A 448,977-nucleotide genomic window follows, 5' to 3' on the forward strand; every position below is an offset into this window, starting at 1 on the left:
GCTCGGTCGGCTGCGACGCGGTCTTCGATGCCGACTACCCCCTGCCTTCGATCGAGGACCACGTGGCCGAAACGCTTGCGCTGGGCCACCTGCCCAATGTCGGCCCGACCCGGAATGGCGAGCCCTGGGACGTGACCGACAAGATGGGCCGCATCCTCAACGAGCTCGAGCACGCCCATCTCTTCATCGGGCAGCTCAACGACCGCAACGCCGCGCAACAGGCCCGGATCGAGGCACAGGACAGCCGGATCGAGGCCCTGACGGCCGAGCTGGCCTCGCTGGCCGCCCGGCTCGACGCGCGACAGAACTGAAGGCACACCCGCCGGGCGGCCCGGCCTTGACACGGGCCGCCCTCGCCCTGCTATCCTCGGTCCACCTGCCGGCCGGGGCGGCAGGATCCCGGCCCGTTCACTTGCGCCCGCCCCCGGCCCCGTCGCAGGCGCCCTTTCCCGGAAAGCCTGCGCCATGTCTCACCGTTTCCCGACGCTCCTCGCCCTGCCGCTGCTCGTCACAGCCCCCGCGCTTCACGCACAGGAGGTGGTCTTCGGCGAAGGCGTGGACATCTCCGACATCGACACCACCCAGGCCGATCTCTTCGTGACCGGCGACACGGTGCTCGACGACAGCGTCTGCATCGGCAACGCCTGCGTCGAGACCGAGATGTTCCCCGAGGACACGCTGCTGCGCCTGACCAACCCCGATATCCGCGTGGAATTCGTCGATACCAGCTCCGCCGCTGGCAGCTTTCCGAGCAATGACTGGGAAATCCAGATCAACGACACTGCGAATTTCGGGCAGGAGCGCTTTTCCATAGCCGATACGACCGCCGGCACCGTGCCCTTCACCGTCGAGGCGGGTGCGCCGAGCAGCGCGCTCTGGATCGCCGCCGGCGGCGAGGTCGGGATGGGCACGTCCCTCCCCCAGTCCGACCTGCATGTCGCCGCCTCGACGCTGCCGACGCTGCGGCTGGAACAGGTCGGGTTCGGGGCCTTTCCGCCCTTTTTCTGGACCCTCGCGGGCAATCACAACGTGTTCTACATTGGCAATGCAAACGGCAACGGCTTTCCGTTCAGCATCAATGACGAAGCCCCGAATGCCAGCCTGGCACTTGCCGCGGACGGCAATGTCGGCCTCGGCACCGACAGCCCCGGCGCCCCGCTCGAGATCAGCGACGACGAGACCTTCAGCTACTTCCGCATCACCGCCACCGGGGCGCCGGTCAACCAGTCGGTCGACATCACCTTCACCCAGGGGCCGCTGGGCACCGGTGAGATGCGCTACAACATCGTCGATGGCGACGGGCCCGAGATGCGCCTCAACGCCGATGGCGACATGGTGCTCGACGGCACGCTCACCACCGGCGGGCCGAGCTGCTCCGTCGGTTGCGACGCGGTGTTCGACGCCGATTTCGAACGGCTTTCCGTTACCGACCACGCCGCGCTGATGTGGGAGAACGGCCACCTGCCGGCGGTCGGCCCCACCCTGCCCAATGCACCGATGAACGTGTCCGAGAAGATGGGCGGCATCCTGAACGAACTGGAGCACGCCCATATCTACATCGAGGATCTCAACGCGCGCCTCGCCGCACAGGAGGCGCTGAACGCCCGGCTCATCGACCGGCTCGACGCGCTGGAAGCGGCCGACTGACGCGACCGGCGGGGCCATCGCGGCCAAACGCGCCGCCCCGCTTCTTCTGGCCGAAAATATCCTGGGCGGGGACGTTGAATTTCCAAAGGAAATTCAACGCTGGGCGCAACGCCCCCTGCCCTGAAGCGCCCTAGTCCTCGCCCTGCGCCTCGGCCCGGCTCTTGCCCGACACGTTCATCGCCAGCGTCGCCGCCATGAACTGGTCAAGATCGCCGTCGAGCACGCCTTTCGTGTCCGACGTCTCGACCCCGGTCCGCAGGTCCTTCACCATCTGGTAGGGCTGCAGCACGTAAGACCGGATCTGGTTGCCCCAGCCCGCGTCGCCCTTGGCCTCGTGCGCCTCGGCAATGGCCTCGTTCCGCTTGTCCAGCTCCATCTGGTACAGCCGCGATTTCAGCGCCTTCATGGCGATATCGCGGTTCTGGTGCTGCGACTTCTCGGAGCTGGTCACCACGATCCCCGTGGGAATGTGCGTCATCCGCACGGCCGAGTCGGTCTTGTTCACGTGCTGCCCGCCCGCACCGGACGAGCGGAACGTATCCACCCGCACATCCGAGGGGTTCACCTCGATCTCGATATTGTCGTCGACCACCGGGTAGACCCAGACCGAGCTGAACGAGGTATGCCGCTTGGCAGCTGAATCGAAGGGCGAAATCCGCACCAGCCGGTGCACGCCCGATTCCGATTTCAGCCAGCCATAGGCGTTATGGCCCGAAATCTTGTAGGCCGCCGACTTGATGCCGGCCTCGTCACCCGGGCTTTCCGATTGCAGTTCGACCGTGTAGCCCCGTTTCTCGGCCCAGCGGACATACATCCGCGCCAGCATGTTCGCCCAGTCGCAGCTTTCCGTGCCGCCCGCGCCCGCGTTGATCTCGAGAAAGGTGTCGTTGCCATCCGCCTCGCCATCGAGCAACGCCTCCAGCTCCTTGGCCGCGGCCTTCTGTTGCAGCGCCTTGATGGCGGACTCGGCGTCGTTCACGACATCCGCGTCCTCCTCCATCTCGCCCAGTTCGATCAGCTCGATATTGTCCGACAGGTCCTGCTTGATGGAGTCATGCGTCTCGATCGCATCGACCAGCGCCTGCCGGTCGCGCATCAGCTTCTGCGCCTTGGCCGGGTCGTCCCACAGGGTCGGGTCCTCGACGCGGGCGTTGAATTCCTCCAGCCGGTGCTGGGCGGTGTCCCAGCCCATCCGCTGGCGCAGAAGCTCCAGCGAATTCTCGATCTCGGAGACGGCGGTTTCGATTTCGGCGCGCATGCGTATGGGTCCTCGGTCTGCTCAGATGCGGGTGATATCAAGGCCCAAGGGGTTGGACAAGACAGGTCGGTGGTCAGGACGCGCACGCGCGGCCCGTCGATGCGCCGCCTGCCTCAGACCGCCAGGTCCGCGTAAGACACCATCACGTGCTCCCGGTAGGCCGGCCGCTCCTGCAACGCCTCGTAATACCGCCGCACGTTCGGAAACGTGCCCCGCTCGATCCCGATCTCGTAATAACGGTACAGCACATGCCCGAACTGCACATCCGCCAGGGTGAAATCATCCCCCGCGAGATGGGCAACCTGCCCCAGCCGGTCCTCGGCAATCGCCAGCTTCCCCTCAAGCGCCGCCACCGCGGCCCTTATCGCCGGCCAATCGCGCTCGGCCTCGGGCGTGCGCACGACCTTCCAGAAGATCGGCACCGTGAAGGCGCTGTTGATATTGACCTTCGCCCATTCCGCCCATTTGTCGACCTGCGCCCGGGCCGGGATATCCTCGGGCCAGAACGGCGCCGTGCCATAACGGGTCGCGAGATACCGCAAGATCGCCGCCGATTCCCACAACGGCTCCTCCTCGCCATCCTGCAGAACCGGCACCGTCCGGTTGGGGTTCATGGCACGGAATTCATCCGTATCCGTCCCGCCGAAGCGATGGCCCACATCGTGGCGCCGATACTCCAGCCCCAGCTCGGCAATGCCCCACATCACCGCCTGCACGTTCGACGAGGTCTTCCTCCCCCAGACCGTCAGCATGTCACGCCCCTTTCCCCCGGCGCGCCGCCCCGGAAAATTCCAAATTTTCCGCCCCCGGAATTTTCACAAAATTCCGGCGCCGTCAGTACAGGCCCCCCGAACTCAGGCTGCCAAAGCTGGCCTTGTCGCTGACCGTGCCGGTATCGCCGTCCGAGGTGGTCACCTCGCGCACGCCCTCGCCCGAGCGGTTCTGCTCGAACATCTCCAGGTCGTTGCCCATGGCGAAGCCGCCATCGTAGACATACCCGAAGAGCGGCTCCTCGCCGTCGCGGAAATACTCGGCCACCACATGCGCGCCGCTGGCGCCCTCGGGCAGCCGCTCGCCGGTGTAACGGTCGATCTTGATGAAATGGCCGCCCTCCGGCACCTTGAACCGGCCGCCGCCGTATTTCTTGATCGCCTGCGACATGAACTCCTGGAAGACCGGCCCGCACATCGACGAGCCATAGGCCCCCCGGCCCAGGCCGCGCGGCTGGTCGAAGCCGATGTAGCAGCCCGCCGCGATGTTCGAGGTGAAGCCCACGAACCACACGTCGCGCGCATCGTTCGTCGTCCCGGTCTTGCCGGCCACGGGCACCGGCAGGTTGATCGCCCCCGAGGCCGTGCCGCGCTGTACCACGCCCTGCATCATCGAGGTCAGCTGGTAGGCCGTGACCGAGTCGATCACCTGGTCGCGGTTCGACACGATACGCGGGCCCCGGTTCTGCGGCACCGAGGGGTCATCGCACTCGATACAGTCGCGCGGGTCATGCTTGTAGACCGTCTCGCCATAGCGGTTCTGCACCCGGTCAACCAGCGTCGGCTCGACCCGCTCGCCGCCATTGGCGAACATCGAATAGGCCGAGACCATGCGGTAGAGAGTCGTCTCTTCCGAGCCCAGCGAGTTGGCCAGGAAGGTGCTCATCCGGTCATAGACGCCGAACCGTTCCGCATAGGAGGCAACGGTATCCATCCCCACCTCCTGCGCCAGGCGGATGGTCATCAGGTTCCGCGACATCTCGATGCCCGTGCGCAGCGGCGTCGGCCCGTAGAACTGGTTCGACGAGTTGCGCGGCCGCCAGATGCCGCCCGCCGTGTCGATCTCGATCGGCGCGTCGATCACGATCGTCGCCGGGGAATACCCGCTGTCGAGCGCGGCGGCATAGACGAAGGGCTTGAAGCTCGAGCCCGGCTGCCGGTCGGCCTGCGTTGCCCGGTTGAACACCGAATCCTGGTAGGAGAACCCGCCCTGCATCGCCAGAACCCGGCCGTTATGCACGTCCATCGCCACGAAGCCGCCCTGCACCTCCGGCACCTGCCGCAGCGTCCAGCGGATGAAGCTGCCATCGTCATCGGCGGTCATCCGGCGCACATGCACCACGTCGCCCCGCTTGAAGGTCTCCTTGAAGTCCCCCGGCAGCCAGCCGATATCCTTGCGCGGCACCGACTGGATCCCCTCGACGCCTTCCACGCCGATCGTCATCTCCTGGTCGCCCCGCTCCAGCACCACGGCGGGGTACCACTGGCCATCCAGCTTGATATCCCGCGCCACGTCGGCCGAAGCCAGCGCCTCGCGCCATTTTGCCTCGTCCTCCAGCACCGCCTCGTCCAGCGTCACGCCCGTGCCGCGCCATGTCTTGCGGTTGCGGTCGTAATTCTCCAGCTGCCGCTGCAGCGCCTGCGCGCCCGCCTCCTGCATCTCTGGGTCGATCGTGGCGCGCACGGTCAGGCCGCCGGTAAAGAACTCGCCCTCGCCGAAATCCTCCGACAGCTGTCGGCGGATCTCGTCGGTGAAATAATCCCGCGGCGGCAAGGTCTCGCGCCATTCCGGGAAATCGCCATTCTGGACCGAGCGCAGATCCTGGGCGATCTCCTCCTCCTTCACGGCCTCGGTGATGTAGCCGTTCTCGTACATCTCCGTCAGCACGTAGTTGCGGCGGTCGCGCAGCCTGTCCTTGTTGTGCACCGGGTGCGTCCGGCCCGGCGCCTGCGGCATCGAGGCCAGGAAGGCGGCCTCGTGCGGGGCCAGCTCGCTCAGCGTCTTGTTGAAATAGGTCTGCGCGGCGGCGGTCACCCCATAGGAGTTCTGCCCGAGGAAGATCTCGTTGAGGTACAGCTCGAGGATATCCTCCTTGCTCAGCGTCTCCTCGATCCGCGTCGCCAGGATGATCTCCTTGATCTTCCGCTCGATCCGGCGGTCGCCCGACAGCAGGAAGTTCTTCATCACCTGCTGGGTGATGGTCGAGGCGCCGCGCACCGTCTCGCCCCGCGTCTTGACCGCCTCGACGATGGCGGCCGCGATCCCGCGCGCGTCGTAACCGGCGTGGTTGTAGAAATTCTTGTCCTCGGCCGAGATGAACGCCTGCTTCACCAGCTCGGGAATTTCCTCGGCGGGCGTGAACAGCCGCCGCTCGCGGGCGAACTCGTCGATGATCTTGCCCTCGCCCGAATAGATCCGGCTGATCGTCGGCGGCGTGTAGGTGGCCAGCGATTCGTGGCTCGGCAGGTCCTTGCCATAGATATGGAACACCGCGCCGATCGACAGCGCGACCATGACGACAATCAGTGTCGCAAGGCTGAAGATCGTTCCGAACAAGGTGAGAATGGGTCTGAGCACGCGGGCCCCCGTTTCAAGTTAGGCATCCATATAAGCGGCGGGCGAAAGCCCGTCAAAACACAATCGGGTCAGGCCCGGCATCCGTCCGCCTACTGGCGAACCAGCTTGGCGGCGGCCGCATCGGCAATCCGCCAGGCCTGCAGCGCATCGCGAATCCCGGCCGCCATGGTCGCGCGCCATTCCGGGTCGCGCAGGTGCTCCAGGTCGCTCTGGCTCGACAGAAACCCCAGCTCGATCAGGATCGACGGGATATCCGGCGATTTCAGCACCGAGAACCCGGCCGAACGCAACGGCCGCGAGTTGAGCGGCAGCCCCTGCTCCTTGATCCCCAGCCGGATCGCCTGGGCCAGCTGGTCGGCGCGCGGCTGCGTCTCCATCCGCGCGAGGTCCATCAGCACGTCGGCCACCACGTCGTCGCTTTCGGTCAGGTCCACCCCGGCCAGGATATTGGCCCGGTTGTGCCGCTCGGCCAGCGCCGCGCTGGCCTCGTCGCTGGCGCTGTCCGACAGCGTATAGACAGTGGCCCCCGTCGCCCGCCCCTCGCTCAGCGCGTCGGCATGCAGCGACAGGAAAACATCCGCCCCCAGCTCGTGGGCAATCGCCACCCGCCGCTCGAGCGAGACGAACTTGTCTTCCTCCCGCGTCAGCGCCACGTCGAACCCGCCCGCGCGCAGCAGGTGGTCGCGCAATTCCAGCGCAAAGCGCAGCATCAGCGTCTTCTCGTTGTCGCCGTCGGCCTCGGCGCCCGGGTCGATACCGCCATGGCCGGGGTCGAGCACCACCAGCAGCTTCTCCTCGCCGGTCTGCCGCGCCTTCTTCACCGCCGGCAGCCCGGGCTGATCGACCTCCCAGCCGGGCAGCGGCGCGGCGCCCGCGGCGGCGGCGAACGCCTCCTCCGACACCTCGCGCAGGATCACCTCGATCACCACCTTGCCGCTGGCCGTGTCGGTCTTCGCCTCCGTCGTCCTCACGGCAAAGGGCCCGCCCAGGTCGACCACCATCCGCGACCATCCGGGCCGGAACGTGCCCATGCGCACCGCCCGCGCCCCGTCGGCCCAGTCGATCAGCGCCGGGTCGGCCCCGCGCCAGTCCACCTCGCGGAAATCCAGCACCAGCCGCGCCGGCTCGTCCAGCGTGAACACGCGGAACGGCACGCCCTGGCTCAGCCCCAGCCGCACGCGCAGCCCGCCCGAGATATCGTCGATGCGCGTCTGCGCCATCTCGACCCGCGCCAGCGCGCTCAGGTCACGCCCCTGCGCCTGCGCCGAAAGGCCCATCGCGCAGATCGCCAGCGCCAGACAAATCCTGATCATCCTGCTCTTCCGCCGTTACCGGTCTTGCTTGCCCCCAGCATACACGACCGCCCCCCGCTTGCCCACCACCGACGCACCGTCCGGCCGCAGAAAACAGCGCGCCTCCCGCCCTTTCATCTTTCCCGAAATTCTCGAAATCCCCACGCCGCACCAAAACGCGCGGCCAGAGGCTCAGCCACCACCCCAAGCTTCTTCTTGGTACAAATATCCAAAAACCCGACGCCCGCCCCAAACACGGCCGCCGGCGGGCCTCAGCGCCCCTCCATGAACATTTTCAACCGCCGCAACCCCTCGGCGATGTCCTCCGTGCTCCGCGCATAGGAAAACCGCAGCGTCCCGCCCCCGCGGGCCGGGTCGAAATCCAGCCCCGGGGTCACAGCCACGCCCGCCTTTTCGAGAATCTCCTTGGCAAACCCCACGCTGTCATCGGTCAGGTGGCTCACATCCGCATAGACATAGAACGCCCCGTCCGGCGGCGCGATCCGGTCGAACCCGGCCGCCGGCAGCCCGTCGAGCATCAGCTGCCGGTTGACGCGATAGACATCCATGTTCGCCTCCAGCTCCTCGGTGCAGTCCATCGCCGCCAGCGCCGCCACCTGGCTCGCATGGGGCGGGCAGATGAACAGGTTCTGCGCCAGCCGCTCCACCACGCGCACATGATCCTCCGGCACCACCATCCAGCCCACGCGCCAGCCGGTCATCGAGAAATACTTGGAAAACGAGTTGATCACGTAAGCCTCGTCGCTGATCTCCAGCGCGCTCACGGCCTTCGAGTCGTACTCGATCCCGTGATAGATCTCGTCGCTGATGAACGACGCCCCCTGCGCCGCCGCCGCCTCCATCAGCGCGGCCATGTCATCGCGCCCCAGCATCGTGCCCGTGGGGTTCGCCGGGCTCGCCACCATCAGCCCCGACAGGTCCAGCCCCTCCAGGTCCGCCGCCACCGGCTGCAGCCGGTTGGCCTCCGCCGTCTCGATATCCACCGGTACAAGGTCCAGCGCCCGCAAAATCTGCCGGTAGCTCGGGTACCCCGGCGCCCCGATCCCCACCCGCTGCCCGGTATCGAACAGCGCCGTGAACGCCAATATGAACGCCCCCGACGACCCGGAGGTCACGATCACCCGGTTCGGGTCGAGGTCCACCCCGTACCACTCTCCATATAACCGCGCGATCCGCGCCCGCAGCGCCGGCAGGCCCAGGGCCACGGTATAGCCCATCGCATCCTCCCCCATCGCCGCCGCCAGCGCCGCCCGCGCGCCCTCGGGCGCCGGCGTGCCGGGCTGGCCCACCTCCATGTGGATGATGTGGCGCCCGGCATCCTCGGCCTTCCGGGCGGCCTCCATCACGTCCATCACGATAAAGGGATCGACGCCGGATCGGGTTGAGTTCCGCATGGATTTCTTCCTAGACTGCCCAAGGTTCGAACCTTGGGTTGCACTGGAAAGAGACGCCCCGTCAATGCATCTTGTCCGATTTCTGATGGTGGCCGCGATGCTGGTGGCCACGCTGGCGGCCCCCGCCCGCGCCGCCACCCTGCTGCGCGACCCCGATATCGAGCACGCCCTCGAACAGGTCGCGGCGCCCGTACTCAAGGCCGCCGGTCTCGGCTCCACCAGGGTCGAGATCCTCGTCGTCGACGACCGCACCCTCAACGCCTTCGTGGTGGACCAGAGCCATATCTTCATCCATTCCGGCCTGCTGCTGAAGATGCAGAACGCCGCCATGCTGCAGGCCGTGCTGGCCCATGAGGCCGCCCATATCACCAACGGCCACCTCGCCCGCCGCCCCGTCAACCTGCGCAACGCCCGCACCGCCGCCGGCATCGGCGCGGCGCTGGCGGCGGCCGCCGCCGTGGCCTCGGGCCGGGGCGAGATCGCCGGGCTCGGCGCGCTCGGCGCCGCCAACACCGCCCAGCGAATGTTCTTCGTCCACACCCGCGCCGAGGAAAACGCCGCCGACCAGAGCGGCATGCGCTACCTCGCCGCCGCCGGCGCCGACCCGCAGGGCATGGTTGCCGTGATGGATATCTTCCGCGGGCAGGAGGTGCTTTCCGCCTCCCGGCAAGACCCCTATGCCCGCACCCACCCCCTTTCGCGCGACCGCTACCGCGTGGTCCAGCGGCTGGCGCAGGGCTATGCCGGCCAACAGCGCGAGGATGCCACCGCGAACTACTGGTTCCAGCGCGCCAAGGGCAAGCTCTCGGCCTTCCAGCGCGCCCCGAAATGGACCCTGAACCGCGCGGGCGAAAGCGGCTACGCCGATATCAAGGCCATGCGCGAGGCCGCCGCCTATCACCAGCAGGCCGACATGACCCGCGCCGTCGCCGCCATCGACCGCGCCCTCGCCGCCCGCCCCGGCGACCCCTATTACCAGGAGCTGAAAGGCCAGATCCTCATCGAAAGCCGCCAGTTCCAGGCCGCCGCCAACGCCTATGCCGTGGCGGTCAAACAGGCGCCCAAGAACGCGCTCATCCTCGGCGCCTATGGCCGGGCCCTCCTGGCCACCGGCCAGACCCAGGCCGCCATCAAGTACCTCCAGCAATCCTATGACCGCGACGGCCGCGACCCGCGCGTGCTGCGCGACATGGCCCAGGCCTATGCCCAGCTCGGCAATACCGGCATGGCCTCGCTGGTGACCGCCGAGCGCTATGCCATGCAGGGCCGCTTGTCGGATGCCGGGATTCATGCCAAACGCGCCTCGGACCTTCTGCCGCGCGGCTCGACCGGCTGGCGGCGGGCGCAGGATGTTCTGGCCGCCGCCGAGCGCGCCGCCAAGGAAAAATGACACAACCCCCTTTCACGAAATGACGGAGACCCGCTTCATGACACGCCCCCTTCTGCCCGCGCTGGCCGCCGTTGCCGCCTTCGCCCTGCCCGCCAACGCGCTCGACCTCGAAAGCATGACCGACGCCGAGCGTCAGGCCTTCCGCGCCGAGATCCGCGCCTACCTGCTGGAAAACCCCGAGGTCATCATGGAAGCCGTCGCCGTGCTCGAACAGCGCGAGACAGCGGCCCAGGCCGAGTCCGACGGCGAGATGATCCAGGACCACGCCGAGGCGATCTTCAACGACGGCTATTCCTGGGTCGGCGGCAACCCAGAGGGCGATGTCACGCTGGTCGAGTTCATGGATTACCGCTGCGGCTATTGCCGCCGCGCCGCGCCCGACGTCGACGACCTTGTCGAATTCGACGGCAATATCCGCTTCGTCATCAAGGAATTCCCGATCCTGGGCGAGCAATCCATGCTGTCCTCGCGCTTCGCCATCGCCACCCTCCAGCTCGAGGGCGACGAGGCATACAAGGCCGCCCATGACGCGCTGATCACCTTCGCGGGCGATATCGACGAGACCTCCCTCACCCGCATAGGCGAGACGCTCGGCCTCGACACCGACGCCATCCTCGCCCGGATGGACAGCCCCGAGGTGACGGAGGTGATCGCCGAGAACCACCAGCTGGCCAAGTCGCTGGGCATCTCGGGCACGCCGTCCTTCGTGATGGGCGACCAGATGCTGCGCGGCTATGTCCCCCGCGAGGGCATGGAAGAGATCGTCGCCGAGATCCGCTCCGACTCGTGACCCGGCTGGCCTTTGCGGCCTGTGTGACGGCCTGCCTCGGCGGGCCGTCATCGGCCGAGACCGACGTCCTGCACCTGACACCCACCGAACGCGCCATCCTCGGGCAGGAAATCCGCGCGGTCCTGCTGACCGTGCCGGAATTGCTGCCGATGGACCGCCCCGCGCCGGACGCGGCCGATCTCTACGCCGAGGCCATCGAAGACGACCTCGCCCGCCTCAAGACGCACGCGTCGGCGCTGTTCTCACCGAACCTCCCCGGCTTCGGCCCTGCCGGGGCCACCCACACCATCGCGCTCTTCACCCGCGACAACTGCCCAGACTGCACCCGCGCCGAAACCGATCTGCGCGCGCTGGCCAAGCGCCATGACCTCCGCGTGACCCTGCTCGACATGGAGGAAAACAGCGCCCTGGCCGATGCCCTGCAACTCGACATTGCCCCCAGCTACGTCTTCCCGGATCAAATGCTGCGCGGGCATATCCCGGCCATCGTGCTGGAACGCTACCTCGAAGACTGACCCACGCCCGGAATCAAGGCCGAAGGCCGCCGGGCTAACGGCGATTGCAAGCAATCGCCTGCCGCAAGTGAATTGCAGGGCAATTCACGATAGGCGAGCGCCTGCCCGTCCCGGCGGGCTGGCGTTTTTGAGAGGGCCCATTCCGTTCATATGGAAGATGTACTTGGCACCATAAAGCACCTGCCAGAACCGTCAGCAGCGCCACTCCACGGGCAGGCGCCCGCCCGGCTCGGTACATCACTCCGCCGCCTGAGGCTCCGCCTCGCCCGCCTCGATCTCCGAGGCCCGCTTCTCGACCTCTTCGACGATATGCTCGATCATCTGCTCGTTCGACATCTTGTGGCTGGCCTTCCCCGCCAGGTACACCATGCCCGACCCGGCCCCGCCGCCGGTGAACCCCACATCGGTCATCAGCGCCTCGCCCGGCCCGTTCACCACGCAGCCGATGATGGAAAGGCTCATCGGCGTCTTGATATGCTCAAGCCGCTCTTCCAGAACCTCGACCGTCTTGATCACGTCGAACCCCTGCCGCGCGCAGGACGGGCAGGAGATGATGTTCACCCCCCGGTGCCGCAGCCCCAGCGACTTGAGGATCTCGTAGCCGACCTTCACCTCCTGCACCGGATCGGCCGACAGGCTCACCCGGATCGTGTCGCCGATCCCCATCCACAGTAGGTTGCCCAGACCGATCGCCGACTTGATCGTGCCGCTCATCAGCCCCCCGGCCTCGGTAATGCCAAGGTGAATCGGCGCATCCGTCTGATCCGCCAGCATCTGGTAGGCGGTCGCCGCCATGAACACGTCCGACGCCTTGCAGCTGATCTTGAACTCGTGGAAATCGTTGTCCTGCAGCACCTTGATATGGTCGAGACCGCTCTCCACCATCGCGTCCGGCGTCGGCTCCCCGTATTTCTCCAGCAAATGCCGCTCCAGCGACCCGGCATTCACCCCGATCCGCATCGAACAGCCGTGATCGCGCGCCGCCTTGATGACCTCGCGCACCCGCTCCTGGCTGCCGATATTGCCGGGGTTGATCCGCAGACAGGCGGCCCCCGCCTCGGCACTCTCGATCCCGCGCTTGTAGTGGAAATGGATGTCGGCCACGATCGGCACCGGGCTTTCCCGCACGATCTCCTTCAGCGCCTTCGAACTCGCCTCGTCCGGCACGGAAACCCGCACGATATCCGCCCCGGCGTCGGCCGCGGCCTGCACTTGCGCCACCGTCGCCTTCACGTCGGACGTGTCGGTGTTGGTCATGGTCTGCACGCTGATCGGCGCGCCACCCCCGACCGGAACATTGCCCACCATGATCTGGCGGCTCTCCCGGCGGTATATGTTGCGCCACGGGCGGATTTCATTGAGCGACATCGGTCGGCCCCGCTAATTCGGACAATTCATGCTGAATCATAAGTACCATCCGGCCCGGTCGCAATCGGGGGCGCGGGATTATTCCTGCGGCGCGTCGCCCGTCTGCTCGAGCTGGGCCACGTAGCGCGACAGGTCGCGATCCTGGCTCAGGTCGGCCACGTTATACCGCTCGGTCAGCCCGTCTGCCGCCAGCGCCAGGTCCGACGTGACAGAGCCGTTCGGGCCCACCGGCCCGTAATGCTTGCCCGCCACCTCGAAATAGACAGCCCCGGATTCGCCCACCCGCAGGGTCGGCGGCTCTTGCGTCACCGGCACGCTGTAGGTGTCGCCCCCGTTCAGGATGCCCTCGTAGACCACGCTGCCATCGGCGGCGCGCACCCGCACCCATGCCGGCCGCACGGCCACCAGCCGCACACCCGGCGGCGGGTCGGCCACGACCTTGGGCGTGTTGCTCGACGCGGCAGGGCTCTCGCCCTGCTCGTCGCCGCCATTCACCACGCTGGCGATGACGCTGTCGATATCATTCTGCTCCGCCGCGGGCTCCGACCGGCGGTCGGCCTGCGGAAGTTCGGCCACGAAGGTGCCGACCTCGGACGGGTTCAGGGTCGAGATCGGCGCATCCCGCGCCACCATCACCGGCACGTCCAGCGCCTCGGGGCGATAGAGCCGGTCCAGCCCCTCTTCGGCCACCGGCGGCAGCACACCGGCGCTGCGCGTCGGGTCTTCGCTGTCGGCCGGGGTCTTCACCGCGGCGTCGAGCGGGTCGAGATCGGTCAGCACGTCCGGCGTGTTCTCGACCGGCGCGAACTGCACCCGCTGAATTTCATTGAGAACGCTCCACCCGCCATAGCCGATGCCCGCGATCAGTGCGACCAGCACCAAGGCCGAGCCGATGGCGCCCGGTTCGATCTGGCTGAACATGGTTTCGCGCGCCGGCAGGAACGGTGTCGACGGTGCGATCAGCGGGTCTTTCGGCGCGGCCTTGCGGCGCGGCGCCTCGTCGGGCTTGCGGATGCTCGAGGCACCGGCCGACATGCCATGCGCAACGGAAAACCCGCATTCGGCGCAGAAATCGGCAAAGGCGGCATCCGGATCCATGCCCAGATACCGGGCATAGGAGCGCACGTAGCCGGGGATGAAGCCGGGGGTGTCAAAAGCGTCGGGGTCGGCATTCTCGATCGCGGCGATATAGGAGGCCCGGATCCGGATCTCCCGTTCCACGTCCAGCAACGATTTGCCCAGGGTCGCGCGTTCGCCGCGCATCTTGTCGCCAAGACGCACGTCGTAGGCATCGAAACCACGAGGTTTCTCCGCTTTTACAAGAGGATCAGCCGATTTGCTGCGGCGTATGGCCATGCAACCTGCCCCTTAACAACCCATTGCCTGTTACCCGAACCTGACGATTCGGAGCCCGCTCTTTTGTTTACAAGAGGTTACCACACCGCAATATGTATTGCACGTGCCGCATGATTTTTATGGCGCTGACGCGGGTTTATGCCGACATTTCTGCACGGTTCAGGGCACAATGGCTCCACAACTCGTCCATTGCGCGGATAAGCCGGTCCATCTCGTCCGGCCCGTGAACCGGCGACGGGGTGAAGCGCAACCGCTCCGTGCCGCGCGGCACCGTGGGGAAGTTGATCGGCTGCACGTAGATGCCATAGCCTTCCAGAAGCATGTCCGACAGCTTCTTGGTATGCACCGGGTCGCCCACGATCACCGGCACGATATGGCTGCCATGATCGATCAGCGGCAGGCCCATGCCCTTGAGCCGCGTCTTCAGGATCTTCGCCCGCTCCTGGTGCAGATCACGCAGCGCCTGGTCCCGCTTCAGATGCGCCACCGAGGCCGCCGCCCCGGCCGCAACAGCCGGCGGAAGCGAGGTCGTGAAGATGAAGCCCGGCGCATAAGACCTGATGGCGTCACACATTTTCGCGCTGGCCGCGATATAGCCACCCATCACGCCGAACGCCTTGGCCAGCGTGCCGTTGATGATGTCGAGCCGGTGCATCAGCCGGTCCCGCTCGGCCACGCCCGCGCCCCGCGGCCCGTACATGCCGACGGCGTGCACCTCGTCGATATAGGTCAGCGCGCCGAACGCGTCGGCCAGGTCGCAGATCGCCTCGATCGGGCCGAAATCGCCATCCATCGAATAGACGCTCTCGAACGCGATCAGCTTCGGCGCGTCGGGGTCGTCGGCTTCCAGCAACTCGCGCAGATGCTCGACGTCGTTGTGCCGGAAGATCCGCTTCGCCCCGCCATTGCGCCGCACGCCCTCGATCATCGAGGCGTGGTTCAACTCGTCGCTATAGATGATCAGCCCTGGAAACAGCTTCGGCAGCGTCGACAATGTCGCGTCATTGGCAATATAGGCGCTGGTGAACAGAAGCGCGGCTTCCTTGCCATGCAGGTCCGCCAGCTCCGATTCGAGCCGCTTGTGATAGACCGTCGTGCCGGAAATGTTCCGCGTGCCGCCCGACCCTGCGCCGGTGGCCTCGATCGCCTCGTGCATCGCCGCCAGAACGACCGGGTGCTGCCCCATGCCAAGATAGTCGTTGCCGCACCACACGGTGATCGGCGTTTCGGTGCCGTCCGAACGGCGCCAGGTCGCATGCGGGAACTGGCCGTTCTTGCGCTCGATATCGATGAAGGTCCGGTACCGGCCCTCGTCATGCAACCGCGAAATCGCCTCGTCCAGCTTGGCAGAATAATCCACTTGGATCCCCTTCCTTGGCAGTCTCCGCCCCCATCAGATCCGATCCGGGAACAGACGTCGCGACCCGCACGACATATTCAATATTCTATATGCATACCCTAAGATGCATATAAGATGACGCTTTCCACGACAACAGGTAACAAATCGTCACGCCCCCCGGCTTTGACCTGTGTCAACCTGCTGGACAGCGCCAAGCGTCCTGTTACGGTCGCCCCGACCTATCAGACCACCCGGAGATTTCCATGCCGATTGACGCCGTTCTGACGCGCATTGACGACCAGTTGCCCGACGCCCTCGACCGCCTGATGGCGCTTCTGCGCATCCCCTCCATCTCGACCGACCCGGCCTACAAGGCCGATTGCCAAAGCGCCGCCGACTGGCTGGTCGCCGACCTGCAAAGCATTGGAATCGATGCCGAAAAGCGCGAAACCCCCGGTCACCCCATGGTCGTCGGCCATGTCGAGGGCGACGGGCCCCACCTGCTCTTCTACGGCCATTACGACGTGCAGCCCGTCGACCCGCTGGACCTATGGAAAACCGAGCCCTTCGCTCCGGAAATCCAGGACACCGACCAGGGCCGCGTCATCCGCGGCCGCGGCGCCTCCGACGACAAGGGGCAGCTGATGACCTTCGTCGAAGCCTGCCGCGCCTACCGCGACGTCAACGGAAGCCTGCCCTGCCGCATCACCTTCTTCTTCGAAGGCGAAGAGGAATCGGGTTCCCCCTCCCTCGTGCCCTTCCTGAAGGACAACGCCAAGGAGCTCTCCGCCGACATCGCGCTGGTCTGCGACACCTCCATGGTCTCCCCCGGCGTCCCCTCCATCGCCTCGCAGCTGCGCGGCATGCTGAAGGACGAATTCACCCTCCACGGGCCGAAGATCGACCTCCATTCCGGCCATTACGGCGGCCCGGGCCTCAACCCCCTGAAGGAAATCGCCCGCATCATCGCCTCCTTCCACGATGAGAACGGCCGCGTCGCGGTCGAGGGCTTCTACGACGGCGTCGAGGAAGTCCCCGACGAGCTTCTCCGCCAATGGGAAAACTGCGGCTTCGACGAGGAAACCTACCTGAAATCCGTAGGTTACACCCAACCCCATGGCGAGCGCGGCTATTCCACCCTGGTGCAGCAATGGGCCCGCCCGACGCTCGAGATCAACGGCCTCTGGGGCGGCTACCAGGGCGCGGGCTCCAAAACCGTCATCCCGGCCGAGGCGCATTGCAAGCTCACCTGCCGCCTTGTCGGCGACATGGATCCCGACCACGTCCGAAAGGCGCTCCGCCAGCACGTCGAAGACCGCCTGCCCCCCGACGCCTCCGTCACCTGGGACAACAATCTCGACGGCTCCCCCGCCTCGGTCATGAACATCGACCGGCCCGAATTCGAACAGGCCCGCCAGGCGCTGTCGGAGGAATGGAACCGCGAGGCCGTCTTCTCCGGCATGGGCGGCTCGATCCCGGTGACCCGCTTCTTCAAGGACATCCTCGGCCTCGATTCCATGCTCATCGGCTTCGCCCAGGACGACGACGCCATCCACTCGCCCAACGAGAAATACAACGTCGAGAGCTTCCACAAGGGCATCCGCAGCTGGGCGCGGGTGCTGGACAAGCTGGCCAAGGCGTAAGGTCCGGCCAAGGTGGGTTTCACCCACCCTACGCACGCCGTAGGGTGGGTGCCAACCCACCTGCGGACGAAGCTGGCACACGCCCGGAACAAGTCCGCGCCCCGGCGCGGCGCCGGGCGCGTGCCACCGCCCCCCCCCCCGCATGGCCGGGGCACCACGCCTGGTCCATCAGACCGGACAACCAGTCGTTTCCGGGTATAATGAGAGTCGAATCAACTCAGGGCCGCGCCAATGTTTCCGGCGCAACGTGCCCTCAATTACCTGGCTTCATTGAAAGAAATCACATGATCAAGGCCCTTCTGAAAGAGAACCTCGTCTTCCTGATCGTCTCATTTCTCGCCTTTTCCTCGACCCCCGCCCTCGTCCAGGCCCAGGCGTCGGATTACACCCCTGTCCCTTTTACCGAAACCCTGACGCTGTCGCGCGGAAGTGTTTCGCCGCCATCCCCGAATAGCTTCTATCTCGGCCGCGACGACTATTGCGAAATCACCCAGTCCGAATGGGGGTGGCAGAGCTGCGCCAGCATCGACGCCTTCCTGCTGGGCGGCGCGCCCGGGGTCGACACGGCGATCATCGAAAAGCCGGTCTCCGACGGCTATGTCACCTACGACGACTGGAACGACGCCGACCGCGACGAGGAAATCGCCGCCATCGAGACCGAGCTCGCCCTCTCGATGCGCAGCCAGTCCGAGGCCACCGGCCAGGATATCCACTTCCTCGGCTGGCGCGCCTACCCCACCCTCGACCAGCAGAAGAACTACCTCTACTACGCCACCGATATCGAGTGGGACGGCGAAAGGCTCATCAACATCACCGCTACCATCTTCGACCGGCGCGGCTATGTAACCTTTTCCATCGTGCCGCTCTCGAGCGAGCTGAACGAGGCGCAGATCGCGAAGATGGTCGACGACACCCTCGCCCCCTACAGCCCGGCCCCCGACGAATCCTACGCCGCCTTCGAAACAGGCGACAAGATCGCCGCAGCCGGCGCCGTCGGGGTGCTGGCCACGCTGGTCGGCGTGAAATACGGCAAGACGGCCTTTGCCGGCCTCGCGGCCATCGCGCTGCTGGTGCTCAAGAAGGCGTGGTTCCTGCTTCTCTTCCCGCTCATCTGGATCAAGTCGTTCTTTCAGCGTAAGGAGTGAGCCGAGGTTTCACGCCAAAGACGGGAGCGACACATGCCAATCCCCGGCTTCACCGATCACACCGCCACCCTCAACGGCATCGACATCGCCTGGTCCGAAGCCGGCGACGGCCCGCCGCTCCTTCTCCTCCACGGCTTCCCGCAGACCCGCGCGCTCTGGGCCCGTATCGCTCCCGAACTGGCGCAAACCCACCGCGTCATCTGCCCCGACCTGCGCGGCTACGGCGACAGCGGCAAACCCGCCGAAATCGCCGCCTACAGCTTCCGCGAAATGGCCCGCGACCAGATCGCCCTCATGCACCATCTCGGCCACTCCACCTTCGCCCTCGCCGGCCACGATCGCGGCGGCCGCGTGGCCCACCGCCTGACCCTCGACGCCCCCCACGCCGTCACCCGCCTCTGCGTCATGGATATCGTCCCCACCCACACCCTGCTCGAACCGCTCAAGCGCGAGGTCGCGCAGGCCTATTACCACTGGTTCTTCCTCGCCCAACCCGAGCCCTTCCCCGAAACCATGATCGGCCACGACCCCGACGCCTATTACCACTCCTGCCTGCTCGGCTGGGGCGGCGCGCAACTCTCGGATTTCGATGAAGACCAACTGACAGCATACCGCACCGCCTGGCGCGATCCCGACACCATCCGCGGCATGTGCAACGACTACCGCGCCGCGCTCTCGCATGATGTCCACGATGATGCAGAAGACCTCGACGCCCGCGTTACCTGCCCCACCCTCGTGCTCTTCGGCGCGCAAGGCGCGATGGCGAAAGCCTTCGATGTGCCCGCCACGTGGGAAGACAAATGCACCGACATGCAGGCCAGAGGCATCCCCGGCGGCCATTTCTTCCCCGACACCAACCCGGCCGACACCATCGCGGCCCTCAAGGCGTTCTTCGCCTGACACCCGCGCATGGCGAGACAGCCCGAAAGGGCTGGCGAGCACTCGCGAATTTTAAAGGAAGAAAGTGGCGCGGTTGACGGGGCTCGAACCCGCGACCTCCGGCGTGACAGGCCGGCACTCTAACCAACTGAGCTACAACCGCGTGCCGGGCGTCTTACGCCAGCCCGCAGGCGCCGTCAATCGCCAAATAACACCTCGTGTGGCTCTTTCAAGCCCCGGCCAGCGCGCGCCGCGTTAACCCGGCGCCGCGCCGATCCGCGCACCGACGGAATACCGACAAAATACCGACGTGATACCGACATGGCAAAATCCAAGAAAACAAGGCCATTAACCCGCGATTCGCGAGCTTGCCCGAAACACCCTGATTTTCCGGAAATTTACCAAGGCAGCGATGGCGCGGTTGACGGGGCTCGAACCCGCGACCTCCGGCGTGACAGGCCGGCACTCTAACCAACTGAGCTACAACCGCCCGCTGCCCGCCCGGGGCTGACCCCAAGCGTGATGCGCTTCTTAGGGCCGTCGCCGCGCCCCGTCAAGCACTCGAAACACCGAATTTCAGGTTTCTTTTCCACCGCCCCGAACACCGCCTCAGCGGCGGCCCAGAACGGTGATGATCTGCCCCAGCTGCCGCCGCTCCTCGGCGTCCTCGCAACTCGTGTACCAGTCTTTCAGCATGGCCAGCTCTTCCGGACGCAACGGCCCGTCCGGCGTGTCGTCAAGGCTTTGTCGGATGGCCGAGAGGGTCTCCCCCCATCGGCCGCCATCCGGCGTCAGTCTTTTCCTCATCCAGTTCCCTCAATCACTCCGCGATGCCATGCGGGTCACGCCCTTCGCCAAAATACCCGCATGCCGATAATATCATACAGCAATGTCCCGGCGCCCTGCCCCGGCCGGAACCGGAAAAAGGCAAAGTGCCGGAACCATACATCACGGATTCTGCATTTGACTACAACTGCCTTGACCGATCACGTCTTTGCGAGCCCGCGCCCGGCCCGTAAGGGAAATGGCAACCATTCCGCGAGACAACGCCGCTCCCCAATACGGTGAACGCCGAAAGTCGGTGTTTGTTGACGGGCAAGTTTTGGTGCTAACGTCCTCCCATCGGCATGGTGCGCATCCTGGGAGGGAGCTTGACCGGCAACACCGACATATCGACCCCGTCGCTGAGGGAGGCGCTGCGCGCGCATACCGACGCCGAGCACCAGGCGCTGCACCGGCATGCGGCCTTCGACGGGCTGTTCCGCGGCACGCTCGATGTCGTGGGCTACCGCGCGCTCATGATACGTCTTTACGGTTTCCATACCCCGCTCGACCGGGCGATCATGGAAACGCTGGCAGGCCGGCCCGCACCGGACAGCGGCTACCGCTACGCCCCCCGCGCGCCCCTTCTGGCGCAGGACATGCAGGCGCTCGGCGCCCCCGGCGGCACGCCCCCCCTCTGCCCCGGCGCCCGCGCCCTCGTCACGCCCGACACGATCGGCGGCGTGCTCTACGTCCTCGAGGGCGCCACCATGGGCGGCTCACAGATCGACCGCGCCGCCCATCGCCTTCTCGGCCACGACGGCCCCGCCGGCCGCCGCTACTGGGCCTGGTGCCGGGCCGAGGGCAAGCACCGCTGGCCCCTCACCCTGCGCCACCTCGACCACCTGCAATCGACCGGCGCGCCCCTGCCCCCGCTCCTGCACGGCGCCCTCGGCACCTTCCGCCTTCTGGCCGACTGGCTCGCGCCCCTCGACCTCCCCGCCCCGATACCTCAGGCCCGACGCGCATGACCCTCGACGTCGTCAACCTCGACACCTGCGACCGCGAGCAGATCCACCTGATCGGCGCGGTCCAGCCACACGGAGCCCTCATCGCCGTCGATGCCGACAGCCTGGTCATCGACTACGCCAGCAAGAACACCGACCAATTCCTCGGCTACGCCCCCGAGGCCATCCTCGGCCGCCCCCTCGCCCGCGTCATCGGCGACGACAACGTCGCCCAGCTGCGCGGCCTGCCGCTGGAACCCTCCACGCCCGACCTGCTGAAACCGTGGTTCATCGGCTTTCCCGGCCCCGACGGCGCCCGCATCGCCGCCGAATGCCTCGCCCACCGCACCGGCGGGCATATCATCCTCGAATTCCTCCGCCCCGACGAGAACCCCGCCAGCGTCTGGGAAGACGAATACCTCCGCCGCGGCTTCATCTCGGAACTGGTCAAGCCCGGCGCCCTCGTCGAACTGGCCGAGGCCAGCGCCCGCATCATCCGCGAAGTCACCGGCTTCGACCGCGTGATGATCTACCGCTTCGCCGAGGACAAGCACGGCGAGGTCATCGCCGAAAGCACCGTCCGCCCCGACAGCTTCCTCGGCCTGCACTACCCGGCCTCCGACATCCCCGACCCGGCCCGCCGGCATTTCCTGCTGAACGTGATGCGTTCGATCCCCGACATCAACGGCACCCGCGTCCCCATCATCAGCCAGCGCGGCACCGTCGCCGATGCCGACGCGCCCGACGCGCTCGACCTCACCTTCTCCAAGCTGCGGGCGGTGGCGCCGGTGCACGTGGAATACCTCAACAACATGGGCGTCGCGGCCAGCCTGTCGATCTCGCTCATCACCAACAACCAGCTCTGGGGGCTCGTCGCCTGCCACCATTACGAGCCGCGGATGATCTCGTCCTCGCGCCTGCGCTTCGCCGAGCTGGTGGGCGGCACCACCTCGGCCCTCCTGCAAAGCATCGAGAACACCAACCAGCTGCAGAAATCCATCGCCGCCGAGAAAACCGCCTTCCGCATCGAACAACAGGCCCGCACGGGCGCCGCCCTCAGCGACCTGATCGCCGACCGCGCCCAGCACCTGATGGACCTGATCGACGCTCACGGCCTTTTGCTGGTGCAGGGCGACGAGGTGGTGAGCTTCGGCACCGTCCCCGACACACCGCTCGATGTCTCGCCCCTTCTCGGCCACCTCACCGACGGCGTCGCCACCTCCTCGCAGCTCTCGTCGCTGATCCCGATGTCCGACCGCAACATGCAACGCGCCGCCGGCGCGGCGCTTCTCGACCTCTACGACAATGGCCGCGACTACCTCGTCTTCCTGCGCAGCGAGTTCGACCAGACGATCCGCTGGGCCGGCAAGCCCGACAAGATCGAGACCACCACCGAAGACGGCATCACCCGCCTCTCGCCCCGCGGCTCCTTCGCGCTCTGGCGCGAGGAACGGCGCGGCCAAAGCCGCCCCTTCGACCTGCGCGACCAGGACGCGCTGCGCATCCTGCGCCGGGCGCTCTTCGCGCTCAACAGCCTCGAACACGAACGCGCCGCGCTCGAGGCGCAGAAGGCCGCCGAGGCCGAGGAAATCCGCCTCCGCCACGCCCTGCTCGACGCCTCCCGCGCCTCCTCTCTCGGCGAACTGGCCTCGGCCATCGCGCATGAGCTCAACCAGCCCCTCTCGGCCATCTCCAACTTCGTCAGCGCCTGCCGGCAGGAATTCCGCAACGCCGGTGCCGCCATCCCCGAAAAGGCCGCCCACCTGATGGACAGCGCCGTGACCGAAACCACCCGCGCCGGCGACCTCATTCGCCGGGTGCGCGACTTCATCTCGACGGGCGACCTCAACCCCGACGAGATCGACCTCAACGACGCCATCAAGCAGGGCATCGACCTCGCCCTCGTCTCCTCCGACCTGCCACGGCTCGAGGTCAACCTGCTGCTCGACCCGCGCCTGCCCCGCGTGCTGGCCGACCCGGTCCAGATCGGCCAGGTCGTGCTCAACCTCGCCCGCAATTCCATCACCGCCATGGAAGACGCCCCCCGGCAGAAACTCACCGTCGAGGTGATCCGCATGGGCGACACGGTCGACGTGCAGGTGCGCGATACCGGCCATGGCATCCCGGCCGAACAGCAGGCCCACCTCTTCGAGCCGTTCCACGCCTCCACCACCCGCGGCATGGGCATAGGCCTGTCCCTCTGCCGCTCCATCGTCGAGGCGCATGGCGGGCGCATCTGGTCCGAGCCCACGACGGGCGGCGCGGTGTTCGTCTTCCAACTGCCAATCCGCGGGGTGCATGGTGACCAGCTCTGACACGCCATTCGAGGTCTACGTCGTCGAGGATGACGATGCCGTCCTGAAATCCCTCGGCGCCCTGATGGAGGCGCATGGCTACGGCGCCACCCTGTGCCGAACGGCCGAAGACTTCCTGAAAAGCTTCGACCCGGCCCGCCGCGCCTGCCTCGTGCTCGACCTGCGCCTGCCGGGGATGAGCGGCATGCAGCTTCAGGCGCGGCTCGCCGAGATGGGCGTCGACATCCCCATCGTCGTGGTCACCGCCCATGGCGACGTGCCCATCGCGGTGCAGGCCATGCGCGCCGGCGCCATCGACTTCATCGAGAAGCCCACCGAGGCCGAGCGCCTGCTCGAGGCCGTCGCCGCCGCCCGCGCCACGCTCGAAAACCGCGCCCCGCCCGAGGTGCCCCGACAGGTCATCGCCGACCGCCTCGCCCGCCTGACCGAGCGGGAACAGGAAGTGCTCCACCACCTCCTGCATGGCAAGCTCAACAAGGAAATCGCGGCCGAGCTCGGCATCAGCCAGCGCACCATCGAGGTCCACCGCGCCCGCATCCGCGAGAAAATGCAGGCCCGCGGCATCGCCGACCTGATCCGCATGCTGGGCTGATCCCGCCCCGCCCGCGGCATACGTATATATACGTAGTGGATTATCCCAACTAGCCGGTTGTGCCGCCTCGGCCTTACGCTCGGTTAGCCAGAAAGTGATCTCGAAGACTCCTCGATGAATTCGGTTTGAGCAGTCGACCAAGGGAAGGCCGATCCTCGAGGCAGCGAGAATGCCGGGAGGAGGCACTTGTTCAATTCCACACCCATCCTGCTCCGTCGCGGGCCGGGCGATCACCGCCATGTGCTCGCAGCCGGGGCCGCCCAAATGCACCTGCTGGCGGGCCTCGCCCACGAGGTCGTCCGACGCCTGGCCTACCAGGAACGTGACGCGGCGCGCATTCGCCAGGGCCCGCCCACGCATCAGGTCGAACGGCTCTGCGAGGCGCTGATCGCCACCGGCGACACCGCCGACGCCGAAGAGATCCTCGCCGAGATCGCCCGCGGCGAAAGCTTCGAAACCCTCTGCCTGCAATATCTCTCCGCCGCCACGCGCATGCTGGGCGACTGGTGGCTCGAAGACCGCGCCAGCTTCGCGCAGGTCACCACCGCCACCGGCAAGATCTTCGAGATCCTGCGCAAGGCCGACGCCCCCGCCACCGCCGCCGCCCGCCCGACCGACGTGACCGTCGTCTTCGCCTCCGTGCCGGGCGAACAGCACACCCTCGGCGTCCGCATGGCCGCCGATCTCTTCCGCGGCGACGGCTGGGAGATCGCCCTCAAGCTGGGCTACACCCAGGATGAACTGATCGCCGAAATCCGCAAGCTGAAGCGCTGCATCGTCGGCCTCTCCATCGGCGGGCGCCACTCGCTCGACGCGTTGGGCGACGTGGTCACCGCGCTGCACACCCACTGCCCCGAGGCGGTGATCGTGGTCAGCGGCCAGGATATCGAAGAGCTCCGCCCCCACCTTGCCGCCATGGGCCTCGACGGGATCGCCGGCGAATTGCAGGAAGCCAAGACCACCATCTCCGCCCTCTGGGACCGCGAGATGACCCGGCCCAAATAGCCCCGCCTAAAGCACCGCGTGCCAGACCTCCCGCCGCCAGTCCGACCCCGCAAAGGGCCGCCCGGCCTCGGTTCCGGCACACACCACCCCGCCAAAACACAGATCACTATCGGCCCGCATCTCCACCCGGTGCCCCAGCGCCCTCAGATGCTCGGCCTCCGGATGCCCGTCCGCCACCAGCAATGCGCCATCCTCGCTCCGCCACCGCGGCGCATGGATCGCGGCGGCCAGATCCTCGCCCGCCACACCCGTCTTCGCCAATATCTGCAACAGCGTCTGCACCTGCCCGTCCGCCCCCGGCGTCGCCAGCGCAGTCACGCTCTCCCCCGACCGCGAAATCATCGGCGCCAGCGTATGCACCGGCCGCTTCCCCGGCCCCGCCGCATTCGCCCCACCGGTGAACCCTTCGGCCCGGTTGTTCAGCACGAAGCCCCCTTCCGGCACGAAGATGCACGACCCGAAACTGTCGAACACGCTGACCAGCGACGAACAGACCATGCCGTCGGCATCCGCCGTCGCCACACCCGCCGTATGCAGATAGGCCCTCGGCCCGCCCCGCCCAGAGGCCCGCCGCAAGTCGATCTCCAACCGCTCCCGCAACAGCGCATCCCCCTCGGCCACCCGGTCACGAAACTGGAAACTCGCCTCCGTCAGCTCGACACAGAGATGATCGAGCGACGCCGCGTCGCCGATCTTCACCCCCTGCATGCCCTGCAAACTCATCGCCAGCAGCACGCCCTGCGTCATCGGCGGCTGCACCTCCACCGTACCGCCCTGCCAGCCCACGCTCACCGGCGCACCCAGCTCACTGCGATGCGCCGCCAGATCTGCCGCCGCCAACAGCCCGCCCTGCCCCTGCACGGCCCGCGCGATGGCGTCGGCCATATCGCCCGCATAGAACGCCTCCCGCCCCTCGGCCCCGATCCGTTCCAGCAGCGCGGCAATCTCCGCCTGTACCACCGGCCCGCCGCCGGCCCCTTCACGCACGACACCCCAACCCTGCGCGCCGCCCCGCGCCAGCCTCTCCGCTTGCTCGGCAATCGCCCCCCGGTCGCCAGTGCAAATCGGGCAGCCCGCCCGCGCCAGTTCCACCGCCGGCGCCAGGCACGCCGCTAACGGCAACCGCCCGAACCCCGCATTCGCATCGCACCACCCGGCCACAAGCCCCGGCACCGTCACCGACAACGCCGCCGAGGTCACGCTCGCAAACCCCGCATCCATCGGCGCCGCCCCGGTTCCGTTCACCGCCCGCGTGCCCCGGCTCGGATCATGCACCAGCGCCAGCATGTCGCCGCCCAGCCCGCAACTGGCCGGCGCCACCACCGCCAGAACCGCCTGCGCCGCGATCATCGCGTCGCAGGCATTGCCACCCCGGCCCAGCACCGTCAGCCCGGCCTCCACGGCCAGCGGATGCGCCGCCGAAACGCCGCCTGTTTCTCCTGTCGTGATCTGTCGGACGCTCTGCATCGGTCTCTTCCATCAAGCCTCGTGGTCACGAAGGAGATACCCGGCCAGCCAAAGCCCCGCCAGCCTCAACCGGCGCCCATCACCGCCTCGATGAACGCCGCCGCCCGGAACGCCGTGATATCGTCGAAACTCCGCGCCACCACCTGAACGCCCACCGGAATGCCGTTCTCCGCCCGGCCCACCGGCACGGTCAGCACCGGCAGCACGCCCAGCATGTTGAACGCATGGGTCGTGACCCAGTCGTAATCGGTGTTCAGGCTGACCCCGTTCACCTCCATCCGCTCCCACGGCATCTGCTCGGCCCCCACGTCGTTGACCAGCGTCGTCGGACAAAGCAGCGCGTCATGGTCGCGCAACACGGGCTCGAGCTGCGCATAAAGCCGCTGCGCACAGGCGCGCTCCTCGGCCAGCGCCGACACCCGCGCGCCTTCAAGCTGCTCGCGCTGCCAGACAAGATAGGGCGACAGCTCCTCCGCCCGGTCGGGGAAGTAACGGGTGATCGCGTCGCCCAGCATCACCAACGCGTGGTGGCTCGCGGCCTCGGTGATATCCCCGGGCCAGTCGATCGCCGGATGCCCGATCTCGGCCCCCGCCGCCGCCAGCCGCGCCACCGCTTCGTCCAGAACCCGCCGCACCCCGGCTTCGGGCCCGGTCGGCCCGAGATCGAAGCTGACGGCAAGGCGCGGCCTGCTCCCGCTGCCCAACCCCTCCGGCACCGCCACCCGCTCCCGCAGGCTGTGCATATCCGCCGCGTGACAGCCCGAGATGACATTCAGCAACAGCGCGCAATCGCCCACCGTCTGCCCCATCGGCCCGATCACGCTGTAGACATCATGCCCCTCGTCAGGGTCCGGCACCCGCCCATGCGGCGGCTTGTACCCGGCAATCCCGCACATCGACGCCGGCACCCGGACCGACCCGGCACTGTCGCCGCCGATGGCCAGCGTGCTCGTGCCTGCCGCAAGGCTCGCCGCCGACCCGCCCGACGAGCCGCCGGGCGTCACATCCGTATTCCACGGGTTGCGCGTCACGCCCCAGGCCTTGGTCGCCGTGATCCAGCCCATCGCGAATTCCGACGTGGTGCTGCGGGCGTGCAGGATACCCCCCGCCGCCCGGATCCTTGCCACCACCGGATGATCAGCCTCCGCCACCGGGCTCTCGACCACCCGGCTGCCCCGTGTCGTGCGCCCGCCCACCTGGTCGTAGACATCCTTCACCGCCACCGTCAGCCCTTCCAGCGGCCGCACCTCGCCACGCCCGCCATAGCGCGCTTCGGCCTCCCTGGCCTGCGCCAGCGCCGCTTCGAAAAACGTCTCGGTAAACGCATTCACCACCGGCTCCACTCGCTCGGCCTGCGCGATCTGCGCCTCGACCACCTCGACCGGTGACAGGCTCCGCTCGCGGTACCGCTTCCGCAGCTCCAGAGCAGGCATCCGGCACAGTTCGTCACCGGGCAAAAGGCGCGTGAGGGTCTTCATGGTCATCTGGCCGGCCTAGGTCCGTCCGGCCGTCTTGCGCGAAAGCTGGGCGCTTGTCGCCCGGATCAGCCGGTCGATGATGATCGACAGGAAGGAAATCCCCAAGCCCGCCACGATCCCTTCGCCCGGCTGCACCTTGGAAATCGCGATCAACGTGTCATGCTCCAGCCCCCGCGTGCCCACCAGCGCGGTGATCACCAGCATGCCGAAGGCGAACATCACCGTCTGGTTCACCCCCAGCAGGATATCCGGCAGCGCCAGCGGCAGTTGCACATGCCGCAGCTTCTGCCAGCGCGAACAGCCCGACATCTCGGCGGCGTCGATATTCGACTTCGTCACCCCCCGGATCCCCTCTTTCGTATAGCGGATCCCCGGCGGCAGCGCGTAGGCCACAATGGCAATGAGGCCGGAGAACTCCCCCACGCTGAACAGCATCACCACCGGGATCAGGTAGACGAAATTCGGCATGGTCTGCAGCGTGTCGATCACCGGCGTCACCGCCCGGTCGGCCCAGTCCGACAGCCCGGCCAGGATACCCACCGGCAGCGCGATGATCAGCGTCAGGATCGTCGCCAGTACAACCAGGTAAAGCGAGGTCATCGCCGCATCCCAATAGCCCGTCACCACGATGAACCCCAGCAAGCCCGCGCAGACCGCCGCCAGCCGCCAGCCGCTCAGCGCCCAGCCCAGGAAGGCCACCGCCGCGATGGCCACCGCCCACGGCACGCCCAGCAGGAAATCCTTGGTCGGGCGCATGACCGACAGGATGGTGGTATCCCGCACCGCCTTGATCTGGGTGTAGTATGTATCGCTCACCCACAGGATCGCGTCGTTCCAGAAATTCCCGGTCGAAATCGTCCAGGCGTCCGGATACTCCCCCAGCGCCGGCACGAACGGCGCCACCAGGACCAATACCACGGTCGCCCCCAGACAGATCCACCACGCCCTGTGCCGCTCCCAGAGCGAACCCTCCACCTCCGCATGGCTCGGCCGCCGCAGCGCCGCCGCCTTCGACAGCCGGTCCAGCAGCACCGCCATCAGCGTGATCGCGATCCCCGCCTCGACCGCCTCGCCGATGCGCAGCGCCTTCAGCCCTTTATAGACCTCGCCGCCAAGCCCCCCGGCCCCGATCACCGACGCGATGATCACCATGGCAAAGGTCAGCAAAATCACCTGGTTCAGCCCGATCAGCAGATGCTGCCGCGCCGCCGGCAGCAACACCGTCCACATCTTCTGCCGCGGCGTGCAGCCCGCCATCGTGCCGAAATCGGCGATATTCGCCGGCACCCGCTGCAGCGCCGCCGTCGTCACCCGCGCCATGGGCGGCATCGCATAGATCACCGTCGCAATGATCGCCGCCACCGGGTTGAACCCGAACAGCAGCAGCACCGGCACGAGATAGGAAAAGGTCGGGATGGTCTGCATCACGTCATAGACTGGCGTCAGAATGCGGTTCGCGGTCTCGCTGCGATAGCCCAGCACGCCCAGCAGGATGCCCAGCACAAGGCTGATCAGCACGGCAAACACCACCGACGACAGCGTCAGCATGGCCGAGCCCCAAAGCCCGAAGATCAGGAAATAGCCCAGCGTCAGCGCGGTAAAGACCGCCACCCGCACCCCCGCCAGCCGCCACGCGAACAGCGTGAAACCGGCGCAGACCGCAGGCCAGGGCAGCGGCGGCAGGGTCGTCGCCTCGCCATCCGCCCCGTAGAAGGTGAACCCTTCCGACAAAAGCCCCTGCGCGATGTCCACCGGCACTTCCAGCAGCCCCGCGAACATCCGCGACACCTCCGACAGGGTCACCCCGCCAAGCGCCAGGTCATTGACCACATACTTGATCGCATCCGTGCCCCAGGCCGCGATGCCCCAGACCATGCTTTCGGGATAATCCTCCAGCCACGCAGGCAGGCCGATGACGCCCGCGGCCACGATGCCGATCAGCACCAGCACCGGCGCCAGCTCGGCCGCCGTCCTGTGCCACCCGCCACGCATGTCGACACTGGCACTCATGTCACGTCTTCGTTCAGCAACAGCCGGATCACCGTCTTCGCCGCGATCCGCCCGACAAGATTGCCCTCGGCGTCGACCACGTCCGTCGGCCCGTCGGCATTGACGATCTGGCCCGCCACATCGCCCACGATATCGGTCTCCTTCACCGGCTCGCCCCGCACGGCCCCCGCCGCCGGCACCATGACAGAACCCACCTTCACCACCTGCCGGCGCGGGATCTTCCGGGTGAACTTGGCCACGTAATCATCGGCCGGGCTGGTGATCAGCTCTTCCGGCGTGCCAACCTGCACCACCCGGCCCGAATGCATGATGGCGATCCGGTCGGCCAGCCGCACGGCCTCTTCGAAATCATGGGTCACGAAAACGATCGACTTCCGCAGCATCCCCTGGATGCGCAGGAATTCGCTCTGCATCTCCGCCCGGATCAGCGGGTCGAGCGCCGAAAACGGCTCGTCGAGGAACCAGACCTCCGGCTCGGTCATCAGGCTGCGGGCGATACCGACCCGCTGCTGCTGCCCGCCCGACAGCTCGTGCGGCATGTAGGCCTCGCGCCCGGCAAGCCCCACCATCTCGACCAGCTCGCGCGCCTTCTTCTGCCGCTCGGCCTTGCCCACCCCCTGCATCCGCAACGGAAAGGCTACGTTGTCGAGCACGGTCAGATGCGGCAACAGCGCGAAATCCTGAAACACCATGCTGACCGCATGCCGCCGCATCTCGATCAGCTTCTGCGGGCTCGCCCGGCCAAGGTCATAGCCCGCCACCTCAAGCTCGCCCAGCGTCGGCTCGACCAGCCCCGCCATGCAGCGCAGCAGCGTCGACTTGCCGGAACCGGAAAGCCCCATGATCACAAAAATCTCGTCGCGCCGCACCTGAAGGCTCACGTCGCGCACGGCGGCGATCACCTCTCGCTCGGCCAGCACCTCGTCGGTGATCTGCCCGGCGTCGCCCTTGGCCAGGGCGCCGGCGGCCTCGCCGTAAAGCTTCCAGACCGCGTCGCACCGGATCACCACGTCTTGCTTGGTTTCGCTCGTCATCGAACTCTGCAGGTCCTTCATGTGATCGGCTACCCTGTCTTGCACCGTTTGCAGCGAAACCGAAACGGCGCCCTCCCCGGTGATGCCCGCCGGCGCACGACTGACGCCGGCGGGCTCAACTTTCAGGCGCTTACTTCAGCCACGCCTGCCAGACGGCCTCGTTCTCGGCCATCCACTCGTCGGTCACGGTTTCCAGCGGCACACCGTCCACGTCGACCTTGCGGTAGCCATCGGTCAATTGGCTGTCTTCCAGCTCGAACTTCTCGATGATCGCGGCGGCCTCGGGCTCGGCGTCGACGAACTCCTTGTTGGCAAAGAGCCACAGCACGCCGGTCTCGACGTTGCAGTCATGGGTCGCCTCCGGGTTCGAGCCCCAGGACGGGTCGTCGTGACAGCCCTCTTCGTATTCCGGGAACTCGACGAACTCGCCCTCGTCGCTCATGAAATACCAGTGCGGGGTATAGCCCCACGCGATCACCGGCTCCCCCCGGCGCGCGGCGGCCGACACGGTCGCCACCAGCGCCGCGGCACTGCCCGAGGCGATGGGTTCCACGTCGATATCGAAGGCCGTCGCCATCTCCTCGACCGGCATGATCCAGTCGGCGGGCCCTTCCACGAACCGCGCTTTCGGCGCAGTCTCGGCGGTGGCCAGCGCCTCGATGCAGCCCGGCTCCTTCAGCGCCTTCCAGTCGGGCAGGCCCGGGCAGACCTCCTTAAGCGACATCGGATACCACCACCCCTCGGCGGTGCTGATCCCGGTCGAGCCCGCGTTCACGGCCTTGCCGCTCTCGGTCGAGCCCTCGCAAAGCTCCATCGTCGACTGCCAGCACACGGTGTAATGCAAATCGCCCGTCTGGATGCCCGAGAAGCTGGCGGCATAATCGGCATCGACATACTCGATGTTGTACCCGGCCTTCTCCAGCGTCGCGCCAAGGATGGTCGAGATCAGGTCGGTCGAGGTGTCGCTCACGATGGGGATCACCACCGGTTCCGTCCGGTCGGTCGCCAGCGCCGGGGCCGCCGCCGCAAGACAGGCCGCGCCCGCCACTGTCCGGAGTGCATAATTCGTAAAGGTCATTCGTTACTCCCTGCTATGTAGGCTTTGTTTTTCCCGGCGATCGCGCCCCGCACGCCTTGGCGAGGCGGCGGCACGATCCGCACCGGTCTTGATCTTCCAAGCTTACCTAAGCGGCGGAACGCCCGGAAAGAAAGTCTCGCAATGTCGTGCAAAAAGCTACAGGTCGCGACATCCCGTCACGACCGGAACACATCCCACGGCCGCCCGGTAAAGACCTGCTCCTCCGGGTCGGAATCGTTGCGCGTGGCGTCGAGGATATCAGAGGGAATCGTCGGATCGTCGAGGCTGATCAGCCCGCATTCCCGGATCTCGGCGCGCACGTCCACCTTGGGCCCCAGCGCTTCCCACACCACGCGGTAACAGGCGATATCGCGCGACATGGCACTGCTCACCCCAAGGCTCAGGCCGGTCATCAGCGACGCCTGGTCCATCCGCGACGGGTACAAGATCGTCGTCCACATCATCTGCCCCGCGCGCTTCTCGCGCTCGTGCACCATGATCCGCTCGCCATTGTGAAAGGCGATGCCGGTATAGAAGAGCAGGTTCCGCGACCGCCGCTTCGACGCCCCGTAATTCTCGACGTTCCAGATATAGACGAAGCCCTTGTCGGAAAACATCCGCATCAGCGAGCGCTGCATCATCCCCGGAAACTCCACCGGGCGGAAGAAGCACTTGTAATAGCCGATATACTCGGCCATGTCGCGTCGCGCATTGGGGTTCACCCGGTGCAGCTTGGCGATGAAACTGCCGAACGGGTCGATCTCGGGGCCCTGCGGCCGGCGCAGCGAGATCAGCCGGCTGAAATCGCCCGCCTCCATGTAGATCTCGTGCAGCTCGACCCCGAAGAAATCACAGATATTCCGCAGGTTCCGATGCGACGGCCGGCTCTGCCCGTTCAGGTAGCGGTGAAACTGCTGCCGGTTGATCGCCAGCTTCTCGCACACCTCGGTGATCGAGTGGGCGTAACTGCACAGCAGGCGCAGATTTTCCGGAAAACTGTCTTCGGCCAAGTCGGGCGCTCCTGAGTGGGGTGCGGGGCCAATATGATCCGGAGGGGGCAAACTGTCCAATTCCGCGGGCCCGGCATCACGGGCAATCCCCGGCGTTCCGGTGCAATTGCTGACAGGACAGGCAGATAATGGTGGGTCGTGAGAGGCTCGAACTCCCGACATCTTCGGTGTAAACGAAGCGCTCTACCAACTGAGCTAACGACCCGGTGACGCGTCTCATACAAAGACCGGCGCGGGCGCGCAAGGGCCAAGGTGACGATTGACACCACCCTTTGCACGCGCCTTCATGGCAGCCATGAGCTTCGACCCCGAAACCCACTGGACACACCCCGCCCGCCCCTTCGCCGATTTCCGCGTGGGCGAGGTGTTCCGCGCCCCCTCGCGCACCATGACCGAAGGCATCTTCGCCGCCTTCCAGACGGCCAGCGGCGACAATCACCCGATCCACTATGACCGCGCCTACCTGAAACGCCGCGGCCATCCCGAGCTCTACGCCCACGGCTACCAGACGCTCATCCAGGCCGCCATCGGCGCCTCGCCCCTGGCGCACGAGATGGGCGACGCCCTCATCGGCTTTCTCGAACAATCCAGCCGCTTCCTTGCCCCGGTCTATTGCGGCGACACGCTCTACCCGGCCTTCGAGATCACGGCCCTCACCGAAGGCAGCACCACGGGCGTGATGGAACTGAAAGTGACCATCCACAACCAGGACAGCGTGCTGGTGGTCGAGGGCATGCAGAAATACCTGCTCACCCTCTGATCCGGCCCTGGCCGGCGATCACCGTCGCCATCCCGTCCTTCACGTGATGCACCACCCCCTGCCCGCCCGGCACCTCGCCCATCCGCTCCAGCGGCAGGCCAAGCGCAAGGCAGCGCAGCGCGCGCGACGTCACGCCATGGGTCACGATCACCGTCGGCCCCGCGAGCCGCGCCAACAGCCGCGACAGCCGCGCCTCCATCTGCTCCAACCGTTCGCCGCCCGGTGCGGTGAACTTCCACAGATGCGGATCCTCGGTCATGTCCTCCGGCAAGCGCGCGGCAAGGTCTGAAATCAGCTCTCCGTGCCAGTCTCCCATGTCGATCTCGCGCAGGTCCGGCTCCGCAACCACCTCGAGGCCCAGCCCCGCCACGGCAATGCGAGCCGTCTCCCACGCCCGCCCCGACGGGCTCGACAGAACCGAAACCCCCTCCGGCAGACAAGTTTCGAGAATCGCGCCCTGCGCCCGGGCCTGCCGCAGACCGGTCTCGGTCAGCGGGCTGTCGAGATGCCCCTGAAGGCGCCCCTCGACATTCCATTCGGTCTCGCCATGCCGCAAAATCCACATTTCCGGCAGGGACATGGCCATTCGCGCCTCATGCAAGGGGGGAGAATGGTGGGTGATAAGAGATTCGAACTCCTGACATCTTCGATGTGAACGAAGCGCTCTACCACTGAGCTAATCACCCGCCGACGCGTCTATTAGCGTTACTCCGCGGGCTCTGCAACCGTCTCGTTCGATTTATCGTCATCCGCGCGATCCGCCGGGTCCAGCGCCGGGCCCGCCGTCTTGCTCTGGCGGATCTTGGCGACGGTGATCCGCGCGTTCGACGTGTCCTTGGTGCGCTGGTGCTTGATCTTGCCAAAGGGCTGCAGGTTCACCTCGCGCCCCTCGGCGATGGCCTCGGCCAGAACGTCGATCATCGCCTCGATCGCGGGCTTGGCGAATTTCTTGCGCACGCCCGAGCGGGTCACCACCTCGTCGATCAGCTCGCGTTTCTTCAGCTCTGTCGAGGTGACCACGGTCGGCGTCGTATCGGGCACGACATCCGGCGCGGTCTTGGCCGCGGCCGAGCCCGGCGCGGGCTTCGTCGCCGCCCTTGCGGGCTTGGCGGATGTCGCTTTCTTGGGGGTGGAAGACTTGGACTTGCTCGATCCAGTCGTTCTCGCTGCCATGGTGTGCCTCTTTTGTTTCAATTATGTTTCAACCCTACCGCTTTTCTTGTGATTTGGCCACCTGTCAGTTGACTGATGGTAGGTTCATACTTTTAATCCGACTAGATATAGTACCTGGGGAACTAACGTGAAAAAGACACTTGCTGCTGCCGCAATTGCCGCGACCTTGGTTGCCGGAACCGCCTCTGCCGGTTCGCTGTCCGATCCGATCGTCACGCCGGATGTCGTCATGGTCGACGCACAGGAAAACGCGTCGAACGTCGAAGGCCTCATCGCGGCCGTGGCCGTGATCGCCATCATCCTCGGCCCGTCACTCTGACCCGGAAGGCGCGGCCGCATCCTGCCGGCCGCCTCCGCCTCCCACGGCGCGCGCCCCCGGGTCTGCGCGCCCCTCGACTATTTCCCGATACCTAGAAGTCCCCGCTTTCCAGAATCCGCAATCGCGGCTTGTGCCGCGCCCCGTAGAGATACCGCGCCCACAGCGCGAAGGCGCCGGTCAGCAGCCCGGCCTCGATCTCGATCGTATCGGTCAGCCGGCTGCCCCCCGGCGCCGGTGTGACGCTCATGGTGTGCCGCCATTCCTTGACCCCGGCCCCCTTCTCCGACGAGCGCAGCACCATCCGGCTGTCATCGCATTCGACGACCTCCATGTGGTAGGGCTGCTTCGGCAGCTTCCCGAAGAGCGATACCATCACGTCGATCTTCTGTCCTTCCTGCACCCGCCCATCGGGCAGCCCCTCGAAGGCCACGACCCCCTCCATCACCCGCGCCAGCGCGCCGTAATCCGTGGCCAGCGCCCAAAGGCGTTCGGGCGAAACGGGGTAATCGTGGGTCAGGTGAACAGTCTTCATCGCAGGGCTCCGGGCAACGTGGTCCCTGCCCTTAAATCACGCCCCAACCGGCTTGTCCCGCCGTTACGTGGGCTGGGTGCCAACCCACCACACCCCGCAAAAGAAAAAGGGCGCCCCGCAGGACGCCCCTTCTCAACTCTTCGGACCCTCGGGATCAGTGCGCCACGGCGCCCGACCCTTCGCCACCGGCCTTCCGCGCAGCTTCCGCCGCGGCGGCCTCTTCGGCAGCTTCGTCCCATTCGACCGGCTCCGGCTCTTCGGTCAGCGCCAGCTTGAGCACGTCGCGCACGTGGTCGACGGGCACGATCTTCAGCCCCTCCTTCACGTTGTCGGGGATCTCGGTCAGGTCCTTCTCGTTCTCCCGCGGGATCAGCACGGTCTTGATACCGCCCCGAAGCGCGGCCAAAAGCTTCTCCTTCAGACCGCCGATCGGCAGCGCGTTGCCGCGCAGCGTCACCTCGCCGGTCATGGCGATGTCCTTGCGCACCGGAATACCGGTCAGCACCGAGACGATAGAGGTCACCATGGCAAGCCCCGCGCTCGGCCCGTCCTTGGGCGTCGCACCTTCGGGCACGTGCACGTGGATATCCCACTTCTCGAACTGCGGCGGCTTCACCCCGATATCGGGCGCGATCGACCGCACATAGGAACTGGCCGCGTCGATCGATTCCTTCATCACGTCGCCCAGCGTACCGGTCGTCTTCATCCGGCCCTTGCCCGGCAGGCGCAGCGCCTCGATGTTCAGAAGCTCGCCACCGACGCTGGTGTACGCCAGCCCGGTCACGACACCGACCTGGTCCTTCTCCTCGGCCAGGCCGAACTTGAACTTCTTCACGCCCAGGAAATCGCCCAGGTTCTCGCGCGTCACCGTGATCGTCTCGTCCTTCTTCCGGATGATCCGGGTCACGGCCTTCCGCGCCACCTTGGCAATCTCGCGCTCGAGGTTCCGCACACCGGCCTCCCGCGTGTAAAGGCGGATGATGTCGGTCAGCGCCTCGTCGGTCAGCTCGAACTCCTTCTTCTTCAGACCGTGGTTCTTGATCTGCTTCGGAACGAGGTGCTGCTTGGCGATCTCGCGCTTTTCGTCCTCGGTGTAGCCCGCCAGCGGGATGATCTCCATCCGGTCCTTCAGCGGCTCCGGCATGTTGTAGCTGTTGGCCGTGGTCAGGAACATCACGTTCGACAGGTCGTATTCCACTTCAAGATAGTGGTCCACGAAGGTGCCGTTCTGTTCAGGGTCCAGAACCTCGAGCATCGCACTTGCCGGGTCGCCGCGGAAGTCCTGCCCCATCTTGTCGATCTCGTCGAGCAGGATGAGCGGGTTGGTCGACTTGGCCTTCTTCAGCGCCTGGATGATCTTGCCCGGCATCGACCCGATATAGGTCCGGCGGTGCCCGCGGATCTCGCTTTCATCGCGCACGCCGCCAAGGCTGATGCGGATGAACTCGCGGCCCGTGGCCTTGGCCACCGACTGCCCGAGCGAGGTCTTGCCCACGCCCGGAGGGCCGACAAGGCACATGATCGGGCCCTTCAGCTTCTTCGAACGCTGCTGCACCGCCAGGTACTCGACGATCCGCTCCTTCACCTTCTCAAGCCCGTGGTGATCGGCGTCGAGGATCTCCTCGGCGCGGCTCAGGTCCTTCTTGACCCGGCTCTTCTTGTTCCACGGAATGCTCAGCATCCAGTCGAGGTAGTTGCGCACAACCGTGGCCTCGGCGCTCATCGGGCTCATGTTCTTGAGCTTCTTGAGCTCGCCCTCGGCCTTCTCGCGCGCCTCTTTCGACAGCTTGACCTCGGCGATCTTCTCTTCCAGCTCGGCAATCTCGCCTTCGCCGTCCTCGCCGTCGCCAAGCTCCTTCTGAATGGCCTTCATCTGCTCATTCAGATAGTATTCGCGCTGGGTGCGCTCCATCTGGCTCTTGACCCGGGTCTTGATCTTCTTCTCGACCTGCAGAACGCTCATCTCGCCCTGCATCAGGCCATAAACCTTCTCCAGCCGCTCGCTCACGGAAAGCGTTTCCAGAAGCTCCTGCTTCTGGGCGACCTCGATGCCAAGGTGACCGGCCACGAGATCGGCCAGCTTCGCGGGCTCGTCGCTTTCGGCGACGGCGGCCAGCGCCTCTTCGGGGATGTTCTTCTTGACCTTCGCGTAACGCGCGAACTCATCCGTCACCGTGCGCAGAAGCGCGGTGATCGTCGCGGCGTCGCCGGGCATCTCGTTGATATACTCGGCCTTGGCGTCGAAGAACTCTTCGTTCTCCAGGTATTCGGTGATGCGCACGCGCGCCACCCCTTCGACCAGCACCTTCACGGTGCCGTCGGGCAGCTTCAGCAGCTGCAGCACGTTGGCCAGCACGCCGACGCGATAGATCCCGTCCGCCGACGGGTCGTCTTCACCGGGGTCGATCTGGCTCGACAGCAGGATCTGCTTGTCGTCCTGCATGACCTCTTCCAGCGCCCGGACCGATTTCTCGCGGCCCACGAACAGCGGCACGATCATGTGGGGGAACACCACGATATCGCGCAGCGGAAGCACCGGGTAGGAATTGTTGAGGGGTTCTTGCATGCTCTTGTCCTGTTTTTGGCAAGACGGCTCCGGCCCCGCGTATCGGCAGCCACGTCCGTCTCCGTTTCCAGAAGATTAATCTGGGGCGGTTCCACCCTTCTTTCAACCTTCGTTCGAACAACCATGCCCCGGTGTGTCAGGCGGAGCAAGCGCCAAATCCCTAGGTTTTTCAGGGTCCGCGCCGCGCGCGGGCGCGAAGATCACAGCTCCGTGCATCCCCGGCAGTCGAAATCTTCAAAAGATTTCGACCCGCTTTCTTTTCAAGAAAGCGCCCCCGACCCTCAAACCGGCTCGATATCCCCTTCCGCGCGGCCTGCATGGAACTCGTCCTCCCACGCGGCAAACGTGCCGGCAGCGATCGCCCCCCGCATCCCCTCCATGATCTGCTGGTAGTAATGCAGGTTGTGCCAGGTCAACAGCATCGAGCTGATGATCTCCTGGCTGCGGAACACATGATGCAGATACGCGCGCGAATAATTCCGACACGCCGGACAGGTGCAATCCTCGTCCAGCGGCCGCGGGTCATCCATGTGCCGCGCATTCTTGATGTTGACCTGCCCCCGCCGGGTCCACGCCTGCCCCGTCCTCCCTGACCGCGAGGGCAGCACGCAATCCATCATGTCGATCCCGCGCTTCACGGCGCCCACGATATCGTCGGGCTTGCCCACCCCCATCAGGTAGCGCGGCTTGTCCTCGGGCAGCATCCCCGGCGCATAATCCAGCACGCCGAACATCGCCTCCTGCCCCTCGCCCACGGCCAGCCCGCCGACCGCGTACCCATCAAACCCGATCTCCACCAGCTTCTCGGCACTCTCGGCCCGCAGATCCCGCGTCACGCCGCCCTGCTGGATGCCGAACAGCGCATGGCCCGGCCGGTCGCCGAACGCCTCTTTCGACCTTGCCGCCCACCGCATGGACAGCCGCATGCTCTCGGCCACGGCCTCATCGCTCGCGGGCAGCGCCGGGCACTCGTCGAAACACATCACGATGTCCGAGCCCAGAAGCCGCTGGATCTCCATCGACCGCTCCGGCGTCAGCTCGTGTTTCGAGCCGTCGATATGGCTCTTGAAGGTCACCCCCTCCTCGGTCAGCTTCCGCAGACCGGCCAGGCTCATCACCTGGAACCCGCCGCTATCGGTCAGAATGGGCCTGTCCCAGTTCATGAACCCGTGCAGCCCGCCCAGCCGCGCCACCCTTTCCGCCCCGGGGCGCAGCATCAGGTGATAGGTGTTGCCCAGCAGGATATCCGCCCCGGTCTCGCGCACGCTCTCGGGCATCATCGCCTTGACCGTGCCGGCGGTGCCCACCGGCATGAAGGCCGGCGTGCGGATCTCGCCCCTTGGCGTGGAAATCACGCCCGTCCGGGCCTGCCCGTCCTGCCCCGTCTTTTGATAGCTGACTCGCACCGGCCTGCCCCGCATCTGGTTGTCCGGGCGCCTCCATACTGCGCTTTCGGACGACGTGCAAAACGCAATCTGCACGGGCACCGATCCTGTTCGGGCACGATTGTGCGGCCCCATGATCCGGTGTAGGAGGGATGCGCAACGGCCAGTCGCGCCACGAGGTCACACCGGAACCCGGCCGGCGACCCGGGCCGGTCATAAATCCTCGCAAAGGGTACGCCATGACGCAGGACAAGAGATCGGTCTATTCCCGCACCTGGGATAACTACGTGACCAAGTCTTTCCCCGACATCCAAAACGCCCCGGCCAGGAAGCCCGGCGATCTGCGCGAATGGCAGGTCCTGAACACGACCGACGATCACTACACGTGGCCCGGCGACGAGTGGGGCGACGCCGATGCGGTCGCCCGCATCCTCGACACCTGCGTGGCGCCCTATCTCGTCGCCCCGCCGGCCCACGCCGTGGAAATCGCCTCCGGCAGCGGCCGCATGACCCGCCCCTTCCTCGACCGCTTCCCGAATGCGCAGATCGGCTGTTTCGACATATCGCAGGCCTTCCTCGACCAGATGCACCTCCGGTTCCCCGACGAGATCGCGTCGGGCCAGATGACGACACATCTGCTGAACGACAAGCCCGGCTTCATGTACGAAGTCATCGAAACGGCCGGCCTGCACGGCAGGATCGATTGCCTGTTTTCCTATGACGCGATGGTGCATGTCGAGTTGCACACCGTGCTGATCTACATCGCGACCGCCGCCGCCGTGCTGAAACCGGGCGGCCTCCTGTCGATGAGCGTGGCCGACGGCGCCAACCCCCTGGCCTTCCAGAAAATGCTCTGCAACGCACCCAGCGTGTTCCGCCTCGGCGGAAAGGCCGGGCCGCAATTCCAGTTCATGTCGCACGACATCCTCGAATACATGCTGCCGCGCATGGGCTTCGCCTTCGATCTGCATGACTGCAACGGGCGCGATATCTTCTTTTCCGCCCGGCTCGAAGACCCCGGCGCCGCCCGGCGGGCCTTCCGCGACGCCGGCAGCAACTGGTGGCTGGCGCCCTGACGCCGCCACGTTTCACGGGCCAAAGGTTGCTTCACCACCCTTTCCGTGTTGTCCTTGCAGTGACTGAAATCCGACGGGGCGGAAAAGACCCCGGCACAGAAAGGGAGACCGCCGATGCCCGATGACGCAGCGCCGGAGACACTGCAATTCGGGTGGGAAGAATGGATTTCCCTCCCCGATCTGGGCGTGCCCGCCCTGCGGGCCAAGGTCGACACAGGTGCCCGCACCTCGGCCCTTCATGCCTTCGATATCGAAACCTTCGGCTCCCAGGCCCGGCCCAAGGTGCGCTTCACCGTGCACCCGATCCCCGGGCGCGACGACCTGGTGATTCCCTGCTCCGCCAACATCGTCGACCGGCGCGAGGTCGCCTCCTCGAATGGCGAGAAGGAAATGCGCTACGTCATCGAAAGCGCGCTTCTGGTGAACGGGCAGAAATGGCCGATCGAGATCACGCTGACCAACCGCTCGACCATGACATCGCGGATGCTGCTCGGCCGGCAGGCGATGAAGGATCACATCTCGATCGCCGCCACCGACCGCTTCCTGCAACCGGAACTCAGCTACGACGTCTACCACACCTCCCGCATGCGCGAGGTGGCGCCCCAACGCGCGCTCCGCATCTGCGTGCTAAGCCGCGAAGACAATTACTCCACCCGCCGCCTCGTCGAAGAGGGCGAAAAACGCGGGCACTCGGTTGAAGTCATCAACACAACCCGGTGTTACATGGCGATTAATGCCCTTGCCCCCGAAGTTCACTACGACGGCAAGCGCCTGCCCCGCTTCGACGCCGTGATCCCCCGCATCGGCGCCTCGATCACCCCCTACGGCGCCGCCATCATCCGCCAGTTCGAGACCATCGGCACCTACTGCGTCAACGGCGCCGCCGGGATCACCGCCAGCCGCGACAAGCTCTACGCCCACCAGATCATGGCCCGCGCCCGCATCGGCATGCCCAACACCGCCTTCGCCAGCTCGCCCCGCGACACCGCCAACATCATCAGCCTCGTCGGCACCACGCCGCTGATCGTCAAGCTGCTGGAATCGACCCAAGGCAAGGGCGTCGTCCTGGCGGAAACCAAGAAAGCCGCCGAATCCGTCATCGACGCCTTCCGCGGGCTGAAGGCCAACTTCCTCGTGCAAAGCTTCGTCAAGGAAGCGGCGGGCGAGGATATCCGCTGCCTCGTCATCGGCGGCAAGGTCGTGGCCTCGATGAAACGCACCGGCGCCGAGGGCGATTTCCGCTCCAACCTCCACCGCGGCGGCACCGCCAAATCGGTCCGCATCACCAAGGAAGAGCGTGAAACCGCCGTCCGCGCCGCCCGCGCCTTCGACCTCAACATGGCCGGCGTCGACCTGCTTCGCTCCGAAAGCGGGCCCAAGGTGCTCGAGGTCAACTCCTCCCCCGGCTTCGAAGGCATCGAGACCTCCACCAACAAGAACATCGTCGGCAAGCTCTACGAACAGATCGAGGCCCGCGTCCGCCCCGTGCCCATCCGCCGGCGCAAGACCTCGACCAGCGGCAGCGCGGACAAGCAGACGTGACCCGCACTTCCTCTCGACACCGGTGACGATAAATCCTATATGTTCTGTCGGAATATGAACGACAGGAACCCCCGATGACACAGAGCCCGGAACCGCTTGAGGGCACCCCCCTCATCGCACCGTCCAGCACGGAGCACCCGCTTTACGAGCCGGTGGTCGAAGCGTGTCGTTCCGTCTACGACCCTGAAATCCCGGTGAATATCTACGATCTGGGGCTGGTCTACACGATCGATATCGATGCCGAGAACGCCGTGCGCGTCACCATGACGCTCACCGCCCCGGGCTGCCCCGTCGCGGGCGAGATGCCGGGCTGGGTCGCCGACGCGATCGAACCGCTCGAAGGCGTCAAGCATGTCGATGTCGAACTCACATGGGAACCGCCGTGGGGCATGGACATGATGTCCGACGAGGCGCGCCTCGAACTCGGCTTCATGTAAAAGCAAGCCTTTTGGCTTGCTTTTCCGTAAAGCAAGCGTTTTCACTTGCATATTTCGAAAGCAACCCCTATGACTTGCATCCTCGCAATGCAAAGGGTTTCGCTTTCATGTCTGGCGTACAGGCGGTGTTCACCGGTGACCTGATCGACTCGCGCGATGCCTCCGCCGAGGCGGTCGAACGCGCCATGACGAACCTCAAGACCACCGCGCAAAGCATTGGCAAAAATCATGAATTTCAGCCCCGGTTCACCCGGAACCGGGGCGACGGCTGGCAGATGCTGCTGCCTGATCCGACATTGGTGATGCTGGCCTATCTCGGCCTCGCCGCCGCCCTGCGCGCGGCCGACACCGGCCTTGCCACCCGCATCGCCATCGGGATCGGCCCGGTCGACTTCCCCGGCACGACCGACCTCTCCGACGCCGCAGGGCCCGCCTTCGTCACCTCCGGCGACCTGCTCGAAACCCTCGACACCGAAACCACCGCCATTGGCGGGCACGGCGTCACCGACTGGCAGCGCGGCGTGCTCCAGCTGACCGACTGGGTCGTCACCGGCTGGACCGCCCAACAGGCCGAGGCGGTCGCCCTCATCCTGCTCGACCCCACCCACGAGACCAACGCCCACCGGGCCAAATCCCTCGGCATCAGCCGCCAGGCCTTCGAGGCGCGGCTCAAGGGCTCGGGCCTCGCGGCCTTCTCCCACGCGCGCCGCGCCTTCCAGACCCATGACTTCGGGGCCCAAGCATGATCGAAACCGTCACCGCCCTGCTCTTCGCCCACGCGCTGGCCGACTTCCTCTTCCAGACGAACTGGATCAACGCCAACAAGCGCCACCCCGGCGTCATGCTGCTTCACGCCGCCATCGTGCTGGTCACAGCCCAGGCCGCCATCGGCCGCATCGACGCCCCCGAACTCCTCGCCCTGGCCGCCATCCACCTCGTCATCGACTGCCTCAAGACCTACGGGAACTTCACCTCCCTCACCGCCTTCCTCGCCGATCAGGCCGCGCATCTGGCCACCATCGCCGCCGTCGCCGCCTATGCGCCCGGCCTCTGGGCCTCCGGCGCATGGGCCGCCCACCCTCAGGCCCTGCCCTTCATGGCACTCGCCGCCGGCCTCATCCTGGCCCTTCAGGCCGGCCAATACGCCGTCGGCCTGATGATGAAACCCCACGGCACCCGCGTCAGCAGCAAGGGCCTGCGACGCGGCGGCCAACAGATCGGCCTTCTCGAACGCGGCCTCATCTTCCTCTTCATCCTCACCAATCACCCCATCGGCGTCGGCTTCCTCGTCGCCGCCAAATCGATTCTCCGCTTCGGCACCGCCACCAGGGATCAGCGCACCGCCGAATACGTCATCATCGGCACCCTCGCCTCCTTCGGCTGGGCCATTGCCGTGGCGCTTGCCACCCAGTCTCTGCTTGCCGCACTTCCCGCCCTTGAGATCGGCGCGCCGCGGCCTTAGATTCCCGTCAGGACAAAAGGAAACACGCATGTTCGGAATTCCGGGAAAACAGGCGGTCACCATGACCCCGACAGCCGCATCCCAGATCGCCAAGCTGATGGGCAAGGGCGGCACCAAGGGCCTGCGCATTGGCGTCAAGAAAGGCGGCTGCGCGGGCATGGAATACACCATGGACTATGTCGACGAGGTCGACCCGAACGACGAGGTCGTCGAACAGGACGGCGCGCGCGTCATGATCGCGCCCATGGCCCAGATGTTCCTCTTCGGCACCGAGATCGATTACCAGACCTCGCTGCTCGAATCCGGCTTCGTCTTCAACAACCCCAACGTGACCGAGGCCTGCGGCTGCGGCGAATCGATCAAGTTCGAGGGCATGTGAGGATTGCACCCCAACCCCTCCCGATCTAAGAAAAAAGAAAACGAGAGGGTTCAGGGATGAAACGCAAGCTGGCTGCCGGCAACTGGAAGATGAATGGAACCCGCGCGGCCCTGGCCGAGCTGGAAAAGATCGCCGCCGCCCATCCCGAGGCGGCCGTCGATATCCTCATCTGCCCCCCCTATCAGCTTCTGGCCCAGGCTGCGGATATCGCCGCCGGCAGCCCCGTCGCGATCGGCGGGCAGGATTGCCATAACGAGGCCTCGGGCGCCCATACCGGTGACATCTCCGCCGCCATGCTCGTCGACACCGGCGCGACGGCGGTGATCGTCGGCCATTCCGAGCGCCGCGAAGACCACAACGAGACCAGCGCGCTGGTCCGCGAAAAGGCCCGCTCGGCCATCGAGGCCGGGCTCACCGCCATCATCTGCCTGGGCGAATCCGAGGCACAGCGCGACGCGGCCAACACGCTCGACATCATCGCCGGCCAGCTCGCCACCTCCGTCCCCGACATCACCACCGGCGCCAACACCGTCATTGCCTATGAACCCGTCTGGGCCATCGGCACCGGCAAGACCCCCACCACCGAACAGATCGACGAGGTGCATGATTTCATCCGCGCCCGCCTGGTCCGCCGCTTCGGTGAAACCGAAGGGGCGGCCATCCGTCTCCTCTATGGCGGGTCGGTCAAACCGGGCAACGCGGCCGAGATCTTCGCCACCGACAATGTCGACGGCGCGCTTGTCGGCGGCGCAAGCCTCAAGGCCGAGGATTTCTCGCCCATCATCAAGGCGTTGGAAGCCACGGCTTAAGTGGGGCCGGTGCGCCGCACCGACGTAATACCGACAAAATACCGACGTTATACCGACGTCGTCTGAAGCGGCAGCATCGTGGTCGATTTGATCTCTTCCATCGACAGAAGCGCCGTCACGTTATGCACCTTCACCTCTGAAATCAGCGCCTGGTAGAACGTGTCATAGGCCCGCGCATTGGCCACGACGACCTTTAAAATATAGTCGATATCGCCCGCCAGCCGGTGGGCCTCCTGCACCTCCGGGCGGTCGTTCAACGCTTTGAGAAACCGCGCCTGCCATTCTGCGTCATGTTCCGACGTCCGGATCAGCACGAAGAAACACGCCTCGAACCCCAGCGCTTCAGCATCCAGCAAGAAAGTCTGCTGCCGAATGACCCCACCCTCCCGCATCTTGCGGATCCGGTTCCACACCGGCGTCTTGGAACTGCCCACCGCCTTGGCGATATCGTCCAGCGACTGGCCCCCGTCGCGCTGCAGTTCCACAAGGATTTTCCGGTCGAGCTCGTCGAGGCGAACAGCCATTCGTCTTTTGTCCTTTAGCTGGAACATTCCATCCGGCTCTCCGCCTATCAGGAACGTTTGTCCTTATTTCCATCCGCATATGGCGAATTACCGGGAATATTTTCTATATTGAGGAGGAAGTCAATCGCAACGCGGGGACAGACGAGATGAAACACTTTCCGATCTTCATGGCGCTGGAAGGCCGCCGCGTCGTCCTGTCGGGCGGCGGAGAGGCAGCCTTGGCCAAGCTGCGCCTGCTGCTGAAGACCGAGGCACGCCTGACCGTCTTCGCCACCGCCCCCGCGCCCGAAATCGAGGCCTGGGCCGAAGAGGGCCGCCTGACGCTGGAACGCCGCGCCATGGCGCCCGGCGACACCACCTGCGCTGTCCTCTTCTACGCCGCCGACGAGGATGACGCCGAAGACGCCCGCACCGCCGCCATCGCCCGCGCAGACGGCGCCATCGTGAACATCGTCGACAACCTCGAAGACAGCCAGTTCATCACCCCGGCCATCGTCGACCGCGACCCGGTGACCGTGGCCATCGGCACCGAGGGCGCCGCCCCCGTGCTGGCCCGCGCCATCAAGGCCGACCTCGAGGCACGTCTGCCCGCCACGCTGGGCACGCTCGCCCGCATCGGCAAGGGCTTCCGCAAGGCCGTCGAGGTGCTGCCCTTCGGCCGCCGCCGCCGCGATTTCTGGTCCGACTACTACTTCAACGCCGGCCCCCGCGCCATGGATGACGGTGGCGAAGGCGCTGTGAAGGACACGCTGCAAACCCTTCTTACCAAACATGAAAACGCCGATACGCCCGAGGGCCACGTCGCCTTTGTCGGCGCTGGCCCCGGCGATCCGGAACTGCTGACGCTGAAGGCCCGCAAGGCACTCGACACCGCCGACGTGGTCATCCACGACCGGCTGGTCACCAAGGACATTCTCGAGTTGGCCCGCCGCGAGGCGGTGCTGATCGACGCCGGCAAGGAAGGCTTCGGCCCCTCCATGAGCCAGGAGGAAATCAGCCGCTTGATCGTCGAACATGGCCTTCAGGGCGCCCAGGTCGTCCGCCTCAAGGGCGGCGACCCCACCGTCTTCGGCCGCCTCGACGAGGAAATCGACGCCGTCGACGCAGCCGGTCTCACCTGGCACGTCGTCCCCGGCATCACCGCCGCCTCGGCCTCCGTCGCCGCCATCGGCCAGAGCCTCACCAAGCGCGAGCGCAACTCCTCGGTCCGCTATCTTACGGGGCACGACATGAAGGGCTTCGCCGACCACGACTGGAAGGCCCTGGCCCGCACCGGCGAGGTTGCCGCGATCTACATGGGCAAGAAATCCGCCCGGTTCATCCAGGGTCGCCTCATCATGCACGGCGCCGACCGCGCCACACCCGTCACCGTGGTCGAAAACGCCTCGCGCCCCGATCAGCGGGTGCTCTCCACCACGCTCGAGCGGCTGCCGCAGGACCTGACCGATGCCGGCCTGACCGGCCCGGCCCTCACCTTCTACGGCCTTGCGCCCCGCGCGGCGCAGGCTGAAATTTCCAAATTCGAACAGGAGCTTGCCTGACATGGCTAAACCATTCACCCCCAAGGTTGTCACCGCCAACGCCTTGATCGAGGGCGACGTGGTCTACCTCGCTGCCGATGACAGCTGGACCCGCGAGCTCTCGCAGGCCGAGCTTCTGGAAGACGAGGCCGTCGCCGACGAGCGCCTGCTCTTCGCCTCGGCCCAGACCGAAACCGTGGTGGGCGTCTACCTCGCCGATGCCACGGCGGGCGAAAACGGCCCCGAACCCACCCACTTCCGCGAGGATTTCCGACGCACCGGCCCCTCCAACTACTTCCACGGCAAGCAATCCGAAGGGCTGGCCCCGCAAGCGGCAAGCCCCGAACAGGAGACGCAGACCCATGTATGACTATACAGAATTCGATGCGGCCTTCGTGGCCGAACGCAACCGCCAGTTCCGCGCCCAGGTCGAACGCCGCGTCGCCGGCCACCTGACCGAGGACGAGTTCAAGCCCCTGCGCCTGATGAACGGCCTCTACCTCCAGCTGCACGCCTACATGCTGCGCGTGGCCATCCCCTATGGCACGATCAGCAGCCGCCAGATGGACCAGCTCGCCTACATCGCCGAGAAATGGGACAAGGGCTATGGCCACTTCACCACCCGGCAGAACATCCAGTACAACTGGCCCAAGCTGCCGGACGTGCCCGACATGCTCGATGCGCTGGCCGAAGTGAACATGCACGCCATCCAGACCAGCGGGAACACCATCCGCAACGTCACCGCCGACCATTTCGCCGGCGCCGCGGCCGACGAGGTGGCCGACCCCCGCCCCGTGGCCGAGCTGCTGCGCCAATGGTCCACCGACCACCCGGAATTCCAGTTCCTGCCCCGCAAGTTCAAGATCGCCGTCACCGGCGCCGAGAATGACCGCGCGGTCATCAAGGCGCACGATATCGGCATCCAGATCGTCGAGCGCGATGGCGAAATCGGCTATCGCGTCGTCGTGGGCGGCGGCCTCGGCCGCACGCCGATGATCGGCAAGTTGCTCAACAACTTCGTCTCGCAGGAAGACCTGCTGCCCTATGTCGAGGCCATCGTCAGCGTCTGGAACCTGCTGGGCCGGCGCGACAACAAGTACAAGGCGCGCATCAAGATCACCGTGCATGAGCATGGAATCGATGACATTCGTGCCCGCGTAGACGAGCGCTTCAAGGCGATCCGCCCGGCCTTCACGGGCATCGATGTCGAACTCTTCGAGGACATCAAGGCGGCCTTCGCGGCCCCCGCCTTCCGCGAGGACAGCACCGCCGTCTACGAGACCGCCTACAAGACCGACCCGATCTTCCGCGCCTGGGCCGACACCAACCTCGCCCAGCACCGGGCGCCGGGCTACGCCATCGTGCAGATCAGCCTCAAGGCCCATGGCGAAACCCCCGGCGACGCCAGCGCAGACCAGATGCGCGTGATGGCGGATATCGCCCGGAAATACGGCCATGACGAGCTGCGCATCAGCCACGAGCAGAACGTGATTCTGCCGCATGTCCACAAATCCGACCTGCCGGCCATCCACGCCACGCTCAAGAAGCACGGGCTGGCCACGGCGAATATCGGGCTCATCTCCGACATCATCGCCTGCCCCGGCATGGATTACTGCGCGCTCGCGACCGCCCGCTCGATCCCCATCGCGCAGGAGATCGCCAACCGCTTCGACGAGCTCAAGCTCGAGCACGAGATCGGCGACATGAAGATCAAGATCTCGGGCTGCATCAATGCCTGCGGCCACCACCACGTGGGCCATATCGGCATCCTCGGGCTCGATCGCGCGGGCGTCGAGAATTACCAGGTCACGCTGGGCGGCGACGGCACGCAGGACGCGGCCATCGGCACCCGCACCGGCCCCGGGTTCTCGGCCGACGAGATCATCCCGGCGGTCGAGCGGATCGTCTATGCCTATCTCGAGCTGCGCGAAGGCCCGCAAGAGACCTTCCTGCAAGCTTATCGCCGCGTCGGAATGGAGCCGTTCAAGACGGCCCTTTACGAGAAGGCCGAGGCCTATGCCGCTGAATGATCTGGAAAAAACCGCCGCGAGCCTGAACGAGCGCTATCGCCATCACTCGGCGACCTCGGTCCTGGCCCATGCCCTGCGCGACCCCGACGCCGGAGAGCTGGCCCTGGTTTCGAGCTTCGGCGCCGAATCCGTCGTGCTCTTGCACATGGTTTCGGTCGCCAGGCGCGACACGCCGGTGATCTTCCTCGACACCGAGCTGCTCTTTGCCGAAACGCTGGTCTACCAGCAGGAGGTCAGCGAGCGGCTCGGGCTGACGGATGTGCGCGTGATCCACGCCGACCGGGCCGAGGTTGCCCGCATCGACCCCGACCAGACGCTGAACCAGCGCGATACCGATGCCTGCTGCAACCTGCGCAAGACGGTGCCGCTTCAGCGCGCGCTGAAACCGTTCGACGGCTGGATCACCGGCCGCAAGCGGTTCCACGGCAACGGCCGCGAGGCGCTGGAGTTCTTCGAGGTCGAGCCGGGCACCGGCCGGCTGAAGGTCAACCCGCTGGCCCACTGGCGCCCCGAAGACGTGCAGACCTACATGGAAGAAAACCGCCTTCCGCGCCATCCGCTGGTGGCCAAAGGTTACCCGTCGATCGGCTGCATGCCCTGCACCTCGCCCGTAAAAGAGGGTGAAGACATTCGCGCAGGCCGTTGGCGCGGCGAAGATAAATCCGAGTGCGGCATCCATTTCGTGGATGGCAAACTCGTCCGGACAGGAGTTAACGCATGACCGTAATCGTGACCGACACAGGGTTCGCGCCCGATGGCTTCAACGGCGAATTCGTGGCGCTGGACGAGGCGCAGGACAGCGCCACCGCGCTCGACCTGCCCTCCGACACCGACCCCGCTTCGCTGTCGGGCCGGCTGGAGGGCGTCGAGACCATCCGCGTCGATTTCCCCAGCTTCGCCGATGGGCGCGGCTTCACCATCGCCCGCCAGCTTCGCCTGATGGGCTTTGCCGGGCGCCTGCGTGCCAGGGGGCACGTCATCGCCGACCAATACGCCATGGCCCGCCGCGCCGGGTTCGACGAGGTGGAAATCTCCGACGAGCTCGCGCAACGCCAGCCGGAAGACCAGTGGCAGTTCCGCGCAGACTGGAAGTCGCATGACTACCAGGCCCGCCTGCGCGGATAAGACCCCCTTCACCTGACCTGAATCAAAGATTAGTAGGAGATGTCGGTTTAACCCACCGGCAGGATGCATTCATGAACGAGACAGTGACCGTGACCGAAGCCAAGGCCGTGAAAGTTCCCACCCTGCCCGACGCGCAGACCGTGACCTCAGTAAAGCACTGGACGGACCGGCTGTTTTCCTTCCGTGTGAGCCGCCCCGCCAGCCTGCGATTCCGCTCGGGCGAATTCGTGATGATCGGCCTGATGCAGAAAGACGAGAAGACCGGCAAGGAAAAGCCCCTGCTGCGCGCCTATTCCATCGCCTCGCCGTCCTGGGATGACGAGCTGGAATTCTACTCGATCAAGGTGCAGGACGGCCCGCTCACCTCTCGCCTGCAGCATATCGAGCCGGGCGACCAGATCATCCTGCGGCCCAAGCCCGTCGGCACGCTGGTGCATGACGCGCTGCTGCCCGGCAAGCGGATCTGGTTCTTCGCCACCGGCACCGGCTTTGCCCCCTTCGCCTCGCTCCTGCGCGACCCGCAGACCTACGAGGACTACGACGAGGTCATCGTCACCCACACCTGCCGCGAGGTGGGCGAGCTGCAATACGGCCATGACCTGATCGAGTCGATCCGCTCCGACGAGATGCTGGCCGAACTGATCGGCGAAGGCTTCCACGAGAAGCTGCGCTATTACCCCACCACCACCCGCGAGGAGAGCGCCAAGATGGGCCGCATCACCGACCTGATGCGCAAGGGCGAGGTGTTCGAGGATCTGGGCGTCGAGCCGCTCAGCCCCGAAACCGACCGCGCGATGGTCTGCGGAAACCTCGCCTTCAACCTCGAATTGAAGGAAATGCTCGAGGAATACGGCCTGCGCGAAGGCGCCAATTCCGACCCGAAGGAATACGTGGTCGAGAAAGCCTTTCTGGATTAAGATCCAGACGCAACCATATTGATTTAAAAATGAAAAACCCGCGCCGGACTTTCCGGCGCGGGTTTCGTTTCTGTCGATCTGTCCCGGGTTCAGAGACCCAGCGCCTCGCGGGCCGCGGTCAGCGCGGTTTCAAGCTGCTCGGGGTTGCCCGCAGCCTCGCGCAGGGTCTCGATCAGCACCGTGCGCCGGATCGCGTCGAGATCCGACGCCTCGATCATCTCGACCGCCCGGTCGAGATTGAAGCCATCGACCGTGAACAGCTCCTCGGCGTCGGCACCCTCGACGCCGACCTCTGCGGCCGCATCCGCCGATGCACCGGTGTCGGCACCCTCGGTGGTGTCCATCGACTCTTCCATCGCCTCTTCCGTGGCCTCGGCGGTGTCGGCCGCTTCGTCCTCTGTGGCTTCCATGGCTTCCTCGGCTGCCTGCTCTGCTTCCTCGGCCGTGTCGTTGGTGATCTCGATGATCTCGTCCTCGGTGGCCTGCGCCGCATCATCCGCCGTCTCGGCCGCGCTCTCTGCGGCCTCTTCGGTGGCCTCAGCCGCGTCGCTGGCGGTTTCTTCCGTGGCCTCCGCCGCGTCGTCTGCCGCCTCTTCGGTTGCCTCGGCGGCATCACCGGCAGTGTCTTCGGCAGCTTCCATCGCGTCGCCCGCCTCTTCAGCCGCCGCGTCGGCCGTGCCTTCCGCGGCCTCCATGGCGTTGTTCGCGGCGTCCTCGGTCGCCTCGACCGCGTCACCGGCGGCCTCTTCCGTGGCCTCCATCGCGTCGCCCGCGGCATCCTCTGCGGCCTCGGCAGCCTCAGACGCGTCATCCACGGCATTGTCCGCCGCGTCATCGACGGCCGCGGCGGCGTCTTCCACGGCTTCTTCCGCAGTATCGACCGCATCCTCGGCCGCCTCGGTCGCGTCTGCCGCAGCGTCTTCTGCCGCTTCAGTGGCCTCGTCCAGCGCCTCGGCGGCCTCCTCGGCCATGCCTTCGGTGGTGTCCGTCGCCTCTTCCGATGCGGCTTCGGCCGCTTCGGCGGCTTCCTCGGCGCTCTCGCCCGCGGCGTCAGCAGCCTCGCTTGCCTCTTCGGCAGCCTCGGTCGCCGCTTCGTCGGCCGTGCCCAGCACCTCCTGCACCGATTTCCCGGTGAAAAGCAGGTACCCGCCGCCGATAACCAGAACCGCAATGATGATCCAAAGCAGGTTTCGCATGATCGTTCCCCTCAACAGTGGCAGCCCCCGCGAGCGGCGGCTTTCTATTTCCAAGTATCTACATGACAATTCTATCAGAAAAGGCACAAGGGGAAAGCGACCCGCTTTCGGCCCCGACCCGCTGATTTTGCAGCTTGAAACGCCCCTTACGGGACGCTACCTTGCGCACTCAAACAATCACGACACGAAGGAACAAAGCCATAGCCCGCAGACCCCATAACGCGCCCCCGACGCGCGACACCGGCCCCCGCGTCAACGAAAAGATCCGAGCACCCGAAATCCGGCTTATCGGCCCGGAGGGTGAAAATATTGGCGTGGTGACCCCAGAAAAGGCTATGGACCTGGCCTACGAGGCCGAACTCGATCTCGTGGAAATCTCTCCGAACGCAACGCCGCCGGTCTGCAAGATCATGGACTACGGCAAGTACAAGTACGAGCAACAGAAACGCGAATCCGAAGCGCGGAAGAAACAGAAGGTCATCGAGGTGAAGGAGGTGAAATTCCGCCCCAACACCGATACGCATGACTATGACGTCAAGATGCGCAACGTGATGCGGTTTCTCGAGAGCGGCGACAAGGTGAAGGTCACCCTGCGCTTCCGCGGCCGCGAGATGGCCCACCAGGACCTCGGCCGCGAGCTGCTCCACCGCGTCGCCGGCGATGTCGAAGGCGTCGGCAAGGTCGAGAACATGCCCAAGATGGAAGGGCGGCAGATGATCATGATCATCGCCCCGGCCGGCAAGTAGGCAGCCCCGCCCCGACAATCTGACACGATCACGACCTCCCGCCCCGCGCGGGAGGTTCTGTTTTGCGCCCCGTCGCCTTGCACGGAATCGCTGACGTAGGGGGCGGTCGCGCGGAATTTCTTGATATTCGCGTTGTCTGCGTCACTATCAGGGCGCGAACCAAGAAGAACGGGACGCGCCCTGGTAGTGGGTCGAGTTCCGCAGAAGAGACGATACATCGTCCATCATGGGAGAATCGAAATGAAATACAGAAACTTTCTCTACGGGGGCATTGCCGCCGCCGCCCTGGCGCCCATGGCGCAGGCCGAGCGCGGCTCCGACGGCCAGGTCGGCATCATCTACTGGCAGGCCCCTTCGATCATGAACCCGTACCTGTCGGGCGGCACAAAGGATCTCGAGGCCGCAAGCCTCGTGCTCGAGCCGCTGGCGCGTTACGACGAAACCGGCGCGATGGTGCCGTGGCTTGTCGACGAGGTGCCCACCGTCGAGAACGGCGGCGTGTCCGAAGACCTGACCTCGATCACCTGGACGCTGAGCGAGGGGTTGGTGTGGTCCGACGGCTCGCCCGTCACCTCGGAAGACGTCAAGTTCAGCTGGGAATACTGCACCGCCGAGGGCGGCGGCTGTGCCCAGATCGAGAAATACGGCGGCATCGAAAGCATCGAGACGCCGGACGAGCTGACGGCGGTGGTCAAGTTCAAAAACCCCAAGCCCTTCCCCTACACCGCCTTCGTGGGCGCTCAGTCGCCCATCCTGCAAAAGGCGCAATTCGCCGATTGCCTTGGCCCCAAGGCGCCCGAATGCACCGAGCAGAACTTCAACCCGATCGGCACCGGCCCCTTCGTCGTCACCGATTTCCGGCCCAATGACGTCATCACGCTCGAGGCCAACGACAACTACCGCGACCCTGAAAAGCCGGCCTTCGCGTCGGTCGTCCTGAAGGGCGGCGGCGATGCCACGGCGGCGGGCCGCGCGGTGCTGGAAACGGGCGAGTTCGACTACGCCTGGAACCTGCAACTGGCACCCGACGTGCTGGCCAACATGCAATCGGCCGGCAAGGGCCAGATCGTGTCGGGCTTCGGCACGCTGGTCGAACGGATCATGGTCAACCAGACCGACCCCTCGCCCGATCTCGGCGATCGCCGCGCGACGCTCGACCATCCCCACCCCTTCCTGACCGAAAAGGCCGTTCGACAGGCACTGTCGATGGCCATCGACCGCGAATTGCTGGTCGAGATCGGCTATGGCGACGCGGGCCGGGTGACCTGCAACGTGCTGCCGGCGCCCGAGGTCTATGCCTCGACCGCCAATGACGCGTGCAAGACGCAGGATATCGAAGGCGCCAAGGCCCTTCTGGAAGAGGCTGGCTGGACCGACACCAACGGCAACGGCATCCGCGACAAGGACGGGGTGGAGCTATCCATGCTGTTCCAGACCTCGACCAACGCCGTGCGGCAGGATTTCCAGGCCTTGATCAAGCAGTGGTGGTCGGAACTCGGCGTCGAAACCGAGCTGCGCAACGTCGATTCCAGCGTCTTCTTCGGCGGCGACCCGGGCAGCCCGGACACGTTCCAGAAGTTCTTCGCGGATGTCGAGATGTACGCCAACAACTTCGACGGCACCGACCCCGAGGCGTATATGTCCAACTGGCATTGCGACCAGATCCCGGCGCCCGAGAACCAGTGGCAGGGCAACAACATGCCGCGCTTCTGCAACGAGGAATACAACGCCCTCGTCGACGAGATGCAGCAGACCGGCGAGCTCGAGAAGCGCGCCGAGCTTGCCAAGGCGATGAACGACATGCTGATGCAGGAATACGTGATCATCCCGCTTGTCGACCGCGGCCGGGTCTCGGCCCATTCCAACAGCCTGGGTGGCGTGGTGCTCAACACCTGGGACAGCGAGCTGTGGAACGCGGCCGACTGGTACCGCAAGGAAACCAACTGATCGCTTGCCATGTCCGGGCGCGGAGGATACCTGCGCGCCCGGTGAACGGCGACTATCAGGGGGTGCCGGGCTGAATGCTGACCTATACGATCCGCCGGCTGATCCTGTCGGTTCCGACGCTGCTGTTCATCGCGCTCGTCATCTTCCTTCTGCTCGAGCTGGCGCCGGGCGACCCGATGGCGCAGGTGCCCTTGACGGTGCCGCCGGAGGTGAAGGCCCAGATGCGCAAGGCGCTGGGGCTGGGCGAGCCCACGCATATCCGCTTCGGCAAGTGGCTCTGGCAGTTCTTCGTCGTCGAACCCATGGTGCTGACCGACCACCTCTTCGGCACCGAGTTCGCCGCCGAGAAACAGCGCGTCATAAGCTGGCAGACCCGCTCGCCGGTGATGGATATCGTCGTACAACGGATGCCCCAGACGATCTGGGTCGTGGCGATGGCCTATGTGGTGGGCGTGCTGATCGCCCTGCCCATCGGCATCTACTCGGCCTACCGCCAGTACTCCATGTTCGACCAGGTCGGCACCTTCGTCACCATGGTCGGCTACTCCGTCCCGCCCTTCTTCTCCGGCGTGCTGGTCATCGTGATCTTCTCGGTCCAGCTGGGCTGGCTGCCCTCGATCTATGACACCACCCACCGCGTCGTCGACTGGGAGACCTTCGTGGTCCAGCTCAAGCAGATGGTCATGCCCGTGATGGTGCTGGCGTTACAGACCACCGCCCAGATCTCCCGCTTCATGCGCGCTTCGATGCTCGACAACCTCAACCAGGATTACGTGCGTACGGCCCGCGCCAAGGGCCTGTCCGAGCGGATCGTGGTGATGGTTCACGTCCTGCGCAACTCGATGATCCCGGTGATTACCGTCATCGCCCTCGGCGTGCCTCAGATCTTCGGCGGCGCGATCATCACCGAGCAGATCTTCAAGGTGAACGGGCTGGGCCAGCTTCTCATCACGGCCATCCAGGCCAACGACCTGCCGATGGTGCAGACCGTCACCTTCATGCTGGCGGTGCTGATCGTCCTTTTCAACATCGTGGCCGACCTACTCTACGGCCTGCTCGACCCGAGGATCCGCTATGACTGATCCGAAACCCGACACACCCCAGCCCAAAACCCCGGCCCCCACCCCGCTGGGCGCGCTCTCCGATCCGCAGCCCACCGCTCCGCCGCATAGCCAATGGCGCGATGTCTGGGATCAGTTCAAGCGCCACCGCGGCGCGTTGGCGGGCGGTATCATATTCCTGCTGATCATCGTGGTGGTCTATCTCGGCCCGCTCGTCTGGACGATCGACCCCACCTATATCGACATCCGTGCCCGCAACGAGGGGCCGTCGCTGGCACATCCCTTCGGCACCGATCAGCTGGGCCGCGATACCTTCGCCCGGATGATGGCCGGCGGTCAGACCTCGATCGCCGTCGGGCTGACGGCCATGCTGCTGGCCCTTGGCCTTGGCAGCCTGATCGGCGTGCTGGCCGGCTTCTTCCGCCGTCTCGACGGCCCGCTCATGCGGCTCACCGACCTCTTCCTCTCGCTGCCCCTTCTGCCGCTGCTGCTGGTGATGGTGATGCTCTTCCGGCAGGCGCTCAGCACCACCTTCGGGCCCGAGACCGGCATATTCATCCTGATCGTCTTCGCCATCGGCGTGACCAGCTGGATGCCCACGGCCCGTGTGGTGCGGGGCGACGTGCTGGCCCTGAAGGAGCGGGAGTTCGTCCTTGCCGCCCGTTCGATCGGCACGACCAACTTCCACCTCATCACCCGCCACGTTCTGCCCAACGTGCTTTCGCCGATCATGGTTTCGGCCACGCTGGGCATCGCCAACGCGATCATCACCGAGTCGGCGCTCAGCTTCCTCGGCCTCGGCTTCCCGCCGGATTTCCCCACCTGGGGCCGGCTGCTGAACGACGCCACCGTCTACCTGCAGGATTACCCCGAGCGGGTCTTCTGGCCGGGGCTGGCGATCTCCCTCACGGTGCTGTCGGTCAACTATCTCGGCGACGGGCTGCGCGATGCGCTCGACCCGCGCATTCGAGGCCGTTAAATCGCCAGACCCGCAAATAAGAACTCCGTCGCGCCACGCGAGGCGCAGGGAAAACGTTCAGCCCAGCATGCGTCTGCATCTGGAAAAGTGTTCCTTTGCCACCCGACCAACAGAACGATTTCCCGAAACATCCGAGATATTCACAGGTCAGAATACTTGATCGACACCGGAATCCGCGACACATGGGAAAAAATTCCTCCTATCCACCGAGGCTGCCATGTTTGAAGAATTCGGTTTCGAAACCCTCACCGCCCCGCAGGCGGTTGTCTGGTTCGCGCTCGCCCTGGGCCTTGCCTTCGGGGCGCTGGCACAGATCACCCGCTTCTGCCTGCGCCGCGCGCTGGTCGGCGAAGACCGCAAACAGGCCGCCGGTGTCTGGCTGACGGCGCTGGCCGTGGCCGTTCTGGGCACGCAGGCGGCCGTCGCACAGGGCTGGATCGACTTCGGCGACCACCGCTTCATGGCAGCCGACATGCCGGCGCTCGCAATCGTGGTGGGCGGGCTGATGTTCGGTGTCGGCATGGTGCTGACGCGCGGCTGCATTTCGCGCCTCACGGTGCTGACCGCCTCGGGCAACCTCCGCGCCCTCACGGTCGTGGTCATCTTCGCCATCACCGCCCACGCCGCCCTCAAGGGCGTGCTGTCGCCGCTGCGCACGACACTCGGCTCGGTGACGCTTCCGGTCGACAGCGCGGCCCTTCCCGGCAATCCGCTGATCTGGACCGTGGTCATAGCGGCGGCGGCGCTGCTTTTCGCCCTGCGCTCCGGCAATCGTCCCGTCATGCTGGCGCTCGCCGCCCTGATCGGCCTGCTGGTGCCGCTAGGATGGGTCGGCACGGGCTTCCTGCTCTACGATGATTTCGACCCGATCGCGATGGAATCGCTGGCCTTCACCTCGACCATGACCGAGTCGCTGTTCTTCACCGTGGCCTCCACCGCCATTCCGGCAGGGTTCGGCGTCGGGCTTGTCGGCGGGGTTCTGCTCGGCGGGCTGGCTGCGGCGCTGCTCTCGGGCGGGTTCCGCTGGCAAAGCTTCAGCACCCCGGCAGAGACCGGCCGCTACCTTGCCGGCGGTGCGCTGATGGGCTTCGGCGGCGTCATCGCCGGCGGCTGCACCGTCGGTGCGGGCCTCTCGGGCATTCCCACGCTGTCGATGGCTGCCATCCTCGCGGTGGCCGCGATGGCCGTGGGCGCGCTTGCCACGAACCGCGCGCTGAACGCCGTTCCCGCCGCACGGCCGCATCCCGCCGAGTAAGCCTTGCACTGAGCGCCTTTACCGCTAGGATGCACGCCGCATTTCAGCAAAGGCAGGCGGCATGACGCGCTATACATACAAGGTAATCCCGGCCCCCGCGAAAGGTCGCAAGGCCCCGGGTGTCAAAGGCGCCGAAGCGCGCTTCGCCTACGGGCTCGAAGAAGCGATCAACGAAATGGCGGCGCAGGGTTGGGAATATCTGCGCGCCGATATCCTGCCCAGCGAGGAACGCCAGGGGCTGACCTCGACCGCCACGATCTACCGCAGCGTGCTTGTCTTCCGGCGCGAGGCCAGGGGCACAGGGTCCGAGGAACGCCCCGTGCCGTCGCTCACCGCGCGCCGCGGCCCGCCGACCGAGGAAGAACTGGCATTCACGCGCAGGGCCCCTGTCGTCGATGCGGTGGCGCATGATGTCGTCGAAGAGGACGTGGAAACACCCGCCGAAGACCCTGCCGTTCTGGAAGCAGAAGACCGCGCCGCCAATGACGACACCCCCGTCCGTGGCGATGACACGCCAGACGAGCCCGGGGATGACGCACCGGCCGAAACCGATGATCCGGACACCGACGAGGACCAGGACGAGACCACCGAGGCGCCCGCGGACGATGAAGAAGACAGCCCTCGCCGCTAACCCGGCGCAGGGTGCATCGTCACCCGCGAATTATCGCCTCTCGACGGTATTTTTACCAACTGCCCTCTTCAATTTGCCGATCAATAATCTAAACTCTCCGATCTGACTCGCAGAGGGAAGCCCATGTCCAAGAGTGACCCATTCGGATTCGATATTTCAGTCGGTGCCTCGAAGAAGAAAAACCCCCGCGGCCGGCGGGGCATGTCGGGTGCGTCCGAGACCTCAACCCGCGTCTGCGAGAAAGAGGGATGCAACGAGCCCGGCAAGTATCGTGCGCCCAAGGCGCCCGACGTGCTGGATGACTTCTACTGGTTCTGCAAGGACCACGTCCGCGAATACAACAACACGTGGAACTTCTTCGACGGCACGACCGAGGCCGAGATGAACGCCCAGATGTCGAAGGACAAGGTCTGGGAACGTCAGACCAAGGCGTTCAACGACCCCGAGGCGCGCGCCTGGGCCCGGCTGGGCATCGAGGATCCGCACCAGGTCCTGGGCGGCAACGCCACGCAGAACCCCGGCAAGACCCGCACGAACCAGCGCAAACTGCCCCCGACCGAGCGCCGAGCCCTCGAGATTCTCGAGGCCGAGGATCATTGGTCGAAGGCGGATATTCGCAAGGCTTACAAGGCGTTGATCAAGGTTCTTCACCCTGACATCAACGGCGGCGACCGCAGCCAGGAAGAACAGTTGCAACAGGTCGTCTGGGCCTGGGACCAGATCAAGCCGAGCCGGAACTTCAAATAGGCCCGCAAAAGGGCCCTAGGGGGTAACCGGCTCCGGCTCCTGCCCCACCCGGCGCGCGCCAAGACGCGGGTGCAGCGTGGCCGCCAGCCCCCAGCACCCGCCAAGCGCCAGCCCGGCCAGCGCGAACACGCCCGACACCGGCGCCACCAGCAGAACCAGCCAGGCCGCGCCCGGCGTCAGGATCCCCGACACGTCGCGGAAGCTGGAATAGACCGCCGACATTTCCGTGCGCTCCGACGGCTTCACCGACATCAGGAACGGCAGCCCGCCGCAGATATCGAGCAACACCAGGAAAGCCGACGCGCAGAACAGCGCCGCCAGCGCGAAGGGCGGCGTCGGCGCCAGCACCCAGCCCGCGAAGAACAGCAGCCCGGCACAGGCGAAGCCCGTGCGCACCGCGATACGCACCGTGCGCCGCTGCATCCATCGCAGCATCACCGGGGTCAGAAACAGCGTGGCATTCGTGGCCGACATCATGAAACCGCCGGTCTGGGGGTCGAGCCCGCTCTCGACCGCATAGATCGGCAGGTAGACCACGTAGGCCCACCACCCGCACGACCGGATGACGGCAAAACTCCACCCCACCACCAGCCGTGGCTGGGCAAAGAACCGGCCGAGATAGCGCAGCGGGTTCGCCGCAGGCCGTCGCGCCCGGGTGATCAGTTTGCCATTGCCGAGCCGCATGATGAAAAACAGCGTCAGCAACCCGCAGATCGCCGCCGCCGAAACCAGAAACGGCGCCGGCGCCCACCACTGCATCAGCGTCACGCCCGCAACCGGGCCGATGGTCCAGCCAAGCGCGCCGTAGAACATCCGCAGCGTTTCGCTCCGGCCCAGCTCCGCGCGTTCGACATAGTCGAGCACGTAGGCGTTGAAGCAGACGAAAAGCGACACCGTGGCCACCGTGACCATCACCAGCCCCCCGACGACGCCCGTGCCCCCCGTGGCCGCCAGAAGCGCGCCGGACAGGAAAAGCGTACCGGCCCCGGCATACAGCCACCGGCGCGGAATGAACCGGTTGAGCCACGGCACGAGCAGCCCCGCGATCAGCGACAGGACCCCGGTCAGGAAATAGATTTCCGAGACGACCTGTGCATCGCCCATCGCCTGGTACATCGCCACCGGGAAAACCGAGACCAGCATGCCACGTGCCACCGCCTCGGCCCCCGCCAGCATGGCAAAGCCGCGCATCGACGGCGCTGGGGCATGGCGAAGCCATTCGGGTATGCGGCGCTCGAACATCTGCGGCCTGTCTTATTGCTGCTTTTCTGTTCGGATGCGCCCGGAAACGGGGCTTGTCGCCTCCGTTCGCGACCCGCAGGTCGGAAACGGGCCGCCGCCGCAGGCCCGAAACGAAAAACGGCCGCCCGAACCGGCGACCGTTGTCATGCTGTTGCGAAGGATGCGCCGTCAGGCCGGCTTGAACACCAGGCTCACGCCGTTCAGGCAGTGCCGCTTGCCGGTCGGCTGCGGGCCGTCGTTGAAGATATGGCCCAGGTGGCTGCCACAGCGGCGGCAATGCACCTCGGTACGCGGATAGATCAGCTTGAAGTCGCGCTTGGTTTCCACCGCGTTGTCCAGTGGCCGATAGAAGCTGGGCCAGCCCGTGCCGCTGTCGAATTTCGTGTCCGACGGGTAAAGCGCCAGGTCGCAGCCCCGGCAGTGATACGTGCCCTCGGAATACTGCTTGTCGAGCGGCGAGCTGCCGGCCGGCTCGGTCCCCTCCTGCCGCATGACCTTGTATTGCAGGTCGGTCAGCATCGACCGCCATTCTGCCTCGGTCCGGGTGACTTCGAAATTCCCCGAGGCCGAGCTCGCTTCGCCCATCGACGTCACCGCAACAGCCGTGCCGCCCATCAGGATCATGGTGATAAAGCCTCGGCGGTTCATGGGGTATCCTCCCTTTGGTCGTTGCCTGTCCAAAGATGCGGGTTGCAGGGCGGCACAGCAAGAGCGCCGCCCTGCACAATTCGGTGATCGGGCTCAGCCTTCGCCGGGCAGGATCACGGTGTCGACGACGTGAATCACGCCATTCGACTGATCGACATCGGCGATCGTCACGTTGATCGTCTGGCCGCGCTGGTCGGTCAGCATGATGTTGTCACCCTGGTACCGCGCTTCCAGCTCGCAGCCGCCGACGGTGGGCACGATGTGCATGCCGCCATCGTCGTCGACCATACCCTTGATGGCCGTCGACATCGCGTCAGCCGACACCACGTGGCAGGTCAGGATCTCGGTCAGCTTGTCCTTGTAGGCCGGCTGCATCAGCGCCTCGAGCGTCTCGGCCGGCAGCTTGTCAAAAGCCGCGTCGGTCGGCGCGAACACGGTGAACGGGCCTTCGCTGGACAGGGTGTCGACAAGACCGGCAGCCTTGACGGCCGCGACAAGGGTCTCGTGGTCGGCCGAGTTGACGGCGTTTTCCACGATGTTCTTGTCAGCATACATCGGCGCGCCCCCGACCATCGGGTTTTCGGCGAATGCTGCGGCGGCGCTCATGGTGGCAACGGCGGTAGCTGCGACAAGTGTCTTGTTGAACATTGTGTATCTCCTCTCTGTTGTAGCGGGCGTCATTGCCCGAAACATGCGACTACCCACGGCAGGCTCGCGGCAGGAGTTTCAGAGAGAAGGTTGAAAACGTACGATCTCACGCATCCGTGATCGCGCCGGTGGCCAGAACCTCGCCTGTTGGCGCCCCGGTCGGCGAGCCGCCTTCTGGTTCGTCGGAAATCGCCAACACCCCGCCGGACAAGGCGTTTTGCAGCTCCTGCGTCACGGTGAAGACGGCCCGGTCATCCTCCGGCAGCACGCCGAGAGAGACCGGCGCGTTGTCCCCGGCAATCAGCCAGAGCTCCAGCGATCGGCCGGGCGCAGCCGCGCCGGAAAGCCGTTCGAGATACAGTTCGGCGGCGTCGGCATCATAGGCTGCCTCGATCACGAGGCTCCGGTCTTCGGCGGCAATCTCGGCCGTATAGGCCGGCGCCTCCGGCGGTACCGGGCCCTGGTCGAGAAAATCGGAGGACACGAACAGCAGCACGGCCAGAACGGCCGCAGCCAGGCCGGTCAGGCCGAAACGCTGCCAAAGTCCCGGGCGGCCCTCGCGCTCGCTCGATCCGAAGAGGCGCATCTCGACCCGCTCCAGCACGTCGTCCGGCGGAGAAACCGGGTCGACCTCGTCCGCGAACCCCGAGAATTCCTCGGCCCAGATGGCGCAAAGCCGCCGCAGGCCGGGCTCGGTTGCAAGGCGCGCCTCGAACGCCGCCGCCTCATCCGGAGACAGCAGATCGAGGATGTACTCCCCTGCAAGAACGACGTCGTCGTTCGGGTCTGACGCTGTGCCGCTCATCGAGACAGGCACTCCCTCAGTTTCAACAGGCTGCGTCGCAGCCAGGTTCGCATCGTGTTGAGCGGCACGTTGTACCGCTCTGCCAGTTCGGCGTATGTGTCGCCGTCCAGGTAGGCACGCCGGACAGCGTCGGCATGACGCTGGTCCAGCTCGCCGAAACAGCCATCCAGCCGGTCCCTTTCGGACGACTGAATCGCCATTGTCTCCGGCCCCGGCGCAGGATCGGCCAGAGTGGCGGTCAGAAGATCACCGCTGGTCGAGTGTCGGGCCCGCCGTTTCCGGTCGATGGCCGCGTTGCGGGCGATGGAAATGAGCCATGTCATCGGGCTCAGGCCATTGGCGCGGTATCGGTCGGCGTTGTTCCAGACCTTCACGTAAACGTCCTGTAGAACGTCTTCCGCCTCGGCCCGGTCATCCAAGACACGCAGAACCACACCGAAGAGTTTCGCCGATGTTCGGGAGTAGACATTGCGGAACGCCGCCCGGTCTTTCAGGGCCATTCGCGCAATCAGATCCTCGATTTCCTGAAGCTCAGACGACATCACTCACCAACTCGTTTCGACCTACGGTAAGGCAGATCACTGACACGTCCAGCAAAACTTCCCCTACCCCTTGCCCTTTCCGGCTTTATGTTGCACCACGTTGCGAAATGCACGACCCGAACCCAGAGGACCCGAACCATGGCGGATGGAACCATTGACACGAATGCCAAGCCGACCGAGGAGATCTCGGTTCGTGACGTGTTCGGCATCGACACGGATATGGTCGTACGGGGCTTTTCCGAGCGCACCGACCGCGTACCCGAGCTTGACACCACCTACAAGTTCGACCCCGACACGACCCTGGCGATCCTCGCCGGCTTCTCCCATAACCGCCGGGTGATGATCCAAGGCTACCACGGCACCGGCAAATCGACCCATATCGAACAGGTCGCGGCCCGCCTCAACTGGCCCGCCGTGCGCGTCAACCTCGACAGCCACATCAGCCGGATCGACCTGATCGGCAAGGACGCCATCAAGCTGCGCGACGGCAAGCAGGTGACCGAATTCCACGAGGGCATCCTGCCCTGGGCGCTGCGCAACCCCGTCGCCATCGTCTTCGACGAGTACGACGCCGGCCGCGCCGACGTGATGTTCGTCATCCAGCGCGTGCTGGAACATGACGGCAAGCTGACACTCCTCGACCAGAACGAGATCATCACGCCCCATCCCTGCTTCCGCCTCTTCGCGACGTCGAACACGGTGGGCCTGGGCGACACCACGGGCCTCTACCACGGGGTCCAGCAGATCAACCAGGCACAGATGGACCGCTGGTCGATGGTCGCGACGCTGAACTATCTCAGCCACGACGCCGAGACCAACATCGTTCTCGCCAAGAACCCGCTCTTCAACACCAAGGATGGCCGCCAGCAGGTCAGCCAGATGGTGACAGTGGCCGACCTGACCCGCACCGCCTTCATGAACGGCGACCTCTCGACGGTCATGAGCCCGCGGACGGTGATCAACTGGGCACAGAACACCCACATCTTCCGCGACGTGGGCTATGCCTTCCGCCTGACCTTCCTCAACAAGTGCGACGAGCTCGAACGCCAGACCGTGGCCGAGTTCTACCAGCGCTGCTTCGACGAGGAACTGCCGGAAAGCGCGGCCAGCGTCAGCCTGGGGTGATCGCCGGGCGGCTTATCGTTGCAGGCTTGGCTGGAGCGATCTGGCCATTCCCGACCTTGGGGGAAGAGCCCTCCAAGGTCGAAATACGCGAAGCCCTGGCATTTTGCGGCGACATATATCGGCGCGCTGCGGAAGCGATCGATGACGGCCCTCGCAAAGACGCGTTTCGCGCAAATGCGGCACTGCTTGAGAAAGCTGTGGAGGGGTGGGCAGGCCTACCCTCGCGCGGCGTTTCCGAAGCCGATATGAACACCGCGCTTGATGGCGGGTCCGCGTCGCTTCCCCGTCCCGAAACGACGGGGGACTGCGACACGCTTTTCACTCCAGAAAACTGATCATATCGGGTCTCGACCCGACCGGCGACCGAACGTCATCCTTTGCCCGGCCCGACGGTTGTTTCGAGCGCTTCTATCCGCGCATCCAGATCATGAGAGTGGCCAGCCATCAGGGTCAAAATATGCGTCACCCCGTCGATGCGCGTATCGACGTCATCGAACCGGTCCGAAATCTCGCGTCGCATTTCCTGCAAAAGCTTGATCGTGTGATTATCCGCGTCGTCTGCCATTCTGGCTGCTCCTGAATTGCTTCAAATTGTAGTCCGCCTCCATCAGCATTGCAATCTCAGGGCTAAGAATGCGTAAACGTCCAATCGCTTCATTGACCCGGTGTATCTGCTTCTCACCCGCCAAACGCATCCGCAACAGTCGCTCATCTTGTATATCCACCGTATTGACAGGGTATATACATATTCATAATCTTGTCACATGAGGCAAAAAACGATCACCCCGGCGGTGGTGGCGTTTCTGACAATGACAGGCATCTCCTCCGCCACTGCGGGCACGCTTTCCCCGATGGAACAGGCTCAGGCCTTCGCCACATGCGCCGGCCGGCTTCAGGCCCTCGCCACGCGGCAGGGCGCCGTCCACGACCCCCAATCCTTGGAAACCCGCCAGAAACAATACGGCTTCGAGGATCTGCTCGACGCGCTTCTGCCCCATGTCTCGGAGACGGGAATTGATGCCAGCGCCACCAAGCGCTGGCGCGCCTATGGCTGGACGGAAATCGCAGGCCTCCTCAGCCGGGCCCAGTACCACCAGGATGACCACCGCGCCCGAAGCGCCCGCGCCGACATGGCCCGCCGGATCGACACCTGCACCCGCATGATCCTCTAAACCCCGCCTGCCCCGGAATCGCATCGCCCCCACTGGTCAATCCGGTGCAATCCCACTAGGTTGCTCCTGACCACGAACACGATGCGTAAGGCGCGCTTAATGGCACAGTCCGACAACCCTGCCGATCCCTTCAAGAAGGCGCTGGCCGAGGCGACCAAGGTGCTCGCCGACAACCCCGAGCTTTCGGTGACCTATTCCGTCGATCCGGCCGGCCTGACGGGCGAGGCGATGCGCCTGCCCCAGATCAGCCGCCGCATGACCAAGGACGAGGTCCTTCAGGCCCGCGGCACTGCCGACGCGCTGGCATTGCGGCACAAGTTCCACGATTCCAGCGTCTCGGCGCGCTACACCCCCGCGGGCGAGATGGCGCGCGAGCTCTATGACGCGATGGAATCGGCCCGGTGCGAGGCGATGGGCGCGCGTGAGATGCCCGGCACGGCCGGCAACATCGACGCCAAGATCGGCGCCGAGGCCCTGCGCCGCGGCTATGACCAGATCAAGGACCCGTCCGAGGCTCCCCTGCCCGTCGCGGCGGGCTACCTCATCCGCCACCTCGCCACCGGCCGCACCCTGCCGCGCGCCGCCGACAACGTCATGCAGCTCTGGCAGGGCTTCATCGAGGATCACGCCGGCGGCACGCTCGACGACCTGCAGGCCAAGCTGGCCGACCAGACCGAGTTCGCCCGCTTCTCCCGCCAGATCATCAAGGATCTGGGATATGGCGACCAACTGGGCGACGACCCCGACGCGCCCGATGACGAGGATCAGGACGAGGCCGATCAGGAAGCGCAGGAAGAGGAACAGCCCGACAGCACCGGCCAGGACGAGAGCGACGAGGATCAGGCCGACGCCGACCCCGAGCAAAGCCAGGAAGAACAGCAGGACGATGCCCAGGCCCAGGTCAGCATGGACGACATGGCCGACGAGGAGATGGGCGACGAAACCGAGATGCCCGAGGGCGAGGCCCCGCTCGAGCCCCCGGCACCGCAACCCTATTCCGAGGCCGATCCGGCATATGCCGTCTACTCCACCAATTTCGACGAGGAGATCGCGGCCGAAGACCTTGCCGAGCCGGTCGAGCTCGAGCGCCTGCGCGCCTATCTCGACCAGCAGCTCGAACCGCTCAAGGGCGCCGTCTCGCGGCTCGCCAACAAGCTGCAGCGCCGGCTTCAGGCGCAACAGAACCGCTCGTGGGAGTTCGACCGCGAGGAAGGCATCCTCGACGCCGGCCGGCTGGCCCGCGTGGTCGCCAACCCGACGACACCGCTCTCGTTCAAGATCGAAAAGGACATGGAGTTCCGCGACACCGTCGTGACACTCCTGCTCGACAATTCCGGCTCCATGCGTGGCCGCCCGATCTCGATCGCCGCGATCTGCGCCGACGTGCTGTCGAAAACGCTGGAACGCTGCCAGGTGAAGGTCGAGATCCTCGGCTTCACCACCCGCGCGTGGAAAGGCGGGCAATCGCGCGAGACGTGGCTGAACGAAGGCCGCCCGCAACTGCCCGGCCGCCTCAACGACCTGCGCCACATCATCTACAAGTCCGCCGACGCCCCCATGCGCCGGACCCGCAACAATCTCGGGCTGATGATGAAGGAAGGGCTGCTGAAAGAGAATATCGACGGCGAGGCGCTCGAATGGGCCCACCGCCGCATCGTCAACCGCCGCGAACAGCGCAAGATCCTGATGGTGATCTCGGATGGCGCGCCGGTCGATGACAGCACCCTGTCTGTGAACCCGGCAAACTATCTCGAAAAGCACCTGCGCGACGTGATCGCCATGGTCGAGAAGCGCAAGCAGGTCGAACTGCTCGCCATCGGCATCGGCCACGACGTGACGCGCTACTACGACCGCGCGGTCACCATCACCGATGCCGACCAGTTGGCCGGCGCCATGACGGAACAGCTTGCCGCGCTCTTCGACAGCGACCCGCGCGCCCGAGCCCGCGTCATGGGGATCAAGAAGGCCAGCTGACGGCGCCCGGCCTCACGGTCGGATGCCTCCGGCGGGAATATTTAGGGCAAGATGAAGCCTGGCGCGGTGCCCGCCTTCATCTTGCCTGAAATACTCATATCCCGCACCTTTCCTTCCATGCGCCGTGGCGGCAGGGGATTACCGCATTGATCTTGCCCTGCCCCTCCCTTAGCAATGTCAAGCTGACGCAATCGCCCGGGGGCCGATCATGTTCCAGAGCTTTCAAGACACCGCCAGCCCTGAACAGGGGCCGCCGCGCCTCGCCGCCCTGCGCGAGGCGATGGCCGCCGATGGGCTGGCCGGGTTCCTCGTGCCCCGCGCCGACGCGCATCAGGGCGAATACGTGGCCCCCTGCGACGATCGGCTGGCGTGGCTGACGGGCTTCACCGGTTCGGCGGGCTTCTGCGTCGCGCTGCAGGACGTCGCGGGCGTGTTCGTCGACGGGCGCTACCGCGCGCAAGTCAAGACCCAGGTCGATACCAGCCATTTCACCCCGGTCGACTGGCCCGAGGTCAAACCCGCTCAATGGCTCAAGGACAACCTGGACGGCGGCGAAATAGGCTTCGACGCCTGGCTCTATACCCCCGAACAGATCGAGACGCTCGAAAAGGGCCTGGCCGGCAGCAACATCACCCTGCGCCCCTGCGCCAACCTCATCGACAGCATCTGGCCCGACCGGCCCGCCCCGCCGCAGGGCGCCATCCGCATCTATCCAGAAGAACTGGCAGGCGAGAGCCATGGCGAGAAGCGCGCCCGCCTCGCCGCCGATCTGAAGGCGGCCGGACAGGAAGCCGCCATGCTCACCCTGCCCGATTCGATCGCCTGGCTGCTCAACATCCGCGGCAGTGACATCCCCCGCAACCCGGTGCCGCATGCCTTCGCCGTGCTGCACGACACCGGCCAACTGACACTCTATGTCGACGCCGCGAAACTCGATGACGAGCTGCGTGCGCATCTGGGCGATGACGTCCTGATCCGCCCCGCCAATGCCTTCGGCCCGGGCCTCAATAGCCTTACCGGCCCGGTACGGCTCGACAAGTCGAGCGTGCCGCTCTGGGTCGCCAGGCAGTTGGAAGAGGCCGCCGTGCCGCTCGTCTGGGGCGACGACCCGTGCATCCTGCCCAAGGCCCGCAAGACCGAAGCCGAGATCGCCGCCACCCGCACCGCCCATATCCGCGACGGCGCCGCGCTCTGCCAGTTCCTCGCGTGGTACGACGACCAGCCCGCCGGCACGATCACCGAGATCGACGTGGTCACCAGGCTCGAGGGCGAACGCCGCGCCACCAACGAATTGCTCGATATCAGCTTCGACACCATCGCGGGCTCCGGCCCCCACGGGGCGTTGGCCCATTACCGGGTGACCGAGAAAACCAACCGCACGCTTCAAGACGGCGATCTGCTGGTGCTCGACGGTGGCGGGCAGTATCTCGACGGAACCACCGACATCACCCGTACCCTGCCCGTGGGCAAGCCCGGTGCCGACGAGCGCGCGGCGTTCACCCGCGTCTTGCAGGGCATGATCGCGATGAGCCGCGTACGCTGGCCCAAGGGGCTCGCGGGCCGCGACCTCGACGTGCTGGCGCGCTACCCGCTTTGGCTCGCCGATCAGGATTACGCCCATGGCACCGGCCACGGCGTTGGCGTGCACCTTTGCGTGCATGAAGGGCCACAGCGCCTGTCACGCGCCGGCGAAGTGCCGCTGGAGCCCGGCATGATCGTCTCGAACGAACCGGGCTACTACCGCGAGGGCGCCTTCGGCATCCGCATCGAGAATCTCGTTGTCGTGACCGAGGCCGAGAGGCTCCCGGGCGGTGACCAGTCCGGCAAACTGTGTTTCGAGACGATCAGTTTCGTGCCCATCGACCGGCGCCTGATCGAGACCGCGATGCTGACCGAGGCCGAGCGCGCATGGCTCGACACCTACCATGCCGAGTGCCGCGAAAAGATCGGACCACGGCTGACCGGCGCCGCGCGCGCGTGGCTCGAAGCCGCAACCGCACCCCTGTGACACATTGGTGTCACACGGGCCGGGCAAATCGGTATAAGAGACCGGAAGACAAAGGGAACATCGGGGAGGGAGTAACGACATGACCACAATCAAGATCCGCAAGGCCGAAGGCACCTGGACCGTTCGCGCAGGCGGCGCCATCCTCGTGGAAAGCCGCAACGCGCTGGTGCTCAGCGAAGACGGCCATACCGACGTGATCTATTTCCCCCGTGGCGATATCGCGATGGCCTTCCTCGACGAGACCGACCACACCACCCATTGCCCGCACAAGGGGGATGCCAGCTATTATTCCATCGTCACCAAAAGCCAGACCCTGAAGAACGCGGCCTGGAGCTATGACGACCCGAAACCGGACGTCGATCGCATCAGGGATCATATCGCCTTCTATTCCAGCGCCGACGTGACGGTCGAGCGTATCTGATACGTCCAGCGCGGCGCCGGGATAGGCGCCGCGTCCTAGCTGTGCTCTTCCTTCGATACCGCCGCCAGCGCGCGGTTGTAGGTCTTGAGCGCATCGACATGAAAGAGCGCGCCCAGAAGATCGGGCGGCTCGCCCTCCCCCTTCAGCGTCACCACCGGCACGAACGGCACCGCGGCACGCTCGAACACCGCCATCGCCGCCTCGAGCGTGGCCGACCCGTCGACATAGATGCCATCGCCGATCAGCTCCCAGCAACGGTCCTCCGGCGCGGCCTTCTCCGCCCCTTTCGGCCGCATCACATTTGACACCAGGTACATCGACAGCAGGTAGGCCTGCGGCCCCGCCGCCACCTGAACGCCGCGCCGTTCCAGCTGGGTCAGGAAGAACGAGCGCCGCACCAGGTTCGAGCCAAGCGCCGTCGACATCGACACCGCCACCATCACCGCCAGCCCTGTCTGCCAGTCGCCCGTCAGCTCGAACACGATCAGCGTCGTCGAAATCGGCGCCCCCAGCACCGCCGCGGCCACCGCCCCCATGCCCGCCAGGGCATAGAGCGTCGATGACCCCGACACTTCCGGGAAAAGGCCCGTGGCGATCAGCCCGAAGCTCAGCCCGGTCAGCGCGCCCACCATCAGCGAGGGCGAGAACACGCCGCCGCCCATCCGCCCGCCAAGCGTGATCGACACCGCCACCACCTTAAGCACCGCAAAAATCATGGCCTCGTGCAGCACCAACTGCCCGGTCAGCGCCAGCGACGTCGTCTCGTATCCGACCCCGATGATATGCGGGAACCAGATCGCCAGCAGCCCCAGCAGAGCCCCCGACACGGCCGGTCGAAGCCATCGCGGCATCCTCGTGCGCAACTGGACATAGCTCGCCATGTCCTCGGCAAAGAGGATCGCATGCATCAGCGCCGTCGCCACCAGCCCGCAGACCAGCCCGAGGATCAGGAAGGCGGGCAATTCGACATAGAATTCCAGCACACTGGCCATCGGCAGGGAAAACTCGGTCACGTCGCCGAATTCCAGCCGATTGATCACCGTTCCCGCCACCGAGGCAATGACGATCGGGGCAAAGGCATGCAGCGCGAAATGCCGAAGTACCACCTCCAGCGCGAACAGGGCCCCGGCGATGGGCGCGTTGAACGACGCCGACACCGCCGCCGCCACCGCGCATCCCAGCAGGTCGCGCCCGGTGATCCCGTCGGCATTGATCCTATTACTGACCCAGGACGAGATCACGCCGGCCAGGTGCACCACCGGCCCTTCCCGCCCGCTCGACCCGCCGGTGCCCAGCGTGATGATCGACGCCGCCGCCGAGGCCAGCCCCTCGCGCCCCTCGACCCGGCCCTCCTGCAAGGCCGCGCCCTCGATCACGTCCGAGACCGAACGCACGCGCCCGTCCGGCGTGAACCGGTGCAGGATGAACCCCACGACCAGACCGCCAAGGATCGGCACGATCATGACCCAGTACCACGGCAAGACCTGCGCCGCGCTGTGCACATGCGCCATATCCCGCGCGCTGTAGACCAACGTCTGCAGCGCATCGATTCCCCGCCGGAACAGCAGGGCGGCAAACCCCGCGGCGATTCCGATCGCCAGCGCGATCAGCCAGAACTGAAACTGGCTCGGGCCCCGGTCGAGCAGCACCCGCCAGCCGTTCTTCATGGCCATCGTCGCTGCGTTCAGTTTGACACTCAGGAAATGCCGGGATGATTGTGTCATGCCGGACGACAATCCCGCATCGCCCGCGCTTTCCCCCACGTGCCGCTTCGACTAGTCTTGGCACTTGAACGTGGGAAAGGGCTTTGCATGACTATCCAGGCTGCGATCGGCGACTTGTCCACCTTATTAGGACAACGTCTGACGTGCTCCAAGGGTGAACTCGCCCAGCATGGCCAATCGGAAACCCACTTCCCCATCTCGCCCCCCGATGCTGTCGCCTATCCCGAGACCACCGAAGAGGTCGCGAGCGTCCTGAAAATCTGCGCCGAGCACCATTGCCCGGTTGTCGGCTGGGGCACAGGCACCTCGCTCGAGGGGCAGGCCCAGGCGTTCCAGGGCGGCGTCTGCGTCGACTTCGCGCGCATGAACAAGGTACTCGAGATTTCGCAGGAAGACATGCATGTCCGCGTTCAGCCCGGCGTCACCCGCCAGGCCCTGAACGAGGAGTTGCGCGCCACCGGTCTCTTCTTCCCCGTCGATCCCGGCGCCAACGCCTCGATCGGCGGCATGGCCTCGACCCGCGCCAGCGGCACGACGGCCGTGCGCTACGGCACGATGCGCGACAACGTCATGGCGCTCGAGGTGGTCACCGCAAAGGGAGAGGTCATCCGCACCGGCAGCGCCGCCCGCAAAAGCTCGGCCGGCTACGACCTGACCGGGCTCTTCGTGGGCTCCGAGGGCACCTTGGGCCTCATCACCGAACTGACCCTGCGCCTTCAGGGCATCCCCGAGGCCATTTCCTCGGCCGTCTGCGCCTTTCCCGAGGTCGATCAGGCGGTGAACTGCGTGATCGACACCATCCAGATGGGTATCCCCGTCGCCCGAATCGAACTGGTCGACATCGACAGCGTCCGGGCGGTGAACGTCTATTCCGGCATGACCCTGCCCCCGAAACCCCACCTCCTGCTCGAATTCCACGGCTCCGACACCGGCGTCGCCGAACAGGCCGAAACCTTCGGCGCCATCGCAGAGGAACATGGCGGATCCGGCTTCGACTGGGCCACCAAGCCCGAAGACCGCAACGCACTCTGGACGATGCGGCACAATGCCTATCACGCCATCATCGCTTCCCGGCCCGGCTGCCGCGCGGTGGTCACCGATGTCTGCGTGCCCATATCGCGGCTGGCCGAGGCGGTCGAAACCTGCCGTGCCGACCTCAAGGCGCATGACGTCAACGGGCCGATTCTCGGCCATGTGGGCGACGGCAACTTCCACGCCATCCTGATGTTCGACCCCGACGATGCCGACGAGAAACAGCGCGTGCTCGACGCCTCCAGGCGGCTGGTCGACCTCGCGCTGTCGCTGGGCGGCACCTCGACCGGCGAACATGGCATCGGCATCGGCAAGCTGGGCTACATGTCGCGCGAGCACGGCCCCGCATGGTCGGTCATGGGCGCGATCAAGACCGCGCTCGACCCTGACAACATCATGAACCCCGGCAAGCTCGTGCCGCCGCGCAACTGATCGCCGAAGGCCTCGCCATGCTCCTCCGCCTCGCCGCCCTGCTCGCCTGCCTTGCTGGCCCCGCGCTTGCCGAAAGCGTCAGCTTCCCCGCCGACAGCCAGTACGAGGGCGCACCGGTCACGCTCGACGCCACCCTGCAAGGGCCCTCCGGGCCCGGCCCCCACCCTGCCGTCATCCTGATGCATGGCTGCGGCGGGCTTCAGCCGGCGGTGGCCGAGGCGCTCGACATCCATGCCAAGGCGCTCAATGACGCGGGTTTCGTCACCCTCGTTCTCGACAGCTTCGGCCCCCGCGGTATCGGCGGCGGCCATGTCTGCGAAACCTACGAACGCCTTCGCAGGGCCCGCAGCTATCGCATGCAGGACGCGCATGACGCCAAGGCCTTCCTCTTGAGCCAACCCCAAGTCGACGGCGCCAACATCTTCGTCATGGGACAGTCGAATGGCGGCAGCGTCACCATCCGCCTGTCACAGCGCGACACGCGCGAATTCCGCGCGCTCGCCGCCTATTACCCGTGGTGCGGCGCCTTCAACCGGCTGGGGGCGAAGGCCGAACTGACCACGCCCCTCATCGTCTTCGGCGGCGCCGCCGATGACTGGGTGCCGCCCGACGACTGCACCACGATTACCGCCGAGGGCGCCGATTATGCCGTGCATGTCTACCCCGGCGCCGCCCACAGCTTCGACCTGCAGATCCCCGAGCAGACCTTTCAGGGCCACCTCGTCGGCAACAACCCCGAGGCCGAAACCGACAGCCGCGCGAAGATGATCGCCTTCTTCAAAAGCCACCTTGTCGGGCCCTAGGCCATTCGCCGCAAGAGCGGCATCAGCCCGAACCCGACCTGCCCCGCCAATCCGACCGCGCCCGGCAATGTCGCGTAATGCGCCAGGTGGGCTGCCACCGGCTGGCCGAATACCGTGACTGCCAGCAGCATCTCGGCCGCCAACAACAGCGCAAAGCCAACACCCCCCATGACGGCGCGTGCCAGACCAGTCGCAGGCACCGCTAACCGCGCCACCAGCCCCCCGGCCAACACCCAGGAAAGCCCCAGCATTACCGGCAATTCCAGCAGCACCGCCGCCAGCTCCCCGATCCGCGGGAGCACCACAAGCACGCGAAACGTCCCAAGCACAAAGCCAGCCACAAACACCAGAAAGAAGTAAACCGCTCCGGCAGGAACAGCCCGGCGCATCGCCCTAGCCCGCCATCAGGGCCTCGGCCGCCGCGCGCGCCTCGGCGGTGACCGTGTCGCCCGACAGCATCCGCGCGATCTCGTCGACCCGTTCCGACCCGGCCAGCGGCGCCACCGTCGACAGCGTCTGCTCACCCTCCACGCGCTTGGCCACCTGCCAGTGATGCGCGGCACGGGCCGCCACCTGGGGCGAGTGCGTCACCACCAGCACCTGCCCCTGATCGGCCAGCCGCGCCAGCCGCCGACCCACGGCATCCGCCGTGGCCCCGCCGACACCCCGGTCGATCTCGTCGAAAATCATCGTGACCGAGCTGTCATCGCCCGTCAGGCAGACCTTCAGCGCCAGAAGAAACCGGCTCAGCTCCCCGCCCGAGGCGATCTTGTTCAGCGGCCCGGCCGGCGCCCCGGGGTTGGTGGCGACCGTGAAGGTCACCCCGTCCTGCCCGTCGGGGCCCGCCTCGACCGTGTCGATCTTGGTCTCGAACGCCGCCCGCTCCATCTTCAGCGGCGCCAGCTCGTTGCTCATCGCCTTGTCGAGCCGCGCCGCCGCCTCCTTGCGCGAGGCGCTCAGCTTGTCCGCCGCGGCGCCATACGCCTCTTCCGCCTTCGTCACCGCGCTCCGCAGCGCCGCGATATCCGCATCGCCCTGCTCCACGGCATTCAACCTAGTCCGCAGGTCATCCGTGAAGCCCGCAAGCTCATCCGCCATCACGCCATGTTTCCGCGCCAGCGCCCGGATCGCGAACAGCCGCTCCTCGGCCTCTTCCAGCTCGGTCGGGTTGAAACTCAGCGCATCCAGGAACCGCCCCACGCCAGAGGCCGCCTCGTCCAGTTCCACCATCGCCCGGCCAATCGCGGCCATCGGCTCGTCAAGTTCCCCCTCGGCACTGTCCGACACACCTTCGAGCCAGCGCAGCGCATCACCCGCAGCCCCCTCGGCGCCCTCGTGCCCCAAGGCCGCCTGCGCCTTCGCCACGTCCTCGCGAATCCGTTCAGCCGCTTGCATCATCCGGCGGCGGCGGTCCAGTTCCTCTTCCTCGCCAGGCTCCGGCGACAGCTTGTCCAGCTCGCCCACCGCATGCCGCAGAAAATCCTCGTCGGCCCGCGCCTTCTCCAGCGCCGCCTCGGCCTCGTCCAAGGCCACCCGCGCCTCGCGCATCTCGCGCCACGCCTGCCGCACCGCACCGCGCCCGGCCTCGAGCCCACCATATTCGTCCAGCAAAGCCCGATGCCCGCGTGGGTTCAGCAACCCCCGGTCATCCTGCTGCCCGTGCAACTCCACCAGCGTATCCGACAGCTGCCGCAGCACCTCCCCCGAACAGCGCCGGTCATTCACATAGGCCGTCTTGCGCCCATCGCGCGAATTCACCCGCCGCAACAGAAGCGTATCGTCCTCGGGCAACCCGGCTTCGGCCAGAACCGCCCGCGCCGGATGCCCCGGCGCAAGGTCGAACTCCGCCATCACCTCGCCCTGGTCGGCCCCCTGCCGCACCAGCTCGGCCCGCCCGCGCCAGCCCAGCACGAAGCCGAGCGAATCCAGTAGGATGGATTTACCCGCGCCGGTTTCCCCGGTCAGCACGTTCAACCCCGGCTGAAACTCCAGCTCGAGGTGATCGATGATAAGGATGTCGCGAATATCAAGTGCGCGCAGCATCTGGCCAACCCGTCAGACGGGTGGGTCTCCCCACCCCGTTTTACAGCCAACGCCCCTGGATCATCTGGCGATACACCTTCCGCAGCCAGTTGTCGCCCACCGCTTCCAGCGTCAGGCCCCGACCGGTCAACAGCTTGTAGCTGTCCTCGTACCATTCGGTGCCACGGAAGTTGTAGCCAAGGATCGCCCCCGCGGTCCGCGCCTCGTCGGTCAGACCAAGCGACAAGTACGCCTCGACCAGCCGGTGCAACGCCTCGGCGGTGTGAGTCGTCGTCTGGAAATCCTCGACCACCACGCGGAACCGGTTGATCGCCGCGGTGAAGTGGCTGCGTCTCAGATAGTAGCGGCCCACCTCCATTTCCTTCGATGCAAGGTGATCGAAGGCGAGGTCGAACTTCAGAACCGCCGACTTGGCATATTCGCTGTCAGGATAGCGCTCGATGACCGTCCGCAGCGATTGCAGCGCCTGGAAGGTCAGGCCCTGGTCGCGGCCGACTTCGTCGATCTGGTCGTAGTAGCTCAGCGCCAACAGGTACTGGGCATAGGCCGCATCCTCGTCCGTCGGGTAGAAATCGACGTAACGCTGCGCCGCCGAGCGGCTGTTCTCGTAATCCTTGGCTTCGTGATAGGCATAGGCCTGCATGATCACGGCCCGCTTGGCCCATTCCGAATACGGGTACAGCCGTTCGACCTCGGCAAAGACACTTGCGGCAAGGTCCGGGTTGTTCCGCGCGAGGTCGTATTCGCCCCGCTCGAAGATCTGCTCGGCCGTGTAGTTTTCGTAATTCGCGTCCCCACGCTCAACGCTGTCAGCGCCGGAGCAGCCCGACAATGCCATACCTGCCACCAGAATGCCTGCCAGACCGGTACGAAATTTGGCCGATGTCATGATGCTAGAACTCACCCAGTTGCAAAAAATTGGCCGGACCAAATCCGGCGGTCGGCCTTGGTCCTAGCACATAAATCCGTGATGCAAAATCACTTTGGCGCCTTTCGGCACCGCCTTCTCAGGCGACTTCGGGAATTTCCCGAAGATGCACGCCGGCGCCCGGCAGACGGGCGCCCATTTCCGCGTCGCATTCCACCACTTCAAAGGCCTCCGGGTCGGCGAAAAGCGCCCTGAGAAGGTCATTCGTCAGGGCATGGCCCGCACGGGCGCCCTGGTAGTGGCCAAGGATCGGAAGGCCGGCAAGGCCAAGGTCGCCAAGCGCATCGAGCATCTTGTGGCGCACCGGTTCGTCGGCATGGCGCAGGCCGCCCGGGCAAATCACCCGGTCACCGTCGAACACCACGGCGTTGACGCCGGGGGTCCCCCCCTGCGCCAGCCCGTTCGCCAGCATTGCATCCACATCCGCCTGACGGCAGAAGGTGCGGCTGTTCGACAACTCGCGCACGAAGCTGCCATTCGACATGTTCAGCGTCTTCTTCTGGCTGCCGATGGCGGTGTCCTCGAAATCGATGCTGAATTCGATCAGCAGCGTCTCGTGCGGCACCAGCCGCGCGGTCGCGTCACCGCGACGCACCTCGACCGGCTTCACGATACGGATCGCCTTCACCGGCGCGTCCGAGCTCCGGATGCCTTTCGACAGGATACCCCGCACGAAAACCGAGGCGCTGCCATCCATGATCGGCACTTCCGGGCCGCTCACCTCGACGAGGGCATTGTGGATGCCACAGCCCACCAGGGCGGCCATGATGTGTTCGACCGTCGAAAGCTCGACACCGTGCCGGTTGACGATGCGCGTGCAAAGCGGCGACTGCAGCACCTGGTCCCACAGGGCGGGAATGTCGTTCTGCCCGAGCGCACAGTCCGTGCGGCGGAAAACGATGCCGCATTCCGGGCCGGCCGGCTTGATCGTCACCCGCGCCGGCAGGCCGGAATGCAGGCCGACGCCGGAGAAGGAAACAGCGGTTTTGATCGTATTCTGCAAGGTTGACCTCGATGATCAGGTTCGGGCAGTTCGTGTTACAATTTTGTCTAATTATGGGGCCGGCGATTAACAACTCAATCTTTGCAACGTCCTGAAACATCCCGGAAAGGGCTTTGGCAAGATTCCGCTCACCCGACTCGGCAAACCGGTCAAACCGCTGAAAACAAAGAAAAAGGGCCGTTAAAAACGGCCCTTTTCCTGCGTGATTTTTCGCTTGTTCAGTTGGCCTGGCGGCGCAGAAAAGCGGGAATTTCGATCTGGTCATCTTCGTCTTCATAGGCGTCTTCCTGGGGCGCCTGACGGGATTGAACCGGCGGTTGCTGGCGGGCGGGCCGTGCACCGCCCTGCGCACCTTCGCTGCCGCTGCCGGTCATCCGGTTGATCAGGGAGTTGATGCCGAAGCGCGATTTCTCGCCGCTGGCGGCAGCTTCCCGCGGAGCGGCCGGCTCTGCAGCGCGCGGTTGCGGCTGCTGGCCCGGGCTGCGGCCGACGGCGGCCTGCAGGCGGGCCATCGCGTCGGGCGACGGCTCACCCAGCGACGGGCCGCGCGGCGCGACGAACGTCTCGCGCATGTCGTCTTCCTCGGCAGCGACCGGCGCTTCCGGCTCGGGCGCAGGCTGATAGGCCGGCGCGGGCAGACCGTCGTCATCCGTCGCCACGTCCTCGTCGGATCCGAAGACATTGTCGTACTGGTCGTCAGCCGCGGCGCTCTGCGCATCGAAGCTGTTGAACAGCGTCGGTTCCGGCTCGGCCTGTGCGGCAGGCGCCGGCTGTTCCGACATGGCGGCCACTTGCGGCATGTCCTCGGCGGCGGGCGCCTCGGGCTCGACCATCTGCTCACGTGCCGGTTTCAGCGGCTCCGCCAGCGAGCGGCGCGGCACCGGGATATCGGTATGCACGTTGCTGGCGTCGATACCGGTGGCAACCACGCTCACGCGCATCATGCCTTCCATCGACGGATCCAGCGTCGAGCCGACGATGATGTTGGCGTCGGCGTCCACTTCCTCGCGGATGCGGTTCGCGGCCTCGTCCAGTTCGAACAGGGTCAGGTCGTGCCCGCCGGTGATGTTGATCAGAACGCCCTTCGCACCCTGCAGGCTGATTTCGTCCAGCAGCGGGTTGGCGATGGCCTTCTCGGCGGCCTGGATAGCGCGATCTTCGCCATCGTCCTCGCCCGTTCCCATCATCGCCTTGCCCATCTCGTCCATCACGGCGCGGACGTCGGCAAAGTCGAGGTTGATCAGGCCGGGGCGCACCATCAGGTCGGTTACGCCCTTTACGCCTTGGTAAAGAACGTCGTCGGCCATCGAGAACGCCTCGGTGAACGTGGTCTTCTCGTTGGCCAGCCGGAACAGGTTCTGGTTCGGAATGATGATCAGCGTGTCGACGACCTTCTGCAGCGCGTCCACGCCGTCCTCGGCCTGCTTCATCCGCTTGCCGCCCTCGAACTGGAACGGCTTGGTCACGACGCCCACGGTCAGCACGCCCAGTTCTCGGGCGGCCTGCGCGATGATCGGCGCGGCGCCGGTGCCGGTGCCCCCGCCCATGCCGGCGGTGATGAAGCACATATGCGCGCCGGCCAGGTGGTCGACGATCTGTTCGATATTCTCCTCGGCGGCAGCGGCCCCGATCGCGGCCTTGGCACCCGCGCCCAGACCCTCGGTCACCTTCACGCCCAGCTGGATGCGGTTTTCGGCGTTCGACTGGCTCAGCGCCTGCGCATCCGTGTTGGCGACGACGAAATCAACCCCTTCGAGTTGCTTCTCGATCATGTTGTTGACCGCATTGCCGCCGGCCCCGCCGACCCCGAAAACGGTGATCCGGGGTTTCAATTCTTCCTGACCTGGCATCGTGAGGTTCAATGTCATTAGCTCTGTCCGCCTGCTGTTTTGCCCGTATGCCGGGCTTTTTCCGCCTATATTTCACCGATCTTAACGATGCTTGGGCTTTTCGTCACCCAAAAAACACCGGAAAAACACAAAATATGGCTGATTTATTTGGCCGAAACGCGGGATTTCGCCGATTCAGCCACATCTTGCGGTTACCAGTTGTCCTTGAACCATTTTACGGCTCGTTTCAACGACCGGGCCGGGTAGCGATCGACCGGAATCTCGAAATCCCACCACTCGTCCTGCGGGTTGGCCGCGAAAAGGCACATGCCCACGGCGCTGGCAAAGCCCGGCCCCGTCGCCGCCTGCGGCAGACCGTGCACCCGCAGCGGCCGGCCAAGCCGCACCTGCTGTCCGAGAATGCGGCTCGCCAGACCATCGAGACCCGGAATCTGGCTCCCCCCGCCGGTCAGCACGATCTGCTGGCTCGGCAGGTAGCTGAATCCGGCCGCATCCAGCCTGGCCCGCACCTCTTCGAGGATCTCCTCGATCCGCGGTCGCATGATGCCGATCAGCTCGGCCCGTGAAATCTTGCGGCGGTCGTGTTCCCAATCGCCCGTCTCGCCGCCGATCTCGATCACCTCGCGGTCATCCATGCCGGTGGCCACGGCCCCGCCGTAGAAGGTCTTGATCCGCTCGGCGACCGTCTTGGGCACCTGAAGCCCCATCGAGATGTCGCCGGTGACGTGTTCGCCGCCGATCCGCACGCTGTCGGCATAGATCATGTGCTTCTTGATGAAGATCGAGATACCGGCACTGCCGCCGCCCAGATCGATACAGGCCGCGCCCAGCTCCTGCTCGTCCTCGACCAGCGCCGAGATCCCCGACACATAGGATGACGAGGCCAGCCCCGCCAGTTCCAGGTCGCACCGCTTCACGCAATGCGCAAGGTTCTGGATCGCCGCCGCATCGACGGTCAGCATGTGCATGTCGGTCGACAGCGCCTGCCCCATCTGGCCACGTGGGTCCGACAGGCCCGAGCGATGGTCGAGCGCGAAATTCACCGGCTGGGCGTGCAGCACCTCGCGCCCCTCGCCGTAATCCGGCACCTCGCAGGCCGACAGCACCCGGCTGATATCCTGCTCGCTCACCGTGTTGGTCTCGAGCTCCACCTGCCCCGCCAGCCCGTAAGACCGCGGGCTGGCCCCCGAGAAACAGGCGATCACGTGATCCACCCGGATATTCGCCATCTTCTGCGCCGCCTGAAGCGCGGTGCGGATGGCGCGCTCCGTCTCCTGCATCGCGGCGATCTCGCCGAAGCGCACTCCGCGCGACCGTGTCGTCGCGGCGCCGATCACCCGGAACCCCGCCTGCCCGGCCAAGGCGCCGATGCCGTCCTGATCCTGCAACCGTTCGGTGCCGTCGAAACGCAGCACGAGGCAGGCGATCTTCGAGGTGCCCACGTCCAGCACGGCGACAACGCCCCGCTGAATGGCCGCCTTGCGCATGTTCCGCATTGCCCGTTGGGAATCGTAAAGCTCGATCATTGGTTATCTGTCCCTGCCATCATCTCGGTTACGCGCCACCATTCTTCGAGGGCGTGCTCGTTCATTCTTACGGTCGGCCGTTCCGCCAGGCGCATGTCGACAACGACCACGTCGCGCTCGAGCATGTCCTGCACCTCGTCCAGCACGATCACCCGCTCCAGCGCCCGCACCGGGTTTTCATCTGGCAACAGGATCCGTTGCCCGCGGTCGAGAACCACGTCCCACCGCCGCTCGCCCATCCGCACCAGGCCCTTGACCCGGTCGCCCAGCGGCGCCGCCGCCTGCAGGATCGAAAGCGCGCCCGGCACATCCTTGTCGCCACCCTTGCCTGCGATCACCGGCAGGTCCGAGCGGTCGAGGCGCGAGGAGATCTCGGCCACCACGTAGCCCTGCTTGTCGACAAGCCCCAGCCCGTCCCAGGTGCGCCAAACGGCCACCGGCTCGCGCTCGGTCACCTTCGCCACCAGAACCCCGCCCTGCCGCACACGCACGCTGGCCTCGGCCACGGCGGGCAGACCCACGATCATGTTGCGCACATGCTCAAGGTCGATATCGAAGGAACTCGCCGGAAAATCGAAGGGAAAGATCTCGCGGATATCCTCTTCCACGTTGGCGCTTGCGCCCTCGATCGACAGTTCCGTGACCATGAATTCCGGCCGCGTCTCGATCTGCTTGCGCAGGTCGGCAAAGGTGGCCTGGATCGCGGCCTGCCTGTCGTCGTCCGACAGGTAGATGGTCGCCACGGAAAAGGTCAGGCAGAACGGCACGCCCACCCGCAGCAGAATGCGGAATAGCGGCGTCAGCATCAGCCGCTGCATCCGGTAGGTCAGCCGCGACGGTGCGGGGTCATTTCGGGTCGTCACCTGTTGCACGACGCATCCTCCACCAGCCAGCGGCACAGCTCCGGGAACGAAATCCCCACCTTCTGCGCCTGCTCGGGCGACAGCGAGGTGGGCGTCATGCCCGGCTGCGTATTGGTTTCCAGAAGCACGAGACCGTCGAGCCCCCTGCTTTCGTCCCAGCGAAAATCGGTCCGGCTGAGCCCGCGACAGCCCAGAATGTTATGCGCCCGCATCGCATAGTCCATGCAGGCATCGAAGATCTCCTGCGGCACCTGCGCCGGCACCTCGTGACGCGACCCGCCCTCGGCATATTTCGCGTGATAGTCGTACCAGCCCTCGGTGATGATATCCGTCACCGTCAGCGCCCGGTCGCCCATCACCGACGTCGTCAGCTCCCGGCCCGCCACGTATTGCTCGACCATCACCTGCTCGGGCATGTCGTCCGACAATTGCGGCGGCGTGTTCGCGGCCTCGCGCACGAGATACACCCCGACGGAAGACCCCTCGTTGTTCGGCTTGACCACGTAGGGCGGCTCCATCACGTGCCGCCGCTTCACTTCCTTGGCCGGCGCGATGATGCTGTCGACCACCGGCAACCCGGCGGCGACATAAGCCGCCTTGGTCTTCTGCTTGTCCATCGCCAGCGCCGAGGCCAGCACGCCCGAATGGGTATAGGGGATCTGCAGCCATTCCAGCATCCCCTGCACACAGCCGTCCTCGCCCCACCGGCCATGCAGCGCGTTGAAGACGACATCGGGGGAAATCTCGGCCAAACGCTCGGAAAGATCGCGGCCGGCATCGACCTCGATCACGTTACATTCCGCTTCCCGCAACGCGGCGGCGCATTCCCGCCCTGTCGACAGCGAGACCTCTCGCTCGGCCGACGGGCCGCCCATGATTACCGCCACTTTCGGGGGTGTCCTGCTCGACATACCCACCTTGGTGCCTCAATGTCCCGAACCGTTCTTCGGCTCTCTTATTTCTAACCGCCTTATTGGCTATCCGGGGCCGGTTCGCCGACCCTCATGATTTCCCAATGTAACTCTATTCCGCTGGATTGAAAAACCTTTTTTCGCACGTCCTCGCCCAAACCTTCCAGATCGGCGGCCGTGGCCTCCCCGGTGTTGATCAGGAAGTTCGAATGTTTCTCGCTCATCTGCGCCCCACCGCGCCGCGCCCCGCGCATCCCGGCGTCGTCGATCACTTTCCACGCCTTGAGGTCGTGCACGTCATCCGCGCGGCCCGTGCTGGAAAACCCGGCGGGGTTGCGAAAGGTCGAGCCGGCGGTCCTGTCCTTTGTGGGCTGGGTTTCGTCGCGCTTCTTCAACTGGGCGGCCATCCGCGCATGCAACTCTTCGGGGTCCCCCGTCGGCCCTTCGAACACCGCCTCGGTGATCACCCAGCCCTCGGGAAGATCGGTCTGCCGGTAGCGGAAATTCAGGTCCTCGGCGGTCAGCGTCACCACCTCGCCCGCCCGCGTCACCGCCTGTGCCTTTACGAACACATCCGCGGTATAGGTGCCGTAACAGCCGGCATTCATCCGCACGGCCCCGCCGACGGCGCCCGGAATGGTCCGCAAAAACGTCAGGTCGACGCCACCGTCCGCCGCCTTCCGCGCCACATGCGCATCGAGCGCGGCGGCCCCCGCCGTCACCCGGTTGCCCTCGACCTCGATCCCGTTGAACCCCCGGCCCATCCGGACAACCACGGCCCGCAAGCCCCCGTCGCGCACGATCAGGTTGCTGCCCACCCCCATCGGGAACACCGCCACCTCCGGGTCGAGCGCCGCAAGGAACGCCGCCAGATCCTCGGTATCCGCAGGCTGGAACAGGAAATCCGCCGGGCCGCCCACGCGCAGCCAGGTCAGGTCGGAGAGCGGGCGATCGGGGGTCAGTTTCCCGCGGGGTGTCGGCATATCTGTCATGGAAATCCTGCTACTGGCCCGCGCGCATCGCCGCAAGCCCCTAGCTGCCGCCCGGCCGCGCCACAGGCTTTCACAGGATCAGCCCCGCCGAGCCGGCCTCACTCCTGCACGGCCGTCCGCCGCGTCTGCCACCAGCCGATGCCACTGCCCACCAGCAGCCCGAGGATACCCGGCGCGCACATCAGCATGGCAACGATCGCGTACCCGAGCCCGTCCCAGCCCGAAAGCTGCCGGCCCTTCCAGATGGCCCATGCCATCACCACCGCCAGCACAAAAACCAGAACAGCCACCACCAAACCGCGCCCGCCACGCAGCAGCAGCACGGCGGCAATCAGCGGAAGAACGAAGCACAGCAGCGGTATGAGGTAGACCATGCAGCACCATACGCGCCCGCCCGTCCACGTGGCAAGCGCCGGGTCACCGCACCAGCCCCCGCAGCCAGCGGCCCAGGTAGATCACCGGCCAGCGCAAGATGCTCATCCCCGCCACCAGCACCGCAAGCCCCCACCATGGCCCGTTCTGATAGGTCACGTAGCCCAGGATCGGGATGCCCGCCGCGATCAGCAGGTAGGCCCGCCGCCAGTGGTTGTCGTCGCTCGGCATCATCGCAAGCACGTTGGCCACGATAGCCCAGCAACAGGCCAGGATGATCGAGAGGTTCATTCCGGCGTCTCCCTGCCCCGGCTCGTCGCCCGCTTCAGGTAATACTGCAACGGCCGCCGGAACATCGACAGAACCGCCAGCAACGCCACCGCCGCGGCCAGCCAGCCATATTCGACCCCCAGCCGCCAGATCAGCACCGGCGCCCCCAGCAACAGAACGAGGCCCGGCGCGAACTGCCAGCGCATCGGCAGCATCGCCACCAGCGCGGCCGCGATCACCCATAGACAGGCCAGTACGAATGTCAGTGTCGTCATGTTCCCACTCCGAAGGTTACGGCCAGCGCGGCCAGCGACGCCACCAGCCCGAAGGCCGGCACCACCACCGGCACCCGGAACGGCGCCTCGGGGCTGCGCCGCTTCATGGCAATCAGCGCCGCGTTGACCAATACGAACACCCCCAGCAGAATGGCCGACGTGACCTCGGCCAGGTCGGACACCGGCAGCAGCAATGCACCGGGAATGACCAGCGCCCCCACCAGCAACGTCGCCAGAACCGGCGTGCCGAAGCGCGGATGCGCATGGTGAAAGACCGACAGAACCGCCGTCCGCTTGCCGAGACCGAACAAGACCCGGCTCGCCATCACGATCTGCGCCAGCACCCCGTTCAGCGCCGCCACCACCGCGATCAGCGAAAGGAAGGCCGCATCGCCTCCGCGCGCCGCCTGCCAGACCAGTGCCAGCGGCTGTTCGCTCTCGCCCAGCCGTTCCAGCGGCACCGATCGCACGGCGGCGAACGACACCAGTGCATAAAGCAGGCTGGTGATGAGCAAGGACAGCAGGATCGCCCGTGGCAGCACTTGCTCGGGCCGGGCGACCTCCTCGGCCATGTTGACGATATCCTCGAAGCCGATGAAGGCAAAGAAGGCCAGCACCGCGCCCGCCGTGACGCCCGACCAGACGATCTCGGGCGGCATGCTGAAATCGGCAACCGGCGCCGCCGTCGCCCCGGCAAAGATCACCAACCCCAGCCCCGCAACCTCGACCACCGTGAAGAGCGCGGCCAGCGCCAGGCTTTCCAGCACCCCCACGATCGCCACCGCCACAAGGAACAGGCCGAGGCCAGCGACGGTCCAGTCGAACGGCAGGTCGGTCACGGCCGTCAGGTACCCGGCCCCGCCCCGCAAGACAGCGGCCGCCGACACCGCGCCAGCCGCCACGATCCCGAGGCCCACGACAGCGCCCAACCAACGCACGCCCAGCCCCTTGGCGACGTAGATCGCCTCGCCCGCCGCTTCCGGCAGACGGGTCGAGAACTCGGCATAAGACAACGCCGTCGGCGCCGCGATCAAGCCGGCGATGACAAAGGATAGCGGCGCCCAAAGCCCGGCCTCGGCCGCAACGGCACCCACCAGAACGTAGATCCCCGCGCCCACCATGACGCCCACGCCATAGGCAGTGAGAAGGCCAAGCCCGATCCGCCGTTTCAGCTCATCGACCATCCGCGCCCCTGCGTCGGTCTCGTTTTCTTCGAAGAAAACGATCCGGAAGTTTCCAAAATTCCGTCTCTCGCCGCCGGTGCGGGGCGCACCGGAAAACCCCCGTTTTCCGGATCGGAATTTTCCAAAATTCCGATGCCGCCCCGTCCATCAGCCCGCTTTCCGCTGCAGCCGCCCCGGCAGGTTGTTGGCCCAGCCGCTGATCGTCCCGGCGCCCAGGCAGACCACCATGTCTCCCGGCCCCGCCTGCTCGCGCACCAGACGTTCCAGGTCGTCCTCGTCGCGGATCGCCCGCGCATGCCGGTGGCCGTGCCGGATCAGCCCGGCCACCAGATCGTCTCGGCTCGCCCCCGGGATCGGGTCTTCGCCCGCGGCATAGACATCGGCAATCGCCACCACGTCGGCATCGTTGAAACAGGCGCAGAAATCATCGAACAGGCTCGACAGCCGCGAGTACCTGTGCGGCTGGTGCACCGCGATCACGCGGCCCGAACAGGCCTGCCGCGCGGCCTTCAGCACGGCGGCAATCTCGACCGGGTGATGGCCGTAATCATCGATGATGGCCACGCCGTCCACCTCACCCACCCGCGTGAACCGCCGGTTCACCCCGCCGAAATTCGCCAACGCCTCGCGGATCTCGCTCCGCTTCATGCCCAGGTGCCGCGCCACGGCCACCGCCGACAGCGCGTTCGACACGTTGTGATCGCCCGGCATCGGCAGGGTGCAGCCCTCGATCATCTCGCCCTCGGCCTGCAACGCGATATCAAAATGCGCCACGCCCGCCTCGTAGGACAGGTTCACCGCCCGCACATCGGCCTGCGCATTGAACCCGAAGGTCAGAACCCGGCGGTCGGTGATCCGGCCCACCAGCGCCTGCACCTCCGGATGATCGGTGCAGCACACCGCCAGCCCGTAGAAGGGAATATTGCTGACGAAATCGTAGAAGCCCTGACGCAGCGTGTCGAAATCGCCCCAGTGATCCATGTGCTCGGGGTCGATATTGGTGACGATGGCAATCGTCGCGGGCAGCCGGTTGAAGGTGCCGTCGCTCTCGTCAGCCTCGACCACCATCCACTCGCCCTCGCCCACCCGGGCGTTGCTGCCATAGGCATGGATGATCCCGCCATTGATCACCGTCGGGTCGAAATTCCCGTGATCCAGCAGCGCGGCGACCATCGTCGTGGTCGTCGTCTTGCCATGGGTGCCCCCCACCGCCACGTTCGACTTCAGCCGCATCAGCTCGGCCAGCATCTCGGCCCGGCGCACCACCGGCAATCCGCGCAGCCGCGCTTCCATCAGTTCCGGGTTATCCGGCTTGATCGCCGAGGAAATCACAACCACCTCGGCATCCTCGAGGTTCTCGGCCCTCTGCCCCTCGAACACCATCGCGCCCAGCTCCACCAGCCGCTCGGTGATCTTCGAGCTCTTCAGGTCCGACCCCTGCACCACGTAACCGTGGTTCAGAAGCACCTCGGCGATGCCCGACATCCCGATGCCGCCGATACCCACGAAATGGATGGGCCCGACATCTCCGGGAAGCTTGGTGGCTGCATTCATGTCTTTTGTCCTTTCTCGGCCAGCGCCACGACCATGTCGGCCAGCTCTTCCGGCGCGTCCGGCTTGCCCACGCTCAGCGCGGCGTTTGCCATGAGCAGGGCGCCCTGCGGGTTCGTGAGGATGCTCTCTACCTGCTCGGCCAGCACCTCGACACCCAGTTTCGATTCCGGGATCACCACCGCCGCCCCGGCCTCCGACAGCCCCTTGGCATTGGCGCTCTGGTGATCTCCGGCGGCATAGGGATACGGGATCAGGATCGACGGCCGCCCGACGATGCTGATATCGGCCACCGAAGAGGCCCCGGCGCGGCTGATCACCAGCTGCGCCTCGCTCATCCGGCGCGGCACGTCGCGGAAGAACGGCTCGACATCCGCATCGATGCCGTTCTCGGCATAGAAGGCCGCCACCCGCTCGCCATCCTCCTCGCGCGCCTGGTGGCTTACGCGGATATTGCGCAAAAGCTCCATCGGCAGGCTGGCAATCGCCGGCGGCACCACGTCCGACAGCGCCCTTGCGCCCTGGCTGCCGCCGATGACCAGCACCGACATCGGGTAATCCCCCGGCGGAATATACCCCGCCCCTTCCCGCTCAAGCACGGCCGCGCGCACCGGGTTGCCCACATGCACGCCCTCGACCCCCTCGGGAAGCTCGGTCGGCCACGTGCCACAGGCCACCGCATCGACCTTCTTCGAAAAGATCCGGTTCACCCGGCCCAGCACGCCGTTCTGCTCATGGATCATCCGCGGCAGCCGCAGCACCCAGGCCGCCGACAGGGCGGGAATGGTCGGATAGCCGCCGAACCCCACCACAATATCAGGCTTGTCGCGCATCATCCGCAGGCTCGCGCCGATGACGCCACCCAGCACGTGGAACGGCACCAGCAGCTTGTTGAGGATACCACCCCGCGCAAAGGTCGAACTGGCGACCTGCTCGATCTCGGTCGAATGCGGAAATCCGCCGACGTAACGCGCGCCGCGCGCATCGGTCGACAGCTTCACCCGCCAGCCCCGCCGCAGCATCACCTCTGCCAGGGCCTGGGCGGGGAACATGTGGCCGCCAGTGCCGCCTGCCGCGATAACCAGTAAAGGCTTGCGTTCACTCACTGCCAGATACCTTTCTTCGTTGGGGCACCTGCTTGTCGCACGTTTCCGCCCGGCTTTCTACCGTCCGCGGCCCCGCAGGATATCGCGGATCTCGCCCTGCGGCCGGCTCCGGGTGAAGGCAAACAGCATCCCCACCGCGATCCCGCCGGCAATCAGCGACGACCCGCCGTAGCTGACGAAGGGCAGCGTCATGCCCTTCGCCGGCAGAAGCCGCACCGCCACGCCGATATTGATCATCGCCTGCACGCCGAAGATCGCCACCAGCCCGGTGCCCGCCAGCCGGATGAACGGGTCGCGTTCCCGCATCAGCCGCGACAGCGACCGCAAGACGATGAGCGTGTAAAGCGCGATGATGCAGAGAACAAGGATCAGCCCGTATTCCTCCGCGGCAACCGCGATGATGAAGTCGGTATGCGCGTCCGGCAGGCTCCATTTCACCTCGCCCTCGCCCACGCCCACGCCAAAGAACCCGCCCTCGCGGATGGCGTTGGTGGCAAAACCAAGCTGGGTGTTGGGGTCCACGTCAGGGCTCAGGAACCCGTCGATCCGCCGGGCGAAGTGCTCGGAATTGGAATAGGCAAAGCTGCCCACCGCCACGACACAGACCGCCATGCCGACAAGCAGCACGATCGGCGCACCGGCCACGAAATACATCACGCCCCAGCCGAACAGCACCAGGCAGGCCTGCCCGAAATCGGGCTGCATGGCCAGGAACGCCACGATCACCAGCGCCAGCAGGAAAGACCAGCTCTTACCCGGCGGTCCGTTGATCTCCTGGCTCGCCGCCATCAGCCACGCGGCCACGACCACGAAACCGGGCTTGAGGAATTCCGAGGGCTGAAGGCTGCCGAAGCCAAGGCTGTACCAGCGCACGGCGCCCTTGCCGAAATCGGTCCCGAACACCGGCAGCATCACCAGCGCCGCAAAAGCCCCGAGAAAGCCGATCACCGCCAGCCGCCTGACAAGCTGAGGGCTCATCATCGACGTCAGGAACATCGCCATGAGCGCGAGGAATCCGTAGACCGCCTGGCGCTCGACATAATGAAAGGGTTGAAAACCGTTCTTCTCGGCCAGCGGCGGCGACGCCGCAAGCCCAAGAAGGATACCGATGCCAAACAGGATAAGGATGCACGACATCGACCATTTGTCGATCGTCCGCCACCACCTGGGGAGAACCGGGTCACCATCCCGCGCCGGGACGGCCCCATAGACCATTTCCGTCATGACACTGCCGCTCTGCCTTTAACCGGCCCCTCTTTCGACGGGGGCTCTCGGGGCAGTCTAGCAGCAGATCGCCCCGGTGGGAAGCTTTCTGAACCCCACCGGGTCGTGCTTTACGCGGTCAGCCGGCCCTTGACCGGTGCAATCGCCTCCGGCACCTCGCGATTGGCAAGGAAATCCGGCCGCGACGACGGCGCCGCAAAGGGCTCGGTCAGCGCGTTCGACATGGCGTTGTAGACAAAGAACGCGTTGGCGCGCGGATCGGGCGAGATGTTCCCGTTCGAGCCATGCAACGTGTTGCACTCGAAAAAGATCACCGTACCGGTCGCACCCTGCGCACAGTCGATGCCGCCGGCCTGACGGGCCAGCCGTTCGATCGTGGTCGGCTGCGGCACACCCACCTTCTGCTCCTTGAGCGAGGTTTCGTGGTTGTCCTCCGGCGTCTCTCCGGCACAGCTGATGAACACGCCTTGCGAGCCCGGCACCAGCAGAAGCGGCCCGTTATGCGGCCCGTTCGGCGTCAGCAGAACCGAGGCCGACACCGCCCGCATCCGGGGCATCCCGTCTTCGGCGTGCCAGGTCTCGAAATCCGAGTGCCAGTAGAACTCCTTGCCGGCAAAGCCCGGCTTGTAGTTCAGGCGCGACTGGTGAAGGTAGACCTGATCGTTCAGAAGGAACTCGGCCACTCCAGCCATGCGCGTGTCACAGGCCAGTCGGCGGAATACCTTGGAATGACGATCGAGACGGAAGACCGTGCGTACCGCGTCGCTGTCGGGCTCGCGGATCAGGTCGGCATCGGGGATCCCCGCACCACCGTCACGCAGCTCGTCCGCCACTTCGGTCAGCATCTTCAGCTCGTCCTCGTCAAACATGTCGCGGCGCACGAGATAACCCTTCTCGTCATAGTGCTCCGCCTCCGCCTTGCTGATCGGCGCGCCCTCGGACCATTCCGACCACAGAACCGGGTCCTTGCGCGGCATCAGCCGCTCCTGGCCGGCAACTCGTGTCGGATACTCGTCCTGAGCAGTCATCGCGTCGGGTCGTGTCTGGATATTCATCTGACTCCTCCAGTTAATTCGCAGTTGTCTTGAGTTTGCCAGAGAGGAACGGAACGCGGCGCTCAGAGTTCCAACCGATTCACGCATGACGCGACGGAAGTCAGTGTACGATATCAGACACTTATCAAGGACTTGACGGGAACGCACCGCTCGGGCACGTCACGGAAATGGATGTCAACACCTTGATCCTCGGCGCCGGCGCAGCCGGCATGATGTGCGCGGCCCATGCGGGCCCCGGCACCCTGCTGATCGACCACGCCAAGGCCCCCGGCGAGAAGATCCGCATCTCCGGCGGCGGTCGCTGCAATTTCACCAACCTCCACGCCGGCCCCGATAATTTCCTGTCCGGCAACCCGCATTTCTGCAAATCCGCCCTCAAGCGCTACACCCAGTGGGACTTCATCGATCTCGTCGCCCGCCACGGCATAACCTGGCATGAAAAGACCCTGGGCCAGCTCTTCTGCGACGGCAAATCCCCCCAGATCATCGCCATGCTCCGCGACGAGCTGGCGGCGGCCGGCGCCGATCTCTGGCTTCAGACCTCCGTCGCCGGCGTCTCCCATGACGGCGACCGCTTTCGCATCGCCCTCGACCGCGAGGGCCAGCGCATCTCCGTGCGTGCCCGCAACCTCGTGCTCGCCACCGGCGGCAAGTCCATCCCGGCCATGGGCGCCACCGGTCTCGCCTACGACATCGCCCGCCAGTTCGGCCACGCCATCACCGACACCCGCCCGGCCCTCGTCCCCCTCACCTTCTCCGACCAGCGCTTCGCGCCGCTCTCCGGCACGTCGGCGCCCGGCCGCGCCACCTGCAACGGCACTGCCTTCGACGAGGCCATCCTCTTCACCCATCGCGGCCTCTCCGGCCCGGCCATCCTGCAAATCTCCTCCTACTGGCACGAAGGGGACGAGATCATCCTCGACCTCGACCCCGCCGGCACCCTCTTCGACACCCTCCGCGATCAGCGCCAGCGCGAGGGCCGCCGCAACCTCACCACCGAGTTGGCCCGCCACCTCCCCGCCCGGCTGGTCGACCACCTCGCCCCCGAGCTTGGCCTGACCGGCAACCTCGCCGACCAGTCCGACGCCCGCCTCTCCGAAATCACCGACACCCTGCGCAACTGGCACCTCAAGCCCACCGGCTCCGAAGGCTACCGCACCGCCGAAGTCACCCTCGGCGGCGTCGACACCGCGGGCCTCTCCTCCAAGACCATGATGTCGGCCCACACCCCCGGCCTCTACATCATCGGCGAGGCGGTCGACGTCACCGGCTGGCTCGGCGGCTACAACTTCCAATGGGCCTGGTCGTCCGGCTGGGCAGCGGGCCAGGCCATCCGCGCCCGCACCTGACCGGAAAAAAATTTCCCTGACCGGAAAGGAACACACATTCCTGCACTTCGTTGAATCTCCAGCAGAAAGCAAAGAAGGAGACTCATCATGAACCGCCTGACGACATCCACGCTCGCGCTGATCGTTGCCGCGTCGACCGCCGTTGCCGACAACCACGGCGACGAGGAAATGACCCAATCCGGCGCAAGCGATAGCGGCCAGACGGAACAGGACGCCGGGATGAGCGGCGACACCGATATGTCCGAGGACATGTCGAACGCAGAAGACGACGGCGAGATGCAAACCGAAGCCAGCATGACCGAGGGCACCAAGAGCGCCGACATGAACGGCATGCAGGGCAAACTGATCCGCACGCGCGACATCACCGGCGGCAACATCTACACCGTCAACGAAGCCAATGACGAAGGCTGGAACCCGACCACCGTGCATAACGAAGTCGGCTCCGAGTGGAACACCATCGGCGAAATCGAAGACGTCGTGCTGTCGCAAGACGGCCAGGTCACCGGCATCGTGGCCGAGGTCGGCGGCTTCCTCGACATCGCCGACAAGCACGTGCTGATCTCGATCGACGACCTGAACCTCGTCGCGGTCGACGACGCCACCTACGGCTACGTCACGCGCCAGAACGAGGAAGACCTCGAAGAGCTGGAAAGCGTCGACGAAGGCTTCTGGAATTGATTCAGCGCGCATAGCGCCTGATCAGGCCGCCGCCCCCCGGGGCGGCGGTTTTTCTTTGCCCGCCCCCACCAAGGCGCAACACGCCCCTCGAAGACTGGCCCCCTCCCGTTTCTTATTGGCCCAAATATCCCCGCCGGAGGCATCCGACAGTGCCGCCAGGCCCCACGTCGGGAAAGCACGCGGGCCAACCGGGCATCCGACCTAAAGGCCCGCCTGAAGCCGCGCCTGCACCTCGGCGATGAAGTCCTCGCCGCGTTTCTCGAAATTGTCGTACTGGTCGAAACTCGCCGCCGCCGGCGCGAGCAGCACCGTATCGCCCGGCTGCGCCTCGTCCATCGCCTGCGCCACCGCCGCCGCCATCGTGGTGCAGACCTCGGCGCCCACACCCTCGAGCTGCATGGCGAATTCCGCCGCCTCCCGCCCGATGACATAGGCCTTCACCACGTTCGCAAGCCCCGGCTTCAGCCCGCCAACGCCGCCTTCCTTCTCCAGCCCCCCACAGATCCAGCGGATGCTCGAAAACGCCTCCAGCGCCTTCAGCGCCGAGTCGACATTCGTCGCCTTGCTGTCATTGACGAAGGTCACGCCATTCTTCTCGGCAATCACCTGGCTGCGATGCGGCAGGCCCTCGAAACTGTGGAACCCCTGCTCGATGACCCTGGGCGACAGCCCCAGCGCCCGGCACGCCGCATAGGCCGCACAGGCGTTCTGGTGATTGTGCCGCCCCGGCAGGCCCTTCACGGGGCGCAGATCGATCGACCCGGTCTGCTTCCCCTTCCGGTACTCGCTCAGATAGCCTTTCTTGGCAAACACCGACCATCCCGGCCCCGAAAGCTTGCCCTCCACCGACACCCGGATCACCCGCGCATCGTCCGGCCCTTCCGAGAGTTGCCCGGCCAGGAATAGCCCCTCCGGCTCATCCACGCCGATCACCGCCCGATCCGGCCCACCCTCGGCAAACAGCCGGCGCTTGGCCGCGAAATACCCGCCCAGCCCCCCGTGCCGGTCAAGGTGATCCGGCGACAGGTTGGAAAACACCGCCACATCCGGCGTCAGCGCGCGCGCCAGCTCCGTCTGGTAGGAACTCAGCTCCAGCACCACGACCCCGCCATCATCCGGCGGGTCGATATCCAGCACCCCGCGCCCGATATTCCCGGCCAGTTGCGACGTCTTGCCCGCATGCTCCAGCACATGATGGATAAGGGCCGACGTGGTTGACTTACCGTTGCTCCCCGTCACCGCGATCACCTTGGGCGGGTCGTCGAACTCGGCCCACTTCTCGGTGCCGAGCGACAGGAAAAAAAGCCCGATATCGTTGTCCACCGGCACCCCGGCCCTGAGCGCGTTGGCCACGACCTTGTTCGGGGCGGGGTAGAGATGCGGAATCCCTGGCGACACGATCAGCCGCGCAATCGCATCGAACGCCCCCTCCCGCAACAGGTCGCCCACGTCGAACCCTTCGGTCTCGGCCATCTCCCTTGCAGCCGGGTTGTCGTCCCAGCAGACCGGATGCGCCCCGCCTGCCCGCAGCGCCCTTGCCGCCGACAGTCCCGAGCGCCCCAACCCGAGGATCCCGACACGCGCATTCTCGAAACCGGTCACAGGAATCATATCGCCTCACCTGCCACGCGGGCCCGAACCCGCCGGCCATCCGTAGGGTGGGTACAAACCCACCTCTCACCCATCGGGCCATTCCACGCCCGCTCGTTTCCCGTAGGGTGGGTGCCAACCCACCATGCCGCATGGCCTGCCGCCATGCCTCACCGCACCTTCAGCGTCGCCAGCCCGATCATCGCCAGGATAAGCGCGATGATCCAGAACCGGATCACGATGGTCGGCTCGGCCCAGCCCTTCTTCTCGTAATGGTGGTGGATCGGCGCCATCAGGAACACCCGCTTGCCGGTGCGCTTGAAATAGATCACCTGGATGATCACAGACAGCGCCTCGACCACGAAAAGCCCCCCGACGATGCCCAGCACGATCTCGTGCTTGGTCACCACCGCGATGGCCCCCAGCGCGCCGCCCAAAGCCAGCGACCCGGTATCGCCCATGAACACCGCCGCCGGCGGCGCATTGTACCACAGGAACCCCAGCCCCCCGCCGACAAGCCCTGCCACGAAAACGAGGATCTCGCCCGACCCGGGCACGTAGTGCACCTCGAGATATTCCGTGAAATCGACCCGGCCCACGGCATAGGCGATAATCCCCAGCGCGCCCGCCGCAATCATCACCGGCATGATCGCAAGGCCATCCAGCCCGTCCGTCAGGTTCACGGCATTGGCCGCGCCCACCACCACGAACATCGCGAAGGGAATGAAGAACACGCCCATATTCACCAGCAGGTCCTTGAAAAACGGCAGGGCCAGTTGATACTGCAACTCCGCCGGATGGTTCAGCGTGGCCCAGTAGGCCGCGATCCCGGCGATGGCAAAACCCAGCAAAAGCCGAACCTTGCCGGGCACGCCCTTGGTGTTCTGCTTCGACACTTTCGAATAATCGTCCCAGAACCCGATCAGCCCGAAGGCCAGCGTCACGAACAGCACCATCCACACATAGGCATTGTCGAGCCTTGCCCACAGAAGCGAGGACGTCATCAACGCCCCCACGATCAGCAGGCCGCCCATCGTCGGCGTGCCCGATTTCGTGATATGCCCCTCCGGCCCGTCCGTCCGGATCGGCTGGCCCTTGCCCTGCCGCTTGCGCAGCACCAGGATCAGCGGCCGCCCGAACAGGAACCCGAAGACAAGCGCGGTCATGAACGCCCCGCCTGCCCGGAAGGTGATATAGCGGAACAGGTTGAAGAAATCGCCGCCATCCGAAAACAGGGTCAACCAGTAGAGCATTCAGTCGTCCTCTTCTTCGCGCCGAAGCGCCCGGCCCGCCTTGCGCAGCGCGTCGACCACAAGGCTCACGCGGCTGCCCTTCGAGCCCTTGACCAGCACCACGTCACCCGCATCGACCAGCCGGTGCGCCCGCTCGGCCAGTTTCTCGGCACTCTTCACGTGATGGCCGCGCTGGTCTTCGGGCAGAGCCTCCCAAAGCGCCTTCATACGCGGGCCCACGCAATGCACCTCGTCTATATCGCGCATCTGCGGCAACTCCGCCAGCGCGGCGTGCAGCGCGATCTCACCCTCGCCCAGCTCCAGCATGTCGCCCAGGATGGCGATCCGCCGGCCCTTGGCGATGCGGCCGATATCATCCCGCGGCTGTGCGGCGACCAGCATGTCGAGCGAGGCCGCCATCGACGCGGGGTTGGCGTTGAAGGCATCGTCGATCAGGTCGATCGTCCACGTCTCGTCGCCACTGTCGAGCTGCAGCACGTCCCGCGTGCCGCGCCCCGACGGCGGATGCCAGCGTGCCAGATCGGTGATCGCCACGCCGCGGTCGGCGCCCACCTGCCAGACAGCGGCCAGCACGGCAAGGGCGTTCTCGGCAAAATGCCGCCCCGCCACGCCCACCTTGAAAACGACCGGCGTCCGCCAGATCCGTGCATGGCCCACGGTCACCCGCTCATGCACTTCGGTCTTCAGCAGGCGGTGATGGTTCCCCGGCGCCGTGCCGAACGTCACGATCTTCGCCGCATGACGCTCCGCCGCCTCGATCAGGATCGGCGTCGTCGCCAGGTCGCCCTTCAGCACGGCCACCCCGCCCGGCTCCAGCCCCTCGAAGATCGTGGCCTTTTCCCGTGCGATCCCCTCGATCGACTCGAACGCCTCCAGGTGCGCCGGCGCCACCGTGGTGATCACCGCCACATGCGGCCGCGCCATCTTCGTCAGCGGCGCGATCTCGCCGGGGTGGTTCATGCCGATCTCGATCACGGCGTATTTCGCATCCACCGGCAGCCGCGCCAGCGTCAGCGGCACGCCCCAGTGGTTGTTATAGCTCGCCTCGGCCGCATGGGTCTTGCCCTGCGACCCCAGCACATGCCGCAGCATCTCCTTGGTCGAGGTCTTGCCGACCGACCCGGTCACCGCCACGACCCGTGCCTTGGCCCTTTCCCGGCCCGCGCGCCCCAACGCCTCGAGCCCGGCCTGCACATCCTCCACGATCAGAAGCGGCGCATCCTCGGCCACGCCGTCCGGCACATGGGTGACCATCGCCGCCCCGGCACCGCCTTCCAGCGCCGCCTGCACGAAATCATGCCCGTCCCGCGCCGCCTTCAGCGCCACAAACATGTCCCCCGGCATCAACGTCCGCGTATCGATCGAAACGCCCGTCGCCCGCCAGTCCCCGATCGCCTGCCCGCCAGTGGCCTCGGCTGCCTCTGCCGCCGTCCACAGCGTCATGCCAGCCCGCCGTCAAGCGCCGCCACGGCAACGCTGGCCTGCTCGCTGTCATCGAAGGGAAAGATGTTGTCGCCCACGATCTGGCCCGTCTCATGCCCCTTGCCGGTGATCAAGAGCGCATCCCCCGGCCCCAGCGCATCGACCCCGCGCAAAATCGCCTCGGCCCGGTCGCCCACTTCCAGCGCCTCGGGGCAGCCCAGCATCACCGCCGAGCGGATCGACGCCGGGTCCTCGCTGCGCGGGTTGTCGTCGGTCACGATCACCAGGTCGGCATGTTCCGCCGCCGCCTGCCCCATCAGCGGGCGCTTGGTGCGATCCCGGTCGCCCCCCGCGCCCACGATCACCAAAAGCCGGCCCATCACATGCGGCCTGAGCGCCTTGATCGCCGTCTCCACGGCGCCCGGCGTATGGGCATAGTCCACGAAAACCGACGCGCCGTTCACCCGCCGCGCGGCCAGCTGCATCCGCCCCCGCACGGTCTGCATCCGCGGCAACGTGTCGAACACCTGGTCCGGGTCGGCCCCCGCGCCAATCGCCAGTCCCGCGGCCAGAAGCACGTTCTCCGACTGGAACCCGCCGATCAGGCCCAGCTCCGCCTGCCCCACGCGGCCATGCCACTGGAACCGCAGCACCTGCCCCGTCGGCGCGAAACTCCGCGCGATGATATGCAGATCGGCCCCGTCGCGTCGCCCGACGCTCAGCACTTCCTGCCCGCGCGAGCGCGCGATCGCCGCCATGTCCCGGCCCCGCTCGTCATCGACATTGATGACAGCCACGCCATCCTCAGACAAAACCCGCGTGAACAGCCCCGCCTTGGCCGAGAAATATTCGTCAAGATCAGCGTGATAGTCGAGGTGATCCTGCGTCAGGTTGGTAAACCCCGCCGCCGCGATCCTGACCCCGTCCAGCCGCCTCTGCGCCAGCCCGTGGCTCGACGCCTCCATCGCCGCATGGGTCACCCCCGCAGCCTCGCTCTCGGCCAGAACCCGGTGCAGGGTAATGGGCTCGGGCGTCGTATGCTTCAGCGGCACCTCATAGGCGCCCTCGACCCCGGTGGTACCGATGCTCACCGCCTCGAACCCCAGCGCCGTCCAGATCTGCCGCGTAAAGCTCGCCACGGAGGTCTTGCCGTTCGTTCCCGTGACGGCCACCACCGTCTCCGGCTGCGCCCCGAACCACAGCGCCGCGCAATAGGACAGCGCCTGCCGCGGGTCTTCCGTCACGATCAGCGCGGCCTCGCTCTCGGCCAGTTCGGCCTCGGCGATCCGCGCGCCGTCGGCATCCGTCAGGATCGCCCCGGCGCCCATCCGCAGCGCGTACTGGATGAACTCGCCCCCATGCACCCGCGTGCCCGGCAGCGCGGCGAAGAGGAACCCCTCCCTCACCTCGCGACTGTCCACCGCAAGCCCGGTGATCTCGGCTTTCCTGCCGCCTTGCGCGGTCAGGCCAAGCTCTGCCAATGATTTCCGTCGACCCACCGCATTCGCCTCGTGATATCGCCCGTTCGGACTAGTTCGATGTCAGCGTTATACCAGCCAACTGTCCGGGTTCAATCTCGGGTCTCAGACCCAGCAAAGGCGCGACGCGACGTATGATCTCGGCGGCCACCGGCACGGCGGTCCAGCCGGCGGTGCGGCGCGGAATGTCGCCCGAGGTTTCCACCGGCTCGTCCAGCGACACGACCAGCACGTATTTCGGATCATGCGCGGGAAACGCGCTGGCGAACGTGGCGATCACCTTGTCCTCGTAATAGCCCCGGCCGTTCTCCTTCGGCTTGTCGGCCGTCCCGGTCTTGCCGGCCACCGCATAGCCCGGCACCTCGCCCAGCGACGCGGTGCCCTCGCTCACCACCTTCCGCAGCATCGCCATCGACTTGGCGGCGGTCTGCTCCGACATCACCTCGGCCCCCAGCTGCCCCTTCGGCTGGCGCAACAGCGTCGGCGTCACCTTGTGCCCGCCATTGGCGATCGTCGCATAGGCCGAGGCCAGGTGCAGCGGGCTTGCCGAAAGCCCGTGCCCATAGGAAATCGTCATCGTTGAAAGCTCCGACCATTTCGGCGGCAACAGCGGCTTCGCGCCCGCCGCCTCGACCAGCTCGACCCCGGTCGGCTCGAAGAAACCCAGCGATTTCAGGAACTCCTGCTGCCGCTCCGCCCCGATCATCTGCGCCACCCGTGCGGTGCCGATATTCGACGACTTCACGATCACCTTGGTCGCCGACAACTGCGAGCCGTAGTCGTGGAAATCCCGGATCCGGAACTTGCCCCATGTCAGCGGGCCGCGCGTGTCGACCATGGTCTCCGGGGTCACCAGCCGCAGCTCCAGCGCCTGTGCCATCGCGAAGATCTTGAAGGTCGAGCCCAGCTCGTAGAGCCCCTGCACCGCCCGGTTGAACAGCGGGCTGTCCGACGCGTTGCCCTTGGTCGGCGGGCGCGGCCGGTCATTTGGGTCGAAATCCGGCAGCGACGCCAGCGAGATCAGCTCGCCCGTCTGCACATCCATCAGCACCGCGGCGGCACCCTTGGCATTCATCAGGCTCATGCCGCCATACAGAACCCGCTCGATCGCCGCCTGCACCGACAGGTCCAGCGACAGCGTCAGCGGCTCATGCCCCTTTGCCGGATCCCGCAGGCGTTCATCGTAGAACTTCTCGATCCCGGCCACGCCAATCACCTCGGCCGCATAGACCCCCTCACGCCCGAAACTCGCCCCGCCCAGCACATGCGCGGCCAGCTTGCCATTGGGATAAAGCCGCATCTCGCGCGGACCGAACAACAGGCCCGGCTCGCCGATATCATGCACCGCCTGTTTCTGCTCGGGGCTCAGTTTCTTCTTGATCCACAGGAACTTGCGCTTACCACTGAAATCCTTCACCAGCCGCGCATGATCGAGATCGGGGAAAATCTTCACCAGCTCGTCGGCGGCGCGCACCGGCTCGATCATCTGCTGCGGCTGGGCATAAAGGCTGTGCGTCTCGAAATTGGTGGCGAGGATCCGGCCCTTCCGGTCGACGATATCCGCCCGCTGCGCCAGGATATCGGCGCCCGCCACGCTGGTGCGCGGCTCGCTCGGCTCGGTATTGGCCAGAACCCCCATCCGCCCGCCGATCACGGTGAAGGCACACAGGAAGAACAGCCCCAGCACCAGAAGCCGCCCCTCGGCCCGGGTCCGCGCCTTGTCGCGCATCTCCTCGTGCCGGGCACGGATGTTCTCGCGTTCGATCGCGTCGGGGTTCTCGCCCCGGGCGCGGGCCGGAAGGATACGCGCCAGCGGGCGCAGCGGCGTGCGGATCATTGCCCCACCTCCATGTTCATCACGTCCACCGGGTTGGTGATCGGCAGCGGATCACGCTTGGGAAACGACACCTGGTCGATCTTGCCGAACTGGTACGGCTGCAGCGGCAAAAGCCCCAGCCGGTCGAAATTGATATCCGCCAGGTCGCGCAGCCGCTGCGGCCGGTTGAGATAGGCCCACTCGGCCCGCAGCATCCGAAGCCGCTGCCGCTCCTCGCCGATCCGAAGCTGCAGGCGCTCGGCCCGCGCCTGCGCCTCCTGCGTGGTGTAATTCTCGTGATAGGCCCAGAAGGCCAGACCGATGACCGACAATGCGGTGAGCACGTAGAACAGACTGCGCATCAGAATCCCCTCTTGAGTTGCGGCATGCCAAGCGCGGCACGGTCGGCCGGCACAGGCCTTGCCCCGGTCCGCACCGCCACCCGCAGCTTGGCGCTGCGGGCACGCGGGTTGCGGGCCAGCTCGTCCTTGTCCGGACCGATCGCCTTGCGATGCCCGATGGTGAATTGCGGTTCGCGTTCGGCCTCGGCCGGCGCGTGGCGGCTGCCCCCGCCCCCGGTATCCGACTTGATCTGCAAAAACCGTTTCACGATCCGGTCCTCGATCGAATGAAAACTCACGACGGCCAACTGCCCACCGGGGCGCAGCACGCGCTCGGCGGCCTCCAGCCCCTCGACCAACTCGGCATACTCGTCGTTCACGGCAATCCTCAGTGCCTGGAAGCTCCGCGTCGCCGGATGCGCCTGCCCCGGCTTGGGCCGCGGCAGGCTCCGCTCGCAGATCTCGGCCAGCGCGGCCGTGGTCGTGATCGGCTCCACCTCGCGTGCCTTGACGATCGCCCTGGCAATCCTTCGGCTGGCCCGCTCCTCGCCGTAAAGAAACAGGATATCGGCCAGCGCCGCTTCTTCGGAATTGTTCACCAGGTCGGCCGCGCTCGGCCCCTCCTGGCTCATCCGCATGTCGAGCGGGCCGTCCTTCATGAAGGAAAACCCCCGCTCGGCCCGGTCAAGCTGCATCGAGGACACGCCCAGATCCAGCACAACGCCATCCACGGCCTCCGCGGCCTCGTCCATATGCGAAAACGTGCTCTGCACCAGCTTCACCCGCTCGCCATACGCCCCGGCCCATTCCTGCGCGATCTCCAGCGCCAGCGGATCCCGGTCGATGCCGATCACCGTCTCCGCCCCGGCCTCCAGCAACCGCCGCGTATACCCGCCCGCGCCCAGCGTGCCGTCGATCCACACGCCCTCGACCGGGGCAACCGCCCGCAGCAAAGGCTCGATAAGAACAGGAACATGGGGACCTTCGGTGGCAGCCTGTCCCATCGCTCAACCCTCGCCTGGCGGGTTGATCATCGACAGCGGGTCGAAATCGTCCGGCAGCTCTTCCAGCCACGCCTCGGTCTCGGCCGATTCCATCTCTTCGTAGGTGTCGGCATTCCAGATCTCGAAATAGTCGCCCATCGCGACCATCGTGGCCTCACTCTCCAGCCCGATCTGCTGACGCAGCCGTTGGGGAAGAACGATACGCCCATCCTTGTCGATCTCGGTTTTCCACGCCTTGGCGAGAATGAGCCGCGAGGCACGCTTCCGCTCGACCGAGCCGCGCGGCAAGCGGTTGATCCCGGCCTCGATCTCGGCCATCGCCTCGACCGTATACGCGTGCAGGCAATGCTTGAGATGCGGCCCGTGCAACACGACCAGCCGGATCAGCGGATTTTCGGGATATCGGGCATCACCCTCGGCGAGCACAGAGCGAAAATCAGCAGGGATCGACATCCGACCCTTGCTGTCAACCTTCTGGTTGAACTCGCCCAGGAAACTCGAAACCACGGGCCTGCCTCTCCTTCACCCCCTGCGTCGCCATAACCCCAAAAACGAAACGGCGGATTGAGCTGCTGCCAGTGCCCAATCCGCCGCCCTCGTCCCGCTGAGCGGGTGTCCGACTGCGCGCGCCACCTGGGGGGATGTCTGCTCGCCCGCGCGCCGGATCTCTTGGTTCGATGAAAGCGGGTGCCTGTATGAAACCTGACTTGGGAGTTTTGTTTCGGGGTCTTTGTTGCGCCCCTTGATCCCGTCCTCATCGTGATTAAAGGGATGCCATGGGAATTCATGGAAAGCAATAACTTTTTCCGGGAACTGACTACATTATATTGATTTCGACCCCCTGTGAAAACAAGATAATGTGCCAATTTCGGGCCACTTCACCCCTTCCCTAGATATCTCACCTCAAATCAACACAATATCTTGTGATCTTGAAGCCTGGGCCAGAATTCCCGTGATTTCCCAAAATTTTTTGCAGATCCCTGCCGATCCCACCTGAATCCTGCCAGAATCCCAAAGAATCGGCCAGGAATCGCTTCAGTCCCATATGTGATTCGGCAGAAAGATGCGCAATGTCCCGTGTTTTCCCACGGATGGCCTCGGGCACCCCGCGGGTGCCACCGGGCCGGGAAAAAGACCGCAAGGCAAAGCGCCTCACCGCGGTCGAGCCGGGCAACTCCTCAAACCATAGCGTGAACGCCGCGCCGCGTCAGCCCCGTTCGTAGGTCTCGCGCACGTAATCGTAGACTTCGTATTCCAGCGCGTGAATGCCCCGGAACCTGTCCTTCAGCCAGGTCGGAATCTCCTCCTCCCGCGGCTCGGCGTTGACATGGGGCACCTGCCCCGGGTCGAACGGCACCCCGAGCCGGTCGCTGATCCGTGCCAGAGATGCCTGAAGCTGCTCGACGATACCGATCTCGACGAACCGGCTCTCGATGACATCCCTGAAATTCTCCCGGGTCAGCGGCTCGGGAAAGAAGTTGTGAAAATTCGTTTCCTCGCCCTGCAGGAATTCCTCGAGCGTCCCGATCGACTTGAAGTGGCTGTAGTTCTTCCAGCTCTGCCGCCGCTTCGCGAAGAAATACAGCGACAGGTGCCGCTCCCACGGGTCTCTCAGAATGGTGACGAACTGGTCGATCTGCGGGTAATGCTCCCACGCCGCCAGGTTCCGCCCACCGTTGAAATGCCCGTAAAGCACCAGCGGATGCTCGGGCGAATGCAACGCCTCAACATCGTGCCGCTCGGGCGGCTGGCCGTAATGGTGGCGCAGGTTGTCGCCGAACCACCCCTCGAACACGGCCCGCACCGAGGTACCCGCCGTCTTGGGGATATGCGTGAAGATCAGCGGTTTCCCGCGGTCGTACTCGATCAAGCCCCTGCCCTCTGCCAAAACATCGCCCGGGCCCCATCCCCTACGTCACCGGCCCTGAAATGGAAAGCGGGCCGCGCATGCCACGCGGCCCGCCATCCGATCCCGGTGTAAATCGCCGGCTCAGGCGTTCACGTCCACCACGACGCGCCCCTTTACCTGCCCTTTCAGGATATCCTTGCCCAGACCCGGCAGATCCGACAGGGTCGCCGGCTGCACCATCGCCTCCAGCTTGTCCATCGGCAGGTCCTTGGCGATCCGCTCCCACGCGCGCACGCGGTTCTCATAGGGCTGCATCACGCTGTCGATCCCCAGCAGGTTCACACCCCGCAGGATGAACGGCGTGATCAGCGCGCCTTCGATCGCCGCGCCCCCGGCCAGGCCAATCGCCGCGACCGAGCTGCCATATTCCATCTGCTTCAGAACCCGGCCCAGCATCGCACCCGCCACGGCATCGATACAGCCGCCCCAGGTCTCCTGCTCCAGCGGCTTCTTGGTGACCTCCGTCAGTTCCTCGCGCGGCACGATCCGGCTGGCGCCCAGCGCCTTCAAGTACTCTTCCTGCTCCGGCCGCCCGGTGACGGCCGCCACCTCGTGCCCGAGATTGGCCAGGATCGCCGTCGCCACGCTACCAACGCCACCCGCGGCCCCGGTCACCAGCACCGGTCCGGTCTTCAGCCCCTGGTCCTCCAGCGCCATCACCGCCAGCATCGCGGTAAAGCCGGCGGTGCCCACCGCCATCGCCTGCCGCGTATCGAGGCCCTCGGGCAGCGGCACCAGCCAATCGGCCTTCACCCGCGCCTTCTGCGAATAACCGCCCCAATGCGCCTCGCCCACGCGCCAGCCGGTCAGCACCACCTTGTCACCGGGCTTGTAGCGGTCATCGTCACTCGACTCGACGGTCCCGGCAAAGTCGATCCCCGGCACGTGCGGATATTTCCGCACCAACCCGCCGCCCGGCCCGATGCACAGCCCGTCCTTGTAGTTCACCGTGGAATATTCCACCGCCACCGTCACGTCGGCATGGGGCAGATCCTCTTCGCCGATCTGCTTGACCTCGGCGGAAGTCTTGCCGCTCTCTTCGTCCTTCTCGACGACCAGTGCGTTGAACATGTCTCGCTCCTTTCCGTGACAGGGCCGGCGGCCCCGTTTCATCTGTCTCAAAATACTCCGGGAAAAACGCCGGAAACCCTTGCGGGTTTCACCGCGCCCGCCCGGCTCTCAGTTCCAGAACGCGGCCTGCACCTCGGCCGGCCGCACCCCGTCGGGCGTATGCACCTCGACGATATCGCCCGGATCCCAATGGGTCAGGCGCACCATGCCGATGGCGACATTCGTATCGAAATCCGGGCTCCACACGGCCGAGCTCACCCGCCCCACCGTCTTGCCCCGCGCCGTCACCGGCCACCACTTGTCACAGACGGGCACCCGCGGCCCCTCGATCGCCAGCGCCCGGATCTGCTGCACCGGCCCTTCCTTGGCCACGCGCAGCAACGCATCGCGTCCGATGCACCCCACCGCCGATTGCGTGTTGCAGAACCGGCCCAGCCCGCATTCATGCGGCGTGTTGTCGTCGGTCATGTCATTGCCGTAACTCAGCAAGCCGCTCTCCACCCGCTCGATCAGGTTGGGGCACCCGGCATGCACGTCCAGATCCTTCCCCGCCTCCATCAACGCATTCCACAAGGGCATCCCGGCATCCGTGCCATCCACGTAAATCTCGTAGCCGCCCTGTTTCGAATAGCCCGAGCGCGCCACGACATGCATCCGCCCCTGGAACTCCAGCGGCGCAAACCGGAAAAACCGGATATCCCGCGCTGCATCGCCAAAGACCCGCGCCATCAGCTCCTCGGCCTTGGGCCCCTGCACCGCCAGTGGCGAGATATCGGGCTCGTCGATCAGCACATCCAGACGCCAGCCCTGCGCCACGCCGTTCACCCAGAACAGCAGGTCGCTGTCGGCAATCGAGATCCAGAACCGGTCCTCCGCCAGCTTCACCGCCACCGGATCGTTCAGCATGCCCCCGGTCTCGTCGACGATCGGCATGTAATAGCACTGCCCCGGCAGCATCCCCCGCAGATCCCGCGGCGTCAGCATCTGCATCAGCCGCCCGGCATCGGGCCCACGCAGTTCCACCTGCCGCTCACAGGCGACATCCCAGACCTGCACCGCCTCCTTGAGGTGATGGTAATCCTCCTCCACCGACCGGAACACCGTCGGCAGAAGCATGTGATTGTAAACCGTGTAGGCCTTCACCCCGGCCGCCTCGACACCTTCCGAGAACGGCGTCCGGCGCAACCGGCGCGACGGCGACAAAAGCGGCGCACCCATCGGGCTCACTCCTCGTCCGGCATGAGAAACAGGTCGGTCACCGGCGCCTCCAGCCCGGTCTTCGTCATCATCGCATGCAACTGCCCGCGGTGATGGGTCTGGTGGTTGAACATGTGGATCACGCAAGGCGCGATCGGCCGGCTCACCTCGCAGCCCACCGACCCCGAGTAGAACGAAAAGCTCCCGGTCAGGTCGATCGCATGCAACTCCGCCGCCCAGCGCGACAGCACCCCGTCCATCCGGAACCGCTCGGCGCTCCACGCCCCCAGCGTCGGAAACAGCTCGGTGCTCCCCTTGACCCCGACCTCCGGTTTCTCGAACTTCCTGTCGAACCGGCTCATCCACATCTGGTCGGCCCAGACAAGGTGGTTCAGCGTGCCGAGGATCGAGCCGAAGAACGCCCCGTGATCGGCCTTGAGGTCTTCAAGCGACACCGCCTGCAACGCCTTCTCGATCTGGCGGTTCTGCCAGGCATTGTAACGCGCCATCAGGCGGCAATAGTCAGGCGTGATCATCTCCGCCGCTCCCTACTTGGGTCCGCCCCAGTCGATCGGGCAGATTTCGGCCGACTTGCCGCCGAAATCCCAGATCCGTCCGTAATCCCGCACCCGCGACTTCGTCCCGCGCGCGGCGATGATGTCCGGACCCATCCAGTATTTCGAATTCGAGATCATCACCGGATGATCCGGGCTCGCCCCGTCGATCATCTCGATCTCGCCCTGTATCTTGCGCCCGATGTAAAGGCCCCGCCGCTTGCCTTCGCGGACAATCTCGACCTTCTCGCGCTCGGCGCCCACGATGTCGCTGACCAGCATCGTAAACAGCCCCGTCGTGCCCCCGGCGGCGCCGGAAAAGATCTGCAGGATGCCATTATACGCCTTCCCGCTCGCCCGCTCGTCGACGTAAGCCGCCACCTTCCAGCCGCCCTCGGCCATCCGGCCGGGAATCTCGACCATTAGCCCGACGTTCAAGCCCGACAGGTCTTCCCCCTCGTAATGCCCCTCGTCTATGGCAATCGCCATCCACGCCTTGCAGTCGCCCTCCGTCGGCGGGTGCTTGCCAAGGCTGACCACGCAGGGGCAGAAAACCTCGCACGAGCAGTTGAGGAACAGCTCGCCCTTTATCTTCCACTCCGTCGGCGTCATCTTCCGCCGCTTGGGGTTCGCCATCCGGTTGTCGATCCGCTGCGAAATCGGCAGCTTGTCGGCATCCTGCCTGCGTTTCAGGGCCATCTCTTTATCCTCCCGTCACAAACGGCCAGGCCAGAACCACCAGCCCGCCCGCAATAAGCACCACGCCCATCGGCTTCACCACACGGTGGCCGATCTCGGGCAGTTTTTCCAGAACCATGAACAGCGTCGCCAGGCCCATCCACAGAAGGCTCATCATCCCCCCGACAAAGCCCAGCGCCATGAACCCCCAGCAACAGCCGGCGCAATAGGCCCCCAGCCCCAGCCCCATCCTAAGGCCGCCCAGCGCGCCGGGGCGCCAGTGGCCAAGGTAATAGCTCATCGGGCTGTGACACACGCCGTGGCAGACTTCCTTCGTGCGGCTGAACTGGAACGCCCCCACGGCGATCAGCAACCCGCCCGAAAAAAGCATCGACTTCGGTATCCCCAGCATGTCGATCACCCCGCCGAACAGCAGCGCCAGCTGCACGGCCGTGATCGCGGCGGCAAAGCCGATCCATACGATGGCGTATCCTCCCAGAACGCCAACCCAGCCGCCCCAGCTTCCGTTGGCAGCCGTGATCAGATCCTCATAGGCCCGCAATGTCGGCACCAGCGTCGGCAGCATCATCGCCGCCATCATCACCGCCCACATGGCAAAGAGCGGCCAGAACTCGGCCATGGGCATGTACATGTCCATGCGCGGGTCCATCGCGGCCATCCGCTTTGCCATCTCGCCCGGCCGCCCGATCAGGTCGAGATCCATGCCGATCGCCATCTGGTAGAGCCACGCCCACGACACGAGAATCCCGGCAAAGAAAGCCAGCCACAAAAGGCTGCGAAGCGGCATGGCAAAAGTGTCGCGCATGGGCCTCCCTTCCCGACTCGTCCCTTGCGGGGAAAATGTCAGACATTTAAATGTATGACAAATGGAAACTGCAAAACCCCAGAAGGCCGACCTCTCGGCCCAGATCGCCACCGCGATCCGCGACGCCATCGTAGAGGGGCGGATGATCACCGGCGAACGCCTGCCCTCCGAGGCGGAACTGGCCGAGCAATTCAACGTCTCCCGCCCCACCGTGCGCGAGGCCCTCAAGCGCCTCGCCGCCCAATCCCTCATCCGCACCCAGCGCGGCGCCTTCGGCGGCGCCTTCGTCAACCGGCTCTCCTACGAAGAGGCCTATGGCCAGCAGATCACCACCTCCACCCTGCTCCTGTCGATGAACGGCGTCAGCTTCGAGACCGCCTGCGAGGCCCGCTACGCCCTCGAACGCGCCTGCACCCCGCTCGCCGCCACCCGCCGCACGCCCGACCACCTCGCCACCATGCGCGCCGAGATCCACCGCCAGGGCCAGCCCGGCCTGTCGGATGAAAGCTTCTGCGCCTCCGACGTCACCTTCCACCGCGCACTGGTCGATGCCGCCGGCAACCCGGTGCTCAGCTACCAACTCGCCGGCGCGGTCGAGGCGATGCAGCCCCTGATGAACATGATCACCTTCACGGCCCGCTCGCGTGAGGCGATCGTGGCCTTCCACACCCGCATCGCCGACGCCATCGAAGCCGGCGACAGCACCACCGCCGAAACCGCCCTGGAAGAACTCTCTGCCTACACGCTGAACCTCGGCCGCGACGTCATGAAAGCCCGCGCCGCCAGATGATTGAGGGGCCAGCCCCTCAAGCTCCCCGGGATATTTCCACCAAGAAGAAGCAGAGGCGCACACCCCAGGCTTCTTCTGGCCCAAAATATCCCCGCCGGAGGCTCCCCACCTCTCAGCCTATAACAGGTGCCCGGATTTCTTCGCCTTGGTCGCCAGGTAGGCCCGGTTATGCGCCGTCTCGCCCACTTTCAGCGGCACCCGCTCGGCCACCTCGATGCCGTTCTGTTGCATCATCGCGATCTTCGCCGGGTTGTTGGTCAGAAGCCGCACCGCCGAAAACCCCATCCGCTTGAGAATATCCGCCCCGATCCGGAAATCGCGCTCGTCATCCTCGAAGCCCAGCCGGTGATTTGCCTCGACCGTGTCGAACCCCTGGTCCTGCAAGCTGTAGGCGCGCATCTTGTTGGCAAGGCCGATCCCCCGCCCCTCCTGGTTGAGGTAGAGCAGCACGCCCGCCCCCTCCTCGCCCATCTGCGCCAGCGCCCCGCGCAGCTGCGGGCCGCAATCGCATTTCAGCGATCCCATCAGGTCACCGGTGAAACAGGCCGAATGCAGCCGCGCCAGCACCGGCGCATCCCGCGGCGGCTGGCCGATCTCGATGGCGTAATGCTCCTCGCCGCCATCCTCGGGCCGGAAGATGTGCAGCTTGCCCGCCTCCGACACCTCCAGCGGCAGCCGCGCGCTCACCACGGGGTTGAGGGGGCTGGCCAGCTCCAGCAGCGGTGCCGCCGCGACGCCATCCACCACCGTCAGCCGCCGCTCCTGCGAGAACGCCGGCGCATTCTTCAACGGCAGCACCAGCACCGCCGGCAACAGCCGCGCCGATTTCGCAAGCTTCAGCGCCAGCCGGTGCAGATCGGCACTCCCGCCCCGCTCAGACACCAGCGGCCCCTTCATCGGCGTGCGCAGGTCGTCGGCCGGGTCGGCCACGCCCAGCACCCATTGCAAATCCGCATCCGTCGGCAGGATGATCCGCGCCAGGTCCCCGTCATAGGGCCGCGCCTTCAACGTCTCCGCCCGCCGCGCGCTGATCACCACCACCGGCGGCCCGCCCAGCGCCTTGATATCCGCCAGCCGCCGCGCCTCCAGCGTTTCCGCCGCCAGCACCAGCAGCGCCCCCTCGGGCCCCGTCAGCACCACGGGCACGCCCATGCGCAGATCGCTGCGCGCCCGCGCAAGGATTTCGGTCAGGTCAGGGGCAAGGCTCATGCGGTCACATCCCGGCGCGCAACGGTTGAAGTCTGGATGTAGCGTCTTTTGCAACGAATTGAAACAATTGGCCACCCCGCAACACTTGGCCGTGAACGCAATGTCATATTCCTTGCCCCGGGCGACGCTACGGCACACATCTGCCGAAACGAGACGAGGACACCCGAACATGGCACAGCTCAAGAAAATCCTTCTGGTCGACGATGACGAAGACCTGCGCGAGGCGCTCGGCGAACAACTGGTGATGACCGAGGATTTCGACGTCTTCGAAGCCGGTACCGGCGCCGAAGCGATGCAGCGCGCCAAGGACATGATCCACGACCTCGTGATCCTCGACGTGGGCCTGCCTGACACCGACGGGCGCGAGCTCTGCCGCCTGATGCGCAAGCAGGGCGTCAAGGCGCCGATCCTGATGCTGACGGGCCATGACGGCGACGCCGACACCATCCTCGGCCTCGACGCGGGCGCCAACGACTACATCACCAAGCCCTTCAAGTTCCCCGTCCTGCTCGCCCGCATCCGCGCCCAGCTCCGCCAACACGAGCAATCCGAGGACGCCGTTTTCCAACTGGGCCCGTATACCTTCAAGCCCGCCATGAAGGTCCTGCTCACCGAGGACGACAAGAAGATCCGCCTCACCGAGAAAGAGACGAACATCCTCAAGTTCCTCTACCGCTCGACCGAAGGCGTGGTGCCGCGCGACGTGCTCCTGCACGAGGTCTGGGGCTACAACGCCGGCGTCACCACCCACACGCTGGAGACCCACATCTACCGCCTGCGCCAGAAAATCGAGCCCGATCCGTCGAATGCCAAGCTTCTCGTGACGGAATCCGGCGGTTACCGGCTGATGGCATAAGAGAATTTGACCGAGATCATTGCACAGACCGATTTCGGCGCCTAGCTATCCCTGACACCCGTTGCATGTGCGGGTCATCACATGCACCTCCCTGTTGGACTGCCCCGGCCATTGCGCCGGGGCTTTTTTTGCGCCCCCCCCTCTGGCGACGCATACATCAGGCCCATCCAGGCCGGTCCAACCCCGGCCCGCGGCACTTCCCTCCCCCCTCCCGCCGCGTCACCGTTTGGCATATCCGCCCCAAGCCCCAATATCGGGATCAGCAACCAAAGGAGCCTCCCGATGAAATCCGTGATCCACGAAGAGTTCGGCGACCCGGCCACGGTGCTGAAATGCGTCGAAACCGAAGACCCCGCCCTCGGCGCCTCCGAAGCCCGCGTCGAGGTGCTGCGCACCCCCATCAACCCCTCCGACCTGCTGCAGATCGCCGGGCAGTACGGCGTCCGCCCCGATCTTCCCACCATCCCGGGCAACGAAGGCGTGGGCCGCGTGACCGATGCCAACGGCACCGGCCTCGAAGACGGTCAGCTCGTCCTCCTGCCCGCAGGCAGCGGCACATGGGTCACCGAGATGGTCGGCGACGCCGGCATCTTCACGCCCCTGCCCGAGGCCGATCTCGACCAGCTGGCCATGCTCGCCATCAACCCGGCCACCGCCTACCTGCTCATCGACGATTTCGTCGAGCTCGCGAAAGGCGACTGGATCATCCAGTCCGCCGCCAATTCCGCCGTGGGCGCCTATGTCATCCAGCTTGCCCATGCGCGTGGGCTGAAAGTCGCCTGCGTGGTGCGCCGTGAAAGCGCCGTTGCCGGGCTCAGGGAGATGGGCGCCGACGCCGTCCTCGTCGACAGCGACACCCTCCCCCGCGACGTGGCCCAAGCCACCGACACCGCGCCCATCCGCCTCGCCCTCGACGCGGTGGCGGGCGACACGATGGCGCGGCTCGCCGACACGCTTGCCCCGGGCGGCACGCTGGTCAGCTATGGCGCCATGAGCATGGCCCCGGCCCCCCTCGACGCCAAGACGCTGATCTTCTCGGGCATCACCCTCAAGGGCTTCTGGCTGGCGCAATGGTTTCAGCAGGCCACGGCCGACCGCCGCAACCAGGTCTACGGCGAGCTGACCGCCCTCGTCGCCAGCGGCAAGCTCAACGCCCCGGTCGACCGCCACTTCGCCCTCGACGACATCGCCGAGGCCGCCGCCTACACCGCCGCGGGCGAACGCAACGGCAAGGTGCTGCTGGCCCCCAACGGCGTCTGACCCGCGTCAGCCGTCGGTACAGGCAAAGTTGAACCGATGCGCCCCGGTGTCGCCCTGCGGCCCGAGATAGCTGACGGTCAGGCTCTCGCTCGGCCCGTCAAGCCGCAGGTTCTGCCCCGGAATAAGCGATCCGGCTTGCGACTGCCCCTCCTGCGACAGGGTCATGTAGACATGCCCCGGCGTGGGCGACCGCGTCACCGCAAAGGTGAACCGTGACGGGCACAAGGTCATGCCGCCGTTGAGCGGCAGGATAAAATCCGCCTGTGCGCTCTGCCCCGTGCTGGCCAGCTCGCTCGCCTTGGCGCTGGCCAGCCGCGCGGTATAGCGGTCCGCCTCGCTGGCCAGTTGAGAAATCTCCGGCTGCAGCCCCTCCAGCTCCCGCATCACCGTCTCGGCGGCGGCGAGGAAGGCCTTCGCCTCCTCCCCGTCGTCTCCCACCTTCGACAGGTTTGCCTCCATCACCGCCAGTTTCGCGCCGATCGTATCGGTCTTCGCGTTGATCTGCTCCCGCAGCACCTGCGCGCGGATCATCTCCTGATCCGGAAAGACGGTGCGATAGACGGTATCCAGCCCGAGATTGCCGAACCACCCCACGAGAAACAGCACGATACCGCTCAGGACCGACAGCAGCGGGTTCGCCTCGACCAGCGCCTTCACGCCCCCCAGGAACGCGTTGATGCCCCGCTGGGGCGGAACGGTCTGTTGCCGGTCCGGTGCTGCGGGGGAGGACATGTCTGCCATGCGCGGGTCTCCAAATGGATTACGTCAAATACGAGAGAAATTTTATGGCGCCCCCGACGCACCGGTCAATTCCAAAATGCGGCGCCGCGGCACGTTGCGCACGCCCTCTGCGCCCCATCCATGACCCCGTCCCTGAAAAATCGCCCGCGGCGCGGGCTGGACGTTTCCCGGCCCGCCCGTTACCTGTCGCGCGAACGACAGCGGAGACCGCACATGCCTTTCACCCTCGCCACCTGGAACATCAACTCGGTCCGCCTGCGCGCGCCCATCGTCGCCAAGCTGATGAAGGAAGAGGCCCCCGACATCCTCTGCCTGCAGGAATGCAAGAGCCCGGTGGAGAAGATCCCCACCGAGATGTTCGCCAACCTCGGCTACACCCACATGATCGCCCGCGGCCAGAAGGGCTATAACGGCGTCGCCATCTTCTCCAAGCAGCCCATCGAGGAGGTGGGCGTGCACGACTTCGCCAAGCTCGGCCACGCCCGCCACATCGCCGGGCGGCTGGAAAACGGCGTGACGATCCACAATTTCTACGTCCCCGCCGGCGGCGACGTGCCCGACCGCGAGGTGAACGAGAAATTCGGCCAGAAGCTCGACTACCTCACCGAGATGCGCGACTGGTGCCGCGACGAGGCGCCCTCGAAATCCATCCTCGTCGGCGATCTCAACATCGCCCCGCGGGAAGATGACGTCTGGTCGCACAAGCAGCTCCTCAAGGTGGTCAGCCACACCCCCATCGAGGTCGAGCACCTCAACGACGTGATGGAAGCCGGCGGCTGGGCCGACGTCACCCGCGCCGACATCCCCGAAGGGCAGCTCTACAGCTGGTGGTCCTACCGCGCCCGCGACTGGGACGCCGCCGACAAGGGCCGCCGGCTCGATCATATCTGGGCCAGCCCCGACATCGCGAACGCCGCCCATTCCAGCCGCATCCTCCGCCCCGCCCGCGGCTGGGAAAAACCAAGCGACCACGCCCCGGTTTTCGCGAGCTTTGACCTTTGACTTCACGGCCCCCGTCCACATATTGGGGGCAACATTAATCCGAAGGAGACGACAATGCTGGAACTGGGCCAAAACCAGACCTCCCCCGCCGCCGGCGACCTGATCAAGGATGTCTCCGAGGCCGACTTCATGGCCGAGGTGATCGAAGCCAGCCAGACCGTACCCGTCATCGTCGATTTCTGGGCGCCGTGGTGCGGCCCCTGCAAGACGCTCGGGCCCGCGCTCGAGGCCGCCGTGACCAAGGCCAAGGGCGCCGTGAAGATGGCCAAGGTCAACGTCGACGAGAACCAGATGATCGCCGGCCAGCTGCGCGTGCAGTCGATCCCGACGGTCTACGCATTCTGGCAAGGCCAGCCGATCGACGGCTTCCAGGGCGCAGTGGCCCCCTCCGAGATCGAGGCCTTCGTCGACCGTGTCGTGGGCCAGTCCGGCGGTGACGCCAGCGGCGGCCTCGACGACGCGCTGACGGCAGCCGAGGAAATGCTCGACCAGGGCGCCGCCACCGACGCGGCCCAGACCTTCGCCGCCATCCTGCAGGAAGACGACAAGAGCGCCCGCGCCTATGCCGGCCTCGTCCGCGCCCATATCGCGCTGGACGATCTCGAACAGGCCGAGGCCATCCTCAACGGTGCGCCTGCCGAGATTTCCAAGGCGCCTGAGCTGGAAGCCGCGCACGCCGCGCTCGACCTCGCCAAGCAGGCGGCGGGCGCCGGCCCCGTGGGCGAACTCACGGCGGCGGTCGAGGCCAACCCCGACGACCACCAGGCCCGCTTCGACCTCGCCCAGGCCCTGCATGCCAACGGCCGCACGCAGGAAGCGGTCGACCAGCTGCTCGAGCTCTTCCAGCGCGACCGCGAATGGAACGATGAGGCCGCCAAGCACCAGCTCTTCACCATTTTCGAGGCGCTCAAGCCGAACGACCCCATCGTCCTGAACGGCCGCAGAAAATTAAGCTCGATGATATTTGCCTGAGCGGGGGAACAGCCTAGGTTGAGTCACATGTTCAACCAGGCCGATCTCCCCGACGTGATCCCGGTCTTTCCACTGACCGGGGCACTCCTTCTCCCGCGCTCGAGGCTGCCGTTGCATCTTTTCGAGCCGCGCTATCTGGCCATGCTGGATGACGCCCTGAAAACCCCCGGCCGGCTGATCGGCATGGTCCAGCCCAGCATGGCGCCGGGCCGGAAGGATCCCGACGGGCTGCAGACCATCGGCTGCGTCGGCCGGGTGACCCAGATGTCGGAAACCGAAGACGGGCGCTACATGATCACGCTCACCGGCATTTCCCGCTTCCGCGTCCTCGAAGAGGTCGAGGGCTTCACCCCCTACCGCCGCGCCCGCATCTCGTGGGACGGGTTCGACCGCGACCTCGGCCCCGCCGACAGCGACGCGGGCTTCGACCGCGCCTCCTTCATGAGCCTGCTGGGCCGCTATTTCGAATCGCGCGAGCTGCAGACCGACTGGGACACCCTGAAAGAGGCCGATGACGAGCTGCTCATCAACTCGCTCTCGATGCTCCTGGGGTTCGAGCCGGAAGACAAGCAGGCCCTGCTCGAAGCGCCCTCGCTGACCACCCGCCGCGAGACGCTGGTCACACTCCTCGAATACGCCCTGCGCGGCGGCGACGACAAGGAAATCCTGCAATGACCGAAACGCCCGAAATCCCGGCCACCGACCGCCGCATGCTCGAGGCCCTGATCTGCCCGCAGACCCACACCACCCTCAAGTACGACGCCCAGGCACAAGAGCTCGTCAGCAAGGCCGCGGGCCTCGCCTTCCCCATCCGCGGCGGCATTCCGGTGATGCTCATCGACGAGGCGCGCAAGCTCGACTGACGGCACCCGGCCGCGATTTCGGAAGCCTCCGGCGGGGATATTTGGACCAAGAAGAAGCCCGGAACTCGCCCCTGCTTCTTCTTGGGGCAAGTATCCCGGGGGTGAGGCCGCAGGCCGAGGGGGCAGCGCCCCCTTCCAACGCCTTCGGGCTCACGGCTCCTTGTCGGGGTCTTCCTTGCCCACGCCGATGAAGACCGATTTCATCGGCAGCATCCACAGGAACCCCAGCCCCACGAAGACCAGAAGCTCCACCAGCACCGGCAACCCGTCATACCGCGCACGCAGCCAGTCGGTGAAATTCACCGCCACCACGATGTACAGCGGCAGCCCCACGAGCAGGACGATCAATGACCAGCGGCGGCGCGCCTTGTAGCTCAGCTTGGGCATGTCACCTCGTTCCGTCGGCTTGGCGTTCAGTCGGCGAAGGGGTCGGTCACGAGGATCGTGTCCTCCCGCTCCGGCGAGGTGGAGAGTAGCGCGACCGGACAGTCGATCAACTCCTCCACCCGGCGGACATACTTGATCGCGTTGGCCGGCAGGTCGGCCCAGCTGCGCGCGCCCTCGGTCGACTCGCTCCAGCCCGGCATCTCCTCGTAGACCGGCGTGCAGCGCGCCTGCGCATCCGCCGCGGTCGGCAGGTAATCCATCCGCGCACCGTCCAGCTCGTAGCCCACGCAGATCTTCAGCGTCTCGAACCCGTCCAGCACGTCGAGCTTCGTGAGCGCGATGCCCTTCACCCCGCTCGTCGCACAGGTCTGCCGCACGAGACAGGCGTCAAACCACCCGCAGCGCCGCTTGCGGCCCGTCACGGTGCCGAACTCCCGGCCCCGCTCGCCCAGCCGCTGGCCGTCCTCGTCATCGAGCTCGGTCGGAAACGGCCCCTCGCCCACGCGGGTCGTATAGGCTTTCACGATCCCCAGCACGTAGTCGATCGAGCCCGGCCCGATCCCGGTGCCGGTGGCCGCCTGCCCCGCGATCACGTTCGACGAGGTCACGAACGGGTAGGTGCCGAAATCGATGTCCAGAAGCGCGCCCTGCGCCCCCTCGAACAGAATCCGCCGGCCCGCCTTGCGCTTGTCGTTCATCACCTTCCACACCGGGCCCGCATATTGCAGGATCTCCGGCGCGATCTCCTTCAGCTGCGCGATCAGCGCATCCCGATCGATCTCGCCCAGGCCAAGCCCCCGGCGCAGCGCGTTGTGGTGCACCAGCGCCCGATCGACCCGCAACTCCAGCGTCGCGTCGTCGCCAAGGTCGGCCACCCGGATCACCCGGCGCCCCACCTTGTCCTCGTAGGCCGGCCCGATGCCGCGGCCCGTGGTGCCGATCTTCGCCACCGAGTTCTGCGACTCGCGCGCCCGGTCCAGCTCGCCATGGAACGGCAGGATCAGCGGCGTGTTCTCGGCGATCATCAGCGTCTCGGGCGTGATCTCCACCCCCTGCCCGCGGATCGTCTCGATCTCCTGCACCAGGTGCCAGGGGTCGAGCACGACCCCGTTGCCGATCACCGACAGCTTGCCGCCCCGCACAACGCCCGAGGGCAGCGCGTTCAGCTTGTAGACCTTGCCCTCGATCACCAGCGTGTGGCCGGCATTGTGCCCGCCCTGGAACCGCGCGATCACGTCGGCCCGCTCGCTCAGCCAGTCGACGATCTTGCCCTTGCCTTCGTCGCCCCACTGGGCGCCCACGACAACCACGTTGGCCATGTCAGTCCTTTCGGCGTTTGCAAATCCCGCGCCCGTATAGCCCCGCCCGCGCGCCGTTGAAACCGCAAATTCGCCGCATCCCTCCCGAGCGACAGGCGGCTGGACAGCCGCCCCGCACGTCTGGGGGCTGGACAGCCGCGCGCGGTTGCGCGATGGAAGGGAAACACCGGTTGGTACGAGGGGGCAGACATGACAGGGTTTATTTGGCGTCTCGTTGCGGCGTTCGTCCTGCTGGTCGCCACGTTCAACCCGACCGACTGGAACTATGTCACCTGGGTCCGGGGCAATTTCTACGACCAGATGCCGCTGGCGGTGCTGCTGGGCCTGCTGCTATTCGTGGGCTACATCATCTACCTGCGCGCCACCCTGCGCTCCATCGGGGCCTTCGGCATGTTCATGGTCATCGCCGTCGTCGCGGCGGTGGTCTGGGTCCTCTACGATTACGGCCTGCTGACGCTCCGCGACACCTCGCAAATCGTCTGGCTGGCGCTCATCGCGCTCGCCTTCGTCCTCGGCATCGGCCTCAGCTGGAGCCACGTCCGCCGCAGGCTCAGCGGCCAGGCGGATATGGACGACGTGGACGAATGACCCGCCGCATTCGAAAGCACCACCTCCCCCCGTTCACGATGAAATCCTTCGACGCGTTCTGTTGCCAATTCAGCCCGGATGCCGAGGCCTACTTCCACGACGGCGATGACAGCTTCTTTCACCTCGACAGGCCATCCCAGGTCAGGGATGTCGCTGAAAGGTCATTCGCGAATTCTCACCTTCTTCACCCCAAGCAAACCGTCATGGACGCCCTGCGCGATCTGAAAACCTACGCCGCCAATGGCGACTTCGTGACACCCCGCATCGTGGCCGAAGGCCATGACTTGATCCGTGAAGGGCACGAGGAAGAAGACGTGCGCATGATCATCCGCGTGCTGGAAGACTATCTTGCAGAATACGAAGCCGAGCGGCAGAACCGCTGAGGAGGTCAGCCTATGCCGAACCCCGACCACGACTTCCAGAAATTCTACTACACCAAGGTCGGCCTCGGCGAAGGCTGCGGCTGTGCCGAGCGGGTGATCGACCTGCACGAGGCCGACCGCAAATCCGCCACGCCCCACACCCGCGCCCTCCGACACCGCCTGCCGCTCTCCACCCGCCTGCACCACGCGCTCGCCGCCCTCGGCCTCACCCGCCGGCGCTGAAACCCGCGAGACAGCCCGCAAGGGCTGGCGAGCCGCGCCGCCCGCACGACACATCGGACCCACAGCACCTGAAAACCCGGGTTGCAGCCCCGTCCCGAAACGCATAGATAGCGCCTGTTCCGAACCGCAAGGCAGTCCGCATGGAAAACGTCATCCTCCTCATCCATTTGCTTCTGACGCTCACGCTGATCGTCGTGGTGCTTCTGCAGCGCTCCGAAGGGGGGGGCCTCGGCATGGGTGGCGGCGGCGGCAACGCCACGGCGGGTCGGTCGGCGGCCACCGCGCTCGGCAAACTGACATGGATTCTCGGCATCGGCCTTTTCGCCACCTCGATCGCCCTCACGATCATCGCGGCACAGACCTCCTCGGGCTCCTCGGTCCTCGACCGGATCACCGACCGTCCGGCCGCGCAGGAAGAAAGCGCGCCCGACATGCCGGCCACCAGCGACGACCTCCTGCCGCCGTCGCAGGGCGACGACGCCCCGCTCACACCGACCGCAGACTGACCACAACCGATTGAGACAGGTCTGAACACCGCAACAGCATCTTGCGGTCAGCTTGCGCCTTTGGCGTGAATGCTTTATTACTTGAGTCCCGTGGTGCTGCGGCCGAATCGGCCGTGCGGGCCCGTTTGAACACGAGCAGAATCACGGGGGTTTCGGCGCATGGCGCGGTATGTCTTCATCACAGGCGGCGTTGTTTCTTCACTGGGCAAGGGGCTGGCCTCGGCCGCCCTCGGCGCGCTCCTGCAGGCCCGCGGCTTTTCCGTCCGCCTGCGCAAGCTCGACCCCTACCTGAACGTCGATCCCGGCACCATGTCGCCCTTCGAACACGGCGAGGTGTTCGTCACCGATGACGGCGCCGAAACCGATCTCGACCTGGGCCATTACGAACGCTTCACCGGCGTCCCCGCCCGGATGACCGATTCCGTCTCTTCCGGCCGCATCTATTCCGACGTGCTCGAAAAGGAACGCCGCGGCGACTATCTCGGCAAGACCATCCAGGTCGTCCCCCACGTCACCAACCAGATCAAGGAGTTCATCCAGATCGGCGATGACGAGGTCGATTTCATGCTCTGCGAGATCGGCGGCACCGTGGGCGACATCGAGGGCCTCCCCTTCTTCGAGGCCATCCGCCAGTTCAGCCACGACCGGCCCCGCGGCCAGTGCATCTTCATGCACCTCACCCTCCTGCCCTACCTCGCCGCCTCCGGCGAGCTGAAGACCAAGCCGACCCAGCACTCCGTCAAGGAGCTGCAATCCATCGGCATCGCCCCCGACATCCTCGTCTGCCGCTCCGAACAGCCGATCCCGGAAAAGGAACGCGAGAAGATCGCCCTTTTCTGCAACGTCCGCACCGAGGCGGTGATCGCGGCCTACGACCTCAACTCCATCTACGAGGCGCCGCTCGCCTATCACCGCGAAGGGCTCGACCAGGCGGTGCTCGACGCCTTCGCCATCTCCCCCGCGCCGAAACCGGAAATGGCCAAGTGGCAGGATGTCGAAGACCGCATCCACCACACCGACGGCGAGGTGAAAGTCGCCATCGTCGGCAAGTACACCCAGCTCGAAGACGCCTACAAGTCGATCAAGGAGGCGCTCACCCATGGCGGCATGGCCAACCGGGTGAAGGTCAACGTCGAATGGGTCGACGCCGAGATCTTCGACACCGAAGACCCGGCCGTCTATCTCGAGGGCTTCCATGCCATCCTCGTCCCCGGCGGCTTCGGCGAACGCGGCACCGAGGGCAAGATCAAGGCGGCCCAGTTCGCCCGCGAACGCAAGATCCCCTATCTCGGCATCTGCCTCGGCATGCAGATGGCGGTGATCGAGGCGGCCCGCAACCTCGCCGGTCTCACCGATGCCGGCTCCGAGGAATTCGACCACGAGGCCGGCAAGAAACGCTTCACCCCGGTCGTCTACCACCTCAAGGAATGGGTGCAGGGCAACGAGAAGGTCAAGCGCAAGGTCTCCGACGACAAGGGCGGCACCATGCGCCTCGGCGCCTATGACGCGGTCCTCAAGGAAGGCTCGCGCGTGGCCAAGGTCTACGGCACCACCACCATCGACGAACGCCACCGCCACCGCTACGAGGTCGACATCAAGTACCGCGAGCAACTGGAAGCCTGCGGCCTCCGGTTCTCGGGCATGTCCCCCGACGGGCGCCTGCCAGAAATCGTCGAATGGTCCGACCACCCGTGGTTCATCGGCGTGCAGTTCCACCCCGAGCTCAAGTCGAAACCCTTCGCCCCCCACCCGCTCTTCGCCGATTTCGTGAAAGCCGCGGTGGAGACGTCGCGGCTGGTCTGACGTCTACCCCCGCCGCGGCAGCATCCGCTGCAGCCGCGCCCCAAGGCCCGGCCCGATCAGCTCCGCGATGAACCCCTGCACCGCGCCCGGCCCCTGCAACGGCCGGATCGCGTCGATATCGGCCGGCTCCTCGGCCAGCGGCGGCTGCCGCTTGCCGATCAGCGCCGCCTCGATGATCCCCTCGTCCAGGATCCACCGCCCCCGGCGCCCCTCGGCCCGGTCGGCCCGCTGGTAATCCAGCCATGCATCCAGCTTTGCCCGCGCCGGCAGCTTCTGCCCCGCCCGCACCCGGTAGAAGCCGCTGTTCATCCGCAAGCAGATATTGTCCAGCACCCTTGCCGCGCCGCGAAACTCCTGCGGGACATCCTTTTTCGACAGGTAGTTGAATCGCCCCGGATCGCCGTTAAAGAACACCACCAGCGCGCTCGACAGGTCCATCCCCTTCTGCGCCATCATCCAGCCCAGCACCGCCTCGGGGTTCTTCGACCAGTCATAGGTCCGCGCCATGCGCCGCAATTCCTCGGCGGTGGCGGCGCGGACCCGTTTCAGCTGTTCATCCTTGTTACTCATTGACCACGAACACTTGTCAAAAGGCGGCATCGGCAGCTCCGTCTTCGCGCGTTGCACCGCGCATCTTCATTTGCCCACCTCTCTGGCCCGACAAAGCGCAAATAGTTGGGAGCAATTGTGGCCCTCCTGCGACCTTTGAACCACGCCCGCGCCCCGACCGTCATTCGCCCGATTGTCATTCCGCCCCGGCACGATAAGAGTGCGGCAAAACACCCCGGTCACCGCGGGAGGGACAAGGCCACCACGCCGACGCGACGACGCGCCCCCAACGGGCGCCCAGCGCCGGCCCGCGCCCCCCCGCCGCGCCCCGGCACGGATGGAGCCCGTCATGGAAGCCAAAGCCCTGCTAAGTCGTTTGATTCACGCGTTTTCCGCGCCCAAACCCGACCCCCTCCCCGAGCCCGACGAGAAGCTCGCGCTGGGGGCCCTCATGGTGCGCGTGGCCATGTCCGACCACGATTACCGGGTCGATGAAATCAGCCGCATCGACCGCCTTCTCTCCCGCCTCTACGGCCTCAACCCGGTCGAGGCCGCCAAGATGCGCGCCACCTCCGAGAAGCTCGAGAAGCAGGCCCCGGAAACGGACCGTTTCGCACACATCATCCGGGAAACAGTCAGTTTCGAAGCCCGCGTCGACGCGCTCGAGGTGCTGTGGGAAATCGTGCTCGCCGACGGCGACATCGACGAGGCCGAACTCGAGGTCATCGAGGGCGCCCGCGAGGCGCTCGGCCTCTCCGAATCCGACAGCGCCCGCGCCCGCGAAACCGCCTTCCTCAGTTAGTGATTGGCGCCGGCCCCGCCCGCGCCTATATCTCCCCCATGTTTGCAGATTTCCTATCCAAGCTCATCCAGCCCGAGCCCGAGCAGCTCGACGATGCCGACGCCCGGCTGGCCCTCACCGCCCTCCTCGTCCGCATCGCCCGCTCCGACGGGTTCTACGACGCCAAGGAGGTCGACCACATCGAGCGAATCGCCGCCCGGCGCTACCAGCTCGACACCGCCGGCGCGAAAGACCTTCGCGCCGACGCCGAACAGCTCGAATCCGAAGCCCCCGACACCGTCCGCTTCACCCGCGCCATCAAGGACGCCGTGCCCTACGAACAGCGCACCGGCGTGATCGAGGCGCTGTGGGAAGTGGCGCTCGCCGACGGCGAACGCGACGCCGACGAGGATGCGCTCATCCGCATGGCCTCCAACTTCCTCGGCATCAGCGACCGCGACAGCGCCCTCGCCCGCCAGAAAGTCGAAAAGGGGTGAGCCTCGCCAGCCTGCCGATGTACGACCGGCCGGAAACCGCGGCCGCGAACGATCGGTACTGGCAGGCGATCCGCACCCGCCTCGGCCACGGCCCCGACACCCTCACCCGCACCGGCGAGTTGTGGGAGCACTGGCTCGCCCCCGACCTCGTGCTCTCGCAAACCTGCGGCTACCCCTACCGCGCCCGCCTGCACGGGCAGGTCACCCTCGTCGGCACACCCGATTACGGCCTCGACGGGTGCCCGCCCGGCCATTACCGCTCGGTTTTCGTGGCCCGCGCCGACGACCCGCGCACCGACCTGCGCGCCTTCGCCGACGCCCCCTTCGCCTATAACGAACCCCTCTCCCAAAGCGGCTGGGCCGCCCCCCAGAACCACGCCCTCGCGCAAGGCTTCTCCTTCACCAATCCGCATCAAACCGGCGGCCACCGCCTCTCCGCCCGCGCCGTCGCCGAAGGCCAGGCCGACCTCGCCGCCCTCGACGCCCTCACCTGGTCTCTCATCCAGCGCCACGACCCCTTCGCCGCCGACCTCCGCGAAATCGACCGTACCATCCCCACCCCCGTCCTGCCCTACATCACCGCCGCCACACGCGACCCGGCCCCCCTCTTCGACGCCATCGCCGCCGCCATCGCCGACCTCTCCCCCGAAGACCGCACCACCCTCTCCCTCAAGGGCCTCGTCCGCCTCCCGCCCGAGGCCTACCTCGCCATCCCCAACCCACCGCCGCCCGCGTAACGGAACCGCCCAAGCAACCGCCATATCGGCGTGACGAGGCGTCAATTCGCCCGTCCCGGCGGATAATGTTCCGTTTTGGACGTTGCATTGGCCCGGATTTTCCGCCCTACTGCACCGCAGCCAGACCGTTGAAACCTTGAGGGATGCTGCCCTTGGCCGACGCCACGCCCGTTATCGAGATACGCAACCTGCACAAGGCCTATGGCGCGCTTGAAGTCATCAAGGGCGTCGACATCACCGCCCACAAGGGTGACGTCGTCTCGCTGATCGGCTCCTCCGGCTCCGGCAAGTCCACCATCCTGCGCTGCGCCAACCTTCTCGAAGACAGCCAGCAGGGCGACATCATCTTCAAGGGCGAGCCCGTCACCTGGCGCGGCAGCGGCCTCGGCCGCCACCCCGCCGATGCCAAGCAGGTGCTGCGCATCCGCACCAACCTTTCCATGGTCTTCCAGCAGTTCAACCTCTGGGCCCACCTGACCATCCTGCAAAACGTGATGGAGGCGCCGGTCACCGTCCTTGGCCGCGACCGCGCCGAGGCCGAGAAATCCGCCCGCGGCTATCTCGACAAAGTCGGCATCGGCGACAAGTGCGATGTCTACCCCGCCCAGCTTTCCGGCGGCCAGCAACAACGCGCCGCCATCGCCCGCGCCTTGTGCATGGAGCCCGAGGCGCTTCTCTTCGACGAACCCACCTCCGCCCTCGACCCCGAGCTCGAACAGGAGGTCGTCCGCGTCATCAAGGACCTCGCCGGCGAAGGCCGCACCATGATGATCGTCACCCACGACATGAAAATGGCCCGCGACGTGTCCGATCACGTCATCTTCCTCCATCAGGGCCTGATCGAGGAAGAAGGCGCGCCCGACACCCTCTTCGGACAACCGAAATCAGAGCGGCTGAGGCAGTTTCTCAGCTCGACCATGGCCGACTGACCAACCACCAAGCAAGGGAGAAACCAATGAAAACATTCATCCTATCCGTCGCCGCGCTGGCCACCTCGGCCAGCCTGGCCATGGCCCAGGACGTGGTGCGCCTCGGCACCGAGGGCGCCTACCCTCCGTGGAACTTCATCAATGACAGCGGCGAAGTCGACGGCTTCGAGCGCGAGCTCGGCGACGAGCTCTGCACCCGCGCCGAGCTGACCTGCGAATGGGTCACCAACGATTGGGATTCGATCATCCCCAACCTCGTCTCGGGCAACTACGATGTCATCATCGCCGGCATGTCCATCACCGACGAGCGTGACGAGGTGATCGACTTCACCCAGAACTACACCCCGCCGGACCCTTCCGCCTATCTCGCGATGGATGAAGGCCTCGACCTCGAAGGCGCCGTGATCGCCGCCCAGACCGGCACGATCCAGGCCGCCTTCATCGCCGACAAGGGCTGGACGCTCGTCGAATTCGCCACGCCCGAGGAAACCATCGCCGCCGTCCGCAACGGCGAGGCCGACGCGGTGCTGGCCGACAAATCCTACCTCGCGCCCATCGCGGCCGAGGAAGACGCCCTGATGCTCCTCTCGCAGGAAGAGGAAATCGGCGGCGGCGTCGGCCTCGGCGTCCGCGAAAGCGACACCGAGCTGAAAGAGACGCTCGACGCGGCCATCCAGTCGATGAAGGACGACGGCTCGCTCAACGAGATGATCACCAAATGGGAGGTCGCCACGACCTTCTGATCGATCGCGGGGGCGGGCCTGACCGGGCCCGCCCCTTCTGCCAACGGGCGCCAAGACCCGTGGATGGGGGACACCGGCCATTTTCGCCTTCTGCACAGATCCCGAGACGCTCGGCAATTTCCAGTGGCTTGCCTGCTACATGACCACCGGCAAGCACATGTCGCTCTACGTCTCCGTCTTCGTGGTGCTGGCCCTGCTGGGCATCACCGCCCCGGTCGCGCTGGCCTTCGGCTTTGGCGGCGCCGTCGCCGCCCGCTCGCGCATCGCGCCCCTAAGCTGGTTCGGCAAGGCCTATATCGCCATCGTGCGCGGCGTGCCGGATATCGCCTTCTTCCTCTTCTTCGTCATCGCCCTCGACCAGTTCTTCGAATGGATCCGCCACGAGGTGAAATGCCCCGGCTGGGATCAGCCCATTCGGCAAGGCAACGATTTCATCGTCTGCGCGCAGGCCAAGCTGCCGCTCTCGACCTCCCCGCAATGGGTGCATGAAACCTACGGCTTCTTCCTCGCCGTGCTGACCTTCGCCATCGTCTTCGGCGCCTTCTCGGCCAACGTTCTCTTCGGCGCCATGCGCGCCGTGCCACGGGCGCAACTGGAAACGGCCGAGGCCTACGGCATGTCCCGCCGCCAGACCTTCTGGCGCATCCTCGTGCCGCAAATGTGGGTCTACGCCCTGCCGGGGCTCTCGAACCTCTGGATGGTGCTCATCAAGGCCACCCCGCTCCTCTTCCTCCTCGGCGTCGAGGATATCGTCTACTGGGCCCGCGAACTCGGCGGCACGGCCAACCCCCGCTTTACCGACTACCCGCATGGCGACTGGCGGATGTGGTACTTCCTTGCGCTGCTGGTCTTCTACCTCGGCTTCACCCGCGTCTCGGAAATCTTCCTCGAGAAGCTGATGGTCAAACTCTCCCACGGCCAGGCCACCACCGCCGGCGAAGCCCAGCGGAAGGCGGGCGCATGAGCTGCTGGCAAACCATCCAGGACTACGCCCTCCGCTCCGTCGGCATCGGCGAACGCCTCCTCCCGCGCGAGGGCTACACGCTCTGCGAACATTTCACCCTGATCGGCTCGGGCCTGATCTGGAACGTCTATTTCGGCACCCTGGCGCTGCTGGCGGGCTTCTTCCTCGCCACCGCCGTGGCGGTCGGCAAATCCTCCCGAAATCGGCTGATCCGCAAATCCTCGGAATGGTTCATCTTCGTCTTCCGCGGCTCGCCCCTCTTCATCCAGTTCTTCTTCGCCTATTTCCTCTTCCTGTCGCTGAAGGGGGTCCACCCGTGGTTCGACCCCTTCACCTCGGCCTGGCTCGGCGCGCTGATCGTGCTCTTCCTCAACACCGCCGCCTACTCGGGGGAAATCTTCTACGGCGCGCTGCGCGCCATCCCCAAGGGCGACATCGAGGCCGCCGACGCCTACGGCTTCACCGGCCTCGCCCGCTTCCGGCGCATCGTCTGGCCCACCATGCTGCGCCTCGCCTGGCCCGCCTACACGAACGAGGCCATCTTCCTCTTCCACGCCACCACGCTGGTGTTCTTCTCGGCCTTCCCGGCCTGGGGCCAGCGCGGCGACGCACTCTACTACGCCAAGTTCTTCGCCGACAAGACCTTCAACCCCTTCGTGCCCTACCCGATCCTCGCGGGCTACTTCATCCTGCTGACCCTGGTGATCATCGGGCTCTTCGGCCTCATCAACCGCCGCCTCAACCGCCACCTGCCGCAAGAGGCGCGCCGCGGCCTGAAACTGCGGGTGAACCTGATCCGGTAGATTGGGGGCCAGCCCCCAAACCCCCGGGATATTTCCAGCCAGAAGAAACCCAGAACACCCAAGCTTCTTCTGGCGAAAAATATCCCCGCCGGAGGCATGAAATCTCTTAAACGCCCCGGCCCTTCTCGAACTCTTCGTAGGCCACTTCCCACCGCCGCGCCCGCAGCACCTTGCGGAAGGCATACTCCAGTGCCGCCACCCCGTCATGCGGCACCCAGCGCCCATGCGCCAGGATCACCCGCCGCGGCCGCCACCTGATCATCACCTCGACATCGTCGGCCAGCGCCGCCTTGTCCTCGCGCTTCAGCGCCCACCGATAGCTGGGGCGCATATGCGCAGCCGTATGGTCGGTGCCCGACAACCAGAAAACCGGCCGCAGATGCACCGGCATATGCTGCGTCTCGATCGCCTCGATAAGGTCGGTCAGGATCAGGCTGCGCGACGCGCGGTGAAAGAAACAGGCCTCCGTCAGCTTTGGCCCCGCCCGCACGGAAATCTGGTCGATCTGCCCTTCCCAGTCGGGTTCCGCACCACTGGCCTGCAGCGAGCGCGCGCGGCCCACCCCGGCCTCGGGCGGCGCCCAGCACGCCGCCTCCGGATAGGCCTCCGCCCAGTCCCCCAGATGCGCCACATGCGCATGGTTCGGCGCCACCAGGTGCTTGACCGGCCCCAGCGCATCCACCTCGGCCCGCAGCCGCCTGGTCAACGGCGTCGGCGAATGCACCCAAAGCCCGCCCCCCTCCAGCCGCACCACCGTGGCCCTTGTCGGATACGGAATGCGCCCATGCGCATGCGCCGGCCCGTCGATCAGCCACAGCCCCTCGGCCACGGGTTTCAGCGTATCGAGCGGCTCGTATCCGGTCGGGCGGTATGGGTCCATGTCTCAGGCGTCCGGGAATGACACGCGCGGGCACCGCCGGCGCGGGGAATGGGCCTTCAGGGCGCATCCGGGATGGGTTTTGACGGGGAAGAAACCCTGCCTCCGGCCAGTCTCGGCCAGGGCGGCAAAAGCGCAAAGCGGGCGGGCGATCATCGTCGCGAACGGGGCGCGCATCGGGTCTTTCAGGTCTCCTCGCGGGCGACCCTATGGCGAAGCCGGGCCGCCCGCAAGGGCAGTTCTTCAGGGGCGCGAAACGCCTAGTCGGTGACCGTGACGCTGGTCATCACGTCCGGCTCGCCGATCACGGCACCGTTCCGGCCCTTGCCGCGCTTGATGGCGTCGACCACCTCCATGCCGTCGGTCACCCGGCCCACCACGGTATATTGCCCGTTCAGATGGGTCGCCGGGGCGAACATGATGAAGAACTGGCTGTTGCCGCTGTCGGGGTCCTGGCTGCGGGCCATGCCGACCACGCCACGCTCGAAGGGCTCGTCGCTGAACTCGGCCTCGAGATCGGGCAGCTCGCTGCCGCCCATCCCGGCCCGGCTCATGTCGCCGCCTTCGAGCTTGCCGAACTCCACGTCGCCGGTCTGCGCCATGAAGCCCTCGATCACCCGGTGAAAGACGACGCCGTCATAGGCGCCCTCTTCGGCCAGCGTGGTGATCCGCTCCACATGCCCCGGCGCCACGTCTTCCAGCAGGTCGATCGTGATCGTGCCGTTGGCCTCCCCGGCCACCTCGATCTCAAGCCCCGTCGCCAGCGCGGGCGAGGCCAGCAGGCTGAACGCAATCGCAAGCTTATGCATCGGCGGCCACCTTCATGCTGATCATCCGGTCGGGGTTCTGGGGCGGCTCGCCCCGGGTGATGGCGTCCACATGCTCCATGCCCGAAATCACCCGGCCATAGACCGTGTATTGACCGTTCAGGAAATGGTTGTCCTTGAAGTTGATGAAGAACTGGCTGTTGGCGCTGTCCGGGTTCTGGCTCCGCGCCGCGCCGATCGTGCCGCGGTCATGCGGGATGCGGCTGAACTCGGCCTTCAGGTTGGGCTTGTCGCTGCCGCCGGTCCCGGCCAGGCGCAGGTTGAAATCCTGCTCCATGTTGCCGTTCTTCACGTCGCCCGTCTGGGCCATGAAGCCGTCGATCACCCGGTGAAAGGCCACGTTGTCATAGGCGCCGGCGCGGGCCAGCTCCTTCATCCGCTCGCAATGGCCGGGGGCGATGTCGGGCAGAAGCTCGATCGTCACCGTGCCGTCCTTCAGCTCGATCAGAATGGTGTTTTCCGGGTCGTTGATTTCGGCCATCGGGCCCTCCTGTCAATCTACGTCCGCAGAGTCCTAAGACCTATCCCCGCGATGGACAAGACGCGACACTCCCCGCCCTGCGCGGCCTCCCGCCCGACCGCCTGCAAATGTTGGCGCTACCGACCCTCGGCGGAGGTTGACGCCCCTGCCCCGAGCCGCCAATAGGGGCCACGGAATTACCCCAAGCGAAAGAGATGCGGGCCATGAGATGGAAATCCCTCGACGATCTGGACCTCGACGGCAAGACGGTGCTGACCCGGGTCGATATCAACGTCCCCGTCGAGAACGGCCGCGTCACCGACGCCACCCGCATCGAGCGCATCGTCCCCACCGTGCAGGCCATCCTCGACAAGGGCGGCAAGCCGATGCTGATCGCCCATTTCGGCCGGCCCAAGGGCAAGGTGGTCGAAGAGATGTCCCTCCGCCAGCTCGTCCCCGCGCTGGAAGAGGCGCTCGGCCATTCCGTCCAGTTCATCGAAACCCTCGACGGCGCCGAGAACCTCACCCAGGAAGCCCGCGAGGCCGAGGTGCTTCTGCTGGAAAACATCCGCTTCCACCCGGGCGAGGAAGCCAATGACGAAGACTTCGCCAAGCGCATCGCCGCGCTCGGCGACGTCTACTGCAACGATGCCTTCTCCGCCGCCCACCGCGCCCATGCCTCGACCGAGGCTTTGGCCCGTCTCCTGCCCTCCTGCGCCGGCCGGCTGATGCAGTCGGAACTCGAGGCGCTGGAAACCGCCCTCGGCAACCCCTACCGGCCTTTGATGGCCGTCGTCGGCGGCGCCAAGGTCTCGACCAAGATCGACCTGCTCTCGAACCTGATCGAGAAGGTCGACATCCTCGTCATCGGCGGCGCCATGGCCAACACCTTCCTCGCGGCGGAAGGCCTCGACGTGGGCCGCTCGCTCTGCGAGCACGACATGGCCGACACCGCCCGCGCCATCGCCGAAAAGGCCGCCAAGACCGGCTGCGAGGTGATCCTGCCCCGCGACGTGGTCGTCGCCAAGGAACTGCGCGAAGGCGCCGAATTCGAGATCGTCCGCACCGAGGACTGCCCCGAAGACGCCATGATGCTCGACGCCGGCCCCGACAGCGTCTTCCACATCACGCAAGCGATGGACCGCGCCGCCACCCTGATCTGGAACGGCCCCCTCGGGGCCTTCGAGACCCCGCCCTTCGACGGCGCCACCAACGCGGCCGCCGCCCACGCGGCCGGTCTCTGCCATGCCGGCAAGCTCATCGCCGTCGCGGGCGGCGGCGACACTGTCGCGGCCCTCAACCAGGCCAACGCGGCGGATTACTTCAGCTACATCTCCACCGCCGGCGGCGCCTTCCTCGAATGGATGGAAGGCAAGACCCTGCCCGGCGTCGCGGCGCTGGGGGGCTGACCTCCCGCGCCCCGGACCTGATCCGGGGCTGCTCCCGCCACCGGGCCTTCACCCCTCCGGAATACCAGTCCGCTTCAGCGCATCCGAGATCGACCGCCGGAGCGCCGGGTCCGAGAACGGAAAGGCCTTGAAGAACCGGTCGACCGACGCCCCGGGCCGGCGCGAACTGGCGTGTCGGGCCCAGTAGGCGGCGCTCTTGTGATCGCCGTGTATCTCGTGCGCGACCGCCGCGATCAGGCCGATCAGGTAATGCGCCCCCGGCGTCCGCGCCGCATGCTCCCCCCATCTGGCGGCCTTCTCCGTGTCGCCGTCGATCAGGTGGGCAAAGGCGCGCGTCGCCTGCATGGCGTAAAGGAACGGATCGAGCGGGCTCAGCTCGATCGCCGTACCCACATGCCTCAGCGCATCGCCGCTGCGCCCGGCCATCACGTCGGTCCAGCCGCGGGCGTAATGCCCGTGCGAGAAGTTCGGGCTGATCTCGACCGCCCGGTCGAGCCAGCCCAGCCCCGCCTGCGGCTCCCCTTCCAGCCAGTGCGCCCGCGCCAGCGTGAAATTCCCCAGCGGATCATACGGGTCCAGCTCCACGCTACGCTCTGCAAACCGCCGCGCATCCCGGATATCCGCCTCCGGGTCGGGCGTGTAATTGAGAAACGCGTTCTGAAAGCTGGTGAACGACCGCGCCGCATGCGCCCGCGCGAAGCCGGGCTCCAGCTTGACGGCCCGGTCGAAGAGCCCCACCGCCGCCGCATTGTCCGCCTTGTTGAACCGGTACATGTGCTGCAAGCCGAGGTGATACAGCGCCCAGCAATCCAGGCTCTGCGGCGCCCGCAGCCGCGCGGCCTCGGCCTCGTGATGCGGGATATGGATTTCCAGCGCCGTCACCACGTGGGCCACAATCGTGCCGCGCATCTCGTGGACGTCGTCCATCGTCCCGCTGAACCGGTCACTCCAGACAATCGCCTGGCTCCGCGTGTCGTTCAGCTCCACCGTGATCGCCAGTTGCCGGTCGAAAACCTCGACCGCCCCTGACAAACAGTAATGCGCCCCCAGCTTCCCGCGGATCGACGCCAGATCGGCCGCATCCTCCCGGAACCGGAAGCACGAGCCGCGCGCAAAGATCTTCAGCCAGCGCAGCCGCGACAGCGACGCGATCAGCTCGGCCGGAATGGCATCGGCGATGGCGGCATAATCCTCCGACCCGCCGAACAGCCGGAACGGCAGCACCGCGATCGACGGCCGGCCATCCTCGGCCGGAACCGTCACCGGCGCGGGCTCCACCGCAACCTCCGCCGCCACGACCACTTCGACCGGCGCCACGAAGCGGAACCCCCGCCCCCGCAGCGTCCGCACCGAATTCTGCTCGGCGCCGGTGTCATTCACCGCCCGCCGCACCGCCTTCACCGCCGTCGAAATGGCAGCGTCCGAAATGAACCGCCCGTCCCACACGGCCTCCACCAGCTCATCCTTCGACACCACCCGGTCGCGATGCGCCACGAGGAAACTCAGCACGGCAAAGGCCCTCGGCTCGAGGTCAACCTCTTCGCCGTCCCGGCGCAAAAGGCTGCGCCCGGTGTCGAGTTCAAGATCGTGGAACCGGTATTTCATGCACCCAGCGTACCAAACCCCCATGAAATCACCAAGATATCCTCAGCCTGCCGACAAGCTTGTCCGGTGTTTTAGGGCCAGTCTCCTCCTTGCGTGCCGAATGGTTCGGCGCCCTCTGCAATCAAAAGGAGAAAGACCATGCCGCTCGTCGATATTCACGTCATCGAAGGCGTTTTCACGCCGCAACAGAAACAGGACATGATCGAGAAGGTCACCGACACGATGGTCTCCATCGAAGGCGAGGCCATGCGCCAGGTCACCTGGGTCCGCATCCATGACGTGGCCTCGGGCCAGTGGGCCATCGGAGGCAAAGCCCTGACCACCGCCGATGTCCACGCGCTGGCAGCCGAATAGCGGCTCCGCACGTCCCGCCAGACACACCAATATGGGAGAGATGATATGCACCCGATTACCACAGCCACCGCCGCCGCCCTCGTCGCAGGCCTCGCCGGCGCGGCCTTCGCAGCCGATACCGACGCGCTGCTCGCCGATGCCAAAAGCGCGGCCCCGGACGAGATTGCCAATAACGCCACCGTGATGGACTGGGACGGCAACACCCTGCAACAGGGCTCGAACGGCTTCACCTGCTTCCCAACCCCGCCCACGTTGAACGGCACGGCACCGATGTGCCTCGACGCGGAATGGGCCTCCTGGGCCGATGCCTGGATGAACAAGAAGCCCTTCACCGCATCGACCATCGGCATTTCCTACATGCTCGCCGGCGATGGCGGCGCCAGCAACATCGATCCCTATGCCGAGGAAGAGACCCCCGGCAATGACTGGATCGTCGAAGGCCCGCACCTGATGATCATCGTGCCCGACGCGGCTTCGCTCGAAGGCATGTCGACCGATCCCCACAATGGCGGACCTTACGTGATGTGGAAGGGCACCGACTACGCGCACATCATGGTGCCGACCACCGGCAAGTAACCATACCACCACCAAGCCGGTTCGGCATCAGGGTCGGGGCCCCTCTCCACAAGAGGCCCCGGCTCACCCGGGGCGGGGCACTCCCGATCACCCGTCCCGGGAACTCTGCCCCCCCCCACAATTCCGGATGCATCCCCCGTCGCGCCGCCCTACACTCCCGCCATGTTCGACGAACTCGCCTCCTTCCTGATCGCCGCCTTCGCCCTCACCGGCAGCCCCGGCCCCAACACGCTCAGCGTCGCCGCCGTCGGCGCCTCCTTCGGGCGGCTCAAGGGCCTCAACTACATGCTCGGCCTCTCCGCCGGCGTCGGCCTCGTCATCGTCATCGTCGGCACCGGCATCTCCGGCGCGATCCTCGCCATCCCCGGCCTTGCCCCCCTCATCACCGCCGCCGCCGTCCTCTACTTCCTCTACCTCGCCTGGCGCATCGCCACCGCCCCGCCGCTCTCGGGCCTGCCCGACGAAACCCGCGCCCGCGCGCCCCGCTGGTACGCGGGCGTCCTGCTCTCGCTGTCGAACCCCAAGGCCTATGCCGCGATGGGCGCGCTCTTTTCCGGCTACACGCTCCTCCCCGGCGCCCCGGTGCAGGACGGGCTCACCAAGGCCGCGATCGTCATGGTCGTGATCCTCATCGTCAACACCCTGTGGCTCTCGGTCGGCGCCGGCCTCGCCCAGACGCTCCGGAACCCCAAAGCCTCCCGCATGGTGAACATCGCCTTCGCGGTGCTGCTGCTGGCCTCGGTGGCGCTCGTGGCGTTCGGATAACCGCCCTCCGCCCGTCTCCACGCCAATTCTTGCCGCTCTGCAGCATCGCCCACTCCTGTTAGCGCCACCATAATTGCAACGCTTCAAACCCTCGCCTAAGAGGGGCAAGCGCGGCGAAACCGCCGCAAATCACCAATTTCAAGGGCGGAGCATTTCCATGTCGAAAGAAGATCAAGCAGCCAGAATGCGCACGGGCGACGGGTTCGTCGCGGCCCTCGACCAGTCGGGCGGCTCCACCCCCAAGGCCCTGCGCCTCTACGGGATCGAGGAAGACCGCTATTCCGGCGAAGAGCAGATGTTCGACCTCATCCACCAGATGCGCACCCGCATCATCAAGTCGCCCGCCTTCACCGGCGACCGCGTGCTCGCCGCGATCCTCTTCGAACAGACGATGGACCGCGACATCGACGGCAAGCCCACCTCCGCCTACCTCTGGGAAGAGCGCGGCGTCGTCCCCTTCCTCAAGGTCGACAAGGGCCTCGATGACGAAACCGACGGCGTGCGCCTGATGAAACCGATGCCGGGCCTCAAGGACCTGCTCGTGCGCGCCAACGCCGCCGGTATCTTCGGCACCAAGATGCGCTCGGTCATCGACGCGGCCTCGCCCTCGGGCATCGCCTCCGTCGTCGACCAGCAATTCGCCATCGCCTCCGAGATCCTCGATGCGGGCCTCGTCCCGATCATCGAGCCCGAGGTCACCATCTCGATCTCCGACAAGGCCGAGGCCGAGTCGATTCTGCGCGACGAGATTGCCAAGCATCTCGACACCCTTCCCGCCGACCGTGACGTGATGCTCAAGCTCACCCTCCCCGAGACCGCGAACCACTACAAACCGCTCATCGACCATGACCGCGTGATGCGCGTCGTGGCCCTCTCGGGCGGCTATTCGCGGGACGAGGCCAACGACCGCCTCTCGCAGAACACCGGCATGATCGCCAGCTTCTCCCGCGCGCTGACCGAAGGCCTCTCCGACCAGCAGTCGGACGAAGACTTCGACGCGCAGCTCAAGAAGTCGATCGACAGCATCTACAAGGCCTCCGTCGCGGGCTGATGCTTGCCTGGCCCGGTCTCCTGACCCTCCACAGGAAACCGGGCCACCGCTCCCGCACCGACGCGATACCGACAGAATACCGACGTGATACCGACGTGGCGAAACGCCGGTTTCGCGACCCGGAATTTTTTGATCAAATTACCTTGGCAGCGCCCCGCCCTTGCGCTTAGATTGGCCCGACACCACGAACGGAGCCGGCCAATGGAGCTAGCAGAGTATCAGACGATTCGCGTCGCCGCCTGCGACCTCAACGGTCAGATGCGCGGCAAACGTGTGCCCGGCGGCTATGCGCGAAAGCTGGATGACGGCGCGGTGCGGATGCCCCTCTCGGCCCTGAACCTCGATATCTTCGGCGCCGATATCGACGACTCACCGCTGGTTTTCGAGACCGGCGACGCCGACGGCATGCTCCGCCCCACCGGCCGCGGGCCCGTGCCCCTGCCCTGGCTCGACACGCCCCAGCCGCTGGTTCCGATGTCCATGTACCACGACGACGGCCGCCCCTTCGACGGCGACCCGCGACATGCGCTCACCGACGTCCTCGACCGCTTCGCCCAACGCGGCTGGCAGGTCATGGCCGCCACCGAGCTTGAATTCACCCTGGTCGACGACAGCGGCAAATCGCTGCGCCCGGTCCGCAACCCCCAGACCGGCCGCCGTACCGGCGCCCCCGGCATCCTGTCGCTCACCCACATGGACGCGTTCGACGCCTTCCTCTCCGCCCTCTACGACGGATGCGCCGCCATGGGCATCCCGGCCCAGACCACCACCAGCGAAAGCGGGCTGGGCCAGTTCGAGGTCACCCTCAACCACCAAGACGCGCTCCGCGCCGCCGACGACACCTGGCTCTTCAAGGCCCTGATCCGCGGCCTCGCCCGCCGCCACGGCATGGCCGCCACCTTCATGGCCAAACCCTTCGATGACGACGCCGGCAACGGCATGCACATGCACTTCTCGGTGCTCGATGCCGAGGGCAAGAACGTCTTCGACAATGGCGGCCCCGAGGGCTCCGCCACCCTGCTCTCGGCCGTCGCGGGCTGCCTTCAGGCCATGCCCGCCAGCACGCTCATCTTCGCGCCCCACGCCAACAGCTACACCCGCCTCGTGCCCGGCGCCCATGCCCCCACCTCCGTCTGCTGGGCCTATGAAAATCGCACGGCGGCCCTGCGCATCCCCGGCGGCGCACCCGCGGCCCGCCGCATCGAACACCGCGTCGCGGGCGGCGACATCAACCCCTACCTCATGTTCGCCGCCGTCCTCGGCGCCGCCATCACCGGCATCGACGACGGCCTCACGCCCCCGGCCCCCATCAAGGGCAACGCCTACGACCAGGACCTCCCCCAGCTCGCCCCCGACTGGGAGGCCGCCATCGACCTTTTCGAGACCGACCCCTTCATCGCCCGCGCCTTCCCCAAGGGCCTTATCCGCAACCTCTGCATGACCAAGCGACAGGAGGTGCGGCTGATGGCGGATATCCCGGAATCGCAACACTGGAAAACCTATCTCGGAACGGTGTAGTCGGGGCTTGCCCAAGGGTGGCGAGCTGCGCTATCCTTAATTTGATCAAATTACAGGTGAGAGATGAAAATCGGCATCTTGATGACCGGCCACGCCGTTCCCGAACTCCAGGAACGGGCCGGCGACTATGATGCAATGTTCGCGCGACTGCTGGCGGGGCGCGGCTTCGAGTTCGAAACCTACAACGTCGTCGATGAACAATATCCTTCCGCACCGGACGCCTGCGACGGGTGGCTGATCACCGGCTCCAAGCACGGCGCCTACGAAGATCACCCCTGGATCCCCCCGCTGGAGGAGTTCATCCGCGCCGTCTATGCCTCCGGCCGCCCCATGATCGGCGTCTGCTTCGGCCACCAGATCATCGCCCAGGCGCTCGGCGGCAAGGTCATCAAGTACCCCGGCGGCTGGTCCGTCGGCCGCACCGAATACGACCTCGACGGCGAGACCTTCGCGCTCAACGCCTGGCACCAGGACCAGGTCACCGAAGTCCCGCAAGGCGCCGAAGTCATCGGCAAATCCGACTTCTGCGCCCACGCCGCCCTGGTCTATGATGACCGCATCCTGACGATTCAGCCGCACCCCGAATTCGGCCCCGACATCGTTGAGGACCTCATCCGCCTGCGCGGCAAGGGCGTCGTTCCCGACGAGCTGCTCGAGGGGGCCACCGCCCGCCTCGATGCGCCCACCGATGCCGCCCGCTTCGCCGACCGCATGGCGGCGTTCTTCAAGAAGGGAGCCTGAGAATGGCCGACTGGAAAGACAAACTACCCGAGGCGGCCCAGGAGTATCTCGAAGGGCGCCGCCTCGACGAGGTGGAATGCATCATCTCCGACCTGCCCGGCATCGCCCGCGGCAAGGCCGTGCCGGCCTCGAAATTCGCCCGGCAGAAGCACTTCCACCTGCCCGACTCGATCTTCTTCCAGACCATCACCGGCGACTGGGGCGAAGCGGCGGGCGAGGAAGGGTTCATCGAACGCGACATGATCCTCAAACCGGACATGACCACCGCCACCGCCGCCCCCTGGACAGGCGACTGGACCCTTCAGGTCATCCACGACGCCTACGACCGCGAGGACGAGCCGATCCCCTTTTCGCCGCGCAACGTGCTCAAACGCGTGGTCGAACTCTACCGCGCGAAAGGCCTCGAACCGGTCGTGGCCCCCGAGATGGAATTCTTCCTCGTCGCCCGCAACCTCGACCCGGCCAAGGCGATCGAGCCGATGATGGGCCGCTCGGGCCGCCCCGCCGCGGCCCGCCAGGCCTATTCCATGACCGCCGTCGACGAATTTGGCCCCGTCATCGACGACATCTACGACTTCGCCGAGGCACAGGGCTTCGAGATCGACGGCATCACCCAGGAAGGCGGCGCCGGCCAGCTGGAAATCAACCTCCGCCACGGCGACCCGGTCAAGCTCGCCGACGAGGTGTTCTACTTCAAGCGCCTGATCCGCGAGGCCGCCATCCGCCACGACTGCTTCGCCACTTTCATGGCCAAGCCGATCGAGGACGAACCCGGCAGCGCCATGCATATCCACCACTCGATCATGGACACCGAGACCGGCAAGAACGTCTTCGTGGGCCCCCAGGGCGGCGAAACCGACGCCTTCTACCACTTCATCGGGGGCCTGCAGAAACACCTGCCCTCGGCCATCGCGGTGCTGGCGCCTTACGTCAATTCCTACCGCCGCTACGTCAAGGATCACGCCGCCCCCATCAACCTCGCCTGGGCCCGCGACAACCGCACCACCGGCATCCGCGTGCCCCTCTCCCCGCCCGAAGCGCGGCGCATCGAGAACCGCCTCGCCGGGATGGATTGCAACCCCTATCTCGGCATCGCGGCCTCCCTCGCCTGCGGCCTGCTGGGCCTCAACGAGGAACTCCGCCCCGACCCGCAATTCCGCGGCGACGCCTATGCGGGCGAGTCCGACATCCCCGACGTGCTCGGCAACGCGCTCGACGTCTTCGAAGAGGCCGAGGCCCTGCACGGCATCCTCGGGCCTGAATTCGCCCGGGTCTTCTCGATCGTCAAACGCGCCGAATACGAGGAATTCCTGCAAGTCATCAGCCCGTGGGAGCGCGAGCACCTTCTCCTCAACGTCTGATCGCGTGGCAGGCGGCGCGCAGTGAGTATTTTTGGAACAATGAAAGCATGAACCTGCTCTATTCCAACGACCGTCCGGGGGAATACCCGCCAAGCTGGTACGCAGCGACGGTAGGCCCGCTGGAACCCTTCGCGCCGCTCCGGGGCGAGACGCGGGCCGATGTCTGCGTCGTGGGCGCCGGCTTCACCGGGCTGTCGGCGGCGCTGCACCTGGCCGAACAGGGGCTCGACGTGGTCCTGCTCGAGGCGCACCGCGTGGGCTTCGGCGCCTCGGGCCGCAATGGCGGACAGCTCGGCAGCGGCCAGCGGATGGATCAGCATTTCGTCGAGAAACAGGTCGGCCGCGACGATGCGGCGAAACTCTGGGAGCTGGCGGAAGAGGCCAAGGACCTGGTCAAGTCGCTGATTTCCAGGCACAAGATCGACTGCCACCTGAAACCCGGCATCGCCCACATGGCCTTCTCCAACCGCGAGGTCGAGGAAGAGCACGCCTATGCCGACATGCTGGCCGAGCATTACAACTACCCCCATCTCGAAAAGCTCGACCGCGCCGCGGCCCAGGCCCTCTGCCCCTCGCCGAAATACGTGGGCGGCACGCTCGACATGACCGCCGCGCATCTGCACCCGCTGGCCTATGCCCTCGGCCTCGCCAGCGCTGCCCGCGAAGCCGGCGTCCGCATCTTTGAGCGCACCGAGGTGCAGAGCATCACCGAGGGCACGCCCGCCAAGATCGCCACCGACAAGGGCACCGTTACCGCCGATCACGTGGTCCTCGCCTGCAACGGCTACCTCGGCGGCCTCAACGGCAAGGTCGCGGCCCGTGTCATGCCGATCAACAACTTCATCGCCGCCACCGAACCCCTCGGTGACGACGCCGCCCGCGTCCTCACCCGCGACGTGGCCGTGGCCGACACCAAGTTCGTCGTCAACTACTTCCGCCTCAGCCACGACAACCGCCTGCTCTTCGGCGGCGGCGAAAGCTATGGCTACCGCTTCCCCTCCGATATCGCGGCCCTGGTGCGCAAGCCGATGACCGAGATCTTCCCGCATCTCAAGGATATCCGCGTCGACTACGCCTGGGGCGGCACGCTCGCGATCACCATGAAGCGCCTGCCCTACCTCGCCCGCCTCGGCCCCAACATCCTGTCGGCCTCGGGCTATTCCGGCCACGGCGTCGGCACCGCCACCCATGCGGGCAAGCTCATGGCCGACGCCATCGGCGGCGATGCCACGGGCTTCGACACCATGTCGCGCATCCCCACCACGCCCTTCCCCGGCGGCACGGCCTTCCGCTCGCCCCTGCTGGTGCTGGCGATGACGTGGTTTTCCCTCCGCGACCGCCTCGGCGTCTGACGCCATCCCCCTGACAGATCGGCATTTCCGGCACAGCCCCGCCCGCGGCGGGCTGTCGCAAAAAATTTGCTTTGGCGCGGGCCGCGAATGATGTAGTAGTTTCGGAAAATCCGAAGGCCACTTTCAGGAAACCCGAAAACATGACCTTGCCGCCCAACGTCTACGACGCCGAGCCCATCCCCGAAGCCGCCCGCGCCGAGATCGAGCAGATGCTCCAGTCGGGCGACCTCTTCCGCTACACCGCCCCGGAAAACGCCCCCGTCACCCTGCTGGAACGCGACTTCGCCGCGCATATGGGCACCAAATACGCCCTCGCCGTCAGCAGCTGTTCCGCCGCGCTCTTCCTGTCGCTCAAGGCGCTCGGCCTGCCCCGCGACGCCCGCGTGCTGATCCCCGCCTTCACCTTCGCCGCCGTGCCCTCCTCGGTCATCCATGCCGACTGCGTGCCCGTCCTCTGCGAAGTGGCCGACAATTACCGCATCGACCTCGCCGATTTCGAAGCCCGCCTCGACGACGACATCCAAGCCGTCATCATCAGCCACATGCGCGGCCACACCTCCGACATGGACGCGATCATGCGGCTCTGCGACGCCCGCAACATCCCCGTGGTCGAGGATGCCGCCCATTCCCTCGGCACCACCTGGCACGGCCGCAATATCGGCACCATCGGCCGGGTCGGCTGTTTCAGCTTCCAGTCCTACAAGCTGGTGAATGCCGGCGAAGGCGGGATCCTCATCACCGACGATGCCGACCTCGTGGCGCGCGCCGTCATCATGTCGGGCGCCTACGAGCATAACTGGGCCAAGCACATGACCGGCGCCGATGCCGATCTCGACGCCGCCTTCGCCCGCTGGCAGAACAAGCTGCCCCTCTATAACCTGCGCATGAACAACCTCTCCGCCGCCATCATCCGCCCGCAACTGGGCGAAATCGCCCGCCGGGTCACCGATGGCCGCAGCAACCACGACTACGTCGCCGCCCGCCTCAACACCTCGCCCTGGCTGCACGTGCCCGAAAAGCTCGCCCCCGAAAACCGCGCGCCCGACTCGATCCAGTTCAACACCGTGAACCTCACCGAGGACGAAACCCGCGCCTTCGCCGCCGCCGCCGCCGACCGGGGCGTCAAGGTACAGGTCTTCGGCCTCTCCACCGACAACGCCCGCGCCTTCTGGAACTGGCAATTCCTGCCGGGCGAGCGCCCCGACCTGCCGCAAACCCGCGCCATGCTGATGAAAGCCTGCGACGCGCGCCTGCCCGCCCGCCTGAAGAAACCCGAGCTCGACATGATCGCCGATGCCCTCATTCTGGCCGCACAGGACGTGATGGGCGAGGATCGCGCCTACGGGACTTGACCGCCGGCGCGACTGCCCCTCAGATGGCGGCATGAGCAAGGATTTCTCCGACGGCGCGGCCTGGATCCGCGGCAGCATCGTCCCCATCGCCGAGGCCACGATCGGCGTCACCGACTGGGCCCTCACCCATTCCGACGTCACCTATGACGTGGTCCCGGTGTGGGAAGGCGCGTTCTTCCGCCTCCCCGACTATCTCGACCGGTTCGAACACTCGATGCAGGCCTGCCGGATGGACGTGGGCCTCTCCCGCGCCGAGATCGAAGCGGCCCTGCACGACATGGTCGCCCGCTCCGGCCTGCGCGCCTCCTATTGCGCCCTCGTCGCCGCCCGCGGCGCCCCCATCATCCCCGGCAGCCGCGACCCCCGCGAATGCGCCAACCACTTCTACGCCTGGTGCGTGCCTTACGTCCATGTCCTGAAACCCGAGGTCGCCGAGGCCGGCGCCAGGCTCCTCCTGCCCGACGACATCCACCGCATCCCCGACGACAGCGTCAACCCGCGCGCCAAGAACTACCACTGGGGCGACTTCACCCAAGGCCTCTTCGCCGCCAAGGATCAGGGGCTCGACAACGTCGTCCTCTCCGACCATGCGGGCAACGTCACCGAAGGGCCGGGCTTCAACATCTTCGCCCTGAAAGGCGATACCGTCGTCACCCCCGACCGGGGCGTGCTCGAGGGCATCACCCGCCGCACCGTTCTGGAACTCGCCCGCGAAGCCGGGCTCAAGACCGAAATCCGCGCCCTGCCCATCGCCGAACTCCTGCAGGCCGACGAGGTGTTCCTGTCGACCTCCGGCGGCGGCGTCATCCCGGTGTCGCAAATAAATGAACGCACGTTCAGCAATGGCCGCCCCGGCCCCACGGCCACCCGCCTGCGCGCCAGCTACTTCGACCGCCTCACCGACCCGACCTACCGGACCGAGATCGCCTACGAGCCGGCCCCCGCCTAGATCACCGTCAACGCATCCTTCAGGAACGGGTACCGCGCCAGCGCCGGCTCCACCACGCTCTTGCGCAGAATGGGCCGCAACGTCCCCGCCACACGCCCCGGCATGTCCTGCAAGATCCCCTTGCGCGCCGTCAGGCTGATCGTCCGCGACAGCGGCTCCATCGGCAGTTCCATCACGTCCAACTGATCCGCAAACCGCTGCGCCCGCATCAAGGCCAGCGGCGTCAGGATCGTCCACCCCGCCCCCTGCCCGACAAGCGCCAGGATGGCGTGGTAACTATCCAGCTCGAACCGGTGCGGCAGGCTGATATTCTGCCGCGCCAGATGCGCCGTCAGCAGCCGCCCCATGTAATGCCGCTGCGTGTACTGCACCAAGGGCAGCCGCTTCAGCTGCCGCAGCACATCCTTCGACGGGTCCACCACCCCCTTGGGCGCGGCCACGATGAACCCCTCGCGCAACAGCGGATGCACCTCGACCCAGTCATCCTCGGCCCCCAGCTCCGCCGCCACGATCACGTCGAGCGCGCGGGAATCCAGTAGCTCGTACAGGTAATGGCTCGCCCCGGTCTCCAGCAAAAACTGGCACCCCTTCAGCTCCGACGCCATATGCGTCAGCAACTGCGGCGTCACGTCCACCTCGAAATCCTCGATCATCCCCAGCCGGAACCGCGTCAACAACGACAGGTCCGACATCGCCAGCTCCGCCCGCGCCTGCGCCGCCTCGTTCAGAATGACCTGCGCCCGCCGCTTCAGGATCTCCCCGGCGGGCGTCAGCCTTACCGGCCGCGCGTTGCGCTGCAACAGCGTCGCCCCCACCGCGCTTTCGAGGTTGGTCAATTGCTGGCTCACCGCCGAAGGGCTGGCCCCCAGCCGCTTGGCGGCGGCAGAGATCGAGCGTTCGTCGGCCGTGGCCATGAACACCTCGATGCCCCACAGGGTGATCCGTCCGGGGCTTTCGACCATGATACGGGGCCTCGCCCTACTTGCTCATCTTCGACAGCTTGTTCTGCAGGTCGGCGAGCTGCTTCTTGATCTCGTCGAGGTCTTCCGACGTCTCTTCCTCTTCGCCCCCGGCCATCGGCGCAGACGGCATGCCCGGCATCTTCATCTGCCCGGTCATCGCCTTGAGAAACGCCTCCTGCTGCGCCCGCATCGCCTCCATCCCCGGCATACCCGCCAGCGGGTTGGCCTTGGTCATGTTCTCCATCATCTGCGACTGCCCCTCGCGCAGCATGTCGAAACTGGCGGCCAGGAACTCCGGCACCATCGAGGTCGCCTGCGTGGTATAGCTGCGGACAAGGTCGTTCAGCACGTTGATCGGCAGCACGTTCTCGCCCCGGCTTTCATGCTCGGCGATGATCTGCAGCAGGTATTGCCGGGTCAGGTCGTCGCCCGACTTCAGGTCGATGATCTGCACGTCTCGCCCATCGCGGATGAACTCGGCGATATCTTCGAGCGTCACATAGTCCGACGTCTCGGTATTGTACAGCCGACGGCTGGCGTACCGTTTGATCAGCAATGGTTTTTCGGATTCGGCCACGGCGAGTACTCCCATCATGCAGCGCTGCAGCAAAGCTTAAACAGGTGAAATCCAAAATGAAAGGGCGAGCCTTTCGGCCCACCCCTTTTCACGCCGTGGCGCAAGGCGGCGTATCGAAGGTACGCCCCCCAATGCCCGGCCCAAACCCAAGACGGCCCCTCGAACCACGCAGCCACCGGTCAGATCTAATCCAGGGTGAAAAGCTCCTGCCGTTCGCGCACACCCCGAAGGCGATACTGTCCGAGCGAAACCAGCTGTGGCACATCCGCAAGTACGGGGGCGGCAACCCTGGCCGAAATGACGATGGCCTGATCGACCGCGCTGCACATGCCCTGCATGCGCGACGTCGTGTTGACCGCCGGGCCGATCACCGTGAAATCAAGCCGGTTCTTGCCCCCTATATTGCCGTAAAGAACGTCGCCTGCGTGCAGCCCCAGGGTAAAATCGGTGGTGACCAGGCCACTGGCTGTCCGTCGCTCGTTCAGCGGCACGAAGGCATCGCGCAATTCAAGTACCGCCCTGAGGGCCACGCGCCGCGTATCGGGGATCTGTTCCATGTCGAAAATGGCCAGCATCCCATCCCCCATGAATTTCAGCACATTGCCGCCATGGCGTTCGACCACGTCCACGACCACGCCGAAATAATCGTTCAGCATCTCGATGATCGCGGTGCCGGGCAAGGTTTCCGACATCTTGGTAAACCCCCGCAGGTCGAAATACAGAATGACCGCCGAAATCGTTTGAGAGGACCCCCGCGTGATATCCCCCGACAAGACCCTCTTGCTGGCATCGCGCCCCATATAGGCCGCCGTGATATCCTCGGCCATCAGCCGGTTGGCCGCGCATTTCAGCGTCAGGCAGAGAGGCGGCAACAGTTGGCGGATGCTGTCGAGATGGATGTCGCTGAACCCCTCCGGCGCATCTGACGTCAACGACACGACCACGCCTTCTTCGGTCCGCATCGGGTCTATGGGGGCCGCGTGGTCTTCGCGAAGGAACATTCGCTTCGCGGCAAAGTAATCGGTGGCGCCGCGCTCGCGAAACACGTCGAAAATCGGGAAATCCAAATCAGGGTCCGGCACGTTCAGCCTCTGCCTGATCTCTTCTATGTTGTTGCTCAGCAGATGGTAAATCGGACTCGACAGGTATTCCTCCGGCGCGTCTCGTGTCCGCTGAAAATTCTCACGCTCGTTTCCACCATGCCGGCTCCAGCGAAATGCCACCGTGCCGATCTCGGGATGATGCGCCCGCATTGACAGGCTCACGCGATGCAACGGGATGCCGATCTCGACAAGCCTGACGCAGAATGTCTCGAGCCAGGTCTCGACGGGCGTGTTTCCAAGCCCCTGCTGGATCAGCCAACCCGTCAGGTCCGTCAGCGCGGCCGTCATGTCCCAGTTGTTCGATGGTGGGGCTGCCATAATGTCCTCTTGCCATTGTCCGGTCGACCAACCTGGCCCCGAATGCACTCATGACGCTGATCATTCAGGTCATGATATCACGGACCATCCTGACTTTTTGCACTCAATGGCCAGCCTTGTACCACCACTTGCACAAAGGTGCCGGAAGATGGCGCCATGGCCATATCACAAAATGAAAGGGCGAGCGTTTGGGCGTGGCGGTTTGCCGGGCCCAGAGCGGGGGCCGTTCAGGAGGGGCGAAGGAATATGTCGGCTTCGAGGACTTGGTAAACACCGACAAAAGCGCCTGCGCGGAATCCAGGGCTTTAGCCCGCCGCGCATCGCCGGGCCGTCCCCACGGCGCGGCGATTTGGCTGACGGAGCGCTATGCTTTGATGACGGAAGTACTTGGCAGACATAAACTGCCCATCACCACCGTCGGCTCGCCGCACCACGGCCCGCCGATGCGCGGCTCCTTACTGTCGGAGCCGAATGACTGAGCCATCCCGCGATGCCTTGCATTCAATTGCGCTGCAGCGAAGGTCCGGCACGAGTTGAGTTGACACCCGACTGTGACACTGTGTGTGTTGAACTTGATCAAAGCCGAAAAAAGACGGAGGTAACGCCCGTGAGATTTCTTGGGTGGATATTCCCGGCCACCGTTCTCCTTCTAACCGGGTGCCAGAAAGCGCCCGAAAACGTCGACGATCTCTATTTCCCTGTCGGGACTTTCCACCGCCCCGATGACGGAGGCAAAGGCGAAGACTCCAGCAACAAAAAGTTTTCGGAAGACCTGAGAGGCATGAAAGAAGGGAGACTGACCGATTATCCGGATCGCACTCCCGTCTTCCGCCTTTTCGTCAGCCCCAGTGGCGAAGCCATCGCATCGAGTTATTTGTTCCGACTGGACAAGCGAAAAAGCGGACACGTCCTAATCTTCAAAGCGTCGAATGCCCCTGTCCTGGTGCAGGGTATGACTGGGCCGGGTGATGGCAGAACAGGCGTGGCCGACGAGATCGAGCAGTCCCTTTCGGATGCGGAGGTACAGACGCTACTCGACCGGTACGAAGACTTGGATCTCTGCAACCAGCCCGTTGACAGACGCATCGTCCAAGACGGGACTAATTGGGTGATAGAAGGTTTCAACGGAACCAATGAGTACTGCGTTCGTCATTACACAGATGATCCGGCCGGCAAGCGTTTCAGGGCTTTCCATGACACGTTGTTCAGCATGATCCCCCATAAATTTCGAAAATACCGTTGGTGTTGTGAATTTTGAACGAAGGCTTCATTCCCCTCGCCCACCCCACAAAATGAAAGGGCGAGCCTTGCGGCTCGCCCTTCCTGATCATGCCCAGCAGGGAGGGGTGTGGGCATGAAATCCTGTCTGTTGGCCTTACTTGGCCGCGGTGGCTTTCTTGGTCGCCGCGGTCATGTCGTCGGTGGCTTTCTTGACGACTTTCGTGGCGTCTTCCTGCATGTCCTTGCCGGCAGCCATCAGAAGCTCGACGGTGTCCATCTGAACTTTCTTGGCGATCTCGGCGAAGGCAGCCATGTTCTCGGCGGCGACTTCGGCATTGGCCGATGCGAAATCGGTCATCGCCTTGGCATAGTCAGCCGGCTCGGTCTTGGCTTTGGAAACTTCTGCCAGTTTCGACAGGGTTTCCTTGGTCCACTTGCTGGAAATCTCGGCCGATTTCTCGGCGGCGTCCAGGGCCACGCCCGACAGTTTCTCGTTCAGGGCGGCTTGGTTCTTGAATGCGTCTTCCATCGCCTTGGTGTCGACGGGGAACGAACCCATGATGTCTTTCATCATGGTGTTGAGGTCTTGTGCTTTTGCCATCGTTTTGGTCCTTGGTTTGCTGTGGTCCCGGAACCGTCCCGGGCTTGCTGCGTCTGCAACCTATATACGTGCTGCACTGCAGCATTTCAAGGATTTTTTCTGCACTGCAGCAAAGCCACCGCCAACCGCGAAAAGGCAAATTCCGTCAGAGACTTGCCTTCTTGCGCACGTAGGTCCCGGGCGCGGGCGCCAGCGGGGGATGCTCCGAATCGCCCGGTGCCCTAGCGTCAACTTTCTTGCCCGACCGCTTGCGCAGCCACTTCTCCCACAGGGGCCACCACGACCCTTCGTGGTAGACGGCACTCTCCAGCCACTCGTCCGCAGACCCGCTCAGATCGCCGTTTGTATAATGGCCGTACTTCTTCTTCGACGGCGGGTTCACGATCCCTGCGATGTGGCCCGACTCCGACAATATGAACGTCCGGTCCTTCGACCCGGTCTGCCGGAACCCGCGATAGCAATCCTTCCACGCCGCGATGTGATCGCTCTGACAGGTCACCGCCGTGATCGGCACGTCGACATCGCTGATATGCACGGTCTCGCCCAGAAGCGGGAAACCGGTCGTCACGAACTCGTTCCGCTGACACAACCCACGGAGGTATTGCATCGCCATCTTGCCGGGCAGGTTCGACCCGTCCCCATTCCAGTAGAGCAGGTCGAAGGCGGGCGGCGTCTCGCCCATCATGTAGCTCTTGACCGCGGGCGTATAGACTAGGTCGTTCGACCGCAGGAACGACATCGTCCGCGACATGATGAACGACCGCATCAGCCCCTTCTCGGCCACTTCCTGCTCGATCCCGTCGATGAAGTCATCCTGCAGGAAGGGCGTGAACTCCCCCTGCTCTCCGAAATCCGTGAGCGCGGTGAAGAACGTCGCCGACTTGATCGAGGTGTCCCCCCGCTTCTTCAACAGCGACAGCACCATGTGCAGCGTCGTCCCCGCGATGCAGTAGCCCACCGTGTTGACCTGCTTCTGCTTGGTGATCGCCTTCACCTCGCGGATCGCGGTCAGGAAGCCCTCCTCGACATAATCCTCCATCCCCGTATCCGCGAAACTCGCATCCGGGTTGACCCAGGACACCACGAACAGCGTATAGCCCTGCTCGGTGATCCACTTGATCAGGCTGTTCTGGGTCTTCAGGTCGAGAATGTAGAACTTGTTGATCCACGGCGGGAAGATGATGAGCGGCGTCGTATAGACCTCCTCGGTCGCCGGCGCATACTGGATCAGCTCCATCATCCGGTTGCGATAGACCACCTCGCCCGGCGATGTCGCGATATTCTCGCCCAGCTCGAACGCGCTCTCATCGGCCAGCCGCACGACCATCTCGCCATGGTTCGCCTCGATATCGGCCACCAGGTTCTCGAGCCCCCGCACCAGGCTCTCCCCTTCCGTCGCCACCGCCTTCTCCAGCGCGTCCGGGTTGGTGCCCAGGAAATTCGTCGGGCTCATCATGTCGATGATCTGCCGCGAGAAATACTCCAGCCGCTGCTTTTCCTTCGGCTCCAGGTCGTCGATATTCGACACCGCCTGTTCGACCGCCTGCTTGTTCAGCGCGTATTGGTGCTTGATGTAGTGGAAATAGGGGTGCGTATCCCAGAGCGGGTTCGAAAACCGCTTGTCGCCCTTCAGGGTATCGTCGGCCTCGTCCTCTTCGTCATGGCTCACCTTTCCCTGCGCCAGCGCCTGCTGCGCCTCGAGGAAATGACGCACCGACTTGCCCCAGTATTCCAGCTGCTGTTCGTAGATCTTGCCGGGGTTCTCGAACATCTCCTGCCAATAGGAGGTGGCGGCCTTGGTAAACAGCTCCTGCGACGGCGCGTTCAGCGTCGGGTTGGGCGGACGCCGCGACGCCAGCGCCTGCACCAGCCGCTGAGAGAGCTCCTCCACCCGCTCGAGGTTCTGGTTAAGCTTTTCGAGATTTTGTCCTGTGACATTCTCTTGCGTTGCCATCTAGGCGAATCCCCCCTAGGTTTCTGCTATGCAGCATATCGTCGGCTGATCGGAGGGGCAGTGCGACGAAAGGAACCGGCACGCCCGGGTTAGGAGACGACGATGCGTCAAATGATGACTTATGATCTGATGGAAGCCCTCCGCAACACCAATCAGTGGCTGGGCGCCACTGCCCTCTCGATGTCATCCTATCCAATTTTCAGCATGGTGCCAAACCCTGCGTTTCAATGGATGGCAGCCTGGGGAGAAGTGACCGAGCGGACCTTCCAGCGGATGGTCGCCAAGCCCGACTGGGGGATCGACTCGATCACCGGCGAGGATGGCCGCGACCACCTGATCAGTATCGAGACCGTGGTCGAACGGCCCTTCGGCGACCTGATCCACTTCAACGTCCAGGGCCGCGACGAGATGGACCGCCGCGTTCTGCTGGTCGCGCCCATGTCGGGCCACTACGCCACGCTCCTGCGCTCGACCGTGCGCTCGCTTCTGCCCGATTGCGAAGTCTACATCACCGACTGGCACAACGCCCGCGACATCCCGGTCTCCGAAGGCAAGTTCGACGTCGAGGATTACACCCTCTACCTCGTCGACTTCATGCGCCAGCTCGGCTCCGACCTGCATGTCATCGCGGTCTGCCAGCCCGCGCCGCTGACGCTCGCGGCCACCGCCTATCTCGCCGAACAGGACCCCGAGGCGCAACCGCGTTCGCTCACCCTGATCGGCGGCCCGATCGACCCCGACGCCGCCCCGACCGACGTCACCGACTTCGGCGACCGCGTGACCATGGGCCAGCTCGAGGACACCATGATCCAGCGGGTCGGCTTCAAGTACAAGGGCGTCGGCCGGCAGGTCTATCCGGGCCTGCTGCAGCTGGCCTCCTTCATGTCGATGAACGCCGACCGCCACAGCACGGCGTTCACCAACCAGATCACCCGCGTGGCCCAGGGCGAGGCCAGCGACCGCGACCCGCACAACAAGTTCTACGACGAATACCTCGCCGTGATGGACATGACGGCGGAATTCTACCTCTCCACCGTCGAGCGCATCTTCAAGGAGTGCGAGATCGCCAAGAACGAGTTCGTGGTCGACGGCCACAAGGTGGATATCGGCGCCATCACCCGCGTCGCGGTCAAGACCGTCGAAGGCGGCAAGGATGACATCTCGGCCCCCGGCCAGTGTGTCGCCGCGCTCGACCTGCTGACCGGCCTGCCCGACAGCAAGAAGGCCAGCCATCTCGAACCCGACGCCGGCCATTACGGCATCTTCGCCGGGCGCTCCTGGCGCAACAACATCCGCCCGCTGGTGCTCGACTTCATCGACGCCAACTCCGAAGACCCCGCGGCGCGGAGCCGGACCAAGTCGAAGAAGCGCAAGAAGCCCGCCACCAAGCTGGCGGCGGTCTGAGACCGCCGCGGCCGGCCCCCGGGCTCAGCCGCGTATCACCGATAAGGAAGTCGCAGGCGCACGCAGGTGCCCTGCGCCACCTCCGGATATTCAAGCTCGCCTTCCGCGCTTTCCGCAAAGCTCTGCAACAGGCCCTGCCCAAGGCTTCCCTTGCGGGTATCGCCCTTGGGCATGCCGACACCGTCATCGGCAACCGTCACTACCAGCCCGGCAGGCTCCGTCTCCAGCAAGACGCGGATCTCGCCTTTCTCGCGCCCCTCGAAGGCGTGCTTGACGGCATTGGTGAACAGCTCGTTCACGACAAGCCCCACGGCAATCGCCTTGTCCCGTGACAGGTTGACCGGACGCAGGTCGGTGACGACCTGCACGCCGTCCTGCGTCACCACACCGTCCCGCAACGAGTTGCACAGCGACGACAGGTAGACCTGCATGTCGACCCGGCTGTCGCCATCCTCGTCGCGGAAAAGCGCCTCGTGCACTTTCGAGATGCTCTCCACCCGCCCCTGCAACCGCTCGAGCGCCTGGCGCGCATCGTGCGATTTCGCGCCCCGCGCCTCGATCCGCACAAGGCCCGAAACCATGGCGAACTTGTTCTTCACCCGGTGATCGATCTCCTGCAACAGCAGCTTGCGTTCCTCCGCCAGCGCATCGCGCGTCGATATGGCCTGCCGCACGACCCGGCGGTAGTATTCCGCAAGCGCCACGATCAGGAACCCCGACAGCACGTTGACCAGAACGCGCGGCGCGTCCGACGCGATCTCGAAGGTGAACGAGTTGTTGACCGGCAGCACGAAATACCACGCGAACAGCGCGCTCAGCAGCATCGTGATCACCCCGGCCGTCCAGCGGGCAAACAGCGTCGCGAACAGCACGAACGGGAAGGTCAGCGCAAACGGCCCCGCCCCCGCCGGCAGGATCAGGTCGGTCAGCTCGCGCAGGACGACCGCACCCACCGCGCACAGGCATGCCACGACCAACTGTCCGAAAAAGGCGGACAGTTTAGAAGACATCCGTGACGAAATCTGATCCGATAGATCGAATTCGACCGGAACTTCCTGAACCAGCGTTTTGGCCGGTGGAGGATCGTCGGACACGGGCTAGCTCCAAGCTCAAGGCGCAACGCATTTTGCGCTGGTTTGCACGGGAATGGCAAAAGAATTTTACACCGCGTGCAGCGCAACCCGTCATGCCGTTGGGTAAGCTACCGCCGCGACCGGCCTTTCAGTTGACGCCACACCGGCACCACGTCAAGCGCCGCCACCGCCACGCCCAGCGGAAACATCCAGAACCCCAGAACCGGCAGGAATCCCAGCACCCCGCCCACCATCAGCGCCAGGCCGGCCAGCAGCCGCACGCCGGGCGGAAGGCGCCGCTTGGCCCACACCTGCACCTGCCGCCGCACGCGCCGCGCGCGGCCCGGCATCGATTTTCCCGGCTCAGACATCCGCGCGGCTTTGGGCCCCGGCCGGTTGCTGCATCCAGTGGTACAGCGCGTGGTTGACGGCGTCGGGCTGCTCCAGCATCGGCAAGTGCCCCGCCCCGCCAATGACCTCCAGCCGCGCCCCTTCCATCAGCCCCGCCATCAGCTCGTGCCGCTTGGCCGGCGTCAGCCGGTCATGCTCGCCGCACAGCACCAGCGCCGGCTGCTTGGCCTTGCGCAGCACCGCCTGGTAATCCCGCCGCCGCTGCATCGCCCGGACCTGGCGGACGATCACCTCCGGCCCCACCGCGCGCGCCATCTCCTGAACCTGGGCCATCACCGCGGCCCGCGTCGCCCCCGGCGCAAGCGCGTCGGGCGGGATCAGCGCCTTGACCGCATCCTCCAGCCGGCCCGATTTCAACTTGATCACGATCGGCTCCATATCGGCCGCCGCCTGCGGCGTCTCGGCCAGCGAATTCGTGTTCATCAACGCGATCCGGCTCACCCTGTCCGGCGCCCGGCGCAAAAGCTCCATCGCCACGATCCCGCCCATCGAATGCCCCACCAGCGCAAACCGGCGCGGCAACCCGTCCAGCAGGCGCGAGGCGATCTCCTCGATCCGGTCGCCGCCGGTCACGGGTGCGGCGATGATGGTCAATGCGGTACTGAAGGCGGCAACCTGCGACGCGTAGACCCGCGCATCGCACATCATGCCCGGCAACAATACCAAGGGGTCCCGCATCTGCATCGTCCTTTTGCGCCTGTGTGCCTCGCCATCAGATTTGCCCGCTGCACGGGGCGAAATCAAGGACCGGCGGGATAGGCGATGCCCCGGTAGGCGGGAAAATCCCCATAGCGCGCCTGCCGTTCGGGCAAACCCTCCCCCGGCTCGGCCCCCGCCGCCAGCAATTGCCCCTTCGGCGCGATATAGCTCGAGATCGTCCGCCGCGGTGCCTCGCTCCAGCTCAGGTTCATGGCGCAGAGCTTGGGAAAGAACCACAGGTCCGAATAGGGCAGATGATCATGGATCCACCACGCCAGGTCGCGCCAGTCGCGCCCCCCGTCGTACCGGTCCGCAAACCACGGGATCACCAGCGACGTGCCCGCCCCCGGCCCGCGCGGGCCCACCCTGTCCCAGATATGATGCCCGTAATTGGCATCGTTGCTGGCACAGTTCAGCTTCCGCGCGTTGCCATACGCGTTCAGCTCCGGGCTGCGATAACCCGACCGGATGGCAATCCGCCCGAACGTCTCCTGCAGCGGGTCCGGCAGCTCTTCGCACAGCCGCCGGCCATGGGCGATGGCAAGGTCCGGATCCTCGGGGATATTCGGAATCCGGTGAAAGCTCCCGATCTCCGAATACAGGAAATCCCGCATGTAGAAATGCCGGCTCAGCCTGACCCGCCCGAGCGTCTCCAGGCTCCACATGCTGCCCGGCCGCCGCATCAGGGCAGCGCCCTGATCCAGTCGAGGATGGTTTCCGTCACGGCCTCCGTATTGCCCGGCGACAGGGTATCGCCCGCAATCACATGCGCCATGCCATCCACGCCCTCCCCAAGCTCCGGCGCGGCCCGCGTCACCGGCCCGCCCCACCGGGCCTGCACCTCCGCCGTCACGCTCGCATCCACGATCTGGTCCTCGTCCGAGTAATAGAACAGCGCCGGCGTGCTCACCCCGCCATAATCCAGCCCCGCCGCGTATTTCACCATCGCCGCCATCGGCAGCACCGACACCATCGGATAGCGCGTCGTCCAGTTCAGCGCCTGCATCTCGTTGCGCGGCGAGAACGAGCGGGTCTCCCCCGCCACCACCGGCAGCCAGTAGCGCGCCGCCGGCAGCGTCAGAAGCGGCGCGTTGGGGTTGTTGATGCCGAAATTCGGCGACACGAACGCAATCCCCTTCACATCGCGCATCAGCCCGGCCTCCTGCGCCGCAATGGCCATGGCCGTGCCGCCCGTCGAGGTCGCGATCACCACCACCTCGCGACCCACCTTCCGGCCAATCGCCAGCGCCTCGGCCACGTCGTTGATCCAGTCGCCCGCCGTGGCCTCCGCCATGGCCTCGCCATCGCGCCCATGCCCCGTAAGCCGGGTGAACACCAGGTTCGCCCCCAGCGCCTCGGCCACGCCATCGGGCACCGGTCGGATCTCCTCGGAACTGGCGGAAAACCCGTGCAGGTAAACGATGGCCAACTCGGTCGGCACCTCCTCCAGCCCGTACCAGATGACCCGCTTCTCGTTGCCGGGGCGGATATCGTCGAACCGCGCCTCCTGCTCCCGCAGATACGGGTCGACCCCGTCGGCCAGCACGCGCCGGTCAAAACGGATCTCGGTGTCCACCGGCTCATATGGCCCGAACACCCACAGGCCCAGGGCGACCACCGCCAGACCGGCCAGCACCCGCCCCAGCCAGCGCACCACCACCCGCATCATCCCCGGGCAGCCCGCGAAATCACCTCTTCGACCGACGCCTCGATCAGCGCCAGGCAATCGGGCTCCGAAAACCGGTGATCCGCCCCGTCGACCAGCGTCAGCCGCATATCCGGCCCCTCCGCATGTTCCAGCAGGCGCAGCGCAACGGACATCTCCACATCCTCATCCGCCGTCCCCTGCAGGAACCGCACGGGGAACGGCAGGCTCAGCGGACTGCGCAGAACCAGATTATCGCGCCCCTCCTCGATCAGCCGCCGGGTGATCACGTAAGGCTCGCCATACTCGCTCGGCAACGCCACCTCGCCCTTTTCGAAAAGCGCATCACGCTGGCTGTCGTCGAACCCGGCCCACATCGAATCCTCGGTGAAATCCGGCGCCGCGGCGACCGTCACCAGCCCCGCCACCTTCTCCGGCATCGCCCGTGCACAGAGCAGCGAAATCCACCCGCCCATGCTCGAGCCCACCAGAACCTGCGGCCCCTCGGTCAACTCGCCGATCGCCGCCATCGCATCCGCCGCCCAGTCGCCGATGGCCCCGTCGGTAAACGCCTCCGACGATTGCCCGTGCCCCGAGTAATCGAACCGAAGGAACGCCCGGCCCGTCCGCCGCGCCCACGCCTCCAGGTGCACCGCCTTGGTGCCCTCCATGTCCGATTTGAACCCGCCAAGGAACACCACGCCGGGGCCCGTGCCCTCCGTGCGGTGATAGGCGATCTTGCGGCCCTGGGCCGTGGTCAGAAAATCTGGTGCAGTCATGTCTCGTCCTTTTCGGCGCGCATCCTGCACCGGACGGCACCAGCCTTCAAACCGTTTCCCGCCCGATCCGCCGCCGGATCCACGAAAAAAGCCGCGCCCAATCGGACGCGGCCTGAAGGAACAACCCTGAAATTCGCGGTTCAGCCGCTGATATATGTCGTATTGCTGGGGCGGTAGAAGATCTTCTGGTTGTGGATACGTCCCAGAAGGTCGTGAATCTCGCGCACCGCGTCCTCGTTCTCAGACGGAATCTCGTCGTGGTTCGGCGCCGAAAGCTCCCGCTTCGAGCGGCGCAGCGCGTCCTCGATCAGTTCGAGGTCGTCCACCGACAGTTCGAATTGCTTGTTGTAACCCGGCATTCGCAACTCCTGTTGATTCATGGCGTGGATTAGCGAGTAAGATAGGAAACACGGCGCCCACGTAAAGAGAAATTTCTCAAATCCACCAACAAGTTACCCATGTTTCCTGCATGCGTTGGAATACCGTGCCCCGCATGCGTTGGCACACTTGCAGGCAGATCAATGACTTAGCTGGCCATTTCGGCCCGTTCGCTTTTGATATCCCATGCGTCGCTTTTGTGCATAAATTTTCGGCACCCCCGCTCCGTACCGCCGGCTCTTGACTTGGGCCCCGCCCCGCGCCAAAAACCCGGCACACATATATACCCGCAACCGGGCGTTCCGTGGGCGCCAAACCGACGAGGAGTTCAGGCTGATGGCCCAGATTTCCCTTACCTTTCCCGATGGCAATTCGCGTTCCTACGATCAGGGCGTGACCCCGGCCGACGTGGCCGCATCGATCTCCAATTCGCTGGCGAAAAAGGCCATCTCGGCCCATGTCGACGGCAAGCACTGGGATCTTCAGTGGCCGATCGAGGCCGACGCCGCCATCTCCATCAACACCATGAAGGACGAGGCCCCCGCCAACGAGCTGGTACGCCACGACCTCGCCCACGTCATGGCCCGCGCCGTGCAGGAGATCTGGCCCGAGACCAAGGTCACCATCGGCCCGGTCATCGAGAACGGCTGGTACTACGATTTCGACCGCGCCGAGCCCTTCACGCCGGAAGACCTCTCGCAGATCGAGAAGCGGATGAAAGAGATCATCAATCTCCGCGACCCCGTGAAAACCGAGGTCTGGGAGCGTGACCGCGCCATCGCGCATTACGAACAGACCGGCGAGCCCTACAAGATCGAGCTGATCGAGGCGATCCCCGGCGACGAGCCCCTGCGCATGTACTGGCACGGCGACTGGCAGGATCTCTGCCGCGGCCCCCACCTCCAGCACACCGGCCAGCTTCCCGCCGACGCCTTCCGGCTGATGTCCATCGCCGGCGCCTACTGGCGCGGCGACTCCAGCCGCCAGATGCTGCAACGCATCTACGGCGTGGCCTTCACCAGCAAGGAAAAGCTGAAAGCCTATCTCAACTTCCTCGAAGAGGCCGAGAAGCGCGACCACCGCCGCCTGGGCCGCGAGATGGACCTCTTCCACATGCAGGAAGAGGCCCCCGGCCAGGTCTTCTGGCACCCCAACGGCTGGACGATCTACACCGCCCTGCAGGACTACATGCGCCGCAAACAGCGCGCCGGCGGCTATAACGAGATCAACACGCCGCAGGTCGTCGACCGCAAACTGTGGGAGGCCTCGGGCCACTGGGACAAGTACCAGCACCACATGTTCATCGTCGAGGTCGACGAAAGCCGCGACGGCGAGAACGATGACGCGTCCGCAACCAACAAGGAACAGACCCGCATCAACGCGCTGAAGCCCATGAACTGCCCCTGCCACGTGCAGGTGTTCAACCAGGGCCTCAAATCCTACCGCGACCTGCCCCTCCGGCTGGCCGAGTTCGGCTCCTGCGCGCGCTTCGAACCCTCGGGCGCGCTCCACGGCATCATGCGCGTCCGCGGCTTCACCCAGGACGACGCCCACATCTTCTGCACCGAGGACCAGATCCAGCAGGAATGCGCCCGCTTCATCGACTTCCTCGCCGACATCTACCGCGAACTCGGCTTCCCCGATTTCGAGATCCGCTTCGCCACGCGCCCCGAAAAGCGCGTCGGCACGGATGAAAGCTGGGATTACGTCGAAGGGGCGCTGGAAAACGCCATCAAGGCCGTCGGCCGCGATTACGTGCTCGAACCGGGCGACGGCGCCTTCTACGGCCCCAAGCTCGACTTCTACCTGACCGACGCGATCGGCCGGGTCTGGCAATGCGGCACCTTCCAGGTCGACCCCAACCTGCCCGAACGGCTCGGCGCCACCTACATCGCCCCCAACGGCGAAAAGACCCGGCCCTTCATGCTCCACCGCGCCACGCTCGGCAGCTTCGAGCGCTTCATCGGCATCCTGATCGAGGAACACGCCGGCAAGCTGCCCTTCTGGCTGGCCCCCCGCCAGGTCGTCGTCGCCTCCATCGTCTCCGAGGCCGATGACTACGTGAACGAGGTCGTCGCCAAGCTCCGCGCTGCCGGCGTGCGGGCCGAGGCCGACATCCGCAACGAGAAGATCAACTACAAGGTCCGCGAACATTCCGTGGGCAAGGTTCCGGTCATCCTCGCCTGCGGCATGAAGGAGGTGGACGAGCGCACCGTCTCCCTCCGCCGCCTCGGCGAGAAATCGACCTCCGTCGAACCTCTCGACGATGTAACAAAGGCGCTGGCGAAAGAGGCGACCCCGCCCGACCTTCTGTAACATCTGCCAATTCGCGCGGCCGGATATTGAAACATTCCGAAACAATCCGGCCGCGCTGAAACAACTTCCCCTTATATTTCAGCCCCTTGCGAAAAGCGCCCACCTGACGGGCGCTGACACGCCCGTGTCTGACGCGTTCGTGAGTCGTCGTTTCGGCGATGCTCCCTCTATCTTTCTCTCATCGCCCGACCGGCGCGCCACGGCCACCACGCCCCACGAACGGGAGCAGAGGCCGCAACGCACTGAAACGGCGATAGAAAGTTCAATCTCTCAAGGGAGCTACCCCATGTCCAACACCACCAAAACCCTCGCCATCGCCGGCGCCGTCACCGCAGCACTGGCCTCCTACACCACCACCGCCACCGCCGCCGAGCAGGAAAAATGCTACGGCGTGTCGCTCGCCGGTGAAAACGACTGCGCCGCCGGCGCCGGCACCACCTGCGCCGGCACCTCCACCGTCGACTACCAGGGCAACGCCTGGACCCTCGTCGATGCCGGCACCTGCGAAACCATGGACCTGCCGGATGACCGCATGGGCAGCCTCGAGCCGCTCGACCGCGACCTGCCGGAATCCTGACGCCAACCGGTCTGTGCGGGATCACCCCGCACAGGCCACCCCCACCCCAACCAACAGGTGCCCCCATGCTGGATACCACCCGCTTTCCCACCCTGCCCGCCGGCCCCGGCGTCGGCTACAAGCCCCAGCATTTCCGCGACATCACCACCGATGCCGCGCCCGTCACCTGGCTGGAAATCCACGCCGAGAACTACATGGGCGACGGCGGCCGCCCCCTCGCGCAACTCCGCCACCTGGCCGAACGCTTCCCCATCTCCGTCCACGGCGTCGGCCTCTCCATCGGCGGCGAGGGCCGGCTCGACCCCGACCACCTCGCCCGCCTGCGCAAACTCTGCGACTGGCTGCAACCGGCCAGCTTCTCCGAACACCTCGCCTGGTCGACCCATGACAGCCACTTCCTGAACGACCTGCTGCCCCTGCCCTACACCGCCGCCACCCTCACCCGCGTCGCCCGCCACATCGACGAGGTGCAGGAGGCATTGGGCCGCCCCATGCTGCTCGAAAACCCCTCCAGCTACCTCGCCTTCGACGAGAGCACCTATGCCGAGCCCGATTTCCTGAACGAACTCGCCCGCCGCACCGGCTGCGGCCTGCTGCTCGACGTGAACAACGTTTTCGTCTCCGCCACCAACCTGAACATGGACCCCCGCGCCTATATCGACGCCTTCCCGCTCGACCGCGTCGGCGAAATCCACCTCGGTGGCCATGACGAGGACGAAGACGACCACGGCGCGCCGCTCCTCATCGACAGCCACGGCCGCGAAGTCGCCGACCCGGTCTGGGCCCTCCTCGACCACACGCTCGACCGCTCCGGCCCCCGCCCCCTCCTCATCGAATGGGACACCGACGTACCCGACTGGCCCACGCTGGCCGCCGAGGCCCGCCGCGCCGAGGCCGCCCTCGCCAAGGTGCCCGCATGACCCTTTCGCAAACCACCTTCCACGACGCCCTGCTCGACAGCACCCAGCCCGTTCCTGACGGCCTTTCCGACGGCCAGGGCCGCCCCGCCGGCCGCCGCTTCTCGGTCTACCGCAACAACGTCGCCGCGGGCCTCACCGACGCGCTGGAAACCAGCTTCCCCGCCATCGCCAAGCTGATCGGTCAGGAGAACTTCCGAAAGGTGGCCGGCACCTTCCTCCGCCAACACCCGCCGCAGAACCCGATGATGATGACCTACGGCGCCGACTTTCCTGCCTTCCTCGAAACTTTCCAGCCGCTCCAGCCCCTCGGCTACCTCCCCGACGTCGCCCGCCTCGAACAGGCCCTCCGCATCGCCTACCACGCCGCCGACGCGCGCCCCATCGACCCCGCCATCCTGCAAACCCTGCCGCCCGACGCGCTGGCCGGGGCCCGCTTCACCCTCGCCCCCGCCACGCAGATCATCCCCTCCCGCTGGCCCATCCACGCCATCTGGGCCTTCAACATGGAAGACGGCCCCAAGCCGCAACCCGGCCCCCAGACCGTGCTCATCACCCGCCCCGACTACGACCCGCAGATGACCCCCGTCACCCCCGGCACCGCCGCCTTCATCACCGCCCTGCAATCCGGCGAAACCCTCTCCGACGCCACCGACACAGCCACCACGACCGACCCCGGTTTCGCCCTCACCCCTGCGCTCTCGCTCCTCCTCGAAACGCAGGCGATCACCGACATCAGGAGGGGAGACACCTAGATGACCGCCCTCGTTTCCATCCACACCGCGCTGTTCACCCGGATCGAGCGCGCCGACTGGCTCTTGCCAACCCTCGCCCGCTTCCTCTTCGCCGCGATCCTGCTGGTCTATTACTGGAAGTCCGGGCTCACCAAGCTGGGCGACGGCCTCCTCGGCCCCTTCAGCCCCGCCGTCGGCGCCTATGCCCAGATCTTCCCAAAGGCGACCGAGGCCGTCACCTACGACGTGACCAAGCTCTCGCTCTTCCACCACCTCACCGTGCTGGCCGGCACATGGGCCGAATTCATCCTGCCCATCCTCATCATCGCGGGCCTTCTGTCGCGCCTGGCCTCCCTCGGCATGATCGGCTTCATCGCCGTCCAATCCCTCACCGACCTCTACGGCCACGGCGGCATCGAGCACGAGGGCACCCTCGGCGCATGGTTCGACAAGGCGCCCGACGCCATTATCCTCGATCAGCGCGCGCTCTGGGTCTTCCTGCTCCTGGTGATCGTCGTGAAGGGCGCAGGGCCCCTGTCGCTCGACCGGGCGCTGTCGCGCGCCGTTGCGCCCGAACCAACATCTCGTGGCTGAACCCACCGAACGCCACTTTAACCAACCGCCCTGCCGACACCCGCACCGACGCAATACCGACAAAATACCGACGTTATACCGACGTGGCAAACCCAGTAAAAACAGGGCCGTTAACCTGATTCGCCCAAAACCCGCTCTGCCGCTTCAGAAATGCGACTTCGGTTCGTCCGGTTTCCCCGCCGCGATGGCAAAGATACCCCCCAGCGCGGTCATCCCGATCGGGAACATGGTGAACACCCCGAAATCGAACGCGTAAAGCATCAGCCCGGCCGAAACGAGCAGCAGCGCCCCGCCCCACAAGGCCCGGATGCGCGCCATCCCCCCGCCCGCAATCGCCAGGAGCGGCGCCACGAAGGCCACGGTCCGGCTCAGCCCGACCCGGTCGACCTGGTAGGCCAGCCCGTCAATCTCGCCATACTCGTCGATGAAGACGGTATAGCCATAGATGAAAAACCCCACGATCAGGGCCAGAACCCCGCCGATCACGCCAAGAAGCAGCGCCGCATTTCGCATGTATGTCCTCCGGTTGCTTCACAGCCAGATAGGCATTCCCGCCGGTTATCCAAGAAGCGCCGCCTGCACGTCACGCCCCCAGCCCAGGTGCATCTCGCCGCCGTCCACGATCAGCGGCCGCTTCATCAGCGTCGGATGCGCGGCCAGCAGGCTCAGCGGGTCGCCGGCGCGCTCGGCCTCGCTCAAACCCCGCCACGTGGTCGAGCGCGTGTTGAGCAAAGACGCGCCGAACCGCGCATGCGCCGATTCCAGCACCTCCCCGGGCACGCCATCCGCCCGAACGTCGCGAAACTCGGCATCCGGCAGGGATTTCAACGCCTTGCGGCAGGTATCGCAGGTCTTCAAGCCATATAGTATCATGTCGCCTCGCCCAATTTTTCACCTGATAGCGTGACCCGGCCCAAAGATCACGTGGGTTTTGCTTGCTTTTTACATTGCCGGTGCAATCATCAAAGCAGTGACGCTGACCTATCAGCCGCCGACTTCGAATTTCCGTGGCCGGACCTGCTAAGTCTGCTCATGCCAAGGCCCGGCGCATACCGGGAAAGTGAAGACACGGAAGGAGATACGGCATGCCGACCGGCACCGTAAAATGGTTCAACACCACCAAGGGCTACGGGTTCATTGCACCCGACGAAGGCGGAAAGGATGTATTTGTGCACATCTCGGCCGTCGAACGCTCGGGCCTGACCGGCCTCGCCGACAACCAGAAGGTTGGCTACGAGTTGCAGGACGGGCGCGACGGGCGCCAGATGGCGGGCGAGCTCAAGCTGCTCTGACACAGCCAGGCCAGTCTATTTCAGTCTAAATCAGGCCGGGTCCTCGGCCTGGTTCCCCTCCCAGTTTTCCCCCATCGCGACGATACAGGATGTCCCCGTCGCGTAGGCAACCACCATTGTCCAGTCGCCGCGCTTGTCGGTCCAGACCTGCATCACCTGTTCCGGGCCGCGGGTGCCCCAGCTGTGCAGCTGCTCGCCGAACTGGCGCGACAGCTTCTTCGTCATCATGTGCGTGGGCTCGCAGATCACGTCGGCAATCGGCGTGCTGGCCGGCGCGGCCCCGGCGCTGCACACCAGGGCAAAAGCCATGAAAACTCGCATTGGTCCTGCGTCCTTTCGTTCACTGCTCTTTCGGGCAATGTAACAGAATCATGACGCACCTGTATATACCTTGAATATACAAAAGGCGCGAAGCCCACCGCTCCGCGCCTTTCGCCCACCCTGTTCGAAGGGGAAGTCGTGCTTACTGGCAGCCCTTGGTGCCCTCGGGGCAATTGTACGAGCGCGTATAGGTCGCCGCCCGGTAAACCGGGTGCCGCTTCATCTCGTACCAGGTCACGTGGGTATTCGGACGCCCGCAGCAGATCGCGCCGTTGATGGTGATCGGCTGAAGCCCGGCCGGGCAGTAGTTCGCGTTGGTCGGCACCGGGTACAGCCGGGCCTCCTGGGCGACGGCCGGCAAGGCGGTCAGCGCGGCCAGCGCGGCGGCTGAGAGAGAGAGGGAAATGCGCATATGGACCTCGTTTACGGTTACTGAAAAGGCTTTGGAGGAACCTCTGCGTGGAATGGTACCGCTTCGGCGGGGGCTGTCAAAGTTTTTTGAGGGGAAACAGTGCGTTTCAGGGTGGTGGCGGGGCGATTATCGAGACAACTGCCATGTCCAACCGGCACCGACCCGCTTGAGAACGAGCACCGCCGGGCGAGCGCCGGCCCGTGGGGAGGCGCTGCAACGATCCTGGCTGCCGCTTTATGGTACCGAATACATCCTCGACCGAAGCGTCGCGCTACACCTCAAAAGCGCCTGCCCGCCGGGACGGGCCGGCGCTCGCCCGGCGCCGCGCCAAGGCGCGGCTCTGTTCCGGGCGTGTGCTCCCGTAGCAACTGTCTTTCTTATCCTGCCGCTGGCCGGTGCTCTCTTTGATCCCGCAGCATTGCGTTGAGGACGGTGAGCAGCTTGCGGGCGCAGGCGACGATGGCGAGTTTGACCGGTTTTCCCGCCTCCTGCAGCTTGCGCCGGAAGGCCCTTAGCGCCGGGTCATACCGGCTGGCGATGAACCCCGCGAGGTAGAGCGTGCGCCGCACCTCCGCGCGGCCGCCCCAGATCCGCCGCTTCCCCCGGAACCGGCCGCTGTCGCAGGCATGCGGCGCCAGACCGGCGAGGCTGGCGATCGCCCGGCGGTCGAGACGGCCCAGCTCGGGCAGCCGGGCCAGCAGGCTTGCCGCCAGCAGCGGCCCCACCCCCGGCATCGTCCGCAAGAGGCGCGACCGGTCCGACAGCGCCTCATCCGCCCCGATCACCGCGGCGATCTCGGCCTCGAGCTTGCCGATCCGGCGGCGCAGCAGCGCGATCATGCTGCCGATATCGCGGCGGACAGAGGCATCGCGGGCCTGACGCAGGCGCGCCATCTCGGCCCGCAGCATCGCGCCGAGATCGTCCCGGCGGCCCATCAGGCCGGCCAGCCGCGCCCGCCCGGGATCGGCCGGCGGCGTCGGGCGCAAAGCCAGCGCCCGACCCATCTCCGCCAGCACCCGGGCATCGACCCGGTCGGTCTTGGCCAGCCGGCCCGTGGCGCGGGCGAACTCCCGCGCCTGCCGCGGGTTGACCCGGGCGTAGGTGACATCCGCCGCGCCGAGCGCCTCGGCCAGCGGGTGCTCGTACCCGCCCGAGGCCTCGAACACCACCAGCGCCCCCCGGGCCCGGGCGGCGAAAGCCCGAAGCTCGGCGGTCGCCATCGGCACCCGCTCCGCCCGACCGGTGGAAAGAAAGAAGACGTCGATCCAGTCCTTGGCGATATCGACGCCGATGACATCTTGTGGCAAAGTCATGGGGCCTGTCCTTGATCTGCGGGATCGGCTGGTTGCACAGCCCTCCCTGGCAACTGTTCAGGTTTGACAACGGTCGGCAGACGAGCCCCGGGCTACGCGACGGTCTCAAGGACCAAGGGTGGGACGGGGTCTCGCCTGCCGATACACAATATCGCACAGATCAAAGAGACAAGGGTGGGTAAAACCCACCTCTCCCTCATCCCAATCAACGTCACCGTCGGTGGGTTCGCACCCACCCTACCCCTGCCATCGCAACGCCCTGCAACCTTAACGGATCGTTCAAAGATTTATTCTACTCCTAAACCAACACCGCCCATCAACGAGCCCGGCCATTCCACCCCATCCGTTAACGTTTCATTAACCTTCCAGAACCCCCTGGAACTCCCGCCATTCCCCCTTGGACATGCCGGAGTTTTCCTGCGTCACCTCTTCCCCCTTCAGCATCCGCCGCACGCAATCCAGCGCCGTGGACGACAACGTGGCGCCCCCCATGCGGTAATCCTCGAAGGCGCGGAAGGCGAAGGGCACCCAGTCGGCCACCACCTTGCACATCTCCTCGGCATAGACCCGGATCTCGTACTGCGCATGCGCGTCCGCCCGCAGGCGCAGGAAATGCAGCAGGTTGTGCAGGTCGACCTTCCAGTACCACTGGGTGTAGATGTTCGCCGGCAGGTTCATCCGCGCCAGCTCGCGCGCCAGCCCCTGCTGCCCCTCCTGCCCGATCATCTCCTCGTAGTGATCATAGGCGCGGGCCGAGTCCGCCTTGAGATATTCCAGCACACGCTGCGCCTCGTCGCCGGTCAGCGCCTCGCCCCGGCCCTGGTTGTTCACCACCGACTGAGCGGCCAGGTGTTCGGGCGCGGGAATATAGAACTCCCGGTCGAGGATCGAATAGCGGGCCGAGTATTCGTTGACGTTGGCCGTCCGGTGCCGGATCCACTGGCGGGCCACGAAGACCGGCAGCTTCACGTGCAGCTTGATCTCGCACATCTCGAAGGGCGTCGAATGCCAGTGCCGCATCAGGTAGCGGATCAGCCCCTCGTCATTCGTCACCGACTTGGTGCCGCGGCCATAGCTCACCCTTGCGGCCTGGCAGATGGCGGCATCGTCGCCCATGTAGTCGATCACCCGGATGAACCCGTGATCGAGCACCGGGTAGGCCGTGTAGAGATGCGCCTCCATCCCCTCCGACACCACGCGGCGGGTTTCCTGGCGGGTGCTGCGCTGTGCGTCGATTTCGGCCTGCTGCTCGGGGCTGAGGGGCATCGCCTGGTCCTTTCCACAAGAGTGAGTCGGGCCGACTATATCTTGCGGAGCCGGGCTGAGAAACTTCAATATCGGGTATCGGCTGACCTGCAACACCGCCTATTTTCCCGGAATCCGGGAAAAGGAAAACATTGACTTCGCCATGTAATGCCCTGATTTTCATTCAAAAGACAAAAAATACACTGATTGAGGCAGTGAGCAGTATGAAACAAACAGTGGCAAGCCTGCTGGTTTGCGCCCTCCTTGCGGGCTGCGCATCCGGCAGTAATCCTTTCGCCCCAGAGACCACCGCCGACGACAACGGAACGGGCACCGGCACCGATGACGGAACCGGCACGGATACCGGCAACGGCACGACGGGCGGCGGCACGACGACGGTCGACAGCTCGGTCAGCGTTCCCTCGGAGATCGCGGGCAACGTCAGCAACGTCACCTACGACGCCGCCAACGGCACGCTTGTGGTCGAGGGGGTCAGCCTCGACGATGTGCCCTACAGCGCGACCTACCGGCGCGCGCCCTCGCTCGACCAGGACGGCTATGTCGCCTTCACCATCCAGGAAGACCCGCTCGACCGGCACTACACGGCCTATGCCCGTGAAAGCACCGACGGCAGCGTTCGCGCCACGACGGTCGGCAGCCCGGGCCCCCGGAACCGCTCGTTCATGGGCGCGCATTTCGAACGCGACGGCAGCTACGACCCGCCGGAAGTGACCGAGGACAGCGGCATCGTGACCTATGCCGGCCGGTACGTCGCCGTCACCAATGTCGGTGACCTCAACGGCTCCGACCTGCTGCCTGCGGGCGTGACCGACCCCGAGCTGCTGGTGCCGCAGGCACTGGTCGTCCACGGCGACGCCTTCATCAATGCCGACTTTGCCGACAACACGGTCGAGGGCAACATCTACAACCGCGAACTGCTCGACACCAACCTCAACGTGATTTCCGAACTGCCCTCGGTGGTTCTGGTCGTCACCGATATCGAGGCCAACGGCACCTTCTCGGGCACCGTCGAATACGACATCAGCGACCCGCTCTCGGGCACCACGACCAACACCGAGATCGGCTCCTATTCCGGCGTCTTCGGCGGCACCGATGCCAGCAGCGTGGCGGGCGCGGTCGAGCTCGACGAATTCGACGGCACCGACAACAACCTCGACTTCGAGACGGAACTGGAAAGCGGCGTCTTCGTGCTGGATCAATGTGGCACGGGTGCCTCGCCTGCAGTCTGCAACAGCGTCAACCCCAATGTCGGAACGCCGTAAGGCTACCCCCATACTGGCGGCCTGTCTCGCCGGCCTCGTCCTTGCGGGCGCGGCCGGCGGGCCCCGTGCCAACGAGGCCACGGCCGAAAGCGACGCCACGACCGACATGGTCCGGCTCTCCCTCCCCCAGGCCCAGGCGCTGGCGCAACAGGCGCTTCGCACGGGGCAACCCAGAACCGCCTACGAACTGACCGAAGGGCTGATTACGGCCAACCCGGAAAACGGGCACGCGCATTTCCTGCGGGCCCACGCGCTCGGGCAGATGAAGGACTACAAGACCGGGCGCCAATCGGCCGCCCGGGCCTATCGCGTCGCCAACACCGACGTGCAGCGGTTCGAGGCGGCCAAGCTCGCGGCCGAGCTCTCGTTTGCCGATGACAGCTATTCCGTGTCGCAGCTCTGGCTGCGGCGGGCCGTGCATTACGCCCCGAACGAAGAGCTTCGCAGCCAGTACGTCAAGGCGTTCCGAAACGTCCGCCGAACCAACCCGCTTCGGTTCGAGCTGCAATTCTCGATCAACCCGTCGGACAACGTGAACAACGGCTCGAACAGCCCCTACAACCTGATCGAGGGCTCGCCCCTGGTCGGAACGCTCAGCCCCAGCGCGCAGGCCATCAGCGGCGTCGTCGCCAGGACCGACATGCGCGGCTCCTACCGTGTGCAGCAAAGCAAGCGGCACGAAACGCACATCACCGGGCGGCTTCACTCGCGCGAGGTGCGCTTCAACGACCCGGTGCCGGGGATCAGCGGCAGCGACATCTCCTCGCTGCGCCTGCAACTGGGCGTCAGCCATCTCTGGGCGCCAAGCAAGTCGGGCTATTGGAGCTTCGACATCAACGGCGGCCGCACGTGGTACGGCCGCTCGCCCTATTACGATTTTGCCGGTGTTGGCGTGCGCCGGATGCAGAAGCTGAGCGACACTCTCAACCTCAGCCTCGGTGTCCATGTCGAGGAACAGTTCGACAAGGTCGCCCCGATCACCGACGCGACGGTCTATTCGGCCTTTGCCGGGCTGAGCTATGCGCTGAGCACCGGCGGCGAGCTGGGCGCGCAACTGCAATTCCGCGATGTCGACAGCGATGGCCGCAACCGCGCGTCGCAGCAATGGTCGGTGGTCGCCACCTACACGCTGGGGCGCGAGATCGGACCGGCGCAGGTCAGCGTCTCGGTCGGCCACAGCACGCTCGATTACGAACAATACTGGGTGCTTCTGCCGGTGGCCGGCGGGCGCACCGACGAATCGTGGTTCGGGGGCGTGACGGCGGCCTTCAACGATTACAGCTACATGGGCTTCGTGCCGGTCGTCTCGGTCAACGCCGAGAAAAGCCGCTCGAACATCAGCCGCTTCGATGTCGACCAGACCGCCGTCTCGTTCGGCATTCGCTCGGAATTCTGACCACCGGGCCCGTCCTTCGCCCTCGACAGCAGGCGTCAGCCGTCTATCCTTCTGGTAATTGCCAAATCAAGGAGGCGCTGCATGCGGGTACGGTATCTGCACACGATGGTCCGGGTGAAGGACCTCGAGAAATCGATGAAGTTCTACGAGCTGCTGGGCCTGAAAGAGACCCGGCGCTACGACAATGACGGCGGCCGCTTCACGCTGGTCTTCATGGCGCCCGAGGGGCACGAGGACTGCCCGGTCGAGCTGACCTACAACTGGGACGGCGACGACGGGCTGCCCAGCGACAGCCGCCATTTCGGCCACCTCGCCTATTCGGTCGGCAATATCTACGAGATGTGCCAGCACCTGCAGGACAACGGCGTTACCATCAACCGCCCCCCGCGCGACGGCCGCATGGCCTTCGTGCGAAGCCCCGACAACGTGTCGGTCGAGCTTCTTCAGGAAGGTGACGCGCTGGAACCGGCCGAGCCGTGGGCCAGCATGGAAAACACGGGGCATTGGTAAGGTCCGTCGCCCTCCTGGCCGCCTGCCTTCTGTGGGCGGCCACGGCGCAGGCGCAATCCGCCTGCCGGCTGGCCCTTGTTCTCGCCCTCGACGTGTCCTCCTCGGTCGATGCCGAAGAATACGCGCTGCAACGCACCGGGCTCGCCGCGGCGCTCGATGCCGACGAGGTGCGCCACGCCATCCTCACCGGCGCCGGCGGCTACGTGACCCTCGCCGTCTACGAATGGAGCGGCTTCCACCAGCACAAGCTGCAACTTGACTGGATCGCGCTGACCTCTCACGCCGAGATCGACCGCGCCGTCGCGGCGCTGGCCGGCATGGAACGCAGCCACGACGACTTTCCAACCTCGATCGGGCCCGCCATCGGCTATGGCGCGACCTTGCTCAAACGCGGCCCGGCCTGCGAGCGCCGGGTGATCGACGTCTCGGGCGACGGGGTGAACAACTACCGCTACGGCCCGCGCGAGGCCTACCGGCATTTTCCGCTGAACGACGTGACCGTGAACGGTCTGGTGATCCTCGGCGACGATCCGGGCGTGCTGTCCTATTACGGCGCCGAGGTGCTGCACGGGACCGGCGCCTTCATGGTGGTGGCCAACGGCTTCGACGAGTTCAGGGAAGCCATGACCAAGAAACTCTACCGCGAGATCAACGACATCATCCTTGGTCGCGTGCCGCCCGCCCTGCACCGCCGGGCGCCGGGATGACAGGGGCGCGGGCGCTTCTGGCGGCGGTTTGCCTGCTGGTTGCGGCCCCCGCCGCGGCGTCCTGCCGGCTGGCGCTGATCCTCGCGCTCGACGTATCCTCTTCGGTCGATGCCGATGAATACGACCTTCAGCGGCTCGGACTGGCCGCCGCGCTTGACAGCGACGACGTGCGGCAGGCGGTGCTTTACGGTGGGCATGGGCACGTGGCGCTCTCGGTGTTCGAGTGGAGCGGCTTTCACCAGCAGAAGCTGCATCTCGACTGGACGCTGCTGCGCAGCGACCGCGATATTGACCACGCGGTCCTGGCCGTCGGCACCATGTCGCGCAGTCACGAAGGCTATCCCACCGCCATCGGGCAGGCGCTCGGCTTTGCCGCGGAGCTGATGCGCCGCGCCCCCGATTGCGCGCGCCGGGTGGTCGACGTGTCGGGCGACGGGATCAACAATTACGGGTACGGGCCGGCGGCCGCCTACCGCAACTTCCCCTTCGACGGTGTCACGGTGAACGGGCTGGTGATCCTCGAGAACTATGACGGGGTGGCGGATTACTACCGCAAGGAGGTGCTTCGCGGGGCGCAGTCCTTTCTTGTCGTCGCCAACGGGTTCGAGGATTTCCGGAACGCGATGACGCGGAAGCTTTATCGCGAAATCAATGACATCATGCTTGGGGATGCAGGCGCGCGCCGTCTGCGGTGGCCGCGCGGATGAGGGCGCTGGCGCGTGTCGTCGCGCTGGCCGCGCTTGTGCTGGCGGCCCCAGCCCACGCCGCATGCCGGCAGGCGCTGGCGCTGGGGCTCGACGTGTCGGGATCGGTCGACATGTGGGAATACCGCCTCCAGCTTGACGGTCTGGCTGGCGCCTTGCTCGACCCGGAGGTACAGGCGGCCTTCCTGCTCTACCCGGAAACCCCGGTGCGCCTGATGGTGTACGAATGGAGCGCCCAGACGCATCAGCGGGTGGTGATCGGCTGGCGCGACATCGCCGGGCCCGCCGACCTTCTGGCGGTGGCGCAGGTGTTGCAGGGCACCAGGTCGGTACCGGTCAACAACCCCTCGACAGCCATCGGCGCGGCGATGGCCTATGGCGCGGCGGAATTGCAGACCCAGGCCGATTGCTGGCGCATGACGCTCGACATTTCGGGCGATGGGCCCTCGAATGTCGGCCGCCATCCCCGGCTCGTCGAGCCGCGCGAGACCGGCCGGGTCGTCATCAACGGGCTGGTGATCGGGCCGGACGGGCCGTCGAACACGACGAAGAACCGCCACAACGTCAAATCGTTGATGGGGTATTACCAGTCCTATGTCATTCGCGGCCCGGGCGCCTTCGTGGTGGCGGCACTGGATTACGAGGATTTCGCCGAGGCGATGCGGCGCAAGCTGATCCGGGAATTGCAGCCCGCCGCCGTGTCACGCAACCCGGCCGGCGCCGGAAGGTCAGTAGATATAGCGGATCTGGTCGGCCCAGTACCTTTCGACCCGGCGCAGTGAGCAGTTGATCTGATCGATCCCGTCATTGCCCAGCACGCCCTTGGCCTGCAGCCCCTCGGCATGGCCGGCGAAGAGCTTGGAAATGATGGCGCGGATGCTCCGCCCCTTCTCGGTCAGCCGCACGCGCACGGAACGGCGGTCGATCTCGCATCGCTGGTGGTGCATGTAGCCCATCTCGACCAGCTTCTTGAGATTGTAGCTGACATTGCTCCCCTGGTAGTAGCCGCGCGTCTTCAGCTCGCCGGCCGTGACCTCGTTGTCACCGATGTTGAACAACAACAGCGCCTGCACCGCGTTGATTTCCAGCACGCCCAAGCGCTCGAACTCGTCCTTGATGACATCGAGAAGCAGGCGATGAAGGCGTTCCACAAGAGCCAGCGAATCCAGGTAGCCCGACATGAAGCTCTGCTGTTCCGGCGACAGGAGAGAGGGGTTGTGCAAACTCATGATAAACTCCGTGCATGACTGCTCGAAGCCGATCTTGGCCTAAAATGCCCAATAAGTCGTAAATGCGGCAGAGGGGCCGGCGCCCGCCTTAGCCCGCCGGCGTGCTGACCCGTGCGATCCGGTCGATCAGGTCGGAAAACCGGGGCGGCGGAGCCGTATGCCCCGTCACCCACTGGTAGAGATCATGGTCGTTCTCGGACAGCAGCGCGTCGTAGAGGCCAAGCCCGGCCTCGTCGAGGTCGTGCAGCCCCGTGTCGGCGAAGCGGCCAAGGATGATGTCCATCTCCTTGATGCCGCGCCGCATGGACCGCATACGCAACCGCTTCAGCCGATGTTCGGCCGTTTCGTCAGGCGGAGCTGCCTCAGGCAATGGCTTCCTCTTTCAGCTTGGCGCGAAGCGCCTTCTCGAGCCGGCCAAGCCGGTCGGCCGACAGCGCCAGCTGCGAGCGGATATCGCGGATCTCCATCAAGAGCTCGGTGACGTCCTGCGACAGTTCGTTGGCATCCTCCGGGCCGTCCGGGCCCGGGCCCTCGCCGCTGAGCAGCCACAGCAGCGACACGTTCAGCATGCCCGCCATCATCGACAGCTTGTTGGCGCGCGGCTCGCTCAGGTCGTCTTCCCAAGCCTTCATGGTCTTCAGCTTGACGCCCAGACGCTTTGCCAGGTCTGCCTGGCTCATGCCGGCCTGCTCACGCGCCCCGGCAACGCGGTCGCCAAAGGTTGTTGCGTTCGGGTCGTACCAGCCGTCCTTGGTCTGGGCGTTCATGGGAAGTCCTTTCTTTGGTCTACCTGGAGAGGGGCCTTTACAACCGGTGAATGCTCCGGTTTGTCACTTATGAACTCGAACCACGACTATAGAGCGTTCAGACGCTTATTCCAACCGGAGTACGACATGATTTCCCTTTCCGCGACATTGACCCGTGTCAAACCATCGCCCACTATGGCGATTTCCGCGCTCGCGCAGGAGATGAAGGCGGCCGGGAAGGACGTCATCGGCCTCAGCGCGGGCGAGCCGGACTTCCCGACTCCCGAAAACATCCGCGCCGCGGGGATTCGCGCCATCGAAGAGGGCAAGACCCGCTACACCGCGCCGGATGGCATCATCGAGCTGAAGGAAGCCGTCTGCGCCAAGTTCAAGCGCGACAACGGGCTCGACTATACGCCGAAGCAGATCAGCATCGGCACCGGCGGCAAGCAGATCCTCTACAACGCGCTGATGGCCACTCTGAACCCCGGCGAGGAGGTGGTCATCCCCGCGCCCTACTGGGTGAGCTACCCCGACATGGTCAAGCTGGCGGGCGGCGAGCCGGTGATCGTGCCGGCCGGGATCGAAACCAGTTTCAAGCTGACACCCGAGGCACTGGAGGCCGCGATCACGCCCAAGACCCGCTGGTTCATCTTCAACTCGCCCTCGAACCCCACCGGGGCGGGCTATGCGTGGGACGAGCTGAAAGCGCTGACCGACGTGCTGATGCGGCATCCGCATGTCTGGGTGCTGACCGACGACATGTACGAACACCTCGCCTATGACGGGTTCGAATTCTGCACGCCTGCACAGGTGGAACCCGCGCTTTACGACCGCACGCTGACCTGCAACGGCGTGTCGAAAGCCTATGCCATGACCGGCTGGCGGATCGGCTATGCCGGCGGGCCCGAAGAGCTGATCGCCGCGATGCGCAAGATCCAGTCGCAATCGACCTCGAACCCCTGCACGATCAGCCAGTGGGCCGCGCTCGAGGCGCTGACCGGCACGCAGGACTTCATCCCCACCAACAACGAGATCTTCCGCCGCCGCCGCGACCTCGTGCTCGAAGGCCTGCGCGCCATCGACGGAATCGAGTGCCCGACGCCCGAAGGCGCCTTCTACGTCTACCCCTCGATCGAGGGGCTGATCGGCAAGACAACCGCCGCCGGAACGACGCTCGACAACGACGAAGCCTTCGCCACGGCCCTGCTGGAAGAGGCCGGCGTGGCCGTTGTCTTCGGCGCGGCATTTGGGCTTTCCCCGGCCTTCCGCGTCAGCTACGCTACCTCGGACGAGGCCCTGCAAGAGGCCTGCAAGCGCATCGCGACTTTCTGCGCCGCGCTGACCTGAGAACCGAGGGGCGATGTCGGACGATCTTCCGGAATACTATTTTCGCGTGCGCGACAACGGCGCCTTCGTGTTCCGTGTCGATACCGAGAACCGCCAGCGGCGGATCGAGATGGACCAGATCGCCGTGGTCAACATCCGCAATGGCCAGATCAAGCCGCATGGCGAGCGCGACCTGACCGAGCGTGACCTGAGCGTGATCGAGGAATGGATGGCCGAGCGGCTGGAAATCCTCGCGCACCGGGATATCGACGACATCCACCGGGCGGTGGATTACCTCAACACCACGACCCACTGGGCGCAGTCGAAGGCGACCGACGATCAGCTCGAGCTGGTGAGCGACGCGCTCTTGCTGGCCATGCACGACCTGCGCTCGGTTCTGGTGCGCAAGAAGGCCGAGCGGCTGATGAAGGAAAAGGGCGGCTGACCGGCCTGTCCGGCGGCCGACTGCATTTTTCCGTGACCCGTGATACCTTGACCCTGCACGACATGGCAGGAGGTGGCCGGATGGTCGAACTCGTTCAGGCAGAGGAAGAGGCCCAACTGGAGGCCGTGCGCACCCTGATGCGCGGTTTCGTCGAGTGGCACCTCGAACGCCACAACGAGTATGTGTCGCTGATCCGGAAATATTTCGACCCGGTGAAATTCGAGGCGGAGCTGGCGGACCTGCCAGGCGCGTTCCGGCCGCCCGGCGGCAGGCTTTACCTGGCGGTGGAGGACGGCGAGGCGCTTGGCTGCATCGCGCTGCAGGATCTGGGCGATGGTGTCTGCGAGATGAAGCGGCTGTTCGTGGCGCCCGGCCATCACGGGCGCGGACTGGGTCGGTTGCTGGCGCTGAGGGTGATCGAAGAGGCCGTGGCCATCGGCTATCACACCATGCGTCTGGATACCGGCCCGAAGCAGGCCGAGGCGCAGGGCCTCTACACACGGCTCGGTTTCCGCCGGATCGACCCGTATTACGAACTTGACCCCGAGATGCGCGACTGGCTGATCTTCATGGAACGCGACCTGACGGCGCCGGTCGTCGACAGGGCATAGGGGCTTTCATGCCCCGGCCTACCGCTTCGTCGCCACCGCCAGGGCGGCCGGCATCGGCACCTGCCATGTATCGCCGTGGGCGAATGCCTCGCGGGCGCCGTCGGTGATGGCCTTCCGGATGGCCTGCAGGTTCTTCCTGGGCTGGTTCGTCAGCAGGTAGCTCGCGCGGGGCGCGCCGTTCTGGAAGATCTCGATCACGCCCGCCGGGTCGTCCAGATCCCAGTGACAGTCGATGGTTTCGAACCGGTCCAGCGTCAGCCCGGCCGCGTCGAACAGGTCGCGCGCCGTCTCTTCCCGGGCAAACTGGTGAAAATCGGGGCTTTCCGGCATCTTGACGCTCTCGGCCCCGTGGGCCCGGACATTGCCATAGAGCAGCGCGAAGGTCTTCGAGACGTCCGGACCATGCCAGCTGGTCATCACGAAACGCCCGCCGGGGCGCAGCACGCGGGCCACCTCGCTCAGGGCTTTCGGCTGGTCGGGCACATGCATCAGGCCAAAGCCGCAGGTCACAGCGTCGAACACATCCTCGTCGAACGGCATCTCCTGCGCATCGCCCACGAGGAAGACCACGTCGGGCGCCCTGTCATGCGCATGGGCCAGCATTTCGCGCGAGAAGTCGAGGCCGGTCACCCGGAAACCCCTGGCATGGGCCGCGGCGCTCAGGTTGCCCTGCCCGCAGCAGAGGTCGAGTATGTCAGACCCCGGTTCGAGGCAGGCGAGCATCGGCTCGACCGCCATGTCGGTCGCCTTGGAGAAGCGGGAGACATAGGTATCGGCGAGATTGGCGTCTGACCAGCCGTCCACTTCCAGCTCGGCGAAGTCCTTGAAGTCCATGATGTCACGCCCCTCTTGCGAACCCGGCTACGCGATCATAGCACGGTTTCGGCGTCCGCAAGGCCTCTCAGCCCATCCGGGCGGCGACATTCCGAGCAGACCAGCCCCAGAACCGCGCCAGCATGAAGACGGCCGCAAAGGCCAGCCCGACCGCCAGCCCCAGCCAGATACCCACGCCGCCCCAGCCCAGCGTGAATCCCATCAGGTAGCTGACCGGCACGCCGATGCCCCAATAGCTGATGGCGGCGATGATCATCGGCACGCGGGTGTCATGCACGCCGCGCAGAAGTCCAAGCGCCATCACCTGCCCAGCGTCCACCAGCTGGAACAGCGCCGCCGCCGCCAGCAGTCCGGTGCCCACGGCAATAACCCCCGCGCGGTTGGGTTCCGACGGGCTCATGAACAGGCCGATCAGGGGCTCGGGAAAAATGAGGAAGATCGCCACCGTCACCAGCGCAACGACGCCCGACATCACCAGCACCACCAGCGCACCCGCCCGCAAGCCCGGCCCGTCGCCCCGGCCAAAGGCCTGCCCTGCCCGCACCGTGGCGGCATTCGACAGGCCCAGGTGCACCATGAACATGACCGACGCCACCTGCATCGCGATCCCGTGCGCCGCCAGAGGCAGCTTGCCCAGCCAGCCCATCATCGCCGTCGAGGCGGCGAACAGCCCGACCTCGGCGAGGTTGGTGATCCCGATCGGCCAGCCAAGGCGGAAGACCCGGCCGAACGCCTCCCAATCGGGGCGCCAGACGTTTTGAAACAGCGTATGCTCGGGCGTGGCGAAGGCCACGTAGACGGCCAGCACCACGAAGGAGGCGATATTGACCGAGAGCGATGCGATCGCGGCGCCCTGAACGCCCATCTCGGGGAAGCCCCAGTGACCGAAGATCAGAGCGTAGTTCACCACGATGTTGAGCCCCACCGCCGCCACCGTGACCCACAGCACGACCTGTGTCCGCTCGAGCGCCGCGAGGTAGGATTTCAGCACCATCACCAGCAGCGCCGGCAGCGTGGCGAAACCGGCGATACGCAGGTAATCTTCGGCCAGGGCCGAAATCTCCGGATCCTGCCCCAGCGCGCGGAAGACCGGCCCCGACCAGAACAGCACCGGCAGCACCGCGAGCGCATAAAGCACCGAGGCCCAGGCCCCCATCCGGGTGACGCGGCGCACCTGTGCCTCCTGCCCCGCGGCCTGCGCCGAGGCCACCATCGGCATCACCGCCCAGGCAAAGCCCGAGCCCATGATGAAAAAGACGAAGAAGGTCGTGCCGCCCAGAACCTCGGCCGCCAGCGCATCGACCGAATACCAGCCAAGCATCGCCGCATCGGTCAGCGTGATGGCGAACTGCGCCACGTGGCTGCCGATCAACGGCAGGCCAAGCCAGAGGGTCGCCCTTGCATGCTGGCGGTATGTCAGCGCGTGTTGCATCCGGCTCGCCTACTCCCGCCGCAACCGCCGGGCAAGATGTCACAGCGCGGCGAGCAGAAGCTGGCCGGCGATGGCGGCAATTAGGCAACCAGCGGCCAGCTCGATCAGCGGCAGCGCCCGCGCGGCGCCCTGCCCCGTGGCCAGCCGGCTGAGCGCGCCTTCGCGCAGCGTGACCGCGGCAATGGCGACGGCGATGGTGACACAGGCCGTGCCGAGCCCCATGACGAACGCCCCGGCAATGCCCGCCGCATCGAGGCCGAAGCGCCATGTCAGGATCAGCAGGAAGAGCGCGCCCGTACAGGGCCGGATCGCGACGGCGCCAATCAGCATGAGGGCATCGCGCCATGACGTCACCTGCGCGGCCTCTTCCATCGTCGGCCCGTGGCGATGGCCGCAGGTCTCGCAGATGCCGTCAGCACCGTGATCGTGGTGGTGGTGATCGTGGCCATGGTGGTGGTGCCGGTCTGCACGGTTGGACCGCCACACCCGCCGGGCGCCCCGCACCGCCAGCCACAGGCCGACCAGCGCGATGGCGCCATAGCTGACGGGCGCCATCACCTGGTCGGCAAACCCGGTCATCGCAGGGCGCGACAGGTTCAGCACCAGCACGCCGGCATAGACCAGGGCAACCGCCGTGGCCGCCTGGGCCAGGCTCGACACCAGCGCCAGCAGCGACAGGCGCAACGCCGGCACCCGCGCGCCCACGCCATAGCCGCCGATCAGCACCTTGCCGTGGCCCGGGCCGGCGGCGTGAAAGAAGCCATAGGCGAAACAGGTGCCCAGAAGCGCCGCCAGCGCGCCGGGCTCGCCTGCCCGCAGCGCCCGCAGCCCGGTCGCCATCGCCTCCTGCGCCGCTCTCTGGCCCTCTCCGGCCCAGCGGGTCACGTCAGCCGCCCCGCCAAGGCCCCAGAGCCACAGCGCCGCCCCCGCAATGAGAACGGCCGCGATCAGGAGAGCGGTTCGCATGTCACGATCAGCGTGTCGGCGTAATAACGGCCCACCTCGACCGCGTCGAAGAAGCCTTCGTCGGCCGTGTTGCCAAGGCCTTCGACCTTTTCGTCCGCCGCGGCATCGTCGGCCTCGGAGAGCTTGCCCGTGCAGCCCTCCGGCAGGGTCATCGCGCCGGTCATCGACAAGGCGGCATAGTAGGACGGATCGAAGGCCCGAACCGTCATGTCCCCCGATCCGGCCGCCGTCACCGGGCGGCGGTGGCGGGTGACGATATGGCCGTCTTCCATCCGGATCGACAGCGCCTCGGGCGGCCCGAGCGACAGCTTGCCCCCCTCCGTCTCGACGAACAGCGCGCCCTCGAACCCCTCGGGCCAGTCGGTCAGGTCGAACCCGATCAACTCGGCCCGCTCGGCCTCGGTCAGAACCATGTCGCCATCGGCATCGAGCCCGCGATCCGACAGGATCAGCATCGAGAAGAGGTCGTCATAAGACCATGTCACCTCGATACCGGTGAGGGCCCCCTGCCCGTCCGTCTCGAAGGTCAGCCCGACATCGACGAAAACATGCGGATGCGCCGCAACCGGAGTGGCGGCGAGGCTGGCCAGCAGGGCGGGTATGATCAAGACGCGGCGCACGACCTGTTCTTACGCCGCCCGCCGCGCCCCTGCAATCCGGCACGCCCGCCTTCGGCAGACCGCCGCGCTAGCGCGGGACGCGGGTATCGGGGTGCAGCGACTTGCCGAGGATGTGGTCGGTCTGGTGCAGCACATGCTGAGCCGTCGCCACGAGCAGCGGGTCGGGCCCCTTCACAACCTTCCGGTCCTTGCCCGGATAGTCGATGGAGGCGAGGAAATGCTGCATGCAGGCCAGGCGCGCCCGTTTCTTGTCATTCGACTTGACCACCGTCCAGGGCGCATCGGCGGTGTCGGTGTAGAAGAACATCGCTTCCTTTGCCTCGGTATAGTCGTCCCACTTGTCGAGGCTCTGCTTGTCGATCGGGCTGAGCTTCCACTGTTTCAGCGGATCGGTGGCGCGGGCTTCGAACCGGCTGCGCTGTTCGTCCTGCGAGACCGAGAACCAGTACTTGAAGAGCCGGATGCCCGAGCGCACCAGCATCCGTTCCAGATCGGGCGTCTGGCGCATGAATTCGAGGTATTCCCACGGCTCGCAGAAGCCCATCACCCGCTCGACCCCGGCCCGGTTGTACCAGGAGCGGTCGTAGAACACCATTTCGCCCACGGTCGGCAGGTGCTCGATATAGCGCTGGAAGAACCACTGGCCCTTCTCTTCCCAGGTGGGCTTGTTGAGGGCGACCACGCGAGCGCTGCGGGGGTTGAGATGCTCGGTAAAGCGCTTGATCGTGCCGCCCTTGCCGGCGGCGTCGCGGCCCTCGAAGATCAGCACGAATTTCTCGCCGCTCTCCTGTGCCCAGAGCTGAACCTTCAGAAGCTCGGCCTGAAGCCGCGCCTTCTGGCGTTCATAGGTCGACCGGCTCAGCTTGTCCTTGTAGGGGTATTCGCCGGATTCGAAGGCCTTTCGCACATCGGTCAGGCGGTCGCGCTCGGCCCCGGCGAGCATGGCGGCCTGGGCGGGGTCGGCCCCGTTCGCTTTTTCGGTGGCAGGTGTCGGCATCGTCTGTCCCTTCGCGTTGTTTTGCCCAGACCCTAGGCCGTGCCTTTCGGCGACAGCCTTGATCGGGGTCAAAAACGCGAAAGAAACGCGACGTGGCGTTAGAGCGCCACGCTGTCAGACGGTATCAGTGGGTCCAGGCGCCGCGGCGGTTGGTGGCGAAGTTCTCGCCATAGCCGCCCGGGCGGACATTCGCCTTGCGCTTGTGCGGCTCGGTCACGACGGCGTCGATACCGTGCTCGCGGGCATAGTCCAGCGCCGCTTCCTTGGTGGAAAACCGCAGCTTCACCTGCGCCTGCGTGTCCTTGGACGAGGTCCAGCCCATCAGCGGATCGACATCGCGGCCCGTCTCGTTGACGAATTCCAGCACCCAATGCTTGGTCTTGGCGGTGCCGGACTGCATGGTGTTGCGCGCAGGCTGATAGATACGGGCGGACATGGGCGAACTCCTTCGGGTCGTTGCGGTTATTCCAAAATCCGGGCGACTGGGCAAGAGGGTGATTGCGCGCAGGTTGCGCCGAATTGAGCGGAGGCGTGCGGGGAAGCGTCGGACGCCTCCGGCGGGAGTATTTTGGGCAAGATGAAGGGCGTCCGGCTGACCGAACCTGTCAGGAGTGTCGCAGGCCGGGCGTTGGCGGGTTGAACTGGCGGGGAAAGAGGCCAAGTCTAACCCAAGCCCGAAGGAATCGCCCATGCCCTATGCCCACTCAGACAAGTCGGAGCCGCTCATGCACGCGCCGGCGCCGGACGTGAAACACCGCGACAAGCTGGAAGGCGGCAAGCGGTTCGTGATGGCGACCGAGTTCCAGCCGGCGGGCGACCAGCCCACGGCCATTGCCGAGCTGTCGCAGGGCGTCGACAGCGGCGAGCGCGACCAGGTGCTGCTGGGCGCCACGGGGACCGGCAAGACCTTCACCATGGCCAAGGTCATCGCGGAAACCCAGAGGCCGGCGATCATTCTCGCCCCGAACAAGACGCTGGCGGCCCAGCTCTACGGTGAGTTCAAGGGCTTCTTCCCCGACAACGCCGTGGAGTATTTTGTCAGCTATTACGACTACTACCAGCCCGAAGCTTATGTGCCGCGCTCGGATACCTATATCGAGAAAGAAAGCCAGATCAACGAACAGATCGACCGCATGCGCCACTCGGCCACGCGGGCGCTGCTGGAGCGCGACGACGTGATCATCGTCGCCTCGGTCTCGTGTATCTACGGCATCGGCTCGGTCGAGACCTACGGGGCGATGACCCAGGATCTAAAGGTGGGCGGCGAGTATGACCAGCGGCAGGTGATGGCCGACCTCGTGGCGCAGCAGTACCGCCGCAACGACCAGGCCTTCCAGCGGGGCAGCTTCCGGGTGCGCGGCGACAGCCTCGAGATCTGGCCCGCCCACCTCGAAGACCGGGCGTGGAAGTTGAGCTTCTTCGGCGAGGAGCTTGAATCGATTACCGAATTCGATCCGCTCACCGGCGCCAAGACCGGCACGTTCGAGCATATCCGGGTCTATGCGAATTCCCACTACGTGACGCCCAAGCCGACGATGCAGCAGGCGATCATCGGCATCAAGAAGGAGCTGCGCACGCGGCTCGACCAGCTGGTGGGCGAAGGCAAGCTGCTGGAGGCGCAGCGGCTGGAGCAGCGCACGAATTTCGACCTCGAGATGCTGGAGGCGACGGGCGTCTGCAACGGCATCGAGAACTACTCACGCTACCTGACGGGCCGCGCCCCGGGCGAGCCGCCGCCGACGCTGTTCGAGTTCATCCCCGACAACGCCATTGTCTTCGCCGACGAATCCCACGTCTCTGTGCCGCAGATCGGCGGCATGTACAGGGGCGACTACCGGCGCAAGTTCACGCTGGCCGAACATGGCTTCCGCCTGCCGTCGTGCATGGACAACCGTCCCCTCAAGTTCGAGGAATGGGACGCGATGCGCCCGCAATCGGTGTTCGTGTCGGCCACCCCCGCCGCCTGGGAGCTGGAGCAGACCGGCGGCGTCTTTACCGAACAGGTGATCCGGCCCACCGGTCTGCTTGATCCGCAGGTGGAAATCCGGCCCGTCGACATGCAGGTCGACGACCTGCTCGACGAGGTGCGGCGGGTGACGGAGGCGGGCTATCGCACGCTGGTGACGACGCTCACAAAGCGGATGGCGGAGGACCTGACCGAGTACCTGCATGAACAGGGCATCAAGGTGCGCTACATGCACTCCGACATCGATACGCTTGAAAGAATTGAGATTCTTCGCGATCTGAGGCTGGGTGCCTTCGACGTGCTGGTGGGGATCAACCTGCTGCGCGAGGGGCTCGACATTCCGGAATGCGGGCTGGTGGCGATCCTCGATGCGGACAAGGAAGGGTTTCTTCGCTCCGAGACCTCGCTGATCCAGACCATCGGGCGTGCCGCGCGGAACGCCGACGGGCGGGTCATCATGTATGCCGACCGGATCACCGGCTCGATGGAACGGGCGATGGGTGAGACCGAGCGGCGTCGGGCCAAGCAGATCGCCTATAACGAAGAGCACGGGATCACCCCCGCCACGATCCGCAAGAATGTCGACGATATCCTGTCGGGCCTCTACCAGGGCGATGTGGACATGAACCGCGTGACCGCGAAGATCGAGAAGCCGATGGCCGGTGCCAACCTGCAGGCGCATCTCGACGGGCTGCGCACCGATATGCGCAAGGCGGCCGAGAACCTCGAATTCGAGGAAGCGGCGCGCCTGCGCGACGAGATCAAGCGGCTTGAAGCCGTCGACCTTGCGGTGCACGACGACCCCCTGGCCCGGCAGCAGGCGGTCGAGAAAGCCTCGGACGCCGCCGTGGGCGCGAGGGGCCGATCGACCGCCGGACGGCCCGGCCAGCGCGGCGGCAACGTACAGCGGCGCAAGAAGCACTGAACCACGCCGGGGTTAAGCGGGAGTTAAGCGAACGTTTCGAAGCCTGCCCCCGCAGGTTGCGCCACAAACCGGCTCGGTGCAGGCGTGCCTTCCGGACATGGGCGGCGGGCCGGGCCAACCACCCCGGGCCCGCCGCCTTGCCCTGGAAAGCACAGGCCGGGGAGAACGGCCCGCGCACGGTCAGGGCAACCCGTTCCGGAGCCCTTGTTCACCTTCTATCGCCATTGCCACCCGCGACCGCCGCAGTCACCCTGTGACGCGCGGTCGGTCCGATCGACGGCACCATGTGCAGGGCCAAACCTTGCGCTCGGCCCTGTGGCGTATCACCCGGAGGCAATTGGCATGTTCAGGAAACATGCATTGCACCGGTTTCGCCCCCGTCAACAATTTTGCACGCATAACGGGTATTATCAATACCATTTCTCTCATTTCGGGCGCAGCGTGCGGTCTGCGCCTTGCCCGACAGGGAAGGCCCGAGCCGTCGGGCCACCTCGATCAAAGAGAGGGCGATTGAAGAATTTCCAGTTATACCCACGGGTTGCGCATCACATCTAACCCGCCGCCGGGCGACGCCGATTACACTCACCCTGTAAATCGCCTAAAAAACCGCCTATCTCCCGAGCCATGGTCCTGCAATTGACCCGCCACAGTCACGTCACGCACCCATTCTGAAGGCGATAGAGGCACATGCTTGAGCTCGACGCCACCAACACGCATCTCTACCCCGGCGCCAGGGGCACCGTGCTGAGCGGAGCACCCGGAGACGGCCCTGTCACGCTGCGATTTGCCGATGGCGCGGCGGCGCCCGGCATGCTGCAGGCCGAGACGCTGAAGGTCGAGCCCTACACCACCGCTGCCGGCACGCGCATCGCCGCCAAGGCGTGGCGCATCGCCTTCGACGGGGCACAGTTCCGGATCACCGCCAGGGACAACGCCTGATCCCACTGGACATCGGGGCCCAGGCCGCTAGCTCTGGCGTCATGCGTATCCTGCTTATCTTCCTGCTCCTTCTGCCCGGCCTCGCCCACGCCAATGACTGGCAGGCGCTCGAGGAACCCGGCGCGATTGCCATCATGCGGCACGCGCTGGCGCCCGGCGCCTCAGACCCCGATGATTTCGTGCTCGGAGATTGTTCGACCCAGCGCAATCTCGACGACCGGGGCCGTGCACAGGCACGGGCCATCGGCGCGGCCTTCCGCGAGCGGGGGATCACGTTCGACAAGGTCTTCACCAGCCAGTGGTGCCGCTGCCGGGAGACGGCCGACCTGCTCGACCTCGGGCCGGTCGAGGCAGCGCCGGCGATCAACTCGTTCTTCCAGGATTTCTCGCAGGACGCCCAAAGCACCGAAGCCGCGCGGAGGCTGATCGCCGAGACCTCGGGCCGCCGGATGCTGGTGACCCACCAGGTCAACATTTCCTCGCTCACCGGCCGCAGCACGCGCTCGGGCGAGGTGCTGATCATCCGGATGGAGGACGGCGCGGCTGAAATATTGGGCTCCATCATGATCGCGCCGTGAACCGGCTTGGCGGTCGCCGGCGCCCGTGCTACGCGATGGCCATGGAAAAGCCCGATCCGATCCGCCCCACCGATGACGAAGCCCGCACGCTGGCCCGTCAATTGATCGACGATGCCCGGTTCGGCGCGCTGGCCGTGACCGACGTGGAAAGCGGCGGGCCGTCGGTTACGCGCGTGGCGATCGGCACCGATCAGGGCGGCACGCCGGTGACGCTGATCTCGAGCCTTTCGGCCCATTGGCAGGCGCTGGCGGCGTCGCCGCGCTGTGCGCTTCTGCTGGGGGAGCCCGGGCCCAAGGGCGACCCGCTGGTGCATCCGCGGCTGACGGTGCACTGCACCGCCGCCTTCGTCGACCGGGACAGCGCGGAGCATGCGGAGCTGCGGGCGCGCTACCTCGAAAGCCACCCGAAATCGAAGCTCTACATCGATTTCGGGGATTTCGCCTTCGTGCGGTTCACCGCGGTCGACGCCCGGCTCAATGGCGGGTTCGGCAAGGCGTTCCGGCTGACGGCGGACGACCTTTCCGGGGTACCGACCAGCGTTTGACCGCCCTGCCGGCGCGCCTGAAGGTCGCGCTGCAAGCCGTTGTTCAAATGCGCCTTTATCGGATCACTAGACCAGCGCCACCTGCGAGAGGCGTTCGTAGAACGGCAGGTGATGGCGGAGATATTCCCGGAGGTGCGGCGCCTCTTCGGCGAGCGCCTCGAACTCGGCCTCCTTGCGGAGCATTTCCTCGGCATCTGCGGCGCGAATGCCGGAGGATGTCGAGGCCTGCTCGTGCCAGGAGCTGACCTGTTCCCAGTCCTGCGGGGCGTCCTTGTTCCAGTCGAAGGCCTCTTCGCGGAATTCCAGCCCGATCCGCTCCCACAGCTTGGACATGGTGCCGCGGGTGTCGGCGCGGACGGTTTCGGCCTCGATCACCACGGCGTCATGGCCCGCCTGGGTGACGGCCTGGTAGAGCTTCCACTCGTCTTCCAGCCCGATCTCGCGGCAGGACATGTCGGGGTCGAGCTTGTGATAGCTCAGGATCGAGGCCAGCGGATGGCGGATCAGGAAGCAATGCGTGACCCGCGCCATGAACTCGGGATCCTCGGTGATTTCCGGTATAAGATAGTACGCCATGTCCTTGAAAAAGACAGGGTTTTCCTCGGCCATGTCCACCAGCATGTCACGGATGCCGGCATAGGAGGTGGGATGGCCCTGCTGCGCGTCGAACCCGGGGAACGGCTTTTTCAGAACGCTGAGGTAATAGTAGTACATGAACGGTTCATGGGCGCAGGTCAGGTCGCCCCGCTCGCGCATCACTCGTTCCATCGCGGTGGACATCGAGCGCGGGTGCGACCAGAGCGCGATGATCTTGTTCATGGCATTGGGCCTCCTGTTGATCCGGGGGCCAGAGTAGCCGCAGCGGACGGGGCCCACAATGCGCAAAACCGGCAGGCACGCACCCGGTTTCGCCCGGATACGACAGGCCCGGCCGGGCCTGTCGCGGCAGGATTGAAAAGCTTCAACTTCTAGGTGCAATCCTCAGAAATCAAAGATTTCTTCGAGAAAGCCACCGCGCTTTTTCTTCTTGCGCCCGCCGCGGTCATCGTCGGCATTCCAGACTTGGGCGCGGGGCGGTTCGCTGGCGGAGCGGTCGATGATCTTGTCAAGCTCGCCCCGGTCGAGCCACACGCCGCGGCATTGCGGGCAATAGTCGATCTCGACGCCGGCGCGTTCGGCCAGTTGCAGGGTTTCTCCGTCCACGGGGCATTTCATCGGGCAGTCTCCTCAATCCATGTCTTTTTCGGAGGTGGGCAGCGTGGCGCGGAAGCGCAAGGGGCTGCGGCGGCATGTCCATGATGGGCGGACGTTTGCGAATCGGGGTTAACGGTCGGAAATGGCGCGATTTTTCGATGTCGGTATCGCGTCGGTATAACGTCGGTATTTTGTCGGTGTTTTCAGCGGTGCCCTGCCCGGGTTAACGCGGCGTGCGCAGGCGGCCGCGCGGACGCAACGGAGGGCTTGGAGACCCGGCCCCGATGCCGCATGGTGAGCCGATGGAGACCGACGACGACGCCCCCCGCCCCGCGGCCGCCCTCGTGCTGGGGGCGAAGGTGCTGCGCGGCGGCCAGCCCTCGGCGGCGCTCAAGCGCCGGGCGCTGCACGCGGCGCGGCTTTATCGCGAGGCGGTGGTGGAGCGGATCATCGCCAGCGGCGGCCCGCCCGGCGGCCGGCCGACCGAGGCCGAGGTGATCCGCAGCCTGTGCCTGACCGCGGGCGTGCCCGACGAGGCGATCCTGCTGGAGAACAAGGCGGCGAGCACGGAGGAGAACATCCGCTTCGCCCGCCCCATCCTGGAGGCCGAACGCATCGGGGCGGTCTGGCTGGTGACGGACGGGTTTCACGCCCGCCGGGCGAGCTTTACGGCACGGATGCAGGGGATGGAGGCGGAGATGTCCTGCCCCGCGCTGACCGGCGTGCCGCTGGGACGACGGGTGAAGACCTATCTGCGGGAGACGGGCGCGCTGGCGGTCTACGCGGTGCGGCTGTGGCGGGGGTAGGCCGGCAGAGGCGGAGCGTCGCGTTTTCTTCGAAGAAAACGCGACGGAAAATTGGAATTTTCCGGCACGGAATTTTGGAAAATTCCGATTTGGGATCAGGGCCGGCGCGCTGTCGACAGGCGCCCTGCCCTCCTACCGCGCCACCGTCACATCGACGTAGCGCCCGACGCCACCCGCCCCGTAGATGCGCACGAAAACGGTCGCCCCGCCCTGCAGCAGGTTCTGGCGGGCGATCGGATCCATCGAGCCGTTCATGATCATCCGCTCCATCGCGGCGCGGTTTTCGATGCTGCCGAAGAACGGGTCCCATTCATCGCCCGCGTGGCGGATGCCGAAGCGGTGGTAGTTGGCCCGGTCCTGCCGGAGCACCTGCCACGGCTGGGTCAGGCGCGCGCCGCTGGAATTGTAGAGGTCGTCGGTGCCGATGAAGGCGGTGTAGGCGCCGATCAGCTGTTGTGCCGCGGCGGGCATGGCCGCCGGTATGGCGAGGGCCAGGGCGGCCGCCGCGATAAGGTTGGTCATCCGTCGCATCATCACTCCCTTCGAAAATCACCGTCAGTCGCCGGTCACGGTCAGGCCCAGCATACGCCAGCTTTGCATGCCGCCGCGATAATAGTGAATCTTTTCGGCCGGGTAGCCCGCCGCGATCATCCTGCGGATGGCCGACGGGGATTGGCCGCACCAGAGCCCGTTGCAGAAGAGCGCGACCGGGCGGGCCTCGGCGCAGTCGAACCCGTCGAAGTCGATCTCGCAGCCCAGCTCATCCAGCCTGTCGGGCGCTTCGAGATAGGGGATGTTGATCGCCCCCGGGATCGAACCGCCCGCGAACCACTCGCGGGTGCGGCTGTCGATGACCAGGGCGTCGGGGTCGGCCAGCATGTCGAGCAGTTCCAGCTCTCCGATGGTGGTGACGCCCGGGGCCGCTATAATGGGCTGGATGCAGAAGGGCGGACAGGGGCGCGACGTGCGCGCCCATTCGCCCGAAAGCTCGTGGGCGTTGTCCTGGATGCGGGCGATCTCGGCCGGGCCGGCCTCGGTCTCGACGGTGACGGAGGGCATGTCGGGCCGGAGGTTCACCGGCTCCTGTGCCAGGGCCGGGGCGGCCGTGGCGAGCGCGGCCAGCAGGGCGATGATCCGGGTCATCTGCGCTGTCCGCTCACCGCACCACGTGGACGGCGCAGGTGGCGTGGCGCACCACCTGGTGCGCGGTGCTGCCCAGCAGCAGGTCCGACATGCCGGGCCTGTGGCTGGCGATGACGATGCAATCGACCGAGTTGCCCGCCGCCCAGTCGGTGATGGTGCGCCCGGCATGGCCGTCGATGACCACCCCCTGTGCGTGCGGGATCTTAGAGGCCATGTCGGCCAGCTCCGCCTCGATCGCCGAGCGGCTTTCGACAAGGTATTCCTGCGGCATGTAGGAGATCGCGTAGGTCGGGATCTGTTCCATCACGTGAAGAAGGGTGATGCGGCCGTCGGATCCGGCCAGAAGCTGCGCCGCTTTCATGGCGCCGGCGGCGTCGCGGTCTTCCTCGAAGGAAATCGGAACGAGGACGTGTTTGTACATTTTCGGGGTCTCCCATGCGCGTTTCGTCGGGGTGAGTCTGTCACGCCCGAGCCTACACCGCTTTGACCCGGATCAACCTGTCCAATGCACGCGACGCCGGCGCAGAAGGCGGCCATCGGTGACGATCAGCCCAAGCGCGATGAGGCCGAACCCCGCGAAGGCGCCCGGCGAGAGCCGTTCGCCGAGCCCGGCCGCACCAAGCGTGACGGCCACCGGCGGGATCATCAGCGTGACGAGCATCAGGTTCGCGGCCCCTGCCCGCTTGAGGATGCCGAAATAGAGCAGGTAGGCCAGAGCCGTGGACAGCGTGGAGAGGCCGAGCAGCGCGGCCCAGACATGGGCCGGCAGGGCCAGCTGCGGCGGCCCGTCGGCGAGCAGGACGACCGGGATCATCAGCACCGTGCTGCCCGTCAGCATGCCGAGCGCGTTCATCTCGGGCGGCGGGCCAGAGAGCATGGCGCGACCCCAGACGCTGGCGAGGGCATAGCTGAGAGCGGCGCCGAGGACGGCAAGCTGCGCAAGGTTGGTGGGGTCGAGCCCGGTCAGAAGCCCCGGCCCCATGATCGCCGCCACCCCCGCCAGCCCGAAAAGCGCGCCGGTGATCTTGCGCGGCGTCAGCGGCTCGTCGGCCAGCAGCAGCCCCGCCACCACCGCGCCGAACACCGCCGTGGTGCCGTTGAGGATCGAGGCAAGGCCGCTGTCGATGCGGGTCTGGCCCCAGAAGATCAGCGAGAAGGGAATGGCGTTGTTGAGCGCGCCCATGACGAGATAGGCGGCCCAGATACGCGGGCTGCGCGGCAGGGCGATGCCCCGGAGGCGGATGACGAGGAATAGCACCGGCAGCGCCCAGACCACGCGGTGCAGCGTGACGGTGAGCGGCGGCACGGCCTGGAGAGCGATCTCGGCGAAGAAGAACGAGCCGCCCCAGACGGTGGCGAGCCCGGCCATCATCAGGCCGGCGGCGGGGGGTATGCTGGGTGCGGGTGCCATGCGTCGGGCATGGCACGGACGGGCCGGTCAGGCGACCCGGATCCTGCGCTAATTGGCCTCCATCGCCGCTTCGATCTGCTGGGCGATCTGGGTCGCCCATTCGCCGATGATCGGCAGGAACTCGACCTGGCTCAGGAACCAGGCGAGGATCGACAAGAGCAGCGAGGCGCCCAGCACCGAGCCCAGGCCGAAGACCAGCCCGCGGGCAAAGTTGAAGGCCAGCACCTTGGGCAGCGAATTGTGCATGCGGATGAAGTTGTGGGAATTCAGCCGCGCAACCTCCTTGGTGAGCGAGCGCAGCTCTGCGCGCACATCCTCGGGGGCCGCTTCCGGTTCGGGCTGGCGTCTGCGGCGGAAACGGGTCAATCGAAGGTCGCTGTCACGTCGTACATCACCGGCTCGAAGCTCTTGCAGAGCTCGTTGATCTTGCGGTTGCGCTTGCGCATCTCGTCGCTGCGCAGCATGGCCTGGAAATCCTCCCGCGAGCGCCATTGCGAGTAATTGGCGATCCGGGTCTGGGCGTCGTTGACATGCAGGCCGGCGGCGATGAAGCCGGGCTGTTTCGAGATGAACTCCTCGTAGGCGGCGGTCAGTTCATCCATGAGGTCCTGACAGGTGCCGGGGGTCATCTCGAAGGTGGTGATGACGGTCTGGACATCCTGAGACGTGGCGATCTTGGGCATCGACTCTCCCCTCTCATTGCGTCTCCAGCCTATCAGCTAGAACGCAGCGGGCAACGCGCAAGGCCGCCTCCCGGGTGGATTAACCACTCATTTACCAGTTTGGGCGAGGCTGGGGCCAAGGGAGGCTGATCGGAATGTTGCGGATCTTGGTTCTGCTGCTGGCATCAGCGGCCGGAACTCTGGCCGCCGCAAGCCCCTGGCCGATGGAGAAGGGCGAGGGACAACTCTGCTTTTCCATCGAGGGCAAGACGGGCGACGGCTCGGGGGCCTATGCCACGCTCTACACCGAGGTGGGCGTGGGCAGGGGCCGGGTCGTGGGGCTCGATTTCGGGCAGGCCGAGGATGATCTCGACAAGGCGGTTCTGTTCGCGCGTGTCCCGTTCGGAGCGCGCGGCGGCAACATCGTGCAGGCCTGGGAGATGGGCGTGGGCATGGTGGGTGGCGAGCTGGCGCTCAGGCCGGGGATCTCGCTGGGGCAAGGCTTTCAGATCGGGGACAGCCCGGGCTGGGTGGCGCTGGAAAGCCGGGCGGTGATTTTCGAGAAAGGCGCGGGCATCTTCCAGACCGACCTGACGGTGGGCGCGGAAACGGCGCGCGGCAACAAGTGGATGGTGCAGCTTCAGATGGGCGCGCCGAGCGATCACGACCCTTACGTGAAACTGGCGCCCAGCTTTGCCTTCAGGCAGGGAAAGGGCCGCCACCTCCTTTTGGGGGCGACGGCCGGATTGGTGAACATCGATACGGTGAAGATCACCTTCGGGTTATGGCAGGAATTCTGACCGCCCGTCAGGTCGGCGTGTCGATCCGCACGCGGAGGGTGACGCTGCCCTCGACCGGCACTTCCCAGCGCAGGTTGACGCGGTCCTTGTTGGGGCCCTGCTGGACCTGGTGATAGGGCATGCCCCAGTAGATGCCCCCGCCCTGTTCACGGATGGCCCCCTTGGCGGTGACCGATTCCACCGTGCGCGCCCAGGCCTGGAAAGGCAGTTTCGGGAAAGGCTGGATCACCCAGGTCGAGCTGTGGCTGGCCTCGGCATGCTCCATCACCAGCGGGTTTTCGACCACGGTGTTGACGTTGTTGAAGGAATTGCCGGTGAAGGTGATGTTCCTGAACCGGCTGAAATCCATCGGTGCAAAGCTGGTGTCGATCCCCTCGACCCGGTCGATATTGCCGTCGAAGAGGCGGAACGTGTTGCCCGTGACGTTGAGGCCATTGATGAAATGCCCGCTGCCATAGGGCTTCACCCGGATGAAGTTGAACGACGGTGCCGTGCTTTGCGACAGGAAGTTGTTGTTGGTGATGCTCATCGCCGAGAAGGAGAACTCGCTCGAGAAGCCCGGGTTCTTGTCATGCTCGTTTGTCCATTCGATCGAGCAGTCGCAGATGTAGTTGCCGCTGATTGTCGCCCGCGAGTTGGAATGCGCCATGACGATGCCGGCGCTGCGCGGCCCCACATCGGCGGCGTCGCCCTGGAAGATGTGGTTGCCGAGGATCACCGAGCTGGTGCCGCCCACCACCGCGAAATGCTTGAAATAGGTACAGCGGTTATGCCGGATCTTCACGTCGTTGGCGTTGATGTTGACCCCGATCGAGGTGCGGTTCGGGACCAGGAGCTGGGTCTCGTCCGACAGGAACTGGCAGCGGTCGATCATCATGCCCTGGCAGCCGTCGCCGTGGCTCGACACGCCCCGCTCGCGCGGCGAGGTGAACCAGCAGTCGCGCAGGTGAAAGCCGATGCCCTTGGTGGGCAGCAAAAGCCCGTTGCAATCGCCCCGGCAGAGGAAATCGACATTCGAGATCGCGAATTTCGAGATCTTCGAGAAACCGGAGAAATCGAGCATGTACTTGAAGCGGCGGAAGGTGAAATTCTGCGTGCCGACCGCATCGTAAAGCTCGCGGCTCAGCTCGATCGTGCCGGCGCCCACGTTCTTCGACTTCACGTAGACCTCGCGGCCCACCCCGTTGCCCTCGACCAGCGAGCCCACGGGGATGTTGGCGACATTGGCCACGTTGTTGAGCTCGTAGCCCTTGCTGGTGGTATAACTGGCCTGCGAGGTGAATGTCTCGGTGTCCCAGTTGGGCCCGGCCACGACCGAGAACTGGCCGTTGCTGATCACCCGACGCTGGGCGAAGTTGCTGACATCGGGAACGGCGGCCTTGAGGTCGACGGGCTCGCGCAGGTCGATCTTGAGGCCCGCGAGGTCAAGCTCGACATGATGCGGCGTGCTGATCAGCGACTGGAACGCCTTGCGAAAGGCCACCTCCTCGTCGCCGAAGGCGTCGATATAGCCCGGCATGTCGAAATTCTGCATCAGGGTCAGCACCTTGTCGGTGGGCATGGTGACCGTGCCGTCGAACCGCGCACGCGCCTGAAGGGTCACGCTGTCGCCGAGGAAATAGGTGCCCTCGGGGATCAGCACGTCGCGCCCGTCGGCGGCGGCATCGGCGGCCTCGAAAGCCGCGTGATCGTCGGTGGTGCCATCGCCCACGGCGCCATAGTCGCGCACGTCGACCACGCCGATCATGTCGCGCAGGAAGAAGCGGGTGACATCCTCGATCTCGATATCGTCGATGCGCACGACACCGCCATTGGGCCCGGTCAGGTCGAGGCCGAAATGGCCATATTCGGCCTGCGTGCCCCACGGCATGTCGACCCCGCCGCGCCGGCCGGTGCCGACGATGGCACTGACCTCGACCACGTCGCCATAGGCGGTCAGCGTGGTCGCCGGGCCGGTCTCGTCCACCCCCGAGACATGCGCGCCGCCCGCGGCCCCCGCCCAGCCGGCAATGCGCACGTTGGGCAGCGCGCCGCTCACGGCCTTCACCCGCGCGCGGATGCGCAGGTAGCAGCCGGGCAGGATCGGCGTCTGGCCGGTATAGCGCAGCTTCATGGTGGCTTGCGTCTTCAGAAGCTCCAGCGCCCCGCCGAAATCGGCGTCAGAGGGCACGAAGGCCGCATCGGGGGAGTTGTCGTAGGTGTCCGAGCCCGGTGTGCCATTGCCGCTCGACCAGACGTCGAGCCCGTTTGCAAAGGCCGGCGGCATGAAGGTGATGCCATCGGTAACTGCCTTGTTCATCGCTTTCCCTTTCCGCATCCGCCGCGCGGGCGTCCCGGGCCCGGATGTCAATTGGATTACCTCACCGAGCGGTCGCACCGCCGGTGAAATCGGGGGGTATGCGCAAGGGGTTAGCGAGGTGTCTTCGCACCGTTCGGTACGTGTTGCGCGACCTGTGCTAGGATGGCGCACCGGGCATCAAAGGGGGAGGACGTTCCCTATGCTGGAATTCGACGCGGCCACGCGCCGCATTCTCGACCGGTCCTATGCCGGGTCGGACGTGGTGCGCCGGCGGCTGGAGAACTTCCGCGCCCTCGACCCGAAGCCGGGGGAGCGGGTGCTCGACCTCGGCTGCGGGTCGGGTTTCCTGACGGCCGAGATCGCGCGGGCGGTGGGCGATGCGGGCCACGTGCTGGGCGTCGACCCGAGCCCCGACATGCGCGCCGGGGCCGAGGAGAATTGCGCCGGATTCGGGAAAGTGCAGATCGCGGCGGGCGATGCGGGCGCCATCCCGGCCGAGGACGGGGCCTTCGACAAGATCGTGTCGCTCCAGGTCTTCGAATATCTCGACGACGTCCCTACCGCGCTGGCCGAGGTGTCGCGGGTGCTGAGGCCCGGCGGGCGGCTGGTGGTCGGCGACTGGCACTGGGATTGCTTCGCCTGGCACAGCGCCGACCCAAGCCGGATGGCGCGGATGATGGCCTCGTGGGACGAGCACTTGGCCGAACGCTGCGTCCCTGCCCTGTTGCCGGCGCTCATGTCCCACGCCGGCTTCGCCTTCGGCGAAAGCCGGGCGGTGCCCTTTACCGACACCTGCCTGCGCGCCGACGGGATGGCCAACATGATGCTGCACCTGATGGCCGGCTATGCCCGCCAGAACGGCCACCTGCCCGAAACCGAAATCGCCGCATGGAAGGCCGAGCAGGAAGAGCTGGCCCGCGCGGGCCGCTTCTTCTTCTCGCTCACCCATTTCGTCACCGTGGCCCACAAGGCGTGAGCCCCGGCGGCGTCAGGCCGTGCCTTCCGTCGCCTTGCGCACCCGCACCGCGTTGATCAGCCAGCCCATCTCGCCCGGGATCATCTGGTATTCGAGGATATAGAGCGCCCCCTCGGCATCCCGCACCATCACGTTCTGCCACAGCTCCTTGCCGCGGCGGTCGATGGAGAGGAAATTCACCTCGGACGGGCGCCAGACCATCGGATAACCCTGCCGGACCATCTGGCCGAACTTCTCGGGCGTGCCGAAGATATCCTTGATCATCGGGCTGGCATAGGTGAAGGCGGTTTCGAAATCATCGGCGAGGAACGCGTCGATCTGGCTCGTGATGACCTTTTCGATATCCTCGTTCGCCTTGGCCGGCAGGGCCAGCGCGAGGGTCATCAGAACCGCAGCTATCATGTGTCGCATATAATACCTCCATGACGGTGATACGGACGTGACGTAAGGGTCGGATCACTCTTGCCGCGCCCGCCCTTCGAGGATTGACGCCGATCAATGCGCCCTGCCCCCGTCTGCGGCAGGCTGGGCGCATCCTGTCACAGCCCCCGGAGGCCCCCATGAAAGTGCTCGTCGCCTATGCCAGCAGCGAAGGCCAGACCCGCAGGATCGCCCGCCACGTGGCCGACCGGCTGGCCGATCAGGGCCACGCGGTCGAGCTTCTTCAGGCCGAGGACGGCACCGAAACCGACCTTGCCCGCTTCGACCGGGTGATCGTGGCCGCGTCGATCCATATCGGCCATTACCAGAAGTCCCTTGGCCGTTTCATCGCCGAACAGGCCGGGGCGCTGGCGGGCAAACCCTCGCTGTTCCTGTCGGTCTCGCTGGCCGCGGCCGGGCACGAGGCGGAAGACTGGCGGTCGCTGGCGCAGATTCTCGCCGATTTCGAAAAGGCCACGGGCTGGACGCCGGGCCACGCCGAACAGATCGCCGGCGCCTACCGGCCGTCGCAATACGATGTCGTCACCCGCTTCGTCATGCGTCGCATCCTCGCCAGGAAAGACCCCGAGGCCGATCTCGAGGCCGACAAGGACTACACCGACTGGCCCGCGCTCGACACGCTGGTCGACAGCTGGCTGACAGGCCCCGCCTGAGGCCCGCCTCAGCCGTCCTGCAACACCTTCAGGTAGGCAATCAGATCGGCCACCGCGCCGCTGGTTTCGATCTCGGTGCCGTCCTCGGCGGTCAGGGTCGCCTCCCCGCCCTCGTCGAAGAAATTGCCATAGACCGGCATCTGGCTGCCATGCGAGACCAGCGGGTCGCGCCCGTCGATGCGCTGAATGACCCGGTCGAGCGGGAACACCCCGTCATTCTCGTCGGCAAGCTGCGTCAGGTCCTTCGGCTGCACGGTCAGCACCGCGCGCATCGGCCCTGTCCCGTCGCCGTTTTCGCCATGACAGCTCGCGCAATAGCGCCAGTAGGTCTCGCGCCCCTTGCCGGCATCCTCGGCCAGCGCCGGCGCGGCCAGAAGGGCCATTGCCAGTAATCCAAATGCAGTCTTGCGCATCTCCAGTCTCCCTAAGCCTGAATCGTTTCCAAGTACCGGGCGATCGCCAGAAGCCCGGCGGGCGTTTCCACCCGCGTGCCGGTTTCATCCGCCCATGATACCATCGGGCCGGTCAGGATGGTGCCGAATTCCGGCATCTCGCCCGCGCGCCCCGCATAGCCGTGCACCCTGGCCATGACCATGCTCCAGGGAAACACCCCGCCGTTGCGGGCCGACAGCGCCGTCAGATCCGCAGGCGATACCGGCAGGCCGGCGGCCAGCACCCCGTCGCCCCGGCCGCCCGGACCGTGGCAGGCGGCGCAATGGTCGGCATAACGAGCCGCACCGGTCATCGCATCGGTCTGGCGGGGGGTCACGCAGGCCCCCAGCGCCAGTACCGCCGCCAGCCCCGGCCCGATGATCCGCATGAAGCGCGTGATGCGCATGTCCTGCCCTGCCTTGCTCTCGTTGTCCCCACAGAACCATGTTGTACGCCAAGGCACATTGATCTGGATCAGCGGCCGCCCCCGTGCCATTGTCCGCGCGGACAGCACCAAGCCCAAGGAAACCACCCAATGCCCGTCACCACAACCTATGCCATCGTGATGCTGGCCGCCGGCTTCGGCATCCCGATCCTCGCAGCGCTCAACGCGGCCCTCGGGGTACGGCTCGGCTCACCTGTGGCGGCGGCGACGATCCTCTTCGTGGTGGCGCTCGGCTCCACGCTGATCGTGCTGGCGATCAGCCGGCCCTCGGGGCTGCTGACGACGGGCCCGGCGCCGAAGCATCTCTATCTGGGCGGGCTGCTGGTCGCGTTCTACGTGCTCTCGGTCACCATCGTCGCGCCCAAGTTCGGGGTCGGCAACGCGATCTTCTTCGTTCTGCTCGGCCAGCTCGTCAGCGCCGCCGCCATCGACCATTTCGGCCTGTTCGGCGCCAGGGTCTCGCCCCTGTCGCTGACCCGCGGGCTCGGCATCGGGTTGATGGTGGCCGGGGTCTTCATGACCCAGCGGGTCTGAGCCCGCTGACCGAACGGAACCGTTGGCAGAGACCGGCCAAGCCGTGATAGGCTTGCGCCCAAAGGAGACATCACATGGCCCAGCACACACACCGCCGCGCCATCCTCGGCTGGATCGGCCTTTTCGGCCTGACGGGCACCGCCGCCCTCGCCCAGCCCGCCGAGGAGTTTGACCCCGCCGAACTGGTCCCGCGCCGGTTCTCGCCCGAGGAATTCGCCTCGCTCGACGCCAACGAGATCTACATGGCCAGCCTTGCCCTGCGCCGGGGCCGGCGGATCACGATCGACGGCTGCTCGGCCTCGGACAGCGCCGAGGTGATCCGGCTGGCCGCCTCCGACCGCAGCGCCGGGTTGCAGAAGATGCGCAGCCTCTGCGGCGGCTGATCGCTCAGCCCGCCGCCAGCGCCTGCGCCTGTTTCCAGGCCGCGTCATCCACCTCGACCGGGTCGGCCGCCTGCCGCCCGGCACCGGGGATCCGCGCGCCCTCGTCCTGCGCGACCATCTCGGCGATCCGCGCGAAGCGGTCCTGGAAGGCGCCCGAGAGCCCCGGATCGATCAGCAGGTAGTAATCGCCGATATCATGCGGCGCGCCGTCCGGCGCCTTGAGCGGGCCAATGTCCGGTGCCGCCCGACTGCCGGTCATGCCCGCCGCCAGCAACTCGGCCATCAGGCCGAAGCCCCAGCCCTTGTAGCCGCCCATGCTGACCAGCGAGCCGCCCAGCGCCGCCTCGGGGTCTGTCGTGGGATGGCCATCGGCATCCACCGCCCAGCCTTCGGGGATCTTTTCACCGGCCGCCTTGGCCATGGTGATCTTGCCCAGCGCCACCGTGGTGGTCGACTGGTCGAACAGCATGGCGATACCGCCCTCCCCGTCCGGCACCGCGAAGGAGATCGGGTTGGTGCCGATCACCCGCGTCTTGCCGCCCGGCGGCGCCACGATGGGCGAGGCGTTGGTCATGCCCAGCGCGATCAGCCCCTCGCGGGCGATCTGTTCGGTGAAGAACCCAAGCGAGGTACAGGTATGGGCGTGGCAGATGGCGAGGCTCGCGACCCCGCACTCCCGCGCCGCCGCCACCGCCTCGGGCAGCCCCCGCGAAAACGCCGGCTGCGCAAAGCCCAGCCGCGCATCGACCACAACCGCACCGGGGCGCGGGCGGCTGACCTCCGGCTCGACATCGCCCTTCACCCGGCCCGACTTGAGCTGCTGGCAATAGCTTTCGAGGTAGTAGAGCCCGCAGATCCGGTTGCCATAGCCTTCCGCCACCCGTACCGCCCGGGCCACCTCACCCGCGATCCAGGCCTCGGCGCCATGCGCCACCAGCGCGGCGCGCGTGACCTCTTCGATCTCGGCCAGCGATACCTTCACCATTCCCGCATCTCCCTCTCCATCTGGTCCGGGGCCGAAAACCTGGTGCACCCCCGGGCTTCATCTTGCCCAAAATACTCCCGCCGGAGGCTCCCGCACGCGCGGCAGGCGCCGCCGCCAGAGGCCCTATCCCGCGACAACCCTGCCCTGCTCGAGCTTCACGATCCGGTCCATACGCGCGGCCAGCTCGAGGTTATGCGTGGCGATCAGCGCCGCCAGCCCGGTGCCGCGCACGAGGTCCATCAAGGTCTCGAACACCGTGTCCGACGTGACGGGGTCGAGGTTGCCCGTGGGCTCGTCGGCCAGCAGCAGGCGGGGCGAATTCGCCAGCGCCCGGCAGAAGGCCACGCGCTGCTGCTCGCCGCCCGACATGGCCGAAGGGCGGTGTCCGGCCCGCCCGGCGATGCCGACGCGGTCGAGAAGCTCGTCGGCCCGCGCAATGGCCTCGGCCCGTGGCACCCCGTCGGCCAGCTGCGGCAGCACGATGTTCTCGCGCGCCGTGAATTCCGGCAGCAGGTGATGAAACTGGTAGACGAAGCCTACCTCGCGCCGCCGCGCGACGGTGCGGCGGCGGTCCGAGAGGCCCGTCATCGCCTCGCCGCCGATCTCGACGATCCCGCTGTCGGGCGTGTCCAGCAGCCCCGCAATGTGCAGAAGCGTCGACTTGCCCGCGCCCGATGGCGCCACCAGCGCCACCATCTCGCCTGCGCCGATCTCCAGCCCGGCCTCGCGCAGCACGCGCACCTCGCCCTTCTGGCCGGCGTTGTAGACCTTCTCGATCCCTTTCAGGCGCAGCATCGGGTCACTCATAGCGCAGCGCCTCCACCGGGTTGAGCCGCGCCGCACGGCGAGCGGGGAAAATGGTGACGATGAAGCTGAGCCCCAGCGACAGGCCCACCGCCGACATCACGTCCCAGAATTGCAGCTTGGCGGGCAGGAAATAGATGCCGCGGCTGTCGGGCGTCCAGATCGGCTGATCCGAGAAGGAATCGAGCAGCGCGAAGATCGGGTCGATATAGATCGCGAAGAGGCACCCGAAGAGCACGCCGAAGGCCGTGCCGATCACCCCGGTGAACGCCCCGCAGATGAAGAAGACCCGCAGCACCGAGCCTTCCGTCAGCCCCATCGTCCGCAGGATGCCGATATCGCGCCCCTTGTTCTTGACCAGCATGATCAGGCCGCTGGTAATGTTCATCGCCGCGATCAGCACCAGCACCGACAGGATCACGAACATCACGTTATCCTCGACATCGAGCGCGCGCAGGAAGCTGCCCGAGGAATCCTTCCACGTCCACAGGTAGCTGCGCTCGCCCGCCGCCTGTCGCAGCGGGCCCGCCATCGCCTCCAGCGCCTCGGGCTCTTCCAGCATGACCTCCAGCTCGTCCGCCCGCCCCTCGCGGTTGAAGAAGCTCTGCGCCTCCTCGAAGGGCAGGTAGGCGCGGGTCTTGTCGATGTCGTAGCGCCCGGCCTCGAAGATATAGACCACCTCGTAGGCGTTGATCCGGGGCGAGGAACCAAAGGCCGTCTTGACCCCGTTGGGCGAGATCAGCTTGATCCGGTCGCCGATCGAAACACCAAGGTCGCGGGCAAGGATGCCGCCCAGCGCGATACCGTTCGGAAAGGCTTCGACATCGCCATTGGAGGTTTCCTCGTTGACGATGCGGGGAATGGTCTTGAGGTCGTCGAGCGCGATGCCGAACACCTCGACCCCGGCGGAGCGGTCGCGGGCATTGGCCATCACCTGCCCCTTGATCAGCGGCGCGACGCGGGTCACGCCGGGAACCTGGCGCACGCGCTCGGCCATCGCCTCGTAATCCTCGATGGTGCGGTCGATGCGGCCGGTCTGCTGGTCGACATTGCCGCCATTGTAGATCGTCACATGGGCGTTGGCGCCGAGAATGGTATCGACGAACTCCGCCCGGAAGCCCGAGCGCACCGCCAGCGTCGCGATCAGGGCGAAAACCGCCAGCGTGATGCCGATCAGGCTGATCCACGTCATGGTCGAGACGCCGCCCTCGGCCCGTCGGGCGCGCAGGTAGCGCCAGGCGATCATCCATTCAAAGCGGGAAAACGGGGCTGGATTGGCTGCCACGGGGACCTCTGATGCCTTTTTGCCGCGGAGACTGCGTTTTATCCCCGGCAGGGTCAAGGTCAAGCAGGCCAGTTCACGGATTTGATAAACTGACGCTATAGGGGCTTTCGAACCGGGTGAAAACAGGGGGTGGATCGTGCCGGCGGGCATACTCATTCTGGGCTATCTGGCGCTGGTGCTGGCGCCGCTGGGCTTGGCCTGGGCGCAGGGTCTGGCGCCGCGCGGCGTGTGGGATGAACTGGCCAGCGGGTTGGGCCTTCTGGCCACGGCAATGATTCTGGTGGAATTCCTGCTGCTTGGTCGATTCCGCGCCGTCACGGGCCGCGTGGGCAGCGACGTGGTGATGCGCAGCCACCAGCTTCTGGCGCGGGTCGCGGCGGTCTTCGCTCTGCTGCATCCGATCCTCTACGCCTCGCCCCGGGCCCCGGCCCCCGTGTGGGACGTGACGCACCGGACGACGGTCGAGACCAGCTGGCCCGCCCTCTGGCCCGGGATCGTGGCGCTGCTGCTTCTGGCAGGCCTCGTGGGCATGGCCATCGGGCGGGATGCCACGGGCATCCGGTACCAGCATTGGCGGCTGATGCACGGTCTGATGGCCGCGATGGTGGCGGGCTTCGGCGTCTGGCATGCCCTGCGCGCGGGGCGCTACAGCCAGGATCCGGGCCTTGCCGCGCTGTGGCTGGGGCTGCTGGCGGTGGCGGGCATGGCGCTTCTCTGGGTCTACATCGTCGCGCCCCTGTTGAGACTGCGCCGCCCGTGGCGGGTGACGGAGGTGCGCAACGAGGGCGACCGGACATGGGTCGTGACGCTTACACCGGACTTCGACGGTACGATGCCCTACCGCGCCGGGCAGTTCGCGTGGCTCAACGTCGGCCACCCGGTCTTTTCGCTGGACGAAAACCCGTTCTCCATCGCCTCCGCCCCCTCGGCGGGGCGCGAGGTGCAGTTCCTCATCAAGGAACATGGCGACGGCACGCGCCTCACGGGCCAGATCGCCCCCGGCACGCGGGCGTGGCTCGAGGCGCCGCACGGCCACCTGACGCTCGCCGCCCATGACGACGCGACCGGCGTGGCGCTGATCGCGGGCGGCGTGGGGCTCGCGCCCCTGATTGGTATCCTGCGGGAGCTCAACGCGACAGGAGACACCCGCCCCACCGTGCTGATCTATGGCAACCGTCATGCCGGACAGATCGCCTTTCGCGAGGAGCTGGACGAGCTGTCACGCACCCACGGCACCGAGCTGGTGCATGTGCTGTCCGAGCCGCCCGACGGCTGGACGGGCGAGACCGGCATGGTCAGCCCTTCCCTGCTGAAGCAGCATTTCGACCGCGACGACCGGCGCGACTGGCTCTACGTGCTCTGCGGCCCGCCGCCGATGCTGCGCGCGGTGGAAGCCACGCTTCTGAACCTCGGCATCCCCTCCTCGCGCATCCTGTCGGAGCAGTTCGTCTATGATTGACCCGTTTCGCAAACTGCCCGCCCAGCGCCGGATCACGGCCACCGTAGCACTTATCCTGATCGTGCTGCTGCTGGCGCTGGCGGCCTTTGCCCTGCGCGGCCCCTTGGGCCTCTGACGCCCGCCTCAGCAGGAACCGACGCGCAAGCCCTCGGCCATGCCGCCGACCCGCGGGTCATAGACCACGCGGTCGGCCTCGGAATACTCGATCAGCCAGTGCCCCAGCACCACGTCGCCGTCACAGGATTTCCCCTGCTCGACCCGAAGATAAAACACCGTCTCGCCATCGCTGCCCGACAGCACGAACCAGTCCTGCTGCCCGTCTTCATAGGCGATCTCGGCTCCGTCGTTCTCGTGGAAGGCGCGGGTCTGTTCCCGGTAGGCGGCGATGCTGTCGGTGGTGTTGTAGCTGCCGTAGATGCTGATCGTGCCGCTGTCATCGGGGCTCGAGAATTCCCGCCCGTCGCCATTCTGCGGCGCGGGGCCGGCGACGAAATTCACCGGCAACCTGCCCTGCACGTCGAACCGGTCATTGTGGTAGGTCAGGCTGTCGGCGCTGGCCGCCGCGCCCCAGAGAAGGGCGCCGCATGCCAGTGACAGTGCCGCGGCGCATCGGGTCATCGCGGGCCTCACATCCACGTGTGGAACGACCGCTTCGCCATCGGCTCGGGCCGGTCCAGGTGGGGGTGATGGGGGCCGTAGATCGCCGCCAGCTTCGCGATCGCCTGCTCGGGGGGCAATTCCTCGCTTTCCCCGGTACGGCGGGAGGTCAGCTCGACCACGCCATTCTTGAGGCCCCGCGGCCCCACGGTGATACGCCACGGCAGGCCGATCAGGTCCATCGTCGCGAACTTGCCGCCGGCGCGTTCGTCACGGTCGTCGTAAAGCGGCTCGAGCCCAAGCGCCTCGACCGACTTGTAAAGCGCCTCGCAAGCCTCGTCGGCCTTTTCGTCGCCCTGCTTGAGGTTGACGATGCCCACGTGGAACGGCGTCACACCCTCGGGCCAGATGATGCCCTTGTCGTCATGACTGGCCTCAATGATGGCGCCCACCAGCCGGCTGACGCCGATGCCGTGGCTGCCCATGTGGACGGGTACGGGTTTGCCGTCGGGGCCCTGCACCGTGGCACCCATCGGCTCGGAATACTTGGTGCCGAAATAGAAGATCTGGCCAACCTCGATGCCCCGCCCCTCGCGGCGGCGTTCTTCGGGCACGCGCTCGTGGAAGACGGATTCCTCATGCGTGTCGTCAGTGCGGGCATAGCGGCTGGTGAACTCTTCCAGCACCGACTGGCACTGGTCGACACTGTCGTAATCGATTTCACGGTCGCCGAACTTCAGGTCGGTGATCTCGCTGTCGTAGAACACGCCCGACTCGCCCGTTTCTGCCAGCACGAGGAACTCGTGCGTGTCGTCGCCCCCGATCGGGCCGCTGTCGGCCCGCATCGGGATGGCCTGAAGGCCCATCCGCTCGTAGGTGCGCAGGTAGCTCACCAGGTGGCGGTTATAGGCGTGCAGCGCGTCCTCTTTCGTGAGGTCGAAATTATAGCCGTCCTTCATCAGGAACTCGCGGCCCCGCATGACGCCGAAACGCGGGCGCACCTCGTCGCGGAATTTCCACTGGATCTGGTAGAGCGTCATCGGCAGGTCCTTGTAACTGCCGACATGGGCGCGGAAGATATCCGTCACCAGCTCTTCCGCCGTCGGGGTATAGAGCATGTCGCGGCCGTGCCGGTCCTGCATCCGCAGCATTTCCTTGCCGTAATCGTCGTACCGCCCGCTTTCGCGCCACAGGTCGGCCGATTGCAGCACCGGCATCAGGATCGGGTTGTGCCCGGCGCGGATTTGCTCCTCGTGCACGATGTTCTCGATCTTGCGCAGAACCTTGAAGCCCAGCGGCAGCCACGAATAGATGCCGGCGGTCGCCTGCTTGATCATCCCCGCCCGCAGCATCAGCCGGTGGCTGACGATCTGTGCCTCGGCGGGGTTCTCCTTGAGAACGGGCAGGAAGTAGCGGGACAGGCGCATGGGGCGAACCTCGTGGTGATGACGTTTGGCCCCCGTTTATGGCTTTGCCGGGGGTGAGACAAGCCATGCAGGCCATCGGAGCCGCGATTTCGCGAGGCTTTGCGGGCCCGGGCCGGTTTCGGCGGGCGGGCGCGGGGTTTTGCGCAACCCGGCCCTTGAAAGCGCGGGCCGCATCGGCAATGTGTAGTCGGACGCTTCGCAGGGACATCCATGGCACTTCCGGTCGGAACACAGGCAAAGTACTGGGGCATCGCCACGGCGGTGTTCCTCGTGCTGATGTGGCTCCTGGGCGACCAGATCCTGCCCTTCGTGCTGGGCGGTGCCATCGCCTATTTCCTCGACCCCGTGGCCGACCGGCTGGAACGGATGGGGGCCAGCCGCGCGGTGGCGGTGGCGATCATCACGCTGGTCGCGCTGATGATTTTCGCGATCATGGCGCTGCTGGTCATCCCGACGCTTGTCCAGCAGGCGGTGAACCTCTTCAACGTGGCGCCGCAGGTCTTCAAGAACCTGCAAGGCTTCCTGACAGATCGCTTCCCCGAGATCGTCGACAACGAATCCGTGCTGCGCCAGTCGCTGCAATCGGTGGGCGAGACGATCCAGTCGAAGGGCGGGCAGCTGCTGGAATCGGTGCTGACCTCGGCCGCGTCGGTGATCAACGTGGTCGTGCTGCTGGTGATCGTGCCGGTGGTGGCCTTCTACCTGCTTTACGACTGGGACAGGATGGTCGCTGAGGTCGACACGCTTCTGCCGCGCGATCATGCGCCCGTCATCCGCCGCCTGGCCCGGGAAATCGACGCGACGCTGGCCAGTTTCATCCGCGGGATGGGCACGGTCTGCGTGATCCTGGGCACCTATTACGCGGTTGCGCTGATGGCGGTGGGGCTGCAATTCGGCCTTGTCGTGGGGGCGATTGCGGGGCTCATCACCTTCATTCCCTATGTCGGCGCCCTGGTGGGCGGCGCGCTGGCCATCGGCCTCGCGCTCTTCCAGTTCTGGGGCGACTGGATATCCATCGGCCTTGTCGCCGGCATCTTCATGCTGGGACAGGTTATCGAGGGCAATATCCTGACGCCCAAGCTGGTGGGCGATTCCGTGGGCCTCCACCCGGTCTGGCTGATCTTCGCGCTGTCGGTCTTCGGCGCGCTTTTCGGCTTCGTCGGCATGCTGGTCGCGGTGCCCGTGGCCGCGGCGATCGGCGTCCTCGCCCGCTTCGCCATCTCGCAATACAAGGACAGCCGCCTCTACCGGGGGCTGGCCGAGGAAGACACCGAATAATGGCCCGTCAGCTCAGCTTCGACCTGCCCGTGCGCACCGCGCTCGGGCGTGCCGACTTCTTCGTATCGTCGGCCAACGCCACCGCCGTGGCGATGATCGAGGGCTGGCGCACATGGCCTGCCCGCAAACTGGTGCTCGTGGGGCCGCGCGGGGCGGGCAAGACCCACCTCGCCCATGTCTGGGCGGCGCAAAGCGGCGCCCGGATCATCCCGGCGCGCGACGTGGCGGCGGCCGACATCCCGGCGCTGGCCGAGGGGCCCGTAGCGGTCGAGGATTGCGACACCATCGCCGGCGACCGCGCCGCCGAGGATGCGCTGTTCCACCTCCACAACCTTGCGCTGGCCGAGGGGCAATCGCTGCTTTTTACCGCCACCGCCGCGCCGAACCACTGGCCCCTCGCCCTGCCCGACCTCGCCAGCCGGATGCAGGGCACGCCCACGGTCCAGATCGCCCCGCCCGACGACGAACTGCTGATGGCGGTGATGATGAAGCTCTTTTCCGACCGCCAGCTCTCGCCCGCGCCGCAGGTTCTGCCCTACCTCACCCGGCGCATTGACCGTTCCTTCGATGCCGCAAGAGACATCGTCGAGCGACTTGATGCGGCAGCGCTCGAGCATCGCCGGCCGATCAACACCACGCTCGCCCGCGACCTGCTGGACAATGACGACACGTAAAGGCAGACTCCGTCACCTTCCCGTTACGAAGCCACGCTACGCAAATCGCGCAAGACACAGAGCAGAATGAACAAAGCCGATTTCCTCAAATCCCCCATGCCCGACCCCGTCGATCTGCCCGATCTCGACCTTTCGGGTCCGGGCCGGTTCTTCAACCGCGAGCTCAGCTGGCTGGGCTTCAACTGGCGGGTGCTGGAAGAGGCGCAGAACCCGCGCGTGCCGCTGCTCGAACGGCTGCGCTTCCTGTCGATCTCGGCCACCAATCTTGACGAGTTCTACAACGTCCGCGTGGCCGGCCTGCGCGAGCTGGCCCGCGAAGGCCGCTCCACCCCCGGCGCCGATGGCCTGACGCCCGCCGAACAGCTGGTGATGATCGACGAGAACGCCCGCCGCCTGCTGCACAGCCAGCAGGTCACGCTGGGCGGCTTGCGCGAAGAGATGGACGGCGAGAAGATCCACATCCTGACGCGCGAGGGCCTGTCGGACAGCGACCGCGACTTCCTGGCCGATGCCTTCATGAACAAGGTCTTCCCGGTCCTGTCGCCCCTCGCCATCGACCCGGCGCACCCTTTCCCGTTCATCCCCAACCTGGGCTTCTGCCTGGCATTGCAGCTCGAGCGGAAATCCGACCGCCGCGCGCTTCAGGCGCTCTTGCCCATCCCCCAGCAGATCGACCGCTTCACCTTCCTGCCCGCCCCCGAGGGCACCTATCGCGCCCTGCCGCTGGAAGAGCTGCTGCTCCTGCATCTCGACAGCCTGTTCCCCGGCTACCGCTGCAAGGATCACTGCGCCTTCCGCGTGCTCCGCGACAGCGACCTCGAGGTCGAGGAAGAAGCCGAAGACCTCGTGCGCGAGTTCGAGGTGGCCCTCAAGCGCCGCCGCCGGGGCGAGGTGGTGCGCATGAAGATCTCCGAGGGCGCGCCGGAAAGCCTGCGCGCCACCATCATGCGCGAGCTGCATGTCGGCCCCGACGAGGTGGTCGAGGTCGACGGCATGATCGGGCTGGCCGACCTCAAGGAGCTGGTGCTCGACAGCCGGCGCGACCTGCTCTGGCCCGCCTTCACCCCCCGCGTGCCCGAGCGCGTGCAGGACCATGACGGCGACATGTTCGCCGCCATCCGCCAGAAGGACATGCTGCTGCACCACCCCTACGAGACCTTCGACATGGTGGTGCGTTTCCTGGCCCAGGCGGCGCGCGACCCTGACGTGGTGGCGATCAAGCAGACGCTCTACCGCACGTCCAAGAACTCTCCCATCGTCGAGGCGCTGTGCGAGGCGGCGGAAGACGGCAAGTCGGTCACCGCGCTGGTGGAACTCAAGGCGCGCTTCGACGAGGCCGCCAATATCCGCCAGTCCCGCAGGCTGGAGCGGGCGGGCGCCCACGTGGTCTATGGCTTCATCGACTGGAAGACCCACGCCAAGATTTCCACCGTGGTCCGGCGCGAAGGCGACAACCTTGTCACCTACACCCATTACGGCACCGGCAACTATCACCCGATTACCGCCAAGATCTACACCGACCTCAGCTTCTTCACCTGCGATGCCAAGCTGGGGCGCGACGCCACCAAGGTCTTCAACTACCTCTCGGGATATGCCCTGCCCGAAACGCTCGAAAACCTCTCGATCTCGCCCCACGAGATGAAGAACGACCTGATCCGGATGATCGAGGACGAGATCGCCCACGCCAAGGCCGGCCGCCCGGCGGAAATCTGGGCCAAGATGAACTCGCTCATCGAACCCGACGTGATCGACGCGCTCTACCGCGCCAGCCAGGCGGGCGTGCAGATCAGCCTCGTGGTGCGCGGCATCTGCGGCATCCGGCCCGGCGTGAAGGGCCTCTCGGACAACATCCGCGTGAAATCCATCGTCGGGCGATTCCTCGAACATTCCCGCATCGTCTGCTACGGCAACGGCGCGGGGCTGCCCTCGAAAAAGGCCCGCGTCTTCATCAGCTCGGCCGACTGGATGGGCCGCAACCTCAACCGCCGGGTCGAAACCCTGGTCGAGATCGAGAACGCCACCGTGAAGGCCCAGATCGTCAGCCAGATCATGGCCGCCAACATGGCCGACATCGCCCAGAGCTGGACAATGGCGCCCGACGGCGCCTTCACCCGCGCCGAATGGCCCGAGGGCGAGTTTGCCTTCAACTGTCACCGGTTCTTCATGGAAAACCCGTCATTGTCGGGCCGCGGCTCGGCAGGCGCGGCGGATGTGCCGAAACTGACGCATACGGGCGATTGACCGCCCCCGCCCCATATCGCATACCATGACCAAGACCAACCGAGGGCCAGATGGACGGCACCAACGATCCCGCTGAAACCGATTGGGGCCCATTCGGGCGGCCGCTTTTCGATGAAGCTTCGGCCCAGGGCCTGAGCCGTGTCGGCGTGGTCGACATAGGCTCGAACTCGGTCCGGCTTGTCATCTTCGACGGCGCGGCCCGCAGCCCGGCCTATTTCTTCAACGAGAAGATCATGTGCGCCCTTGGCGCCGGCATGTCCGAAACCGGGCGCCTAAACCCCGAAGGGCGCGCCCGCGCGCTGGCGGCCATGCGCCGGTTCAAGCACCTCGGCGACGGGATCGGCACCGAGGGGCTGACCGCCGTGGCCACCGCCGCCGTACGCGAGGCGGAAGATGGCGCCGAGTTCTGCGAGGAGGTCGAGCGCGAGACCGGCATCCGCATCCACGTCATCGACGGCAAGGAAGAGGCCCGCCTCTCGGCCCAGGGCGTGCTTCTGGGCTGGCCCGGCTCCTATGGCCTCGTCTGCGATATCGGCGGCTCGTCGATGGAGCTGGCCGAGATCAACGGCGGCCGCGTCGGCCGGCGGCTCAGCTCGTCGCTGGGCCCGCTCAAGCTGCGCGACATGAAGGGCGGCAAGAAGGCCCGCAAGGCGCTGATCCGCGACCGGATCAAGTCGATGCAGGACGACCTCGGCGAGCAGAAGAACCGCCTCTTCCTCGTCGGCGGCTCGTGGCGGGCCATCGCCAAGATCGACATGGAGCGCCGCGGCTACCCGCTGCACGTGCTGCACGAATACCGGATGACGGCCAAGGCGGTGCGCGAGACGGCCAAGTATATCGAGAAATGCGACCCCGAAGACCTGCGCAACCGCGCCGGTGTCTCGTCAAGCCGGATGGCGCTGGTGCCGATCGCGACGGAGGTGCTGCGCGAGGTGGTGAAGGCCTTCAAGCCCCGCGACATCGCCATTTCCAGCTACGGCATCCGCGAGGGGCTGCTCTACGAACAGATGCCCACGCGCCTGCGCGACCGCGACCCGCTGATCGAGGCCTGCGCCTTTGCCGAAAGCCGCGATGCCCGCGTGCCGGGCTATGGCACGGTGGTCTACAAGTTCATCGAGCCGCTCTTCCGCTCGGCCCGGCCAGAAAAGCGGCGGATCATCAAGGCGGCCTGCCTGCTGCACGACGTCAGCTGGCGCGCCCACCCCGACTACCGCGCCGAGGATTGCTTCGACAACGCCACCCGCGCCAACCTTGGCGGGCTCAAGCATTCCGAGCGGGTGTTTCTCGGGCTGGCGCTGCTGCACCGCTATTCGAACAAGCGCGAGGGGACGCGGTTCCAGGATCTGAACTCGCTCGTCACCGATGACGACCAGCTTCAGGCCGAGGTGCTGGGCAAGGCGATGCGCTTTGCCGCGATGCTCTGGCTCAAACGTGACGCCAAGCTGGGCGAACTGCGCTGGTATCCGAAGAAGAAGCGCCTCGATCTGCGCCTCTCGCCCGAGGCCGCGCCCCTTTTCGGCGAGGTGGCCGAGGCGCGCTTCCGCTCGCTGGCGGATACGTTGCAGGCCGAGGCGACGATCAAGATGGGGCAGTAGGCGCCGGGGCCGGCGCCTTGGGCCGACCGGTCCTCAAATCTCGATCTCTTCCCCCGGTTCGATATCCAGCTCCGGATCAAGCGGCGTCTCCGGGTCGAGCGGCTCTTTCCGGCGAATGATAATATCGCCGTTGGGCAGCATCTCGGGCATCTCGTAATTGCTGAGATCGTCGACCTTGCCCAGCAGCTCCGCAAAGGCCGGCCCCATCTCCTGCGCGAAATCGCGCAGCGCGGGCTCGATCTCGCCCGCCATCCCCTCGAGGTCGCGCAGCGCCGGCTCCATCTCGCGCAGGATGCCTTCAAGGAACATCCGCGCCCCCTCTTCCATCAGCGAGCGTTCGTTTTCGGGGGCGTCGGGCTCTGCCTCGGTATCCTGCGCCAGCGCGGGCGCGGTCAGGCAGAGGGCGGCGGCGGTGATCAGGGCAAGACGTCTCATGCCCTGAATATAGGCGTTGGCGGTGACGGTTTTAAGACTTTGCTCAATCCAGCCCCTCGGTCTCGATCTTCATCTCCGCCCCGCAATGCTTGCAGTGAATGGCGTCGCGGTCATGCCGCATCAGCCCGCATTCCGAGCATTTCTGCCGCACCTTCGCCGGCGAGAAGATGGCCTGCGCCAACCGCAGAAAGAGCCCCACCCCCACCGCCATGATCACCACCGTCAAAAGCCGCCCCTGCGGCGTGGTCATGGCGATATCGCCAAAGCCCGTCGTGGTCAGCGTGGCGACGGTGAAGTAAAGCGCGTCGACATAGGTCTCGAGCCCCGGCTCCTGCGCACGCAGCACGAAGACCAGCGCCGTCATCGCGAAGATGAAGACCAGCAGGTTCACCGCCGAGATCACCGTATCCTCGTGCCGCCGGAACACCCGCGAATCGCGCCGCAGGTCGTGCATCAGGTGATAGGAATGCACCAGCCTGAGCGCCCGCAGAAGCCGCAGCATCATCAGCCCCTGCCCCAGGAACGGTGCCGCCGCCAGCGACGCCAGCACCACGATATCGACCAGCACGTAGAACCGCCGCAGATGCCGCCACCGGTCCGGCGCGATCCAGAACCGGGCCAGCATGTCGAGCAGGATGAACAACCCGATCAGCCCGTCGGCGATCAGCAGCCACGGCGCCAGCGTCAGCGTCGCGGTGCCGAGAAAGAAGATGATCGACACCGCATCGAAACCCAGCATCGCATAGCGGAACCGCGTCGCCCGCTTGTTGCGGCCGTGATAGAGATCGTGAAGACGGTCCTTCAGGGTCATCCGCGCCCCCTCACAGCTCGATATCCATGGTCACCGGAAAATGATCCGACGCGGTGATCAGCGCATCGCGCAGATCCGGCACGCGCCAGCAACCCGGGTCGTCGAACGGGTGCCAGATGCGCCAGCGCGGCCCCTTCTTCCGCAAGCCCGGCGAGACCATGATGTAATCGAGCAGCGCCTGCAGATAGCGCTGCTCCGACTGGATGTAGAACCGCGCCGTGGTGTTCATCGCCCCGATCCGCCGGGTCAGCGCCCGGCGCGCGTGCGGATCGTAAAGCACATGCGCGGTCTCGGCCCCCTCGCCCATGATGATCTCGACCGACGAGCGTCCGAAGAGGTGCTCGTATTCATCGAGGCCGGGGCCGTCGTTCAGATCGCCCATCAGGATCAGCTCGTCCCCGGCCTCCAGATGCTGCACGATCCGCTGGCGCAGCCACACCGCCTGGGCCTGCTGCTTGCGCCGGTTGGAGATCGCCATCCGCATCACCTCGTCGCGATTGGTCGCCCCGTGCGGCGCCTTCGACTTCAGATGCGCCCCGATCATGCGGAATGTCGCGCCGGACGGCGTCTCGGCGGCAATCTCGAAGGGCGGCTTGGAAAACACCACGAGGTCTTCGGTCGCGTCGATATCGAGGTCGATCCGGAACACCCCGTCAAAGCGCGGCGCCTCCCGCGCGCCCTTCTGGCCGGTTGGCTCGCCCTTTGGGTCATGCCGGCACGACAGCTTGTCGGGGTCGAACAGCAGCGCGATCTCCTGCTGTGTGTCGTTGTAAAACCCGATGATCGCCTTGCGCGCCCGCAACTCCATCGCCGCCGCGAAATTCTCCAGCGCCCGCACCGTGGCCCGCTTGCCGTTATGATCCGGCGCCTCGATCACCATCACCGCATCCGCATCGAGCGCGGTGAAGACGATGCCCAGCGCCGCCAGCTGATCGCCCCGCGTCACGTTGTGACGCCCCGACCATTCGCCATCGTCATAGGGGGTGCCGGCATCGTCGAAAAGCGCGTTGAACCATTCCACGTTGTAGGTCGCGAAACGCATCTCACGCGGCCCTTTCGGAGATCTCTTCCCAGGCGCGGTTGATGTCGATGATCCGTTTCTCGGCCAGCTTCACGGCCTCTTCCGGCACGCCGCGGGCCAGCATCCGGTCAGGGTGGCTCTCGCGCACCTGTTTGCGCCAGACCTTGCGGATCTCGTCCATCGGCATGTCCGGCGTCACCCCCAGCACCGAATAGGGGTCGGGCTTGGCATCCGGCACGAACCGGCTTTTCAACGCGTTGAATTCATAGGGTTTCAGCCCGAAGATCCCGGCCACCCGTTCCAGGAACTGGTCCTCGTTCGGATGATAGATGCCATCGGCCACCGCGATGTGGAACAAGCCCTCCATCAGGTCGCTCAGCGTCTCGGTATCGTCGCCGAACATCCGCTGGATGCGCTCGGCATATTCCTCGAACCCCGCCACGTCCTGCCGGGCGAGGTTGAAGACCCGCGCCGCGCCCGCCTCGTCGGCCTGGGCAATCTGGAAGACATCGCGAAACGCCGTCACCTCGTCGCGCGTCACCAGCCCGTCGGCCTTGGCCATCTTGGCCCCCAGCGCGATAACGGCGATGGCGAAGGCCACGCTGCGCTCGGGCGGCGTGCGCAGGCGGTCGAACACCTCGCTCAGCGGCTCGCCCTTGGTCAGCGCCGACAGCGCCTCGGATATGCGGTTCCAGATCGACATGAGCGCGACCCTATCGGCTTCCGCAGGCGATGTCAGCGTCAACCGCCCTCGCGTCAGAGGATTTTCTGCATCAGCACAAGATCCATCCAGCGGCCGAACTTGCGGCCCACCTCCGGCATGCGCCCGACCGTCTCGAAACCGATGGCGTGGTGAAAGGCTATCCCGACCGTGTTCTCGCCGCTGACGCCCGCCACCAGCACATGCGCCCCGCCCTCGCGCAGCGCCGCCTCCAGCCGGGTCATCAGGGCCCGCCCGAGCCCCCGCCCGGCCGCATCCGGCGCAAGCTGCACCGTATGCTCCATCGTGTGCCGGTATCCCGGCCCGCCCCGGAACGGAAAGGCGGTGGCAAAGCCCAGCACCGCGCCGTCGTCCTCGGCCACGAAGAACGCCCCCGGCCGCGCGGCGATATCGACGGTCAGCCCGGCCACCGTTTTCTCGTCGGTGGTGAAGGTCACAGACGTTTCGCGAATGTAGGGGTTCCAGATCTCCGCGATGGCGCCCGCATCCTCGGGCCCCGCGGCGCGCACGCTCACTCGATCACCCTCAGCCCGTGCGGCGTGTCGATCTCGTAGCGCATCGCCGCATCGCCCGCCTCGAACACCACCCGCTCGTCCTCCAGCCGGTCGGCCAGCGCCGCCTGCAACGCCGCCGCCTCCGGATGCGTGATCACTAGCCGCCGCAGCGCACAGCCCGAGGGCGCCAGCCGCGCCGCCGGGTGGGCCGAGCCCTCCCACTGGATGACCGCCGGGAAACTGTTGTCATAGGGCAGCACGCCGCTTTCCGGCACCGCCATGCGCCAGCGCAGGTCGCCCCGCTCCAGCGCCACCGGGCTGCCCGCCTCGGGGTGGTCGGCCACCACGCCGTCAAGGTCATCGGTCCGGCAGATCCAGATCCGCGGCCGCGGGCGCCCCTCGAACCGGTCGAGGTCGAACCAGCGCGGATAGGGCAGCGCCTCCGCCCCCGGGTCCACCGCGATCACCTCGAGATAGAGCCCCTCCTCCATCCCCAACAGCAGGTTATGGGTGCCGAATTTCACATGCTGCCCCCCCGGTTGCAGCGCCACGCCCAGCGCGTGCTCCACCGACTCGCGGCCCTCGTCCAGCGTCTCGGCCGCCACGGCCAGGTGATCCAGTTCCAGCATGTCGCCCCCGTCCTGTTGCTCGCAGCGCCACCATAGGCATCGCGCGGGGCGGATGGCAAACGCTCAGATCACGACGCGCCACAGCGCCCACAGCGCCACCAGGACCGTCGGGTAGAACGTCGCCGCGAACCCGAAGGCGCGCAGCGGCGGGGCCCGGTGATACCCGAACCAGAAGGCCAGCCGTGCCACGGCAAAGGCCACCCCCAGCACCAGGATCACACCGGGGCCCTCGGCCCCCAGCAGCACCGCCGCCGCAGGCCAGACGGCCATCGCCAGCACAAGCTGCTCGACCGTGTTGGACAGCACCCGCTGATCGATCGCCGCCGCGCCGCTGAACGCCTCGCCATCGATGATCGCGTCATCGAAGAACCGCCGCTGCGCCAGCCGCCCGACCATGGCGATCATCACCAGCCCGGGCGCAAGGAACGCGGTCATGATTGTCGGCATCAGCGCGAAGACCGGCAGTTGCACGAACATCGCCGCCCCGATAAGCACGGCAAAAGACCAGGCCACCCCGGCCGCCATGCCAACCGCAATCTTCCGCCGCGTCTCCATCTCCCCACCCTTCTTCTTGGTCCAAATATCCCGGGGGAGACGTTGAATTTCCTAAAGAAATTCAACGTCGGGGGCAGCGCCCCAAGCCTACCCCCGCGCCTCGCGGATCAGCTTGAGGATATCCTGCGCCGCCTCCGGAATATTCGTGCCCGGTCCGAAGATCGCCTTAACCCCGGCCTCCTTCAGGAAGTCGTAATCCTGCTGCGGAATGACCCCGCCGCAGATCACGATGATATCCCCGGCATCCTTTTCCTTCAGCGCGTCAATGAGCTGCGGCGCCAGCGTCTTGTGCCCGGCCGCCTGCGAGGAAATCCCCACCACATGCACGTCGTTGTCGATGGCGTCCTGCGCCGCCTCGTCCGGCGTCTGGAAGAGAGGGCCCACATCGACGTCGAAGCCGATATCGGCAAAGGCCGTGGCGATCACCTTGGCGCCGCGGTCATGCCCGTCCTGCCCCATCTTCACCACCAGCATCCGCGGCCGGCGGCCCTCCTCCTCGGCGAATTCCTCCACCGATTTCTGGATCGCGGCAAAGCCGTCATCGCCCTCGTAGGCCGCGCCATAGACGCCGGCCAGCGTCTTCACCTCGGCCCTGTGCCGGCCGAATACCTTTTCCATGCTCATGCTGATCTCTCCGACAGTGGCGCGGGCCCGGGCGGCCTCGACCGCCCCTTCCAGCAGGTTGCCGCCCTCTTTCGCGCGGCGTTCCAGTTCTTCCAGCGCCTTGGTACAGGCCGCCTCGTCGCGGTTGGCGCGGATGCGTTCAAGCGCGGCGATCTGCGAGCGGCGCACCTCGTTGTTGTCGATCGACAGGATATCGATCGGGTCTTCCTTGTCCTTGCGGTACTTGTTGACGCCCACGATCACCTCGTCGCCCCGGTCGATCATCGCCTGCCGGGTGGCGGCGGTCTCCTCGATGCGCAGTTTGGGCATGCCGCTGGCCACCGCCTTGGTCATGCCGCCCATCTCCTCGACCTCTTCCATCAGCGCCCAGGCCTTCTCGGCCAGGTCATGGGTCAGCTTCTCGACGTAATACGAGCCCGCCAGCGGGTCGACCACGTTGGTGACGCCCGTCTCTTCCTGCAGGATCAGCTGGGTGTTCCGCGCGATCCGCGCGCTGAAATCCGTCGGCAGCGCAATCGCCTCGTCGAGCGCGTTGGTGTGCAGCGACTGCGTGCCGCCCAGCACCGCGCTCATCGCCTCGTAGGCGGTGCGCACGACGTTGTTGTAAGGGTCCTGCTCCTGCAAAGACACACCGGAGGTCTGGCAGTGTGTCCGCAGCATCGACGAGCGCGGGTTCTTCGGTTCGAACTCGCTCATCACCCGGTGCCACAACAGCCTCGCGGCCCGCAGCTTGGCGGCCTCCATGAAGAAATTCATGCCGATGGCGAAGAAGAAGCTCAGCCGGCCCGCGAACTTGTCCACGTCCATCCCCCGATGGATCGCCGCGCGCACATACTCCCGCCCGTCGGCCAGGGTAAAGGCCAGCTCCTGCACCAGGTTCGCGCCCGCCTCCTGCATGTGGTAGCCCGAGATCGAGATCGAGTTGAAGCGCGGCATTTCCCACGCGGTGAACTCGATGATGTCGGCCACGATCCGCATCGACGGCTCCGGCGGATAGACATAGGTGTTGCGCACCATGAATTCCTTGAGGATGTCGTTCTGGATCGTCCCCGACAGGACCGACTTGTCGTGCCCCTGCTCCTCGCCCGCGACGATGAAACTGGCCAGGATCGGGATCACGGCGCCGTTCATCGTCATGCTGACGGAAACCTGGTCGAGCGGGATACCGTCGAACAGGATCTTCATGTCCTCGACCGAATCGATGGCCACACCCGCCTTGCCGACATCGCCCGTCACCCGCGGGTGATCGCTGTCATAGCCGCGGTGCGTGGCCAGGTCGAAGGCCACCGAAACCCCCTGCTGCCCGGCAGCCAGGTTGCGGCGGTAGAAGGCATTCGATTCCTCCGCCGTCGAGAAGCCGGCATATTGCCGGATGGTCCACGGCCGGCCCGCATACATCGTGGCCTTCACCCCGCGGGTAAACGGCGCCTCGCCGGGGATCGAGCCCAGGTGATCCAGCCCCTCGACATCCTCCGCCGTGTAGACCGGGCTGACGTCGATGCCTTCCAGCGTCTTCCACGTCAGGTCGTCCAGCGTGCGGTTCTTCAGTTCCTTCTCGGCGATCTCGCGCCAGTCATCTTTCTTCGATGCCATTGCCTTGTCCTCTTCTCGTCCGGCCCGCGGCGGGGGTTGCCCCCACCGTCCGTGGCCCGTGATTTCCAATCCCTGTCACAGCCGCGCGGCGGCCCTCTGCCGCGCCGCGCCTGCGACTTTTTCCGCCCTCGCGGAATTCTGACTTCGCATCCCGTCCCCGAAGTCCTATATCTGGGGCAACGGGAGACCCCATGCCTAAGACGTTAACCCTTGTTTTCCTGAGTTTTTTGGCCGCGCTCGGCGTGGCCGGTCCGGCCATGTCGCAAGATGACCTGTCCCGGGACGAGCTGATCCTGCCCGGAAGCAGCGTGAAACTCGAAGATTTCATGTGGATCAAGCGCCCGCTTGTCGTCTTCGCCGACAGCCCGGCCGACCCGCGATATGTCCAGCAGATGGAATACATCACCGAACGGCTCGACGATCTCGACCGGCGCGACGTCGTGGTCCTGACCGACACCGACAAGGGCGCCGATACCGCCCTGCGCAAGGAGTTGCGCCCGCGCGGCTTCATGCTGGTGCTCATCGGCAAGGACGGCACCATATATCTGCGCAAACCCCTGCCGTGGTCGGTGCGCGAAATCTCCCGCGTGATCGACAAGCTGCCCATGCGGCAGCAGGAAGTGCGCGACCGGCGCGGCGAAAGCTGAGCAGGCACCATCACCCCTCCCCCATCGCGGCGAACAACAGGTTGCGGCCCGGGTCCATCACCATGACCGTACCACTCTCGCTATCGTAAGCCAAAAGCGCCTCGGGGCTCAGCAGCGCCCGGCGAAACGCCCCCTCGGCCCCGTCATCCATGCAACTCCGCGCCTCGAGCCCGGCCCGGCGCATCGCCATGCCGGTCGCGCGCTCCTCGTTCGCAAGCTGCACCAACGCCGCATCGGGGGCCGTGCCGGCATCGTCCAGCGCCGCGCGACCCGCGCGCAGCGCCCACAGCATCTCGGGCACCGATCCCGCCACCGGCATCCCCGCGCCCACATCCGCCGCCTTCAGCCGGAAGACGCCCGCCACGCAATCGCCACGGGCCTGGAAATACGCGGTCTCGCCCAGCCGGAACCACTGCTCCAGCCGTGCCCGCATGGCCGCCTCATCCTCCCGCGCGCAGGCGCCAAGGGTGGCCAGCGCCACCCCGGCAAGCATCGCGTTCGGAACCACGGCCATGCGCATGGCGCTTACTCGAACTCCATGATCACGTCATCCACCGCCAGGCTGTCGCCCGGCCCGGCGTTGATCTTGGTGACAACGGCCTTTCTCTCGGCCCGCAGGATATTCTCCATCTTCATCGCCTCGATGGTGCAAAGCGCCTGCCCCTCCTGAACTTCCTGGCCTTCCTCGACCGCCACGCTGACGACAAGGCCCGGCATCGGGCAAAGCAGCATCTTCGACGTATCAGGCGGCAGTTTCTCGGGCATTAACGCCGCCAGCTCGGCCTGCCGGGGCGTGCGCACATGCACCTTCAGGTCGGCGCCCCGGGTGCGGATACGGAACCCGCCCGAGATCTTGCCCACCTTCAGCACCAGCAATTCGCCATCCACGTCCAGCTCGGCCAGCTGATCGCCCGGCGTCCAGCCGCTCGTCAGCCGGTGGCTGGTGCCGTCCTCGAAGGTCACCGTGGCGCCCTCGCGGTCGGCGTCGATGGTGACGGGGAAGCTCTGCCCCTGCAGGGTCACGACCCAGTCGCTGCCCACATGCCGCTCGTGATTGTCCATCCGGCCCGACACGCGGGTCCGGCGGATCTCGGCGATCCGGTGCATCGCGGCACAGCCCGCCGCCACCCGGCGCAGCGACGGCTCGCCCAGCTCCACGCCCTCGAACCCCTCGGGGTATTCCTCGGCGATGAACGCCGTCGTCATGTCGCCCGAAACGAATTTCGGGTGATCCATCACCGCGCTCAGGAACGGCAGGTTATGCCCGATCCCCTCGATCTCGAAACTGTCGAGCGCCACGCGCATCGCCTCGATCGCGGTCGCCCGGTCCTTGCCCCAGGTACACAGCTTGGCGATCATCGGGTCGTAATACATGGAAATCTCGCCGCCCTCATAGACGCCGGTATCGTTGCGCACGGCGGTCTCGCCGGCGCCCGCCTCATCCTGCCACTTGCCGCTTTCCAGAAGCGGGCCCGCCGACACCTCGACCGGCGGGCGATAGCGCGTCAGCCGCCCGATCGAGGGCAGGAAGTTGCGATACGGGTCCTCGGCATAAAGCCGGCTTTCCATCGCCCAGCCGGTCAGCGTCACGTCATCCTGGCTGATCGACAGCTTTTCGCCGGCGGCCACCTTGATCATCTGCTCCACCAGGTCGACGCCGGTGATGAGTTCCGTCACCGGGTGCTCCACCTGAAGCCTTGTGTTCATCTCGAGGAAATAGAAATTCTTCTCGCCATCGACGATGAATTCCACCGTGCCGGCACTGGCATAGCCCACCGCATGGGCCAGCGCGACGGCCTGCTCGCCCATCGCCTTGCGGGTTTCCTCGTCGAGGAACGGGCTCGGCGCCTCCTCGATCACCTTCTGGTTCCGCCGCTGGATCGAGCATTCCCGCTCGCCCAGGTAGACCCCGTTGCCATGGCTGTCGCACAGCACCTGGATCTCGATATGCCGCGGTTGCGTCACGAATTTCTCGATGAACATCCGGTCGTCGCCAAAGCTGCTGGCGGCCTCGTTCTTCGACGCCTGGAAGCCCTCGCGCACCTCCTCGGCATTCCATGCGATCCGCATCCCCTTGCCGCCGCCGCCGGCGCTGGCTTTCAGCATCACCGGAAAACCGATCTCCTCCGAGATCTTCAGCGCCTCCTCGGCATCCTCGATCAGCCCCATATGCCCCGGCACGGTGTTCACTTCCGCGTCCTGGGCGATCTTCTTCGAGGTGATCTTGTCGCCCATCGCCTCGATCGCGCCCTTGGGCGGCCCGATGAAGGCCACGCCTTCCTTCTCCAGCGCATCGGCGAACTTGGGGTTCTCCGACAGGAAGCCATAGCCCGGATGCACCGCCTCGGCGCCGGTCTGGCGGATGGCCTCCATCACCTTGTCGATGACGATGTAGCTTTCAGAGGCCGGCGGCGGGCCGATATGCACCGCCTCGTCGGCCATCTGCACATGCAGCGCGTTGCGGTCGGCATCCGAATAGATGGCCACCGTCGAAATGCCCATCTTGCGCGCGGTCTTGATGACGCGGCAGGCAATCTCGCCCCGGTTGGCAATCAGGATTTTCTTGAACATGTCTCAGGTCCTCTTCTCGGGTCTTGGCCACGCGGCGCTGCGCCGCGACGGTGTCGCGAATACGGGCACGGGGGTCAGGCCACCGCGCACGCAAAGCTCTGGAATGAAACGAAAAAGGGGCGGCCTGCACGATGTGCAAGGCCGCCCGTCAGGGGAAGGGTAACGGATAAGACGAAACGTCCTGGCCCCTTGGGGAAGGGCCACCACTACAAGGCCCACGCTGCACGCGCGCGCGGCCCGCGCCAAGCGGCGCGTTACACGGATAGGGAGATCGGCTGCAATCCGCACAAATCCGGCGGTCGTGGGCGATTTCACGCCCAAAAGCCCTGCCATGATGCTCCGACCGGCCATCATCCCCCCTCGTCCTCGAACGCCTCGGGGAAGGCCGCCCGCGCCGCACTCACGTCGAGCACGAGCAGCGCCTCGTAATCCTCCGGATCGAACGGGTCCTCCGCGGGCTTCACCTCGCGCCCGAACAGCCAGCTCAGCCGCCCGGCATCGAGATTGCCCCGCTCGAACGGGACCTCGCCGAACTGCTCCCACAACGCGCGCACGAAGGCGGTGTCGGCCATCCGGTCGGCGGGCCGGCGGTCGCGATAGCGCTCGCGGCGCACGATCGGCGTCGCCCCCTTGGGGTTGGCCCGTCTGATGGTGAACTGGAAATCCGATCCGGGCAGGCGCCCGGGAAAGCCGCGATGCTTCAGCATGGGGCGCCCTCCTGCGTTGCGGGGCGCCGTGCGGCGGTCAGGACGGGCCCGAAGGCCCGCCCCGTGTACTCCCTCGCGGGATTACTTGTACTTGCCGGTGTAGACGGGCTCGACCGAAATCGGCGCCGGATCGACCACGACGAATTCTTCTTCCTGCTGTTGTTGCTGGGCACAGGCGGCGAAACTCGCCATGATGCCGAGCGCAAGAATGCTCTTGATAGTCTTAGACATAAATGTCTCCTGTATGTGTACACATTTGGACGCCACGTAAAACGCCCCACCTGCCTCACGTGGGTCATTGCGGTCACTCGAGTGCAACCGGAGTCCAGAATACTGGAATCCCCGCAGATTTGATACTTATCCACACCGAAGCCGGCGGCGTGTGACTCCAAAGCCTCAAACCGCGCCTCACTTGAGATTCGAGCCGCAAGATATTGTGCACGCATCAGAAAACCTCCCAGATACAGGTGCCGTTTTCGACGCGGTACGCCTCGAACACCTGCACCACGTCAGGATCGGGTACGCCGAATTCCGACGGCTTGTTCCCGACCGAGATGATGATTGTCGCCCCGTCGTCGCCGGCCTCGGGCACCGCCTGCAGCGCCACGCTGGTGCAAAGGTACTCCAGGTCGGCCGACACCGCGTCAAAGTCCGCCCCCTTGTCGAGCCCCGGCGCCACGAAGCGGAACCGCAGCACCGGCCCGGTGCCGCCCTCCTGCCGCAGCACCTCCTGCAAGCCGGCCTCCAGCCCCGAAGGCAGGACGAAGCGCTCCTCCAACGCCTCGCCCTGCTGGGCAGCAGCCGCGGTCAAGACCGCGGCCGCACATACCAGCGCCGATACTCTCACGACGCCCACCTGATCCACCGCTGCCGGTTGCCGGCATCCGCCAGCACCCGCGCGATCTTCGCCTCGGCCTGCGCCCGGGCCACCGGCCCGTCGACCTGACCGCCCGCGGTCACCGCCAGCATGCCGCCCTCGGGCGCCACGCGCACCACCGGCGCAAACCCCTTCAGCCGCCGCAGCGCGCGCCACACATCCTGCCGCACCTGCCTTGCCAGCCGCATCTTGTTCACCACCGGCAACACCGTGCGCGCCGCCACGTCGAACCGCGCCGGCCACCGCCGCGCCACGGTCAGCACGCCCGCCTCCTCCACGATATGCCACCTGTCACGCGCCATCGGCCCTTGACGATCCCCTAGCTTCTTCTGGCTGAAAATATCCCGGGGGCGTGGGGGCTGGCCCCCACTCCTCCCGTCCCCGGGCTCACTTACAGCGGAATATTGTCGTGCTTCTTCCAAGGCAGGCTGCGCTTCTTCTTCCGAAGGCTGGCAAACGCCCGGCTCACCCGCATCCGGGTGTTGTTGGGCTGGATCACCTCGTCGATGAAGCCACGCTCGGCCGCCACGAAGGGGTTGGCGAACCGGTCCTCGTAGTTCTTGGTATGCGCCGCGATCTTCTCGGCATCGCCAAGGTCGGCGCGGTGGATGATCTCCGTCGCCCCCTTGGCGCCCATCACCGCGATCTCGGCGGTGGGCCAGGCATAGTTGAAATCGCCCCGCAGGTGCTTCGACGACATCACGTCATAGGCCCCGCCATAGGCCTTCCGGGTGATCACCGTCACCTTGGGCACCGTCGCCTCGCCGAACGCGTAAAGCAGCTTCGCGCCATGCTTGATCACCCCGCCATATTCCTGGCTCGTCCCGGGCAGGAAGCCGGGCACGTCGACCAGCGTCAGGATCGGGATCTCGAAACAGTCGCAGAACCGCACGAACCGCGCGGCCTTGCGGCTCGAGTCGATATCCAGGCACCCGGCCAGCACCATCGGCTGGTTCGCCACCACGCCCACGGTCCGGCCTTCCAGCCGCACGAAGCCGGTGATGATGTTCTTCGCGAAATCCTCCTGGATTTCATAGAAATCGCCCTCGTCCGCGAGCTTGGTGATCAGCTCCTTCATGTCGTAGGGCGTGTTCGGGTTGTCGGGGATCAGCGTGTCGAGGCTGGGCTCCTTGCGGCCCGGCTCGTCGAAGAACGGGCGCACCGGCGATTTCTCGGTGTTGTTGAGCGGCAGGAAATCCACCAGCCGCCGCACCTCGGCCAGCGCCTCGACATCGTTCTCGAAAGCCGCGTCCGCGACCGAGCTCTTCTTCGTATGCGTGCTCGCCCCGCCCAGCTCTTCCGCCGTCACCTGCTCGTTGGTCACGGTCTTCACCACGTCCGGCCCCGTGACGAACATGTAGGAGCTGTCCTTCACCATGAAGATGAAGTCGGTCATCGCCGGCGAATAGACCGCGCCACCGGCACAGGGCCCCATGATCACGCTGATCTGCGGAATGACGCCCGAGGCCTCGATATTGCGCTGGAAGACCTCGGCATAGCCCGCAAGGCTGGCCACGCCCTCCTGGATCCGGGCGCCGCCCGAGTCGTTCAGGCCGATGATCGGTGCGCCGTTCTGAAGCGCCATGTCCATCACCTTGCAGATCTTCTCGGCATGGGTTTCCGACAGCGAGCCGCCGAAGACGGTGAAATCCTGGCTGAACACATAGACCTGCCGACCGTTGATCGTGCCCCAGCCGGTGATCACCCCGTCGCCGTAAAGCTTGCTCTCCTCCATCCCGAAGTCGATGCAACGGTGGGTCTTGAACATGTCGAACTCTTCGAAGCTGCCCTCGTCGAGCAGAATTTCGATCCGTTCGCGGGCGGTCAGCTTGCCCTTGGCGTGCTGGGCGTCGATGCGTTTCTGGCCACCGCCAAGGCGCGCCTCGGCGCGGCGGTCCTCGAGTTCCTGCAGGATATCCTTCATGAGAGTCCTCTTCCCGGTTTTCGGCGGAAAATAGAGAAGACGGCGCATAACACAAAGCACAATTCGGCAAATTTGCAAATCTTTAGCAGAGGTGCCGCAGCTAACTGCAAATCAGGCAAACTCACTGGCCGCCAGACCGGCACCCGGCCCCGCCCCCGCCGAAGCCCGGGCAGTTCCGCACCGAATGGTGCGCCGCTGCACAGCCCAGTGGCAGACAGCTATGCATTTAGCGATATGGACACCGCCATGCGACACGCTAGATTGCGCGCATGACCGAACTTCCCTCCGGGACGCAGGCCGCGCAGACGGCGGAGTACCCCACCCACCCGCCAGAGCGCCGGTTTCTCGACCGCAGCACGCCCCCGCATATCCTGACGCTGATCGCCCTGTCGGCCTCGGCGGCCTTGGCGATGAACATCTTCCTGCCCTCGCTGCCGGCGATGGCCGAGCATTTCGACACCGAATACCGCGTCATGCAGCTTTCGGTGGCGCTCTATCTCGGCGTCAACGCGGTGCTGCAGCTGTTCGTCGGCGCCATCTCCGACCGGATCGGGCGGCGGCCGGTGCTGCTGGCGGGCATCGCGATCTTCTGCCTCGCCACGATCGGCTGCATCTTCGCGACCAACATCGTCATGTTCCTCGTCTTCCGCATGTGCCAGGCGGCGATCGTCACCGCGCTGGTCCTGTCGCGGGCGGTGGTGCGCGACATGGTCCCCGAGGCCCAGGCCGCCTCGATGATCGGATACGTGACAATGGGCATGGCCGTGGCGCCGATGGTGGGCCCCGCGATCGGCGGCGCGCTGGCCTCGGTCTTCGGCTGGCAGGCGGGCTTCTGGGCGCTTTTCCTGATCGGCGGGCTGACGCTCTGGCTGACATGGACGGACCTTGGCGAAACCGCCCCCTCCCGCGCCGGCACCACGCTGCGCGACGAGCTGCGCGACTATCCCGAACTGCTGAAATCGCCCCGCTTCTGGGGCTACACGCTGACGCTCGGCCTGATCTCGGGGTCGTTCTTCGCCTATCTTGGCGGCGCGCCCTTCGTCGGCGACCAGGTCTTCGGCCTCGACCAGGCGGTCTTCGGCCTGTTCTTCGGGGCACCCGCCATCGGCTATTTCTGCGGCAATGGCATCGCCGGGCGGTTCTCCGTCCAGGTGGGGATCAACCGCATGGTCCTGTGGGGCACGCTGATCAACGCCGGCGGCGTGGCGCTCAACCTGCTGGTCACCTCGATAGGCTACGGCACGCCCTACACCTTCTTCGGCCTGATGACCTGCATCGGGCTCGGCAACGGCATGGCCATCCCCAACGCCACCTCCGGCGCCCTGTCGGTGCGCCCGCATCTTGCCGGCACGGCCAGCGGGTTGTCGGGCGCCATGATGATCGGGCTGGGCGCGGGGCTCTCGGCACTGGCAGGCGCCCTGCTGACGCCCGGCTCGGGCGCAACGCCGCTCCTGTGGCTCATGGTCGTCACCGGGGTCGGCGCGATCGTGACGATCCTGATGGTGATCCGGCGCGAGAAACGGCTGGCCGGGGCACTTTGAGGCTGGCGTCGCGGTGGGGGGCTCTGCCCCCGACGCTGAAACCCGGTCGGGTTTCAACGTCTCCCCCGGGATATTTTCGGCCAGAAGAAACACGGGCTATGCTTGCGCGGCGCGGTTTGCAAACCTACCCTGAGCGAATCGCGAAATTGCAAAGGCCGCGCCCATGTCCGCCCGAAAACTCTATGCCGGCGCCAAGCTGCGCGAAACCCGCCAGAAACTGGCCCTGACGCAGAAGGATTTCGCCGCCAAGCTGGGCGTCTCCCTGCCCTACCTGAACCAGATGGAGAACAACAACCGGCCCGTCTCGACCACGGTCGTGCTGGCGCTGGCGCAGGAATTCGGCTTCGACGTGACCGAGCTTTCGACCGGCGATGCCGAGCGGATGGTCTCGGATATGCGCGAGGCGCTGGCCGACCCGGTCTTCACCGACCCGCCCCCGCTGACCGACCTGCGGCTCACCGCCTCGAACGCACCGGCCCTGGCCAAGGCCTTTCTCGACCTGCACCGCGCCTATCGCCAGACGCACGAGCGGCTGGCCTCGCTCGACGAGGCGCTGGGGCGCGAAGACAGCCGGATGCAACCCTCGCCCTGGGACGAGGTGCGCGACTTCTTCCACTATTGCGACAACTACATCGACGCCGTCGACCGCGCCGCCGAGCATTTCGCCGGCGCCGACCGGTCGCGCCCCGTGCGCGAAATCGCCGAGGCCAAGCTGGCCTCACTCGGCATCACCATCACCCATACCGACGCCGGCAAGCTGCGCCATTACGACCGCGACAGTCGCACGCTCTCCCTCTCCTCCCGCGCCGAACCGGAAACGCGCACCTTCCAGATGCTGCTGCAGATCGCCTTGCTCACGCAGGACAAGCTCTTGGAGGCCACGCTCGACCTCGCCCGTTTCCAGTCCGACGCGGCCCGCGCCATCGCCAAGATCGGCCTCGCCAACTACTTCGCCGGCGCAGCACTCATGCCCTACACCGCCATCCTGCAGGCCGCACAGCAGCACCGCCACGACCTCGAGATCCTCGCCAACAGCTTCGGCGCCTCGATCGAGCAGGTCTGCCACCGCCTCTCGACGCTCCAACGCCCCGGCGCCAAGGGCGTGCCCTTCTTCTTCGTCCGCGTCGACCAGGCCGGCACCATCACCAAGCGCCACTCCGCCACCCGCCTGCAATTCGCCCGCTTCGGCGGCGCCTGCCCGCTCTGGAACGTCCACCGCGCGTTCGAGACGCCGGGCCGCTTCCTGCGCCAGCTCGCCGAAACCCCCGACGGCGTGCGCTACATTTCGCTCGCCCGCGACGTCTCGAAACCCGGCGGCAGCTTCGGCGCCCCGGTCCGCCGCTTCGCCATCGCGCTCGGCTGCGAGATCAAGCATGCCGACGCGCTGGTCTATGCCGACGATCTCGACCTCACCAACGCCAAGGCGTTCGAGCCCATCGGCATCTCCTGCCGCATCTGCGAACGCACCCAGTGCCACCAGCGCTCGGTGCCACCCCTGGAACGCCGCCTCCAGGTGGAACCCGACGAGCGCGGCGTTCTGCCCTACACGGTGGATTGAGGGGGCGACTTATCGGGCGACGGAGCGGGCGCGACGAACCGGTCAAAGATCATCTGCGCCACCTCCTCCGCCGACAGGTCGGTATTGTCGATCCGCAGGTAATTCTCCTCGGGCATCTCGCCGGGCAGGGAATTCAGCCGGTATTTCTCATGGCTCGCCGCCACGTTCCGCTCGGAAAACGCCAGGTCCCGCTTCGACGGCTTGTGCAGCAGCCGGTTCTCCGTCCGGTTCCGCTCCAGCCGCGTCTCGATCCCCGCCTCCAGCTCGACCCAGCAAAGCTCGGCGCCTGCCTCCTCGAACAGCCGCGTAACGCTCTCGATATACTCCCGCTCCCCCGGTTCGCTGAAGGCCCAGACGAAGGTCAGGATATACCCCGCGCCGTCACTCTCGGCGAAGGCCTTGAAAAACAGCTCGCGCACCTGGTTCACCAGCTTGCGCCCGGCGGGCGTGCCATAGCTCACGAACGGATGCACCAGCTCGATCGTCGTGTGGTTGTGGAACAGCGGAAAGCCGGTCAGCTTCTCCAGCGCCTGGCCGACGGTCATCTTGCCCACCGCATGGGGCCCTATGAGGAAGATGATCTTCATGCCCAACGGTTAAGCACGACCCGCCCCGACCGGCAACCGCCCCGGCCCGCAAAAAAACGCGCCGCCCGTGGGGCGACGCGTCCCTCTGCACCTGCGCGGCCCGTGAACCTCAGGCCGACAGGATCCGGTAGATCTCGTCCTTCAGATGCGCCCGTTTCTTGCGCAGCTCCACCTCGGCCAGCTCCTCGACCGGGGCGACATTGGTCTCGGCCCGGTGCACCGCGCGATTGACCTCGTGATATTCGTCCGCCAGCCGGGCGAAATGGGTATCTTCCGATTTCAGGCTGGTGATCTTCGCCGCGTGCTCGGGGAATTCCTCGTGCAGCTCGTGGGGTGTGTGGGACATGTGCGCGCTCCTTGCTGTTCAAATCCAGCAAACCCTAGGCACGCCGCACGGCCCCCACCTTGACACCGATCAAGTCTGTCCGGAAATCACAGCATGATATGGCGCCAAAGCTCGTCCCGCGCCGTGTCGCGTTCCTTCATCAGCTCCACATCCGCCTCCTGCGTCTGCGGCTCCTCGTGCATCCCGGCCCGGTGGGCGGCGCGCTGCAATTCATGATAGCGCAGCGCCTTCTCGCGGAACTCGGGGTTTTCCTCTTCGAGCTGCTTGATCCGGTCGGCATGGTCCGGAAACTCGTCGTAGAATTCCTTGGGCAATTGAGACATGGGGCGCGATCCTCCTTCGTAGGAAAACGCCCCATGCCCTGCGCGGGTTCCGGCCTCAGCGCTGCGCGGTCTCCCACTCGGGGTGCATCCACGGCTCGGCATTCTCCGGCGGCAGGGGCGATTTGCCGAGGATATGGTCGGCCATCTTCTCGCCCAGCATGATCGACGGAGCGTTGAGATTGCCGTTGGTGATCCGCGGGAACAGGCTCGAGTCGGCCACCCGCAGGCGCTCCACCCCGATCACCTTGCCTTCGGGGTCGACCACCGCGCCGGGGTCATCCGCCCGCCCCATCCGGCAGGTGCCGCAGGGGTGATAGGCGCTCTCGGCATGCTCGCGGATGAACCCGTCCAGCTCGTCATCGCTCTGCACGTCCCGACCCGGCTGGATCTCGTGCTTGCGGTAGGGCGCAAAGGCCTCCTGCTCGAACAGCTCCCGCGTCAGGCGGATGCATTTGCGGAAATCGACCCAGTCGCTCTCCTCGCTCATGTAGTTGAACCGGATCACCGGGTCGTCAGCCGGGTCGGCACTGCGCAGCGTCACACTTCCGCGCGACTCGCTCCGCATCGGGCCGACATGGGCCTGAAACCCATGCCCCTCAGCCGCCGCCTGCCCGTCATAGCGCACGGCGATGGGCAGGAAGTGGAACTGGATATCGGGGTACTCCACCCCGGCATCCGAGCGGATGAACCCGCAGCTTTCGAACTGGTTCGAGGCCCCCGGCCCCGCCTTGCCCAGCAGCCATTGCAGGCCGACCCAGGCCTTGCCGTAAAGGTTCCAGTACTTGTAAAGGCTCACCGGCTGGCTCGCGGCCATCTGGATATACAGCTCGAGGTGATCCTGCAGGTTCGCCCCCACGCCGGGGCGGTCGGCCACCACGTCGATACCATGCTCGGCAAGATGCGCCCCCGGCCCAACCCCCGACAGCATCAGCAGCTTGGGCGAGTTGATCGACGAGGCCGCAAGGATCACCTCCTCCCGCGCCCGTATCACCTGTGTCTGCCCGCCGACGATGGCCTCGACCCCCACCGCGCGGCCCTCCTCGATCACCGCCCGCTGCACGAGGCCGCGGACGATATCGCAATTCTCCCGCTTCAGCGCGGTCTTCAGATAGGCATTCGCCGCCGACCACCGCCGCCCCTGCCAGACGGTCATGTCGAAGGGGCCGAAGCCTTCCTGCTTCTCGCCGTTGTAATCGGGCGTCAGCTCGTACCCGGCCTGCCCGCCCGCCTCGATGAAGGCGCGGGTCAGCGGGTTGGCCATCTGCCCCCGGCTCACATGCAGCGGGCCATCCTTTCCGCGCCAGCCCGGGTCGCCGCCATGGCCGCCATCGTGCCAGTTCTCCAGCCGCTTGAAATAGGGCAGCACGTCGGCATAGCCCCAGCCATCGGCCCCCTGGTCGCGCCAATGGTCGAAATCGCAGGCATGCCCGCGCACGTAACACATCCCGTTGATCGACGACGACCCGCCGATCACCTTGCCCCGCGGACAGGCCAGCCGCCGGTTGTTCAGATGCGGCTCGGGCTCCGACTGGTAGCCCCAGTCATAGCGCTTCATGTTCATCGGATAGCTCAGCGCGCCCGGCATCTGGATGAACGGCCCCACATCGCTGCCGCCATGCTCGACCACCAGCACCGACTTCCCGGCCTCGCTCAGCCGGTACGCCATGGCACAGCCCGCGCTGCCCGCGCCCACGATCACATAATCCGCTTCCATCTCACCTCGCTTCCCCGGCGACAATCCCCGTGCCGCCCCGGTGATTCCGCGAAGGGTCAAGGATCGTCCCGGGCACCGCCCGGGGCGACCGGCCAAAGGCCGGCTTGTCCTTGAGGCTTCGGGGAATCGCCCCACACACTCGATCAGGCGCGTTCAGGGCAGACCTGCCCCTGAACCGCCTCTCAGCAAAATCCCAAACCCCGCCGCGCACACCACGCCGCAACTCGCACGCCTCCGCCCCGGCAGGACGGGGTGGGCGGGCGGGCGGCCTGCCGGGGCGGAGGCGCTCACCCCGCATCAAAACGGCGCCTCCGTCGCGCCCATCCGCACGTAGACCGACTTCACCTGGCTGTAATGCCCGATCGCCTCCTTCGAATTCTCCCGCCCGACACCGGAGGCCTTCACACCCCCGAACGGCACCTCCACAGGCGCGTCGTTGTAGGAGTTGATGAAACAGCTCCCCGCCTCCAGCCGCCCGATCACCCGGTGCGCGCGGGTCAGGTCAGACGTGTAAACCCCCGCCGACAGCCCGAACTCCGTGGCATTGGCACGGGCCACCACCTCGTCCTCACCGTCGAAATCCAGAACGCTCATCACCGGCCCGAAAATCTCTTCCCGCGCGATGGTCATCTCGTCCGTCACATCGGCAAACACCGTCGGCTCGAGGAAACACCCCGGCCCCTCGGCCCTCGCCCCACCACACACCAGCCGCGCGCCTTCCTCGACACCCTTGGCGACATAGCTCAGCGCAATCTGCAACTGCGCCTCGCTCACCATCGGCCCGTAATTCGTGGCCTCGTCCATCGGGTCGCCCATCACGACGCCCTGCAACCGCTCTTCCAGCCGCTCCAGAAACGCCTCTTTCAAACCCCTTTGAACAAACACCCGCGTCCCGTTCGAACAGATCTGCCCGCTGGAATAGAAATTCCCCAGGATCGCGCCGGAAACCGCATCCTCGACACTGGCATCGTCAAACACCAGCATCGGGCTCTTGCCCCCAAGCTCCATCGTCACATGCTTCATGCCCTCGGCCGCGGCGGCATACACCTTCTTCCCCGTCGACACCGACCCGGTCAGCGACACCTTGTCGACGCGCGGATCGCTCACCAGCGAACCGCCCACGCCCCCACGCCCCTGGATCACGTTATACAAGCCCGCCGGCGCCCCCGCCTCGACCAATATCTCCGCCACCTTCAGCGCACAAAGCGGCGTCACCTCGGACGGCTTGAAGATCATCGCGTTCCCGCAGGCCAGCGCCGGCGCACCCTTCCAGCAGGCAATCTGCGTCGGGTAATTCCACGCCCCGATCCCCACGCACAAACCCAGAGGCTCGCGCACCGTATAGACCCAGTCACCCCCCGGAAGCGGAATATGCTCCCCTGTCAGTGACCCCGCCAGCCCGCCGAAATACTCCAGCGCATCGGCCCCGCTGGTGGCATCCGCCACCAGCGTCTCCTGCAACGGTTTGCCGGTATCCCACGTCTCCAGCACCGAAAGCGCCCGGTTCCGTTCCCGCATGATATCCGCCGCCCGGCGCAGCACCCGGCCCCGCTCGGTGCCCGACAGCCTGGCCCATTCCGCCTGCGCCGCCCGGCCCGACACGATCGCCTCCTCGATCACCGCCGCCGTCGCCTCGTGCACCCGCGCGATCACCTCGCCCGTCGCCGGGTAGACCACGTCGATCACAGCCCCGCCCGTGTCCTCGACATAGCGGCCATTCACGAAATGGCTGGCCTCGGGCTGCACGGCATAGGCCGCCGTCCCGGCCCCTATCGCCCCGGCAAGTGTCATTCGCCCCTCGGGAAGCGCTGGTTCTCTTCCACCACGTTCAGGTCCATGTGGTTGCGCATGTAGCGCTCGCTGGCCTTCATCAGTGGCTGGTAATCCCAGGGGTAATACCCGCCCTGCCTGAGCGCCTCGTAGACCACCCAGCGCCGCGCCTGGCTCTGCCGGATCTGTGCGTCGAACAGCTCCAGGTCCCACCGCGCCTCGGCCTTGTCCGAGAAGTATTTCACCGTCTCCGCATGGGCCGGATCGTCCGCAAGGTTGGTCAGCTCATGCGGATCGGCCTCCAGATCGAACAGCTGATCGGGATCGAGCGTGCAGCGGTTGAACTTCCACTTCCCCTCGCGCAAGCTGACCAGCGGCGCATAGGACGCCTCGGCGGCATATTCCATCGCCACCGGGTTCTCCCGCGTCACCCCCTGCCCCTGCGGCACCAGGCTCTGCCCCTCTGTCCAGGGCGCCACCTCGTCCATCGACACCCCGGCCAGGTCGCACAGCGTCGGGCAGACATCGATATTGCTCACCGGCTCGGTCACCAGCCCCGGCTCCATCGACGGCGCCGACACCATCAGCGGCACCCGGCTCGACCCCTCGAAGAAGGACATCTTGAACCACAGGCCCCGCTCGCCCAGCATGTCGCCGTGGTCGCTGACGAACAGGATGATCGTATCCTCGACCTGCCTTGTCCCCTCCAGCGCCTCCATCACCTCGCCGATCTTGTCATCGAGATAGGAGATGTTGGCGAAATACGCCCGGCGCGAGCGCTTGATGTCTTCCTCGGTGATGTTGAAGCTCCGCCAGTCATTGGCGTCGAAGATCCGCTTCGAGTGGTTGTCATGCTCCTCGTAGGCGAAAGACGGCACCTCCGGCAGCAGATGCTCGCAATCCTCGTAGAGATCCCAGTATTTCTTGCGCGCCACATACGGGTCATGCGGATGCGTGAAGCTGACGGTCAGGCACCACGGCCGCTCGTCATGCCCCCGCCCCAGGTCGTAAACCTTCCGCGTGGCGTTATAGGCGACCTCGTCGTCATACTCCATCTGGTTGGAAATCTCGGCCACGCCCGACCCGGTGACCGACCCGAGGTTGTGATACCACCAGTCGATCCGCTCGCCCGGCTTGCGGTAATCCGGCGTCCAGCCGAAATCGGCGGGGTAGATGTCCGTCGTCAGCCGCTCCTCGAACCCGTGAAGCTGATCGGGCCCCACGAAATGCATCTTGCCGGACAGACAGGTCTGGTACCCCGCCCGGCGCAGGTGGTGGGCATAGGTCGGAATATCGGCCGAGAACTCGGCGGCGTTGTCATAGACCCGGCTGTGAAACGGCAGCAGCCCGGACATGAAGCTCGCCCGCCCCGGCGCGCAGAGCGGGCTCGCCGTATAGGCATTGCGGAACCGCGTCGACCGCGCCGCCAGCTTCTTGAGGTTCGGGGCGTGCAGCCACTCCGCCGGGCCGTCGGGAAAGAGCGTGCCGTTGAGCTGGTCGACCATGAAGATCAGGATGTTTGGCTTGCTCATTTGGTAGGGGGTTCCTCTTCCAGAAAGGTGTCAAGATAGTGCATCATCACGTCGATCGCGGCCTCGGCCGACAGCGGATCGGCCCGCAGCGCCTGGCGGATGTAAAGCCCGTCGATCATCGCCGCGAGGCCCCGCGTCAGCACCCGGGCATCCCGGCCCACGGCCTGCCGCACGGCGTAATGCAGGTTCGACCGCAGCCGCCGCTGGTAGATGTTCAGCAGCCGGTTCGCCTCTTCCGATTTCTGCGCCTGAACGTAGAAATTCAGCCAGGCCGACACCGTGTCCTGCCGGAACTGCCGGGGCGCGAAACTGGCCCGCACGATCGCCTCGATCCGCTGCCGCGGGGTCTTCGCCATCACCAGCGCGCCGCGCACCTCGGCGCCGTAAAGCGACAGGATATGGCGCATCGCGGCGGTGAAGATCTGCTCCTTCGAGCCGAAGTAATGATGCGCCAGCGCGCTCGACATCCCTGCCCGTTTCGCGATCTGGCTGACGGTCACGTCCAACGTGCCGCGCTCGCCGATCTCGTGGATCGTCGCCTCGACCAGGGCCGAGCGCCGTATGGGTTCCATTCCGACCTTGGGCATGGGCTGGATGCCTCGCAATTACCTGTTGCGTCACCCGGCGTAACCGTGTTTAATTGACTCGTCAATCAATAAAAAACAGGGGAAAAAACGGCTCTTGAACGAATCCGAAAATCCGCGATTTTTGATTGAGACCCGGAAGGCCGTCACACTAACGTCACGGCTTGAAGCGAAAAAATGGTCGTAACCCACTGCCAGACGTGGCAGTAATCGCACCGTCAGTCCGGGATTAGGGACAGTACTGGCCGCAGCCCGATCGGGGCGCGGCCGACTTATAACAAGTGACCAAGAAATAGGGAGATACCGACATGGCACTTATCAAGGGCGGCCTTCTCGACCGCCGAGGATTCCTGAAGACAACCGTCGCCGCGGCGGCCGCATCCACCCTTCCGTTGGGCGGCGCGATGGCCCAGGCGAAGCGCGGCGGACACCTGCGCGTGGCCAAGGGCCACGGCAACACCACCGACACGCTGAACCCCGGCCAGTGGGACAACGGCTACATGCTGGCCCTCGGCTTCGCCATCCACGGCCGCCTCACCGAAGTGGCCCCCGACGGCTCGCTCATCCCGGAACTCGCCGAAAGCTGGGAAGCCTCGGATGACGCCTCCGAATGGCGCTTCAAGATCCGCCAGGGCGTGACCTTCCACGATGGCAAGTCGCTGACGGTCGAAGACGTGGTGAACTCGATCAACTTCCACCGCGGCGAGAACTCCACCTCCGCGGCCGGCCCGATCGTCGAGCCGATCCAGGACATCACCACCGAGGGGGACGACACGGTCGTCTTCAAGCTGGGCGGCGGCAACGCCGACTTCCCCTTCATCCTCAGCGACTATCACCTCGTGATCGCGCCCGCCGACGGCGACAGCATCGACTGGCAGTCGGGCAATGGCTGCGGCAGCTACAAGCTGACCTCGTTCAATGCCGGCGTCTCCTCCTCCTTCGAGCGCAACGAGAACCACTGGCGCGATGACGTGGCCTTCGTCGATACCTGCGAAATGCTGGCCGTCGTCGACCCCAACGCGCGCACCACAGCGCTCGTCTCGGGCGACGTGCACGCCATCGACAAGGTCGACCTCAAGGCCGCCGGCCTCCTGGGCCGCAAGGCAGGCGTCAACATCCAGTCGATCGCCGGCACCCAGCACTACACCTTCGCCATGGACACCCGCGCCGATCCGTTCACCGACAACAATGTCCGCCAGGCCCTGAAATACGGCATCAACCGCCAGGAACTGGTCGACAAGATCCTGTTCGGCTACGGCTCGGTCGGCAACGACCACCCGATCGGCCAGGGCCAGCGCTTCTTCAACTCCGAGATGGAGCAGAAGGCCTACGACCCCGACAAGGCCAAGTGGCACCTCAAGGAAGCCGGGATGGAAAACGTCTCGATCAGCCTGTCGGCCTCCGACGCCGCCTTCCCGGGCGCGGTCGATGCCGCCACCCTGTTCCAGAGCTCGGCCGGCGCCGCGGGCATCGACCTCAAGGTCGTGCGCGAGCCGAAAGACGGCTACTGGTCCGACGTCTGGATGAAGAAACCCTTCTCCGCCGTCTACTGGGGCGGCCGCCCGGTCGAAGACCAGATGTTCGCCACCGCCTACAAGTGCGGCGCGGCCTGGAACGACACCTTCTGGTGCAACGACCGCTTCGAGGAACTGATGCTCTCGGCCCGCGCCGAGCTCGACGAGGCCAAGCGCCGCGAGATGTATTTCGAGATGCAGGACATCGTCGCCAACCAGGGCGGCGTCATCATCCCGATGTTCGCCAACTACGTCTTCGCCACCGGCGACGCGGTGGGCCACTCGGAAGAGATGGCCTCCAACTGGGACATGGACGGCGAGCGCTGGATGGAGCGCTGGTGGCTCACCTCGTAAGCCCCCGCGCGGCCATCGCCGCATGACGATCGAAGCCCCGGCGGAGCGATCCGCCGGGGTTTTTCATGTCCCCGGACCAGCTGCCGCGCCACGCTCGAATCCCCCCGCCGCGCCCCGCCCGACGCCCCCGCCGCGACCCGAGCCCCCGCCCCGCTTCTTCTGGCCTCAAATATCCCCGCCGGAGGCATGAAATCTCTTCTCGCAGCCCCCGCCGCGCAAAACCACGTCCGCAGCCCTTCACCCAAGCCATCCAGCCCCGCTTTTCCCACCAGCGGCATCAACACTCTTGCCCAGCCGGCAGCGTCCGTTTTCTTCGAAGAAAACGGCCCGGAAAATTCCAATTTTCCGTCACCGCAAAACCGCCCCCCCCAACGCCAGCCCCCGTTTTCTTCAAAAGAAAACGGTCCGAAGTCTTTTCAAGACTTCGTCACCCCCTCACTCCACCTTCCGGTAGCTGATCATCGCCTCGTGCCCCATCAGGATCAGGTCCATCCACCCGCCCGCCAGATTGTCGATCAGGTAGCAATAGGTGTCCCGATACTGCGCGCTGGTCTGGATCAGCACGGGCCCCGCCCCGGCGCTGTCCGGGCAGTCGGGCTTCACGTCCAGGTACATGGTGTCGACATATCCCTGCCGGTGATAGCTGTGCATCTCGGCCCCCTGGATATAAAGCGTCTCGTTGGCGTCATCCGCCGACACCCAGTTGCCCTGCATGGCCTGCCGCAGCCCGGCATAGGGGTCCTGGCCCGCCAGGATCTCTATCTCGCTCACCGCCAGCTGCGCGCTGCTGTCGCCATAGCCGGTCAGATCCCCCGTCACCTGCATCAGCGTGTTGTTCGGCAGCGCCTCCAGCTTTGCGAGGAACGCCCGCGGCGTCGGGTCGTCATAGCCCGCGAAATACTTCCAGCCATTGGCAATGAAGCTGCAGGCCTCGAACCCGTCATAGAAATCGCAGCCCTGGAAGAGCAGCCGGTCGGTGAAGGGCTCGCCATGCACCCCGCGGCCGAGCCCGCTGCGCAGCACGCTGTCCGCGGCCGGCTGCACCGCCGCCTGTGCCGATTTTCCCTTCGCAACGCTCTCCTTGGCGGCCATTCGCGGCTCCAGCGTGAAGGAAAAACTCTTCGCCGTCTCGCCGGTGTCGATCACCGCGAAATCCGCGGTCTCGTAGCCCCGCGCCTCGCAATCGCTGTCACCCACGATCGTATAGGCCTCGCCTTGCGTGCAGAAGGCATACCCCTCGCCCGCGAACTCCTGCCCCGCCGCCGTCGCCCGGTAATAGTAATACCGGTTGGTCAGCGCCCCGCCCACCGGCTCCGAGCAGGCCCCGGGCGCGATGGTCCACCACCCTTCCGACACCCAGTCGGCGCCTTTCTTGTAGCCGATCGACACCGATTGCCGCACGCCCGTCCCGTTGCAGATCTCGAGCCCCGCCATCGCCGCCACCGGGCACAGCGCCAGCGCCACCGCGCCGGCCATCACCGCTTTCATGACATTTCCCCCCGAACTGTCCCCTCGCACTCCCTTGAAGGGGCGCGTAACAGGCTTACAGTTTCGTCGCGGCACTCGCCGGCGTCAATGCCCGGCGCTTCAGCACCGCCTCGCGCCAGCTGATGAAGCTGACGGCCGCCACGATCACCAGCCCGCCCACCACGACCCAGGGGTCGAACGGCTCGCCGAAGACGAAGACGCCCAGGCTCACCGCCCAGACCAGCTGCAGAAACGTCACCGGCTGGGTCACCGCCAGCGGCGCGGCCTGGAAGGCCCGCGTCATCGCGTAATGCCCCGCCGTGGCCAGCCCCGCCACCACCAGCAGGATGCCCAGCTCGCCCCATGTCGGCGTCACCCAGTTCATCAGCGCCAGCGGCGCCAGGAAGATCGTCACCGAGATCGACAGCATCGCCACCACCACCGCCGGGCTGCACCGGTCCGACAGCAGCTTCACGATGATATAGGACGCCCCGAAGATGATCGCCGCAAAGACCATCGCCAGGTGTCCCGGCCCGACCTCGCGAAACCCCGGGCGCAGGATGATCAGAGCCCCGATCAGCCCCGCCGCCACCGCCAGGATCCGCCGAAGCGCCAACCGCTCGCCCAGGAACAGCGCCGCGCCGATGGTGACATAGATGGGTGACATGTAATTCATCGCCGTCACGTCGGCGAGCGGGATCCGCGCCATCGCGTAGAACCACAGCACCACCGCCGACATATGCGCCAGCCCCCGCAGGCCGAACAGGCCCCAGGTGCCCCGGCTGAACCGGAACTCGCCGGCCTTCAGCAGCATCGGCACGGCAAAGACGAGCCCCAGCAGGAACCGCAGGAACGCCGCCTCGACCGAGGGGATGCGCGTGCCCAGAACCTTGACCATGGCGGTCACGCTCACCAGCATCAGCCCGGTCAGGATCATCCAGAGCACGCCGGCAACCGGGTTGTTTGGGCTTTGAGGGGGTACGGGGGACGACTCGTCGCTCATGGGCCGCATTAACCGTACCCGGCAGGGGAATGTCGAGCGGGTTTTCCCGCCCGTCCTCCTCCGGCGGGCGCCGGAAAATTCCAATTTTCCGGTCCGGAATTTCCCAAATTCCGGGCCACCCGCGCCGCCCGCGCGGCCCCGTCATTTTCTGCGCAGAAAATGACCCGGAAAATACGTATTTTCCGGGCGAAAATTCCGCGCGGAATTTTCCGCCAGCCCCCGACCCTCCCCCTGCACGGGAAATCAAGGCAAACCGCGCGCACCGTGCCAGGCTGCCACACCACCAAACGCGGACACGCCATGACGGACATCACCACCGGCCTCTACGGAAACGACGCGCAACGCAGGCTTCAGGCGGTCTCCCTGGCCTCCCTCGATGCGGCCCGCGCCACGCCCGGCGCCGTCTTCGCCGCCCGCATGCCCGGCACCGACGATCCCGACCGGCTCGGCTGGGACCGGATCGCCGCCACCCTGCGCGACCAGGGCGCCATCACCTTCCGCATGATCCCCGCAGACGCCTGCCCCGAAATCGAGCGCCGCCTCGCCGACATCGGCTGCGAGATCACCTGGTGGGACGTGTTCGACGGCCCCCGCGACGCCATCCTGGCCGCCTGCGACGGCCATCTCGCCAACCCCCGCGACGACCTCGTCCCGGTTGGGCCACAGGCCGTCGCCGATCCCGGTTTTCTCGAAGAGGTGCAGGCCTTCATGGCCGCCTGCGGCGTCGCCCCCTACCCCGCACAGGTGCTCTCGGGCCAGACCGGCCCGGCCACCCTCGCGGTCCTGGCCGATCCCGCCGACGGCTCGATCGCCGCCACCGCCTTCAGTTACTTTCCCTACAACCGCCACAGCCCGCACCACGCCACGGCCTGGGCCGGCCTCGTCACCGTCCGCGAGGATATGCGCAAACGCGGCGTCGGCCTCCGCGTCAACGCTCTCGCCCTCAAGGCGGCGGTCACGCAGCTCGGCGCCGGCCGGGTGCAGCAATACGCCCGCACGCGCAACATCGCCTCCTGCCGGATGATCGAACGCTGCGGCCTGCGCCTGCGGCCCGGCGCCAGATCAGGCATCGCCCAGCCCGCCGGCGCCCAAAGCTTCACGCGCTGACCGGCGTCACGCCCGGCGGCCGGCACGCCCTAGCCGGGCAGCGGAATGAACTCCGCGTCATCCCCGGGCGGCAGCGTGAACCGCCCATGGGCCCAGTCGCCCTCGGCCCAGGCCGCCTTCGCCGCCGTGATCTTCTCCTCGCTCGAGGCCACGAAATTCCACCAGATATAGCGCGGCCCGTTCAGAGTCTCGCCGCCCAGCGCCATCAGCCGCGCGCCCTGCGAACCGGCCTTCAGCGTGATCGCGTCGCCGGGGCGGAACACCATCATCCGGCCCGCCTCGAAACTCTCGCCCGCCACCTCGACGGCGCCTTGCGTGACATAGACGCCCCGATCCTCGTGATCCTCCGGCAGCGGCAGCATCGCGCCCGGCTCCATCACCACGTCGGCATAGAACATGTCCGAAAACGTCCCCACCGGCGCCCGCTCGCCCCAACCGCGCCCCATGATCAGCCGCAGCCGCTTGCCCTCGCCCTCGAGCTCCGGCAGCGCCTCCGCCCCGTGATGCTCGAAACTGGCGGCACGCTCCTCTTCGGTCTCGGGCAGGGCCACCCAGGTCTGGATGCCGAAAAGCCGGCTTTCGCCTCGCCTCGTCGCCGCACTCGTCCGCTCCGAATGGGTCACGCCCTCGCCCGCCACCATCCAGTTCACCTCGCCCGGATAGATCATCTGATGCGTGCCCAGGCTGTCGCGGTGCTCGAACTCGCCGTCGTAAAGATAGGTCACCGTCCCCAGCCCGATATGCGGGTGCGGGCGCACGTCGATACCCTCGCCGGTCAGGAACTCGGCCGGGCCCATCTGGTCGAAGAAGATGAACGGGCCCACCATCTGCCGCTTGGGCGCGGGCAACGCCCGGCGCACCTCGAACCCGCCGATATCCCGGGCGCGCGGCACGATCAGCGTCTCGATATCGTCCAGCTTGCCGGCCTCGGGGCAGCCCGGCTCCAGGCCGGGATTCCAGCTCATCCCGCCTCTCCCTTCGAGGCCGAGCGGTTCAGCACGTCGCTCCATTCCGGATGACGCCGGAACTGCGCCGCGGCGAACGGGCAGAGCGGCAGGATCGACCTGTCGCTCTCCCGCGCCATCTCGACGGCGTATTCCACCATCGCCAGCCCGACCCCCTGCCCGCGATAGACATCCGGCACCTCGGTGTGGTCGATGATGATCAGCCGCTCGCCGGCTGCCGAATAGGTCATCTCGGCCAAAGGCCCGATCCCGATCTTCGCGGTGACCTTGCCCTTGCTGCCGTCGATGTGATGTTCAATGTCCATGTCTGCTGCGCCCTTTTCGCCAACATGCTCCCCCCATACACATGAGGTAACACAGGAACGGCAAAGCTCAATCACACATGCCGCGCATTGGCTGTGCATTGCCGATGGATTACCGGACCGGCGGCCGGTTTGCCGATTGGCAGGCGCCCCGGCCCCGCCTAACCTGCCCCGGCACCACCCAGGCACCAGCAAGAGACAGCCCGCATGACCGGCCTCCTCCCCCGCGACGACACCCTCTACGACCCGGCCTTCGTCGCGGGCCTCTTCGACCGCTGCGCCTCCAACTATCGCTGGTGGAGTGCAATCAGCTCCTTCGGCTTCACCTATATCTGGCGCCGGCAATGCGTGCGGCTCCTGCCCCGACCCGGCCCGGGCGCGGTCATCGTCGACCTGATGGCCGGCACGGGCGAGCTCTGGCCGCACCTCCTGCGCCATGCCCCCGACCTCGCCACCATCACCGCGCTCGACATCTCGCACGGCATGCACCTGCACGCGGTCGACCGCCTGCACAGCGCCCGTGCCACCCGCATCACCCATATCGAGGCCGACGCGCTCACCACCGACCTCCCCGAACACCACGCCGACCTGCTCACCGCCTCCTTCGGCCTGAAAACCTTCTCCCCCGAGCAACAGGCCATCCTCGCCCGCCAGATCGCCCGCCTCCTCAAACCCGGCGGCCATTTCGCCCTGATCGAGGCCTCCGACCCCCACGGCTGGGCCCTGCGCCCGCTCTACCGCGCCTATATCGACCGCGTCCTGCCGCTGATCGAACGCCTCTTCCTGCGCGGCGCGCAGGATTTCACCATGCTCGGCCCCTACACCCGCAATTTCCGCGACTGCACGCACATGGCCGCGGCGCTGCGTGCCGAAGGCCTCACCGTCACGTTCCACCGCCATTTCTTCGGCTGCGCCACCAGCGTCTCGGGCCACAAACCCGCCTGACGCCCTCACATCCAGATCAGCTTGCCGGCAATCGCCCACATGGTCAGCCCGACGATCAGGTCCAGCACCCGCCAGCTTCCCGGCCGCCGGAACACCGGCGCAAGCACCCGCGCGCCATAGCCCAGCCCGAAGAAGAAGACGAAACTGGCACTCACCGCCCCCGCGCCGAACCCCAGCTTGTCCGCGTATTGCGCACTCACGGACCCCAACAGCACCACCGTATCCAAATACACATGCGGGTTGAGCCAGGTCAGCGCCAGGCAGGTCAACAGCGCCGCCCGCAACCCGGCCTTGCCCTCGCCCGCCTCCAGCACCTCGCCACCCTTCCACGCGGCCCATAACGTCCTCGCCCCGTACCACAGCAGGAACGCCGCGCCCCCGAACCGCATCACGCCCTCCAGCCCCGGCACCGCCTTGGCCAGCGCCCCGAACCCGGCCACGCCCGCCGCGATCAGCACCGCATCCGACAGCGCACAGGTCAGGCAAACCGCGAAGACATGCGCGTTCCTGAGTCCCTGCCGCAGGACAAACGCATTCTGCGCCCCGATCGCCAGGATCAGCGAAAACCCCAGCGCGAACCCCGCGATATATGCCTGCATGCCTGTCCCCTGCTCCAAATGCTTGACCGGCCTAGCCGCGCGGACAACATTACGCAAACGAATGATTCTACTCCTGCATCAGGACAGCTAATGCAATTCGACCCCGCCCAGCTCGCCGCCCTCTCCGCCGTCCTGCGCCACGGCGGCTTCGAAGCGGCGGCCGTCGACCTCGGCCTCACCCAGTCCGCCGTCTCGCAACGCATCAAGGCGCTCGAAACCCGCGCCGGGGCCCAGCTCGTGACGCGGGCCAAACCCTGCACCGGCACCGAACTCGGCCGCCGCCTCGCCGCCCATGCCGACCAGATCGCCCTGCTCGAATCGCAGCTCGCGGGCGACCTCTCAGCCCGCGCGCCCGCGCCCCAAACCCGCATCCGCCTGGCGCTGCCCGCCGACAGCCTCGCCACCTGGTTCCTCGACGCGCTGAGCGACCTGCCCGACCACCTCTTCGAGCTCTCCATCGACGACCAGGACCATTCCGCCGACTGGCTCCGCCGCGGCGAAGTTCTGGGCGCCGTCACCGCCCAGCCCGACCCGGCGCCGGGCTGCGACGCCATCCCCTTGGGCGCGCTGCCTTACGTCGCCACCGCCAGCCCCGCCTTCCTCGCCCGCCACTTCCCCTCGGGCGTCACGGCCGAGGCGCTGGCCCACGCCCCCATGCTCCGCTTCAACCCCAAGGACCGCCTGCAACATCTCTGGATCGAAAAGGTGACCGGCACCCGCCTCTCCCCGCCAACCCACGGCCTGCCCTCGTCGGAAGGCTTCGTGCAGGCCTGCCGCCTCGGCATCGGCTGGGGCGTGAACCCGCTGGCTCTCGTCGCGGACGACCTCGCCACGGGCCGCCTCGCGGCGCTGGTCGACGCCACCCGCATCGAAACGCCCCTCTACTGGCAGACCCCGCGCCTGATGGCCCCCGCGCTGGCCGCCCTGACGAGGGCGGTCAGGCGCGCGGCCCGGACCCATCTGGCAACTCTGGACTAACCCGCCCCGGCCCCCGAGCCGGGGCCTCACCCCCCTCTCAGCCCATCCCGCCGGGCGAGCGCCGGCCCGTGGGTAGGCGCTGCAACGCTGGTGACTGGCAATTTATGGCGCCAGGTACATGCTGACTAAGAAAACTCACACTACACCCGCAAAAGCGCCTCCCCGCCGGGACGGCGTCGTCCATTGGGCTTGAACCAATGGCGCCTCAATGAACGACCGCTCGCCCGGCGCCGCGCCAAGGCGCGGCTCTGTTCCGGGCGTGTGCCATACCCCAACCCGCGTCCCAACCCGTAGGGTGGGTGAAACCCACCTCCCGACCTCCCGACTTCCCCCGGTTGACACCCAACCCCGAACCCACCACACTCCCCCTCACGACCATTTCAAACCCACCATTTTCAAAGCAACACATTTCAACTCGCGCCCCTCCGGGCTCACCCCGACCGGCGCACCCCCATTCAAACAAGGAGATTCCCCATGTCCCTCGTATCCAGAACCGTCTCCACCGGCTTCGATATCGCCAAATCCATCGCCCTCCTCGCCTTCCTCTCGATCCCGACCGAAAGCCGTGCCGACGACATGAGCCTCTGCATCTCGCTCGACCGGGTATGGGGCGACAAGTGCAACCGGAACGACTCGCTGCACATCATCGTCACCAACAACTGCCCCTCCGCGACCTTCATCAAGATGTGCATCGAAGAGAAGGATGGCGGCTGGTCCTGCGGCACCGACAACAACCTGAGACGCGGCGACACCAACCGCGGCTTCTGGGCCTGCAGCGCCACCGGCGACTACACCTACGCCGCCTGCACCGGCGGCTATGGCGAATGCGGGTTCAAACGGTAACGGGGTTCGGGTGGGGGCCACCCCGCCCGGTCACCGGCCCTTGCGGAAACACCCCTGGGCGGGTGCCGCCGACGAACTTCCCACCTGTCGCCATAAGGGGGGGGTGCCAGCCCACCGCCAACCACCTCGAATTCTTGAAAAGAATTCGATCCGATATCTTTTCAAGATATCGCCCCACCACGACGCCCCGGCGCATTACCACTCGGACGAAAACCTCCGGCGTCCATTCGCACCGACGCAATACCGACAAAATACCGACGTTATACCGACGTTGAAAATCGGCCCATAGCCAACAAAAACGGCGCCCCGCGGGGCGCCGTCCAGAACCACGTCGATTGCCCGGAATTTACTCCGCCGCAAGCTGCGCCATCACCTCGTCGGACGCCTCGAAATTCGTGGTCACGCGCTGCACGTCGTCATCGTCCTCCAGCGCGTCGATCAGCTTCATCAGCTTCTCCATCCCCTCGAAATCCATCTCGGTCGTGGTGGTCGGCTTCCAGACCAGCTTGGTCGATTCACTCTCGCCCAGCTCGGCCTCCAGCGCGTTGGACACGTCGTTCAGATCGGTGTCGGCACACCAGATCGTGTGGCCATCCTCACTACTCTCCACATCCTCTGCCCCGGCCTCGATCGCGGCCATCATCACCGTATCGGCATCGCCCACATCCGCCGGATAGACCACCTCGCCCTTGCGCTCGAACATGAACCCGACCGACCCGGTCTCCCCAAGGTTGCCGCCATTCTTGGTGAAGGTCGAGCGCACGTTGCTGGCAGTCCGGTTCCGGTTGTCCGTCATCGCCTCGACGATCACCGCCACGCCGTTGGGGCCATAGCCCTCATAGCGCACTTCCTCGTAATCCTCGCCCTCACCGCCGATCGCCTTCTTGATCGCCCGGTCGATATTGTCATTCGGCATCGACTGCGATTTCGCCTGCTTCACCACCAGCCTCAGCCGCGGGTTCTTCTCGGGATCCGGGTCGCCCATCTTGGCGGCCACGGTGATCTCCTTGGAAAGCTTCGAGAAAAGCTTGGCCCGCACGGCGTCCTGCCGCCCCTTGCGATGCTGGATGTTTGCCCATTTGGAATGGCCGGCCATTTATGCTCTCCGTCAGATGTCAGTTGCTCGGCACGTCTATAAATCACCCCCCGCCTGCCCCGCAAGCCGGTTGCGTTCATGCCATGAATACGATTGGCTGCATCTATTCTTGGAGGCGCCCCGTGACAACCGACCAGATCATCCTTTTCTCGCTCTTCGGCGGGGTCTTCGCCCTGCTGCTCTGGGGGCGCTACCGTTATGATATCGTGGCGTTTTCGGCCCTGCTGATCGGCGTGGTCCTGGGCGTCGTCCCCACCGAAGAGGCCTTCTCGGGCTTCGGCCACCCCGCCACGATCATCGTGGCGCTGGTGCTGGTGGTCTCGGCCGGGCTCGTCCGCTCGGGCGCGGTGCACCTCATCACCCGCACCATGGTCGACAGCTCCCGCAACCTCGGCTCCCACATCGCGCTCATGGGCGGCATCGGCGGCGTGCTCTCGGCCTTCATGAACAACGTCGCAGCCCTGGCCCTCCTGATGCCCGTCGACATCCAGACCGCCCGCAAGGCCAAGCGCGCGGCGGGGCTCAGCCTGATGCCGCTCTCCTTCGCCACCATCCTGGGCGGCATGGCCACGCTGATCGGCACGCCCCCCAACATCATCATCGCCTCGATCCGCGAAGAATCCCTCGGCGAACCCTTCGCCATGTTCGACTTCGCCCCCGTGGGCGCGGTCACGGCCGCTGCGGGCCTCCTGTTCGTCGCGCTCGTCGGCTGGCGGCTCATCCCGCAGCGCGAGGATACCGTGCTCGAAGCCTCCGAGATCGCCGATTACATCGCCGAGCTCACCATCCCCGAAGGCTCGGACCTGATCGGAAAGCGCCTGATCGAACTGGAAGAAACCGCCAACAAGACGGACGTCGCCCTGCTCGGCGTGATCCGCGACGGCAAGCGCCGCTACGGCACGGCCATCAACACCCTGCTCAAGGAAGGCGACGCGCTGGTGCTCGAGGCCAAGCCGGACGCGCTTGACGAATTCCGCTCCTCCCTCTCGCTCGCCTTCTCCGACAAGCAGCGCGAAGACCGACTCCGGGCCGAGGGCGACGGGCTCGACATCGTCGAGGTCGTGGTGCCCCAATCCTCCCGCCTCGTCGGCCGAACCGCCCAGAACGTGGGGCTCCACTGGCGCCAACACTCGGTGCTGATGGGCATCTCGCGACAGGGCCGCAAGATCACCAGCCAGGTCCGCAACACCACCATCCAGGCGGGCGACATCCTGCTGCTGCTGGTGCCCAAGGCCACCGGTAACGACGTGACCGAATGGCTGGGCGCCCTGCCGCTGGCCGATCGCGGGCTTTCGGTGACACAGGACAACAAGACTTGGCTCGCCATCGGCCTTTTCGGCGCGGCGGTCGGGGCGGCCTCGGTGGGGCTGCTCTACCTGCCCATCGCGCTGGGGCTGGTGGTGATGGCCTACGTGCTCACCCGCATCGTGCCTTTGAACGAGCTCTACACCCATATTGAATGGCCTGTCGTGGTGCTGCTGGGCTCGATGATCCCCCTCGGCGCGGCGCTGGAAGACGTGGGCGGCCCCGAGCTGATCGCCGGCGGCCTCGTGGCGCTGACCGAAGGCATGCCCGCCTGGGTCATCCTCACCGTGCTGATGATCGTCACGATGAGCCTGTCCGACGTGCTCAACAACACCGCCACCACCATCGTGGCCGCGCCGGTGGGCATCCAGATGGCCGAGGGGCTTGGCGTCTCGCCCGACCCGTTCCTGATGGCCGTGGCGGTCGCCGCCTCCTCGGCCTTCCTCACGCCCATCGGGCACAAGAACAATACGCTCATCCTCGGGCCTGGCGGCTACAAGTTCTCCGACTATTGGCGCATGGGGCTGCCCCTCGAGGTGCTGGTCGTTGCCGTCTCGATCCCGGCGATCCTGCTCTTCTGGCCGCTCTGATCCGCACCGTCAGGAGTGGGGGCCAGCCCCGCCGCCATTGGGCTTGAACCAATGGCGCACGATGGCGGCCCCCGGGATATTTCCGGCCAGAAGAAGCACAGGAGGCCCGACATCTTCCCGGCGCCGATCCCTTCGTCGGAGGCACCCGAGACGCGCCACGCGGGCAGGCTGCGCAGGGGCGCACATCATCGCCTCTTGCCCTCGCCCTTCCGCCGCCCTAACACCGAATAATGAGACTCCTGTATCTGGGCGATGTAATGGGCCGCGCCGGGCGGCGGGCCGTGACCGAGAACCTGCCGCGCCTCAAGGCCGACTGGCGGGTCGATTTCACCGTAGTGAATGGCGAGAACGCCACCGGCGGCATGGGCCTGTCGGGCGAGCACGCCAAGCTGCTGCTCGAGGCGGGCGCCGATTGCCTGACGCTGGGCGACCATGCCTTCGACCAGAAGGACATGCTGCAATTCATCGAGAAAGAGCCGCGCATCGTGCGCCCGATCAACTTCGCCAAGGAGGCCCCGGGCCGCGGTCACCGCGTCTTTACCGACGGGCGCGGGCGCAAGGTTCTCGTGGCCCAGGTGCTGGGGCAGGTCTTCATGAAACGCGCCTTCGACGACCCGTTCAGCGCCATCGAGCCGGCGCTCAAGGCGCATGTCCTCGGCGGCGGCGTGCAGGCCGCGCTCGTCGACATGCATTGCGAGGCCACCTCCGAGAAGATGGCCATGGGCCATTTCTGCGACGGCCGCGCCAGCGTGGTCGTGGGCAGCCACACCCACATTCCCACGGCCGACGCCCAGATCCTGCCCGGCGGCACCGCCTTCCAGGCCGATGCCGGCATGTGCGGCGACTATCTCAGCATCATCGGCATGGACAAGACCGAGCCGATGCGCCGCTTCATCACCGGCATGGGCAAGACCCGCTTCACCCCCGCCATGGGCGAGGCCACGCTCTGCGGGCTCTTCATCGAAACCGACGACCGGACCGGCAAAGCGCAATCGGTGACCATGATCCGCGAAGGCGGGCGGCTGCAGCAGGCCGCCCCGTGACAGGAAACCCGATCTACATCCTGGTGCTGTTCTTCATGGGGGCGGGCTGGGGCCTGACCATGCCGCTGGCCAAGGTCGCCACCAGCTCGGGCCACCAGCCCTATGGGCTGATCTTCTGGCAGCTGGTGATCGTCGTGGTGATCCTCGCCCCGGTCGCGCGGGTGTCGGGCAAGCCCGTGCCACTTCGGCGCGAACACTATCGACTGTTCCTGATAGTGGCGCTGACCGGCGCGGTGCTGCCGGATGTGTTCTTCTACCTCTGCGCCTCGAAACTGCCGGCGGGGATCCTGTCGATCCTGATGTCGACGGCGCCGCTCTTTTCCCTGCCGATCGCGCTGGCGCTTGGCAATGACCGGTTTTCGTGGGTGCGCCTGACGGGCCTGCTGTTCGGCATGATCGGCGTGATCCTGATGATCGGGCCGAAGACGAGCCTGCCCGATCCCGCGATGACGATCTACGTCTTCATCATGCTGCTGGCGCCCCTGCTCTATGCCATGGAAGGCAACATCGTGGCGCGCTGGGGCACCTTCGGGCTCGACCCGTTCCGCACCATCGTCGGCGCCTCGGCCGCGGGGGCGATCATCACCCTGCCCATCGCCATCCTGTCTGGGCAATGGATCAACCCGCTTCAGGGCTTCGGCATCCCCGAGGGTGCCCTGGCGCTGGCCGCGGTCATCCACGGGCTGGTCTACGCCTCCTATGTCTGGCTGGTCGGCCGGGCGGGCTCGGTCTTCACCTCGCAGGCGGCCTATATCGTCACCGCCTTCGGCGTGGTCTGGTCGATGCTGCTGCTGGGCGAGCGTTACTCGGTGTTCATCTGGGTGGCCCTGGCGCTGATGCTGGGCGGCATCTTCCTCGTGCGGCCCCGGCCCTCGTTCCGGCTGGGCATCCCCAAGGAACCGCCCCGCCTGCACGCCTGCGACGAGACCGGCTCGTGATGACGTCAGACGCCCTTTCGCGACGGCTGTCGCTCATCGGGGCGCTCGTCGTCATCGGCGCGGGCTGGGGGCTGACCACGCCCCTGTCGAAAATCGCGGTCAGCGAGGGGTATCGCCATTTCGGCCTGATCTTCTGGCAGCTGGTCATCACCGGCACCATGCTGACCGTCGTCACCCGCCTGCGGGGGCGGCGCGTGCCGGTGACATGGGCCGATTTCCGGGTCTACCTGCTGATCGCGGTGATCGGGACCATCTTGCCGAACTCCGCCTCCTACGCGGCGGCCGTCGAACTGCCCGGCGGCGTGCTGGCCATCCTGCTCTCGACCGTGCCGCTCTTCGCCTTCCCGGTGGCCATCGCGCTCGGCAATGACAGCTTCGGCTGGACCCGGGCGCTCGGGCTGCTCTTCGGGCTGGGCTGCGTGCTGCTGATCGTCGGCCCCGACGCCAGCCTGCCGGACCCGGCGATGGCCGCCTTCATCCCCCTCGCCCTCGTCGCGCCCTTCTTCTACGGGCTCGAAGGCAACGTGGTGGCCCGTTTCGGCGCCAACGGGCTCGACCCGGTGCAGATGCTGGCCGGCGCCTCGATCACCGGCATCCCCATCGCCCTGATGCTCGCGCTGGCCACCGGCCAGTGGATCGACCCGCGCGGGCCGTGGGGCGCACCCGACGCGGCGGTGATGGCCAGCGCCATCGTGCACGGCATCGTCTACACCAGCTACTTCTGGCTGGTGGCGCAGGCCGGCCCGGTCTTTGCAGCCCAGGTCTCCTACCTCGTCACCGGCTTCGGCGTGGCCTGGTCGATGGCCCTGCTCGGAGAGAGCTATTCGCCTTATATCTGGACGGCACTGGCGCTGATGCTGGTCGGCGTCTTCCTCGTACAGCCGCGACCCCGGATCGCACTTGCCCCGATTGCCCCCATCGGGAAAAATGGTCCCCAACAGGAACGGGACAGTCAGACCTGATGGAACTTGTTGAATTTACGCAGACCGGGCAGGCCCTGGTCACCCTTGGCGTGGTCGCCGTCATGTTTGCGCTGTTCATCCGCGAGGTTTATCCGACCGAGGTCGTCGCCATTTCCGGCGCGGCGGTGCTGCTGGCGCTGGGGCTGCTGCCTTACGAAGAGGCGCTGCACGTGCTGTCGAACCCCGCGCCCTGGACGATCGTCGCGATGTTCATCGTCATGGGGGCGCTGGTGCGCACCGGGGCGCTGGAATGGTTCACCCAGCTGGCCGAGGCCCAGGCCGACTCGCGCCCGGCGCTCGCCATCGGCGCACTGATGGCCTTCGTCATGGCCGCCTCGGCCTTCGTCAACAACACGCCCGTGGTGGTGGTGATGATCCCCGTCTTCGTCCAGCTCGCGCGCAAGCTCGACGTCTCGGCCAGCAAGTTCCTCATCCCGCTCAGCTATGCCGCCATCCTCGGCGGGTGTCTGACGCTGATCGGCACCTCGACCAACCTGCTGGTCGACGGCGTGGCCCGCGCCCGCGGGCTCGAGGCCTTCACCATCTTCGAGGTCACGCCGCTGGCGGCCATCCTCGCCGTGTGGGGCGCGCTCTACCTGCGCTTCGTGGCGCCACGCCTGCTGCCCGACCGGGCCAGCATGTCGACCATGCTGACCGAGCGGAAGGCCCGCAAGTTCTTCACCGAGGCGATCATCCCGCCGGAATCGAACCTCATCGGGCGCGAAGTGAACGGCGTGCAGCTCTTCAAGCGCGAGGGCGTACGCCTCGTCGACGTGATCCGCGGCGACCAGTCGCTGCGCCGCAACCTCGACGGGGTCGCGCTGGAAGTGGGCGATCGCGTCGTCCTGCGCACCCAGGTGACCGAGCTTCTCAGCCTCCAGCGCAACAAGAGCCTCAAGCGCGTCGACCAGGTCTCGGCGGTGGAAACCGCGACCGTCGAGGCCCTCATCACCCCCGACTGCAAGATGGTCGGCCGGCGCCTCGGCGCGCTGCGCCTGCGCCGCCGCTTCGGGGTCTACCCGCTGGCGGTGCACCGCAAGGACAAGAATATCGGCCGCCAGCTTGACGATATAGTCGTTCAGGTGGGCGATACCCTGCTTCTGGAAGGCGCCCCCGAAGACATTCAGCGCCTCTCGACCGAGATGAACCTCGTCGACGTCTCGAAACCCACCGAACGCGCCTACCGCCGCAGCCATGCCCCCATCGCCATCGGCGCGCTGGCGGGCATCGTGGCGCTCGCGGCCTTCGGCGTGGCGCCGATCCTGCTGCTGGCGGTGCTGGCGATGGCGGTGGTGTTCCTGACCCGCTGCATCGACGCGGACGAGGCGTTTTCCTTCGTCGATGGCCGGCTTCTGGCGCTGATCTTCGCCATGCTCGCAGTGGCCACGGCGCTGGAAACCTCCGGCGCCATCGACCTCATCGTCGAGAATTTCGCCCCCTACATCGCGGGGCTGCCCCCCTTCTTCATCGTCTGGGCAGTCTACCTGCTGACTTCGTTCCTGGCGGAACTGATCAACCACGCGGTCGCGGTGGTGCTGACGCCGGTGGCGATCGGGCTGGCCCTGTCGCTGGGTGTCGATCCGCGGCCTCTGGTGGTGGCGGTGATGATCGCGGCCTCGGCCACCTTCGCGACGCCGATCAGCTACCAGACGCACATGATGGTCTACGGGCCGGGCGGCTACAAGTTCACCGATTTCATCAAGGTGGGCATCCCGCTCAACCTGTCGATCGGGCTTCTGGCCTCGGCGCTCATCCCGTTTTTCTGGCCGCTCTGACCCGCCCGCTCCCCGCGCCCTGGCAGGCGCGTGTCGCGAACGAGCCCGCAAGGGCTGGTGAGCGGCGTGTCAGCCCGTGACGTAGCGCGCCTCGTAGCTCACCGGGAAATTCACCGACCGGGCGATGAAGCACACCTTGCCGATCTCGTGGTGAAGCGCATCCGCCCTGTCCAGATCCGTGCCCGCCGGCACCACGATCTCGGGCCGCAGCGTCGCCCGCAGAAACCGGCTCGCCCCGGTTTTCTCGGTCTCGCCCACGGCCAGCGGATCGTCGGAATACCCCTCAACGACGATCCCCGCATCCGAGGCGAAATGCAGGTACCACAACATGTGACAAGCCGAGAGCGCCGCGATCAGCATGTCCTCGGGATTATGCAGCGTCGGATCGCCCCCCAGCATCGGATCGTTCGAGCACCGGATCACCGGCTTGCCCGGCGTCTCGACATTCCATGTCCGGTCATAGGCGCGATAGCCTGCCGTGCCCTGCCCCCGGTTGCCCGTCCAGACCACCCGGGCGGTGTAATCGTGTTCGCTCATCCTCGACGTCTCCACCTGCTGAAGCGATTTCGGGGGCTCTGCCCCCAACGTTGAAATCCTTCGGGATTTCAACGTCTCCCCCGGGATATTTCCGGCCAGAAGAAGCCCGGGGGCGTCCTGTCAGAGGCTGATCACCTCGCGTTCCGTCACCACCATGTCGAGCGGCTGATCGGTGGGCTCGAGCGGCAGCTCCTCGACTTCCTGCGCGGCGTAGGCGAAGCCGATGGCCAGCGTCGCGCGCTTGCTGCGCAAGAGCTCCAGCGTGCGGTCGTAGAACCCGCCACCATAGCCCAGCCGCCCGCCCTGACGGTCGAAGGCCACCAGCGGCACGATCAGGATCTCCGGCTCGAAGAAATCATCCGTCTCGGGAATCATCGCCCCGAACGGCCCTTCCCTGAGCGCGCAGCCCGGCTCCCACCGGGAGAACTTCAGCGGCAGGCCTTTTCGTTGGATGACCGGAACGCCCACCGGCCCGTGGGCCGCGGCCTCCGCCATCACCGGCAGCGGGTCGATCTCGGTGCGGATGGCCATGTAGGCCGAGAGCGGCACGCCGCGATAACCCGCCAGCACTTCCGCCAGATGCCCCGCCTCGCCCGGCGGCGCCGCCTCATGCGCCGCCTTGCGCCGGGCGAAGGCCGCCTTTCGCGCCTCCGCCTTCACCGCTGTCAGATCGTTCATAGAAGCACCACCACCGCCAGTCCGAGGAAGGCGAAGAACCCGACAACGTCCGTCACCGTCGTCACGAAGGCACCGGAGGCGAGCGCCGGGTCGACGCCGATACGCTCAAGGATCACGGGGATGACCGTGCCGGCAAGCCCGGCCACGACAAGATTGATCACCATTGCGGCAGCAATCACGTAACCCAGCTCGGGCCCGCCGAACCACAGCACGCCGATCACGCCCATCACCACCGCGAAAATCAGCCCGTTGATGAGCCCCACCAGCACCTCGCGCCGGATCACCCGCCAGACGTTGCGGCCGGTCAGGTCCTTCGTGGCAATCGCCCGCACCGCGACGGTAAGCGACTGCGTGCCCGCATTGCCCCCCATCGACGCCACGATCGGCATCAGCACCGCCAGCGCCACCACCGTGGCGATGGCCTCCTCGAACTGGGCGATGACCAGCGAGGCGAGGATCGCGGTGACAAGGTTCACCGCCAGCCACGGAAAGCGCTGCTTGGTGGTGTCGATCACCCGGTCGGCGATACTGCCCTCGCCCACACCCGCAAGGCGCATGATGTCCTCCTCGTGCTCTTCATCGAGCACGATCATCGCGTCGTCGATGGTGATCACGCCCACCAGCCGCTCGTTCTCGTCCACCACGGGGGCGGAAATCAGGTGATACTGGTTGAACGCATAGGCCACGTCCTCCTCGTCCTGGGTGACGGGGATGACATGGAACGTCTCCTCCACCAGCGAGGTCAGCAGCACCTCGCGCCGCGACGCCATCAGCTTGCCCAGCGTGACGTTCCCCACCGGCTTCAGCCGCGGATCGACAAGGATGATGTGGTAGAACTGGTCCGGCAGGTCGTCCTGGTTGCGCAGGTAGTCGATCGCCTCGCCCACGTTCCAGTGCTCGGGCGCCATCACCACTTCGCGCTGCATCAGGCGGCCGGCGGAATACTCCGGATAGGTAAGCGAATGCTGCACCGCCACCCGGTCGCTGTCTTCCAGCACGTCGAGAATGGCGGTCTGTTGATCTTCCTCCAGATCCTCGACAAGGTCGACCACGTCATCCGACTCGAGGTCGCGCACCGCCTCGGCCAGTACCTCGGGGTGCAGCGTGTAAAGCACCTCCTCCCGGATCGACTCGTCCAGCTCCGACAGGATATCGCCGTCGAAATCCCGCCCGTACAGCTCGATCAGCCGGCGCCGGTCGAAGGCGTTGATCTGTTCCAGAAGGTCGGCGATGTCGGCCGCGTGCAGCGGCTCCAGCTCCGCCAGAAGACGCTCGCGGTCCTCGGTATCGACCGCGTACATGATCCGCGCCACCGCCCGGTCATTGAGCAGGTAGGCGTCGTCCTCCTGCTCGGGCTCGGCTTCCATCACAGCGTCGTCTTCTGCCATGTGCCACCCCTTTTCCGCGCTCGATGTGAAATCCTACCGTAACGTGAAACGCGCGCCCCGTCTGCCGGTTGCACCGCAGATCGCGGAAATCCGCGCCACCCGTTATTTTCTTACGCTTTAAAGAAGCAGCTTCGGGAAAACAATGACAATAGGTGCATTTACCCATCCCGGCCCCGCCCCTATGGTGCCGCCGATACGCGAACAGGCACATGTAGGCAAATGAGCAGCGAAACCATTCTGAAAGGGCGGGTGCTGGGCTTCACCCGCTGCCCGTTCGAGGGCGACCCGGCCGATACCGCGCGTCTCGACGAGGCGGTGCTGATCCGCGACGGGCATGTTGTCCGCACCGGCGCCGCCGCCGAGCTGCGCAGCGCCTCCCCCGAGGCGCAGGTCGAGGATATGGGCGAAGCCGTCATCACCGCCGGTTTCGTCGACGCCCACGCCCACTATCCCCAGACCGCGATGATCGCCAGCTGGGGCAAGCGGCTCATCGACTGGCTCAATGCCTATACCTTCCCCGAGGAGATGCGCTTTGCCGATCCCGCCTATGCGTCCGAGATCGCCGGCCGTTACCTCGACCTGACCCTCTCGAACGGCACCACCACGGTGGCCAGCTACTGCACCATCCACCCCGAAAGCGTCGAGGCCTTCTTCACGGCGGCGCAATCCCGGGGCCTGCGTGCGGCCGCCGGCAAGACCTGCATGAACCGCAACGCCCCCGACGCGCTCTGCGACACCACGCAATCCGCCTATGACGACAGCCAGGCGCTGCTGGAGACATGGCACGGCGTCGACCGCCTCTCCTACATCGTCACGCCCCGCTTTTCGCCCACCTCGACCCCCGATCAGCTCTCCGCCATGGGGGCGCTCTGGGCCGAGCATCCCGATTGCCTGATGCAGACCCATCTCAGCGAACAGCCCGACGAGGTCGACTGGGTCAAATCCCTCTTCCCCGAGGCCCGCGACTACCTCGACACCTACGAGGCGCACGGCCTTCTGGGCGCCCGCGGCCTCTACGGCCACGCCATCTACCTCGAACCCCGAGAGCGCGACCGGCTGCGAGAGGTCGGCGCCGCGCTCGTCCACTGCCCCACCTCCAACACCTTCATCGGCTCGGGGCTCTTCAACATGGCGCTCGCCAAGGCGGAAGGCCAGCGCGTAGGGCTCGCCACCGACACCGGCGGCGGCTCCTCCTTCTCGATGCTGCGCACCATGGCGGCCGCTTACGAGATCGGCCAGCTTACCGGCACCGCCCTGCACCCCGCCCAGCTCTACTGGCTGGCCACCGCGGGCTCTGCGGGCGCGATGCACATGGACGACAAGATCGGCAACATCGCCCCGGGGATGGAGGCCGACCTCATCGCCCTCGACCTCGCCTCGACCCCCGCCATCGCCCAACGCGCCGCCTCGGCCGAGGACATATGGGAAGCGATCTTTCCCACCATCATGATGGGCGACGACCGGGCGATCAAAGCCGTCTGGACAGGCGGCCGCCGCGCCCTCGGCTGACCGGCCCCGCCTTTCCCCGGCCTCGCCCCGCGCTATCTCCCTGCCAAGCAGCAGGGAGAGCGCCATGAAAGACACCGAAGAGCCCGAAAGCCGCGCCGCCGCCTACCTCTCGGAGGCCGTCGCCGCCATCGACGCCCAGTTCGGCGAGGGTTTCGCCCGCGAACATCCCGACCTCGTGGCGAGCCTCGTCCAGACCCAGGCCATCGACGCCGCCGTCGCGACGGGCCGCGGCGCCCATGAGGAGGCCCTGACGCTGGCGGAAAAGATCAGCCGCGAGACCTGCGAGACCATCCTGAAGCTGAAGCCGAGGCTCTTCGGGTAGCGCCGTCGGGCGGGTGAAACCCACCGCGCGCCGCAATGTCTCAAAGGTGGGTTCGCACCCACCCTACGGCATACCCTACCCCATCAACCTTTGCGCCAGCGCGTTCTGCCGCTCCACCACCATCGGCAGATCCACCGTCACTATCCGGCCCTCCCGCACCACCGAGCGCCCCTCCACGAACAAATCCCGCACCTTCACCGGCCCCGCCAGCAACAACGCCGCCGGGTCCCAACTCCCCGCGCTCTCGACGCCCGAGATATCCCACACGGCTATATCCGCCCGCTTGCCCACGGCGATCCGCCCGCAATCCGGCCGCCCCAGCACATCCGCCCCGCCCCGCGTGGCAATCTCCAGGGCCTCCCGCGCACTCATCGCATCCGCGCCCCGTGCCACCCGCTGCAAAAGCATGGCCTGCCGGGCCTCCAGCGCAATATTCCCGGCGTCGTTACTGGCCGACCCGTCCACGCCCAGCCCCACGGGCACGCCCGCGTCCCGCATCGCCCTGACCGGCGCGATCCCCGAGCCCAGCCGGCAATTCGAACAAGGGCAATGCGCCACCCCTGTCCTCGACCGCGCGAACAGGTCGATCTCCGCGCCGTCCAGCTTCACGCAATGCGCGTGCCACACGTCCGCGCCGATCCAGCCCAGATCCTCCGCATATTGCCCCGGCCGGCACCCGAACTGCGCCTCGGAATAAGCGATATCCTCGTCATTCTCCGCCAAGTGGGTGTGCAGCATCACTCCCTTGTCCCGCGCCAGCAGCGCGGCATCCCGCATCAACTCCCGGCTCACCGAAAACGGTGAACAGGGCGCCACCCCGACCCGGCACATCGCCCCCTCCGAAGCATCGTGAAACCCGTCGATCACCCGGATGCAATCCTCCAGGATCGCGCCCTCCTCCTCCACCAACGAGTCCGGCGGCAGCCCCCCATCGCTCTCGCCGATGCTCATCGCCCCGCGCGTCGGGTGAAACCGCAAACCCACCTCGGCCGCCGCATGGATGGTATCCTCCAGCCTTGCCCCGTTCGGGAACAGGTACAAGTGATCCGAGCTCAGTGAACACCCCGACAGCGCCAGCTCCGCCAAACCCACCTGTGCCGAGACGAACATCTCCTCCGGGCCAAATTTGGCCCAGATCGGGTAAAGCGTCTTCAGCCACCCGAACAACAGCGCATCCTGACCGCCGGGCACCGCCCGCGTGAGGGTCTGGTACAAATGATGATGCGTGTTCACCAGCCCGGGCGTCACCACGCAGCCCCCGGCCTCGACCACCTCGCCGCTTGTCTCAAGCCCAGCACCGATCGCGGCAATCACCCCGTCCCGCAAAAGGATATCGGCGCCGCGCAGTTCGTCCCGCGCGTCGTTCATGGTCATCACGTGGCCCGCGCCACGGATCAGGATTTCGCTCATGGAAACACCCCTTCCTCTCATCCGACCCCCTCAGATCGCATGGAAAAGGGTCACGGGGGAAAGGGGCAAAGACCCGCGACCGCGCCTGTCTTACCGCGAACGTCCCTCGAAAAGAACCGAAATCACGGCAGGCACCCGGAATTTGCACAAATTCCGGGATAGAAAATACGCATTTTCTATCCCGTTTTCCGCGCGGAAAACGCCCTTACCCCTCGACCTTCGACAAGATCTCCAGCGCCGCCGCGTGCTGCTCCGGTGCCGCCGCCGCCAGCACCCGCCCGCCGCCATGCGCCGGCTGGCCCTGCCAGTCGGTCACGATCCCGCCCGCGGCCTCGATCACCGCGATCGGGGCCTGCACGTCATAGGGCTGCAACCCGGCCTCGATCACCATGTCGATCTGCCCCGCCGCCAACAGCGCATAGGCATAGCAATCCATCCCGAAGCGCGTCAGCTTCACCTCTCGCGCCACCGCCTCGAACCCGGCCCGCTCGGCCGCGCTGCCGACTTCCGGAAATGTCGTGAACAAAATGGCCTCCGACAGCGCTCGCCCTGGCAACGTCCCCAAGGCACGCGCGCCGTGCGGCCCCTGCATCCCGGCCCGGCCGAAGCCGCCCTCGAACCGCTCGCCCGTATAGGGCTGGTCGATCAGGCCATAGACCGGCCCGGTCTGATCCGACACGGCAATCAGCACACCCCATGTGGGCGTGCCCGACAAAAAGGCCCGCGTCCCGTCGATCGGGTCGAGCACCCATGTCAGGCCGCTCGTCCCCCGGCTCTCGCCATATTCCTCGCCAAGAACGGAATCCTCCGGCCGCCGCTCGGCCAGGATATCGCGCATCGCCCGTTCGGCGGCGCGGTCGGCCTCGGTCACGGGGTCGAACCCTGTCCCGGCCTTGTTGTCGCTCAGCAGGCCCTCGGCCCGGAAAAACGGCAAAATGGCCTCACGCGCGGCGTCTGCCAGCGCGTGTGCCGTTTGCACTATGTCGTCTGAGTTCATCTGCCCGCCGGTCCCGTTGCCGCATCCGCGGCCTGCTTAGCCCGGCCGGGCAGCCACGTTCAAGCGACGTCGCTCAGAACCCGGGCCAGGTCGAAGAGACGACGGCGCTGGTTCTCGGGGATCGCGTAATACGACCGTACCAGTTCCAGCGCTTCCTTGTCGCCAAGGATATCGGCCGGAACCGACCCGGTGTGCTCCTGCTGGGCTTCCTCTTCCGAGGCCAGGCCTTCGAAGAAGAAACTGACGTCCACGTCCAGCGACTCGGCGATGTCCCACAACCGCGAGGCGCTGACGCGGTTCGCGCCGGTTTCGTACTTCTGAATCTGTTGGAACTTGATTCCCACGCTCTGCGCGAGTTGCTGCTGGGTCATCCCCACAAGCCAGCGGCGGTGCCGGATACGCTTTCCGACATGTACATCTACGGGGTGCGGCATATCTTATCCTCTCCTGACAATGCTCACAAAACCTCTCGGCCCGCCCCAAAACACGAGCCTCGAAGGAAATTGGTACAATCTTCAGCCGCTGCGCATCCCTGCAGGGCCAATATATGGTACCGCGTGCATCAGAATTTACAAGCACAACCGCTACCTAAATACGTGACTAGTTGGATTCAAACACAATCTTTGCGCGTCCCGAGCGCCGGCCGGTCCGCCGCTCCGCCCCGTCACGATTGACTCGCGGCAGGGGATTCGCCAAGTCACGTCAAGAGCTTGCCCCAACACCCAAAGAACGGAGAGAGCCCTTGCGCGCCTTCCAGGTCCTGCCCGACGCCCAGCCCGCCGCCATCCGCACGGTCGACACACCCGAACCGAAAGAGGGCGAAGTCCGCCTCGAAATCGGCGCCTGCGGTCTCAATTTCGCCGACCTGCTGATGATCAAGGGCGAATACCAGGACACGCCCGAACCGCCCTTCACCCTCGGCATGGAAGTGGCCGGCACCATCGAGGCCTGCGGGCCGGGCGTCGACAAGGCCCTTCTCGGCCGCCGCGTCGCCGTTTTCGGCGGTCAGGGCGGGCTGGCAGACTACGGCTGCTTCCCGGCCGACCGCTGCGTCACCCTGCCCGACGCCATGCCCTTCACCGACGCCGCCGCCTTTCAGGTCGCCTATGGCACCAGCCACGTGGCGCTCGACCACAAGGCGCGGCTGCAGCCGGGCGAAACCCTTCTGGTGCTGGGCGCCGCGGGCGGCGTCGGCCTCACCGCGGTCGAGATCGGCAAGCAGATGGGCGCCACCGTCATCGCCTGCGCCCGGGGCGCCGACAAGCTGGCGGTCGCCGAAAAGGCCGGCGCCGACCACCTGATCGACGCGAAAACCGAGGATATCCGCGAACGCTGCAAGGCGCTCGGCGGGCTCGACGTGGTCTATGACCCCGTCGGCGGCGATCAGTTCAAATCCGCCTTCCGCGCCTGCAACCCCGAGGCGCGCATCCTCGCCATCGGCTTTGCCAGCGGCGAGGTGCCCCAGATCCCGGCCAATCACCTTCTGGTCAAGAACATCTCGGTGCTCGGCCTCTACTGGGGCGGCTACCTCAAGTTCCGCCCGCAGGTCATCAGCGACAGCCTCGCCACCCTCTTCGGCTGGTATGCCGACGGCAAGCTCAAACCCCATGTCAGCCACACGCTGCCGCTCGAGCAGACCCTCGACGGGCTCGAGCTTCTGCGCACCCGCAAATCCACCGGCAAGGTGGTGATCACGCCGTAACGGCCACCGGTCCCCGCGTCGCGGCAAACCCCTGCCGCAGCATGTCGGCCAGCTCGCCCAGCACGTCCTTGCGGCTGTCGGCGCCGTACATGTTGATCCGCTGAACGCCCAGGTCCGGCAGTGCCCCGCCCGTCTGGATCGCCTCCAGATGCGGCGGGATACTGTCCTCCAACAGCGCCCCCACCGCCAGGTCGGCACTGATCAGCGCCTCGACCGAGCGGTCATCGTCGGAATCGATCACCATTTCCCACTCGATCCCCTGGGCATCCACCCGGCGCAGCACGCCCGCCCGGAAAATGCAGACATTGCAGAAGGCCAGCTTCAGCGGCTTGCGCTTCCACGACAGGCCCCCCGGCGCACCGACCCAGCGCAGCGGCATCTCGGTCAGCGTCTCGCCCCCCGGGCCCGGCTCTTCCTCCGTGGTCAGGATCAGGTCGGCCTCGCCCCGTCTCTTGGCATCCAGAAGCTTGAGCGTGCTCGACGATTTCAGATGCACCTTTACCCGCGGGTAGATGGAATTGAACCGCTTCAGCACCTGCGGCACCACCGGGTAGACGATGTCATAGGGCGCCCCCAGAACGATCTCGCCCTCGTAGACCTCGTCGGTCAGCCGCCCGACGGCCTCGTCATTGAGGTCCACCAGCCGCCGCGCATAGGTCAGCAACAGCTCGCCCGAGCCGGTCAGCGCGATCCGCCGGTTGCTCCGGTCGAGCAATTCCTGCCCCAGCAATTCTTCCAGCCGCTTCAACTGCATCGACACCGCCGACTGCGTCAGGTTCAGCGCCGAGGCCGCCCGCGTCACGCCGCCCTGCTCGGCCACGGCCACGAAAGATCGCAGCGTCGTCATGTCCAGATTCCGCATCCATCACGCTCCTTGATGCTGAAGGTCACAAACATTCGTTTCACAAATACTACCCCATTCTCCACATTCATCAACATCGAATATGGAAACACCGGATAGCATCACGAACCGAAAAGGATTACACCATGGCCTTCCTCTCCGTCACCCGCTCCCGCGCCTGCCCGCATACCCGCCGCCGGGCCTCGCTCCTCGACCTTCTGGCGCTCGGTCGCCAGCGGCGCAAGCTCGCCCGCCTCGACGACGCCGCGCTGCGCGACATGGGACTCACCCGGAAAGAGGCCCGCGACGAGGCGAAACGGCCGGTCTGGGACGTCCCCCATCACTGGATTCGATAAGCTGCGTTTTCCGGGTCTTTCGGGCCCGGAAAAACTTGAAATGATGGCTCACCTTACCGATATTAGGTCAAAGTCCGTGGACGGGACTGGTCTTGACACTTATCGGAGGCTTGAATGGCTGAGTTTGATACGATCCGGACGGCAAGCGGCACACGCACCGCCGGCAAGGTTGACGAGGGCCTGCGCGCCCATATGAACAAGGTCTACGGCACGATGTCCGTGGGCATGCTCATCACCTTCCTCGCGGCATGGGCCGTCGGCACCAACGCCGCGATGATGGAGACGCTGTTTACCGGGTTCACCCGCTACATCGTCATGTTCGCGCCGCTGATCATGGTTTTCGCCTTCGGCGCCGTGATCAACCGCCTCTCGGCCGCCGCCGCGCAGCTGTTCTTCTACGCCTTCTCGGCGGTGATGGGCGTGTCGATCGCCTATATCTTCGTGGTCTTCACGGCCTACTCGATCGCACAGGTCTTCCTGATCACCTCGATCGCCTTCGCCGGTCTGTCGCTCTGGGGCTACACCACCAAGAAAGACATCTCCGGCTGGGGCAGCTTCCTGATCATGGGCCTGATCGGCCTGATCGTGGCCTCGATCGTGAACATCTTCCTTGGCTCGCCGGCCATCATGTTCGCCATCTCGATCATCGGCGTGCTGATCTTCGCCGGCCTGACCGCCTATGACACGCAGGACATCAAGAACGAGTATCTCGCCCACGCCCACCACGGCGACAGCGAGTGGCTCGGCAAGTCGGCCATCATGGGCGCGCTGCGGCTGTACCTGGACTTCATCAACATGTTCATGATGCTGCTCAGCCTCTTCGGCAGCCGCGAATAACCCGATCCCTCCAAGATCGCATCAAGCGGGGCCGGTCCTTGGACCGGCCCTTTTCTTTTGCCCGTAGGGTGGGTGAAACCCACCACTCCCCGGAAACCATCCCCGCCCCTCCGCAGCGGCAGCGGCCCCGGGTCAGGCCCGGAGCGGGAAACGAGAAAAAACGCCCCGCATGGTGAGCACCGCCTCCCCCGCCCCCGAACCTGATCCGGGTCCTCCCCCCACTCTCCACCTCCCCGGCACAGCAGCCCCCAGCGCACGCCCCGTAGGCCGGGCTTCAGCCCGGCACCGCCCCCAAACGCAAAAACCGCGCCCAAGGGCGCGGCTTTCGTCATACCGTCAAAGGGCAAGACCTTACTTGATCTTGCCTTCCTTGTACTCGACGTGCTTCCGTGCGACCGGGTCGTACTTCCGGATCGACATCTTCTCGGTCATCGTCCGTGCGTTCTTCTTGGTCACATAGAAATGGCCGGTGCCCGCGGTCGAGTTCAGGCGGATCTTGATAGTGGTCGGCTTTGCCATTTGTCTCGCTCCTGCACAGGACGGGCAGCCCGTCCGTGAAAATCCCGTGAAGCCCGCCTTTTATAGCCCCGCGCGCCCGAGTCAACCGGTTTTTGGCGCAGGGCCGGCGCGGCGGCGCTCAGTTCGATGTCAGGCGCGTGGGCATCCGGTAGAAATGGTGCACCCCGATCGTGGCGGTGCGCGGAAACCGGTGCGCCCAGCGCGGGTTGACGGCGCGCGTGTGGTAATGCGTCGCCCCTTGCGTCAGCGCCCGCGGCGCGCCCTTGACCATCACGTAGGCCACCTTGCCGACGTTTTCAAAGGCCCGCTTCTCGTTGATCACTTCCTTGTACCCGTCACAGGTATAGGTGAACTGGCACTGGTACTTGCGCCCGGTCCCCTGGTGCACGACGGCACAGATCTCATCGGGGAAATCGACGCTGTCGACCCGGTTCAGGATCACCTCGGCCACGGCGAACTGCCCCTTAACGCTTTCGCCGCGCGCCTCGAAATACAGCGCCTCGGCCAGGCAGCGCCACTCGGCATCGCCCTTGCGCGGCGCCTGCCCCGCCAGCCACTTGGCGGAATATTCCACCTTCAGCTCCGGCCGTGTCAGGAAACTGGCCAGGCGCGCATCCGGCATCGTGCCGATCGCGCGGCGTTCGGTTTCAAGCAGTTTCGTCAACGGCGTGTCAGCAGAGGCGGCACCCGCCACCATCAGCAGCAGAACGACAGCAATTCTGAACATAAGCTATTATCCTTCCCCCAAAATGGGTTCCAAAAACCCGGGCATCCGGGCCCGATATGCGAGATGGAACCGTGCGTCTACCCCCCGGAACGCCGGAAGAGTCTAACATACAACTATTGAAAAAAAGTAGCCCCGATATCTTGCCAAAAATTACCGAATGTGGACCGCCACTTAACTGATTCTATCCCTGACCGCCAACTGTGCGGCGGCAAGTCGCGCAACCGGCACCCGGAAGGGCGAGCACGAGACATAATCGAATCCCGCCGCGCGGCAAAAGGCGATTGATTCGGGGTTGCCCCCGTGTTCCCCACAAATCGACAGAACGAGGTTCGGTTTCGCCTTTCTGCCTCTTTCCGCGCCGATTTCCAGCAACTCGCCCACCCCGTCGGCATCCAGCGTATGAAACGGGTCCTCGGCATAGACCCCCTGCTGCACGTATTTCGACATGAACCGCCCCGCATCGTCGCGGCTGAGCCCGTATGTCATCTGCGTCAGGTCGTTCGTCCCGAAGCTCAGGAACGATACCAGCGGCGCGATCTCTCCGGCGCGCAGCGCGGCGCGCGGCGTCTCCACCATCACGCCAAGCCGATAGGTGAACTCCTTGCCGGTCTCGTTGCGCACGGCCGTCGCCACCGCGTCGACCCGCGCCTTCACCAGCTCCACCTCGCGCCGGGCACTCACCAGCGGGATCATGATTTCCGGCACCACCGGCTCGCCCTCGTGGCTGGCGGCCACCGTCGCCTCGAAGATCGCCCGCGCCTGCATCTCGTAGATCTCCGGCACCGTGATCCCCAGCCGCACGCCCCGCATGCCCAGCATAGGGTTGTACTCGCCCAACGCCTCCACCCGCCGTGTCACGTCCGACAGCGGCAGGTCCAGCGCCTCGGCCAGCTCCAGCATGCCCGAGCGGTCGGTCGGCAGGAACTCGTGCAGCGGCGGGTCGAACAGCCGGATGCACACCGGCTGCCCCTGCATGATCCGGAAAAGATCGATGAAATCGGCCCGCTGCATCGGCAACAACAGCTCCAGCGCCGCGGCCCGATCCTCGCCGGAATCGGCAAAGATCATCTCGCGCATCACCGTCAGCCGGTCCGCCTCGAAGAACATGTGCTCCGTCCGGCACAACCCGATCCCCTGCGCCTTGAAGGTGCGCGCCACCTCGGCATCGGCCGGCGTGTCGGCATTGGCGCGCACGGCGATATCCCGCGCCGCATCGGCCCATTCCATCAGCGTCGCCAGCGACTCGTCCCTTGCCGGCTCCAGCAGCGGCGTGTCGCCCGCCAGGATTTCTCCACTGGTCCCGTCCAGCGTCATCATGTCCCCGGCCTTCAGCCGCCGCCCGTCGGGGAACACCAGGAACTTCCGCCGCATGTGGAACTCGATCGCCGAGGCCCCCACGACGCAAGGTTTCCCCATCCCCCGCCCGATCACGGCGGCGTGGCTGGTCATCCCGCCCCGCTCGGTCAGCACACCAACAGAGGCATGCATGCCCCGGATATCTTCCGAACTCGTCTCCCGCCGCACCAGGATGCACGGCTCCCCGCGCGACTCGCTGGCCTGGGCCTCGGTGGCGCTGAACACGATCCGCCCGCTGGCCGCGCCGGGGCTCGCGGCGATCCCCCGCGCCAGCACGTCGCGCGGCGCCTCGGGGTCGACCTGCCGGTGCAGCAACTCGTTCAGCGCCCGCGGCTCGACCCGCATCAGGGCCTCCTCGCGCGGGATGATCTTGTCCTCGGCCAGCGACACGGCAATCGCCACGGCGGCCCGCGCATTGCGCGCCACGCGCACTCCGTCCAGCAGGAACAGCTTGCCATTCTCGATGGTGAACTCGGCCTGCATCTCCTCGCGCAGCTTCACCCGCATCAGCGCGGTATGCGCCTTCAGCTCGGCAAAGGCCTCCGGCGCCAGCTCCTCCAGCGACGGCCCGCGCGGGTCGCGTTCGAGAAACAGCGCATCCGCCCCGCCCGACAGCGCCTCGCGCCCCTGGCTCTGGCTCAGGTAGCGGCCGGTGATCTGCCGCGCGCCCGTCTGGCTGTTCACCAGCTGCATCACGCCCGAGCCGCACTCGCCTTCGCCCAGCCCCAGCGCCATTTCCTGCACCACGAGGCCCAGCCCCGCATCCGCCGGCGCACCCTTGGCCTGCCGCAAAAGCCGGGCACTCGTGCCCTCCCAGGCCCGCGCCATCGAGCGAAGCACCTCGCCCAGCTGCACGCCGGGGTCCTGCGGGAACTCCTCTTCGGTCTCGTCCTCGTAGGCCGCCAGCGCCTGTTTCAGCCCGATCACCGGGTCATCCGACACGTCCTCGAAGGCCTCCGGATCAAGCCGCGCCACGTGGATCGCGAAACTCTGCACGAAACGCAGGTAAAGCCCCGCCGCCGCCTGCTGTCCGATCGTCTCGGACATCTCGACATAGCGGGCATCGTTCATCCCGATATTTAGCACCGCCCCCGGCCCGCCCCAGTCGGGGTCTTCCGACGACGGGCGCACACACAGGATCGCATAAGGGTCGAACGGGGCCAGCAATTGTTCGGCCGCCGGCATCTCCCCCTGCGCGATCCGCCGCACGGTCTGGAACGACAGCGCCAGCGTGCAGGGCACCGGAAGCGCCAGCCTGACAAGCCGCTGCAAGCACTTGGCCCTGCCCCCGTGGGTGCTGGTGGCCACCGGCGCGTCCGGTGTGATCAGGGTGATATGCTGGTCATATTGCTGCACTGCGGCACCATTGCGCTTCACGCGCTCAAAAGCAAGAGCCGTGTAACATTTGGGCGACAGGCCGGAATAACAGGCAGATGCACAAGCTCCATAGCCTGAAGGGGTAAAGCCGCGCTTAAGCGCCGCACCCGCCCGCCGGCGGGCGCCGCCCGGCGCCCTACCCCTCGATCCGCGTCAGGTCCGCCGCCTGCAGGCAGATCACCCGGATCCGGTTCAACAGGTTCAGCCGGTTCCGCCGCACGATCTCCTTGTCGGTGTTAATCTGCACCGCCTCGAAGAACGCGTCGATCGGCGCCCGCAGGCCGGCCATCGCCGCCATCGCCGCGCCGAAATCCTCGTCCGCCGTGGCCTTGGCAATCGCCCGCTCCGCCCGGTCCAGCGCCGCGAACAAGGCCTTCTCCTCCGGCGCCTCGGCAAATTTCACATCCGCTCCAAAGGAATACTCGACCCCGTCCTTCTCCTCGGCCTGGCGCAGGATGTTGTTGGCCCGCTTGAACCCCTGCACGAGGTTCTCGCCCTCTTCCGTCGCCAGAACCTCCTGCAACGCCCGTGCCCGCGCCACGATCAGCGCCAGGTCATCGCCGCCATCCAGTTCCAGGCACGCATCGATCACGTCATGCCGGATCCCCTGATCGCGCAGGTACACTTTCAGCCGGTCATGGAAGAACGCCAAAAGATCGGTGCTCAGGTCCGGCACCGCATCTCCCACCGTGCGCAGCAGGCTCCCGTCGCCCGTCTCCGGCGCGCCGTCGCGATCCTTCAGCCGGTCCAGCACCGCCTGGAACGCCGCGCCGAACACCCCGTGATCGGCCACTTCCTCCAGAACCTCTTCCAGCGTGTCGATCTCGCCCTCACTGGCCTTCGTCGTATTCAGCCCGATCTTGTGGCGCAAGAGCTGCCCATCGATGAACCGGTCCAGCTTGATCCGATACCCGTTGTCCAACACGATCCGGATCACCCCCAACGCCGCCCGGCGCAGGGCAAACGGGTCTTTCGACCCGGTAGGCTTCTGGTCGATCGCCCAGAACCCGGTCAGCGTATCCAGCTTGTCCGCCAGCGCCACGCTCACCGAAACGAGACGCGTCGGCACCTCGTCAGAGGGGCCGAGCGGCGAGTAATGCGCCTCGCACGCCGCCGCCACATCCTCCGGCAGCCCGGCGGCCTCGGCGTAATACCGCCCCATCAGCCCCTGCAATTCCGGGAATTCGTACACCATCTCCGACGACAGATCCGCCTTCGCGACCCGTGCCGCCTCGTCCGCCAGCGCCACATCGGCGCCCACCACCGGCGCAATCTCCTTCGCCAGCGCCCGGATCCGCGCGATCCTTGCCGCCTGCGTCCCAAGCTGCCGCTCGAAGGTCACATGCTCCAGCTGCTCGATCCACGCGCCCATGCCGTCCTTGGCCACGCGCAGATCGTTCTCCCAGAAGAACTTCGCATCCGACAACCTTGCCGCCAGAACCTTCTGGTTCCCGGCCAGGATCGTCGCCCCATGATCTTCCGTCTCGACATTCGCCACGGTGATGAACCGCTCGATCCGGCCCGACTTGGGGTTCTTCACCGAAAAGAACTTCTGATGCTCCTTCATCGAGGTCTGCAGCACCTCCGGCGGCAGCCCGAGGAACTCCTCCCCGATCTCCCCCATCAGCGCGACCGGCCATTCCACCAGCCCGGCCACCTCGGCCAGCAACCCCTTGTCCTCGACCACCTCGAAGCCCCCGGCAAAGGCCAGGTTCGTCGCCTCCTGCCAGATATGATTGGCCCGCTCCTCGGGGTCCAGCAGCACCTTGTCCCGCTTGAGCTTCGCGGCGTAATCCTCGAACCCCGTCACGGCAAACCGCCCCTGCCCCATGAAACGGTGGCCCTGCGTGGTGTTCCCGGCCCTGATCCCGTCGATCTCCAGATCAACGACGCTCGCCTCGCCAGCCTCATCCGTCATCACGCACAGGATCGAATGCAGCGGCCTGACCCAGCGCAGCGTTCCCGCGCCCCAGCGCATCGCCTTGGGCCAGGGGAAATTCCGGATCACGCCTTCCAGAACCTCCGCCACGATCGCCTCGGCCGGGCGCCCCGGCTTGGTGATCTTGGCAAAGTAAACCTGCCCCTTCTTCTCGTCGCGGATCTCGAGCTCGTCCTTCGACACGCCCGCCCCGCGCAAAAACCCCTCCAGCGCCTTCTCCGGCGCGTCCACGCGCGGCCCTTTCCGCTCTTCCACCACGGTCGGGCTCTCCGCCGGCAGGCCCTCGAGCGCCAGCGCCAGCCGCCGCGGCGTCGAGAACGCCGCCGCGCCCGCATAGGTCAGCCCCGCCTCGACCAGGCCGTCGGTCATCTTCGCCTTCAGGTCGTCGGCGGCCCGGCGCTGCATCCGCGCCGGGATTTCCTCGGAAAAAAGTTCGATCAGAAGATCAGGCATACGGCTCAACCCGGGGCATTGTGGAAAGTCCCGGGTTGGATAACGGCGCCTCGCGGTGACGTCCAGCCGGATTTCGGCCGAAGCCCCCGATCAGGTCCGCGGATCGGCCCGCTTTGCCAGCGTCTTCACATCCGGACCGGCCCGTGCCGGCACGATGCGATAGACCGCCTCGATGAAACAGAAGAGCGCGAAGGCGATCAGCCCCCCCGTCAGCAGGATCAGCAGGATCCGCCCGAACGCCATCCCCCGGATCGTGTCGAACGCCTTGCCCAGACCCCCGGCCTGCTCGGGCGAGGCCGTCACGGCGGCAAAGATCAGGAACCCCCCGATCAGCGCCACGCCGACGCCATGCGCCACCAGCCCCACCTTCGCCGCCGGGTCGAGCCGCTCCATCAACGCGGTCCGGCGCAGGTGCGCCTTGTACTTCTCGGAATACGCCTTGTAGAAATAATAGATCCCGGCGCCCACCACGGCCGCGCCCGCCAGCCCCATGATCCACGGGCCGTATTCCATCGCCAGAAGCTTCGCGGTCCAGCTTTTCGAACCGCCGCTTCCCGTGCCGATGCCAAGGGCCATGGCAAAGACCCACAGGCCGAGCCCCCCATGGATCACCCCGGTCACCACCTGACCGGTCCTCGCCACCACGCCTTTCAGCCCGGTGCCATAGGTCTCGAGATCCATGAACGCATCGATCACCCGCCACACCATGAAACACAGCAGGCCCGCGCCGATCCCCCACAGGGCGATCACCCCCCAGGTCTGCGATTTCAGCTGTTCCAGCGCGCCCGTGGTGCCCTCGGCTTCGCCGCCGAATACGGCCGCCATCAGGGCAAGGCCGCCCACCACGAGATAAACCGCGCCACGCGCCCCGTACCCGGTCCGCATGACGGGTACGACCCAATAAGGCGCCCTCTCGGCCATGGTGATGTTCTCCCGTTATACAGGGAGACAAGCACCGGGAGGCCCGTAAGGTTCCGTTCAGTACCGATCCGGCGGTGTCGGGCAATCCTCGGGCGCGGGCTGGCCGTCGAAAACCTTCTCGCCGCAATGGTTGATCTGGTGCCAGACCCAGCCGCGCCCGTCCTCGGCCACCGCCACGATCCGGTCGATCCCGTATTCGAGGTTTTCCTCGCCCATGAAGGCCAGCGCCGTGCCCTCTTCCAGCGCGGCGCCCACCTCGCCCGCGTCGAAACACTCGAACCACCCCGGCGCCTCCAGCGGCACGGCACCGTCGTAAGGCGCGTAGGTCTCGGTCAGCGTCGCAAGGCTGGTGGGCGTGGTGAAACAGGCCCGGTACCGGATCGGAGAGCTGTCCGCATCGATCCCCTCGAACCCGTCATAGACAATCGCCTCCGGCTCGCCCGAGGTGATCGACGTCATCCGCACGTCCCCCTCGCCGGTCGGCACGACCTCCTCGTAATAGGCATAGACCTGCAGGTAATAAAGCGCCACGCCCGCCACGACCGCACAGACCACGATCATCAGGCTCAGGATTTTTCCGGTCACGTCATGCGTCTTTCTCTGTTGTGCTCTCGCGAAGCTGTGCCCCGTCACTCCGCCCAGGCGAGCGGCTCGATTTCCGCTTCCCCACGAAATAGCGAAACGGAGTTGAAGCTCCGGTCCGACAACCGTCCCAAGGCATCGGTACCAACCTTCAGGCTGCCCGCGTCACGGGTTTTCGGCCCATTCAACCAACCGAAAAACCGCAACACGCCACCATGCGTGCGGACGTCGCCTATGATCCCCTCGAACCACTGCAGGAACGTGACGGGATAGGTCACCGTCAACTCCAGGCTTTTCCCGTCGCCGGCAAGGTCGGTCATCGTCGGGCCGAACGCTTCCGCGTCCCGCGTGAAGTCCTGCCTGAAGCAGACATCCAGAAACGCCGTTCCGGTTGCGAGCTGCGGACACGAAGGGTGCTCACCGGCCTCCTCGCGATCATGGCCTGAGGTGTCGAGGATGAATGGCCCAACGCATTTTAATTGGCATACCGCCATCAGACCGCGCACCTTCAACCGTTCCGATACCCCCATACTCCGAACGAACCTCTCCGGTTCGAACTCCGCCCGGATCAGGCGCTGCATTCCACGCCTCCGGCCTCGGTCTGCACGAAGGCATCCGCGCATTGCTTGGCCAGCGCCCGGACCCGGCCGATATAGGCCTGCCGCTCGGTCACGGAAATCACGCCCCGCGCATCCAGCAGGTTGAAAATATGGCTCGCCTTGATGCACTGGTCATAGGCGGGGTGCGCCATGATGATCCGCTTGCCGGTCTTGGGGTCCTCCACCGGATGCGTCAGGATCGCCTCGCATTCCGCCTCGGCCTCCTCGAACTGCTTCAGCAGAACCTCGGTGTTGGCCACGTCGAAATTCCAGCGACTGTATTCCTCTTCCGTCTGCCGGAACACGTCGCCGTACTTCAGCGGAATCGGCGCGTCGGGGTCGTTGAACGGCATCTCCATCACGTGGTCGATCCCCAGCACGTACATCGCCAGCCGCTCCAGCCCATAGGTCAGCTCGCCCGACACCGGCGTGCAGTCATGCCCGCCCACCTGCTGAAAGTAGGTGAACTGGCTCACCTCCATCCCGTCGCACCAGACCTCCCAGCCAAGGCCCCAGGCGCCCAGCGTCGGGCTCTCCCAGTCATCCTCGACGAAACGGATATCGTGCAGGTCCATGTCGATCCCGATCGCCTCCAGCGAGCCGAGATACAGCTCCTGAAGGTCCGGCGGGCTGGGTTTGATCAGCACCTGGTACTGGTAATAATGCTGCAGCCGGTTCGGGTTCTCGCCATAGCGCCCGTCGGTCGGCCGCCGCGAGGGTTGGACATAGGCCGCGGCCCACGGCTTCGAGCCCAGCGAGCGCAGCGTCGTCGCCGGGTGGAACGTCCCCGCGCCCACCTCCATGTCATAGGGCTGCATGATCGCACAGCCCTTGCCGCTCCAGTAGGCCTGAAGCCGCAGGATGATCTCCTGGAAACTGCGGGGTTTTGCTGGTTTGTCCGCCATTCTCGCCTCTTGCCCGGGCCACCTGATGCTGCCGCCCTACCTACGGCCACGCCCACGCAGGGTCAATTGCACCGCTACGCATATTTTGGATGCACGCCCGGCTCAGTTTGCTAAAAAGGCTCATACGACAATCTTCAGGGTTCAATGGCCAGGGTAACTCAATGACGCGCACCGTACTTTCGTTTCTTCTAGTCCTTTTTTTCTCGGCATTTACCGCATCCGCCCAACAGCAAAGTTCCTGGATCCAGCTTGAATCCCACCCCAACCTCGCGGTGACCCAGCAGGCCATCCGTGCCTACGGCGCCCAGATCGAAGACGTGAACGGCTTTGCCCTCGGCGCCGGCTGGTACGCCGTGGCCCTCGGGCCCTATTCCGCGGAGGAGGCCGAAAGCGTCATGATCTCCCTGCGCGAAAACGGGCTCATCCCCCGCGACAGCTATGTCGCCGAAAGCGCCAATTACCAACAGCAGTTCTGGCCCGTCGGCGCCAACTTCCTCGACCAGCCGGCCACCGAAACGGCGCAGGACAGCACCGATGACAGCATCGAGGTGACCGAGCTCGCCCAGGCATTGGCCGACACTGCCGCCGCGGCCGGCGACGACACGGCAACCGGCACAGGCGCCGACACGGGCGCCGACACCGAAACCCAGATGGCCCAGGCAGATACCGGAACCCAGGCCGACACCAGCCAGCCCCAGGTCGTCGCCGAACCCGAAATCCCCGAGGAAACCCAGTACGAGGCCCGCCAGAGCGAGGCCCGTCTCACCGCCGAGGAACGCCGCCAGCTCCAGGTCGCCCTGCAATGGTCCGGCCATTACGAGGGCGCCATCGACGCCGCCATCGGCCCGGGTACCCGCGGCGCCATGGCCGACTGGCAGCGCTCCAACGGGCACGAGCCCACCGGCGTCATGACCACCCGCCAGCGCGCCGAACTGCTGGGCCAGTACAATTCCGTTCTCGACGGGCTCGACATCCGCACCGTCCGCGACACCGAGGCCGGCGTCCAGATGCGCATGCCCCTCGGCGTCGTCGGCTTCGACCGCTACGAGCCGCCCTTCGCCCATTACGAGGCCACCGGCGACATCTCCGAGGCCCGTGTCCTGCTGATCAGCCAGCCGGGCGACCGCAACACCCTGCTCGGCCTCTACGATATCATGCAGACCCTGCGCATCGTCCCCGAGAACGGCCCGCGCGAGATCAGCGGCAACAGCTTCTCGCTCACCGGCCGCAACGCCTCGATCGTCTCGCAAACCCAGGCCTCGCTCGAAAACGGCCAGGTCAAGGGCTTCACCCTGATCTGGCCCGCCGGCGACGAAGACCGCCGCACGCGCCTCTTCGAGGAAATGCAGGCCAGCTTCCAGCGCCTGGGCGGCGTGCTCGACCCGGGCGCCGGCGCCGACGAGGTGCAGAATGTCGACCTCGTCTCGGGCCTCGAAATCCGCCGGCCCAAGCTGTCGCGCTCGGGCTTCTACGTCGACCAGTCGGGCACCGTCGTCACCACGCTCGAAGCGGTGCAGGGCTGCGAGCGCGTGACGCTCGACGAGGATTACAACGCCCGCGTCATCGGCATCGACGAGGGGCTCGGCATCGCCGTGCTGAAACCCGTCGACGCCCTGGCGCCCATCGCCGTCGCCGCCTTCCAGGACGTCCCCCCGCGCCTGCAATCCGACATCGCGGTCGCGGGCTATTCCTACGGCGGCGTGCTCGGCTCGCCCACCCTCACCTTCGGCCAGCTCGAAGACGCGCAGGGCCTCAACGGGGAACAGCACCTCAAGCGCCTCGCCCTCGCCTCGCTCGAAGGCGACGCCGGCGGGCCGGTGGTCGACAGCTACGGCGCGGTCGTGGGCATGCTCCTCCCGGCCAGCCAGTCGGGCCGCCAGCTGCCCGACGGCGTCAGCTTCGCCGCCGACGCGGCCTCCGTCCGGCAGGTTCTGGCCGATCTCGGCATCTCCGCCTCCTCCACCAGCGGCGGCACCACCATCCCGCCCGAGACCCTGTCGAAACAGGCCTCCGGCATGACCGTCCTGGTCAGCTGCTGGGACTGAGGCACACCCCCTGAAACGCGAAAGGCCCGGGCACCACCGCCCGGGCCTTTTTCATTTTGAGCTGTCCTCATTTCCGACGGCGGCGACGCCTTCCTCCGCTATCCGAAATCCTTCGAGTAATCGAAACTGAGATACTTACCGACAGCATCCAGATCGACCTCCGCCCCCAGTCCCGGTGCCTCGGGCACGTCCAGCATACCGTTTTTGACTGTTTTCTCGGGTGGGTTGTGAAGGACCTGAACGTAGCTGTTGTTGTCCGGGAAATATGGATACGTCTCCAAGGGCATCGACATTGCGGAAGCCGTCGCCACCTGAATGGAGGCGGCACTCAGCAGCGAGCTGGCGCAATTATGCGCCGAGACCCGTGCATTGTAGGCTTCTGCCATTGCCGCAATCTGCACGAACTCGAAAACGCCGCCGCAGTTTCCGACATCCGGCATCACGATATCGACCCCGCCGGTATCCAGGAGGTTGCGAAACCCGTGACGCGTGTAGACGCGTTCGCCCGCGGCAACAGGTATTGGCCACCTGCCGGCCTGAACCTGCATGTTCTTCAGATCGAAGGGGTCGAAAGGCTCTTCCACCCAGATAAGATCGAGCTCTGCGCAGACGTCCATGAAACGAATGAGCTGATCGTTGTTGAGACCGCCAGACAGATCCAGCATGAGCCCGATGTCCGGTCCGACGACCTTGCGCAACGTCCTGACCCGGTCGACGGCACGTTGAAAGGCCTCGTCGCTGAGGTGCCGCCGCTGCACATGGCGTAGACTGACACCGTTGACTTCATGTGCAAGAGGGTAACACTTCAGAAGCCGGTAGCCGTCCTTGAGCGGGCGCTCCGCCGATTTCGCCCACTCGGTCACGTCATTGTGGGCGGCGCTCCAGCCGTTTGCATAGACCTCGATCGCACCGCTGAACTTCGCCCCGAAAAGCTCGTAGACGGGAACACCCAACGCCTTGGCCTTGATGTCCCAAAGCGCCTGGTCGATGGCGGATAGGGCGGCAAACACGACGGCGCCGCCGCCCTTGGTCCAGAAGGAGTTGTCGTAGATCTCATGCCAGACAAGCCTCGGGTAGGCGGCATCGGCCCCGATCACGCTTGGCGAAAGATCGGCCAGCATGCCGGCAGCCGCCTTTGCGCCAAGCCCATAGGCAACGGCCGCTTCGCCATACCCGACGATACCGTCCTTGGTGGTCAGTTCGACGATGACAGGGTGCATCCCTCCACCACGGATGTCGAACACCCGCATGTTTTCGATGATATGCATGTTAAGGTTTCCTTCTCAGGTTCACGAAGTCGCGGGGGTCCCGCCCACCAACGCGATGGGCCCGGGTTTTCAGGCTGAACGGGGTGGACAGACTCAGACGGCGTCAGGATCGCTCTGGAAGGCCATCGAGGAACGCTTGCTCCGTCCGAGGATGACCAGGATCCCGACCAGGATCACCAAGCATGTCGCGGTCAATAGCATGGCCGAGACAGCCGCCGATTCCGGGCTGGTATTGAAACGAATGCCTTCCCACAGCATCCGCGGCAGTGTCTTGACCGACAGGTTGCTCAGGAAGATCGAGGCGATGGACTCGTCGAAGGAATGCAGCATCGCCAGCAGCGCGCCCACCGACAGCCCGGGCAGCAGCAGGGGAAAGATGACCGTCCGGAACACCCGGAACGGATTTGCGCCCAGGCTGGCAGCGGCGCGGGCCAGCCCCGGGTCGATGGAACTGAAGGTTGCGGATGCCACAAGGTAAACCAGGGGAAAGCCCAGTACCGTGTGTGCCAGGATGATGCCAAGCTCGGTATCGATGAGGCCAACCCGGGAAAAGCTGAGATAGGCCCCAAGTGCAAACACGACCGCCGGCACCGTCATCGGGGACAGCATCAACGCTTCTGCCGTATTCCGGTAGCGGAAGTCGCGCCCGAGCCCGAGCACCGTCAAGGTGGCCAGGATCAGGGTAACAACACAGGTGGCGACCCCGATCCGCAGACTTGTCAGGGCTGCATCGACCCATTGGGGGCTGCTCAGGATTTCCTCGAACCAGCGCAGGGAATATCCCGGAGGCGGAAAGATCAGCACCTCGGCCGAGCTGAACGCGACCGGAAACAGCACGAGGAGCGGCAGCAACAGAAAGGCGGAAACAAGCGTGATGTATACCGGCCCCACATATCCCATGACCACGCGCCAGGGTGCGGCCAGGTTGAAACGGGGCGCCGCACGTTTCACCGGATCACGCAGCAGCGACCGGTCGACTGTCCCGGTGGCCAGGTCGGTCCTGGCGGGCTTTGGCTCGCCCGGATTCTGCCAGCGGGAAAATACTCCAAGGACCATCGACAGGCCGATGACGACCAGGGTGGCGATCGCCGCCAGGGTTATGCCCAGAGCCGCGGCAAGCGCCCAGTTGGCACCGGTTTCGATTTCCGACTGAATGACCTGCGCCAGCATCTGCTGACGTTGATTGCCCAGGAACGCCGGCGCGATGAAGCTGGCCATCGTGAAGAGAAATACGATGATCACGCCGGATTGTATGCCCCGAATGGCCAGCGGCACCACCATCCCGAACCAGGCACGTGCGGGGTTTGCGCCCAGCGTGTGAGCGGCCAGCAGAACACGCCCGTCAATGCGCCGCAACACGCTGAACAGCGCGAAAACCATCATCGGGATCGCGGAATGAACAAGCGCCAGTACCACCGCCAGTTCGCTGAAAAGAAGGGGCAGCGGCTCCGAGATCAAACCGAGGCTGAGAAGCGTCGCGTTCACAAGGCCGCGCTGCCCCAGGATGGCAAGCCAGGCAAAGGTCCGGACAAGAACGCTGGTCAGGAACGGCACCAGCACGACAAGCCCGAGAAGAAGGGCCCTCACCCCCTTCGCACGGCTCAGCACCCAGGCGAGCGGGAAGGACACGATCAGCGTAATGACGGTAGCCTCGACGCTGATCCTCACGGTGGTCCGGATGATCTTGGTATACACCGGGCTCGTGAAGATGCGGAGAAACCGCTTGGTGGCCTCTCCGGAAAAAGCCTCGGGAACGATGTAGAGCAGGGGAAGGGCGAAGGCGACCAGCAGCAAGACCGTCACCGGGGCGAGCAGGAAGATCCTGCGCCAATCAAACATTTCTCGCATACGTGTCACCTTCGTCTTCTCCCGTTGCCTGCTCTCACTCGGTGTTACTGAAGGACGTATTCGTCCCAGCGTTCCTTCACCGTCTCGAGATTCGCGTTCCACCACTTGGAATCGAGAACCACGCCAAGCTCGGCATTGTCCGGATAGCTCGGCAGCGTTTCCGCCAGCGCGGGATCAAGCAGGTCGAGCGCGTCGATGTTGGTCGGCCCATAAGGGATCTGACGTGTCAGTTCCGCCTGCTGTTCCGGCTGCACGGCGAAGTTGATGAACTTCATTGCCTCCTCGGCGTGCGGCGCCCCCTTCACGACCGACCAGTACTCGACCGCCACGACCGATCCGTTCCAGCCATATGCCCAGTTGGCACCGGCCTCGATCGCGTTGTTGAGGCGGCCGTTCGGGCCAAGCGCGGCATCGACCTCGCCCTGCTGAACGAACGCCTGGATGTCGGAGGAGGATTTGAACCCGACCAATTGATCCTTGATGCGGTCGATGACGGCAAGTCCGCGCTCGACATCGAGCGGATACAGATCCTCCGCCGCGACACCGTCAGCCATCAGTGCGAATTCGAGGTTGTAATACGGCAGCCCCAACATGACGCGACGCGCCTTGACCTCGGGGTCGAAGAACTGCTCCGGCGTCAGCCCGTCGGGGAACGCGTCCTTGTCCCAGGCAAGGTTCTGGGAGAACTTGATGTAGCCGACACCATACTCCTTTCGCAGATCCTCGGGGATGCCCTCGGCCTCCACGACGGAATAGTCGATCGGCTCGAGCAGGCCTTCCTTGACTTCGCTTTCATAGGCCGCGCCATCGGCCGAGATGACATCCCAGATAACGTTGCCGCTTTCGACCATGGCTTTCACCTTGGCGTATCCCGTTCCGGTGGTACCGGTCACTGTGACACCTGATGCTTCCGCATAGGGCTCGAAGAACGCGGCACTCTGGGCGTCCTGGAACGAGCCGCCGTAAGAGGCGATGACAACCTCTGCCGCGTTGACGGCCGTTGCAGACCCGGCGATCAGCGCCGAGGAGGCCAGCATCGCGGCGGCCAGGTGATTTCCGAACTTTATTGCCTTCATTGTTTATCTCCTTGTTGGTTGGTTTCAGTTTCAGGATTCCGTCGGCAGAACGGCGACGGAGTCGGGGCTCCATGTCGCGAGGACATTCGTGTCGGGCGTCAGGCTGCCGGCCAACTGGTGACCGCGTGGAATGCCGGCCATGAGCGTCTGGCCGTCCGAAAGCTCGAGCATCACGCGCCAACCGGCCCCCAAATAGGTGACCTCGCGGATCTTGGCGGGAATGCCGAACTCCCCCTCCTGCACGGGCTTGGAAGCCGGGCTGACGACGACATTTTCCGGCCTTACGACAATATCGAAGGGCTGCGACGAAGGCGCCGGCAGCTCTTGGCAGGCACCGGCGATCTCATAGCCCTTGCCGCCTTCAGTGGTTGACACGCGCAGGATGGAACACTCGCCGATGAACCGTGCGACAAAGTGATTGGACGGCTCCGCGTAAATCGTTTCGGGGTCGGCGACCTGCAGCAGTTCGCCCCCCGACATGATTCCGATCCGGTCCGCCATTGCCATGGCTTCGGACTGGTCGTGAGTGACATAGATGACCGTGACGCCCAGTTCATGCTGGATACGCTTGAGCTCAACCTGCATCTGGTCACGAAGCCGACGATCCAGGGCGCCAAGCGGTTCGTCCATCAACAGCACATCAGGCCCGAACACCAGCGCCCGTGCCAGCGCAACGCGCTGCTGCTGGCCGCCCGAAAGCTGCGAGGGATAAGACGCACCACGGTCGGCAAGCGTCACGATCCCAAGGGCGGCATTGACGCGCTTCTCCCGCTCGGCACGTGGCACGCCGCGCATCTTCAAAGGGTAGGCCACGTTTTCCGCCGCCGTCATGTGCGGGAACAACGCATAGTTCTGGAAAACGACTCCGATCCGGCGCCGATGCGGCGGCACATCCGAAATCGGCGTACCCGACATCAGGACTTGCCCCTCACTGGCCTGATCGAACCCTGCAAGCAGCATCAGAAGCGTCGTCTTTCCCGAACCGCTGGGGCCGAGGAGTGCAAAGAACTCGCCGGGGGCGATATCAAGATTTGCATCCCGGACGGCCGTGACGCTCCCATAGCGCCGGGTGACGCCCTGGAACGAAACGGCAGGCGTTACTCGATCACTCATCAAGCGCTCCTTCCGAGCTGTCGGATCTGCAACTCGCGCGGTGTGCTCGTCAGGATGTCCACGCCGTCCTCGGTCACGCAGACCGTTTCGCTGATCTGAATCCCTGCGGCCGAAAGATACATGTGGAACACCATGCCCTGTTCCAGCTCCCATTCTGATCCGGGCGTGAACAAATGCGCGAAGTCCGCCAGTTTCGGCCCCGTGATGATCCCGATCCCGTAACCGGTGTTATGCGGGAACGCCTCGCGAAGCCCGGCGGCGGCAAGCCCCTCTCGCCCGATCCGGTCGATCTCCTTCGCCGGAACGCCGGGTCGCATCGCAGCGAACTGGCGATCCTGGATCTCGACCAGCTGGCCGACGCTCGACTGCAGGTACTCGGGCGCGGCTCCCAGCACGGCGGGCCGCATCAGACGTGAGGAATAGCCGTTCGATTGCGGCAGCAGCTCGATATGCACCGGCTGCCCCGCCTCGAGGCGCCCGTCGCCGACACTAGAATGATAGTGCTGCGTCGACGCCCCCATGCCCAGCAGCACGATGCGAGGCGCGTTGTTGTCAGCCCCGGCGGCCAGCGACGCCGCATAGCCCGCGGCGACAAGCTCCCCCTCGCTGACACCCTCCCTCATGGCGTCCAGTATCGCTCCAACCCCCACGTCCGCGATCGCGGCGGCGCGGCGATGCTCCTCGATCTCGGCGGGAGACTTGCGAACGCGCATCTCGACAATGATGCCTGAAATATCGACGAACCGCACCTCCGGAAGCGCGGCAGCCAGGCGACGCTGATCCCGGACGGTGAGGTAATTCGAGTCGAACTCTTGCGCGATGGCGGCGCCCGCAAGCCCCAGCCTGCGAATCTCCGAGACGACCAGATCCAGCGGATCCTCCCAGTCGACATAGCTGACGTGATCCGTCACCCAGGACGCAGACTCGAAGACCGCCTCATCCAGCTTGCGCACGACACCGTGCACACCGCCGTCAGCCGTGACGATGCAGCACTGATACATGACGGCACTGGCCGAGTAGCCGAACAGATAGCGCATATGTTCGGCGGCATCGATAATCGCGGCGTCAAGCTGGCGGGCCCGAAGAACTTCGGCAAGCGCAGCAACCCTTTGCATCTGGTCGGCTCGATGCCCTGCCGCCCGACGAACTCCACTGTCGGACCGCGAGTTACTCTGACTTGAAGACTGAGGGCCGCCTGCCCCGGGCTGGCAATCATCACCGGATCGGATGCGGGCTTTCGGGCCGGAAGATTTATCGAGCAAGTCTTCACCTCACAAGTTGTGCAATCGTTTGTATCATGTGTGCAATCGTTTGGATTGTCAATTGTGAATCTTTGGCGAAAGCCTCCCGAAATTCACGATTGGCGCAGGAATGACGGGCGCAATCTCTTGCGCTTCAGTTGGGTAGCGGCCTCAGACGCCACGCAAACACCAGCCGGGCGGTTGGAACGGATTAAGCCTCATGGGCCGAAAAAACGGTCAGGCTCGCGCGTTCCGGAGCATCAAATGTGCGAAACGCTCTCTCTCAGGACAAGGTGATGCCCGAGCACGATCTTGTTCGAGGCATCCGACCCTTCATAGATCTGGTGGAAGAGCGCCTCGGCACCACGGCGCCCCATTTCAAAACGCGGCACCGACACCGTGGAAAGAGGCGGAGACATCAGCCCCGTCAATTTCAGGTCGTCAAACCCAAAGAACGACATGTCATCGGGAATCGTCCGCCCTGCCCGGCGAGCAGCAGCCATCGCCCCTATTGCCAGTTCGTCGGTTGCACAGAACACGGCCGTGGGGCTCGACCCGCCTTCCAGAACCGACGCCATGATTTCAAAGCCGGTCTCGGCATCCTCGCGGAATGACTCCGTCGAACGCGTGTTCGTGAACTCGCTAAGGTTCTTGTCGCGCATGAAATCGACATATGCCGAATTTCGATCCTGATAGGTTTGCGAAAATTTCGGCCCGCCGATGTAAAGGATGCGCCGATGACCCATCGCATACAGGTACTCCATCACTTCCCTGGTCGCCGCGTAATTGTCGATCGTGACGCTCGTCACCTCGTCTCGGGCGATCGGTCGCGATACCGCGACGATTCTGCGGTTCAGGTCAGGGATATCGAGAAGCGGCTTGGGGATATTCCCGGTCAGGGTAATGACCCCGTCGACGACCCCGGTCAGAAGTTGCTTCCCCAACTGCTCCTCACGCTTTTCCTGGTTCAGCGTAATGCCCAGAAGGACATTGATCCCATGTTCCGCCAATGTCCCGACGATGCCCTGCACGACATCCGAATAAAACGGGGCGGCAATATCCGAGCTTATGACAAGCACCTGGTTTGCCTTTCCGTCCCGCAACGCACGGGCCCTTTGGTTCACCACATAGCCGGTCTCCCTGACAATGGTATCGATCAGGTCGCGGGTTTCCTTGGCGACGCGCGGGCTCCCCGACAGGGCGCGACTGACAGTCGAGATATCGACGCCCGCGAGCCGCGCGATCTCGGCCATTGTCGGCCGCCGTTTACGGCTCGGTCCTTCTTTTGACGGGTCGGTCGGCAGTTCAGACATGGTGTGTTCGTTCCATATTTCCGGCAACAGGCGGTCTCCGCCCTCACCGTTCGACTAAGCTTTCATTCGCGCGAGACGACCGGTGGGTCTTGCGCTCTCTCCCTGCAGCGATCTGAAGGCGTTCCGATCGTATCGATGACACGTGTCCTTCAGCTCTTGATCCTCTTCCAAATCGACGATACAATCGTTTGCATATACTGAGCAACCGATTGTAATGGCACCCCGTTAGCACGAAAATCGTGCGCCACGCCATCGCTTTGTGCTCTGCAATCGTACGGGGCCCACCCCTGGTTTTCGCCAGCTTGGGCCGCTATTGAGACTTGGTTGTCACATGGGGAACCAGAGAAACTTCGTGCATACGACTTCAAACAACTGGTTTATCGAACCGCGGATCCATGTCGAAAACATTCGCGGCGGAGACCCCACACACAAGGCCACCCCCGAGGCTATCCAGAGCCTTTCGCGACATCTTCGAAGAAGAGCCACGTCCGCCCGGCTCAAAGGTGTGGGACGTGCCAAATCTCATGATCTTCCCTCACGTCTCGGCCGATTCGCCCGAAGGTCACGTCGATCATTGTCTCACGATCCTCACCGAGACCCTGAAACGTAAAAGGTCTGGCCTCCCTCTGAGAAACGCGGTGAGCCGGGACCTTGGTCATTGAACGACGTTGGTGAAAGACGTGAAAGCAAAACACCTCGATCAAGCGAACTTCCCCGAAAGCCCTTTCAAACCCGGGGAAACCGACACCCACGGCTCGGGGCGGCCGCCTGCCCATTCGCCCGACCTGCCGTCTCTTCAAGTGGTGCTTGACGAAATCACATCCAACATGGCCAGCGAAGTGGATCGTGGCCAACCAGCGGACTTCATTCCCGAGCTGTCGCAAATAGACCCGGGACAGTTTGGAATCGCCGTTGCTTTGCCATCCGGCGAAGTGGTGGAAAGTGGCGACGCTCGCATCCCCTTTTCCATTCAAAGCATCTCCAAGGTAATCACCCTCGCCATTGGCTTGGGGCGCCTCGGCGACGGCTTATGGGCCCGGGTGGGTCGAGAGCCGTCGGGCCTGGCGTTCAACTCCATCCTCCAACTCGAACAGGAAGGCGCGTGCCCTCGCAATCCATTCGTCAATGCCGGCGCAATCGTGGTGACCGACGCCGTATTGGCCAGGAACGAACCTCGGGAATTTCTGGCCGAAATACTGCAATTCCTTCGGACAACCTCCGGTCACAACGACATTTTCATCAACGAGGATGTGGCCAAATCCGAAGCCAATAACGCACATCGAAATTGGGCCTTGGCGCATATGCTCAAGTCGCGAAGCAACCTTTTCAACGAACCCGCTCGCGTACTCGGTGCGTATTTTCACCAATGCGCGATCGAAATGACTTGCGCCCAGTTGGCGAGTGCCGGTCGCTTTCTGATTAACGCCAACGGGACAGGACTTATTTCTCAAGACAATGTCCGCCATATCAATGCCCTGATGATGACGTGCGGGCATTACGACGGATCCGGTGAATTCGCCTACCGGGTCGGGTTGCCGGGCAAGAGCGGGGTGGGCGGAGGAATACTGGCACTCGCTCCAGGACGCGCCGCAATCGCGATCTGGTCACCCGGACTGAACAAGCAAGGCAATTCCGCTCTCGGGACGATGGCGGCCGAGCAACTGGCGCGACGAATGGGCTGGTCGGTTTTCCTGTAGCTGCCGCCCATGCAGCCAGGGGCATAAAATGCGATCGCAACCCCATGTCAGAAGACCTTCCTGTCGGTCTCCTCGCCTCGAAGCCAGGGGGCGACGCGTCCTGGCCGACGCCGACGGCGACGAGCTTTCTTTAGGACGTCTTCAAGGTGTTGCTCGACAATGCCACGTCTGCAAATGCGAGAAAGGTCGCACCGCCTCCATACTGCCCGCCGGGTATCGCCGAACCCTACCGGCACCGCGACGCCATGGCCCAGAATTGAGGTGGGGCGCTGCAATCAACAGCCGGGCAGCGCCCCCTAACCCGGTCAGGCAGAAACAGCCGGCGTCACATAGACAAGCGTCGGCCCGTCCGCCTCGAACGCCTTCGCCACCGCCTGCGCCACGCCTTCGATGCTGTCCGGCGCCTCGGCATGCATCCCGTAGGCCTTCGCCAAAGCCACGAAATCGGGGTTCTGCTGATCCACCGCGTTCGGCGCGATCTGCGCGCGGATCATGCTGTCCTCGATCTCCTTCAGCTTGCCGTTGTCCCACAGCAGGATCGGCAGCGGCAGCTTCAGTTCCACGGCCGTCGCCAGTTCCTGGATCGTGTACTGGAACCCGTAATCCCCGGCGATGCACAGCGTCGGCTTGCCCGGCCGTGCCACCGCCCCGCCAATGGCGGCGGGCAGCGCATAGCCCAGCGTGCCGAAGCCGAACGGGTGGTGCCAGTGCCCGGCCCGCTCCATCGGCCAGACCTCCTTGGCGGTATAGGCGAACTGGGTCATGTCCGAATAGATCATCGTGTCCGCCGGCACGACCTCGCGCAGCGCGTCGCAGATCGGCACGATGCCGGGGCGTTCGGCATCCGTCTCCGCCCGCCAGCGCGCCTTGGCGGCGGCCACGTCCGCCTCGCGCCATTTCCCCTTGGGCTCGAGCCCGCCGATCGACAGGATCGCCCGCGCCAGCGACGCCGCATCCGCCTGGAAGGCCAGCTCGGTTCCCGGCGCGTTGCGCAGCTCCTTGGGGTCGATATCCACCCGGATCATCTGGCTGGAATGGCCCAGCTCGTCGCGCCACAGGTCAATCTCCGAAAGCTCGGTGCCCACGGCGATCACCAGGTCGGCCTTGGCGAACTCCTTCACGCTGTCCGGCCGCGCCAGGTAGGCGCCGTAATCCAGCGCATGGCCCGACGCGATCCCGCGCCCGGCATAGGTGGTGAAGCTCGCGGCACCGGCCTGCTCGACCACGGCCTTCCAGTCCTGCGCACCGGGCACCGCGCCCCCGCCAAAGACGAAGATCGGCTGCTCCGACGCCTTCAGCGCCGCCACGATCCGCTCGGCGGCGTCGATCGGCTGGGTCTCGGTCTGCACGCAGGGCGCCTTGGCGGGCGGCGCGTCGGCCGTGCCCTGCAGCGCCCGGATCGGCACCTGGATATGCCGGGGCCGCTTGCGCCCGGTGCCGAACTCGGTCAGCGCCCGGTCGATCAGCACATAGGCGCTCTCCGCGTCCCGCGCCTCGAGGCTCCACTCGCACACACAGGCGCCCGCGGCCTCCTGGTCAAGCATCTGGTGCAGCTGGCCCCGCCGCCGCGCCGTCTCGTCCAGGCAGGACGAAATCGCCAGCACCGGCACGCTGTCGGAATAGGCCTGCCCCAGCGGCGTCATGATGTTGCACAGCCCCGGCCCGGTGATGATATAGGCCACCCCCGGCTTGCCGCTGGCGCGCGCATAGCCGTCGGCCATGAACCCCGCGCCCTGCTCGTGACGGGCCAGCACATGGGTGATCCCGGCCTCCTCGATCCCGCGGTACATCTCCTGGTTATGCACGCCGGGGATTCCGAAAATCGTATCCACGCCACGCGATTTCAACATGTGGCTTATCTGCGCACCAAGGGGTCTTTTGCTCATCAGGCTCTCCAGAAACTTATGGTAAACAAGACATAGACGGCGAAGAGTTCCAGCCGTCCGATCAACATGCCAACGGTCAGTATCCACTTGGCAAGGTCGTTGAGGGTCGAGAAGTTGCCCGAGGGGCCGATCGTGTCGCCCAGCCCGGGCCCGATATTGGCCACCGCCGTCGCGGCACCGGATACCGAGGTGGTGAAATCCAGCCCCGTCAGCCCCAGCGCCACGGCCAGCAGGCCCAGCGTGACGATGAAGAAGACGAAGAACGCCATCACCGAGTTCAGCACGTCGTCATCCACCGGCCGCCCCTGGAACCGCGGCGTGAACACCCCGTGCGGCGCATAGATCCGCCGCATCTGCGTGGCGATCGAGGCAAACAGAAGCTGGTACCGGAAGATCTTGATCGAACACGAGGTCGACCCGGCACAGCCCCCGATCAGCCCGATGAAGAAGAAGATCGAGATCAGGAACGCGCCCCATTCCATGTAATCGACACTGGCATAGCCCGTGCCGGTGATGATCGAGACGATGTTGAACGTGGCCTCGCGAAACGCCTGCTCGGGGTGATGCGGAAAGATGGAAATCAGCACCACGGCCGTAACCGCCACCAGCACCGCGATGATCGACAGGAAGACATGCACCTGGCTGTCGCGAAAAATGGTGAACCCGCCATTCAGCATCTGCACGTAGCGCACGAAGGGCAGCGCCGCGAGGATCATGAACACCGACGCCACCCATTCGGCCGGGCCCTGGAAGGTGCCGAAGGACGCGTCGTAATTCGAAAAGCCCCCCGTCGACACCGTGGTCAGCGCATGCACCGTCGCATCGAACGTGTTCATGCCCGTGAACTTGTAGCACAGCGCGCAGGCCAGCGTGATGCTCACGTAGATCGTTGAAATACTGGAAGAAATCTCCGTCGCCCGGGGCAGGATCTTGCCCATCGTCTCGAACGCCTCCGAGCGGAAGATCTGCATGCCGCCCACCCGAAGCTCGGGCAGGAACACCATGGCGACAACGATGATCCCGATGCCCCCCAGCCATTGCAGCAGCGCCCGCCACAGCAAGATGCCCTTGGGCAATTCATCGAGCCCGGTAAACACCGTCGATCCGGTCGTCGTCAGCCCCGACATCGCCTCGAAGATCGCGTCGACCACCCGCGCCTCGGTCTCGCCCAGCAGGAACGGAATCGCCCCGAAAATCGGCAGCGCCACCCAGACACCGGTTGTCAGAAGGAAGGTCTGCTGAAGCGTCAGCCCCTCGCGAACGCCGTTGCGGCACGCCAGCGAGACAAGCCCCCCCGACAGCACGGTCAGGATCGCGCTTTCCGCAAACACGGGCCAGTGGCCCCGCCCCTCGGCGATGTCCACCAGCATCGGCGCAATCATGGTCAGGCCAAGGGCCATGACCAGAAGGCCGAGCACATATGCGACGGGACGCAGATCCATGATGGGGCGAAGCCTTGGCCGGGCCGCCTGAGAGTGTCAAGCGCGTCCCGACGGCGCCGCATCCGCGCCGCGGTATTTTCAGCGAACGCGCGGGCGGGCCGGCATGCGGCCCGCCCGGTCGCGATCAGATGTAGAACAGGTCGCGGAAGACGTAATACGGAATGTCGTCGCGCTTCAGACCCATCTTGGCAAGTTCAGCGTCCGATTTCGCTTCGAGCTTCTCGATCGTGGCGCGGCGCGAGGCCACGCGATGATGCGATTCCAGCCCGCGCATGAAGGCGGCGAAAAAGCGGCTCAGGAAGCCTTGCTTGGCTTCGGTTACATGGATGTTTGTCGTAGCAGTTGCCATTTGGAAACCTCGTCTGTTTCAGGTTCGGTTCCCTCCCTGGCTCCAAAGCTAGGTCAGCATTGCTGACATGAGAAGACTCATTTCGGTATGGCCGGTTTGCATCTGGTGCATCCCGGCCAGACCGTGGGTCACGCGTCGGTCTTGCCTTTCGCGCCTTGCGGCATCGCCGGCGGGGCCGAGGGCTGGCGGGTGCGCTTGGCGCCGCTGTTGGCGGCTTCCGCCTTGGGTTCGGGCTTCGCGGCCGGTTTCGCCTCGGTCTTCGTCTCCGGCTTCACCTCTGCCTTGGCCTCAGCCTTCGGCGCCGGTTTCGACTCGGTCTCGGCGGCGGGCGTCGCCGCCGCTTTCGGGGCTGCCGGCTTGGCGGCCTCGGCCTTGGCCGCAGGTTTCGGCGCCCCGGCTTTCGGCGCCGCCTTCGCCGCCGGTTTGGCGGCTTCAGCCTTGGCGGCCGGTTTCACCGCCGGCTTGGCCTCGGCGGCCTTCGCCGCCGGTTTCGCCGGCGCCTTCGGCGTTGAGCCAGACGCTCTCCGGGCAGCCCCGGTCAGCACCTTGCCGAAAAACGGATTCGTCTCGAGCGCCGCGCGATGAAACACCTGCGCCACGCGCAGGTTGCTCTCGATCATGTATCCCGCCATGCGCATGCTGGCGGCCGACAATTTCAGGGGGGCGGAGACAGGCATCATGTCGTGTATCCTTTGCTAGAGTGTCCCACGCGGGATAGCGCGAGAACGTGACACAAGGATAAAGCCTCGCCCCGCCTGTCAGAACACCCCACCCCCGCGACATGGGCGCCCGCTTCCGCAATCGCGCAAAAATCAGCCGACAGCCGCCAGAAGCGCCCAACAACCATGCATCCGTGAAATATGCCGGAAACCGGCCTCAGCCGACGTGGAACAGCGTCTTGAAGATCTTCGGATCGATGCTCTGGGCGGCAAAGGTGTCGCCCTCGGTCAGGATGCTCACCGCGTCATGGCTGTGCAGGCTTTCCTGGTGGCTCGCCATGATCCGGAAATCGCCGATCCGCTCATCCTGCTGCAATTGCTCGCAAAACAGCCGTGCCGCATCCTCCACGAAGATCGGGTTCGCCGCGTTCAGCTCGGCAAAGGCCTGCTCGTCCTCGCGCTTCACCATCACCTGCGTCTCGGTCGGCACCCCCGCGCGGGCCATCTCGATCAGGTCCTCGAACCACAGGCACCCGCCGGTATCGCAGTTGATCTCGACCGAGATCCGCGCCACCGACCGCTGCGAATGCGGCGTCGCCAGCTGCCCCCGCGCCTGCCGCGCATGCTCGCTCAGCTCCAGCGAACAGGGGCAGGTCGACGAATAGACATAGTCGAGATGCATGAACTTGCGCCGCACGCCCGCGGTTTCCACCAGCTCGAGCGCGATGTCGTAATACTGGAACCCCTCCAGCCCCGACCGCAGCGACTTGATCTTCATCGGGTAGGAAAACCGCATCTGGATCCGCGCATCGAGGCTGTCGAGATCCGACATGTAGTCGTCCAGCGCCGCCTCGATCACCTCGAAGCTGAAGGTCTTCTCGGCGTGCTTGTAAAAGCTCCGCATGATCCGGGACATGTTGATGCCCTTCTTGCCGGGCTCGAGGCTGACCGTCCCGGTCACCGAGGTCTCCAGCGTCAGGTCGCCGTTATCCCGCGTATGAAAGCTGATCGGCAGGCGGAAATTCGAAATCCCCACATGCTCCAGGTGCTGCTTCGCCCCCCGGATGAGCGAGGCCGGCCCGTTCTGCAAATCGGGCATCGACTTGCGATAGGCCGCGTCCGGCTCGAAATCCTCGTCGTAGGTCCGGCTCAGCGCCGGATAGTTCGACACCTCGCCCTGCGGCAACAGCCGCGCGATCGCGGGGTCGAGGTCGGCAACCTCTTCGGGGCTCGCACTCGCCGCCCATGCCCGCAGCACCGACAGCGCCTGCTCGGCGTCGTCCCGGTCCAGCGCCTGTGCCAGCTTGGTCTGGATATTCATCAGCGGCTATCCCCTTTGTCCTGCCGTCTATCACATAGTGCGTTGCGGCGGAAAATCCCAATCTCGCATATTTTTACGCCGAATGCGACAGAGCGGATCATTTTGGAAAACCCATCGCCACGCGCCCGCCCATCGCGAGACCGGCGGCAAGGCCGGGCGAGCAAAGCCCGCCCGCCCGCCGACACGCGCCCTGACAGGCGCACCGACGCAATACCGACAAAATACCGACGTTATACCGACGTTGGCTTTCGGCCCCTCAGACCGCCTCCAGCGCCTGCATCACATCCGCGATCAGGTCGCCCGTATCCTCGATCCCCACCGACAGCCTCACCAGCCCCGGCGTGATCCCCAGCAGGTCCTTCTGCTCGTCCGAAAGCCGCTGATGCGTGGTCGTCGCCGGGTGCGTCGCGATCGACTTGGCATCGCCCAGATTGTTGGAAATCAGCACGATATCCAGCGCGTTCAGGAACCGGAACGCCGCCGCCTGCCCGCCCTTGATATCCAGCGAGATCACCGTGCCCCCGGCGCCCATGTCCCGCTTCACCAGCGCGTGCTGCGGGTGCGAGGCGTGCCCCGGATAGATCACCCGGTCAAGCTTGCCATGCCCCTGCAATTCCTCGGCCAGCGCCAGCGCGGTTCCCGCCTGCGCCCTGACCCGCAAATCCATCGTCTCCATCCCCTTCAGCATCACCCAGGCCGTGAAGGGCGACATCGACCCGCCGGTATGCTTCATGTAGGGCTCGACCGTCTTGCGGATATACTCCGTCGTCCCGAGGATCACGCCGCCCAGCGTGCGCCCCTGCCCGTCGATATGCTTGGTCGCCGAATAGACGACCACGTCAGCGCCCAATTCCAGCGCCTTCGAAAAGACCGGCGTCGCGAACACGTTATCCGCCACCACCTTGGCGCCCTTGGCATGGGCGATCTCGGCCACCGCGGCCACGTCCACCACCTCGAGCGTCGGGTTCGCCATCGTCTCGAAGAACACCAGCTTGGTGTTGTCCCGCACGGCCGCCCGCCACGCCTCGACATCGGTGCCATCGACGAATGTCACCTCGACCCCGAACCGCGTAAGCACTTCTTCCAGAACGTAAAGACACGACCCGAACAGCGCCTGCGCCGACACCACGTGATCGCCCGCGCGCAGCATCGACATCAGCGCGCCCGACACCGCGGCCATGCCGCTCGCCGTCGCGAAGGCATCCTCCGCGCCTTCCAGCGCGGCGATGCGATCCTCGAACATCTTGATCGTCGGGTTGCCGTAGCGGGCATAGATGAACTCGTCCGGCCCGGCCTCCAGGAACCGGGCCTCGGCGGCCTCGGCACTGTCATAGACGAACCCTTGCGTCAGGAAGATCGCTTCGCTGACCTCGTTATACTGGCTCCGGCGGCTGCCCGCGTGCACCAGCTTCGTGCGTGTGTTCCAATTGTCTTTCATTTCCGTCCCTCCGGGGTGGCCTCACCCCATGAAAAAACCCCCGACGCGGCCAAGCGAAAGGGGGTTCCTTCATCCTGACCTCTTTAGCGGTATTCTTTTAAGTGGCCCGCAATCCGGTAACAAATCGCCACGGGTCATGGTGTAGCCGCCCCGGTCCGGGGCGTCAATCCCACCCCCCATTGTCACGGTGGTTTAACCGAAGGTTCAAATTACTTTCGTATGGTCTGCGTAACCCCTGCCCACAAGATGTAGTGGGATGACGAGCAGTATGCCGCTTCTGCAAATCAACGCAGGCCCCCAGGGCCCCGAGCTTCACGGCGCCTCGCGCCCCCTCGGCCACGCCCTGGCCGACGGGCTCGAAACCCCCGGCCCCATCATCATCATGGTCCACGGCTTCAAGTTCGCCCCGGGCGATGCCTTCGACTGCCCCCACCGCCACATCCTCGCCCTCGAACCGGCCCGCGACTGCTGGAAGGCGATGAGCTGGCCGCGCGCCCTGGGCTTCGGCTCGGGATTCGAGGACGAGGGCCTGGCGCTGGCCTTCGGCTGGTCCGCCCGCGGCACCATCTGGCAGGCCTACAACCGGGCCGAAGGCGCCGGCCACGCGCTGGCCGCCCTCATCCGCCAGCTCCGCCAAGCCGCGCCCGACCGCCCCGTTCACCTGCTGACCCACTCGCTGGGCGCCCGCGTGGCGCTCTCCGCCCTGCCCCACCTGGACGAGGGCGATGTCGGCCGCGCCATCCTGCTGAACCCGGCCGAATTCGGCGGCCGCGCGCGCGCCGCACTGGCCACCCCTGCCGGCTGCGGGGCCGAAATCTACAACGTCACCAGCCGCGAGAACGATGTCTTCGATTTCCTGCTCGAACGCCTGATCGCCCCGCCCCATCGCGGCGACGGCACGCTCGCCCAGACCATGCCGCGCCAGCCCAATACGCTAACCCTGCAACTCGACCACCCGGGCACATTGAAGGCGCTCAACGCCCACGGCTTCCCTGTCGCCCCGCCCCGGGGTCGCATCTGTCACTGGTCGTCCTACCTGCGCCCCGGCGTCTTCAGCCTCTACCGCACGCTCCTGCGCCGGCCCGAAACGCTCTCCCAGGCGCGGCTCCGGTCGATCCTGCCCGACCGGCCCGACCCGCGCTGGTCGCGGGTGCTGCAACTGCCCGAATTCCGGGTGCCCCTGCCGGTCCGCCGCAACGCCTCGCCCTGAGCTGAGAATCACACCCGCATTAACGATTTGTTAACCGCGCGCCCCTCACGCCTTGTCGTCGCTCTCGCCTTGCGTGCCATGTTCCTTGAACAGCCCGCCCTGGAGAATGAAGAACACGAAAATCGCCGCCGTCAGCCCGAAGGTCTTGAAGTAAACCCACGTCTCCTCGGACATCGTCCGCCAGATGATCTCGTTCAGAATGGCCAGCCCGAAGAAGAACAGCATCAGCCGCTTGGTCAGCAGCATCCAGCCACGATGCGTCAGCGGCATCACCCCTTCCATCACGTATTCCAGCCACGACTGGCCCCGCAGCAAGCCGATCCCCAGCAACCCGCCGAACAGCAGGTAGATGATCGTGGGCTTCATCTTGAAGAAGCTCGGGTCGTTGAACCACACGCTCATGCCCCCGAAGACGATGATCAGCACCGCCGTCACGATCTGCATCTTCGACAGATGCCCGGTCAGCCACCACAGAACCGCCATCGACAACAGGAACACCGGGATGAACCCGGCGGTGACCACGATGAACCCCTCGTACTCGGTCCCGCCGAAAGTGAACGTCCGGTCCTTGAGCCAGAGATAGGCCACGAAAAACCCCACGACCGGGCCCAGTTCCAACGCGGTCTTGAGCCCCTGGTTGATCTGTCGTCCTGCCATGTCCTGCCTTTCAGCCTCCGAATTCCACAATCACCGCGCCCGCCGCAATCAGCGTCATCAGCGCAATCCGCCGCGGGCCGACCGTCTCGCGCAGCACCAGCCAGCCGATGAGCGCGGCAAACACCGTCGAGGTCTCGCGCAGCACCGCCGCCTCGCCCACCTTGTCCAGCCGCGTGGCCAGCATGATCGACCCGAACGACATATAAGCCACCACGGCCCCGAGCACACCCCTCGCCATCAGCCCGGCCGGGTCGGGCCGCACCTCCATCCGCCGCCAGCGGTAGAGCGCATAGATCGGAATGCACACGCCGTCGACCAGGAACAGCCAGACGATAAAGGTGAACGGGTTCGCCGTGGCCCGGATGCCATAGGCGTCGATCGTGGTGTAAAGCGCCACGAAAAGGCCTGTCATCACCGCCAGCCCCATCGCCGCCGGCAAGGTCGCCCGCGCCACCCGGATCGTCCGCAGGTTATAGACCGCCAGCCCGTAGATCCCGGCCAGAAGCACGCCGACCCCCAGCCACTGCACCACCGTGAACCGCTCGGAAAACAGCAGCCACGCCCCGATCACGGTGAACAGCGGCCCCGTCCCCCGCACCACCGGGTAGACCACCGTGTAGGCGCCCCGCGTATAGGCCATCCCCTGGAAGATCTTGTAGACCAGGTGCACCACGGCACAGAGCGCGAAAAGCGGCCACATATGCGGCTCGGGCCACGGCACCACGAACAGCGCCAACGGCACCGAGATCACGAAATAGCTCGCATCGATCGCCCCCCGGCTGGTCCACGGGTCGAACCGCCCCTTCTGCAGCGCCCCCATCACGGCATGCAGAAAGGCCGCGAACACCGCCAGGCACATGGCCAGCGTATGCCCCGTCTCGGTGCCTTCCAGCGAGATCAGCCAGTCACTCACACCCACAAACTCGCAAAATCACTCAAGGAAACAGCCCGCGCTCGACCAGCAAAACCCGCGCATCCGCGGCCGGGATATGCATCGTCCGATACCCCTCGGGCGACGGCTCCCGGATCGGGTCGTCCTCCGGGATCAGCCGGAACACCCACGCATAGCCGTTCCCCTCGCCATCCTCGAACGTCGCGGGACAGTCGAACATCACCTCCCGCGCCCCGCGCCAGCCATATTCCCGCTGCGCCGCCGCCGAGCCCTCGCAGGAAAACGACGTCACCCGCCCGAATGTCACATCCGAGGGCATCCGCCCGAAACTGCCATCGTCATGGAACACCCGCGCCTTTCGGTCGACCGCCCCGCGAACGTAATACTCCGCATCCTCCGGCGGCTCGGCCGACCACCGCTCGATATACCCCGGCAGCAGCATCACCGCCGTCACGATCACGAACGCCACCACCGCCACGCGGGCCAGCCCGCCCATCGCATTCGGCTTATCCGCCATGCCGCCCTCTCGTCCCTCCGCTGGAACAACAGCGACGCGCAAGCGTTTTTCCCCTACTCGAAAGACAGGAACCCCGATGCTCGAGCAACTCACTAGTGCCGTCACAGGCACGTTTTCCGTCGTCCCCGCCCCCGTGGCCTTCGCCCGCCTGACCGCGGCGGTGCTTCTCGGGGCCCTGATCGGCCTCGAACGGGAATGGCGCGAAAAACCGGCCGGCTTGCGCACCCATATCCTCGTCTCGGTCGCGGCCTGCCTCTTCGTCATCATCGGCCGCGAACTGGCGGCGATGGATTTCGGCGACAGCGCTCAGCGCAACGACCCCATCCGCATGATCGAGGCGGTCACCGCCGGCGTCGCCTTCCTTGCCGCGGGCCTGATCTTCACCTCCGGCGGCAAGGTCCAGAACGTCACCACCGGCGCCTCGCTCTGGCTGGCGGGCGCCGTCGGCCTCGGCTGCGGTGCAGGCCAGATGCCGCTCGCGGCCATGGCCAGCGTGATCGTGCTCGTCGTCCTCTTCGCCCTGCGGCAAATCGAAAAGTGGATGGGCACCCACTGACGGGCTCACCGCGCGTCGAGCCCGGTCAGCGCGGCGGCAAATTCCTCCGGATCGAACGGCGCCAGGTCGTCGATCTGCTCACCCACGCCAATCGCGTGAATGGGCAGCCCGAACTTGTCGGCCAGCGCCACCAGCACGCCCCCCTTGGCGGTGCCGTCCAGCTTGGTCATCACCAGCCCGCTCACATCCGCCAGCTTCTGGAAGGTCTGCACCTGTGACAGCGCGTTCTGCCCCGTCGTCGCATCCAGCACCAGAAGCGTGTTATGCGGCGCGCTTTCGTCCTTCTTGCGGATCACCCGCACGATCTTGGCCAGCTCCTCCATCAGGTCGGCCCGGTTCTGCAACCGCCCCGCCGTGTCGATCATCAGAAGGTCGGCGCCATCCTTCTGGGCCTTGTCCATCGCGTCCCACGCCAGGCTCGCCGGATCAGACCCCTCGGGCGCCGTCAGCACCGGCACCCCGGCCCGATCGCCCCAGATCTGCAACTGCTCCACCGCCGCGGCCCGGAACGTGTCGCCCGCGGCAATCACCACCGACTTGCCCGCCGCCTTGAACTGGCTCGCCAGCTTGCCGATCGTGGTGGTCTTGCCCGACCCGTTCACGCCCACCACCAGCACCACCTGCGGGCGGTTGGGGTAAAGCGGCATGGGCTTGGCCACCGGCTCCATGATCCGGGCAATCTCGGTCGCCAGCAATTCCTTGATTTCCTGGCTCGACAGGCGCTTGCCCATCCGGCCCTCGGCCATGTTCGCGGTGACGCGCAGCGCGGTATCGACGCCCATATCGGCGGTAATCAGCAACTCCTCGAGCTGCTCCAGCATGTCGTCATCCAGCGCCCGGCGCACCACCGTCTTGGCCTCGCCCCGCCCGAACAGCCGCCCCAGGATCCCGGCCCGCGGCGCCGCTTCCGGCGCCAGCTCACCCTGCGGCTCAAGCACGGGCTCGGGAATCGGCGCGGGCATCGCCTCGGGCGCAAGGTCCCGCTCCGGCGCCAGCGGGATTTCAGGCTCCGGCTCGGGCGCCTCCGGCAAATCCGGCTCCGGCGTCTCGGGCGGAGTAACAGGCTCCGACGGCAGGTCAGGCTGCGGGTCTTCCTGCGGCGTATCCGGTATCGGCGGCTGATCCGGCTGCGGCGCTTCCGGCAAAGTCGGATCAGGTGACGGCAGGTCAGGCTCCGGCGCCTCTTCCGGCGTCTCCGGCTCCGACGGAAGATCCGGGTCCGGCACCTCGGGCGGCGCGTCCGGCCGCTCCCGCGGCTCGGGCGCCGCGGCCTCTTCCTCGCCCCCGTCCTCGACGATCGCGTCGAGCCCTTCCTCCAGCTTCGAGGAAGATTTGAACAAGCGTTCCTTTAGCTTTGAGAAAAACGCCATGCGCCCTCCGGAAATGCCTCCCTGTCACCTAATCTCATTGGCCGGAAGATGGAAGCCTTAGCCCGCCAGCGCCAGCGCCATCGCCATTTGCGCGCCATAGTACAAGGCCCACAGCACCGCCGACAGCGCCCTGTCGAACCGCGCCGCCACGTCGCGCCGGAACAGCTGCACCGCCAGCACCGTATCCGACAGCACGAACGCCCCTGCGCCCAAGGCCGCCAGCCACATCGCCCCCGGCAGCGCCAGCGCACAGCCCGCCATCACCGTGATCAGCCCCACGTAAACCCGCACCGGCCAGCGCATCTCGCCCGTATGCGGCGCCAGCCAAAGCTCGGTCGACACCGCCAACGCCAGCAACGCCACAAGCGGCACCACCGGCGGCGCCCCCTCGACCAGCCCGGCAAGCAACGCGATATAGGCCACATGCGCCAGCGCGAACCCGCACAGCCCTGCCAGGAACGCCCGCTCCCCCTCCCGCGACAGCGCGAAATCCCCGAAGGCCGACAAGGCCAGCGCCGCGACCAGCCACACCGGCCCGCCCGCCAGCGCCGCCCAGAGGGCCAGCAAGGCCACCGGCACCGTCTTCACCACGCTCCGCCACGCCGTTACTGGCCGGTGGCAGAACCACAGCCCATAGGCCACCGACACGACGCAACTGATGGCAAGGAACGCACCCATTACCGGTTATTTACCATTCGCCCGCTATTCATTGGCTTCTTCTGCCGTGAAACTCGCGCTAAAGTCCCGACATTCCAAGGCTTGCGGAGGGACAAAATGTCGGAAGCCACAACCAGACCAGCAACATGGCGCGTGGTCATCGCCTTCATTCTCGACCTGTTTATCAGTTTCTTCATTTTCGGCTTCATCATCGCCAGCATCACCGGCGACACCACCGAAGGCGGGTTCGAACTGAACGGCCTGCCCGCGATCATCCTGTTCGCGCTCGTCATCGCCTACATGGTCGGCATGCCGCGCATCGGCGGCCGCCTCTTCCAGCGGCTTTTCAAAGCAATCTGAGGGGCTTACCCCTCAGACCTCATCCGGGAAATGCTTCATCGTCAGGCGAATGGGGTTCGGCGCCGCCTGCCCCAGGCCACAGATCGACGCATCGCCCATCGCCTGGCACAGCTTTTCCAGAAGCGGCTGATCCCAGTGATCCGCCTCCATCAGCTTGACCGCCTTCTCACAGCCCACCCGGCACGGCGTGCACTGGCCACAGCTTTCATCCTCGAAGAACCGCAGCATGTTCAGCGCGGCCTCCCGGGCACTGTCCTTGTCCGACAGAACCACCACGGCGGCCGAGCCGATGAACGTCCCGTGCTCCTGCAACATGTCGAAATCGAGCGGCACATGGCTCATCGACGCCGGCAACAGGCCGGACGACGGCCCGCCCGGCTGGTAGGCCTTCAGCTCATGCCCGTCGAGCATCCCGCCCGCGGCCTCGATCACGTCGGCAATGGTCGAGCCCGCCGGCAGCAGGTGCACGCCGGGCTTCTTCACCCGCCCCGACACCGAGAACGACCGCAGGCCCTTGCGCCCGTTCTTCTCGGTCGCGGCCAGCACATCCTTGCCCTCGCGCAGCACCCGCGTGACCCAGTAAAGCGTCTCCACGTTGTTCACGAGCGTCGGCTTGTTGAAGATCCCCACCTGCGCCACGAAGGGCGGCCGGTGCCGCGGCAGGCCCCGCTTGCCCTCGATCGATTCGATCATCGCGCTCTCTTCGCCGCAGATATACGCCCCCGCGCCCCGGCGCAGGTCGATAAAGCCCGGCTTCACGATCCCGGCCTCCTCCAGCGCCGCGATCTCGCGCCGCAGGATCTCCAGCACGGCGGGGTATTCGTCGCGCATGTAGATGAAGCAGGTATCGGCCTCCACGGCCCAGGCCGCAATCAGCATTCCTTCAAGGAAAACATGGGGATGCCGCTCGAGGTAAAAGCGGTCCTTGAACGTCCCCGGCTCGCCCTCGTCGCCATTTACGGCCAGGTAGCGCGGCCCTTTCTCGGCCCGCACAAACCCCCATTTCCGCCCCGACGGGAACCCGGCGCCGCCAAGGCCCCGAACACCCGCATCCAGCAGCGTCTGCTGCACATCCTCGAAGACGCCGCTCTTGCGCAGCTCCTCCAGCTTGGCATAGCCGCCACTTTCACGATAGGCCGCAAGCCCTTGATAATCCGGCAAATGCGCGTGCGTGTCATCCGCCTCGATCGCAGCCTTCACCTTCTCGGGCGTCGCATGGTCGATATGGTTGTGCCCCAGCTCCAGCACCGGCGCGGTATCGCACCGCCCCATGCACGGCGCCCGCAGAACCCGCACCTCCGACGGGTCGAGCCCATCCTCAAGTGCCTTCTTCAGCTCCTGCGCCCCGGCCAGCTCGCAACTCAGCGAATCGCACACCCGGATGGTCAGCGCCGGCGGCGGCGTCTCGCCTTCCTTCACCACGTCGAAATGCGCATAGAAGGTCGCCACCTCGTACACTTCGGCCTGCGCGATCCGCAGCTCCTCGGCCAGCGCCCGCAGGTGCCCCGCCGACAGGTGGCCGAACTCGTCCTGGATCAGGTGCAGGTATTCGATCAGCAAATCGGACCGCCGCGGCCCGTCGCCCAGCAGCCGGCGAACGTCGTCCCAGGGCTGATCCTCAAGCTGACGCCCCTTCGGCGTGCGGCGACCCTTGCCGCGCCCCGATTTCCAGACACCCTTGCGCTCATCCAGTGCCATCCGACACCTCCTCTGACGTAGTTGCCCGGGTTCTACCGGTGGCACGGCTACAACGCGATGCCAAAAACGACAAACAAGCGCCCGGAAGCGTTGCGGTTTCCCTTAGCGCAGGTGTAAAAAACGTTCCGAGTAATGGGTATTGGTCCGCCGGGTCACCGGCGCGTGGGGGCGAGAGGACGGCAAAGCGTGCTTCTGTTCGCCATCGTCACGGTGCTTCCGTGCATCCTCGTCGGTCTCGCCGGCCTTAACGGCGGCGTCTGGCCCTGGCTTGCGGCGTTTTACCTGACCGGTCTCGTCTTCCTCATGGACAGGCTCATCGCCCGCGAGACGCGCAATTCCGACCCCGACGCCGAATTCCCCGCCGCCAGCACCCTTCTCGTCGCCTTGGGCCTCGCCCATTTCACCCTTCTCGGCCTCGGCACATGGGCCGTCGGCGGCCCCAGCGGCCTCTCAGCCATCGAACGCGTGCTGGTCGCCATGTCCTCCGGCCTGATCTTCGGCCAGATCTCGCACCCCGTTGCCCATGAACTGATCCACAAGCCTTCCCGCATGCTCCGCCTCATGGGCCGCTGGATGTACACCACCCTCCTCGTCGGCCACCACGCCAGCGCGCATCTTCTCGTCCACCACGTCCATGTCGGCAGCTCCGGCGACCCCAACAGCGCGCCCCGCGGCGAAAGCTTCTACCGCTTCGCCGCCCGCGTCGGCCGCCAATCCTTCCTCGCCGGCCTGCGCGCCGAAACCCGCCGCCGCCAGCGCGCCTCCAACCCCGGCCTGCACCCCTATGTCACCTATGTGGGCGGCGCCCTCGCCACCCTTGTGGCGGCCTTCCTCATCGCCGGCCCGACAGGCCTCGCAGCCCTTCTCGCCATGGCGATCTACGCGCAATTACAAATCCTTATGGCCGATTACGTGCAGCATTACGGCCTCCGCCGCCGCGAATTGCCCAACGGCAAGCTCGAACCCGTCGGCCCCCAGCACTCGTGGAACGCGCCGCAAATCTTCTCCTCCGCGCTTACCGTGAACGCCCCCCGCCATTCCGACCATCACGTCACCCCGTCGCGCCCCTACCCGGCGCTGCAACTCGACCCCCAGGTGATGCCCTACCTGCCCCGTTCGCTGCCTGTCATGGCAGCACTCGCCATGGTCCCGCCGGTCTGGTTCCGCATGATGAACCCGCGCTGTGACAAGTGGCGGGCAGTTGACGTAACGTCGCCCGACAATCCTGTCAAACCAGACCAGCACAGTACGATATCGGCTAGCGCAGGGGCGGAGCTTCTGCCAAAGTCAACCCATGCGCAAAACCCTACTGACCCTGTGCCTGCTGACCACGCCGCTGCCGACCATGGCAGCCGACGTGATGGACGCCGGGGAATTTGACGCCTACACCAAGGGCAAGACCTTCTATTACGGCTCCCGGGGCGAACCTTACGGGGCCGAGGAATACCTCGCCAACCGCCGTGTCCGCTGGACCTTTCTCGACGGCAAATGCCAGGAAGGCGTCTGGTACGAGGAAGAAGGCCTGATCTGCTTCGTCTACGAAAACCAGCCCGACCCGCAATGCTGGAGCTTCGAGCGCAGCGCCGGCGGCCTGATCGCCCAGTTCGAGAACGACCCGGCCCAGACCGAGCTCTACGAAGTGCGCCAGACTGACGAACCTTTGATGTGCATGGGTCCGGATGTGGGCGTTTAGACTTGTCGTTTTACAACATGACGTGACAGTCTGAGCACCGGAAGCCGCGGAATACTTGTCAATTTCTGACAAATCCCCGACTTGCCCGCAGCTTCAGAACAACGACCCCTGGTCCGGCGCATCCGGCTTGGGCTTGGCCCTCTTCGGCGCCGAACCACCGCCCGAAACAACCGGCAGCCTGCCATCCGCAAACTCGATCTCCAGCCCCGACGCTGTCTCGGCCGCGGCCTTCGTCGTCACCACGTCGCCATCGCCCCGCACCACCGCATAGCCGCGCCTGAGCGTCGCCTCGTAGCCAACCGTCTCGCGCAGCCGCTCCAGCCCGTCGACCCGCTCGCGCCACCGCTGCACCTGCCGCGTCCCGGCATCCGACAACCGCCGCGACAGCGCCGTCAGGTCCCGCGACTTCCTCTCGATATCCCGCTCGATCGCCCCGGTGCTCAACCGCGCAATCGCCGTATCCAGCCGCCGCCGGTCGCTCTCCCACGCCCGGCGCAGCAGCCCCGGCCGCAACGCCCCCGTGCTTTCGTACAACCTCACCCGCCGCAACTGCACCGACCGCGTCAGCGCATTCGGCAGCCGCTCGGCCCAGCCATCCAGCCTCTGCCGCGGCCCATCCAGCAACGTCTCGACCCGCGGCAACGCCCTTGCCAGGTCGCGCAGCCTCTGCCCCCGGTCGCTGATCCCCTTGGTCAGCGCATGGGTCAGCCGCGCCTCCTGGTTGTCGAACCACGCCAGCAGATCCAGCCGCACGGGCACCGCCAGCTCCGCCGCCGCCGACGGCGTCGGAGCCCGCACGTCCGACGCGAAATCAATGAGCGTCGTATCCGTCTCGTGCCCCACGGCGGAAATCAGCGGTATCTGCGATGCCGCCGCCGCGCGCACCACGATTTCCTCGTTGAAGCCCCACAGGTCCTCGACCGAGCCACCGCCCCTGGCCACGATCAACAAATCCGGCCGCGGCAACGCGCCCCCGGGCGTCAGCCGGTTGAACCCCTCGATGGCCCTTGCCACCTCCGGCGCACAGCGCTCCCCCTGAACGGCCACCGGCCAGATCAGCACCTTGCGCGGAAACCGGTCGCGCAAACGATGCAGGATATCCCGGATCACCGCCCCCGAGGGAGAGGTCACAACTCCAATGATTTCAGGAAGATACGGCCGCCTCTTCTTGCGGCTTTCATCGAACAGCCCCTCCGCCGCGAGCGCCTTCTTGCGCTTCTCCAGAAGCGCCATCAGCGCGCCCATGCCCGCGGGCTTCACATCGTCGATGACGATCTGGTACCGCGATTGGCCGGGGAACGTGGTCAGCCGCCCGGTGGCGACAACCTCCATCCCCTCCTCCGGCTGCACCGCCAGGCGAGAGGAGACACCCTTCCAGATCACCCCGGCCAGAACGGCCCGGTCATCCTTCAGGTCAAGATAGACATGCCCCGAGCGCGGCCGCGACACGCGGCCCACCTCGCCCCTGACACGGACAAACCCGAACTCTCCCTCCACCACACGCTTGACCGCGCCGGATAGCTCCGAGACGGAAAATTCAGGGGCATTCTCACCCGGTGACGGGTCATCGATCAGATCGGACATGAGCCATTCATGCCCGATCTGATCCGCGATGGAAAGCGCCCGGTTTACGCGGCGCTGAGGTCGTGGCGGCCTTCCGCGATCTCTTCGATCATCTTGGCGCTGAAGGCCGGCAGGTCATCGGGGTTGCGGCTGGTCACAAGGCCGTTGTCGCAGACGCATTCGCTGTCTTCCCACTCGCCGCCGGCATTGACGACGTCGGTCTTGATCGAATGGTACGAGGTGATCTTGCGGCCTTTCACGACATCCGCTTCCACAAGCAGCCAGGGCCCGTGACAGATGGCGCCGATCGGCTTGCCGGCCGCCCAGAACGCCTTGACGAATTCCACAGCTGTCGGGTTCGCGCGCAGCAGGTCGGGGTTGATCTGCCCGCCCGGCAGCACCAGCGCGTCGAAGTGATCGGCCTGCGCGTCGTCGAGGGTCTCGTCGACGGCAACGGGCGTGCCCCAGTCGCTGCCTTTCCAGCCCTTGATCTCACCGCTCTCCGGCGAGATGACATGCACCGTGGCACCGGCTTCGCGCAGGGCGTTCAGCGGGTGCTCCAGTTCGGATTGTTCAAAGCCATGCGTGGCCAGGATTGCGACTTTCTTGTCATTGAGACGTGCCATGTTGCGTGTCCTTTGGTTGAAGTGGATGTCTTGGGGGCCCAACGCCCTGCGGGGCCTCCCTGTTCCTGCACCCTTCCGCCGCTTGCCACCTTCCGTCACTGCCCCTATGGAGAGGCCGGTATTCGGCAAGGAGGCGCACGCCATGAACATTCTCATTCTCGGCGGTGGCGGGCGCGAACACGCGCTGGCCTGGGCGGTGATGCAGAACCCCAAATGCGACAAGCTGATCGTAGCGCCCGGCAATGCCGGCATCGCCGAAATCGCCGAATGCGCCACGCTCGACATCGAAGACGGCGCAGCGGTGGTGAATTTCTGCGACGCCAACGCCATCGAGTTCGTCATCATCGGCCCCGAGGCGCCGCTGGCCGCGGGCGTCGGCGACCGCTTGCGCGACGCCGGTCTGCTGGTCTTCGGCCCCTCCGAGGCCGCCGCCCGGTTGGAAGCCTCGAAAAGCTTCACCAAGGAAATCTGCGACGCGGCCAACGCCCCCACCGCCGCCTACGGCCATTTCACCGACGCCGGCGCCGCCAAGGATTACGTGACAGCCCAGGGCGCCCCCATCGTGGTCAAGGCCGACGGCCTCGCCGCCGGCAAGGGCGTGATCGTGGCCGAAACGGTGGAAGACGCCCACGCCGCCATCGACGACATGTTCGGCGGCGCCTTTGGCGGCGCGGGGGCCGAGGTGGTGATCGAGGAATTCATGGAAGGCGAGGAAGCCTCCTTCTTCATCCTCTGCGACGGGGAAGAGGCCCTTCCCATCGGCACAGCGCAGGATCACAAGCGCATCGGTGAAGGCGACACCGGCCCCAACACCGGCGGCATGGGCGCCTACTCCCCGGCGCCTGTCCTCACCTCAGCTATTGCCGACAAGGCCTTGGAAGATATCGTAAAACCCACCCTGCGCGAGATGGTCAAACGCGGCACACCCTACCAGGGCGTCCTCTATGCAGGCCTCATGATCAAGGACGGCAATCCGCGCCTCGTCGAATACAATGTCCGCTTCGGCGACCCCGAATGCCAGGTGCTGATGATGCGCCTCGGCGCGCAAGTGCTCGACCTTCTCCACGCCGCCGCCGAAAACCGCTTGGCCGAGGCCCGCGTCAACTGGGCCGACGATCACGCCATGACCGTGGTCATGGCCGCCGACGGCTACCCCGGCGGGTATGAAAAAGGCAGTGTCATCAAGGGGCTGGAGAACGTTCCTGAAGACAGCTTCCACATGGTCTTCCACGCCGGCACGGGCCGGAAAGACGGCCAGTTTATCGCCACCGGTGGCCGCGTGCTGAACGTCACGGCGCGGGGGGCGAGCCTGCGCGAGGCGGCCGACCGGGCCTACGGGATGATCGACAAGATCGACTGGCCCGACGGCGTGTATCGGCGCGATATCGGGTGGCGGGCGCTCTGATCCGATGGGCTCGGATGGCTTGCGCCATCCGACCGGAGCGAGGGGCCAGCCCCTCGCGCTCCCCGGGATATTTTTGTCCAGAAGAAGCCTCAGGGGCAGTTTGTTGCGGCGTTGAGGCTGTCAGGGCCCGTGTAGGGGCCAAGGTCACGGCGAGCGATCCGGCCTGATGCGAGCCGCGCCGCCACAATGCGGGTCCAGTCGGAGTTGGCGGTGATGATCTCCGTGGTGCCCCCACACCGTCGCTGCCCACCGGGGATGAAATCCCAGCCGATCCGGTGATTGGTAAATCCCTCGGCATCCGCCACGTGTTCCAGCTTGCCACCGCGAAACCGCCACACGCGCAACCGCTTGGCCAGGTGCGGCCGGTCCACATAGGCCAGCTCCATATGCCCATCCCCGTCAAGATCCGCCACCGCCGCCGGGGCCAGCCACCTGTGGCGCTGGCCGATATGGGGCGTCGCCGCCACCAGCCGCGCGCGCCGGTCGTAAACCGCCAGCCGGGCCCCCTTTCGGCCGTTCGACTGCACCACCACGATCTCGGGCAATCCGTCGCCGTCGAGATCCGCCAGCCGCGGCGCGATATCCTCGAAAACCTCACCCTCCGGCAGGATCACCTCCGCCGGGCAGGTGATCCGCTCATCCCCCGGCAGCCGCAGATGGATCGTCAGCGCCTTGGCATCGCGCAGATCACCCAATACGCCATGCCCGTACTCATCGGTCTCCCGCAGGAACCCCGCATGCATCACCAGCCGGGCGCCACGGGCCACCCAGCCCTCATGCACCCCGCCGCCAGGCTTCGTATTGTTAACATCCGCCTCGGCAAACCGCCCCGGCAGCCCATGGCCCCCGGTCCGCGCCTCGCAGCCCCAGCCAACCACCGGCAGCAGCAGCCCGAAGGCAACGGCCGCCGCCAGCCGCATCAGATCTGCTTTTCGGGCATCTGCACGATCAGCCCGTCCAGCGCGTCGCTCACCTTCAACTGACAGGTCAGGCGCGAACGCTCGGGGTCGGGCTCGAAGGCGAAATCGAGCATGTCCTCTTCCATGTCGTCCTTCGCGGGCAGCTTCTCCACCCAGGACGGGTCGACATAGACATGGCAGGTCGAACAGGCGCAGGCCCCGCCGCAATCCGCCTCGATCCCGGGGATGTTGTTGTCGCGCGCGCCTTCCATCACGGTCAGCCCGTTGGCCACCTCGACCACATGTTCCGTGCCGTTGTGCTCGATATAGGTGATTTTCGCCATGACTGCGGTCTCCCTCGCCTCGGATTTCCAATGGTTCCTAGCCAAGCCATGTAAGAGAGGCCAGCCCCATTTGCGACATGGCACGGGAGGAGTTGCGACAATTCTCAAATGTTCTATCTTCGTTCTCATGAAAGTCATGTCCCCCCTGCCCGCCTTTTACGCAGACTGGCCGCGCCCGCCCGCGGCCCTCGTCGCCGCCCGCCTGGATGAGCCGCCGGGCGGCGCGCGCGTCACCGTGGCCGGGCTCGTCATCCTGCGCCAGCGTCCCGGCACCGCCAAGGGCGTGATCTTCCTCACGCTCGAGGACGAGACGGGCGTCGTGAACATCGTCGTCTGGCGCAACATGTACGAACGCTTCCGCCGGGCGGTGATCTCGGGGCGGCTGCTGCGGGTCACCGGCCGGGTTCAGCGCGAGGCGGGCGTCGTTCATGTCGTGGCCGAAGAGATCGAGGATGTGTCCCCGTTGCTAGACCGGCTGCTCGATCCCGATTGCCCGCTTCCCCGCGAGGGCGAAACCGGCTAGACTGCGGCACAACAAAAGCCCGCAGAGGCATCGAGCATGAAAATCAGATCGTTACCGGCCGTTCTTGCGGCAACATCCCTGCTTGGCGCATGCCAGACCGGCCTGCCCCAAATGGCCGAGCCGGCCGAGGTCGTGGCGCGCCACGCGCCCCCCGGCGCCCAGCCCGGCACCTGCTGGGGCCAGGATGAAACCCCCGCCGTGATCGAAACGGTGACCGAGCAGGTCGTCGTCCAGCCCGCGGGCGTTGCGGCCGACGGTTCCTCCGGCACGCCCGCCGTCTACAAGACGGAAACACAGCAGAAAATCGTCAAGCCGCGCAAGGCCACGTGGTTCGAAACCCCCTGCGACTACCAGCTCACGCCGGAATTCAACACCTCGCTGCAACGGGCGCTCAAGGCGCGCGGCCATTACCGCGGCCCCATCAACGGCGAGATGGACGGCCGCACCCAGGCCGCCATCCGCGCCTATCAAAAGCCGCAGGGGCTCGATTCGGCCAAGATCTCGCTCGCGGCCGCCCGCCAGATGGGGCTCTCCCCCGTCGAACTTCCGGGCGAAAAGGAAAAGCGGCTCGCCGCTGCCGAGAAGGCCGAAAAGGTTCTCAAGGCCGAAAAGGCGCGGCTCGCCGCCGAAGAGGCGAAAAACCGGAAAGAGGCCGCGGAACTCGCCAAGCTGGAAGCCGAGGCCGAGGAAAAAGCCAGGCGCGAGGCCGAAGCGAAAGCCAAGGCCGTAGCCAAGGCGGAAGCCGACGCCAAGGCCGAAGCCGACCGTCTTGCCGCCGTCGAGGCCGAGAAAGCCGCCCAGGCCAGGCGCGAGGCCGAAGCCAAGGCAAAGGCCGAGGCCGAACGCGCCGAGAAGGCCAAGCGTGCGGCGGAACTCAAAGCCGCCCTCGAAGACGAGAAGAAGCGCAACAACGGCAACCTCACGCCGCTGCCGATCTCGACGGAAAGCAACTAAAGCGTTTCGCCTCTCGATCAGGTCTCAGGTTGAAGGCGAAACGCTATAAGGGCGCGGCCTATGCGCCCCGCCGCGTCCGGAGATAGATCACCGGGTAGAAGACAAGCGCCAGCCCCGCGCCGACCAGGATGACCATCCGCGTCAGATCGGCCGCGCCGTCGCCATCAACCCGTTGGTAAATCAGCCAGAACGCCAGCCCGAACAGATTCGGCAATGCCAGCACCGCCACCGCGTAAAACCCGGCGAACCGAACGCCGCCTTCCGACTGGCCCGCGTAATACGCACAGGCCCAAACGCCCATGTAGATACAGATAACCGCGATCAGCATGGGCCAGACCTAGCGCAATCCCGCCCGCCGCAAAGACCGTTAGGCCATCCCGCCCTGCACCAGCCGGTCGGCCAACTGCGCATAGGCCTGCGCCATCGGCCCGTCGCCAAGCGCGATGGGTTTGCCCTCATCCCCCGCCAGCCGCGTCTCGAGGTCGATCGGCAAGGCGCCCAGGAACGGTATCCCCAGCTTCTCCGCCTCCTTCGACACGCCGCCATGACCAAAGATATGCGCCTCGTAGCCGCATTCAGGGCAGTGAAACACCGACATGTTCTCGATCAGGCCCAGGATCGGCGTCTTCAGCGTGTTGAACATGTCCATCGCCTTGCGCGCATCCAGCAGCGCCACGTCCTGCGGCGTCGACACGATCAGCGCGCCTGTGGGCTGCGCCCGCTGGCTCAGCGTCAGCTGCACATCGCCCGTCCCCGGCGGCAGATCGACGATCAGCACATCGAGCTCGCCCCAGTTCACCTGGCTCAGCATCTGCTGCAACGCCCCCATCAGCATCGGCCCCCGCCACACGACCGCCTTGTCGGGGTCGAGCATCAGGCCGATCGACATGAACGTCACGCCATGCGCCTTCAGCGGTTCGATGATCTTTCCATCGGGGCTGGCCGGGCGTTTGGTCTCGCCCATCATCCTTGGCTGGCTGGGGCCGTAAATGTCGGCATCCAGCAGGCCCACCTTGCGGCCCTGCTTGGCCAGCGCCACGGCAAGGTTCGACGACACGGTCGACTTGCCCACGCCGCCCTTGCCCGAGCCCACGGCGATCAGCGATTTCACCGAAGCCGGCCGGATCGAGCTTTGCCCGCCCTTGGGATGCCCGCCCAGCTTCAGCGAGGGCGCGTCCTCATCCGAACCGCCGGCCGGTTTCGGCGGCGCCTTGGCGCTCTGCTCATGCGCGGTCAGCGCGACCGAGGCGCTCTCGACCCCCTCCACCGACAGCGCCGCCCGCTCGGCGGCGGCGCGCAGCGGCTCCATCTTCTTGGCCATCTCGGTGGTGGGCGCCTCGATGACGAATCGCGCCACGCCCCCCTCGACGGACAGCGCCCGCACCATGTCGCGCGACACCAGGTTGCCCCCGTCGGGCAGCTCGAGCCGCTTGAGTTCCGTCTCGATCGCAGTGCGAATATCGGTCATGCCCATTCTCCCGTCAGTCTTGCTGCAATACGTGGCAGATTTTTCTGCACCTGCAAGGGGGAGATATTTTTCGCTTAAAAAACAGTCCAACTGCCTGAATATTAGGTCAGCTTTGCTTATGCATTTTCTGCATAGCAGCAATGCTTATCTAGGCATTGTGCAACTGCAGCATTTAGCTATCTTCAATATCAACGAACAACAAAACACAGCCTCTCGCAGAAGAGGCGCTCAGGAAAGAAGACGGAGCCGAAAATGGCAACTTACAGCGAGAAGCGCGCCGTAGAAACGGGCCTCGCAATCGAAATAAGCGCCGCAGCGCATCACGTGATGCAAGCGGTTTACGACTACCTCGCCTATCGCGCAACCGTGCGCGAATTGTCAGAGCTGGACAGGGCCGCACTGGCCGACCTCGGTATCCACCGGTCCGGCATTCGCGCTGCGGCACGAAAGGCAGTCTACGGCGAGTAAAAAGTTTCGGGTGTCCCTCTCCTCCTCCCTGGGACATTCGGAAATGGCGGCGGCATCTCTCCTCCTCCCTGATGCCGTCGCCCAAAACTTCGGACCTTTAGGTCCAAACAGCTGCGTAAGGCCCTACTCCTCCTCCCAGGGCCGAACGTAATGGAACGGCGGCGCCACTCCTCCTCCCAGGCGCCGCCGTTTTCTTTTTTGGCGCCCCCTTTACATACATCCACCTTGACGGGCCGACCTGCCGCTGCTCCCCTCTGCCAAACCGCAGCAGGAGCCGTCATGACCGCCATCCCCGAAAAAACCACCCAAGCGATTCTCGACGCCGTCGAGGCGGGCTTCGACGATCAGGTCTCGTTCCTGGCCGACCTCACCCGCATTCCCAGCCGCCGGGGCGAGGAAGCGAAGGCGCTCGACTTCATGGCCAACGCCCTCTCCACCCGCGGATGGGAGGTCGACGACTGGACCGTGCCGATGTCCGAGCTGGCCGATCAGCCGGGCTTCTGCGATGCCGCCGGCGACATCACCGAGATCCGCGCCGTCAACGGCACGCTCGAAGGCAAAGGGTCTGGCGGCAAATCCCTGATTCTACAGGGCCATCTCGACGTGGTCCCCGAAGGCCCCGAAGAGATGTGGGCCACCCCGCCCTACGACCCGGTCATAAAAGACGGCTGGATGCACGGCCGCGGCGCCGGCGACATGAAAGCCGGCGACACCGCCGCCCTCTTCGCCGTCGACGCCATCCGCCGCGCGGGCTTCGCCTCCGAGGGCCGCATCCACTACCAATCCGTCATCGAGGAAGAAAGCAGCGGCATGGGGGCGCTGGCCACCCTCGCCCGCGGCTACCGCGCCGATTGCGTCTTCATCCCCGAACCCACCGGCCACAGCCTCGTGCGCGCCCAGGTCGGCGTCGTCTGGTTCAAGCTGCAGGTGCAGGGCAAACCCGCCCACGTGGCCTATGCCGGCACCGGCGCCAACGCCATCATGGGCACGTTCGAACTGCTCACCGCGCTGGAAGCCCTCTGCGAAGAGTTCAACACCCGCGTCCCCGACAACCCCGCCTTCAAGGGCGCCGAACACCCGATCAACTTCAACGCGGGCATCATCAAGGGCGGCGACTGGGCCTCCTCCGTGCCCTCATGGTGCGAGGTCGACTGCCGCATGGGCCTCCTGCCCGGCTGGTCGGTCGAAGAGGTGAAGGCCGAGATCGCCGAAACCGTTGCGAAAGCGGCCAAGGCCCACCCCTTCCTCCGCTCGAACCCGCCCGAGATCGTCTGGAACGGCTTCCAGGCCGACGGCTTCGTCCTCGAAAACGCCGATGCCCCCGAAACCGCCCTCTCGGCGGCCCACAAATCCGTCTTCAACCAGGACGGGCCCGAAGACCGCCAGTTCACGGCGCTCACCGACACCCGGTTCTACGGCCTCTACCACGGCATCCCCAGCCTCTGTTACGGGCCCGTCGCCGAAAGCATCCACGGCTTCGACGAACGGGTCGATCTCGCCTCGGTCAAACAGGTCACCGGGGTCATCGCCCTCTTCATCGCCGAATGGTGCGGCCTGACAGAGACCTGACCCAAACTCACCCGGCGCGCACCCGCGCCGGGTTCCCCAGCACCATCGTGTCCGGCGCCACGTCCCGCGTCACCACGCTGCCGGCGCCCACAATCGCCCCGTCGCCCACCGTCACCCCGGGCAACAGAATCGCTCCGCCGGCGATCCACACCTCGCGCCCGATCGTCACCGGCCGCGCCCGTTCCAGCCCGGCCACCCGCTTGGCCCGGTCCTTGTGATGCGTCGGGCAATAAATCTGCACCCCCGGCCCCAGCATCGTATCGTCTCCGATCCGCACCTCGGCCGTGTCGAGAATCGTACAGCCGGCATTCATGTAAACCCGTGCGCCCAGGTGAATGTGCACCCCGTAGGCGCAATGAAACGGCGCCTCGATCATGCAGCCCTCGCCCATTTCGGCGAACAACCCAGCCAGCGCCGCGCCAATCGGCCCCCGCTCCACCGGCACACCGGTGTTATGCGCATGACAGGCCGCCCGCGCCGCATCCTGCAGCGCGAAAAGCTCCGGGTCATGGCACGTGTACCACTCCCCCGCCTGCATCTTCTCTTTCTCACTCGCCATGGCCCGACCCTAGCGGGCCGCTAGCCTTCAGTGAAGCGCCCGCCGACGCCCCCGGCGCAGCCCTCCGCTGACAGGCCGCGTCGCCTGCCGCAGGAACACCACGAACGCACAGGCCGCATCGCTCTCCGGCCCCTGCGCCTCGGCACTGTCCAGCGCCGCCTTCGCCTTGGCGGGCGTCACCTCGCCCTCAAGGCCAAAGGCCCATTCCAGGAACCCCATCCGCGCCACGCTGTCAGCCTCCTTGCCGGTGGCCTCGCTGCGTTCCAATCCATCCAGTATCCGCGCTGCGGTCATCTCATCTTCCTCCACCGGCCACACCCCGGGCCGAACTGGGGCGAAGGAAAGTGGAGCGATGGACGAAACCCATCCGCCCGCACCGCCCCCCGCGGCTTGACGTTGGTCCAAGGCTGGTTTCCGGGCTTGCGGGTCAGGATACGGGCACCTTCCCGGGCTTTGCGCCCAGTGGTATTTCGCCCATACCCCCCATGCTTACCGTTGCGGGGGCAGCGCCGGCCTTTCACCGGCTTCCCAATTCTCCGTTGCCCTCTGACAAGAGCACCGGCACCTCGGACGATCACTTTCGCACCTCCCGGTGACTCGCACAAGCAAAGATCACTGGCACGATCCCGCGACTGGACATTCAAGAAAACCTGACCCTTTATACCTGAAACTTCAGGGTTTCTTGAATATGGCCATCAAGATCGAAATGCTCCGCTGCTTTCAAGCCGTTGCCGACAAGGGTTCGCTCGCCGATGCCGCCGAAATCCTGAACCGCACACCCTCCGCCGTGTCCATGATGCTCCGACAGTTCGAGGATCACGTCGGCGCGCCCCTCTTCGAGACCGGCCGCAAATCCCGCCTCACCCCGCTGGGCGAGCTCATCCGCCAGGAAGCCACCCGCGAGATCACCCATTTCGAGCGCACCGTCACCGCCATCGAGGGGCTCGCCCGCGCCGAACGCGGCTTCGTCCGCATCATCGCCACGCCGTCCATCGCCCAGGTGGTCATGCCCCAGGTCCTGCGCCGTTACATCGCCGAGCACCCCGCGGTCCGCATCGACATGCGCGACGCCGATTCGTCCGCCATCGAACAGGAGATGAGCGCCGAAGGCGCCGATATCGGGCTGGCCAGCCTCGGCCCCATTCCCGGCTTCGACCGCCGGCGCATCCTCACCGACCGCTTCGGCGTGGTCTGCCGCGCCGATCATCCGCTGACATGGGGCTGGCAGACCCTCACCTGGTCAGATCTCCACGGCACCAGCTTCATCGCCAACGGCCTCTGCCGCCAGATCGACGACGACGCCTTCACCCCCCTTCTCGAATCCGCCCGCCTCAGCGTGCGCAACACCGCCTCCATCCTCAGCCTCGTGCGCGCCGGCGTCGGCATCACCGTCCTGCCGGAACTCGCTGTTCTGCCAGAGTTTTCCGACCTCACCTTTCTGCCCCTCCAAGACGTCTCCGCCCGGCGCGAGGTCTACATGTTCACCCCCGACGCGGCGCATATGCCCCCAGCCGCCCGAGACATGGCCGCCGCCATCCTCGCCACAGAATTTCAAACAAACTGAAATTACTTCAACTTTTTTGCGTTTGATCTGAAGTCGGCCCCATGCCCCAATGCCGCCGCTGACCCAGCCACACCGCCACACGCCGGAGGCCCCAATGACCCACCGCATCGATTGCCTGCAATACGCCAACTGGTCCGAGAAGATCTTCCGCCAGATGCGCGAAGGGGGCGTCGACGCCGTTCATGTCACCATCGCCTATCACGAGAATTTCCGTGAAACCGTGCTCAACATCGAACGATGGAACCGCTGGTTCGAGCAATTCCCCGAGCTCATCTTCCACGGCCGCACCGGCGATGACGTCCGCCTTGCCCGCGAAACGGATCGCACCGCCATCTTCTTCGGCTTCCAGAACCCCTCGCCCATCGAAGACGATATCGGCCTCGTCGAGATCGTCCACACCCTCGGCGCCCGGTTCATGCAGCTCACCTACAACAACCAGTCCCTCCTCGCGACAGGCTGCTACGAAGCCGAAGACACCGGCATCACCCGCATGGGCAAGCAGGTCATCAAGGAAATGAACCGCGTCGGCCTCGTCATCGACATGAGCCATTCCGCCGACCGCTCCACCATCGAGGCCGCCGAGCTCTCCGAACGCCCGATCGCCATAACCCACGCCAACCCGCACCGCTGGCAGCCGGCGCTTCGCAACAAGCGCGACGACGTGATCCGCGCCGTCACCGCGAACGGCGGCATGATGGGCTTCTCGCTCTACCCCCATCACCTGAAAGACAAGTCCGACTGCACCCTCGACAGCTTCTGCGCCATGGTCGCCGACGCCGCCGACAGCTTCGGTGTCGCCCATTTCGGCATCGGCTCCGACCTCTGCCAGGACCAGCCCGACAGCGTCGTCGAGTGGATGCGCGTGGGCCGCTGGTCGAAGGAAATCGACTATGGCGAGGGCTCGTCCGCCGCCCCCGGCTTCCCCCCGCAACCGCAATGGTTCCGCGACAACCGCGATTTCGCTACTATCGAATCAGGACTACGCAAAAAGGGCTTTGACGACAGCGAAGTGGCGGCGCTCCTCGGGGAGAACTGGCTGCGTTTCTTCGACCTCAATTTCGGGGCCAAAGCCGAATGAAAGACGTGCTGATGGCCGAGGTCGACGCATCCGACATCACATGCCGCCCGCCCGAAAGGGTGATGAGGCTGGCCCGCCTCGGCGCGTTCCACCAGACGCGCCTGTCTTTCATGCGCCAGCTTCTCCGCCGCCTGAAGGCCGAGAAATGGCGCTTCGAAGAACGGGTTTTCAACATAGATGCCAACGGCGTAGGCCACGCCGTTTACGTGGCCCACGGCCCCGAACGCAGCTATTCCCTCGTCGCCTTCGCCCATGATCTGCCGGCCGCCCGGCGCTCCGACCGGGTGATCGCCACCGAATGGGACGCCACCTTCACCCTTTTCGACGGCATCCCCACCGAAGACGATATCGCAAGGCTTGCCGAAAACGTCCCCAAGCAGGAAGCCGGCCGCGTCTCCGACCGCGAGCTGTCGCTCTCCCGCGCCAACCGCTCGGTGCGCCTGTGGGATTACGTGGTCGACCGCCTCGCCGCCGGAAAACAGCCCGATGCGCAAAAAGTCGCCGAGATCGGCTACCTCATGCGCACCACCGCCGTCTACGGCTCGGGCAAGTTCGGCGCCGCCGACCGCGAATACATCGCCGACCGCCCCGAATGCCACGTGCCCTTCCAGGTCGAGATGCTCTCGGTCTACCTCACCCGCGCCTTCGTCATGGACCTTGTCGAGCACATGGCCCGGATGCGCGCCCCCGACACCGCCCTCGCGCTCGACCCGGCCCTGCGCCGCCGCTTCGGCATCGGCAATTCCACCGGCCTTGGAATGGCGCCCTTCCTCATCACCCACCCGGCGCTCCTCAACAACTGGATCGCGGCCCGCGAAGAGGCGCTCCGCCGCGTCCGCGCCCTGCCCACCGCCACCCCCGACAAGATCGCCGCCATCCGCACCACCGCGGCCCGCGCCCGGCTCCACGCCCATGGCTGGCGGTCCCAGCACCCGGCCCAGCTCGAAAAGCTGCAGGACCTGCGCGATGACATGAACACGCTGATGGCCCATCTCGAAACCGCCGACCTGGCCGGGCCTTCCCCGTGGAACCGCCTCTGGCTCTGGGCCGAGGACACGCTCTCGCTCGAAGGGCAGGAACAGCTCGTGTCGGTGCTGCTCGAACCCTATGGCGACCTGGTCGACGATCTCGGCCCGACCATGAGCGCCGACGAACAGGACAGCTGGCGCATCGACGGCGCCATGCCCCTCGCCGAGCTGCGCGCCATCATCGAAGACGTCTACGACTGGGCCCTCGCCATCGACTGGAGCGCGAAAGACGCCCAGGCGCGCGTCTGGTATACCTCCGAGGAAAAGCTCGAACCCCGCATGGGCGAACGCCACGACGAGCCCCTCGCGCCCTATGAACAGCCCCTCTGCCCCGGGCGCGACGCCGCCCGCATGCACGCGGCCCTCGCCGTCTCCGACGCGCCGACCGTGGCCGAATTCCTGCTGAAACACCCCGAACACCGGCACATCGCCCGCCGCGCCCAGATCGCCGCCCGCCTGCCCTATGCCGAGATCCGCGACAACACCATCGACGCCTCGGTCATGCCCATCGACATGCTCCGCATGAAGCTCAGCTTCTTCGGCGCCTGCCATTTCGACCCCCGCTCCGACCGCTGGGTGCGGATCAACATGTTTCAATACGCCCCCTTCCCCGAGGAACTCTCCGCCAGCGCCGCCGATGACTGGACACTCCCCCGCCTCCCCGAGGCCGGGGAATGACCTGGTCGCTGAACGAGATCGAGGCGCTCGCCCGCAAGGCCGCGCGCGGCGGCGGGATGGATTGGGGCCCGGCCGAGGAAACCGGCAAGGCCACGCGCTGGCTCTGCGCCGCGGGCTGGCCGGGGGCCTCGGCCCTGGCCGAGCTGCTCCTCACACAGGACGGCGTCACCTGGGAGGCCGTCCGCCCCCATACCGACACCGACACATGGGCCGCCCGCGACGGGCGCCTCTGCCCCTCCGCCGCCGGCGCCGCGCTGCTCGACCGCGCCGAAGACCTCGCCTCGGGCCGCACCGTCACGCTGATCAACGTCGCGCGGCCCATCCTGCTCATTCCCTACGTCGCCTGGGCCGCCAGGGCGACCGGCGCGACGCTCGAAATCCGCTGGCCCGGCCTTCGGGTCACCGTCGCCGACGGCCCCTGCCACGCCGACATCTCCGACCCCACGGCCCTCACGGTCTTCCGCGCCGACACCGTCACCATCGGCCCGGCACAGGCCGCCGCCACCGGCCAGCCCGTCACCCGCGTCTACCGCGGCGACATCCCCGCCGACACCGCCCAGACCCTCGCCGCCTTCGCCCATCGCACCTATGCGCCGGGCACCCCGCAAAGCCGCGCGGCGGGGGCCGGCGCGGGCCTCTCCGACAACGACTGACACCGCGCCCTGTCACGTCCGCCTGTCACGTTTCGGTGACACCTCTCGCCCGAATCGCCGAAACGTGCGACACTTCCCCACTACGTCCTCATGAAAGGCGGGCCGCGCACACCGGCGCCGCCGACACCCGTCCGGGACGGGTCAAGACCGTTCCGGCACCCGATCGGGAGGTCGAATATGGTCAAGACAATCGGAAATCCCCTCACATGGCTCGCCCAGGGCGCCTCCGGCACAGGCCGCGCCATGGGCAGCGCCGCCGAGGCCCTCGGCAGCGAACTGACAGAAATCCCCGAAACCAACATCCTCACCACCGCCGACATCCGCGCAGCCCTCCGCGCGGGCTTCGCAGATTTCTCGCGCTTCCGAAGCGACGTGATGTTCCTCGTGCTGATCTACCCCGCCATCGGCCTCGCCCTGTCGGTGATGGCCTTCCACGAGGCGCTTCTGCCGATGATCTTCCCGATGGCGGCGGGCTTCCTGCTGCTCGGGCCGGTCGCCGCCATCGGCCTCTACCAGATGAGCCGCAAGGCCGAGACGCAGGACAACGTCCACTGGGGCACCGCCCTCACCGTCCTGCAGGCCCGCAACATCGGGCCGGTGCTGGCGATGGCGCTCTACCTGCTTGCGATCTTCGCGGTCTGGATGCTCACCGCCCTCCAGATCTACGGCTGGACCCTCGGCCCCGAACCGCCCGCCTCCGCCTCGGCCTTCCTCACCGCCGTCTTCACCACCACGGCGGGGTGGACGATGATCGTCATCGGCATGGCCGTGGGCTTCGTCTTCGCCGCCCTCGTGCTGGTCATCAGCCTGATTTCCCTGCCGATGCTGATCGACAAGCACACCGGCGTGCCCATCGCCGTCGCCACCTCGCTGCAGGTCGCCCGCGAAAACCCGGTGACCGTGGGCCTCTGGGGGGCGCTCGTCGCGGCCCTGATGGTGATCGGCACGATCCCCTTCTTCCTCGGGCTGATCGTCGTCCTGCCGGTGCTGGGCCACGCAACCTGGTACCTCTACCGCGCGGCCGTCCCCGCCGACACCTGACCGGCACGCCGGGGCCCCTTCCCCTTTCCGGCCCCGCACCCTAGCCTCCCCTTCGAACCGAAGGGGAGGCCGCCATGCGCGCCACGAAAATGATCACCGCCGTCGAGGCCCATGCCGAGGGCGAGCCCGGCCGCGTCATCACCTCGGGCGCCCCGCCCCTGCCCGGCGCCACCGTCTTCGAGCAGATGCAGCACCTCTCGGCCCATGCCGACGACCTGCGCCTCCTGATGCTCCGCGAACCCCGCGGCCAGCCCGCCCTCTGCTGCAACCTCCTCGTGCCGCCCTGCCACCCGGAGGCCGATGCCGGCTTCATCATCATGGAGCAGACGGAATACCCGCCCATGTCCGGCTCCAACACCATCTGCGTCACCACCGTGCTGCTGGAAACCGGCATCCTGCCCATGACCGAACCCGTCACCGAGCTCACGCTCGAGGCCCCCGCCGGCCTCATCCGCGTCCGCGCCGATTGCCATGACGGCAAGGTCACCCACGTCACCTTCCGCAACGTCCCGGCCTTCGCCCTGCATCTCGACGCGCCCCTCGACGTGCCCGACCTCGGCCGCATCCCCGTCGACATCGCCTGGGGCGGCATGTTCTACGTGCTGGCCGATGCCGACGCCCTCGGCATCGGCCTCGACGCGGAAAACGGCGCCGAGATCGTCCGCACCGCCGAACGCATCCTCGCCGCCGCCCGCGACCAGCTTCCCGTCTCCCACCCGGAGAACCCCGCCATCACCGGCCCCACCATCACCAACCTCACCGGCGCGCCCACCACGCCGGGCACCCAGGCCCGCCAGGCCGTCACCGTCTCGTCGGGCGGCTTCGACCCGGCCCGCCCCCACGCGCTCCCCGGCGTGCTCGACCGCTCGCCCTGCGGCACCGGCCTCTGCGCCCGCATGGCGGCGCTGCACGCCCGCGGCCAGCTGGCCCCGGGCGAGGATTTCATCACCGAAGGACCCCTCGGCACCACCTTCACCGGCCGCATCGAGGAAACCACGACCCTCGCCGGCCACCCCGCCATCATCCCCACCCTCTCGGGCCAGGGCTGGATCACCGGCACCTCCAACCACCTCCTCGACCCCACCGACCCGTTCCCCCGCGGCTACACGATCGGCGACATCTGGGCCTGACGGCCGCCGCCGAAATCTTCAAAAGATTTCGGACCGTTTTCTTTTAAAGAAAACGTCCCCCACACCGCCGGAGCGCCCCGGAAAATTCGAATTTTCCGGTCCGTTTTCTTCGAAGAAAACGGCCCCACCGCCCCGAAATTGGCCAAATCCCGTCGACCCAAAGCCCATTTCCCCCATCATACCCCGACCCGAGGCAGTCATGAGGGTGGCGCAATGACCATGCAGACGGATATCCTGGCCGGCAGATCGGCCATCGGCCCGGCGCTCTGGCGCAACCGGCTTCTGATCGGGCTGGTGGCGCTGCATTTCCTCGGCGTCTACGCCGCCTGCCTGATCCTCGGCTACCCGTTCGGCTCGGGCACCGCCTCGACGCTGATCAGCCTGCTTCAGGTGCAGGTGCCGCTCTTCCTGGTGATCCTGCTCTTCTGGCGATTCGGCTGGATGGTCGCCGTGGTCCGCCCCAAACGGCCCACCGCCTGGTTCGCCAACGACCTCCGCGAGATCCTGCTCGACCGCGACCGGATGTTCACCGGCGCCTTCGCCTTTCTCGCCATGTGCCTCTTCGCCGGAAGCTTCACCGTCGGCAAGGACCTGATCCCCCACATCAACCCGTTCTCCTGGGATCCCTATTTCGCTTGGCTCGACCGCACGCTGCACGGCGGCACCGACCCCTGGCAGCTTCTCTTCCGGCTCACCGGCACACCGGCCATCACCACCGCGATCAACGCGGCCTATCACCTCTGGCTGATGCTGGCCTATTTCATGATCTTCGTCGCCTGCTTCAACGTCTCGCGCCACGACAAGCACCGCACCTACCTCGTCTCCGACCTGCTCTGCTGGACGATCGGCGGCAACATCCTCGCCACGCTCTTCGCCTCCGTCGGCCCGGTCTATTACGCGGCCTTCGGCTATGGCCCCGACTTCACGCCGCTGATGGACACGCTTCGCGGCTTCAACGAGATCAGCCCGGTCTGGGCCCTCGACGTGCAGGAGATGCTGCTCCACGGCTACATGAACGACGGCCCGCTCAAGGGCATCTCCGCCATGCCCAGCATGCATGTCGCCTCGACCGTGACGATGACGATCTACGCCTTCACCGTCTCGCGGGTCATCGGCTGGATGATGGTGGGGTTCGCCACGCTGATCCTGATGGGCTCGGTCCAGCTGGGCTGGCACTACGCCATCGACGGCTATCTCTCGATCGCGCTCTCGCTGGCCTGCTGGGCCATCGCCCGGCGGCTGGTGCGCGCCTTCGCCTGAGGCCCTGGCGCAGGCGCACGAACCCCGCCCGCCAGTCGAACGGGTCATCCGGGTGGCGCCGCTCGCCCCGCCCCTGGTTGTCCTGGAACCACGCCTCGTTTTCGCCCATCCGCCGCTCGACCCCGATATCCTCGAGGAAATGCCCACCATTGCCGAACGCGAAGGCGAAGAACTGCAACACCAGGTCACCCTCGCCCGTCTCGGCCCTCAGCGCCGGGTCGGGGAAGGAGGGGTTGCGCACCACCGCCGTGCCAAACCCGCCATCGTCACGCGCATAGGATTGCGCCACATCCCCCGTGCCCGCCACCGCCCCGGGCGGCAGATAGGCATATTGCAGCTCGACGCTGTACGCGAAATCGTCATCCCGGAAATCCACCCGCATCTCCGGCGCGGTCGCGGTGCCGATCACCGGCCCCACCGCGAAACGCCGCACATGCCCGTCATTCTCGGCCCGCCGGATGTCGAACCCGGCAAGGACCACCACCTCCCCTGCCGCCTTTGGCGCAAGCTCAAGCCGACAGGCCCCGGTGCACTCCGCCCTTACATGGCGTAACACCGTCCCGTCGGGCAGCGGCACCAGCCATACGAACCCGTCCGCGAAATCGTCCCCGTCGTGATCGGCCAGCGCAAAGCTCAGCGACCCGACCCGCTGCAGAAACTTCACATGCCGGATCTTGTGCCCGCCCCGCGTGTTGAACCGCCACCCCTGCAGGCCATAGACCCGATCGGCCCGGTAACACCCCTCCGGCACCGCCCGGCTGACCCCGCCCACGCGGCCGCCCAGCACACTGCGATGCAGGGTCACATCGCCATCGGCGGCATCGAGGTACACCCGGCACGCCGCCCCGAACGCGGGCGAGGCCCGGCACGCGGCATGCTCGCACGGCGCCTCCTGCGCCACGGCACCCGACGCCACCACCACACCAGCCAGAATGAAAAGCCATCTCGGGACCATGCGCCCGCCCTCTCCACGAAAGCGCCCCGACCCCTCACATCATAGCACGACCCGGGCGCATCCCGCCCGGCCCCGGGCCCCACTGCCCGCCATAGGCAAGCTTCGGCCGAATTCCTGCACCCGCGGGCTCAGTCGCCCTGTCCCTGCCCCGCAGCCCCATCACCCGCCGCCTGCCGCGCGCCTCCGCCTGCGGCGTCCGTGCCGGGCTGAAGCCCGGCCTACCCGAAACACCACCTGTAGGCCGGGCTTCAGCCCGGCACCCGCGCAGCACACATCCGACCCCGGTCAAAAGGCCTCACCCCGCCACGACCTCCTGCAATCGCGCCACGTAGCGCGCCAGCGTGTCGATCTCGAGGTTCCCCCGGTCGCCGACACGCACATCGCCCCAGATCGTCACCTCCCTGGTATGCGGCATGGCGTTGATACCGAACCCCCGGCCGACCCCAGACACCGCCCGTAGGCCGGGCTTCAGCCCGGCACCCACGCAGCACCCATCCAACCCCGGTCAAAAGGCCTCACCCCGCCACGACCTGCTGCAACCGCGCCACGTATCGTGCCATCGTGTCGCCCTCGAGGTTCACCCGGTCGCCGACACTCACATCGCCCCAGATCGTCACCTCCCTGGTATGCGGCATGGCGTTGATACCGAATCCCCGGCCGATCCCAGACACCGCACGTAGGCCGGGCTTCAGCCCGGCACCCACGCAGCACCCATCCGACCCCGGTCAAAAGGCCTCACCCCGCCACGACCTCCTGCAACCGCGCCACGTAGCGCCCCATCGTGTCGCCCTCGAGGTTCACCCGGTCGCCGACACTCACATCGACCCAGGTAGTCACCTCCCTGGTATGCGGCATGACGTTGATACCGAACCCCCGACCGATCCCAGACACCGCCCGTAGGCCGGGCTTCAGCCCGGCACCCACGCAGCACCCATCCAACCCCGGTCAAAAGGCCTCACCCGGCCACGACCTCCTGCAACCGCGCCACGTAGCGCGCCAGCGTATCACACTCAAGATCCACCCGGTCGCCGACACGCACATCGCCCCAGGCCCTCACCTCCCTGGTATGCGGCATGACGTTGATACCGAACCCCCGACCGCCTCCAGACACCGCCCGTAGGCCGGGCTTCAGCCCGGCCCCAACCCGGCACCAACCCGACCCCGGTCGAAAGGCCTCACCCGGCCACGACCTCCTGCAACCGCGCCACGTAGCGCGCCAGCGTGTCGATCTCGAGGTTCACCCGGTCGCCGACACGCACATCGCCCCAGGTCGTCACCTCCTTGGTATGCGGGATGAAGTTGATGCCGAACTCCCGGCCCTCCACCTCGTTCACCGTCAAGGATGTGCCGTTCAGCGCCACCGAGCCCTTCGGCGCGATGAACCGCTCCAGCCCCTCGGGCGCGCGCAGCGTCACCCGCGTGCTGTCGCCCTCGTCGCGCAGGCCCACCACCTCGGCGAGCCCGTCGACATGACCCGACACGATATGCCCGCCCAGCTCGTCGCCCACCTTCAGGGCGCGCTCCAGGTTCACCCGCTTGCCCTCGGCCCAGGTGTCGAGGTTGGTCTTCGACACCGTCTCGGCCGAGATATCCACGTCGAACCAGCCATCGCCCTTGCCGACCACCGTCAGGCACACCCCGTCGCAACAGATCGAGGCGCCCATGTCGACGCGGGCCATGTCGTAGCGCGTGCCGATCCGCGCGCGCAGGTCGCCGCGCTTCTCGGTCTGGCGAACCTCGCCCACATCCGTGATGATACCCGTGAACATGCGCCCTCTCCTCTGGCTGTCGTTGCGCCTGCACCTACCGCCCGCCGGCCCGGCGGACAAGGCCGCGCACCCCGCAACGACTTAATTTCGCCCAACTTAACCTGTATAGGCAGGGAAAACGAGCAAGTGGATTTGATATTAGCATGGTTTCGGGCAACGAACGGGTCTTCCTGTTTCTGCAAGGGCCTCATGGGCCGTTCTTCTCCAAGCTGGGCCGGATGATCCGGCGCACCGGCGCGGCTGTCTGGCGCGTCGGCTTCAACGCGGGCGACCGCGCCTTCTGGAGAGACGGCAAAAGCTACATCCCCTATACCGGCTCGGTCGACGACTGGCCCGACCGCTTCCGCGCCATCGTCGCCGAGAAGGGCGTCACCGACCTCGTCCTCTACGGCGACATGCGCCCCATCCACGCCGAGGCCGTCGCGGCGGCCAAGGACCTCGGGCTCACCGTGCATGTCTTCGAGGAAGGCTACATGCGCCCCTACTGGGTGACCTACGAGCGCGGCGGCACCAACGGCAATTCCCGCCTGATGGAGATGAGCGTCCCGCATATGCGCAAGGCGCTGGAAAACTCCGACATGGACACCGCCCTCCCCCCGGCCAGCTGGGGCGACATGCGCCAGCACATCTTCTACGGGGCCACGTACCACGGCTGCGTGATGCTGCTGAACCACGGCTACCGCAAGTTCCGGCCCCACCGCGCCATGACCGTCCGGCAGGAATTCGCGCTCTACCTCAAGCGCCTGGTGCTGATGCCGGCGCAAGCGGTCGAACGCCGCATCGCCACCCTGCGCATCCGCTATGGCGGCTTCCCCTATCACCTCGCGCTCCTGCAGCTCGAACACGATTCCTCGTTCCAGTCGCACTCCCCCTTCTCGACCATGACCGAGTTCCTCGAAACCGTGGTCGAGGCCTTCGCGCAGGGCGCCCCCCAACACCACCACCTTGTCGTCAAGGCCCACCCGCTCGAAGACGGCCGCGTGCCCATCCGCCGCGAACTCCGCCGCCTGGCGCGCGAATACGGCATCCACGACCGCGTGCATTTCGTCCGCGGCGGCAAGCTCGCCCAGCTCCTCGACGAGGCCCGCAGCGCCGTCACCGTCAATTCCACCGCCGCCCAGCAGGTGCTCTGGCGCGGCATCCCCCTCAAGACCTTCGGCGACGCGGTCTATGCCAAGCCCGAATTCGTCTCCACCAAGCCCCTGCGCGATTTCTTCCAGCTGGCCGAACGCCCCGACCGCAAGGCCTATGCCGATTACCGCCGCTACCTGCTCGAAACCAGCCAGGTCGCGGGCGGTTTCTACTCCGCCTCCGGCCGCCGCCAGCTGCTCCGGCAGGCCGTCGACATGATGCTCATCCCCGAAGACCCCTACGAAGCGCTTGAATCGGGAACCGCGGCCCCGAGGCAACAGTTGCGGGTCGTTACCTGACCGGCACAACTTCTAGCGCTGGATTTTTCCTCCGGATTCCGTTACCTTGGAAGAAAAACCTGAGGCAGAATAATAATAGGTCGAGGAGACCGAGCAGTGAAAACCCGTTCAACCCGCTGGGCGAAGTCTGTCGCCCTGACTCTCGTTGTGGCGATGGTCGCGTCCTGTGGCCTGCCGCGCGTCGGTCCCACCAAGCGCGAAATCTACGCCGGCTCCGTGCAACGACAAGGCGACGCCTTCGTCGTTTCCGTGAATGACCGCGTCACCCGCGCCACCGCCGTCCAGCCCGCCCTTGGCTTCACCGAAGAATTCAAGCGCGCCGGCCTCGTCGGTTCCGACACGATCCGCCCGGGCGACACGCTCGGCATCACCGTGTGGGAAAACGTCGAAGACGGCCTGCTCGTCAACGAGGGCGTCTCCGCCGCCGTGCTCGACGAAGTGCAGGTCGACGGCGCCGGCTTCATCTTCATTCCCTATGCCGGCCGCATCCGCGCCGCGGGCAACACGCCCGAGGCCATCCGCCGGATCATCACCCAGAAACTCGACGTCCAGACCCCCGACCCCCAGGTCGAGGTGCGCCGCCTCGCCGGTGACGGCGCGACCGTCTCGCTGGTGGGCTCCGTCGGCGCCCAGGGCGTCTACCCGATCGAACGGCCCACCCGCACGCTCTCGACCATGCTCGCCGCCGCCGGCGGCGTGGTGATCGAGCCGGAAGTCGCCCAGATCACCGTCATCCGCGGCGACCAGCGCTCGAAAGTCTGGTTCCAGGATCTCTTCAAGCACCCCGAGTTCGACATCGCCCTGCGCGGCGGCGACCGGATCCTCGTCGAGGAAGACACCCGCGCCTTCACCGCGCTCGGCGCCACCGGCGCCCAGGCCCGCCTGCCCTTCGACAGCCCGACCCTTTCCGCGGTCGAGGCCATCGCCCAGGTGGGCGGCCTGCAATCGTCCAGCGCCGACCCCACGGGCGTCTTCATCCTGCGCAACGAACCCGCCGACATCGCCAACATGGTGCTTGGCCGCAACGACCTGATCGGCGCCCAGCGCATGGTCTACGTGCTCGACCTGACCCGCCCCAACGGCATGTTCATGGCCCGCGACTTCGCGGTGCGCGACGACGACACGATCTACGTGACCGAAGCGCCCTTCGCTCAATGGAGCAAGGTGATCTCGGCCCTGACCGGCTCGCTCGGCACGATCGGTTCGGTCGCGACGGCGGTCGACACGCTCGGCGGGAATTAATGCACCCAGAGAACGACGAGAAACCCGCCGGCCACGCAGGTGACCGGCGGGTTTTCTATTTCAACGCCGGTTTCTTCCGCCAGCGCCGCACGCGCCGGATCATGGAACTCGCCGGCTACCCCCTTCGCCTCGGCAAGCCCACCGCGGACGACCTCGTCGCCGTCTGGGGCCACTCCCCCTACGCCTCCCGCGGCGAGAAGGTCGCCGAAGCCACCGGCGCCGGCCTCATCCGGGTGGAAGACATCTTCCTCCGCTCCCTCTTCCCGGGCCGCGACGGCGAGCCGCCCCTAGGCCTCGCCATCGACACGCAGGGCGTCCACTTCAATCCCAACACCCCCACCGACCTCGAAACCCTGCTGGCCACCCACCCGCTCGACGACACCGTCCTGATGGACCGCGCCCGCGGCGCCATCGCCCGCATCCACGAGGCGCATCTTTCCAAGTACACCGCCTTCGACGCCGAAACCCACGCCCCCGATCCGGGCTACGTCCTCGTCATCGACCAGACCAGGGGCGACGCCAGCGTCACCCATGGCAATGCCGACGCCAACACCTTCCGCGAAATGCTCTACTACGCGCAGGAGGAACACCCCGGCGCCCGCATCCTCATCAAGACCCACCCGGAAACCAACCAGGGCCACCGCGAGGGCTATTTCTCCGGCACCGACGAGAATGACCGCATCCGCCTCTTCACCGACCCGGTCAGCCCGTGGGCGCTGCTCGACGGCGCCATCGCGGTCTATACCGTCTCCTCCCAACTCGGCTTCGAGTCCATCTTCGCCGGCCACCGCCCCCAGGTCTTCGGCCAGCCCTTCTACGCCGGCTGGGACCTCACCGACGACCGCCACCCGCTCACCCTCCCCCGCCGCGGCCGCCGCCTCTCCAAGGCCCAGCTCTTCGCCGCGACGATGATCCTCTACCCCGTCTGGTACGACCCCTACCGCGACCGGCTCGGCACGTTGGAAGACGCCATTTCAGCCCTCGAAGCCCAGACCCGCGCGTGGCGCGAAGACCGCCACGGCTGGGCCGCCTACGCCATGCGGCTCTGGAAACGCCGGCCCCTGCAGAAATTCTTCGGCCGCTACGAGGCCCTCCGTTTCGCCGCCGACACCCTGCCCGCAGGCCCCCGCCCGGCGATGGTCTGGGCCTCGAAACCGGAGGTCGCCCCCGAGGGCGCAATCCGCATCGAAGACGGCTTCCTGCGCTCCCGCGGCCTCGGCGCCGACCTCATCCCGCCCCTGTCGCTCGTCTGCGACGACCTCGGCATCTACTATGATCCGTCGAAGGAAAGCCGCCTCGAACGCCTCATCGCGTCCCGCGCCGAGCTCCGCCCCGATCAACAGGCCCGCGCCGAAGCCCTCATCAAGACCCTGACCAAACAACGCCTCAGCAAGTACAACCTCGGCGACACCGCCCCCGCCCTGCCCCAGGGCCACCTCATCCTCGTGCCCGGCCAGGTCGAGGATGACGCCTCCATCAAGCTCGGCGCCGGCGCCATCAACACCAACCTCGCCCTGCTGGAAAAAACCCGCGCCGAAAACCCCGACGCGGTGATCCTCTACAAACCCCATCCGGATGTCGAAGCCGGCCTGCGCACCGGCCAAATCCCCCCCGAAGCACTCGATAACCTCGCCGACATGGTGCTCCCCTGCACCAACCCCGCCGACCTGCTCGACCGCGTCGACGAGGTCTGGACGATGACTTCTCTCATGGGCTTCGAAGCCCTCCTGCGCGGCGTCAAGGTCACCACCACCGGCGCGCCGTTCTACGCCGGCTGGGGCCTCACCCGCGACCTCGGCCGCATCCCCGCCCGCCGCGCCGCCCGCCCCACCATCGAAGGCCTCGCCCACGCCACCCTCATCGACTACCCCCGCTACCACGACCCGGTGACCGACCTCCCCTGCCCGATCGAGGTGGTCGCCGACCGGCTGGCCTCCGGCACCATCCCCCGCCCCTCCCGCGCCAACCGGGCGCTGGCAAAACTGCAAGGGGTGTTTGCGTCCTACGCGGGGTGGTGGCGGTAGCGAACGGTCCCAAAAGCCCCAGCGCGGAATCAAGGGCTTCAGCCCGCCGCGCATCGCCGGGCCGCCCCACGGCACGGCGATTTGGCAGACGCAGGCACCACGCGCGAATGATGGATATACTTGGCAGGCATAAACTGCCCCTCACGCCCGTCGGATCGCCGCACCACGGCCCGACGATGCGCGGCTCCTCAACCTGTGCGCTAAATCCCCCAATCCTACATCTCGTGGCTTACCCCACCGCACGCCACATTCACACCTGCCCTCAAATCCCCCCGCACCGACGCGATACCGACGTGATACCGACGTCCAAACCCCTTCAAAATATAGGCATTAACCTTTGATTCGGCCCCGGCATGCACCGCCGCCACTTGCGCCCCACGCAAACCGCGCGTAAACCGCCCCCGGACCAAGCCCAAGGATGCGCCCCATGCCCATTCTCGTCATGAAATTCGGCGGCACCTCCGTCGCCAACATCGACCGCATCCGCCGCGCCGCCAAGCGCGTGGGCGTCGAGGTGGCCAAGGGCTATGACGTGATCGTCATCGTCTCCGCCATGGCCGGCCGCACCAACGAACTCGTCGGCTGGGTCGACGAGATCTCGCCCTTCTACGACGCCCGCGAATACGACGCCGTCGTCAGTTCCGGCGAGAACATCACCGCCGGCCTCATGGCGCTGACACTACAGGAAATGGACGTCCCCGCCCGCAGCTGGCAGGGCTGGCAGGTGCCGTTGAAAACCACCTCCGCCCACTCCGCCGCCCGGATCGAGGAGATCCCCACCGACAACATCAACGCCAAGTTCTCCGAAGGCATGCGCGTGGCCGTTGTCGCCGGTTTTCAAGGCGTCAGCCCCGAAGGCCGGATCACCACCCTGGGCCGCGGCGGCTCCGACACCACGGCCGTGGCCTTCGCCGCCGCCTTCGACGCCGAGCGCTGCGACATCTACACCGATGTCGACGGCGTCTACACCACCGACCCGCGCATCACCTCCAAGGCCCGCAAGCTTGACAAGATCGCCTTCGAGGAGATGCTGGAGCTTGCCAGCCTCGGCGCCAAGGTGCTGCAAACCCGCTCGGTCGAACTGGCCATGCGTTACAATGTCAAACTGCGCGTTCTCAGCAGTTTCGAGGAACAGTCGGACACGGCAGGCACGCTTGTCTGCGCCGAGGAGGAAATCATGGAATCAAACGTCGTCAACGGCATCGCCTATTCCCGCGACGAGGCGAAGATGACCCTCGTCTCGGTCGCCGACCGCCCCGGCATCGCGGCGGCCATCTTCGGCCCCCTCTCCGATGCGGGCGTGAACGTCGACATGATCGTTCAGAACATCTCCGAAGAAGGCCGCACCGACATGACCTTCTCCTGCCCCGTGGGCCAGGTCACCCGCGCCGAAAAGGCCCTCCGCGACGCCAAGGAGCGCGGCGACATCAACTTCCACGACCTCCTCGCCGACACCGAGGTCGCCAAGGTCTCCGCCGTGGGCATCGGCATGCGCAGCCAGTCGGGCGTCGCCGCCACCATGTTCAAGACGCTCAGCGCCGAGGGAATAAACATCAAGGTGATTGCAACCTCCGAGATCAAGATTTCCGTGCTGATCGACCGGAAATATATGGAACTCGCGGTCCAAGCCCTGCATGATGCCTTCGGATTGGAAAAGGCGGCCTGACATTCCGTCTCCGGGATGAAAGGATCGGGCCGCCAGAAGGACAGGTCCCGCAAAGCGCATGACTGCATCGCAGGAACATCAGACCGACAGCCGGCAGATGCTCGGCCGCCTGCGCTCGGTGATGGCCGAGGACGCGGCCGGCCAGACGCGCCTTGACCGCATCACCCGGCTGATCGCCGAGGAAATGCATTGCGAGGTCTGCTCGATCTACCTCTTCCGCGACGAGGACACGCTCGAGCTCTGCGCCACCGAGGGCCTCAAGGCCGAGGCCGTCCACCAGACCCGCATGCGCCTCGGCGAAGGCCTCGTCGGCCGCATCGCCAAGCGCGGCCACATCATCAACACCGATGACGCGCCGGGCACCCGCGGCTTCCGCTACATGCCGGAAACCGGGGAAGAGGCCTATTGCTCCATGCTGGGCGTCCCCGTCCAGCGCCTCGGCGAAACCCTCGGCGTGCTGGTCGTCCAGTCGAAAGAGGCCCGCATCTTCTCCGAGGAGGAGGTCTACGCCGTCGAGGTGGTCGCCATGGTGATCGCCGAAATGGCCGAACTCGGCGCCTTCGTTGGCGAAGGCGCCGCCATGAAGGCCCGCCACCAGCAGGCCGTTCTCTTCCACGGCGCCGCCGGCCAGGAAGGCGCGGCCCAGGGCCATGTCTGGCTGCACGACCCCCGCGTCGTCGTCACCAACCCCATCGCCGACGACCCGCATCGCGAGATGGAAAAGCTCACCACCGCCGTCGACGAACTCCGCGTCGGCGTCGACCGGATGCTCTCCAACGCCAAGACCGGCGACAGCGAACAGCTCCAGGTGCTCGAAGCCTACCGCATGTTCGCCAATTCCAAGGGCTGGATGCGCCGGATGGAGGAAGACATCTCCCGCGGCCTCTCGGCCGAGGCAGCCGTCGAAAAGGAACAATCCGCCGCCCGCGCCCGCATGTCCCAGGTCACCGACGCCTACCTCCGCGACCGGCTCCACGATCTCGACGACCTGTCGAACCGGCTCCTGCGCATCCTCACCGGGCAGGGCAACGAAACCGGCGCCGAAATGCCGGCCGACCCGATCCTGATCGCCCGCAATATCGGCCCCGCCGAACTGCTCGACTATGGCCGCCGCCTCAAGGGCATCGTGCTCGAGGAAGGCTCCGTCGGCAGCCACGCCGCCATCGTCGCCCGGGCACTGGCCATCCCCCTCGTCATCCATGCCGAGCGCATCACCACCGAGGCGCTGAACGGCGACCTGATCCTCGTCGACGGCGATCAGGGCGTCGCCCACCTGCGCCCCGACGAATCCGTCGTGAACGCCTTCCGCGACAAGATGGCGATGGCCGCCAAGGCCCAGGAACGCTACGCCTCGATCCGCGACAAGCCCGCCGAAACCGTCTGCGGCACGCGCATTTCGCTCCTGATGAACGCCGGTCTCATGGCCGACCTGCCCAGCCTCGATGGCTCGGGTGCCGAGGGCGTGGGCCTTTTCCGGACCGAGCTGCAATTCCTCATCCGCAACCACATGCCCAAGCGCGCCGAACTCAGCGAGCTCTACGCCCGCGTGATGGACGCCGCCCAGGGCAAGCGCGTCACCTTCCGCACGCTCGACATCGGCTCCGACAAGGTGCTGCCCTACATGACCGCCACCGACGAGCCCAACCCGGCCCTCGGCTGGCGGGCGGTGCGCGTCGGGCTCGACAAGCCCGGCGTCATGCGGATGCAGCTTCAGGCGCTTATCCGCGCCGCCAATGGCCGGCCGCTCTCGGTCATGTTCCCCTTCGTCGCCCAGCGCGAGGAATTCACCGCCGCCCGCGCCGAGATGGAAAAGGCCCTCGAACGCGAGCGCATCCTCGGCCACAATCTCCCCTCCACGCTCGAGGTCGGCGCGATGCTGGAAACCCCCTCGCTCGCCTTCGCCCCCGACAGTTTCTACCGCGAGGTCGATTTCCTCTCGATCGGTGGCAACGACCTGAAACAGTTCTTCTTCGCCGCCGACCGCGAGAACGAGCTGGTCCGCAAGCGCTACGACACGTTGAACGTCAGCTTCCTGACCTTCCTCGAAGGCATCGTCGACCGCTGCAACCGGCTGGAGACGCCCCTCTCCTTCTGCGGCGAAGACGCCGGTCGCCCGGTCGAGGCCGCCTGCATGGCCGCCATCGGCCTGCGCTCGCTGTCCATGCGCCCGGCCTCCATCGGGCCGGTCAAATCCATCCTCCGCCGCACCGACCTCGGCGAGCTGCGCGAGGTGATCCACGAGGCCCGCGAAGCCGGCGTGCAATCGGTCCGCCCCCAGGTGATGGAGTACCTGCGCGGGAAGCTGTGAACCCCGCCGGGCAGCGCCCGACCGCGGGTGGGCGCACCAACGGTCTTGATGGTTGATTTATGGTGCGGCCCACATCCCACGTATGCTCTGCATGGGGCCGGTGCAGAAGCGCCCGCCCGGGGGGCGGTCGGGCGCTGCCCGGCGGCGCGCCCTTGGCGCGCCTTTATTCCGGGCTGAAGTTGTCTTGACCTCCAAGTCAAAGAAAACTCCCCAGCCCCTGTGACTTTTCAGTCACCGCAAGAATCAGCGCCTGCGCCCCCGCCCGATACCAAGGGTTGTGCGCACTTCGCCGGCCGACTCGAAAACCGTTTCTTAACCGCCTGATTCAAATACTGAAACCAATCGCCCGGCTTGAGGAACAAACCGTGCCCTGCTACCGTTCTCGTCAAGGCGCAACCATAGCGCCAGTATTGAGGACGACAGCACCATGGCTCTCCCGGGCAAATCCCCCCATCCGTTAACCTCTTATTTACCATCGCTCCGCCGGCCGGCCTCCCTATCGACGCCGACGCCCGACCCGGCACATCGCCCGACCCCGGCCACCGCGCCATCCCTGGCCGGCCTGCCGCGCCGCGAGCGGGTCGAACAGGCCTTCGCCGACATCCCCCTCACACCGAACGAACAACAGGCGATCCGCGCCCTCCTCGACGCCCCCGACAGCACGGCGACCAAGCTCAGCAGCGCCTGCGGCTGGCAGAACGCCGCATGGCGCACCCAGATGATCCTGCTCTGCCAGCGCCGCCGCCGCTATTTCTGGCCGAACGGCATGGCCTCCGACATCACCAACGGCGCCATCATCGGCGCCCTGACCGAGTACGACTCGGCCACGCTGGGCTTCAGCCCCCAGCCCGATATCCTGCATATCCTCTACGAAGCGGTCGACGCGGGCTGATCAAGCCCGCTTCACCGGCGTCTCGACCAGCTTGCGGAAATCCTCGATCAGCTCGCCATGCGGCTGACCGGCATCGATCGCCAGCCGGCGCAGCCCGAAATGCACATGCGCCATCTGCTGGTAGTAGCTGGTATAGGCATAGTTCGTCGCGGCCCCCGCAGCAGCCCCCAGCACCGGCACGGTCTGCGCCGCCAGCTTTTGGCCCAGCACCGTCGCCAGTCGCGGCGCGACCCTTGCAATCAATGACTTGATCGCCGTCCCCGTCACCGCCATCCGCGTGCTCAGGAACGCCAGGTCCGACCCGTCGTCATGGTCCAGCGGCCCGGCCGCGGCGAAGACCTGGATACAGTCATACTGCACCCCCGGCTCGGCCGGGTCGAACCCGTGCTCCACCGCCACGTCCTGGATCGTGCGAAGCAGCACCGTCACCGTCACCGGCAACTCCGCCAGCGCCGTGGGCAGGCCGCCCATGCCGCCCGCGGCCCCCATCGCCGTGGTCAGCGCCCGGCCCATCCAGCTCGGGGTCACCTCGACCACCCCGCGCGACCGGTGCGCCGCGTCCATCGAGATGGTCAGCGCCTGGTCCGTGCGCTCGGCCAGTTGGTTGCGCACGCCCGACGGCAGCCGGTTCAACAGCGATTCCGCCTGCCCCCCGATCACGTTCAGCACCTGTATGCCGACATTGCTGGCCCTTGCATGTCGCTCGGCCAGCGCCTTCAGGCGCGCCTCCACCGCATCCGGGTCAATCGGGGCTTCGAGAATTTCCATCAGGCTGTCCTCCAGGGCTCTTCCCTGAAAGATCGGATCAAACGGCCCGCGTTTCAAGCACAGCGTGTCACCTGGCCCGTGATCCCGTCCCACGCGCCATCCGCCAGCGCCACGCCCAGAACCCGTGCCGGGTTGGTCGGCGGCGGCATCTCGACCCCCTCCAGCCGGTGAAACCCGAACCGCCCGTAATAGGGCTCGTCGCCCACCAGCATCGCCCTTTGCCAGCCCAGGTCCCGCGCCCGGTCGAGGCTTTCGAGGATCAGGAACCCGCCCAGCCCCTCGCCCTGGTGCGTCGGGTGCACCGCCACCGGGCCCAGCAGCAGCACCCGGCTCTCGCCCACCAGCACCGGCCAGAACCGGATCGCGCCCGCCAGGATCCCCTCCTCGCGCGCCACGAGGCACAGCTCGGGCACCGGCGCCACACCCTCGCGCAACCGGTACGACGACAGCGCCTCACGGCCCGGCGCAAAGCAAAGGTCGTAGAGCGCCTCGACCTCCCACCAGTCGTCGCCGGTTTCTTCGTTGAGTGAAAACACTGCCCGCCCCTCAAAAAACAGGTAGATAGTCGCGTATCACGCGGTTAGGGCTGGTTCAAACCGCAACTTCAGGCAGGGCGCAAGCCCCGCGCAGAGGAGCCCCATGTTCTACAAACCCGAAGACGGCCACGGCCTGCCCCACAACCCGTTCAACGCCATCGTCACCCCCCGCCCCATCGGCTGGATCTCGACCCGCGGCACCGACGGCCAGGACAACATCGCCCCCTATTCCTTCTTCAACGCCGTGGCCTACGTGCCGCCGCAGGTGATGTTCGCCTCCACCTCCGCCAAGGACGACCGCGACGGCACCAAGGACAGCGTCGCCAATATCCGCGACACCGGGTTCTTCTGCGTCAACATCGTCGAATACGCCATGCGCGACGTGATGAACCAAACCTCCGGCCCCTGGGACAAGGATGTCGACGAATTCGAGCTGGCGGGCATCGAACGGGCCGAGTGCGAAACCATCCCCTGCGCCCGCGTCGCCAACGCCCCCGCCTCGCTGGAATGCAAGCTCACACAGCTCATCAAGCTGCCCGGCGAAACAAACTACGCCGTCTTCGGCGAGGTCACCGGCGTCCACATGCGCGACGACTGCCTCGTCGACGGCATGTTCGATGTCACCCGCTTCAACCCGCTGACCCGCCTGGGCTATCGCGACTACGCGGTCATCCGCGACCTCTTCAGCCTCAAGCGCCCGGGCGAATAACTTCAGCCCGGGTATTTCGCCCGAACGGCAATGGCATGCGCGATATAGCCGGCGTCGATCAGCTCGCCGGCAAACTCGCCGATATTGACCCGCGACAGGCCAAGCCCCATCGCATCGTCGAACCGCTCGACCGCCCGCGCCACACCCGCCTTCTCGCGCAGCAGCAGCACGGCGTCGAGATAGACGGTAAAGGGCAGCCGCCCGTCGCGCGACAGCGCACCGTCCACCGCCCGGCGCGCGGCGGCAAGGTCGCCACGCTCCAGCTCGATCTTGGCCTGAAGCTCGTAATCGAAGGCGTCGACCGTCTCGTCCCGCGCGATGTTGCGCTCGATCTGGTCGGCGGCCTTCGCCGTGCGCCCGTCCTCAAGCAACAGCCACGCCCGCCAGTAGATCAGGAACGGATCGGCGCCCAGCACCTCCTCCGACGTCTTCAGAAAGGCCAGCGCGTCTTCCGCCTGCCCCAGCATCATCATCGCCCGCGCCCGCCAGACATAACCCGCGGCGCTGTCGGGGAAGCCCTCGATCAGCCGGTCCGCATCGCGGATCGTCTGGTGATACCGGCCCAGGTGATAGACGGCATCGGTGCGCTGGTTCAGGAAATAGGCCGAATCCGGCGTCTCGGCGAGCCCGCGATCGGCCTGCAGGATCGCCGCCTCGTAATCCCCCAGCGCCTTTTGCGCCTCCAGAACCCCGGCACGGGCATTTTCATCCCACGGGGTCTCGTCCAGCACGGCCTCGAACAGCGCAAGCGCATCTTCCGCGCGGTTCACCTCCAGCAGCCGCCATCCCTTCTGCCGTTCGGCCCATTGATAGGTCGGGTCCATCGCCAGCGCGGCCTCGTAATACTCGAGCACCTCGTCAAGCTCGATCTCCCGCAATTCCCACAGGCAGTCGCCCAGCCCCGCCAGCCCGGTTTCGCTGGCACCGTACTCCAGCGACTCCCGGAACAGGTCCCGCGCCAGCGTGTACTCCCCGCGCTCATGCGCCACCCAGGCAAGCCCCAGGATGGCACGCGGCTCGTCGGGGTTCGCCGCCTGCATCTGCCCGAAGACGTCCTCCGCCTCGTCGAGCCGGTCCAGCTGGTAATAGGCATACCCGAGCGACTCGCGCAGGCTCGCGCGCTCCTCGGCGGTGAACCCGGTTTCCGTGAGCGCGATGCTGCAGATCTCCACCAGCCGGTCAGCCGTGTCGTCGAACGACATGCAGACCGAGGCGTGGGTCTCCTCGGAACTGTCGATCAGCGGATGCGCCATGGTGGCCGTTCCGGCCAGGCAGCTCACGACAATGGCAATATCACGCAACTTCGTCACGCGGGCACTCCGCTACAGGTCACCCGCAGAGCTTAGCCGCGGCCCGGCAAAGTGCAACATCGCACTCGGGCCCCGGCCTCACTTGCCATAGTAATCCCGGAACCATGCCACGAATTGGGCGATCCCGTCGCGCACATCCGTCTGCGGGCGATAGCCCGTCAGGCTCTGCAAAAGGCTCGCATCCGCCCATGTCGCCGGCACATCGCCCTTCTGCATCTCCATCAGGTTGCGCTTGGCTTTCCGGCCCAGCGCCTCCTCGATCGCCTCGACGAAATCCAGCAGGCGCACGGTCTGCGAATTGCCGATATTGACCACCCTGTAGGGGGCCACCGGCGACAGGCTGTCGCCCTCGGCAATATCCTCAGGGCTCTCGGGCCGCACCGGCGCCGCGTCGATCAACAGGCGGATGCCGCGCACCAGGTCCTCCACATAGGTGAAATCCCTGTACATCTCGCCGTGATTGTAGATGTCGATCGGCCGATCCTCGAGGATCGCGTCGACGAACTTATAAAGCGCCATGTCGGGCCGCCCCCAGGGCCCGTACACCGTGAAGAACCGGAACATCGTGGTCGGCAGGTTCCACAGATGCGCATAGGAATGCCCCATCGCCTCGCACGCCTTCTTGGTGGCGGCATAGATGGTCATCTGCGTGTCGGCCTTCTGCGTCTCGCGATAGGGCATGTCCGTCTCGGCGCCATAGACCGAGCTGGTCGAAGCCATCAGCAGGTGCCGCACCTCGTGCCGCCGGGCCACCTCCATCACGTTGAACGTGCCGACCACGTTGGCATCCACGTAAGCCCGCGGTGCCTCGAGGCTGTAGCGCACCCCGGCCTGCGCCGCGAGGTGAACGATCACATCCGGCCGAAACGCATCCGCCGCCGCATCGAGCGCGTCGGCATCCTCCAGCATCGCCTCGGTCGCAGCAAATCCCGGCTTCTGGTGCAGCATCTGGTGGCGGCGCTGCTTCAGGCTGACGTCGTAGTAATCCGTCATCCCGTCATAGCCATGCACCTCCATCCCTTCGTCCAGCAGCAAGCTGGCCAGGTGATAGCCGATGAATCCCGCCGTTCCGGTGATGAATACCCGTGTCATGCCCGACCCCGCCCCGATTGTTCTTATGCCAGATCGATAGCCGCTGACGCGCCGGCAAACAAGCTTTGCCCTGCCCGCTCTAACCCTGCTGTGGCGCGTCCGCCCCCATCTGCCCCAGCTCGGAGGAATAGAGCCGGTAAGCGCTGCGCCCGGCGGCCTTGGCGGCATAAAGCGCGGTGTCGGCGTCGTGCATCATCCGCGCCGGGTCAGGCGGGTCATACCGCTGGCTCAGGCTCGCGCCGATGCTGGCCGAGATCGTCAGCGATCGTTCGCCAAACGGGATGGGCCGCGCGATATCGCGGATCAGCCGCCCCGCCAGCCTGGCCACCGCCGACGCCTGGGTCTGACCCGGCAGCACCAGCAGGAACTCGTCGCCGCCAAGCCGGATCAGCGTGTCATGGTCCCGTGTGCCGCCGGTCAGCCGGCCGGCCACGGCCTGAAGCACCGCGTCACCGGCCGCATGCCCATAGGTGTCGTTCACGTCCTTGAAGTAATCGAGATCCAGGTGCATCAGCGCAAAGGCCGTTCCGGTCTCCGCCAGCCGCGCCATCACCGGGTCAAGCGCGCGACGATTGCGCAAGCCCGTCAGCTTGTCGGTGAACGCCGCCTGAACCGCCTCGATCCGGGCGCCGTCCAACCGGCTGTTCAGCCGCCGCAACTCCTCCATCGCGGCCGACTTGGCCTCGACCAGGTACAGCATCTCGATGGCAAGGTCCGTGGCGGCGAAATCCGCGCTGGTCAGCGCGAAATCCCGCACCGCGTCGACGATCGATATACCGAAGGACAGGTTCAGAACCGCACCGCCTTGCTCCTCCGGCCCGGGCAGCGGCACCAGCACGCCTTTCAGCTCGGTCTGCGGCGGCTTGCGCAGGGCGAAATGCAGCTTCCGCCCGGCCAGCGCGAGAAGCGCCTCCATGCTGTCCGACGTGCGCGGACGGCGCAGGTCCAGCAAGTCGCTCAGGTGCATCCCCTCGGGCGCCGCATCCGGGCTCAGCTTGCGCATCGCGGGGCCCGCATGAACCACGTGGCCCGAGCCGTCGAGCAAGATGTGCATCGGGCACAGCGTATCCAGCACCGCCCCCAGCTTCCCCGGATCAAGCCCCGTCTCGCTCATGGCGCCCGTGCCCCAAGGTCGAAGGCGCGCCCCTCGGTATAGGCCGCCTCGAGCAGCATGATCGCGATGATCTCCCGCCCCGGGCTTGCGCCCATATGTTCCAGCACCACCAGCGCGCCGTAATCGTCGGCCATCGCCCGCAGCAGGCCAACCATCACGTGCCCGAACCACGGCTTGCGCGTATCGTCGGATTTCACGACAAAGCTGAACGACCGCCTCCCGTGCTCGCGCAGTTCCATCTGCGGCAATGTCAGCTCCGGCACGGCCAATCGCACCCGCGCCGGCAGGTCATCGAGCGAATAGAGAAAGTCGATGAACGACGTACCGCCGAACCGCAGCAGCCGCCGCAGCGCCGCCGTCGAGGGCGAAGACACCAGGAACGTGCCGATATCCTCCAGCACCTCGTCACGCCCCTTGCCCAGCGCGAAGGCCAGCCCGTCGAGTATCTCTTCGGTGACCACCGGATCATAGGTCTGCATCGCCTCGAACGCCCGCACCGGCAGGTTCTGACGGCGGCAAAGCCTGTCCCAGAACACGGGTCCGTAGGTGTCGCGCGCAAAACGCTCTATGGCCTGGTTTATCAGCCCGTGCATGGTCTGCCTCCGAAATATCTTTATAGGTGACAGGACCACGTTAAAGAAGTGTCAATAAATTCAATTGTCCCGAATAAAGCCGCCTGCACCTTCCGCACAGGCGGCCCGTCATGTCGCGCTCCGGTCAGAAATCCGTCGGCGCCCCGCCCTCTTCCTTGCGGCGTTCGACGAACGCGGCCAGCTCCTCGCGAATGCCCTCGTCCATCGGCGGGGCCTCGAAACTGGCGATGATGTCGCGATAAACCTGATGTGCACGCTCCGCCGTCCAGCGGCTGCCCGCGGCCTCCCACGCCTCGTAGTTCCGCCAGTCGCTCAGGAACGGCTGGTAGAACGCCGTGGTGTAGCGGTCCTGCGTGTGCTGGATGCCGAAGAAATGGCCCTGATCGCCCACCTCCTTGACCGCGTCGAAGGCAATCTCGTCGGGGCCGGTCCTGGTGATCATCGGGTCCATGTAGCGCTGGATCTGCTGCAGGATCTCGCAATCCATCACGAACTTCTCGGGGCTCGCGATCAGCCCGCCCTCAAGCCAGCCAGCGGCGTGATAGATCATGTTCGCCCCGGCCTGCACGCCCGACCACAGGCTGTTCGAGGTCTCCCACATCGCCTGCCCGTCCGGCACGTTGGCGGCACAGACGCCACTCGCCCGCATCGGCAGCTTGTAGAACCGCGCCAGCTGCCCGGTCATCTGCGTCGCCCGCATGTATTCCGGCGTCCCGAACGCGGGCGCGCCCGACTTCATGTCGACATTCGAGGTAAACGTCCCGATCGCACAGCACGCCCCCGGCCGAATGAGCTGCGCCAGCACAATGGCACACAAGCCCTCGGCCAGCGACTGCGCCACAGCCCCCGCCATCGTCACCGGCGCCATCGCCCCGGCCAGCGTGAACGGCGTCACCACCAGCCCCTGGTTGCGCCGGGCGATCCGCATCCAGCCATCCAGCATCGGATAGTCATGCTTCAAGGGCGAGGTCGAGTTGATGTTGGTGTACATATGCGGCTTGGCTTCGAACTCGTCGCTCGTCAGCCCGCCGGCGATCCGCACCATCTCCATCACGTCCTCGACCCGCTCCTTGCCGAGGCAATAGGCATGCGCCACCTTGTCGGTAAGCGTCAGCTTGTCATAGAGCACGTCGAGATGCCGGATCGAGGGGTGCACATCCTGCGGCTCCACGGGGTAGCCGCCGACGAAATGGATGCAGTTGAAATACTGGCTCAGCTTCAGAAGGTTCGCGCACATCTCGCGCGTGCCTGTCACCTTGCGGCCGATATTCATGTCCCAGTAGCTCGGCGGCGACGACACGTTGCCAAAGTTGATATGCCGCCCGCCCATGGTCAGCGTCCGGTCCGGGTTGCGCGGGGTGATCGTCCATTCCTCGGGCGCCTTGGCAATCATCTCCATCACGAAATCGCGGCCCATGCGGACGTTCTCGCCGTCCACCGTGCAGCCGCCCGACGCTTTAAGGATTTCTAAAGCCTCGGGGTTCAGAAACTCGATCCCGATCTCCTCGAGGATTCGCATCGCCCCGTCATGGATCGCCTGCACGCCCTCTTCGGCCAGCGGCTCGACCGGGCGGTCGATGTTGATCGGCGGGCTCCAGGGCATCTGGTCGATGACCGCGGTGCCGCGGCGCTCTGCATTGCCCGCGCGGCCGCCGCCGCGTTTCCTGCGTTTGGCTTCTACTGCCATGGGAGACTCCTGTTAGCACTGTCCGGCATGACAGCACTGCTGACATCCCGAGAAATGCCAGTTAGCGACACGACATGTCGCTTTTGTTTTACCCGTGCGCTTGTTTTGGCCGAAGCCCCCGCCCGGTGACAGCCAGGTATATTGCAAGGCTGCCAACCACGACGGCCCCGCCGATCGCCATGTTCACCGTGGGCCGTTCGCCGACCCCGACCCACACCCAGATCGGCGCGAGAACCACCTCCAGAAGCATCATAAGGCTCACGTTGGCCGCCTGCGTATGGCGCGAGGCAAAGGACAGCGTGAAAAACGACACCGGCATTATCACGGCCCCCGCCACGATGATCGCCCAGGGGCGGCCCTCCGTCATGGCATCGGCCCCGGTGATGGTCAGCCCGGTCAGCCCGGCCATCCATGCCCCCACGCCGATCACCAGCATGATCGGCAGGCCCGGCCTTGCCCTCAGAATGGTGAAATTCAACGCCAGCACCAGCGCCACGGCCAGCCCGAACGCCGCGCCCAGCAGGGCGCGCAGGTTCAGCGTGACCTCTCCGTCCTCCCCGCCCGAGACGGCGATCGCGATCCCGCCGATCGTCGCCGCCATCGCGGCCCATGTCGCCACCTGCGTCGGCTCGGCCAGGATCACCCGGCTCAACAGCGCCGAGAAGACAGGCACCGCCGCCACCCCGATCAACACCGCCGCCGCCGGCGCCGACGCGATGCCGAGGCTGAACAGGATCGAGTTGAACAACTGGCAGACGATGATCGCCCCCGCCGCGCCGGTGCCCAGCTGCGCCAGGTCGCCCCGCCGGTCGCGGCTCAGCACCGCCCAGCCGAACAGCATGACGGAGCCCATCAGCATCCCCCGCCATCCCACCATCTGGAAGCCGTCCATCTCCGACAGGCGCATGAACATGGCGTCGGGTGTCAGGAACAGGGCCCCGGCCATCGCCAGGAAGATACCGTAAAGCGGATGCCGGCTCATGCCGACAGCCAGCCCGGGATATCTCCGATATGGGCGAGCACGTGATCCGCGAAAGGCGCCAGCTCGCCTGCGCCGGCTGCGCCGGTCAGCACCGCCAGCGTCTGCATCCCCGCCGCCCGTCCGGCCACCAGGTCATGGGTGCTGTCGCCCACCATCGCCACCCGCCCGGGCGCCAGCCCGTGCGCCCGCGCGAACGCCAGAAGCGGCCCGGGGTCCGGCTTGGCGCCAAAGCCCGAATCGAACCCGGCCACGAAGTCGAAGAACCCGTCCACACCGGCCGCGCGCAGATGCGCATGCGCCGTGGCTTCGCTGTCATTGGTCATCACGCCCAGCACCAGCCCCTGCACCTTCAGCCCCTCCAGCAGCGGCGCCAACGGCACGGCCGGGGCAAGCGGCGCCTGTTGCGCGTGGTAATCGAGCAGGTCCTCCACGGCATCCACATCCGACCGGCCCAGCGCACCGGCCACGCATTCCGCAACGTAGCGGTTCGGGCTTGCGATGGCCGGGCTGCCGGGGCGGAACTGCCCGGTCTCGAGATCGAAATCCAGCCCACGCGACAGCGCCTGCGCCACGGCCGGGTCGCCTTCCGACAGCGTGACGATCAGCTCCGACGCCCACACGCTCCACGTCGCGTGGAAATCGAACAGGGTGCCGTCCTTGTCGAAGAGCAGCCCGTCAAGCTTCGTAACCGGAATGTTCACGACTCGTCCTTATGTCCAGTGTACCTGCGCCCCGCCCGGAAGGGCGGCGCGGGCGGCCATCGGGGCCGTGTTCTCCAGCCCCGCCTCGGCACAGAAGGCCACGACCCAGGCATCGTCCATCATGACGAAATCAAGAACCGAACCAAGGAATTCAGGGTCTTGCGCGCCGGCCCGCAGGTCCGCCTCCGACGCGCCGGTCGCGCCGAGGAAGACCGGCAACAACTCATCGTTCCCGGCCAGCCAGGCCAGGCATTTCAGTGCGATCGCTTCGGCGGCGTCCTGTGTCAGATTCAACTGAGTTAATTCCCGGAAAGGTTTTCTTAACTTCTGACATGGATAGTCGACATACCAAAAAGAACAAGTCTGAAGGGCTTTCCGTTGATGACAGGAAGAATTCTGATTGTCGACGCGCTGGCGACCAACCGGATCGTATTGAAGGTCAAGCTTTCGGCGGCCTTCTACCGGGTGGTCCAGGCCAGAAGCGGCCATGACGCGATCGGGCTGGCCCGCCGGGCCCGGCCCGATCTCGTGATCATCGGCGATCTGCCCGACATGAAGCCGGCCGATTTCATCGCCCGGCTCGAGCGCGAGCTGGGCACGCCCGCCCCGCCCGTCCTGGCCCTTCTCCCGCAGGGTCAGGGTGCACTCCGCATCGCGGCGCTTCAGGCCGGCGCCGCCGACGTCATCACCCAGCCCTATGACGAAAACGTCCTGCTCGCCCGGCTCCGGTCGATCATGCGCCACCGTCAGCTCGACGCCGATCTCGGCATGCCGCCCGACACGGCCCACGCCCTCGGCTTCGCCGAGGAACCGGCAGGCTTCGAGCGGCCGCAATCCGTGGTCGTGCTCGCCGACACGATCGAACGGGCCGAGGCGCTCCGCACCCGCCTCGCCGGCAGCCCGGGTCTGGACATCACGGCGCTCGGCCATGGTGAACCCCGCGCCGCGGCCGCGCTCCGCCGCGCGCCCGACGCCATCGTCCTGCGGATCGGGCCCGAAAACACCAAGCCCGGCCTCATCCTCCTGGCCGAGCTTCAGGCCGCGCCGCGCACCCGCCGCGCCCGCGTCGTCGCCCTGATCGACGACGACATCGCGCATCTCGCCGCGCCCGTCCTCGACATGGGCGCGCACGACGCCCAGCCCGCCACGATCGACGACCATGAACTGGCCCTCCGCCTGTCCTTCCAGCTGTCCCAGAAACGCCGCAGCGATGCGCTGCGCGGCAAGCTGGAAGACGGGCTTCAGGCCGCGGTGGTCGACCAGCTGACCGGCCTTTACAACCGCCGCTACGCGCTCAGCTACCTCAAGCGCATGATTGCCGAGGCGCATGCCGCGGGCCAGACCTGCGCCGTGCTGGTGGCCGACCTCGACCATTTCAAATCCGTCAACGACACCCATGGCCATGCCGCCGGCGACACCGTGCTGGCGCATGTCTCGGCGCGCATGCGCGCCGCCCTGCCCGCCGACAGCATGATTGCCCGCATCGGCGGCGAGGAATTCCTGATCGCCCTGCCCGACACCTCGCTTTCCGGGGTCCGGCACGTCGCCGATCATCTGCGCCGCGTGGTCCGCGACACCGCCGTGCCACTGCCCTCCGGCGACGGGCCCGTGCGCGTGACCATCAGCATCGGCGCCGCGCTCGCGACGCCCACGACACCCCGCGCCCAGACCGATGTCGGCAAGCTCGTCGCCCAGGCCGACAAGGCGCTCTACGGGTCGAAATCCGGCGGGCGCGACACGGTGACCGTCTGCATGCGCCCGGCCGCCTGACCCCGGTCAGTCGCGGTTGTGCCGCCGCTCCTTCCGCTCGACCAGCCGGTCGGCATAGGCGGCGCGTTCCTCGTCATCCATCGCCACAAGCTGTTCGATCAGCAACGACTGTCCAAGACTCAGCCGCTCGCGGAACATGCCCTGTATCCTCTCCAGCCGTGCCTCCACCGCCTGCGGGTCGAACGGCGTCGCCTTCAGGTCGGCAATCAGCCCCTCGAACTGCTCGCCGTGCCGGTCGCGCGAGAACGAGCCGTCGCGATACGCCTGGCGGATCTTCTGGCCGATCGCCCGCCGATCTTCCTCGCTCAGCGCCCGTGTCAGCGGTCCGCCCATCGTCTCCAGCCGCGGCGGCCCCTTGGGGTGCCACCGGCCGCCGGAAAAGAACGCCCCGGCCACCGCGCCCGCCACCAGCAGGTTCAGCCCCAGCGACGCCACCAGCAGGATCTTCACCCACCCGCGCGACTTTCCCTTGGTTTCGTCACCCATCAAAAGCCTCCATCGGCAATCACGAACGTGGCGTCCGGGTCGAGGTCGATCAGGTAGGCCTCGTTGGCCCCCGCCATCACGTCCTGCGCAACCCCCGCCAGCCCCGAAGGCGGGCTGACCCCGATCCAGAGCCCGGCCACGGTCGCCGTCGCCAGCCCCGCCATCGCGGGCCAGCCGCCCAGCGCCTGTGCCAGCCCGGCAAACAGGCCCCGTCGCGGCCCCGGCGCGGGCGCCTCGGCCCGCTCGGCCTGCACCCGGTCGGCATCCGCCATGATCCGCGCCATCAGCGCGTCGCCCGGCTCGGGCCGCGCGGCCCGGCCGGCGTCGAAAAACGCCTTCAGCGGATCGGTGTTCTCTGGTTCATCCATCATCCGTATACCCCAAGTCCTGGCGCCGGGCGGACAACTCCGCCGCCAGCGCCCTTTTTCCACGTGCCACGAGGCTTTCCACCGCCTCCACGCTGATCTCCATGATCTCGGCAATCTCGGGGTTCCCGAGTTCCTCGATATGGCGCAGAACCACCGCCTCGCGCTGCCTATCGGGCAGCCTGTCCAGCGCGTCCTGCAACGCATCGGCCCTTGCCTTTTCCTGCAGGCCCTCGGCCGGGCCGGGCCGCTCGTCTTCCGGTTCCGGCGCCTCGTCGAGCCCCACGCCCCGCGCCTTGCGCAGCCGGTCGGTGCACAGGTTGGCGGTCACCCGGTACAGCCAGGTGGTCACCTTCGCCTCGCCCTGCCGCCACTCCGGCGCGATCCGCCACAGCCGCAGCATCGCCTCCTGCGCCACGTCCTCGGCCTCGGCCCGGTTGCCCACCATCCGCTGCGCCTGCGCCAGCACCCGCGGCACCAGCCGCGCCGTCAGAACACGCGCCGCCACCGGGTCGCCGTTGGCATAAAGCACAAGCAGCGCCTCGTCGGGGGCTGAATTCTGTTCATCAAACGGCATGGTCATCGTCCGAAGCGCGCTATGCCTCAAGGTGGCGGGCCAACGTCAGGCCCCTCGGGCGGCGATGGTGACCGGAGCGCCCACCGAAGGCAAGGGCGCTCCCGGTCTGTACGGTCAGTCCTGCATCATATCGTCATCGTGACCATGCCGGCGCTTGCCATGCTCACCATGCTTGCCGTGATGCTTGCTGAAGCGCTCCTTCATCGCGTCGAACTCTTCGCGCGACACCGAGCCGTCGCCATCCTGATCGACCCGGGCGAACATCTTGTCGGCCCGATCGCCGCGCATCTCTTCCATGCTCAGCGCGCCGTCGGCATCGGCATCCTTGCGTTCGAACATCCGGTTGAGGAACCGCTCGCGGCGCTCGGCCTGGCGGGCTTCCATCCGGGCCGACATCTCCTCGCGGGTGATCTTGCCGTCGCCATCGGCGTCGGCATCGGCAAAGCGGGCCTGCATGCGCGCCTGCATCTCCTCGCGGCTCACCGCACCGTCGCCATTCGCATCGAGCTCTTCGAACGATGGACGCTTGCCGTGGTGTCCCTTTGCCATGTCATCGCCTGCAGCGGCGCCCTGGGTGGCAGCGCCGGCCAGAATGGCGGCGCCCAGGCTGGCGATCAGAAAACCGTTTTTCATCTCATCAACTCCTTGAGATCTTACCTGTATCAGCTCCTGCAACCGGCCGGCTTCCCGCGCCGGTTACACATACTGAACGCAGCGGCCCGGCAATTCCGTCGCCACCTCGCAAAGAAATTTGCAGCAGCATATTTGCGACATCCGGCCGCAAGGACGTTCTGCACCCTTTCAATTCGCCGTGGCTTTGCCCATTTTTGCCGCTATCGCGAACGAGGCTCTCCATGACCGAAAAGTCCATCAGCACCGACACCCGGGATTTATGGCCCGCCGTGCGCCGCGGGTTCCGCCGCAAGTGCCCCAACTGCGGCTCGGGGCCGATGATGAAGGGCTATCTCAAGGTGCGCGACACCTGCACCGTCTGCCGCGAAGACCTCAGCCATCACCGCGCCGATGACGGGCCGGCCTATCTCACGATCCTGATCGTCGGCCACCTTATGGCGCCGCTGCTGCATGTGTCCTTCACCATGTTCCGGCCCGAGCCGCTGGTGCTCTTCACCATATTCGCTATTGGCTGCGTCACGCTCTCGCTCTACCTTCTGCCCCGGCTCAAGGGGGCCGTGGTGGGCTTTCAATGGGCCCGCCACATGCACGGGTTCGGCGAAAAGGCGTAAGGCCCCGTCGGCAGAAGACAGGGAAGACCGCACACCATGACCGTCGACAAAACCGCCGTTCGCGACGCCGCCACCGTGATCGTCCTGCGCGACCGGATGACCACGCCCAGCGTCCTGATGGGCCAGCGCGGCGCCAAGGCGGCCTTCTTCCCCTCGAAATTCGTCTTCCCGGGCGGCGCGGTCGATGCCGACGATGCCGGTGTGCCGCTTGCCACTCCGCTGTCGGATCTCTGCCGCGACCGCCTGCTGGAAGCCAGCGAGACCGATCTCTCGCACGCGCTCGCCGCCGCCGCCATCCGCGAACTGTGGGAGGAAACGGGCCTCCTGCTTGGCGAGCCCGGCGACTGGCCCGGCACGCCCCACCCCGACTGGCAGAGCTTCGCCGACGCCGGCTACCTGCCCTCGGCATTGGGCATGCAGTTCTTCTTCCGCGCCCTCACCCCCCCGGGCCGGCCCCGCCGCTTCGACGCGCGCTTCTTCCTCGTCGATGCCGACCGGATCGAGGGCGACCTCGACGACTTCTCCGCCGCCTCCGAGGAACTCTCGCACCTGCAATGGGTGCCGCTGGCCGAGGCCCGCGCCCTCGACCTGCCCTTCATCACCGAAGTCGTTCTGGCCGAAATCGCCGCCTGCGCCCGCGACCTCACCCCGCCGGCCTCGATCCCGTTTTTCAAGAACAACGATGAAGAAAGCCTGTTCCTCAGGCTGCGGGGCGTGGCACCGGTAGGTTAGGCCAACCCACCTCCGAGCAACGCAGCCTCGCCCGGCTCACGTGGGCCTACCCCACCAACACCAATAGCAGGATACTCACCGTCAAAAGCGCGATCCCCGTCAGCTCCCGCCGCGTGATTGTCTCCTTGAAGAACATCACCGACGCCATCAGCGAGAAAATCACCTCGACCTGCCCCACGGCAAACACGTAAGCCGCGTTCTGCAACGTGAAGGCCGTGAACCACCCGACCGATCCGCCAAGGCTCGCCACACCCATCCAGATCGCCCGGCCCCGCGCCGCCCAGACGCGACTCACCTGCCCCGGCTCCCGCCAGCGCAGCCAGGCCATCATCCCCGCCGTCTGCGACAGCGTCACCGCCGACACCGTCACCACCGCGCGCAGGAAGGCATCGTCGCTCGCCACTTCCAGCGTCGCGCCCCGGTAGCTCACCGCCGACACCGCGAACAACGCCCCCGACAAAAGCCCCAGCCCCGCCGCCTTGTTCATCAGCCGCTTCAACCGCCCGCCCTCGAGGTCGGGCGTATCCGACAGCACAAGAACCCCGGTCAGCCCGACGACAATCGCCACGAGGCCCGGCACACTCACCGCATCCCCAAGCACGATGAGCCCGACCAGCGCGGTCTGGATGACTTCCGTCTTCTTGAAGGTTATCCCCACGGCAAAGTTGCGCTGCGAAAACAACAGCACCACGCACCATGTCGCCAATATCTGCGTCAGCCCGCCAATCAGCGCATAGGTCCAGAAGACCCGCCCCAGCGCCGGCACATCGACCCCGCCCCAAAGGACATAACCAACGGCCAAAAGGAACGCGCAAGGAGCGGCATAGAAGAACCGCGCAAACGTCGCCCCACCCGCCGACAACGTCCCCATGCTGAGCGATTTCTGCAGCATGAAGCGCAGCGTCTGGAACGCTGCGGCAAGAATGGCAAGGTAGATCCAGGCTTCCATGCCCAAGGCCTATGCCGAACTTTCCCGGCAATGACCAGCGACAGCTTGTACCCCTTACAATGACAAAGGGGGCCCCTATGGCCCCCTTTTCAGATCACTCCGCCGGCTGGTCCGGCTTGCCCCCGGGCGCGGGCCACATCGGGTGCGGCACAGGGTCTTTCGGTTTCAGGAAATGCCGCGCGAAGATCTCGGCATAGGAGCGGTAGTAATACCCGTCATTCCGCTTGAGATACTTTTCCCGGTTCTCGTCGAAAAGCTTCGGCAGCCGGTACCACGCTACCTTGGGGTGCATATGGTGCACCACGTGCAGGTTGTTGTTCAGGAAGATCAGCGCCAGCGGCCCCTTGTCCTCGATCACCACGGTCCGCCCGCTCGCCCGCTCATGCGCCCGGTGCTCCAGGAACGTCCGGATCTTCAGGATCGAGAAACCGGCATAGGCCGAAACAAGGTAGGCCCAGAAAGGCATCGGCGCCCAGATCACCAGCGCCACCACCGGCACCACGCCCGGCAGGTGCAAAAGCCACGCGTTCAGCACCTTGCCATCCCCGTTCCGGATCGCGCGCCAGTCGTCCCGGCACATCGTCCAGACCGACAATGCCGGACCCAGAAGCATCCGCCCCGCCAACGTGTTGTTGATCCGCAGCAGAACCTGCCCCCAGCGCGGCAGCCGCACCCAGACATCGGGGTCCATGTAATTCGACTCCGGGTCGTCATAGGGATCGGTCAGGATCGAGTCGACGTGATGCGCAAGGTGCAGGTCGCGGAACCGCCGATACGGGATGAACAGCCCCAGGCAAAGGAACACCGTCGCCTCGTTCAGCCGCTCGCTCTTGAACGGGTGCCCGTGCAGCGCTTCATGCGTCAGCGACGAATGCAGCGCCACGGCCAGCGTCGCCAGCCCGATCCCCAGCGGCAGCCACAGCGCCGCCGCCCATGTGATCGCCAGCCCCCAGGCCGCGTAACACAGCAGCATCAGGCCGACGGTCGGCCACTCGATTCCAGCTTCCTTGCGAAAGGTCTCAGCCATACAAACGTCCCCAGTTGATGCGGGACCAGATACGCTCGTAGACGAAATAGCAGCTCAGCCCGATGGTGGTGTTGATCACGGCCATCGCACCGCCCACGGCGGCCGACCCGGTCATCGCAAGGCCCACAAGGCTCATCACCGCCAGGCCGATTGCATTCCACACCACAGCTTTCACAAGCGTCCGCGCTCGCGTCTCCATTCCATACTCCGGATTTTCCCCAATTCACGGAAACGTTACGTCAGAACCTGTCAGCAGAATATTCCGAAAATGGTTAACATTTTTCTGCATTGGTGATATTTATCACCATATGCGGGAAATCATCGACAAGCGCGACCGCGCCACCCTCTTTCGCAGCCGCATCGCCGAGGCGATGCGCGACCGCGGCACAACCCAATCCGGCCTGGCCCGCGCCGTGGGCGTCGACCGCTCGACCATCTCGCAACTCATCAAGGGTTCCGGCGCCCGCCTGCCCAACGCGCAGGTGGTGGGCGAATGCGCCGCCGCCCTCGGCGTCTCCGCCGACTGGCTCCTGGGCCTCACCGACCGCCCCGAAACCGCCGCCGACATCGTCGCCAACACCCTCTCGCTCACCGAGGCGCCCCGCGCGCTGGTCGACGAACAGATCTTCCGCTGGCACCAGGAGGCCGCGGGCTACAAGATCCGCCACGTCCCCGCCGGCATGCCCGACATGCTCAAGACCCGCGCCATGCTCGAATGGGAATACGCCCCCCACCTCGGCCGCAGCATCGACCAGGCCATCGGCGCCTCCGAAGACCGCCTCTCGTGGATGCGCCGCACCCAGTCGGATTACGAGATCGCCCTGCCCCTCTTCGAGATCGACGCCTTCGTCCGCGGCGAGGGCTACTACGCGGGCCTCCCCCGCGACGTGCGCGAGGAACAGGTGCAATACCTCCTCGAAGTGGCCGAACAGCTCTACCCGCGCATGCGCATCTACCTCTTCGACGCCCGCCGCCTCTACTCGGCGCCGGTCACCATCTTCGGGCCGCTGCTGGCGGCAATCTATATCGGCCAGAACTACATGGTCTTCCGCGACACCGAACGGGTACAGGCGCTGACCGGCCATTTCGACCACCTCGTGCGCGAGGCCCATGTCACCGCCCGCGCGCTGCCCGACCATATCCGCGCGATCTGGGCCGAGACCTGAGCGGCGATGGACAGCCCCGACCGGCCCGGCTACGCTGCCCTACCGCCACCGGAGACCCCGCCCATGCTCACCCGCCGCCTCTTTACCGCCGCTGCCCTGGCAACCCTCGCCACCGCCGGCCAAGCCCATGACAGCCAGATCCTCGACATCGCCGGGCAATACACCGCCCAGGGCCGCCACCCCGACGGGCGTGCCTATACCGGGCCGGTCGAGATCTTCCAGCAGGGCAGCGAGGTCGAGATCTACTGGTCCATCGACGGCCACAGCTACCAGGGCCGCGGCAACGTGCAGGGGCGCATCGTGACGGTGAACTGGGGCGCGGCGACGCCGATCGTCTACGTGGTCACCGGCCGCGAACTGCACGGCACATGGGACAGCGGCACCGGGCTCGAACGGCTCATTCCGCGTTAGACCTCAAGGTCCGTCAATCCTGATGGTTTCCGCCGCGCAATCGCCAGCCCGTCCGGGCGGTTTGGCGATTGCGCGGCGGCGCGCCAAGGCGCGCCTTTGTTCCGCGCGCTGGAGCCTCAACGCCGACTTACCAAGATCAAAACGGCATCGGATGCGCCCGATGCGCCTTGTCGATATCCTCCAGCACCTCGTCGCTGAGCTTGACCTCGTCACTCCCGATCGCCGTCATCAGCTGCGCCTGCGTCGTGCAGCCGAAGATCACCGAGCACATGAAAGGCCGCGTTTCGCACCACGCCAGCGCCATCTGCGTCGGGTCCAGCCCGTGCTTCTCGGCCACCGCCACGTAAGCGTCGACCGCCTCGTAAGCCCGGTCCAGCACGCGACCGCCCAGCGTCGGGTTCACCTCGATCCGCGAGCCCTCGGGCTTCGCACCACCTCGGTACTTGCCCGTCAGCAGCCCCTGCGCCAAGGGCGAAAACGCCAGCAGGCCCACATCCTCGTTCACGCTCATCTCGGCCATGTCGGTGTCATACAGCCGGCACATCAGCGAATACTCGTTCTGCACCGACGCCACCCGTGGCAGCCCCCGGTCCTCGGAAATCCGCAACCACTGCGAGGTGCCCCACGCGCTCTCGTTCGACAGGCCGAAATGGCGGATATTGCCCTTGTCGACCTGCTTCTGCAGCGCCTCGAGCGCGTCCTCCATATGAGCGATGGTCTCGGCCCGGTCCTGCCCCGAGGGGTCGAATGTCCAGTTCTTCCGGAACATGTAGCTGCCCCGGTTGGGCCAGTGAAACTGGTAGAGATCGATGTAATCCGTCTGCAGGCGCCGCAGCGATCCCTCCACCGTCTCCGGTATCGTCTTCGAGGAAATCGGCGCGCCATCCCGCACCATCTTCTGGCCCTCGCCCGAATGCTTGGTGGCCAGGATAACCTCGTCCCGCCGGCCGCTCTTGGCAAACCACGTCCCGATGATCTCCTCGGTGCGGCCCACCGTCTCTTTCGAGACCGGGTTCACCGGGTACATCTCGGCGGTGTCGATGAAATTGATGCCATGGTCGAGCGCGGTGTCGATCTGCCCGTGGCCCTCCTCCTCGGTGTTCTGCGTGCCCCAGGTCATCGAGCCCAGGCAAAGCGCACTCACCTCAAGCCCCGTCCGTCCAAGCGGGTTCATCTTCATGTCCCGAATTCCTTTCCCTGTTCCAGTGTTGCGGCGAACCTAGAACAAGTTGGCGGGAGGGGGAAACGCAATATCGACCCGGTGTCACCCCCTCCGCCACGTGAATGCCCTGCAAAACACCATTGAGAACAAACCGCGAACAAACTATCCTCCCCCCATGACCACCGAGCTTCTCACCCGGCGCACCCATCGCACCCCGACCCGCCCCGACCTCACCGTTCTGGGCGAGCTCACCCTGCCGCTGGCCCGCCTGCACGAGATCTGCGGCCCGGCCCGGCACACGCTCGCGATGCTCATCGCCGCCGCCACCCAGGGCCCCGTCTTCTGGATCACCCCCGCCTGGACGACCGATGCGCTCAACCCCGACGGCATGGTGGCCCTGACCCAGCCGAACCGCTTCACCTTCCTCGCCCCCCGCCGGGCCGAAGACCTGCTCTGGACGCTGGAAGAAGCCCTCCGCAGCGGCCTCGTCCCCCTCGCCATCGCCGAACTGCCCGAACCGCCCGGCATGACCGCCGTCCGCCGCCTCCACCTGGCGGCCGAAACCGGCGCGGCCGAGGGCCACGGCGCCCCCCTCGGCCTGATCCTCACCCCCGGCGACGGCGGCGCGCCCGGCATCGAGACGCGCTGGCACATGGCGCAGGCCCATACCCCCGGCGCGCCCGGCTGGGCCCTCACCCGCCGCCGCGCCCGCACCCTGCCGCCGAAAGACTGGCACCTCGCCGGCCGCCCCGGCCGCTGGCGCCTGACCCCGTCCACGCTGACAGAAGCGTGATTGGCCCGGGCCCGCAAACCAGCTACTTACCCAACGTAATGATTCGAGCCCTCGCCGCCTTCGTGCTCTGCCTCGCCGCCGCGGCCGCCTCCGCCGCGCCCGAACGCTATCTCCTCGACACCGCCCGCTCGCAGGTCACCTTCACCTACAGCTTCCAGGGCCGCGAGCAGCAGGGCACCATGCCGGTGCAGGCCGCCGAAATGGTACTCGATCTCGACACCCTTTCCGCCAGCCGCGTCTCGGTCACCCTCAACGCCCGCGCCGCCCGCGCCGGCTTCGTCTTCGCCACCAACGCCATGCGCGGAAAAACCGTGCTCGACACCGACGCCCACCCGGCAATCACCTTCCGCTCCACCTCGATCCGGGGCAGCCTGCGCGGCGCTGCCGTGACCGGCCAGCTCACAATTCGCGGCGTCACCCGCCCCGTCACCCTCAAGGCCGGCCTCTACCGCCAACAGGGCACCGCCCGCACCGACCGCGACAACCTCGTCGTGCTGCTCACCGGCGAGGTCAGCCGCTCGGCCTTCGGCGCCTCGGGCTATCCCAACATGGTCGGCGACCGGATCGGCCTGCGCGTCGTCGCGGTAATCGGCAAATAGCCTGCCGGCGCGCAAAAACCCGCCCCTTCACGGAAAACGACACGTTCCTGTCGAATATGCGCTTCCAACCGCCGCCCAACCTGCCAAGGTAAGGGCATCATGCGCCTGATCATTTCCTTCGCCGCCCTCTTTCTCTCGGTCATTCTCCTCCAGCTCTCCTCCGGCGGCGTGGGCCCGCTCGACGCGCTCTCCGGCATCGCGCTCGACTTCACCACCACCCAGATCGGCCTTCTGGGCTCGGCGCATTTCATCGGCTTCTTCATCGGCTGCTGGTGGGCGCCCCGGCTGATGGGCAGCGTCGGCCATTCCCGCGCCTTCGCGGCCTTCACGGCGGCCGGCACGATCGGGCTGCTGATGCACATGCTGGTCATCGACCCCTGGGCCTGGACGCTGATGCGTGTCGCCACCGGCTGCTGCGTCGCCGGCTGCTACACGATCATCGAGGCCTGGCTGCAGGCCAAGGTCACCAACGAAACCCGCGGCCGCACCATGGGCGGCTACCGGATCGTCGACACAACCGCCTCGCTGATGGCGCAGCTGGTGATCTCGGTGCTCGAACCGGCCTCCTACGTCTCCTACAACATCCTCGCGCTCTTCTGCTGCGCGGCCCTCATCCCGCTCACCCTGACCCGCGTCCGCCAGCCCGAAACCCCCGCCGCCCCGCGCCTGCGCCCGAAACTGCTCATCGAATGCTCCCCCCTCGCCGCCGCCGGCGTATTGGTCGCGGCCGTCTCCAGCGCCTCCTTCCGCATGGTGGGGCCGCTCTACGGCGAAGGCGTCGGCCTCGTGCCCGACCAGATCGCCTGGTTCCTCGCCTCCTTCGTCCTCGGCGGGGCGATCGCGCAATACCCGGTGGGCTGGCTCGCCGACAAGTATGACCGCCGCCACGTGCTCATCGGCCTCTCGGTCGCGGCCATCCTCAGCTGCATCGTCACCGCCTCGGTGCAGGAGCTCAGCGCCACGGGCGTCATGCTCACCGCCTTCTTCTTCGGGCTCACCTCGATCCCGATCTACTCGGTCTCCGCGGCCCACGCCAACGACTTCGTCGACAGTGCCCAGCGGGTCGAACTCTCGGCGGCCCTGATGTTCTTCTTCGCCACCGGCGCCATCGCCGCGCCCCTCTTCGCCTCGACCCTCATCGCCGCCTTCGGCCCCGCGGCCATGTTCACCATGATCGCCGTCGCCCACGCCTATCTCATCGTCTACGGCTTCCTCCGCATGCGCCGCCGCAGCTCGCCCGACCAGCGCACCCGCTATGTCTGGTCACCCCGCACCAGCTTCACCATCGGCCGCCTCACCGGCAACGACCGCGACCGCAACGGCGACTAGGCCCGCAGCCTCTGGCCCTGCCCGCCAAGCTGCGCTAAAGGGGGCGCGCAGCCAAACCGAGGGGCAGGACAACACGCCATGGCACGTCACCTGATCACATCCGCCATCCCCTACATCAACGGGATCAAGCACCTGGGCAACCTCGTGGGCAGCCAGCTGCCCGCCGACCTCTACGCCCGCTACCTGCGCGGGCGCGGCCACGAGGTGATGTTCCTCTGCGCCACCGACGAGCACGGCACGCCCGCGGAACTCGCCGCCGCCAAGGCCGGCAAACCCGTGGCCGAGTACTGCGCCGAGATGTGGCAGGTGCAAAAACAGCTCTCCGACGGGTTCGGCCTCAGCTTCGACCATTTCGGCCGTTCTTCCTCGCCCCAGAACACCGCCCTCACCCAGCATTTCGCGGGCAAGCTCTACGAGGCCGGCCTGATCGAGGAAGTGACGGAGAAACAGGTCTATTCCAACGCCGACGGCCGCTTCCTCCCCGACCGCTATATCGAGGGGACCTGCCCCAATTGCGGCTACGACAAGGCCCGCGGTGACCAGTGCGAGAACTGCACCAAGCAGCTCGACCCGACCGACCTCATTGACCCGCGCTCGGCCATCTCCGGCTCGACCGATCTCGAGGTGCGCGAAACCAAGCACCTCTACCTCCGCCAAAGCCAGATGCGCGACCGGCTCAATAACTGGATCGACTCGAAAACCGACTGGCCGATCCTGACCACCTCGATCGCGAAGAAATGGCTCAACGACGGCGACGGCCTGCGCGACCGCGGCATCACCCGCGACCTCGACTGGGGCATCCCCGTCAAGCGCGGCAGCGAGGACTGGCCCGGCATGGAAGGCAAGGTCTTCTACGTCTGGTTCGACGCGCCCATCGAATACATCGCCTGCGCCGGCGAATGGGCCGAAGCCACCGGGCGCACCGAGGCCGACTGGCAACGCTGGTGGCGCACCGACAAGGGCGCCGAAGACGTCCGCTACACCCAGTTCATGGGCAAGGACAACGTGCCCTTCCACACGCTCTCCTTCCCGGCCACCATCCTCGGGTCGGGCGAGCCGTGGAAGCTCGTCGACTACATCAAGTCCTTCAACTACCTCAATTACGACGGCGGCCAGTTCTCCACCTCCCAGGGCCGCGGCGTCTTCATGGACCAGGCGCTCGACATCCTGCCCGCCGACTACTGGCGCTGGTGGTTGCTCAGCCACGCCCCCGAAACCTCCGACGCCGAATTCACCTGGGAGAACTTCCAGGCTTCGGTGAACAAGGACCTCGCCGACGTGCTGGGCAACTTCGTCTCCCGCGTCACCAAGTTCTGCCGCTCCAAGTTCGGCGAAGAGGTCCCGGCAGGCGGCACGATGGGCGAGCGTGAAACCGCCCTCATCGAGGAACTCACCACCAAGCTCCACGCCTACGAGGGCCACATGGACGCCATCGAGGTGCGCAAGGCCGCCGCGGCGCTCCGCTCCATCTGGGTCGCGGGGAACGAGTACCTGCAGGACGCCGCCCCCTGGGCCACCTTCAAGGAAGACCCCGAGACCGCCGCGATGCAGATCCGCCTCGCCCTCAACCTCATCCGCGTCTACGCGGTCCTCTCGGCGCCCTTCATCCCCGACGCCTCCGCCCGGATGCTGTCCTCGATGAACACGCTCGACCCGGACTGGCCGTCAGACCTGCAATCGGCCCTCGCCACCCTGCCCGAGGGCCACGCCTTCACCGTGCCGGACGTGCTCTTCGCCAAGATCACCGACGATCAACGCGAAGACTGGGCCACCCGCTTCGCCGGCACGCGCAGCTGAAACGCCGGAACGGGTATTTGAAACCATAGGGAAGCCGCGACCGCGCCCTGCTTCTTCTTGTTCTCAAGTATCCCGGGGGTCTGGGGGCAGCGCCTCCAGGGCCTGCGTGGCCCGAACGCAAACTCACCGGCTGCGCCGAACAGGCGCACAATCGGATCACGGCAACAGCCCGACCCCCACCAGCTTCCGCGCCGCGATATCGGCCACCACGGGCACGAAGCCGGGCATCGGCAGCCCGCCATAGTGGTACACGCCCAGGCCGCCCGACATCACCAGCACCGCCCCGAAGACCATCGGCGGCACCGGCCGGCGCAGCCACCCGGCCTCGGTGTGAATGGCCAGGAGCATCGTCAGGAACGCCGCGCTGAACATGAACATCGACATCCAGCGGCCCCAGTCCACCGCCACCGCGTAAAGCGGCAGGAACCCGGCAAACACCACCGCCCCGGCCGCCAGCCAGAGCCGCGTCTTCGGCGCATGCCGATACGCCAGCGCCACCGGCACCAGCAGGGCCCCGAAAACCAAGGCCGCCGCCGTCTGGCTGTACCTGTCCAGCAGGTTCCGCAACGGCCCCCGCGCCGACCCGGCCGGGTCATCCATCCAGTCGATCGCCCCGCCGCAGATCTCCGGAGACAGCCCCCGTGCCGTCAGCGCCACGCACATCGCCACCGTGTCCGGCAGGCTCCGGTACTGGATCGCGAAACCGAACCCAAGAACCCCGATCGCCAGGATCACCGCCACCATCCGCATCCGCCGCTCCGGCGCCTCCGCGCCGAACCGGATCATCACGCCAACGCACAGCGCCGGCGCGAAGAACGCGTTCGCCTCATGCGCCGCCACCGCCACCGCGAAGAGCACCGGCACCAGCCAGGCCGCGACACGCCCGCGCCCCTGCGGCAACAAGGGCAGAAACGCCAGCAGACCCAGCAGCTCCTTCCGGAACGCCCCCACGGAATCGATCGCCCAGAACGTCACCAGCAAGGGCGACACCAGGATCAGCAAAAGCCGGTCCGGCAGCCGCGCCAGCAACGCCCCGTGAAAGATCATCGCGAAGATCGCCACCACCAGCACCGCCTGCACGCCGCCCACCAGCGGCAACAGCCCGATGCCCGTCGCGTCCGAGACGGCGAGGAACACCTCTCCGGCGACCCCGCGCCGCACCAGCCCGCTTTGAAGATTGACCAGCCAGTCACCCTGCGTGAACGGCCCCCCGCCATTCCCGATCAGCCAGTTCAGCCTCCACAGCACCACCGCCAGCGCGACGGAGAAGACGAAGCCCAGTATGGCCACGTTCCGCGCCGGCCACGCCGGCGCAGCCACCCCTGGCCGACCGACCGTCATCCGGCACGTCGCCGGCTATGCCAACGTCCTGAAAACATCCCTCTCCGCTCCCCAATGCGGACCGGAGCAGCCTAGCACGAAACAAGGTAAACTCATTCAAACTATCGCATTCCAGAACGGAAACACTGTGTCCGCACCGGGCAAAGGCCGAAGGCCGGGCCCTGTCAGCCGCCCTCGCCCAGCGTGACCTCGATCTCCCGCGTCTCCCCCTCTCGTCGCAGGCTGAGACGGACCGTATCCCCCGGCCGGTGCGCCTCCAGCGCCGCCAGCAGGTCGTCGACCCCGCGCACCGTCTCGCCGCCCAGCCCCGTCACGATGTCCCCCGCAACAAGCCGCCCGTCGCCCGACAGCCGCGCCGGTTCCAGCCCCGCCCGCGCCGCGGCCGAGCCCGGCTCGACCCCGAGGATCAGAACCCCCTCCAGCCCCTCGCGCCGGGCCATCTCGTTCACCCGCGGGTCATAGCGAATGCCGATCGACGGCGGCGCATAGCGCCCCGTCTCGATCAGCTCCGGCACCACCCGGTTCACCGTGCCCACCGGCACCGAGAACCCGATCCCGGCGCTGGCCCCCGACGGGCTGTAGATCGCCGTGTTCACCCCGATCAACCGCCCGGCACTGTCCAGCAAGGGCCCGCCCGAATTGCCGGGGTTGATCGCCGCATCGCTCTGGATAAGCCCGGTGATCGGCCGGCCCGCGGGCGACGGCAACTCCCGGTCGAGCGCCGAGACGATCCCCCGCGTCAGCGTCCAGTCCAGCCCGAACGGGTTGCCGATCGCCAGCACGGTCTGACCCACTTGCAAGTCATCGCTGCTGCCCACCGTCACCGGCTCCGGCAGGTCGCGCGCATCGATCCGCAGCACGGCCAGGTCATGCGACGGGTCCCGCCCCACCAGCTCGGCCGGAAAGCTCCGCCCGTCGGCCAGCCTTACCGTCGCGGCCGACGCGCCCTCGATCACATGCGTGTTGGTCACGACATGCCCCCGGTTGTCCCACAGAAACCCCGACCCCGTGCCGCGCGGCTGTTCATACACGTTGCGCGACCACGGGTCCCTGACCCGCTCGGCGGTGGAAATGAAAACGACGCTGTCGCGCGCCGACTGGAACAGCTCGATCGTCGCCTGCTCCTCTCCGGCCAGGTCGCCCCGCGCCGTCACCACCCGCGGCGCGGCCTCGGGCTCCAGGTAGGCCATCCGCAGCGCCGGCATCACCTGGTAGGTCGCCACCACCAGCATGGCCGCGAGCGTGATCATCAGAAGACGAACGGTGAATCGATAGGTCATGGAAACGCGCACTCCCCCAATAAAACCATGAAGGACAGGTGGCGGCAGGCCGCGGCGGTTTCAAGCCGACGGGCCCGTCTCTCCCGTACCTTTCGGTGACGCCTTGCAACGCCCCCGCCGCGCCACGGCCCGGCGCAAAACGGAAACATACGTATGAACGCCGAAAAGGTTTCACGCCCGGCACGGCCTGCGCAGCATCCCGCCGCGACCCGGGGCGCAAATTGGCTGAATTCAGCCAGCGCCACCCGCCGGTAACCGCGGATCGTTGAAACCGCCCGGTTGCGCACATTTCTTTGTCCAACCCGGCCGACCCCCGTGTCCCGGGCCATCGAAATGAACCAAAGGTGAGCTCAATGAAACTCAGATCACTCGCACTCACGACCGCACTGGCCTCAACCCTGGCGCTGCCCCTTCAGGCCCAAGGGCTCGGCGGTGTCGGCGCTGACGCAGGCGTTGGCGCAGATGCCGGTGTCGGCGCAGATGCAGGCGTGGGCGGTGTCGGCGCAGACGTGGGCGTGGGCGCAGATGCCGGCGCAAGCGTCGGCACCGACGGCGCCAGCGTGGGCACCGATGCAGACGCCAGCGCCAGCGCAGGCGTCAGCGGCAGCTCGACCACGGGTGACGACAGCGACACCGCAGACACCGACACCGCGGACAGCAGCACCGGCGAAGACGAAAGCAGCGCCGGCGCATCGGCGGCCGCGTCTGTCGGCACGGGCACGCAAGGCTCGGGCGAGCTGAACGCCGCCGTCGCGGCCGGTGCCGACGTGCTCTCCGCCGACGGCCAGGTCATCGGTCAGGTCAGCGGCCTGCGCACCGACGAGAAGGATGGCAGCACCCAGGCCGTCATCGACCTCGCGGCCGATCTGCAAGGCCCGCACAGCCAGGTTGCGGTCGAGGCGCAGAACCTCTCGCAACAGGCCGGCGGCCAGCTCAGCTACGGCATGACCAAGGCCGACCTGCAGGGCCACCTGACGGCCAGCGCCGCCGGCACGGCCCGGTCCGGCATGTCCGACTAAAGGGGTCTTCCCCGCCGGGCCGCCCGTCCCTCCGCGGCCCGGTTCCCCCGGCCTCGCGCCCCAGCATTCCACCACGGGCGCGGGGCCGGTGACGTTGCCCCGGCGGGGCGCATGACTTCCAATCATCAAAAGCTGGTACCCGCGGCCGGATTCGAACCGGCACGGCCTTTCGGCCTAGGGATTTTAAGTCCCCTGTGTCTACCATTCCACCACGCGGGCCAGGTGGCGGGACAATATCCGCTCAGGCCGTCGTGTAAACGGGGGACATGGGACGTTAAAGCTCTTCTTCCTCGTACTCCAGCACCGGCAGCAACGCCCGCTCGCTCAGCCAAGGGTTCAGCTCCAGCGCCTCCCGCAGGATCAGCGCCGCCTCGGCCTTCCGCTCGAGTGCCGTCAGCGTCAGCGCCTGACCCGTCATCGCCGCGATATGGCGCGGCGAAAGCTCCACCGCCCGCTCCAGGTCGGGCAAGGCGTCCTCATAGTCCTGCCGGATGAAATTGACGAAAGCCCGCTGGTTATACCCCTCGGCATAATTCGGGCAGTAGGCGATCAGCGCATCGAACGCATCCACCGCGCCCGCGTAATCATAGGCCGAGCGCCGGGTCATCCCCTCGTCCAGCAACTCCTGCGCCCGCTTGTCCGGCGCATCCGCCCAGATTTCCCACATCTCGTTCGAAATGATCTTGGCCGAGCGTTCATCCGGCGCCGCCTGGACCTTTTCGATCAGTCCGGTCAGCGCATCGGCATGATCCGGCGGCGGCGGGCACTCGGCCCGGGCCGGAAAGGCGGCCAGGGCCCCGAGCATGGCGGCGGCGGCAAGCTGTCTCATGAGGTCTATTATGGCCCGCCGGCCGCGCAAATCAAATCACGGTTGGCAGCGTGCTTTCCTTCACGGCCTCCATCGCCACGTAGGTCGAGGTGTTCGCCACATGCGGCAGGGTCGAGACATGCTCCGCCAGGATGCGCCGGTAATCGGCCATGTTCTGCGTCCGGATCTTCAGAAGATAGTCGAAATTCCCCGCGATCATATGCGCCTGCTCGATCTCCGGCACTTTCAGAACGGCCGCGTTGAACTCCGCCAGCGCCCGCTCCCGCGTGTCGTGCAGGCGCACCTCCACGAAACTCACGTGGTCATGCCCCAGCCGGATCGGATCGACCAGCGCCCGGTAGCCGGTGATCACCCCCGCCCCTTCCAGCCGCCTCAGCCGCGCCTGCGTCGGCGATTTCGACAACCCGATCTCGCGCGCGAGATCGGTGATGGAAATCCGCCCGTCCCCGGCCAGCACCCGCAGAATCGCCCGGTCGAACCGATCAAGCTGCGCGTATTCATCTTGCATGGTATTCCCCGATTTTTCCGCCCGGATCGCCTGCACTTTTGCGATATTCGGGAAAAATGTTAAATCAGGCAATGGTAAAATAGGACAAATCACTTCTGCGATCAGGAGACTGCCTTGCCCTATGACAGCGACACCCGCCGTACCATCGACCTCGCCACCTACGCCGACGAGGCCGAAACGCTCGACCGCCTGACCACCATCGCCGCGCTCTCCGAGGACGACCGCACCCGCATCTGCGACCGCGGCGCCGCCCTCGTCCGCGACATCCGCAACCAGTCGAACCCGGGCCTGATGGAAGTGTTCCTCGCCGAATACGGCCTGTCAACGGAGGAAGGCATCGCGCTCATGTGCCTCGCCGAGGCCCTCCTCCGCGTCCCCGACGCCGAAACCATCGACGCGCTCATCGAGGACAAGATCGCGCCCTCCGACTGGGGCCGCCACATGGGCCACTCCACCTCGCCCCTCGTCAACGCCTCCACCTGGGCGCTGATGCTCACCGGCAAGGTGCTCAAGGACGAAGACCCCGGCCCCGTCAAAGCCCTCCGCGGCGCCATCCGCCGCCTGGGCGAGCCTGTCATCCGCACCGCAGTAGGCCGCGCCATGAAGGAAATGGGCCGCCAGTTCGTGCTGGGCGAGACCATCGACAGCGCCATGCACCGCGCCGCCAACATGGAGAAGAAGGGCTACACCTACTCCTACGACATGCTGGGCGAGGCCGCGCGCACCGATGACGACGCGATCCGCTACCACCTCTCCTATTCCCGCGCCATCACCGCCATCTCCGCCGCCTGCACCAACCGCGACATCCGCGACAACCCCGGCATCTCGGTCAAGCTCTCCGCCCTTCACCCCCGCTACGAGGTGGCGCAGGAAGACCTCGTCATGAACGTCCTCATGCCCCGACTGCGCTCCCTCGCGCTCTTGGCGAAATCCGCCCGCATGGGCCTCAACATCGACGCCGAGGAGGCCGACCGCCTCTCCCTCTCCCTCGAGGTGATCGAGGCCACCCTCTCCGAGCCCTCCCTCGCCGGCTGGGACGGCTTCGGCGTCGTCGTGCAGGCCTATGGCCAGCGCGCCGCCCCCGTGCTCGACCACCTCTACGACATGGCCCAGCGCCTCGACCGCAAGATCATGGTCCGCCTGGTGAAAGGCGCCTACTGGGACACCGAGATCAAGCGCGCGCAGGTCGAAGGCGTCGACGGCTTCCCCGTCTTCACCTCCAAGGCCGCGACCGACATTTCCTACATCGCCAACGCCCGCAAGCTCCTGTCGATGACCGACCGGATCTACCCCCAGTTCGCCACCCACAACGCCCACACCGCCGCCGCCGTGCTCGACATGGGCAAGGATCAGAAGGACGAGTTCGAATTCCAGCGCCTGCATGGCATGGGCGAGTCGCTCCACACCCTCATCATGAAATCCGAAAACACCCGCTGCCGCATCTACGCCCCCGTCGGCGCGCATCGCGACCTGCTGGCCTATCTCGTCCGCCGCCTTCTGGAAAACGGCGCCAACTCCTCCTTCGTGAACCAGATCGTCGACGAGGATGTCCCGCCAGAAGAAGTCGCCCGCGATCCCTTCAACGCGGTCAGCGACATGAAAGCCCGCCTCCCCCGCGGCCCGGAACTCTTCCTCCCCGAACGCCCCAACTCCCGCGGCTTCGACCTCACCCACCAGCCCACGCTCGACCTCATCGCCTCCGAGCGCGGCCCCTTCGCCACCGCCAAGTGGGAAGCAGCCCCGATCCTCGCCGCCAAAGCGGCGCCGAACGAGGCCCAGCAGGTCACCAACCCCGCCGACCCCGCCGACAGCCCCGGCACCGTCGCCACGGCCAGCGAAGCGGATATCGAAACCGCCCTCGCCAACGCCAGGCCGTGGGATGCGAGCCCCGAGGAACGCGCAGCCGTCCTCAACCGCGCCGCCGACCTCTACGAAAAGAACTTCGGCGAGATCTTCGCCATCATCGCCCGCGAGGCCGGGAAATCCCTGCCTGACGCCGTGGCCGAACTGCGCGAGGCGGTCGATTTCCTCCGCTACTACGCCGCCAACGCCCCCGACGCCCCACCCGTCGGCACCTTCACCTGCATTTCGCCCTGGAACTTCCCGCTCGCCATCTTCACCGGCCAGATCAGCGCGGCGCTCGCCGCCGGCAACGCGGTCCTCTCCAAACCGGCGGAACAGACCCCGCTCATCTCCCACCTGGCCATCAAGCTCCTGCACGAGGCGGGCGTGCCGAAAACCGCCCTGCAACTCCTCCCCGGCGCAGGCGAGGTCGGCGCGGCCCTCACCTCCGACCCGCGCGTCGATGGCGTGGCCTTCACCGGCTCGACCGACACGGCGATGAAGATCCGCAAAGCCATGGCCGAAAACCTCGCCCCCGGCGCGCCGCTCATCGCCGAGACAGGCGGGCTCAACGCCATGATCGTCGACTCCACCGCGCTCCCCGAACAGGCCGTGCAGGCGATCATCGAATCCGCCTTCCAATCCGCCGGCCAGCGCTGCTCGGCCCTCCGCTGCCTCTACGTGCAGGAAGACATCGTCGAGGGCTTCACCGAAATGCTGACCGGCGCGATGGACGCGATGGTCATGGGCAACCCCTGGCACCTCTCTACCGACGTCGGCCCCGTGATCGACGAAGAGGCCCGCTCCGGCATCGCCGCCCACATCCAGGCCGCCCGCGCCGAGGGCCGCCTGATGCACGAGCTCAACACGCCGAACGCCGGCAGCTTCATCGCCCCCACCCTGATCCGCGTAAACGGCATCGGCGATCTGGAACGCGAAATCTTCGGCCCCGTCCTGCACCTCGCCACCTTCAAGGCCGACAAGCTCGACCGGGTGATCGACGACATCAACGCCACCGGCTACGGCCTCACCTTCGGCCTGCAAACCCGCATCGACGACCGCGTGCAGCACGTCACCGACCGGATCGAGGCCGGCAACATGTACGTGAACCGCAACCAGATCGGCGCCATCGTCGGCTCCCAACCCTTTGGCGGCGAAGGCCTTTCCGGCACCGGGCCGAAGGCCGGCGGGCCCCACTACCTGCCCCGCTACACCTGGGCCTCCGCCCCGCAACAGGGCACCGACTGGTCTGGCGCCATGAAACAGGCCGACATCGAAAAGGCCCTGAAAGAGGCCAACAAGGGCCGCGACAAGCGCCTGAACGATCTCGTCCTGCCCGGCCCCACCGGCGAGTCGAACCGCCTCGGCAGTTACCGGCGCAACGCCATCCTCTGCCTCGGGCCCGGTGCCGACACGGCGAAAGCCCAGGCCGAGGCCGTCCGCGCCCTCGGCGGCGCGGCGGTCGAAGCCACAGGCGAGGTCTCCCCGGACACGCTCACCGAGCTCGACGGCCACGCCGGCGCACTCTGGTGGGGCGACGCGGAAAAGGGCCGCGCCTATGCGCAGGCGCTGGCCGCCCGCACCGGCCCGATCCTGCCGCTCATCACTGGCCAGCCCGACCACGGCCATGTCTGCAACGAGCGCCATGTCTGCGTCGATACCACGGCCGCCGGAGGAAACGCAGCCCTGCTGGGCGGAGCCGCTTGACGCCGCCCGGCTTTCGCCGCAGCTTGAGCGCATGTTCCCCATCCGCGACCATAACCCGTCGGGGCGCACGCCCTATGTGACCTACGCCCTGATGGCGGCCAATATCCTGATTTTCATCGGGTATTGGCCCCAGTTCACCGACGCGCGCGATCTCAACGCCTTCTTCTACGAATGGGCGATGGTGCCGCGCATGGTCGTGGAAAACGGCACCTACCACACGGTCTTCACCTCCATGTTCCTGCATGGCGGGGTGATGCACCTTCTGGGCAACATGCTGTTCCTCTATATCTTCGGCGACAACATGGAAGACGAGATGGGCCATATCGGCTATCTCGCCTTCTACCTGGCCTCCGGCATCGGCGCGGGCGTGGCGCATATCATGGCCGCCCCCTATTCGCCCGTACCCACCGTCGGCGCCTCGGGCGCCATCGCGGGGGTGATGGGCGGCTACCTCCTGCTCTTCCCGAAGGCCAAGGTCGATATTCTCATCATCTTCATCTTCTTCTTCCGCATCTTCACCATCCCGGCCTGGATCATGCTGGCGCTCTGGTTCGGCATCCAGCTCTTCGCCGGCTTCGGCGCCGATGCCATGCAGGGCGGCGTCGCCTACTGGGCCCACGCGGGCGGCTTCATCGTCGGCGCGATCCTGACCCTGCCGGTCTTCCTCGCCCGGGGCGGCCGCGCCTTCTGGGATCGCACCCACGGCCACCCGCCCCACCCGGACGCCGAATACAAATACGTCCGCTCCAACGTGCCCACGGTGGGAAGGAAACGGCGATGATCAAGAAGGCCACCTGCCATTGCGGCGCGGTCGAGCTGCGCGTCGACCTGCCCGAGGGCGCGCTCGACAAGCCCATGCGCTGCGACTGCAGCTTCTGCCGCCGCCGCGCGGCCCCCAATATCAGCGTGCCGCTCGCCAACGTCGAAATCGTGAAAGGCGCCGACACCCTGACGCTCTACCAATGGAACACCGGCACGGCACAACACTGGTTCTGCTCGGTCTGCGGGATCTACACCCACCACCGCCGCCGCTCCGACCCCACCGAATACGGCGTCAACCTCGGCTGCCTGGACGGCATCAACCCTGCCGATTACGAACCGATCCCGTGGAACGACGGCGTGAACCACCCGTCGGATGCCTGAACGAGGCCAGCCTGCAAGGGCTGGACGAGTGGCGCCTAGACGTCCCGGATAATCTCCGCGAACTTGTCGAACACCACCTCGTTGGCGCAGATCACCTCGCCATGCCCGAGAATGTCGCGCCCCTCGCGCAGCGGCTGCACCAGCCCACCGGCCTCGCGCACGATCACCACACCGGCCGCAAGATCCCACGCGTTCAACCGACGCTCCCAGAACCCCTCGTACCGGCCCGCGGCCACGTAAGCCATATCCAGCGCCGCCGACCCCCAGCGCCGCACGCCCGCACAGGTCGGCATCAGCCGCGCCAGGTCCTGCAACGTCTGCGGAAGATCCCCGCGCCCGCCGAACGGCACGCCCGTGGCGAAGATCGATTCGATCATCTTCCCCCGGTTCGACACCCGCAACCGGCTCTCGTTCAGCCACGCGCCCTCGCCCTTCTCGGCCCAGTACAGCTCGTCCTTCGCGGCATCGAAAATGACCCCGGCCACGATCTGACCCTTGTGCTCCAGCCCGATCGAGATCGCCCAGTGCGGCAAGCCATGCAAAAAGTTCGTCGTCCCGTCGAGCGGGTCCACGATCCAGCGGCGGGTCGGGTCCTTGCCCTCCTCCTCGCCACCTTCCTCGGCCAGCCAGCCATAGGTCGGCCGCGCGCCCATCAGCTCTTCCTTGAGGATCTTCTCGGCGGCGATATCGGCCCGGCTCACGAAGTCGCCGGCGCTCTTCATCGAGGCCTGCAGGTTCTCCACCTCGCGGAAATCCTTGACCAGCGACCGCCCCGCCTTGCGCGCGGCCTTGATCATGATGTTGACGTTTGCGCTGCCATGCATGGGCCACGAACTCCTCTGACTAAGGCCGCGCGTATACGCCGCGTGGCCAAAGGTGACAAGGGGGCGGTCACGTCTCCCAAGCCTCTGATCGGTTGTGTTGAAGACCCGCGGCTAAACCCGCGTGCAACAGGGACACAAACGCCCTGACACTCCCGTGGAAATCTGCGGACGCGGATTGATCGTCAACCATGTCGGCCGTGCGGATGAAGCGGACCTTCGAAAATTGGATGTTGTCAACGCGGGCAGTTGTTTACCTCATGGAGACTTTCGATCCAAAGACGCTCTGCATCGACGTCCTTAACCAATTCAGAAAGCTCCGAAGGCGTTAAATACTCAACCTTTTCACCGACAATTTTGAATGACTTCAGGCCGTGTGCCGCCATGTAAATGGGCTCATAGCTCGGAGGGCCAAGCTTCTCGACCAAATCGCAGGTCCCCTTGAAGAGCGCGCCAGAAGCGTCTTGAAATTCCTGAGCGGCGTTTGCCATGCCTTCCCGCTGTCCTGCAGACAGGGTCCGAAACGTCTTTAAATTCAATGCCCCGATTGCATTTCCAGCGCTCGTGTCCACCATCCGCTCTTGATCGTAGTAACCATACACCGAATACACAAAAAAGAGCTGAATAGCCTGCTCGAATTTACCGCGTTCGGCGCATTTTGTGACTGCCCTCGAAATATCAGCTGGTGTGTAAGAATTCCTTACTTTCTCCAGCGCAATACAGCCCAACCTGTGGGTAACTTTCAAATTGTCCGGGTGTTCTAGATTGGTTGCCTGTGTCTGCGAAACGGCGCTTGTACCCAGCGAAGCAGCAAGCAACGTCGTCAAAATAATAATACGTACCCTGCTCATTTGTTTCCTCCAATATCCTTAAGTCGTACCACCATTCCACAGTCCGTCCTGCTGTGAAATGTCCAAAACCTTGGCGTCAATGAGCGTGTTGGCGATACTTGCGCCTGAGACTTGTACAGGTGGAAACCCGGCACCTCAGGCTCAAAGAGAACAACCGCCCTTTGAATGACCACCGCCGCCCCCCTCGTCACAATCATCAACACGTCCCACAAGGCACCGTCACGTCCCCGCCAGCCCCTCTTTACGCCCCTGCCCCCCGCGCTCTACCATGGGCCCAAACCGGCGCGGCGCCACGCCCGCACGGCAACCCACATCAACGGAGGTCCCTCGGCATGGACAAGGTCAGCTTCACCCAGATGAAGGACGGCACCAAGGAAGATTACGAATTCCTCACCGCTCATGAGATCGACCACACCAAACACACGGCCAAGCGTCTGCTGAAGGCGCTGGTGGAACTCGACGAAGGCCTCTCGGGCTACCAGATCACCCGGCTCGGCCACTCGGTGCAATCCGCCACCCGCGCCTGGCGCGACGGGGCCGATACCGACTGGGTCGTCTCGGCGCTGCTGCACGATATCGGCGATATCTACGCGCCCTACAATCACGACGAATACGCCGCCACGATCCTGAAACCCTTCGTGCGCGAACAATGCGCTTGGGTAGTGCAGACCCATGGCGACTTCCAGATGCTGTATTACGGCCACCACCTCGAAGGATTCGACCAGAACAAGCGCGAACGCCACCGCGGCCACCCCTATTTCGACGACAACGCCGAATTCTGCGAACGCTGGGACCAGGCCAGCTTCGACCCGGATTACGACACCCTGCCGCTCGAGTTTTTCGCGCCCATGGTGGAGGAGGTCTTCGCCCGCCAAGCCTACGACCCCGAGGTCATCCGCCCCGGCGCGCGCGAGCCGCTGGTCGACCCCAAGGTCGCGGCCGAACGCGCCTGACCATCTGCAACATCAGGCGGCGGCCCCTTCCTCGGCCCCGCCTGCCGATCTCAGCAGCACGGCCGCCACGAGGTCGCCGGTGACATTCACCACCGTCCGGCTCATGTCGAGCAGCCGGTCGACCCCGAGAATCACCACCATCCCCTCGATCGGAATGCCCATGCCCGTCGCCACGTTCACGAGGATGGCGATGCTGACCCCGGGCGTGCCCGGCGCCCCGATGCTCGACGCCACCAGCGTGCCCACCACCACCGCGATCTGCACGGGCGCCAGCTCGACCCCCGAAAGCTGGGCCAGGAACAGGATCGCCACCGCCTGGTAAAGCGCAGTCCCGGCCATGTTCATCGTCGCCCCCAGCGGCACCACGAGGTTCGCGGTGCTCTCCGGCACCCCCAGCTGCCGCGCCGACTGGATCGTCACCGGCATCACCGCCGAAGAGCTCGAGGTCGAGAAGGCCAGCAACAGGTTGCCCCCCGCCGCCTTGAAAAAGCGCGGCGGCGTGATCCGGGCGGCCAGCAACGCGACCAACAGGTAGAAGCAAAGCAACAGGGCCAGCCCAACCAGCACCACGCCCACGTAACCGGATATGCCGATCATCGTCTCGAACCCGGTGCGCATCACCAGCTGCGCCATCAGCCCGAACACCGCGTAAGGGGCCAGGAACATCGCCCATTTCACGATATTCATCGAAATCGACAGCAGCGCATCCATCAGCGCAAGGAAGGGCGCCGCGCGCTCGGTCTGCACCTGCGTGACCGAAATCCCCACCAGCAGCGCCAGCACCACCACGGCCAGCATGTCGCCCTGCGCGATCGACGCGGTCGGGTTGCTGGGCAGGATATTGGAAATGAGGTCGGGAAAGGTCGAGGGCTCGGTCAGGTCAGGCGCGGCGACCTCGGCTTCCGTTCCGGCATCTGCCTCCGCCGCCTGAACCACCGCCGCCGGCGGCGCCTCCGCCGACAGCCCGGCAATCCCCGCGCCCGGTTGCAGCCACACGGCCAGCACCACCCCCAGGCTCGCGGCGGCGGCGGTGGTCAGCAGGATGAACCCCGCCAGCCGCAGCCCCACCGCCCGTAACGCCTCGCCCGAACCGGCCCCCGCGAGGCCGCCGACGATCGAGGAAAAGATCAGCGGCACCAGCACCATCGCGATCAGCCCGAGGAAGATCTGCCCCGGCAACGCCAGCCAAAGGCCCACCAGCTCCGCCATCTCCGGCTCGACAAGCCCGGTGCCCTCGCTCAGCAACAGCCCCAGCCCGAAGCCAAGCACCATCCCGGCGATCACCTGCGCCCAAAGCCGCGAGGTGATCCAGACCCGCAGCTTGAACCGCTGCCGGGCAATCTGCATCGGGGTATCCTGCTGATCTGCCGCCATGACGGCCCTTTACCACGCGCGCTTCCCGCTCCGAAAGCCGTCTCAGCCGGCCGTATCGTCGCGGTCGCCGATATCCTTTGCCCACCACGCCCGCTTCAGCCCCTGGTAAACCCGCACCCTGTCACCGGGCCGAACCTCCTCCACATCCCGCCGCGTCTCCAACAGACTCTGCCCCGGGCGCCCCTGCCCGTCGCGCCATTTCACCCGATAGCGCGGCCGGTTGTTCACGCTGATCGCCGTCCGGTACACCTCCGTCACCTCGGCCCGCTCACAGGCCCCGTACCGCCGCGCCCGGACCGCCTCGACCACCCAGCGCCCCACCAGCCAGAAGAGCCCCAGCCAGATCACCCCGAGCACCAGCGACATCACCCGGAACACCCGCGCCGACCCGGCATTCTCCCCCTTCGTCACCTCCACCCGCGTCGGCTCGCTCTCCAGGTACCAGATCTCCAGCGCCTCCCCCTCCTCGGCCGCCCGATACTCCCCCACGTTCACCGTCGTCGCCTGCCGGATCTCCTCCCCGGCCCCGGTCACGTACTCCAGCGTCAGCCAATAGGTCACCGTCCGGTCGCCATCGGAATCGCGCCCCTCCGCCACCCGCTTCTCCGTCACCAAAGCCACAACCGGCCGGCCTTCCGCCTCGAACCGCTGCGCCGCCCCGAAAAACAGCTGCGCCACCGCCGTCACGCCCAGGAACGCCACGGTAACGCCCACCACGAACCACCCGCCCATCCGGAAAAACAGGCGCAGCATCGAAACCGGCGGAAGGGGCGCGTCCTCGCTCATGACCCCAATCCAAAGCCGATCCGCCCCCACCGCGCAAGCCTCATCGCCATTCCCGTCTTTCCCTCGGCCTTTTCATTGGGTATGCCGATCCCCGACTGAAAATGAGCAGCGCGGAGACCGCGACAGATGGCGATGGACAAGACATTCGACGCAGCAGAGGCCGAGGGCCGCATCTACGACGCCTGGGAGAACTCCGGCGCCTTCAAGGCCGGCGCAAACGCCGCCGACGGGGCCGAGACCTTCTCGATCATGATCCCCCCGCCCAACGTGACGGGCTCCCTCCACATGGGCCACGCCTTCAACAACACGCTGCAGGATATCCTGATCCGCTGGCACCGCATGAAAGGCCACGACACGCTCTGGCAGCCGGGGCAGGACCATGCCGGCATCGCCACCCAGATGGTCGTCGAACGCCGCCTCGCCGAGGAAGGCAACGAATCCCGCCGCGAGATGGGCCGCGAGAAATTCCTCGAAAAGGTCTGGGAATGGAAAACCCAGTCCGGCGGCACCATCATCAACCAGCTCAAGCGCCTCGGCGCCTCCTGCGACTGGTCGCGCAACGCCTTCACCATGTCCGGCGCCCCCGGCGCGCCCGAGGGCGAAGACGGCAATTTCCACGATGCCGTCATCAAGGTCTTCGTCGACATGTACGACAAGGGCCTCATCTACCGTGGCAAGCGGCTGGTGAACTGGGACCCGCATTTCGAGACCGCCATCTCCGATCTCGAGGTCGAGAACACCGAGACCCACGGCCACATGTGGCACTTCAAATACCCGCTCGCGGGCGGCGAAACCTACACCTATGTCGAGCGTGACGAGCACGGAAAGGTGCTCTTCGAGGAAGAGCGCGACTATATCTCCATCGCCACCACGCGCCCCGAAACCATGCTGGGCGACGGCGCCGTCGCGGTCCACCCGTCGGATGAGCGTTACGCGCCAATCGTCGGAAAACTCTGCGAAATCCCCGTCGGCCCGAAAGAGCATCGGCGCATGATCCCGATCATCACCGACGACTACCCCGACCCCTCCTTCGGCTCGGGCGCGGTCAAGATCACCGGCGCGCATGACTTCAACGACTATGGCGTCGCCAAGCGCGGCAACATCCCCATGTACCGCCTGATGAACACCAGCGCCCACATGCGCTCGGACGGGGCCGATTACGCCACCTGCGCCACGCGCGCCCAGGACATCGCCAACGGCAGCGACTTCACCATCGAGGAGGTCGACACCCTCAACCTCGTCCCCGACGACCTACGCGGTCTCGACCGGTTCGAGGCCCGCAAGAAGGTCGTCGAACAGATAACAAGCGAAGGTTTGGCCGTCGAAGTTGTAAATGATCAAGGCGAGCCCGAGCCGTTTGTGGAAAACAAGCTGATCATGCAGCCTTTTGGTGATCGCTCGAAGGTCGTGATCGAGCCGATGCTCACCGATCAATGGTTCGTCGACACCCAGAAAATCGTCGGCCCGGCCATCGACTCCGTCCGCAAGGGCGAGGTCAACATCATGCCCGAGCAGGACCGCAAGGTTTACTTCCACTGGCTTGAAAACATTGAACCTTGGTGCATTTCACGCCAGCTCTGGTGGGGCCACCAGATCCCCGTCTGGTACGGGTTCGACCTCTCCAGCCCCGGCTTCCATGATGACGAGGGCGACGGCACGCTCGACCTTGTCGAGATGCTGCGCCTGCTGAACGAGGGGCATAACAGCTACCTGATGGAGTGTGCGCCTGATTTTGACGCGATTACAGACGCTTACCACGACAAGCTCGCGTCGCTCCCGGTACCGCTTCAGGCCATGCAGGTGGTCGAGGTCAAATCGCGCGACGAGGCCCTGCACCGACTCGCCGAAAGCCTGGCCGAATACACCGCATCGCAGGATCCCACGCACCTTGTCTACCCCGTCTGGCAAGACCCCGACGTGCTCGACACGTGGTTCTCCTCCGGCCTCTGGCCGATCGGCACGCTGGGCTGGCCCGAAGACACGCCCGAGCTGCAAAAATACTTTCCGACCAGTGTCTTGGTGACCGGCTTTGACATCATTTTCTTCTGGGTCGCCCGGATGATGATGATGCAATATGCCGTCGTCGGGCAGCGCCCCTTCGATCACGTCTATGTCCACGCCCTCGTCCGCGACGAGAAGGGCAAGAAAATGTCGAAGTCGCTGGGCAACGTGCTCGACCCGCTCGAGCTGATCGAGGAATACGGCGCCGACGCCGTGCGCTTCACCCTCACGGCCATGGCCGCCATGGGCCGCGACCTGAAGCTTTCGACGCAACGCATTGCAGGATATCGGAATTTCGGCACCAAGCTCTGGAACGCCGCCCGCTTTGCCGAGATGAACGGCGCGACCGGGTCCGACGGCACGACGCCCCAGCCCACCGCCACGGTGAATCGCTGGATCGTCGGCGAAACCGCCAAGGTGCGCCTCGAGGTCGACACCGCGCTCGAGCAATTCCGCTTCAACGACGCGGCCAACGCCCTCTATGCCTTCGTCTGGGGCAAGGTCTGCGACTGGTATGTCGAATTCTCCAAGCCGCTCCTGCTTGACGGCGACGAGGCCACCAAGGCCGAGACACAGGCGACGATGGCCTGGGTCATCGACCAGTGCCTCGTTCTCCTGCATCCGATCATGCCCTTCATCACTGAAGAGCTTTGGGGAACCCTCGGAAAACGCGAGAAAATGCTCGTTCACGCCGATTGGCCCACCTACGGCGAAGAGCTGATCGACCGCGACGCCGACCGCGAGATGAACTGGGTCATCGACCTGATCGACTCGATCCGCTCGGCCCGCGCCCAGGTGCATGTGCCGGTCGGTCTCCACATCCCCATGCTGGTGACCGAAATCGACGGGGCCGCCAAGGCCGCGTGGGACCGCAACGAGGTGATGATCAAGCGCCTCGCCCGCATCGACAGCCTGACGCCCACGGATGCCCTGCCCAAGGGCTGCATCACCGTCCCCGCCGACGGCGCCAGCTTCGGCCTTCCGCTCGCCGACGTCATCGACGTGGAAGAGGAAAAAGCCCGGCTCGAAAAGACCCTCGGCAAGCTCGAGAAGGAACTGGGCGGCCTGCGCGGCCGGCTCAACAATCCGAAATTCGTCGAAAGCGCGCCGGATGACGTGGTCGAGGAGGCCCGCGAGAACCTGCGCGCGCGGGAAGAGGAAGAGGCCAAGATCCGCGCCGCGCTCGACCGGCTGGCCGAGTTGGGCTGACGTCGCACCGACGTAATACCGACAAAATACCGACGTTATACCGACGTTGGATTTTGCCTATTTGAACTCCGGATCGCGGCCCGCCATGTTGGCCGCGATCACCTCCATCTGGTCGGGTTTGCCCATCACCCCGGCCTGCTCGCGGCTCTCCGCCAGAAGCACCTCATCCTCCCCCGCGCCGCTCTCGGCAAACTCGATCAGCCGCTTGGCCGCACGGATGGCCGAGGGGCTTTTCTTGGCGATCTGCTGTGCGATTTCCTTCGCTCTTTCAAAGGGTTGCTCGTTGATCTCGGTCACCAGCCCCCAAGCCTCGCCCTGCTCCGCCTCGATCGGCTCGGCGGTATAGGTCAGCCTCCGGATCACGTCCGACCGCGCCAGTTTCGGCAACAGAACCATGCCCCCCATGTCGGGAATCAGCCCCCATTTCATCTCCATGATCGCCAGCTTCGTCCCCGGCGCCGCGATCCTGATGTCCGCTCCCAGCGCCAACTGGAACCCGGCCCCGAACGCCACCCCCTGCACCGCCCCGATCACCGGCACCGGCACCTTGCGCCAGACCATGGCAACCTCTTGAAATAGATTGGTATTTCCATGCGTCCGCGGCATGATCCGGGCCTCCGGATCGCCCGCCGCATGCTTGGCAAAACTCATCACGTCGAGCCCCGCGCAGAAGGCCTTGCCCTCCCCCGACAGCACCACCGCCCGGATATCCGCATCGATCAGGCTCTGCCCCGCCTCGACGATCCCCTCGGCCATCTCGGGGTCGACCGCGTTCATCTTTTCCGGCCGGGTGAGGGTGACAAAGGCAATCTTGTCAATGGTTTCGACGGTCACGCGTGGCATGGGCACCTCCTTTGTTAACCTCCATCAAACCGCAATTGCCCGGGCTTCGCCATCGAAACGTGGCGGCATCCCGCCCTTGCAACCTCGCGCCGACTGGTCTTATCTCCCGCCATGACAGGACCACGCTATACAGACCTCGTAAACGCCCTCCCCGCCAACGTCCCCTTCGTCGGCCCCGAGGAGCAGGAACGCGCCCGCGGCGCTCCCTTCCGCGCCCGCCTCGGCGCCAATGAAAGCCTGTTCGGGCCCTCGCCCAAGGCCGTCGCCGCCATGCGGGAAGAGGCCGCGCAAATCTGGAAATACGGCGACCCAACCAGCCACGACCTGCGCGTCGCCGTGGCCGCGCATCATGGCGTCGAGCTGGGTAATGTCCTGATCGGTGAGGGAATCGATGGTTTGCTGGGCAATCTCGTCCGTCTGCTGATCGGCCCGGGCGACCCTGTGGTCACGTCCGAGGGCGCCTACCCGACCTTCAACTACCACGTCGACGGCTTCGGTGGCGAGCTGCACAAGGTGCGCTACAAGGAAGATCACGAAGACCCGAAACGCCTGTTTTCAAAGGCAAAAGAGATCGGCGCCAAACTTGTCTACCTCGCCAATCCCGACAACCCGATGGGCAGCTGGCACAGCGGCGAAACCATTGCCGCGGCGCTTGATCAACTGCCCGATGGTTGCCTGCTGCTGCTCGACGAAGCCTATGTCGAGTTCGCGCCCGAAGGCACCGCCGCCCCGATTGAGGCCGACGACCCGCGCGTCATCCGGATGCGCACCTTTTCAAAGGCTTACGGCATGGCCGGCGCCCGGATCGGCTATGCCATCGGCGCCGAGGAATTGATCCGAAGCTTCGACAAGATCCGCAATCATTTCGGCATGAACCGCGTGGCGCAGGCCGGTGCCTTGGCGGCGCTGCAGGATCATGGCTGGCTCGATTACGTCTGTCGCAAGGTCGACGAATCGCGCCACGAGATCGCCCGCATCGCCTCCGAAAGCGGCATGGCGGCCCTGCCTTCGGCCACGAATTTCGTGGCGGTGGATTGCGGCCGCGACGGCGCGTTTGCCACCCGTATCCTCGAGGCACTGGTCAAGCGCGGCGTTTTCGTCCGCAAGCCCATGGTCGCCCCGCAGGATCGCTGTATCCGCATCAGCTGTGGCCGCCCCGAGGACATGGCCGTGCTGGCCGAAGCCCTGCCAGAAGCGCTGGCGGAGGTCCGCGAATAACCGAACCTCAGCAGGAATTTACCTGACAGACAGGATTCGTGCGCTAATCTCGGCAGCATGAAAAAGGGTACGTTGCCAGAGGCCCCGAACTACACCAATGCCGCCTTGGTCATGGGTCTCGTCAACTTGCTCTGGGTTCTCATGGTCCTGTGGGCCGTCTTTGGCCTGCCGGTCGTGCTGGCGATCAGCTACGGTCTGAACCGGCTGATCACCTGGATGGGCCAGCGCGCCTAGCCCTCACCCCGCCGCCAGCGCCCGCGCGGCCGCATCCACCGCGCCCGTTTCGTGGGGGATACCCAAGGCCGACAGCCCCGCTTCCATTGCCCCCAGGACGCCCAGCACCATGTGCGCGTTGACATGCCCCATGTGCCCGATACGGAAATAGCCGTCGCCGTGGGGGTCTTCCTCGGTCGCCATGCCAAGACCGATGCCAAGCGTGACGCCTGCATTTGCCTCGAGCCATTGTCGCAGGCGCGTGCCGTCGGGCGCGTTGAGCCCCAGCGAAGTCACGGCGTGGCTGCGAAAGGCCCTGTCCGCCACGTTGAGCCGCAAGGCCCCCGCCTGCCCCCAGACCTCGCAGGCCGCCCATATGGCCCCTGCCAGCCGCTCATGCCGTGCCCAGACGGCCTCGATGCCTTCCGCATGGATCATGTCCAGCGCAGCCCGCAGACCATAGATGTGATGCGTTGGGGCCGTGCCGCCGAAATAGTGGTAGAACATCTCCGGTTCCGAACGCAGCCGCCAGTCCCAGTAGCGCGAAACACGTGGCATGGCGGCTCGTACCGCCGCCGCGCGCTCGTTGAAGAAGACAAAGCCCAGCCCCGGCGGCACCATGAACCCCTTCTGGCTGGCGGCGACAGCGACGTCGGCGCCCCAGGCATCCATCTCGAACCTGTCGCATGCCATCGAGGCGATGCAGTCGGCCATAAGGAGCGCCGGGTGCCCGGCCGCGTCTATCGCCTTGCGCACGGCGGCAACATCGTTCCGGATCGACGTCGAAGTATCGACATGCGTGGCCAGCACCGCCTTGATCCGCCGGTCGGTATCGGCCCGCAACGCCTCTTCCACGCGGTTCGGGTCGATCGGCGTCTGTCGGCCAAAGTCGATGAGTTCCACCTCGACGCCCAGTGTCTCGGCAATCTCCGCCCAGCCCAGGCCGAACCGCCCTGTCGCCGGCACAAGCACCTTGTCGCCCGGGCCCGCCACATTGGCCAGCGACGCCTCCCATGCACCGTGACCGTTGGCGATGTAGATCGTCGCATGACCCTCTGTCCGCGCCACCCGGCGCAGATCCGGGATCAGGCTTTCGGTCAGGTCGACCACTTCGCCCGCGTAAATGTTGGGCGCGGTGCGGTGCATGGCACGCAACACCTCCTCGGGCATCACCGAGGGGCCGGGAATGGCGCGGTAGGGGCGGCCGCCTGCATCGCTCATGGTCTTCTCCTTCTGCGGGGTCGGCCGGACTTTACGCCGCCCGCCCGGGGCGTCAATCGGCGATCTCACGGGTTGCCTTGCGGACAGGTTCCCCCTAGATGAACCCGGCCCCTGCTAGGCCCGATGTGAACGGAGCGCACTGACCCTCATGAAGCTGATCAAACGGATTTCCGACTGGGAACGGGGTCTGCGCGCCTATTACAACACCGACCTGTCGACGCCGGAAAACCGCCGCCGCGCGCATATCTACAACCTTTGGTTCGATCATGCTGTCCTGCGCAAGGTGTGGACGAACTTCTTCCCCGTGGCACCAGGCGTCTACCGCTCGAACCAGCCGACGCATGAGCGCTTCGTCAAGCTCAAGGCGATGGGGATCAAGTCGATCCTGAACCTGCGCGGCGCGGGCGGCGCGGCGCATTACCTCGTGGAAGAGGAAAGCTGTCGCGAACTGGGGTTGAAGCTGGTGAACGTGACCTTCCACGCCCGCCACGCGGCCCCGCGAGAGGATATCCTGAAGGTGATCGACGCCTTCCGAACGATCGAGAAACCCTTCGTCATGCATTGCAAGTCGGGGGCCGACCGGGCCGGGTTCGCCTCGGCGATCTACCTGATCGTGATCGAGGGACGGCCGATATCGGAAGCGCGCAAGATGCTGACGGCGAAGTACATCCACTTCCGCTGGACCAAGACGGGCGTGCTCGATTACATCCTCGACCTTTACGAGGCGCGACAGGCCGAAACGGGTATCTCGTTCGAGGAGTGGGTGCGCACCGAGTACGAGTTCAAGGACGTGCAGAAGACCTTCAACGAGACGAAGCGGACGTTCTTCTGACGTCAGTAACGCCTCGCCAACCGCTCGGGATCGGCGCCCAGACGGTAGCGCAGCAAGAATGACAGGTTGCGCGCGCCGCGTCGAAACCATCCGTCCTGCGTGTACCGGTCGGCGCTTGTCGTCACCGTCACCGGCAAGGGCACCAGCCGACGGCCCAGTTTTCGCGCCATTGCAACATCTTCCATCAGCGCAATGTCCGGGTAGCCCCCGGCCCGATCATACTCTTCACGCGAGATCAGCAAGCCCTGGTCGCCGTAAGGCAAATGACACACCCGAGAGCGAAAGTTGGCCCAGCCTGCGGTCCATGAGGCCCCGAACCCGGATTTGTCGAACCGCAGCCGAAAGTAGGCAGGCCGACCGGTCTCGAGATGCGCCAGAACCTCATCAGCCCAGCCCGGCGGCAGCATCGTGTCGGCGTGCAAGAAGAGCAGCCACTCCCCTCGCGCCATCTCTGCGCCGCGTCGTAACTGGCCGCCGCGCGACGGTGAGCCGGTGACAAGCTCCGCCCCGGCCTCCTCGGCAATCGCAAGCGTTGCATCCTCCGACCCGCCATCCGAAATCACCAACTCGCGGATCAGCCCGGCCGACAAGCCTTCGGCCAGCGTCGACAGGCCGCGCATCAGCCCGGTTTCGGCATTGAGTGTCGGGATGATGACTGACAGTTTCGCGCGCATGACTCTCCCCTGTTGCCGTGGGCACGGGCACCTATATTACAGGGGGAAAGGAAACGGGAGGCACGATGACACGCGCGATCTATGAAATCACCGGCAGCGATGCCGAGCATTTTCTGCAAGGCCTTGTGACCAACAATGTCTCGAAGCTGTCCGAAGGGCCGGTTTATACCGCGCTGCTGACGCCACAGGGCAAGTACATCGCCGACTTCATCCTGTTCCGCCGGGACGAGGCGATCATGCTGGATGTCGACCAGTCGCTGGCCGACGACCTTGTCAAGCGTCTCAGGATGTACAAGCTGCGTTCGAACGTGACGATCGAGGAGAGCCCCCTGAAGGTCTACCGCGGCACCGGCCCGGCGCCCGAGGGCGCCCTGCCCGACCCGCGCCACCCCGAACTGGGCTGGCGGCTTTACGGCAATGAGGAAGGCGATGACGGCACCGATTTCGACGCCATCCGGGTGGCGCACTGCATCCCCGAAACAGGAGTTGAGCTGACACCGGACACCTTCATCCTCGAGGCCGGATTCGGCCGGCTGAACGGGGTCGATTTCCGCAAGGGCTGTTACGTCGGGCAGGAGGTGACTGCCCGGATGAAGCATAAGACCGAGCTGAACAAGGGGCTCGTGCCTGTGATGGTCGAAGGCGCCGCTCCGGTTGGAACAGAAGTCACGGCCGATGGCAAACCGGCCGGCACGCTGTTCACTCAGGCTGACGGGCGCGGCATCGCCTATCTGCGCTTCAACCGCGCGAAGGGCGAGATGCGCGCAGGCGACGCGACGGTCACCTACGCGGAATGAGCCGCACGGCGCAGATCGAGGGGGCGCTGGGTCAACGCGTCGCCCGTCTTGTGCCGCTGCACGGTGGCGATCTGTCGGACGTCGCCCGGGCCGATCTCGAAGATGGCCGCGAGGTTGTCGTAAAGACCGGCCCGATGGTTGAAATGGAGGCGCGCATGCTGCAGGCGATGCGCGCCGCCAACGCGCCGGTGCCCGAGGTTCTTCATACCGAGCCGGGGCTGATCCTTTTGCAGCATCTGACAGAAACGCCGCCCTCCCCCGAAAGTTACCGCGCCCTCGGAGCGGCCCTGGCCCAGCTTCATGGCACCGAAGGCAACAGCTACGGCTGGCCGGAACCCTATGCATTCGGTCCCGTCGAAATCCGGAATACCCAAGACGGGCACTGGCCCACCTTCTGGGCCGAGCACAGGCTGCAGCCGTTTCTGGATGTGGTGCCTAAGGAAACGGCCGAAAGGCTCGAAACGCTGTGTATCAGGCTGCCCGACCTCTTGCCGGCGCAACCGCGCCCGGCACTGCTGCATGGAGATATCTGGATGGGCAACGCGCTTTTCTCGGGCGCCGCCGCCTATCTGATAGACCCGTCCTGCTATCACGGCGACCCGGTGGTCGACCTTGCGATGCTCAACCTCTTCGGACAGCCGCCGACCGAGGTCATGGAGGGCTACGGTTCTCTGGCTGCGGGCCTTGAGGCCAGGCAACCGATCTACCAGCTCTGGCCCGCGCTGGTGCACCTGCGCCTGTTCGGCGCAGGGTACCACGGTCTTGTCACACGGCTGCTCGGCCGTGCCGGTGTCTGAGGTTCAGGCGCGCTCGGCGTATTCCATCGTCTCGGTGTTCACGACGATATCCTCGTCGGGGCCCACGAAGGGCGGCACCATGACCTTGACGCCGTTGTCGAGCACTGCGGGCTTGAAGCTGTTGGCCGCAGTCTGGCCCTTCACCACCGGTTCCGTTTCGACCACCTTGCACACCACTTTCTGCGGCAGCGTCGCGTTCAACGCCTCGCTTTCGTAGAATTCCACGGTGATGGTCATGCCGTCCTGCAGGAACGGGCGGCGTTCGCCGAGGATGTCGGCGGGCAGCTCGATCTGCTCGTAGGTTTCGGCATCCATGAAGATCAGCATCCCGTCGTTTTCGTACAGGAACTGCTGGTCTTTCTGCTCCAGCCGGACACGGTCGACCTTGTCGGCACTCCGGAAGCGCTCGTTCAATTTCGAGCCGTTGCGAAGGTTGCGCAGCTCGACCTGTGCAAACGCGCCACCCTTTCCAGGTTTCACGTGGTCGACCTTCACGGCGCTCCATAGACCGCCGTTATGCTCCAGCACGTTGCCGGGGCGAATTTCATTTCCGTTGATCTTGGGCATCGTGACTTTCCCATGACAGAAGGTTGATCATATTTCGACCAACCCTATATCTGGGGATGCAATGGTGGGCAAGACGACGAAATCTCGTGCTGCAGGTGCAGAAAGATATGCAGAAAATGCAACCTAGCTATGCAACACAGGGCTATCCGAATCGAACAAACTTCGTCATAACCATCGCCACGCCGAAAAGACAAGAGCAATAAAAGCAAGGACGAATCATGAAAGATTTCGTTGACGGCACGGCCTTCAATGCTGAACAGGGCAACCGTGCTCGCAAACTGTTCGCGGCCGTGGTACTGGCCGCACTGGACGATGCCATTTCTGACGACAAGAAATATGGCAATGGTCCGGAGCAGATCGCCCGTTGGGCGCGTTCGCGCGACGGTCGTGAAGTGCTGAGCTGTGCCGGTATCGACCCCAACGAGCGGGTTGTGACCGGCCTGATGGAATTCGTGTCGAAAGGTGTTCGCACCTCTGTCGCGCTGTCGCGTGAGGAGAGCGAGCGCCGCAATGCTGCCGCGACTCTGGCCGCCCAGGCCGAAGCCGCCTGACACTCTTTTCCTGACCTGACGAAAAGGCCCTGCCCCTGCGGCGGGGCTTTTTCATTTCTGTGGGTGCCAATGACGCAAGGTCACCGAGAACGACACGCGCCGATCTTCTTGCTGGAAGGTCTGCCGGCATCTGCGAGAGATCATGCGGCGGCGTTTTCATGGCTTTCCCCATGCGGATGCGCGCTGTATCACGGCACACGCAGTATGAGGGCGCGGCATGGCAAAGGCGATCATGATCCAGGGCGCGGGCTCGAATGTCGGCAAGTCCATGATCGTGGCAGGGCTGGCGCGGGCCTGTGCCAACCGGGGGTTCAACGTGGCCCCCTTTAAACCCCAGAACATGTCGAACAACGCGGCCGTCACGGTCGACGGCGGCGAGATCGGCCGCGCGCAGGCGCTTCAGGCTCTGGCGGCCCGCAAGCCGGCGCATACCGACATGAACCCCGTACTGCTGAAGCCGGAAACGGACATCGGCGCACAGGTCATCGTGCAGGGCAAACGCTTTGCCACGCTCAGGGCGCGGGACTATTCAAAGCGGAAACCCAGCCTGCTGGCGGCCACGCTCGAGAGTTTTCATCGGTTGAGCCGTGACGCAGATATCGTGCTGGTCGAGGGTGCGGGAAGCCCGGCCGAGATCAATCTGAGGGCGGGCGACATCGCCAACATGGGGTTTGCCGAAGCGGCGGGCGTGCCGGTGATCCTGGTGGGTGACATCGACCGGGGTGGCGTCATCGCCCAGGTCGTCGGCACCCAGGCGATCCTTGATCCGGCCGATGCCGGCCGAATAAAAGGTTTTGCGATCAACAAGTTTCGGGGCGACGTGAGCCTCTTCGACGACGGCCTGGCAGAAATCGTGCGGCGCACCGGCTGGCCTTCGCTCGGCGTGCTTCCGTGGTTCGAAGACGCCTGGCGCCTGCCTGCGGAAGACGTGATGGACCTCAGGAACCGACCCGGGGGGCAATTCAAGGTGGCCGTGCCACGGCTTGGCCGGATTGCGAATTTCGACGATCTCGACCCGTTGTCGGGAGAGCCGGACGTGACCGTCGAGATCGTCGAGCCGGGCCGGCCCCTGCCCGGCGACGCCGATCTCGTGCTGATCCCGGGCAGCAAGTCGACCATTGCCGACCTTGCGCACTTTCGTGCGCAGGGCTGGGATATCGACCTGACAGCGCATATCCGGCGCGGCGGGCACGTGATGGGCGTCTGCGGCGGCTACCAGATGCTCGGCCGCACGATCGCGGACCCGGAGGGACTCGAGGGCGCGCCGGGCGAAGTTCCCGGACTTGGGCATCTCGACGTGGCAACCGTGATGAAACCTGAAAAGCACCTTGCCCTGACCCAGGCCACCTACCGGGCGACCGGAGGCCTTGTCGAGGGCTACGAGATACATCTTGGCGAGACCACCGGACCCGATTGCGCACGGGCATGGCTGGATATCGGCGGCACCCCCGAAGGGGCATCCAGTGCCGACGGCCGCATACGCGGATGCTACCTGCACGGGCTCTTTGCCTCGGACGGGTTCCGAAAGAGCTTTCTGGAAGAGCTTGGCGCGCGCTCGGACCTGTTCTTCACCGACAATGTCGACAAGACGCTGGACGCGCTGGCACAACATCTGGAGACGCATTTCGCCATCGACCAACTCCTGGGGCTCGCAGAGCCCGTGAAGGTCGACGCCTAGTCGATACCCTGGCTCGTAAGCGCCCGGTGGATTTCGCGACGCACGAGCTTGCGGACGTTACGCGTGATCCGCTCGCCCAACGCCCCCTGAAGTTCCTGCCGTACGATTTCGCTGACCATGTCGCGAAGCGCATCCTCGTCGAGAACCGCATCTTCGGAATACCATGACCCGGCTTCGGACGGGCTGGTATTGTCTCCCTCTTCCTCGGCAAGACGATCAGAGCCGGTTGAAGCGGCGGCCGCTTCCTCGAACGTATCTTCTGCGAGGTACGTGTCAGGTTTGGCATCTTGGGCACTGAAATTTGCCTCTGACTCGTCCACGTCGGTAACGTCTTCCTCGACATCCTGCCAAGGAAGCGGCGATTGCGGGCCCGCGGCATAGTCGTCATCCGACGTGCCGTCCGGCTCCCATTCCTCGTCTTTCTCGGCCACCGCGGTCTCAAACCCCGCGATGCGTGCCTCGAGAGCCTTCAGGTCGATATCGCCGGTGTCGCCTTCATCTTCGTCCTCGAAATCGGCAACATGAAGGTCTTCCGGTGCCGGCTCTTCCTGGGCAATGGGTCCATCTTCGGCCGTATCAGCGACCAGGGCTGCGTCATCCTCGAGGTCATCCCAATCGTCTCGCACGGCAGCCAGCGTATCCGCTGCGCCGTCGTCGACGTCATCGGCATGTCCAAGGTCCGCCTCGTCAGGGGCCGTTTCTGCCTTCTCTGACCCGGTCTCAGGCTCTTCGATGCGGTCATGGATGCCGCTACGGATGAAGTGGGGAAGATCCTTGAGAATATCCTCGTCGGTTTCCTCGGCGCGTGCCTCGACGATTTCCGCGTCTTCGATACCGTCGAACCGGCCTTCATCCCAAGCCTGCGCCTCGGGCGCTTCGATTTCCATCTCCGTCGAATCGTCGCTCTCTTCGTCCACCCGCTGGGCGGGGGTCAGAACAAGCTTCGCCTCGCGCTGCTGCGCAGCGGTGCGTGGCTCGTCACGACGCTTCGGTTCCTCGCGTTCTTCCGCGGAAACCAGCCGCCGAATAGACGACAGAACGTCCTCGATTTCGACATTCGTTACGGGGTCTGACATGCTCAATTACCGTTCTTGCCTTCGGATAGTCTACCGCCGAGGGCCTCTTCGCACAACAATTTAGGGAGGATTCTATTCTTTCCCAATCGCCCGCAACACACGTTCGAGCTTCTGGCCCTGCGGGCTGATCGGAACCGGCGCATCCTTGACCAGGTTGTAATATGCCTCGGGGTCATAGGTCTGCACGTTCAAGCGCAGGTCTTTCGCGGTCAGTTCACCAATCGTTTCAAGCACCTGGTAAGCCGCGATATAGAGATCGGTCTCTGCCGAAATCAGGCCCGCCTGCGCGTCGAGCAGCTCCTGTTCGGCATCCAGCACGTCAAGCGTGGTCCGGGCGCCCAGCTTGGCCTCTTCCCGGACACCTCGGAAAGCGACGCGCGCGGCGCGCACCTGTTCCTGCCCGGCCTGCCGGCTGGCCTGGGCGGCACGCAGAATGGCATAGGCGTTGCCGACATCCGCGACCACCTGCTTCTGGGTCACGTGAAGCTGACCACGCAGCGAGTCGGCCTGCGCCATCGCCTGACGCCGGGCCGAACTCAGCAAACCGCCCTGGTAGATCGGACCGGAGACCGTGACGCCGATGCTGCCCGACCGGGTGTAATCGGTGCCGTCAATCTCTTCCCCCGCGCCAAGGCGGGTCGTCAGGCTGACGCTCGGCTTCATCGCCGCCTCGGCAGCGGCCACGGTCAGCTCTGCCGAGGAGACGTCATACTGGGCCTTGCGCATGTCGGGGTGGTTCCGCACCGCAATGGATTTGGCCGTATCGATGTTGCCCGAAAGATTGGGCAACTGCCGCGGTGCACGCAACTGGCCCGGCGCACGCCCGACAGCGGACCGGTATTCCTCGACGGCTTGCGTCAGATCGCCCTGTGCCGTGGCCAGACCGCTCTGGGCCGACGCCAGCCGCGCTTCGGCCAGTGCCACGTCGGTGCGGGTCACCTCGCCCACTTCGAACCGGTCATTCGCGGCGCGCAATTCCTGGCGCAGAAGCCGCAGGTTGTTCTGACGCACCGACACCAGCTCGCCGGTGCGACGTACGTTCATGAAGGCCGCAACGGCACGCAGCAGAACTTGCTGCTCGATGTTGCGCAGCGATTCGCGGGTCGCCAACACCGTTTCCTTGGCCGCCTGCAGCCGCAGGTTGGTGCGCCCGAAATCGAACAGAAGCAGATCGAGTGAAATCCCGAGGTTCAGATCGTTCGAATCCGAGCCGCGCATGACCCCGCCCGTGCGGGTTGTCCCGAACGTCCGGGTGATATCGGCCGACCAGTTGATGATCGGGCGCAGCTCCGCGACGATCTGCGCGACGCTTTCATCCGCGGCCCGCAGAAGGGCGCGGTTCTGCTCCAGCAGGCCGCTGTTCTCATAGGCGCTGACCAATGCGTCGGCGAGCGTTTCGGCCGATGCGGCCTGCGGTTGCGCGAAACCAAGGATAACGGCGGACACGGCACCGATAACGCGGGTCTTGAACGGGACTCTCATATCGGCGCTCTGCGGCCTCCTCGTTAAATTACAGGGTAAAGGCGCTATGCCGCTCGAACCCGGGAAGAACCGGCGCACCGGCGTTGAAGGAAAACCGCCACGTCATCTTGCCGTCGATCTTGTAGCCGATACGGACCGCACCAAGCGTACCTTCCATGAAGAGGCACGCAATGCGCCCACCGTCCTTGAGCTGATCGGTCAGCGCCTCGGGCAGGTGCGCCACGGCACCTTCGATCACGATCACGTCAAAGGGGCCGTGCTCGGCCGCGCCTTCGGTCAGCGGGCCTTCGTGAACCGCAACGTTGTCAGCTCCAAGTTCGGGCAGGAGCGACTGCGCCTCGGTCGCCATCTCGCTGTCTTCCTCGACCGCGACGACGGCCTGCGCCATGTGGGCGATCACGGCCGCCGAATAGCCCAGCGCGCTGCCGATATCGAGCACCAGTTCGTCCTGCTGGATGTCGAGCGCATCGAGTATCTTTGCCAGCGTGCGCGGATCGAGAACCACCCGGTTGCCGCCCAGGTCGACGTTGTCGCCCATATAAGCCGCCTCGCGCAGATGATCCGGCACGAAGGCTTCGCGCGGAACGGAAAGCATCGCGTTGATGATCGGAAACTTGGTCACATCGGAAGGTCTGACCTGGGTATCGACCATCATCGTCCGGCGGGCAGCGTAGTCAGTCATGTTGCTAAACTCTTGCGTTCAGTCCTGTCCTGAATGTTGTGACACATATCCCTACGCCCGACAATGTCAATCAACCCTCGAACCGGCGCTGTCGGGCCTTGCGCATGGCAGAGCGATCATATAATTCGATGCAACCACTTCTTAGGCGGCGAGTTGGCGGAGTGGTGACGCAGCGGATTGCAAATCCGTGTACACCGGTTCGATTCCGGTACTCGCCTCCACCGTCCTACAGACAGCGTATCGCATGGTTTCAAAGCCGACCCTAAGGCAGGATCGCTTGCGCCATGCGCGTTGGCGCGAAGCCCGACCGGTGCTTGCGTTGCAGGATCGACGGTTCGTTTGCGCCCGGTTGCCCAAAAATGCAGCGCATTCGGTTGACCGGAGCATTGGCAACACCCGACCGGTCGTTCAGCAGGCTCCAAAGGGCCTCAGTATCGTCCCGCCGGAATCGCCCGGCAACTCGGCATCGCTGCGTGATTGCCCCTCGCATTCCATCAAGCCAAGCCGTCACGAGCGGCCAAACCGGAACCAGTTTCCGTGCGGCTCCTACCGTGCCAACTCCTGTTGGCGCTGCCTCAAGGCGTCCAGGATGCCGTCATCCGACTCGGCCCAGCCGCCCAGGTCTTTCATCTTGTCAGCGGCCTCGAGAGCGAGCCTGATGCTGCGTTCTGCGTTGCCGCCGGCCTCTGCCACCCCCTTGTGGGCCATGAATAAGTCCCTCTGCCACCGGGTATTCCGGGCGTCAGAGGCCACGAGGCGGCTGGCAATTTCAAGGCTGTCGGTAAAGGCCTCGAGCGCGGCGTCGGATTTACCTGCGGCCAGATGAACCTCACCTATCTTGCGCAGCGTCACCGCCGTGAACCGCTGCGTCGACAGGTTGCCCGGCTCCGCATCTCGAGCGGCAGTCATCCGTGACAGGCTGGTTGCGTACTGGCCAAGTGCGCTCTCGAGATCGCCCGCCGCCACATAGGCATCCCCAAGCAACTCGTTGCTGATGGACACGACTTTCCGCCATCGCGGATTCGCGGGATCGTTCTTCAGCAACTCCGACATGACAGACACTTCCTGCCGGTAGGCAGCCACCGCCCGAGCGGGCTGTTCCATCCGCATATAAGCGTTGCCGACAAGCTCGTGACTTACGCCGAGGATAAACCGCCAATCCGCATTTTGCGGATCCATCGAAACAAGCCGCTCGCGAAGCGCCAGGCTATTGCGGTAAAGGTCTAGCGCGGCATCCGTCTCTCCCTTGTCCAGCAGGACGCTGGCCAGATGATCCTGGGTGAACGACAGGAAGCGGTTCAGTTCCATGTCGGTCGGGCTGGCTTCCCGCACCAGGGTCATGCGGTCGAGGCTGCGCCGATAGTACAAGATTGCCTCGTCCAGATCACCGCGATCATGCGCCAGTTGCCCGAGGCGTTCGTCGGCGACGGACAGGTCCCGTAACCAACGGACATTCGTCGGGTCCGCCTCGGACAGCAGCGACACGATATGGTGCTTTGCCTCGTAGGCGGCCTTTGCGGCCTCAGCCTCGCCCATGCGGGTCAACACGTCACCGAGACGCTCGTGGCTGATACCAAGCACGTACTGCCAGTCGGTGTTGGCAGGATCCGCCGCAACGAGAGCCTTTCTAAGGTCGAGGCTCTCCTCGAACTTCCTGCGGGCCGCCGGCAAATCGCCTTGAATGGCATACACGTCCCCCATCCGGTCAAGCGTGATCGAGGTGAAGCGGCCAAGCTCCAAGTCGCCGGTGTTGGCTTCGCGGATCGGGATCATGCGATCGAGGCTCGCCTTGTAATGCGCCAGGGCGCCCTGCAGGTCGCCGCGTTCCTGCAGGACGTCGCCCAGCAGTTCGTCACTGATCGAAAGATCCCTCCGCCACCGATAGCCCTCCGCCTCGCTCGCCGCCATCTCGGAGCCGAGCCGGTTCTTGTCGAGATAGTTCGCGTGCGCCGCCGCAAGATCGCCCTGCCTGTGACGGGTGCGGCCAAGCCGTTCGTAACTGTTGCTCAGCGCGAACCGGATATCCTCGTCATCGGGGTGGCGTTCGGCCAAGGCAAGCCTCACCTCGTGGCCGGCCTGGTAGTGATCGAAGGCATCACCGATCCTGCCCTGCTCGAACAGGACGTCTCCGAGGTTGTCGCGTGAAAGGGCAAGAGCCAGTTGCAGGTCAGCATCGCCGGGGTGTTGTGCACTGGCAGTCCGGGACACCGAAAGCTGTCTCTCGAAGGCCTCACGCGCCCCGGGCAGGTTGCCGAGCGTGACGTTGATACGCCCCAGTGCCCCGAGCGCGTTGAGTTGCTGGCGTCTCGCGTCGGCCGGGATCATGTCATCCTCGATTTCCGCGAACAGGTCGATGGCCTTGTCATAGTCGGCGCTGGCAAGCTGGTATCTGAGCTCGGCCTGGGCGGCCCCACCGTTCAGGTAATGGGTCGCCGCCTCGGAAAGCGTGCGTTCGACAAGGTTCGCCTGCAGCGTGGCCCGTGACGTTGCGTCGATATCGGCCGCTTCGGTCAGCTTGCCCCGTGCCGTATCAAAGGCACCAAGCGACAGGTGTGCTTCGGCCTCCTGCCGCAGGGCCGTAACCCTGTCATCCCCCGATCGCAGCGTGCGAAGCTCGTCCCGAACTTTCGTAAAGGCGCTGGCCGCCTCCTTCAGCTTGTCGTCGCGCTCCTGCCGGTTCAGCCCCGCAATGTCGGACCCCAGCAACGCGCCGTAGAGCGGTGCCAGTGGCATATCGGCATCGCTGGCCACGCGCTCCACGTCGCGGCGGGTCGTGTCGTCGATCTCGGCCATCGCAAGCAGCAATCTTTCGCGCTCCGGCAAGTCCCCCGGCGTCTCGCTGACAAAGAACAGCCCCGGAAGGCCGCTTTCCACGTAGGGCAGTTGCACGCCACGAGTCCGGTCATAGACATCCTGCTGTACGAGCGTGAGGGCCGTGCGAACCTCCAGCCCGCTCGTTCCGAGATGGCGGACAAGCGCGGCTGCGAAGGGAGAGTTCTCCCCCTCCCCGTCCAGCGCCCCCTGCCCGGGCGCCGCCGCGAAGGCGTATACCAGCTTGTCCGCCCGACCGATGCGGCCAAGACCGGGGCTTACGTCCGCTTCGAGCGTGAAAGATCCCCGGCTCGCATCGCCGACCGGCACACCGAACGCATCTGTCCGGCAGGCATCGATCAGCAACAGCCCGGCCCGGGCCGCGGAAACTGCCGCAACGACGTCGGCCAGCGGCAGGGCCGTCGCCTTCAGCTCCTCGATATTGCCGGCAGCGGCGTCGCGCGCGAAGAGCAGGTTCTCGCCATCGACCTCCATCCCGTGCCCCGCGAAATAGATGACCGCGAGATCGGCGTCCTCTGCATCTTCCGAGAACTGCTCCAGAGCGCGGCCCAGACGGACCAGATCGCGATCTGTGACCATGTCCACGTCGAACCCGAGGTCGTAAAGGATTTCGTCCATCGCGCGGGCGTCGTTGCGGGGGTTCTTGAGCGGGCGCAGCGCGTCGTACTCGCCGACACCGATCACCAGAGCCACGCGTTGCTCGGCAAGGGATGCCGAGCTCAGGAACACAACGAACACTGCGGCCACCAGGAATCGCACGTACATCTCCCAAGCGTGACGAACAGCCCGTGCTGCTCGTGTAACAAGTGGTCCAGCCGGAATTTACTGCATGACCGGCTCTTGGTCTACTTGGACGATCCAAAGCGGCCGTTTCCTTGCGCCGATCACCGCATCGTGAACAGGCACGCCAAGGCAATAAGGCGGAAGGCTATCGCTTGGAGGCGGTGGTGAGCGTGGCCAGGGCACAGGCCCGAGACCCAAAGCACAATCAGGCCGAGCTATTTCTGGACAACATGACACTATAGTGCTTCCATAACCTCGATCTATGGGCCGCGAGAGGAGGAGAATCGTGGACTCAAGACAACTGAGGTATTTTCGCCAGATCGTTGCGCATGGCTCGATGAGTTCTGCCGCACGCAGCCTCGGGGTGGCTCAACCGTCGCTTTCACAACTGGTCAGATCGCTCGAGACCACGCTCGGCACCGAGCTTCTGGTGCGCTCGGCCCGCGGCATATCGCCCACCGAGGCAGGCGAACGGCTCGAGTCCTACGCCGTCCGCATCGAGCGCCTGCTCGACGATGCCCGCACCGACGTGGCCAATATCGGTTCTTCCCCTGCAGGCCGTGTCGCGTTCGGTATGCCGCCCTCGATCTGCATGGCGTTGTCGATCCCGATGGCCGAGACGCTGCGCCTGGAGCAGCCGGAAATCCAGTTCTGCGTGACCGAGGCAATGAGCGGCCACCTGCGGGAATGGGTGATGAATGGCGAGATCGACATGGCCATCCTCTACGACAACACGGGGCTTGGCGATTGCACCTCGGCCTTTCTGCTGACCGAGGAGCTTTGGTTCTACTCGGCCGCCGATGACTGGCCCTTCGACACCCCCCCGGGCGAGCCCGTCGACCTGAGGGACGTGATCACGACCTTCCTCGTGCTGCCATCTAAGCGGCACGGCCTGCGGAAATTCATCGACCGGGTGGCGCAGGCCGAAAGCCGCAAGCCGCTGGTGACGCTCGAGATGGACTCTCTGCCGCAGATCAAGTCTCTGGTCGCCCGGGGTAGTGGCTACACGATCATTTCACCGGCAGCGGTCATCGACCTCGTGGAAGATGGCAAGCTGCTCGGCAGCCCGATCCGGGGCCCGAGACTGAGCCGGAAGATCTATCTCGTCCGGTCCGCCGTGAACCGGATCACCGCCGCCTGCCGCGCAACCGAGGAGTGTTGCCGCGAGGTGGTCGACGATCTCGTCACGCGGGGCATCTGGCAGGCAAACCTCGCCTGAGAGGTCAATCCGAAAGGCTGTCGCCGAGTGCCTGCGCAGCCATCCCGTCCAGCTGATCGAGACGGTTCCAGATGGCGACCCCGCGCGGGCCCAGAACGGCCTCGGCCTTGGCGCGCAGCTTGCCGGCCAGAACCTCCTCGGGAATCGGCGCATCGAGGTCATGGCGGATGGTCAGGCTGCGCCCGTCCACGAGGGTCAACGCGCCCTCGGCCTGCGCGTCGGTCAGGCTCTCGTCGCCCTCCACGGTGACCTTGTCGGCAAAGGTCGCAAGCTCGGTGTCGGTGCAGATGTCGTCGGTGTAGGTCCGGTCGCTGCCCGTCTGATCGCCCCGCAGGGTCATACCGGCAAGCCACTTGTAGGAAAACTTCGCCTCGAGCCCGGTCCGCGGCGCGGGATTGTTGCAGACGCGAAGCCAGCGGGGCGCCGTGCGCAGGTGAAGGGCCTCGATATCGGAAAGGGCAAGCGTCTCCGCCTTCCGCACCTCGGAGAGCGCCTCGATCATCGCGTGCAGCCCGTGACAGCAGGCGTGCAGCTTGTACTTGTTGTCGCGGAACAGGAAGGTTTCCGGCGGCGGCGTGACCCACCCGGCCCCGGGGTCAGGCTGGGGCGTGTGCGTTTCGACAAAGCCCTGCACGCCCATCAGCCCGTCATCGGCCGAGGTGAAGCCGAGCCCCGCCAGCTGCGCACATTCCACGCCATTGGCCGCGGCGATACCGGCATTGTACGGCTTGCCCATGGTGCCGAATTGCGACTTCAGGCCCGATGCGCGGGTGGCGCAGAGGCTCAGCGCCGTGCGCATCTGGTCCTTGTCCAGACCGTAAAGGCGGCCCGCCGCTGCAGTCGCGCCAAAGGCCCCGGCGGTGGCTGTCTGGTGAAAGCCAAGATTGTAATGCGCGCTGCCCAGAACCACGCCCACTCGGATTGCCACCTCGGCACCGACAAGAAACGCCTCGACCACCTCTTCCACGCTGGCGGCCTGGTCCTCGCCCGCGGCGAGGGCTGCCGGGTAGATGCCCACCGACAGGTGCCCGACATGAGCAAAATGGGTATCGTCGTAATCGAGCGCGTGGCTGGTTGCCCCGTTGACCAGCGCCGCCATCCGGGCCGGCACGCGCGCGCCGCCGAAGACCGAAGCCACTGGCTTGCCGCCCTCGCGATCTGCCAGTTGGCGCAGTTTCTCAGCCAGCGGCTCGCCGATACCGGCGACACCGCAGGTCACCCAGTCGAGCAGTGAATAACGCGCCAGTTGCAGTTCGTGCTTGGGCAGCTGGTTGCGCGGAAGAAGCGCGAGGCCTGCAAGATCGTCAATGAACGCCATGGGTGGGCTCCGGTTTGGGCGTTGTGTCTGCAAGGTCGAATAGCACACCGCGAGAGGGGATAGAACGGCCCGGCTGGGGGCCATTCACTTTGTCGGCCAGGCCATAACCTTGCGCAATGGCTCTGGTTCGCTCATCGATCACGAGGCCTTCTTTACGACCCTCTCCAGTCCGGCGGCCAGCCAGTCTGGGGTGCGCCGGTCTTCCGGCGCGCCAAGCGTGATCGGCTTGATGCGCTCGGCCGATGTCCGGCCCAGTCCGACACGGTAGGCGAACCACCACACCAGCAGCACGCCCAGCAGCCAGAAAAGGATCTGCCAGACCCAGAGCGACGGGATGCCCAGGTCTGCCGACCGCTCGGTAAAGATCGGCTCGCTGAAGAACGTGTTGCCGAGGATGGCCCCCGGCCCGTAGGCAAGGAACCCCCAGAGCAGCATCAGCGACCACAAAAGCCCCCGCCCGCCCGTCTGGCGCGGCGGCAGGGCTGCCTCGACCGCATCGTGCAGGCGGTCACGCTGAAACCGGTCGGGCGCGCGCAGCGTGGCGGCCGAGCTCAACAGGACAAAGGCCAGGTTGAACGCCAGCCCCCAGGCCGCCGAGTGGATGGTCAGCGGCCAGCGGCCCCAGGGCAGCTCGACGAAGAGCGACTCGAACAGGATCAGGCCCAGCGGCTCGGTGAAGGTCACGATCAGGCAGCCGATGGCGAGCCCCGCCATGACTGCGCCGCGGCTGATCACGCGAAGGAATGTCAGCCCCAGAAGCGCTGGCAGAAGCTGCACCGAGAGCGGCAATGCCACGCTGGCCCCGATGGCGCAGATCAGCGGCGCGAAACTGGCGGCGAGCGCCACGAAGAAGAAGGCGAAGCCCAATGCGATACGATGGCCGAGGCGTGTCTGCCGGGCATCGAGCTTCGGGAAGAGATAGGTCAGCACGAGCTCGCGCGTGATCAGGATGGACCCGCCGGTGACGAAGAAACTGACCGCCAGCAGCCCGCCGATCATCATCAGCAGCAAAAGCCCTGCCCCGGCCAGTGGCTCGATTTCGAAAAGCGTACCGGCCAGCGCCACGGGCCCGTCGGCCATCCGCGCCGCCAGAACCGGGCCGCCCAGAACGAAGCCGCCCGCGACAAGCCCCGCCAGAAGCCACACGGTCGACACGCCGAAGCCGCGCCCGGCCGGTGCGGTCTGGCCGAGATAGAGCACCGCCGGAGAGAACACGATTCCGAGCAGCGCCACGGATGACGACGCGATGGCGGCCGCCGTGAAGATCCCGCCAGGCGGCATTGCCTTGCCGATCCCGGCCGAGTTCTGCAGGACACCGGGGATACGATCCCAAAGGATGCCGTCGGCGACGCCGATGGGTTGCGCCGGAAAACCCGGGCCGGTGGCGGTGATCTCGGTCAGAATGGTCAGCCCCGGCAACAGCAGCGCCAGAAGCCCGGAATACATTGCCAGCGTCATGATCGTCGCCCGCCAGCCTCCGACAATGGCCGGAATGGCCAGCGCGATGGCGATCAGCCAGACCCCGGCCGCACGGGGGATAAGACCCTCGGTCGCCGCCTCGAGCAGGACGGACACCGTCGACAGGATATGACCCGCGAAAGGCAGCGCGAAAAGCACGGTGAGCCCCATCACGATCACCCGAAGCGCCACGGAATCGTAGAACCTTCCCAGTGCTTCACCGGGCGTGGAAAGCCCCGCCACCCGCGTGGCCATCCAAAGCCGGTTCCAGACCAGCAGTGCCGCGATGGCAACAAGCACCAGCCCGGCCGAAACGTGCGAGGCCTGAAGGCCGAACCGCCCGACCATGGCGAAATGCCGCTCCACCCCCAGCCCGGCCGCGGCCAGTCCCGGCAGAAGGAACATCACCGCCCAGCCCGGCAGGTTCGCGCCGCCATCGGCAAAATCGCCGGGCGGGCCGCCGACCCGCGCCGTGCGGGCCGCGAAATAGAGACCGTAAAGCGCGATCAGCACGAGCAAACTGAGAAGCAGCGGTGTCACCGGCGCCCACCCCTGTGCGGAAGGCGAGACGCAGGGCGCAGGTTGTTGTCGCGGATGACGTCGAACCTCTCGAAGGCGCCGCGCGGCCCGAAGGCTATCACGAGGTAGATGATCACCGCCACGACCAGCGAAGCCAGACCCAGCGCCACCGGAAGCACGACACGCTCGGCCATCTCGGCCGGGGCCACCAGCACGGTGAGCAGCAGCGCCACGATCCCGACGGCAAAGGCAACCATGCCAAGCGCCGTCTCGCCCGCCGTGAACCGGGTCTTGAGTACGGCATTGACGATGACATGGCCCACAAAGCCGAGGATCAGCACCGCGAAACCCGCCCCGATCCACCACGCGCCGCCACCGGCCGTCACGCCCTTGTGCAGCAGCGCGGCGGCCAGGAAGACCGCCGGCGACCAGATCGCCATCACCAGCCCGTGGCGGTCGAGGCGGTCGAAGAGGTTGTTCTCGATCATCGCGGTCTCACCCTGCCCGGTCAGTCATCCTTGCCGCCGGAACTGCCGTCTCCGCCCTTCACCTCGGGGAAGTTGCGGAACGACATGCCGCCGGCCGAGCCGAGGTTCTTCAGAGGCAGGCCGATCTCTTCCATCAGCCCGTCGACGAACGCGACCTGGGTGCGGTATTTCATGGCGGAGTTCACCACCGAATCCGACACGCTGCCGCCCCCGCCGGTGCCATCGCCGCCGCCCGAGCCGCCACCGCGCATCTCGGACGGGCTGTTGAGGCCCGGCAGGCCGTCGACCTGAAGGATCTTGATCGACTCGATGTTCTCCATCGGCTTGACCTGCTCGCGAATGATTTCGGGCAGGCGGTTGACCACGGCCTCGAGGATGGCGCTGCGCCGCGCCTCGTCGTTGCGCATGTTCTCGGCCTCGTTGAGCTTGCGATTGCCCTCGGCATCGACGCCATAGCGGAACTCGGCGGCACGCGCCTCGGCCATGTCGCCCTCGGCGCGCTGTTCGCTGGCGCTCTTCTCGGCCTCGGCCTGCTTGACCAGCCTGATGGTCTCGCGCTGCGCGCGGGCCTCGGCGTCGATGACCTCGATCGTCTTGGCACGGTTGGCCTTCTCGGCGGCGCGGGCCGACTCGATCTGCTCTTCGGTCTGGGCGAGGATCTTTTGCGCCTCCGCCTCGCTGGTCCGGGCCACGGCCTCGTCGATGGCCTTGTTGACCACGGCGATCAGTCGCTCTTTCTCGGCGATGTCGATTTCCATCTGCCGCTCGATATCGAACCGTTCGATATAGCGCCGCGCGGCCACCCGCAGTTCTTCGACTTCGCGGTCGGCGACGATGCGGGCATCCTCGATCTCGCGGAAGCTGGCGGTCTCGGCCAGCTTGATCTTGTGCTCACGCTGGATTTCGCGGGCACGGATCTGTTCCTCGGTCTCGACCCGGTTGCTTTCCACGGCCAGCTTGCGGGCCAGTATCGCGCGTTCCTGCTCGGTTTCCGATTCCGCGACCGAGACGCTGATTTCCTTCTCCCGAGTCACATCGGCCAGCTCGATGAATTTCTCGGTGTTGATCCGGGCGTTCTCGATTTCCTGTTGCGACAGGTAATGTGCATGCTGGATCTCGGCGTTGCTCTTGGCCTCGTAGGTTTCAAGCTCCAGCCGCGATTTGATCTGCGCCTCGCGCACCTCCTGTTCGCGCTCGATACGCTCTGACTCTACCTGCCGGCGGGTCTGGATGCGCTCGGTCTCGAGGCGGGATTTCGCGGTGATATCGGCCAGCTCGGTGTCGCGCAGTCGCTCGATCTCGTAGGACCGGATTTCGTTTTCGCTACGAATACGTTCCTCGTCGATGGCCCGCGACTTGGCGATCTTGACGCGCTCGGATTCCTCTTCCGTCCTGGTGCGGGCCTGGGTGATGGCGATCTGCGAAGTGGAGCGTTCGGCCTCGATCGCCGCGGCCTGCTGAGATTTGCGAGTCTCGATGTCGCGGCTCTGATCGAGCCGGACATATTCGAGATCGCGGTCGATCTCGATCACCCGTTGTTCGGCTTCGAAATCGCGGGTCTTGATCTGCACCTTGGTTTCGTTCTCGATCTGATTGCGCAGCTTGCGGCGCTCTTCGGTTTCCCGCACGATCAGGGTCAAACCTTCGGAGTCGAAGAAGTTCGACGGGTCGAAGACCGAGATATCCGCCTGGTTGAGCGAGGTGAGCGACGCGGTTTCAAGCTCCAGCCCGTTCTTTTCGAGAACCCCTTCCAGCAGCTGTGTCACCTGCCGGATGAAGCCTGCACGATCCTGGTGGATCTCGTCCATCGTCATCGACGCGGCGACGGTCGACATCGCATCGACCAGCCGGCCCTGGATCACCTCCTTCAGGGCCATCGCATCCTGCGTGCGCGCGCCAAGGGTGCGCGCGGCGGCCGAAACGCCCTCTTCCGTCGCCACCACCCGCACGAAGAACTCGGTCGTGATGTCGATCCGCATCTTGTTCTTGGTGATCAGCGATTGCTCGCCCTGCCGCCGGATCTCGATCGGGATGGCGTTCATGTTCACCACGGTGATGTCGTGAACGATCGGGATCACCAGCGCCCCGCCGCCCATCACGACCCGCTCGCCGCCCGAACCGGTTCGGACGAAACTCTGGTCTTTCGAGGAATGGCGATAGAGCCAGTGCAGCAGGTAGACCCCCACTGCGATCAGGATCGTGATCAGGATGACGATTGCGATGATATCGGCACCGGTCATGACATGTTTCCTTCCTTAACGCCGGGGGGCGGTCAGTAGCGGTCCTGGCCGGCGACGGCCACGACGATGAGAGACGGGATGATGAGGTTGACGATGTCGAACACGCTGTAGAGCACGATCACACCGCCCGATTGTCCGACGCCGATCACGACGTCGACGAAATGCAGGATCGGATAGGCGGCCCAGCCCACGGTCATCAGCAGCCGGATCCAGAAATAGCCGATGCGGACGGGGCGCGAGGATTTGCGCACCGCCTCGGACATGGCGCCGAAATACATCTCGCCCAGGATGTAGAGCCAGAAGGCGATCGACAGCAGCGCGCCCAAGGTCGGGTTGAAGAAGCTGGCATCCCCCAGCCAGCGGCCGAAGACCATCAGAAGCGCCGCCCCGGTGATGCGCCAGAACACGCCGACCGGCACGGGGCCTTGGGTGCGGGCGAAGAAATAGACCGCCGCCACCTGTAGCGGATGCACCGTGTACCACGCCGAGAAGCGCACGCCGGCACTGGCCTCGCCGCCCGAGAACCAGAAGCCCGCCGCTCCGGCATAATAAAGCGCCGTGGCAAGGCAGGCCGTGCCGACCAAGCCCTCGGGCACCCGCCAGCGTTCGTTTGACCAGCTGAGACCCACGTAACAGATCATCGCCGAGGCCAGGCTCATCAGGGCAAGCCCGGTCAGGGCGCTGGCGACCACGTCGGCGGAGGTATAGAGAGTAGTGAACATTGCGTTTCCTCAGACGGTGGCCCGGATATGCGGTGAGCGCCCGTAAAGAGCGACCATCGGCAGGATCAGCAGACCGAAGATGAACTGTTGCCATTCGTACTGGAGCCCGATGCCCTGCAGGAACGAGGTCAGCACCTGCAGCACGAGGACACCGATCACGGTGAAGCCATAACCGCCGTTGCCGCCCAGCAGCGAGGTGCCCCCGATGACGACAGCGGCCAGCGTGGTGAAAAGATAGGGGTCGCCCACCCCGATGAACGCCCCGCCGGACCAGCCCAGCAGAAGCGAGCCGGTCAGCGCCGCGAAGACGCCCGAGATCGTGTAGCAGCCGACCCAGTACTTGAACTCGCTCACGCCGATCAGGCTGGCCGAGCGGCGGTTGCCGCCGAGGGCATAGAGGTTACGGCCCCAGGCCGTGGTTCTCAGCCCGATGATCATGAGAATGGCGATGATGATCCAGATGGCGATGGTGGGCGGGAAGTTCATGCCGATGAACTTTCCGTTCATCGCCGCCAGGTTCGACAGCCATTTCGGCACCGTCCCGAACACGTTCCCGGCGAATTGCGAGCCGATAGAAGTCATGATCTGGGTGAAGCCTGCAAGCGCAAAGCCCGACCCAAGCGTCACGATCAGTGCCTGCCCCTGCAAACGGAAGCTCATGATGCCATTGAGAAGCCCGACGATGCCGCCCAGCACGAGTATGAAGCCGAAGGCCACGAAGGACGGCACGCCGAGCGTGATCAGGAACAGAAGCGCGATGTTGGACGACCCGATCACGAAGGGAATCGACAGGTCGAGCCCGCCCAGAAGCGCCACCATCGTCTGCCCGACGCTTGCGATGCCGAGAAAGGCCGCGAACAGCAGGATCGCCTTGATGTTTGGCCCCGAGAGGAACCCCTCGATCGAGAAGGACGAGATCACGATCAGCGCGAAGAGTACGATCAGCCCGATGAAGGCGCTGCGGCCCGAGGCGAACTGGCCCGAGACCTTGAAGGCGAATAGCAGGATCAGCTCGAGGACGAGGAAGCCGATCAGGTTCTTGATCGACCGGAACTCCGGGATGGCCGCCGTCAGCAGCAGGTAGAGCACCAGCAGCCCGGCCATCGCGATGATCAGCACGCGGTTGTTGCGCCAGAGCTTGCGCGCGCGGCCGCTGCGGTCTTCCTGCTCTTCCTCGGTTTCCTCTGCGCGGGCCGCGGCATTGGCCTCAAAGGCGGCCACGATATAGTTGAGCAGCAGGAAGAGAACCGTCGCCGTCAGGATGGTGAAAAGTATCACCCGCTGGGCCGAGACCTCCTGCGCGAACCCCACGCCCAGGCCGATCGCCGCCACGACCAGCGACAGGCCGATATTCAGCCAGATCAGCGCGAAGGACTTCGGCATAGGCAGCACGGAGACGCGGCCCCTGGTATCGGAACGCCCGGTCATTTCGGCACCCCGAAAAGGCTGCTGTCAGGCTGGACAATAATTGCCACGAATAGCGCGATCAGCATTACCGCCACGAAGAGGTAAAGGAACGGGCCCATCCTGCGGGCGCCGGATTCCGCGTCGACCAGCCTTGCCGCAAGGACGATGGCGATGGCGCCCAGCCCGGCGATCAGGGCGAAGGCCTGAACCGCCGAGATCTGGAACCCGTCTGTGGCCACGCGCGCCGGCTCGATCAGGAAATACCGCTCGGAGGTCGCCGCCTCGACGGCGACCGGCGCGACCTCGGCATAGGTGTCGAAGGTGCCGACCTGCATCATGATGCTGAGGACGATGACGCCCAGCACGAGGAACGCGCTCCAGGGGGAGATGAAGCTGACATAGCGCGCGATCACGGGCACCAGCAGCGTCAGAAGCAGGGAAAGGACAAGGATGATTCCGTAGACCATCTGCGTCATGAACGCCTGGATCGCGCCGAAGTTGAAGGTGGCCAGCACGTACCCGATCAGCCACAGGCTGACTGCGCCCAGAAGGGCCCCGGTCACCCCGCCGCGCCCGCCCGACAAAGCCACGCCGCCCAGCACCAGCGCGGTAATCGCCGTCAGCGTCATGTTCTGGCCTTGGGTCGGGTCGCCGGAAGAGATCAGCGCGGTGTAACAGATCGCACCCAGCCCGACATAGACGCCGGCGATCAGGTGCGCCCCGATGCGTACGACGTCGGTGCGTATGCCCGAGGTCCATGCGGCACGCTCGTCATAGCCCATCATCTTGAGGTTGGTGTAGAAGGTCGATGCGGTGAACAGGTACCAGCTCAGCGTGGCGACCACGAGGATCACCAGAACCGGCGAAAAGATCGTCGTACCCGCGCCCCACCCCATCATGAATTCAGGCGCAACACCGCCCGGACGCGGCAGGATCACGAGGTTGATGCCGGTGAGCGCCAGGAACCCGGACAGCGCCACGATGATCGGCTGCACCCGCACCCAGATCACGATCAGCGCAAACAGAAGCTGGTAGAGCATGCCCAGCCCGATCGCCACGATGAAGGTCGCGATCGGGCTGGCCAGGATACCGGCCGTGCTGAGCTTGACGAGGACAACGTTGATGAAGGCCAGAAGCGGCCCGACGGCCAGGTCGACCGTGCCGCGCCCGGCCACCGCCAGCACCATCAGCGCATAGGTCGCAAGGATCACCGGCGCCGCCACGATGACGGCGCTGCCGATACCCGATTCCGTGATCAGGTTCGGCCCGCGGATGACCGCTGTTCCCAGCAGGGCGGCCATCAGCACGATGGGCACCAGCAGGTAGGCGTTTGCGGATGAGGCGCGGGATGCCATGCGTGTCGTCGTCTTTCTTCAGGTGAAGCCGGTCAGAGATCGATCACGCGGCGGTCGCTCTTGGCTTCGGACGAGCGGCTGCGCGAGCCCCCGTCAGAGCCGCGGGACGACCAGTCGCGCGAGGATTTGCCCCGGCGTTCGGGGTCGTTCTGCACGATCTTCTTGAGCACCGGCGTGATCACTTCCTTGAACTTTTCGGGGTCTTCCGAAGTCGGGAAGTGGCCGCCGCCGAAGATGATGCACTCGCTGTTCTTGACCTTCTCGGCGGTACGCTGGGTCATCTCGGGGGTGCAGGCGAAATCGTATTCCCCGGTCAGGAAGTAGATCGGCACCTTGCCGGAAATCTTGTGCACCTTGTCGCGGTAGTCGCTGTCGACGGAGTAGTAGAACAGGTCGCCCTTGAAGATGCCGGGGCCCCCTTGAGCGTAATACCACCATGTCTCCCAGCGGTATTCATCCGGGCTGTCGGGTGCCATCAGGCCGAACACGGCCGTGGCACAGGCCTCGCCGCCGTGAATGGCGGGGTGATGCAGCGGGTCGATCCACCAGCCCGGCGAGTGGTCGCAGCCTTCCAGCGCGATCAGGGCGGAATATTCGTTCTCGTAGCGCAGTGCCAGTTCGAGGCAGATGTTGCCGCCCATCGACTGGCCCATGATCACCGGCTTGTGCAGTTCCAGCGCGCGGCAGAATTCGAGGATGAACTCGGAATAGAAGCTGGTGGTCAGCTTGTACTCGTCCTCCATCAGTTGGAAGCCTTCCGGCGGAATCGACTTGCCGTGCCATGGCAGGTCGAACGCGATCATCCGGAAGTTCGAATTCATGTCCGGGTCGCTGAGCTGATGGCGGTATTCGCGCCCGTCGGCACCGGCGGTGTGCAGGCAGACCATCGGAATGCCCTCGCCCGCTTCTTCGTAATAGGTCCGGTACGTCTTGCCCTGGCAGGTGATATAGACGTAGCGGCCGACGATCGGATCATGCTTGTTCATGGCTCGCTCTCCTTAAACTTCGCGCATCAGCGCCAGCATCCAGGTCAGCGCCCGCAGGTTCTGCCAAAAGGTCAGCTGGTTGCCTTCGATGTGAAGCTGCTTGTGCAGCGGGTGCGCCATCGCCCAGATGTCGTTGAACATCGGCGGCGGCATTTTCTGGCTGAACTTCGACCAGGCCGACGAAGGCGCGCGCAGCGCGAACTCGTAGCCCAGGTCGGAGGGTTCGAGCCCTTCGGAAATCTTCTCGACCTTGCCCTTCCGGATTTCCAGTAGGTAGTCGGTGTCGTCCACGCCCAGCACGAAACGGGCATTGAAGAACCGTCCGATCCGGGGCAGGACACGGTCCTCGTTCACAAGGCGCGCCCAGCGTTCGACCCATTCAAGGTCGAAGGCGTTTCTGCTGCCGAATTTGCTCATTGTACTCTCCTGTCTGTCAGGCCGCGGGCAGCGCCGCTTTGGCCGGGCCATAGGTTGCGGTGAAACTTGTCTGGTCGATCGTCACGGGCAGGATCGCCTGCGCGAAAGCGGGAAGGTCGGCATCGGGCGGCAGGTCGAGCGTCCGCGCCTTGAGCGCGTAGAGCGTGAAGATGTAGCGGTGCGCCCGGTCGGGCGGCCATGGTCCGCCATAGCCGCGCCCGAAGCCGGGGATGCCGAAGGTGACGAAATCGGGGTTCAGCTCCTGCGAGCCCGAGGGCATGGCCGACGTCATCGACGCGCCCTCCTTCAGGCTGCGCGCATCGCCGGGGATGTTGTAGACCAGCCAGTGCGCGAAGCTGCGCGGAAACTCGAACTCCGGCGGCAGGTCGGGATCGGTGATCGACAAGGCAAAGCTCTGTGTCCCCTCTGGCACCCCTTCCCATTCCAGCGCGGGCGAGCGCTTGTTGGTTTCGGAAAACCGGTCCGGAATGATGCTGCCCTGCGGGATATCGGGGGCCAGCAGCAGGAAACCCGATTGATTCATGGCAATCCTCCTGTTGATCTCGGGGCGCATGCGCACCGGGCGCGCGGCGGGGCGGCCGGCCTCGTGCCGTGGGCGCCATTCGACGACCTTGCGTTCCTCGTGGTGATCCTCGCCGGGCATCGCCGCATCAAGCTTGCGGCCGAAAGTGGCGTTCAGGATGACATGGGGGTCGAAGGGCGGCTCGAAGGTCGAGGAGATCACCCCGCCCCGGAACACCAGCACCCGGTTGCAGAGGTCGATGAATTCCTCAATCTCGGACGACAGGAACACCACCGCGTTGCCCCGCGCCGCAAAGGCCCGCAGGTTGCGATAGAGATCGAGCTTGGCGCCGACGTCGATGCCCCGCGCCGGATCGTTCAGCACCAGCACGCGCGGCCGCTCGGCAAAGGACCGCGCGATCAGGATCTTCTGCTGGTTGCCGCCCGAAAGCGAGGTGATCAGGTTGCCCGGGTCGCCCATCTTGGTGGCAAGGTTGCCGGTCTCGTGCTCGAAGATCGGGTCGAGCTTCTGCCGGTTGACGAAATTGAACGGCCCGCCGGCAGAATATTCCGGATAGATCGACAGGCACATGTTCTCGTAGATCGACAGGTTCGGGAAGATCCCTTCCTTCTTCCGGTCGCCCGAGACATAGGCGATGCCGTTATGCCGGGCGCTGTGCAGGTCGAAGATCGGTTCGGCAACCCCGTGATGCACGGTGTGGATCGACCCGCCCAGCGCGGGCTCGATCCCGGCGAGGGACTGCACGAAATCCGCCTGCCCCTGCCCGTCGAGACCGGTCACGCCGACCACCTCCCCCGGGTAGAGGTTGAAATCGAAGGCCGCGGTGTCGGGCCAGACCCGCATGTCGTTGGCGCGCAGCACCGGGCGGTCGGCCTGCTTCTCGACCGGCTTGCTGGTGGAATGCGCGCTTTCGCGTTCCGGTCCGGCGATCAAGTGCAGGATCTGTTCCTCGGTGATCTCTTCCTTGTTCAGCGTGCCCACCGACACGCCATCGCGCAGCACGGTGGCCCGGTCGGCGATCTGGACAAGCTCGGCGATCCGGTGCGTCACGATGAAGATGGCGCAGCCCTGCGCCGTAAGCTCGCGCATCTTCCGGAACAGCCGCTGTGTCGCCTCGAAATCGAGCGCCGCCGAGCTTTCGTCGAGGATCAGCACGCGCGGGTTGGTCAGCATTCCCCGGGCGATGGTGATCCACTGCTTGATCGACAGCGGCAGCTCGCCAACGATCGTCTCCGGGTCGAGATCGAAGCCCAGCAGCTCGCGCATGATCTTCTCGGCGCGGGCGTAACGCTCGTCATAGGGCTCCGCGGTCGAGAACAGCCCGTCGGCGCCCAGGAACAGGTTGTCGATGACCGAACATTCATCGGCAACAAGCACCTCCTGGTAGACGTTCGAGATGCCCAGCGCGCGGGATTCAGAGGGGTTCGTCGCCGATTTGCCGAAGATCGACACCTGCCCCTGATCGGGCACGAGCACGCCGGAGATCACCTTGGCCAGCGTCGACTTGCCAGAGCCGTTGCCGCCGATGATGGCGTGCACCTCTCCGGTGAAGGCGCGCAGGCTCACGCGATCAAGCGCCACGGTCGGACCGAAGGTCTTGCGCACGTCGATGATTTCGGCCGCTACGGTCGCCACGGCTAACTCCCCCTCGGGTCAGTATTCCACAAGAAACGGGATTTTCGGATAGTTTTGTTTGCAGCCCGGCCACCGCATCACGGTGGCCGGGCCTTCAAGCCTTACTGGGCGGCCGAATGCGACGCCGGATCATAGGCTTCCGGGTCGGCGGGACGCAGGAAGAAGTTGTCGAGGAAGTCCTTGCCGGCCCATTCCTCGATGCCCGGGTGGTACCAGCCTGCCGACTGCTCGGAGCAATCCTCGGGAATGGCTTCCATCATCTCTTCCTTGGTCATCTTGACGGGCGTCGTCAGGATCGACTGGATCTTCGGACCCTGCCCCTGAAGCGTGCGCATCATGATGTTCCAGATCATCTCGAAGTCGTCACCCGGGGGCCAGGCGTGGATCGCCGCCGACACGTAATCCGGGTTGTTCCGCCAGTAGCAGAGCGCGCCCATTTCCGAGCCGATGGTGATCGGAACCATCGGACGGCCGGATTGCTGCAGGGCCCGCAGTGCGCCGAGTTCGGAGGCCGATTGGATCAGGATGCCATCCAGCTTGCCGGGGTTGGTGGCCAGCCAGCGCTGAACCTCGGCCTGCGCGACCTGGTCGGTCCACATGCCGGCAATGGGGCCTTTGACCTCGATATCAGGGTATTCCGCCATCGCCGCCTCGATACCCACGTTCTGGCTATCGGAGGCGGACGCACCGGGGATACCCTCGACGTTCAGCACGCGGCCCTCGCCACCGATCTCCTCGGCCATCCACTCGCCCATCATGCGGCCACCCACGACGAAGTTCGCCGACGAGTTCACCGAATACGGGCTGGTCAGGTAGCCGATGCCCGAGAACACGGCCACGTCGTTGTTATAGGCATACTCGACCGAGGCATTGAGCGCGGTCGGGTTGGAACAGCACACCACGATGGCATCGACACCCTGGTCGACGAGCTGGCGGATCTGCTGGATCTGGGTGGCGTCGTTCAGGTTCGACTGGGTGATGATCACCTCGTCGATCATGCCGAGATCTTTCCACTTGGGAATGATCTCGTTCTGAAGCCGGTCCATCACGGCCGCGCGCCACGTGTTGCCGGCATAGGACGAGGCATAGCCGATCGTCCAGGGCGGCGGGTTCTTGGCGACGAAATCGCGATAGGCGCTGTCGCCGATGGGCTGGTTCGGGTCGAGCAGGTCAGGATTGTATAGCTTGTCCTGAATGTCCTGCGGCAACTCGTCTACGCCGGCCGAGGCGGCCGAAGCGACGGAGACCGCCGCGCATAGCGTAGCGGCGCGCAGCACGGCTGCGGTATTCGAAATTATGGCTTTCCTCCCTGGGTTCATAGCCTTTGCGGCTTCTCCTCTGGGGAAAGTGAACCATCATAGTGAAGCCAATAGAAATAAGAATATTACATAGGTGTCATACGGCAGCCCTATGGCTGTCATGGGAAGACCCGACCGCCGCGCCACGGCCAAAAGGGCCGGCCGCGAAGCGCCTGCTTAGACAAAAAGTCCGGGATTTCTTCAGGATTTCCTGCGATTGAGCCCCGGCACGGGCCCGTAGTGACGGAGTTCATCCGCGAATGCAAACCCCGGCGCGGGGAAGCTTATCGGGCCGTTGGGGCTGTCCACGGTCACACGTTGCAGGTGAGGATGGTCCGCCAGCCCCGCCATGTCATTGACAGAGGCGAAGGCAATCTGGCTGCGAGACAGGATATCAACTGCCTGTTCCGCACTGAACCGCGCAAAGGCGCGCGCCACGTGCGCATCGGTGTCCTCGCGATTTCGCACGCGTTGCACATTGGTGGCAAATCGCGGGTCGTCGCTCAGGTCCGGTGCGCCGATGAAATCGCGGCACAGGATCGCCCATTCCCGGTCGCTCTGGATCGAGATCAGGATCGGCGGGCCGCTGCCCGGCTGGAAGGCGCCGTAGGGTGATATCGACGGATGGGCCAACCCTGCGCGCCGCGGGCTGTTGCCCCCTTCATGGTTGAGCAGCGGCACTGACAGCCAATCGGCCATCACGCCGAACATCGACACGTTGATCTCGGCGCCCTGCCCTGTCCTGCCGCGGCGGATCAGGGCCTCGAGTATGGCGGCATGGGCGGTAGCGCCGCTTGCGATATCCACGATGGAAATGCCCACACGCGCCGGTTCGTTCGGCCCGCCGGTGATCGAGCACAGCCCCGATTCCGCCTGGATCAGCAGGTCATAGGCCTTCCGGTCGGCCATCGGGCCCGTCTCGCCATAGCCGCTGATCGAACAGAGGATGAGCTTCGGATAATCGGCGCGAAGCCGGGAGGGTTCAAAGCCCAGCCGACCCAATGACCCCGGCTTGAGGTTCTGGACAAGAACATCCGCCCCCGCCAGCAGCCTTTCCAGCCGTGCGCGGTCTTCCGTCTGCGCAAGGTCGAGCGTGAGGGACTCCTTGCCGCGGTTCAGCCAGACGAAATAGCTCGACTGGCCCTTCACCGCCTCATCGTACCCCCGCGCGAAATCGCCCTCGGGCCGCTCGACCTTGACGACATGCGCCCCAGCATCCGCCAGGCGGGACGTGGCGAAAGGCGCGGCGACGGCCTGTTCGATGGCGACAACCTCGATTCCCTCGAGCGGCAGCATCAGGCCGGCCCCGGCAGGCCGGGCACGTGGTCCGACAGGCAAGAGCGGCTCACATTGTCCCAGAACAGCACCACGCGGCCGTGCGGCGCTTCGCGGCACTCAGGCCGGGCCTGCACCCCCTGCCCGAGCATGGCGTCTCCGATATCTTCATATGTGTCAGCGAGATCTTGCATCGGAACAACTTGCGCAACGGTCGGGAACCCCGGCATCTAAGAAGATCACGCGTCATTCCGGAAATATCCGTTTCGAATGATCGCCATAGTTGAAATGTATGGCCTGCCGGATTGCCGAACACGGGCAATACCACGGCCCGCGCCCGGAGCCGCATGACCTTGAACCGCCCCGGCGGCGAAGATATGGTCCGCGACATTGGTGACGACTAGGCATCTGGTTCAATCCCGAAACCCCGCTGCACCTTTCCAGAAACGTCGGCATGCCCTGTGCCGATGTCCCGAGAAACAGCGTTGCCGATCGTCCAGAGCGTCATGTCCATTTCCTTCGATTCCCGCGCCCGTAGACCATCGGCCTGCACCCGAAGAGCCTTGCTTGCGGGCGCCGGGTGCGCCGTTCTGGCCGCCCCGGCGATCGCCCAGGCCACAGGAACGCTGAGTTTTTCCGGACCATGGGGCGAAACGGTACTCGGGCAGCCGGCACGCCGGGTGGTGTCTCTGGGCTACACGACACAGGATCCGCTGCTTGCGCTCGGCGTCGCACCGTTGGCCGTGCGCGAGTGGTTCGGGGGGCACCCCTATGCAGCGTGGCCCTGGGCCGAGGCGCATCTCGACGGCGCAGAGCCGGTCGTTCTGACCGGCGAGGTCTCGGCAGAACTGATCGCCGGCTTCAACCCGGACCTGATCATCGGCATCGGCTCGGGGATATCGCGCGCCGAGTACGAGCTTCTGTCGCAGATCGCCCCGGTGCTGATGCAGGGCCGGGACCAGCCGGCCTTCGGCAGCCCCTGGGACGCCGACACAAGGCGCATCGGCCGGGCGCTCGGGCGATCGGACAAGGCCGAGGGCCTTGTCGCCGCGGTCAGGGCCGAGTTTGCCGCCATGCGCCGCCGCCACCCGGACTGGCAGCGGGCCACGGCCGTCGCCGCCTGGCAGAATGGCGGTCAGACAGGGGCGTTCATGCCCGGAGACACGCGCGCCCGGTTCTTCGCCGAACTGGGCTTTTCCCTGCCGGAACGCTTGCGGAAACTGGCAGCGGTCGATGGCTTCTACACCACCCTCTCGCCGGAAGATCTGACGCCGCTCGAGGCTGACCTGCTGGTCTGGATATCCTCCTTCGGCGGTGCCGAGGATATCGCCACGCTGCCGATGCGCCGGACGCTTGATGCCCATCTGAAAGGCCGCGAGGTCTTTGCCGACGAGGTGACGGCCGGCGCCCTGTCCTTTGGCAGCGTCCTCTCGCTGCCTTTTGCCCTGAAAGCTTTGGAACCGGAGATCGTCGCCGCGCTTGACGGCAATCCGGAAACGGTCGTGCCCTCCGCCGCGGCCGCGGGGCTATTACCGTGAGGCGCGCCCTGCTTGTCGCCCTTCTGCTGGCCGCATCGGTTGCTCTCTCTCTTTCGACGGGCGTGCGGTCGATCACGCTGGCGGAGGCCCTGTCGGCCGTCACGGCCTATGACCTGCACGACCCCGCCCATGTCACGCTCATGGCCATCCGCCTGCCCCGGCTGGTGGCCGGGCTTGTGGCGGGGGCGGCGCTGGGGGTGGCCGGAACCGTGATGCAGACGCTCACCCGCAACCCGCTGGCCGATCCGGGTATTCTCGGCATCAACGCCGGGGCCGCCTTTGCGCTGCTGCTGGGTGCAGCGGTGCTCGGGCGCAGCGACCAGGGCGCCGTGGCCCTCTTCGCCTTTCCCGGCGCGGCGCTTGCGTCGCTGGCCGTCTTCTCGCTTGGCGGCGGGTTGCGGGGCGAGGCCGGGCCGGTTCGCCTGACGCTGGCGGGCGCGGCGCTGAACGCACTTCTGCTGTCCATGGTCACTGCGCTGGTGCTGATCCGGCAGGACTCGCTCGATATCCTGCGGTTCTGGGTCGCCGGGTCGCTGACGGAGGCCGTCTACCGGCCGGTGGCCGGGATGGCGCTGGTGATGCTGGCCGGCGCCGCGCTGGCCTTCCTGATCGCGCCGCTGATCGAGGCGCTTTCGATGGGGGCCAATGTGGCCCGCGGGCTGGGAACGCAGCCTGCGCGCGTGCAGGCCGGCGGGCTTGTGGCGGTGACGCTGACGACGGGCGCGGCGGTGGCGATTGCCGGGCCGATCGCGTTCCTGGGGCTGATGGCCCCGCACCTGGCGCGCGCCGCTGCCGGCGCCTCGATGCGCGCGCAGCTTCTGATATCGGCCGCGCTCGGCGCGATCATCCTGACGCTGGCGGACGTGGCCGGGCGGCTGGTGCTTGCGCCGGGCGAGGTGCGGGCAGGCATCATGGTGGCACTGCTGGGCGGGCCGCTCTTCATCTGGATCGCACGGCGGCTGCGCCCGGGAGCGATGTCATGAAGAGGGTGATACTGCTCGCCGGATTGCTCGGACTGGCGACCGTGGCGGCGCTGTTACATGGTCAGCTCGATGTCGGCCCGTCCGTTCTCTGGCAAGGCCTGGTGACCGGCGAAGGGCCCGGCGCGCTGATCCTCGACACGATCCGTGGGCCGCGCGTGGCCACGGCCCTTGGCGCAGGCGCCGTGCTGGGCCTCTCGGGCACGATCTTCCAGACGCTGTTCCGTAACCCATTGGCCGCGCCCGATCTTCTGGGGTTCAACGCGGGCGCCGGGCTTGCGATCATCGCAGGCATCGCGTTCGGCATCGCCCTGCCGGCGCCGGTGCTGGCGGCCGCGGGCGGCCTTGTCGTTGCTGTTCTCGTGGGCCTGCTGGCCTATCGCCGGGGCCACGGCACGCCGGCGCTGACGATCATCCTTGTCGGCCTTGGCACGGGCTTCACGGCGACCGCGCTGGCCACCTTCCTGATGACGCTGCTGCCCGGCACCGCCGCCGCCGAGGCCCAGCGCTGGCTGACCGGCTCGCTGGCGGCGCGGGACTGGGGCCATGCCGGGCAGGTCTGGGGCATCGGCGTTCCGTTGGCCTTGCTGGCCTTTGCACAGGCGCGGCATCTGATGGCGATGGAGCTGGGCGGAGAGCTGGCGTCCGGGCTGGGGGTGCGGGTCGAGCGTACACGCTGGCAGGTGTCGGCCACGGCGGTGCTTCTGGCGGCCGCCGGGGTGGCGGTGGCCGGCCCGGTGCCGTTTGTGGCCCTGATGGCGGGCCCGTTCGGCGCCCGGATGACCGGGGCGCGCGGCCCGGCCGGGCGGATGGCCGCCGGTGCCGCGGCCGGGGCGCTGATCGTGGTGCTGGCGGACCTGCTGGCAAGGGCCACGCTGCCCGGCCTGCAATTGCCCGTGGGCGTTGCCACGGGCCTGCTGGGCGCGCCCTACCTGTTGTGGCGGCTGTCGCGCGAAATGGACCGAGGAGATTTGTGATGCTGGAGGCCCGCGCCCTGACCCTGTCCTACGATGGCTGGCCGGTCATCGAGGGGCTCAACCTGTCGCTCCCGGGCGACAAGGTGACGGCCATCATCGGGCCCAACGGGTGTGGAAAATCCACGCTTCTCAAGGCTTTGGCGCGCGTTCTTCCGGCGCATAGCGGCACCGTCACGCTGGATGGAGAGGCGGTTTCGGCCCTCGCGCCCCGCGCGCTGGCGCGGCGGCTGGCGATCCTGCCGCAATCGCTGCATGCGCCCGAGGGCATCCGTGTGGCAGACCTCGTGCGGCGGGGCCGGCTGCCGTGGCGCGGGCTGCTCAGCCCGTGGCGCGAGGAGGATCGCGCGGCCTGTGCCCAAGCGATGGAGGCGGTCGGCATGACCGGGCTGGCCGACCGCGACCTTGGCGAGCTGTCCGGCGGACAGCGTCAACGGGCGTGGCTGGCGCTGGTGCTGGCACAGCAGTCGCCGTGGCTGTTGCTGGACGAGCCGACCACCTATCTCGACCTCACGCACCAGATGGAGGTGCTGGGCCTTCTGCGGCGGCTCAACCGGCGGTCGGGGACGGCGGTGGTCAGCGTGTTGCATGATCTCAACCTGGCGGCGCGCTACTCGGATCACCTTGTTTTACTGGCGAATGGCGGTGTAATCGCGGCCGGGGCGCCGGGCGAGGTGCTGACGCCGGACAACCTTTCATCGGCCTTCGGCCTGACGGCGAAGGTGATGCCAGACCCGGTGACCGGCACGCCGATGGTCGTGCCGCTCGACATGCCTGACAGGGAGGTTCCCGCGTGAACGACAGCCACCATAGCACCGCCCGCTTCGACGGTGCCCCGCCCGAGGATCTTTTGCGCCAGGCGGCCGGGTACCTGCGCGCCTACGATCTGCCGACAGACCTGGGAGAAACGGCGCTTTCTGCAACGTTTTCCGAGGCTTGGGTGACACTGGAACTTGACGGCGCGGGCTTCTCGCTCGACATCCGGGCGGGCAATTCCGCCCAGTTGCACCAGGCCCGCGAAGGGGTGCTGGTGGTGCTCGACCAGATCAGTCCGGAGACCTGTGCGGCGCTGGAGTGGCAGGGGGAGGTGGCGCGGAATGTGCGGCCGCCGAATTTTCACCTTGGCACGGTGCTGGACGTGCGGCGGGTGTCGGCGAATTTCCTAAGGGTGGCAATGCGTTGCGAGGGGATCTGCAACCTGCTGAGCGGGGGGATGCATTTCTCGTTGCTGCTGGCCCCGGGGCCGGTGCCGCGCTGGCCGGAAGTGAACGACAAGGGCCGGACGGTCTGGCCTGACGGGGCGGACAAACTGCACCGGGCGGCCTATACGTTCGTGGAGCTGAACCCCGAGGAGGGCTGGTTCACCTTTGATGTTTTCGAACATGAAGGCGGGCAGACGACGGGCTGGGCGAAGGCCGCGAAACCGGGCGATACGGTCGGCATCATGGGGCCGGGTGGAGGTGATTTTCCGCAGGCGGATCATATGGTTATGGGCGGAGATGAAACCGCCCTGCCCGCGATCCGGCGCATCCTGGAGCACGCGCCGACGGACCGCCGCGGCGAGGTTTTCGTCGAGACCGCGGACCCTGCCGACCGCTGCGATATGCCCCTGCCGGAGGGTATGCGCCTGACATGGCTGAGGCGGGGCGAGGATGAGCCGTTGCTTGAGCATATGCTGGCCGCAACGCTGCCCGGGCCGGGGGAAAGCCGGTTCGTGTGGCTGGCGGCGGAGGCGGGCATCGTCCGGGCCGCACGGCGCCACTTCCGCGAGGAGGCGGGGCTGGGCCGGGAGGAGATGTACCTTTCCGCCTATTGGACCGCCTGACCGCGATTCGAAGGTTAACGGCGTTGTTTTGAAGGGATTCCGACGTCGGTATCACGTCGGTATTACGTCGGTATCGCGTCGGTTTCCGGGTCTGTGGAGGCGTGGGTTAATGTGGCGGACCCGGCGCAACACGCGACATGTGGGGGGCGGCGCAACGGGCGGGGATGGCCCGGCTGCGGACCTCCCTGCGGTTCGATGGACATGCTCCTTCATCGCGACCGTGGCGGGGATAGGTCGGAGGCACGGGCGGTCGTTCGCTGGATGTGGAGTGAAGGTCGGTGCAGCGGACCTTCCGACCGTTCGCTTCGAAGTACCCAAGAGACGCTTGCGGCCCAGAGCCGACATTTGTCCGAGACGCAGCTGATGACCAGTCGCAGCCAAAAGCGGATGCGTGCCGAGCGAATAGTCATCTGAGCGTTTTCATTCTCATTCTATTCCAATATGTTGACTCGTGCCCCCATAGTCTCTGAGGCCAACTTGAACAGCAAATACGTTTTCTACATGGACGACTTCGGGACGCGAACGACTTGCACAGGCGCGACCGACGCTACTTCTCCAGCTCATGAATTGAGCTTTGCACTCGGGGGAGTCATCGTTGCGTCCGAAGACGTTGACGCCCTCTCCTCCAAAGTGGAGGCGTTTTGCAAGAAATGGGGAGTCCCCGCACTTCATGGTAACAAAATCCGGTCCGGCAAAGGGAAATTCGGCTTCCTCAAAAAGGATGCTGACCGAAAAGAAGCTTTCTTTGAGGAGTTAAATCAACTTGTCCTGGATGATCGGCTCATCGCCCACGCCTGCGTGATCTGTCGCCCTGGCTATCGGGATCGTTATATTGAGAAATATCCTGACGGCATTCGCTGGGCCATGAGCAAAACGGCTTTCGACATCTCTGTCGAACGAGCGGCGAAACTCGCAATGCAGGGCGGGCGGAAGCTGGACGTGGTCTATGAGCGCACTGGCAAGAAAGAGGATAGGTTGCTTGAGGACTACTTCGCAGACCTCAAGGTCGCAGGTATGGGTTTTTGTGCCGAGACTTCGAAGCAGTATGGGCCTTTGACCGGTGCGCAGTTCAAGGATCACCTCAACGTCATCTGGCCCGATGGCAAAGGAAATCCCTTACTTCAGCTGGCAGACCTGTTTGTTCATCCTGTCAGCCAAGTCACTTGCGGCAAGCAGAACCGTGCCTACGAGCAGCTGGTTGAACGAAAAATGCTGTTGGATTTCAAACACGATGACGATGCCGTAGGGGTGAAGTATTCCTGTTTCGATGGTGAATACGGACAGTGGGAAAAGCTCCAGACACACACAAGGGATCCCGAAGGATCCCCTGAGGCGGTCGGCGTATAGCCTGACCCCGTGGCAGTGCCATACTGCATGACATACACAGACCCTAAGCAAAGGCAAGAATTTTCTTGTCATCCTCAAAGCCAAGCAACGCCCTTCCCCGTAAGGCTCTTTTAACAATTACAGTAACTTGCTGGCCACAACACAAAGAATAAAGCCGAATTGCCGCATCTTCTTCCCAGCGGAACTTGCAAGGTCGCTACCTGCGCATCACGGCCACTCGACCGTCGCGCGGCGAAAGTCGGCAATCCGCCCATCGGACCGGATGCTGCGCATCTCACTGATCTCGCAGATGGGCTCACTGCGGAACTTCGCCGCGTCCTGGGGGAAGGCCGGTTTCGCGGGGCGAACCGGCTGTTCTTTTCCGCCGTTGAGGAGCCGCGCATCGTTGGGCCGTGGTGCGGCGAGCCGACGGGGGTGGCTGCCACTTCATGCCTGAGACGTGCCTCCAGCAATCGAGCGTGGCACTCCGGTTGCCAAATCGCCGTGCCGTCACGCCACAGGCGTGCCGTGAATGGCGGCGCACCTCCGGTGCGGCGGGACGGCCCAGCGATGCGCGGCGGGCTTCGCCCTGGATTCCGGGCTGGTGCTTCGTGGAAAGGTTTCAACACCAAAAAGGGCGCGGCCCTTTCAGGCAAGCCCCTTACCAGATGTGTTGAAGAAAATGCTTCGGTTGGCCACAAAGTGGCCAACCTTATCCTTAGAAACTTGACCTGAACGAATCCACGAATGGAGATATCAGGTGAAGTCCGTCTCGCAAAAATCTGCGACAGGCCCGAAACGGCGCCTTCCTCTCCCGTTTTTCGGAGTGGATGTGAACTTTTGCCGGAATGCGCAATGCGCCCATTTCGGTGTTCGCCCCGATCCCCGTGATGGCCGGGGCCTCAGGCTCTCGGCTGTGAATGCCAACTTTCCTCGCGGGAAAGTCGGAGGCACCGGCGACGACAAATACTTCGAATGCGGATATTGCGGCCAGGAGTCTGTCGTCAAAAACAACCGAGCTATCGTAGAAGAATACACACGCCTGCGGCGATTGCAATGCTTCCACGGTATGGGCAAGTCGTGCCCAAATGCTGATTGCCTTTCACACGGGAAAACGGTGGATAAAAGACCTGATCTCTACTGGAGGACGGGGCGGACCAAAGCTGGGCATCAGCGATACGCCTGTAAGAAATGTCGATCGACATTCACCATTGGCCATCCGGCCCGCAATCATCGACGCCAATCCAAGAACGGGCAGATCCTGAAACTGCTCGTTCACGGAACCTCCCTGTCGAAGATCACGGAGATCGCCGATGTCGCGCCGCGTGATGTCTATCGGAAGATCGACTTCATCTACGATCGGGTTCGAGAGTTCACCGATCGGCGGGAAGGCGATCTCCGCGATGTCGACTGGGTGAGATATGGCCGCCGCTTTGCGACGGACAGCCAGACGCTGACCCTCAACTGGCCCAACCGCAAGAAGCGTGCTTCCGTGTCCGTGCAGCACCTCTGCACCGCGCACGCGAACTCGGGCTTCATCGTCCTCGGGCATCTCCAGTTCGACCCTACGGGCGATATGAGACAGATCGAGGCCGACATGTCGGCCAATGGAGATCTGGCAAAGGACCGCTGCTGGCGGCACCACGGACGTCTCTGGACGGCCTCCGAGTTCAAGAAATATCTCGACGACATCACCGCAGGCGCCGAGATCGACCCCGAGATCCTCGCAGATGTCGATCTGGGTTTACAACTGCCGCATGTAGGCGGCCTCGTGCGCCAAGACATCCAGCAGTTTGCTCACGCGCTGATGCTCCGCCGAATGGTGTCGAGATCCGAAAGCCGCTTCTTTTTCGTTCAGGACGGCGACGCCGGCCTCAGCAAGGCTTTTCTCGCAGCCTTCGCGCCGGAGGTCGCGGTGGGTCGGGTGGATGTGGCAACAGTGTCCTTCGCCAAATACGAGTTCAACGACGCACGCGAGGCTCTCTATGCCCAAGGGCGCCGAGACTTGCGGAATGATCTCAACCTGACCGCACATCAGCTCAACAGCCTGCCGGAGTTCGTGCTGAACGAGGAAATCGACAGGGAGATCGTCAAGCGTCTCGCCGGCAGGCCTATCGGCTCTCCCTTCGATTGGCCGTATCACACGAAGTCCGAACCTTCCCGGGCCGTTGATCTCAAGACGGACCGACCCGAGCTCTCAACAGAGCGATGCGCGAGATTGATGCGTCTCGCCACGCTGCGGAGCGTGGACAGCTATTTCCACAAGATTCGCAGCAATGTGCGGCCAGCATCCCGGCCAGTCTCGACGCCAAGCGCGAATGGCCGAACCTGGGATCGGCACTTCCTCTACAAGCCGGAGATGCTGGTCAAGATCATCGAGATCTACCGCTTTCACCACAACTGGATGGGATCACGGGACACAAAACGAACCCCGGCGATGAAACTCGGCCTCGCTAAGGGCAAAGTCTACGAGCGGGATCTCTTCGGAGAATGAATAAAAAGCGCGCTGCCATTGGCAGCGCGCAATCTTCCACACATACGGTAAGGGGCTTGCCTTTCAGGCCGCGCCCCCGTTTTCCGTCGCATGGACCCCCTCAGAACCGCGAGGTGACCGAAAAGTTCACTTCGCGCCCCGAGCCGTAGGAGCAGACATAGACCGTCTGGCAGCCGGTGACGTAGCGCTCGTCGGCGACGTTGGTGACCGAGAGGTTGGCCTCGAGCCCGTTCTGGAAGGCGTAGCTGGCGTAGAGGTCGTAAATGGTCGAGTCGGGTACTTTCAGCGTGTTGGCCGCGTCGGCGAAGCTTTCGCCGCGGTGGCGGATGCCGGCCCCCAGTTCCAGCCCGCGCAGCGCGCCGGAGAAGGCGTAGGTGCCCAGGAGCGACAGCTCGGTTTCCGGGATGAGCGTGGGCGTCGTGCCGATCAGGGCGGCGTTGCTGTCGCGGCGGACTTCGGCGTCGAGGAAGGTGGCCGAGGCCTGCAGGTAGAGACCGTTGCCGAAATCGTACTCGCCTTCCAGTTCGACCCCGCGGGAGCGGACCTCGCCCAGCTGGCTGAAGTTCGGGAAGGCGCCGACGACGACGTTCTCGCGGTTGATCTCGAAGGCCGCGCCGGTGAGGGAGAAGCGGCCGCCCTCGGGCGCCCATTTGAAGCCCACTTCGACCTGGTCGCCGGTTTCGGGCTTGGTGACGCCGTTGGCCGGTGAGGTGATCAGCGGGTTGAAGAAGCTCGAATAGGAGACGTAGGGCGTGAAGCCCGCGGCCGTTTCATAGGCGAGCGCGGCGCGCCAGGAGGTTTCGCTGTCGTCGCGGCTGAAGGCGCCGGTGCCGTCCTGGCTGGTCTTGACGAAATCGTGCCGCAGGTTGGCGGTGGCGATCCAGCCGCTGCCCCAGCGCATCTGGTCCTGGAAATAGAGGCCGACTTGGCGCTGCTTGGTGGTGGCGTCCTGGTAGGGCGCGCCGATCACCGGGGTGCCCGGCGGGCGGGGGCCGACGACCTGGTTGGTGCCGAAGCCCGAGGCCTGCATCTCGTCGATCTCGTAATAGCGCGCGTCGAGGCCGAAGAGCAGGTCGTGCTCGACCGGCCCGGTCGAGACGGTGCCGTAGTAGCGCAGGTCGGTCTGGGCGGTGGCGACCTGGGTGTCATGCTCGAAGGCGATCAGGCTGAGGGTGCCCTGGGCGTCGCCCGGGCCGGGGGCGTAGCCGGCATAGCCGAAGGGGTAGTAATAGCGCTCGTGCACGTCGGCATAGCCCAGCCGGCCGATGCCGGTGAAGGTGAAGCCGTTCGCCAGCTCGCGCTCGACGATGGCCGAGACCGAGGCCTGGCGGCGTTCGTAGCTGTCCCAGTTGGGGTCGGAGAAGTTGGCGTCGGGGTCGATATAGCCGAACTGGGGCGTCGGCGTGACGGTGCCCTGGTAGGGCAGGAAGCTGCTGCCGTTGTGCTTCTCGTCGGCGATGTGGATGTTGGCCAGCAGCGTGACCTCGGTGCCGCCGTCGGTGGTGAACTTGTAGGAGGGCGCGAAGGTGCCGCGCAGGCCCTCGTTGAGGGCGTCGTACTTGTCGCCGCCTTCGAGCCGGCCGGTGAGGCGGTAGGCGCGGTCCTCGCCGATGTCGTTGCCGTAGTCGAATTCGAGATAGGCGCCGGTGGCGTCGTTGAGGCCGAAGGTCAGCTCGCGGATGCGGCCGCCGGGGCGCTTGGAGACGTAGTTGACGATGCCGCCCGGGTTCGAGCCGCCGTAGAGCGCCGAGGAGGGCCCGCGCAGCACCTCGATCCGCTCGATCGTGTAGGGGTCGATGAAGAAGGAGCCGAAGGCGAAGGAGAGGTTCTGGGCGTTGTCGAGGTAGATGCCGGTCTGGTCGGCCTGGAAGCCGCGGATGCGGAGCCAGTCGTAATCGTCGTCATCGCCGAACACGTCCGAGGTGACGCCGGCGGTGTAGCGCAGCGCCTCGCTGACGCGGTTGGCGCCGAAGCGTTCGATCTTCTCGCGGCCGAGCACCGAGACGGATTGCGGCACTTCGCTGACGGTGACGGGCGCCTTGGTGCCGGTCACGGTGGGCGGGTTCATGTCGGCGCCGACGGGTCCGGTGGCGTCTTCCTGGTTTTGCAGGGTGAGCGTGCCGAGGTCGAAATTCTCGTCTTCGGCCTGGGCATAGGCGGCGGTGGCTGCGGAGAGCAGCAGAAGCCCGGCGGCGCCCAGTCGCGCGGCGCCAAGGGCTTGGGTTTTGCGTGTGGCCATGTCGGCGTCCCTCTGAATGATATCACGGCTGGCCGCGGTGGCGCCGGGTGGGGCACCGGGCGTCGCTGGCAGCTTGCGTCAGGGTACCTGATAAAAACTATCGGGTTGGGTTGTCTTGAACAATCGGACCATCGCCGCCGGCGGCGTGGCCTTGCGCCCAGCGCGCCGGGGCAAGGCCGGTTTCGGCGCGGAAGCTGCGGGAGAAATGGGCCTGGTCGGCGAAGCCCGTGACCTGGGCCACCTCGGCGCAGGGGAGGCCGTGCACGAGAAGCCGCTTCGCATAGCCCAGCTTGATGCCCAGCACCCATTGATAGGGCGACTGGCCGGTTTCCCGGCGGAAGGTGCGGTTGAAATGGGTGCGCGAGAGGCCGGAGGCCCGGGCGAGGTCGTCGATGACGATGCGTTGGGCCATGCGCTCGAAGACATGGGAGCGGAGCCGGTCGAGCCAGCCGTTGCCGGCGCCGCCATCCGGGCGGCCGGCGCGGTCGAGGTGGAAGATCTCGGTCACCGCCGCGCGGGCGAGCGCCTCGCCCCGGGCAGGCGACTGGCGGGCGGCGGCGCATGCGTCGCGCAGCATGCCGGCCAGCAGGGCGAGCGGGCCGAGATCGGGCAGGATCACCGGGCGGTCGAGGGCCGTGCCCGGTTCGACCAGTTCCCGCAGGCGGTTGAGGGGCAGGTGGATGTCGACATGGCAGAGCTCGCCCGGCTCCTCGATGGTGCCCCAGACCTCGAGCCCGGCGGGGATGTAGCACCCCGCCGCCGGTTCGGGCGTGGCGCCGCGGGCGCGGGAGAGCGACAGGCGGCGGTCGTCGAGGATCAGCACGAAGCGCGGATGCAGCGAGGCGTAGCGCCCGCCCGCGCTGGCGCTGCCCTTGACGCGCCAGTAGTCGACGACCATTCGGTCGAGCGCGAGGCTGCGCAGCTCTGCGAGGGGCTGGAAGCCCTGCACGGCCGCATACATCCTTGGGTGAAAGGTCATGAACTCCGCCTCTGCGTCTGGTGGCTGGGCGGGGTCGCTGGCTGAGGCTGGTTGTATCCTTTCGCAAAGGGGAGTCAACCGGAGCGGGGCCCCTGCCCTGCCCGTATCGAGGGGCCGATCGTTCAAGCGCCGGGGATTGCCCAAAGTGGCGGCAGCGATTATCACGCGCAGCAGCCAGTCGGTCCGGCGCCCGGCCGGGGACCAGCCAAACCACGACCCTTCCGGAACAGCGCGGGCGGCGGACCATGCTCAGAGATTTCTTCGCGTATTACCGCCCGTGGCGGGGGCTTTTCCTGCTGGATTTCGGCTGTGCCATCGCGTCCGGCCTGCTGGAGCTGGCCTTTCCGATTGCCATCAAGTTCTACATCGACCGGCTTTTGCCGAGCGGCGACATGCCCCTGATCATCCTGGCGGCGGCCGGGTTGCTGTTGGTGTACCTGTTCAATGCCGGGCTGATGGCGGTGGTGACCTATTGGGGCCACATGCTGGGCATCAATATCGAGACGGAGATGCGGCGGAAGGCGTTCGACCAATTGCAGCGGCTGTCTTTCGCGTTCTTCGACCGGCAGCGCACCGGCACGCTGGTGGCGCGGGTGACGCGCGATCTGGAAGAGATCGGCGAGGTGGCGCATCACGGGCCGGAAGACCTGTTCGTGGCGCTGATGACCTTTGTCGGGGCCTTCATCCTGATGGTGTTCATCAATGTCGAGCTGGGGCTGATCACGGCGGTGATCTTTCCGGCGGTGGTGGTGCTGGTGGCGGTCTATGGCCGCAGGCTGACGCAGACCTGGCAGCAGATCTATCGCAGCGTGGCGAATTTCAACGTGCGGCTGGAAGAGAACGTGGGCGGGATGCGGGTGGTTCAGTCCTTTGCCAACGAGGCGCATGAGAAGGACCTCTTTGCCAAGGACAACGCCAATTACCGGCGCACCAAGCTCGATGCCTATCGGCTGATGGCGGCGTCGACCACGCTGAATTACATGGGGATGCGGCTGGTGCAGGTGGCGATCCTGGTGGCGGGCGCGGTTTTCGTGGCGCAGGGGCACTTGAGCATCGGCGGCTTCGTGGCCTTCCTGCTGCTGGTGGGCGTGTTCTTCCGTCCGCTCGACAAGATCGCGGCGGTGATGGAGCTTTATCCGCGCGGGCTGGCCGGGTTTCAGCGCTACCAGGACCTGATGGCGCTGGAGCCGGACGTGGCCGAAAAGCCCGACGCGCGGGAGGCGCCGGCGTTTCGCGGGGCCATCGAATTCGAGAATGTCTCGTTCAGCTATGACGCGGCGATGCCGGTGCTGGAGGATATCTCGATTTCCGTCGCGGCGGGCGAGACGGTGGCGATTGTCGGCCAGTCGGGCGCGGGCAAGTCGACGCTGGTGTCGCTGGTGCCGCGGTTCTACGACCCGCAGGGCGGGCGCATCCTGATCGACGGCACGGATATCCGCGAGCTGACGCTGGCGAGCCTGCGGCGGCAGATCGGGGTGGTCAGCCAGGACGTGTTCCTGTTCGGCGGCACGCTGCGCGAGAACGTGGCCTATGGGCGGCTGGGCGCCAGCGAGGCGGAGATCCTCGAGGCGTTGGACCAGGCGCAGTTGAGCGAGTTGGTGCAGAGCCTGCCGCAGGGGTTGGATACGGTGGTGGGCGAGCGCGGCGTGGCGCTGTCGGGCGGGCAGAAGCAGCGCGTGGCGATTGCGCGGACCTTCCTGAAGGATCCGCCGATCCTGATTTTGGACGAGGCGACATCGGCGCTGGACCTGGAGACGGAAAAGCGCATTCAGACGGCGCTGAACCGGCTGTCGGAGGGGCGCACCTCTCTGGTGATCGCGCACCGGCCGCAGACGATCAAGGATGCCGACCGGGTTGTGCGGGTCGAGGGCGGCCAGCTTATCGCGGCGTGAGCGCCCGTGCATTGACATTGGGGCGCACCCTGACTTGAATGCGCGCAGCCAAGACGTGCCCCGCGCCTCTGAGCCATGAAATACGGCTGACCAGAACGGAGGTGCGCATGCTACGGCCTGCCCTTATTGCTATTTCCTCTATCGTCCTGAGCGCGGGTGCGGCACTGGGCTGTGACGGGCGTGTGATCGAGGACGCCGCCGTTTACGACGCGCCGCTTTGCGTGCCGGCCGAGCCGCAGCGGGTGGTTGTGCTCGACGCGAGTTTCGGGCTGGGGATCGGGCTTGATGTTGGTCTGCCCATCGTCGGCGCGCCGCTCGACAACATAAGCGATGAGGCGTTGAAGGCGCGGGCGGTGGAGGCGGATGTCACCAGCACCGGGTTCGTGACCGAGCCGAGCCTCGAGACCATCGTGGCGCTGCAGCCCGACCTGATCGTGGGGTTCGTCGGCAGCCCATCGATGGCGAGCGGGGTCTATCCGCAGATCTCGCAGCTGGCGCCGACGCTGCTTTACACGGATATCGACTGGCGGGCCTATTACGGGCTGATGGCGGGGATGACCGGCAAGACCGGGGAGATCGAGGCGCGGCTGGCGGAGTATGACGCGCGGCTCGCGGATATCCGGCAAAGGATGCCGGAGAAGACGGTGTCGGTGCTGCGCATCACCTCGTGGGATTTCCAGGTGTATCTGGATGCGCCGCGCAGCTATGCGCCTTTCGCGGTCATGCAGAAGGCGGGGGTCGAGCGCACGGATTACGAGACCTCGGACGACCCGGACATGTCGATGAAGCGCCCGGGGTGGGAGGAGCTGGCGGAGCTCGATGGCGACGTGCTGCTTTACATCGTGGGCGGCACGAACGATTCCGACAAGGACGGGCGGCACGAAGAGGTGCTGAACAACCCGCTGTGGCAGATGCTGCCGGCGGTGCAGTCGGGCGATGTGCACCGGGTCGGGCATGGGACGTGGATGCAGTTCAGCGGGCTCGATTCGGCGCACCAGGTGCTCGACGATCTGGAGCGTTACGTCATCGGTGAGGAATGACCGCCGCCGCCGGACGCCATGCCGCCCTGCCCTTTCTGCTCGCCGTCGCCCTGCTGGTGCTGGCCGTCTGGGCGATGGGCGTGGGGGCCAGCGACATTCCGATGGGGCGCGTGGCGCAGGCGCTTTGGGCGCCGGGAACCGAGCGGGCGGATATCGTGGTGATGCAGGTGCGGCTGCCGCGGGTGCTGGCCGGGGTGTCGGCGGGCGCCGCGCTGGCGGTGGCCGGCGCGATCATGCAGGCAGTGACCGGTAACCCGCTGGCCGAGCCCGGGATCATGGGCGTGAATGCGGGGGCGGCCTTTGCGGTGGTGTGCGGGCTGGCCTTCCTGGGCCTGACGGCTGTGTCGGAGCTGATCTGGATGGCGTTTGTCGGCGCGGGCGCGGCGGCGGCGCTGGTCTATGCGCTCGGCACGGCGGGGCGGAGCGGGCCGACGCCCCTGAAGCTGGTGCTTGCGGGGGTGGTGGTGACGACGTTCCTGGGGTCGGTGACGACGACGATCCTGCTGTTCGATGCGCAGACGCTGGACACGGTGCGGTTCTGGACCGTCGGGTCGCTCAAGGGGCGGCAGCTGGGGGATGTGGTGGCGGTTCTGCCCTACCTGGCGGTGGCGCTGGTGGCCGCGCTGGTCTGCGGGGCGCAGTTCACCGCGATGAGCCTTGGGGCCGACGTGGCGCGGGGGCTGGGGCAGAATGCGCTGGCGTGGCGGGCGATTGCGGCCTTGCTGGTGGTGGGGCTTGCGGGCTCGGCGGTGGCGATTGCCGGGCCGGTGGCGTTCGTCGGGCTGGTGGTGCCGCATATCGTGCGGATGTGCATCGGGGCGGATTACCGGCGCATCCTGCCGCTTTGCCTTTTGGGGGGTGCGGCGCTGACGCTCTGTGCCGACACCCTGCCCCGCGCGCTGTCGGATCGGGACATTCCGGTGGGGATCACGCTGGCCGTGCTGGGGGCGCCGTTCTTCATCTGGCTGGCGCGGCGGCACGGCGGGGCCGGGGCATGAACCGGGCCGCCCTTCTGACGATGCCGCCGCTGCTTGTGGTGCTGTTCCTGCTGGCGCTGGCGGTGGGCGATCAGAGGCTGCCGGTCGGGCAGATCCTCGGGGCGCTGGTGGGCGCCGAGGGCGTGCCGGCGCATGTCGAGACGATCGTGACCGGGCTGCGCCTGCCCCGGGCGGTGATGGCGGTGCTGCTGGGCACGGCGCTTGGGGTGGCGGGGGCCGTCTGCCAGGCGGTGATGCGCAACCCGCTGGCCGAACCGGGCTTGCTGGGCATCAACGCGGGCGCGGCGCTGGCGGCGATGGTGGTGATCGTGCAGGTCGAGACGGTGCCCGAGCGGCTGCTGCCGGTGGTGACCTTTGCCGGGGCGGTCGGCATGACGGTGGCGATCTTCCTGCTGGCGTGGCGGCAGGGGACGACCTCGCTGCGGCTGATCCTGATCGGTGTGGGGCTGTCGGCGCTGGCGGGCGCCGGGGCGAGCTTCATCTCGACCTTCGGCGATATCTCCCTCGTGCAAAGGGCGATGGTGTGGCTGTCGGGCAGCCTTCAGGACAGCCGCTGGATCAAGGTGCAGACCCTGTTTGCCTGGGCGGCGGTGCCGATGCTGGTGATCTGGCTGGCGGCAAGGGAGCTTGACCTGTTGTCGCTGGGCGATGACGTGGCAAGGGGGCGCGGGCAGCGGGTGAACCTGCTTCGGGGGCTGATGATGCTGGGCTGTGCGCTCATTGCCGGGGCGGCGGTCGCGGCGGCCGGGCCGATCGCCTTCGTGGGCCTGGCCGCGCCGCATATCGCGCGCGCGCTGACCGGGCGGTCGCATGTCACGCTGATCCCGGCCTCGGCGCTGACCGGGGCGCTGATCGTGCTGGCGGCGGATATCGTGGCGCGGCGGGCGCTGGCGCCGGTGCAACTGCCGGTGGGCGTGGTCACGGCGCTGCTGGGCGCGCCTTTTTTCGGATACCTGCTTTGGACGAAACGCCATGAGTGAGACAGGGGCCATACTGGCCACACGGAACGCGTCGATGGGCTATGGCAACGGCGACGTCGTCAGCGGCCTCGACCTGGAGATCGCGCCGGGGCGGTTCACCGCGCTGCTGGGGCCGAATGGCTGTGGCAAGTCGACCATCCTGCGCAGCCTTGCGGGGCTGCACCGGTTGCAGGGCGGCGAGGTGCTGCTGGATGGCAAGCCCATCGCAAGGCAATCGGCGCGGGCCATTGCGCGGCGGGTCGGGATCCTGGCGCAATCGGCCAGCCCGCCGGACGGGCTGACGGTGGAAGACCTCGTGCGGCAGGGGCGTTATCCGCATCGGTCGATCTTTGGCAGCTGGTCGGAAAGGGATGCCGAGGCGGTGGAGACCGCCCTGCGGCTGACCGCGCTGGAGGATCTGCGGCACCGGCCCGTGGGCAACCTGTCGGGCGGGCAGCGGCAGCGGGCGTGGATTGCGATGACGCTGGCCCAGCAGAGCGACATCCTGTTGCTGGACGAGCCGACGACGTTCCTGGACCTGGCCCACCAGATCGAGGTTCTGGGGCTGATGCGCCGGCTGGTCGACCGGGAGGGCGCCACGGTGGTGGCCGTGCTGCACGACCTGATCCAGGCGGCGCGCTATGCCGACCGGCTGGTGCTGGTGCGCGACGGGCGGATCGCGGCGGAGGGCCCGCCGGGGGAGGTTCTGACGCCGGAGAACGTGCGGGCGGTGTTTGGCGTCGAGGTGGTCACGCTGACCGACCCCGATAGCGACGCGCCGATCTGCCTGCCCCGGCAGAGCCGGGAAGTGTGACAGTTAAGAAACGGTCGCCGGATTGCTGCGGTGCGGCCTTCACCCCAAGGAAGGCGCCCCCTAATCTGAGCAAAATGGTCAGCCATCGCCAGCCAGTTCCTGATTCGACAAAAAGGAAGGCAAAGGATGGCCAGACGCCCCCTCTTCGCCGTGCTGCTTGGCGGTACCGCACTTATCTCCGCAACATCGGCCCTCGCGCAGGATGGCCTTGGCTATGACCTGGGCACGCTTGTGCTTTACGGCGAGCGGTCGACCGACGACCCGGGCCGGAGCAACGCGAGCGTCGCGGTGGCCGAGGCGGAAGAGCTCGACTCTCCGACCATCGAGTCGTGGGAGGACAGTTTCCGCCGCATGGCGAACGTCAATCGCGGCGATTTCAATGAAAGCGGGTTCGTGATCCGGGGTATCAATTCCGAGGGCCTGACGCCGGGCGGGCTGGGGGCGCCGCTGGCGTCGTTCTATATCGACGGGGTGCAGCAGACCGTCGAGGGCACGCGCCGTGGCTTCCGCGGGACGTTCGACGTGGAGCAGGTGGAGGTCTATCGCGGGCCGCAATCGACCTTGCAGGGGCGCAGCGCGCTGGCCGGTGCGATCTACCTGCGCACCGTCGATCCGACCTTCGAGAAATCCATGAAGGTGCAGCTGACCTATGGCGAGGACAACCGCCGGCAGGTGGGCATCGCCTATGGCAACAAGCTGAGCGACAACCTGGCCTTCCGGGTGAGCGGGGAGTGGTCGAGCAAGGATACCGACCTGAATTATCCCTCCTACCAGCGGTTCGTGCGGTGGGACGATTACAAGACAGACGATTACTACAACGTGCGGGGCAAGCTGTTGTGGCTGCCGACGGGCGAGGACACGACGAAGGTGCTGCTGAGCTATTCGCATTCCTTCGAGAGCCCGACGGATGACAATATCGCGGGGATCAACTGGTCGTCGTCGTCACCCGGCTATGGCGCCGAGCGGGGCGATGTCTGGGGCACGATCCGGCCCGACGTGGTGGCGGGTATCCCGCTGCCGCCGGCCTTTACGGAATTCCCGGTCTTCCAGGATGTGCGGGAGACGACGGTCGACAATTTTGGTGTCGAGATCACCCACGAGTTTTCGAATGCGCTGACCCTGACCGCGATGACCGGCTGGAGCCGGTCGGTGACCGACCGCCATTCGATCAACGAGGGCACGCCGGGCGAGTTCATGGTGACCGATGGCGAGTTCGAGCAGGAGATCCTGTCGCAGGAGATCCGGCTCAACTTCGACAACGGGCCGCTGCGCTGGGTGGCGGGGGCCTATTTCTCGCAGGAGGAGCAGGAGGCGTTCCGCAACCAGACGATCCTGTCCTTCGATGCCAGCCGCAACTCGGCCAGCATCACGAATATCGCCGGGTTCGGCGAGGTGTCCTATGAATTCGCGCCGGGCTGGCGCGGGATCGTGGGGGCGCGCGTCGATTACATCGACCAGGAGCAGCGGGCCTTCTTCGCGTCGAACGGCGTGGTGACGACGAACACGGTGAACAGCTTCGACGACACGGTCGTGCTGCCGAAGGTGGGGATCGAGTACAGCTTCTCGGAGACGCAACGCTTCGCCCTGACCTACCAGGAAGGGTACCGGCCCGGCGGTTCGGGCATCCAGTCGAACAACGGGGCGCTGTTCACCTATGACGCCGAGCGGGCCAAGAATTACGAGCTGTCCTGGCGCGGGCAGTTCCTGCAGGACAGCCTGACGGTCGGCGCGAACCTGTTCTTCCAGGACTGGGACAACCAGCAGGTCGAGGTTTACGCGACTGCCGGCGACCCGACCTCGGCTTTCGTGGCCAATGCGGGGCGGTCGGAATCCTATGGCGCCGAGATCGAGATTGCCTATGAGCCGACCGCCAGGCTGGAGGTCTATGGCTCGGTCGGGCTGCTGGAGACGGAGTTCAAGAATTTCACCGTGGGCGGGATCAACTATTCCGGCCTGCCCTTCCCCGGCGCGCCGGAATCGAATGTCGCCGTCGGCTTCCGCTGGGGGGCCGAGACGGGCTGGTTTGCCAATGGGAACGTGAATTACATGGGCCGGTCGATGTCGCGGATCGAACAGGGCGTGGCGCGGCCGCTGACGATGGATGACTACACCACCGTCGACGTGAGCTTTGGCTACGGGTTCGACAGCGGTGCGCGGGTCACGGCCTATGCCACCAACCTGCTGGACGAGGAATATTTCCTTTACGAGTCGAGCCCCGGCGGGCTTGCCACGCTGGGCGACCGGCGCGAGATCGGGCTTCGGCTCGACTATACGTTCTGAGCGCTGTCGGGCGAGGGTAAGGCCATGGCACACAGCTCTGTCGCGTTGCTCGACATGCCCGCCGGCCGGGCGGTGGACGGGTTCGAAGCCACCGCCAACACGCTCGGCCTGATGGCCGAGCGGCAGGGCGATACGCTGCGGGTGAGCCTGCGCCTTGGCACGGTGGACGTGGCGGGCGATGGCGCCCGCACGCGGATCAGCATTGCCTCGGAGACGGCCGCGCAGCTGCAAAGCCTGCGCGACCTGCTGGCGCTCAGGCTGTCTCAGCGTGGGCTGCACCTTGCCTGGCAGGAGCATGCGAAGGGCCGCCCCGCCAATATGAGCCTGGCCCGGGTGGAAGGGATCGAGCGGATCTCGCCGTCTTACATGCGGGTCACGATCACCGGGCCCGACCTGGGGCGGTTTGCGAGGGGCGGCATGCATTTCCGCCTGCTCTTCGGGCCCGAAGGGGCCGGATGGCCCGAGCTGGACGCCGGGGGGCTGACGCAATGGCCGGGGGGCGTGGAGGCGTGGCACCGGCCGGTTTACACCACGCGGCAGATCGACCGGATGGAGGGGGACGCGGCGCGGATCGTGTTCGACGTCTTCCTGCATGAGAGCGGCCGGGTGACCGAATGGATTCTGACAGCCGGTATCGGCGAGGAGATTGCCCTGACCGGCCCCGTTGGAAGCGATCCGCCCAGTGCCGGGTGGATCGGAATCGTGGCGGATGAGACCGCCGTGCCGGTCGCCGTGCGCATCCTGTCGGAGGTGCCGGCGTCGCAGAGGGGCCGCGCGGTGCTTTTCGTGCCGGAGGCGGATGACATCCAGGAGATTGCGCATCCCGAGGGGTTTGACGTCGACTGGGTCGTGCGCGGTGCGGGTGTGTCACCGGTCACGGCGTGCCGGACGCTGCCCATCCCCCGGGACGACCGGTTCCTGTTCTTCGCGGCGGAACGCGCCGAGGCCGTATCGGTGCGCGAGACGCTGTCGGAGCTCGGGTTTTCGCGGAAGGAATTTCAGGCGGCAGCCTACTGGACCAGGTGATCAGCGCGCCTTTTTCAGCTTCGACACCACGCGCGGGTCGGCCACGACGCGAAGCGTGGCGGCGAGCACCAGTGCGCAGAGGGCGGTTTTCGAGATGGTTTCCATGGTGCCCTGGATCAGCAGGGCGTGAACCACGCTGCCCACCACGATGACCAGCGCGAGGCCCGTATGCCCGATGCGCCAGACCCGCCAGCGCAGGCCGATGCGGCGGCGCAGGAGCGCCAGCAGCGCCGTGGCGAAGAGCGCCCACATGGCGACGACGCCCCAGGCCGAGAACGGCGTGGGCGAGCGGAAGAGCAGCGCATCGACCACGTCGGGCGGGCTGGTGATCCAGAGGCCGATCACGTGCAGGATGACCGACAGGACGAGGGCCGCACCGGTGACGCGATGCACCTTGCGACTGTCGGCGCCCCTGAGCCCCGGCAGGGAGCCGGCGGCCAGCAGGGGCTGGAGCAGCAGCAAGGTCATGCCCAGCACCCCGGCGAAGCCCGCGACGATATAGACCGGCTGCCGCCACGCCAGAAGCGGGCTTTGCGCCGCCGCCGCGAGGGGGACGATCACGGCAGCCGCGAGGGCGGCCCAGACAAGCATCGGGCGGAGACGGGGCATGGGGTCAGGTCCGGACGGGCTCAGGCCGGTTGGAGGACGAAATGTGCCTCGAGGCTGGTGTCGCTGGCGCTGCTCATGATGGGGCGCAGGAAGACCGTCTGGAATTCCTCGCTGTCATAGGCGAGGTGGCCGTGCGGCTGGCCGAAGGCGGGCACGATCTGGGGCATTTCCAGGCGGAATTCGCCGTTGGCATCTGTGAGCGTGGCGCCGTGGCTGGCCCAGTCGCGTTCATGGCCTTCCGTGGTGTGCGCCCAGATCTGGATGCGCTGGCCTTCGAGCGGGGCGCCGTCGCCGGCGCGGCGCACGGTGCCCGACATCCAGAAGCCGCCATTGCCGATGCGGTCGACGATGGGCGCGCCGGGGCGGTAGTTGTTCGAGCCGCCGCGCATCGAGGCGGTGGGCTCCAGCGCCTGTGCGTGGGCGGGGTAAAGCAGGCCCGTAGCGCCGGTCGCCAGCGCGGAGCCGCCGGTGGCAAGGAGGGTTCGGCGATTGATGAAGGCAGACGTCATTCGGATTGCTCCTTTCGTGCATTGGGTGCGCGACAAACGTCATGTATGTCGCCAAGCTTAACATTTCCAATTAGGGCGATGCCAGTGGCGCGTCGCGCCGAAAGGCCCGCGGGGCCGTGAACTTTGGTCAACAATTTCGTGAACGGCGGTTCGGTGGCGGACAAATGGTCAGGGAATGGCCAGAAGATAGGCGGCGATGGCCTCGCGGTCTTCCGCGGGGAGTTTCGAGATCGAGGCGATGACCTTGGTCATCTGGCCGCCGGCGCTGTCGTAATCCGGGGTGAAGCCGGTTTCGAGGTAATAGGCAATGTCGGTGGCCGACCAGCCCAGCTCGGCCGCGTTGATGGCGGGGATGGTGCCCTTGCCCGAGGGGTTGGGCGCACCTTGCATCCATCGCGACCGGTCGAGCCCGCCGGTGGCATCGCGGGGCGTGTGGCATTCGGCGCAATGGCCCAGCGCCTCGACCAGGTAGCGGCCGCGCCGGAGCTGGTCGCCCTCGGCCTTGGCCAGGTACCACGCGTCGGTCAGGTTGAGCCGTTTCCAGAGGCCGAGGCCGCGGCGGATGGTGAAGGGAAAGCCCAGCTCGTGCGGGGCGCTTTCGCGGTCGGAAACCGGCAGGGTGTCGAGGAACGCCTTCAGGTTGACGACGTCCTGTGCCGCCATCCGCCGGTAGGAGGTGTAGGGCAGCGAGGGGTAGAGATGCTGCCCGGATGGCGAGACGCCGGCGAGAAGGGCGTTGCCGAGGTCATGGGCCGACCAGCCGGCGAGCCCCTCTTCGCCGGGCGAGATGTTGGGGGCGATGAAGGTGCCGAACGGGCTTTCCATGCGGTAGCCGCCGGAGAGGACCGGTGCGTCGCTGCTTTCGGCCTCGGGGTCGGTGTGGCAGGAGGCGCAGCCCGAGGCCCAGAACACGTCGCGCCCCGCCTCGGCGTTGCCGTCGAGGCCGGCGAAGGTGTCATCCGGCAGGGTGCGGGGCATGGTCGCGAACCACGCCCCGACGCCCGCGAGGATCAGCAGGCCGGCAAGAAACAGGCCGAGTTTGCGCATGGCTCACCCTATCGCGTGTGGCACCGCCCGCTTGCGCGGGTCAGTCATCCAGGCGGAAATCCTCGTGGCATCCGCCGCAGGACTTGCCGACCGGGCCGATGGCGCCGCGCAGGGCGTCGAGCCCGTCGCCGGCCGCGGCCTGCATGTCGTCGGCCGCCGAGATCAGCGCCATCGCCTTGTCGCCGATATCGCTGCCCTCTTCCCAGATCGCGGGCAGGGCTTCGGTCGTGTCGCTGCCGAGGGTTTCGGCATCCGACCCCTGCGGCCAGAGGCGCGACTGGTCGAGCTTGGAGAGCGACGCGAGGTTGGTCGCGGCGGCGGTGGCGGCTTCGGCGTCATACTCGACCTCGCCTTTCGCCATGCTGCCGAGCAGGCCGATATTGAAGGCATAGAGGGTCATCTGGGATTGCCGGGCCTCGACGGCGGCCTGAATGGCCTTGTCGGTATTTTCCTGGCTGATGGCGTGGGTGGCGACAATGCCGGCGGCGGCAAGGCCGACGAAGAGACGAATTCCATGTTTCATATAGGCTACTCCCGATCAAAGTTTTGCGGGGTCGAGCGTAACCGATGCCATGCCGTTTCGCGAAACGCCAAATTGGCGTTCCGATCACATCCGCGTGCGCATCCACGTGCGCGCGGCAGCCCCGGCCGGTGGCCGGGGGTCAGTTGCCGGTGAAATCCGGGGCGCGCTTGTCGAGGAAGGCCTGCATACCCTCGGCCTTGTCCTCGGTCGCGAAGAGCAGCTGCACCGCCTTGCGTTCGAGCGCCAGCGCGGCGCCGAGGGGGACATCCATGCCGTGCAGGATGACTTCCTTGATCTGGGCCACCGCGATGGGCGGCATGGCGGCGATGTTGCGGGCCATGTCCATCGCCTCGGCCATGACCTTGTCGTCGTCGACCACCTTTGAGGCGAGGCCCATGTCCCAGGCCTCTTCGGCGTCGATCACCTCGCCCGTCAGGCACAGGCGCATGGCGCGGAACTTGCCGATCTCGCGCACCAGCCGCTGGGTGCCGCCGGCGCCGGGCATGATGCCGACGCGCACCTCGGGCTGGCCCAGCTTGGTGCTGCGGCCGATGATCGAGATGTCGCAGAGCAGCGCCAGCTCCAGCCCGCCGCCGAGAGCGTAGCCGTTCACCGCCGCGATCACCGGTACCGGGCAATCGGCCACGGCCGCCCAGAGGCGTTCGGTGTGGCGGTGGTACATCTCGACCGCCGAGATCCGGGCCATGTCGGCGATGTCGGCGCCCGCGGCAAAGCTTGTCTCGTCGCCGGTCAGCACGACACAGCGGAGGTCATCCTGGTCGACGAGGCCGCGAAAGACCTGGGCCAGCTGCTTGCGGATTTCCAGGTCGAGCGCATTCTTCACGCTGGGCCGGTTGAGGCGCACGACGGCGACCCCCGGTTCGGGATGTTCGAGAAGAACCATGTCTTCGGGCGGGCCGGATTGTTCTGTCATCGTCACTCCTGCTTGAGCGCGTGAAGGCCCCGGCCCTCATCGGCCGGGGCGGTGTCGGGGCCGTCTTGGGGTCAGAGCGGCGATTCCGGGTCGAAGTTCGGCTTCCGCTTCTCCTTGAGCGAGGCCAGCCCTTCCTGCACGTCGGGGCCGTTGAAGCCCATGAATTCGAGCGCCAGCGAGGTGTCGAAGGTGGGCCCGGCCATGCGCAGCCAGTTGTTGAGCGCATACTTGGTGAAGCGCACGGCGCCGGGGGCGCCTTTCGCCAGCTTGGTGGCCACTTCGAGCGCCTTGTCGTGCAGGTCTTCCGGCTCGGTCACGAGGGAGACGAGGCCGATGCGCTCGGCCTCTTCGCCGCTGACGGGTTCGCAGGTCATCAGGTAGTATTTCGACTTGGCGAGCCCGCAGAGGAGCGGCCAGACGATGGCGGCGTGGTCGCCCGCGGCAACGCCGAGGCGGGTGTGGCCGTCGATGATGCGGGCGGTGCGCGAGGCGATGGAGACATCGGCCAAAAGCCCGGCGACGAGCCCTGCCCCCACGGCGGGGCCTTCCATGGCTGAGACGACCGGCTTGGAGCAGTTGATCACGTTGTAGACGAGGTCGCGGGCTTCCTTCCAGACGCGGTTCAGCGTGTTGAAATCCTGCGTCATCTCCTTGACCAGCTCGAGGTCGCCGCCGCCCGAGAAGGCATCGCCGGCGCCGCGGATGATGACCGCGTTGACGCGCGGGTCTTCGTCGATGTCGCGCCAGACCTTGACCAGCTCGCCATGCATCACGCTGTCGGCGGCGTTCATCCGGCCGGGGTTTTCCATGGTCACGCGGAGGACGCGCTCGGCCGGCCAGTCGAATTTGAGGCGCTCGTAGCCGTCATAGGTATCGGTCATATCTTCTTCTCCCTGCCTTTCCAGAATGGCTCTTTGAGGATGTTCTTCTGTATCTTGCCGATGGGCGTTTTCGGGAAATCCTCGACGAATTCCACGTGGCGGGGGCGCTTGAAGCGGGCGAGCCGCTCGGCGCAGTGCTCCACCAGGGTGTCCTCGTCGAGGGTCTCGCCCGCCTTCAGCATGACGAAGGCCGCCGGCACCTCGCCCCACTTGTCGTCGGGGATGCCGAAGACGGCGCATTCGGCCACTTCGTCGCGGTCATAGATGACGTCTTCGATTTCCTTGGGATAGACGTTCTCGCCGCCGGAAATGATCATGTCCTTCGAGCGGTCGATCAGGGTGATGAACCCCTCTTCGTCGATCGTGCCCACGTCGCCCGTGAGCGCCCAGCCGTTCTGCCAGAACTTGGCGGTCTGCTCGGGCTCGTTGTAGTATTCGAGCATGACGTTGTCGCCGCGCGAGGCGATTTCGCCGATCTCGCCGGGGGCGACCTTGTTGCCGTTCTGGTCGATGACGCCCACGTCGACATTGTAGCATTGGCGGCCCACGGACCCGAGTTTTTCGGGCAGGTACCAGGCGCGGAGCGAGGTGAGCACGCCCATCTCGGACTGGCCGTAGATCTGGGTGATGGCGAGGTTCGGCAGTTTCTCCATCAGCTCGGATTGCACCCAGTCGGGCATGGGGGCGCCGGCGAAGGAGACCTTGCGCCAGGTGGCGTAGTTGGCGGCGTCGAAGCCCGGGTCGCTGACGACCATAGAAAGCTGGGTGGGCACGGCGAAGAGCGCGGTCATGCCGGTTTCCTTCGCCATGGCGGCGAAATCCTCGACCGTCCACTTGCTAAGAAGCGTCGTGGTGGCGCCGGCGAGGATGGCGGGCTGGAACATGATGTTGAGGGCCGCCACGTGGAAGAGCGGCGTGACGATGCCGACGATGTCGCGCTCGTCGATGGCTTCCTCGACCATCACGGTGTGGGCGGTGATGTTGCGGTTGCGGTGACTGCAGAGCACGCCTTTGGGCCGGCCGGTGGTGCCGCCCGTGTAGGTCATGCAGAACGGGTCATCCTCGTCGATGGCGACGTCAGGATAATGCTCACCGCCCTTGGCGATGAAGCTCTCGAATGTCTCGTCGCCGCCCTCGCCGATGCAGACCAGTTTCTTCAGCTTCGGCAGCCTGTCCTTAACCGCGTCGACCTTTTCGGCGAACATGTCTTCGTAAACGAGACATTCCACGTCGGCCTTGTCGAGCACGTAGGCCAGCTCGTCGGGCGCATAGAGCACCGAAATGTTTACCATCACGCAACCGGACCGCGCGATGCCGAAGAACGCAACACCGTATTCGGTGCGGTTGCGGGAGATCATGCCGACCTTGGTGCCCTTCTTCAGCCCGTCGTCAATGAGCCGGTTTGCAAGGCGGTTGGCCGCAATATCGAGCTCGGCATAGGACGTGGAGTGGCCCTGCCAGAGAATGGCCGGCTTTTTCGGAAACCGCTCGGCCGAGCGGCGGAGCATATCACCTGTCAGCATGTTTTCCTCCCTTTGGTCGGCGGGGTGTGCCGATGGTCTCGACATGTCCCGAAGGAGGCGGTAAACGCAATGGGAAATTGCAGAAATCTATTCCGCAGAGCGGAATACCACAGCGGGAGAGTTTCGGCATGGTACAAGGCGACCGACAGTTCGTGGATGCACTGGCACGGGGGCTGGCGATCCTCGAATGTCTGTCTCGGTCGCACCAGCCGATCGGCAATCGCGCCATCTCGGATGCGGTCGGGCTGGCGCCCTCGACGGTGAGCCGGCTGACCCACACGCTGAGCGTTCTGGGCTATATCCGCCCCACCGGCACCGGCCGCGCCTACGAGCTGACGCCGAAGAGCCTGACGCTGGGCTACCCGGTTCTGGCCGGGCTGAACCTGCGCGACAGGGCCCGGCCGCACCTGGAGGCGCTGAGCCGGAAGACGGGCGAGACCGCGGCGCTGGCGATCCGGGACGGGATGTACTGCACCTTCGTGGCGGTGGTTCAGGGCACCAACATGGTGTCGGTGCGGCTGGCCACCGGCGGGCGGCTGAGGATGCAGGTCTCGGCGGCGGGGATCGCGCTGATCGCCGCGCTGCCGGTGCAGGAGCGCCGGGCGCTGGCGGGGCGGCTGCGGGCCGACCTGACGCGGCGGGGCGAGTCGACGGAAGAGTTCGACAGCGCCCTCGATGCCTGCCTTGCGAACGGCTTCGCGACGATCCGGAACTCGTGGAAGGAGGGGATCGGCGGGGTTGCCGTGCCGATCAGCTTCCAGGACGAGACGGCGGCGCTGACCATTCCCGTGGCCACCGGCAGCGTCAGCGAGGCGCAGATGCGGGGCGAGATTGCCGAGCTGCTGATGCACGAGGCCAACGCGTTCTGAGCGGCGGCGGGCGGCGCCGCGCCGGCGGATCACAGCAGGGGCCGGGCCAGACCGCCATCGACCGTCAGGTTCTGCCCGGTGATATAGCCCGCATGCACGGAACAGAGAAAGGCACAGGCCGGGCCGAAATCGGCCCCCTGCCCCAGCCGCCGCATCGGCACGCTTTCGGCCATGGCGCCCTTGGCCTCGTCCGGCGTGATGCCCTTTGCCTTGGACTGGGCGTTGTAGACCCGTTCGAGCGCGCCGGTGTCCATCAGGCCGGGCAGCAGGTTGTTGACGGTGATGCCGTCGGGCGCGATCTCGTGCGAGAGGCTGCGCATGGCGCCGGTGAGGCCCGCGCGCACGCCGGTCGCGACGCCCATGTTGGGGTAAGGGTCGCGCACGGTGAAGGAGGTGACGTTGACGATGCGGCCATAGCCCTCGGCCCGCATGTCGGGCAGGCACTGGCGGGCGAAGTCGATGGCGGGCAGCATGTTGGTTTTCAGCGCGTTCAGCCAGATGTCTTCGGCGTGGCTTTCCACCGGGCCGGGCGGCGGGCCGCCGGCATTGGTGACGAGGATGGTGATGGGGCCGAGTGCGGCGCGGGCTTTCTCGACGATGGCCTTGCGGTTCTCGGGCTCGGAAATGTCGCCGGGCACGGCGATGGCGCCGCCGCCGATCTCCTTTGCCGCCGCTTCGGCCTTGGCCGCGTCGCGGCCGTTGATGGCGACGCGCACGCCGGCCTCTGCCAAGGCTTTCGCGCAGGACAGGCCAAGCCCCTGAGACCCGCCGAGAACGAGGGCCGCACGGCCCGAAATACCAAGGTCCATTGTCACCTCCCGGAATTAAGCGCCGTCACAGGAGCGACGGCAGGAACAGGATGATCTCCGGCACCAGCGCGAGAATGGCGATGACGGCGATGAAGATCGCGATGAAGGGCAGCACCGAGCGGTAGACGGCCTGGATCGGGATACCGTCGGACGCGCCCTGCAGCGAGAAGAGCGTGTAGCCGAAGGGCGGCGTGATGCCCCCGATCGACATGTTGATCAGGAAGATCGTCCAGAACCAGATCGGGTCGAAGCCCAGCGCGCCGATCATCGGCTGGTAGATCGGCACCAGCATGATCATCAGCGCGATCTGGTCGATGAACATGCAGAGCACGAAGGGCAGCAGTTGCAGCATGATGAACATCAGCACCAGCGGCAGGGTCAGGGCCGAGACGAGCTTGACCAGCTCGAAGGTGGCGCCGGTGAAGTTCAGGAGCTGGCTGAAGGAGACCGAGCAGACCATGATGATCATGATCATCGCGGTGATCATGGCGGTGGAGCGCAACGCCTCGATGAGCGACGACAGGCGCAGGTTGCCGAAGATGGCGCAGATGATGGCGGCGGCGACGCAGCCGCTGGCGGCGGCCTCGGTGGGCGTGGCGATGCCGCCGAGGATGAGTCCGAGGATGGTGACGATGATCAGGAGGAACGGCGCGGCGCGGAGCGCGGTGCGGCCGCGTTCGGACCAGGGGCGTTCGGCGCTTTCGGAGAGCGGCGCGACATCGGGGTTCAGGAACCCGCGCACCATGGTGTAGAGCAGGAAGGCCGTGGCGAGCAGGATGCCGGGCAGGATGCCCGCGACCAGCAGGGCCGAGATCGAGACCTTGGAGAGGATGCCCAGCACCACGGCCATGACCGAGGGCGGGATGATCGGCGCGAGGCTGGCGCCGGCGAGGATGGTGCCCATGGAGAGGCTGCGGTCATAGTTGCGCTTCTGCATTTCCGGCAGGAGCGAGGAGCCCATCATCGCCGCCACGGCCATGGCCGAGCCGGAAAGCGCCCCGAAGACGGTGGAGAGCACGATGCTGACCGCGTAGAGCCGGGCGCGGAAATTGCCGACCAGCGCGTCGACCGCGTCGAAGATGATGCGGACCGAGCCGGAGCGGAACAGGAGCTCCCCCAGCAGGACGAACAAGGGAATGGCGGCGAGCGAGATGCTGGTCGAGGTGCTGAACATCGAGTTCACCACCAGCAGCACGCCCTTGATGTCGCCCGTCAGGATATAGAGCCCGCCCACGTTGATGAGCAGGAAGGACAGGAAGATCGGGAGCCCCATGAGGAACAGGGCCAGCAGCAGAAAGAACACGCTGCTCAGGATTACGTACCACTCCACTCGTGCGCTCCCTCGGTGGTGTCGGGGTCGTGCCCGAACGTCGCCATGAAATGGCGGATGAAATACAGGGCCGAATTGCCCAGCCCGTAGACCAGCGGCACGAAGACGACCCATTTCGGAATGGGCGTGACCGAGACGATCATGACGCCCGAGGATATCTGGCGCGCGGCCTCGACCCCGCCGACCCAGGCGCAGAGCGCGCAGACCGCGAAGCCGATGACGTAGTTGACCCGCATCATCGTGACCGACACCCGCCGGGGCACGGCGTTGACGATGAAATCCATCGACGCGTGGCCCGATTTCCATGTCAGGTAAGGGACCGCGAAGAAGGTGATCAGGCCGAAGGACACGGCGGCCGTGTCGGGCGCCCAGTCGGAGGGCGAGGCCAGGACGTAACGGCCGAAGACTTCTCCGGCCGTTACGAGGGTGAGGTAGAGGACCCCGAATGACGCCGCCCAGAACGTGGCGCTGGTGATCGCGTCATGCACGCGGCAAAGGCGTTTCATCCGGACTTGCTCCTCCCAAAGTCGGGCCGGTTTATTCGGCGGTCAGGCCCTTTTCGACCGCGAGGTCGTGGAAGGCCTTGCCGTCGTCGCCCGCTTTCGCCTCGACCTGTTTCCAGATGCCGGCGGCGAAGATGGCGTTCACGTTCTCGGCGGTCTCGTCCCCGAACTGGGTGATTTCGAGACCGGCTTCCTGCATGGCCTTGTCTTCCTTCTCCCACAGGTCTTCGAAGTGCAGGCGCCCTTCGACTTCGAGCTCTTTCGCGGTATCGACGACCATCTTCTGCTGATCTTCGCTCAGGCCGTTCCAGGTGTCGAGGTTCATGAACATCGACAGGTTGGTGACGCCGAAGGTGGGCCGGGTCATATAGTCGGCGACCTCGTACCACTTGTAATCCATCGCGCCGAAGACGGGCCAGGCCGCGCCGTCGACCACGCCGCGTTCGAGCGAGGAGTAGATTTCGGAGGCCGGCAGGGTGACGACGGAGCCGCCCAGTTCGGTCACGAGGTCATGGTAGGTGCCCGAGGCGCGGATCTTGCGGCCTTCGAGCGCGCCGTCCTCGCCGATCGGGTCACGTAGCATGATGTGATAGCCCGAGGCGGCGGAAAAGACGCCGATGAGCTTGAGGTTGCGCTTGTTGTAGTGGCTGTCGATCACGTCGAAGATGCCGCTTTCGCGGCGGGCTTCGGGGTCGTCGGTGACCGCGTCCATGCCGAAGGCCATGGCGGTTTCACCGAGGTGATAGGCGCCGTGGGTGAAGAGCATGTCGAAGAGGCCCGCCGAGACCGGCTGAAGCTGCTCGAAGGGCGAGACGGTTTCGGGGCCGCGCAGTTCGACCGTGAGGTCGCCGCCGGAGTTCTCCTCGAGCTTCTCGGCGAAGCCCTGGGCGAAGACGGGGACGGCGTTGTAGCTTTCGTCCCAGCTCGACAGCATGGTCAGGGATTCGGCATGGGCCGGGATGGCCCCCGCGGCCATGATGGCGGCGGCGCAAAAGCTCTGCTTGATAAAGGTCATTTCAGGTTCCTCCCATTTGATGGCGGATGCGGTGCCGGGTGGCGGGGCGCAGTCCTACCGGATCGGCTCCAAAACAAGCCGCGAATGGGGGTACTGTAAAGCGAATAACCGGGTTGGCGGTTCCGCAGTGCGGAATTCTTTTCTGAGGAGCGGACGATTCAATGTGGAGGGTCATGCCGCTGCCGGCCGCTCCCGCATAGCGGTTTCGGGGTGTCGGTATCACGTCGGTATAACGTCGGTATTCCGTCGGTGCGACGGCCGGTGCCGCGGGTGGCGGCCCGGCTGTCAGCCGGCCGGCGACACGTCGACCAGGGCGGTGTGCGCGCTGCTGCCCTGCCCGAGCCGCGAGGTGCCGACGTCGAGCGTCAGGACGTTGGGGTTGCCGTCGGGGTCGGTGTTCTCGCCCGGATCGCCATACCATGCCCCGGTCGGCAGGGCGACGACGCCGGGCCGGATATCGCCGGAGACGAGCGCGCGGGCCATGCAGGCGCCCCGCGCATTGTGGACGCGGACAAGGTCGCCCGTGGCGATGCCGCGGGCATTCGCGTCGGAGGGCGAGATGACCAGCGTTTCGGGCCGCGCGCCCGGCACGTCGGCCAGCGCCGATTCCATCTGGCTGTGCAGCTTGTCGCCCGGCTGGGGCGAGACGAGGTGCAGCGGCGCGTCTGTCCCGGCCTCGCCCAGCCATTCCTTGGGCGGCAGCCAGACCGGGTGGCCGGGGCAGTCGTCATAGCCGAAGCCGTCGACGGTTTCCGAGAAGATCTCGATCCGGCCCGAGGGGGTGGCGAGCGGCTGGGCGTCGGGATCGTCGCGGAAGCGGGTGAGGAAGGAGGGCTCGTCTTCGTCGGGCCGGATGGGCAGGCGCATCCAGTTCCGGTCGCGCAGGCCGTCGAAGTCGAGGATCTCGACCCCGGCCCTGGCGGCGCCCTCGCGGAAATCGGCATAGAGGTGGCGGAGCCAGCCATCGGCGTCGCGGCCTTCGGTGAACCGCTCGCCCACGCCGAGGCGTTCGGCGAGACCCGCGAAGATCTCGTAATCGCTGCGCGCCTCGCCCACGGGCGGTATGAGTTGCGGCATGAAGAAGAGGTAGTCGTCGAGATTGGCGCGCCCGATATCCTCGCGTTCATAGGGCGTCGTCGCCGGGAAGACGATGTCGGCGCGTTTGGCGGTGGCTGTCCACCACGGTTCGTTGACGATGACGGTCTCGGGGCGCTTCCACGCCTCCTGCAGGCGGTTGAGATCCTGGTGGTGGTGGAACGGGTTGCCGCCGGCCCAGTAGACCAGCCGGATATCGGGGTACGGCGCGTTGCGGCCGTTGAAGTCGTAAGGTTGGCCGGGGTTCAGCAGCATGTCGGCGATGCGGGCCACAGGGATGACGTGCTCGACCGGGTTCTGCCCCTGCCCCAGCGTCATGCCGCCAAGCCGGCGCAGCGACTTGCCGACGCCGCCGATGGCGCCGTAGCCATAGCCCACCCCGCCGCCGGGCAGGCCCACCTGCCCCAGCATCGCGCCCAGCACCATCGACATCCAGTAGGGCTGTTCGCCATGCTCGGCCCGCTGCAGCGACCATGCCACGGTGATCATCGTGCGGGTCGCGGCCATGCGGCGGGCGAGGTCGCGGATGGTTTGCGGGTCGACCTCGCAGAGGGGCGCGGCCCATTCGGGGGTCTTGGGCGTGCCGTCGCTGTCGCCCATCAGGTAGGGGCGGAAGCGATCGAAGCCGGTGGTGAAGCGGTCGAGGAAGGCGCGGTCGGTCAGCCCCTCGTCTTCCAGCACGTAGGCGAGCGCCAGCATCATCGCGGTGTCGGAGGCGGGGCGCAAAGGGATCCACTCGCAGCCCTCGGGCGCGTCGGTGCGCTGGGGGCCTATGTTGATGCAGCGCATGGCGGGGTCTTGCAGGAAGCGGTCGAACCAGCCGGGGGTTTCGTGTTCGGTCACGCCGCCCATGCTGACCTGCGAGTTCTTCGGGTTGATGCCGCCGAACATGACCAGCGTCTCGGTGTTCTCGGCGATGGTGCGCCAGCTGTGCTGGGCGCCATACATGTATTTCAGGAAGTTGACGCCGATCACATGGGGCATGATCGCCTGGGCGCAGCCGGTGGAATAGCTGCCGAAGGAGGCGACATAGCCGCCGGTGCAGTTGAGGAAGCGGTGCACCTGGCTGAGCGCGTGGTGAAAGCGGCCGGCGGAGGCCCAGCCGTAGGAGCCGCCGAAGATCGCTTCGTTGCCGTGGGTTGTGCGCACGCGGTCGATTTCGGAGGCAGCGATGTCGAGCGCCTCGTCCCAGGGGAGCTCGACGAAGTCGTCCTGCCCGCGCCGCGAGCGGTCGCGCGTCTCGAGCCAGCCCCGGCGGACCGAGGGCCGGGTGACGCGCGTGTCGTGATGCACGGCCTGCGGCAGGATTTCGGGGATGCGCGACGGGGCGGGATCGGGGGCGAAGGGGCGCGTGGCGACGATGCGGTCGCCTTCGGTGACCACTTCGAACGCGCCCCAGTGGCTGGAGGTCACGCGGGTCTTGCGCTCGGGTGTGTCGGTCATCGCTTGTCCGCTCGAATAGGTTTGGCACTGGCAGGCCCCTTATACCGGATGCCGCGCCGCCGCCCATCCCTTTCGGGCCGGGTACGGGGCTGTCATGCCACGGGCAGCGTCAGGCAGGCCGACAGGCCGGGGGTCGTGTTCCGCAGGGACAGGTCGCCGCCGGCGGCGCGGGCGATCTCGGCGGCGATGGTCAGGCCGAGGCCGGAGCCCTGCCCGCCTTCGTCGGCGCGCGCGCCACGGGCCGTCATCGCGGCAAGCCGCGCGGGCGGCAGGCCGGGGCCGTCGTCGGCGACGCAGATCTGTGCGGCGGTTTTTTCGCCGGCGCGGGCGGTGAGGGTGACACGGGCGCGGGCGTGGCGCGCGGCGTTTTCGGCAAGCGCGCCCAGCGCCTCGGCAAGGTCGGCCTCGTCGATCGCCAGGCTTAGCCCGTCGGGCATGTCGCAGACCCAGTCGAGCCGATCGCCGTCGGGCGTGCGCTTCAGGACGCCGACCACGCGGCGCGCGACCTCGGCCGCGTCGGCGCGGGCGGCGCGGGCGCGGGCCGCGGTGCGAGCCCGGGCCAGTTCACGCTCGACATGGGCGCGCATGGCGCCGGCCACCTCCTCGATGCCGGCGGCGGCGGTGTCTTCGCCCTGCGCGCGCAGGCGGCCGGCCTCGCCCAGCAGGGCCTGCAGCGGTGTCTTGAGGCCGTGAGCCAGGTCGCCCGCGCGGGCGCGGGCGCTGGCCACGTCGGCGTCGCGCTCCGCCAGCAGCCCGTCGAGTTCGGAGGCGAGCGGCTGAACCTCGCGGGGCCAGTTGGCGCCCATCCGCGCGGCCCGGTCGCGGCGCAGCGCGGAGACGCGGGCGCCGACATGCCGGAGGGGGGCGAGGCCGACGCTGACCTGCACCCATTGCGCGCCGACGAGGACCAGCAGGAGGAGCGCGAGATAGGGGGCCATGTCGGTGACGAAGGCGCGGGTGGCGCTGTCGATCTCGGCCGCGGTCATCGCCACGGTGGCGCGGGCCGGGCCGCCGCCCAGCCGTTCGGGCAGCGCCACGGTGCGTTCGAGCGACAGGAGGCCGGCGGCCTCGGGGCCCGGGATGCGATGCACATGCGCCTCGCCGTCGCGCAGGGCGTCGTCCGGCAGGGCAAGCTCGTGATCCCAGAGCGAGCGGGACCGGAGCAGCGCCTCGCCCGCGGCGACCTGCCAGTAGAGCCCGCCATAGGGCTGGGCGAAGCGCGGGTCGGCGGGGGGCCGGGCCAGGACCAGCGCGCCGTCGCGGCGTTCGAGCCCGCTCATGACCTGGTCGAGATGCACCGACAGTTCGGCGACGGCGCGGCGTTCCACGTGGGTGGCGAAAAGCTGTGCGAGCCCGGCCGCCGCCAGCCCCAGCGCGAGGATCAGCGCCGCCGCGCCTGCCGCCAGAAGCCGCCAGCGCAGCGACATCGCACTCACGCGGCACCGCCTTCGATGAAATAGCCGAAGCCGCGGCGGGTGCCGATGACACCCTGCCCGACCTTGCGGCGCAGGCGCGCGACGACCGCTTCGAGGGCGTTGGCCTCGCGGGCGTCGTCGTCGCCGTAGAGATGTTCCAGAAGCTCGGTCGGCGGGATCACCCTTTCGTGGTTGACGACGAGATAGGCCAGCAGGCGGTATTCGAGCGCGGTGAGCGGCACCGGAACGCCGCGCACCGACGCGGCCATGCGGTTGGTGTCGAGCGTCAGGGCGCCGAGCTCGAGAACCGCCTTTCCGTGCCCGGCCGCGCGGCGGACGAGGGCGCGGGCGCGGGCCACCAGTTCCTCCATGCGGAAGGGTTTCGGCAGGTAGTCGTCGGCGCCGGCCTCGATGCCCTCGACCCGTTCCTGCCAGGCGCCGCGGGCCGTCAGCACCAGCACCGGGGTCACGCAGCCCGCCGCGCGCCAGCGCTTGAGAACCGAGAGCCCGTCCATCCCCGGCAGGCCGAGGTCGAGCACGATCAGGTCATAGGATTCGGTATCGCCGAGAAACCACGCCTCTTCGCCGTCGCCGCAGGTTTCGGTGCGGAAGCCCGCGCCGTCGAGCGCCGCGGCGACATCGGCGGCGATGCGGGGGTCGTCCTCGACCGCGAGGGCGCGCATCAGTCGTCATCCTCTTCGTCGCGGTCGAGAATGGCGCCGGTGGCGCCGTCGATCTCGAGCTCGACAAGGCGCCCGTCGGGGGTGATGAGCTCGAGCTCGTAGACCCAGCGGCCGTCATCGCGCTCGAACTCGACCTCGATGGCGCGGCCGCCGGTATCGGCCTCGGCAATCTCGAGAATGCGCGTGAGCGGCAGCACCTCGCCCCGTTCGAGCGCGTCGCGCGCGCGCTCGTGGTCGTCCCGGTCGGCAAGGGCCGGGAGCGTGCCGCCGAGGCAGGCGGTCAGCAGGAGCAGGGCGAAGCATCGTTTCATGAGCGCAGTGTCTACCGGCTTCAAGCTGACAGCAAGCTGACATCGGCCGTCAGGTTGCGGTCAGGCGAGTCGCGGCAAAAGGGTCGGGCCAACCGCGGCGACCGCGCCGCATCAACCGAAAAGGAAACCGACCATGACACATCTGAAACTTGCCGCCACCGCCATTGCCGTTGCCGCCGGGCTTGCCGCCGCAGGCGCGCAGGCCTCGGACGACGATGGCGCGCGGATGACCAACATGCCGCCCCGCGCCGAATGGATGAGCGTCGCCGAGCTTGCGCAGAAGCTGGAGGCGCAGGGCTACACGGTGCACGAGATCGAGACCGATGACGGCGTCTATGACGTGGAGATGACCAATGCCGACGGCATGCGGGTAGAGGCCTACCTGCACCCCGTCACGGGCGAGCCCCTGCCGCGCCGGGGCTATGACGACTGATGCGGGGCCATCCCGATAACGGCACGATCCGGGTCTGGGATCCCCTGATCCGGGTCGGGCACTGGGTGCTGGTGGCGGGGTTTGCCACCGCCTACCTGACCGAGGGCGAGCCCGAATGGCTGCATAGCTATGCCGGGTATGCCATCGCCGCGACGGTGGCGCTGCGCGTTCTGTGGGGGCTGGCCGGCCCGCGCCGGGCCCGGTTCTCGGATTTCGTGACCGGGCCGGGGCGGGTGTTCGCCTATCTGCGCGACCTTGCGTGCGGGCGGGCCGAGCGCCATGTCGGGCACAGCCCGGCGGGCGGGGCGATGACCGTGGCGCTGCTGGCCATGCTTGCGCTGACGGCGGTTTCGGGCATGGGCACGCTTGCCGCCGAAGAGGGCGGCGGGCCGCTGGCCGGGATCGTGGCGCATGCGCCCGAGGCCAGCAACGGCGCCGGGCATGACGCCGACGAGATCCGTGGCGAGCACGGCGAGACCGAGGCCGGCGAGGCCTGGGAAGAGGTGCACGAGGTCGCCGCGAACGCCACGCTGCTGCTGGTGCTGCTGCATCTCGGCGGGGTGATCTGGGCCAGCGTCGCCCACCGCGAGAACCTTGCCCGCGCTATGGTGACCGGCCGCAAGCGGGCCTGAGCCACACCACCCAGACCATGACGGCCGGCGGCGACAACCAGCCGCCGGCCGTCGCGTTTCAGCAGGCGTTTGTAAGCCTTCTGTAAGCCGGGCGCGGCAAGAGCGGCCGCAGGAACCGACCGCATCTCAACGAAGGAGACCTTCCATGCGCATTCTTTCCCTGGCCGCCGGGCTGACGCTGGCCCTGTCCTCGGCGCTCAACGCCGCCTCGATCCCGTCGGGCGGGCATCTCGATTTCGACGTGATCCGCAAGGGCAAGGATATCGGCGATCACAGCTACAGCTTCCAGGGCTCGGAGGGCGCGCTGACGGTGAACGTGACCACCGATATCGTGGTCAAGATCCCGCTGATCCGCGCCACGGCCTACAGTTTCCAGCACAAGAGCGTGGAAAGCTGGTCGGGTGGAAAGCTGTCCTCGGTGCGCTCGGCCACCAATGACGACGGCACGCCGCACCAGCTTTCGAGCCCGGGCAAGGGCATGCTTCCCGCCAGCCTCTGGAACGACGACATCGTCAAGGCGGGCAAACTGCTGAACACCATCGACGGCAGCATCATGAATGTGCGGGTCAGCGACATGGGCACGGAGAACGTCACCACGCGCCGCGGGCCGGTGGCCACGCATCACTATCGCCTCTCGGGCGACCTGAACCGCGACCTGTGGTACGATGCGCAGGGCAATCTTGCGCATGTGTCGTTTACGGCGGATGATGGCTCGACGGTGACCTACGTCCGCAAATAGGACCCCTGCCCGATGCGGCTTTTATACGTGGAAGACAACGAAAGGCTGGCGCAGAACACCTCTGCCAGCCTGCGCGCGAACGGTTTCGCGGTGGATTGCGTGCATAGCGGGGAGGACGCCGTGCATTCGGCCAGGTCCTATGATTACGACGCGATCATCCTCGATCTCGGGCTGCCCGATATCGAGGGGCTGTCGGTTCTGCGGTCGGTCAAGGCGGTCAAGGCGGAGGTGCCGTTCATCATCTGCACCGCCCGCGACGCGCTGGAAGACCGGATCAAGGGGCTCGACGCGGGCTCGGACGATTACATCGTGAAACCGTTCGACGCGGCAGAGCTGCTGGCGCGTATCCGGGCCGTTCTGCGGCGGCCGGGCGGCGCGCTGGGGGTGACGCTCAGCGCCGGCAACATCACCTTCGACACGGCCGGCCGGAGTGTCGAGATCGGCGGCGCCCCGGCGCGGCTGTCGCGGCGGGAGCTGGACCTGCTGGAGCTGTTCATGCGCCGCAAGGGGCGTATCCTGTCGAAGGACGCCATCGAGAACGCGCTTTACGGCTTCGACGAACCGCCCACGCCCAACGCCATCGAGGTGGCGACGCACCGGCTGCGCAAGAAGCTTGTCGATCTCGACGCCAGCGTCGCCATCCACACCTTGCGCGGCATCGGCTATTTCCTGGACGATGACGGCACGTGACGGGCCTGGCGGCGCTCTTCGGCGAGGCCCGCTCGCTTCGGCGGCGGCTCGTGGTCAACATCCTGCTGGCGGTGGGGTTCTGCTTTGCGCTGGCCTCGGTGATCCTGACCTATGAGTTCTACGAGCACCTGGCCGAGAACCGCGACGAGGCACTGGCGCGGGAGGCGGCCGAGATTGCCGGCCAGATCACCCCCGGCGCGCCCGATCTGGGGCTCGATGCCGATGCGTTGCGGTTCGAGGGCAGCGAGGGGCTTTACCGCTACACGGTCTTCGACGCGCAGCTGCGGCCTTTGGTCGGCGGCGAGGTGGCGGCCGGGCTGGAAGGCCGCCTGACCGGTGCGGCCGGCGCGGCGGGGCCGGTGTTCTTCGGGCTGGAGGGGGGCCGCGCCGCGGCCGCGCTGGCGGTCGAGCGGGCTGGCGAGCGCTATGTCGTGCTGACCTCGACCGCCCAGGGGCCGACGGGGGATGAAAGCCACCTGGCCGAGCTGATGCACGAGGTCACCGAGGAGGTGCAGTGGGTGATCCTGGGCATCGCCGCGATCCTCTTTGCCGCGATCCTGGCGACGCGCCGGTCGCTTGCGCCGCTCAGGCGCGTGTCGGGCGAGGCGGCGGCGATCGGGCCGGGCGCGACCGAGCGGCGGCTGTCGACCACGCAGCTGCCGACCGAGATCGTGCCGCTGGTGCATGCCGTGAACGAGGCGTTCGACCGGCTTGACCAGGGCTATCGGGCGCAGCGGGATTTCTCGTCGAACGTGGCGCACGAGGTGCGCACGCCGCTGGCGGTTCTGCGCTCGGCGATCGACCGGCTGGAGGACGGCCCGCTTCGGCAGGAGTTGCGGCGCGACGTGCTGCGGCTCGAACAGATGTTCGAGCAGCTGGTCGACCTGGCCCGCGCCGAGGCGCTGGGGGTGACGGCGTTCGAGGAGGTGGACCTGCACAAGGTGGCGCTTTCGGTGGCGCAGGAGATGGGCGTCGCGGCGATGCGCGAGGGCAAGCAGCTTGCCGTGACGGGCGCGACCAGCGCGCGGGTGCGGGGGCATGCCGGCCTTCTGGCGATCGCGCTCGGCAACCTGCTGCGCAACGCGATCAGCTATACCGACGGCGAGGGCGAGATCGAAATCGAGATCGGCGACAGCCCCGCCGGATGGCGGGTGATGGACCGCGGGCCGGGGATACCGGATGCGCAGAAGGCGCAGCTGTTCCAGCGCTTCCGCCGCGGTGCGACCGGCGGGCGGGATGGCGCGGGCATCGGGCTTGCCATCGTCAAGTCGGTGGCCGACGCGCATGGCGCGCATGTCACCGTGACCGACAGGCCGGGCGGCGGCAGCACGTTCTCCTTCACGTTCGGCAACGGCTGACGCGCCGTTTCCCGCCGCATCGCGCGGCTTGTAAGCCTGCCGTAAGTCTGCCGCGCGAGAGAGGGGCCAACCGTGAGTGCAACAAGCAGATTGGCCCGTTATGAGAACCGACTTCCTGACAGAGCAGAGCCCCGGCCGCGCGGCGGCCGAGCGGCATATCCAAGACGTCTATCGCGAGGTCTATGGCGCGCGGATCACCGGGTTCGCGCCGCGGCTGGTGACGGTTCGCGGGCCCGACGGCCAGATCCTCTGTGCGGCGGGGCTGCGCACCGCCAGTGACGGGTTCTTCTCGGATGCCTATCTCGATGGCGGGTTCACGCGGCACCTGCGCGGGCCGGACGGGCAGCCCGTGCCGGCGGCGCAGATCATGGAAGTGGTCTCGCTCGCGTCGATCACCCCCTTCCCCGTGCTGGCGATGCTGGACGTGATGGTCGACTGGGGCCGGGCCCGGGGCATGACCTGCGGGGTCTTCACCGCCACCACCAAGCTGCGCCGCCTGCTGGAGCGCACCGGGCTCGATTACAGCACGCTGGCCCCCGCCGACCCGGCCCGCGTGGCCGCGCCGGACAGCTGGGGCAGCTACTATGCGCATGATCCGTGGGTCTGCGCCTGTGCCGACCGGCTGTTCGCCCCCGTCGCGCTGTCGCCGCGCACCCGGGCCGCGAGCCTGCGCTGCGAGGCGTCGTGATGCGCGCGGTGTTCGACGCCCTGCGGCGCCATGCGGCCGAGCGGCCCGGAACGGTGGCCTTCCGCGACGATGCCGGGGCAGTGACCTGGCAGGAGCTTGCGGCGCGGGTGGCCGGGCTTGCCCGCCGCCTGGACGACGCGCCCCAGACGATCGCCCTCGCCGTGCCCGGCGGGATCGATTACGTGGTGGCCGACCTTGCGCTGACGCTGGCCGGCAAACGGCAGGTGCCCCTGCCCTTCTTCTTCAGCCCCGAGCAGACCGGGCACATCCTGACCGAATCGGCCGCCGAGGCGGTGATCGGCGCCGACGCCGGTGCCTTTGCCGGCTCGCCCCTGATGGTCATCCCGCCCCGCGCCGCGCCGGTCGGCGCGCTGCCGGATTATCCCGGTGGGGCCGAGCGGGTCATCTATACCTCGGGCTCGTCCGGCCGGCCCAAGGGCGTGATCATCGGCGACCGCCAGCTCGATGCCTCGCTTTCCGCGCTTGGCAGGGTGGTCGGCGCCAGCACCCGCGACCGGCACCTGTCGGTCATGCCCCTGCCGCAGCTGCTTGAGCAGATCTGCGGCATCTTCCTTCCCATCCTCGCCGGGGCCGAATGCGTTCTGCGCTTCGACGCCACGCGCGCCCTGCTGGGCGGGCCGCTCGACGGGCTGACCCGCGCGATGGAAGAGATCCGGCCCACCACGAGCCTTCTGACCCCGGGCATCCTGGGCCGGTGGGTGGCGGCGCTCGAGCACGCGGGCGCGATCGCCCCATCGAGCCTGCGTTTCGTCGCCGTTGGCGGCGCGGCGTCGCCCCCCGCATTGATCCGCGCCGCCGAGGCGGCGGGCCTTCCCGTGCACGAGGGCTATGGCCTGTCGGAATGCTGTTCGGTGGTTGCCATGAACCGCCCCGGCGAGAACGCGCCGGGCACGGTGGGGCCGGTGCTGGACGGGATCGACCTGCAGATCGTCGATGGCGAGATCACGGTGGCCGGGCCGACGGTGATGGACAGCTACCTCGGCGGCGCGCCCGCCCCCGCGCGCTGGCATACCGGCGACCTGGGCCGGCTCGAGAACGGGCGCCTGGTGGTCGAGGGGCGCAAGGACGCGCTGCTGGTGACGCCCGCGGGGCGCAACATCTCGCCCGAATGGGTCGAGGCGCGGGTGAATGCCGACCCGCGCGTGGTGAGTTCGGCGCTGACCCTGCGAAGCGACGGGGCGCTGGTGCTGATCGTGGTGCAGGCCGCGCCGGTCACGACAGCGGAGATCGCGGCGCCCCTGGCCGACCTGCCCGCCTATGCCCGGCCCGAGGCGCTGATCCTCACCGACCTGTCCGAGCCCGACCTGCTTTTCCCCGCCGGAACGCCCAACCGCAAGGTGGCCGCCGCCCTCGCCGAACGCATCGCGGCGGTGCCCCTGCCGCCCCTTCAACAGACCGAGAGACTGGCCTCATGACACAGCAAAAAACCGCTCTCATCACCGGTGCCGGGTCGGGCATCGGCCGCGCGCTGGCGCTGGAAGCCGTGCGCCGCGGCTATGCCCCGATCCTTGTCGGGCGCACCGAAGGCAGCCTGCTGGAGACGCAGGAACTTTTCCCCGGCACGCGCGCGGTGATCGTCGTGGCCGATGTCACGTCGTCTGAAGGCCGGCGCCGCATTGCCGGGGCGGTGGGCCAGCGGCTCGACGTGCTGATCAACAATGCCGGCACGCTGAGCGTCGGCCACCTGGGCGACATGGACGACGCCGCGCTCGACCGGATGGCGGCCACCAACCTCGTGGCGCCAATGGCCCTGACGCGCGATCTTCTGCCTGCGCTTCGGGCGGCCCGGGGCCGCGTGGCCAATATCGGCTCGGTCTTCGGCGATATCGCCTATCCGTTCTTCGCCGCCTACTCGGCCACCAAGTTCGGGCTGCGGGGCTTTTCCGACGCGCTTCGGCGCGAGCTTTCGGGGTCGGGCGTGGACGTGACTTATGTCGCCCCGCGCGCCACCCGCACCGCCGCCGAGGCCGAGTTCGCCGCGCTGGTCGAACCGCTGGGCATGACCCTCGACAGCGCCGAGCGCGTGGCGTCGGAGGCCTGGAGCGCCATCGAGGCCGGCCGCCGCGAAAGCTTTCCGCGTGGCAAGGAACGGCTCTTCGTCAAGGTGCAGCGGCTGTTTCCGTCGCTGGTCGACCGGTCGGTGGGCGCACAGGCCCGTGACGCGCGCACGCTGCGCGCGCTGGAGCCTGTAAGCAAGCCGTAAGCGCACGCCGTTAAGCCGCGGGGCAGCACATCATCAAGGGACTTCGAAACATGAGCTACAACGTCATCCGTGCGACCGAGACCGGCGCGACCGACATCACCGCGGACGTCATCGAGCAGACCCGCGCCTATCTCGAGCGCGACGGCTGGGCGCTTCTGCGCGGCTTCAGGACCGACATGAACGGGTTCAGCGACCTGACCGCGCAGCTTTGCACCACCATCACCTTCGACCCGGCGCGCGAATATTCCGAGAAGAACACCCAGAAGGTCGATGCCGGGCTGGGGCCGATCGGGCTGCATATCGAGAACGGCAACACGCCGATCTGCCCCGATATCGTGGCGTTCTACTGCACCCGCGCGGCCTTCGAGGGTTCGCAGACCACGATCTGCGACGGGCGCGCGGTGTTCGAGAGGTTCGACGCGGCCCAGAAGGCGCGCTGGGGCCAGAAGATGCGGGTGAAGCGCAACCTGCCCGAGGCGCTGTGGAAGCGCTACCTTGCCAACGAGCACCCCGCGATCAGCCGCCCCGAGGAGGTGACGGAGGAGCATATCCAGCAGTTCAAGG

At 66.1% G+C, this 448,977-nt stretch carries 445 protein-coding genes, 6 tRNA genes, 3 pseudogenes and 2 riboswitches (2 of these 456 cut by a window edge); of the genes and pseudogenes, 198 read left to right on the forward strand and 256 right to left on the reverse strand.

Annotation, left to right across the window (positions count from 1 at the left end; genetic code table 11):
* Both RIdsm_RS15750 and RIdsm_RS15755 read left to right on the forward strand, forming a co-directional pair.
* Positions 1-311 carry the 3' end of a hypothetical protein gene (locus tag RIdsm_RS15750; protein WP_057815739.1) on the forward strand. The gene continues 916 nt to the left of window position 1, outside the view, so 311 of the gene's 1,227 nt are visible here — the last part of the coding sequence; its start codon lies off the left edge, out of view; it ends in the stop codon at positions 309-311.
* 154 nt (positions 312-465) lie between these two features.
* On the forward strand, positions 466-1,647 hold the full coding sequence (locus RIdsm_RS15755; protein ID WP_057815738.1) for a hypothetical protein: 1,182 nt from the start codon (positions 466-468) through the stop codon (positions 1,645-1,647).
* A 130-nt stretch (positions 1,648-1,777) separates the two neighbouring features.
* Here RIdsm_RS15755 and prfB read toward each other — a convergent pair whose 3' ends face one another.
* From prfB to RIdsm_RS15780, 5 genes are all read right to left on the reverse strand, one after another.
* Entirely contained in the window at positions 1,778-2,905 is a 1,128-nt protein-coding gene (gene prfB / locus RIdsm_RS15760) for a peptide chain release factor 2 (RefSeq protein WP_057815736.1), read from the reverse strand.
* 113 nt (positions 2,906-3,018) lie between these two features.
* Entirely contained in the window at positions 3,019-3,657 is a 639-nt protein-coding gene (locus tag RIdsm_RS15765) for a glutathione S-transferase family protein (RefSeq protein ID WP_057815734.1), read from the reverse strand.
* 82 nt (positions 3,658-3,739) lie between these two features.
* Complete coding sequence (locus RIdsm_RS15770) at positions 3,740-6,253, reverse strand: penicillin-binding protein 1A (protein ID WP_057815733.1); 2,514 nt, start codon at positions 6,251-6,253, stop codon at positions 3,740-3,742.
* 89 nt (positions 6,254-6,342) lie between these two features.
* Positions 6,343-7,566: an N-acetylmuramoyl-L-alanine amidase gene (locus tag RIdsm_RS15775; RefSeq protein ID WP_057815731.1), complete on the reverse strand. Its 1,224-nt coding sequence runs from the start codon at positions 7,564-7,566 to the stop codon at positions 6,343-6,345.
* A 251-nt stretch (positions 7,567-7,817) separates the two neighbouring features.
* The gene (locus RIdsm_RS15780) at positions 7,818-8,960 is read right to left on the reverse strand and encodes a pyridoxal phosphate-dependent aminotransferase (protein ID WP_057815728.1); all 1,143 of its coding nucleotides are present in this window, start codon (positions 8,958-8,960) and stop codon (positions 7,818-7,820) included.
* Between the two features lie 64 nt (positions 8,961-9,024).
* Here RIdsm_RS15780 and RIdsm_RS15785 point away from each other — a divergent pair, with 64 nt between their 5' ends.
* From RIdsm_RS15785 to RIdsm_RS15795, 3 genes are read left to right on the forward strand one after another with little or no spacing between them, the layout of a single operon-like run.
* Positions 9,025-10,350 (forward strand): M48 family metalloprotease, encoded by a 1,326-nt coding sequence (locus RIdsm_RS15785; protein WP_057815726.1) that lies wholly within the window; start codon positions 9,025-9,027, stop codon positions 10,348-10,350.
* Positions 10,351-10,387: 37 nt separating this feature from the next.
* Entirely contained in the window at positions 10,388-11,140 is a 753-nt protein-coding gene (locus RIdsm_RS15790; protein ID WP_057816188.1) for a DsbA family protein, read from the forward strand.
* Positions 11,137-11,655 carry a glutaredoxin family protein gene (locus RIdsm_RS15795; RefSeq protein ID WP_236553220.1) on the forward strand — a complete coding sequence of 173 codons (519 nt, stop codon included), beginning with the start codon at positions 11,137-11,139 and terminating at the stop codon, positions 11,653-11,655. The genes RIdsm_RS15790 and RIdsm_RS15795 overlap by 4 nt, the downstream gene beginning before the upstream one ends.
* Positions 11,656-11,892: 237 nt before the next feature.
* Here the strand turns inward: RIdsm_RS15795 and ispG are convergent, their stop codons facing one another.
* From ispG to hemA, 3 genes are all read right to left on the reverse strand, one after another.
* Positions 11,893-13,023 carry a flavodoxin-dependent (E)-4-hydroxy-3-methylbut-2-enyl-diphosphate synthase gene (gene ispG / locus RIdsm_RS15800; protein ID WP_057815724.1) on the reverse strand — a complete coding sequence of 377 codons (1,131 nt, stop codon included), beginning with the start codon at positions 13,021-13,023 and terminating at the stop codon, positions 11,893-11,895.
* Positions 13,024-13,101: 78 nt separating this feature from the next.
* On the reverse strand, positions 13,102-14,379 hold the full coding sequence (locus RIdsm_RS15805; protein WP_057815722.1) for a helix-turn-helix domain-containing protein: 1,278 nt from the start codon (positions 14,377-14,379) through the stop codon (positions 13,102-13,104).
* A 136-nt stretch (positions 14,380-14,515) separates the two neighbouring features.
* Entirely contained in the window at positions 14,516-15,739 is a 1,224-nt protein-coding gene (gene hemA / locus RIdsm_RS15810; protein WP_057815720.1) for a 5-aminolevulinate synthase, read from the reverse strand.
* Positions 15,740-15,981: 242 nt separating this feature from the next.
* On the opposite strand from hemA, the gene RIdsm_RS15815 reads away from it, so the two are divergent.
* The 3 genes from RIdsm_RS15815 to RIdsm_RS15825 all read left to right on the forward strand — a co-directional run bounded on the left by RIdsm_RS15815 (position 15,982) and on the right by RIdsm_RS15825 (position 19,406).
* On the forward strand, positions 15,982-17,361 hold the full coding sequence (locus RIdsm_RS15815; RefSeq protein ID WP_057815718.1) for a dipeptidase: 1,380 nt from the start codon (positions 15,982-15,984) through the stop codon (positions 17,359-17,361).
* Positions 17,362-17,645: 284 nt separating this feature from the next.
* Positions 17,646-18,506, forward strand: a complete 861-nt coding sequence (locus tag RIdsm_RS15820; RefSeq protein WP_057815716.1) for a DUF2167 domain-containing protein — start codon at positions 17,646-17,648, stop codon at positions 18,504-18,506.
* 33 nt (positions 18,507-18,539) lie between these two features.
* Positions 18,540-19,406 carry an alpha/beta fold hydrolase gene (locus RIdsm_RS15825; RefSeq protein ID WP_057815714.1) on the forward strand — a complete coding sequence of 289 codons (867 nt, stop codon included), beginning with the start codon at positions 18,540-18,542 and terminating at the stop codon, positions 19,404-19,406.
* A 65-nt stretch (positions 19,407-19,471) separates the two neighbouring features.
* On the opposite strand, the gene RIdsm_RS15830 is transcribed toward RIdsm_RS15825, so the two are convergent.
* From RIdsm_RS15830 to RIdsm_RS15840, 3 genes are all read right to left on the reverse strand, one after another.
* Positions 19,472-19,548: transfer RNA gene (locus RIdsm_RS15830), tRNA-Asp, on the reverse strand.
* Between the two features lie 250 nt (positions 19,549-19,798).
* Positions 19,799-19,875: transfer RNA gene (locus tag RIdsm_RS15835), tRNA-Asp, on the reverse strand.
* Between the two features lie 119 nt (positions 19,876-19,994).
* Positions 19,995-20,192 (reverse strand): hypothetical protein, encoded by a 198-nt coding sequence (locus RIdsm_RS15840; protein WP_057818492.1) that lies wholly within the window; start codon positions 20,190-20,192, stop codon positions 19,995-19,997.
* A 344-nt stretch (positions 20,193-20,536) separates the two neighbouring features.
* Between RIdsm_RS15840 and RIdsm_RS15845 the strand changes: the two genes are divergently transcribed.
* The 4 genes from RIdsm_RS15845 to RIdsm_RS15860 all read left to right on the forward strand — a co-directional run bounded on the left by RIdsm_RS15845 (position 20,537) and on the right by RIdsm_RS15860 (position 25,066).
* A complete protein-coding gene (locus tag RIdsm_RS15845; RefSeq protein ID WP_160325871.1) occupies positions 20,537-21,178 on the forward strand; it encodes a biliverdin-producing heme oxygenase in 642 nt (213 codons plus the stop codon).
* On the forward strand, positions 21,175-23,469 hold the full coding sequence (locus RIdsm_RS15850) for an ATP-binding protein (protein ID WP_057818496.1): 2,295 nt from the start codon (positions 21,175-21,177) through the stop codon (positions 23,467-23,469). Before RIdsm_RS15845 ends, RIdsm_RS15850 begins: the two co-directional genes overlap by 4 nt.
* On the forward strand, positions 23,453-24,061 hold the full coding sequence (locus RIdsm_RS15855; protein WP_057818498.1) for a response regulator transcription factor: 609 nt from the start codon (positions 23,453-23,455) through the stop codon (positions 24,059-24,061). The genes RIdsm_RS15850 and RIdsm_RS15855 overlap by 17 nt, the downstream gene beginning before the upstream one ends.
* A 186-nt stretch (positions 24,062-24,247) precedes the next feature.
* Positions 24,248-25,066, forward strand: coding sequence for a cobalamin B12-binding domain-containing protein (locus tag RIdsm_RS15860; RefSeq protein WP_057818500.1), 819 nt, complete (start codon positions 24,248-24,250; stop codon positions 25,064-25,066).
* 6 nt (positions 25,067-25,072) lie between these two features.
* On the opposite strand, the gene RIdsm_RS15865 is transcribed toward RIdsm_RS15860, so the two are convergent.
* The 7 genes from RIdsm_RS15865 to RIdsm_RS15895 all read right to left on the reverse strand — a co-directional run bounded on the left by RIdsm_RS15865 (position 25,073) and on the right by RIdsm_RS15895 (position 33,348).
* Positions 25,073-26,533 carry a gamma-glutamyltransferase gene (locus RIdsm_RS15865; RefSeq protein WP_057818501.1) on the reverse strand — a complete coding sequence of 487 codons (1,461 nt, stop codon included), beginning with the start codon at positions 26,531-26,533 and terminating at the stop codon, positions 25,073-25,075.
* Positions 26,534-26,598: 65 nt separating this feature from the next.
* Positions 26,599-28,017: an amidase gene (locus RIdsm_RS15870; protein ID WP_057818503.1), complete on the reverse strand. Its 1,419-nt coding sequence runs from the start codon at positions 28,015-28,017 to the stop codon at positions 26,599-26,601.
* Between the two features lie 9 nt (positions 28,018-28,026).
* Positions 28,027-30,021 (reverse strand): ABC transporter permease, encoded by a 1,995-nt coding sequence (locus RIdsm_RS15875; protein ID WP_057818506.1) that lies wholly within the window; start codon positions 30,019-30,021, stop codon positions 28,027-28,029.
* Entirely contained in the window at positions 30,018-31,076 is a 1,059-nt protein-coding gene (locus tag RIdsm_RS15880; protein WP_236553362.1) for a quaternary amine ABC transporter ATP-binding protein, read from the reverse strand. The genes RIdsm_RS15875 and RIdsm_RS15880 overlap by 4 nt, the downstream gene beginning before the upstream one ends.
* Positions 31,077-31,185: 109 nt before the next feature.
* A complete protein-coding gene (locus RIdsm_RS15885; RefSeq protein ID WP_057818508.1) occupies positions 31,186-32,133 on the reverse strand; it encodes an ABC transporter substrate-binding protein in 948 nt (315 codons plus the stop codon).
* Positions 32,134-32,309: 176 nt separating this feature from the next.
* Positions 32,310-33,143, reverse strand: a complete 834-nt coding sequence (locus RIdsm_RS15890) for a helix-turn-helix domain-containing protein (protein ID WP_057818510.1) — start codon at positions 33,141-33,143, stop codon at positions 32,310-32,312.
* Positions 33,144-33,272: 129 nt separating this feature from the next.
* Positions 33,273-33,348: transfer RNA gene (locus RIdsm_RS15895), tRNA-Val, on the reverse strand.
* Between the two features lie 81 nt (positions 33,349-33,429).
* Here RIdsm_RS15895 and RIdsm_RS15900 point away from each other — a divergent pair.
* Positions 33,430-33,903: a MaoC family dehydratase gene (locus RIdsm_RS15900; protein ID WP_201455584.1), complete on the forward strand. Its 474-nt coding sequence runs from the start codon at positions 33,430-33,432 to the stop codon at positions 33,901-33,903.
* Here RIdsm_RS15900 and RIdsm_RS15905 read toward each other — a convergent pair.
* The 3 genes from RIdsm_RS15905 to RIdsm_RS15915 form a co-directional block, all read right to left on the reverse strand.
* Entirely contained in the window at positions 33,893-34,489 is a 597-nt protein-coding gene (locus RIdsm_RS15905; RefSeq protein WP_057818513.1) for a histidine phosphatase family protein, read from the reverse strand. The two genes, RIdsm_RS15900 and RIdsm_RS15905, sit on opposite strands and share 11 nt — an antisense overlap.
* 25 nt (positions 34,490-34,514) lie before the next feature.
* Positions 34,515-34,589: transfer RNA gene (locus tag RIdsm_RS15910), tRNA-Val, on the reverse strand.
* Between the two features lie 19 nt (positions 34,590-34,608).
* On the reverse strand, positions 34,609-35,076 hold the full coding sequence (locus RIdsm_RS15915; RefSeq protein ID WP_082647462.1) for an HU family DNA-binding protein: 468 nt from the start codon (positions 35,074-35,076) through the stop codon (positions 34,609-34,611).
* Between the two features lie 127 nt (positions 35,077-35,203).
* Between RIdsm_RS15915 and RIdsm_RS15920 the strand changes: the two genes are divergently transcribed.
* Positions 35,204-35,395 (forward strand): hypothetical protein, encoded by a 192-nt coding sequence (locus RIdsm_RS15920; protein ID WP_138179335.1) that lies wholly within the window; start codon positions 35,204-35,206, stop codon positions 35,393-35,395.
* A gap of 91 nt (positions 35,396-35,486) precedes the next feature.
* Here the strand turns inward: RIdsm_RS15920 and RIdsm_RS15925 are convergent, their stop codons facing one another.
* From RIdsm_RS15925 to tgt, 3 genes are all read right to left on the reverse strand, one after another.
* Complete coding sequence (locus RIdsm_RS15925) at positions 35,487-35,927, reverse strand: SRPBCC family protein (RefSeq protein ID WP_057818515.1); 441 nt, start codon at positions 35,925-35,927, stop codon at positions 35,487-35,489.
* 154 nt (positions 35,928-36,081) lie between these two features.
* Positions 36,082-38,493, reverse strand: a complete 2,412-nt coding sequence (gene lon, locus RIdsm_RS15930; RefSeq protein WP_057818518.1) for an endopeptidase La — start codon at positions 38,491-38,493, stop codon at positions 36,082-36,084.
* A gap of 281 nt (positions 38,494-38,774) precedes the next feature.
* Complete coding sequence (gene tgt, locus RIdsm_RS15935) at positions 38,775-39,914, reverse strand: tRNA guanosine(34) transglycosylase Tgt (RefSeq protein WP_057818520.1); 1,140 nt, start codon at positions 39,912-39,914, stop codon at positions 38,775-38,777.
* A 203-nt stretch (positions 39,915-40,117) separates the two neighbouring features.
* Between tgt and RIdsm_RS15940 the strand changes: the two genes are divergently transcribed.
* From RIdsm_RS15940 to tpiA, 7 genes are all read left to right on the forward strand, one after another.
* Positions 40,118-40,954, forward strand: a complete 837-nt coding sequence (locus RIdsm_RS15940; RefSeq protein ID WP_057818522.1) for a class I SAM-dependent methyltransferase — start codon at positions 40,118-40,120, stop codon at positions 40,952-40,954.
* A gap of 114 nt (positions 40,955-41,068) precedes the next feature.
* Positions 41,069-42,496, forward strand: a complete 1,428-nt coding sequence (gene rimK / locus RIdsm_RS15945) for a 30S ribosomal protein S6--L-glutamate ligase (protein WP_057818524.1) — start codon at positions 41,069-41,071, stop codon at positions 42,494-42,496.
* A gap of 74 nt (positions 42,497-42,570) precedes the next feature.
* A complete protein-coding gene (locus RIdsm_RS15950) occupies positions 42,571-42,933 on the forward strand; it encodes an SUF system Fe-S cluster assembly protein (RefSeq protein WP_057818526.1) in 363 nt (120 codons plus the stop codon).
* 107 nt (positions 42,934-43,040) lie between these two features.
* Positions 43,041-43,679 carry a hypothetical protein gene (locus RIdsm_RS15955; protein WP_057818527.1) on the forward strand — a complete coding sequence of 213 codons (639 nt, stop codon included), beginning with the start codon at positions 43,041-43,043 and terminating at the stop codon, positions 43,677-43,679.
* Positions 43,676-44,395: a DUF3307 domain-containing protein gene (locus RIdsm_RS15960; RefSeq protein ID WP_057818529.1), complete on the forward strand. Its 720-nt coding sequence runs from the start codon at positions 43,676-43,678 to the stop codon at positions 44,393-44,395. The genes RIdsm_RS15955 and RIdsm_RS15960 overlap by 4 nt, the downstream gene beginning before the upstream one ends.
* Positions 44,396-44,423: 28 nt before the next feature.
* Positions 44,424-44,774, forward strand: coding sequence for a HesB/IscA family protein (locus tag RIdsm_RS15965; RefSeq protein WP_057818531.1), 351 nt, complete (start codon positions 44,424-44,426; stop codon positions 44,772-44,774).
* 56 nt (positions 44,775-44,830) lie between these two features.
* A complete protein-coding gene (tpiA, locus tag RIdsm_RS15970) occupies positions 44,831-45,583 on the forward strand; it encodes a triose-phosphate isomerase (protein ID WP_057818533.1) in 753 nt (250 codons plus the stop codon).
* Positions 45,584-45,630: 47 nt separating this feature from the next.
* Here the strand turns inward: tpiA and RIdsm_RS15975 are convergent, their stop codons facing one another.
* Positions 45,631-46,107: an Lrp/AsnC family transcriptional regulator gene (locus RIdsm_RS15975; protein ID WP_057818535.1), complete on the reverse strand. Its 477-nt coding sequence runs from the start codon at positions 46,105-46,107 to the stop codon at positions 45,631-45,633.
* Between the two features lie 146 nt (positions 46,108-46,253).
* Here RIdsm_RS15975 and cysG point away from each other — a divergent pair, with 146 nt between their 5' ends.
* From cysG to RIdsm_RS16005, 6 genes are all read left to right on the forward strand, one after another.
* Complete coding sequence (cysG, locus tag RIdsm_RS15980; RefSeq protein ID WP_057818537.1) at positions 46,254-47,648, forward strand: siroheme synthase CysG; 1,395 nt, start codon at positions 46,254-46,256, stop codon at positions 47,646-47,648.
* A 1-nt stretch (position 47,649) separates the two neighbouring features.
* Positions 47,650-47,997, forward strand: coding sequence for a DUF2849 domain-containing protein (locus RIdsm_RS15985; RefSeq protein ID WP_057818539.1), 348 nt, complete (start codon positions 47,650-47,652; stop codon positions 47,995-47,997).
* Positions 47,990-49,657: a nitrite/sulfite reductase gene (locus RIdsm_RS15990; protein ID WP_057818541.1), complete on the forward strand. Its 1,668-nt coding sequence runs from the start codon at positions 47,990-47,992 to the stop codon at positions 49,655-49,657. Before RIdsm_RS15985 ends, RIdsm_RS15990 begins: the two co-directional genes overlap by 8 nt.
* On the forward strand, positions 49,644-50,378 hold the full coding sequence (locus RIdsm_RS15995) for a phosphoadenylyl-sulfate reductase (protein WP_057818543.1): 735 nt from the start codon (positions 49,644-49,646) through the stop codon (positions 50,376-50,378). Before RIdsm_RS15990 ends, RIdsm_RS15995 begins: the two co-directional genes overlap by 14 nt.
* Positions 50,375-50,782 carry a DUF934 domain-containing protein gene (locus RIdsm_RS16000; RefSeq protein ID WP_057818545.1) on the forward strand — a complete coding sequence of 136 codons (408 nt, stop codon included), beginning with the start codon at positions 50,375-50,377 and terminating at the stop codon, positions 50,780-50,782. Before RIdsm_RS15995 ends, RIdsm_RS16000 begins: the two co-directional genes overlap by 4 nt.
* 71 nt (positions 50,783-50,853) lie before the next feature.
* On the forward strand, positions 50,854-51,699 hold the full coding sequence (locus RIdsm_RS16005; protein ID WP_057818547.1) for a ferredoxin--NADP reductase: 846 nt from the start codon (positions 50,854-50,856) through the stop codon (positions 51,697-51,699).
* An 89-nt stretch (positions 51,700-51,788) separates the two neighbouring features.
* Here the strand turns inward: RIdsm_RS16005 and RIdsm_RS16010 are convergent, their stop codons facing one another.
* Positions 51,789-52,895: a hypothetical protein gene (locus RIdsm_RS16010; protein ID WP_057818549.1), complete on the reverse strand. Its 1,107-nt coding sequence runs from the start codon at positions 52,893-52,895 to the stop codon at positions 51,789-51,791.
* Between the two features lie 161 nt (positions 52,896-53,056).
* Here RIdsm_RS16010 and infC point away from each other — a divergent pair, with 161 nt between their 5' ends.
* The 7 genes from infC (at position 53,057) to RIdsm_RS16045 (ending at position 60,261) form a co-directional block, all read left to right on the forward strand.
* On the forward strand, positions 53,057-53,641 hold the full coding sequence (gene infC, locus RIdsm_RS16015) for a translation initiation factor IF-3 (RefSeq protein WP_338049620.1): 585 nt from the start codon (positions 53,057-53,059) through the stop codon (positions 53,639-53,641).
* Positions 53,642-53,881: 240 nt separating this feature from the next.
* A complete protein-coding gene (locus RIdsm_RS16020) occupies positions 53,882-55,588 on the forward strand; it encodes a peptide ABC transporter substrate-binding protein (RefSeq protein WP_057818551.1) in 1,707 nt (568 codons plus the stop codon).
* Positions 55,589-55,662: 74 nt separating this feature from the next.
* Positions 55,663-56,670 carry an ABC transporter permease gene (locus RIdsm_RS16025; protein ID WP_057818553.1) on the forward strand — a complete coding sequence of 336 codons (1,008 nt, stop codon included), beginning with the start codon at positions 55,663-55,665 and terminating at the stop codon, positions 56,668-56,670.
* Positions 56,663-57,628, forward strand: a complete 966-nt coding sequence (locus tag RIdsm_RS16030) for an ABC transporter permease (RefSeq protein ID WP_057818555.1) — start codon at positions 56,663-56,665, stop codon at positions 57,626-57,628. Before RIdsm_RS16025 ends, RIdsm_RS16030 begins: the two co-directional genes overlap by 8 nt.
* Positions 57,629-57,845: 217 nt before the next feature.
* On the forward strand, positions 57,846-58,883 hold the full coding sequence (locus tag RIdsm_RS16035; protein ID WP_057818557.1) for a YeeE/YedE thiosulfate transporter family protein: 1,038 nt from the start codon (positions 57,846-57,848) through the stop codon (positions 58,881-58,883).
* Positions 58,884-58,944: 61 nt separating this feature from the next.
* Positions 58,945-59,514, forward strand: a complete 570-nt coding sequence (locus RIdsm_RS30525; protein WP_236553363.1) for a DUF4177 domain-containing protein — start codon at positions 58,945-58,947, stop codon at positions 59,512-59,514.
* Between the two features lie 123 nt (positions 59,515-59,637).
* Positions 59,638-60,261, forward strand: a complete 624-nt coding sequence (locus RIdsm_RS16045; protein ID WP_057818559.1) for a J domain-containing protein — start codon at positions 59,638-59,640, stop codon at positions 60,259-60,261.
* A 15-nt stretch (positions 60,262-60,276) separates the two neighbouring features.
* On the opposite strand, the gene RIdsm_RS16050 is transcribed toward RIdsm_RS16045, so the two are convergent.
* From RIdsm_RS16050 to RIdsm_RS16070, 5 genes are all read right to left on the reverse strand, one after another.
* Positions 60,277-61,503, reverse strand: a complete 1,227-nt coding sequence (locus RIdsm_RS16050) for an MFS transporter (protein WP_057818561.1) — start codon at positions 61,501-61,503, stop codon at positions 60,277-60,279.
* 168 nt (positions 61,504-61,671) lie between these two features.
* Complete coding sequence (msrB, locus tag RIdsm_RS16055; RefSeq protein WP_057818563.1) at positions 61,672-62,151, reverse strand: peptide-methionine (R)-S-oxide reductase MsrB; 480 nt, start codon at positions 62,149-62,151, stop codon at positions 61,672-61,674.
* Between the two features lie 93 nt (positions 62,152-62,244).
* Positions 62,245-62,799, reverse strand: coding sequence for a fasciclin domain-containing protein (locus tag RIdsm_RS16060; protein ID WP_057818565.1), 555 nt, complete (start codon positions 62,797-62,799; stop codon positions 62,245-62,247).
* A gap of 106 nt (positions 62,800-62,905) precedes the next feature.
* Positions 62,906-63,604 carry an anti-sigma factor gene (locus RIdsm_RS16065; protein WP_057818566.1) on the reverse strand — a complete coding sequence of 233 codons (699 nt, stop codon included), beginning with the start codon at positions 63,602-63,604 and terminating at the stop codon, positions 62,906-62,908.
* Positions 63,601-64,146, reverse strand: coding sequence for a sigma-70 family RNA polymerase sigma factor (locus RIdsm_RS16070; protein ID WP_057818569.1), 546 nt, complete (start codon positions 64,144-64,146; stop codon positions 63,601-63,603). Before RIdsm_RS16070 ends, RIdsm_RS16065 begins: the two co-directional genes overlap by 4 nt.
* Before the next feature lie 138 nt (positions 64,147-64,284).
* Between RIdsm_RS16070 and cobS the strand changes: the two genes are divergently transcribed.
* Positions 64,285-65,271 (forward strand): cobaltochelatase subunit CobS, encoded by a 987-nt coding sequence (gene cobS / locus RIdsm_RS16075; RefSeq protein WP_057818571.1) that lies wholly within the window; start codon positions 64,285-64,287, stop codon positions 65,269-65,271.
* Positions 65,272-65,641: 370 nt separating this feature from the next.
* On the opposite strand, the gene RIdsm_RS16080 is transcribed toward cobS, so the two are convergent.
* Positions 65,642-65,836 (reverse strand): hypothetical protein, encoded by a 195-nt coding sequence (locus RIdsm_RS16080; protein WP_057818576.1) that lies wholly within the window; start codon positions 65,834-65,836, stop codon positions 65,642-65,644.
* Positions 65,837-66,035: 199 nt separating this feature from the next.
* Between RIdsm_RS16080 and RIdsm_RS16085 the strand changes: the two genes are divergently transcribed.
* The 4 genes from RIdsm_RS16085 to RIdsm_RS16100 all read left to right on the forward strand — a co-directional run bounded on the left by RIdsm_RS16085 (position 66,036) and on the right by RIdsm_RS16100 (position 70,846).
* A complete protein-coding gene (locus RIdsm_RS16085; RefSeq protein WP_057818578.1) occupies positions 66,036-66,443 on the forward strand; it encodes a hypothetical protein in 408 nt (135 codons plus the stop codon).
* Between the two features lie 99 nt (positions 66,444-66,542).
* The gene (gene cobT / locus RIdsm_RS16090) at positions 66,543-68,417 is read left to right on the forward strand and encodes a cobaltochelatase subunit CobT (protein ID WP_057818580.1); all 1,875 of its coding nucleotides are present in this window, start codon (positions 66,543-66,545) and stop codon (positions 68,415-68,417) included.
* A gap of 208 nt (positions 68,418-68,625) precedes the next feature.
* Positions 68,626-70,425, forward strand: coding sequence for an aminopeptidase P family protein (locus tag RIdsm_RS16095; protein WP_057818582.1), 1,800 nt, complete (start codon positions 68,626-68,628; stop codon positions 70,423-70,425).
* A gap of 79 nt (positions 70,426-70,504) precedes the next feature.
* Positions 70,505-70,846 (forward strand): DUF427 domain-containing protein, encoded by a 342-nt coding sequence (locus tag RIdsm_RS16100; RefSeq protein WP_057818584.1) that lies wholly within the window; start codon positions 70,505-70,507, stop codon positions 70,844-70,846.
* A gap of 35 nt (positions 70,847-70,881) precedes the next feature.
* On the opposite strand, the gene RIdsm_RS16105 is transcribed toward RIdsm_RS16100, so the two are convergent.
* Positions 70,882-72,570: a chloride channel protein gene (locus RIdsm_RS16105; protein WP_057818586.1), complete on the reverse strand. Its 1,689-nt coding sequence runs from the start codon at positions 72,568-72,570 to the stop codon at positions 70,882-70,884.
* 87 nt (positions 72,571-72,657) lie between these two features.
* On the opposite strand from RIdsm_RS16105, the gene RIdsm_RS16110 reads away from it, so the two are divergent.
* Positions 72,658-74,034 carry an FAD-binding oxidoreductase gene (locus tag RIdsm_RS16110; RefSeq protein ID WP_057818587.1) on the forward strand — a complete coding sequence of 459 codons (1,377 nt, stop codon included), beginning with the start codon at positions 72,658-72,660 and terminating at the stop codon, positions 74,032-74,034.
* 17 nt (positions 74,035-74,051) lie between these two features.
* On the forward strand, positions 74,052-74,837 hold the full coding sequence (locus RIdsm_RS16115) for a dienelactone hydrolase family protein (protein ID WP_057818589.1): 786 nt from the start codon (positions 74,052-74,054) through the stop codon (positions 74,835-74,837).
* Here RIdsm_RS16115 and RIdsm_RS16120 read toward each other — a convergent pair.
* The 17 genes from RIdsm_RS16120 to RIdsm_RS16200 form a co-directional block, all read right to left on the reverse strand.
* Positions 74,834-75,148: a hypothetical protein gene (locus RIdsm_RS16120; protein WP_143100314.1), complete on the reverse strand. Its 315-nt coding sequence runs from the start codon at positions 75,146-75,148 to the stop codon at positions 74,834-74,836. The two genes, RIdsm_RS16115 and RIdsm_RS16120, sit on opposite strands and share 4 nt — an antisense overlap.
* A gap of 82 nt (positions 75,149-75,230) precedes the next feature.
* Positions 75,231-76,880, reverse strand: a complete 1,650-nt coding sequence (recN, locus tag RIdsm_RS16125) for a DNA repair protein RecN (RefSeq protein WP_057818594.1) — start codon at positions 76,878-76,880, stop codon at positions 75,231-75,233.
* A gap of 40 nt (positions 76,881-76,920) precedes the next feature.
* Positions 76,921-77,718 (reverse strand): outer membrane protein assembly factor BamD, encoded by a 798-nt coding sequence (locus RIdsm_RS16130; RefSeq protein ID WP_235607911.1) that lies wholly within the window; start codon positions 77,716-77,718, stop codon positions 76,921-76,923.
* A 169-nt stretch (positions 77,719-77,887) separates the two neighbouring features.
* A complete protein-coding gene (lpxC, locus tag RIdsm_RS16135) occupies positions 77,888-78,811 on the reverse strand; it encodes a UDP-3-O-acyl-N-acetylglucosamine deacetylase (protein WP_057818598.1) in 924 nt (307 codons plus the stop codon).
* Between the two features lie 218 nt (positions 78,812-79,029).
* Positions 79,030-80,679, reverse strand: a complete 1,650-nt coding sequence (gene ftsZ / locus RIdsm_RS16140; RefSeq protein WP_057818600.1) for a cell division protein FtsZ — start codon at positions 80,677-80,679, stop codon at positions 79,030-79,032.
* 173 nt (positions 80,680-80,852) lie between these two features.
* Entirely contained in the window at positions 80,853-82,187 is a 1,335-nt protein-coding gene (ftsA, locus tag RIdsm_RS16145) for a cell division protein FtsA (RefSeq protein WP_057818602.1), read from the reverse strand.
* Complete coding sequence (locus tag RIdsm_RS16150; protein ID WP_057818605.1) at positions 82,184-83,059, reverse strand: cell division protein FtsQ/DivIB; 876 nt, start codon at positions 83,057-83,059, stop codon at positions 82,184-82,186. The genes ftsA and RIdsm_RS16150 overlap by 4 nt, the downstream gene beginning before the upstream one ends.
* Positions 83,047-83,925 carry a D-alanine--D-alanine ligase gene (locus tag RIdsm_RS16155; protein ID WP_057818607.1) on the reverse strand — a complete coding sequence of 293 codons (879 nt, stop codon included), beginning with the start codon at positions 83,923-83,925 and terminating at the stop codon, positions 83,047-83,049. The genes RIdsm_RS16150 and RIdsm_RS16155 overlap by 13 nt, the downstream gene beginning before the upstream one ends.
* A 95-nt stretch (positions 83,926-84,020) precedes the next feature.
* Positions 84,021-84,953, reverse strand: a complete 933-nt coding sequence (gene murB, locus RIdsm_RS16160) for a UDP-N-acetylmuramate dehydrogenase (RefSeq protein ID WP_057818609.1) — start codon at positions 84,951-84,953, stop codon at positions 84,021-84,023.
* Between the two features lie 98 nt (positions 84,954-85,051).
* On the reverse strand, positions 85,052-85,327 hold the full coding sequence (locus RIdsm_RS16165; protein ID WP_057818611.1) for a hypothetical protein: 276 nt from the start codon (positions 85,325-85,327) through the stop codon (positions 85,052-85,054).
* Positions 85,328-85,370: 43 nt separating this feature from the next.
* Entirely contained in the window at positions 85,371-85,616 is a 246-nt protein-coding gene (locus RIdsm_RS16170) for a DUF2484 family protein (RefSeq protein WP_057818613.1), read from the reverse strand.
* A complete protein-coding gene (locus RIdsm_RS16175) occupies positions 85,613-85,870 on the reverse strand; it encodes a DUF2484 family protein (protein WP_057818615.1) in 258 nt (85 codons plus the stop codon). The genes RIdsm_RS16170 and RIdsm_RS16175 overlap by 4 nt, the downstream gene beginning before the upstream one ends.
* A complete protein-coding gene (locus RIdsm_RS16180) occupies positions 85,867-87,054 on the reverse strand; it encodes an APC family permease (RefSeq protein WP_057818617.1) in 1,188 nt (395 codons plus the stop codon). Before RIdsm_RS16180 ends, RIdsm_RS16175 begins: the two co-directional genes overlap by 4 nt.
* Positions 87,055-87,201: 147 nt before the next feature.
* The gene (gene murC, locus RIdsm_RS16185; protein ID WP_057818620.1) at positions 87,202-88,608 is read right to left on the reverse strand and encodes a UDP-N-acetylmuramate--L-alanine ligase; all 1,407 of its coding nucleotides are present in this window, start codon (positions 88,606-88,608) and stop codon (positions 87,202-87,204) included.
* Positions 88,605-89,657 carry a UDP-N-acetylglucosamine--N-acetylmuramyl-(pentapeptide) pyrophosphoryl-undecaprenol N-acetylglucosamine transferase gene (locus tag RIdsm_RS16190; protein WP_057818622.1) on the reverse strand — a complete coding sequence of 351 codons (1,053 nt, stop codon included), beginning with the start codon at positions 89,655-89,657 and terminating at the stop codon, positions 88,605-88,607. The genes murC and RIdsm_RS16190 overlap by 4 nt, the downstream gene beginning before the upstream one ends.
* Positions 89,658-89,768: 111 nt before the next feature.
* Positions 89,769-90,935: a putative lipid II flippase FtsW gene (ftsW, locus tag RIdsm_RS16195; RefSeq protein WP_057818624.1), complete on the reverse strand. Its 1,167-nt coding sequence runs from the start codon at positions 90,933-90,935 to the stop codon at positions 89,769-89,771.
* Positions 90,936-91,045: 110 nt separating this feature from the next.
* On the reverse strand, positions 91,046-91,990 hold the full coding sequence (locus RIdsm_RS16200) for a phytanoyl-CoA dioxygenase family protein (RefSeq protein ID WP_064259960.1): 945 nt from the start codon (positions 91,988-91,990) through the stop codon (positions 91,046-91,048).
* A 167-nt stretch (positions 91,991-92,157) separates the two neighbouring features.
* On the opposite strand from RIdsm_RS16200, the gene RIdsm_RS16205 reads away from it, so the two are divergent.
* Together RIdsm_RS16205 and RIdsm_RS30860 are read left to right on the forward strand one after the other, a co-directional pair.
* Positions 92,158-93,339 (forward strand): BaiN/RdsA family NAD(P)/FAD-dependent oxidoreductase, encoded by a 1,182-nt coding sequence (locus RIdsm_RS16205; RefSeq protein WP_057818626.1) that lies wholly within the window; start codon positions 92,158-92,160, stop codon positions 93,337-93,339.
* Between the two features lie 87 nt (positions 93,340-93,426).
* The gene (locus RIdsm_RS30860) at positions 93,427-94,017 is read left to right on the forward strand and encodes a PRC-barrel domain-containing protein (protein ID WP_338049621.1); all 591 of its coding nucleotides are present in this window, start codon (positions 93,427-93,429) and stop codon (positions 94,015-94,017) included.
* A gap of 201 nt (positions 94,018-94,218) precedes the next feature.
* Here RIdsm_RS30860 and murD read toward each other — a convergent pair whose 3' ends face one another.
* From murD to RIdsm_RS16280, 14 genes are all read right to left on the reverse strand, one after another.
* Positions 94,219-95,628: a UDP-N-acetylmuramoyl-L-alanine--D-glutamate ligase gene (murD, locus tag RIdsm_RS16215; RefSeq protein ID WP_057818627.1), complete on the reverse strand. Its 1,410-nt coding sequence runs from the start codon at positions 95,626-95,628 to the stop codon at positions 94,219-94,221.
* 149 nt (positions 95,629-95,777) lie between these two features.
* Entirely contained in the window at positions 95,778-96,860 is a 1,083-nt protein-coding gene (gene mraY / locus RIdsm_RS16220; RefSeq protein ID WP_057818629.1) for a phospho-N-acetylmuramoyl-pentapeptide-transferase, read from the reverse strand.
* Positions 96,861-98,303, reverse strand: coding sequence for a UDP-N-acetylmuramoyl-tripeptide--D-alanyl-D-alanine ligase (locus RIdsm_RS16225; RefSeq protein ID WP_057818631.1), 1,443 nt, complete (start codon positions 98,301-98,303; stop codon positions 96,861-96,863).
* Positions 98,300-99,781, reverse strand: coding sequence for a UDP-N-acetylmuramoyl-L-alanyl-D-glutamate--2,6-diaminopimelate ligase (locus RIdsm_RS16230; protein WP_057818635.1), 1,482 nt, complete (start codon positions 99,779-99,781; stop codon positions 98,300-98,302). The genes RIdsm_RS16225 and RIdsm_RS16230 overlap by 4 nt, the downstream gene beginning before the upstream one ends.
* A 31-nt stretch (positions 99,782-99,812) precedes the next feature.
* Positions 99,813-101,597, reverse strand: a complete 1,785-nt coding sequence (locus tag RIdsm_RS16235) for a peptidoglycan D,D-transpeptidase FtsI family protein (RefSeq protein WP_057818637.1) — start codon at positions 101,595-101,597, stop codon at positions 99,813-99,815.
* Positions 101,594-101,938, reverse strand: a complete 345-nt coding sequence (gene ftsL / locus RIdsm_RS16240) for a cell division protein FtsL (RefSeq protein ID WP_177228365.1) — start codon at positions 101,936-101,938, stop codon at positions 101,594-101,596. The genes RIdsm_RS16235 and ftsL overlap by 4 nt, the downstream gene beginning before the upstream one ends.
* Positions 101,938-102,921, reverse strand: a complete 984-nt coding sequence (gene rsmH, locus RIdsm_RS16245; protein ID WP_057818639.1) for a 16S rRNA (cytosine(1402)-N(4))-methyltransferase RsmH — start codon at positions 102,919-102,921, stop codon at positions 101,938-101,940. Before rsmH ends, ftsL begins: the two co-directional genes overlap by 1 nt.
* 3 nt (positions 102,922-102,924) lie before the next feature.
* Positions 102,925-103,428, reverse strand: coding sequence for a division/cell wall cluster transcriptional repressor MraZ (locus RIdsm_RS16250; protein ID WP_138179329.1), 504 nt, complete (start codon positions 103,426-103,428; stop codon positions 102,925-102,927).
* A gap of 700 nt (positions 103,429-104,128) precedes the next feature.
* Entirely contained in the window at positions 104,129-104,791 is a 663-nt protein-coding gene (locus tag RIdsm_RS16255; protein ID WP_057818640.1) for a sulfotransferase family 2 domain-containing protein, read from the reverse strand.
* A 120-nt stretch (positions 104,792-104,911) separates the two neighbouring features.
* Positions 104,912-105,901, reverse strand: coding sequence for an acryloyl-CoA reductase (gene acuI, locus RIdsm_RS16260; protein WP_057818641.1), 990 nt, complete (start codon positions 105,899-105,901; stop codon positions 104,912-104,914).
* A gap of 108 nt (positions 105,902-106,009) precedes the next feature.
* Positions 106,010-107,119 carry a dimethylsulfoniopropionate demethylase gene (locus tag RIdsm_RS16265; RefSeq protein ID WP_057818642.1) on the reverse strand — a complete coding sequence of 370 codons (1,110 nt, stop codon included), beginning with the start codon at positions 107,117-107,119 and terminating at the stop codon, positions 106,010-106,012.
* Between the two features lie 5 nt (positions 107,120-107,124).
* A complete protein-coding gene (locus tag RIdsm_RS16270) occupies positions 107,125-107,634 on the reverse strand; it encodes a DinB family protein (RefSeq protein ID WP_057818643.1) in 510 nt (169 codons plus the stop codon).
* 12 nt (positions 107,635-107,646) lie between these two features.
* Positions 107,647-108,351 (reverse strand): DUF1326 domain-containing protein, encoded by a 705-nt coding sequence (locus RIdsm_RS16275; RefSeq protein ID WP_057818645.1) that lies wholly within the window; start codon positions 108,349-108,351, stop codon positions 107,647-107,649.
* Between the two features lie 4 nt (positions 108,352-108,355).
* Positions 108,356-109,156, reverse strand: a complete 801-nt coding sequence (locus tag RIdsm_RS16280) for a DUF2182 domain-containing protein (RefSeq protein ID WP_082647465.1) — start codon at positions 109,154-109,156, stop codon at positions 108,356-108,358.
* 61 nt (positions 109,157-109,217) lie between these two features.
* Here RIdsm_RS16280 and RIdsm_RS16285 point away from each other — a divergent pair, with 61 nt between their 5' ends.
* On the forward strand, positions 109,218-109,946 hold the full coding sequence (locus tag RIdsm_RS16285) for a FadR/GntR family transcriptional regulator (RefSeq protein WP_057818647.1): 729 nt from the start codon (positions 109,218-109,220) through the stop codon (positions 109,944-109,946).
* Between the two features lie 117 nt (positions 109,947-110,063).
* Here RIdsm_RS16285 and ribA read toward each other — a convergent pair whose 3' ends face one another.
* The gene (gene ribA, locus RIdsm_RS16290; RefSeq protein ID WP_057818649.1) at positions 110,064-111,155 is read right to left on the reverse strand and encodes a GTP cyclohydrolase II; all 1,092 of its coding nucleotides are present in this window, start codon (positions 111,153-111,155) and stop codon (positions 110,064-110,066) included.
* 169 nt (positions 111,156-111,324) lie between these two features.
* Here ribA and RIdsm_RS16295 point away from each other — a divergent pair, with 169 nt between their 5' ends.
* Entirely contained in the window at positions 111,325-112,011 is a 687-nt protein-coding gene (locus RIdsm_RS16295) for a response regulator transcription factor (protein ID WP_057818650.1), read from the forward strand.
* Between the two features lie 282 nt (positions 112,012-112,293).
* Positions 112,294-113,271: a zinc-dependent alcohol dehydrogenase family protein gene (locus RIdsm_RS16300; protein ID WP_057818659.1), complete on the forward strand. Its 978-nt coding sequence runs from the start codon at positions 112,294-112,296 to the stop codon at positions 113,269-113,271.
* A 6-nt stretch (positions 113,272-113,277) separates the two neighbouring features.
* On the opposite strand, the gene RIdsm_RS16305 is transcribed toward RIdsm_RS16300, so the two are convergent.
* Entirely contained in the window at positions 113,278-114,012 is a 735-nt protein-coding gene (locus RIdsm_RS16305; protein ID WP_057818661.1) for a hypothetical protein, read from the reverse strand.
* Between the two features lie 213 nt (positions 114,013-114,225).
* On the opposite strand from RIdsm_RS16305, the gene xth reads away from it, so the two are divergent.
* The 4 genes from xth to RIdsm_RS16325 are packed head-to-tail and all read left to right on the forward strand — an operon-like array spanning position 114,226 to position 116,849.
* Positions 114,226-115,014: an exodeoxyribonuclease III gene (gene xth, locus RIdsm_RS16310; RefSeq protein WP_057818662.1), complete on the forward strand. Its 789-nt coding sequence runs from the start codon at positions 114,226-114,228 to the stop codon at positions 115,012-115,014.
* A gap of 54 nt (positions 115,015-115,068) precedes the next feature.
* Positions 115,069-115,986: a thioredoxin family protein gene (locus RIdsm_RS16315; RefSeq protein WP_057818664.1), complete on the forward strand. Its 918-nt coding sequence runs from the start codon at positions 115,069-115,071 to the stop codon at positions 115,984-115,986.
* 27 nt (positions 115,987-116,013) lie between these two features.
* Positions 116,014-116,661: an LON peptidase substrate-binding domain-containing protein gene (locus RIdsm_RS16320; protein ID WP_057818666.1), complete on the forward strand. Its 648-nt coding sequence runs from the start codon at positions 116,014-116,016 to the stop codon at positions 116,659-116,661.
* Positions 116,658-116,849 (forward strand): Trm112 family protein, encoded by a 192-nt coding sequence (locus RIdsm_RS16325; protein WP_057818668.1) that lies wholly within the window; start codon positions 116,658-116,660, stop codon positions 116,847-116,849. The genes RIdsm_RS16320 and RIdsm_RS16325 overlap by 4 nt, the downstream gene beginning before the upstream one ends.
* Before the next feature lie 150 nt (positions 116,850-116,999).
* On the opposite strand, the gene RIdsm_RS16330 is transcribed toward RIdsm_RS16325, so the two are convergent.
* Together RIdsm_RS16330 and RIdsm_RS16335 are read right to left on the reverse strand one after the other, a co-directional pair.
* Entirely contained in the window at positions 117,000-117,236 is a 237-nt protein-coding gene (locus RIdsm_RS16330; RefSeq protein WP_057818670.1) for a DUF2842 domain-containing protein, read from the reverse strand.
* 26 nt (positions 117,237-117,262) lie between these two features.
* On the reverse strand, positions 117,263-118,555 hold the full coding sequence (locus tag RIdsm_RS16335) for an adenylosuccinate synthase (protein WP_057818671.1): 1,293 nt from the start codon (positions 118,553-118,555) through the stop codon (positions 117,263-117,265).
* Between the two features lie 189 nt (positions 118,556-118,744).
* Between RIdsm_RS16335 and RIdsm_RS16340 the strand changes: the two genes are divergently transcribed.
* The 5 genes from RIdsm_RS16340 (at position 118,745) to RIdsm_RS16360 (ending at position 122,057) form a co-directional block, all read left to right on the forward strand.
* A complete protein-coding gene (locus RIdsm_RS16340; protein WP_057818673.1) occupies positions 118,745-119,143 on the forward strand; it encodes a DUF6524 family protein in 399 nt (132 codons plus the stop codon).
* Positions 119,140-119,526 carry a hypothetical protein gene (locus RIdsm_RS16345; protein WP_057818675.1) on the forward strand — a complete coding sequence of 129 codons (387 nt, stop codon included), beginning with the start codon at positions 119,140-119,142 and terminating at the stop codon, positions 119,524-119,526. Before RIdsm_RS16340 ends, RIdsm_RS16345 begins: the two co-directional genes overlap by 4 nt.
* 12 nt (positions 119,527-119,538) lie before the next feature.
* On the forward strand, positions 119,539-119,748 hold the full coding sequence (locus RIdsm_RS16350) for a hypothetical protein (RefSeq protein WP_057818677.1): 210 nt from the start codon (positions 119,539-119,541) through the stop codon (positions 119,746-119,748).
* A 140-nt stretch (positions 119,749-119,888) separates the two neighbouring features.
* The gene (gene secG / locus RIdsm_RS16355) at positions 119,889-120,254 is read left to right on the forward strand and encodes a preprotein translocase subunit SecG (protein WP_057818679.1); all 366 of its coding nucleotides are present in this window, start codon (positions 119,889-119,891) and stop codon (positions 120,252-120,254) included.
* 159 nt (positions 120,255-120,413) lie between these two features.
* The gene (locus RIdsm_RS16360; RefSeq protein WP_057818681.1) at positions 120,414-122,057 is read left to right on the forward strand and encodes a CTP synthase; all 1,644 of its coding nucleotides are present in this window, start codon (positions 120,414-120,416) and stop codon (positions 122,055-122,057) included.
* Between the two features lie 3 nt (positions 122,058-122,060).
* Here RIdsm_RS16360 and RIdsm_RS16365 read toward each other — a convergent pair whose 3' ends face one another.
* Positions 122,061-122,627, reverse strand: coding sequence for a hypothetical protein (locus RIdsm_RS16365; protein ID WP_057818683.1), 567 nt, complete (start codon positions 122,625-122,627; stop codon positions 122,061-122,063).
* 328 nt (positions 122,628-122,955) lie between these two features.
* Between RIdsm_RS16365 and RIdsm_RS16370 the strand changes: the two genes are divergently transcribed.
* The 7 genes from RIdsm_RS16370 (at position 122,956) to RIdsm_RS16400 (ending at position 128,060) form a co-directional block, all read left to right on the forward strand.
* On the forward strand, positions 122,956-123,408 hold the full coding sequence (locus RIdsm_RS16370) for a tellurite resistance TerB family protein (protein WP_143100313.1): 453 nt from the start codon (positions 122,956-122,958) through the stop codon (positions 123,406-123,408).
* A 38-nt stretch (positions 123,409-123,446) separates the two neighbouring features.
* Entirely contained in the window at positions 123,447-123,884 is a 438-nt protein-coding gene (locus RIdsm_RS16375) for a tellurite resistance TerB family protein (protein ID WP_057818773.1), read from the forward strand.
* Between the two features lie 17 nt (positions 123,885-123,901).
* On the forward strand, positions 123,902-124,621 hold the full coding sequence (locus RIdsm_RS16380; RefSeq protein ID WP_057818685.1) for a phosphate/phosphite/phosphonate ABC transporter substrate-binding protein: 720 nt from the start codon (positions 123,902-123,904) through the stop codon (positions 124,619-124,621).
* Between the two features lie 152 nt (positions 124,622-124,773).
* On the forward strand, positions 124,774-125,550 hold the full coding sequence (locus RIdsm_RS16385) for an ABC transporter ATP-binding protein (RefSeq protein WP_057818776.1): 777 nt from the start codon (positions 124,774-124,776) through the stop codon (positions 125,548-125,550).
* A gap of 26 nt (positions 125,551-125,576) precedes the next feature.
* Positions 125,577-126,293, forward strand: coding sequence for a transporter substrate-binding domain-containing protein (locus tag RIdsm_RS16390; RefSeq protein WP_057818687.1), 717 nt, complete (start codon positions 125,577-125,579; stop codon positions 126,291-126,293).
* Positions 126,294-126,372: 79 nt separating this feature from the next.
* Complete coding sequence (locus tag RIdsm_RS16395; RefSeq protein WP_057818689.1) at positions 126,373-127,257, forward strand: ABC transporter permease; 885 nt, start codon at positions 126,373-126,375, stop codon at positions 127,255-127,257.
* Positions 127,254-128,060 carry an ABC transporter permease gene (locus RIdsm_RS16400; RefSeq protein ID WP_057818690.1) on the forward strand — a complete coding sequence of 269 codons (807 nt, stop codon included), beginning with the start codon at positions 127,254-127,256 and terminating at the stop codon, positions 128,058-128,060. Before RIdsm_RS16395 ends, RIdsm_RS16400 begins: the two co-directional genes overlap by 4 nt.
* A 106-nt stretch (positions 128,061-128,166) precedes the next feature.
* On the opposite strand, the gene RIdsm_RS16405 is transcribed toward RIdsm_RS16400, so the two are convergent.
* The 3 genes from RIdsm_RS16405 to RIdsm_RS16415 all read right to left on the reverse strand — a co-directional run bounded on the left by RIdsm_RS16405 (position 128,167) and on the right by RIdsm_RS16415 (position 130,245).
* Positions 128,167-128,940, reverse strand: a complete 774-nt coding sequence (locus RIdsm_RS16405) for a DUF4336 domain-containing protein (RefSeq protein ID WP_057818692.1) — start codon at positions 128,938-128,940, stop codon at positions 128,167-128,169.
* Positions 128,941-129,197: 257 nt separating this feature from the next.
* A complete protein-coding gene (locus RIdsm_RS16410; protein WP_057818694.1) occupies positions 129,198-129,746 on the reverse strand; it encodes a peptidylprolyl isomerase in 549 nt (182 codons plus the stop codon).
* Positions 129,739-130,245: a peptidylprolyl isomerase gene (locus RIdsm_RS16415; protein WP_057818695.1), complete on the reverse strand. Its 507-nt coding sequence runs from the start codon at positions 130,243-130,245 to the stop codon at positions 129,739-129,741. Before RIdsm_RS16415 ends, RIdsm_RS16410 begins: the two co-directional genes overlap by 8 nt.
* Before the next feature lie 203 nt (positions 130,246-130,448).
* On the opposite strand from RIdsm_RS16415, the gene RIdsm_RS16420 reads away from it, so the two are divergent.
* On the forward strand, positions 130,449-131,633 hold the full coding sequence (locus RIdsm_RS16420; RefSeq protein ID WP_057818778.1) for a phosphoglycerate kinase: 1,185 nt from the start codon (positions 130,449-130,451) through the stop codon (positions 131,631-131,633).
* 48 nt (positions 131,634-131,681) lie between these two features.
* On the opposite strand, the gene RIdsm_RS16425 is transcribed toward RIdsm_RS16420, so the two are convergent.
* Complete coding sequence (locus RIdsm_RS16425; RefSeq protein ID WP_057818780.1) at positions 131,682-133,238, reverse strand: winged helix-turn-helix domain-containing tetratricopeptide repeat protein; 1,557 nt, start codon at positions 133,236-133,238, stop codon at positions 131,682-131,684.
* Between the two features lie 138 nt (positions 133,239-133,376).
* Here RIdsm_RS16425 and RIdsm_RS16430 point away from each other — a divergent pair, with 138 nt between their 5' ends.
* The 10 genes from RIdsm_RS16430 (at position 133,377) to RIdsm_RS16475 (ending at position 143,257) form a co-directional block, all read left to right on the forward strand.
* A complete protein-coding gene (locus RIdsm_RS16430; RefSeq protein WP_057818696.1) occupies positions 133,377-133,592 on the forward strand; it encodes a tautomerase family protein in 216 nt (71 codons plus the stop codon).
* 45 nt (positions 133,593-133,637) lie between these two features.
* Complete coding sequence (locus RIdsm_RS16435; protein ID WP_057818699.1) at positions 133,638-134,168, forward strand: hypothetical protein; 531 nt, start codon at positions 133,638-133,640, stop codon at positions 134,166-134,168.
* A 162-nt stretch (positions 134,169-134,330) separates the two neighbouring features.
* Positions 134,331-134,933 carry a LysE family translocator gene (locus RIdsm_RS16440; protein ID WP_057818701.1) on the forward strand — a complete coding sequence of 201 codons (603 nt, stop codon included), beginning with the start codon at positions 134,331-134,333 and terminating at the stop codon, positions 134,931-134,933.
* 157 nt (positions 134,934-135,090) lie between these two features.
* On the forward strand, positions 135,091-135,984 hold the full coding sequence (locus RIdsm_RS16445) for a fructose bisphosphate aldolase (protein ID WP_057818703.1): 894 nt from the start codon (positions 135,091-135,093) through the stop codon (positions 135,982-135,984).
* Positions 135,985-136,185: 201 nt separating this feature from the next.
* Positions 136,186-137,502 carry a glutamine synthetase family protein gene (locus tag RIdsm_RS16450; protein ID WP_057818705.1) on the forward strand — a complete coding sequence of 439 codons (1,317 nt, stop codon included), beginning with the start codon at positions 136,186-136,188 and terminating at the stop codon, positions 137,500-137,502.
* 63 nt (positions 137,503-137,565) lie between these two features.
* On the forward strand, positions 137,566-138,243 hold the full coding sequence (locus RIdsm_RS16455) for a type 1 glutamine amidotransferase (protein WP_057818707.1): 678 nt from the start codon (positions 137,566-137,568) through the stop codon (positions 138,241-138,243).
* Positions 138,244-138,245: 2 nt separating this feature from the next.
* On the forward strand, positions 138,246-139,604 hold the full coding sequence (locus RIdsm_RS16460; protein ID WP_057818709.1) for a glutamine synthetase family protein: 1,359 nt from the start codon (positions 138,246-138,248) through the stop codon (positions 139,602-139,604).
* Between the two features lie 47 nt (positions 139,605-139,651).
* Positions 139,652-140,956, forward strand: coding sequence for an NAD(P)/FAD-dependent oxidoreductase (locus RIdsm_RS16465; protein WP_057818711.1), 1,305 nt, complete (start codon positions 139,652-139,654; stop codon positions 140,954-140,956).
* Between the two features lie 140 nt (positions 140,957-141,096).
* Positions 141,097-142,308, forward strand: a complete 1,212-nt coding sequence (locus RIdsm_RS16470) for a DegT/DnrJ/EryC1/StrS family aminotransferase (protein WP_057818713.1) — start codon at positions 141,097-141,099, stop codon at positions 142,306-142,308.
* A 31-nt stretch (positions 142,309-142,339) separates the two neighbouring features.
* Positions 142,340-143,257, forward strand: a complete 918-nt coding sequence (locus RIdsm_RS16475) for an aminotransferase class IV (protein WP_057818715.1) — start codon at positions 142,340-142,342, stop codon at positions 143,255-143,257.
* Here RIdsm_RS16475 and RIdsm_RS16480 read toward each other — a convergent pair.
* From RIdsm_RS16480 to RIdsm_RS16490, 3 genes are all read right to left on the reverse strand, one after another.
* A complete protein-coding gene (locus RIdsm_RS16480; RefSeq protein ID WP_057818717.1) occupies positions 143,254-144,219 on the reverse strand; it encodes a LysR family transcriptional regulator in 966 nt (321 codons plus the stop codon). The genes RIdsm_RS16475 and RIdsm_RS16480 overlap by 4 nt on opposite strands.
* 16 nt (positions 144,220-144,235) lie before the next feature.
* The gene (gene phaR / locus RIdsm_RS16485; protein WP_057818782.1) at positions 144,236-144,796 is read right to left on the reverse strand and encodes a polyhydroxyalkanoate synthesis repressor PhaR; all 561 of its coding nucleotides are present in this window, start codon (positions 144,794-144,796) and stop codon (positions 144,236-144,238) included.
* Between the two features lie 185 nt (positions 144,797-144,981).
* Positions 144,982-146,217 (reverse strand): adenylate/guanylate cyclase domain-containing protein, encoded by a 1,236-nt coding sequence (locus RIdsm_RS16490; RefSeq protein ID WP_236553364.1) that lies wholly within the window; start codon positions 146,215-146,217, stop codon positions 144,982-144,984.
* A 607-nt stretch (positions 146,218-146,824) separates the two neighbouring features.
* Here RIdsm_RS16490 and RIdsm_RS16495 point away from each other — a divergent pair.
* Positions 146,825-147,475 (forward strand): hypothetical protein, encoded by a 651-nt coding sequence (locus RIdsm_RS16495; RefSeq protein WP_057818720.1) that lies wholly within the window; start codon positions 146,825-146,827, stop codon positions 147,473-147,475.
* A 117-nt stretch (positions 147,476-147,592) separates the two neighbouring features.
* On the opposite strand, the gene RIdsm_RS16500 is transcribed toward RIdsm_RS16495, so the two are convergent.
* Both RIdsm_RS16500 and RIdsm_RS16505 read right to left on the reverse strand, forming a co-directional pair.
* Positions 147,593-148,039: a phasin family protein gene (locus RIdsm_RS16500; protein ID WP_057818722.1), complete on the reverse strand. Its 447-nt coding sequence runs from the start codon at positions 148,037-148,039 to the stop codon at positions 147,593-147,595.
* A gap of 145 nt (positions 148,040-148,184) precedes the next feature.
* Complete coding sequence (locus RIdsm_RS16505) at positions 148,185-149,993, reverse strand: PHA/PHB synthase family protein (RefSeq protein WP_057818724.1); 1,809 nt, start codon at positions 149,991-149,993, stop codon at positions 148,185-148,187.
* 102 nt (positions 149,994-150,095) lie between these two features.
* On the opposite strand from RIdsm_RS16505, the gene phaZ reads away from it, so the two are divergent.
* On the forward strand, positions 150,096-151,397 hold the full coding sequence (phaZ, locus tag RIdsm_RS16510) for a polyhydroxyalkanoate depolymerase (protein ID WP_057818726.1): 1,302 nt from the start codon (positions 150,096-150,098) through the stop codon (positions 151,395-151,397).
* Between the two features lie 35 nt (positions 151,398-151,432).
* Here the strand turns inward: phaZ and RIdsm_RS16515 are convergent, their stop codons facing one another.
* The 7 genes from RIdsm_RS16515 to RIdsm_RS16545 all read right to left on the reverse strand — a co-directional run bounded on the left by RIdsm_RS16515 (position 151,433) and on the right by RIdsm_RS16545 (position 156,363).
* Positions 151,433-152,407 carry a sensor histidine kinase gene (locus RIdsm_RS16515; protein ID WP_143100312.1) on the reverse strand — a complete coding sequence of 325 codons (975 nt, stop codon included), beginning with the start codon at positions 152,405-152,407 and terminating at the stop codon, positions 151,433-151,435.
* 191 nt (positions 152,408-152,598) lie between these two features.
* Complete coding sequence (locus RIdsm_RS16520; protein ID WP_057818731.1) at positions 152,599-152,841, reverse strand: hypothetical protein; 243 nt, start codon at positions 152,839-152,841, stop codon at positions 152,599-152,601.
* Positions 152,834-153,559, reverse strand: coding sequence for an alpha/beta fold hydrolase (locus tag RIdsm_RS16525; protein ID WP_057818784.1), 726 nt, complete (start codon positions 153,557-153,559; stop codon positions 152,834-152,836). The genes RIdsm_RS16520 and RIdsm_RS16525 overlap by 8 nt, the downstream gene beginning before the upstream one ends.
* 62 nt (positions 153,560-153,621) lie before the next feature.
* Positions 153,622-154,263, reverse strand: coding sequence for a hypothetical protein (locus tag RIdsm_RS16530; protein WP_420854099.1), 642 nt, complete (start codon positions 154,261-154,263; stop codon positions 153,622-153,624).
* Entirely contained in the window at positions 154,263-155,249 is a 987-nt protein-coding gene (locus RIdsm_RS16535; RefSeq protein WP_338049622.1) for an alpha/beta hydrolase, read from the reverse strand. The genes RIdsm_RS16530 and RIdsm_RS16535 overlap by 1 nt, the downstream gene beginning before the upstream one ends.
* Entirely contained in the window at positions 155,246-156,004 is a 759-nt protein-coding gene (locus RIdsm_RS16540) for an alpha/beta fold hydrolase (RefSeq protein WP_057818733.1), read from the reverse strand. Before RIdsm_RS16540 ends, RIdsm_RS16535 begins: the two co-directional genes overlap by 4 nt.
* A gap of 140 nt (positions 156,005-156,144) precedes the next feature.
* The gene (locus RIdsm_RS16545; RefSeq protein WP_057818735.1) at positions 156,145-156,363 is read right to left on the reverse strand and encodes a hypothetical protein; all 219 of its coding nucleotides are present in this window, start codon (positions 156,361-156,363) and stop codon (positions 156,145-156,147) included.
* A 355-nt stretch (positions 156,364-156,718) separates the two neighbouring features.
* Between RIdsm_RS16545 and thrS the strand changes: the two genes are divergently transcribed.
* From thrS to RIdsm_RS16570, 5 genes are all read left to right on the forward strand, one after another.
* A complete protein-coding gene (thrS, locus tag RIdsm_RS16550) occupies positions 156,719-158,698 on the forward strand; it encodes a threonine--tRNA ligase (RefSeq protein WP_057818736.1) in 1,980 nt (659 codons plus the stop codon).
* 286 nt (positions 158,699-158,984) lie between these two features.
* On the forward strand, positions 158,985-159,275 hold the full coding sequence (locus tag RIdsm_RS16555; protein WP_057818738.1) for a BufA1 family periplasmic bufferin-type metallophore: 291 nt from the start codon (positions 158,985-158,987) through the stop codon (positions 159,273-159,275).
* A gap of 65 nt (positions 159,276-159,340) precedes the next feature.
* Positions 159,341-160,195 (forward strand): MNIO family bufferin maturase, encoded by an 855-nt coding sequence (gene bufB, locus RIdsm_RS16560; RefSeq protein WP_057818740.1) that lies wholly within the window; start codon positions 159,341-159,343, stop codon positions 160,193-160,195.
* Positions 160,192-160,947 carry an HvfC/BufC N-terminal domain-containing protein gene (locus RIdsm_RS16565; protein ID WP_057818742.1) on the forward strand — a complete coding sequence of 252 codons (756 nt, stop codon included), beginning with the start codon at positions 160,192-160,194 and terminating at the stop codon, positions 160,945-160,947. The genes bufB and RIdsm_RS16565 overlap by 4 nt, the downstream gene beginning before the upstream one ends.
* Entirely contained in the window at positions 160,948-161,520 is a 573-nt protein-coding gene (locus tag RIdsm_RS16570; RefSeq protein ID WP_057818745.1) for a DoxX family protein, read from the forward strand. It begins immediately after the preceding gene.
* A gap of 144 nt (positions 161,521-161,664) precedes the next feature.
* Here the strand turns inward: RIdsm_RS16570 and RIdsm_RS16575 are convergent, their stop codons facing one another.
* Together RIdsm_RS16575 and RIdsm_RS16580 are read right to left on the reverse strand one after the other, a co-directional pair.
* Positions 161,665-162,033 carry a hypothetical protein gene (locus RIdsm_RS16575; protein ID WP_057818746.1) on the reverse strand — a complete coding sequence of 123 codons (369 nt, stop codon included), beginning with the start codon at positions 162,031-162,033 and terminating at the stop codon, positions 161,665-161,667.
* Positions 162,034-162,078: 45 nt separating this feature from the next.
* A complete protein-coding gene (locus RIdsm_RS16580; RefSeq protein ID WP_057818748.1) occupies positions 162,079-162,393 on the reverse strand; it encodes an arsenate reductase family protein in 315 nt (104 codons plus the stop codon).
* A gap of 212 nt (positions 162,394-162,605) precedes the next feature.
* Here RIdsm_RS16580 and RIdsm_RS16585 point away from each other — a divergent pair, with 212 nt between their 5' ends.
* Entirely contained in the window at positions 162,606-162,812 is a 207-nt protein-coding gene (locus RIdsm_RS16585; protein WP_057818750.1) for a cold-shock protein, read from the forward strand.
* A 30-nt stretch (positions 162,813-162,842) separates the two neighbouring features.
* Here the strand turns inward: RIdsm_RS16585 and RIdsm_RS16590 are convergent, their stop codons facing one another.
* From RIdsm_RS16590 to thyX, 4 genes are all read right to left on the reverse strand, one after another.
* A complete protein-coding gene (locus RIdsm_RS16590; protein WP_082647467.1) occupies positions 162,843-163,121 on the reverse strand; it encodes a hypothetical protein in 279 nt (92 codons plus the stop codon).
* A 154-nt stretch (positions 163,122-163,275) separates the two neighbouring features.
* A complete protein-coding gene (locus RIdsm_RS16595; protein ID WP_057818755.1) occupies positions 163,276-163,545 on the reverse strand; it encodes a hypothetical protein in 270 nt (89 codons plus the stop codon).
* A 377-nt stretch (positions 163,546-163,922) separates the two neighbouring features.
* Positions 163,923-164,852 (reverse strand): IS110 family RNA-guided transposase, encoded by a 930-nt coding sequence (locus RIdsm_RS16600; RefSeq protein WP_151175234.1) that lies wholly within the window; start codon positions 164,850-164,852, stop codon positions 163,923-163,925.
* 363 nt (positions 164,853-165,215) lie between these two features.
* Positions 165,216-166,124, reverse strand: a complete 909-nt coding sequence (gene thyX, locus RIdsm_RS16605; RefSeq protein WP_057816740.1) for an FAD-dependent thymidylate synthase — start codon at positions 166,122-166,124, stop codon at positions 165,216-165,218.
* A 203-nt stretch (positions 166,125-166,327) separates the two neighbouring features.
* Between thyX and RIdsm_RS30180 the strand changes: the two genes are divergently transcribed.
* The 6 genes from RIdsm_RS30180 (at position 166,328) to RIdsm_RS16630 (ending at position 171,485) form a co-directional block, all read left to right on the forward strand.
* Positions 166,328-167,386, forward strand: a complete 1,059-nt coding sequence (locus RIdsm_RS30180) for a hypothetical protein (protein WP_057816741.1) — start codon at positions 166,328-166,330, stop codon at positions 167,384-167,386.
* Positions 167,370-168,782: a surface lipoprotein assembly modifier gene (locus tag RIdsm_RS16610; protein ID WP_057816742.1), complete on the forward strand. Its 1,413-nt coding sequence runs from the start codon at positions 167,370-167,372 to the stop codon at positions 168,780-168,782. The genes RIdsm_RS30180 and RIdsm_RS16610 overlap by 17 nt, the downstream gene beginning before the upstream one ends.
* An 81-nt stretch (positions 168,783-168,863) precedes the next feature.
* Complete coding sequence (locus RIdsm_RS16615; protein WP_057816743.1) at positions 168,864-169,292, forward strand: VOC family protein; 429 nt, start codon at positions 168,864-168,866, stop codon at positions 169,290-169,292.
* The gene (locus tag RIdsm_RS16620) at positions 169,286-169,999 is read left to right on the forward strand and encodes a DUF1194 domain-containing protein (protein WP_057816744.1); all 714 of its coding nucleotides are present in this window, start codon (positions 169,286-169,288) and stop codon (positions 169,997-169,999) included. Before RIdsm_RS16615 ends, RIdsm_RS16620 begins: the two co-directional genes overlap by 7 nt.
* Complete coding sequence (locus RIdsm_RS16625) at positions 169,996-170,706, forward strand: DUF1194 domain-containing protein (protein ID WP_057816745.1); 711 nt, start codon at positions 169,996-169,998, stop codon at positions 170,704-170,706. The genes RIdsm_RS16620 and RIdsm_RS16625 overlap by 4 nt, the downstream gene beginning before the upstream one ends.
* The gene (locus tag RIdsm_RS16630; RefSeq protein WP_082647413.1) at positions 170,703-171,485 is read left to right on the forward strand and encodes a DUF1194 domain-containing protein; all 783 of its coding nucleotides are present in this window, start codon (positions 170,703-170,705) and stop codon (positions 171,483-171,485) included. The genes RIdsm_RS16625 and RIdsm_RS16630 overlap by 4 nt, the downstream gene beginning before the upstream one ends.
* Here RIdsm_RS16630 and RIdsm_RS16635 read toward each other — a convergent pair.
* The 3 genes from RIdsm_RS16635 to RIdsm_RS16645 form a co-directional block, all read right to left on the reverse strand.
* On the reverse strand, positions 171,432-171,932 hold the full coding sequence (locus RIdsm_RS16635; protein WP_057816746.1) for a MarR family winged helix-turn-helix transcriptional regulator: 501 nt from the start codon (positions 171,930-171,932) through the stop codon (positions 171,432-171,434). The two genes, RIdsm_RS16630 and RIdsm_RS16635, sit on opposite strands and share 54 nt — an antisense overlap.
* Before the next feature lie 88 nt (positions 171,933-172,020).
* Positions 172,021-172,245, reverse strand: coding sequence for a succinate dehydrogenase assembly factor 2 (locus RIdsm_RS16640; RefSeq protein WP_057816747.1), 225 nt, complete (start codon positions 172,243-172,245; stop codon positions 172,021-172,023).
* Positions 172,246-172,294: 49 nt separating this feature from the next.
* Positions 172,295-172,699, reverse strand: coding sequence for a helix-turn-helix domain-containing protein (locus tag RIdsm_RS16645; RefSeq protein WP_057816748.1), 405 nt, complete (start codon positions 172,697-172,699; stop codon positions 172,295-172,297).
* A gap of 126 nt (positions 172,700-172,825) precedes the next feature.
* Here RIdsm_RS16645 and RIdsm_RS16650 point away from each other — a divergent pair, with 126 nt between their 5' ends.
* The 3 genes from RIdsm_RS16650 (at position 172,826) to RIdsm_RS16660 (ending at position 175,063) form a co-directional block, all read left to right on the forward strand.
* Positions 172,826-174,028 (forward strand): pyridoxal phosphate-dependent aminotransferase, encoded by a 1,203-nt coding sequence (locus RIdsm_RS16650; RefSeq protein ID WP_057816749.1) that lies wholly within the window; start codon positions 172,826-172,828, stop codon positions 174,026-174,028.
* Positions 174,029-174,041: 13 nt separating this feature from the next.
* A complete protein-coding gene (locus RIdsm_RS16655) occupies positions 174,042-174,452 on the forward strand; it encodes a hypothetical protein (protein WP_057816750.1) in 411 nt (136 codons plus the stop codon).
* An 80-nt stretch (positions 174,453-174,532) separates the two neighbouring features.
* Positions 174,533-175,063 carry a GNAT family N-acetyltransferase gene (locus RIdsm_RS16660; protein WP_057816751.1) on the forward strand — a complete coding sequence of 177 codons (531 nt, stop codon included), beginning with the start codon at positions 174,533-174,535 and terminating at the stop codon, positions 175,061-175,063.
* Positions 175,064-175,081: 18 nt separating this feature from the next.
* On the opposite strand, the gene RIdsm_RS16665 is transcribed toward RIdsm_RS16660, so the two are convergent.
* The 6 genes from RIdsm_RS16665 to RIdsm_RS16690 form a co-directional block, all read right to left on the reverse strand.
* Positions 175,082-175,897, reverse strand: coding sequence for a class I SAM-dependent methyltransferase (locus RIdsm_RS16665; RefSeq protein WP_057816752.1), 816 nt, complete (start codon positions 175,895-175,897; stop codon positions 175,082-175,084).
* 67 nt (positions 175,898-175,964) lie between these two features.
* Positions 175,965-177,329, reverse strand: a complete 1,365-nt coding sequence (locus RIdsm_RS16670; RefSeq protein ID WP_057816753.1) for an MATE family efflux transporter — start codon at positions 177,327-177,329, stop codon at positions 175,965-175,967.
* A gap of 39 nt (positions 177,330-177,368) precedes the next feature.
* Positions 177,369-178,295, reverse strand: coding sequence for a nickel/cobalt transporter (locus tag RIdsm_RS16675; protein ID WP_057816754.1), 927 nt, complete (start codon positions 178,293-178,295; stop codon positions 177,369-177,371).
* The gene (locus RIdsm_RS16680) at positions 178,277-178,915 is read right to left on the reverse strand and encodes a DUF1007 family protein (protein WP_057816755.1); all 639 of its coding nucleotides are present in this window, start codon (positions 178,913-178,915) and stop codon (positions 178,277-178,279) included. Before RIdsm_RS16680 ends, RIdsm_RS16675 begins: the two co-directional genes overlap by 19 nt.
* 67 nt (positions 178,916-178,982) lie before the next feature.
* Positions 178,983-179,858, reverse strand: a complete 876-nt coding sequence (ppk2, locus tag RIdsm_RS16685; RefSeq protein ID WP_057816885.1) for a polyphosphate kinase 2 — start codon at positions 179,856-179,858, stop codon at positions 178,983-178,985.
* Between the two features lie 178 nt (positions 179,859-180,036).
* On the reverse strand, positions 180,037-180,348 hold the full coding sequence (locus RIdsm_RS16690) for an ETC complex I subunit (protein WP_057816756.1): 312 nt from the start codon (positions 180,346-180,348) through the stop codon (positions 180,037-180,039).
* A gap of 253 nt (positions 180,349-180,601) precedes the next feature.
* Between RIdsm_RS16690 and uvrB the strand changes: the two genes are divergently transcribed.
* The 4 genes from uvrB to RIdsm_RS16710 all read left to right on the forward strand — a co-directional run bounded on the left by uvrB (position 180,602) and on the right by RIdsm_RS16710 (position 184,865).
* Positions 180,602-182,803 (forward strand): excinuclease ABC subunit UvrB, encoded by a 2,202-nt coding sequence (uvrB, locus tag RIdsm_RS16695; protein WP_057816757.1) that lies wholly within the window; start codon positions 180,602-180,604, stop codon positions 182,801-182,803.
* Positions 182,804-183,490: 687 nt separating this feature from the next.
* Positions 183,491-183,742, forward strand: coding sequence for a hypothetical protein (locus tag RIdsm_RS16700; RefSeq protein WP_057816758.1), 252 nt, complete (start codon positions 183,491-183,493; stop codon positions 183,740-183,742).
* A gap of 41 nt (positions 183,743-183,783) precedes the next feature.
* Positions 183,784-184,320: a histidine phosphatase family protein gene (locus RIdsm_RS16705; protein ID WP_057816759.1), complete on the forward strand. Its 537-nt coding sequence runs from the start codon at positions 183,784-183,786 to the stop codon at positions 184,318-184,320.
* A gap of 41 nt (positions 184,321-184,361) precedes the next feature.
* Positions 184,362-184,865: a HugZ family pyridoxamine 5'-phosphate oxidase gene (locus RIdsm_RS16710; protein WP_057816886.1), complete on the forward strand. Its 504-nt coding sequence runs from the start codon at positions 184,362-184,364 to the stop codon at positions 184,863-184,865.
* A 66-nt stretch (positions 184,866-184,931) separates the two neighbouring features.
* Here RIdsm_RS16710 and RIdsm_RS16715 read toward each other — a convergent pair whose 3' ends face one another.
* A complete protein-coding gene (locus RIdsm_RS16715; RefSeq protein ID WP_057816760.1) occupies positions 184,932-185,684 on the reverse strand; it encodes a sulfotransferase-like domain-containing protein in 753 nt (250 codons plus the stop codon).
* A 162-nt stretch (positions 185,685-185,846) separates the two neighbouring features.
* Entirely contained in the window at positions 185,847-186,080 is a 234-nt protein-coding gene (locus RIdsm_RS16720) for a TFIIB-type zinc ribbon-containing protein (RefSeq protein WP_057816761.1), read from the reverse strand.
* A 263-nt stretch (positions 186,081-186,343) separates the two neighbouring features.
* Between RIdsm_RS16720 and RIdsm_RS16725 the strand changes: the two genes are divergently transcribed.
* Positions 186,344-186,865 carry a YdcF family protein gene (locus RIdsm_RS16725; protein WP_082647408.1) on the forward strand — a complete coding sequence of 174 codons (522 nt, stop codon included), beginning with the start codon at positions 186,344-186,346 and terminating at the stop codon, positions 186,863-186,865.
* Between the two features lie 132 nt (positions 186,866-186,997).
* Here RIdsm_RS16725 and RIdsm_RS16730 read toward each other — a convergent pair whose 3' ends face one another.
* The 6 genes from RIdsm_RS16730 to RIdsm_RS16755 form a co-directional block, all read right to left on the reverse strand.
* Positions 186,998-187,387, reverse strand: a complete 390-nt coding sequence (locus RIdsm_RS16730) for a hypothetical protein (protein WP_057816888.1) — start codon at positions 187,385-187,387, stop codon at positions 186,998-187,000.
* A gap of 33 nt (positions 187,388-187,420) precedes the next feature.
* Positions 187,421-188,008 carry a rhodanese-like domain-containing protein gene (locus RIdsm_RS16735; RefSeq protein ID WP_057816762.1) on the reverse strand — a complete coding sequence of 196 codons (588 nt, stop codon included), beginning with the start codon at positions 188,006-188,008 and terminating at the stop codon, positions 187,421-187,423.
* A 13-nt stretch (positions 188,009-188,021) separates the two neighbouring features.
* Entirely contained in the window at positions 188,022-188,429 is a 408-nt protein-coding gene (locus tag RIdsm_RS16740; RefSeq protein ID WP_057816763.1) for a universal stress protein, read from the reverse strand.
* A gap of 72 nt (positions 188,430-188,501) precedes the next feature.
* Positions 188,502-189,419, reverse strand: a complete 918-nt coding sequence (locus tag RIdsm_RS16745) for a DMT family transporter (RefSeq protein WP_057816764.1) — start codon at positions 189,417-189,419, stop codon at positions 188,502-188,504.
* A gap of 48 nt (positions 189,420-189,467) precedes the next feature.
* The gene (locus RIdsm_RS16750; RefSeq protein WP_235607977.1) at positions 189,468-189,785 is read right to left on the reverse strand and encodes a DUF5665 domain-containing protein; all 318 of its coding nucleotides are present in this window, start codon (positions 189,783-189,785) and stop codon (positions 189,468-189,470) included.
* Positions 189,782-190,102, reverse strand: coding sequence for an antibiotic biosynthesis monooxygenase family protein (locus RIdsm_RS16755; RefSeq protein ID WP_057816765.1), 321 nt, complete (start codon positions 190,100-190,102; stop codon positions 189,782-189,784). Before RIdsm_RS16755 ends, RIdsm_RS16750 begins: the two co-directional genes overlap by 4 nt.
* 134 nt (positions 190,103-190,236) lie before the next feature.
* Between RIdsm_RS16755 and RIdsm_RS16760 the strand changes: the two genes are divergently transcribed.
* The gene (locus RIdsm_RS16760; RefSeq protein WP_057816766.1) at positions 190,237-190,881 is read left to right on the forward strand and encodes a hypothetical protein; all 645 of its coding nucleotides are present in this window, start codon (positions 190,237-190,239) and stop codon (positions 190,879-190,881) included.
* A gap of 7 nt (positions 190,882-190,888) precedes the next feature.
* On the opposite strand, the gene RIdsm_RS16765 is transcribed toward RIdsm_RS16760, so the two are convergent.
* Positions 190,889-193,180: a glycosyl hydrolase family 28-related protein gene (locus tag RIdsm_RS16765; RefSeq protein WP_057816767.1), complete on the reverse strand. Its 2,292-nt coding sequence runs from the start codon at positions 193,178-193,180 to the stop codon at positions 190,889-190,891.
* 199 nt (positions 193,181-193,379) lie between these two features.
* Between RIdsm_RS16765 and RIdsm_RS16770 the strand changes: the two genes are divergently transcribed.
* On the forward strand, positions 193,380-194,156 hold the full coding sequence (locus tag RIdsm_RS16770; protein WP_057816768.1) for a methyltransferase domain-containing protein: 777 nt from the start codon (positions 193,380-193,382) through the stop codon (positions 194,154-194,156).
* 12 nt (positions 194,157-194,168) lie between these two features.
* On the opposite strand, the gene RIdsm_RS16775 is transcribed toward RIdsm_RS16770, so the two are convergent.
* Complete coding sequence (locus RIdsm_RS16775; protein WP_057816769.1) at positions 194,169-194,567, reverse strand: DUF4864 domain-containing protein; 399 nt, start codon at positions 194,565-194,567, stop codon at positions 194,169-194,171.
* A 149-nt stretch (positions 194,568-194,716) separates the two neighbouring features.
* Here RIdsm_RS16775 and RIdsm_RS16780 point away from each other — a divergent pair, with 149 nt between their 5' ends.
* A complete protein-coding gene (locus tag RIdsm_RS16780; protein WP_057816770.1) occupies positions 194,717-195,250 on the forward strand; it encodes a flavodoxin domain-containing protein in 534 nt (177 codons plus the stop codon).
* Between the two features lie 8 nt (positions 195,251-195,258).
* Here RIdsm_RS16780 and RIdsm_RS16785 read toward each other — a convergent pair whose 3' ends face one another.
* Positions 195,259-195,663, reverse strand: a complete 405-nt coding sequence (locus RIdsm_RS16785; RefSeq protein ID WP_057816771.1) for a c-type cytochrome — start codon at positions 195,661-195,663, stop codon at positions 195,259-195,261.
* Positions 195,664-195,674: 11 nt separating this feature from the next.
* Entirely contained in the window at positions 195,675-196,088 is a 414-nt protein-coding gene (locus tag RIdsm_RS16790) for a c-type cytochrome (RefSeq protein ID WP_057816772.1), read from the reverse strand.
* A 129-nt stretch (positions 196,089-196,217) separates the two neighbouring features.
* Between RIdsm_RS16790 and RIdsm_RS16795 the strand changes: the two genes are divergently transcribed.
* On the forward strand, positions 196,218-196,661 hold the full coding sequence (locus tag RIdsm_RS16795) for a DMT family transporter (protein WP_057816773.1): 444 nt from the start codon (positions 196,218-196,220) through the stop codon (positions 196,659-196,661).
* A gap of 74 nt (positions 196,662-196,735) precedes the next feature.
* Complete coding sequence (locus RIdsm_RS16800) at positions 196,736-197,044, forward strand: hypothetical protein (RefSeq protein WP_057816774.1); 309 nt, start codon at positions 196,736-196,738, stop codon at positions 197,042-197,044.
* Positions 197,045-197,048: 4 nt separating this feature from the next.
* Here the strand turns inward: RIdsm_RS16800 and RIdsm_RS16805 are convergent, their stop codons facing one another.
* The 3 genes from RIdsm_RS16805 to RIdsm_RS16815 form a co-directional block, all read right to left on the reverse strand.
* Entirely contained in the window at positions 197,049-198,029 is a 981-nt protein-coding gene (locus RIdsm_RS16805) for an Ldh family oxidoreductase (protein WP_057816775.1), read from the reverse strand.
* 123 nt (positions 198,030-198,152) lie between these two features.
* Positions 198,153-198,836, reverse strand: coding sequence for an ABC transporter ATP-binding protein (locus tag RIdsm_RS16810; protein ID WP_057816776.1), 684 nt, complete (start codon positions 198,834-198,836; stop codon positions 198,153-198,155).
* Positions 198,829-200,118: a lipoprotein-releasing ABC transporter permease subunit gene (locus tag RIdsm_RS16815; protein WP_057816777.1), complete on the reverse strand. Its 1,290-nt coding sequence runs from the start codon at positions 200,116-200,118 to the stop codon at positions 198,829-198,831. Before RIdsm_RS16815 ends, RIdsm_RS16810 begins: the two co-directional genes overlap by 8 nt.
* 136 nt (positions 200,119-200,254) lie before the next feature.
* Between RIdsm_RS16815 and RIdsm_RS16820 the strand changes: the two genes are divergently transcribed.
* Positions 200,255-201,577, forward strand: coding sequence for a ferredoxin reductase family protein (locus RIdsm_RS16820; RefSeq protein ID WP_057816778.1), 1,323 nt, complete (start codon positions 200,255-200,257; stop codon positions 201,575-201,577).
* Positions 201,570-201,692 carry a hypothetical protein gene (locus RIdsm_RS30750; protein WP_268874592.1) on the forward strand — a complete coding sequence of 41 codons (123 nt, stop codon included), beginning with the start codon at positions 201,570-201,572 and terminating at the stop codon, positions 201,690-201,692. Before RIdsm_RS16820 ends, RIdsm_RS30750 begins: the two co-directional genes overlap by 8 nt.
* An 8-nt stretch (positions 201,693-201,700) precedes the next feature.
* On the opposite strand, the gene RIdsm_RS16825 is transcribed toward RIdsm_RS30750, so the two are convergent.
* Both RIdsm_RS16825 and proS read right to left on the reverse strand, forming a co-directional pair.
* Positions 201,701-202,195, reverse strand: coding sequence for a hypothetical protein (locus tag RIdsm_RS16825; protein ID WP_057816779.1), 495 nt, complete (start codon positions 202,193-202,195; stop codon positions 201,701-201,703).
* 8 nt (positions 202,196-202,203) lie between these two features.
* On the reverse strand, positions 202,204-203,601 hold the full coding sequence (proS, locus tag RIdsm_RS16830; RefSeq protein ID WP_057816780.1) for a proline--tRNA ligase: 1,398 nt from the start codon (positions 203,599-203,601) through the stop codon (positions 202,204-202,206).
* Between the two features lie 210 nt (positions 203,602-203,811).
* Between proS and RIdsm_RS16835 the strand changes: the two genes are divergently transcribed.
* The 4 genes from RIdsm_RS16835 to RIdsm_RS16850 all read left to right on the forward strand — a co-directional run bounded on the left by RIdsm_RS16835 (position 203,812) and on the right by RIdsm_RS16850 (position 209,389).
* Positions 203,812-204,879 carry an AI-2E family transporter gene (locus RIdsm_RS16835; RefSeq protein WP_057816781.1) on the forward strand — a complete coding sequence of 356 codons (1,068 nt, stop codon included), beginning with the start codon at positions 203,812-203,814 and terminating at the stop codon, positions 204,877-204,879.
* The gene (locus tag RIdsm_RS16840) at positions 204,879-205,553 is read left to right on the forward strand and encodes a P-loop NTPase family protein (RefSeq protein WP_057816782.1); all 675 of its coding nucleotides are present in this window, start codon (positions 204,879-204,881) and stop codon (positions 205,551-205,553) included. The genes RIdsm_RS16835 and RIdsm_RS16840 overlap by 1 nt, the downstream gene beginning before the upstream one ends.
* A gap of 66 nt (positions 205,554-205,619) precedes the next feature.
* On the forward strand, positions 205,620-207,794 hold the full coding sequence (locus RIdsm_RS16845) for an RNA degradosome polyphosphate kinase (RefSeq protein WP_057816783.1): 2,175 nt from the start codon (positions 205,620-205,622) through the stop codon (positions 207,792-207,794).
* Positions 207,795-207,844: 50 nt separating this feature from the next.
* Positions 207,845-209,389: a Ppx/GppA family phosphatase gene (locus RIdsm_RS16850; protein ID WP_057816784.1), complete on the forward strand. Its 1,545-nt coding sequence runs from the start codon at positions 207,845-207,847 to the stop codon at positions 209,387-209,389.
* Positions 209,390-209,422: 33 nt separating this feature from the next.
* On the opposite strand, the gene RIdsm_RS16855 is transcribed toward RIdsm_RS16850, so the two are convergent.
* From RIdsm_RS16855 to scpA, 8 genes are all read right to left on the reverse strand, one after another.
* Entirely contained in the window at positions 209,423-209,824 is a 402-nt protein-coding gene (locus RIdsm_RS16855) for a hypothetical protein (RefSeq protein WP_057816785.1), read from the reverse strand.
* 43 nt (positions 209,825-209,867) lie between these two features.
* Positions 209,868-210,635 (reverse strand): potassium channel family protein, encoded by a 768-nt coding sequence (locus RIdsm_RS16860; protein ID WP_057816786.1) that lies wholly within the window; start codon positions 210,633-210,635, stop codon positions 209,868-209,870.
* A gap of 10 nt (positions 210,636-210,645) precedes the next feature.
* Positions 210,646-211,677, reverse strand: coding sequence for an endonuclease/exonuclease/phosphatase family protein (locus tag RIdsm_RS16865; RefSeq protein ID WP_057816787.1), 1,032 nt, complete (start codon positions 211,675-211,677; stop codon positions 210,646-210,648).
* A 1-nt stretch (position 211,678) separates the two neighbouring features.
* A complete protein-coding gene (locus RIdsm_RS16870; protein WP_057816788.1) occupies positions 211,679-212,359 on the reverse strand; it encodes a molecular chaperone DjiA in 681 nt (226 codons plus the stop codon).
* Between the two features lie 53 nt (positions 212,360-212,412).
* Positions 212,413-212,892 (reverse strand): GNAT family N-acetyltransferase, encoded by a 480-nt coding sequence (locus tag RIdsm_RS16875; RefSeq protein ID WP_057816789.1) that lies wholly within the window; start codon positions 212,890-212,892, stop codon positions 212,413-212,415.
* Positions 212,889-213,500 carry a VOC family protein gene (locus tag RIdsm_RS16880; protein WP_057816790.1) on the reverse strand — a complete coding sequence of 204 codons (612 nt, stop codon included), beginning with the start codon at positions 213,498-213,500 and terminating at the stop codon, positions 212,889-212,891. Before RIdsm_RS16880 ends, RIdsm_RS16875 begins: the two co-directional genes overlap by 4 nt.
* A 63-nt stretch (positions 213,501-213,563) precedes the next feature.
* On the reverse strand, positions 213,564-214,055 hold the full coding sequence (locus RIdsm_RS16885) for an MAPEG family protein (RefSeq protein WP_057816791.1): 492 nt from the start codon (positions 214,053-214,055) through the stop codon (positions 213,564-213,566).
* An 87-nt stretch (positions 214,056-214,142) separates the two neighbouring features.
* Positions 214,143-216,272 (reverse strand): methylmalonyl-CoA mutase, encoded by a 2,130-nt coding sequence (scpA, locus tag RIdsm_RS16890; protein ID WP_057816792.1) that lies wholly within the window; start codon positions 216,270-216,272, stop codon positions 214,143-214,145.
* A 191-nt stretch (positions 216,273-216,463) separates the two neighbouring features.
* Here scpA and RIdsm_RS16895 point away from each other — a divergent pair, with 191 nt between their 5' ends.
* Entirely contained in the window at positions 216,464-216,919 is a 456-nt protein-coding gene (locus tag RIdsm_RS16895) for a DUF4174 domain-containing protein (RefSeq protein ID WP_057816793.1), read from the forward strand.
* Positions 216,920-216,929: 10 nt separating this feature from the next.
* On the opposite strand, the gene RIdsm_RS16900 is transcribed toward RIdsm_RS16895, so the two are convergent.
* The 7 genes from RIdsm_RS16900 to RIdsm_RS16925 all read right to left on the reverse strand — a co-directional run bounded on the left by RIdsm_RS16900 (position 216,930) and on the right by RIdsm_RS16925 (position 222,998).
* Positions 216,930-217,433 carry a hypothetical protein gene (locus RIdsm_RS16900; RefSeq protein WP_236553238.1) on the reverse strand — a complete coding sequence of 168 codons (504 nt, stop codon included), beginning with the start codon at positions 217,431-217,433 and terminating at the stop codon, positions 216,930-216,932.
* An 11-nt stretch (positions 217,434-217,444) separates the two neighbouring features.
* A complete protein-coding gene (locus tag RIdsm_RS16905) occupies positions 217,445-219,490 on the reverse strand; it encodes an acetyl-CoA carboxylase biotin carboxylase subunit (protein WP_057816795.1) in 2,046 nt (681 codons plus the stop codon).
* Positions 219,491-219,840: 350 nt separating this feature from the next.
* The gene (locus RIdsm_RS16910) at positions 219,841-220,197 is read right to left on the reverse strand and encodes a hypothetical protein (RefSeq protein ID WP_057816796.1); all 357 of its coding nucleotides are present in this window, start codon (positions 220,195-220,197) and stop codon (positions 219,841-219,843) included.
* Positions 220,198-220,278: 81 nt separating this feature from the next.
* Positions 220,279-220,428, reverse strand: coding sequence for a hypothetical protein (locus tag RIdsm_RS30185; RefSeq protein WP_177228432.1), 150 nt, complete (start codon positions 220,426-220,428; stop codon positions 220,279-220,281).
* A 214-nt stretch (positions 220,429-220,642) separates the two neighbouring features.
* Positions 220,643-221,008 (reverse strand): DUF6497 family protein, encoded by a 366-nt coding sequence (locus RIdsm_RS16915; RefSeq protein ID WP_236553239.1) that lies wholly within the window; start codon positions 221,006-221,008, stop codon positions 220,643-220,645.
* A 32-nt stretch (positions 221,009-221,040) separates the two neighbouring features.
* Complete coding sequence (locus tag RIdsm_RS30190; protein WP_057816797.1) at positions 221,041-221,376, reverse strand: hypothetical protein; 336 nt, start codon at positions 221,374-221,376, stop codon at positions 221,041-221,043.
* Between the two features lie 89 nt (positions 221,377-221,465).
* Entirely contained in the window at positions 221,466-222,998 is a 1,533-nt protein-coding gene (locus tag RIdsm_RS16925; protein WP_057816798.1) for an acyl-CoA carboxylase subunit beta, read from the reverse strand.
* A gap of 269 nt (positions 222,999-223,267) precedes the next feature.
* Between RIdsm_RS16925 and RIdsm_RS16930 the strand changes: the two genes are divergently transcribed.
* A complete protein-coding gene (locus tag RIdsm_RS16930; protein ID WP_082647409.1) occupies positions 223,268-224,539 on the forward strand; it encodes a multidrug effflux MFS transporter in 1,272 nt (423 codons plus the stop codon).
* A gap of 163 nt (positions 224,540-224,702) precedes the next feature.
* Positions 224,703-226,097, forward strand: a complete 1,395-nt coding sequence (locus RIdsm_RS16935; protein ID WP_057816799.1) for a helix-turn-helix domain-containing protein — start codon at positions 224,703-224,705, stop codon at positions 226,095-226,097.
* Here RIdsm_RS16935 and RIdsm_RS16940 read toward each other — a convergent pair.
* The 7 genes from RIdsm_RS16940 to betI all read right to left on the reverse strand — a co-directional run bounded on the left by RIdsm_RS16940 (position 226,082) and on the right by betI (position 232,941).
* Complete coding sequence (locus RIdsm_RS16940) at positions 226,082-226,684, reverse strand: DEAD/DEAH box helicase family protein (protein WP_057816800.1); 603 nt, start codon at positions 226,682-226,684, stop codon at positions 226,082-226,084. The genes RIdsm_RS16935 and RIdsm_RS16940 overlap by 16 nt on opposite strands.
* Before the next feature lie 109 nt (positions 226,685-226,793).
* Positions 226,794-227,030, reverse strand: a complete 237-nt coding sequence (locus tag RIdsm_RS16945) for an HP1242/YdcH family protein (RefSeq protein WP_057816801.1) — start codon at positions 227,028-227,030, stop codon at positions 226,794-226,796.
* 86 nt (positions 227,031-227,116) lie between these two features.
* On the reverse strand, positions 227,117-227,353 hold the full coding sequence (locus tag RIdsm_RS16950; RefSeq protein ID WP_057816802.1) for an HP1242/YdcH family protein: 237 nt from the start codon (positions 227,351-227,353) through the stop codon (positions 227,117-227,119).
* A 55-nt stretch (positions 227,354-227,408) separates the two neighbouring features.
* Positions 227,409-229,067: a choline dehydrogenase gene (gene betA / locus RIdsm_RS16955; RefSeq protein ID WP_057816803.1), complete on the reverse strand. Its 1,659-nt coding sequence runs from the start codon at positions 229,065-229,067 to the stop codon at positions 227,409-227,411.
* A 297-nt stretch (positions 229,068-229,364) separates the two neighbouring features.
* Positions 229,365-230,858 (reverse strand): betaine-aldehyde dehydrogenase, encoded by a 1,494-nt coding sequence (betB, locus tag RIdsm_RS16960; RefSeq protein WP_057816804.1) that lies wholly within the window; start codon positions 230,856-230,858, stop codon positions 229,365-229,367.
* Positions 230,855-232,369 carry a choline-sulfatase gene (gene betC / locus RIdsm_RS16965; RefSeq protein ID WP_057816805.1) on the reverse strand — a complete coding sequence of 505 codons (1,515 nt, stop codon included), beginning with the start codon at positions 232,367-232,369 and terminating at the stop codon, positions 230,855-230,857. Before betC ends, betB begins: the two co-directional genes overlap by 4 nt.
* Complete coding sequence (betI, locus tag RIdsm_RS16970) at positions 232,366-232,941, reverse strand: choline-binding transcriptional repressor BetI (protein WP_217625271.1); 576 nt, start codon at positions 232,939-232,941, stop codon at positions 232,366-232,368. The genes betC and betI overlap by 4 nt, the downstream gene beginning before the upstream one ends.
* Before the next feature lie 320 nt (positions 232,942-233,261).
* Here betI and RIdsm_RS16975 point away from each other — a divergent pair, with 320 nt between their 5' ends.
* Positions 233,262-234,821, forward strand: a complete 1,560-nt coding sequence (locus RIdsm_RS16975; protein ID WP_057816807.1) for an ABC transporter substrate-binding protein — start codon at positions 233,262-233,264, stop codon at positions 234,819-234,821.
* 435 nt (positions 234,822-235,256) lie between these two features.
* Here RIdsm_RS16975 and RIdsm_RS16980 read toward each other — a convergent pair whose 3' ends face one another.
* Positions 235,257-236,309 carry a DUF1036 domain-containing protein gene (locus RIdsm_RS16980; protein WP_057816808.1) on the reverse strand — a complete coding sequence of 351 codons (1,053 nt, stop codon included), beginning with the start codon at positions 236,307-236,309 and terminating at the stop codon, positions 235,257-235,259.
* A 55-nt stretch (positions 236,310-236,364) separates the two neighbouring features.
* The gene (locus RIdsm_RS16985) at positions 236,365-237,291 is read right to left on the reverse strand and encodes a DMT family transporter (protein WP_057816892.1); all 927 of its coding nucleotides are present in this window, start codon (positions 237,289-237,291) and stop codon (positions 236,365-236,367) included.
* A gap of 300 nt (positions 237,292-237,591) precedes the next feature.
* Here RIdsm_RS16985 and RIdsm_RS16990 point away from each other — a divergent pair, with 300 nt between their 5' ends.
* Positions 237,592-238,398, forward strand: a complete 807-nt coding sequence (locus RIdsm_RS16990) for a GNAT family N-acetyltransferase (RefSeq protein WP_057816809.1) — start codon at positions 237,592-237,594, stop codon at positions 238,396-238,398.
* A 29-nt stretch (positions 238,399-238,427) separates the two neighbouring features.
* On the opposite strand, the gene RIdsm_RS16995 is transcribed toward RIdsm_RS16990, so the two are convergent.
* Together RIdsm_RS16995 and RIdsm_RS17000 are read right to left on the reverse strand one after the other, a co-directional pair.
* Positions 238,428-239,363 carry a pirin family protein gene (locus RIdsm_RS16995; protein WP_057816810.1) on the reverse strand — a complete coding sequence of 312 codons (936 nt, stop codon included), beginning with the start codon at positions 239,361-239,363 and terminating at the stop codon, positions 238,428-238,430.
* On the reverse strand, positions 239,360-239,668 hold the full coding sequence (locus RIdsm_RS17000) for a GNAT family N-acetyltransferase (protein ID WP_057816811.1): 309 nt from the start codon (positions 239,666-239,668) through the stop codon (positions 239,360-239,362). Before RIdsm_RS17000 ends, RIdsm_RS16995 begins: the two co-directional genes overlap by 4 nt.
* 204 nt (positions 239,669-239,872) lie before the next feature.
* On the opposite strand from RIdsm_RS17000, the gene RIdsm_RS17005 reads away from it, so the two are divergent.
* Positions 239,873-240,610: a class I SAM-dependent methyltransferase gene (locus RIdsm_RS17005; protein ID WP_057816812.1), complete on the forward strand. Its 738-nt coding sequence runs from the start codon at positions 239,873-239,875 to the stop codon at positions 240,608-240,610.
* 5 nt (positions 240,611-240,615) lie between these two features.
* On the opposite strand, the gene RIdsm_RS17010 is transcribed toward RIdsm_RS17005, so the two are convergent.
* Entirely contained in the window at positions 240,616-241,209 is a 594-nt protein-coding gene (locus tag RIdsm_RS17010) for a LysE/ArgO family amino acid transporter (RefSeq protein WP_057816813.1), read from the reverse strand.
* Between the two features lie 90 nt (positions 241,210-241,299).
* Here RIdsm_RS17010 and RIdsm_RS17015 point away from each other — a divergent pair, with 90 nt between their 5' ends.
* Positions 241,300-242,187 carry a LysR family transcriptional regulator ArgP gene (locus RIdsm_RS17015; RefSeq protein WP_057816814.1) on the forward strand — a complete coding sequence of 296 codons (888 nt, stop codon included), beginning with the start codon at positions 241,300-241,302 and terminating at the stop codon, positions 242,185-242,187.
* Between the two features lie 474 nt (positions 242,188-242,661).
* Positions 242,662-243,030 (forward strand): hypothetical protein, encoded by a 369-nt coding sequence (locus tag RIdsm_RS17020; RefSeq protein WP_057816815.1) that lies wholly within the window; start codon positions 242,662-242,664, stop codon positions 243,028-243,030.
* Positions 243,031-243,376: 346 nt separating this feature from the next.
* On the opposite strand, the gene RIdsm_RS17025 is transcribed toward RIdsm_RS17020, so the two are convergent.
* A complete protein-coding gene (locus RIdsm_RS17025; protein ID WP_057816816.1) occupies positions 243,377-244,126 on the reverse strand; it encodes a YebC/PmpR family DNA-binding transcriptional regulator in 750 nt (249 codons plus the stop codon).
* A 122-nt stretch (positions 244,127-244,248) separates the two neighbouring features.
* Between RIdsm_RS17025 and RIdsm_RS17030 the strand changes: the two genes are divergently transcribed.
* The 5 genes from RIdsm_RS17030 (at position 244,249) to RIdsm_RS17050 (ending at position 250,739) form a co-directional block, all read left to right on the forward strand.
* On the forward strand, positions 244,249-246,021 hold the full coding sequence (locus RIdsm_RS17030) for an SLC13 family permease (RefSeq protein WP_057816817.1): 1,773 nt from the start codon (positions 244,249-244,251) through the stop codon (positions 246,019-246,021).
* A gap of 230 nt (positions 246,022-246,251) precedes the next feature.
* Positions 246,252-247,064 (forward strand): TIGR00282 family metallophosphoesterase, encoded by an 813-nt coding sequence (locus tag RIdsm_RS17035; RefSeq protein ID WP_057816818.1) that lies wholly within the window; start codon positions 246,252-246,254, stop codon positions 247,062-247,064.
* Positions 247,061-248,002: a DMT family transporter gene (locus RIdsm_RS17040; RefSeq protein ID WP_236553240.1), complete on the forward strand. Its 942-nt coding sequence runs from the start codon at positions 247,061-247,063 to the stop codon at positions 248,000-248,002. Before RIdsm_RS17035 ends, RIdsm_RS17040 begins: the two co-directional genes overlap by 4 nt.
* The gene (locus tag RIdsm_RS17045) at positions 248,002-248,964 is read left to right on the forward strand and encodes a DMT family transporter (protein ID WP_057816819.1); all 963 of its coding nucleotides are present in this window, start codon (positions 248,002-248,004) and stop codon (positions 248,962-248,964) included. The genes RIdsm_RS17040 and RIdsm_RS17045 overlap by 1 nt, the downstream gene beginning before the upstream one ends.
* Positions 248,964-250,739 (forward strand): SLC13 family permease, encoded by a 1,776-nt coding sequence (locus RIdsm_RS17050; protein WP_057816820.1) that lies wholly within the window; start codon positions 248,964-248,966, stop codon positions 250,737-250,739. The genes RIdsm_RS17045 and RIdsm_RS17050 overlap by 1 nt, the downstream gene beginning before the upstream one ends.
* A 69-nt stretch (positions 250,740-250,808) precedes the next feature.
* Here RIdsm_RS17050 and RIdsm_RS17055 read toward each other — a convergent pair whose 3' ends face one another.
* The 3 genes from RIdsm_RS17055 to mgtE form a co-directional block, all read right to left on the reverse strand.
* Positions 250,809-251,276, reverse strand: a complete 468-nt coding sequence (locus tag RIdsm_RS17055; RefSeq protein ID WP_057816821.1) for an OsmC family protein — start codon at positions 251,274-251,276, stop codon at positions 250,809-250,811.
* A gap of 120 nt (positions 251,277-251,396) precedes the next feature.
* Positions 251,397-251,954, reverse strand: coding sequence for a 5-formyltetrahydrofolate cyclo-ligase (locus tag RIdsm_RS17060; RefSeq protein WP_057816822.1), 558 nt, complete (start codon positions 251,952-251,954; stop codon positions 251,397-251,399).
* The gene (gene mgtE, locus RIdsm_RS17065; RefSeq protein WP_057816823.1) at positions 251,951-253,342 is read right to left on the reverse strand and encodes a magnesium transporter; all 1,392 of its coding nucleotides are present in this window, start codon (positions 253,340-253,342) and stop codon (positions 251,951-251,953) included. Before mgtE ends, RIdsm_RS17060 begins: the two co-directional genes overlap by 4 nt.
* Before the next feature lie 219 nt (positions 253,343-253,561).
* Here mgtE and guaD point away from each other — a divergent pair, with 219 nt between their 5' ends.
* Together guaD and RIdsm_RS17075 are read left to right on the forward strand one after the other, a co-directional pair.
* Positions 253,562-254,851: a guanine deaminase gene (gene guaD, locus RIdsm_RS17070; protein WP_057816824.1), complete on the forward strand. Its 1,290-nt coding sequence runs from the start codon at positions 253,562-253,564 to the stop codon at positions 254,849-254,851.
* Positions 254,852-254,915: 64 nt separating this feature from the next.
* A complete protein-coding gene (locus RIdsm_RS17075; RefSeq protein WP_057816825.1) occupies positions 254,916-255,173 on the forward strand; it encodes a hypothetical protein in 258 nt (85 codons plus the stop codon).
* Positions 255,174-255,248: 75 nt separating this feature from the next.
* Here RIdsm_RS17075 and RIdsm_RS17080 read toward each other — a convergent pair whose 3' ends face one another.
* The 3 genes from RIdsm_RS17080 to RIdsm_RS17090 all read right to left on the reverse strand — a co-directional run bounded on the left by RIdsm_RS17080 (position 255,249) and on the right by RIdsm_RS17090 (position 258,014).
* Positions 255,249-256,583: an 8-oxoguanine deaminase gene (locus tag RIdsm_RS17080; protein ID WP_057816826.1), complete on the reverse strand. Its 1,335-nt coding sequence runs from the start codon at positions 256,581-256,583 to the stop codon at positions 255,249-255,251.
* Between the two features lie 205 nt (positions 256,584-256,788).
* Positions 256,789-257,580, reverse strand: a complete 792-nt coding sequence (gene hisN / locus RIdsm_RS17085; RefSeq protein WP_057816827.1) for a histidinol-phosphatase — start codon at positions 257,578-257,580, stop codon at positions 256,789-256,791.
* A gap of 59 nt (positions 257,581-257,639) precedes the next feature.
* Positions 257,640-258,014: a helix-turn-helix domain-containing protein gene (locus RIdsm_RS17090; protein ID WP_057816828.1), complete on the reverse strand. Its 375-nt coding sequence runs from the start codon at positions 258,012-258,014 to the stop codon at positions 257,640-257,642.
* Positions 258,015-258,322: 308 nt separating this feature from the next.
* Between RIdsm_RS17090 and RIdsm_RS17095 the strand changes: the two genes are divergently transcribed.
* Positions 258,323-259,282: an NADPH:quinone oxidoreductase family protein gene (locus RIdsm_RS17095; protein ID WP_057816829.1), complete on the forward strand. Its 960-nt coding sequence runs from the start codon at positions 258,323-258,325 to the stop codon at positions 259,280-259,282.
* Here RIdsm_RS17095 and RIdsm_RS17100 read toward each other — a convergent pair.
* On the reverse strand, positions 259,272-260,144 hold the full coding sequence (locus RIdsm_RS17100) for a LysR family transcriptional regulator (protein WP_057816830.1): 873 nt from the start codon (positions 260,142-260,144) through the stop codon (positions 259,272-259,274). The genes RIdsm_RS17095 and RIdsm_RS17100 overlap by 11 nt on opposite strands.
* Positions 260,145-260,269: 125 nt before the next feature.
* Between RIdsm_RS17100 and RIdsm_RS17105 the strand changes: the two genes are divergently transcribed.
* Positions 260,270-260,479, forward strand: coding sequence for a DUF1127 domain-containing protein (locus RIdsm_RS17105; RefSeq protein ID WP_057816831.1), 210 nt, complete (start codon positions 260,270-260,272; stop codon positions 260,477-260,479).
* A gap of 114 nt (positions 260,480-260,593) precedes the next feature.
* Entirely contained in the window at positions 260,594-261,316 is a 723-nt protein-coding gene (locus tag RIdsm_RS17110) for a Bax inhibitor-1/YccA family protein (RefSeq protein ID WP_057816832.1), read from the forward strand.
* A 351-nt stretch (positions 261,317-261,667) separates the two neighbouring features.
* On the opposite strand, the gene rpmG is transcribed toward RIdsm_RS17110, so the two are convergent.
* The 8 genes from rpmG to RIdsm_RS17150 form a co-directional block, all read right to left on the reverse strand.
* Positions 261,668-261,835, reverse strand: coding sequence for a 50S ribosomal protein L33 (rpmG, locus tag RIdsm_RS17115; RefSeq protein WP_057816833.1), 168 nt, complete (start codon positions 261,833-261,835; stop codon positions 261,668-261,670).
* Between the two features lie 118 nt (positions 261,836-261,953).
* The gene (locus tag RIdsm_RS17120; protein WP_057816834.1) at positions 261,954-262,562 is read right to left on the reverse strand and encodes a cell wall hydrolase; all 609 of its coding nucleotides are present in this window, start codon (positions 262,560-262,562) and stop codon (positions 261,954-261,956) included.
* Between the two features lie 171 nt (positions 262,563-262,733).
* On the reverse strand, positions 262,734-265,274 hold the full coding sequence (locus RIdsm_RS17125; RefSeq protein ID WP_057816835.1) for a putative PEP-binding protein: 2,541 nt from the start codon (positions 265,272-265,274) through the stop codon (positions 262,734-262,736).
* A gap of 157 nt (positions 265,275-265,431) precedes the next feature.
* Entirely contained in the window at positions 265,432-267,687 is a 2,256-nt protein-coding gene (glyS, locus tag RIdsm_RS17130) for a glycine--tRNA ligase subunit beta (RefSeq protein ID WP_057816836.1), read from the reverse strand.
* A 90-nt stretch (positions 267,688-267,777) separates the two neighbouring features.
* Positions 267,778-268,608, reverse strand: a complete 831-nt coding sequence (locus tag RIdsm_RS17135) for a DUF1206 domain-containing protein (RefSeq protein ID WP_057816837.1) — start codon at positions 268,606-268,608, stop codon at positions 267,778-267,780.
* A 57-nt stretch (positions 268,609-268,665) separates the two neighbouring features.
* On the reverse strand, positions 268,666-269,193 hold the full coding sequence (locus RIdsm_RS17140; RefSeq protein WP_236553241.1) for a DUF6446 family protein: 528 nt from the start codon (positions 269,191-269,193) through the stop codon (positions 268,666-268,668).
* Positions 269,194-269,237: 44 nt separating this feature from the next.
* Positions 269,238-269,771, reverse strand: coding sequence for a hypothetical protein (locus RIdsm_RS17145; RefSeq protein ID WP_057816839.1), 534 nt, complete (start codon positions 269,769-269,771; stop codon positions 269,238-269,240).
* Positions 269,759-270,694 (reverse strand): glycine--tRNA ligase subunit alpha, encoded by a 936-nt coding sequence (locus RIdsm_RS17150; protein ID WP_057816840.1) that lies wholly within the window; start codon positions 270,692-270,694, stop codon positions 269,759-269,761. The genes RIdsm_RS17145 and RIdsm_RS17150 overlap by 13 nt, the downstream gene beginning before the upstream one ends.
* A 272-nt stretch (positions 270,695-270,966) precedes the next feature.
* On the opposite strand from RIdsm_RS17150, the gene RIdsm_RS17155 reads away from it, so the two are divergent.
* Positions 270,967-272,739: a serine protease gene (locus RIdsm_RS17155; RefSeq protein ID WP_244955834.1), complete on the forward strand. Its 1,773-nt coding sequence runs from the start codon at positions 270,967-270,969 to the stop codon at positions 272,737-272,739.
* Between the two features lie 98 nt (positions 272,740-272,837).
* On the opposite strand, the gene RIdsm_RS17160 is transcribed toward RIdsm_RS17155, so the two are convergent.
* From RIdsm_RS17160 to RIdsm_RS17185, 6 genes are all read right to left on the reverse strand, one after another.
* Positions 272,838-274,007, reverse strand: a complete 1,170-nt coding sequence (locus tag RIdsm_RS17160; RefSeq protein ID WP_057816842.1) for a mandelate racemase/muconate lactonizing enzyme family protein — start codon at positions 274,005-274,007, stop codon at positions 272,838-272,840.
* 93 nt (positions 274,008-274,100) lie between these two features.
* On the reverse strand, positions 274,101-275,855 hold the full coding sequence (locus RIdsm_RS17165) for an ABC transporter permease subunit (RefSeq protein ID WP_082647410.1): 1,755 nt from the start codon (positions 275,853-275,855) through the stop codon (positions 274,101-274,103).
* 44 nt (positions 275,856-275,899) lie between these two features.
* Positions 275,900-276,931: a polyamine ABC transporter substrate-binding protein gene (locus tag RIdsm_RS17170; RefSeq protein WP_057816844.1), complete on the reverse strand. Its 1,032-nt coding sequence runs from the start codon at positions 276,929-276,931 to the stop codon at positions 275,900-275,902.
* A 30-nt stretch (positions 276,932-276,961) separates the two neighbouring features.
* On the reverse strand, positions 276,962-278,044 hold the full coding sequence (locus tag RIdsm_RS17175; protein ID WP_057816845.1) for an ABC transporter ATP-binding protein: 1,083 nt from the start codon (positions 278,042-278,044) through the stop codon (positions 276,962-276,964).
* On the reverse strand, positions 278,044-279,159 hold the full coding sequence (locus RIdsm_RS17180; RefSeq protein WP_057816846.1) for a M24 family metallopeptidase: 1,116 nt from the start codon (positions 279,157-279,159) through the stop codon (positions 278,044-278,046). Before RIdsm_RS17180 ends, RIdsm_RS17175 begins: the two co-directional genes overlap by 1 nt.
* Positions 279,160-279,545: 386 nt before the next feature.
* A complete protein-coding gene (locus RIdsm_RS17185) occupies positions 279,546-280,598 on the reverse strand; it encodes a LacI family DNA-binding transcriptional regulator (protein ID WP_082647412.1) in 1,053 nt (350 codons plus the stop codon).
* A gap of 827 nt (positions 280,599-281,425) precedes the next feature.
* Between RIdsm_RS17185 and RIdsm_RS17190 the strand changes: the two genes are divergently transcribed.
* Entirely contained in the window at positions 281,426-282,295 is an 870-nt protein-coding gene (locus RIdsm_RS17190; protein ID WP_236553250.1) for a glutaminase, read from the forward strand.
* A 305-nt stretch (positions 282,296-282,600) separates the two neighbouring features.
* Here RIdsm_RS17190 and RIdsm_RS17195 read toward each other — a convergent pair whose 3' ends face one another.
* From RIdsm_RS17195 to metZ, 6 genes are all read right to left on the reverse strand, one after another.
* Entirely contained in the window at positions 282,601-284,181 is a 1,581-nt protein-coding gene (locus RIdsm_RS17195) for a thiamine pyrophosphate-binding protein (protein ID WP_074940439.1), read from the reverse strand.
* The gene (locus tag RIdsm_RS17200; RefSeq protein ID WP_177228433.1) at positions 284,181-285,626 is read right to left on the reverse strand and encodes a TrkH family potassium uptake protein; all 1,446 of its coding nucleotides are present in this window, start codon (positions 285,624-285,626) and stop codon (positions 284,181-284,183) included. Before RIdsm_RS17200 ends, RIdsm_RS17195 begins: the two co-directional genes overlap by 1 nt.
* A 121-nt stretch (positions 285,627-285,747) precedes the next feature.
* Positions 285,748-285,972 (reverse strand): hypothetical protein, encoded by a 225-nt coding sequence (locus tag RIdsm_RS17205; protein WP_057816850.1) that lies wholly within the window; start codon positions 285,970-285,972, stop codon positions 285,748-285,750.
* A 128-nt stretch (positions 285,973-286,100) separates the two neighbouring features.
* Positions 286,101-286,652 (reverse strand): hypothetical protein, encoded by a 552-nt coding sequence (locus tag RIdsm_RS30755; RefSeq protein ID WP_057816851.1) that lies wholly within the window; start codon positions 286,650-286,652, stop codon positions 286,101-286,103.
* 196 nt (positions 286,653-286,848) lie between these two features.
* Positions 286,849-287,952: a GTP cyclohydrolase FolE2 gene (gene folE2, locus RIdsm_RS17215; RefSeq protein ID WP_057816852.1), complete on the reverse strand. Its 1,104-nt coding sequence runs from the start codon at positions 287,950-287,952 to the stop codon at positions 286,849-286,851.
* A 256-nt stretch (positions 287,953-288,208) separates the two neighbouring features.
* A complete protein-coding gene (gene metZ, locus RIdsm_RS17220; protein ID WP_057816853.1) occupies positions 288,209-289,390 on the reverse strand; it encodes an O-succinylhomoserine sulfhydrylase in 1,182 nt (393 codons plus the stop codon).
* Between the two features lie 62 nt (positions 289,391-289,452).
* A riboswitch (SAM riboswitch) is annotated at positions 289,453-289,531 on the reverse strand.
* Between the two features lie 115 nt (positions 289,532-289,646).
* Here metZ and RIdsm_RS17225 point away from each other — a divergent pair.
* Positions 289,647-290,600 carry an alpha/beta hydrolase gene (locus tag RIdsm_RS17225; protein ID WP_244955835.1) on the forward strand — a complete coding sequence of 318 codons (954 nt, stop codon included), beginning with the start codon at positions 289,647-289,649 and terminating at the stop codon, positions 290,598-290,600.
* A gap of 45 nt (positions 290,601-290,645) precedes the next feature.
* On the opposite strand, the gene RIdsm_RS17230 is transcribed toward RIdsm_RS17225, so the two are convergent.
* The 3 genes from RIdsm_RS17230 to RIdsm_RS17240 are packed head-to-tail and all read right to left on the reverse strand — an operon-like array spanning position 290,646 to position 292,666.
* Complete coding sequence (locus tag RIdsm_RS17230; RefSeq protein WP_057816855.1) at positions 290,646-291,257, reverse strand: inner membrane-spanning protein YciB; 612 nt, start codon at positions 291,255-291,257, stop codon at positions 290,646-290,648.
* Between the two features lie 10 nt (positions 291,258-291,267).
* Positions 291,268-292,170, reverse strand: coding sequence for an EamA family transporter (locus RIdsm_RS17235; RefSeq protein WP_057816856.1), 903 nt, complete (start codon positions 292,168-292,170; stop codon positions 291,268-291,270).
* A gap of 22 nt (positions 292,171-292,192) precedes the next feature.
* Entirely contained in the window at positions 292,193-292,666 is a 474-nt protein-coding gene (locus RIdsm_RS17240; protein WP_057816857.1) for a hypothetical protein, read from the reverse strand.
* A 76-nt stretch (positions 292,667-292,742) separates the two neighbouring features.
* On the opposite strand from RIdsm_RS17240, the gene RIdsm_RS17245 reads away from it, so the two are divergent.
* Entirely contained in the window at positions 292,743-293,222 is a 480-nt protein-coding gene (locus RIdsm_RS17245) for an MgtC/SapB family protein (protein WP_057816858.1), read from the forward strand.
* A 5-nt stretch (positions 293,223-293,227) separates the two neighbouring features.
* Here the strand turns inward: RIdsm_RS17245 and ftsY are convergent, their stop codons facing one another.
* Positions 293,228-294,592: a signal recognition particle-docking protein FtsY gene (gene ftsY / locus RIdsm_RS17250; RefSeq protein ID WP_057816859.1), complete on the reverse strand. Its 1,365-nt coding sequence runs from the start codon at positions 294,590-294,592 to the stop codon at positions 293,228-293,230.
* Between the two features lie 57 nt (positions 294,593-294,649).
* Complete coding sequence (locus tag RIdsm_RS17255) at positions 294,650-295,270, reverse strand: lysoplasmalogenase family protein (RefSeq protein WP_057816860.1); 621 nt, start codon at positions 295,268-295,270, stop codon at positions 294,650-294,652.
* Between the two features lie 96 nt (positions 295,271-295,366).
* Between RIdsm_RS17255 and RIdsm_RS17260 the strand changes: the two genes are divergently transcribed.
* Positions 295,367-295,609, forward strand: coding sequence for a hypothetical protein (locus tag RIdsm_RS17260; RefSeq protein WP_057816861.1), 243 nt, complete (start codon positions 295,367-295,369; stop codon positions 295,607-295,609).
* Between the two features lie 12 nt (positions 295,610-295,621).
* Here the strand turns inward: RIdsm_RS17260 and RIdsm_RS17265 are convergent, their stop codons facing one another.
* On the reverse strand, positions 295,622-297,307 hold the full coding sequence (locus RIdsm_RS17265) for an NAD(P)H-dependent oxidoreductase subunit E (RefSeq protein WP_057816862.1): 1,686 nt from the start codon (positions 297,305-297,307) through the stop codon (positions 295,622-295,624).
* A gap of 186 nt (positions 297,308-297,493) precedes the next feature.
* Between RIdsm_RS17265 and RIdsm_RS17270 the strand changes: the two genes are divergently transcribed.
* The gene (locus RIdsm_RS17270; protein ID WP_074940436.1) at positions 297,494-298,687 is read left to right on the forward strand and encodes an alkane 1-monooxygenase; all 1,194 of its coding nucleotides are present in this window, start codon (positions 297,494-297,496) and stop codon (positions 298,685-298,687) included.
* Entirely contained in the window at positions 298,653-299,000 is a 348-nt protein-coding gene (locus tag RIdsm_RS17275; RefSeq protein ID WP_244955836.1) for a hypothetical protein, read from the forward strand. Before RIdsm_RS17270 ends, RIdsm_RS17275 begins: the two co-directional genes overlap by 35 nt.
* Positions 299,001-299,093: 93 nt before the next feature.
* Here the strand turns inward: RIdsm_RS17275 and xseA are convergent, their stop codons facing one another.
* On the reverse strand, positions 299,094-300,584 hold the full coding sequence (gene xseA, locus RIdsm_RS17280) for an exodeoxyribonuclease VII large subunit (protein ID WP_057816864.1): 1,491 nt from the start codon (positions 300,582-300,584) through the stop codon (positions 299,094-299,096).
* Positions 300,585-300,628: 44 nt separating this feature from the next.
* The gene (locus tag RIdsm_RS17285) at positions 300,629-301,189 is read right to left on the reverse strand and encodes a type 1 glutamine amidotransferase domain-containing protein (protein WP_057816865.1); all 561 of its coding nucleotides are present in this window, start codon (positions 301,187-301,189) and stop codon (positions 300,629-300,631) included.
* Between the two features lie 142 nt (positions 301,190-301,331).
* Here RIdsm_RS17285 and purD point away from each other — a divergent pair, with 142 nt between their 5' ends.
* A complete protein-coding gene (gene purD, locus RIdsm_RS17290) occupies positions 301,332-302,594 on the forward strand; it encodes a phosphoribosylamine--glycine ligase (protein ID WP_057816866.1) in 1,263 nt (420 codons plus the stop codon).
* A gap of 89 nt (positions 302,595-302,683) precedes the next feature.
* Here purD and RIdsm_RS17295 read toward each other — a convergent pair whose 3' ends face one another.
* Both RIdsm_RS17295 and RIdsm_RS17300 read right to left on the reverse strand, forming a co-directional pair.
* Positions 302,684-303,514, reverse strand: coding sequence for an FG-GAP repeat domain-containing protein (locus RIdsm_RS17295; RefSeq protein ID WP_236553242.1), 831 nt, complete (start codon positions 303,512-303,514; stop codon positions 302,684-302,686).
* On the reverse strand, positions 303,514-303,837 hold the full coding sequence (locus RIdsm_RS17300; RefSeq protein ID WP_057816867.1) for a 2Fe-2S iron-sulfur cluster-binding protein: 324 nt from the start codon (positions 303,835-303,837) through the stop codon (positions 303,514-303,516). The genes RIdsm_RS17295 and RIdsm_RS17300 overlap by 1 nt, the downstream gene beginning before the upstream one ends.
* Positions 303,838-303,973: 136 nt before the next feature.
* On the opposite strand from RIdsm_RS17300, the gene RIdsm_RS17305 reads away from it, so the two are divergent.
* Positions 303,974-304,360, forward strand: coding sequence for an OB-fold nucleic acid binding domain-containing protein (locus tag RIdsm_RS17305; RefSeq protein ID WP_244955837.1), 387 nt, complete (start codon positions 303,974-303,976; stop codon positions 304,358-304,360).
* 36 nt (positions 304,361-304,396) lie between these two features.
* Positions 304,397-305,314, forward strand: a complete 918-nt coding sequence (locus RIdsm_RS30385; RefSeq protein ID WP_201455572.1) for a peptidoglycan-binding domain-containing protein — start codon at positions 304,397-304,399, stop codon at positions 305,312-305,314.
* A 58-nt stretch (positions 305,315-305,372) separates the two neighbouring features.
* Here RIdsm_RS30385 and RIdsm_RS17320 read toward each other — a convergent pair whose 3' ends face one another.
* Positions 305,373-305,642, reverse strand: a complete 270-nt coding sequence (locus tag RIdsm_RS17320; protein ID WP_057816869.1) for a hypothetical protein — start codon at positions 305,640-305,642, stop codon at positions 305,373-305,375.
* Between the two features lie 39 nt (positions 305,643-305,681).
* Positions 305,682-306,782, reverse strand: coding sequence for an Mrp/NBP35 family ATP-binding protein (locus RIdsm_RS17325; protein ID WP_057816870.1), 1,101 nt, complete (start codon positions 306,780-306,782; stop codon positions 305,682-305,684).
* A gap of 252 nt (positions 306,783-307,034) precedes the next feature.
* Here RIdsm_RS17325 and RIdsm_RS17330 point away from each other — a divergent pair, with 252 nt between their 5' ends.
* Both RIdsm_RS17330 and RIdsm_RS17335 read left to right on the forward strand, forming a co-directional pair.
* Positions 307,035-307,250 (forward strand): DUF1127 domain-containing protein, encoded by a 216-nt coding sequence (locus RIdsm_RS17330; protein WP_057816871.1) that lies wholly within the window; start codon positions 307,035-307,037, stop codon positions 307,248-307,250.
* Positions 307,251-307,529: 279 nt separating this feature from the next.
* Entirely contained in the window at positions 307,530-308,819 is a 1,290-nt protein-coding gene (locus tag RIdsm_RS17335; protein WP_057816872.1) for an ArgE/DapE family deacylase, read from the forward strand.
* Between the two features lie 7 nt (positions 308,820-308,826).
* Here the strand turns inward: RIdsm_RS17335 and RIdsm_RS17340 are convergent, their stop codons facing one another.
* Together RIdsm_RS17340 and RIdsm_RS17345 are read right to left on the reverse strand one after the other, a co-directional pair.
* Positions 308,827-309,378 carry a sugar O-acetyltransferase gene (locus RIdsm_RS17340; RefSeq protein ID WP_057816873.1) on the reverse strand — a complete coding sequence of 184 codons (552 nt, stop codon included), beginning with the start codon at positions 309,376-309,378 and terminating at the stop codon, positions 308,827-308,829.
* Positions 309,379-309,405: 27 nt separating this feature from the next.
* On the reverse strand, positions 309,406-309,672 hold the full coding sequence (locus RIdsm_RS17345; RefSeq protein ID WP_236553244.1) for a hypothetical protein: 267 nt from the start codon (positions 309,670-309,672) through the stop codon (positions 309,406-309,408).
* 94 nt (positions 309,673-309,766) lie between these two features.
* Positions 309,767-309,962, reverse strand: a riboswitch (cobalamin riboswitch).
* Positions 309,963-310,066: 104 nt separating this feature from the next.
* Here RIdsm_RS17345 and RIdsm_RS17350 point away from each other — a divergent pair.
* The 7 genes from RIdsm_RS17350 (at position 310,067) to RIdsm_RS17380 (ending at position 317,810) form a co-directional block, all read left to right on the forward strand.
* Entirely contained in the window at positions 310,067-310,942 is an 876-nt protein-coding gene (locus RIdsm_RS17350; RefSeq protein ID WP_057816874.1) for a LysR family transcriptional regulator, read from the forward strand.
* A 94-nt stretch (positions 310,943-311,036) separates the two neighbouring features.
* Positions 311,037-312,020, forward strand: coding sequence for a membrane dipeptidase (locus RIdsm_RS17355; protein ID WP_057816875.1), 984 nt, complete (start codon positions 311,037-311,039; stop codon positions 312,018-312,020).
* Positions 312,017-313,726, forward strand: a complete 1,710-nt coding sequence (locus RIdsm_RS17360) for a hypothetical protein (protein WP_236553246.1) — start codon at positions 312,017-312,019, stop codon at positions 313,724-313,726. The genes RIdsm_RS17355 and RIdsm_RS17360 overlap by 4 nt, the downstream gene beginning before the upstream one ends.
* Complete coding sequence (locus tag RIdsm_RS17365) at positions 313,723-314,379, forward strand: DUF3726 domain-containing protein (protein WP_057816876.1); 657 nt, start codon at positions 313,723-313,725, stop codon at positions 314,377-314,379. The genes RIdsm_RS17360 and RIdsm_RS17365 overlap by 4 nt, the downstream gene beginning before the upstream one ends.
* 177 nt (positions 314,380-314,556) lie before the next feature.
* Positions 314,557-315,420: a DUF2189 domain-containing protein gene (locus tag RIdsm_RS17370; RefSeq protein ID WP_057816877.1), complete on the forward strand. Its 864-nt coding sequence runs from the start codon at positions 314,557-314,559 to the stop codon at positions 315,418-315,420.
* 74 nt (positions 315,421-315,494) lie between these two features.
* Complete coding sequence (locus RIdsm_RS17375; protein ID WP_057816878.1) at positions 315,495-316,550, forward strand: proline racemase family protein; 1,056 nt, start codon at positions 315,495-315,497, stop codon at positions 316,548-316,550.
* Between the two features lie 213 nt (positions 316,551-316,763).
* On the forward strand, positions 316,764-317,810 hold the full coding sequence (locus RIdsm_RS17380; protein WP_057816879.1) for a phosphatase PAP2 family protein: 1,047 nt from the start codon (positions 316,764-316,766) through the stop codon (positions 317,808-317,810).
* 1,250 nt (positions 317,811-319,060) lie between these two features.
* Here the strand turns inward: RIdsm_RS17380 and RIdsm_RS17385 are convergent.
* The 5 genes and pseudogenes from RIdsm_RS17385 to RIdsm_RS17405 all read right to left on the reverse strand — a co-directional run.
* A pseudogene (locus RIdsm_RS17385) lies at positions 319,061-319,204 on the reverse strand (riboflavin synthase); the annotation flags it as partial.
* A 76-nt stretch (positions 319,205-319,280) separates the two neighbouring features.
* Positions 319,281-319,424, reverse strand: a pseudogene (locus RIdsm_RS17390) (riboflavin synthase); the annotation flags it as partial.
* A gap of 76 nt (positions 319,425-319,500) precedes the next feature.
* The gene (locus RIdsm_RS17395; RefSeq protein ID WP_057816884.1) at positions 319,501-319,689 is read right to left on the reverse strand and encodes a riboflavin synthase family protein; all 189 of its coding nucleotides are present in this window, start codon (positions 319,687-319,689) and stop codon (positions 319,501-319,503) included.
* A gap of 31 nt (positions 319,690-319,720) precedes the next feature.
* A pseudogene (locus tag RIdsm_RS17400) lies at positions 319,721-319,864 on the reverse strand (riboflavin synthase); the annotation flags it as partial.
* Between the two features lie 76 nt (positions 319,865-319,940).
* Positions 319,941-320,534 carry a riboflavin synthase gene (locus tag RIdsm_RS17405; RefSeq protein WP_057816897.1) on the reverse strand — a complete coding sequence of 198 codons (594 nt, stop codon included), beginning with the start codon at positions 320,532-320,534 and terminating at the stop codon, positions 319,941-319,943.
* 143 nt (positions 320,535-320,677) lie between these two features.
* Here RIdsm_RS17405 and RIdsm_RS17410 point away from each other — a divergent pair, with 143 nt between their 5' ends.
* The 6 genes from RIdsm_RS17410 to RIdsm_RS17435 all read left to right on the forward strand — a co-directional run bounded on the left by RIdsm_RS17410 (position 320,678) and on the right by RIdsm_RS17435 (position 330,096).
* Complete coding sequence (locus tag RIdsm_RS17410; protein WP_138178976.1) at positions 320,678-321,964, forward strand: capsule biosynthesis protein; 1,287 nt, start codon at positions 320,678-320,680, stop codon at positions 321,962-321,964.
* A 96-nt stretch (positions 321,965-322,060) separates the two neighbouring features.
* A complete protein-coding gene (locus tag RIdsm_RS17415; protein WP_074940427.1) occupies positions 322,061-323,206 on the forward strand; it encodes a polysaccharide biosynthesis/export family protein in 1,146 nt (381 codons plus the stop codon).
* Positions 323,206-325,230 (forward strand): capsular polysaccharide biosynthesis protein, encoded by a 2,025-nt coding sequence (locus RIdsm_RS17420; RefSeq protein WP_057816900.1) that lies wholly within the window; start codon positions 323,206-323,208, stop codon positions 325,228-325,230. The genes RIdsm_RS17415 and RIdsm_RS17420 overlap by 1 nt, the downstream gene beginning before the upstream one ends.
* Before the next feature lie 427 nt (positions 325,231-325,657).
* The gene (locus RIdsm_RS17425; protein ID WP_057816970.1) at positions 325,658-326,896 is read left to right on the forward strand and encodes an aspartate kinase; all 1,239 of its coding nucleotides are present in this window, start codon (positions 325,658-325,660) and stop codon (positions 326,894-326,896) included.
* A 58-nt stretch (positions 326,897-326,954) separates the two neighbouring features.
* Positions 326,955-329,204: a phosphoenolpyruvate--protein phosphotransferase gene (gene ptsP, locus RIdsm_RS17430; protein ID WP_057816901.1), complete on the forward strand. Its 2,250-nt coding sequence runs from the start codon at positions 326,955-326,957 to the stop codon at positions 329,202-329,204.
* Positions 329,205-329,631: 427 nt separating this feature from the next.
* On the forward strand, positions 329,632-330,096 hold the full coding sequence (locus RIdsm_RS17435; protein ID WP_057816902.1) for a hypothetical protein: 465 nt from the start codon (positions 329,632-329,634) through the stop codon (positions 330,094-330,096).
* Here the strand turns inward: RIdsm_RS17435 and RIdsm_RS17440 are convergent, their stop codons facing one another.
* Positions 330,097-330,864: an EcsC family protein gene (locus RIdsm_RS17440; protein ID WP_057816903.1), complete on the reverse strand. Its 768-nt coding sequence runs from the start codon at positions 330,862-330,864 to the stop codon at positions 330,097-330,099.
* Positions 330,865-330,917: 53 nt separating this feature from the next.
* Positions 330,918-331,400, reverse strand: a complete 483-nt coding sequence (locus tag RIdsm_RS17445) for a GNAT family N-acetyltransferase (protein ID WP_057816904.1) — start codon at positions 331,398-331,400, stop codon at positions 330,918-330,920.
* 103 nt (positions 331,401-331,503) lie between these two features.
* Here RIdsm_RS17445 and RIdsm_RS17450 point away from each other — a divergent pair, with 103 nt between their 5' ends.
* A complete protein-coding gene (locus tag RIdsm_RS17450; protein ID WP_057816905.1) occupies positions 331,504-332,109 on the forward strand; it encodes a flavin reductase family protein in 606 nt (201 codons plus the stop codon).
* A 2-nt stretch (positions 332,110-332,111) separates the two neighbouring features.
* On the opposite strand, the gene RIdsm_RS17455 is transcribed toward RIdsm_RS17450, so the two are convergent.
* The 8 genes from RIdsm_RS17455 to RIdsm_RS17490 all read right to left on the reverse strand — a co-directional run bounded on the left by RIdsm_RS17455 (position 332,112) and on the right by RIdsm_RS17490 (position 339,882).
* On the reverse strand, positions 332,112-333,419 hold the full coding sequence (locus RIdsm_RS17455) for a tetratricopeptide repeat protein (protein ID WP_143100495.1): 1,308 nt from the start codon (positions 333,417-333,419) through the stop codon (positions 332,112-332,114).
* A gap of 78 nt (positions 333,420-333,497) precedes the next feature.
* Positions 333,498-334,511: an NAD-dependent epimerase/dehydratase family protein gene (locus RIdsm_RS17460; RefSeq protein WP_057816907.1), complete on the reverse strand. Its 1,014-nt coding sequence runs from the start codon at positions 334,509-334,511 to the stop codon at positions 333,498-333,500.
* A 79-nt stretch (positions 334,512-334,590) separates the two neighbouring features.
* A complete protein-coding gene (locus RIdsm_RS17465) occupies positions 334,591-335,625 on the reverse strand; it encodes a GGDEF domain-containing protein (RefSeq protein ID WP_057816908.1) in 1,035 nt (344 codons plus the stop codon).
* The gene (locus tag RIdsm_RS17470) at positions 335,622-336,218 is read right to left on the reverse strand and encodes a heme NO-binding domain-containing protein (protein ID WP_057816909.1); all 597 of its coding nucleotides are present in this window, start codon (positions 336,216-336,218) and stop codon (positions 335,622-335,624) included. The genes RIdsm_RS17465 and RIdsm_RS17470 overlap by 4 nt, the downstream gene beginning before the upstream one ends.
* Before the next feature lie 124 nt (positions 336,219-336,342).
* A complete protein-coding gene (locus RIdsm_RS17475; RefSeq protein ID WP_057816910.1) occupies positions 336,343-337,905 on the reverse strand; it encodes a trimethylamine methyltransferase family protein in 1,563 nt (520 codons plus the stop codon).
* 88 nt (positions 337,906-337,993) lie between these two features.
* Positions 337,994-338,887, reverse strand: coding sequence for a DMT family transporter (locus tag RIdsm_RS17480; protein WP_057816911.1), 894 nt, complete (start codon positions 338,885-338,887; stop codon positions 337,994-337,996).
* Positions 338,884-339,588: an HAD family hydrolase gene (locus RIdsm_RS17485; protein WP_236553253.1), complete on the reverse strand. Its 705-nt coding sequence runs from the start codon at positions 339,586-339,588 to the stop codon at positions 338,884-338,886. Before RIdsm_RS17485 ends, RIdsm_RS17480 begins: the two co-directional genes overlap by 4 nt.
* A 9-nt stretch (positions 339,589-339,597) precedes the next feature.
* Positions 339,598-339,882 (reverse strand): DUF3572 domain-containing protein, encoded by a 285-nt coding sequence (locus RIdsm_RS17490; protein ID WP_057816912.1) that lies wholly within the window; start codon positions 339,880-339,882, stop codon positions 339,598-339,600.
* A gap of 87 nt (positions 339,883-339,969) precedes the next feature.
* On the opposite strand from RIdsm_RS17490, the gene RIdsm_RS17495 reads away from it, so the two are divergent.
* Positions 339,970-341,358, forward strand: coding sequence for a diguanylate cyclase (locus tag RIdsm_RS17495; protein WP_057816913.1), 1,389 nt, complete (start codon positions 339,970-339,972; stop codon positions 341,356-341,358).
* Positions 341,359-341,364: 6 nt separating this feature from the next.
* Here the strand turns inward: RIdsm_RS17495 and RIdsm_RS17500 are convergent, their stop codons facing one another.
* The 4 genes from RIdsm_RS17500 to RIdsm_RS17515 all read right to left on the reverse strand — a co-directional run bounded on the left by RIdsm_RS17500 (position 341,365) and on the right by RIdsm_RS17515 (position 343,419).
* Positions 341,365-341,844, reverse strand: a complete 480-nt coding sequence (locus tag RIdsm_RS17500) for a periplasmic heavy metal sensor (protein WP_057816914.1) — start codon at positions 341,842-341,844, stop codon at positions 341,365-341,367.
* Positions 341,844-342,215, reverse strand: a complete 372-nt coding sequence (locus RIdsm_RS17505) for a hypothetical protein (protein ID WP_074940425.1) — start codon at positions 342,213-342,215, stop codon at positions 341,844-341,846. The genes RIdsm_RS17500 and RIdsm_RS17505 overlap by 1 nt, the downstream gene beginning before the upstream one ends.
* Complete coding sequence (locus RIdsm_RS17510) at positions 342,205-342,792, reverse strand: RNA polymerase sigma factor (protein ID WP_057816916.1); 588 nt, start codon at positions 342,790-342,792, stop codon at positions 342,205-342,207. Before RIdsm_RS17510 ends, RIdsm_RS17505 begins: the two co-directional genes overlap by 11 nt.
* 108 nt (positions 342,793-342,900) lie before the next feature.
* A complete protein-coding gene (locus RIdsm_RS17515) occupies positions 342,901-343,419 on the reverse strand; it encodes an EF-hand domain-containing protein (protein WP_057816917.1) in 519 nt (172 codons plus the stop codon).
* A 221-nt stretch (positions 343,420-343,640) separates the two neighbouring features.
* On the opposite strand from RIdsm_RS17515, the gene RIdsm_RS17520 reads away from it, so the two are divergent.
* Positions 343,641-344,030: a DUF983 domain-containing protein gene (locus RIdsm_RS17520; RefSeq protein WP_057816918.1), complete on the forward strand. Its 390-nt coding sequence runs from the start codon at positions 343,641-343,643 to the stop codon at positions 344,028-344,030.
* A 36-nt stretch (positions 344,031-344,066) separates the two neighbouring features.
* Complete coding sequence (locus RIdsm_RS17525; RefSeq protein WP_057816919.1) at positions 344,067-344,762, forward strand: NUDIX hydrolase; 696 nt, start codon at positions 344,067-344,069, stop codon at positions 344,760-344,762.
* A 46-nt stretch (positions 344,763-344,808) separates the two neighbouring features.
* Here the strand turns inward: RIdsm_RS17525 and RIdsm_RS17530 are convergent, their stop codons facing one another.
* The 3 genes from RIdsm_RS17530 to RIdsm_RS17540 all read right to left on the reverse strand — a co-directional run bounded on the left by RIdsm_RS17530 (position 344,809) and on the right by RIdsm_RS17540 (position 346,937).
* A complete protein-coding gene (locus RIdsm_RS17530; protein WP_057816920.1) occupies positions 344,809-345,711 on the reverse strand; it encodes a DMT family transporter in 903 nt (300 codons plus the stop codon).
* A gap of 94 nt (positions 345,712-345,805) precedes the next feature.
* Positions 345,806-346,738 carry a fatty acid desaturase gene (locus RIdsm_RS17535; protein ID WP_057816921.1) on the reverse strand — a complete coding sequence of 311 codons (933 nt, stop codon included), beginning with the start codon at positions 346,736-346,738 and terminating at the stop codon, positions 345,806-345,808.
* Entirely contained in the window at positions 346,731-346,937 is a 207-nt protein-coding gene (locus RIdsm_RS17540) for a DUF2061 domain-containing protein (protein ID WP_057816922.1), read from the reverse strand. Before RIdsm_RS17540 ends, RIdsm_RS17535 begins: the two co-directional genes overlap by 8 nt.
* A 109-nt stretch (positions 346,938-347,046) precedes the next feature.
* Between RIdsm_RS17540 and RIdsm_RS17545 the strand changes: the two genes are divergently transcribed.
* Positions 347,047-347,904 carry a helix-turn-helix domain-containing protein gene (locus RIdsm_RS17545; RefSeq protein WP_057816923.1) on the forward strand — a complete coding sequence of 286 codons (858 nt, stop codon included), beginning with the start codon at positions 347,047-347,049 and terminating at the stop codon, positions 347,902-347,904.
* Positions 347,905-347,967: 63 nt separating this feature from the next.
* Positions 347,968-348,315: a hypothetical protein gene (locus RIdsm_RS17550; protein ID WP_236553255.1), complete on the forward strand. Its 348-nt coding sequence runs from the start codon at positions 347,968-347,970 to the stop codon at positions 348,313-348,315.
* A 136-nt stretch (positions 348,316-348,451) separates the two neighbouring features.
* On the opposite strand, the gene RIdsm_RS17555 is transcribed toward RIdsm_RS17550, so the two are convergent.
* The gene (locus RIdsm_RS17555; protein ID WP_057816924.1) at positions 348,452-349,495 is read right to left on the reverse strand and encodes an aldo/keto reductase; all 1,044 of its coding nucleotides are present in this window, start codon (positions 349,493-349,495) and stop codon (positions 348,452-348,454) included.
* Positions 349,496-349,652: 157 nt separating this feature from the next.
* Here RIdsm_RS17555 and RIdsm_RS17560 point away from each other — a divergent pair, with 157 nt between their 5' ends.
* From RIdsm_RS17560 to metG, 4 genes are all read left to right on the forward strand, one after another.
* On the forward strand, positions 349,653-350,270 hold the full coding sequence (locus RIdsm_RS17560) for an ImuA family protein (protein ID WP_057816925.1): 618 nt from the start codon (positions 349,653-349,655) through the stop codon (positions 350,268-350,270).
* 38 nt (positions 350,271-350,308) lie between these two features.
* Positions 350,309-350,869, forward strand: a complete 561-nt coding sequence (locus tag RIdsm_RS17565) for a YceI family protein (protein WP_057816926.1) — start codon at positions 350,309-350,311, stop codon at positions 350,867-350,869.
* A gap of 99 nt (positions 350,870-350,968) precedes the next feature.
* On the forward strand, positions 350,969-352,198 hold the full coding sequence (locus tag RIdsm_RS17570) for an MFS transporter (protein ID WP_057816927.1): 1,230 nt from the start codon (positions 350,969-350,971) through the stop codon (positions 352,196-352,198).
* Between the two features lie 78 nt (positions 352,199-352,276).
* Positions 352,277-353,995: a methionine--tRNA ligase gene (gene metG, locus RIdsm_RS17575; protein WP_057816928.1), complete on the forward strand. Its 1,719-nt coding sequence runs from the start codon at positions 352,277-352,279 to the stop codon at positions 353,993-353,995.
* Between the two features lie 156 nt (positions 353,996-354,151).
* Here metG and RIdsm_RS17580 read toward each other — a convergent pair whose 3' ends face one another.
* Both RIdsm_RS17580 and RIdsm_RS17585 read right to left on the reverse strand, forming a co-directional pair.
* Positions 354,152-355,315: a hypothetical protein gene (locus RIdsm_RS17580; protein WP_143100494.1), complete on the reverse strand. Its 1,164-nt coding sequence runs from the start codon at positions 355,313-355,315 to the stop codon at positions 354,152-354,154.
* Between the two features lie 185 nt (positions 355,316-355,500).
* Positions 355,501-356,616: a S1C family serine protease gene (locus RIdsm_RS17585; RefSeq protein ID WP_057816930.1), complete on the reverse strand. Its 1,116-nt coding sequence runs from the start codon at positions 356,614-356,616 to the stop codon at positions 355,501-355,503.
* Positions 356,617-356,969: 353 nt separating this feature from the next.
* Between RIdsm_RS17585 and RIdsm_RS17590 the strand changes: the two genes are divergently transcribed.
* Entirely contained in the window at positions 356,970-357,635 is a 666-nt protein-coding gene (locus RIdsm_RS17590; protein ID WP_057816931.1) for a hypothetical protein, read from the forward strand.
* 133 nt (positions 357,636-357,768) lie between these two features.
* Here the strand turns inward: RIdsm_RS17590 and RIdsm_RS17595 are convergent.
* The 3 genes from RIdsm_RS17595 to RIdsm_RS17605 form a co-directional block, all read right to left on the reverse strand.
* Positions 357,769-357,854: transfer RNA gene (locus RIdsm_RS17595), tRNA-Leu, on the reverse strand.
* Between the two features lie 55 nt (positions 357,855-357,909).
* Positions 357,910-358,464, reverse strand: a complete 555-nt coding sequence (locus RIdsm_RS17600; RefSeq protein WP_057816973.1) for a tetratricopeptide repeat protein — start codon at positions 358,462-358,464, stop codon at positions 357,910-357,912.
* A gap of 31 nt (positions 358,465-358,495) precedes the next feature.
* Positions 358,496-358,972 (reverse strand): Lrp/AsnC family transcriptional regulator, encoded by a 477-nt coding sequence (locus tag RIdsm_RS17605; protein ID WP_057816932.1) that lies wholly within the window; start codon positions 358,970-358,972, stop codon positions 358,496-358,498.
* A gap of 114 nt (positions 358,973-359,086) precedes the next feature.
* Between RIdsm_RS17605 and putA the strand changes: the two genes are divergently transcribed.
* From putA to RIdsm_RS17620, 3 genes are read left to right on the forward strand one after another with little or no spacing between them, the layout of a single operon-like run.
* The gene (putA, locus tag RIdsm_RS17610; RefSeq protein ID WP_057816933.1) at positions 359,087-362,521 is read left to right on the forward strand and encodes a bifunctional proline dehydrogenase/L-glutamate gamma-semialdehyde dehydrogenase PutA; all 3,435 of its coding nucleotides are present in this window, start codon (positions 359,087-359,089) and stop codon (positions 362,519-362,521) included.
* Positions 362,522-362,552: 31 nt separating this feature from the next.
* Positions 362,553-363,302, forward strand: coding sequence for a rhomboid family intramembrane serine protease (locus tag RIdsm_RS17615; RefSeq protein ID WP_057816974.1), 750 nt, complete (start codon positions 362,553-362,555; stop codon positions 363,300-363,302).
* Complete coding sequence (locus tag RIdsm_RS17620) at positions 363,299-363,664, forward strand: GFA family protein (RefSeq protein WP_057816934.1); 366 nt, start codon at positions 363,299-363,301, stop codon at positions 363,662-363,664. The genes RIdsm_RS17615 and RIdsm_RS17620 overlap by 4 nt, the downstream gene beginning before the upstream one ends.
* A gap of 35 nt (positions 363,665-363,699) precedes the next feature.
* On the opposite strand, the gene RIdsm_RS17625 is transcribed toward RIdsm_RS17620, so the two are convergent.
* Together RIdsm_RS17625 and RIdsm_RS17630 are read right to left on the reverse strand one after the other, a co-directional pair.
* Entirely contained in the window at positions 363,700-364,488 is a 789-nt protein-coding gene (locus RIdsm_RS17625) for an inositol monophosphatase family protein (protein WP_057816935.1), read from the reverse strand.
* 233 nt (positions 364,489-364,721) lie between these two features.
* Positions 364,722-365,336, reverse strand: a complete 615-nt coding sequence (locus RIdsm_RS17630; RefSeq protein WP_057816936.1) for a hypothetical protein — start codon at positions 365,334-365,336, stop codon at positions 364,722-364,724.
* 332 nt (positions 365,337-365,668) lie between these two features.
* On the opposite strand from RIdsm_RS17630, the gene RIdsm_RS17635 reads away from it, so the two are divergent.
* Positions 365,669-366,289 carry an HD domain-containing protein gene (locus tag RIdsm_RS17635; protein ID WP_057816937.1) on the forward strand — a complete coding sequence of 207 codons (621 nt, stop codon included), beginning with the start codon at positions 365,669-365,671 and terminating at the stop codon, positions 366,287-366,289.
* Positions 366,290-366,301: 12 nt separating this feature from the next.
* Here the strand turns inward: RIdsm_RS17635 and RIdsm_RS17640 are convergent, their stop codons facing one another.
* Both RIdsm_RS17640 and RIdsm_RS30760 read right to left on the reverse strand, forming a co-directional pair.
* On the reverse strand, positions 366,302-367,663 hold the full coding sequence (locus RIdsm_RS17640; protein ID WP_057816938.1) for a dicarboxylate/amino acid:cation symporter: 1,362 nt from the start codon (positions 367,661-367,663) through the stop codon (positions 366,302-366,304).
* 42 nt (positions 367,664-367,705) lie between these two features.
* Entirely contained in the window at positions 367,706-368,449 is a 744-nt protein-coding gene (locus RIdsm_RS30760; protein ID WP_143100493.1) for a DUF3592 domain-containing protein, read from the reverse strand.
* 126 nt (positions 368,450-368,575) lie between these two features.
* On the opposite strand from RIdsm_RS30760, the gene RIdsm_RS17650 reads away from it, so the two are divergent.
* On the forward strand, positions 368,576-371,659 hold the full coding sequence (locus RIdsm_RS17650; protein WP_057816940.1) for a valine--tRNA ligase: 3,084 nt from the start codon (positions 368,576-368,578) through the stop codon (positions 371,657-371,659).
* Between the two features lie 57 nt (positions 371,660-371,716).
* Here the strand turns inward: RIdsm_RS17650 and RIdsm_RS17655 are convergent, their stop codons facing one another.
* Positions 371,717-372,502 (reverse strand): crotonase/enoyl-CoA hydratase family protein, encoded by a 786-nt coding sequence (locus tag RIdsm_RS17655; protein WP_057816941.1) that lies wholly within the window; start codon positions 372,500-372,502, stop codon positions 371,717-371,719.
* Positions 372,503-372,613: 111 nt separating this feature from the next.
* On the opposite strand from RIdsm_RS17655, the gene RIdsm_RS17660 reads away from it, so the two are divergent.
* Complete coding sequence (locus RIdsm_RS17660) at positions 372,614-373,720, forward strand: pyridoxal phosphate-dependent aminotransferase (RefSeq protein ID WP_057816942.1); 1,107 nt, start codon at positions 372,614-372,616, stop codon at positions 373,718-373,720.
* A gap of 57 nt (positions 373,721-373,777) precedes the next feature.
* Positions 373,778-373,954, forward strand: a complete 177-nt coding sequence (locus RIdsm_RS30200) for a hypothetical protein (RefSeq protein WP_160325855.1) — start codon at positions 373,778-373,780, stop codon at positions 373,952-373,954.
* A 3-nt stretch (positions 373,955-373,957) separates the two neighbouring features.
* On the opposite strand, the gene RIdsm_RS17665 is transcribed toward RIdsm_RS30200, so the two are convergent.
* Entirely contained in the window at positions 373,958-375,154 is a 1,197-nt protein-coding gene (locus RIdsm_RS17665; RefSeq protein WP_057816943.1) for a pyridoxal-phosphate-dependent aminotransferase family protein, read from the reverse strand.
* A gap of 148 nt (positions 375,155-375,302) precedes the next feature.
* Between RIdsm_RS17665 and RIdsm_RS17670 the strand changes: the two genes are divergently transcribed.
* Positions 375,303-375,986 carry a phosphatase domain-containing putative toxin gene (locus RIdsm_RS17670; RefSeq protein WP_057816944.1) on the forward strand — a complete coding sequence of 228 codons (684 nt, stop codon included), beginning with the start codon at positions 375,303-375,305 and terminating at the stop codon, positions 375,984-375,986.
* A gap of 2 nt (positions 375,987-375,988) precedes the next feature.
* Here RIdsm_RS17670 and RIdsm_RS17675 read toward each other — a convergent pair whose 3' ends face one another.
* The gene (locus RIdsm_RS17675) at positions 375,989-376,660 is read right to left on the reverse strand and encodes a TIGR04283 family arsenosugar biosynthesis glycosyltransferase (RefSeq protein ID WP_057816945.1); all 672 of its coding nucleotides are present in this window, start codon (positions 376,658-376,660) and stop codon (positions 375,989-375,991) included.
* 65 nt (positions 376,661-376,725) lie between these two features.
* On the opposite strand from RIdsm_RS17675, the gene ygfZ reads away from it, so the two are divergent.
* A complete protein-coding gene (ygfZ, locus tag RIdsm_RS17680) occupies positions 376,726-377,457 on the forward strand; it encodes a CAF17-like 4Fe-4S cluster assembly/insertion protein YgfZ (protein WP_057816946.1) in 732 nt (243 codons plus the stop codon).
* Entirely contained in the window at positions 377,454-378,254 is an 801-nt protein-coding gene (locus tag RIdsm_RS17685) for a fructosamine kinase family protein (protein WP_057816947.1), read from the forward strand. The genes ygfZ and RIdsm_RS17685 overlap by 4 nt, the downstream gene beginning before the upstream one ends.
* 3 nt (positions 378,255-378,257) lie before the next feature.
* On the opposite strand, the gene efp is transcribed toward RIdsm_RS17685, so the two are convergent.
* Positions 378,258-378,821 (reverse strand): elongation factor P, encoded by a 564-nt coding sequence (efp, locus tag RIdsm_RS17690; protein WP_057816948.1) that lies wholly within the window; start codon positions 378,819-378,821, stop codon positions 378,258-378,260.
* Between the two features lie 218 nt (positions 378,822-379,039).
* Here efp and RIdsm_RS17695 point away from each other — a divergent pair, with 218 nt between their 5' ends.
* Both RIdsm_RS17695 and RIdsm_RS17700 read left to right on the forward strand, forming a co-directional pair.
* Positions 379,040-379,372 (forward strand): DUF6280 family protein, encoded by a 333-nt coding sequence (locus RIdsm_RS17695; protein ID WP_057816949.1) that lies wholly within the window; start codon positions 379,040-379,042, stop codon positions 379,370-379,372.
* Positions 379,373-379,589: 217 nt separating this feature from the next.
* Complete coding sequence (locus tag RIdsm_RS17700) at positions 379,590-381,050, forward strand: cobyric acid synthase (protein ID WP_057816950.1); 1,461 nt, start codon at positions 379,590-379,592, stop codon at positions 381,048-381,050.
* On the opposite strand, the gene RIdsm_RS17705 is transcribed toward RIdsm_RS17700, so the two are convergent.
* The 3 genes from RIdsm_RS17705 to RIdsm_RS17715 all read right to left on the reverse strand — a co-directional run bounded on the left by RIdsm_RS17705 (position 381,047) and on the right by RIdsm_RS17715 (position 384,290).
* Complete coding sequence (locus tag RIdsm_RS17705; RefSeq protein ID WP_057816951.1) at positions 381,047-382,126, reverse strand: hypothetical protein; 1,080 nt, start codon at positions 382,124-382,126, stop codon at positions 381,047-381,049. The two genes, RIdsm_RS17700 and RIdsm_RS17705, sit on opposite strands and share 4 nt — an antisense overlap.
* A gap of 72 nt (positions 382,127-382,198) precedes the next feature.
* A complete protein-coding gene (locus RIdsm_RS17710) occupies positions 382,199-383,572 on the reverse strand; it encodes a TolC family outer membrane protein (RefSeq protein ID WP_244955838.1) in 1,374 nt (457 codons plus the stop codon).
* 64 nt (positions 383,573-383,636) lie between these two features.
* Positions 383,637-384,290: a protein-L-isoaspartate O-methyltransferase family protein gene (locus tag RIdsm_RS17715; RefSeq protein ID WP_057816953.1), complete on the reverse strand. Its 654-nt coding sequence runs from the start codon at positions 384,288-384,290 to the stop codon at positions 383,637-383,639.
* A 147-nt stretch (positions 384,291-384,437) separates the two neighbouring features.
* Here RIdsm_RS17715 and RIdsm_RS17720 point away from each other — a divergent pair.
* Positions 384,438-384,511, forward strand: a tRNA-Cys gene (locus tag RIdsm_RS17720).
* Between the two features lie 325 nt (positions 384,512-384,836).
* Here RIdsm_RS17720 and RIdsm_RS17725 read toward each other — a convergent pair.
* Positions 384,837-387,881: a caspase family protein gene (locus RIdsm_RS17725; RefSeq protein WP_057816954.1), complete on the reverse strand. Its 3,045-nt coding sequence runs from the start codon at positions 387,879-387,881 to the stop codon at positions 384,837-384,839.
* A gap of 310 nt (positions 387,882-388,191) precedes the next feature.
* On the opposite strand from RIdsm_RS17725, the gene RIdsm_RS17730 reads away from it, so the two are divergent.
* Positions 388,192-389,124, forward strand: a complete 933-nt coding sequence (locus tag RIdsm_RS17730) for a LysR family transcriptional regulator (protein WP_074940420.1) — start codon at positions 388,192-388,194, stop codon at positions 389,122-389,124.
* A 4-nt stretch (positions 389,125-389,128) separates the two neighbouring features.
* Here RIdsm_RS17730 and RIdsm_RS17735 read toward each other — a convergent pair whose 3' ends face one another.
* The 13 genes from RIdsm_RS17735 to RIdsm_RS30205 all read right to left on the reverse strand — a co-directional run bounded on the left by RIdsm_RS17735 (position 389,129) and on the right by RIdsm_RS30205 (position 404,980).
* Positions 389,129-390,442 (reverse strand): MmgE/PrpD family protein, encoded by a 1,314-nt coding sequence (locus RIdsm_RS17735; protein ID WP_057816956.1) that lies wholly within the window; start codon positions 390,440-390,442, stop codon positions 389,129-389,131.
* A gap of 138 nt (positions 390,443-390,580) precedes the next feature.
* Positions 390,581-392,440, reverse strand: a complete 1,860-nt coding sequence (locus tag RIdsm_RS17740) for a hypothetical protein (protein WP_057816957.1) — start codon at positions 392,438-392,440, stop codon at positions 390,581-390,583.
* Positions 392,437-392,907, reverse strand: coding sequence for a hypothetical protein (locus RIdsm_RS17745; protein ID WP_057816958.1), 471 nt, complete (start codon positions 392,905-392,907; stop codon positions 392,437-392,439). Before RIdsm_RS17745 ends, RIdsm_RS17740 begins: the two co-directional genes overlap by 4 nt.
* Positions 392,908-392,927: 20 nt before the next feature.
* The gene (locus RIdsm_RS17750; protein WP_057816959.1) at positions 392,928-395,147 is read right to left on the reverse strand and encodes a flotillin family protein; all 2,220 of its coding nucleotides are present in this window, start codon (positions 395,145-395,147) and stop codon (positions 392,928-392,930) included.
* Between the two features lie 32 nt (positions 395,148-395,179).
* Positions 395,180-395,869 carry a bacteriorhodopsin gene (locus tag RIdsm_RS17755; RefSeq protein ID WP_057816960.1) on the reverse strand — a complete coding sequence of 230 codons (690 nt, stop codon included), beginning with the start codon at positions 395,867-395,869 and terminating at the stop codon, positions 395,180-395,182.
* Positions 395,870-395,878: 9 nt separating this feature from the next.
* Entirely contained in the window at positions 395,879-397,297 is a 1,419-nt protein-coding gene (locus RIdsm_RS17760; RefSeq protein ID WP_074940418.1) for an ABC transporter permease, read from the reverse strand.
* On the reverse strand, positions 397,294-398,631 hold the full coding sequence (locus RIdsm_RS17765; protein WP_074940415.1) for an ABC transporter permease: 1,338 nt from the start codon (positions 398,629-398,631) through the stop codon (positions 397,294-397,296). Before RIdsm_RS17765 ends, RIdsm_RS17760 begins: the two co-directional genes overlap by 4 nt.
* Positions 398,632-398,663: 32 nt before the next feature.
* Positions 398,664-399,617, reverse strand: a complete 954-nt coding sequence (locus RIdsm_RS17770) for an alpha/beta fold hydrolase (protein ID WP_057816961.1) — start codon at positions 399,615-399,617, stop codon at positions 398,664-398,666.
* A gap of 12 nt (positions 399,618-399,629) precedes the next feature.
* Positions 399,630-400,034: a hypothetical protein gene (locus tag RIdsm_RS17775; protein ID WP_057816962.1), complete on the reverse strand. Its 405-nt coding sequence runs from the start codon at positions 400,032-400,034 to the stop codon at positions 399,630-399,632.
* Between the two features lie 16 nt (positions 400,035-400,050).
* Positions 400,051-402,213: a YbhB/YbcL family Raf kinase inhibitor-like protein gene (locus tag RIdsm_RS17780; protein WP_057816963.1), complete on the reverse strand. Its 2,163-nt coding sequence runs from the start codon at positions 402,211-402,213 to the stop codon at positions 400,051-400,053.
* A gap of 101 nt (positions 402,214-402,314) precedes the next feature.
* Positions 402,315-403,490 carry an ABC transporter substrate-binding protein gene (locus RIdsm_RS17785; RefSeq protein WP_236553260.1) on the reverse strand — a complete coding sequence of 392 codons (1,176 nt, stop codon included), beginning with the start codon at positions 403,488-403,490 and terminating at the stop codon, positions 402,315-402,317.
* A 222-nt stretch (positions 403,491-403,712) separates the two neighbouring features.
* Positions 403,713-404,807, reverse strand: coding sequence for a CaiB/BaiF CoA transferase family protein (locus tag RIdsm_RS17790; protein ID WP_057816965.1), 1,095 nt, complete (start codon positions 404,805-404,807; stop codon positions 403,713-403,715).
* Positions 404,807-404,980 (reverse strand): hypothetical protein, encoded by a 174-nt coding sequence (locus tag RIdsm_RS30205; protein ID WP_160325856.1) that lies wholly within the window; start codon positions 404,978-404,980, stop codon positions 404,807-404,809. Before RIdsm_RS30205 ends, RIdsm_RS17790 begins: the two co-directional genes overlap by 1 nt.
* Positions 404,981-405,292: 312 nt before the next feature.
* Here RIdsm_RS30205 and RIdsm_RS17795 point away from each other — a divergent pair, with 312 nt between their 5' ends.
* From RIdsm_RS17795 to RIdsm_RS17825, 7 genes are all read left to right on the forward strand, one after another.
* The gene (locus RIdsm_RS17795; RefSeq protein ID WP_057816976.1) at positions 405,293-406,324 is read left to right on the forward strand and encodes an ABC transporter substrate-binding protein; all 1,032 of its coding nucleotides are present in this window, start codon (positions 405,293-405,295) and stop codon (positions 406,322-406,324) included.
* Positions 406,321-407,307: a FecCD family ABC transporter permease gene (locus RIdsm_RS17800; RefSeq protein WP_057816966.1), complete on the forward strand. Its 987-nt coding sequence runs from the start codon at positions 406,321-406,323 to the stop codon at positions 407,305-407,307. Before RIdsm_RS17795 ends, RIdsm_RS17800 begins: the two co-directional genes overlap by 4 nt.
* On the forward strand, positions 407,304-408,281 hold the full coding sequence (locus tag RIdsm_RS17805) for a FecCD family ABC transporter permease (RefSeq protein ID WP_074940409.1): 978 nt from the start codon (positions 407,304-407,306) through the stop codon (positions 408,279-408,281). The genes RIdsm_RS17800 and RIdsm_RS17805 overlap by 4 nt, the downstream gene beginning before the upstream one ends.
* Positions 408,281-409,075: an ABC transporter ATP-binding protein gene (locus RIdsm_RS17810; protein WP_057816968.1), complete on the forward strand. Its 795-nt coding sequence runs from the start codon at positions 408,281-408,283 to the stop codon at positions 409,073-409,075. The genes RIdsm_RS17805 and RIdsm_RS17810 overlap by 1 nt, the downstream gene beginning before the upstream one ends.
* Positions 409,072-410,103: a siderophore-interacting protein gene (locus RIdsm_RS17815; protein WP_057816969.1), complete on the forward strand. Its 1,032-nt coding sequence runs from the start codon at positions 409,072-409,074 to the stop codon at positions 410,101-410,103. The genes RIdsm_RS17810 and RIdsm_RS17815 overlap by 4 nt, the downstream gene beginning before the upstream one ends.
* A 501-nt stretch (positions 410,104-410,604) precedes the next feature.
* Entirely contained in the window at positions 410,605-411,450 is an 846-nt protein-coding gene (locus RIdsm_RS17820; protein ID WP_057816977.1) for a DUF3800 domain-containing protein, read from the forward strand.
* Between the two features lie 739 nt (positions 411,451-412,189).
* On the forward strand, positions 412,190-413,923 hold the full coding sequence (locus RIdsm_RS17825) for an IS1 family transposase (RefSeq protein ID WP_143100418.1): 1,734 nt from the start codon (positions 412,190-412,192) through the stop codon (positions 413,921-413,923).
* A gap of 100 nt (positions 413,924-414,023) precedes the next feature.
* Here the strand turns inward: RIdsm_RS17825 and RIdsm_RS17830 are convergent, their stop codons facing one another.
* The gene (locus RIdsm_RS17830; protein WP_082647505.1) at positions 414,024-416,162 is read right to left on the reverse strand and encodes a TonB-dependent siderophore receptor; all 2,139 of its coding nucleotides are present in this window, start codon (positions 416,160-416,162) and stop codon (positions 414,024-414,026) included.
* A 97-nt stretch (positions 416,163-416,259) separates the two neighbouring features.
* Positions 416,260-417,141, reverse strand: coding sequence for a helix-turn-helix domain-containing protein (locus RIdsm_RS17835; protein ID WP_074940776.1), 882 nt, complete (start codon positions 417,139-417,141; stop codon positions 416,260-416,262).
* A 245-nt stretch (positions 417,142-417,386) separates the two neighbouring features.
* Between RIdsm_RS17835 and RIdsm_RS17840 the strand changes: the two genes are divergently transcribed.
* From RIdsm_RS17840 to RIdsm_RS17870, 7 genes are all read left to right on the forward strand, one after another.
* Positions 417,387-419,033, forward strand: coding sequence for an ABC transporter ATP-binding protein (locus tag RIdsm_RS17840; RefSeq protein WP_057819992.1), 1,647 nt, complete (start codon positions 417,387-417,389; stop codon positions 419,031-419,033).
* 107 nt (positions 419,034-419,140) lie between these two features.
* Positions 419,141-420,073 (forward strand): iron-siderophore ABC transporter substrate-binding protein, encoded by a 933-nt coding sequence (locus RIdsm_RS17845; RefSeq protein WP_057819990.1) that lies wholly within the window; start codon positions 419,141-419,143, stop codon positions 420,071-420,073.
* Positions 420,070-421,071, forward strand: coding sequence for a FecCD family ABC transporter permease (locus tag RIdsm_RS17850; RefSeq protein ID WP_074940774.1), 1,002 nt, complete (start codon positions 420,070-420,072; stop codon positions 421,069-421,071). The genes RIdsm_RS17845 and RIdsm_RS17850 overlap by 4 nt, the downstream gene beginning before the upstream one ends.
* Positions 421,068-422,051 carry a FecCD family ABC transporter permease gene (locus RIdsm_RS17855; RefSeq protein ID WP_057819988.1) on the forward strand — a complete coding sequence of 328 codons (984 nt, stop codon included), beginning with the start codon at positions 421,068-421,070 and terminating at the stop codon, positions 422,049-422,051. Before RIdsm_RS17850 ends, RIdsm_RS17855 begins: the two co-directional genes overlap by 4 nt.
* Positions 422,044-422,844 carry an ABC transporter ATP-binding protein gene (locus RIdsm_RS17860; RefSeq protein ID WP_057819986.1) on the forward strand — a complete coding sequence of 267 codons (801 nt, stop codon included), beginning with the start codon at positions 422,044-422,046 and terminating at the stop codon, positions 422,842-422,844. Before RIdsm_RS17855 ends, RIdsm_RS17860 begins: the two co-directional genes overlap by 8 nt.
* A gap of 126 nt (positions 422,845-422,970) precedes the next feature.
* Entirely contained in the window at positions 422,971-425,124 is a 2,154-nt protein-coding gene (locus RIdsm_RS17865; protein WP_057819984.1) for a TonB-dependent receptor, read from the forward strand.
* Positions 425,125-425,148: 24 nt separating this feature from the next.
* Positions 425,149-426,150 (forward strand): siderophore-interacting protein, encoded by a 1,002-nt coding sequence (locus RIdsm_RS17870; RefSeq protein ID WP_057819982.1) that lies wholly within the window; start codon positions 425,149-425,151, stop codon positions 426,148-426,150.
* Here RIdsm_RS17870 and RIdsm_RS17875 read toward each other — a convergent pair whose 3' ends face one another.
* The 7 genes from RIdsm_RS17875 to RIdsm_RS17905 all read right to left on the reverse strand — a co-directional run bounded on the left by RIdsm_RS17875 (position 426,151) and on the right by RIdsm_RS17905 (position 432,176).
* Positions 426,151-426,759: a ferric reductase-like transmembrane domain-containing protein gene (locus RIdsm_RS17875; RefSeq protein WP_057819980.1), complete on the reverse strand. Its 609-nt coding sequence runs from the start codon at positions 426,757-426,759 to the stop codon at positions 426,151-426,153.
* Positions 426,760-426,779: 20 nt separating this feature from the next.
* Positions 426,780-427,268 (reverse strand): peptidase associated/transthyretin-like domain-containing protein, encoded by a 489-nt coding sequence (locus RIdsm_RS17880; RefSeq protein WP_057819978.1) that lies wholly within the window; start codon positions 427,266-427,268, stop codon positions 426,780-426,782.
* Positions 427,269-427,436: 168 nt separating this feature from the next.
* Positions 427,437-428,315, reverse strand: a complete 879-nt coding sequence (locus RIdsm_RS17885) for a c-type cytochrome (RefSeq protein WP_057819976.1) — start codon at positions 428,313-428,315, stop codon at positions 427,437-427,439.
* 40 nt (positions 428,316-428,355) lie between these two features.
* Positions 428,356-428,838: a c-type cytochrome gene (locus tag RIdsm_RS17890; RefSeq protein WP_057819974.1), complete on the reverse strand. Its 483-nt coding sequence runs from the start codon at positions 428,836-428,838 to the stop codon at positions 428,356-428,358.
* Positions 428,839-428,977: 139 nt separating this feature from the next.
* Positions 428,978-429,772: an enoyl-CoA hydratase-related protein gene (locus RIdsm_RS17895; RefSeq protein WP_057819972.1), complete on the reverse strand. Its 795-nt coding sequence runs from the start codon at positions 429,770-429,772 to the stop codon at positions 428,978-428,980.
* A 71-nt stretch (positions 429,773-429,843) separates the two neighbouring features.
* Positions 429,844-430,653 carry an enoyl-CoA hydratase/isomerase family protein gene (locus tag RIdsm_RS17900; RefSeq protein ID WP_057819970.1) on the reverse strand — a complete coding sequence of 270 codons (810 nt, stop codon included), beginning with the start codon at positions 430,651-430,653 and terminating at the stop codon, positions 429,844-429,846.
* Positions 430,650-432,176: a class I adenylate-forming enzyme family protein gene (locus RIdsm_RS17905; protein ID WP_057819968.1), complete on the reverse strand. Its 1,527-nt coding sequence runs from the start codon at positions 432,174-432,176 to the stop codon at positions 430,650-430,652. The genes RIdsm_RS17900 and RIdsm_RS17905 overlap by 4 nt, the downstream gene beginning before the upstream one ends.
* Before the next feature lie 128 nt (positions 432,177-432,304).
* Here RIdsm_RS17905 and RIdsm_RS17910 point away from each other — a divergent pair, with 128 nt between their 5' ends.
* Positions 432,305-433,045: an IclR family transcriptional regulator gene (locus RIdsm_RS17910; protein WP_057819966.1), complete on the forward strand. Its 741-nt coding sequence runs from the start codon at positions 432,305-432,307 to the stop codon at positions 433,043-433,045.
* Positions 433,046-433,074: 29 nt separating this feature from the next.
* Here RIdsm_RS17910 and RIdsm_RS17915 read toward each other — a convergent pair whose 3' ends face one another.
* The 8 genes from RIdsm_RS17915 to RIdsm_RS17950 form a co-directional block, all read right to left on the reverse strand.
* On the reverse strand, positions 433,075-433,854 hold the full coding sequence (locus RIdsm_RS17915; RefSeq protein ID WP_057819964.1) for an SDR family oxidoreductase: 780 nt from the start codon (positions 433,852-433,854) through the stop codon (positions 433,075-433,077).
* Between the two features lie 25 nt (positions 433,855-433,879).
* Positions 433,880-435,184, reverse strand: a complete 1,305-nt coding sequence (locus RIdsm_RS17920) for a TRAP transporter large permease (protein WP_057819962.1) — start codon at positions 435,182-435,184, stop codon at positions 433,880-433,882.
* Entirely contained in the window at positions 435,169-435,690 is a 522-nt protein-coding gene (locus tag RIdsm_RS30540) for a TRAP transporter small permease (RefSeq protein ID WP_057819959.1), read from the reverse strand. Before RIdsm_RS30540 ends, RIdsm_RS17920 begins: the two co-directional genes overlap by 16 nt.
* A gap of 31 nt (positions 435,691-435,721) precedes the next feature.
* Positions 435,722-436,702 (reverse strand): TRAP transporter substrate-binding protein DctP, encoded by a 981-nt coding sequence (gene dctP / locus RIdsm_RS17930; protein WP_057819957.1) that lies wholly within the window; start codon positions 436,700-436,702, stop codon positions 435,722-435,724.
* Positions 436,703-436,987: 285 nt separating this feature from the next.
* Complete coding sequence (locus tag RIdsm_RS17935; protein WP_057819955.1) at positions 436,988-439,240, reverse strand: molybdopterin-dependent oxidoreductase; 2,253 nt, start codon at positions 439,238-439,240, stop codon at positions 436,988-436,990.
* Positions 439,241-439,332: 92 nt separating this feature from the next.
* Entirely contained in the window at positions 439,333-440,667 is a 1,335-nt protein-coding gene (locus RIdsm_RS17940; protein WP_074940772.1) for a sensor histidine kinase, read from the reverse strand.
* A gap of 5 nt (positions 440,668-440,672) precedes the next feature.
* Positions 440,673-441,338, reverse strand: coding sequence for a response regulator transcription factor (locus tag RIdsm_RS17945; RefSeq protein WP_057819951.1), 666 nt, complete (start codon positions 441,336-441,338; stop codon positions 440,673-440,675).
* Positions 441,338-441,649 (reverse strand): PepSY domain-containing protein, encoded by a 312-nt coding sequence (locus RIdsm_RS17950; RefSeq protein ID WP_057819950.1) that lies wholly within the window; start codon positions 441,647-441,649, stop codon positions 441,338-441,340. The genes RIdsm_RS17945 and RIdsm_RS17950 overlap by 1 nt, the downstream gene beginning before the upstream one ends.
* Positions 441,650-441,782: 133 nt before the next feature.
* On the opposite strand from RIdsm_RS17950, the gene RIdsm_RS17955 reads away from it, so the two are divergent.
* From RIdsm_RS17955 to RIdsm_RS17995, 9 genes are all read left to right on the forward strand, one after another.
* On the forward strand, positions 441,783-442,082 hold the full coding sequence (locus RIdsm_RS17955) for a PepSY domain-containing protein (protein ID WP_057819948.1): 300 nt from the start codon (positions 441,783-441,785) through the stop codon (positions 442,080-442,082).
* Positions 442,082-442,714, forward strand: a complete 633-nt coding sequence (locus RIdsm_RS17960; protein ID WP_057819946.1) for a cytochrome b/b6 domain-containing protein — start codon at positions 442,082-442,084, stop codon at positions 442,712-442,714. Before RIdsm_RS17955 ends, RIdsm_RS17960 begins: the two co-directional genes overlap by 1 nt.
* Positions 442,715-442,859: 145 nt before the next feature.
* Positions 442,860-443,453: a DUF6134 family protein gene (locus tag RIdsm_RS17965; RefSeq protein WP_057819944.1), complete on the forward strand. Its 594-nt coding sequence runs from the start codon at positions 442,860-442,862 to the stop codon at positions 443,451-443,453.
* 12 nt (positions 443,454-443,465) lie between these two features.
* A complete protein-coding gene (locus RIdsm_RS17970; RefSeq protein WP_057819942.1) occupies positions 443,466-444,143 on the forward strand; it encodes a response regulator transcription factor in 678 nt (225 codons plus the stop codon).
* Complete coding sequence (locus tag RIdsm_RS17975) at positions 444,140-445,501, forward strand: sensor histidine kinase (RefSeq protein WP_057819940.1); 1,362 nt, start codon at positions 444,140-444,142, stop codon at positions 445,499-445,501. The genes RIdsm_RS17970 and RIdsm_RS17975 overlap by 4 nt, the downstream gene beginning before the upstream one ends.
* Before the next feature lie 100 nt (positions 445,502-445,601).
* Complete coding sequence (locus tag RIdsm_RS17980) at positions 445,602-446,189, forward strand: thermostable hemolysin (protein ID WP_057819938.1); 588 nt, start codon at positions 445,602-445,604, stop codon at positions 446,187-446,189.
* A complete protein-coding gene (locus RIdsm_RS17985; RefSeq protein WP_057819936.1) occupies positions 446,189-447,625 on the forward strand; it encodes an AMP-binding protein in 1,437 nt (478 codons plus the stop codon). Before RIdsm_RS17980 ends, RIdsm_RS17985 begins: the two co-directional genes overlap by 1 nt.
* A complete protein-coding gene (locus RIdsm_RS17990; RefSeq protein ID WP_057819935.1) occupies positions 447,622-448,413 on the forward strand; it encodes an SDR family NAD(P)-dependent oxidoreductase in 792 nt (263 codons plus the stop codon). Before RIdsm_RS17985 ends, RIdsm_RS17990 begins: the two co-directional genes overlap by 4 nt.
* A 50-nt stretch (positions 448,414-448,463) precedes the next feature.
* Positions 448,464-448,977, forward strand: the 5' portion of a protein-coding gene (locus RIdsm_RS17995) for a TauD/TfdA family dioxygenase (protein WP_057819933.1). Its footprint extends 347 nt past the window's final position; only the first 514 of its 861 coding nucleotides appear in the window; it begins with the start codon at positions 448,464-448,466; its stop codon lies beyond the right edge, outside the window.

Origin of the sequence: Roseovarius indicus, from assembly GCF_008728195.1 — a bacterium.
GTDB classification, from domain to species: domain Bacteria; phylum Pseudomonadota; class Alphaproteobacteria; order Rhodobacterales; family Rhodobacteraceae; genus Roseovarius; species Roseovarius indicus.

Bases quoted from the DNA above. Each gene is read 5' to 3' on its own strand.
- RIdsm_RS16845 (WP_057816783.1), top strand. From the start codon at position 205,620: ATGAACAAAGCCGATTTCCTCAAATCCCCCATGCCCGACCCCGTCGAT.
- RIdsm_RS15965 (WP_057818531.1), top strand. From the start codon at position 44,424: ATGTTCGGAATTCCGGGAAAACAGGCGGTCACCATGACCCCGACAGCC.
- xth (WP_057818662.1), top strand. From the start codon at position 114,226: ATGCCTTTCACCCTCGCCACCTGGAACATCAACTCGGTCCGCCTGCGC.
- proS (WP_057816780.1), bottom strand. From the start codon at position 203,601: ATGCGCCTGTCCCGCTACTTCCTGCCCGTTCTCAAGGAGAACCCCGCC.
- RIdsm_RS17765 (WP_074940415.1), bottom strand. From the start codon at position 398,631: ATGGCATCCCGCGCCTCATCCGCAAACGCCTACCTGCTGGTGCCCATC.
- RIdsm_RS16765 (WP_057816767.1), bottom strand. From the start codon at position 193,180: ATGAACAAGGCAGTTACCGATGGCATCACCTTCATGCCGCCGGCCTTT.
- ftsY (WP_057816859.1), bottom strand. From the start codon at position 294,592: ATGGCGTTTTTCTCAAAGCTAAAGGAACGCTTGTTCAAATCTTCCTCG.
- RIdsm_RS16910 (WP_057816796.1), bottom strand. From the start codon at position 220,197: ATGCTGAAGCATCGCGGCTTTCCCGGGCGCCTGCCCGGATCGGATTTC.
- RIdsm_RS16580 (WP_057818748.1), bottom strand. From the start codon at position 162,393: ATGATACTATATGGCTTGAAGACCTGCGATACCTGCCGCAAGGCGTTG.
- RIdsm_RS15905 (WP_057818513.1), bottom strand. From the start codon at position 34,489: ATGGCCATGTCCCTGCCGGAAATGTGGATTTTGCGGCATGGCGAGACC.
- RIdsm_RS17640 (WP_057816938.1), bottom strand. From the start codon at position 367,663: ATGGCGGCAGATCAGCAGGATACCCCGATGCAGATTGCCCGGCAGCGG.
- RIdsm_RS16925 (WP_057816798.1), bottom strand. From the start codon at position 222,998: ATGAAGGATATCCTGCAGGAACTCGAGGACCGCCGCGCCGAGGCGCGC.
- RIdsm_RS16070 (WP_057818569.1), bottom strand. From the start codon at position 64,146: ATGTCGTCTGAGCTTCAGGAAATCGAGGATCTGATTGCGCGAATGGCC.
- RIdsm_RS16870 (WP_057816788.1), bottom strand. From the start codon at position 212,359: ATGTCGATCTGGAACCGCATATCCGAGGCGCTGTCGGCGCTGACCAAG.
- RIdsm_RS17870 (WP_057819982.1), top strand. From the start codon at position 425,149: ATGGCACACAGCTCTGTCGCGTTGCTCGACATGCCCGCCGGCCGGGCG.
- RIdsm_RS16400 (WP_057818690.1), top strand. From the start codon at position 127,254: ATGAGCTGCTGGCAAACCATCCAGGACTACGCCCTCCGCTCCGTCGGC.
- RIdsm_RS17745 (WP_057816958.1), bottom strand. From the start codon at position 392,907: ATGATCGAGAACAACCTCTTCGACCGCCTCGACCGCCACGGGCTGGTG.
- RIdsm_RS15825 (WP_057815714.1), top strand. From the start codon at position 18,540: ATGCCAATCCCCGGCTTCACCGATCACACCGCCACCCTCAACGGCATC.
- folE2 (WP_057816852.1), bottom strand. From the start codon at position 287,952: ATGAATATCCAGACCAAGCTGGCACAGGCGCTGGACCGGGACGACGCC.
- ygfZ (WP_057816946.1), top strand. From the start codon at position 376,726: ATGACACGCGCGATCTATGAAATCACCGGCAGCGATGCCGAGCATTTT.
- RIdsm_RS16480 (WP_057818717.1), bottom strand. From the start codon at position 144,219: ATGGTCGAAAGCCCCGGACGGATCACCCTGTGGGGCATCGAGGTGTTC.
- RIdsm_RS16295 (WP_057818650.1), top strand. From the start codon at position 111,325: ATGGCACAGCTCAAGAAAATCCTTCTGGTCGACGATGACGAAGACCTG.
- RIdsm_RS16370 (WP_143100313.1), top strand. From the start codon at position 122,956: ATGGAAGCCAAAGCCCTGCTAAGTCGTTTGATTCACGCGTTTTCCGCG.
- RIdsm_RS17950 (WP_057819950.1), bottom strand. From the start codon at position 441,649: ATGAAACGATGCTTCGCCCTGCTCCTGCTGACCGCCTGCCTCGGCGGC.
- RIdsm_RS17670 (WP_057816944.1), top strand. From the start codon at position 375,303: ATGAAGCTGATCAAACGGATTTCCGACTGGGAACGGGGTCTGCGCGCC.
- RIdsm_RS16780 (WP_057816770.1), top strand. From the start codon at position 194,717: ATGAAAGTGCTCGTCGCCTATGCCAGCAGCGAAGGCCAGACCCGCAGG.
- RIdsm_RS17345 (WP_236553244.1), bottom strand. From the start codon at position 309,672: ATGACCGCAGCGCGGATACTGGATGGATTGGAACGCAGCGAGGCCACC.
- RIdsm_RS17535 (WP_057816921.1), bottom strand. From the start codon at position 346,738: ATGGCTGAGACCTTTCGCAAGGAAGCTGGAATCGAGTGGCCGACCGTC.
- dctP (WP_057819957.1), bottom strand. From the start codon at position 436,702: ATGACCTTTATCAAGCAGAGCTTTTGCGCCGCCGCCATCATGGCCGCG.
- RIdsm_RS16805 (WP_057816775.1), bottom strand. From the start codon at position 198,029: ATGGTGAAGGTATCGCTGGCCGAGATCGAAGAGGTCACGCGCGCCGCG.
- RIdsm_RS15775 (WP_057815731.1), bottom strand. From the start codon at position 7,566: ATGATCAGGATTTGTCTGGCGCTGGCGATCTGCGCGATGGGCCTTTCG.
- RIdsm_RS16320 (WP_057818666.1), top strand. From the start codon at position 116,014: ATGTTCAACCAGGCCGATCTCCCCGACGTGATCCCGGTCTTTCCACTG.
- RIdsm_RS16655 (WP_057816750.1), top strand. From the start codon at position 174,042: ATGTCGGACGATCTTCCGGAATACTATTTTCGCGTGCGCGACAACGGC.
- RIdsm_RS17845 (WP_057819990.1), top strand. From the start codon at position 419,141: ATGCTACGGCCTGCCCTTATTGCTATTTCCTCTATCGTCCTGAGCGCG.
- RIdsm_RS30385 (WP_201455572.1), top strand. From the start codon at position 304,397: ATGAAAATCAGATCGTTACCGGCCGTTCTTGCGGCAACATCCCTGCTT.
- RIdsm_RS16365 (WP_057818683.1), bottom strand. From the start codon at position 122,627: ATGAGTAACAAGGATGAACAGCTGAAACGGGTCCGCGCCGCCACCGCC.
- RIdsm_RS17505 (WP_074940425.1), bottom strand. From the start codon at position 342,215: ATGATGGATGAACCAGAGAACACCGATCCGCTGAAGGCGTTTTTCGAC.
- purD (WP_057816866.1), top strand. From the start codon at position 301,332: ATGAACATTCTCATTCTCGGCGGTGGCGGGCGCGAACACGCGCTGGCC.
- RIdsm_RS17240 (WP_057816857.1), bottom strand. From the start codon at position 292,666: ATGGCGGATAAGCCGAATGCGATGGGCGGGCTGGCCCGCGTGGCGGTG.
- RIdsm_RS16795 (WP_057816773.1), top strand. From the start codon at position 196,218: ATGCCCGTCACCACAACCTATGCCATCGTGATGCTGGCCGCCGGCTTC.
- RIdsm_RS16760 (WP_057816766.1), top strand. From the start codon at position 190,237: ATGTTGCGGATCTTGGTTCTGCTGCTGGCATCAGCGGCCGGAACTCTG.
- RIdsm_RS17410 (WP_138178976.1), top strand. From the start codon at position 320,678: ATGGTTTCGGGCAACGAACGGGTCTTCCTGTTTCTGCAAGGGCCTCAT.
- RIdsm_RS17850 (WP_074940774.1), top strand. From the start codon at position 420,070: ATGACCGCCGCCGCCGGACGCCATGCCGCCCTGCCCTTTCTGCTCGCC.
- RIdsm_RS16855 (WP_057816785.1), bottom strand. From the start codon at position 209,824: ATGAGACGTCTTGCCCTGATCACCGCCGCCGCCCTCTGCCTGACCGCG.
- RIdsm_RS17510 (WP_057816916.1), bottom strand. From the start codon at position 342,792: ATGACCATGCCGTTTGATGAACAGAATTCAGCCCCCGACGAGGCGCTG.
- RIdsm_RS16155 (WP_057818607.1), bottom strand. From the start codon at position 83,925: ATGGGCGGCCCGTCGGCCGAGCGAGAGGTCTCGCTGTCGACAGGGCGG.
- RIdsm_RS17545 (WP_057816923.1), top strand. From the start codon at position 347,047: ATGCGGGAAATCATCGACAAGCGCGACCGCGCCACCCTCTTTCGCAGC.
- RIdsm_RS16635 (WP_057816746.1), bottom strand. From the start codon at position 171,932: ATGAGTTTGCACAACCCCTCTCTCCTGTCGCCGGAACAGCAGAGCTTC.
- RIdsm_RS17170 (WP_057816844.1), bottom strand. From the start codon at position 276,931: ATGAAGGCAATAAAGTTCGGAAATCACCTGGCCGCCGCGATGCTGGCC.
- RIdsm_RS17660 (WP_057816942.1), top strand. From the start codon at position 372,614: ATGACAGGACCACGCTATACAGACCTCGTAAACGCCCTCCCCGCCAAC.
- RIdsm_RS17330 (WP_057816871.1), top strand. From the start codon at position 307,035: ATGGCAACTTACAGCGAGAAGCGCGCCGTAGAAACGGGCCTCGCAATC.
- RIdsm_RS16660 (WP_057816751.1), top strand. From the start codon at position 174,533: ATGGTCGAACTCGTTCAGGCAGAGGAAGAGGCCCAACTGGAGGCCGTG.
- RIdsm_RS17940 (WP_074940772.1), bottom strand. From the start codon at position 440,667: ATGTCGCTGCGCTGGCGGCTTCTGGCGGCAGGCGCGGCGGCGCTGATC.
- RIdsm_RS17525 (WP_057816919.1), top strand. From the start codon at position 344,067: ATGACCGTCGACAAAACCGCCGTTCGCGACGCCGCCACCGTGATCGTC.
- RIdsm_RS16065 (WP_057818566.1), bottom strand. From the start codon at position 63,604: ATGAGCGGCACAGCGTCAGACCCGAACGACGACGTCGTTCTTGCAGGG.
- RIdsm_RS16980 (WP_057816808.1), bottom strand. From the start codon at position 236,309: ATGAAAGCGGTGATGGCCGGCGCGGTGGCGCTGGCGCTGTGCCCGGTG.
- RIdsm_RS16790 (WP_057816772.1), bottom strand. From the start codon at position 196,088: ATGCGCATCACGCGCTTCATGCGGATCATCGGGCCGGGGCTGGCGGCG.
- RIdsm_RS30540 (WP_057819959.1), bottom strand. From the start codon at position 435,690: ATGAAACGCCTTTGCCGCGTGCATGACGCGATCACCAGCGCCACGTTC.
- uvrB (WP_057816757.1), top strand. From the start codon at position 180,602: ATGCCCTATGCCCACTCAGACAAGTCGGAGCCGCTCATGCACGCGCCG.
- RIdsm_RS15870 (WP_057818503.1), bottom strand. From the start codon at position 28,017: ATGACCATGAAGACCCTCACGCGCCTTTTGCCCGGTGACGAACTGTGC.
- RIdsm_RS17105 (WP_057816831.1), top strand. From the start codon at position 260,270: ATGGCCTTCCTCTCCGTCACCCGCTCCCGCGCCTGCCCGCATACCCGC.
- RIdsm_RS16285 (WP_057818647.1), top strand. From the start codon at position 109,218: ATGGAAACTGCAAAACCCCAGAAGGCCGACCTCTCGGCCCAGATCGCC.
- RIdsm_RS17100 (WP_057816830.1), bottom strand. From the start codon at position 260,144: ATGCGGAATCTGGACATGACGACGCTGCGATCTTTCGTGGCCGTGGCC.
- RIdsm_RS16025 (WP_057818553.1), top strand. From the start codon at position 55,663: ATGCTGACCTATACGATCCGCCGGCTGATCCTGTCGGTTCCGACGCTG.
- RIdsm_RS15955 (WP_057818527.1), top strand. From the start codon at position 43,041: ATGTCTGGCGTACAGGCGGTGTTCACCGGTGACCTGATCGACTCGCGC.
- RIdsm_RS16525 (WP_057818784.1), bottom strand. From the start codon at position 153,559: ATGCGGGACCCCTTGGTATTGTTGCCGGGCATGATGTGCGATGCGCGG.
- RIdsm_RS16860 (WP_057816786.1), bottom strand. From the start codon at position 210,635: ATGACCCTGAAGGACCGTCTTCACGATCTCTATCACGGCCGCAACAAG.
- rpmG (WP_057816833.1), bottom strand. From the start codon at position 261,835: ATGGCAAAGCCGACCACTATCAAGATCCGCCTGAACTCGACCGCGGGC.
- RIdsm_RS16205 (WP_057818626.1), top strand. From the start codon at position 92,158: ATGGATGTCAACACCTTGATCCTCGGCGCCGGCGCAGCCGGCATGATG.
- RIdsm_RS16380 (WP_057818685.1), top strand. From the start codon at position 123,902: ATGTACGACCGGCCGGAAACCGCGGCCGCGAACGATCGGTACTGGCAG.
- RIdsm_RS16085 (WP_057818578.1), top strand. From the start codon at position 66,036: ATGAGGCAAAAAACGATCACCCCGGCGGTGGTGGCGTTTCTGACAATG.
- RIdsm_RS16100 (WP_057818584.1), top strand. From the start codon at position 70,505: ATGACCACAATCAAGATCCGCAAGGCCGAAGGCACCTGGACCGTTCGC.
- guaD (WP_057816824.1), top strand. From the start codon at position 253,562: ATGAGCAGCGAAACCATTCTGAAAGGGCGGGTGCTGGGCTTCACCCGC.
- RIdsm_RS16615 (WP_057816743.1), top strand. From the start codon at position 168,864: ATGCGGGTACGGTATCTGCACACGATGGTCCGGGTGAAGGACCTCGAG.
- RIdsm_RS16895 (WP_057816793.1), top strand. From the start codon at position 216,464: ATGCCTAAGACGTTAACCCTTGTTTTCCTGAGTTTTTTGGCCGCGCTC.
- RIdsm_RS17205 (WP_057816850.1), bottom strand. From the start codon at position 285,972: ATGGCAACTGCTACGACAAACATCCATGTAACCGAAGCCAAGCAAGGC.
- RIdsm_RS17360 (WP_236553246.1), top strand. From the start codon at position 312,017: ATGAAAGACGTGCTGATGGCCGAGGTCGACGCATCCGACATCACATGC.
- RIdsm_RS17985 (WP_057819936.1), top strand. From the start codon at position 446,189: ATGCGCGCGGTGTTCGACGCCCTGCGGCGCCATGCGGCCGAGCGGCCC.
- RIdsm_RS17440 (WP_057816903.1), bottom strand. From the start codon at position 330,864: ATGGAAATTCTCGAAGCCCCGATTGACCCGGATGCGGTGGAGGCGCGC.
- RIdsm_RS17620 (WP_057816934.1), top strand. From the start codon at position 363,299: ATGATCAAGAAGGCCACCTGCCATTGCGGCGCGGTCGAGCTGCGCGTC.
- RIdsm_RS16745 (WP_057816764.1), bottom strand. From the start codon at position 189,419: ATGGCACCCGCACCCAGCATACCCCCCGCCGCCGGCCTGATGATGGCC.
- msrB (WP_057818563.1), bottom strand. From the start codon at position 62,151: ATGAACCGCCGAGGCTTTATCACCATGATCCTGATGGGCGGCACGGCT.
- glyS (WP_057816836.1), bottom strand. From the start codon at position 267,687: ATGCCTGATCTTCTGATCGAACTTTTTTCCGAGGAAATCCCGGCGCGG.
- RIdsm_RS30190 (WP_057816797.1), bottom strand. From the start codon at position 221,376: ATGGCGCGTGACAGGTGGCATATCGTGGAGGAGGCGGGCGTGCTGACC.
- RIdsm_RS15805 (WP_057815722.1), bottom strand. From the start codon at position 14,379: ATGGCCATACGCCGCAGCAAATCGGCTGATCCTCTTGTAAAAGCGGAG.
- RIdsm_RS16730 (WP_057816888.1), bottom strand. From the start codon at position 187,387: ATGACCAACCTTATCGCGGCGGCCGCCCTGGCCCTCGCCATACCGGCG.
- RIdsm_RS17075 (WP_057816825.1), top strand. From the start codon at position 254,916: ATGAAAGACACCGAAGAGCCCGAAAGCCGCGCCGCCGCCTACCTCTCG.
- metZ (WP_057816853.1), bottom strand. From the start codon at position 289,390: ATGAAAGACAATTGGAACACACGCACGAAGCTGGTGCACGCGGGCAGC.
- RIdsm_RS17965 (WP_057819944.1), top strand. From the start codon at position 442,860: ATGCGCATTCTTTCCCTGGCCGCCGGGCTGACGCTGGCCCTGTCCTCG.
- phaZ (WP_057818726.1), top strand. From the start codon at position 150,096: ATGCGTCAAATGATGACTTATGATCTGATGGAAGCCCTCCGCAACACC.
- RIdsm_RS17590 (WP_057816931.1), top strand. From the start codon at position 356,970: ATGAAACTCAGATCACTCGCACTCACGACCGCACTGGCCTCAACCCTG.
- RIdsm_RS16640 (WP_057816747.1), bottom strand. From the start codon at position 172,245: ATGCGGTCCATGCGGCGCGGCATCAAGGAGATGGACATCATCCTTGGC.
- RIdsm_RS16080 (WP_057818576.1), bottom strand. From the start codon at position 65,836: ATGGCAGACGACGCGGATAATCACACGATCAAGCTTTTGCAGGAAATG.
- RIdsm_RS17695 (WP_057816949.1), top strand. From the start codon at position 379,040: ATGAAAGATTTCGTTGACGGCACGGCCTTCAATGCTGAACAGGGCAAC.
- betI (WP_217625271.1), bottom strand. From the start codon at position 232,941: ATGGAACCCATACGGCGCTCGGCCCTGGTCGAGGCGACGATCCACGAG.
- RIdsm_RS16590 (WP_082647467.1), bottom strand. From the start codon at position 163,121: ATGGCTTTTGCCCTGGTGTGCAGCGCCGGGGCCGCGCCGGCCAGCACG.
- RIdsm_RS17675 (WP_057816945.1), bottom strand. From the start codon at position 376,660: ATGCGCGCGAAACTGTCAGTCATCATCCCGACACTCAATGCCGAAACC.
- RIdsm_RS17630 (WP_057816936.1), bottom strand. From the start codon at position 365,336: ATGAGCAGGGTACGTATTATTATTTTGACGACGTTGCTTGCTGCTTCG.
- RIdsm_RS17960 (WP_057819946.1), top strand. From the start codon at position 442,082: ATGCGGGGCCATCCCGATAACGGCACGATCCGGGTCTGGGATCCCCTG.
- RIdsm_RS16710 (WP_057816886.1), top strand. From the start codon at position 184,362: ATGGAAAAGCCCGATCCGATCCGCCCCACCGATGACGAAGCCCGCACG.
- RIdsm_RS16440 (WP_057818701.1), top strand. From the start codon at position 134,331: ATGTTCGACGAACTCGCCTCCTTCCTGATCGCCGCCTTCGCCCTCACC.
- RIdsm_RS16420 (WP_057818778.1), top strand. From the start codon at position 130,449: ATGAGATGGAAATCCCTCGACGATCTGGACCTCGACGGCAAGACGGTG.
- RIdsm_RS17325 (WP_057816870.1), bottom strand. From the start codon at position 306,782: ATGACCGATATTCGCACTGCGATCGAGACGGAACTCAAGCGGCTCGAG.
- RIdsm_RS17970 (WP_057819942.1), top strand. From the start codon at position 443,466: ATGCGGCTTTTATACGTGGAAGACAACGAAAGGCTGGCGCAGAACACC.
- RIdsm_RS16650 (WP_057816749.1), top strand. From the start codon at position 172,826: ATGATTTCCCTTTCCGCGACATTGACCCGTGTCAAACCATCGCCCACT.
- RIdsm_RS15790 (WP_057816188.1), top strand. From the start codon at position 10,388: ATGACACGCCCCCTTCTGCCCGCGCTGGCCGCCGTTGCCGCCTTCGCC.
- RIdsm_RS17425 (WP_057816970.1), top strand. From the start codon at position 325,658: ATGCCCATTCTCGTCATGAAATTCGGCGGCACCTCCGTCGCCAACATC.
- recN (WP_057818594.1), bottom strand. From the start codon at position 76,880: ATGCTGCGCGCACTTGATATTCGCGACATCCTTATCATCGATCACCTC.
- RIdsm_RS17135 (WP_057816837.1), bottom strand. From the start codon at position 268,608: ATGGCCGAGAGGGCGCCTTATTGGGTCGTACCCGTCATGCGGACCGGG.
- RIdsm_RS16985 (WP_057816892.1), bottom strand. From the start codon at position 237,291: ATGAGCGACGAGTCGTCCCCCGTACCCCCTCAAAGCCCAAACAACCCG.
- RIdsm_RS16770 (WP_057816768.1), top strand. From the start codon at position 193,380: ATGCTGGAATTCGACGCGGCCACGCGCCGCATTCTCGACCGGTCCTAT.
- ispG (WP_057815724.1), bottom strand. From the start codon at position 13,023: ATGTCGCTCAATGAAATCCGCCCGTGGCGCAACATATACCGCCGGGAG.
- RIdsm_RS17190 (WP_236553250.1), top strand. From the start codon at position 281,426: ATGGCCAGCGAAGTGGATCGTGGCCAACCAGCGGACTTCATTCCCGAG.
- RIdsm_RS16595 (WP_057818755.1), bottom strand. From the start codon at position 163,545: ATGCGCATTTCCCTCTCTCTCTCAGCCGCCGCGCTGGCCGCGCTGACC.
- ftsA (WP_057818602.1), bottom strand. From the start codon at position 82,187: ATGATCGAGCTTTACGATTCCCAACGGGCAATGCGGAACATGCGCAAG.
- RIdsm_RS16130 (WP_235607911.1), bottom strand. From the start codon at position 77,718: ATGGCATTGTCGGGCTGCTCCGGCGCTGACAGCGTTGAGCGTGGGGAC.
- RIdsm_RS17370 (WP_057816877.1), top strand. From the start codon at position 314,557: ATGGTCAAGACAATCGGAAATCCCCTCACATGGCTCGCCCAGGGCGCC.
- RIdsm_RS16035 (WP_057818557.1), top strand. From the start codon at position 57,846: ATGTTTGAAGAATTCGGTTTCGAAACCCTCACCGCCCCGCAGGCGGTT.
- RIdsm_RS17705 (WP_057816951.1), bottom strand. From the start codon at position 382,126: ATGTCAGACCCCGTAACGAATGTCGAAATCGAGGACGTTCTGTCGTCT.
- RIdsm_RS17405 (WP_057816897.1), bottom strand. From the start codon at position 320,534: ATGTTCACGGGTATCATCACGGATGTGGGCGAGGTTCGCCAGACCGAG.
- RIdsm_RS16450 (WP_057818705.1), top strand. From the start codon at position 136,186: ATGGAGCTAGCAGAGTATCAGACGATTCGCGTCGCCGCCTGCGACCTC.
- RIdsm_RS17795 (WP_057816976.1), top strand. From the start codon at position 405,293: ATGTCCATTTCCTTCGATTCCCGCGCCCGTAGACCATCGGCCTGCACC.
- RIdsm_RS17820 (WP_057816977.1), top strand. From the start codon at position 410,605: ATGGACGACTTCGGGACGCGAACGACTTGCACAGGCGCGACCGACGCT.
- RIdsm_RS17500 (WP_057816914.1), bottom strand. From the start codon at position 341,844: ATGGGTGACGAAACCAAGGGAAAGTCGCGCGGGTGGGTGAAGATCCTG.
- RIdsm_RS16625 (WP_057816745.1), top strand. From the start codon at position 169,996: ATGACAGGGGCGCGGGCGCTTCTGGCGGCGGTTTGCCTGCTGGTTGCG.
- RIdsm_RS17320 (WP_057816869.1), bottom strand. From the start codon at position 305,642: ATGCTGATCGCGGTTATCTGTATCTACATGGGCGTTTGGGCCTGTGCG.
- RIdsm_RS17655 (WP_057816941.1), bottom strand. From the start codon at position 372,502: ATGCCACGCGTGACCGTCGAAACCATTGACAAGATTGCCTTTGTCACC.
- RIdsm_RS17340 (WP_057816873.1), bottom strand. From the start codon at position 309,378: ATGGCGAGTGAGAAAGAGAAGATGCAGGCGGGGGAGTGGTACACGTGC.
- RIdsm_RS16720 (WP_057816761.1), bottom strand. From the start codon at position 186,080: ATGAAATGCCCCGTGGACGGAGAAACCCTGCAACTGGCCGAACGCGCC.
- RIdsm_RS16530 (WP_420854099.1), bottom strand. From the start codon at position 154,263: ATGCGGCGGCCGGGCAGCATGTGGAGCCTGGAGACGCTCGGGCGGGTC.
- RIdsm_RS17990 (WP_057819935.1), top strand. From the start codon at position 447,622: ATGACACAGCAAAAAACCGCTCTCATCACCGGTGCCGGGTCGGGCATC.
- RIdsm_RS16905 (WP_057816795.1), bottom strand. From the start codon at position 219,490: ATGTTCAAGAAAATCCTGATTGCCAACCGGGGCGAGATTGCCTGCCGC.
- efp (WP_057816948.1), bottom strand. From the start codon at position 378,821: ATGCCCAAGATCAACGGAAATGAAATTCGCCCCGGCAACGTGCTGGAG.
- RIdsm_RS17080 (WP_057816826.1), bottom strand. From the start codon at position 256,583: ATGAGCGAAATCCTGATCCGTGGCGCGGGCCACGTGATGACCATGAAC.
- RIdsm_RS16840 (WP_057816782.1), top strand. From the start codon at position 204,879: ATGGCCCGTCAGCTCAGCTTCGACCTGCCCGTGCGCACCGCGCTCGGG.
- RIdsm_RS15995 (WP_057818543.1), top strand. From the start codon at position 49,644: ATGCCGCTGAATGATCTGGAAAAAACCGCCGCGAGCCTGAACGAGCGC.
- RIdsm_RS17185 (WP_082647412.1), bottom strand. From the start codon at position 280,598: ATGTCTGAACTGCCGACCGACCCGTCAAAAGAAGGACCGAGCCGTAAA.
- RIdsm_RS16175 (WP_057818615.1), bottom strand. From the start codon at position 85,870: ATGACGACACTGACATTCGTACTGGCCTGTCTATGGGTGATCGCGGCC.
- cysG (WP_057818537.1), top strand. From the start codon at position 46,254: ATGAAACACTTTCCGATCTTCATGGCGCTGGAAGGCCGCCGCGTCGTC.
- RIdsm_RS16700 (WP_057816758.1), top strand. From the start codon at position 183,491: ATGCTTGAGCTCGACGCCACCAACACGCATCTCTACCCCGGCGCCAGG.
- RIdsm_RS17760 (WP_074940418.1), bottom strand. From the start codon at position 397,297: ATGACCGGGCGTTCCGATACCAGGGGCCGCGTCTCCGTGCTGCCTATG.
- RIdsm_RS16335 (WP_057818671.1), bottom strand. From the start codon at position 118,555: ATGGCCAACGTGGTTGTCGTGGGCGCCCAGTGGGGCGACGAAGGCAAG.
- RIdsm_RS16030 (WP_057818555.1), top strand. From the start codon at position 56,663: ATGACTGATCCGAAACCCGACACACCCCAGCCCAAAACCCCGGCCCCC.
- betC (WP_057816805.1), bottom strand. From the start codon at position 232,369: ATGAGCAAGCCAAACATCCTGATCTTCATGGTCGACCAGCTCAACGGC.
- RIdsm_RS17470 (WP_057816909.1), bottom strand. From the start codon at position 336,218: ATGCACGGGCTGATAAACCAGGCCATAGAGCGTTTTGCGCGCGACACC.
- RIdsm_RS17285 (WP_057816865.1), bottom strand. From the start codon at position 301,189: ATGGCACGTCTCAATGACAAGAAAGTCGCAATCCTGGCCACGCATGGC.
- ftsL (WP_177228365.1), bottom strand. From the start codon at position 101,938: ATGCGCAGTCTGTTCTACGTGCTCACCGCATTGTCGGTCATCGGTCTG.
- RIdsm_RS30200 (WP_160325855.1), top strand. From the start codon at position 373,778: ATGAAAAAGGGTACGTTGCCAGAGGCCCCGAACTACACCAATGCCGCC.
- ftsZ (WP_057818600.1), bottom strand. From the start codon at position 80,679: ATGACATTGAACCTCACGATGCCAGGTCAGGAAGAATTGAAACCCCGG.
- RIdsm_RS16235 (WP_057818637.1), bottom strand. From the start codon at position 101,597: ATGATCCGCACGCCGCTGCGCCCGCTGGCGCGTATCCTTCCGGCCCGC.
- murB (WP_057818609.1), bottom strand. From the start codon at position 84,953: ATGACAGATATGCCGACACCCCGCGGGAAACTGACCCCCGATCGCCCG.
- RIdsm_RS16045 (WP_057818559.1), top strand. From the start codon at position 59,638: ATGTCCAAGAGTGACCCATTCGGATTCGATATTTCAGTCGGTGCCTCG.
- RIdsm_RS17225 (WP_244955835.1), top strand. From the start codon at position 289,647: ATGACGAGCAGTATGCCGCTTCTGCAAATCAACGCAGGCCCCCAGGGC.
- RIdsm_RS16345 (WP_057818675.1), top strand. From the start codon at position 119,140: ATGACCCGCCGCATTCGAAAGCACCACCTCCCCCCGTTCACGATGAAA.
- RIdsm_RS16330 (WP_057818670.1), bottom strand. From the start codon at position 117,236: ATGCCCAAGCTGAGCTACAAGGCGCGCCGCCGCTGGTCATTGATCGTC.
- betA (WP_057816803.1), bottom strand. From the start codon at position 229,067: ATGGAAGCGGATTATGTGATCGTGGGCGCGGGCAGCGCGGGCTGTGCC.
- RIdsm_RS16360 (WP_057818681.1), top strand. From the start codon at position 120,414: ATGGCGCGGTATGTCTTCATCACAGGCGGCGTTGTTTCTTCACTGGGC.
- RIdsm_RS16280 (WP_082647465.1), bottom strand. From the start codon at position 109,156: ATGCGCGACACTTTTGCCATGCCGCTTCGCAGCCTTTTGTGGCTGGCT.
- RIdsm_RS17465 (WP_057816908.1), bottom strand. From the start codon at position 335,625: ATGAGCGAGACGGGGCTTGATCCGGGGAAGCTGGGGGCGGTGCTGGAT.
- RIdsm_RS16690 (WP_057816756.1), bottom strand. From the start codon at position 180,348: ATGTCCGCCCGTATCTATCAGCCTGCGCGCAACACCATGCAGTCCGGC.
- murC (WP_057818620.1), bottom strand. From the start codon at position 88,608: ATGAATGCAGCCACCAAGCTTCCCGGAGATGTCGGGCCCATCCATTTC.
- RIdsm_RS16445 (WP_057818703.1), top strand. From the start codon at position 135,091: ATGTCGAAAGAAGATCAAGCAGCCAGAATGCGCACGGGCGACGGGTTC.
- RIdsm_RS17600 (WP_057816973.1), bottom strand. From the start codon at position 358,464: ATGAGACAGCTTGCCGCCGCCGCCATGCTCGGGGCCCTGGCCGCCTTT.
- RIdsm_RS16565 (WP_057818742.1), top strand. From the start codon at position 160,192: ATGACCCTTTCGCAAACCACCTTCCACGACGCCCTGCTCGACAGCACC.
- RIdsm_RS16735 (WP_057816762.1), bottom strand. From the start codon at position 188,008: ATGACCCGGATCATCGCCCTGCTGGCCGCGCTCGCCACGGCCGCCCCG.
- RIdsm_RS17025 (WP_057816816.1), bottom strand. From the start codon at position 244,126: ATGGCCGGCCATTCCAAATGGGCAAACATCCAGCATCGCAAGGGGCGG.
- RIdsm_RS17365 (WP_057816876.1), top strand. From the start codon at position 313,723: ATGACCTGGTCGCTGAACGAGATCGAGGCGCTCGCCCGCAAGGCCGCG.
- RIdsm_RS17635 (WP_057816937.1), top strand. From the start codon at position 365,669: ATGGACAAGGTCAGCTTCACCCAGATGAAGGACGGCACCAAGGAAGAT.
- RIdsm_RS16545 (WP_057818735.1), bottom strand. From the start codon at position 156,363: ATGCCGGGTTACAACAAGCAATTCGAACTGTCGGTGGACGACCTCGAA.
- RIdsm_RS16350 (WP_057818677.1), top strand. From the start codon at position 119,539: ATGCCGAACCCCGACCACGACTTCCAGAAATTCTACTACACCAAGGTC.
- RIdsm_RS17875 (WP_057819980.1), bottom strand. From the start codon at position 426,759: ATGCCCCGTCTCCGCCCGATGCTTGTCTGGGCCGCCCTCGCGGCTGCC.
- RIdsm_RS17570 (WP_057816927.1), top strand. From the start codon at position 350,969: ATGCGCCTGATCATTTCCTTCGCCGCCCTCTTTCTCTCGGTCATTCTC.
- RIdsm_RS15850 (WP_057818496.1), top strand. From the start codon at position 21,175: ATGACCCTCGACGTCGTCAACCTCGACACCTGCGACCGCGAGCAGATC.
- RIdsm_RS17770 (WP_057816961.1), bottom strand. From the start codon at position 399,617: ATGAACAAGCATGATCCGATCGTCGGCCGCTACGTCTATATCACCTGC.
- RIdsm_RS17890 (WP_057819974.1), bottom strand. From the start codon at position 428,838: ATGAAACATGGAATTCGTCTCTTCGTCGGCCTTGCCGCCGCCGGCATT.
- RIdsm_RS30180 (WP_057816741.1), top strand. From the start codon at position 166,328: ATGAAACAAACAGTGGCAAGCCTGCTGGTTTGCGCCCTCCTTGCGGGC.
- RIdsm_RS17305 (WP_244955837.1), top strand. From the start codon at position 303,974: ATGTCCCCCCTGCCCGCCTTTTACGCAGACTGGCCGCGCCCGCCCGCG.
- RIdsm_RS30205 (WP_160325856.1), bottom strand. From the start codon at position 404,980: ATGCAAGATCTCGCTGACACATATGAAGATATCGGAGACGCCATGCTC.
- RIdsm_RS17450 (WP_057816905.1), top strand. From the start codon at position 331,504: ATGTTCTACAAACCCGAAGACGGCCACGGCCTGCCCCACAACCCGTTC.
- RIdsm_RS17055 (WP_057816821.1), bottom strand. From the start codon at position 251,276: ATGAGCGAACACGATTACACCGCCCGGGTGGTCTGGACGGGCAACCGG.
- RIdsm_RS16490 (WP_236553364.1), bottom strand. From the start codon at position 146,217: ATGGCAGCCCCACCATCGAACAACTGGGACATGACGGCCGCGCTGACG.
- RIdsm_RS17560 (WP_057816925.1), top strand. From the start codon at position 349,653: ATGACCACCGAGCTTCTCACCCGGCGCACCCATCGCACCCCGACCCGC.
- RIdsm_RS17700 (WP_057816950.1), top strand. From the start codon at position 379,590: ATGGCAAAGGCGATCATGATCCAGGGCGCGGGCTCGAATGTCGGCAAG.
- RIdsm_RS17295 (WP_236553242.1), bottom strand. From the start codon at position 303,514: ATGCGGCTGGCGGCGGCCGTTGCCTTCGGGCTGCTGCTGCCGGTGGTT.
- RIdsm_RS30750 (WP_268874592.1), top strand. From the start codon at position 201,570: ATGATTGACCCGTTTCGCAAACTGCCCGCCCAGCGCCGGATCACGGCC.
- RIdsm_RS17180 (WP_057816846.1), bottom strand. From the start codon at position 279,159: ATGCAAAGGGTTGCTGCGCTTGCCGAAGTTCTTCGGGCCCGCCAGCTT.
- RIdsm_RS16740 (WP_057816763.1), bottom strand. From the start codon at position 188,429: ATGTACAAACACGTCCTCGTTCCGATTTCCTTCGAGGAAGACCGCGAC.
- metG (WP_057816928.1), top strand. From the start codon at position 352,277: ATGGCACGTCACCTGATCACATCCGCCATCCCCTACATCAACGGGATC.
- RIdsm_RS16930 (WP_082647409.1), top strand. From the start codon at position 223,268: ATGACCGAACTTCCCTCCGGGACGCAGGCCGCGCAGACGGCGGAGTAC.
- tpiA (WP_057818533.1), top strand. From the start codon at position 44,831: ATGAAACGCAAGCTGGCTGCCGGCAACTGGAAGATGAATGGAACCCGC.
- RIdsm_RS16975 (WP_057816807.1), top strand. From the start codon at position 233,262: ATGGCACTTATCAAGGGCGGCCTTCTCGACCGCCGAGGATTCCTGAAG.
- RIdsm_RS16315 (WP_057818664.1), top strand. From the start codon at position 115,069: ATGCTGGAACTGGGCCAAAACCAGACCTCCCCCGCCGCCGGCGACCTG.
- RIdsm_RS17175 (WP_057816845.1), bottom strand. From the start codon at position 278,044: ATGAGTGATCGAGTAACGCCTGCCGTTTCGTTCCAGGGCGTCACCCGG.
- RIdsm_RS17865 (WP_057819984.1), top strand. From the start codon at position 422,971: ATGGCCAGACGCCCCCTCTTCGCCGTGCTGCTTGGCGGTACCGCACTT.
- RIdsm_RS17625 (WP_057816935.1), bottom strand. From the start codon at position 364,488: ATGCATGGCAGCGCAAACGTCAACATCATGATCAAGGCCGCGCGCAAG.
- RIdsm_RS15780 (WP_057815728.1), bottom strand. From the start codon at position 8,960: ATGCGGAACTCAACCCGATCCGGCGTCGATCCCTTTATCGTGATGGAC.
- RIdsm_RS16415 (WP_057818695.1), bottom strand. From the start codon at position 130,245: ATGGCCGAAATCAACGACCCGGAAAACACCATTCTGATCGAGCTGAAG.
- mgtE (WP_057816823.1), bottom strand. From the start codon at position 253,342: ATGGCAGAAGACGACGCTGTGATGGAAGCCGAGCCCGAGCAGGAGGAC.
- RIdsm_RS16500 (WP_057818722.1), bottom strand. From the start codon at position 148,039: ATGGCAAAAGCACAAGACCTCAACACCATGATGAAAGACATCATGGGT.
- RIdsm_RS17520 (WP_057816918.1), top strand. From the start codon at position 343,641: ATGACCGAAAAGTCCATCAGCACCGACACCCGGGATTTATGGCCCGCC.
- RIdsm_RS17895 (WP_057819972.1), bottom strand. From the start codon at position 429,772: ATGACAGAACAATCCGGCCCGCCCGAAGACATGGTTCTTCTCGAACAT.
- RIdsm_RS17650 (WP_057816940.1), top strand. From the start codon at position 368,576: ATGGCGATGGACAAGACATTCGACGCAGCAGAGGCCGAGGGCCGCATC.
- RIdsm_RS16945 (WP_057816801.1), bottom strand. From the start codon at position 227,030: ATGTCCCACACACCCCACGAGCTGCACGAGGAATTCCCCGAGCACGCG.
- RIdsm_RS16225 (WP_057818631.1), bottom strand. From the start codon at position 98,303: ATGACGCTGTGGACGGCGGCAGAGGCAGCCGAGGCCACTGGCGGGCAG.
- RIdsm_RS16575 (WP_057818746.1), bottom strand. From the start codon at position 162,033: ATGCGAAATGCGGCGCTGCTTCTTGGCGTGATCGGCGGGGTTCTGGCC.
- RIdsm_RS17840 (WP_057819992.1), top strand. From the start codon at position 417,387: ATGCTCAGAGATTTCTTCGCGTATTACCGCCCGTGGCGGGGGCTTTTC.
- RIdsm_RS16475 (WP_057818715.1), top strand. From the start codon at position 142,340: ATGAGCAAGGATTTCTCCGACGGCGCGGCCTGGATCCGCGGCAGCATC.
- RIdsm_RS17550 (WP_236553255.1), top strand. From the start codon at position 347,968: ATGCTCACCCGCCGCCTCTTTACCGCCGCTGCCCTGGCAACCCTCGCC.
- RIdsm_RS15990 (WP_057818541.1), top strand. From the start codon at position 47,990: ATGTATGACTATACAGAATTCGATGCGGCCTTCGTGGCCGAACGCAAC.
- RIdsm_RS16800 (WP_057816774.1), top strand. From the start codon at position 196,736: ATGGCCCAGCACACACACCGCCGCGCCATCCTCGGCTGGATCGGCCTT.
- RIdsm_RS17495 (WP_057816913.1), top strand. From the start codon at position 339,970: ATGACAGGAAGAATTCTGATTGTCGACGCGCTGGCGACCAACCGGATC.
- RIdsm_RS17900 (WP_057819970.1), bottom strand. From the start codon at position 430,653: ATGACCGATACCTATGACGGCTACGAGCGCCTCAAATTCGACTGGCCG.
- RIdsm_RS17915 (WP_057819964.1), bottom strand. From the start codon at position 433,854: ATGGACCTTGGTATTTCGGGCCGTGCGGCCCTCGTTCTCGGCGGGTCT.
- RIdsm_RS17000 (WP_057816811.1), bottom strand. From the start codon at position 239,668: ATGGACATTGAACATCACATCGACGGCAGCAAGGGCAAGGTCACCGCG.
- RIdsm_RS17830 (WP_082647505.1), bottom strand. From the start codon at position 416,162: ATGGCCACACGCAAAACCCAAGCCCTTGGCGCCGCGCGACTGGGCGCC.
- RIdsm_RS17540 (WP_057816922.1), bottom strand. From the start codon at position 346,937: ATGGAGACGCGAGCGCGGACGCTTGTGAAAGCTGTGGTGTGGAATGCA.
- RIdsm_RS16715 (WP_057816760.1), bottom strand. From the start codon at position 185,684: ATGAACAAGATCATCGCGCTCTGGTCGCACCCGCGCTCGATGTCCACC.
- RIdsm_RS16505 (WP_057818724.1), bottom strand. From the start codon at position 149,993: ATGGCAACGCAAGAGAATGTCACAGGACAAAATCTCGAAAAGCTTAAC.
- thyX (WP_057816740.1), bottom strand. From the start codon at position 166,124: ATGCCCCTCAGCCCCGAGCAGCAGGCCGAAATCGACGCACAGCGCAGC.
- RIdsm_RS15820 (WP_057815716.1), top strand. From the start codon at position 17,646: ATGATCAAGGCCCTTCTGAAAGAGAACCTCGTCTTCCTGATCGTCTCA.
- RIdsm_RS17015 (WP_057816814.1), top strand. From the start codon at position 241,300: ATGCAATTCGACCCCGCCCAGCTCGCCGCCCTCTCCGCCGTCCTGCGC.
- RIdsm_RS16950 (WP_057816802.1), bottom strand. From the start codon at position 227,353: ATGTCTCAATTGCCCAAGGAATTCTACGACGAGTTTCCGGACCATGCC.
- RIdsm_RS16265 (WP_057818642.1), bottom strand. From the start codon at position 107,119: ATGGGTGCGCCGCTTTTGTCGCCGTCGCGCCGGTTGCGCCGGACGCCG.
- RIdsm_RS16375 (WP_057818773.1), top strand. From the start codon at position 123,447: ATGTTTGCAGATTTCCTATCCAAGCTCATCCAGCCCGAGCCCGAGCAG.
- ribA (WP_057818649.1), bottom strand. From the start codon at position 111,155: ATGAGCCTTGCCCCTGACCTGACCGAAATCCTTGCGCGGGCGCGCAGC.
- RIdsm_RS15865 (WP_057818501.1), bottom strand. From the start codon at position 26,533: ATGCAGAGCGTCCGACAGATCACGACAGGAGAAACAGGCGGCGTTTCG.
- RIdsm_RS17880 (WP_057819978.1), bottom strand. From the start codon at position 427,268: ATGACGTCTGCCTTCATCAATCGCCGAACCCTCCTTGCCACCGGCGGC.
- RIdsm_RS16390 (WP_057818687.1), top strand. From the start codon at position 125,577: ATGAAAACATTCATCCTATCCGTCGCCGCGCTGGCCACCTCGGCCAGC.
- RIdsm_RS17475 (WP_057816910.1), bottom strand. From the start codon at position 337,905: ATGGCAGTAGAAGCCAAACGCAGGAAACGCGGCGGCGGCCGCGCGGGC.
- RIdsm_RS16170 (WP_057818613.1), bottom strand. From the start codon at position 85,616: ATGAACCTCTCGATCATCCTGGCCTGTTGCTGGGCTATCGTGGCCAAC.
- RIdsm_RS15855 (WP_057818498.1), top strand. From the start codon at position 23,453: ATGGTGACCAGCTCTGACACGCCATTCGAGGTCTACGTCGTCGAGGAT.
- RIdsm_RS16275 (WP_057818645.1), bottom strand. From the start codon at position 108,351: ATGGCCCTGAAACGCAGGCAGGATGCCGACAAGCTGCCGATTTCGCAG.
- RIdsm_RS16190 (WP_057818622.1), bottom strand. From the start codon at position 89,657: ATGTTCCCCGCCCAGGCCCTGGCAGAGGTGATGCTGCGGCGGGGCTGG.
- RIdsm_RS17355 (WP_057816875.1), top strand. From the start codon at position 311,037: ATGACCCACCGCATCGATTGCCTGCAATACGCCAACTGGTCCGAGAAG.
- RIdsm_RS30525 (WP_236553363.1), top strand. From the start codon at position 58,945: ATGACGCGCTATACATACAAGGTAATCCCGGCCCCCGCGAAAGGTCGC.
- RIdsm_RS15915 (WP_082647462.1), bottom strand. From the start codon at position 35,076: ATGGCAGCGAGAACGACTGGATCGAGCAAGTCCAAGTCTTCCACCCCC.
- RIdsm_RS17855 (WP_057819988.1), top strand. From the start codon at position 421,068: ATGAACCGGGCCGCCCTTCTGACGATGCCGCCGCTGCTTGTGGTGCTG.
- RIdsm_RS16060 (WP_057818565.1), bottom strand. From the start codon at position 62,799: ATGTTCAACAAGACACTTGTCGCAGCTACCGCCGTTGCCACCATGAGC.
- RIdsm_RS16535 (WP_338049622.1), bottom strand. From the start codon at position 155,249: ATGATGCGGGTGGTGGTGCGCTGGCTGGGGCGGGTGCTGGCCGGTCTG.
- RIdsm_RS17805 (WP_074940409.1), top strand. From the start codon at position 407,304: ATGAAGAGGGTGATACTGCTCGCCGGATTGCTCGGACTGGCGACCGTG.
- RIdsm_RS17585 (WP_057816930.1), bottom strand. From the start codon at position 356,616: ATGACCTATCGATTCACCGTTCGTCTTCTGATGATCACGCTCGCGGCC.
- RIdsm_RS16585 (WP_057818750.1), top strand. From the start codon at position 162,606: ATGCCGACCGGCACCGTAAAATGGTTCAACACCACCAAGGGCTACGGG.
- RIdsm_RS16835 (WP_057816781.1), top strand. From the start codon at position 203,812: ATGGCACTTCCGGTCGGAACACAGGCAAAGTACTGGGGCATCGCCACG.
- thrS (WP_057818736.1), top strand. From the start codon at position 156,719: ATGGCCCAGATTTCCCTTACCTTTCCCGATGGCAATTCGCGTTCCTAC.
- RIdsm_RS17910 (WP_057819966.1), top strand. From the start codon at position 432,305: ATGGTACAAGGCGACCGACAGTTCGTGGATGCACTGGCACGGGGGCTG.
- RIdsm_RS16435 (WP_057818699.1), top strand. From the start codon at position 133,638: ATGCACCCGATTACCACAGCCACCGCCGCCGCCCTCGTCGCAGGCCTC.
- RIdsm_RS17885 (WP_057819976.1), bottom strand. From the start codon at position 428,315: ATGCGCAAACTCGGCCTGTTTCTTGCCGGCCTGCTGATCCTCGCGGGC.
- cobS (WP_057818571.1), top strand. From the start codon at position 64,285: ATGGCGGATGGAACCATTGACACGAATGCCAAGCCGACCGAGGAGATC.
- RIdsm_RS16940 (WP_057816800.1), bottom strand. From the start codon at position 226,684: ATGAAGATCATCTTCCTCATAGGGCCCCATGCGGTGGGCAAGATGACC.
- RIdsm_RS17255 (WP_057816860.1), bottom strand. From the start codon at position 295,270: ATGGGTGCGTTCCTTGCCATCAGTTGCGTCGTGTCGGTGGCCTATGGG.
- RIdsm_RS17090 (WP_057816828.1), bottom strand. From the start codon at position 258,014: ATGCCGCACCCCGTAGATGTACATGTCGGAAAGCGTATCCGGCACCGC.
- RIdsm_RS17005 (WP_057816812.1), top strand. From the start codon at position 239,873: ATGACCGGCCTCCTCCCCCGCGACGACACCCTCTACGACCCGGCCTTC.
- RIdsm_RS16000 (WP_057818545.1), top strand. From the start codon at position 50,375: ATGACCGTAATCGTGACCGACACAGGGTTCGCGCCCGATGGCTTCAAC.
- RIdsm_RS15925 (WP_057818515.1), bottom strand. From the start codon at position 35,927: ATGAAGACTGTTCACCTGACCCACGATTACCCCGTTTCGCCCGAACGC.
- RIdsm_RS16825 (WP_057816779.1), bottom strand. From the start codon at position 202,195: ATGACCCGATGCGCCGCGGCACTGTCACTGGCATGCGGCGCCCTTCTC.
- RIdsm_RS16995 (WP_057816810.1), bottom strand. From the start codon at position 239,363: ATGAGCTGGAATCCCGGCCTGGAGCCGGGCTGCCCCGAGGCCGGCAAG.
- RIdsm_RS15840 (WP_057818492.1), bottom strand. From the start codon at position 20,192: ATGAGGAAAAGACTGACGCCGGATGGCGGCCGATGGGGGGAGACCCTC.
- RIdsm_RS17245 (WP_057816858.1), top strand. From the start codon at position 292,743: ATGCTCGAGCAACTCACTAGTGCCGTCACAGGCACGTTTTCCGTCGTC.
- RIdsm_RS16470 (WP_057818713.1), top strand. From the start codon at position 141,097: ATGACCTTGCCGCCCAACGTCTACGACGCCGAGCCCATCCCCGAAGCC.
- RIdsm_RS16990 (WP_057816809.1), top strand. From the start codon at position 237,592: ATGACGGACATCACCACCGGCCTCTACGGAAACGACGCGCAACGCAGG.
- RIdsm_RS17165 (WP_082647410.1), bottom strand. From the start codon at position 275,855: ATGCGAGAAATGTTTGATTGGCGCAGGATCTTCCTGCTCGCCCCGGTG.
- RIdsm_RS16935 (WP_057816799.1), top strand. From the start codon at position 224,703: ATGTCCGCCCGAAAACTCTATGCCGGCGCCAAGCTGCGCGAAACCCGC.
- RIdsm_RS16200 (WP_064259960.1), bottom strand. From the start codon at position 91,990: ATGAATATCCAGACACGACCCGACGCGATGACTGCTCAGGACGAGTAT.
- RIdsm_RS16850 (WP_057816784.1), top strand. From the start codon at position 207,845: ATGGACGGCACCAACGATCCCGCTGAAACCGATTGGGGCCCATTCGGG.
- RIdsm_RS15975 (WP_057818535.1), bottom strand. From the start codon at position 46,107: ATGGCTGTTCGCCTCGACGAGCTCGACCGGAAAATCCTTGTGGAACTG.
- RIdsm_RS16555 (WP_057818738.1), top strand. From the start codon at position 158,985: ATGTCCAACACCACCAAAACCCTCGCCATCGCCGGCGCCGTCACCGCA.
- RIdsm_RS17515 (WP_057816917.1), bottom strand. From the start codon at position 343,419: ATGAAAAACGGTTTTCTGATCGCCAGCCTGGGCGCCGCCATTCTGGCC.
- RIdsm_RS17715 (WP_057816953.1), bottom strand. From the start codon at position 384,290: ATGACTGACTACGCTGCCCGCCGGACGATGATGGTCGATACCCAGGTC.
- RIdsm_RS15885 (WP_057818508.1), bottom strand. From the start codon at position 32,133: ATGACCTTTACGAATTATGCACTCCGGACAGTGGCGGGCGCGGCCTGT.
- RIdsm_RS17010 (WP_057816813.1), bottom strand. From the start codon at position 241,209: ATGCAGGCATATATCGCGGGGTTCGCGCTGGGGTTTTCGCTGATCCTG.
- cobT (WP_057818580.1), top strand. From the start codon at position 66,543: ATGGCACAGTCCGACAACCCTGCCGATCCCTTCAAGAAGGCGCTGGCC.
- RIdsm_RS17735 (WP_057816956.1), bottom strand. From the start codon at position 390,442: ATGGCGTTCATTGACGATCTTGCAGGCCTCGCGCTTCTTCCGCGCAAC.
- RIdsm_RS17060 (WP_057816822.1), bottom strand. From the start codon at position 251,954: ATGAACGATCTGACAGCGGTGAAGGCGGAGGCGCGAAAGGCGGCCTTC.
- RIdsm_RS17480 (WP_057816911.1), bottom strand. From the start codon at position 338,887: ATGAGCCGGCATCCGCTTTACGGTATCTTCCTGGCGATGGCCGGGGCC.
- RIdsm_RS16005 (WP_057818547.1), top strand. From the start codon at position 50,854: ATGAACGAGACAGTGACCGTGACCGAAGCCAAGGCCGTGAAAGTTCCC.
- RIdsm_RS17460 (WP_057816907.1), bottom strand. From the start codon at position 334,511: ATGACACGGGTATTCATCACCGGAACGGCGGGATTCATCGGCTATCAC.
- RIdsm_RS16515 (WP_143100312.1), bottom strand. From the start codon at position 152,407: ATGTCTTCTAAACTGTCCGCCTTTTTCGGACAGTTGGTCGTGGCATGC.
- RIdsm_RS15875 (WP_057818506.1), bottom strand. From the start codon at position 30,021: ATGAGTGCCAGTGTCGACATGCGTGGCGGGTGGCACAGGACGGCGGCC.
- RIdsm_RS17955 (WP_057819948.1), top strand. From the start codon at position 441,783: ATGACACATCTGAAACTTGCCGCCACCGCCATTGCCGTTGCCGCCGGG.
- RIdsm_RS16725 (WP_082647408.1), top strand. From the start codon at position 186,344: ATGCCGCATGGTGAGCCGATGGAGACCGACGACGACGCCCCCCGCCCC.
- mraY (WP_057818629.1), bottom strand. From the start codon at position 96,860: ATGCTCTACTGGTTGACCCTGTTTTCGGATGGCGGCGATTTCTTCAAC.
- tgt (WP_057818520.1), bottom strand. From the start codon at position 39,914: ATGCGGGGCAGGCCGGTGCGAGTCAGCTATCAAAAGACGGGGCAGGAC.
- RIdsm_RS17230 (WP_057816855.1), bottom strand. From the start codon at position 291,257: ATGGCAGGACGACAGATCAACCAGGGGCTCAAGACCGCGTTGGAACTG.
- RIdsm_RS17790 (WP_057816965.1), bottom strand. From the start codon at position 404,807: ATGCTGCCGCTCGAGGGAATCGAGGTTGTCGCCATCGAACAGGCCGTC.
- RIdsm_RS17665 (WP_057816943.1), bottom strand. From the start codon at position 375,154: ATGAGCGATGCAGGCGGCCGCCCCTACCGCGCCATTCCCGGCCCCTCG.
- RIdsm_RS16785 (WP_057816771.1), bottom strand. From the start codon at position 195,663: ATGCGCAAGACTGCATTTGGATTACTGGCAATGGCCCTTCTGGCCGCG.
- prfB (WP_057815736.1), bottom strand. From the start codon at position 2,905: ATGCGCGCCGAAATCGAAACCGCCGTCTCCGAGATCGAGAATTCGCTG.
- RIdsm_RS17750 (WP_057816959.1), bottom strand. From the start codon at position 395,147: ATGACCGGTGCCGATATCATCGCAATCGTCATCCTGATCACGATCCTG.
- RIdsm_RS16270 (WP_057818643.1), bottom strand. From the start codon at position 107,634: ATGATCACGCCTGACTATTGCCGCCTGATGGCGCGTTACAATGCCTGG.
- RIdsm_RS17685 (WP_057816947.1), top strand. From the start codon at position 377,454: ATGAGCCGCACGGCGCAGATCGAGGGGGCGCTGGGTCAACGCGTCGCC.
- RIdsm_RS16665 (WP_057816752.1), bottom strand. From the start codon at position 175,897: ATGGACTTCAAGGACTTCGCCGAGCTGGAAGTGGACGGCTGGTCAGAC.
- RIdsm_RS16405 (WP_057818692.1), bottom strand. From the start codon at position 128,940: ATGGACCCATACCGCCCGACCGGATACGAGCCGCTCGATACGCTGAAA.
- RIdsm_RS15755 (WP_057815738.1), top strand. From the start codon at position 466: ATGTCTCACCGTTTCCCGACGCTCCTCGCCCTGCCGCTGCTCGTCACA.
- RIdsm_RS16165 (WP_057818611.1), bottom strand. From the start codon at position 85,327: ATGGTCTACCTCATACCGCTGCTGTGCTTCGTTCTTCCGCTGATTGCC.
- ftsW (WP_057818624.1), bottom strand. From the start codon at position 90,935: ATGACGGAAATGGTCTATGGGGCCGTCCCGGCGCGGGATGGTGACCCG.
- RIdsm_RS16610 (WP_057816742.1), top strand. From the start codon at position 167,370: ATGTCGGAACGCCGTAAGGCTACCCCCATACTGGCGGCCTGTCTCGCC.
- RIdsm_RS17835 (WP_074940776.1), bottom strand. From the start codon at position 417,141: ATGACCTTTCACCCAAGGATGTATGCGGCCGTGCAGGGCTTCCAGCCC.
- RIdsm_RS30760 (WP_143100493.1), bottom strand. From the start codon at position 368,449: ATGAGCGAGGACGCGCCCCTTCCGCCGGTTTCGATGCTGCGCCTGTTT.
- RIdsm_RS17110 (WP_057816832.1), top strand. From the start codon at position 260,594: ATGGCTGAGTTTGATACGATCCGGACGGCAAGCGGCACACGCACCGCC.
- RIdsm_RS17195 (WP_074940439.1), bottom strand. From the start codon at position 284,181: ATGAGCAAAAGACCCCTTGGTGCGCAGATAAGCCACATGTTGAAATCG.
- RIdsm_RS17420 (WP_057816900.1), top strand. From the start codon at position 323,206: ATGCACCCAGAGAACGACGAGAAACCCGCCGGCCACGCAGGTGACCGG.
- RIdsm_RS17300 (WP_057816867.1), bottom strand. From the start codon at position 303,837: ATGGCGAAAATCACCTATATCGAGCACAACGGCACGGAACATGTGGTC.
- RIdsm_RS15960 (WP_057818529.1), top strand. From the start codon at position 43,676: ATGATCGAAACCGTCACCGCCCTGCTCTTCGCCCACGCGCTGGCCGAC.
- RIdsm_RS17565 (WP_057816926.1), top strand. From the start codon at position 350,309: ATGATTCGAGCCCTCGCCGCCTTCGTGCTCTGCCTCGCCGCCGCGGCC.
- RIdsm_RS16865 (WP_057816787.1), bottom strand. From the start codon at position 211,677: ATGCGTTTCGCGACCTACAACGTGGAATGGTTCAACGCGCTTTTCGAC.
- RIdsm_RS17905 (WP_057819968.1), bottom strand. From the start codon at position 432,176: ATGCTGACAGGTGATATGCTCCGCCGCTCGGCCGAGCGGTTTCCGAAA.
- RIdsm_RS16325 (WP_057818668.1), top strand. From the start codon at position 116,658: ATGACCGAAACGCCCGAAATCCCGGCCACCGACCGCCGCATGCTCGAG.
- RIdsm_RS16775 (WP_057816769.1), bottom strand. From the start codon at position 194,567: ATGCGACACATGATAGCTGCGGTTCTGATGACCCTCGCGCTGGCCCTG.
- RIdsm_RS16110 (WP_057818587.1), top strand. From the start codon at position 72,658: ATGACTATCCAGGCTGCGATCGGCGACTTGTCCACCTTATTAGGACAA.
- RIdsm_RS17555 (WP_057816924.1), bottom strand. From the start codon at position 349,495: ATGAAGATGAACCCGCTTGGACGGACGGGGCTTGAGGTGAGTGCGCTT.
- RIdsm_RS15765 (WP_057815734.1), bottom strand. From the start codon at position 3,657: ATGCTGACGGTCTGGGGGAGGAAGACCTCGTCGAACGTGCAGGCGGTG.
- RIdsm_RS16900 (WP_236553238.1), bottom strand. From the start codon at position 217,433: ATGGCCGTGGTTCCGAACGCGATGCTTGCCGGGGTGGCGCTGGCCACC.
- RIdsm_RS16630 (WP_082647413.1), top strand. From the start codon at position 170,703: ATGAGGGCGCTGGCGCGTGTCGTCGCGCTGGCCGCGCTTGTGCTGGCG.
- RIdsm_RS16340 (WP_057818673.1), top strand. From the start codon at position 118,745: ATGACAGGGTTTATTTGGCGTCTCGTTGCGGCGTTCGTCCTGCTGGTC.
- RIdsm_RS17375 (WP_057816878.1), top strand. From the start codon at position 315,495: ATGCGCGCCACGAAAATGATCACCGCCGTCGAGGCCCATGCCGAGGGC.
- RIdsm_RS17935 (WP_057819955.1), bottom strand. From the start codon at position 439,240: ATGACCGACACACCCGAGCGCAAGACCCGCGTGACCTCCAGCCACTGG.
- RIdsm_RS16670 (WP_057816753.1), bottom strand. From the start codon at position 177,329: ATGCAACACGCGCTGACATACCGCCAGCATGCAAGGGCGACCCTCTGG.
- RIdsm_RS15950 (WP_057818526.1), top strand. From the start codon at position 42,571: ATGACACAGAGCCCGGAACCGCTTGAGGGCACCCCCCTCATCGCACCG.
- RIdsm_RS16540 (WP_057818733.1), bottom strand. From the start codon at position 156,004: ATGACTGCACCAGATTTTCTGACCACGGCCCAGGGCCGCAAGATCGCC.
- RIdsm_RS16570 (WP_057818745.1), top strand. From the start codon at position 160,948: ATGACCGCCCTCGTTTCCATCCACACCGCGCTGTTCACCCGGATCGAG.
- RIdsm_RS16885 (WP_057816791.1), bottom strand. From the start codon at position 214,055: ATGGAGACGCGGCGGAAGATTGCGGTTGGCATGGCGGCCGGGGTGGCC.
- RIdsm_RS17035 (WP_057816818.1), top strand. From the start codon at position 246,252: ATGAGACTCCTGTATCTGGGCGATGTAATGGGCCGCGCCGGGCGGCGG.
- RIdsm_RS17265 (WP_057816862.1), bottom strand. From the start codon at position 297,307: ATGGCACTGGATGAGCGCAAGGGTGTCTGGAAATCGGGGCGCGGCAAG.
- acuI (WP_057818641.1), bottom strand. From the start codon at position 105,901: ATGTTCAACGCACTGGTCGTCGAGAAGGACGAAGAGAGCGGCAAGACT.
- RIdsm_RS17755 (WP_057816960.1), bottom strand. From the start codon at position 395,869: ATGTTCACTACTCTCTATACCTCCGCCGACGTGGTCGCCAGCGCCCTG.
- rimK (WP_057818524.1), top strand. From the start codon at position 41,069: ATGCCCGATGACGCAGCGCCGGAGACACTGCAATTCGGGTGGGAAGAA.
- RIdsm_RS16410 (WP_057818694.1), bottom strand. From the start codon at position 129,746: ATGCATAAGCTTGCGATTGCGTTCAGCCTGCTGGCCTCGCCCGCGCTG.
- RIdsm_RS17145 (WP_057816839.1), bottom strand. From the start codon at position 269,771: ATGCAGCGCCTGATCCGGGCGGAGTTCGAACCGGAGAGGTTCGTTCGG.
- RIdsm_RS15880 (WP_236553362.1), bottom strand. From the start codon at position 31,076: ATGAAGGACCTGCAGAGTTCGATGACGAGCGAAACCAAGCAAGACGTG.
- RIdsm_RS17775 (WP_057816962.1), bottom strand. From the start codon at position 400,034: ATGAGCAAATTCGGCAGCAGAAACGCCTTCGACCTTGAATGGGTCGAA.
- RIdsm_RS16460 (WP_057818709.1), top strand. From the start codon at position 138,246: ATGGCCGACTGGAAAGACAAACTACCCGAGGCGGCCCAGGAGTATCTC.
- RIdsm_RS16455 (WP_057818707.1), top strand. From the start codon at position 137,566: ATGAAAATCGGCATCTTGATGACCGGCCACGCCGTTCCCGAACTCCAG.
- RIdsm_RS17050 (WP_057816820.1), top strand. From the start codon at position 248,964: ATGGAACTTGTTGAATTTACGCAGACCGGGCAGGCCCTGGTCACCCTT.
- murD (WP_057818627.1), bottom strand. From the start codon at position 95,628: ATGATTCCTGTGACCGGTTTCGAGAATGCGCGTGTCGGGATCCTCGGG.
- RIdsm_RS16425 (WP_057818780.1), bottom strand. From the start codon at position 133,238: ATGAAATACCGGTTCCACGATCTTGAACTCGACACCGGGCGCAGCCTT.
- RIdsm_RS30860 (WP_338049621.1), top strand. From the start codon at position 93,427: ATGAACCGCCTGACGACATCCACGCTCGCGCTGATCGTTGCCGCGTCG.
- RIdsm_RS16430 (WP_057818696.1), top strand. From the start codon at position 133,377: ATGCCGCTCGTCGATATTCACGTCATCGAAGGCGTTTTCACGCCGCAA.
- lon (WP_057818518.1), bottom strand. From the start codon at position 38,493: ATGCAAGAACCCCTCAACAATTCCTACCCGGTGCTTCCGCTGCGCGAT.
- RIdsm_RS16705 (WP_057816759.1), top strand. From the start codon at position 183,784: ATGCGTATCCTGCTTATCTTCCTGCTCCTTCTGCCCGGCCTCGCCCAC.
- RIdsm_RS16645 (WP_057816748.1), bottom strand. From the start codon at position 172,699: ATGAACGCCCAGACCAAGGACGGCTGGTACGACCCGAACGCAACAACC.
- RIdsm_RS16520 (WP_057818731.1), bottom strand. From the start codon at position 152,841: ATGTCTGAGCCGGGAAAATCGATGCCGGGCCGCGCGCGGCGCGTGCGG.
- RIdsm_RS16020 (WP_057818551.1), top strand. From the start codon at position 53,882: ATGAAATACAGAAACTTTCTCTACGGGGGCATTGCCGCCGCCGCCCTG.
- RIdsm_RS17435 (WP_057816902.1), top strand. From the start codon at position 329,632: ATGGCTCTCCCGGGCAAATCCCCCCATCCGTTAACCTCTTATTTACCA.
- RIdsm_RS16010 (WP_057818549.1), bottom strand. From the start codon at position 52,895: ATGCGAAACCTGCTTTGGATCATCATTGCGGTTCTGGTTATCGGCGGC.
- RIdsm_RS17980 (WP_057819938.1), top strand. From the start codon at position 445,602: ATGAGAACCGACTTCCTGACAGAGCAGAGCCCCGGCCGCGCGGCGGCC.
- RIdsm_RS16755 (WP_057816765.1), bottom strand. From the start codon at position 190,102: ATGCCCAAGATCGCCACGTCTCAGGATGTCCAGACCGTCATCACCACC.
- RIdsm_RS17350 (WP_057816874.1), top strand. From the start codon at position 310,067: ATGGCCATCAAGATCGAAATGCTCCGCTGCTTTCAAGCCGTTGCCGAC.
- RIdsm_RS15785 (WP_057815726.1), top strand. From the start codon at position 9,025: ATGCATCTTGTCCGATTTCTGATGGTGGCCGCGATGCTGGTGGCCACG.
- RIdsm_RS17160 (WP_057816842.1), bottom strand. From the start codon at position 274,007: ATGCATATCATCGAAAACATGCGGGTGTTCGACATCCGTGGTGGAGGG.
- RIdsm_RS15985 (WP_057818539.1), top strand. From the start codon at position 47,650: ATGGCTAAACCATTCACCCCCAAGGTTGTCACCGCCAACGCCTTGATC.
- RIdsm_RS17530 (WP_057816920.1), bottom strand. From the start codon at position 345,711: ATGGAAGCCTGGATCTACCTTGCCATTCTTGCCGCAGCGTTCCAGACG.
- hisN (WP_057816827.1), bottom strand. From the start codon at position 257,580: ATGAACTCAGACGACATAGTGCAAACGGCACACGCGCTGGCAGACGCC.
- RIdsm_RS17810 (WP_057816968.1), top strand. From the start codon at position 408,281: ATGCTGGAGGCCCGCGCCCTGACCCTGTCCTACGATGGCTGGCCGGTC.
- ppk2 (WP_057816885.1), bottom strand. From the start codon at position 179,858: ATGCTCGCCGGGGCCGAGCGCGACCGCCTGACCGATGTGCGAAAGGCC.
- RIdsm_RS16050 (WP_057818561.1), bottom strand. From the start codon at position 61,503: ATGTTCGAGCGCCGCATACCCGAATGGCTTCGCCATGCCCCAGCGCCG.
- RIdsm_RS17260 (WP_057816861.1), top strand. From the start codon at position 295,367: ATGTCGGAAGCCACAACCAGACCAGCAACATGGCGCGTGGTCATCGCC.
- ptsP (WP_057816901.1), top strand. From the start codon at position 326,955: ATGACTGCATCGCAGGAACATCAGACCGACAGCCGGCAGATGCTCGGC.
- xseA (WP_057816864.1), bottom strand. From the start codon at position 300,584: ATGTCCGATCTGATCGATGACCCGTCACCGGGTGAGAATGCCCCTGAA.
- bufB (WP_057818740.1), top strand. From the start codon at position 159,341: ATGCTGGATACCACCCGCTTTCCCACCCTGCCCGCCGGCCCCGGCGTC.
- RIdsm_RS17605 (WP_057816932.1), bottom strand. From the start codon at position 358,972: ATGCAAGATGAATACGCGCAGCTTGATCGGTTCGACCGGGCGATTCTG.
- RIdsm_RS16880 (WP_057816790.1), bottom strand. From the start codon at position 213,500: ATGCTGGAACTGGATCACCTGGCCGTGGCGGCCGAGACGCTGGACGAG.
- betB (WP_057816804.1), bottom strand. From the start codon at position 230,858: ATGACACTTGCCGGGGCGATAGGGGCCGGGACGGCGGCCTATGCCGTG.
- RIdsm_RS16115 (WP_057818589.1), top strand. From the start codon at position 74,052: ATGCTCCTCCGCCTCGCCGCCCTGCTCGCCTGCCTTGCTGGCCCCGCG.
- RIdsm_RS16095 (WP_057818582.1), top strand. From the start codon at position 68,626: ATGTTCCAGAGCTTTCAAGACACCGCCAGCCCTGAACAGGGGCCGCCG.
- RIdsm_RS15900 (WP_201455584.1), top strand. From the start codon at position 33,430: ATGGCAGCCATGAGCTTCGACCCCGAAACCCACTGGACACACCCCGCC.
- RIdsm_RS30755 (WP_057816851.1), bottom strand. From the start codon at position 286,652: ATGATGCCTGTCTCCGCCCCCCTGAAATTGTCGGCCGCCAGCATGCGC.
- RIdsm_RS16105 (WP_057818586.1), bottom strand. From the start codon at position 72,570: ATGACACAATCATCCCGGCATTTCCTGAGTGTCAAACTGAACGCAGCG.
- RIdsm_RS17150 (WP_057816840.1), bottom strand. From the start codon at position 270,694: ATGGCGGACAAACCAGCAAAACCCCGCAGTTTCCAGGAGATCATCCTG.
- RIdsm_RS16305 (WP_057818661.1), bottom strand. From the start codon at position 114,012: ATGGCAGACATGTCCTCCCCCGCAGCACCGGACCGGCAACAGACCGTT.
- RIdsm_RS30185 (WP_177228432.1), bottom strand. From the start codon at position 220,428: ATGTCTAAGACTATCAAGAGCATTCTTGCGCTCGGCATCATGGCGAGT.
- RIdsm_RS17615 (WP_057816974.1), top strand. From the start codon at position 362,553: ATGTTCCCCATCCGCGACCATAACCCGTCGGGGCGCACGCCCTATGTG.
- RIdsm_RS16180 (WP_057818617.1), bottom strand. From the start codon at position 87,054: ATGGTCGATGAGCTGAAACGGCGGATCGGGCTTGGCCTTCTCACTGCC.
- RIdsm_RS17380 (WP_057816879.1), top strand. From the start codon at position 316,764: ATGACCATGCAGACGGATATCCTGGCCGGCAGATCGGCCATCGGCCCG.
- RIdsm_RS17945 (WP_057819951.1), bottom strand. From the start codon at position 441,338: ATGCGCGCCCTCGCGGTCGAGGACGACCCCCGCATCGCCGCCGATGTC.
- RIdsm_RS17120 (WP_057816834.1), bottom strand. From the start codon at position 262,562: ATGTTCAGAATTGCTGTCGTTCTGCTGCTGATGGTGGCGGGTGCCGCC.
- RIdsm_RS17045 (WP_057816819.1), top strand. From the start codon at position 248,002: ATGACGTCAGACGCCCTTTCGCGACGGCTGTCGCTCATCGGGGCGCTC.
- RIdsm_RS15815 (WP_057815718.1), top strand. From the start codon at position 15,982: ATGCCGATTGACGCCGTTCTGACGCGCATTGACGACCAGTTGCCCGAC.
- rsmH (WP_057818639.1), bottom strand. From the start codon at position 102,921: ATGGGACAGGCTGCCACCGAAGGTCCCCATGTTCCTGTTCTTATCGAG.
- RIdsm_RS17860 (WP_057819986.1), top strand. From the start codon at position 422,044: ATGAGTGAGACAGGGGCCATACTGGCCACACGGAACGCGTCGATGGGC.
- RIdsm_RS16675 (WP_057816754.1), bottom strand. From the start codon at position 178,295: ATGCGAACCGCTCTCCTGATCGCGGCCGTTCTCATTGCGGGGGCGGCG.
- secG (WP_057818679.1), top strand. From the start codon at position 119,889: ATGGAAAACGTCATCCTCCTCATCCATTTGCTTCTGACGCTCACGCTG.
- RIdsm_RS16300 (WP_057818659.1), top strand. From the start codon at position 112,294: ATGAAATCCGTGATCCACGAAGAGTTCGGCGACCCGGCCACGGTGCTG.
- scpA (WP_057816792.1), bottom strand. From the start codon at position 216,272: ATGGCATCGAAGAAAGATGACTGGCGCGAGATCGCCGAGAAGGAACTG.
- RIdsm_RS17020 (WP_057816815.1), top strand. From the start codon at position 242,662: ATGTCCCTCGTATCCAGAACCGTCTCCACCGGCTTCGATATCGCCAAA.
- RIdsm_RS17335 (WP_057816872.1), top strand. From the start codon at position 307,530: ATGACCGCCATCCCCGAAAAAACCACCCAAGCGATTCTCGACGCCGTC.
- RIdsm_RS16465 (WP_057818711.1), top strand. From the start codon at position 139,652: ATGAACCTGCTCTATTCCAACGACCGTCCGGGGGAATACCCGCCAAGC.
- RIdsm_RS16810 (WP_057816776.1), bottom strand. From the start codon at position 198,836: ATGAGTGACCCGATGCTGCGCCTGAAAGGGATCGAGAAGGTCTACAAC.
- RIdsm_RS17275 (WP_244955836.1), top strand. From the start codon at position 298,653: ATGGCAGCCGACGTGATGGACGCCGGGGAATTTGACGCCTACACCAAG.
- RIdsm_RS15940 (WP_057818522.1), top strand. From the start codon at position 40,118: ATGACGCAGGACAAGAGATCGGTCTATTCCCGCACCTGGGATAACTAC.